Consider the following 461,373-nt stretch of genomic DNA (forward strand, 5'->3'; position numbering starts at 1 on the left):
CTCTATCAGCCGCGAAGCTCACGAAGCTATGGCAATGGCAATGAACAAAGTGGGCGGTAAGAGTAATACCGGTGAAGGTGGTGAAGATCCCGAACGTTACAAACCAAGACCTGACGGTACTTCTGCGCGAAGTGCCATCAAACAGGTTGCTTCGGGACGTTTCGGCGTAACAACACACTATCTGGTTAACGCTGACGAAATTCAGATCAAAATCGCTCAGGGTGCAAAACCGGGTGAAGGTGGCCAGTTACCGGGCTTCAAAGTTGACGAGATGATTGCAAAAACCCGTCACTCTATACCAGGCATCTCGTTGATTTCACCTCCGCCTCACCACGATATTTACTCAATCGAAGACTTGGCTCAGCTCATCTTCGACCTGAAGAATGTAAATCCGAAAGCGCGTATCAGTGTGAAACTGGTATCTGAAACCGGTGTTGGGACAATTGCTGCCGGTGTTGTGAAAGCGAAAGCCGACATGGTACTAATCAGCGGTTGCGAAGGTGGTACTGGTGCGAGCCCGATGAGCTCCATCCGTCATGCCGGTCTTCCCGCTGAATTAGGTTTGGCTGAAACTCAACAGGTCTTGGTTCTGAACAACCTCCGTGGCAAAGTAAGACTGCAATCCGATGGTCAGGTGAAAACCGGACACGACATTGTAACCATGGCCCTGCTCGGTGCTGAAGAATATGGTTTTGCTACCAGTGCCCTGATCGTGTTGGGTTGCGTGTTGATGCGTAAGTGTCACCTCAATACCTGTCCGATGGGTGTAGCTACTCAGGACGAAAAAATGCGCAAGCATTTCGTAGGTCGCTATGAATACCTCGTTAACTTCTTCAACTTCTTGGCAGAAGAAGTTCGTGAATGCCTGGCTGAACTCGGATACACCAAACTGGACGACATTATCGGACGTTCCGATCTTCTCGTCCCGAAACAATATCCGGCAGGTTCTAAACTGAGCAAAATTGATTTATCAAAAATCCTCTATCGCCCCGAAGAAGCAAAAACAAATGCTACACGTAAGGCAGTAGAACAAGATCATAAAATAGACGAAATCCTTGATCTGAAATTGATTAAGGTTTGTAAACCGGCTCTCGAATCGAAAATGCCAGTTCAGCTGAACTACAAGATCGACAATACCGACCGTGCTGTTGGTGCCATGTTGGCTGGTAAAGCTACTGAATTACACGGAGAAGAAGGCTTACCGGAAGGGACTATCAATATTACCTTCAACGGTTCGGCAGGACAAAGCTTCGGAGCATTCCTTGTTCCGGGCATTACTTTCCGCCTCGAAGGAGATGCTAATGACTACCTTGGTAAAGGTTTGTCAGGTGGTAGAATTGTAGTTGTACCTCCTGTTGGAACTACCTTCAAATCGAACGAAAACATTATCGCCGGCAACACGCTGCTTTATGGTGCTACTACCGGTGAAGTGTATATCAGCGGCCAGGTAGGCGAACGCTTCTGTGTAAGAAACAGTGGAGCCATCGCGGTTGTTGAAGGTGCCGGTGACCACTGCTGTGAATATATGACAGGTGGCCGTACCGTAGTTCTGGGAACAGTAGGACGTAACTTTGCAGCCGGTATGAGTGGCGGTATTGCTTACGTTTGGAACAAAGACGGCAATTTCGACTACTTCTGTAACATGGAAATGGTAGAACTGTCGCTGGTTGAAGAAGCTGTTGACAACAAAGAACTATACGATCTTATCGAAGCGCATGCCCGCTATACCGGCAGTACTGTTGCTAAAGAAATGCTTGCCGATTGGGACAACTACGTTGACCAGTTTATCAAGGTAATGCCTATCGAATACAAAAAAGTTCTTCATGCACAACGTCTTGCAGCGCTTGAAGCTAAGATTGCAAGTGTAGAACGTGATTATTAATGGTTTGAGAAAAAGGAGGAGAGACGAAAAAATCGTTTCTTCTCTTATGTCAGACGGAAAAAAGAAATTGTAAATAGTAAATTGAAAATAAGATAATGGGAAACCCAAAAGCTTTCATGAGTATCGATCGTAAAGAGGCCGGCTATCGGCCTGTTGACGAACGGGTATGCGATTTTTCCGAAGTTGAACAAACTCTCAACATTGAAGATCGCAAGTTACAGGCATCACGCTGTATGGATTGCGGCGTGCCCTTCTGCCACTGGGCTTGTCCGCTGGGTAACAAGCAGCCTGAATGGCAGGATCTTGCCTATAAAGGAAAATGGTTACAATCATATAAAGTACTGACTTCCACCAATGACTTTCCGGAATTCACAGGTCGTATATGTCCTGCTCCCTGCGAAAAATCATGCGTTTTGAAGTTGCACGAACAGCCTGTCACCATTCGTGAAAACGAAGCTGCTGTTGCGGAAAGAGTATTTATCGAAGGGTTGATCAATCCTATCATTCCGAAACAACGCACAGGCAAAAAAATTGCGGTAATCGGATCAGGCCCTGCCGGTCTGGCTTGTGCTAACCGACTCAACCGCAAAGGTCATACTGTAACCGTGTTTGAAAAAGACGAAACCATCGGAGGTCTTCTCCGTCTTGGTATTCCTGATTTCAAACTGCACAAATCAGTAGTCGATCGCCGTATTGACCTGATGAAAACCGAAGGCGTTGAATTTAAGACATCTGTCAATATCGGTGTCGATATTACGACAAAAGAAATCCTGAAAGAATACGATGCCGTTTGTGTAGCAATCGGCGCCGGCGTTCCGCGTGATCTGAAAGTTCCGGGTCGTGAATCCAAAGGTGTTTATTTTGCTCTTGAATTTTTACAACAACAAAACCGTGTCATTGCCGGAGTACAAATTCCTGATGCAGAAAGAATCAACGCTAAAGGTAAACATGTACTGGTAATCGGTGGTGGTGATACTGGATCCGACTGTGTTGGAACATCTGTTCGTCAAAAAGCAGAAAAGATCACACAGATCGAAATTATGCCCAAACCTCCGGTTGGTTCAAATCCTGAGACACCGTGGCCGCTCTACCCGATGGTTTTGAAAACATCATCGTCGCACATGGAAGGTTGCGAACGCCGCTGGAACCTTGACACACTGCGTTTCCTCAGCGAAAACGGACAGGTAACCGGTGTTGAAGTAGAAGAAGTAGAATGGACGAAAGACGAAAACGGTCGTATGAATTTGAAACGTACCGGAAAAGTTGAAACCATCAAAGCTGATTTGGTATTCCTTTCTATGGGATTTGTTCATCCGCTCTACGAAGGTTTGTTGCAGGAATTAGGCGTAGAACTGAACGAACGCAAAAACGTTGCGGTTGACGGTTCACACCAAACATCCGTAAACAAAGTGTTTGCTTCCGGTGATGCCGCTCTGGGCGCATCTCTGGTTGTACGTGCCATCGCTTCGGGTCGTGACACTGCCGAAAGTATCGACGAATTCTTGAAGGCTTGATCTACTTCCCTCTCAGCATATTTCGGTAAGCAGATACCAGGTTATCAGTAGAAGGTGGTTCCTGATACCTGCTTACCATTTATATGAGCTCTCCCGGTCGTCCCGATCGGCTCATATAAAGCTACTTTCTGTATCAGAGTGTTTTTCTGCCGTCCGGAAGCCCTTCCGGAACTAAAACCTACCGCTTATGCAAAACAACATTCTACCCCAAAATTTTTATTCCGCATATCAAAAACGGCTTGCCGAAGTACGTTCACATCTGAACCGTCCTTTGACATTGGCCGAAAAAATATTATACGTTCACCTCTTTGACTCCAAAGAGACAAAAGCATACCAAAGAGGTTCAGACTATGCCTATTTTGCGCCCGATCGGGTAGCCATGCAGGATGCAACCGCTCAAATGGCATTGCTCCAGTTTATGAATGCCGGCAAAAGCAAGACTGCCGTTCCGTCGTCGGTGCATTGCGACCATCTGGTTACGGCCAAAGTGGGAGCTTCAGACGACCTCCATTCGGCCAATGTGACCAACAAAGAGGTATACGATTTTTTGCTCTCCGTTTCCCAAAAATATGGCATTGACTTCTGGAAGCCCGGTGCTGGCATCATCCATCAGGTTGTCCTCGAAAATTATGCATTCCCCGGCGGAATGATGGTAGGTACCGACTCTCACACCCCTAACGCTGGCGGATTGAGCATGGTAGCCATCGGCGTGGGTGGTGCCGACGCCGTCGATGTGATGGTAGGCATGCCCTGGGAACTGAAGATGCCGAAACTGATCGGGGTAAAACTCTCCGGTCGCATGAATGGATGGACTTCACCCAAGGATGTAATTCTGAAACTGGCCGGAATCCTGACCGTAAAAGGAGGTACCAATGCCATTATCGAATATTTCGGCGAAGGCGTTTCTTCTCTATCCGCAACAGGAAAAGCAACCATCTGTAACATGGGTGCTGAAGTGGGCGCTACCACCTCCATCTTCCCGTTCGACGAAAAGACAGCTTATTATCTGAAAGCTACCGGACGTGCTGACATTGCGGAGCAAGCTGCTGCCGTAGCGGCCGATTTGCAGGCCGACGCAGAAGCTATTGCCGCTCCCGAAAAATATTACGACCGGGTAATCGAGATCAATCTCGACGAACTGGAACCGTATATCAACGGCCCGTTCACTCCCGATGCTGCCCATCCGATTTCCGAGTTCGTGAAGATCGTCAAGGAAAAGAATTATCCCGAAACGGTCGAGGTCGGACTGATAGGTTCCTGCACCAACTCATCGTACGAAGATTTGGCCAAAGCGGCATCCATTGCCCGTCAAGCCAACGAAAATAATATTGAAACGAAGGCCAAATTCATCCTTTCTCCGGGATCGGAAAAAGTGCGTGCCACGGCAGAGCGGGATGGTTTGTTAGCTCCGTTCGAACAATTCGGGGGCCTGATTATGGCCAACGCTTGCGGCCCCTGCATCGGTCAGTGGAAACGTCAAACCGACGATCCTCAGGCGCTGAACTCCATTGTTTCGTCGTTCAACCGCAACTTTGCGAAACGCGCAGATGGCAACCCGAACACCTATCACTTTGTAACATCGCCCAATCTGGTTACGGCTTTGACTCTTGCCGGTCGACTGACATTCAATCCATTGACCGACACCATTTTCAACAAGGACGGCAAAGCGATCAAATTACAGGAACCAGAAGGAGATGAACTTCCGCAACAGGGCTTTGCACAGGCCGAATCGGGCTGTTTGCAGCCATCTGCAGATGGTTCTTCTATCGAAGTAAAAATTGCTCCTGACTCACAGCGTCTGCAAAAATTGCAACCATTTGCGCCGTGGGATGGCAACGATTACAAAGGATTGGCATTATTGATAAAGACACAAGGCAAATGCACTACGGATCATATTTCAATGGCCGGAGAATGGCTGCGATTCCGCGGTCACCTCGAAAACATTTCCGACAACCTGCTGATGGGAGCCGTCAACGCCTTTAACGAAAAAACCAACGAAGTACTCAATCCGCTTGACGGTTCGTACGGAAAAGTATCGCAAGTGGCAAAAACGCTGAAAAGCAAAGGTATTTCGTCAATAGTAGTTGCCGAAGACAATTACGGAGAAGGCTCTTCGCGCGAACATGCCGCCATGGAGCCCCGTTTCTTAGGAGTCAAAGCGATCCTTAGCAAATCGTTTGCCCGCATCCACGAAACAAACCTGAAGAAACAGGGGATGCTGGCGCTGACATTTGCCAATGCTGCCGACTACGACCAAGTAAAAGAAACCGACACGATCGACATTCTCGGCCTGACCGAATTCGCACCGGGCAAGCCATTGACGATAAAATTGCATCATACCGACGGAAGCGAAGATAGCTTTGCCGCAAACCACACCTATAATCAGGAACAAATTGATTGGTTTAAGGCGGGTTGCGCACTGAATATGATGAAGTAATATTTGAAACGGGACAAGCGGCTTCCCTGCCGCTTGTAGATTTTCTCAAGCGACAAGGATGTCGCTTGTCCCAGCTAACAATTCAACAAAAGAATGAAAGTTACTTGTACAAACGGTCAACTGACCGTACCCGATATAGTTACCATCCCGTTTATTGAAGGCGATGGTATCGGCCCCGAAATAACCGGGGCTGCACAAAAGGTAATCAATGCCGCTGTTACGAAAGCCTATAATGGAAAGCATTCCATTGAATGGAAAGAAGTGCTGGCCGGAGGCAAAGCATTCGAGCAAACCGGTTCATGGTTACCAGACGAAACACTGGCTGCTTTTCAGGAATACCTCGTCGGTATCAAAGGTCCGCTGACCACGCCGATTGGCGAAGGCATCCGTTCGTTGAACGTAGCGCTTCGTCAAACACTCGACCTGTTTGTCTGCCTGCGCCCCGTACGATGGTTTAAGGGAGTTCCCTCACCTGTGATTCATCCCGAGAAGGTCAACATGTTTATCTTCCGCGAAAACACCGAAGATATTTATGCCGGAATCGAATACATGACTGGCGATGCCAACTGCGAAAAATTCAAGAAATTCCTGATCGAAGAGATGGGTGTGACAAAGGTTCGTTTTCCAGAAACATCCTCCTTCGGTGTAAAACCGGTTTCGAAAGAGGGTTCGGAGCGCTTGGTTCGTGCCGCTATTCAGTTTGCGGTCGACCGCAAATTACCGTCTGTAACGCTGGTCCACAAAGGCAACATTATGAAATTCACCGAAGGTGCCTTCAAAAACTGGGGCTACAAACTGGCCGAAGCAGAATTCGGAGATAAAGTATTCACGATGGCCGAATACCAGCAAATAAAGAAAAGCGAAGGGAAAGAGGCTGCCGATGCCGTTTACAAACATGCCGTCAAAGAAGTCAAAATTATTGTGAAAGATGTGATTTGTGACGCATTCCTGCAAGAATCGTTACTGCATCCGGAGGAACACTCTGTAATTGCCACCATGAACCTGAACGGAGATTACGTATCGGATCAGCTGGCTGCCTGCGTGGGAGGAATAGGCATAGCTCCGGGAGCAAACATCAACTACAATAGTGGCCACGCCATTTTCGAGGCGACCCATGGCACCGCTCCCGACATTGCAGGAACGGGCAAAGCCAATCCGTCGTCATTGCTGCTTTCGGGCGTAATGATGCTCGACTATCTGGGCTGGAACGAAGCTTCGGTATTGATCGAAAATGCCATTGAAAAACTGATGGCTGAACGCAAGATGACGGCTGATCTCTATTCGCAGACGGAGAATGCAACCCTGCTTTCGACAAACGAATATGCAGATGCATTGATCAGTTTGTTATAAATCGAAAATTCTGGTACACTAAAATATTTTGTGGCATCCCCACATTTGAACAAACCAACAGACCGGAGTAAGATTTCCTGAGTCTGACGAGAGAAAGAACCTGTAGTATTAATTTTATAACATGAAAGGTTATGAGTACAGATGACATCATTAAAAAGCTGACTGATTCCATCAAAGTCACAAGTTACATCGACAACGAGCTTTTTATCAAATATAATGTAAAGCGTGGTCTGCGTAACGAAGACCACTCCGGAGTATTGGTCGGCCTGACCACAATCGGCGATGTTGTGGGTTACGAACGACAGGAAGGGGGGCCGCTGAAAGCTATTCCCGGTAAACTTATCTATCGTGGCATTGACGTGGAAGACATCGCCGAATCGTTACAAAAGACCCATCGTTTTGGGTTCGAAGAAACAGTGTTTCTCCTTTTAGCTGGTTACCTTCCGTCAAAAGAAGAACTGGATTCTTTCAACGAGCTGATTTCAGAACAACGCCGCATTGAAGACATGTCGAAGTTCAGTATCCTACAATTACAAGGGCATGATATCATGAATATTTTGGCTCGTTCCGTCATGATTATGTACACCTTCGACGAAGAAGCAGACAATACTTCGCGCGAGAACCTGATGAAGCAGGCAGTGTCGCTTATCGCCAAGTTCCCTACTATCATTGCTTATGCTTATCATAGCATGCGCCACACCTATCAGGGAAGAACCATGGCAATTCGTCACCCCAAGGACAACCTCTCGATCGCTGAGAACTTCCTTTATATGCTCAAAGGGCCGGACAACTATACAGAACTGGATGCCCGCATTTTGGACATGGCACTGGTACTTCATGCCGATCACGGTGGAGGTAACAACTCGACCTTCACCATCCGTGTTACCAGTTCGTCAGGAACCGACACCTATTCGTCGGTAACAGCCGCCATTGGATCGTTGAAAGGACCATTGCACGGGGGTGCCAATCTCAAGGTAATCGACATGTTCAATCACCTGAAAGAGGTTATTTCCGACTGGAATAACGAAGCCGAAATCAAAGAATATCTGCTGAAAATGCTCCGCAAAGAAGCATATAACCGCACCGGTCTTATTTACGGTATTGGCCATGCCGTTTATACCATTTCTGATCCGCGTGCTGAAATTTTGAAAGTAATGGCTCGTGATCTGGCAAAAGAAAAAGGCCGCGAGGATGAATTTGCGTTCCTCGAGCTGATCGAAAAACTGGGCGTGGAAACCTTCATGGAGTTCAAAGGAAACAACGTCAACAAGCGCGTTTGTGCCAACGTTGACTTTTATTCCGGATTTGTTTACGAAATGATTGGTCTGCCTAAAGAAGTCTTTACACCGATCTTTGCCATGGCACGTATTGCAGGCTGGATGGCTCACCGAATTGAAGAGCTAAACTTTGATAGTAAACGAATTATCCGTCCGGCTTATAAAAACGTGGCAGACCGGAAAGATTACGTGGCACTGGAACAACGAAGCCGAAAATGAGATAGATACACGGTGGTTGCTATGATAGCAGCCACCGCCCAATCTAAACATATTGCAACAAATAATAAATGCAATTAAAATGTGTATCTTTTTGAAATAAAAATACCAAAAAAACATCGAATCTCAATATAGTTTGTACCTTTGCAGTCAAGTAAATACTTTGTTTCACAAAGATATAATGCTCTAAACAAGACATATTTAACTACACAACCAATATAACCCTCATGTCGAAAACAGCAAAAGTAATTGAATTGGATCAAGTGGTTGTTCGATTCTCCGGCGACTCTGGCGATGGAATGCAGCTCACCGGCACACTTTTTTCCAATTTGTCAGCCATCCTTGGCAACGAAATCTCCACATTTCCTGACTATCCTGCCGAAATTCGCGCTCCGCAAGGAACACTAGGCGGCGTATCAGGTTTTCAGGTTCACCTCGGTGCACAAAAAATCAATACTCCGGGCGATCAGGCCGATGTTTTAGTAGTTATGAACCCGGCAGCCCTGAAAGTAAACGTAAAAGCTATCAAACCGGGTGGTGTAATCCTTTTTGATGAAAACACCTTCGACGAATCAGGCTTGAAAAAAGCAGGTTTTGTCACTGACAATCCATTTGAAGAACTTGGTTTGAAAAACGTTCAATTACTGGGCGCTCCCCTCACCGACCTGACAAAATTAAGCCTTGAAAACAGCGGGTTTGACAACAAAACTATTGTTCGCTCAAAGAATATGTTTGCTCTCGGTCTGGCTTGTTGGTTATTCAACCGTCCAATTGACAAAGCGCAGCATTTCCTGGAAACCAAGTTTTCAAAGAAACCTGCTATCCTTCAAGCCAACCTCAAAGTACTGATCGATGGCTTCAACTATGGTAGCAACACACATGCTGCTGTATCGACATATCATATCGGCAAATCTGAAATTGACAAAGGACGCTATACAAGTATCAACGGTAATAAAGCTGTAGCTTTCGGTTTGATTGCGGCTGCCGAAAAAGCCGGCTTACAACTATTCCTGGGTAGTTATCCAATCACCCCGGCAACTGACGTTATGCACGAACTTGCAGCCCGCAAAGATTTGGGCGTACGCGTTGTTCAGTCGGAAGACGAAATTGCAGGTATCTGTACCGCTATCGGAGCAAGCTTTGCCGGAAATCTGGCAGCGACTTCCACATCAGGACCCGGCCTGGCACTGAAAAGTGAAGCTATCGGCCTGGCTGTAATGGCAGAATTACCTCTGGTGATTGTTGATGTTCAGCGTGGCGGACCGTCTACCGGACTTCCTACCAAAACCGAACAGGCAGACCTTCTGCAGGCACTTTACGGCCGTAACGGAGAATGTCCGTTGGTTGTAATTGCAGCAGGAACACCGGACGACTGCTTCGACTACGCTTTCATGGCAGCTAAAATTGCGGTGGAACATGTAACTCCGGTTATTTTGTTAACCGACGGTTTCATCGCGAATGGCACCTCTTTGTGGAAATTGCCAAAACTAAGCGAATACCCCGCCATCGTAGCTCCACGTCCGACAGAACCTGCCGAAACATGGAAAGCTTACATGCGTGATCCTGAAAAACTAAACCGTTACTGGGTAGCTCCGGGAACTCCGGGATACAACCACCGTGTTGGCGGTCTTGAAAAAGATTTCCTCACAGGTGCTATCTCCACCGACCCGAAAAACCACCAAAAAATGGTTGACGTACGTCAGGCCAAAATTGATAAAATTGCAGATTATATCCCCGAACTGGAAGTTTACGGAGATGCTTCGGCCGACACCCTTATTGTGGGTTGGGGCGGAACTTGCGGACACCTGCGTTCGGCAGTTGACAAGTTGAACGAAACCGGCAGCAAAGCAGCTTTGGCTCATTTCAACTACATTATGCCGCTACCAAAGAATACCCGTGAAGTTCTTTCGAACTACAAGAAAATAGTTGTTTGCGAATTAAATAACGGCCAGTTTGCCAGCTACCTTCGTTCTCAACTTCCTGAAATCACTTTTTCACAGTTCAACAAGGTTCAGGGACAGCCCTTCGAAGTCCATGAAATCGTTGAACATATAACATCTCTTTAATCTGCCAATTATGAGTTCTCAAACATATACAGCACAAGATTTTAAAAGCGACCAATACGTGCGCTGGTGCCCGGGTTGCGGTGACTTTGCCATTTTGAATTCTATTTACAAAGCAATGGCAGAACTAGGCGTTGACCCATCTCAGACTGCGGTGATTTCCGGTATCGGATGTTCTTCCCGTCTGACTTATTACATGAATACTTATGGTTTCCATACCATTCACGGCCGTGCTGCGGCTGTTGCAACCGGCGTAAAATCGGCCAATCCTGATTTAACCGTATGGCAATTCACCGGCGACGGCGACTGTTTGGCCATCGGTGGAAATCACTTCATCCATGCCGTTCGTCGCAACATCGACATCAACATCGTATTGCACAACAACGAAATTTATGGTCTTACGAAAGGTCAGTATTCTCCGACATCAAAGAAAGGTTTGATTACCAAATCTTCTCCTTTCGGAACGATTGAGCGTCCTTTCCGACCTGCAGAATTGACTTTCGGCGCACGCGGAACATTCTTTGCCCGTACCATCGATGTAGACACCAAAGGATCGACCGATGTAATGGGGGCTGCGGCCAAGCACAAAGGAACCTCTGTTGTTGAAGTGTTGCAAAACTGCGTTATTTTCAACGACGGCGCTCACAAAGAGATCAGCTCTAAAGAAGCCCGTGCCGAAAAGACCATCACGCTGGAACAGGGAAAACCAATGTTATTCGGCAAAGACAACGAAAAGGGTCTTATGCTCGACGGCTTTAACCTGAAAGTGGTTACTCTGGGAGAAAATGGCATCACCGAAAAAGACATTCTGGTGCACGATGCCACTACCGAAGATAATACTTTACATCTGAAACTGGCCAACATGACCGGTCCGGATATGCCTGTGGCAATGGGTGTGATCCGTAATTTTGCCACAAGCACCTACAACGATGAGCTTGTTCAACAAATTGAAGAGGTTCAGGCGAAATCCAAGATCAAGACTTTTGACGACTTATTGAAGAGCCTCGATTCCTGGGAAATCTGATAAAATTAACTATGAACAATTGATGAAAGAAATTTACTGCGTATCTTTGCCACGCGTAAATTTCTTTTGTCATTTATAACCGTATAAATCGTAAAATATAATGAGACAAGCATTAACAGCTACTGAATTTAATTTTCCCGGGCAAACGGGAGTCTATCATGGAAAAGTGCGCGATGTATACAGCATCGGAGATCTTTTGGTGATGGTTGCTACCGACCGAATTTCTGCATTTGACGTTGTATTACCGAAGGGAATTCCTTTCAAAGGACAAATGTTGAACCAGATTGCCGCCAAATTCCTGGATGCCAGCTCTGACATTTGCCCAAACTGGAAACTCGCTACACCTGACCCGATGGTAACCGTTGGTGTTCGTTGCGCTTCGTATCCGGTTGAAATGATTGTACGCGCTTATCTTTGCGGAAGCGCCTGGCGTGCTTACAAAAGCGGTGTTCGCGAAATTTGCGGTGTAAAATTGCCTGATGGTATGCGTGAAAACGAAAAATTTCCACTACCCATCATCACCCCGACAACTAAAGCTGAGTTGGGTCTCCACGACGAAGACATTTCAAAGGATGAAATCATCAAACAAGGTTTGGTTTCAGCTGATGAGTATGCTGTTTTGGAAAAATACACTTTGGCATTATTTGCCCGTGGCACCGAAATTGCTGCTGAACGCGGCCTGATTCTCGTTGATACCAAATATGAATTTGGCAAATACGACGGAAAAATTTATCTGATCGACGAAATTCACACCCCCGACTCTTCACGTTACTTCTATGCAGAAGGGTATCAGGAACGCTTTGAAAAAGGCGAAGCTCAGAAACAACTTTCCAAGGAATTTGTTCGCGAATGGTTGATGGACAATGGCTTTCAGGGGAAAGAAGGACAGAAAGTTCCTGAAATGACCGAAGAAATTGTAACTGGAATCAGCGAACGCTACATCGAATTGTTCGAGAACATCACCGGTGAATCATTCGACAAAGCCGATACCACAAACATTTCGGAAAGAATCGAAAAGAATGTATTGAATTATCTTGCAACCCGTTAAGGGCTGCAAGGTTTTTATCTGCAATTACAGGCTTTATCAAGCAAATGATAAGACACCTTCACAACACCCTCGACTATCAGGTCGGGGTGTTTTGAATAATATGGTGAATACCCATCCAGATAATCACTTGTTCCGAAGTGATACTTCCCTTCAAATCTCAAATCGATGATTTTTGTAATGGGGAAACGCAGTCCTAATCCTGCAATAAAATTTATTCCACCCCCGCTTTTTGAAAGCTTATCACCCTTATTGGGACGACCGGAAGTCGGAGAGAAACTCTGATCGGAAACACTGGCACCGATCAGCCCCACCCCACCTACTAAATACAAGTCAATAGGAATTCGTTGTTCTGAAAAGAAAGAGAACATTTCAAAATTTACCAAGCCTGAAACTTCTCCGATAAAAGCAGAGTATTTATAATCGCGGGGATGCCGGGTAAAATCGCGGGTACCCTGATACTTTTGCAATCCGATATTAGCTACATAGGCAAGACCGGCCATAAGGTATTTCCGGTATTCCGCAGTATATATCGTCCCCACATCCTGTTGGATAAAATCTTTAAAGAATCCATGCGCTGAATAAGTAGCAGCAGCATCACTGAACATGTAACCATAACCAATTCCGACAGAGATGGAATGTTCATGCGCCTCATAGTCATAACCCTGAGCAGACACATTAAAGCATGACCCCATAAGAATCATAGCCATTAACACTATAATTTTTACATGTTCCCTCAATTTCATTAATTTTTTATTTCTCTATAGATTTTGGTTCTGTTTCTAATATTATTTGTGCCTCATAAACAATAGCAGCGGCGTTCCCGTAAACTCCCACATACTTCGTAATTTATTTTCGAGAAACCTTATGTATGGATCTTTTACGTATTGTGGCAAGTTGGCAAAAAATACAAATGTAGGAACCTGCGTATCTGGCAACTGTGTCACATATTTTATCTTTATATACTTACCTTTAGTCGACGGCGGCGGGTAATTTTCTATCAGTGGAAGGAAGTACTCATTCAACTTATTAGTTGATATTCTTCGGGTCTTATTTTGATAAACAGCGACTGCTGTTTCCACCACCTTGAATATTCGCTGCTTGGTAAGCGCAGATGTAAATATAATAGGAAAATCCGTAAATGGGGCTAAACGTTCCCGAATTGAGTTTTCAAAAGCCTTAATATCCTTCACTTCCTTACTGTCCACAAGATCCCATTTATTCACACACACAACCAATCCCTTGCGGTTTTTTTGAACCAGAGAGAAAATATTCAAATCCTGGCTCTCAATTCCACGAGTAGCATCAATCATCAGGATACAAACATCCGAACTTTCAATAGCCCGTATCGCTCTTAAAACCGAATAAAACTCAAGATCTTCATTTACCTTGCTCTTTTTCCGGATCCCGGCTGTATCTACCAGATAAAAGTCATGTCCGAATTTATTATAGCGCGTATAAATTGAATCTCTTGTAGTACCGGCAATATCCGTTACAATAGCACGCTCATCGCCGATCAACGCATTTACAAGAGATGATTTTCCTGCATTAGGACGTCCAACTACTGTAAATTTGGGAAGATCTTCGAGGTCTTCTTCTTCGGCTTCGCTTTTCAGATGCGCCAAAACTTCATCCAGAAGTTCACCGGTTCCCGAACCGTTTACAGCTGAAATCACATAAGGATCACCCAATCCAAAGGCATAAAACTCTGCGGCCTGATACTGTAAATCAAAAGTATCGGCTTTATTTGCGATCAACACAACCGGTTTTTTACCTCTTCGCAATATGCTTGCAACCTGCAAATCCAGGTCCGTAATTCCATTCAGGATATCAACGACAAAAAGGACAACATCGGATTCCTCAATAGCGATAGAAACCTGACGCTTAATTTCTTCTTCGAAGATATCATTTGAATTCACCACCCAACCTCCGGTGTCAATCAGGGAAAACTCTCTTCCGTTCCATTCGACTTTCCCATATTGACGGTCACGGGTAGTACCGGCTTCTTCGTTTACGATCGCTCTGCGGGTTTTGGTCAAACGATTAAAAAGAGTTGATTTTCCGACATTAGGTCGGCCTACGATAGCTACAATATTGCTCATGAATTATGTTATTAATCTGATGCATAATTGCATCAACTTTAAAAAAAACGATTTTGGTTATTTCTAAATCCGCAACAAAGCAATTATTACTTTGCCGGAACTTTAATTTTATCCCGTACCACATACAAATCCCTTTTCACCTGAGGATATGCTTCTCCTATCTCCGATTTCAGTTGTTGAGCGTCCTGCATTGTACGGCAGTTGCCCGCTCTCACTTTCCAGAATGGAGAATGATACGATACATAGACCGGAACATTCGGAAGCAACTGCTGAAATTCTTCCTCAATCCGGAAAGCTTCCGATTTGGCTGTTTTTTGAATATTACTGGAATAAACCTGCACCCGATACCCCGGAACCTCAACAGTATTGACTACCGTCAACGGTTCGACAGTACCGACGGAATTCTCAAATGTTTGTGTTTGTGTGACCGTTTTCTTTTTAACTCCATACACCAAAGATTCAATTCTTTGATCCTGATGCACTTTAACGACGGCTTTTGCAGATGTATCTTTACTCTCCAAATGAGAGAAAATGTTTTGGGCAGACACACATAAAACACTAACAAACAACACACTAAACACAACAACTTGTTGCTTTACTGATCTTTTCGGCATACTAACAAAATATTTTGCAGCACAATACGCACAAATTGAGACAAAGATACACATTTTTAGAATAGAATTGGCAATCCGGGCACAAATGTCATTTTGATTTTTTCCAAAGGTTTATAGCGATATTTTTTATAACTTTGTGCCTTTAAGAAAATGCTCGTAAATGAAAGATATAGCTGCAATAAAGCAACCGGTTATTAACGATTTCCAACGTTTTGAAGAGCAATTTAAAGCTGCTTTTCATTCAGACAATCAACAGCTAACCGAAATATATACATACCTACTGACCAATGTTGGCAAGCAAGTACGTCCGACACTGACTCTGTTATGCAGCAAATTATGCGGAAAAATAAACGACACGGCAATACAGGCTGCTGTTGCACTGGAACTTATGCATACTGCCAGCTTATTGCATGATGATGTCGTTGACGAAGCCAAGGAGCGTCGTGGAAATCCGTCTGTATATGCCCAGTGGGGAAATAAAACAGCAATTTTATCGGGAGATTATTTACTGGCGGCGAGCTTTCTGGTTATCACCGGCATCAACAACTCCCGAATCTGGATGATCCTTGCAAATGTCGGGAAGCTTTTAGCCGAAGGTGAACTTCTGCAACTTAACAAAGCTGATGGTGAAACGGTTAGCGAGACTCATTACTTCAAAGTTATTGAAAGTAAAACCGCCACTTTATTTTCTGCATGTACTGAAGTTGGAGCCATATCTGCCGGAGCTGATAACGAACAGATCAAACGAATGCGCGAATTCGGTGAAAATCTGGGTATTGGCTTCCAGATTAAGGACGATATTTTTGATTATTCTGACAGCAATATTATCGGCAAACCTACAGGCAACGACTTAAGAGAAGGAAAAATAACCCTTCCGCTGATTCATGCTCTCAAAATCTCTTCGGAAAGCGAACGCCATGACATTTTGCACAAGATACAGTCCATTTCAACCAACGAATCTTACGTAGCTGAAATCCAAGAATTCGCAAGAAATAAAGGAGGCATAACATACGCTGAAGAAAAAATGGCTTATTACAAAAATAAAGCATTAGAAGCTTTGTCTGCATTTCCCGATAACGAAGAAAAAGAAGCTCTTATCGCCATTTTGGACTTTGCCACTGCCAGAAACTACTAACAGGCAGCAATTCAGCCATCTAAAAACTGCTTAATGAAACGATCATGTTGGTTCTCATCACATTGAAGTGAATTACGAAAATTTCAACAACATGAAGTTACATACGACCTTATAAATAAATTATTATCGTATGAAAATCAAGACATCTATTTTAAGATATACTATGGCAGTTTTACTGCCACTGCTAATGATTGTCAGCTGCAGTGCCGCTAAAAAGATTACGGCATCATCGCCAACAACCGCAAGCACCACTTCAAAATCAGCTTTTCAATCCAAGTTGCATCTACCGCAATTCTCGACGATGAATGCTGCGAAATGTAAGTTTACACTATCTTTTCACGAAAAGAGTTACTCCATATCGTCTTCTGTCAAGATAATCAAAGACAGCGTGATACAGCTTTCCATCATGCCCATCCTTGGCATTGAGATGTACAGGGCCGTATTGAGTCGCGATTCGGTGACCATCATTGACAAAAACAATCACAACTATTTTGTGACCGACTATAGCTTTTTCCAAAAACGATTTGGTGTTGCTATCAGCTTTAAAGATGTACAGGCTCTCCTGTCCAACCAACCGCTAAACTCACCGGACGAGAGTACCACTCCATCAAGTCTGACACCGAATGAAAACGGATATGAATGGATAACGTCGTATAAAGATATGAAAGCTGACTATCAGTTTTCAAAAGAATATCAACTGGACAAAACGACGCTTGAGCAAACCACATCGGATGCTAAATTCAATTGCAGCTACTCTGATTTTGGCACGTTTGACACAGTTGTTTTTCCGGCGCTCTGTTCCATTGATGCATCTCACAATCAGAAACAAGCCGGATTTACTATCTCGTACAACAAGCTCACATTTAACACTCCGTTAAACATCAACGCAATTAATCTATCAGACTACAATCGTGTAGGACTCGATCAAATTCTTCCATTCTAAAACCGGTCAGATGTACGCAAAAAGGAATTTTGTCATTTTTCTATTGCTCGCAATAATTTCATTTCCTGCCTTTTCTCAATCGATCAAGGATTTGCAGGCTCAAAAAGCAAAATTGCAGGAAGAGCTGAAAATGACCAACAAATTGCTCATTGACACAAAAAAATCAGCAGCTTCATCAGAAACAAAACTCGCCATCATACGCCAGACTATTGCATCGCGAAAAGTGTTGATTGAAAATCTCAGTCTACAAATCAATGCTTTGGATCGGCACATGGACACGTTGCAATCAGAAAAAACGCGTCTTTCACAACGACTTTCACGGTTGAGAGCAGACTATGCCCGACTGCTTCAGGAAGCACAAATTCGCAAAAGCACTTACTCCCAATTACTTTTCTTATTCTCGTCAGAATCCTTTGGACAGGCATATCGTCGTTTGCGTTATCTTCAGGAGAGCAGCGATTATAGAAAGAAACAAGCGTATGAAATTTTAGGCGTTCAGGAAACAATCACACACAAACAAAACGAAATCGTTCAGGCCAAGCAATCGAAAGTTGTAACGCTAAGCCAGAAAGAACAGGAAAACAAGCAATTGCAAAGCGAGCAATCAAAAGAAAATAAATCGCTCAACGAATTAAAAAAGAAAAACAAAGAGCTACAGGCTCAGCTCTCAAAGCAACAACGCCAGGCAAATACCCTGAATGCGAGAATAGAGAGAGCCATTATGGAGGAAATGCGCCGTGAAGAAGCCCGCAGAGAGGCTGCCCGACGCAAAGAACAACAGGCAAGAGAAGCGGCTGCGACCAAGAAAGCAGCAGCGGATAGAGCAGCTGCTGAGCGTGCTGCAAAAAAACAAGGCAAAAAATCCAAACAACCCGTTGCTACAGAAGAAAAAGCACAGACTCCGGTTGAAACATCAAAACCATCACCAGCAGCACTTCCGGCAACATCAGCCTACGTTGACATGATGACAAAAGAGGAAGCGCTTGTTTCGGGTAACTTTGCCGCGAACAGAGGCCGCTTGCCCTGGCCGGTAGAAAAAGGCTACATCCGCGGTCATTTCGGCATTCAGCCCCACCCGGTTCTGAAACACGTAACCACCAATAACAAAGGAATATACATTCAGGCTCCGCGCAACTCCGATGCACGAGCCGTATTTGACGGGATTGTTACTCAGCGATTTGCCATTCCGGGCAACAACAATGCCATCATTATCCGTCATGGAAATTATCGTACGGTCTATGCTAACTTAACCTCAATTTATGTGAATGTAGGCGACCATGTTTCGCCTCGTCAACGAATAGGAAAGATCTTTGTCGACGATGAAAACGGCGGAAAGACAGAGCTATACATGATGCTGTGGCAAGACAAAACTTTGTTGAACCCCGAATCGTGGCTTGCCCGATAACACATAATACCCGACAGAACTCTATAAAATGTTAAGAGGGCGTCTCTTTCGGTTGGTCATTCCGAAATCCATCGTATATTTGACCATCAACTAATGCTGTCTAAATCTATGTTATCCGCTTCCCAGATAAAATTCATTCGTTCGCTTGCTCAAAAAAAGGAGCGGGATGCTTCCGGTCTTTTCGTGGCGGAAGGTTCGAAAAGCGTACGTGAGTTGCTACAATACTTCGACTGTCAACTGCTTATCCTTCCAAAAGAAGATACTGAAAAATACGAAGGTCGTATTGACGAAACCGTTTATGCGTCACCCAAAGAAATTGAAAGGGCATCGTCTCAAAAAACGCCGCAGGGTGTAATTGCTGTTTTGAAAAAACCCCAAAACAACAAGCTACCAGACTTCTCTGAAAACAATCTTTATCTGGCATTAGACGGCATTCAAAACCCGGGAAACCTCGGAACTATTATCCGGCTGGCCGACTGGTTCGGAATACGGCATATTTTCTGCTCAGCCGACACCGCCGACGCATTTGGCCCGAAAACCGTTCAGGCCACAATGGGAGCATTAGGACGTGTAATGATTCATGCTGTCGATTTACCCGAATTTCTCCGTGACAACCAACCGAAAATTCCTGTTTACGGAGCTTTCCTTGGAGGTGATTCGATATACAGTGCCAGTTTGCCCGATAATGCCATAATCGTCATGGGCAACGAAGGCAATGGCATTTCCGATAAAGTTGCAGAGCACATCAATAACCGGTTGGAGATACCCTCTTTTGCCAATGGCGGAGAGACATCTGAGTCATTGAATGTTGCTGTGGCAACCGCGATTGTCTGCTCCGAATTCAGGCGCAGAACACTACCCCTCTAATAGATGAAACAAAACATTGCAATTTAACGTTATGACTAAAGACAAGATTCTGTGGACTGACGATGAGATTGACCTGCTACGGGGCTACGTCCTTTTTCTCGAAGAAAAGGGTTACGAAGTTTCGACTGCCACCAACGGCCCCGATGCAGTGGAAATGTGCCGACAACAACGTTTTGACATCATCTTTCTCGATGAAAATATGCCTGGTCAAAGCGGGCTTGAGACCCTTGGCTTTATCAAAGAGATAGATCCGTCTGTACCCGTGGTGATGATCACGAAAAGCGAAGAGGAAAATATCATGGACATGGCCATCGGAAACAAAATTGCCGATTACCTTACCAAACCGGTAAATCCCAGCCAGATACTGCTTACTCTCAAAAAAAATCTTCACAAGAGGGAAATTATTTCCGAGCAAACCACTTCGGCTTATCGCTCCGACTTCAACAAGCTTGGAATGCAAATAAATGACTCGTTCTCTCATGCCGACTGGGAAGAAGTTTACCGCCGCCTTGTTTATTGGGAACTGGAACTGAGCGAGGCAGAAAACAACATGGACGAGCTGCTGCTGATGCAAAAAAACGAAGCAAACGCTGCTTTTGCCAAATTCATTAAGCGCAACTACGCCAAATGGTTCGAAGACCCGGACAACCGACCACTCATCAGTCCCGATCTTTTCAAAAAACGCATTTTCCCGCTGCTCGATCAGGGCGAGAAGGTGTTTGTTATTCTGATTGATAATTTCCGCTTCGATCAGTGGCGCCTTATCAAAGAGATTCTGAGTGAGTTTTTTGTTTTTGACAAGGAAGAACTTTATTACAGCATACTCCCGACAGCAACACAATATGCCCGTAATGCCATTTTTTCTGGGTTAATGCCGTTACAAATTGTGCAGATGTTTCCCGAACTTTGGGTAAGCGAAGAAGACGAGGAGCACAAGAACATTCACGAAGAAGAGTTGCTGAAGAGCCAGATTGAACGTTTTCGAAAGAAATACAGCTTTTCGTTCCACAAAATATTTGACACTACCGCCGGAGAAAAATTGGTTGAGAAAATACCTCAACTTTCCAACAACCAGCTGAATGTTTGCGTATTAAACTTCGTCGATATGCTTTCGCACGCGCGTACGGAATCGAAGATGATACGAGAACTGGCTCATAGCGAGGATGCCTACCGTTCGCTCACTTTATCCTGGTTTCGCCATTCGTCTACCTATGACTTATTCAAATCGCTGGCCGAAAGCAACTACAAAGTGATAGTGACCACTGACCACGGCACCATCAAAGTTACCAATCCGGTAAAAATTGTAGGAGACAAAAACACGAGCACCAACCTCCGGTACAAAGCAGGCAAAAACCTGAATTACAATCCGAAAGAAGTATTTGAAATGTCACAGCCCTCCAAATACGGGTTACCTTCACCAAACGTCAGTACGTCGTATGTCTATTGTATGCAGGACGATTTCTTTGCGTATCCGAACAACTACAATCATTACGTCAGTTACTACAAAAACACGTTTCAGCATGGAGGCATTTCTCTGGAGGAAATGCTCATTCCATTCGTAACGATGAGTTCTAAAAAGTAATCAAAGATTATCGTCCCTCCGAATTACCTTTTTTAAGTGATTTTGAGCTATATTGACGCATATTGAGATAGAAAACTCACATTGCCTCAACGAAAACAATTCGTATATTTGCAGGCAATATTTTAACAGCAACCGAAACTCAGGATTAAACGGACCATTTGGTTGCACTCCTAATTTCAGGAAGGCATTTTACAAGCCCTATCAGACATGAAACAACTATTGTTGATTACATTTTTTGCAATGGCAGGCTGCCTGGTTGCACAAAACGGAGATGATCCTGTTTTGATGACAATTAAAGGCAATCCTATCCACAAGTCTGAATTTGAATATCTCTACAACAAGAACAATACTCAAAACACACTCGATAAAAAGTCGCTAGCCGAATACCTGGTCTTATTCGAGAATTTCAAGATGAAAGTTCTTGAAGCAGAATCACTCGGCATGGATACTACCAAAGCTTTTCTTGAAGAATTGTCAGGATACCGCCGTCAGCTCAACTCCGTTTACCTTACCGATACTGCCACACAAAACAGTCTGGTGAAAGAAGCTTACGACAGACTAAAGGAAGACGTAGATGTAAGTCACATTTTGATCCGGTTAGCACCGAACGCGACACCGGATGACACGCTTGCGGCCTACAACAAAATAGCTACCATTCGCGAACGTATTGCAAGAGCTCCACGTACAATCACGCCCAAATGCGGATTTTTTACCAAACTGTTTGGCAAATGCAAACCGACAACTATCGAGCCCGAGAATTTCAATGAAGTTGCACGGAAAGAATCAGAAGATCCTTCTGCCGCAGAAAACAGCGGGCACCTTGGCTATATCACCGGATTTATGACGATTTACCCATTCGAGAGTGTCGCTTACAATACGCCGGTCGGTCAGATCAGTTCTCCCATAAGAACTTCTTATGGCTACCACATCATCAAAGTGGACGGACGCCGCCCTTCGCGTGGTAAATTACAGGTAGCTCATATCATGAAATTCGTCCAGAAAGATGCTTCTGATTCGATAAAAAACAAAATGAAGGTCGTTATCGACAGCCTTTACAGGGAAGTAAAAAACGGAGCCGACTTTGGAGCTTTAGCCCGTAAATCCTCCGACGACAAAAGCTCTGCTGTCAATGGCGGAATGCTGCCCTGGTTCGGATCCGGCAATATGGTAAAAGAGTTTGAAGATGCGGCATTTCAGCTACAGAAGGGAGAAATAAGCCGCCCCGTTTTATCTCCTTATGGCTGGCATATCATTAAGCTGATTGACACAAAACAGTTGGAACCGCTGGCTGAAAAGAGAGCCGAAATTGAGCGTCGCATCCAGCGCGATGACCGGGCAAACATTATCACTCTGTCTTTCATCAACAAATTGAAAGCTCAGTATAACTTCAAAAACAATGTCGCTGCTCTTGCTCCTTTTTACCAACTGGCAGAGAAATACTCCTTGAAGGATTCGGCTTTCATCAATGCGACAGAGCACATAGAAGGAACCATGGCAACTTTTGACGACCAAACACTTACTCAGTGTGATTTTGCATTCTTCCTGAACCGATATCCCAATAGCCAGCAGATAGATAAAAAGGCGCTGATTGATGAAAAATTCCAGCAATTTACGAATACTGCGCTGGTCAATTACAAAGACGAACAACTGGAAAAAGAATATCCTGAATTCGGGAACCTGATGCGGGAATACCACGACGGCATCCTGTTGTTCAACATAAGCAATGAAAAAGTATGGGACAAGGCAACCCGTGACACCAAAGGGCTTGAAACCTTTTTCAGAACCTACCGGAGTAATTACACCTGGGCTGACCCCCGTTTCAAAGGTTGGGTTATCTCTTGCAAAGACGAAGCTACCAAAGCGAAAGCAATGGAATTGATTGCAAAAGCGCCCAAGGACTCATTGGACAACTACCTTACAGCAAAGCTCAACAAAGACACAATTGTGGCTAAAGTAGAGAAAGGTTTGTACGTGAAGGGTGACAACAATGCGGTTGACAAATTCGAATTTAAGTCGGGAAACTTTACACCGAGCAAGGTTTATCCCGTTGTGTTTACATACGGAAAAATATTAAAGAACGGACCGGAAAGTTATTCCGACGTCATGGGAATTCTCACATCCGACTATCAGGCTTATCTGGAAGATCAGTGGATGAAAGAACTCCGACGCAAATATCCGGTCGTTATAGACCAGAAAACGCTTAAAAGCATAAAAGAAAATTGATTACACGTAACTCCAATTCATAAACATGAAGAAAACAACATTAAAACTGGCAATCCTGATTTTTCTTTGTGGCTTTCAACAGTTAGCCACTGCTCAAAACAACATTATCGACGAAGTTATTTGGGTGGTTGGCGAAGAAGCCATTCTCCGCTCTGACGTTGAAAATCAAAAATTGCAGATGCAATATCAGAACGAGAAAATCGATGGTGATCCCAATTGCGTATTACCCGAACAGATGGCTATACAAAAGTTATTTCTCCATCAGGCAAAGCTCGACAGTATTGTTGTGAGCGAAAGTCAGATTAACAGTGCGGTTGAACGCCGTATCAACTATATGATTTCTCAGATCGGCTCAAAAGAAAAACTGGAAGAGTACATGAATAAACCTCTCTCTCAAATTCGTAATGAGTCGTACGAACCTACAAGAAACCAAATGTTGGTTGAGGAGATGCAAAAAAAACTGATCGGTGATGTCAAAATCACCCCTGCCGAAGTTCGCACTTATTATAAAACACTTAAAGCAGACAGTATTCCTACCGTACCTGCATCATTAGAAGTACAAATCGTCACTAACGATCCTGTTATTCCTCAAAAAGAAATTGACCGGGTAAAAGATCGCTTACGCGGTTTCTCCGACAGAATTACTTCCGGCGAATCCCAATTTTCAACATTGGCACGTCTTTATTCAGAAGATACAGAGTCTGCAAAACGAGGCGGAGAACTCGGCTTTATGGGTCGTGGACAGTTGGTGCCCGAATTTGCCAATGTTGCTTTCCTGCTTAACGACCCCAAAAAGATTTCGCGTGTAGTCGAAACTGAATACGGATTCCATATTATTCAGTTGATAGAAAAAAGAGGAGAAATGGCCAACTTCCGCCACATCCTGATGAAACCGCAAGTTTCACTGGATGCCGAAAACAAAGCCATCCACAACCTGGACAGCGTGTTGACATTGATTCGCAGCGGAAAACAAACATTTGAAGAAGCTGTGGCCAGAAATTCTTATGACAAAGACACCCGTATGAACAACGGGCTCATGATGAACGCCAATACCGGGACATCTAAATTCGAATTGCAACAGCTTCCGCCGGAAGTTGCGAAATTGGCTGAAGGCATGAGTGTTGGTGAGCTTTCAAAACCCTTTGTCATGCTCAACACCAAAACCAACCGCGAAGTATGTGCATTTATCAAAATCAAATCAAAAACACCCAGCCACAAAGCAAATCTCGGAGATGATTATCAGACTTTGAAATCTATTGTTGAAAACAAACAAAAGACTGAAATCATACACAACTGGATCGTAAAAAAACAAAAGGAAACTTACGTAAGCATCGATCCTAAATGGCAGGATTGTAAATTCCAATATCCGGGATGGGGCAAAAAATAAAGTTACATGTTCTCTATTGAAAAGTTGAACATTGAATCTTAAACTTTGAAATTAAAACTTCAAGCTGGCATTTTGAAACCTGAATTTTTCAAATCATTCAACAGGCATATCGTACTTTTAGGTGCGTTATGCTTGTTTTTGCATTGGTTAGTTGCTCAACAAACCGATCCTAAATTATCGTTTCCTTTACCGAAACACCAGACATTGACAAGTCCGGAAGAACTGATAAAGGCAAAAGTAGACAGAGAAGCGGCATTCAAAGGGGGAGCACAGCAGGTGTTACACCCTGTGCCATTGCCCAAAATCAACAAAAACAGCAAATCGTTCGTTTTCCTCGAAAAAGCGGATGTGATGCTCACCAACCCAGCCTTCCCAGGTGTGCAGATTATTTCGCAAAACGTACGTTTTCGGCAAGATAATACCTATCTCTATTGCGACAGCGCCTACTTCTACGAACAGGAAAACTCTCTGGATGCTTTCGGCAATGTACACATGATACAGGGAGATACGTTAAACCTGTACGGCGACGTACTCTTTTACGATGGCAACAGCAAACAGGCGCATCTTAAATATAACGTAAGGATGGAAAATAAGGGCACCATTCTGACTACTGACTCACTTTTGTACGATCGGATCGTAAACGTGGGTTATTATACGACAGGCGGGCGCATTACCAATGGGGATAACGTACTAACCTCACTCATCGGACAATATTACCCCACCACACATACAGCCTATTTCAAAACGGCGGTCAAGCTGGTCAATCCCGATTTTGTGATGCGTTCCGACACGTTGCAGTATGATACACACTCCGGCGTTGCTACTATCGTTGGGCCGACGAATATTGTCCATAAGAATAAAACTACCATCACCTCTACCAGTGGATGGTACGACACGCATACCGATCACTCACAGCTGTTGAACCGTTCAATAGTCAGAAACCCTGACGGAAGACAACTGACGGCCGATACGATTTTTTATGACAAAAAACAGGGAATCGGCAATGCTTACCACAATGTTGAAATAAACGACACTGCACAGCAAGTGACATTGTACGGGCATTACGGCTATTACGACGACAATAAAAGCTACGGTTTTGTTACCAAACATGCGCAACTTGTTCAACGTTCAAAGGAAGATACCCTCTACATGCATGCCGATACTCTGGCAATGCTGAAAGATTCGACGTTTAAAAGCGCCAAAGGGTTTCACAACGTACGCTTTTTCCGTAGCGATCTGCAGGGCAAATGCGACTCGATTTTTTATTCCGATCGCGATTCCGTGATGCGGATGTACGGTCTGCCAGTCTTGTGGTCAGACGAGCAACAAATTTCCGGAGAGGAAATTCATGCCTATTCAAAAAACAAAGAGATAGAGCATATTCATGTCATCCGGGCAGCCTTTGCCATACAGCAAAGCGACAGTATCCGGTTTAACCAGATTTCAGGAAAAGATTTGAAAGCCTATATCCGGAATCGCGAGATTTACAGGATAGATGTAAGCGGCAACTCCGAATCACTCTATTTCCCGCGGGACAAGGACAGCACTCTGATTGGGATGAATACTACGCAAAGTAGTTTTCTCACGATGTATATAAAGGATAAAAAAGTGGACAAAATTATCCTCCGGCCACAATCCAACGGAACATTGTATCCTCCTGAAAAAACGAAGAAAGACCAGATGTTTTTGAAAAATTATAACTGGAAGGAAGCCACGCGACCGAAAAACAAAGAAGATATTTTCACCTTCATACCAAAAGACGCATCAACGAACTCCGGTGGAAGACGAAAACAAATTGGCGTCAAAAAGACAACGGAAAAAGAAGACAAGAAAGAGAAAAAATAAAAAAGAAAACCGGCAACTACCTGTGATAGTTGCCGGTTTTCTTTTGTTATAAAGAGTCCGAAATAATCTTTTCGATCACTGGCGGGAAATGTTCATATTCGAGGGCATGTACTTTATTGGCCACATCATCCGCAGTATCGGAAGGTAATACCGGACAAGTAGCCTGAAAGGCAATCTGCCCTTCATCGTAGTGATTATTTACAAAGTGAATCGTAATACCCGACTCTTTTTCTCCAGCCGCAACAATCGCTTCGTGTACGCGACTGCCATACATACCTTTACCTCCATATTTAGGCAAAAGCGCCGGGTGGATATTCAAAATCCGGTTTGGAAATGCAGCAATGAGGTTGTCAGGCACTTTTAGCAGGAATCCCGCCAAAATTAACCAGTCAATTTTATTCTCAATCAGCAAATTTAACAGAGAATCACTCTCATTCATCTCTGTTTTTGAAAAAACCACTGCAGGAATATTCAGTTTTTTTGCTCTTTCGAGAACATATGCATCCGCTTTGTTTGTTAAAATTAATGAGACCGATATGCAAGGATGAGATTCAAAATAACGGACTATGTTTTCAGCGTTACTGCCTGATCCAGAAGCAAAAATAGCAATATTTACCATGAGAAAAAAGAGAATTTTTATGCACATTAAAGTGCGATTTGTGCAGAAACATCTCATTTTTATGAGAAAAAGCATGGCTTTTCCAAAAAAAATTCGTTCCTTTGCAGCGCAAATTTATAAAACAAATTTCATTTACAACCAAAAACTTTAAAGTTATGTCAGAAGTTGCAGACAAAGTAAAAGCGATCATCGTTGACAAATTAGGCGTTGACGAATCAGAAGTAACACCTCAAGCTAGTTTTACTAACGACTTAGGCGCTGACTCACTCGACACTGTAGAATTGATCATGGAATTCGAAAAAGCCTTTGGCATTACTATTCCAGACGATCAAGCAGAAAAAATTTCGACAGTGGGCGAAGCTATTGCTCATATCGAAAGCGCGCTTTAATAACTCGACCAACTCTGTATGGAATTAAAACGAGTAGTAGTAACAGGTCTTGGTGCTGTCACTCCGTTAGGTAACTCTGCCCCTGAAACATGGGAAGGGTTGATTAATGGTGTGAGTGGCGCAGGACCTATTACTCATTTTGACGCATCACTATTTAAGACTCAATTTGCATGCGAGGTCAAAAATTTTGACCCAAGTCAGTTACTTGACAGAAAAGAGTTAAGAAAATGCGACCGCTATACGCTTTATGCTATTGCTGCCGCTAAAGAAGCTATAGACAACTGTGGAGTTGATCTTGACACAGTTGACAAAAACGAAGTAGGTGTGATTTTCGCTGCCGGTATCGGAGGTATTCAAACCTTTGAACAGGAAATTGGCGGATATTATTCAAACGCTGCTATCGGGCCGAAATTCAACCCGTTCTTTATCCCGAAAATGATTTCGGATATTGCAGCCGGTCAGATTTCTATAATCTACGGATTTCACGGACCTAACTACAGTACTGCTTCTGCTTGTGCTTCTTCAACCAATGCACTCATCGATGCATTCAACTATATTCGTCTCGGGAAAGCAAACATGATTGTAGCCGGCGGTGCCGAAGCAGCAATCACTCCTGGCGGTGTCGGCGGTTTCAACGCGTTGACAGCCCTTTCTACCCGTAACGATGATCCTCAGGGAGCTTCCCGTCCTTTCAGCAAAAGCCGCGATGGTTTTGTTATGGGAGAAGGAGCCGGTTGTGTTATCGTTGAAGAATTGGAACACGCTCTTGCGCGCGGTGCAAACATCATCTGCGAAATTGTCGGTGGTGGTTTGTCAGCTGATGCATATCACCTGACAGCAACTCACCCTGATGGACTAGGTGCAAAATTAGTGATGGAAAGAGCATTGAAAGATGCTGGAATGAGTCCCGAAGATATTGACTATATCAATGTTCACGGAACTTCGACCCCTGTAGGCGACATTTCCGAATCGAAAGCTATCAAAGATGTATTCGGCGACCACGCTTACAAACTGAATATCAGCTCCACAAAATCGATGACAGGACACTTGCTTGGCGCCGCCGGTGCCGTTGAAGCAATGGCCAGCATCCTTGCCGTGGTGAATGATATTGTTCCGCCAACCATCAACTTCCATGAAGGCGATGAAGATGAAGAGATAGATTACAAACTGAACTTTACCTTTAACAAAGCCCAAAAGCGTACAGTTCGAGCTGCATTATCGAACACGTTTGGATTTGGCGGTCACAATGCAAGTATTATTGTAAAGAAATTTGCAAAGTAATCAGTGATTATTCAGAAACTCTATAAAAGGATAAGGCTCTTGACGAATTCTCGAAAGGAGCCTTATCTGTTATTTTATCGGCTGACCGGTATTATACCCGACAATCTGGATCTCTATGAAATGGCCATGTGCCACAAATCAACCGGAGTGAAAGATTTCAAGGGAAATTCCGTCAACAATGAACGCCTCGAATTTCTGGGCGATGCCATCCTCAACTCTATTGTAGCCGATATTGTCTACCACCAATTTACCGACAAAGAAGAAGGATTCCTGACCGATACCCGTTCGAAGATTGTGCAACGCGAATCGCTCAATAAACTGGCTATAGAACTGGGAATTCCGAAGATCATGCAACTTTCGTCGAAAAACGGGGCTTTGCATGGCAATAACGTTTTCGGCAATGCTTTTGAAGCTCTGATAGGAGCCATTTATTTGGATCAGGGATATGAACGGTGCAAGCAATTTATCGAATCTAAATTGATTGCTTCGTGTATTGACGTCAATAAAATGGCTCAAAAAGAGGTTAATTTCAAATCGCGACTGATTGAATGGGGACAATCCAACAAGGTTCCTGTCGAATTTGAGGTAATAGAAACCTTTCACGACCGCCGACACGAACTAACATTTCAGACGCACGTGTTAATCAACGGCCTGGTTGGTGGCCTGGGAGTCGGGCATTCTAAAAAAGAATCGCACCAGAATGCAGCCAAAATGGCGCTGAAGAAGCTTCAGGAAGACGAAGACTTCATAGAACAGGTGCTACAGCCCAAACCGGAATTTCCGGACATAGAAGAAGCTGAATTAACAACAGAAAATACAGAACCGATAGAGGTTACTGAGACAACAGTTCAGGAAGAAAGCGCTGAACAAACAAATAAACCGATAGAAAACTGACTACAGTTTAATCGACATAAGAGTTAATACAATATGGAGATCCTTTTTTTAGGAACAGGAACGTCAAACGGAGTTCCTCAGTTGTGCTGTAATTGCGACACGTGTGCCTCGACCGACACACGCGATAAGCGGTTGCGTGCTTCTGCTCTGATAAGTGTCAACGGAAAAAATATTCTGATCGATTGTGGGCCGGATTTTCGTCAGCAGATGTTAACCCACCACATCACTTCACTTTCGGCTATTTTGCTCACACATGAGCACTACGACCACGTGGCAGGATTGGACGATGTACGTTCGTATCGTGCTGTAGACGTATTTGCAGAAGAACGGGTAAACCGTGCGTTAATGAAAACGATGCATTACTCATTTTCTGCTAACAAATACCCGGGAACACCGGAACTGAAACTGCACGAAATTTCAGAATACATACCTTTCGAAGCTGCCGGTGTAGAAGTAACTCCACTCCGGGCCATGCATGCGCAGCTACCCATACTTGGCTTTCGCATAGGTAATATGGCATATGTAACCGACTTCAAAACCTTACCCGAAAAAACTCTGGATCAACTAACAGGACTTGACCTGTTGGTAATGGGAACCTTGCGTTTCAAACCTCATTTTTCGCACCTGATGGTGGACGAATCTCTTACCCTGATAAACCGTCTTACTCCAAAACAAACCTATTTTACGCACATGAGCCACGACATGGGACTTCATGAGCTTGCAGAAAAAGAGCTGCCTCCGAATGTAAGGTTAGCCTATGACGGATTGAAAATTAAACTATAACAAATAACAATCACTGAGGCTGTAAGTGCGATGGCTCTTGTTCGAGATGAATACGGGCGATCCGGACACGCTGGCCGAAGTACAAATCAGAACACATGCAAAATATCAGAAACATTGCAATTATTGCCCACGTCGACCACGGAAAAACGACACTGGTAGACAAAATGTTGTTGGCCTCAAAGCTCTTTCGTGAAAACGAATCGGTAGGCGAACTAATCCTGGACAATAATGACCTGGAACGCGAACGCGGGATCACTATTCTTGCCAAGAACGTTTCCGTAAATTACAACGGATGCAAGATCAACATTATTGATACTCCGGGCCACGCCGACTTCGGTGGTGAAGTGGAACGCGTGCTCAACATGGCCGACGGCGTAGTGCTGCTGGTTGATGCCTTTGAAGGTGCTATGCCGCAAACACGTTTTGTACTACAAAAAGCGCTGCAACTGGGTCTTAAACCAATTGTGGTAATAAACAAAGTAGACAAACCCAACTGTCGTCCCGAAGAGGTGCAGGAAGAAGTATTCGACCTGATGTTCAGCCTCGACGCAACTGAAGAGCAGCTCAATTTCCATACGATATTCGGTTCTGCCAAAAACGGTTGGATGTCGAACGATGTTCACGTGGTAAAAGACGACATCACCGACTTGTTTGACGCCATCATCGAATACATTCCGGCTCCCGAATATATCGAAGGCACACCGCAAATGCTTATCACTTCACTCGATTACTCTTCTTACGTAGGACGTATTGCCGTAGGACGTGTTCACCGCGGAGAATTGAAAGAAGGCATGGCTGTATCGCTGGCAAAACGCGATGGCTCCATCGTCAAAGCGCGCATCAAGGAGTTGAACGAATTTACCGGCCTGGGACGCTCCAAGGTTGAAAAAGTAGGCTCTGGCGACATTTGTGCTGTTGTGGGTATCGACAATTTCGAAATCGGCGACAGTATTTGCGACATCGAAAATCCGGAACCGTTGAAACCGATTGCCATTGACGAACCGACCATGAGTATGTTGTTCACAATCAACAACTCTCCATTCTTCGGAAAAGAGGGGAAATTTGTTACCTCTCGTCACATCCACGACCGTCTGATCAAAGAGTTGGACAAAAACCTTGCTCTTCGCGTTGAAAAAAGCGAAAATCAGGATTCATGGAACGTTTTCGGACGTGGTGTACTCCACTTGTCGGTACTGATCGAAACCATGCGCCGTGAAGGTTATGAATTACAGGTAGGTCAGCCACAGGTTATTATCAAGGAAATTGACGGCGTGAAATGCGAACCTATGGAGCAACTCACCATCAACGTTCCCGAAGAATCGTCAGGAAAAATCATTGAAATGGTTGCTACCCGCAAAGGTGACATGACCAACATGGAACATAAGGGCGAACGCGTGAACCTCGAATTCACAATTCCTTCGCGCGGTATCATCGGTTTGCGTAACAACGTACTGACGGCATCGGCCGGTGAAGCTATCATGGCTCACCGCTTCCTCGAATATCAACCTTACAAAGGAGAAATCGAACGTCGTAACAACGGTTCCATTATTGCAATGGAAGGCGGTACTGCGTTTGCTTATGCTATCGATAAACTTCAGGACAGAGGTAAATTCTTTATCTATCCTCAAGATGAAATTTATGCAGGACAGGTGGTTGGTGAACACAGCAAGGAAGGTGATTTGGTCGTAAACGTAACTAAATCGAAAAAACTGACCAACATGCGTGCATCAGGTTCTGACGACAAAGTACGTCTTTTCCCTCCTATCGTTTTCAGCCTCGAAGAAGCGCTTGAATACATCAAGGAAGACGAATACGTTGAACTGACTCCGAAGTCGATCCGTCTGCGCAAGATTATTCTTGACGAAAACGAACGCAAACGTATGGCTAAGAAATAAATTCGCTGTCGAAAGACAACGCGATACAACGATAAGAAAACCATTCCACACACGGAATGGTTTTTTTTGTGCCTGAAATTTGCATATGGCCCCTTCCATGTTCTATATTTGCACTCCCAACGAATGACACGTCAGTGAAACGTTGGAGATAAATTCAATTACCAACTATAAAAAATTACACAATGGAAGATATGATATGCAATTGCAACCAGATCACAAGAGGTGACATAATCAATGCAATACAACAAAAAGGATTAACAACGGTTGAAGAAATTCAGGATGTTTTAGACGCAGGCACCGTTTGCGGCTCTTGTGTAGAAGACATCGAAGAAATTCTGAAATCGGTGAAATAAAAAAACTTCAATAACTATTTTGCAAAGCCATCCTCATAATGAAGATGGCTTTTTTATTTTGACGAGAGGGATAACAACGTCGCAATGCGAACCACCCACCCTATTTAATGTAGAGCCACAATGCTTGCGGCTCTACAACAGATGGAAACCGTCTTTTAAAAATCGAATCGCGGGATCACATTGGCAACCCCGCGATTCGATTTAACAAATTATCATCTCCTTTCCTTGCTGTTTATTCTTCCTTTTTCTTCTTCAAAAAATTCAGTTCTACGATAAAAGCAACCAGCAAGCCCAGTCCGCCGAACAACAGCACCGACGCGCCGTAAATAACGCCTGAGGCTTGATAGGCTTCGTGTCCAGAATTGTCGAAATTGAAGCCAGGAATCGTGTTAAGGCAGATAAAATAACCGACGAGTAATCCCAGACCCACGCCCAGCAGGAGGCAAGCCACTTTCAGCGTACCAAAATTGAACTGCCCATCGATGCGCACCGGCAGCGACAATTTGGTTTGCATCACCGACACATCGAGCTTATCTCCAAGTTTTTCGATAATTGTGAGACGTTCTCTCCTTTTTACAAAAAGTTCGAACAGTTTGTAAATGCCCAGCGTAATCATCCCTACTACCAAAGGGATTGTAATAAAGTCCATCATAATCGTGTAAGTTTAGGTGAATATTTTCTTCTTTGCTATGTTTGACGCAGCTATTGCAAATCGGTTACACATTTGGCAAATTTTCTTTTCTCTTTAATAGCATAACCTCTCCGGGCGGCTTTTTAAAGAGCGCCAGTCAGGATAAGCCACAAAAAAAGCAGAAATAAAAACAGGTTTGTCATGATCGGTTGGTTTATGCAATTAATTTTGTTCTTTGCAATATTTGACGCAACTTCGCACGATTAGTTACACTTTGTGGCGGATTTATTTTTTTTCGCACAACGTGTAACCGAAACGGCAGCCTTGCGTCTAACGGATATATGGATAATCGGGACGAATTACAGATCATCGAGCGCATACGGCAAGGAGAAACGAACCAGTTTTCGCATCTCCTCAACCGTTATAGCAATGTCATCTATTCGCTGATCGCCCGCATTATTCCATCGAAAGAAGATGCTGAAGAGCTAACGCAGGACACGTTCCTGAAAGCGTTCCGAAAACTCGACACCTTCAAGGGCGATTGCAGTTTTTCCACCTGGCTGTTCCGCATTGCCTACAACACGGCAGTGTCGGCCACACGGAAAAACAAAATTGTTTTCCCTCTGATCGACGAAACGGTACTTGCCCGTGTTGCCGACGAAGAGGCCGACGCCGTTTTCGAAGAAGACGAAAACGAAGAGCTGCTCCAAAAGCTGGAGATAGCCCTCGGGCAACTCAATCTGGAAGAGAGAGCTTTGATCACGTTATATTACACCGAAAACAAACCAGTAGCCGAAATCGCTGCCATCATGGAGCTGACGGCTGACAATGTAAAGATCAAACTCTTTCGTATCCGCAAGAAATTATACGTATTAATTAACAAACAACAAGCACAATGAAGCAAGACAAAGCAATCGCAAAAGCTCTAAAAAGACAGACCGGACCTCTTCTTCCCGACGGGTTCAACAGTCGGATGATGGAGAAGATTTTTCTTGCTGAAGCGAAAAAGAAGAGACAAGCCTTCATTTTCAACATCTGCCTGATTTCGTTCGTTTCGCTGGGACTGATTGTCATGGCTGGTTATCTTATGCGGGATTATCTTTCCGGAATGACCTTCCGCATGCCTACTATGCATGTCACTTCCGAAGCTCTATCGCAGTACGGTTTTTGTTTTTACATTGCTTTTTTGGTGATGGTACTGTTCGGGTTCGATCATTTTTTCCGTTCTCGTTGGCAAAAGAAGCAACTCAAAGAAGCGGGACATTAACAAACAAATACTCTAACCACATTCAAAAAACCAACACTTCATTTAAATCGAAGCTCTTACTAACAATGTACAAAAAGCCCGTCTTTCCTTATAAAGACGGGCTTTTTGTTTTCCCGGCAACCATTTTCACGAACCGTTAAAACTCTCACATACAGCTTTAAAATTTGGATTTCAGCAAATTGCGCATATATATTTGTATCGCCAAACAATCTTCACTCGGCTTATATTCTGCGTCATTTTATATATCTCATTCTCTAAAACCATTTGTTATGGAAGATATTGAAATTTGTCATTGCAACAATGTGATGAAAAGCGAGATTATCAAAGCTATCAAAGAAAAAGGTCTTACCACAGTAGAGCAAGTGCAGGATGCCACCGATGCCGGTACCGTTTGCGGCAGTTGCATCCCCGATATCGAAGAAATTCTCACATCCGTCAACGGATAATTGTTCCATTTAAAATCTGTACTATGAACACCAAACAACTTTGGATTGGATTTATCGCCGTTATGGTGGTATGTTTTTCGATTCTGGGCATTTTTGGGTATGAATTGTACCTGCAAAAGCCTCCGATTCCGGATAAAGTAATCAGTGCAAGTGGCGAATTGCTCTTTACGGGTCAGGAGATTCGCGACGGGCAGAGTGTGTGGCAATCAATAGGAGGCCAGGAAGTAGGCACGGTGTGGGGCCACGGATCATATGTGGCACCCGACTGGTCGGCCGACTGGCTACATCGCGAAGCAGTTTTTATGCTCAACAAACTGGCGCTGCATCAACAGGCAAACTCCATTCCTTACAACAAGGAAAAACCGGAGAATCAGGCGTTCCTGAAGAGCCTACTGCAAAAGGATCTGCGCACGAACAGCTATAACGAGGCAACGCACACGTTGGTTATTTCGGACCTCAGGGCACAAGCTATCAAGGCCAACATGGAGTATTACAAAAAACTCTTCACCAACGGCAAAGATCTTGAAAAGACAAGAGTTGCCTATGCCATCCCGGCAAATACCATCAAGAACGATGCCAGCATGAAGAAGATGAATGCATTCTTCTTTTGGACTGCATGGGCATGCATTACTCAACGACCGGGCAAAATCATTACCTATACCAGCAACTGGCCTGCCGACGATTTGGTGGGCAATCATGCCACCAGTGCTCACCTGTTCTGGTCGATGTTCAGCATTGTGATGCTTTTACTGGGCATCGGGCTGCTGGGATTCTACTATGCCCGCAATCAGGACAAAACCCCTGTTCACGACCATTATCCGGATAAAGATCCGCTGATCAACCTTCAACCGACGCCTTCGATGGCGGCAACGTTGAAATATTTCTGGATAGTCACGGCATTGATTGTGGTACAGGTTCTTTCTGGAGTTATCACGGCACATTATGGCGTAGAAGGGAAAGGCTTTTTCGGCTTACCTCTCGACAATATTCTCCCCTACTCTATTTCTCGTACCTGGCACGTACAGCTTGCCATCTTCTGGATAGCAACTGCCTGGCTCGCCACGGGACTATTTATTGCTCCCGCAGTATCAGGTTACGAACCGAAATTCCAAAAACTCGGAGTTAATGTACTGTTTGGTGCGCTGTTGATAGTGGTGATCGGTTCGCTGGCCGGAGAATGGATGGGCGTGATGCAAAAACTGGGTTTAGTACAAAACTTCTATTTCGGACATCAGGGCTACGAATATGTCGATCTTGGACGCTTCTGGCAAATCCTTCTTTTTGCGGGATTAATTATCTGGCTCATTCTAATGGTACGAGCCTTATTGCCAGCTCTGAAAATTAAGTCGGAAAGCAGAAATCTGCTGATTCTATTCGTGATTTCATCGGTTGCCATAGCTGCATTCTACGGCGCCGGCCTTATGTACGGACGTCAGTCGCACCTATCGGTTGCCGAATACTGGCGCTGGTGGGTGGTCCATCTCTGGGTCGAAGGATTTTTCGAAGTGTTTGCCACTACGGTTATCGCATTTATTCTGGTAAAACTGGGACTTGTCAACATCAAAACCGGCACCACAAGCGCTCTGTTTGTCACCATCATCTACCTGTTAGGAGGTATTGTCGGCACCTTCCACCACCTCTATTTTGCAGGAGCACCTATATCCATTATTGCTTTGGGAGCATCGTTCAGCGCACTGGAAGTTGTGCCTCTGGTAATGGTAGGGTCGGAAGCATGGCATAATTTCAAACTGACAAAAAGCACCGAATGGATCAAAAAATACCGTTGGGCCATCTTCTGTTTCATTGCAGTGGCCTTCTGGAACCTTGTCGGAGCCGGCGTATTCGGATTTCTCATCAATCCGCCCATTGCCCTTTACTACATGCAGGGACTTAACACAACGCCGGTTCACGGACATACTGCCTTGTTCGGAGTGTACGGCATGCTGGGCATCGGACTGATGCTCTTCTCCCTACGCGGCATGACGCTGAAACACGAATGGCGCGAAGACGTGCTCAAATACTCTTTCTGGGGCTTTCAGATCGGACTTATTTTGATGGTACTGCTCAGCATCCTGCCGGTAGGCATCAAGCAAACCATTGCGGCGGTCGATCATGGTATCTGGTACGCCCGCTCGATGGAGTTCATGCAGGAACCTCTTATGCAGACGCTTCGTTGGTTGCGCGTTATCGGCGACACCATATTCGGACTGGGAAGTGTGGGATTGGTCTATTTTGTTGTCGGATTGAAAACCGGCTGGTCGCTGAAGAAATAACAATTGCAAAAATCCTCTTACTTGCAGAAGAGACGTGGATACCGCGTCTCTTCTTTGTTTCCTGCCGGAAATAGAATATATTTGTGGAATAAAAACCTCTCAAAATATGGAAGACACAGAAATTTGCCATTGCAACAACGTTTCGAAGAACGAAATTACCAATGCTATCTGCCAACACGGATATACCTCCGTAGCCGAAATACAGAATAAACTCAAAGCCGGCATTATTTGCGGGCGCTGTATTCCTGAGATACGGGACATTCTGGCAAAACAAAACCAATAATAAGTTCGTAAATTTTTCGTTGACAAATAACAGAAACCTTCTAAATCAATATCATTATGTCAGAAACAATATTGGGCGTAGGTTCCCGCGTGAAACATCCGCAATTTGGCAAAGGCGCTGTGGTACAACTTCGTTCCGATGCCTACGAAGTATGTTTTGTTGATTGTGGTGTTCGCATTATTGCCCGTGACTACACGGCCTGGGAAGTGATTGAAGCAGTAGAAACGCCGTCCGATCTGGCCACTTACGAAAAAATTGAGAAGAGTCTGATCCGGGTATTGCAACGCTTTAGCGACATCACCGAAAAGACAGAACTGGGACAGCGGTGGAACAATGGAAAGATGATTCTGATTCCCGGCGACAAAGAAACTAAAGAAAAAGAAGTGTCGCTCGAAACCTTCTTCCACAAAATAGTGATGGTTCGCGACCGCCTGCGTGTGCTCGAAGCCAAAATCAACGCCAGCAACCTCACCGACGAAGAAAAAGTGGAGCTCCAGCAATACATTACCCGTTGCTACGGTAGTCTCACCACCTTCAACGTCCTGTTCAAAAACAAGAACGACCAGTTTGTTGGCGAAAAAGGAGCATAGCTTTGAAACATAAAAAACCGATCCGACGACAGTTGCCATCGGATCGGTTCTCGTATAGAATACAAACTATTTAAAATTGATTTTCTTCACTTTGTAGCCCATTGCCAACAGCATTTCACCTATTTTTACACGAAAATCGCCCTGCACCAGTATTTCACCGTCGCGAGCCGAGCCGCCTGCGCCGCACTTCACTTTCAGCGTTTTCCCCAGCTCTTTCAGCTCTTCGTCACTACCGAAAAAGTTCGAGACGATAGTAGCCGGCTTGCCATTCCGCTTATCAAGTTCCACCCGTAATGGCTCCGGCTGCTTTTTCACAACCGGGGTTACCAGCCCCTCCTCCGGCACATTTTCGCCTTCGGGCAACACCTCTTTCAATCCACTGAGTTTATCTTTCCAATCCATTATGCCGCTTTAATATTGATATACAGATAATGTGAATCTGAAGTTGAAAATAATTACTAAACATCTCATCATCAACTTGACCGTAGGTCATACATATCAATAGAAAATGTAATTCCTGCATTAATGCAACCCCGTATGTGGTTGAACTTTGGTACAATATTTTTTTTCTATTGATATCTAAGTCCTAACGGACTATTTTCAACTTCTGATTCGCACAGACAATTGACCTGTTTTGTTATTTCAATTGAGGTTTCACCAACGACCAATGCGTCTGCACAATTTTCCACTCTCCAGTTTCCTCCCGACGATATACTTCGGTACAGTTCCATCTGTGCACCGTTTCATTTACATATCCTTCGAAATTGAACGTAAGCACAGCCATCGAGTCGGTAGCCTGCACATGCGGGTTCAGTAACTCGTACCGATCCATATACACCTGCCCTCTGATGCTGTCATACAAAGCCCTTAACTCGTCAATTCCGTCCAACCGTTTTTCAACGAAAGGATCAAAATAAACCACATCCGGGGCCGAAATATCCAGAAAACCGTCCGGATTTCCATTCCCCCATTGGTCGAGAGCTGCTTTTTCCATTGCAATAATGTGTGCAGCTACTTCCTCCTCATTTTTTTGTGCTTTTGTAGCAACTGTCGCCTTGATGTCATCCTGATTTTTCATCTGTAAATAATTTAGATTTTAAATGAAAATCACATTCTACGTTAGCTGATGTCCATTAAATCTCACGGACATTTTAAACTACAAAAATACAAATTATTTGTGCCGAAATTGAATTGAGAATCAGGAAAGCTAATTAACAATCACGACCGCACCTTAAAAACGCGCCAACCAAATGAGGTATACAATGTTTCCCTAAGTTCACCCAAAGCAAATCCCAGCTCTCTGAGTTAATTTGCAAGGTTTGGGAGTAGCGCCATCCAATTATAAACTCATATTAAAACAGACCTCTATCTTTCTCCTTCGATTATTGTTTCTTTTGCAGCCAGGCCGGTTTCCAGCTTATTCCTAACTCAAAAGCTAAAGCATTAGCATTGGTATTGCGGCTTTTACCTGCCATAGAGTTAATTTTACGGTCGTTATTGACCAATGGCTGCGCCGTGCCCGAATTATTTGCCATATTTCTCAGACCCAAGCAGGCATTAAGTCCGGCTGTAAGGGCGACGGCAGGAGAAATATTGTATTTACACCCCAATGCCATCTGCACGCCGATGTCGCTTTTGAGCTTAAGTTTTCCATCGCTCGACATGGCTTTGTTTGTAGGATAGAAATAGGGAGAATTGGCCACATCCACATCAAAAAGCGTTGCATTGTATTTTGGATAATAAGCCCTTGCCGTATAATCCATCGTTGTGCTGTATTTTTTGCTCACGAACATCGACACATACATACCGGCATTGAGGTACATGTCAAATTTACCGGCAAGCGGGTAATCGAAACGTAGCAGCACCGGCACGTTAATAGCGCTTAGCTTCTGGGTTTCGCTCAGACGGTTGCCCTTCTCGTACAGGTGAACGTTTTCGGCATCGGCATCGGTAGTCCAGAGCGAATCGCTGTAATTGAGCTTTATGCCGGAACTGTAATAGCTGTAATTGACACCCAGCGACACACCTATGTTCACTTTCTTAAAGGACATGAAGTAATAAGCGGCATCAAGCCCGCCACTAAAACCTGCTTTAGTGCTCACGGCATCACTGTATGGCGAATTGCTGATTTTGGTAAGCGCGGGAGCCGCATGGAAGTTCAAAATCACACTACCTGGCTCAGTCGTCATTTTGCCGGCATTCTGGGCTACAACCCCCAGCGCGTTAAATGCTAAAGCGAACATTATTGCGTAATGATAATATCTTTTCATTGTCTGTAATTTTTATTTAATTTCAACACCAACTTCATATTCTCAACATGGCTATCTGCTAATTATGACCCGCTTGGTATCTTTAAAATCACCCATCTGAAGCTCGACGTAATAAACGCCGGCAGGGACATAACCAAGATTGAGGTCATATGTTTCCACCATACTGTTTTTAGCTACCGGAAGTGTTTGTATTACCTCTCCCCTGGTGTTTACAACCCTGATGACGGCATTACCTCTTTTTGCATCCGTATAGTTTACAGTGAAACGCTGTGTCGAGACAGTCGGATATACCACCAAGCTGGCAGATTTGACCGTTACCGATTTTGACGCCGACAAACGCTTGCAACCGTTGGTATCGGTAGTAGTCACTTTATAGGCCGCGTTCATGTTTTCGGGATTCAGCACCAGGAACTGGTTGGCAGCAGCCATGCCCGAAGGAAGCGCAGACCCATCGGCATACGTCCACTGATAGGATGTAAACGCATTGCTTGTATTGTCTACAACCAAAATGGAGATAACACCCGGTTGCTTCTTTTCGTACACCACCGGCGTAACGGCCGGGTATTCGGCAATGGTTGCCACATTCGACACACTGGCGCAGCTGGTAGCGTTATCCGTTACCTTCAGACTGTATGCACCGGCTGCGTTATCGGGCAAAGTGTATTCGGTTACGGATGCACCCGGGATGTCCTTACCGTCTTTTTGCCAAATGTAGGCTAACGAAGCATTTGCATTTGAGCAGGTTAATACATCTCCTGCGCACAAGGTGGCTTTAGCACCTGCAATAACAGGTTTTGCCGGATTCGGGTCGGTATTGAAGGTAGTTTCGTACAGCGGCAGCAGGTTTCCGGCCATATCGGCAAAGGCTCCCGCTTTAAGGGCAATGTAATAGGTGGTATTACACTTAAGCGTCGCCGCCACCACCAATTGCATGATGTCGGACGCAGCAGTTTTCAGGCCGGCGACATTGGCCCGGCTGTTTTTGCGCTTGCCGCTGCTTATGGCAAACGGCAGATCAACACCATTTTTACCACCCTCACGGAATATAATCGCGCTGGCCAAATCGGTCACCACCGGCACAACCTGTTCCGAGAAGTCTATCACGGTATTATCAAACACATGTACGGCAGTTTTGCCAATAGTACTGGTGAATAATGCTGCCGGAGATGTATTGTCTATTACATAACTGTGTATATCCAATCCCCCGGTAACCAGGTTACCTGCGGGGTCGGTTGCCGTAACCGAAATCGCAACCGTTGTATCGATTCCTGCCTGTACCGTCCATGTGTATGTCCATACCAGATTGGTGATTTTGTTCATAGCAACGTTTACTGCCAGATCGCCAATGGTAATGGTTGGCGCAGGACTTTCGCTGATACCGTTTGCATCGCTAAAGGTTGCTGTAAAGGTAATGACGTCGCCTGCCTTCACCGCGTCTTTATCCGAGCTGTAGGTCAATTTCATTGTCGGTGGCACAATATCGGTTGCCGTGTAATTTTCGCCCGACAGATTTGCCCTGACGTTGGTATACACTTTATTGGCCGAAAAACTGTAACCTGCCAGCGAAGGAGTAACCGTACCGCTCCAGTATACCGGAACAGTTATCGAATAGTCCCCGCTGGCTCCGGCCACAACAATTTTGTCCGTACCGTCAAAGTAGCTCAATGTAGCGCCTGCAATGCCCGCATTGCCCGATATTGTAAAGGATGACGGCGTAATACTGAAGTTGTTTCCAACGAAGGTGACGGCGTAATTAGCGCCGGCACTCAATGCACCCTGATTAATGGCGTACGTACCCACATCTTCGCCCGCGACCCGGGCTAACGCTCCTGTAAAGGCGTCGCCTGCTTTCAGCGCCGGACTAACCGAATAGGTAAGCGCCGGATCGCTTTCTCCATACAGCTTGCTTTGACCTGCGTTTACAGTTACCGTCACTGGCAGTGCATTTACCGTTAAGGACTGCGAAACCGGAGTAGCTGCATCGTATGAAGCATTACCTGCCTGATTGGCTGTAATGGTACAGCTTCCGGCTTTCAACAGGGTAATAGTGGCGCCGTTTGTGCCGGTACAGGTAGCCACCGTCTCGTCGGAACTGGTAAATACTACCGGATTGCCCGACGCGCCACCCGTGGCCGCAAGGGTAAACGAAGCATCTCCGTAGGTATGGGTACTTAAAGCATTAAACGTAATGGCCTGGGGTTGGGAGAAGCGAATGGACACGGCGTCGCTGCCGGACATAAAGAGCATATTACCCGCAATCAAGCCGGTGCTGCTTGTAATCGCTGTTGTGCCGTTGGTGGCGTTCTCAATCATAGCAGGTTTAGTAGTACTGCCTACGGTGAGTTTAGATTCATCCTCCTCACCTCCGGCACAAATTGCCGCACTGAGTGAATGCCCTGCTGCATTTTTAGCAATTACACTACCGCCGGTGATTTCAATCTCGCTGGCACCAATACCTACACTCGAGGTGGCATCTCCTCCGGTTGCGACAACGCGCCCTCCGGAAATAGTCAGTTTGGCACTATAGATACCAACGCTCGCGCTTCCGTCGCCCTTGGAGGTCGTCGCAGTGTTTCCGATGGAGATAACATCAATATCACCACCGAGGGTCAGATTCCCTTTACTGAAAATACCAGCGCTCAGGCAATCATTAATATGACCCGTTTGTTCGGCGGTGCCGGAGACAGAGCTTAACTTACCGCTACCCTGTATGGTCAGTGCACCTTCACCGCAGATACCAAAAGCGTATGCATCATCTCCGGTGGTGATATCCCCACCTGCGATTGTGTTTGTCGTGCCCGCCGCTAGAAGTATGACGGTCTGGTCGGGAACGAGCAGGGCGCGCGCGCCGGTAGTGTTGATGGTCAGGCCGGAAAGAACAAGTGTGTTGGCGGCGTAGGTATCGCTACCAACTGTCGTTTGGGCGGCATACCAGCTCCAGCCTTCATTGGCATTGGTATAGACATCACCGTCTTTCGTAGAGCCATAGAGATTCGACGCTCCGATATCCGTCACATCCAGCGCCGTAGTGCGGATGGTACGCAGGGTTGTACCCAAGCCGGTGGTCCACTTGGCGTAATAAGTTACTCCATTGTCTCCGTTCCCGGTCAAGGCAGTCCCTTCACCGTTGGGCGCGGTATACCAGCCCGCGAAAGTGTAGTTTGTTTCCCATGAGGGATTATTGGTAGGCTTGCCGCTTACGGTTGTGCCGTGGCAGTCGTCAAAAACCGGAGCAGGTATAATGTAAGTAAACTGGTCTGCACTACTCGTTGCACTGGTACCCCCGGCAGTGGTAACCGTAATATCCACTGCTCCGGCAGAACGCGCAGGTGAAGTAGCTGTAATCTGTGTATCTGAGTTAACCGTAAAACTGGCGGCATTGGTTGAGCCAAATTTCACGGCGGTAGCGCCTGTTAAGTTCGTTCCGGTTATTGTTACCGTAGTACCGCCAGCGGTGGTTCCGCTGGTGGGTGAAATGCTTGTAATGTTAGGAAGAGCTGCAAATTCAATATTTACTTTAAATTTTCCGTACATGTTATTTGTAAATAGCAAAATGTAATAGGTTCCCGGAGTTAAAACAGCAGTTGTTCCGTTACCAACTGCCATGTATTTATAGGAACTTGCGTCGTAACTTGTCGAAACCAGAAATGCAAAATTATTTGTTGTAATTTCCTTTGACAAAGCAGATAAAGAAATTTTACCGTTTGTAGAAAGAGATACCTTATATCCTTTCGTAGGATATAATTGCGATAAAGAAGTAATACTCATTGTTGGTGCCAATGTCGAAGAAGACATATCTACACTATCCGTAGGGGCAAAAGGAAAGGCAATTTGTTCGTAAAATGATTCTGTCAGAGCAGTTGTTCCAGTAGTAAATGTCTGATCCTGTCCATTCACTGTTCCTCCGGCATTCACTCCCACCACCCGGTAATGATATGTGGTATTTGGAGTTAATCCTGACAGAGCATAACTAACTCCAGTTGCCGGTACTCCTGTAACCGGACTTTGAGCAGCGGCAACTGCTTTCCCGTAGCTTGTCGTCAATCCATATTCGAACTTTACAGCTGTGCTGGCACCGTTGGCATTAATGCTGCCGTTAAGCGTTGCTCCTGTTGAACTAATGCTGGTTGCGACATTGGTGGTTACTGTTGGAGCCGCAACATACGTAAATTGATCAGCAGTACTCGTAGCACTCGTACCCCCTGCTGTGGTAACGGTAATATCCACTGCTCCGGCAATGCCTGCCGGGGAAGTAGCAGTAATCTGTGTAGCTGAATTAACCGTAAAACTGGTGGCATTGGTTGAACCAAATTTTACGGCAGTAGCATCTGTCAGGTTTGTTCCGGTAATAGTAACCGTTGTTCTTCCTACTGTTGAGCCTGCTGTGGGTGAAATAGAGGTTACCGTTGGCAAAGCACCTGCCTGTGTTACCGTAATGGTTTTGCTGACGTTATTATCATCAGTCTTGAGTTGAATTTCAAAGGTTCTGGGACTCGTTGACGTATTATCCGAGGTAGCCGCGATGGTAAGAGTCGTATTGCCATAACCGCTAAATAAACCAGTATTTACGCTCAATCCTGTCGGTGCGGTATACTTCCAATAGGTATTGGACGATACATTCACAGTAGCGGTTTCCCCTGCCGTACATGGTAGGCTTATGGCAGCCGACGTGTTCAGCGTGCTTGCTTGTAAATCGTCGGTGATGGTACAATAATTTCCCCAACCGGCAGTAGTATATGAATTCATACTCCCCACGGGGACATGCAATGTTTGGGTGCTGGGAGAGCTGGCAAAAGAACTAGAAATATTGTCGCGAATACTGGGGGAGTTAATTCGGTACTCGTTGATTGTTAAGTTGGTAGAATTGCAATTAAATGAGTATTGTTCAATAGTTTCCACTGAATTAGGGATAGTAATCGAAGTTAGCCCGTCGCATTTATGAAATGTGCCATTATTAATGGTTGTAACTGAATTAGGAATAATAATCGAAGTTAGTGCGGTACAATAGCCAAATGCGTATTCTCCAATAGTTGTCACAGAATTGGGTATGGTAAGCGAAGTTAAGTTTTTGCAATTGTAAAACGCGTACGGATTGATAATGGTTACTGAGCAAGGAATTACATAACTTGTTTTTGTTGTGAAACCATGCATTAGTATGCTTTTGCCTTTGTTATAAAGTACCCCGTATTCCGAACTATAATTTGGGTTAGCGGCATCTACCGTGACCGAACAGGGGGTAACTGTAAATGCGTTATCTCCAATCGATGTCACTGAGCTCGGAATGGTAATGGACGTTAGTGCGCTACATCTCTGAAACGCACTAGCTCCAATCGATGTAACCGAATTAGGTAGAATTATATTAATTAACTTGGGCGTGCTCATAATACTGCTAAATGCACCATCCGGTATGGCATATCCTTCAATAGAGGCCTCGCTGAGGTCGAGATAGGTCAGGTTCCAGGTTGTCATGGTTTGTAGGATGCCGCCAGATCCGTAACCAGATCCGACAAAGTCGGTACTCTTAAGGTTTCCGGTAATTTTAAGCGAGGTAACAGTGCTGGTATTTATGCCGGCAGAGGTAAGAGCTGCTGAGAGCGTGCCAGCCGTGGGCACATTTACGGTTACGATTTCTGCGTGTAGGGAGAGCGTGCTGCACAGCAAAGCACAGCAGAGAAAAAGGAGTGAGAGTAGATGTTTTGCCATATGTTTGGAGATTTAATTTCTAAACGGGTGAATATAAATAGTATGTTCGGTTTGTTGTTATCGATTCAACGGGTTGATGATCTATTCGAAGTCATCTTCACTTTTCCTGAATATGTAAATTATAACACGTAGTGCATTTGGAATAAAGAACATTGTTTTTGTGGAAGGCATGCTGTTGAATCTCACCAGCCGGATAATTCATTGTGCCGGTTGTACCAGGAATGTTTACACCTGCCGCTATCGTAGCTCCGCTTAAGTCTAGCGTGGCCAGCTTTGGCATTGCATCGCGCATGGCTTTAAAGTCGCGGGCATCGATGGTGCCGGTAACGGCAAGATCAGTAACAGCTGTTAACTATATACTTGCATCAGCAGCCAAATGTCCAGCAGTAGTAGTTACTGTATGGCTTTCGGTAGCTTGCGCTACAAAAAAGAGACATAAAAAAAATAAAAGAGTAAAAGTTTTTCTCATATTAGTTGTTTATTGTTTGCATTTTTCTGCTAAAGCCAATCTTTCAGACGATGCTATTGTGATTCTTTTTTTTGAACATAGTGAACCCGTGGTGCATATTGACCCCTATGGGTTTGTATGACATGTAAGGCCACAAACCTGTGCATTGGCCATTCCGGCTTCTGTTGCCGGAATGGTTTTCTCTTTGATTTGACGGTAAGATTTTTTCCCTCGAAGTGATTATTGAATTCGCATAGAGACCTTTTCTTTTTCAGTACGGGAGCTAACGTCAAAAAAAACCTCTCAGGAGAGACGGCGTGTCTTTAGCGAACGCACAAATGTATGGAAAATCGAAAAGTGAGGTGTTTCATATTTACAAAATCGGTGTTCCATATTTACAAATTTCTATTGTTTTGGCGGGTTTATTGCGGCTACGGACGCAAACTTAACCCGTAGGCAGGAAAAATTCAATAAAAATTTGACAAAAGGAATAATGGCACAATTTTCCGGTATTAGATAAATTGCCCAACACCGGCCGGATAAAGTCGGCTGGTATTGGGCAATTTAATCTTTACGCGTAATGCAATAGGCATTAATCCCGAAAAGCTAAAAGGCACGCCTAATTTTGATCACAGGAATGATTTGCCGAAATTTTCTTCTCTTTATATATCGTCACCGCTTTTCGGATGGAAGTCAGGCCGAACTGTTCCGGATCGAGTTCTTCTGATTTCACAAAGAAAGCCTCCGCCACATCGTCGGCCGCTTGCAATGTCGAAAAATCAGAAACTCTACAGACAAAAAAGAAATCGAGCGTAGGGATATTCATCCCCGAATAACAATACCAGTTGGGCAGTGAAAAGAGAATCTCCGAACTATCCACGGTCAGATTGAGCTCCTCCTTGATTTCGCGGGCAATGGTTTCGGCACAGGTTTCCTCCATATCGGTAAAGCCACCCGGCAGATCGAGTGTTCCCTTGACCGGTTCTTTACCGCGACGGCACACCAACAGCTCTCCCTGTTCATTTTCAATAAATGCAGCAGTAGCCGCCGAAGGATTGAGATAATAGACAAAACCGCAATCGGCACACTTTTTTGATTTCACGTTGTTCACGTTGAAATGCTGCGACCCACACACCGGGCAATAACGGAAAATATCGAGGCAATGACTCATAGTTTTAGGTTCAATTTTGAGTAACAGTAGCTGAAAATGCTTCAGCAAATTTACTGTATATTTGTCACAGAATAATGCGATCGGCCAATTATACGCATTATCAACATTTACCTGACCACCATTTTCAATCATGACTGACACGAACCTACTCCGCAAAGCATTTTTATGCTGCACAGCTTTGGCTCTTTGCATTTTTGCCTCAGCACAAAAACCAGAAACGCTTCGTTTGTGGTACGATCAACCGGCTTCCAAATTCGAAGAAGCCCTCCCTCTGGGCAACGGACGATTAGGCCTGATGGTGTATGGTGGCGTAAAAGATGAGTTATTGAACCTCAACGAAGGTTCTTTTTGGTCGGGAGTTCCCTCCAATACCAATCCGACACCCGACGCTCCGACTTTTCTGCCGAAAGTACGACAACTACTGTTTCAGGGGAAAAACAACGAAGCCACGACAATTCTGAAAAACATTCAGGGTCCCGATGTTCAGGCTTTTCTCCCAATGGGAAATCTGCAAATACAGCAACATCGCAGCGGTACGCCGGTGGGATATTGCCGCGATCTCGATATTTCAAAAGCAATAGCAACCACGACGTTCCGAATCGACAGCGTGGAATACAAAAGAGAGTTTTTCGTCTCCGCCCCCGATCAGGTAATCGTTATTCGACTGACGGCTTCCAAGAAAAGACAATTATCCTTCGATCTGACCGGCAACACGCCATTTGCCGGAGCCTCCATCACGGCTATAGGCGACAACGAATTTGTACTCAAGGGAACCGCACCTTATTCTCTTCCTTTTGAAGGCCGTTTCCCAATTGTTTACACAAATCCCAACGGAGAAAAAGGCATGCGGTATCAGTATCGGGTTCGGGTGATCAGTTGCGACGGAAAAGTAAGCACCAACGCCTGTTTGCATGTAACCAATGCATCCGAAGTTGTCCTGCTGGTCTCGGCTGCTACCAGTTTCAATGGCTTCAAAAATAATCCGCAAACCAACGGAAAAGACGAAGATGCGCTCTGCAAGAATTATCTCGACAAAGCGACGTCACTCTCGTTTGATCTGCTAAAAGAAAACCACATTCGTGACTATTCGCAATTTTTCAACCGCATGTCGCTCGATTTGGGAAGCAACGGCAAAGAAACCCAGCCGACCGACGAACGACTGAAACTGTACGCTTCAGGAGAAAAAGATCCTTCACTCGAAACCCTCTACTTCCAGTTCGGACGTTACCTGCTAATTTCATGTTCACGACCGGGTGGAACGGCAGCCAACCTGCAGGGAATATGGAATAAAGATCAACGTCCGCCATGGAACTGCAACTACACAACCAACATCAACCTGCAGATGAATTACTGGCCGGCCGAAATGCTGAATCTGTCTGAATTAACAGAACCACTCATTCATCAGATAGAGAACCTCGCTGTTAACGGAAAAGATATAGCCCGTAATTTTTACAACATGAAAGGCTGGGCTGTGCATCACAACTCCGATATCTGGGCCAGTGCCAATCCGGTTGGAGGAAAAGAAGGCAATCCTATGTGGGCAAACTGGGCTATGGGTTCGCCCTGGCTATCTCAGCATCTCTACGACCATTACCGTTTTACCGGTGACAAAGAGTACCTGAAAAACACAGCTTATCCGCTGATGAAATCGGCAGCCGATTTTTGTATAGACTGGTTGATAAAGAAAAACGGGCATCTGGTAACAGCACCATCAACCTCTCCCGAAAACAGCTACAGAGATGAAAAAGGACAAGTCAATGTTGTAACCATCGCTTCATCGATGGACATGGAGATTTTGTGGGATCTCTTCAACAACCTGATAGAAGCTTCACAAGTACTAAACACAGATGCCGATCTGCAAAAAGTATGGAGAGAAAAACGGGATCAGCTGCGCCCGTTAAAAATCGGCAAAAAAGGGAATCTTCAGGAGTGGATAAAAGATTACGCGGATGTGGATCCGCAGCACCGCCATGTATCGCACCTTTTCGGGCTACATCCGGGACGTGAAATCTCTCCCATTACCACACCGGATCTTGCCAATGCATGCCGCAAAACGCTTGAAATTCGTGGTGACGGTGGTACAGGTTGGAGCAAAGCATGGAAAATAAACTTCTGGGCCCGCCTGCTCGATGGCGATCACAGTTACAAGATGTATCGCGAGCAACTCTCCAAATCGACACTCAACAACCTGTTTGACACTCACCCGCCCTTCCAGATTGACGGAAACTTTGGCGGCGCATCAGGCATAGGCGAAATGTTGCTTCAGAGCCATTTGAACGAAATAGATTTACTTCCGGCACTTCCTTCCGAATGGAAAAACGGAGTTATGAAGGGAATGAAAGCTCGGGGTAACTTCGAAGTAAGTTTTACCTGGAATAACGGCAGGCTGACGACAGGCTCAATTATATCGATGGCCGGACAACCTTGTAAATTGCGTTCCAAAACACCGCTGGCGATTACCGGAGCGGATGTTACCGAGAAGCAAGAGAATGGGTATTATCTGTACTCGTTCAATACTGTCATTAATAAAGAGTATAAACTTACAGGAAGATAACTTTTTAAGTATTCCGGTTCAAAAAAAGAGGTAAAACGACTCAAAACAGATCCATATTAACAAGTTTACCCTTTCTCAAAAGGGAGGTTTCGGCAAAAATTCGTTATCTTTGCATTTTGAAGGATAAACCTACGTTAAATTCGTAAATCCCTACTAATCAATGAGCGATCCGATAAAACACGAATGCGGCATTGTACTGATGCGGTTACTTAAACCACTCGAATACTACAAAGCCAAGTATGGAACCACCCGTTTCGGGCTGAACAACCTCTATCTTTTGATGGAAAAACAGCACAACCGGGGTCAGGAAGGTGCTGGCATCGCGTGTGTCAATTTGAATGCAACAGCCGGAGAAGAATATATATTTCGTGAAAGAGCTTTAGGTAACGGTGCCATCACCGACGTATTCAACAGCGTAGGCCGTCAGATTGAGGCTTACGAAAAAATGCCGGACAACGAAAGATGCACCAATGCTCCGTTTATCGGCGAACTGTACATCGGCCACCTGCGTTACAGCACCATCGGTCGTTCCGGTATTTCATATGCACACCCATTTCTTCGTCGCAACAACTGGAAAAGCAAGAACCTCTGTCTGGCCGGCAATTTCAACCTTGCCAATGTCGACGAGATTTTCGATCATATCGTGGCCGAAGGGCAACACCCGCGCCACAACGCTGATACATTTATCATTCTTGAACAACTCGGCGGCAGACTCGACTCCGAAGTAGAACATCTCTACACCAAATTTGCCCTCGAAGGCATGGCCGGACAAGAACTCAATCAGGCTATCGAGCAGCATCTCGATCTGGAACGCATCATCAAACGCGCTACTGCAATGTGGGACGGCGGCTTTGTGATTTGCGGTCTTACAGGTAGCGGCGATGCTTTTGTTTTCCGCGATAAATGGGGTATTCGCCCGGCATTCTATTTTGCTAACGATGAAATCGTGGTAGTTACCTCCGAACGTCCGGCAATGCAAACCGTGCTCAATATTTCGACGGAAGAAATTCAAGAACTGAACCCGGGTGCTGGCCTTTTCATCAAGCAAGACGGTTCATTTAAAATCAGCCAGATACACAAGTCGGAAAATCCGGCTCCCTGTTCATTCGAGCGCATCTATTTTTCACGAGGCAGCGACCGCGACATCTATCGCGAACGCAAGACTCTTGGACGATTGCTGACTCCGCAAATTCTCGAAGCCATTAATCACGATGCTGATCACACAGTACTTTCTTTTATTCCTAACACAGCAGAGGTTGCCTATTATGGCATGATGGAAGGATTTGAGAACTATCTGAATCAGCAAAAGACCGCGGCTATTCTGAATAAAAAGAAAACACTGTCGGAAGCTGAGGTGGAAAAAATTCTTCAGAAAAAAATACGTACAGAGAAGCTAACCATCAAGGACATCAAGCTGAGAACCTTCATCACCGAAGATAAAAACAGAAATGACCTTGCCGCTCACGTTTACGACATCACCTACGGCACTATCAAGGAGAACGAAGATTATATCGTGGTGATCGACGATAGTATTGTACGCGGAACGACCCTCAAACAGAGCATTATCAAGATTTTGAGTCGTCTCAAACCAAAGAAAATTGTAATTGTCTCTTCTTCTCCGCAGATTCGTTACCCTGACTGCTACGGCATCGACATGTCTCGCATGAGCGAATTCATCGCTTTCAATGCCGCCATCGAACTGCTGAAAGAACGTGGCATGGAAAACGTGATTCACGATGTGTACAAAAAGAGCAAGGAGCAGGAAAATCAACCCAAAGAATGGATTGTAAACCACGTCAAAGACATTTATGCTCCTTTCACAGACACTGAAATAGCAAAAAAAATCGGAGAGATGGTAACTCCGGACAATTGTACGGTAGAAGTGGAAATCATTTACCAAACCATAGAAAACCTCCACGTTGCATGCCCGAAGCATAACGGAGACTGGTACTTTTCGGGCAACTACCCCACTCCCGGGGGAAACAGAATTGTTAACCAGGCATTTATCAACTATTACGAGAAGAACGATTTACGCCCGGGCAAACAGACAACAAAGCGCAAATAACCAAGCCGGAGCAAAGGACAAAGAGCAATGCATGACGAATTCAACCATCATCCTGCGAGCTCTTTGTTGATAATATTCGCAATTTGAATAAAGCTTACGCTGCTTTCAAACACTATTTGGCACAAACAGAACAGTGTCTTTGCTCTTGGTTCTTTATTTTGTAATCTAAAAACAAAAAGATATGAAGTTCACAAAAATGCAAGGCGCCGGAAACGACTACGTTTATGTAAACGGGTTTGTCGAACAGATTGAAGATCCGGCTACGTTAGCGACTGCCATTAGCAACCGTCACTTCGGCATCGGATCCGACGGTCTGGTTCTCATTTTGCCTTCCGAAACGTGCGACTTCCGCATGCGCATGTTCAACTCCGATGGCTCGGAATCGGAAATGTGCGGCAATGCCACCCGTTGTATCGGCAAATTTGTATATGACAAAGGGTTAACCGACAAAACAGAGCTCACGCTCGAAACGCTTGCCGGTGTAAAACACCTCACGTTGAACATAGAAAACGGCAAAGTAAACTCCGTTCGTGTCGATATGGGCGAGCCGATTCTTGCTCCCAAACAAATACCCATCAACCTCGACGAAACCAGTGTAATCAACTACCCCATCGCTCTTGAAAGCCGCAAGGTAAACATCACTGCAGTTTCCATGGGAAACCCACATGCCGTGATTTTCATGGATTCGCTCGAAGAACTGGACATACAAAAAAGCGGCCCGAAAGTGGAGCACCATCCACTCTTTCCACGTCGCACCAACACCGAATTCGCACAGGTTATCTCCCCGACTCACATCAAAATGAGGGTATGGGAACGCGGTGCCGGTGAAACACTTGCCTGCGGAACAGGAGCTTGTGCAACTGCCGTGGCTGCTGTATTGAATGGCAAAACCGAACGTAAAGTAACATTGGAACTCCTCGGCGGAAACCTCGAAATAGAATGGTCGGAAGCCGACAACCACGTCTACATGACCGGTCCGGCAGTAACCGTTTTCGAAGGAGAATACCTACTGTAAAATTTACAATTTATTAATTTACAATTAACGATTTAGAATCTGTACCGTCACTACAGATTCCATTTTCAAATCCCCAAATTAGCAATATGGCTTTTGTAAACGACAATTTTTTGAATATCCCCGAAACCTATCTTTTTTCGGAGATTGCACGTAAAGTAAATACATACAAGGAAGAAAATCCATCGGCAAACATCATCCGTCTGGGTATCGGCGACGTAACTCGCCCGCTCGCTCCGGCCGTTATCAAAGCGTTGCATGCTGCCGTTGACGAAATGGGCGATGCCAACACTTTCCGTGGTTACGGTCCCGAACAGGGTTACGCTTTCCTGCGCGAAACAATTGTCGCTAAAGATTATACAGCGCGCGGCATCGACATTGCTCCCGACGAAGTATTCGTGAGCGACGGCGCCAAAAGCGACACCGGCAACTTCGGCGACATTCTCGGTCCGAACAACGTAATTGCGGTTACCGACCCTGTTTATCCCGTTTACGTGGATACAAACGCTATGGCAGGCCGTGCCGGCAAACCGACGGCCGATGGCAAGTGGGAAAAGATTGTTTATTTGCCCTGCACAAAGGAGAATAACTTCATCCCCGAACTTCCGGAAACACGTCCCGATGTAATTTATCTCTGCTACCCAAACAACCCGACAGGAACAACCCTGAAGAAAAACGAGTTGAAACAATGGGTCGACTACGCACGTGCCAACGACGTACTGATTCTGTTCGATGCAGCTTATGAAGCCTTTATCAGCGAACCGGACGTTCCACATTCCATCTACGAAATTGAAGGTGCCCGTGAGGTAGCTGTTGAATTCCGCAGCTTCTCTAAAACTGCAGGCTTTACCGGATTACGTTGCGGTTACACTGTCGTTCCGAAAACGGTATTGGTTAATTCTGCCGAACACGGACGTGTACCACTCAACCGCCTCTGGAACCGCCGCCAGACAACAAAATTCAACGGTACCGCCTACATTGTACAACGTGCCGCCGAAGCTATTTATTCTGCCGAAGGACAACAACAGATCAAAGAAACCATCGCCACTTATATGAACAATGCCGGCATCATCCGCAAAGGAGTTGAAGCAAAAGGCCTGAGTGCTTTCGGAGGTGTAAACGCGCCATACATCTGGCTAAAAACTCCCGATGGCATCTCATCATGGCAATTCTTCGATCGTTTGCTCAACGAAATGAATGTGGTTGGTACTCCGGGGGTTGGCTTCGGCCCTCACGGCGAAGGCTACTTCCGCCTCACTGCATTCGGAAGCCCGGCTCAAACCGAAGAAGCTATGCAACGCATTGCCAACTGGAAACTGTAATTAATTAATAATGAAGAATTAATAATTAATAATCTCACCATAGAATGAGAATTTGCAGTAGCCTTCGGTCTCTGTAAATTCTCATTATTCATTTTTAATTATTAATTATCTACTGACTATGCCTACATTTTTATTCGATAAGATCGTCTTTGGACCGGTAAAAAGCCGCCGCTTGGGGACTTCGCTCGGCATCAACCTATTGCCTGTCAATGCTAAAATCTGCACGTTCAACTGCATCTATTGCGAATGCGGATTCAATTTCAAACCGCAGGAAGCTCACATCCCCACGCGCGAAGAGGTAAAAAATGCCCTCCGGATTGCACTGTCGGAGATGAAAGTGGATAGCAAGAAGCTGGATGTAATCACCTTCGCGGGCAACGGAGAACCAACCATGCATACCGACTTTGCCGGTATTGTCGACGATACTATTGCCCTTCGAAACGAGTTTTTCCCAGAGGCAAAGATCAGCGTGTTGTCCAACAGCACCTTGATACACAAGCCGTCTGTATTTGACGCTTTGAACAAAGTGGATAATAATATTCTGAAACTGGATTCTGTGTTCGACCAGACAATCCGCTTGCTCAACCAACCGGGATCTGCCACTTTTTCGGGCAAATGGCTCATTGAACATCTAAAACGATTCAATGGCAACCTCATCATCCAAACGCTCTTTTTACAGGGAGAAATCGAAGGACAACAGATAGACAACACCACAGAGGAAGAGCTGAGTGCGTGGCTGGATGCCGTGAATGAAATAAGACCAAAACAGGTTATGATCTACACACTGGCAAGAGACACTCCTGTTCAGGCGCTCAAAAAAGCATCTCACAAGCAACTCTCCCATATTGCAGAGAGAGTAAAGGCTCTTGGCATCGAAATTTCTGTTTCCGAATAATACAGTTTTTGACATTTATTCTTTGAGATGGACTTTTTTTTGTATATTCGTGCCCTGATTTTAAAGTTTTAGAAAAGAGTAATGCCGACACGTTCACATCCGCATTGCTACTGACTATAAAACAATTATCGGCCTTAAAATCATAATCAAAACAGAATCATATTTTTAACTGAAACAAATCAATGGCAACATTAGAGAAAATTAGAAGCAAAGGAGTATTCCTGTTGATAGTGGTTGGTTTAGCAATGTTTGCTTTCATTATCGGCGACTTTCTGAATTCAAGCAAAACCTATTTCGGCCAGCAAAAGCAAAAGATTGGGGTTGTTGACGGAGAAACTGTAAAGTATGCAGATTTCATGGAAGCTGTCGAACAATTATCAACAGTTTACAAAATTGAAACCGGTCAACAAAATAATGACGAAATGAGCGAACAGATTCGTCAACAGGTATGGGATAACAAAGTGACTGAAATCCTTTTGGGCAAACAAACTGAAAATGTGGGTATTGCGGTTTCTAAAGATGAATTAAAAGACTTAACCATTGGTAACCATATCAGTCCGATCATTTACAGCCGTCGTACTTTTACCGATCCTAAAACAGGTACTTTCAGCAAAGAAGCTCTTCTTGGCTTTCTGACTTCTCTGGATCAGGCTTCAAAAAGTAAAGACAAACAACATGCAGACGAAGTGAAAGAATACCAACAATATTGGTCATTCCTCGAAAACATGGTAAAACAAAATACTTTACAACAAAAGTACAACGCGTTACTTTCTAAAACTATTACAGCCAACTCGCTCGATGCTAAATTCGCATTTGAACGCAGCCAAACATCAGTAAATATGGTTTACACAATGCAACCTTATTTTACTGTACCCGACGGAGCTGTAAAAGTATCAGAAAGCGAAATCAGTGACCTTTACAAAAAACGCAAAGCTCTTTACAAACAAGAAGCTAATTTCGATCTTAAGTATGCTCAATTTGATGTAAAACCGTCAAAAGCAGACTACGCTGAAGTTGAAAAGAAAATCAACAGTCTGCAAAACGGATTTACTACCGCCACTGACATTAAAGGTTTCGTAAACTCTAACTCAGAAGAGAAATATATTGACATTGCTCTGACAAAGAAAGAAGTTCCTCCGTTCCTCCAGGATTTTGCTTTCGGTGGCAAAACCGGTGATGTTGTTGGTCCGAAAATTGAAGGAGATACCTACTACATGGCTAAAATTGTTGAAGGTGGTATCAGTGAACCTGACTCTGTAAAAATCCGTCACATTGTTCTTCCTGACAGCGAAAGCAAGCTGGCCGACAGTCTTGTTGCTGCAATCAAAGGTGGTGCTAAATTTGCCGACTTAGCTCAAAAATTCTCCAAGTTGCAACAAACTGCAGCAAACGGCGGTGAAATTGGTTGGGTACGCCAGATGAATCTTTTACAAAACGGATTCAAACAAGATCTCGTTACAAAACTTTTCAGAGGTGGTGTTAACGAAGTTATTCTTGACAAACAAACATCTTCTATCCAGATTCTTCAGGTTGAAGAAAAAACGTCAAGCATCAGCAAAGTAAAACTGGCTTTATTGGCACTGAAAGCTGTTCCCAGCGACCAGACAAGAGAAGCTGTTTACAATCAGGCTAAAGAATTTGCAGCAGCAGCAACCAGCACCGAAAAATTCGATCAGGCTGCCAAATCAAAAGGTATCACAGTTCGCCCTGCAAACGGAATAGACCCCAACGCTCCCCGCTTGGGTAACGTGAAGAATACCCGTACGGTTTTCCGTTGGGCAAACGATGCGAAAGCCGGCTCTACATCAGACGTATTTGAATGTGGCGAACGTAACGATGTTCTTATCGTAGCCAACCTGATTGCATCGCATCCGAAAGGATACCGCGATCTGAAAGATGTTTCAGCTGAATTGAAAGCCGAACTCATCAACGACAAGAAAGCTGAAGTGATCACCAAAAACATGAACTCAGCAATGGCTACAGCTAAAACTGTTCAAGCTTTGGCTGCTGCTTTGAAACAAAAAACAGACACCGCTTCGAACCTGAACTTCTTCAGTGCACAAGCCGGATCTCTTGGAATGGAACCTGCCGTTATCGGAGCTGCTTCTGCTTCTAAACCAAATCAGCTTTCAGCTCCTGTCAAAGGGAAAGCCGGTGTATTTGTTTTCAGTGTTGTAAGTGAACAAAAAAGAAACGATAAGTTTAACGCCAAGGCTCAGATTGACATGCTGAATTCCCGTTATGCTTATATGCTTCCTTACATGACACTGCAAGTTCTGAAAGACAAAGCAGACATAACAGATAACAGGATCAAGTTCTTCTAACTAATCCTCCCTACATAACAAAAAAAGGTTGCCAAACGGCAGCCTTTTTTTGTACGTGAATCTATCCTAAACAAGCTTCAACAGCGGTTAAAAAAGCCTGAATCTGACTAATTATCCTACAATATCAAAATTTGTTACTACATTTGCACTAATATAAAAAACTATCTGATAAGAATAGCCTTTAATACTTTTATTTGCCTGAATATCAGCCCGCAGACTTTAACATCCGATTAAAAGGATCATAACGAAGCAAAAGTAAAAGAAGCAAGTGCCGGCAAAAGGTTAAAAAATTTATTTCAAAAACCAATTTTCTTCATGAAACAGCTTAAATATTTGGTTATTTCTTTGTTCACCTTAGGATTGCTCGTATTTAACTCTTGCCTCAGTAACAGCGTCACAAATTACTCCGACGATGCCCGCGTCTACTCCTTTGGAATAAAGAGTGACAGCGTACCTGCATTTGCAAAAGCAAAATTTACTGTTGATCAAACAGGGGGTAGTGCATATAAAACCAACGGATTAATCTACAACGCCGACTCTCTCCCTTTCAAAACAAAACTGTACGGCCATTTCAGAGCCATACCTGTCATTTCCACCTACTCGTCGGCTGCTATGTTTTTCAACAAAAAAACCTACAAATCAGGCGACTCAATCGATTTCAGAACTAAACAGGTTTTATTAAATTATGCTGCAAATGGAACCGACACATTGTCATATTATGTAGATGTACGCGTTCACCAAGTAGAACCGGATTCCATCGCATGGCAATTACGGACATACCCTTCATATGGTTCTTCCGAGACAGAACAAAAGGCAGTCTATTGTAACGATCAGGTAATGTTGTTTCTGAATAACGGCAGCGCCATTAGCATGTACAGCACTACCGACGCAAAAAGCTGGAACGGAGGATCGACCATTTCAACCTTGCCGGCATCTGCTTCATTGCAAAACATGATCGTTCTCAACAATGTGATGTATGTGATTGGAGACGGACAAACCATCTATTCCAGCACAAACGGCACATCCTGGAACAAAATTACGATTTCATCGGCTAACCAGTTAAAATCACTGATCGCTGGTTATGACAACAAACTGTTTGCCGTTATGTACGACAGCAGCAACAATTACTACGTAGAAACATCCAGCGACGGAGCCAACTGGTCGGTACAATATCCGATAGCCAACATTGAACTGAATTATAACAACGGCAATAAATTTAACAGTTTCCCGATTTCTGACTTTGCAGCAACGACTTTCCAGCCTCAGACAGGAAGTCCAAAACTAATGCTAATCGGAGGTAAAGACAAAGCCGGAAGTACTGTAAACTCTGTCTACACTTACATGGCTGGCACCGGACAATGGATGGACTTCTCAACAGAAATCAAAGCCGACTCATTCCCTGCCAGCAAAAATGCTTCGTTGATTTGGTACGATAACCGCTTAATGCTTTGGGGTGGTACCAATGCTTCAGGCGCTATCGCAAAAGACACATTGCTTTGCTCTAAAACCGAGGGATACATATGGACAAGGCGTGATACACTGGTCAACTTCCCTAAAGTCCTTAATTACAAAACCAGAACTAAAGCTTCTGTTGTAGTCGATAAGTACAACCGAATATTTATGATCGGAGGTAAAGATGCCAACGGTAATTTTATCAAAGAAGCCTGGGTAGGGCGAAAAAACAAGTTAGGATTCGGTTTATCTGCTATGTAATTTACGCTCCGGATATTTATAATAAAAACTGTTCTTTCGGGAGCAGTTTTTTGTTTACGCACCACATGATTCAACTTTTTCCACCGACAACACAACCTGTTACAGGTTCAATAGGCCTGCCGGCTTCAAAAAGCATCAGCAACAGAGCACTGATCCTCTCAATGCTTAGTAAAAGTACGAAAGAGATCAGCCATTTGGCCGACTGCGACGACACGAAAGTAATGCTGGAAACCCTCAAACTGGACAAAAAAACTTTCGATATCGGAGCTGCCGGAACATCTATGCGATTCCTCACAGCTTATTTATCAAACCTACAGGGAAATTGGATCTTAACTGGCAGTGAACGCATGAAAAACCGCCCAATCGCCGTTCTAATTGATGCACTCAACCACCTTGGTGCCGACATCGAGTACATAGAAAAGGCAGGCTATCCCCCACTCCGCATATCAGGGAAAGCGTTACAAGGCGGCAAAATCAAACTTGCTGGTAATATCAGCAGTCAGTACATTTCAGCTTTACTGATGATTGCCCCGACGATGAAGAATGGCTTGGAAATGACTTTGGAAGGCAAAATCATCTCTATTCCTTACATCAGGATGACACTTCACATGATGGAGGAATTCGGTGTGTCTGCAAAATGGGAAGGACAAACCATCACAATCCCTCATCAGGAATACCGCCCAATAGCATTTCACGTTGAGTCAGACTGGTCTGCCGCATCGTACTGGTATGCCATTGCTGCACTTTCCAAAGGAAGTTCATTCAAACTATTGGGTCTAAAAAAGGAGAGCACTCAGGGAGATTCTCAGGTAGCAAAGATTTTCGAATCGTTGGGAATAAAAAGCGAATTCACTGCTGACGGCGTTGTTATTTCTTCTGTGGCCAATCCTGTTTCTAACTTCGTTTACGACTTTATCAATCAACCGGATCTTGCCCAAACGGTAGTAGTTTGCTGCTGTTTGCTTAATATCCCATTCTCTTTTTCAGGTTTACAAACGCTGAAGATTAAGGAAACGGATCGGATAGCCGCCTTAAAAAACGAAATGGTTAAGTTGGGTTATATACTCGAAGAACCGGAAGATGGCATGCTTGCATGGAACGGGCAACGCACCAACCCCGACTACGAACAAGCCATCTGCACCTATGAAGATCACCGCATGGCGATGGCTTTTGCGCCGGCTGCATTGATTCATCCAATCAAAATAGAACATCCAGAAGTAGTTTCCAAGTCTTACCCGGAATTCTGGTCAGACTTACAAAGCGTAGGTTTCTCTATCAAATAAAAAAACGAAGGCTGTCGATCGCAATGATGACAGCCTTCGTTCTTTTTCTATCTGTTCTTACGCGTCAATAGTAGCGTAAGTGGCATTTTCTTCAATAAACTGACGACGAGGGCCAACGTCGTCTCCCATTAGCATGGAGAAGATATGGTCTGCATCAGCGGCATTTTCGATGGTCACCTGACGCAGAGTACGGTTTTCCGGATTCATGGTGGTATCCCACAATTGTTCCGGGTTCATTTCTCCCAAACCTTTGTAACGCTGTACATGCACTGAGTTCTCGTTTCCATCTGCATATCTTTCGATAAAGGCAACGCGTTGTTGTTCGTTCCAGCAATACTCTTCTACCTTCCCTTTTTTGCAAAGATAGAGCGGCGGAGTGGCTATGTAAAGATGACCGCCCTCGATAAGCTCCTTCATGTGACGGAAGAAGAACGTCATAATAAGTGTGTCGATGTGGCTACCATCGACGTCGGCATCGGTCATCACAATAATCTTGTGGTAACGAAGCTTGGAGACATTCAACTGTTTGCTGTCGTCTTCGGTACCGATTGTAACGCCCAAAGCTGTGTAAATATTACGGATTTCTTCGCTTTCAAGCACTTTATGCTGCATTGCTTTCTCCACGTTCAGAATCTTACCACGAAGCGGCAGAATGGCCTGTGTGGTACGGTTACGGCCCTGTTTAGCCGACCCGCCTGCAGAGTCACCCTCCACGAGGAATATTTCGCAAACTTCAGGATGTTTTTCTGAGCAGTCGGCCAGTTTACCGGGCAAGCCTCCACCTGAAAGAGGGGATTTACGTTGCACCATTTCACGAGCCTTACGGGCAGCGTTACGGGCGGTTGCAGCCAAAATCACCTTCTCAACGATCATTTTGGCCTGTTTCGGGTTTTCCTCCAGGTAATTACCCAAAGCTTCACCCACAGCCTGATCGACAACACCCATTGTCTCGTTATTACCGAGCTTTGTTTTAGTCTGACCTTCGAATTGAGGTTCTGCTACTTTCACCGAAATGATAGCAGTAAGACCTTCACGAAAGTCATCTCCGCTGATTTCGAGTTTAACCTTTTCCAGCATTTTGCTGTCTTCGGCATATTTTTTCAGTGTACGTGTCAAACCACGACGGAAACCGGCTACGTGAGTGCCGCCTTCAATAGTGTGGATGTTGTTCACATACGAGTAAACATTTTCGTTATACGAAGTATTGTAAGTCAAAGCAATTTCTACCGGAGTACCGAATTTTTCTGTAGAAATATGAATCACCTTGTCAATCAGAGGTTCGCGTGAGGAGTCTACAAATTCTGCAAATTCTTCCAGTCCGCGTTCCGAATGAAAAACTTCCTTTTTAGGAGTTCCGTCTTCGTTCAACGTACGTAAATCTGTCAGAGAAATGGTAATACCGGCATTCAGGTAAGCCAGTTCACGCATACGGGCGGCAAGGATATCGTATTTATAAACGGTATCTGTAAAGATATCGCCATCGGGATGAAACTTCACCAACGTTCCGTTTTCAGTAGTTGTTCCGATCTCTTTTACCGGGAACTGCGGAGTTCCTCTTTGGTATTCCTGCATGTAAATTTTGCCTTCGCGGTATACCTCAACATGCAAAAGAGACGACAGAGCGTTCACACAGGATACACCTACCCCGTGAAGACCACCTGACACCTTGTAACTTCCTTTGTCGAACTTACCTCCGGCGTGCAGCACTGTCATTACGACTTCCAGTGCAGATTTTCCTTCTTTTTCGTGCATATCGACAGGAATACCACGTCCGTTATCTCTCACCGAGATAGAGTTATCTTCGTTGATAATAACATTGATGGTATCACAATAGCCGGCAAGCGCTTCGTCGATTGAGTTATCTACAACTTCATACACGAGGTGATGCAAACCTTTGATTCCGATATCGCCAATATACATGGCCGGGCGTTTACGAACTGCCTCAAGTCCTTCAAGGACCTGAATACTACTTGCTCCGTAATCATTGTTCCCGTTCAATTTTTGTTCTTCGGTCATATCTAAATTAAAATATTAGAAACACGTCATTCTTTTTCAAAAAGCAAACAAAGTTACTATTTATCATCCATATTAACAAGCAATTTAAAGCGCTTCAAAGCAAAAAATCGACAAAAAAAAGGGCATAAATGAAGCGATCCATTTATGCCCTTTTAAGAATAATTTTACAATTAATTTAAGACTTCGCCTTAAAGGCTAAAGCATACAGTTTTATCTGTTTCACCATCGACAGGAGGCCATTGGCGCGAGTGGGAGAAAGGTGTTCCTTTAACCCAATTTGATCTATAAAATAGAGTTCGGCCTCCAGAATCTCATCGGGTGTATGCCCCGACATCACACGGATAAGCAGAGAGATAATTCCTTTCACAATCACGGCATCGCTTTCGGCCGTAAACACTACCTTACCTTCTTGTTCTGCAGCATCGAGCCAAACCCGGCTCTGACAGCCTTCAATTAAATTCTGCGGTATTTTTGCTTTCTCATCAATAGGATCGAGCGAGTTTCCGAGATCAATCAGATAAGCATATTTATCCATCCAGTCGGAGAACTCGCTAAACTCTTCTATTACCCGATCTTGCGCTTCGTTTATTGTCATTATTTAAAGTTCAAAGTTAAAAATCTAAAGTTGAAAGCAGACAGAGTCAGCTTATTAAAACATTTTTTGTACCCGGTCGACAGCCGCCACCAGCGCATCAATTTCTTCTTTGGTATTATAAAAAGCGAACGAAGCTCTGATCGTTCCTTCAATGCCTAATGTGTGCATTAACGGCATGGCACAATGATGCCCGGTGCGCACCGCAATTCCAAGTTTGTCGAGCAGGGTTCCCATGTCGAAATGATGAATATCGCGCACAAGGAATGAGATGACACTTGCTTTTTCGGCTGCAGTTCCAAAAATGCGCATCCCGTCGATTTTCATCAACTGTTCGGTGGCATACTGCAACAACTGATGTTCGTAGTCTCCGATAGCTTTCAGACCAAACTTCTGCATATAGCGGATTGCCTCGCCCAACGCAACCGAACCGACATAATCAGGAGTTCCGGCTTCGAATTTAAACGGAAGTTCGGCATAAGTCGTTTTCTCGTAGGTGACAGTTGCGATCATCTCGCCACCACCGTGGTACGGAGGCAACTGCTCCAGCCATTTTTCCTTCCCGTACAACACGCCGATACCGTTAGGCCCGTACATTTTGTGTCCGGAAAAGACATAAAAATCGGCATCCAGAGCTTGTACGTCAACCGGCATATGCGAAACCGCCTGTGCTCCATCCACCAGCACCGGAATGTTGTGTGCATGTGCTTCGGCAATAATCTTTGCCACCGGATTTACAGTCCCCATTACATTAGAAATATGAGCAACGGAAACTAATTTTGTTTTTGGAGAAAGCAGTTTGGAGAAAGCCTCCATATCCAACTCGCCACGTTCATTGAAGGGTACAACTTTCAACACAATGCCTTTCCGGTCTCGCAGCAATTGCCAGGGAACGATATTGGCATGATGTTCCATGCCGGTAATCAGGATTTCGTCGCCTTCGTTGCAAAAGGTCTCTCCGAACGAAGTTGCGATAAGATTAATTGCCTCGGTTGTTCCACGGGTAAAAATAATTTCGCGCGACTCGGCAGCATTGATAAAAGCCTGTACCGTTTGGCGCGCCTCTTCGTGCGCTTCGGTTGCCACCTGACTCAGGTAATGAACTCCGCGGTGAATATTAGCGTTTTGGTTGTAATAAACCTTCTCGATCGCCTCCACCACACAACGGGGTTTCTGCGATGTGGCCGCATTGTCGAAATAGACCAACGGACGGTCGTAAACAGTGCGGGAAAGTATGGGAAAATCGGCCCGTATGGCCGCAATATCTAAAGTGGTATCCACGAGAAAATGTTTTATGGGTGATTGATTTTAAAACAAAACATTTCAGGTATCGAATTCAGGCAATAATTGAATCAAATGTTTCGTTATCCGTAAAAATTGGATAATGCAAAGATAGCTATTTAACCACAAAAACAGGATATTCAAACTGCAAAAACACATGTTCATAGCCAGATACTCAACCAAGGTATTTATTTTCGGTTTTTTTTTGAGTAATTTTGTGTCGCTTGAACACAAAATCAGGATACCGCAATCCAAACTGTTGCAAATGACAAAACAAGCATAAAACTTCAAGTAATTTCTATTTTCATGAAACAAATCATCCTTTCTTTCGTAGCTCTGATAATGACATTCAGCATTTCCGCACAAGAATTGAGATGTCGTGTTCAGGTAAATTCCAGCTTAATTCAGGGGACAAACAAGCAAATTTTCACGACACTTGAGAAAGAGCTGAATGAATTGATGAACAACCGAAAATGGAGCAATGCGACTTACACTTCCAACGAACGCATTGAATGTTCGCTCGTCATCACCATAAAAAACTACTCGGGCGGCGACAATTTTACCGGAGAATTACAAGTTCAGGCTCGTCGTCCGGTATACAACTCCACCTACTTTACGACATTATTCAATTTCAGGGATCAAAATTTCAATTTTAACTATATTGAATCACAACCTCTGGAAACAACTGAACGACAGACATCCAACAATTTGGTTGCCATGCTCTATTTTTATGGCTATGTCATTTTAGGCTATGATGCCGATTCATTTTCACGCTTAGGTGGTTCTCCTTTCTTTCATCGCGCCGAAGAGATTGCCAATGCAATGCAAAGCTCATCAGAAACAGGATGGAAAGCTTTTGAATCAGAACACAACCGCTACGCCCTGATTAATGGCATTCTGGACGAAAAACTGCGCCCCGTACGCGAACTTTACTATGACTACCACCGCCTGGGACTGGACATAATGGCCGAAAATGCAGATAATGGCCGGTCAAAAATAGCATCATCGCTCATGGTGCTTCGTCAGGCAAATAACGACCGTCTTTACAACATAGCCATAACATCTTTCCTTGACACGAAAATTGATGAAATCGCCGATATTTTCAGCAATGGGCAACCAAAGGAGAAAAGTGATGTCTATGCCTTGCTGTTGGACGTAGCTCCATCGATGCAAAAACGCTTTGAAAAAATTCAGAACGGAAAATAAACCCGCACAAGCCCGCAAATGATAACTTCGCTACACATAGAAAACTACGTACTGATTTCCAATCTTGACATACAGTTCCAATCCGGCTTTTCGGTTATTACCGGAGAAACCGGAGCCGGAAAGTCGATTATACTGGGCGCTCTGGGACTTATTCTTGGACAAAGAGCCGACTCTAAAACCATAAAGAATGGCGCCTCAAAATGCATCATTGAAGGGTCGTTTCGAATAGGCGATTATAACCTGCAGGAATTCTTCACACAAAATGATCTGGATTACGATAACGAATGTTTGATTCGCCGGGAAATATCCGGCAACGGGAAATCACGCTCATTTATCAACGACACTCCCGTTGGACTTCAACAGTTAAAAGAGCTGGGCGACAAACTGATAGACATTCATTCTCAGCACCAGAATTTACTGTTGTCAAACGACAGCTTTCAACTTCAGGTTGTAGACACAATCGCAAAAAGCAGTCAGGAATCAATCACATATCAAAAAAAATATTTCGACCACAAACGTTGCACACAGGAACTTTCGATACTCAAAGCATCTGCACTGCAACAAAAAGCCGAAAGTGATTTTCTGCAATTTCAGTTCAGTCAGCTCAATGAGGCTCAGCTTATGGCAGGTGAGCAGGAACAACAGGAACAGGAATTACAACTGCTTTCTCACGCAGAAGAAATCAAGACCGAATTATCAAAAGCCGCATACCTGATTGACGATGAAAATGGCTCCGCAATGCCACCACTCAAAGAAGCTTTGATGGCTTTGCGACACGCAGAAAAAATTTATCCGCAAAGTTCAGAATGGATGCAACGCCTCGACTCCTGCATCATAGAACTAAAAGATCTGGCTACAGAAATACACAAAACTCAGGAAAACATTGATGTAGATCCGGCAAAAGCGGAACAAATCAAACAACGGCTGGACTTACTATACACGTTGGAACAAAAACATCGGGTTGCTTCGGTAGAAGAGCTGATTGAACTGCGCGAAAAATTTGACGGGCAGTTGCAACAAATAGAATCTCTCGATGATAAAATTGAACATCTCGAAAAAGAAGCTACCAAACTTCACAACGAAATGCTGGAAGCCGGTGCGAAGCTGACTCAAAAGCGCAAGGCAGCATTTCCTCTGATTGAAAAACACCTGATTTCACAGCTCCGGCAACTCGGAATGCCTGAAATCCGGTTCGAAGTAAGACTCACTCCCCGTCTCGATTGGTCGGTAACCGGCAACGACGATATTCAATTTTATTTTTCGGCAAACAAAAACAGCCAATTGCAACCCGTTGCCCAAACCGCTTCCGGAGGTGAAATTTCACGCGTAATGATAAGTCTCAAATCGCTAATTGCCAGTGCAAAATCATTACCAACCATCATTTTCGACGAAATAGACATGGGCATTTCCGGCGAAGTGGCCAACTCTATGTCGCTCATAATGAAAACCCTGGGGACATATATGCAGGTAATAGCCATCACTCACTTACCCCAGATTGCAGCGCAAGGATCATCGCATTATAAGGTATTCAAAAGCAACCAAAACGATTCGACAGAAACCTCGATCAAACAACTAACGAATGAAGAACGAGTTACCGAGATTGCAGGGATGCTGAGCGGAAATTCGATATCTCAGGCTGCCATAGAAAACGCGAAACAACTTTTATCTGTTACAGCATAGCATTTTTTAGGGTAAAAGAGCATCAATCCGCGGAAAAGTAACTATTTTTGTACAAAACACAGGTGCTTATGAGGAAATGCTTTACCATTCTATTATTGTCATTTTTCCTGTTATCAACCAGCCATTTAGCTGCACAAACCACTACTTATCCTGACACACAGGAGCAAACTCAACGCATTGGAGTTGTGGTTTCTGAGAAAAAAATGACCGTGTTTAATGCCCCTTACAACACCTCATTAAAGGTTTTCAGCCTCGTAGGCGTGAAAGTCGCAGAGTTTAAGGTCACGTTAACACGACAGGATTTTTATCTGGATCTCCCAATTGGCTATTACATCGTCAAAGTTGGAGAACAGACGTTCAAAATCGCTATAAGATAAACAAAAAAGGATGCCGGTTGGCATCCTTTTTTTGTATCCCTTTATGAGTACGACCAAAAAGTACCACTTTTTTTCCTGTTGATATTACCACATCCGCCTTTGAGTATCGTAATTTTGCATCAAAGAAATTATTGTTGTTTCAGCTGAAAGTAACACAAGAACTAAAAATTACGATTATGAAAAAGATTGCTTTATCAATAGTTTTAGGCATGTTTGCCTTATTAGCTTCGGCGCAAACCTGGGTCTCGGATCCCGCTCACTCCCATTTAACCTTTGCCGTCAGTCACATGACCATCTCGGAAGTAACCGGCAATTTCACTCAGTTTGAAGTGAAAGTTACGGCAACAAAACCCGACCATAGCGACGCAAAAGTGGAGGTAACCGTTCAGGTTGCCAGTATCAACACCGACGTGGAAGCTCGTAACAACCACCTGAAGACAGCCGACTTTTTCGACGTGGCCACCTATCCGACAATGAACTTCAAAAGCACGTCGATTAAAAAAGTACAGGGAAACCATTACAAAATGGCAGGCAACCTCACCATGCACGGAGTAACCAAACCCATTGTACTGGATGTGTATTACAAAGGCACCGTCACCAATCCGATGAACAAAAAAGAGACATCCGGATTCTTGCTTAAAGGGAAGCTCAACCGTATGGATTACGGCGTCGGCCCGAAATTTCCGGCAGCGTTCGTTGGAACTGACATTACCATCTCCGGGAGCGTTGAATTTACAGAGAGTAAATAAAGTGTTTCGAGATTTAAACGACAAAAGGCAGCCTAAAGACTGCCTTTTGTCGTTTAAAGAAGTGCCGGAATTAATCCAGCTTATGAATTACCAGACCTGAACGCAATTTCGGTTCAAACCAGGTTGTTTTTGGAGGCATAATATTTCCGCTATCAGCAATATCGATCAATTGCTTCATCGAAACGGGATAAAGAGCCAACGCCACCTTCATTTCTCCGTTATCTACACGGCGTTTCAATTCACCCAGACCACGAATACCGCCCACAAAGTCAATGCGCTTGTCAGAACGAAGGTCTTTGATGCCGAGAATTTCGTCTAAAATCAGGTTCGACGAAATAGTTACGTCCAACACACCGATAGGGTCGTTATCGTTGTAAGTACCCGCCTTAGCTGTCAACGAGTACCATTTACCAGAAAGGTAAAGTGCAAAATTGTGTAAAGCTGTCGGTTTGTAAATGTCAGCACCTTTTTCTTCTACAACGAAATCTTTTCCCAAAGCCGACAAGAACTGTTCGTCTGTCAACCCGTTCAAATCTTTCACTACACGATTGTAGTCGATAATATTCAGCTGGTTATCCGGGAAACAAACAGCAAGGAAGTAATTGTATTCTTCGTCGCCGTTGTGATTTGGATTTTGTTTGCGTTTTTCGTCACCCACCAAAGCAGCAGCTGCGCTACGGTGATGACCATCAGCAATATACATAGCCGGAATAGACGCAAAAATCTCGGTAATGCGACTGATGGTAGCATCGTCATTAATCACCCAGAAATGATGACCAAAACCATCGGGAGCCACAAAATCATATTCGGGCGCGTTTTTGGTAACATTACTAACAATAGCATCCAATTCAGCCTGATGCGGATAGGCAAAAAATACCGGTTCGATGTTGGCATTATTCACGCGGACGTGTTTCATGCGGTCTTCTTCCTTGTCGCGACGTGTCAGTTCATGTTTTTTGATGTTGCCTTTCATGTAGTCTTCTACGGCAGCTGCCACGCAAAGTCCGTACTGAGTGCGACCGTTCATTGTTTGTGCATATACATAATAACGATCTTTATCATCCTGCACCAGCCAGCCCTCTTTCTGAAACTTATTAAAGTTTTCGACTGCTTTGGCATACACTTTTTCGTCGTGTTCGTCAGTACCGACCGGGAAATCAATTTCCGGCTTAATGATATGATAAAGCGATTTCTGGTTATCCCCGGCTTCAGCACGGGCTTCTTCGGAGTTCAACACATCATAGGGACGCGAAGCTACCTGTTCCACTAATTCTTTCGGTGGACGCACGCCCCGAAACGGTTTTATTATTGCCATAATCAAGTATAAATTTGGGTTTTCAAAGGAGTAGCAAAGGTAGCTACTTTTCCCGACTTATTAAAGCAAAAGCAGGCGATGTTTACTCCTCATTATCAAAGAAGAAAGCCACAATAAAAATTTACCGAACTCTTTGGTTTGAAAGAAAAAAATGATTACTTTTGCATCCTGATTTTCCGAAGGGGTCTTTAGAAAGTAGCGCTGTTGCAGAGAAGCCGCATCTCACCTCCCGGATGTAATTGAAAAACAATTTATTACATGTACGCAATTGTTGAAATTTTAGGACAACAGTTCAAGGTGGAAGCCGGACAAAAACTGTTTGTTCATCGCATGCAGGAAGCCGAAGCTGGCTCGCAGATCGAATTTGAAAAAGTCTTATTGGTAGACAAAGACGGTGCTGTTACCGTTGGTGCTCCAGTTGTTGAAGGTGCTAAAATCGTAGCCGAAGTAAAAGGCCACGTAAAAGGCGACAAAGTTCTTGTTTTCAAAAAGAAAAGAAGAAACGACTATCAGAAAATGAATGGTCACCGTCAGTACTTCACTGAACTGTTTGTAAAAGAAATCGTAGCATAAACTCATTAAAACTTAACAATAATGGCACATAAAAAAGGCGTCGGTAGTTCCAAGAACGGTCGCGAATCGGAAAGTAAACGACTTGGAGTGAAAATCTTTGGCGGCCAGTTTGCTAAGGCAGGCAACATCATCGTTCGTCAACGTGGCACTGTTCACAACCCTGGCGAAAACGTTGGTTTAGGCAAAGACCACACACTGTTTGCTTTGGTTACAGGCAAAGTTGTTTTCCGCAAAAGAAAAGACAACAAATCTTTTGTATCTGTAGAACCGGTTGCTGAAGCGTAAGCCCAGGCACTGCAAAACAATATAAAACCTCCCCGTTCGATGGAACGCGGGAGGTTTTTTTGTTATTTCTCCGCCAAAACACCAAAAGACACATCAAGGAACCGACACCGCTACCAAACCTGTCTTTTGATTGCGTTTTAATTTAAATCCATTTCAATAAACAGCGGATAAATCGTACCTTTGTTCCTCTGCTAAACACAGAGAAAATATTTCAATTGAAAATTGTAAATTATAAATATACAACATGTTAACGCTAAAATTCATCACCGAAAACAAAGAAGAGGTGATTCGCCGGTTGGCAAAAAAACATTTTGATGGCGCCGAAATCATCGGGCAAGTTGTAGAACTGGATGCAAAACGCCGTAGTGTGCAAGCATCGCTGGATGCCGAATCCGCCGAAATGAACGCTCTTTCGAAAGCTATCGGAGAACTTTTCAAACAAGGCAAACAGGCAGAAGCATCTGAAGCAAAAGCTAAAACTGCCGAGCTGAAAGAGGCTATCAAAGCTCAATCGACCGAATTGGATGCCATCGAAAAACAGTTGATCGACATTTTGGTAACCATCCCGAATCTTCCTCACGAGTCGGTGCCCGAAGGACGCGTTGCCGAAGACAACGTGGTGGAAAAAATGGGCGGTACTATACCTGAACTCCCCGAAGATGCCCTTCCCCACTGGGAATTGGCCAAAAAATACGACCTGATTGATTTTGAACTAGGCGTAAAAATAACCGGAGCAGGCTTCCCTGTTTACAAAGGTAAAGGAGCCCGTTTGCAACGCGCTTTGATCAACTTCTTTCTCGACAATGCACGTGACGCCGGCTATTTGGAAATACAACCTCCTTACGTGGTAAATCAGGCTTCCGGCTACGGAACAGGCCAGTTGCCCGACAAGGAAGGCCAGATGTATCACGCCAATCTGGACGATCTTTACCTGATTCCTACAGCAGAAGTTCCCGTCACCAACATTTACCGTGATGTAATTTTACAGGAAAGCGAACTGCCCGTCAAAAACACTGCTTATTCGGCCTGTTTCCGTCGCGAAGCCGGTTCGTATGGCAAGGACGTGCGCGGATTGAACCGCCTTCACCAGTTCGACAAAGTAGAAATCGTTCGCATCGACAAACCGGAACACTCCTACGATTCATTGAAAGAGATGGTTGCTTACGTTCAAACATTAGTGGACAAGCTGGAACTTCCCTGGCGCATCCTGCGCCTTTGCGGTGGCGACATGAGCTTTACTTCTGCACTTACATTTGACTTCGAAGTATTTTCTGCCGCTCAAAAACGCTGGTTGGAAGTAAGTTCGGTATCCAATTTCGAAAGCTATCAGGCAAACCGTCTGAAATGCCGTTACAAAGGTGAAGATAAAAAGGCTCAGCTTTGTCACACATTGAACGGAAGCGCTTTGGCTCTGCCGCGTATCGTAGCAGCATTACTCGAAAACAACCAAACACCCGAAGGTATTCGCATACCGAAAGCTTTGGCTCCCTACACCGGATTTGAAATGATCTAAGACAACTTTTCCAAGAAAAAACGTCCAACCGCTCTTCCCACAAGGAGCGGTTTTTCTTTTAAATTGAAAATAAAAAGGTAATAATAATTTCAATTTAAAACACAAAGCGTTAATTTAATTGAATACACATCAATTTTTACCAAAACAACCCGTTTTATCAGTTTATTCTTTTTATCTTTGTTGTGCAAACATTCAGACAAGGACTGGAGCACACACAACACAACAACAGGCTTAACCAACCTGCTATTTTCAGCCCGCTTATTTGTCCTCCAAAAGAGAAATTCGGTTTGCATCCTGATGAAAGGATAAGACAACTAACCATTCGACAAACGACGGCAAAAAGTTAACTTGCCGTTATCTTTTCTTTTGTGCCAACATCTCTGACTGATGTGTCAGAGCAAATTATCATCCCAATGATATACACTTAGGCATATATTCTTACCTAATAAAATATAAACGCTCATGAGTATGCAAAGCATCTCATTTTTTCTCAATTATTCACTTTTAAGTTACAGAGCGACGTGAGGTCGCTTTGTAACTACAACACCACCCTGCTGATGTTTCAGAACATCCTCAAGCCCCGTTTACCCTTAGAAAACAATAGCAAAACGCAGCTCCTTAATAGCCGATAAGATTTTTATAGTGCTTTCAATTTCAACCCGGACCGAGCTAACAAACTCTCCAACGAAGGTGTAACCATTTCTTCTCCGGCTTTCAGCACTAATTTTGCACACGCTTCGGCATCTGCTCCCGCACGGTGATGACGAAACCGGATATCAAACATATCGCACAAGCTGTTTAATTTATAAGATGGTAGGCCCTTCCAGGTTTTCTTCGACAAGGATACACTGCAAACGTAATCGCTATGCGGAATTGCCAAATCATAATGGCGCAGCGAAGCTCGTAACACTCCCATATCAAAAGCCGCATTATGAGCCACCAGAACCGTATCTTCCAACCAGGGACGCAATTCGCCCCACATCTCCTCAAATGTTGCTTCAAACTGCAGATTGGAAGATGAAATTCCGTGCACTTTTTGACACCACGGGTTCATATATGGAAAACACGCAGGCTTAATAAGCCGTGAAAAGGTCTTCGTAATTTCACCGTCTTCTATACGGCACAATCCTATCTCACAAGGAAACTGCGCATGTGCCGTTTCAAAATCTATTGCTGTAAAAGTCATTATATATTGATATTCTGAATTTTAATTCACTAACGTGCAGATGTATTTTTTCATCACTTTCCCTGTTTGTCGAGATTATCCATCACCCATTTTAACTCAGGATCTGTGCTTTTTAATCGGTCATCGAGTGTCGGAACAACCGGTACATCAGGCATAACACCTCTGCCATCAGGATTAAATACATAAGGAGTCACAACCTCAAGAAGCCCGAACGACATTTTCAGTTTGCTTCCGGGAAGTGTAAACGAAGGCATTTGACCGGCAACACAACCATTATAAGCTCCTCCGGTTTCCTCGCCAACAAATATAGCCCGGCCGGAACCTTTCAGATTGGCAGAGATAATAGATGATGCCGAAAAACTACATCCGTTAATCAGCACGTATACTTTTCCCTTGAAACGATTTGCTTTAGGATGTTTCTGCCAAATAGGAGGATAGTAAAAATAGTAGCGACCATCCGCTTTTTTATGCGTTATAAGTGTAGTAAACGTGTTATAAACCAGCCAACCGGGAGTTCCAAGAACGCGCAGCGCAAATTGCGATGGAGAGGAAGCATTGAAATAGTCGTCATGCCACAAACTGGTTTTTGAGGTAACCACCGCAGGTTTCACGAAACGGAAGTTATTTTCAGCCAGATATGAATACAGACATTGAATATCAGAAAGGTCTCCGCCTGTATTATCACGCAAATCCAACACCAGTGCACGAGTCTGAACCGAATCAATCTTTCGGAAATTATCAGCATAAAAACGCTTGTACTTTCCTTTCACAAAATCCTTCACAGTAAGCACGGCAACACTACTATCCTGTCCCATAAAACGCAGGTTCTTACTGAACTCTCCGGTCAACGCATCATATCCCTGCACCTTTTTCTGATGTTCAAACACTCTCTTTTTCTGCTTTTCCGCATCAGAAGGCGAAGACAAAGGCTTCTCCTGCTTTTTCTTCTGCCGCTCCGGAGGCTTGAGCCACACAGACCGAACAACACCACCATTACTCACCTTGCAAAGCACACTATCTCTCACTCCTGTTTCGTAATAAAAGTATGATGCAAATTTCTTATTAAAAAGGCGATCGTGAAAAGTCGTATTAAAACCGTCGGAGGCAAATGTAGGTGCATATTTAGCAAACAGCTGCTGCGGAGTAATACTGTCGAGCGACAAGATTTCGGACCCTGGCTTCAAAGTCGAATCGGAAGCTGTTGTTTTCAATAAATAAAGCCGGTGATCCACCCATCCCAGATGCAGTTTCATTACCGGAGAAGCACCGTTTTTCCGCGCTTTGACCATCTCTTGTTTCGTTAAACGCCGTGTCAAAGGAAAAATTCGTGTATGTCCCTGACGAACGGATGCAACCACAGGGCTTATCCGAAAAAAGAATTCATTGCTGGTCATCGGCGACGCGATGGAAGTTTTCAGACTATCGAATTTACGATCCAGCTCCTGCTTACTTATATATCTGTATAATGACGGGTGAAGTTTTTCCAGCTTGTGATGCACAAAATCGACGTCCGACCTCAACGCTTTCACACTTTTAGGCGTACGAAGCTGCCTATTAAAAGTTTCGACCGACACACAACCACACATCACAACAATAAAAGAAAGCAAAACAACCCCAATTCTCATCCCCTAAATTCCTATAAGTTTATTTATTTTACGGCAACAACACAGACAATCTTTGCCTTTTGCCGCTTACCTTTGAGAGGCAAAACCGCATCTACATATACAACATAAACGCCGGCATTGGCAAGTTTACCTGCATCCGTCAATCCATTCCAAACCAGAACACCTTCACCTCCCAGCAATGCATTGTTGGCAATCTGCCTCACCCGGCGACCCATGGCATCGTAAATCGTCACCGTGGCAGAATAGCCGTTATCCGGCATTTTATATCGTAGCAAAAGCATATCCTCCAGACCATCATTATCCGGCGTAAAGGACTCATTATCGAGCCAAAAATACTTTACCACAGTTGCACTGTCTGACATTTGCCGAAACTGTGAGTTCTTGTAACCAGGCGTAGCATATCCGGCATCAGAAGCGCAGGAGTGCCAATTATCCGGATTATTACTCGCCCAATCGTGATTTACCCGTTCAAACGACACTCCGGCAGGATCTTTAATCGTCACATCGTGCCGTTTTTCATCGTAACTCACAGAGTCAATCACAGCGCCTGCACGATTGACCAGCATCACATTGCCCGACACATTAGGCAACGACACAAAATTACTCATTTCGTTCCACTTGCTCTCTGTTTTACAATCATAAAAATCATTCACTCCTTTTTGTGAATCCGTTAATATCAAATAATCTCCCGGCAAGATTTGCCGCCCCTGAGGCGCAATTGGAGAACCGACATCCAGTCTACCGTCTGACTTGATCCGGTTTAGCCAGAGATTTTTCAATTCTATAACTTTTTGCGAACGATTGTACAACTCAACAAAAGTGACACCTCCGCTTTTAGGGTGAGACAACACTTCATTAATCACCAAATCATTATATTCGCAACTATCCGGCACTCCAAACATTATCTTTTCGTCCAGAAGATTTTGATTTACATCTCTTAGGTGGCTCAACTGCAACTGATATAAAGAACCGGTTTTGGCAGCTGGCGATAACGCCAACCGCACCCATTTGCCCTGAGGAAAATCTGCCTTGGCCGACTTCATCTCTAAGCCACTCCCCAAAACATAATGAGACAACACCGACAAATCGGACAACAACATTGATTTATTAAAAACAACAAGCAATGTATCGGGCACAATGTAAGAAACCGCCACCACATGCGGATCAACATTATCTTTTACAATGGCAACCGAAGAATTCTTTCGTCCGGGAGTACCTCCTGAAGCATCCGATGATGCAACCCAGTTGAATGATGCCCCACTCATATTTTCACTGTCCATACACTCAATAGACCAGCCGCCAGAGGCTTTGAAATCACTTTTATACCAACTACCGCTATAATTCACGAACGAGATCAGAGAATCTTTTTCATTGGTAAGGTAGAGTAATTGCCCCGTGGCCGAAAGTGATGGGAAGCTGCTCATTGTGGCCGTAGCGCCATAGGACGACATGACCGGCACAGACGCGGAAGCGCACAATAAAAGGTAACCGTTTGCCGGAATTTTACCTCCGGAAATTTTATACGGCTTATCGCCATAATAGAGTTTCCAGCCTGAAAGATCGACCGGAAAAGCCTTTCTATTGTAGAGTTCTATATATTCCGCTTCAGGCAATCCTACTTTCGGAGAAGGATCGCACATAATCTCATTAAAAACAATGTCGCCAAACGTGGTAGGGAAAAGGCCGAATGACAACTCGCTTTTTGGAAGGAAATTGCCGGCAACATCCACGATTTTATCCAGAGTTACCGCGAAGGTTTGATAACGAGGAATCGGTTTATCGAACAGAAAAGTAAGCGTATCGCCCGAAAAGCACTGAGCATAGCTTCCCAATGACGCAGGAACAGTAACAGCGGCACCTGACAACGATACAGGCTCTGAAAACACCACCTTCAATTTTCGATCTCCCACAAGCTGATACGACACAATAGAAGGCGGCACAGTATCAAGCACAGCAGAACCGGTCACAGCAAAATCATCAAACACAAACTTCTGACTGTTCGTTGAGGAGTATTTACAGTAGATTCCGGAGAAGCTGCTTTTATCAAACGCTGCATCATGCGCAGTCCCTTCAAGCACAAACACGCTTTCCGATGGCAATTTCGAATAGAGAGCCCAGTTACCGGCGGCATCACGCGTCACCCGGATCGTAATTTCGGTCACACTCCCGGAAGTCGGAAGTCGCTTGCTAACCCCGGCCACCAGCTTCGTTTTTGTCGTCCCCGACTGCCTGTACAATGCCACTTCTTTATTGGTGCTGCCAACCATCACATAATAACCGTTTAAAGCTTTGGACAGATCACTGCTATTAGCGACCAAATAATAATTCACATAATTACCACTTGTCAGCAACAATCCTGCTTTCATGTAGAATTGCCATGAAGCATTATAGATTGCACCCGACGAGGTAGACAAATAAGCTGATGAACTTGCCGCAGGAGCCTTCAACTGAAGTTGTTGAGAAGAAGACACCACAAATTTATCTGCTGTACCGATCCATGATGGATTAGAAGCAAATTCCCCGTCCGAAAAATCATCTTTATATTGTCCGAACGAATAAACCGTAAGCCAGAGAAGTGAAAAAGTAATAATCTTTCGCATAAAACAGTGTTATTTGAGTAAAATAGAGTAATTTTGCACAGAATTTCGGGTAGTGTGAAAAACTAAATAAAACCGGAATAAAAGTACAAACATTTTTTTAATTTTTCAATTTTTAGAAGAAAAATGAAAGTAGCAATTGTCGGCACAAGCGGCGCCGTAGGACAAGAATTCCTGAAAGTGCTTGCTGAGAGAGATTTTCCGATGGACGAACTACTACTGTTCGGCTCATCGCGCAGTGCAGGAACCTCTTACACCTTTAAGGGTAAACAGATCGTCGTCAAAGAGCTTAAACACAATGACGACTTCAAGGGTGTAGATGTTGCTTTCGTATCTGCCGGTGCAGGAATCTCCAAGGATTATGCCGAAACCATCACCAAATTTGGAGCTGTGATGATTGACAATTCAAGTGCTTTCCGTATGGACAATGATGTACCATTGGTAGTTCCCGAAGTGAACGCCGCCGATGCGAAAGTCCGTCCGAGAGGCATTATTGCCAATCCGAACTGTACAACCATCCAGATGGTTGTCGCGTTGAAACCCCTCAACGACATCTCCAAAATAAAACGGGTGCACGTAGCTACTTATCAGGCTGCAAGCGGCGCAGGTGCTGCTGCCATGGATGAACTTCTCCAACAATACAAAGAAGCTCTCAATGGCGATCCTGTGACTGTAAAGAAATTTGTACATCAGTTGGCATTCAACATGATTCCTCAGGTAGACGTATTCACCGATAACGGCTACACAAAAGAGGAAATGAAAATGTATAACGAAACCCGCAAGATCATGCACACCGACGCTGAAGTAAGCGCCACATGTGTTCGCGTACCTTCTTTAAGAGCCCACTCAGAAGCTGTTTGGGTTGAAACCGAAAAACCGGTTTCAGTAGAAGAAGCCCGAAATGCATGGTCAAATGCAGATGGTGTTATTCTTCAGGACAATCCTGCAGAAAAAGAATACCCGATGCCATTGTTTATCGCAGGTAAAGATCCTGTTTATGTGGGACGTATCCGCAAAGACCTCTCCAACGAAAAAGGACTCACTTTTTGGTGTGTCAGCGACCAAATTAAAAAGGGAGCGGCTCTTAACGCTGTACAAATAGCAGAATATCTGATAAAAGAGGGCGATTTGAAATAAAATCAACTTTACATCTATACTCATAACGCCGTCTGCGAACAGACGGCGTTGTTTGTTTTTAAAATACAAAATACATGCAGGTTAAAATTTGATTCGTATCTTTGCAGCCGAAGCCGGCTCCGGCTTATTTTCATCGACCCTTCATCTTTTACCGCAATATTTTATTTACAATGAACGCATTAATCGTATATTCAGGAGGGTTGGACAGCTCCACACTTCTACACCAATACAAAGACGACATCCGTTTGGCAGTATCGTTTCACTACGGATCGAAACACAACGATCGTGAGATTTCATATGCCCGACAAAACTGCGAGGAACTGGGGATTCGCCATATTGTGATCAACCTTGGCTTTATGAATGAATACTTTAGAAGCGACCTCCTACAAAGCGGCGGCGACATTCCCGAAGGGCATTATGAAGCCGACAATATGCGAAAGACAATAGTTCCCTTTAGAAACGGCATCATGTTGAGCATCGCCGTGGGATTGGCCGAAAGCAACGATCTTGACGCCGTGCTAATAGGCAATCACTTTGGAGATCATGCCATCTACCCCGACTGCCGCCGCTCATTTATCGATGCTTTCACAGCCGCAGCGAAAGCCGGCACAGAAGTTGGCATTCAGATTCTTTCTCCGTATTGCGATATCAGCAAAAGAGAAATCGCACTTATCGGACAAGAGCTGGGAATCGACTACAACAAAACCTATTCCTGTTATAAAGGAGGCGAAAAACATTGCGGCAAATGCGGCACCTGTGTCGAACGTAAGGAAGCACTGGAAGGTTTTGATCCTACCGAATACGAAGCATAAACCACAAAATAATGGAAATAGGATTTATAATTTTAGGCATAGCTGCCGGAATATTATCCGGATTATTCGGCATTGGAGGCGGAATGGTAATGGTTCCTTCGCTGATAGCGATTTTCGGGTTGCCCATCCTCGATGCCAATGCAACATCTTTAGCGGCTATGCTACTACCGGTAGGTATTTTAGGAGTAATAACCTATTACAAAGCCGGATATATAAACATACGGAATTCTTTATGGATTTCCGGCGGTCTGGTTATCGGGTCTTACTTTGGAGCCGAATGCGCAGTTCTTGCCAAAGAATCAATCCTGGCAAAATGTTACGCAGCGCTGCTATTTTACATTGCCTTCAGCTACCTCGACATTCCGGCATATTTCAAGAAAGACAAAACTCCACTACCGCCATCCAACCCCTCAAAACATCTCAATTTGTGGGGCTTGATAGCAGTGGGCATAGCCGCCGGAATCATTGCCGGTCTTTTTGGTAAAGGCGGAGGCATTATCATCGTTCCTGCCATGGTAAAATTCTTCAAGTACGACGCTAAAGCAGCTGCCGCCACTTCACTGGCTGCCTTACAGCTACCAGTTGGACTACCCAGCGTGATGGTATATGCCGAAAACGGACACTTAAACCTTCTTAATGCAGGACTAATTGCCGTTGGTATTGTTTTCGGCGCCTTTGTCGGCACCAAACTTGCCGTGAAAATGCCAAGCAAAATGTTCAAAAAAGTATATGCTGCCTTCTTACTGCTGGTGGCATTCTACATGGCTTTCAAATACGCATAAAAAAAGCCTTTGCTCTTTCCGAACAAAGGCTTTGATAAATATCAGGGGAAGAATTACTTTGCTGTAAGCAGAAAGTAGTTCTTCTTTCCTTTTTGCACCAACAGATAACGACCGTTCAATAACTGATCGGCAGTCACGACAGCGTCCGGCTGATCCAATTTTTCTTTATTAATAGCAACTCCGCCACCCTGAGTCATTTTGCGCATTTCACCTTTCGACGGGAACACTGCACTTTTTTCGGTCAGCAGATCAATAGCTTTAATACCTTCGTTCAGTTCTGTCAGAGAAATCTCAAACTGAGGAACACCTTCAAATACAGCCAAAAATGTCTCTTCATCCAGATTTTTCAACTGATCGGAGGTTGAATTACCAAACAGGATAGAAGATGCATCAACAGCCGCGAGATAATCAGCTTCCGAGTGAACCATTGTAGTTACTTCTTTCGCTAAAGCCTTCTGCAAAGGACGAAGATGCGGAGCCTGACGTTGTTCTTCAATTAAAGCATCAATTGCTCCTTTTTCAAGGAAGGTAAAAATCTTAATATATTTTTCGGCATCAGTATCACTCACATTCAGCCAAAACTGATAAAACTTGTAAGGCGACGTGTATCGACGATCCAACCAAACATTACCCGATTCTGTTTTACCAAATTTGCCACCATCAGCCTTTGTAATCAACGGACAGGTAAGAGCAAAAGCCTCGCCTCCGGTTTTACGGCGAATCAATTCTGTACCGGTAGTGATATTTCCCCACTGGTCGGAACCACCCATCTGAATCCTGCAATTATGATGCTGATAGAGGTAAAGAAAGTCATATCCCTGAACTAGCTGATAGGTAAATTCTGTGAACGACATTCCATCGGATGTTTCTCCGTTCAGACGCTTTTTCACTGAATCCTTCGCCATCATATAGTTAACCGTAATGTGCTTACCAATGTCGCGAATAAATTCAAGGAATGAAAAGTTTTTCATCCAGTCGTAATTATTCACCATTTCAGCAGCATTAGGAGCATCTGACTCAAAATCGAGAAAGCGGGACAACTGAGCCTTGATGCAATCCTGGTTATGACGCAGTGTTTCTTCGGTCAGCAAATTACGCTCCTGCGATTTCCCTGAAGGATCACCAATCATACCCGTGGCTCCACCCACCAACGCAATTGGTTTGTGTCCACAACGCTGAAAATGACGCAAGATCATAACTCCCACAAGGTGACCAATATGCAACGAATCGGCAGTCGGATCAATACCCAGATAACCGGCAGTCATCTCTTTTTCAAGTTGTTCTTTTGCGCCCGGCATCACATCATGAATCATGCCTCGCCATGTCAGTTCTTCTATAAAATTCATGTTCAGATCTAATTATTTAAGTGCAGGTTCAGAAGTCTTTCCGCAAAACAATCTTCGATTCGGCAAAACAAACTGAAAAAACCTCTTAAGTTATTAATTTTCGGACTGCAAAGGTCGCTTTTTTCAGCCGTAATTGCAAGAGTCTTTACCAAATACAAGAGGGCGAATCATCTCAATGATCCGCCCTCTTCGTTAATATTTTATACCTGTTCGAGTATTATTTTGCAACACTCTTCTTGGCTGTTTTTTTAGCCGGAACCTTTGCTTCTTTGGACTCTGCAACCTTCTTTGCAGGAGCTTTGCGGGTAACTTTCGGCTTAACTTCCTCAAACAAAGGAACAACAATATTTATTGTACCCATTTCATTCCTCACAAAATGCGGCTCCAACCCCGCATATAATTCACCATTATCATACACTTCACACCAGCAATCGTTGGTGTTGTCATACACTTTGAACGAGAGAAAAGTCGAGTCCGCCGGAAGGGACACCTTAACTTCTGTACTACCATTGAGAAAGGCACTTTGCGTATCCTTGCTATCCCAATCATTAAAATTACCGGCTATGGTCATACCGGAGGGGTCTACATTTTCAACTGTAAAAATGACTTGCCACTTTGAACCTTTCTTACTGTAATTTACTTTCATATCAAATATAATTTAGAGATTGATAATGACTCATACTTTTCAAAAAACATTCTTACATTTTTAGACTACACAAATATAAGAAAAAATTAAATTTTATCCTATCTGTCTTTTTTTATCTCTCACAAAACTAAAAAAAAACATTTTTGACATTCTATCAAGACACGCATATTTGCTTAATAATAGTTATTAACATTCACAATAAAATCACAACAAGCTCATTTAATATAATATATGTATTTCACAAGGAGCTATTATTCTAAAAAAAATAAATTGCATTTGCATTTTTTTAGAATGATTAATTTACGTAAAAAACATACATAAACATCTCTCTTAAATGTTTTGCCGGAACAACTATTTTTTGTAATTTTGTTAGGTATCAATGTATTTATCAGGCAACAGAAAAGACTTGTTGCTCTCTATCTTATACCAAAACCTTTTGAGATGATGTTTGATTTAGCTATTATCGGAGGCGGACCCGCCGGTTTTTTCGCTGCAGAATGCGCCGGAAACCAAGGGCTTAAAGTTATCCTTTTTGAAAAAGATACATTGGGAGGAGTTTGCATAAACGAAGGGTGTATACCCGCAAAAACCTTACTAAATAGTATACAGGCTTACAACATTGTCAAAGATGCGGAAAAATACGGTATTATCATAGACAAGAATGCCTCCAAGTTTAGCATGGAGCTTGCCCTGCAACAAAAAGAGAAAGTCGTAAGAAACATGCAAACTATTGTCAGTGATAAATTTAACAGCGACATAGCCACTCTAGTACAAGGAAAAGCCTCTATTAAAGGGCGCTCTGCCGATGGTAGCATTACAATTTGTTGCGAAGATCAGGAATACCGCTCAAAGAATTTATTAATATGTACCGGTTCACGTCCGGACATGCCCGAAATACCAGGAATTGAAAGTTCGCTGGTATGCACATACGACATAATGCTGAATAGCACCGAATTACCCCAAAAACTGGTTATGATTGGCGGTGGACAAGTCAGCATTGAGTTAGCTCATATTTACAATTCGCTCGGAGCTGAGATTACCATTCTTGAAGAGAATGACGAAATATTGCTAGACACCGATAACGAAATATGTTCTGTTCTGAGAGAAGAATATGCCAAGAGAGGTATTATTACGCATCTAAACACCAGAATATCAAAAATTGAAGGAAACAAAGTCTTTTTTAGCATCAAGGGAGTTGAAATGACCGCCGAAGGAGAAAAAATTCTTTGCGACATCGGTCGACGCCCTAATCTTGAAGGGTTTGGTCTTGAAAATCTTGATGTTGAATGTTACAGAAAAGGGATTCGCATCAACAATCAAATGCAGACTTCAGAACCCAATGTCTTTGCGGCGGGCGATGTTACCGGTTTTTCAAAGTCGGCTCATGCCGCATACTGCGAAGCTGCCGTTGCTATCAACACCATATTGGGCATTGACGATCACATGAATTTCAAAGCTGTTCCAACATGCGTATTCTCCAGCCCTGAAATTGCGCACGTCGGCATTACGGAAGAAACATTGAACCTTGCATGGAGACCTCATAAAATCATCCGTTTACCTCTAACTCAGTCAAGTCGATATGTAATTCAGGACCATGAATTTGAAGGGCTCTGCAAAATCATTGTCGGAGAAGACGAAACGATCTTAGGCGTTCATATTATCGGCAATAATTGCAGCGAAGCCATCGTTGCTGCCGTAATGGCCGTTGAATCGCAGATGACTATTTCCGAATGGAGAAAAATTGTATTTCCGTACCCGACCATTGGAGAAGTAATGAAAGGCACGCTAATTTATGCCCAAATTCCTTTTGAACAACCTAAATATGATAGAAGTAATTCACGTAAATAAGTCTTTTGACAACAATCCTGTTCTAAAAGACGTTTCTGCCACATTCCAACCCGGTCAAACCAACATGATTATCGGGAAGAGCGGCTCAGGAAAAACTGTACTGATGAAATGCATCATCGGTCTGCACACAGTAGACTCTGGTAAGATATTGCTTAACGGGCAAAATCTGACTGAGATGACTTTTCAGGAAGTAAAGATATTACGCCAAAAAGTCGGAATGCTTTTTCAGGGCTCTGCGCTTTTCGACTCTGCCACAGTCCTCGAAAACGTCCTCTACCCGCTGGAGATGTTTTCCTCTATGAGCAAAGCCGAGCAAATAGAGCGTGCCAGTTTTTGTTTGCACAGAGTCAGTATTGATCCTAAAGCTTTTGGTCTCTATCCTTCCGAAATCAGCGGCGGTATGCAAAAACGAGTAGCTATTGCCCGTGCCATTTCAATGAACCCGCTATACCTGTTTTGCGACGAGCCCAATTCCGGCCTTGATCCGCAAACTTCTTTAATCATCGACCAACTTATTCACGAAATCACTGAAGAATTTAAGATCACAACAGTCATAAATTCTCACGATATGAACTCTGTTATGGAAATCGGAGACAACATCATTTTCATCGAAAAAGGAGAAAAATCGTGGCAAGGACATCGAAGCGAAATCTTCGATACCGGCAATAAAGCGCTGGAAGATTTTGTTTTCGCATCCGATCTCTACAAAAAAGTCAAACTATCCCACTCATTGTTAGACAAATAACGTTATTATTTAATTTTAACAATCCTAATTCTTGCTAATTCCATATGACGTTGTATCTTTGCAATCGAATTACATTTGTAATGATTACAATTTTATTTCATTTTCAAATATGGATGCATTAGATATTTTAGTAAAGCACGACATTAAACCATCACTCCAACGACTGGCAGTAATGGAATACATGCTGACGCACTTTACGCATCCTACGGTTGACGAAATTTACAGCTCGCTATCTCCTTCAATTCCTACGCTTTCCAAAACAACTATATACAATACTCTAAGCCTTTTCGAAGAACAAGGCGTAGTTCTGTATCTTGGTATTGATAAGAAAAATGCCCGTTTTGACGGAAACACTTCCCATCATGCTCATTTCCGTTGCAAAAACTGTAACGCAATCATTGATATCTTTAACCAAAAGCCGGAAGATGTTGTTTTAGAAGGCCACCCCGAACTTGTCATTGACGATGTACAAACATACTATACAGGATATTGCAAAAATTGCAAGAAATAACAATTTAACTAATTAAATTACACTATTATGAAAAAGAAATTCATTTGCACCGTTTGTGGTTATGTTCATGAAGGAACCGAAGCTCCTGAAAAATGTCCGGTTTGTAATGCTCCGACAGCAAAATTCCAGGAAGTAGTAGAAAACGAAGGTCTTACATGGGCTGACGAACACCGTTTGGGTGTTGCAAAAGGTGTAGATGCAGAAGTTCTGGATGGCTTAAAAGCTCATTTCAACGGCGAATGCGCTGAGGTTGGCATGTATTTGGCAATGTCTCGTCAGGCTGACCGCGAAGGATACCCCGAAGTAGCTGAAGCTTACAAACGCATTGCATGGGAAGAAGCAGAACATGCTTCAAAATTTGCCGAACTGCTGGGCGAAGTCGTTTGGGATACAAAAACCAATCTCAAAGCACGCATGGATGCAGAAAGCGGAGCCTGCGCCGACAAAAAACGCATTGCGACAAAAGCAAAAGAGCTTGGTTACGATGCTATTCACGATACAGTTCACGAAATGTGTAAAGATGAAGCTCGTCACGGACAAGTATTCCAGGGCTTATACAACCGCTTTTTCAAGAAATAAATATAAACCAGAATCTAGAGAGAAAGAGAGAGAAGAAAGGCGCTCCATTCGTGGAAGCGCCTTTCCCGTTTTATAGCATGCTATAGAAAATACGGAGCAAAAATTGATAGGCCCGGGATGGAATCCATGTTTTTGACATTGCAAAACCCACCTGAAGGATATTCCCCACCTTATATCTGAATTTGGGGTGCTTACTGTTCACAATATGGAATACCACTTTCGCCAGGCGCTCCGGTTTCAATCCGTTTTGTTCCTCTTTCTCAATATTCTTGAGCGTTTTTTCAAACTGAGCACTATACTCTTTGCTTTTTTGAGTCGGCTCCGACAAAATGCGACTGGCAGTAAACCCTGTAGCAAAATCGCCCGGTTCGATAAGACACACCTTCACATTAAACGGTTTTACCTCCAGACTCAAAGCTTCGCTGTAACCTTCCACCGCGAATTTTGAAGCCGAATAGTAAGCCTGAAAAGGCAAACCCATCACACCACCCAATGAGCTCACATTAATGATCGTTCCACCTCCATTTTGGCGCATATGTGGCAACACGGCAGAACAAACATGCACAGTTCCCATAAAGTTGGTACGCATCTGCAAACGGATTTCATCGACAGAAGCCAGCTCTGCCGCACCGCCAATACCCATACCTGCATTATTGACAACCACATCGATATGCCCTTGTTCCGCAATAACCTTTTCGATGGCCTGCTTTACCGAATCCGGATCCGTCACATCCATCTGAAGATGCTTCACCGATCCAGTTTCCGGCATCGCACGTCTTCCAGTGCCATACACAATCAATCCCCGTTCCGAAAGATATTCGGCACAGGCTTTTCCCAAACCGGAAGTTGCCCCGGTAATCAAAATGACTTTTCCCATTGTATAAATTTATTTGTGTTTTATATTCGCAATTGCATGTTTTTCAAATTATTGCTTCACAAGCTTATAAACCTCAGAAGATTGAGATCCAACCACCGATAGCAAATAAAAGCCGGAAGGAAGAGCTGCTGTTCCTATTTTTGAAGGCACAGCCTGCAACTGCCATTCGGCCAACTTCTGCCCAGTCTGCGTATATAGTGTTACAATTGCAGGCATCTTTACCCTGGAAAGGCGGTCTATCTTCAAAGCTTCATCTGTAAAATAGACAATTCCCTTATTTTTGTCAGACAAGGAATTCGGGTCCGGACTCACAAACTTGTTTTTATAAATAGCATAAACATCAGGGATTCCATATCCGAGTATATTATCAGGAGCTGTATACATGGACGAATATTGCTTGAAAAAATTAATGATCTGCATGTTATTATAGGACGGCAAAGCCTCCCACACGCAAGCAACCAATCCTGCCATAATGGGGGATGCAAAAGAAGTCCCATTGTTGGTAGCAATAGTATTTGCCGAAGTTGCAATCACAGCATGATAGCCAACCGCACACACATCGGGTTTAATTCTACCATCAGCAGTAGAGCCATAACCGCTAAAAGATGCATGAGATCCGTTGTAATCGACAGCACCAACCGTAAGAATTGAATCCGCATCAGCAGGAACAGAGATGTAATGCCACAATTTATTCCCTTCGTTACCGGCAGAATTTACAACAATTATTCCTTTTCGAGCTGCCATGGTTGCAGCAATCGAAGCCCTTGATGTTTTGCCATTAAGTGACTGGTAAGTATAATCCATTCCTGAATTATCAAACTGAGTGTAACCTAATGAAGAATTCACCACATCCACACCAACGCTATCTGCAAACTCCAACCCGGCAACCCAATTATCCGGCTCCACGAGATATTCCGAAGGAGAATATTCGGTACGAATAAGCCAGTAAGATGCATCAGGAGCAGTACCAATCATGATGTCGGGCTGGTTGGCAGCCATTGTTGAGAGTACGTTTGTTCCATGAAATTCAGTATTGGCAAAAAAAGGAACAGATGGATCGGCAAAATCTTTTATACCCAACAACCGTCCCTGCAATCGCAAACTATCAAACACCGAAATCTGGTCAGTTTTATAAAATCCTGCATCCAACACACCAATCACCATCCCTTTACCCCGGAATCCCTCGGCATGTAATTTCCGCCCGTTATGCATATCTATTTGCTGATTAGCAGTTCCGTAAACATCGTTGATCATCGAAGACATCTCCGGCATCTTAGAAGGAGGCGGCGATGTATATCCTACCGGAGTAAGTGTCAGTTCCACTTTTTTCACGAATGGCAACGCCCTGAAAGTCGAGAGCAAAGAGGTATCCGGCAAAATTACCGTAATACCGTTCAACCAACGACTCGAGGATTTCAGCACTGCTCCTTTTTGCAAAACAGACTTAACATACACGTGACTCACCGGCAAATCAGTAGAATCTACAGTAAGATGCTGTCTGGTTCGCCGTATAATCGACTTAGACGACAAGTAAGCTGATGGGTTGGATAATGAGCCGGAGGTTCCTTTCTTGTTCGCAAACTGTATCCAGCAATTGTATTGAGCTGTAACAGTTAAAAAAAGACCGAATAGTGACAAGAATAGAAGAGCCCGTTTCATTAGTTGCTGTTTTTGCATTTATTTGCAAAGATACACTCTTTGTACAAAAACACCACGCCGCGAGCAACATTCTCTCATTTTCATCATGCAAATCTTGACTTACTTTCGTGTACTAAATAATGTTAATAGTGATACCAAAGCAATTTATCGATACTATATTTGTTAATGAAATTTGAATCATAAGACCACAATTTCGACACAACGCCACCACCAACAAAAACCACAATAACAACAAATTATGCAAACAGCAATCATTGTAGGCGGTAACTTTGCCGGTATCACTACCGCTTTAGAACTAAAACGCAAAGGAGGCAAAGAGTTCAGGGTAATCGTCATTGACAGAAGTTCACAATTTGTCTTTATGCCTTCATTGGTTTGGGTTCCTTTTAAACGACGCGAAATCAAAGACATCACCTTGTCGCGCGTAGAGATATTGACACGACACGATGTTGAATTTGTTTTGGCAGAAGCACAACAGGTCGATCCGAATGCACAAATCGTAAAAACGTCCGCCGGCAACTTCAATTACGACCAACTGGTTATATGCACCGGACCGAAAGTAAATTACAACATTGCACCGGGCGTGGCCGAATTCACACACTATATCGGCACTCCATCGGGAGCAATGAAGACACGTCAGTCACTGGAAGAGTTCAAAAAGAATCCCGGGCCGGTAGTTATCGGAGCCACGCAAAGCGCCGGATGCATGGGGGCTGGATACGAATTCTTATTCAACTTTGAAAAATGGTGCCGCGAACAAAAAATCCGCGACAAGGTGGATATTCATTGGATCACTCCCGAACATTACCTCGGACACTTCGGGATGGATGGTATGACGGGCGGTCAAACCTTGTTCAAGACCTTTTTCAAACTCTTCAACATGCACGTCCACACAGAAGTCGCTATCGACAAAGTGGACGCAGAAAACGTTTATCTGAACGACGGAACGGTGCTTCCGTACAAGTTTTCGATGCTGATGCCTCAATTCATCGGCGACGATTTCGTAAGCAACAGTCCGGAATTGAAAGCAACACCAACCGGATTCATCCCAGTGGGCAACGATTACCGCCATCCCGATTTTCCAAATATTTGGGCGGCAGGCATTGCAGTTAGCTTCCCTATTCCGTGGCATGCCGGAAAGGTTCCATTTGTTGCCCCCAAAACGGGATTTCCAAGCGACATTACCGGAAAAGTGGTTGCTGAAAATATTATGAGAGTTCTAAAAGGGAAAGAGCTCAAACAAAAGTATTGGGGCGACATTCCGGCACTCTGCATTATGGATGCGGGCAAAAAAGAAGTTCTCATTGTTGGCAACCGGCTTTTCAAACCCCGCGCCATTGCCATCATGATGCCCAACCTGCTGTACGATTTCAGCAAGGTTCTGTTTGAAAAATATTTCCTCTGGAAGACGAAAAAAGGATACGCATTCTTTCCGTGAAAAATCTCTTACTCTCAAAAGGCTTCTGTACTATTTATACAGAAGCCTTTTACTTTTTCATGCCGGAATCAATTGATTCCAACAGCACTAATTTTGCACAAGAGAGAGAATAATCCAATCGTCATGCAGGCATCCGATACGCATATCTACAAAGCCCAGAGGCAAATTCTTGCGAACAACCTAAAAACCAAAGGCATTACCGACAAACGGGTACTGGAGGCAATCCGGCAGGTACCGCGCCATGCTTTTATGGACGAACGCTATATTCGCTTTGCCTACCAGGACGATGCCTTTCCAATAGCTGCCGGACAAACCATTTCGCAGCCTTACACGGTAGCTTTTCAGACGCAACTTTTGGACATTCAAAAAGATGACAAGGTGCTTGAAATAGGCACCGGATCAGGATATCAATGCGCGGTACTTCTGGAAATAACCTCATCGGTCTTTTCTATCGAGCGTCAGGAAATATTGTACGAATCAGCCTTCAAACGATTGAAAGAGCTGGGTTATTCACCACATCTCCGCTATGGCGACGGACATGAAGGATGGCCGGAAGAAGCTCCTTTCGATAAGATTTTGATCACTGCAGCAGCGCATGAAATACCACCCCGACTGCTGGAACAACTGACAATCGGAGGAAAGCTGGTGATGCCTGTAGGTGGTGCCAATACACAAAAAATGACTCTGGTCGAAAAAATCTCCGACACAGAGTCTATTTTCAGCGAACACGGTGGTTTTGTGTTCGTGCCACTTCTCAAAGGTAAAGTATAAAACACACAATCTTTAATACATAACAGTCTCTCTATTTCTCTCTTCTAAACTTAGCGCAACTTATCTTTCAATTTATCTTCAAAAGCCGACAAAGCCGCTTTCGAACCTTCACCCATAGCAATCACAATTTGTTTGAACGGCACCACCGACACATCTCCGGCAGCATAAACACCCGGAATATTGGTACGACAATGAGCATCCACCTCTATTTCACCCGTCGGACTCAACGGTACCAATCCTTTTACGATGTCACTGTTGGCCTTCAATCCGATCTGAACAAAAATACCATCGACACCCAGCGATTCTATTTCGCCGGAGCCACGGTGTTTGAACGTCAAACCGGTAACTTTTGTACCATCACCCTCCACCGAGAGTGTCTGTGCGGCGGTAATAATTTTCACATTGGCAATGGTTTTCAACTTTTCCTGCAACACCTCGTCGCCTTTCAATTCATCAGCAAATTCGAGCAACGTAACATCTGTTGCGATAGCCGAAAGATCGATGGCTGCTTCGAGTCCGGAATTTCCGCCTCCGACAACGGCAACCTTTTTCCCTTTGTAGAACGGACCGTCGCAATGCGCACAGAACGCCACGCCTGATCCGATATACTGACTCTCGCCCGGCACATTCAGTTTTCGCCAACTTGCTCCGGTAGCAATAATCAACGCTGGTGTTTTTAAGGTTTCACCAAGAGACGTTTTGACTAACTTTTCTCCATTTTCAACAACGACCTCGGTTATTTTTCGGTTTTCCAGCACATCAACCGGATAGGCCAAAAGGTGCTCTTTCAGGTTTGCCGCCAATACGTTTCCGGTTGTTTGGGGTACGGAAATAAGATTTTCAATCCCTACTGTTTCGGTCACCTGACCACCCATGCGATCGGCAACAACAGCCACCTTCAACCCTTTTCGTGCCGAATAGATGGCTGCCGACACACCGGCTGGACCACCGCCCGCTATCACCACGTCGTAATCAACCACTGCGGACGACGATTCCTGCACAGAACCGACAGCCTCCTCTATTTTCGACAAAAGCTCTCCTAAATTAGAGCGCCCCACATGCAACAATTCATCGTTCAGATAGACGGAAGGTACTGCCTGAATATTGAGCTTTTCCACTTCGCTTTGATGAATGCCTCCGTCAACAATTTCGTGTTTGATCGCCGGATTCAAAATTGCCATCACATTTAGTGCCTGTACCACATCGGGACAGTTTGTACAGGTCAGAGAGATGTAGCTCTTTAAGTGGATTTCTCCTTTAAGATTCTGAATTCGCTGTTCGATCAGGGCATCGGGAAGATTTTTGCCCAAACCATCCAAATTGAGCACCGCCAACAACAACGAACTGAATTCGTGACCGTTCGGAACCGCCCTGAACACAAAAGAGGAGGGTATTCCGTTTTTCACAACGGTAAATTTCAAATCGTCGCCGGGAAGTATTTCACATTTGGTATTATCGGAGCAGGAAGCCACCTCTTCCAACAGATCGACAAGTTCATTGTGGGAAGGATGTGACGGACTGACCTCTGCCCGAAAAACGAAATCGGATTTCAGGGTTCCGAAAAGGGAGCGAATCTGATCTTTTAAGCCTTGTTCTAACATAACAATTGAAAGTTAACGGGGAGAACCGACAAGCAGCTCTCCCCGGGAGAATATATAAAGGAATTGTTAGATTTTCCCAACCAAATCGATGCTGGGTTTCAATGTTTCATCGCCTTGTTTCCATTTTGCAGGACAAACATCAGCGGGGTGAGCGGCAACAAACTGCAACGCCTGCAAGCGACGGAGGAGTTCGTCGGCATTACGTCCGATATTGCCCGCAACCACTTCGTAAGCCACAATTTCGCCCTGAGGATTCACCACAAAAGTTCCACGTTCGGCAAGACCGGCCTCTTCAATCATCACATCGAAGCCACGAGACAAAACGCCGGTAGGATCGGCCAACATCGGGTATTTAATTTTTTTAATAGTAGCAGATGCGTCGTGCCATGCTTTGTGAACGAAATGGGTATCGGTTGATACGGAATAAATCTCAGCACCGGCAGCCTGAAAATCGGCATATTTACCGGCAAGGTCTTCCAGTTCGGTAGGACAAACGAAAGTAAAGTCGGCGGGATAGAAGAAAAATACGGACCATTTACCCAGTACATCCTGTTTTGTTACTTCTTTAAAGCTATCGTTTACGTAAGCCTGTACTTTGAAATCTACGATTTGTTTTCCAATTTGTGACATAGTAGTAATTTTTATGTGTTTATGAATTTTATATTGCTATTCATTGTTATTTCTGATGCAAAGTTATGGCGCCAAAACCCATAAGTCAAACAGATAATTTCTATACATTTATTGATAAATTCTATATATCTTTGTAGTAAGTCAGCACACGGAAGACACAGATTAGACGGAAGGTCACATCCAATTATTTGCATAGAACGTTGATGATGTTTAGTTCAGTGTTATTCTGTATTATCCGTGTCTTCCGTGTACCTGTTTATACCTAAAACACAACAACAATGACTTTACAACAACTGGAGTATATTCTGGCATTAGATAAGACCCGTCATTTTGTACGGGCAGCGGAGATGTGTTCTGTTACGCAACCAACGCTGAGCACCATGGTTCAGAAACTGGAGGATGAACTGGGCTGCCTCATTTTCGACCGTTCGGTGCAGCCCATCGAACCGACCGAAGCCGGCAAGCAAATCCTGCAACAGGCACAAATCATCCTTTTCAATATACGGCAACTGAAAGAGCATGTCGTATCTATGAAAGGTGGATTAACGGGCTCCCTCTCGTTAGCCATGATCCCGACGGTGGCGCCTTACCTGTTGCCGAAATTCATAGCTGCGTTCAAAAAAAATTATCCAGAAATATCACTTCAGGTAACAGAATTGCGCACCGAAACGATCATTGAAAAATTGAATTCAGCCGAAATCGACATGGCCATTCTGGCTACGCCGCTCAACAACTCAAAAATTCTGGAGGTGCCGCTTTACTACGAGAAATTTGTAGCGTACATTTCGCCCGGTGATCCGATTTATTGCAAACAAGAGCTGACGCCAAACGATATGCCGACCGAAAATCTTTGGGTATTGGAAGAGGGACACTGCCTGCGCAATCAGGTGCTCAATTTTTGCGACCACAAAGTGCATACCTCCTCCATCGAGGCCGGTAGCATCGACACACTGGTGAAAATTGTAGACATCAACTGCGGTTATACGATTATTCCCGAACTACACATCGACTTTCTGACAGAAGAACAAAAGAAGAACCTGCGCCCGATAGTGCGTCCCGAAGCAACCCGCGAAATCTCGATGATTATCCGCCACGACTATGTGCGCGAAGGACTGATGAATGCCGTAGCCGACAGCATCAAACAGGTAATTCCGGCTCACATGCTCGACGAGCGACTGAAAAAATTTGCGATAAAATTGTAAAACAGCAGGAACATTAGGATCCGCACAAAAACAGAGGCTGCCTCAAGTGTTATTTTGAGGCAGCCTCTTTGCTCTTTAGATTAGGTTTTACCTTCTTCTTATAAAGGAAGTTGATCCAAATATCTGTTTTTAATGGTCGTTCTAACGATCAGCCGATACTTTGCATATTGAGATGCCGAAAGGATATTTGCTGCATCCTTAAAATTATAGTGCAATGCCTTGGCATAGGCTATCGGATCCCCCGACTTTTCGGCACGTTCCAATTGGATTTGCGTTGTTTCAAGAACACTTTTCAAATCAGCAGCCTGATTGTCCGTCACGTTTAGATAGGCAGACAAACGCCCAAACACTGTTTCGTTATTAATGGTATTAATAACCCCACTTTCAACACGGTTAATAGCTTGACTTGAAGCTACACATGCGACCATAATCACTAAAGCTAACACAATCTTTTTCATAATCAATCAAATTAAAATTATTACACAATCAAAAAAATTAAATTTCTACTACACATCTTTTTTGCCTCTCTGTGTCATCAGTGCTTTTATCTGATACCTCATAGCAGTTCTGCACCTAACACCAACTTGCAATAAAAACAATTTTGAGATTCGACGCTCAAACCATCCGGAACAGTTCCCCGTTGAATTCGATGTAAAGGTATAGCGATACCTGAAACCTTAAAAATCAAATAGATGAATAGGCGAATAAGATCGACCATCGAGCCATTTGTATCGACGTATGTATTTGACAATCTGGATTTACAGGTACAAAAACGTCCCCTTTTAGCACAAATGTTTCCAAAAATCTTAGCATAAATCAACAATCAGATGTCTTCAAAGAAAATTTTTCGATTGAAATATCCGAACAAACAGAGCCCGCATTACCGTTGGCAAAGCAATAATATCAACCCGCATTTTCCCAATACGGTCAAAAAAAATGAGGCTACCTCATTTTCGAGATAGCCTCATTGCTCTAAGTCATTATTTCATTTCCGGATTCGCGACCGGGATTCCCCATCGCTCCAACGTTGCTATAAAGCTCTTTTTTTCGTCGGGTGTCATATTTACAAAACGAGCGGTGCGGTGATTCTTCCCTTTAAGTATAAACCATTTTGCATCCACCTTATCGGACGGTGAAACTCCCGTTGCACTCCAGGTATCAAACGATCCGTTGATGTAGATCATCCGGTTGCCTTCTTTCGCAATCCATTCGTTTGCTTTTTTCAGTAAAGTATCGTCAAAATGCACCGGAATCCGCTTCGGCACAATTGCCGCATAAGGATGCGGCTGCAATGGAAGGGCTTTCAGATCATTTTTAAACGGCTCTGTACGGTAACCATAATAGCCCATCTCGGTCGCTGCCTGATAATAGTGAGATAAATAGTAGTCAATATGATCTTCACTATACGATTTTATATCGCTTGTCTTAAGCAGGTATTGCGTGGCTGCCAGCAGCGAAGAGGATTCCGAAGGTATATCATCGCAGGATGTATAATATTGCCAAAAGGCAAAAGGCAATTCCAACACGCTGTATTCGAAGGCTTGTTCCAAAGTAAGGGTAGAAAACTTCAGACCAGCACCGTCGCTATACATCTGCAACAAAGGAAGAACCTCTTTGCGGTGTTTCAGCATCCGTTTCTGAAAGGCAAACAACTTTTGCCGACAGACTTTGGATCCAATGGTATCAAGAAAAGCATAGAGACGTTTATCTTCATATTCACGATTTAACGGAGCAACATACGGGATCGCCACATCCACATCATTGGGATAGAAATATTTATAGAAAATAGTCGTTGATCCGCCTTTGCTGATGCCGGTGCTGATCCATTTACCTGCATAGATCTTTTTGAAAATTTCATTGATATGATGCAAGTCGGCTGTTGCCTGTTCCAGATTCAGATAAGTGTAATCGAGGCTATCCGGCAGACTTTTACCAAAATAGCGATGTTCAATGGACAATTGGTTTGCATCCAACAGTTTCGACAACTCATTTTTATACGGTTTATCCTGATTATATCCCGAAAGGTACATCACCATCGGCTTCTCAAAACTTTTATGACTCAGAAACGCCCGTTGATAGAAGTAGCCTTTCTCCGGATGCCGGTGATCCAACGGCTGTTTAATTTTCAACTCAAACGTATCGGCTTTCCCGATCTCTTTGAAAATCACATCGGGCAAATCGTACAACGCATTCTCAATAGTCACTTTTTGAGCCTGTACCTGCCAGCAGACACAGAAGATCAACAACAAATTCAATACAATCTTTCTCATTATTCACTTTTTAAACGTAACACAAAACGAAAGCCCGATTCAACCGGGCTTTACCTTCCACAAAGATAAAGAAAACTCACCACTTCGCCAGAACACAAAAGAGGTTGCCCGATGACCGAACAACCTCTTCTCCTCTATTTATTAATTAACGCTCTCTTTTTTATTCCTGATCGCTGTTTTTGTACAAGCCAACGTTGTCGATCTGGAAGCCATCAATAAATGCCAGGTGTTTGGTGATTTCTGCAGCAGCAAAATTGCTGTAGATTTCAGCCGAACGGGCAAACATATCGTCACGCGAAGCATCGATAATCAACAGGTTGCTCATCACCAAATGACCTGCAATTTCGACCAAACGGCGAGCCATGAAGTCGTGGTACTCGGCATTTTTCGGTTCGGTTACCTTCGCAATAGCTTTTTCGAGGCTGTCGGTAAAACTAACCAAGCGATTACGCAATCCTTCGAAAGCAGGGTTGATTGGTTGAGCTTCGTACTGACGCAGTTTGGCAACGTAAGCACCATTGGTTACGAAACGGATAGCAGCCACTACCTGCAACTGCGATGTTCCTTCGTAAATGGTAAGGATACGTGCGTCACGATAGATACGTTCGCAAGCGTAATCTTTCATAAAGCCGGAACCACCGTGAACCTGGATGGAGTCGTAAGCATTCTGGTTGGCATATTCACTGGCAAACATTTTTACCAGCGGAGTCATCATGTCGGCCAATTTTTGGTATTCCTTGGCATCCATACGTTCTTCTTTGCTTAACGGACGTTCGTCGGCAATAGTGCCATATGCTTTGTAAACATCCACAAAACGGGTACATTCGTACAACAAGGCACGGGCAGCATCCACTTTGGCTTTCATGATGGCCAGCATTTCGAATACCGCAGGGAATTCGATGATAGCTTTGCCGAACTGAGCACGGTCTTTAGCATACGCCAACGCTTCGTCGTAAGCAGCCTGAGCAACACCTACCGATTGAGCACCTACACCAAGACGAGCACCGTTCATCAGCGACATCACATATTTAATCAACCCCATTTTGGGTTCACCCACCATTTTGGCAGGAGTATTTGTAAACACGAGTTCGCAGGTTGGAGATCCTTTGATACCGAGTTTATTTTCGATACGACGCACTTTCATTGAGCTGTCGAACTGGTTGTCAACAACAAAATAAGAAAGACCGCGGCCATCTGATGTACCGGCTTCAGAACGTGCCAACACCAGTTTAATCTGAGCGTCACCATTGGTAATGAAGCGTTTCACACCGTTGAGCAACCATATCTTTTTCTTTTCGTCGTAAGTAGCTTTCAACATCACGGCCTGAAGGTCGGAACCGGCATCCGGTTCGGTCAGGTCCATCGAGCAGGTTTCACCCTGATTGATGCGGGGCAAAAACTCTTCGCGAATCTCTTTCGAAGCAAATTCATGGATAGTTTCTGCACAGTCCTGTAAACCCCAGATGTTAGCAAAACCTGCATCGGCACGCGATACGATTTCACCGGTCATCACGTAAGGCACCATCGGGAAGTTCAAACCTCCGTATTCGCGGGGCAAAGAGATACCGTAAACGCCGGCTTTCTTCAAAGCTTCGTGATTTTCCTGTGTTCCGCGGGCATATACCACACGGTTGTCAACTACGTGAGGACCTTCATGGTCAACATCTTCGGCGTTTGGAGCGATAATGTCGCCACAAATTTCGCCGATGATCTCCATCACGTGGTTGTAACTATCGATAGCGTCCTCAAAATCCTGAGGAGCATAGTCGAATGTATCTTTTTCACGATAGTTCTGCTCTTTGAGCGCCACTATCTTTTCCATCAACGGATGAGTAAGATGGAATTTGAGTTCGGGTTTATCTAAATAGAAATTTGCCATGGCTTAGTGTTTAGCAGTGAGGTGGTCAGGATGTGAAGTTGTGAGTCAATTACTCACTTTTTCACAGTCTCGCTTTCTCACCATCTGTTTTTACTTGCTGTTCTGTTTGTAATACTTGATCATTTTCGGCACTACGTCTTCCACATTAGCAGTAATCACGTAGTCGGAAATTGCATTGATCGGAGCGTTTTCGTCATTGTTAATGGCAATGATGATGGAACTTTCCTGCATACCGGCAATGTGCTGAATCTGACCGGAAATACCACAGGCAATATACAATTTAGGGCGAACGGTAACCCCGGTCTGACCGATTTGCATATCATGTTCGGCGAAACCTGCATCGACAGCAGCACGCGAAGCGCCTACTTCACCACCCAAAACGGTAGCCAGTTCTTCAAGCAATTTGAAGTTCTCTTTCGAACCCATACCGTAACCGCCAGCTACGATAATAGGAGACGATTTCAGGTTGCTCTTCGATTTTTCCATGTGGCGTTCGATCACGCTGACCACAAAGTCAGAATCGCTTACATATTTTGCCACTTCGAGGTTAACAACTTCACCTTTGTAGTTGGCATCAAAAATTTCTTTCTTCATCACACCTTCGCGAACGGTAGCCATCTGTGGGCGGCATTCGGGGTTGATGATGGTTGCCACGATGTTACCACCGAAAGCAGGACGGATCTGATAAAGAAGATCGGTATACGATTTACCCTCTTTTTTATCTTCATGATCACCAATTTCGAGAGCGGTACAGTCAGCTGTCAATCCGCTGAACAGAGCAGAAGAGACGCGGGGACCAAGGTCACGACCTATGCTGGTAGCACCCATCAGGGCGATTTGCGGTTTTTCTTCCTTAAAAAGATTGACCAATACCGAAGTATGAGGCAATGATGTGTAAGGATAGAGGCGGGCGTCGTCGGCAAGGTACAATTTGTCGACACCATATTGGAAAACCTGAGCACCAATGCCATCCAGCTGAGAACCGACAGCAAGTGCTTCGAGTTTACATTTCAGTTTAGTTGCCAGAGAACGGGCCTTGGTAAGCAGTTCAAGGCTTACATCGGCAACAACACCCTCTTCAATTTCGAGATAAACTATAATATTGTTCATGTTTTTCGTTTTTGTTTTGTTTATGAGACAGTTATACGACCCAAAGGTCATCTATCCCGACAATTGATTATCCGATTGTGTGGTTTGCAATAAGTTCTTTCATCAACTCATCGATTTCGCTGTCTTTACCAGCCAGGCGTTTGCTCTCTTTGGCCTGAAAAACAACATTCTCGATAGCTTTAACCTTTGTAGGAGAACCTTTAAGACCCAACCAGTTAACATCGGTTTGAATATCATTCACGCTCCATTCTGTAATATTCAGATAAGGACGTTTGTCAAACATGAACATGTAATCATCGTTTTGTTCCTGACGTTCGGTAACCGTTTTGGCGTGGTGGTATTTCATCACCAACTTGGCATGACGCGGACGACAGTCAGGAGCAGAACCGTTGACGGTAATCAGAATTGGCAATTTACCTTCAACCACTTCCACACCACGTTCGAGGCGACGTTTTACGGTAATTTTACCATCTTTTACGTCGAGAATTTCTTCTGCATAAGTAATTTGCGGCAAGCCCAGTTTTTCGGCCACCTGAGGACCTACCTGAGCAGTGTCACCGTCGATTGCCTGACGACCGCAAACAATTACGTCTACTTCTGGAAGATTTTTGATTGCGCAGGAGAGCGCGTAAGAAGTTGCAAGTGTGTCAGAACCGGCAAAAGCACGGTCTGTAAGAAGGTAACCGTTGTCGGCACCCCGGTAGAGGCTTTCGCGGATAATTTCTGCGGCACGTCCGGGGCCCATGGTCACGATGGTAACGGTGGAACCTTCGAAACGGTCTTTCAATCGCAAAGCTTGCTCGAGAGCATTCAAGTCTTCGGGGTTATAAATCGCAGGCAGAGCTGCACGGTTTACCGTCCCGTCGGCTTTCATGGCGTCCTTACCCACATTGCGGGTATCCGGCACTTGTTTTGCTAATACTACAATTTTTAGACTCATAAGGTTTCTGGTTTGATATATAAATTTATTGTCTCTCTACACAAAAACAGGGCCCGATCATGCTTAATAAAGCGCATGCAAAGGACTCTGCCGCTAACAGCCAAAACTGTCGCATCCAAAAATTTAGGGATTGCAAAAATAGCAAAAGCCCGCCGAAATGGAAAGTTTCGGCGGGCTTTTATTGTTAAAACTCTTTATTATCAACTATTCCCGTGTCAATTTGCACCCAGATCCGCCTTTATCCAAAAAGCGGAATATCATTCATACAGCTATAAAACAGACAATTACGCTTTCATCCCAAGGCATCAAATCTGCACTCTTCTTTAGGTTTGAATGACCGGCGCAAACCTCTTTCCATCAGTTTCAGTTCCATTTTCACGTTAGCACGGTAATTGTGAAAATCGGTTTTGGGAACCATGTAAAATCCGAACCTGATATACATGTTAATTGCAGCATGAAGCCGGGTATTTGAGTACAACACCAGTTTGCGCATCCTCATTCTTTTAGCTTTGGCAATCACACTTTTCATCAGCAGAGTACCAATACCAAGCTCCCGGTAAGCTTCTGCCACTGCCATTTTGCCCAGTTCGTACACATACGGATCTACCCGCATCAGCGCACAGGTTCCCACAATCACATTGTTCAACCGGGCAAAGAAAATATACCCGCCATTTCCAATAACGGCCTCGTCCGGTTGATTCAGGACGGCTTCGTCGGTCGGTTCAATCCAGAAATATTTCTGTATCCACGCGCAGTTCAATCGCTTAAAATCTTCTTTATACCGATCGGAATATTCTATAATTTCAATTTTACTCATCTTTCATTCTCATTAAATTACCCCAAAATCTTCACTCTCTGTTCAAGGCAAAGATAATTTAGAGAGCGACGCACAATATTACACAACAATAAAGGTTTCATTAAGAGAACATTCCAAATCAGTCATTGTTTTCGTCATGAAGCAACGCATTATTCCGCCAAATAACAATTACAGATATTTATGCACTTCGTATTCGGTTATCGTATATTTGTAAATACAACACAGCTAATCTTTGAGTCTCAAACCTTACCGCTACCCGTATGAATCTGAATATCAAAGATGAAACATCAACGTTAAAAACCGTCGTGCTCGGGCAACCCGGCTCACTCGGTTCCGTTCCAACCTTGCGTGAAACTTTCGACGCAAGATCTTACGAGTCTGTATCCTTAGGCGTTTACCCGACAGAAGAAGCCGTCAAAAAAGAGATCGACGCGTTCGAAGAAATCCTGCTCCGATATAACGTGCAGGTATTCCGCCCCGAAACGCTGGAAAACTGCAATCAGATTTTCGCCCGGGATGTAGCCATTGTCATCGACGACAAAATCATCAACTCCAACATTATTCCTGATCGTGAAGATGAAAAAGAGGCTTACAAGAATATCTACAACCAAATAGCATTCAACAAAATATACAATCTCCCCGAGAAGGCTCATTTCGAAGGCGGCGATATCATACTGAAGGGCGACACCGTATTTGTCGGCATTTACACCGCCCCCGACTATCCGCAAACCAAAACTGCGCGAACGAATCTCTACGCGCTTCATTTTCTACGGGAACTCTTTCCGGGGAAGGAGTTTATTCCGCTCGAACTGCGCAAACACGACACCGACCCAAGAAAAGGAGTTTTACATCTCGATTGCACCTTTATGACCGTAGGCAGCAACAAAGCCATCATTTACAAAAATGGTTTCGCAAAAGAACATGACTATCAAATGCTTTTCGAAATTTTTGGCAGACAAAACATATTTGAAATCGACACCGAAGAGATGTACCGGATGAACACTAACGTATTCAGCATTTCGCCTTCGATAGTTGTTTCCGAAGCCACTTTCAACCGCCTCAACCGACACATGGAAACAGAATGGGGCTTAACTGTCGAAAAGATTCCGTATCAGGAAATCGCAAAAATGGGAGGCCTGCTCCGCTGTTCTACATTACCTTTAATCCGCGAATAACATCATCGACATGAAAACCGAAACATCAATTATCAACCAGCCAGACGGTTCTATCGCAAAATGCGTTTTGATGATTGAACCCGTATCGTTTGGCTACAACAGGCAGACTGCCGTGAACAATTTTTTCCAGAAAGAGTCCGATATCTCGCCGGAAATTATTCAGCGGGATGCTTTGGAAGAGTTTCAGGCCATGACAGCGCAACTCCGGGCAAACGGAATTGAAGTCATCGTTATCAAAGACACCCTCCACCCTCACAAACCCGATTCCATCTTCCCCAACAACTGGGTATCGTTTCACGAAGGTGGCCTGGTGGTCATTTACCCGATGTTCGCCGCAAATCGCCGTTTGGAACGCCGGATTGAAATTTTGGACATCATTGAAACCCACGGCAAAATAATCAACAACGTAAACAACATCAGCGTCTGGGAGGAAGACAAACGCTTTTTGGAAGGAACCGGAAGCCTTGTTCTTGACCGCAAAAACGGGATTGCCTATGCCTCATTGTCGGGACGTACGGATCAGTCGGCCGTGGAACAGTACTGTCGGATTTATAACTACGAACCGATCCTTTTTACAGCACGCCACACTGTCAATGGCAAACGGAAGAACGTTTATCACACCAATGTCATGATGTGCGTTGCCGACAAATTTGCCATCATCTGCCTCACCAGCATCGACGATCCGGCAGAACGAACGACCGTAACAGAATATCTCACCCGAACCGGGAAAGAAATCATTGAAATTTCGGAAGAACAGATGCATTGTTTTGCCGGAAATATGCTACAATTGCAAAACGACTCAGGCAAACGGTTTCTGGTCATGTCTCAGTCAGCGCATGACTCCCTGACAGGAAACCAAATTGACAAATTAAAATCTTTCAACGAACTGATTACATGTTCTATTCCGACCATCGAACAGGTTGGAGGAGGAAGCGTTCGTTGCATGATGGCTGAAATTCTTTAGACGTTTTCGGCAAACATCATTTAGCAAAACAAGGACGATTTTTTGCGTCGCCGGACAAGGCCACTCCAATCTGCATGAGCAAGATATCTAAAAAACAGAACTCGATTATTTTAATAATCAACAGACAAACCAGCCCCGAAGGGTTAATATAGAATACCAAACCGACGGAAAGCTGTTTGAGTGATTAGGCCAGTTACAGACGTTTGGTAACGAGAAAAAGTATCATGGCCGAGCGAGCGAGTTCTTTCCGTCAATGTTTTTGCTTACTTTTTGCGTCAAAAAGTAAGGCCTGCCGCCGGCAAAGAACAAATTAAACTATCACAACAAACAACTATTTATCAGACAAACACAAACATCCATTAGCATAAGTAAAATCACAATATTTACGAAAGTGACTTTTCCAAAAACCAGGCATTTATGAACACAAAAAAACTTACTTCGGCCGAACTGATGGCTCTCGAAGACAAATTCGGAGCTCACAACTACCACCCGCTACCGGTTGTTCTCGAACGTGGCGAAGGTGTTTTTGTCTATGACGTTGAAGGGAACCGATATTACGATTTTCTTTCGGCCTACTCTGCCGTCAATCAGGGACATTGCCACCAAAAAATTATCCGCACACTTATCGAACAAGCTCAAAAACTCACCCTTACTTCACGGGCGTTTTACAATAGCAAGCTGGGCGAGTACGAAGAGTTTGTGACCCGCTATTTCGGTTACGAGAAAGTGCTGCCGATGAATACTGGCGCCGAAGCGGTGGAGACGGCACTGAAACTTTGTAGGAAATATGCCTACGAAAAGATGGGCATCCCCTCCAATCAGGCAAAAATCATCGTCTGCGAGAATAATTTTCACGGACGCACCACCACCATCATTTCGTTTTCTGTCGATCCGGATGCATACACCAACTACGGGCCTTACACTCCCGGCTTTATCGTCATTCCCTACAACGATGTTCCCGCGTTGGAGAAATCAATTGCAGAGAATCAAAATATTGCTGGCTTTCTGGTGGAACCTATTCAGGGCGAGGCCGGCGCTTACGTCCCTGACGATGGCTATCTGCGCAGCTGCTATGAACTTTGCAGAAAAAACAACATCCTGTTCATTGCCGACGAGGTACAAACCGGCATCGGACGTACCGGCAAACTGCTTGCCTGCGACTACGAAAATGTTCATCCGGACATCCTGATTCTCGGCAAAGCTTTGTCGGGAGGCGTTTATCCGGTTTCGGCAGTACTCTCTTCGTCTGACATCATGGATGTATTCAAACCCGGCCAGCACGGTTCTACTTTTGGTGGCAATCCGATTGCCGCCGCCGTAGCCATTGCCGCCCTACAGGTAATTGAAGAGGAAAAACTGACCGAAAATGCGGCCCGACTGGGAGAAATATTCCGGAGTGCGATGCAACAGCTTTGCCAAAAATCGCACGTAGCATCGTTTGTTCGCGGAAAGGGATTACTCAATGCCTTAATTATCAACAATGACCAGACCAAGAATCTCGCATGGGAAATTTGCCTCCGGCTGAAAGAGCACGGACTTCTCGCTAAACCGACGCACACCAACATCATCCGGTTTGCTCCCCCCTTGGTAATGACCGAAAGTCAACTACATGAATGCATCGCGATAATTGAGAAAACGATTGCTGAATTTGAATAATAATTTTTCAATGACACGCAAGATTACCGGACAGACATACCACAACCGAAACTCTGAATAAGAGCGAATTGACACGCCATCAGATCGGTGCATTTTGATTTTACCACCTACCAAGAAAATCGTATCTTTGCAGTCGCAAAAAAAACGACAAGTCACACGACTTGCTTATCTGATTTTCAATCCAAACACATAAATTAGAGCAACAGAATACTTGACAAATGACGCTCTTGTCTTTGTTTTTATTCTTTGTTCTTTAATCTAACAACATGGCAGAATTAAAAGAACTCACCTCCCGAAGCGTTGATTATTCGCAATGGTATCAGGATTTGGTAATTAAAGCCGATCTGGCCGAAAGTTCGGCTGTTCGCGGTTGCATGGTCATCAAACCCTACGGTTACGCCATCTGGGAAAAAATGCAGGCCGAACTCGACCGCATGTTCAAGGAAACCGGTCACCAAAACGCTTATTTTCCTCTGTTTATCCCGAAATCATTTTTGAGCAAAGAAGCCGACCACGTGGAAGGTTTTGCCAAAGAATGTGCCGTGGTAACTCACTATCGTTTGAAAACCAGCCCTGATGGAAAGGGTGTGGTAGTTGACCCCGCCGCCAAACTGGAAGAAGAACTGATCGTTCGTCCAACCTCCGAAACCATTATCTGGAACACCTATAAAAACTGGATTCAATCGTACCGCGACCTGCCTATCCTCATCAACCAATGGGCCAACGTGGTTCGCTGGGAGATGCGTACCCGCCTGTTCCTGCGTACTGCAGAATTCCTCTGGCAGGAAGGTCACACCGCTCACGCTACCGAAGCCGAAGCTTTGAAAGAAACCCGTCAGATGCTGGATGTGTACGCCACATTTGCCGAACAATTCATGGCAATGCCGGTGGTAAAAGGTATCAAATCGGCCAACGAACGTTTTGCCGGTGCGGTTGAGACTTTCTGTATCGAGGCCTTGATGCAGGACGGCAAAGCTTTGCAGGCTGGAACATCGCACTTCCTCGGTCAAAACTTTGCGAAAGCATTCGATGTAACCTTCGCCTCAAAAGAGGGCACACGCGATTACGTTTGGGCTACGTCCTGGGGAGTCTCTACCCGACTGATGGGCGCTCTTATCATGTGTCATTCCGACGACAACGGTCTGGTATTACCTCCGAAACTCGCGCCTTATCAGGTTGTCATCGTTCCTATTTACAAGAACGACGAACAACTGGCTAAAATCGACGAAAAGGTCACTGAAATCACCACCAAACTAAGGGCTCTTGGCGTGAGCGTGAAGTACGACAACAACGACGCTAAGAAACCGGGATGGAAGTTTGCCGAATACGAACTAAAGGGCGTTCCCGTACGCCTCGCATTAGGCGCTCGCGACCTCGAAAACGGCACAGTAGAAGTAGCTCGTCGCGACACGTTAACCAAAGAAACCCGTTCGGTAGAAAACATCGAGCAATACATCAAAGACTTGCTCGACACCATTCAGGAGAACATCTACACTAAAGCGTTTGATTATCGTACATCGGTAACCCGCGAAGTAAACAGCTACGACGAATTCAAGGTTGAAATCGAAAAAGGCGGTTTGCTCTTGTGTCACTGGGACGGCACCACCGAAACTGAAGAAAAGATCAAAGCCGATACCAAAGCAACTATCCGTTGCATTCCGCTCGAAGGCGACAAAACACCGGGCGTCTGCATGGTAACAGGCAAACCTTCGGCACAACGTGTGGTATTTGCCAGAGCCTACTAAGAGAGACGGCGAGAATGTGAGATGGTGAGGTGTGATAGAATTTATCCACCCCACCATCCCATAAAATACAAAAGCGAAGTGAGGTTATCCTATCAGCTTTCCACAAACAACTGGTTACCAACAGAGAAGAAAAAAGTTGAAAAATAATTTGGGACGTTCGATTATTTTACCTACCTTTGCATCCGCAAAACAACGATGGTGCCATAGCTCAGTTGGTAGAGCAAAGGACTGAAAATCCTTGTGTCCCCGGTTCGATTCCTGGTGGCACCACAGCAAAAAAAAAGACTTAAACATAACTGTTTAAGTCTTTTTCATTTTACACCCCTTCATCAAAACTCTCCTTTTAATCACACTCTGACCTACACGCATGCCCAAATACACAAATATTACCTATTTATCAATCACAGATCACACAAACTAATACAGTTACAAATATAGCAGACCAAGAACAAACAAGACAAATCATAAGTAATTTTGCGGTTTGGAGAATTTACAGACTCTCTCTGATTAGGTAACAATTAAAAAACACAATAAAGTCTACTAGCGATAAAATTCCAGCATGAAATTATACATCATAGGAAATGGATTCGATCTTTATCATCATCTACCTTCTTCTTATTCTGATTTTCGAGAGTTTATAAAAGAAACAGACCCTTTTAGCTTTGAGATAATTGAAGAATATTTCAATTACACCGGAGCATTCTGGCATGCTTTTGAAATAAATCTAACAGAACTGGACGAATTCCGATTGATCGGTGATGTACTGCATTCTTTAGGTAGCGGAGGATGGGATGCGGATGCACTTGAGAGTTATGAACCCCTGCTTGAATCTTATACTATTGGTATGTTTTACCAATTAAAAACACACATGATTAATTGGATAAAAATCTTGAATAACCGTCCTCTTTCGAGAAAGTATCCAGATATCGATCCCGATTCTTTATTTATTTCATTCAACTACACCAACACACTCGAAAGACACTTTCATATTCACCCTGACCAGATCAATTATATTCATGGAAGCGCCCAGGAAGAAAACTGTAATCTCATTTTTGGGCACGATATGAACAAAGCAAATATAAATTATGACGTAGATGACAATCAAGAGGGACAGGGAAGACTTGTAGTACAATCATTTCTAAAACACACCCGAAAACCCGTTGAAAAAATCATAGCTCAAAATCAAGATTTTTGGTCAAAATTATATTCTTTAAATGAGGTCATCATAATCGGACATTCACTATCCCCAGTCGATGCACCTTACTTCAAAACTATTGCCAACCACGTACCCAATAAATGCTTATGGAAAGTTTCTTATTACAACAAAACCGATATCAAACACCACACATCCCGACTTATAAAATGTGGCGTAGATCCCCAATTCATTCTTCCTTTCGATATTTATCCAGACCGACCAACACAGGGAGTATTATTCTAATCTAAAAGAACACAACCTCGAAAAACAATTTTGCAGCTTATGAATTCATAAATTGAACAAAGCATTCCACCTCTGCAATAATCAAACCAGAGCAAGAATAGAACACAAGAAACCAATGTATACCCCTCACAAAAGAAGCAAATCCAAGCTCATCAATAATTACACGTCAAAAAGACTATTTCTGAGCAATACACGCACCAAAAATCGTTTACAATTCTTACTCATAAGAGTGTTTGAATTTATTAAAGAATAGTTGTATTTTTGCACTCCCAAACTGCGGTCCTGTAGTTCAATGGATAGAACGAAAGTTTCCTAAACTTTAAATCCGGGTTCGATTCCCGGCGGGACTACAAAAAAGCCACTAATCTATCAAACAGATTAGTGGCTTTTTAGATTCTGCCATCACCCCTCAACTTTTGTTGGTGATCCGTAATCCCTCCTCCTCCAGACCCTTCGATTTGAACATAAAAAAAAGCCAACTTCTTATTTACTAAGAAATTGGCTTAAAGCTTGTGACTCCGACAGGATTCAAACCTGTAACCTTCTGATCCGTAGTCAGATGCTCTATTCAGTTGAGCTACGGAGCCTTGCTTTTGCGTGTGCAAAGGTAGGTCAACTTTTTGGAATGCGCAAGCTTTTTAGGGATTATTTTTTCAAATAAATTGTTCTCCGATGTAAATCAATCAATTATCAGAACGGCAAGAGGTCACTCATGGTAATAAATCCCTTCTTTCCGGCTGTAAACTCAGCAGCGAGAACGGCTCCGAGAGCAAATCCACGGCGTGTTTTAGCGTCATGTTTAATACTAATGACATCCATTTCTGATTCGTAGATGATTTCATGAATACCCGGAACTGCACCTTCTCGCTTTGATACAATTGCCAGATCTTCAGGACGACCTTCTACTTCTTTGACCCAGTTGTTTTTGCGGTCGAGCTCGTTCAAAATACCTTCGGCAAGCGTAATAGCTGTACCACTTGGTGCATCCAGCTTTTGGGTATGATGCACCTCTACCATACTCACATTATAGTCAGGGTAACTATTCATGATTTTGGCCAGATAGCGATTTACTGCAGCAAAAATATTAACTCCGAGACTAAAATTTGAAGCCCAGAAGAGTGTGGCATTTTTATAAGTCATCTCTTTCTTTACCTCCTCCAGATGCGCTGTCCAGCCGGTTGTACCACATACCACAGGTACCTGCGCGTCAAAACAACGGGAAAGATTGCTCATGGCCACTTCCGGACGAGTGAACTCAATTGCCACATCGGCACTACGAAATGCCTCCGAGTCAAATTCTCCCGTATTGTCCATATCAATGATTGAAACAATTTCATGACCTCTGTTCAAGGCAATTTGTTCAATCTCATGCCCCATTTTACCGTATCCGATTAATGCAATTTTCATACTATAATAATTATTTGTTTTTTAGTTTTTGGATAGAAATATAATCCGCACGAATTAGTCGCGACTTATATTCGGCAATCTTATACGCCGACGAAAAGCTGTTTATATCTCAATTAAACTTTCGGAGCAAAATCCGGAATGTTGTCCCTTTGCCCACCTCCGATTGTTTTACAAAGATACGACCTTCATGGTATTCTTCCACTATTCTTTTTGCAAGCGACAGTCCCAATCCCCATCCGCGTTTTTTTGTAGTAAATCCGGGATGAAAAACCATTTTGTACATCGATTTCGTCATTCCCTTTCCGGTATCCCGAACATCAATAACATAATATTTTGCCTGTTCGCTCATTGTAATAGTTATTGATCCGCTGCCATCCATCGCGTCAATGGCATTTTTACAAAGATTTTCAATAACCCACTCAAACAAAGGCAGATTAAGAGATACCTCCGAGTTGTCTTTAGTGGTATTGACAACCTCTATGGAAACTTTACTGGAAATACGCTTGCGCATGTACGCAATTGCATCACCCAAAGCGTCATTCAAAGGAATCGGAATAAGTTCGGTTTTTGACCCTATTTTTGAAAAACGTTCGGCGATGGTCTTCAACCGCATGATGTCGTTTTCCATTTCCGGCAACAGAGTATCTTGTGGATAACGCCCTTTTAGCAGCTCTGCCCATGCCATCAATGAAGAAATCGGAGTCCCCAACTGATGCGCCGTCTCTTTTGAAAGGCCCACCCAGACCTGATTTTGCTCCGCTCTTTTTGTACCGGCAAATGCCAGAAACGAAAGCAGAATAAAAAGAGCGATAACCCCCAGCTGAATATACGGGAAATAGGCCAGTTCTTTTATAAGAATCGAATCGTCATAATAAATATATTGGCGTATCGTAGGCGATATTGAAATCTCAATCGGAGGATGCTTTTTTTTGAAGCTGGCGATATAGGAATGTCGAAATTCGTTCAGATTTTTGCTTGGTTCCGTGATATTACGGGAAGTTATGTAATTGTCGTTCCCATCCACGATAACCACTGGAATAGTGGTATTGCTTTCCAACACACGCATCACCAACGTAAGATCCGACTGATAATCGGCACTTGCGGCCAAACGCGTTGCCTCGGCCCAAACAGCCACTTTATTACGCTCTTCATTGGCAAGCTGACTAACCAGTTTATTGGTAAAAAAGAGGGAAACCAGGGCAATAGCAGATGCAATGGCTATAAATGCCAATCTGAAATTCGTTCTGTGGGTAGTATTAAACATAGGCAGAAAGCAGAATGCAAGCTTCACATAAAAGAGATGTACATGCCGCAACTTCTTTACCTGTCGCATTTCAGCCAAGAAGAAACGAGATGACAAAAATAGATAATTTTCACGAATTTCTTCCCCGTTTGTGAAACCTGTTGGGTTTGATTGTACATGTTTAAACAGGAAAATTCCAACTTTGTTGCGTGTGAAAACAATTGAAATTATTTTTTTTACTAATAGAACCAAAGAGGCTTCTATTTTGGTTTCATCCCTGCATATTTTAGCGTAATTTTGCAAGAAATTTTTTTATCTACAAAATGGTCTTTTCTCCCAAGCTTTTTGGAACTCTGAAGAACTATAACCAGGCTCAGTTCTACAAAGATTTAATGGCCGGCGTCATCGTTGGCATTGTTGCCCTTCCATTAGCAATTGCATTCGGTATTGCTTCGGGCGTTTCTCCCGAAAAAGGTTTAATCACAGCTATTATTGCCGGATTCATCATCTCCTTCTTTGGTGGCAGCAAAGTTCAGATCGGCGGCCCTACCGGCGCGTTTATCGTCATTGTTTACGGCATTATTCAGCAATACGGCATCACCGGCCTTGCAATTGCCACTGTAATGGCAGGAGCACTGCTTATCACAATGGGATTGCTGAAACTGGGGAATGTCATCAAGTTCATCCCTTTTCCTGTCATTGTCGGATTCACCAGCGGTATCGCGCTGACCATCTTCACCACACAGATAAAAGACGCCACCGGAATGCAGCTTGATAAAGTTCCTGCGAGTTTTATAGACAAATGGATTGTTTACTTTGAACACTTTTCCGGAATTGGCATTTGGTCTGTCCTGACCTGTGCAATCACGATTTTGATCATTGTATCCTTCACCAAAATCACCAAAAAAATACCGGGAACCCTTATCGCAATCGTTTTGGTAACCTTCGTTGCATGGCTAATCCGTCATCTGGGTTATAATCTGGGCATTGAAACAATAGGCGACAGGTTCACAATTCAGGCGAGTATGCCACAACCGGTAGGACTGCATTTCGACTTTGCCACCATACAGCATCTTTTGCCTCCGGCTTTCACCATCGCTATGCTGGGAGCCATCGAATCCCTCCTGTCTGCCATGGTTGCCGATGGTGTTATCGGAGACAAGCACGACTCAAATACCGAGCTGATCGGGCAGGGAATTGCGAATTTAGTCACCCCTCTATTTGGAGGAATACCTGCCACCGGAGCTATTGCCCGCACAATGACCAACATTAACAACGGAGGTCGTACACCTGTCGCCGGGATCATTCACGCGGTTGTTCTGTTGCTCATCTTATTGTTCTTGTCGCCATTAGCTCAACACATTCCTATGTCGTGTCTGGCAGGGGTGCTGATTGTCGTTTCATACAACATGAGTGAATGGAGAACTTTCCGTTCATTGCTTAAAAACTCAAAATCTGATGTTTCCGTATTACTGGTAACTTTCAGCCTTACCGTTGTCTTCGACCTTACGATTGCCATCACCATTGGTTTGCTGTTAGCAATGTTATTGCTTATCAAGCGATTGACAGAAACTTCTCATATCACGGTGTTCACTGACGATGTATCAGCGTCCGTTTATCAGGAATCAACAGCCAGCGACGAAAAACTGGACATACCCGCTGGTGTAGAGGTGTACGAAATTAATGGCCCGTTCTTTTTCGGAATTGCCAATAAATTTGACGAAGTAGTGGCTCAGGTTGCCGAAATGCCTAAGGCGCGTATTATCAGAATGCGCAAGGTACCTTTTATCGACTCCACCGGCTTACATAACCTCGACAGTTTCATTCGATTATCACGCCATCATAAAATAAAGATTATTCTCTCAGGAGTTAACGAGCAAGTTCACAATTCCTTACGAAGATCCGGCATTGCAAATGAAATCGGAGATGAAAATATTTGTTCAAATATTTATGATGCATTGAAGGTAGCTTCTGGGAAATAAGTGATATATTAGCAAAATAAAACGAGTTGGTTGCCTCACAACATAATGAGCAACATGATAACTTCTGAGTTAGCTTGTCTAAATGCTATTTTCTGACTCCTCAAACGGAAATATTACACAGAATGAAAACCAGAATAAAAAAGCACCACAACAATCCATTGGTAATCTACATGATTATTAATGTTATTGTTGCTGTTTGCTTATTTTATTCCACAGTAGGTTTGCTCCCATTTACCAGTCAACATCCGATCGAAAAATATACACTCCCATTTTTCATATTCCTGTTCGGGTGGGTCTTTTTTGGTATATCATTTAAGAAGTACCTGAACTTTCGTAAACGCAGGCTAAAACACGTAACAAAAAGTTGTTTGAAGTCAGACTTCTCAGCTATTATTGCGGGACTCTTAGTACTTATAATTTTCCCCGAACTTAATTATTCAAAGGTTGCGTTTATCTCGTTTTCGGTTTTGCTATTCTTTGTGGAAGCAATTCTCATTTCCGTCTATTATGGTTTTCACGAGGCAGAAGTGCACTCCGAATTGAATTTAGAAACGAATCCAACTCACTACGAAACCACCCTCAACCAGGAAGCTCGATTTGTAAATGACGAGGTCAGAGAATTCATGACCAACTATATAATGAAGCTCCAGGGAAAGGATCTACTGGATTTTCTACAAGATAATGCCGGATTATTTTTATCGTCGACTTTATTAATTAATACCACAGAACGTTTCAACATCGAGAAAGTATCTAAAACCCGCTACTCCACCATAATCAACCTCCACCAAATTAACGATATAAGAGAAATAAACACATTTTTCGCAACCATCAACGAACGACTACCGTATGGGGGTACTTTTGTCGGGTGCTTTGAAGCGCTGCAACAGCGTAAAAAAAGAATTTTAGGAGGCAAGAACAAACTTTTCCGAGTAATAATATATTTACGTGACTTTTTCATTTTCAGGATTTTGCCAAAGTTAAACCTTACCCGCGAATTATATTTCTGGATTACGGCAGGAAAAGGCAGGGCATTATCAATAGCTGAAGTATTTGGAAGAGCTTATTTTTGCGGTTTTGAGATAGCCCACGAAATTCAAATAGGAGGTCTCTCTTATTTTATTGCCAGAAAAAAGAAAGAACCGTTACGAATTGAGTCGGCACATTATAGTTTTTTGCTGGCACTGGAGCGGATTGGCAAAAACAAGGAGTTGTTTAAAGTTTACAAAATAAGAACGATGTATCCTTATTCCTCTTATTTACAGGGATATGTATTTCAAAAGAACAACCTGAGAGAAGGTGGAAAATTTCAACATGATTTCAGAATCACAACATTAGGTCATTTTTTGAGACGATACTGGCTGGATGAATTGCCAATGCTGGCAAATCTTCTTAAAGGAAATATGAAATTGGTTGGAGTCCGACCTTTAAGCAAGCAATATTTTTCTCTCTATTCGGAAGACTTACAACAACAACGAGTTCGCCATAAGCCTGGTTTGCTGCCTCCATTTTATGCCGATATGCCAAAATCATTAGAGGAAATACAAGCTTCTGAAAAAAAATATTTGGATGCTTGTGAAAATCAAGGTCTGTTTTTTACAGATTTGCAGTACCTTGCAACTATTCTTTTCAACATTCTTTTCAAAAAAGTACGTAGCAAATAACTACGGAGTTGATTTTGAGCAGTTCCTGAATGTTTAACTTTAAATTATTCTCGATGAAAAGACTACTGATCCTCTTAATCGTGGCATTATCCGCTGTTGGAATATCAGCTCAAAACATTCCTCAACACCAGTCCTATTCATCTCTTTATGATCTCCTTGACGAGTTGGCCAATGACGGTATCATCCAAATCAACTCAGCTGTAAAACCTTATAGTCGCACATTTATCGCTTCAAAATTGCAAGAAGCTTCCGCTCAGGACTCCTTACTTTCAAAGCGGCAACGAGCTGACGTCTCCTTTTATCTGAACGACTACTCTCTTGAAACAGGCAAACTCCCCTTCACCCGCTTTGACGTAGTTGACGAACCTTCCACAAAGGTATCGTTGTGGCATCCCGGCGTATTTTATCGCTCCGGCGATATGTGGATACGAATGACTCCTGTTTTGGGAGGCGACATTCTGAGGAACAAAAATGGGACTATATCGCAACGAACGGTAGGAGCCGAATTAATGACCCAACTGGGGAAGCATTTCACGTTGTATGCCAGCCTGAGGGATAACTCGCAGAGTGGTGAACTGCTTTCGAAAGGTGAGAAATATGCCAAAATAAAAAGCCCTTACACCTCCAAAGATACGTTGATGAGGTTGCCGTCATATCTGACTCAGGCTCCCGGTGCTGCATATAAGGTAGCAAACGGAACCAATGCCGGAGGCGATTTTAGCGAAATGCGCGCGGGAGTATATTACTCCTGGGACTGGGGAAATATTGGTTATGCCAAAGATCATATTCAGTGGGGCGACAATTATCATGGATCGAATATTTTGTCCGGCAACACCCCTTCTTTCCCTTTTCTGGCATTAAATCTTTATCCTTTCAAATGGGTGGAACTGAATTTCTTCCATGGATGGCTCACGTCCAACGTAATTGACTCTACCGATTACTACATCCAAAATACAGGAGAGAAGTCGTATCGTTACCGCAACAAATACATTGCTGCCAACATGCTGACATTTAAGCCCATGACCGGACTTAACATCTCCTTCGGAAATTCAATTATTTATGCAGAACGAAACATACAACTGGCTTATTTACTACCCCTGGCTTTTTACAAATCGATAGACCACACGTTGACAATGGGTTCTGAGAACCAAAACTCTCAGATGTTTCTGAATATCAGTTCGCGCAACATCAACCACCTGCATTTGTTTCTGTCGATGTATATCGATGAATTTTCCGTTAAACGGCTGAAATCCTCCAATCCTGAAACCAATCCAATTTCATGGAAACTGGGTGGCCGCTTGAGTAATTATCCCTTCAAAGACTGGTCACTAATAGCAGAATGGACACGTAATAACATTTGTACTTACAAACATTTTATACCGGCTATCGATTACACATCAAGCGGATATACCCTTGGTAGTTATTTATGGGACAACTCGCAGGAGATGTATCTGGCGCTGACATGTCGCCCTGTCAGGGGACTATTCCTGCAAGGGTCATTTTTGTCGGCCAGTCATGGCAATGAATACGACTATATCCACAAGGATATATTGAAAATAATATCTCAGCCTTTCATGAAAGACCAAGTATGGACTAACAAAACAATCTCATTCAGTGCCAACTACGAAGTAATCAACAATTTATTCCTTCTGTTCAACATCGATTCAAGCAACATAGAGGGACACAACGCAACGGGAGCCAAAACATACGGGGAATACAGATCGAACGCAAGTGGCTATCTCTCCATGTATACACCCGAATATCTACAGGGCAAGAATCTCACCTTCACGCTGGGATTAAGAGTTGGCCTGTAAGACAATCCAATTAAATGAATATGAATACCATTCAGATGGTTGACCTTAAAGGTCAATATGAAAAAATCAAAACTGAGGTGAACCAGGGCATTCAGGAGGTTATAGATTCCACTGCATTTATCAAAAGTGGCAAAGTAAATGATTTTCAGCGACAACTGGAAACTTATCTGGGCGTCAAACATGTTATCCCGGTAGGAAACGGCACCGACGCTTTGCAGATTTCGATGATGGCTCTCGGGCTCAAGCCCGGCGATGAAGTAATAGTTCCTTCGTTTACTTTTGTAGCGACTGCAGAAGTAGCTGCACTATTGGGACTTACACCTGTTTTTGTAGATGTAGATACTGATTTTTGCATTTCCGTCGAAGCTATAAAGCAAGCCATTACGCCAAAAACGAAAGTAATTGTTCCTGTGCATCTCTTCGGACAGAATGCGAACATGGAAGCTATTCTGGCTATTGCACAAGATTTTAACCTTTTCATCATCGAAGATGCGTGTCAATCAATAGGATCTGTATATACATTTTCAGACGGACGTAAAATGAGTTCCGGATGTATGGGAGATGTCGGTTGCACCTCTTTTTTCCCGTCAAAAAATCTTGGCTGTTTTGGTGATGGAGGAGCTATTTTTACAAACAACGATGAGTTGGCTGCTAAAATCAGATCGATTGCCAATCACGGGATGACAGTTCGTTATTATCACGATCAGGTAGGTGTCAATTCCCGCCTCGATAGCATTCAGGCCGCGATTCTTGAGGTAAAGCTAAAACATCTTGACGAATACAATGCAGCACGACAAGCTGCTGCTGATTTTTATGATCGCGAATTAGAAATATGCGACGAGGTGTCGATTCCCAAAAGGAATCCGTATTCCACGCACGTTTTTCATCAATACACGCTGATTCTAGACAGGATTAACCGGGATGCGCTTCAAAAATGGCTGAACAACGCAGGTATTCCTTCAATGATATATTATCCGGTACCTCTTCATTTGCAAAAAGCCTACAAGAATGAACGTTGCAGAGCTGAAAATTGCCCTGTAACAGAAACACTTTCATCATGCGTTCTTTCTCTTCCGATGCATACGGAGCTGGATGAAGAACAACTCACTTTTATTACTAAGAAGGTCAAAGAAGGTCTGTCGGCAAACAGAATATAAGAAATCACCGGAGAATTTGACAATTAAAATCATGCCCATGAATTATTTTGCACACCAAACAGCGATTATAGATGAAGGTTGCCAGATTGGCGACGGCACAAAAATATGGCACTTTTCACATATAATGTCTGGTGCCATCGTCGGAAGTAATTGTAATATTGGACAAAATGTGGTAATTTCGCCCCTTGTTGTACTTGGCAATAATGTAAAGGTGCAAAATAACGTATCGGTCTATACTGGTGTAACTTGCGAAGACGATGTCTTTCTGGGACCCTCGGTTGTATTTACCAATGTGATCAACCCCCGTAGTGCTGTTAACCGAAAAAATCAGTATCTTGCAACCAAAGTCTGCAAAGGGGCAAGTATTGGTGCTAACGCGACAGTGGTATGCGGAATCACAATCGGGACATTTGCCATGATTGGAGCCGGCTCTGTTATCACCAAAGACATTCAACCCTATGCGCTGGTAATGGGAAATCCTGCGCGTCAAACCGGATGGGTGAGTGAATATGGGCACAAATTGCATTTTGATACGAATGGAGTGGCTTTGTGCCCTGAAAGTGGGGAAAAGTATGTGCTTCGCAAGAATAGCGTGATTAAAACTAACCAATAATGACTGAAAAAATTAAGTTTGCTGTCGTAGGACAAGGGCATATCGGCAAACGACACGCGGAAATGATCCGTCGTGACGAGAGAGCCGAGCTGGTTGCCCTGTGCGATGTCCTTCCGAAGGAGACATTACAACTGAAAGATTCTCCGGAACCTTTTTTTTCATCCATAGATGACCTTTTGCACTCCAGCCTTGACATAGATGTCGTCAACATCTGTACTCCGAACGGTTATCATGCAGACTATGCCATAAAAGCACTGGATACTCATCGCCATGTGGTGATTGAAAAACCGGTAGCATTAACCAAGAATGACGCTGAAATCATTCTGAATAAGTCACAAGAAGTGTCCCGTGACGTGTTTTGCGTAATGCAAAACCGTTATTCGCCACCTTCGGTTTGGTTAAAGCAAATGGTTGATGAGAAAGTTCTTGGAGATATCTACCTTGTCCAACTAAACTGCTTCTGGAACAGAGACGATCGTTATTATCGTCCGGACGACTGGCATGGTGATGCACGATTAGACGGGGGAACTCTTTTTACGCAGTTCTCTCATTTTATTGACATAATGTATTGGTTGTTTGGGGACATAACCAACATAAAGGGTAATTTTCACGATTTCAATCATCAATTGCTTACTGACTTTGAGGATAGCGGGGTTGTACTCTTCGACTTTGTAAAAGGAGGAATGGGAGTACTCAACTATTCGACTGCTATTTGGGATAACAATTTCGAAAGCAGCATTACCATCATAGGTTCAAAAGGGACTGTAAAAGTTGCAGGACAATACATGAATGAAGTTGTTTATTGTCATGTTAAGGATTACGATATGCCGGAGCTCAACCCTTGCAACCCGCCTAACGATTACGGTCCTTACAAAGGTTCGGCGCAAAACCATCATTATGTAATTGGAAATGTTGTTGATACATTGACTGGAAATGACACTATAACAACCAGCCTTCGAGAGGGTCTGAAAATTGTGGAAATTATAGAGCGCATTTACAAAGTGCGCGATTTGAACTGGAAAAAACAACGCTAATCAAATAATTAAAAAACAAATGATTCAACGTATTCAAACTGTATATTTGCTGCTTGTTGCCATTTTATCGACAATCGTAGTTTTCTCTCCGGTTTCGTTCATCGCAACTTCGGCAAATGTTTTCGACCTGTCTTACAAAGGCTTTTCTGCGACTCCTCCTATCGATGCTTTACACATCAATACGTGGCCATTGACTTTAATCGCAGCTCTCATTCCTCTGGTTGCTTTTGCTTCCATCTTTCTGTATAAAAAACGCAAGCTACAAATAAGACTGAACATTGTAAACTTTCTTTTGATCGATGTTTATTATGTAACAATGCTTGCTTTTATGTGGTTTGCCGACGCAAGACTTGGTCTGCCTTCACGATGGGGATACCATCTGGCAGCTTCGCTTCCGGCCATCAATATGGTATTCACTTTCCTGGCTATACGGGGAATTCAAAACGATGAAAAGCTGGTACGATCGCTTGATCGTCTGCGATAAGAGATACTTTTCAAAACGAAGAAGCGGATTGCCAACATTGACAATCCGCTTCTTCGTTTATCCACCCCATCCATCTCTGTCAAGGTTACGATAATTAATAGCTTCGGCAATATGCTGAACCTCTACTTTCTCACAGGCTCCAAGGTCAGCGATTGTACGCGACACTTTCAATATCCGATCGTATGCTCTGGCAGAAAGGTTAAGCCTTTGCATTGCATTCTTGAGCAATGCAGATCCTGCCACATCGGGTGTTGCGTAGGTTCGCAGTTGCTTTGAACTCATTTGGGCATTACAATATACACCTTTACTTTCGGCAAACCGTTCCTCCTGTATCAAACGCGCTTTGATCACCCGTTCACGAATCGTAGAACTAGGTTCGGGCGTTGACTCTTCCGCCAGTTTATCAAACGGAACCGGTACTATCTCGATGTGAATATCAATTCGGTCAAGCAGCGGGCCGGAAATACGGCCAAGGTATTTCTGTACCATTCCGGGAGAACAAACACATTCCCTCTCCGGATGGTTATGGTATCCGCAGGGACAAGGATTCATGGAGGAAACCAGCATAAAACTGGCAGGATATTCAATGGCGAATTTCGCCCGGGAGATACATATTTTCCTATCCTCTAACGGCTGTCTCATAACCTCCAGAACCGTTCTTTTAAACTCTGGAAGTTCATCAAGAAATAAAACGCCATTATGCGCCAGCGATATTTCGCCGGGCTGAGGAAAAGTTCCGCCGCCAACGAGGGCGACATCGGAAATGGTATGGTGTGGATTACGAAAGGGCCTTTGAGCCAAAAGAGAGGTATTGCCTGACATTTTGCCTGCTACCGAATGAATTTTAGTGGTTTCAAGAGCCTCATGCAAGGTAAGAGGGGGAAGAATTGACGGAATGCGCTTTGCCATCATGGATTTACCGGCGCCCGGGGGCCCAACCATAATCAGATTGTGTCCACCGGCGGCAGCAACCTCTATCGCCCGCTTTACACTCTCCTGCCCCTTCACATCCGAGAAATCAGCTTCAAAATGACCAATATTATCGAAGAATTCCTGTCGTGTATCAACCGTAACAAGCTCCAAATGCTTATTCCCGTTGAAGAAATCGATCACTTCGGTAATGTTTTCTGCTCCATACACGTCCAGATTATTGACAACCGCAGCTTCACGTGCATTCGCTTTTGGGACAATCATTCCTTTAAAACCTTCTTCACGGGCTTTAATTGCAATGGGAAGTATTCCCTTTACCGGTTGGACCGTTCCGTCAAGCGACAGTTCACCCATGATGAGATATTTTTCCAACTCGTCGTTCTGAATTGTTTTTGCAGCAGCCAGTATTCCTATTGCAAGCGGAAGGTCATATGCAGAACCTTCTTTACGTATATCGGCAGGCGCCATGTTAATCACAATCTGATAACGGGGGAACTCAATATTGTTTACCTGCAGAGCAGAAATAATTCGTTGTTGACTCTCTTTCACCGCATTATCAGGCAGTCCAACCAAAAAGAAACGTATGCCACGAGACACATTTACCTCAATAGTTACGATAGTGGCATTGATACCATGCACGGCAGCTCCGAAGGTTTTTACTAACATTTTCTTCTCTTTTAGATTAAAGTTAACAAGAACAAATATACACATTGTTTACAAAAAGAGAAAACTATTTTTTTTATTGAAGACGGAAACTTTCCCGATTTTAAAAAACCTGCTAAAGAAAATGTTATTTTTTCTTCTTTTTCTGATGTTTTTTTCATTTTTTTCTTGTACATTCGCTTTATCAATTTGTTATTTTGGAATGCTACAAGTTAACGAAGCTCAAGATATTATTAACAAGCGCATTAGCAACCTTCACTATCCGGCCTCTCCGGAGAGGTTATATGAACCTATCCGGTATGTATTGGCTCTTGGAGGGAAACGGATTCGTCCGGCATTTGCACTTTTGGCTTGTAATCTCTTCTCCGAAGAGATAGAATCTGCAGTTGAACCTGCCATTGGCTTGGAAGTTTTTCACAATTTCACTTTGTTGCATGACGACATAATGGACAAAGCCGATATGCGCCGGGGCCACCAGACAGCTCACAAAAAATGGTGCGACAATGTTGCTATCCTTTCCGGTGACGCTATGCAGATTGATGCTTACCGACACGTAGCACAGGCTCCGCAGTCCAAATTAAAAGAAATATTGGACTTGTTCTCTCAAACCGCTATAGAAGTTTGCGAAGGACAGCAATTTGACATGGATTTCGAACATCGCAACAATGTTTCTTTGCCGGAATATATAGAAATGATACGTCTGAAGACGGCCGTATTACTCGCTTGTAGCCTAAAAATGGGAGCCCTTGTCGGAAATGCAAATACTACCGACGCTTCTCTCTTATACGAATTTGGTATCAATCTCGGATTAGCATTTCAGCTGCAAGACGATTTCTTGGACGTATACGGTGACGTGGAAAAATTCGGTAAAAACATCGGTGGAGATATCCTTTGCAATAAAAAAACGTTTCTGTTGATTTCTGCTTTTAATGTAGCAGATGATTCCTCAAGAAAAGAGCTCGAAAAATGGCTAACCATTCCGGATGCAAATCCGCAGGAAAAAATTAAAGCGGTTACTGATATTTATAATCGGCTAAACATAAAACAAATTTGTCAGGAAGAGATGGACTGCTATTACCAGAAAGCCCTCCATGCGCTTCGTTCGGTCAGTTGCCCCGAACAGAGAAAAGAAGTTCTGCAAAATTATGCCAGTCGATTAATGCAACGAGAATCCTAATATGCCTTGTAGTTTGAACTATATACCCTTTTGACTATGCCCTACAGAAGATTGCCTAACACAGACCAAGCCAGAGTACGAGCACTACGTACAGCGCTTGACGAGTCAGATCGACAGCATTTACAGCTTGTGATCTCGTACAAGACTCAGCATGAAGCTAAAGTGTTATTGCAAAAATTTGAACAGGCAATGGGTTTGTACAAACAAACCTATGACAATCAGGTCAATTCAAATAAAGATTTTCAGCAGATATTTCGCAATGCCCGCCTTTACATTTCGCATTTCATTCAAGTGCTTAATCTGGCTGTTCAGCGAAGCGAAATCAAAAAAGAATACAAAAAACTGTACCATCTTGATCCCGAAGATTTTTCCGTTCCTGACATGGTCAGCTCGGAGTCATTGATTGAATGGGGACAAAATATTATCGAAGGGGAAGCCCTACGAATGAAAGCTGGTGGAGTTCCTCTTTATAACCCGGCGATTGCCAAAGTTAAAGTTCACTACGATATATTCAAAGAATATCGGGACAATCAGCTGTTCTTACAGCAAAACACAGCTCGTTATGCCGACAAAGTAAACGTATTACGCCAGCCGGTTGATGATCTTATTGTTGATATCTGGAATCAGATAGAGGGATTTTTCAACGAATTGCCTCCTTTTTCGCGCATGGAGAGTTGCAAAGCATTCGGCGTAATTTACTACTATCGAAGAGGCGAAGCTGAACTTACCCCTGCCGACGATCTGCCTAAGCCTATTGAAATTATAGAAGAAGCACCTGTTGTTGAAGCCATCTCTGAATCTCCCGTTGAAGCAGCAGAACCAATCGTTGAAATGGAGGCTCCTGTTGTAACGGAAGAGCAAATAATTTTGGCAGAAGAATTAACACCCGCCATTGACGCTGCCGTCGAAGAAGAATCGTTTATTGAGAGTCCGGTTGAAGCAGAGCCTGTACAGATGGAAACAGAAGAAGAGGCCCCTGTAATAATGGAAGCCGAAAATATTCTTCCAGTGGAATCTGAAATCCAGACTGTCGTTTCGATAGAAAAGCCGGTAGAGATTATTCTGGAAACCATAGAAGAACCTCAGGCTGTAACAGAAGAATCTCCTCTTCTATTCGAGCCCGAAATACCGGAAGTGACATTGTTCGACGACAACGAAATTGTTGCTGAAGTAGCAGAAGCAGAACCTGAATTGAAACTGAATGGTGCTATTCCCAAAAAGAGGAAAAAGCGCAATGCAAAGCAAGACGAGTTATTATCGCTCTTCTTTCAGTAAAACATAGAAGCGTTCGTTTGACGAACGCTTTTTTTATGCCCTAATAAACAAAGAGCGTATTGAAACAAGTTCAATACGCTCTTCTTACATGATAATAACTGCAATTATAATAAAGCTTCAATTTTGGCCTGTAATGCTTGTTTTGGCAATGCACCCACTATCTTATCAGCTAATTCGCCATCCTTAAACAAAAGAATTGTAGGAATATTGCGAATCAGGAATTTTTCAGGACTGTCAGGATTATCATCGACATTCAATTTACCGATAAAGGCCTGTTCTTTGAATTGTTCTGCCAATTCTTCTACTATAGGAGCAACCATGCGGCAGGGGCCACACCATTCTGCCCAAAAATCCACCACTACTACTTTATTTGACTTGAGGATTTCCTCAAAGTTGCCGTCTGTAATCTCGTGCGCCATAATTATTATGAGTTTTTAGTTGAATCTATTTTACAAGAAAGATTGTTTGTCAGAAGCTTACCAATCGGTAACCACTTCTCTTTTTTCTTTGGCAAAAATACATCCTTATTTGTAGATTCGGATACAAAAAGTCAAATAAATTTATCAACAAGATTTTAGATATTCATCCATTGCAGCTGCAGCCCTTCTGCCATCGCCCATTGCAAGTATCACGGTTGCCCCGCCCCTGACAATGTCACCTCCGGCAAAAATAGTCGGAACCGAAGATTGCATTCCGTCATTAACGGTAATGGTTCCCCATTTCGACACGGACAAATCCTTTATTGAACTTGGCACCAAAGGATTAGGAGACACCCCAATACTTACGATTACCGTGTCAACATCAATCGTTTCAATGGCACCCGGAATTTCAACAGGGCTTCTCCGACCTGATGCATCAGGTTCTCCAAGCTCCATTTTCTGAAGTCGCATTTGTTTTACGCGACCTTTTTCATCGCCTATGTATTCGATCGGATTGTGCAGTGGCATAAATTCCACGCCTTCTTCTTTGGCATGTTTGATTTCTTCAATACGAGCAGGCATTTCGGCTTCAGAACGTCTGTAAACGATCATCGCATGTTCGGCTCCCAGTCGTTTGGCTGTACGAACAGCATCCATAGCCGTATTACCACCTCCAATAATGGCAACATTCTTTCCTGACAGCACAGGTGTATCTCCGTCCCGCAATGCACCCATCAGGTTAATACGGGTAAGGTATTCGTTGGACGACATAACTCCAATGAGATTTTCGCCTGGAATATTCATAAAACGGGGCAATCCGGCTCCGCTGCCTACGAACAAAGCTTTGTATCCCTGCGCCTGTAAATCTTCAAATGTGATGGTTTTTCCAACGATGCAGTTGGTTACAATTTCCACGCCCAGTTTCTTGAGCATTTCAATTTCCACATCGATTATAGAATTAGGAAGACGGAACTCGGGAATTCCATACTTAAGTACACCTCCAATTTCGTGCAAAGCCTCAAATACGGTCACAGAATAGCCTCTTTTTGCCATATCGCTGGCAAAGGCTAACCCGGCAGGCCCAGAACCGACAGCAGCAACCTTTATGCCATTAGAAGGAGCGCATTCAGGCACTGCCATTTGGCCGCTTTCGCGTTCATAATCGGCTGCAAAACGTTCGAGATACCCAATTGCGACTGCTTCCTTGCCCATTTTTTGCGCGTAGATACATTCGGCTTCACACTGTTTTTCCTGAGGACACACACGACTACAAACGGCAGGCAAAGCACTGGTTTGTTTTATTATTTTGGCCGCTTCAAGAATTTCGCCTCTCTCAATATTTTTTACAAATTGAGGGATATCAATACCTACAGGGCAACCGTTTGTGCATGATGGAGCGGGACAGTCAAGGCAACGTTTTGCTTCGTTCAAAGCCTCTTCCTTTGTTAATCCGCAGTTTACCTCTTCATTGTTTTTATTTCGGTAGTCAGCAGGGAGCTCGCGCATGTGAACGCGAGACTTATCTGCACGTTCTTTATTCTTTATAGATTTCCGCAGCTCTTCACGCCACGGCTCATTTCTTTTTGTATTATTGTCCATATTCATGGGATTGAAAGTTGATTTAATAAGAGATAGACATCACCGGATCAAATGGCTGCGGTTTCGATGTAATGTTTCATTGCTTCGGTCTCGATTTCTTTGTAGGAGTTGAGTCTCATTTGCATTTCATCAAAATCCACTTCGTGAGCGTCGAATTCAGGACCGTCTACACAAACAAATTTTATTTTTCCGCCGACAGTAATACGACAAGCACCACACATACCGGTACCGTCTACCATAATAGTGTTGAGCGAAGCCATAGTAGGCACATTATATTTCTTGGTGAGCAATGCCACAAATTTCATCATGATAGCAGGACCAACCGTCACACACATATCTACTTTTTCTCTGAGCAGCACCTCTTCAATCCCCGCAGTAACCAAGCCTTGTTTGCCATAGCTACCATCGTCTGTCATGACAATTACTTCATCAGAATTAGCTCGCATCTGTTCTTCGAGAATCACAAGATCTTTGGAACGGGCTGCAAGAACCGTTATAACACGATTTCCAGCCTTTTTCATAGCTTCCACTATTGGTAACAGAGGTGCAACACCAACTCCTCCTCCAGCGCAAACTACAGTACCGTAGTTTTCAATATGAGTAGCTTTCCCCAACGGACCAACGAGATCGGTTATATAATCACCTTCATTCAGGTCACATAATTTAGCTGAAGAGACACCAACACGTTGCACAACCAACGATATACTTCCTTTTACAGGGTCAGACGCAGCAATGGTTAATGGTATGCGTTCTCCCTTCTCTCCAACTTTTACCAGTACAAAATGACCGGCTTTGCGTGTTTTGGCAATTTGAGGAGCTTCCACTTCAAAATGTAATACATTGGGTGAAAAATGCTCCTTCTTTAAGATTTTGTTCATATTTGATAAATTGATATTGATTTGTCTGAGGCGTGTTGCTATGTGCTATCTTTGTGGGGTCTAGCGCTCGCAAATGTACTTATTTATTGGGAGAATGGCAATCAAACCGGCGTGGAAGATAAATGCGAAATGTTAAAATTACACCCTAAAAAGTAGAAAAAATCTATCAAAACATGTTGTAAAGCATACGAAAACATTTGGCCAGTATTTCAAAAAGGACGAAATTTGTCATCGTTAAAACTACACAATCTTTTTTGCCTTAAAAAAACTAATACCTATTAGCAATAAAAAATGGGACTTTGTGAAAAGTCCCATTTTTTGCATTTAAAGCATTTATTCTATTTAATCAGGGAAAATCTTAAACCGGTTTTGAGAGCGGCATTCAAAGGATGCTCCGTACGTGAGCTCTCCGGTTGGTTGCAGGGCACATACCATGCGCCGCCAATTTCAGCATACCAGCTAATGAAGCGATATAAGCGATAGCTTGCTCCGATTCCGGCTTCCAGTGCCACCTGAACGCCACTAATGGAGTAATGATAGCGTTCCTGTTCTGTTGGAATATTTTGAGAGTTGTAAGTATAAATTTTTTCAACGAGAGAGATTCCTTTTTCAATTCGTCCCCCACCCGTCAGATATACCGAGAAGGAAGGTTGCTTAATAAACGCATAGGCTAAAGAAACCGGCACGCCGATGTAATGTTGCTCTATGCGCCCGGTAGCCTTCACATTAGAAGAAGACTGAAGTTCTCCTGTAGTTATAAGAAGGGTATATACTATTCCGCTTTGCAATTCCCACCTATTACCAATCGGCATTCCGGCCGTTAGCCCAAAAGACATTGGCACATAATAAGTCTTCTTATCAGAGAAACTGATGAGCGTGGGAGTAGATGAAGCCAGCAATGCATCTGCTTGTGACACCCGGGAGAAAAGGTGCGAACTAATAGATTCGCTTGATGTCAGATCAGTTCCTGCGCCCGACGACAGTCCCAAATTTCCCTGAAAGTTTCCGGCAAGCCAATGAACCAGATTATTCGACCCAGTTGATTGCTTTTTGCCGGTCGTGAATGCAGCTTTTGAATCCTCAACAGGCAAATTTGGCAACTCCGCATACTGTTTTACGGGATGCGTAATATAGCCGGCAGTATCAAAATCATTTACAACAGGCTTGGCTGCAACAACTGCTACCTGCTGAGCGTTATCTGCATCCTTACCTGCAACAGATATATTTTGTCCCTTTGATTCTGAAAGCAATACCGTAGCAGTTTGGGCTTGTTCCTGTGTTTTAGTTGCAACGCTGTTAGCAGCATGAACAGTGGACGGGTTAGAAGCAAGGGCTAACGGCTTTTGTTGCGAACCGTCTTCTTTTTCATTTACCAGGGGACGGATGGTTGATTTTGCTGAATTAAGCCCTGCGTTGTGATTCGAAGACTGTACCGCAAGGTTACCTCCCGTAGACACCCGGCCGTTGGACAGATATGAAACTCCGACAAACAAAACTCCAATAATCGAAGCGGCAGCTGCCACATAATACCACACAAAGCGACGACGCTTGGGTTGTGCTTCAGCCAGCTTCTGACTAAAAACAGCCCAATCATCAGACGGCAGCTCAACCTCGTAATTGTCGAACTTCTGCCGGATTAATGTGTCGTTTTCTTTATACTTGTGAGTATCCATAGATTTCTACCATTTTTTGTTGCAACAGAGCACGGGCTCTGGCAAACTGCGATCGTGACGTGCTTTCGGCAATACCGAGCATTTCACCAATTTCCTTGTGACTATATCCTTCTATAGCATACAAGTTGAACACCGACCGAAAACCAGCCGGCAGACCTGCAATAATTTCGCGTAATTCATCAGTCGAGATCCGCTCAATAATTGTTTCGTCATTTTCCTGCACTTCATAAGAAGTCGCCAAATCATAACTCTCTCGCAGAACATCATTCTTCCGAAGAAACTCCAGCGACGTAGTTACAAAGATACGCCGCATCCAACCCTCGAAAGATCCTTCGTGGGCAAACGAGCTTATATTCAGGAAAATCTTGATAAACCCATCGTGCATCAAATCTCTGGCTGTCTCATAATTATTGACATACCGCATGCACACACCCATCATCTTGCGTGAATATTGCTCATAGAGCTGCCGTTGTGCAGCAGCAATCCGCTTTTGGCAATCTTCAATTAATTGTGATTCTTCCCGGGCAATGTACATTCACTGTTGATATAGATGGTTTTGGATAGTAAAACGTTGCATGAGGATGCAATAAAGTGCCAAATATAACCATTTTTTGATTATTACAGGTGCTTTTTTATCTTTTGAGAAAGCAAAATAAGGTTGCTTTAGTCAACCTTTGAAGTAAGTAGTTGCACCATAGCTTCTGCAGCAGTTTTAGAAGCTCCGGCACTGCCCAGCTGTTTGTGCAAAAGCTGGTATTCATGCAGCATTTGTTTTCTGTATGAAATATTGTAGAGTAAGCTTTTTAATTCATCTTTCAACGCTTGCTGCGTCACTTGCGACCCAAGCAATTCTTTAACGACAGGCTTCCCCGTGATGATATTCACCAGAGAAAAGTAAGGCGTATGAATGAGAATTTTGTAAAGGAAGAGAATGATACGACCAAATTTCACGTTGTAAGTCACTACCTGAGGAATATTCAGGAGTGCAGTCTCCAGAGTGGCCGTTCCGGAGGTTACCAATGCCGCCGAAGCTTGCTGAAGCAAAGCATAAGTTTGGCCGAATACAATTTTCACATTGTGACCTGCAATAAATTGCGTATAATATGAAGTTACAATACCCGGAGCACCTGCAACGACAAACTGGCATTCAGGAAACTCATTCATAATAGACGCCATCATGGGGAGATTATCCGCAATTTCTTTTTTCCGACTACCGGCCAGAAGCGCAACAATCGGCTTTTGTTCCAGCTTATTGCGGCGCACAAATGCAGAAAATGGCTCTCCTTTTTCGGGGCGGGTATCAATGGCATCCATCAAAGGATTACCCACGTACAAAGTCTTCGTGTAATCGTGCTTTTTATAAAAGTCAATTTCGAAGGGAAAGATGCAAAACATATTATCGACTAATGCCTTAATATGTTTAATACGATATTCTTTCCAGGCCCACAATTTAGGAGAGATGTAATAAAAGATTTTGACCCCCAGCTTTTGTTTCGCATATTTTGCAATACGCAGGTTAAAGCTCGGATAATCAATCAAAATCAGAACATCAGGAGAGAAAGTACGAAGTGTTTTTTTACAGACATACAAGTTTCGCAATACGGTTCTCAAATGAAGAATCACCGATACGACGCCCATGAAGGCCATCTGTCTGTAATGAATAAGAGGTTTTCCACCTACAACCGACATCATATCACCTCCCAGGAAGCAAAATTCAGCTTCCCGGTCGGTGTTTTTGATTTCCCGCATCAGATTAGACCCATGTAAGTCGCCCGATGCTTCGCCGGCAATAATGAAATACCTCATGTGCAATTTTGTCTTTGCGAAGTAAGTCTGACCGATTTATTTTTTCTTGGAAGACGCAGCTTTTTGGCGTTGAGCCTGTTCGCGCTGCATTTGTTCCAGACGATCCATAAAGCCACCTTTTTTCTTTTTCGAAGGCTTTTTCTTATTAGCTTCCAATTGCATTAAAAGCTTGTCTTCATTCACAAAGCTGCGAATTGCATAAGTCTGCGCGATCGTAATCAAGGTTGACAAGAAATAGTAGTAGCTCAAACCGGAGGCATAGTCGTTAAACCAGAACCACATCATAATCGGGGTGAAATACATAATGATGTTCATTCCCGGCATTTGTTGGTTTGTGGCCATCTGCGACTGCATATTGATCTTTGTGTAAATAAAGCTGACAATAGTCATCAATAAACAGAAGAGACTGATATGATTCCCGAAATAGGTAGTGATAAAAGGAATGGTTGCGTTCCAGGTGATCACCGCATCATAAGAAGAAAGGTCTTTTGCCCAGAGGAAGCTCTGATGACGCAACTCGATAGACGCCGGAAAGAAGTTGAACATCGCGATCAAAATCGGCAACTGTAGCAGCATCGGCAAACAACCGCTCATTGGACTTACGCCCACCTTTCGATAAAGATCCATAGTCGCTTTCTGACGTTCCATTGCCTTTTCGGAAGGAATCTTAGCGTTGATTTCGTCTATCTGAGGTTTCAGTACACGCATCTTGGCTGACGACATATATGATTTATAGGTCATCGGGAAGAGTACAAATTTGATAACAACCGTCATCAAAAGAATAATCAAACCAAAGCTTCCGATAAAGCTTCCGAAGAAGTTAAACATCGGAATGATGGCATATTGGTTAATCCAACCAAAAATACCCCAGCCGAGCGGAACCAGTTTGGTCAGGCGCATTTTCTTGTCGTTATCTACGCCTTTATCGTATTTAGCCAACAGGTTAAATTTGTTCGGAACGAAATAGAAACGGAAGCTTGTTGCCGCAGTGCTTTTAGGATCAAATCCAACGCTCATTTTCGCTTTGCATTCGCTGATGTATTTCGAGTTAACGTTATCATCGAATGAGCTTTCGAGAGTGCTTGATGTAAAGGCTTTATCGGCTACGAGGACGCTACTGAAGAACTGGTCTTTAAATGCCACCCATTGCAGCTGATTCGGAAGATTTTGTTCATCATGTCCGCTTTGCTTCAGGTTGTTTACATTTTCGGCAATGTATTTATAGAACAAACCGGTGTAACGAGCTTCAAATTTACGCCCTTTTTCCTGCTGACGGATTTTCGCGTTCCAGTTCAATTCCAGACGATCGGTGTTAGGAGCCAACACAGATTCCATTCCCTTGCCTTTAACTTCAAGTTTAACCATGTAGTCGTCAGGAGCGAGGGTGTACACGAAATCAAGATACGAACCGTTGGTGGCTTTCAAACGAAAAGTGTACGATTTTGGAGAATCGGTAACGGTTTGGTTTTGTGAAATACCAATCGGTTCAAAATAAAGGTTCTGCGTACTAAGAACTCTGTTATTATTGGTTGCGAAAGTAAATCCGAAATTGCTTTCGTTTTTATCAAACAATATCAAAGGCAACGAATCATGTGTCTGGTAGTTTTTCAGTTGCACTGAATAGAGACGACCACCTTTGTTAGAGAATGTGATTTTAACCACTTTATTCTCTACTGTGAATAGCTGTTCTGTACCTGTTCCTGCTGGTGCCAAAGGACCAAACGCAGCATTGATAGAGGCTGTATCGTTCTTTGCGATCAGAGAATCGGAGGCAACCTGAGCTGCATTTTTAGCTGCCACTGCGGCTTGCTCCTGTGCTGTTTTTTGTACAGCCGCAATGGAGTCCTGTGCCCGTTGAGCTGCAACCTGCTCTTTTGAAGGGCGGTTAAGCACAGAGAAGCCGACAAGAATCAGAATAATTAAGACAAATCCGAGAATCGTATTTTTATCCATAAGGTTGTTTTAATTGCGATTGGGATAAGGTTTTTAGTTGTTATCTTATTTATTAATAGCTGCTTTAATGAACTGAATAAACAACGGATGTGGGTTCACAACAGTACTGCTGTATTCAGGATGGAACTGAGTTCCGATAAACCATTTTTTAGATGGAATTTCAACAATTTCCACCAGATTGGAATCCGGATTAATACCGCTACACTTAATACCGGCTTGCTCGTATTGTTCGCGGTAGTCGTTGTTAAATTCGTAGCGATGACGGTGACGTTCTTTGATGGTATCTTTACCGTAAACTTTATATGCCAGCGAATCCGGTTCCAAATGACAAGGGTAAGCGCCCAAACGCATTGTACCACCCATATTCAGGATCGTTTTCTGTTCTTCCATCATGTCAATGACATTATGGCGGGTATTCAGGTCAAACTCCGTAGAGTTGGCATCGGCAAAACCTAAAACGTTACGTCCGAATTCAATGACCATACATTGCATACCCAGACAAATACCCAGACAAGGAATATCATTTTCGCGGGCAAAGCGGATTGCTTCGATCTTCCCTTCAATTCCACGGTTACCAAAACCCGGTGCAATAAGTATGCCATCGAGTTCTCCGAGCAGATCCATCGCATTTTCGGCATTCAGTTTCTCGGAGTGAATGAGTTCGAGTGTCAGCTTGCGATCATTGTAGGCCGAAGCATGCAACAATGACTCATTGATGGATTTGTAAGCATCCGGCAATTCGACATATTTACCAACTAACCCGATTTTGACAGGTTTGGTGGCATTTTTCATTTTGTCCACGATGTAAATCCATTGCTTCATATCGGGTTTGGGTTCTGTCGGGCAGCCCAGTTTGCGCAGCACGATTTCATCCAACCCTTCTTCTTCCATTTTCAAAGGAACTTCGTAAATGATAGGAACATCCACCGATTGAACAACTGCATCAGGAGCTACATTACAAAAAAGAGCAACTTTGCGACGAACATCAGCAGACAACGGGCGTTCTGTTCTCAGAACCAAAACGTCAGGCTGAACTCCGGCTTGCTGCAGCTCTTTTACAGAGTGTTGAGTCGGTTTTGTTTTCACTTCCTTTGCCGCAGCAATGTAAGGCACGTAAGTAAGATGAATGTTGAGACATTTGTTTCCAAGTTCCCACTTCAACTGACGAACGCTCTCAATATAGGGTAATGATTCGATATCACCCACAGTACCACCAATTTCGGTGATTACAAAGTCATATTCCCCGGTCTTACCAAGTTTCAGAATATTTTCTTTGATTTCGTCTGTAATGTGAGGGATAATCTGGACGGTTTTTCCAAGATAGTCGCCATGACGTTCTTTGTTGATTACCTTTTGATAAATGTAACCGGTAGTAACGTTGTTGGCACGGTGCATCGGTTCATTTACAAATCGTTCGTAGTGACCGAGGTCAAGGTCGGCCTCATGTCCGTCAACGGTTACATAACATTCCCCGTGTTCATACGGATTGAGGGTTCCGGGGTCAACGTTGATATAAGGGTCCAGTTTTTGGTTGGTCACTTTGAAGCCGCGTGCCTGCAGCAGCTTCCCTAACGATGCGGCTATGATTCCTTTTCCCAATGATGAAATCACGCCTCCCGTAACGAAAATGTACTTAGTCTCTTTCACTACAAAAAATAATTGTGGTTTGTTCTGCAAGAAAGGTTTTTGTTAATGATAACAAAAACCTTTCTCCTTGAAATATTGCGAGTTAATTGTTTCTTTGCCCTATTCCGTTTCCTACAAAAACGAAAGCACAAAGGTAGTAATTATTTGCCACATTTTTGCAGTAAAATATTCGTTGTGGTATTTCTAAACCCAATTGTCATAAAAATGCAACCTTTCGACAAAGTTGACAGTGAGAATATTACCACAAATTCCGGATAGCCTGAATTTTATCAGACAATGGCAGCGAAGCATCTATCCAATGAATAGAGAGCCCCCGTCTTTCCATCCCACGAAACCAGGTCATTTGCCGTTTTGCAAAACGGTGAATCTCCATTTCGAGCTGGGAAAACATCTCTTCAAATGTAAGACGGCCGGTAACGTATAGCGTAAGGTATTTGTATTCCAGCCCGTAATAAATAAGGTCATCGGGGGCGATGCCACTATCGAGCAGGCGGCGTACTTCGTCGACCATTCCTTCCTCCAGCCTGGTTTTGAGCCGACTGGTAATCCGGGCTCGGCGTTCGTCACGCGAAATATCAAGTCCGACAATCAGAGGACGAATATCAGGATAATCGGTTTTTATTTCCGGGTGATGCTGGTAATATTCTGCAATTTCGATAGCACGGATAGCCCGCTTTACAGTATCAACATCGGTGGTATTATGCAGAGTTTTGTACGTACTTAATATTTGAGTCAGCTCTTCAAGCGTTTTGCCCTCGAATTGCTTGCGGAATTCCAGATTGTCGGGCACCTGAATAAGCCGGTAACCTTTCAGAATTGCCTCAATATAAAGGCCTGTACCGCCACAAAGAACCGGAATTTTATTACGTTTGCTTATATCGGCAAAAGCCTGCAGAAAATCACGCTGATACTCGAAAACGTTGTATTTATAACCGGCATCCACAATATCAATAAGGTGGTAAGGGACAGGTTGCCCGTCAATGACATATTCCGATAGATCTTTTCCCGTACCGAGATCCATACCCCGATAAATCTGGCGTGAATCGGCACTGATAATTTCCCCGTCGATGGCACGAGCCAGATGCGTTGCTACCGTGGTTTTACCGGTGGCTGTCGGGCCGAGAATGGTTATAAGATTATATGCTGACATTTACAAATACGGATTATTCGCCTTCTCGTAACCGATTGTAGTAGTCGGACCATGGCCGCAATAGACCGTGGTTTCTTCGGGTAGCACCAACAATTTGTCGGTAATGCCGTCAATCAGTTGTTCGTAATTACCTTTGGGAAGATCTGTGCGACCAATACTGCCCTGAAACAACACATCGCCGGCAAAAAGCACAGACGAAGAAGCATCATAAAAGCAGAGGCTTCCGGGCGAGTGACCCGGCACGTGAATAGATGTAAGCGTAACATTTCCAAAGGAAACCGCATCTTCCTCTGTCAGGTACTCCTTCAGTTCCGGTTGCTCGTTATAAACCATCCCGAACATTTCGGCCTGCGAGCGGATTTGCTGAAGCAGAAATTCATCTGCCTTGTGAGCTTTTGCCAAAACCCCGTAGGTTCTTTCCACAAAAAGATTGCCAAAAGCATGGTCGAGATGAAGATGTGTATTTATCAGATGTTTAACGGAGAGTTGATTGTCCGCAATAAATTGCTGTAATGCTTTTTGCTCCGATTCGGTCACACACCCCGGGTCAATGATAATGCACTCTTTGGTTTCATCGTATGCCACGTAGGTGTTTTCCATGAACGGACTAAACACGAAAGTCTTTATAGTCATGATAACAATGTCTGGTTGAGTTTATTTATTAGCTTTTTCTTCGGCTGCCTGCGCTGGAATCAATGTATTCTGATAGAAGTTCAGATAATCATCGAAATTTTGTCCGACCTGAAGCGCTTTCAGGTTCTCTTCCGAAATAACTACAGGGTGAACTCCGGCTGCTGTGAGCACTTTTTGCAAAGATGCCTCTTCGGCAAGAGAACGTTGATAGAAATGTGCATCGCCGAACGATGGAAAATCAGCGATAACAATTAACCGAAGGTTATTTCCAAGAGACCGCACATCCAAATCGAAATCTTTCAGCACGAAATAATTGAAGTTATAACTTGCAACTTTATAGAGCAACCGATTGACATCTACAGAATCGGATGTAACCGGAAGCAACAGCAAATGCCGGTTATTGAGAGTTGATGTGAATTTAGGCGCCGGCTGGTTTTCCTGTTTGGCAAGTTCTTCCTGCTGTTTGGAAATAAGATTGCCGTACGAACTGCCCTTTGTCACCACTTTCCCCTGCCCCAGCAGCGCTAACATATCCTTCGCAGTGCTTACAACGTCGCTTTGCGGATATTTCTTAACCAACTCCTCCATCGCAATTCTCATACCCTGTTGATCAACGCTTTTACCGATGCTCAACGCATTGAGCAAACTAAACTTCGGCATCAGTTCTGCAAACGGATAGGTAGCATTAGCCTGTTTGTAATTGTTCATTACCGTTTGGAAATCGTTGCGGGTATAAGCTTCAAAAGTGGACTCGTAAAGCGTTTCCTGTTGCTGCAAGATTTGTTGTTGCTGTTGTGTATACTCCGGATGAGCCAGCATCAAAGCATATTTTGAAGTTGGGAAGCTATTCGTAATAATCGCCTTGTATTGTTCGGATTCGGTGGTTTTACCGGCCTTCTTATTGAGAGCATAAAGCGAATAGTACGCATCAATCCATGTAGAATCTGCACCAAAACGACGATGAAGTTCTTCGTATGTGGCAATAGCCATCGGTTCGTCTTCCAGTTTGCGCTCATAAAGCTGCCCCATGTTGAACAACGCCTTGCTTATCATACTGTTTGACTTGGCAATATCGGCAGGTGTTTTTGGAAGTTGAGCAAGATAAAATTCGGGTTTGTATTTATCTTCCTCTTTTTTAGCATTGTCCTTATCCTGATTACCAGCCAACGATGTTTGCACAATAGATTGCAAATCATTGGTAATATTTGATTTGTCTGTACGACGCCAGTCATCTTCCAGCTTACGATTGCCCCACAATTGCTGAAACTGAGTTATTCCACTCTGAACCGTCATCCGGTTGTAGAAATACCAACTGTTGCTATTTGATGCAGCTCCTGCCGAGGCCGCTGCGTTGGGCTGCCCGAAAGTACCGATATCCGAAAAACCATTATTTTGAGCCTGTTGCATAAGCAGTTGTTGCTGCTGCTGAGCCGCCAGTTGAGCTTTCTGCGCATCCTGCTCCGCTTTTCTGATGTTTGAAATGACATTGTTAATGGCATCCAGTCTTTCTTTCTCAGGCAATTTGGCAAGATGTTGCAAACTATCCTGCACGTGCACTGTGCTGTTGTATCCGGCAAGCTCGTTTAGCACCTCAGCACGTTTGGTTACCCTTTCAAAATCCTCATTATCAACCTTAATCTGTTTTGCAGCAGAAGCATAACAAGGCTGAGCCTTCAGATAAGCTTTGTCGTTGTAATAAAGATCTCCCAACTTAATGTTCGCCGTCATCTTATCGGGATTATCCGGGTTCTTTGAATTAATCGCGGTCAGATAATTCTCAATTGCCTTATCCTTTTTATTGTCGTTCAGGTAAATATTCCCCATTACAACATAAATCTGATCGGCATATTCCTTATTGCGGGGAGATTTTGCCATTTTTCGAAGTTCAGCCAACACTTTGTCGGTTTTTTCTCCGGCTACCTGAGCTCGTTGCAAGCGGGCGGCCAGTTCCATATCGTACGATGTGCTGGATTTGATGGCAGCCGTAAAAGCTGCATAAGCTGTTGTCTTATCATTGAAACGTGAACTCAACTGTCCCAGAATAAAATTGAAGCGGGCACTCAAAAAACGGTTACTTTCGTTTTCGGCAGCGGTTTTCAGGAAAGGAATGGCATCTGCATAGCGTTTTTCTTTCAACAGGAGATCTGCGCTGGCTGCAGCATAAATGCCATTTATTCTTTTGTTCAGGGAATTCTTCGTACTGACTTTATTCAGGGCGTCTTCCGCCTCATAACTCCATCCCATTTCGGAAAAACAACGTGCTCTGCCTATTTGAGCTTCGTCGGCCACATCAGCATCTATTCCAAAATGTTTGATTATGTACGCGTATGTACCCATTGCGCCGAGAAAATCAGCCTTATGAAATTCAGCCTGTGCAAGCAATAACCAGGAGCGCACCACCATCGGATTATACTCTTCTTTGCTCATAAATGCAATGTATGCCGGATCCTTCTTTTTCGAGAAATTCTTTTTGGGCTTTACTTTTATCGAGCGCTGTTTAATCGCTTTGCGGCATTTCTCAATCGTCACATCCATTTTTGATTTGGCAGCATCTGCATTGGAATGCTGACTTATAGGATACATCGAAAGCAATTGAGAATAGTTATCTCTCTGGGCTCTGTTAATGGCATCTATCCCCTCTTTATAACTTTGATAACCATTAAAATAAATATTGTACCGCGTGGTAAACGCGTTCATATTGCGGGTCAACCATGTATTCTTGGATGTTGTACAACCAAAAAACATAAAAACGGCTGATGTGTATATGAATATGTTGCGTAGTCGTTGCTTCATACGAGGCAAAAAGTGGTATTGAATTGCAAATGTACTATTAATAACGCTGTTTGCCTAAAAATGTTGCCTGTTTTTCTTTAATTACGTTATAACATCTTAAGCTCAAACCGGCCATTAAAATCCAAGGAAAAAGAAGGCAGAAGAATTAGTTATCTGAACTGCCGATTAACTTCACAGTACAAAACAACGCGGAATAAGGAGGAATGTGGTGTCCGTCACCACTCACGCCGTAAGCAAGAATAGACGGGAAAATAAAATCGAATTGTTCTCCGGGCTTCATCTTGCGCAGAGCCATATCAAGGCCGGTAAAACTTTCGCCTTTACCTAACCGGATAGTGGTTTTGCGGGGAGAATTGAGATTGGAATAACAAAATTTCCCATCAAGCAGTGTGATGGAATATTGGTAAGTAACAGCTTGTTGCGATTTAGCAACCGCTTTCCTGTTCGTTAAAGAACGGGAACACCAGAACCCAAGACTGTCTTTCTCGAGACGTAAATGTTTGTCGGCTATATATTTTTCAATTTGTCGCTCCTCATTATTAAGAATCGCTTTATTCAGAGTGATGAGGTTTTCTTTTTCTTCGTCGGGAACGGGAATATTGGAAGGTACCTGTGGCTGCTGCCTGCATGAACCACACAACAGCAATAAGGAACAGCACCACAATCCGACCGAAAAACGCATAAATGAACGAACCCTCATAGTTGAATTTTTATTCGCCGATAATTTTCACCAGCACTCTTTTTTTACGCATACCGTCAAATTCCCCATAAAAAATCTGCTCCCATGGTCCGAAATCAAGCTTTCCTTTGGTAATAGCCACAACGACTTCACGCCCCATTATCTGACGCTTGAGATGAGCATCTCCATTATCTTCATAACCGTTATGTTGATACTGACTATAGGGTTTTTCGGGAGCCAGTTTTTCGAGCCACACCTCCATATCGTGATGCAATCCGCCTTCGTCATCATTAATGAAAACGCTGGCCGTAATGTGCATGGCATTAACGAGAACCAAACCTTCGTTGATTCCACTTTCTCGAAGGCAAGCTTCCACATGCGATGTAATATTGACGAACTGGCGTCTTTGGGTAGTCTCAAACCAAAGTTCTTTGCGATACGATTTCATGGTGGACAAAAACGTTAATTTTCAGACTTCTTACTGGTGAGGTTTTTGTAAATCTTGTAGATATAATAACCCAAAGCAATAACCAATACAACCAAAACTCCGGTATCGATGTAGTGACTGTACTGCATCACTGTTTCCCAGTTTTGCTTGAGTTTATATCCCAGAAATGTAAGGAAGGCGTTCCAGATACCGGCTCCTAAAACAGTGTAAATACAGAATTTCAGGAAATTCATTTTGCCGGCTCCGGCAGGAATGCTGATAAAATGGCGAACAACCGGAATAAAACGGGCAGCAAAGATTGTGATTTGTCCGTGCTTGGTAAAGAATCGTTCCGACATTTCGAGATGCTTTTCCTTCAACAGGAAGAACTTTCCGAATTTGGTTATAAACGTTTTTCCGCCATAATATCCAATTGCGTAAGAGATTCCGGAACCAACCAAACTACCGAGAGTTGCAAAAAAGATGGTACCTGTCCACGTCAGGGTACCGTCAACAATGAGAAATCCCGCGAATGGCATTACCGCTTCGCTCGGCACAGGAAAGAACATGCTTTCGAGCATCATTAAAACAAAAATGCCCGGATAGGCACTTGCACTGATAATTGATACGGCCGCAATGGCAATTCGTTCGGTAATTCCCATGAAAAGAAGTCTTTGTTAATGCGCATTCCTGATCACTCCGGATTATTTGCGCGATGTGAATTGTATGTTAGTGATTTTTATCCTTGTTGATAATTTCTCTCGCTTCCGGACAAATGTCCAGAAATATGGTAGATGCTTCGGGATTTAGCTCAAGCGCTTTTTCCAACAGCGGAATTGCTTTTTTATATTCGCTGAGTTTGTAGTATGCAATAGCCAGAAACAGATTGATATTTTCCAGCGAACTATCTTGATTATAAGCTTCCAGATAACAATCCAGAGCCGACTGGTAAAGCGCAATGTCAATATAAATATTGCCAAGCGCAATCCAAGTATCCGGCTGGTGCTGTTCCAGTTTCAGCGATTTTTTGTACGCTCGTTCAGCTTCCTTTATTTTGTTAGTATTAACATATGCCTCAGCAAGATACACCCATGTTTCAAAGTTTTCAGAGTCAAGTTCCAGTGCCTTGTGAAGGTATTCGATGCTCTCTTCCGGTGCCTCGAGTTCAAGGCTGCAAATTCCCATTCCGGTCCATGCATCCGGATTTTTGTCGTTAATTTCCAACGCACGCTTATAGCAGGTCTTGGCATTATTGTACTCATCCAGTTTTTCATAGCATTCGCCCATGAATACCTGCAACAAGTCCGGATATGCCACTTTTTCCTCACACCTGCGATAGCATTCGAGCGAGTCTTCAAAACGGTTGAGATGGAAAAGAGTATTTCCTTTTTGCAACCATCCGCCGAAGTCTTCTTCGTCAATGACAGTCACATAATCGAAAGCTTCAAGCGCCTGAGAATAATTTGCCTGATTGAAATATACCAAACCAAGGTTGAACCATGCTTCCAAAGAATAAGCATCTGCATCAATTATCCTGTTGTAGTAATCGATGGCCGTTTGCGCCTGATCCAACTGTTCGTAGCAAAACGCGGCATCCTGCAGCAAATCGGCATCAGCAGAATCTTCCGCAAGACCTTTTTCAAGATAAATCAATGCCCGTTTGTAAAACCCGTTTGAAATATACACATGAGCAATATCGAGGCAGAGATTGGGCACATCAGAGTGTGCATTGTCTGCCAGTCTTGAAAAAACAAGATGAGCTTCCGATTCGTGGTTAAGGCGCAGCAAGGCTTCCCCTTTCAACAATTCGGTTTCAGCATCATTGGTGGTATGGATTCGTTCGAGAATTTGGAGTGCTTTACGTGCATCTCCGGAGGCGAGGTAAACTTTTGCCCGTTTGGTTTGTAAAACAGTGCTGCCCGGATGCAGGGTCATGCCCAGATCAATGGCTTTCGAGGACTCTTTCGGTTTGCCACAGTTGAGATAGTAATCTACGATAACTTCCAACTCTTCAACATCGAAATAGCCTACCGTACGGTTCTGCACTGCCTGTTCATAGCGACGCACTACCTCTTGCGATTCTTCGTCGAAGATGAATTCCTGATTGTAGCCCTTCATTTATACTCCTTGTTATTACGCTGCAAAGTTACGACAATATCGCGAAATCTAATCTTTTTGGGCTTCTAAAAGTTATTAACAAATTGGTTTTCAGTTGAAGAAAGGTTTGAGTGTTTGGCTTCTTAATTCCGTTGAACATCCAAGCTTTTTGTTTACTTTTGCAAGATAAATTTAACGAAATGGAAACCTTGAAATCTCTTTTCGCGCAGACCACCGGCGAAGCGCTGGAAGATATATATGAATTGCCCTCATCGGGCAGTAACCGCCGCTATTTCAGGTTGACGGGCAAAAAACAGGTACTGATAGGCGTGCTGGGCACTTCTGTCGAAGAAAACAAAGCTTTCTGGCTACTTGACACTCATTTCCGCACAAAAGGATTGCCGGTACCAAAGGTGCTGGCTCATTCCGAAGATTTTCACTGCTACCTGCAGGAAGATCTTGGAGATACATTACTTTTTGATGCCATTTCCAAAGGCCGGAGTTGCGGAAGTTTTGACGATAACGAAAAAGCATTACTCCATAAAGTGATTGCCCAGCTTCCCGGGTTTCAGGTATTGGGCGCACAGGGACTCGATTTTTCCCACTGCTATCCACGTCCCGAATTTGACAAGCGAATGATCCTGTGGGATTTGAACTATTTCAAATATTGCTTTCTGAAAGCTACGGGTTTGGAGTTCAATGAAAGCCGTATGGAAGATGATTTTGAAAAAATGGCGACCACCCTGCTCCGGGATCAGGCAAGTACATTTTTATACCGCGATTTTCAGTCCCGCAATGTGATGGTTGTGGATGGCAATCCCTATTTCATCGACTTTCAGGGCGGACGAAAAGGACCTGTTTACTATGACGTTGCATCATTTTTGTGGCAAGCCAAGGCGCAATATTCCGACGAATTGAGAGAAGAACTGCTGCAAACTTATCTGGAAGCGTTGCGCAAGCTGACTCCTGTTGACGAAGCCGATTTCAGGACGCAATTGCGCCATTTCGTGATTTTCAGAACAATGCAGGTTCTGGGTGCATACGGCTTCAGAGGTTATTTTGAAAAGAAACCTCACTTTATGCAAAGCGTACCGTATGCAATCGACAATCTGCGCCGCATTCTTTCCGAAGGTGAAATTGAAGAATATCCCTACCTGAATGACGTATTGAGACAACTGACTAAAATGAAACAGTTTGCCGACCTGAGCGGAACTCGCAAACTGGAGGTAACTATATACAGCTTTGCTTATAAAAAAGGAATCCCCGATGACATTTCGGGTAATGGTGGTGGCTATGTATTCGATTGCCGTTCCATCAACAATCCGGGCAAATACGAACATTACAAACATTTTACCGGCCTCGACAAAGAAGTAATCGACTTTTTGGAAGAAGACGGAGGCATAACAACGTTCCTGGATCATATTTATCCTTTGGCAGATGCACATGTGCAGCGTTATATCGAACGGAAATTTTCTCACCTGATGTTTTCGTTCGGATGCACCGGCGGGCAACACCGCTCGGTCTATAGCGCCCAACATTTGGCCGAACATATTGCCAAGAAGTTTGACGTAAAAGTATCATTGTTTCACCGCGAACAAAATATTGAAAAGACATTCTGACGGATGAAAGCGCTTATATTTGCAGCCGGACTGGGCACCCGCCTCAAACCATTGACCGACACCATGCCAAAAGCACTGGTACCGATCAATGGCAAACCTCTGTTGGAGCTTGTGCTGCAAAAGTTGATTGCAAGCGGATTTGACGAAATTATCATTAACGTCCACCATTTTGCAGATCAAATTATTGACTTTGTAAAGCAAAACAACAGTTTTGGGGTTCGTATCGAGATTTCGGACGAGCGGGATGCTTTGCTTGAAACCGGTGGTGGCATAAAAAAGGCTTCCTGGTTTTTCGATGACGGCGAACCTTTTTTGGTGCACAACGTTGATATTCTTTCCAATATCGACCTGAGGAAACTATACAACTACCATCTATCGCACAATGGCATTGCTACGGTTGTGGTAAGCAAACGGGATACTGCCCGTTATTTGCTATTCGACAACACCTTGCGTTTGAATGGATGGACAAACATAAAAACAGGAGAAGTAAGATCTCCTTTTGAAATGCTGGACGTTGCATCTTGTCAACGGCTTGCGTTTTCGGGCATTCATGTTATTTCGCCTAAAATTTTTGATCTGATGAGTGGTTGGGACGGAAAGTTTTCCGTGATAGACTTCTACCTAAAAATTGCAGCCAAAGAAACAATTAAAGGCTTTGTGCCTGAAAATCTGAAAATGATAGATGTGGGGAAAATAGATTCGTTACACGACGCGGAATTGTTTTTAACTAACAGTTTATGAGAAAGATCCTCTTTTTGTTCTGTATTGTTTTGCTGACAGCCTGTCACACTAAGCATGACGGCACGTTGACTATCGGCGTTCTGAAAGGACCGTCGGCTATCAGTGTATCCCAATGGCTTGACAAAGCTCCGGTTATTGATGGCAAAAAACTCCACATAGAGATTTTTGAAGAACCGGCTGACTTACAAGCTAAAATGATTCAGGGCAAAGTAGATTTTGCGGTCTTACCAACCACAATTGCGGCAATACTGTACAACAAAGGCGTTGACTATCGAATGATTGCATGCCCGGTGCAGGGATCGGTAAGTGTCGTTTCGTCCGACTCCATCACCTCCTTCAACGATCTAAAAAACAAAACAGTCTCTGTTTCCGGTCAGGGAACCACTCCCGACGTTTTATTTACCCTGCTGGCCTCCAAGTATGGATTCCGCAACAAAGAATTACTCATTGACTATAAAATAGGCAATCATCCTGATTTGGCACAGGCCATTATTATGGGCAAGATCACAACCGCCTTGTTACCGGAACCATTTGCCACAATGGCTTGCTCTAAGAACCGATCTGTAAGAAATGTGATTAGTCTGAGCAATGAATTGGCAAAGGTGGATAGTACACTGTTGTTTGCCATGACTGCTTTTGTTGCCCGAAAAGAGTTGGTAGAGAAGAACTCCGCAATGATCGATTCAATTTCTGACCGTTACCAATCGGCTTTAGTATGGTTACGCTCCAACACCTCCAAAGCTGCCGACGTGACTGTGGCTGCCGGAATCTTGCCTAACAAAGAAATTGCGCTTCGAAGCATTCCCAAGTGCAATATGCGCTACTTAAAAGCTTCGGACAACTGGCAACGCATTGAGAAGTACCTTGATATATACTTCCATTTTGACCCAAAAACCGTCGGAGGCAAGCTTCCGGACAAGCGGTTTTATTACGGCATTCATTAATTCTACGGATGTAGCTCATGATAAAGACAGCAGTTTTTTCAGGCACCTTCAACCCGATCCACGTCGGCCATCTCGTTCTTGCAAATTATTTGTGCGAGTTTACAGATGTGGATGAAGTGTGGCTAATGGTAAGCCCGCTCAATCCGTTAAAAGAGCCGAATACTGCCCTTGACAGTAAGCTGCGGTATGAAATGGCGAAGCTTGCGATAGATGACGACGCCCGTTTATCGGCGTCCGACTTCGAACTCCATTTACCTCAGCCAACCTATTCCATAAAAACATTGACGGCTCTTCGCGATAACTATCCGGACCGTGAATTTTCGCTTTTAATTGGAGCTGACAACTGGCTGGTATTTGATCAATGGAAAGACTATCAACAAATTATTGATGAATTTCCTATCTGGATTTATCCCCGGGCCGGATTTGAGGTTAAAATTCCGGATTTTATGCCCTCGGTTAAACTTTTGTCAGCGCCTTTGGTCGAAATCTCGTCGACATTTATTCGCCAGTCGATAACTGGAGGTCATGACATGCGTCGTTTTGTACCGGAAGAGGTTTGGAAGTATATAAAAACTAACCGCTTGTATCTTTAAGATTGTCTGAGACAAAAACACCAAATACTTTTACTAATTAATTAAATATTAAAATTTTACAGATGAAAAAAACATTTTTGATGATTGCGGCATTTGCACTGGTTTTTACTGCCGCCGAAGCTAAGAGCCCCAAAAAAACAGAGGCCAAAGCAGCACCTCAGGAAAAGATCTTTACCAATGGCGTTGACTCTATGAGTTATGCTCTCGGTTTGAACCTCGGCGCTGATTTTGCTAAAAACATCAAAACCATTCCCGGAGGTCAATGCAATGTCGACCTGCTTATCAAAGCCTTTTCCACCGCAATGAAAGGTGACTCTGCTTTAATGGCAAAAGAATTCGCCAACACCTATTTCCGCTCATACATGATGGCAGCTCAGGCAAAAGATGCTGCAGCCAAAAAAGAAGCAGGCGAAAAGTTTCTTGCAGAAAACAAAACCAAAGAAGGCGTAAAAACTACTGCCAGCGGATTGCAATATATCGTACTGAAAGAAGGTAACGGTGTAAAACCGAAAGATGTTGACACTGTAGTGGTACACTATACCGGAACTTTGATCGATGGCACAAAATTTGACAGTTCAGTAGATCGTGGCGAACCGATTACATTCCCTTTGAACGGCGTAATCAAAGGCTGGACTGAAGGTGTTCAACTGATGACCGTTGGCTCTAAATATAAATTCTTCATTCCTTACTCATTGGGATACGGCGAACAGGGAGCCGGCAATGGCGTAATTCCTCCATATGCTACTTTGGTTTTCGAAGTAGAGCTGTTGAATGTAAAACCGTACAAAGAACCGGTAAAAGTTGAAGAACCAGCTAAACCGGCTGACGATGTCAAAGCTGCTAAACCAGCCACAAAGAAAGCACCAGCCGCAAAAGCTAAGAAGTAAATTCTTCCAACATACTATTTAACAACAAAGAGAGTTGCCGGGTCTGCCTGACAACTCTCTTTGCTTTTTATAGCGCAAATGATGATTACAAAACAACACTATAGGATATACTACTGAACAGCAGCAATTAGTATCAGAATTAGCTAATAAAATATCAGCGTTTTTTTCAAAACATTCCATATTTTTGCACCTAACATACACCTTAAAACAATCAAACACCATGAAAAGACGCTTCGTCTTCCCGCTATTATTGATTGCAACTCTATCTTTATCCTCGTTCAAAGCCCCGAAAGGCTCACCAGTGGCTCTGAACGGAAAGTTGCACACAACAGGCACGCAGTTGTGCAATCAAAACAATTCGCCTTTAGTTTTAGCCGGCGCCAGCTTAGGATGGCATAATCTTTGGCCGCGGTTTTACAATGCCGATGCCGTAAAATGGTTGGCCAATGACTGGAAGTGCAACGTTATCAGGGCTTCTATGGGCGTAGGACTTGATGACAGTTACCTTGAAAATCCTTCGTTTGCTCTGCAATGTATGACAAAAGTGATTGATGGCGCCATCAAAAACGGCATCTACGTAATCATTGATTTTCACAGCCATAAACTTCACACGCAGGAAGCCAAGACATTCTTTGCTCAAATGGCAGCAAAGTATTCTGGCAATCCGAATGTAATTTATGAAATATGGAATGAACCCGATTATTTTTTCTGGAAAGACGTAAAACAATACTCGGAAGAAGTCATCTCGACCATTCGGGCAATTGATACGGACAATCTGATATTAGTCGGATCGCCTCACTGGGATCAGGATCTTGATTCGGTAGCGGCTAATCCGATTTTGGGCCAGAAAAACATCATGTACTCCATGCACTTCTATGCCGGAACCCACAAAAAATGGTTGCGTGATCGCACCGACACGGTAATGGCAAAAGGAATTCCCATATTTATCTCCGAATGTGCCGGCATGGAGGCTTCCGGCGACGGTCCGATCGACAAAGCAGAATGGGCGGCCTATCAGGAATGGATGAAAGACAGGAAACTCAGCTGGATTGCATGGTCGGTATCCGACAAAAACGAAACCTGTTCCATGCTTTTGCCCAGAGCTTCAGAAAAAGGCAACTGGACAGGAGATTTATTGAAAGAATGGGGTAAAATTACCCGGGAAAGCATACGAAACGCCAACACAAAATAATTGGCTCAACCAAAGCTCTCTCAAAAACAAGAAGCGGGATTGTCTGAACAACAGACAACCCCGCTTTTATTTTACACCTTCACTGATTCAAAAAAACATCGTTGCGCTAAGCAAGGTTCTGAGGTTTGAAACCATGTGAGCATCTTTCACCTTTCCTTTATCAGCAGGATCGTAAGTACCATATGCCGCACCTGTCAATTCCTCTTCCAAAGCGAATTGGAAACGACCGGCTGTATAGATAAACGAAGGAGAAACACGGTACAAAGAGCCGATATTATTTCCGTAACCATAATAGATTCCTGCAGCATTATCTTTCAATCCGAGATTCTTTACATATCCAAGAAATAATCCGGCCTGATATTTTTTTCCATAAGTAAAATTTGCCCAGGCATTGAGCGACTGAGACGGAGTATACTCAATATCACCGTTAGCTTTAACTGCCTTCACGGCATACCCGCCCTGAAGAAGAGCTTCGCTCATATTCTGGATATACAAACCCTGCGCTTTGGCGGTAAACAAACCACACTGTTTCTGTGCAAATACCGCTGCCGAAACCGTCGTCAGCTTTTCATCCGTTTTATAGGTTGCACTTCCAACAGTGTATGAAGTACGCGGGCAAAGACTTTTGAGGTCGACACTGGCACCAAAGATAGTGCTTCCTTTGGCATAATACGCAAGCCCGGTCAACTCCGGCATATCAGAATTGCGTTGATACAGGTTTGATTTACCGTTGGGCCCGTACGAAGGGAAAGCACTCTGCATGAAAGCCGCTGCAGAAAGCCGCAACCATCCTGACGAGAAGTTGTAGCGAATTTGTTCTCCTCTTGAAAAAGGCTGAAAAGGCGCTCCCCATGCAGCTCCGACAACGGTTGGAGTTACCGGTCCAAGAAACGGATGCCATGAACGACCAATCTGCCATTCGCTGTTTTTTCCGCTAAATTTCAACCAGGCATGGCGAAACAATATTGTTTTTGTATCGACATTCGAAAAATCGAATTCAAAGAATGATGACAATTGGAAATTCCCGAGCTTCGGTCCGGTAAAGGTTGCATTGAAACGCGTTAAAGCAGCGGAGAAATTCATGTTAGCATCTGCATTGAGATCCTTGCCGTTAGCGTCCGGATTTTTAGCCGAAGGCATCACGAAAATGAGGCCGTCAATCAAAGAGTAGTTATTATTACGTGTATCGAGGAAAGCATCGGTTCTGAAATACCCGCCAAACTTAAGGCTCATACCATCTCCCAGACTAACAGATATTTTTTTCACCTGATCGTTTTCCTGCGCGAACAAACTTGTAACAGAAAACACAACCACCAACAATACCAACAGAATGTTTTTTTGCTTCATTTAGTGCAAATTAGAGGATTAATAAATTGGCTGCAAAAATACAACCAAGTATTGAATCCCGCACTATTCTATTGACTTTTTATATTAAAAAAGAGTATATCTTTCGGATTTTAGATTCAGGCAGTACGTTTTTTCGAGAAATCCGGCTATTTTTCAGGATGCAACTCCAATCTCTTCCGAACATAAAGATCTATATACACCGGAAGATGATCGCTAAAGCCGCCGTGATACTTCATCCCCACATACGTTCGGAAAGGCTGCTTTCCAAACCATTTCACATCATCTTCCAATAAAAAGGAAGCATCAAAGACATGCAGCATGGAACCTGAAGTAAAAACTGAAGCCGTTGAATTCAGCAGGTGAGAGGAAACAACGATTTGATCCAACATTCCCCATTCACCGGCATGTTTGTACGATCCGATTCGTGCTGCTTTATTAGTAGTATAACACAAATTGAACAGGCTCTTTTCGGCCATTGGGGCATCGTCGGGCAGAGCGCCCAACACACGGGTCATACTATCATTATCCGGATAATCATTAAAATCGCCCATGATAATAATGTTTGCCCCCGAATTGAGCATAAAAAGACTATCAACCTGACGGCGAAGAACAGCCGCAACCTGAAGCCGTGCATTTTGAGATTCCAGTTCACCGCCAAGCCGCGAAGGGAAATGACTTACAAACACATGCAACGTATCTCCGTTACGCAATTTACCCGCCACATATAAAATATCGCGGGTATGTCGACGTGGATTATCCGCAAAACGAATGCGAACAGGCTTTTCCTGATAGGGCTTAAAGAATTTCGGCTGATAGAGCAATGCTACGTCAATTCCTCTGGGGTCGGGCGACTCAAAATGAGAAACCTTATAATGCAGATTACGCAAAGCCGAGTATCTGGTCAGATCATCCAACACCCTTTGGTTCTGTACTTCGCACAAACCCACTAAAACAGGGGGATTCCAACCACCCACCGCAGTAATAACCCTCGCTATATTGTCTCGTTTCTGATAGTAACGCGAAGCATTCCATCCCTTTGTATTTGCGGTATCAGGTAAGGACAAAAGCGAATCGTGCCGATAATCCAGAAAATTCTCTACATTATAACTCATCACCCGAACAACCTCAACCGAATCATTGCTCTGCGCAAATACGGAAGCCGTAAAAAACAAACAGCTAAACAATATTAGCACTGTCTCTTTTAGTCGCATCATGACTTGTTTATTGCATTAGATATTACAAAGAAACGATATTTGAGCAGAGATACAAAAAAAGCGTTCCGCAAATTTGCAGAACGCTTTTTGATAAGTTATAGTGCCAACTGATTAGCGACCCTGTGGAGCACCCTGAGGAGCACCAGGACCTTGAGGACCTTCTGGTTGAGCAGGAGCTTTTTCGATGCTTAACAATTCAACTTCGAATACCAGAGTTGAGAAAGGTTTGATAGCACCCATTTCACGTTCCATATAACCGAGTTCTGCAGGAACATAAATTTTCCATTTTGAACCAACAGGCATCATAGTCAATGCTTCTGACCAGCCTTTGATAACCTGACCAACGCCAAATGTTACAGGAGCTTTACCTTCGTTAGTATCAAAAACAGTTCCGTTGATCAAAGTTCCTTTGTAGTTAACTTTTACCTGATCGTTTGCTGTCGGTTTAGGACCGTTACCTGCTTTGATTACTTCGTATTGCAAGCCGTCAGGAGTAGTTACCACGCCTGGTTTCTTTTTGTTTGCTTCGAGGAATTTTTTGCCTTCTTCGATGTTTTTACCGTAAAGTTTTTTAGATTTTTCAGCCTGTAATTTCTGCATTGTGGTACGGAAGAACATTTCAGCTACTTCAGGACGAATCTTCATGCCTTTATTTTTCATTCCGGCAATCAAACCAGCTTTGATCAGCTCAACATTCATTTTCAATGTGCTGTCGCCCATCAAACCGCCTTTTGATTGTTTTTTCAAAGATGCGCCGATGTTAAGACCGGTAGCATATTGAGCAATATATTTATCGTCAGAACCGATACCTTTTTCGAAACCTTTGATAAAAGCATCTACTGCTTTAGCTGTGGTATCACCACCCAACGAATAAGCTTTTACTTGCGGGCCGTTCAAAACGCCAAACGCATAGTTCAGACTATCCAGCTGAGTTTTCATTTTTACAGAGCTTTGGCTGCATGAGGAAAAACCAACCATCAATGCTAAACCTGCTACAACAAGAACACTTAATTTTTTCATCTTTCGTTTTTATTAGATTAAACAATATCACATATTTTCGGTACCATATTGGGCAAAACTGCGTTGCAAATATAATGATTTTTATCCAAGCCATTAACACTTGCCTCTTTTTATAAATTAAAGACCAAAAGAGAGTTCCTTTTCGTCATTAATCAGTCATTTACACGCATCATCTCCTGCCCTACGATTTCGGCAGCTTCCACCACAAACCTTGCACATGGACGTTTGGCATAATACTCAGCATTGCGATCGGATGGAACGGGCGATTCTCTCTGTCGCTTCACATCCAGCAATTCGCGGCAAATAATGGTGCCAAAACGTGATCTAAAATCGTCGGCCACCCGTTGTACCGAAGCATAATTCTCTGTTTTGGCCTCTTTATCGTTCGGATCTGATGCCGGATATCGCAAGCCCAGTAGCAAAAATGAGCCGCTCAGGGCGCCACAAACTTCACGTAGCCGCCCCATGCCTCCACCGAACGACGAGGTTAAGCGCCGGGCAAGTTCAGGATCCAGGTCAAACACATCAGCATAAGCACAAAATACCGACTGGGAACAATTGTACCCTTCATTAAATAAAGCCAACGCTTTTTCTTTACGTTGCTCAATGTCTATCTGCATAATTCAATATTTATCATTTAAGTTGTGTCACATAAACAAGCTTGTAATCCGGCAACAATTCAGGATGAACCGCCTTAATAAAGTCCTGAAGAATCAACTCGGGGTGAAGCACTCCGTCTTCCCAAAAATCGTTCCCGCCTGACTCATTGATTCTGTTGTACAATGAATAGACTCTTTTATCTTTACACGCCTTGAAATGTGCGTAACGAGCGTCACTCTGCATCAGGCTGCTCAGGTTTTTCGCATCGCAATTGAGCCACACCTGCGCATTTCCGAAGTATTGCAGCGCCTGTTCAAAATTCACAGGAATACTACCAGCAGTAGTGTCATTGGCAAAATGATATTTCACCTTTGCATCAGCAAGCAGGTTGCCCATAAAACCTTTGCCGCTCGGCATGTACCAGGTTCCCTTAAAACTACTTCCTATCATAACTTCGGGAGTTTCTTTTGCCTTCGAAGCCAACATTTTCGCCGCCAGATATTTTTGTTCCGTTTGCCGGAAAATCGAGTCAGCAAGCTTTTCTTTGTTGTAAAGAACAGCGATAAACTTTATCCATTCGGCACGACCCAAAGGCGATGTTTCCATCCACTCGTTATTAAATATCACGGGGATTCCGGCCTGAGATATTCTTTCAGCCGCAGCATCCGTCTGGTTATAGCTGCTCATCATCAACGCCTGAGGCTTTAACGACATTGTCTTTTCTACATTGAGACTGAACGCATCGCCAAGGTCGATTGTTTTTCCATCCCGGCATTGACGAATCAGGGCTGAATTATAAACCAGCTTAGGAGAAGAAACACCGGTTATGGAGGGTAATTCATTCAGCGCTGCAATAAACGCGTAATGCGTAGCAGATGTTGCCGCAATAGAGTGTAAAGGAGCCACAACCGTTTTCCGCTTATCGGGAGTATTGACACCGTTTTGCGTCACAATGTAATATTTTGCCTGCACAGCTCCTTTTTTCCATGGATTATATACAACCAGACATTTGTACCCCTGATAGTATTCTATCACAAACCCGGTAGCGTACTTCGGCTTTACAACCGAGTCGGGAGCTACGTTTGCATTCGAACTGCCTTTCTGACTGCAAGAAGTGATCATGGCAACAGACAGGCATAATGCTAAAAACCAGCTAAATCGCGTAAACATCGTGAGTAAAATAAATTTTCCGCAAAAGTACGCATAATTCTGCAACCTCTTCAACAACCTTATTTCAAAAACATTTCAATTGAGTGCTATAGCTATTGGAAATTTGTGTACCTTCGTATCAAATTTGCAAACAAAGCAGAACTACAGTAACCATCTGGTTTATTTGCAATTGCACTAACAACACTCCTATAGTTTATTGCTTTATGCAACAATATCTTGACTTGCTGCAACGGGTTCTGGATGAAGGCGTCCACAAGGAAGACCGCACCGGAACAGGCACGATAAGTGTATTCGGCCATCAAATGCGGTTTCGCCTCGAAGACGGATTCCCGCTCCTGACTACCAAAAAGCTCCACCTGAAATCTATCATTTACGAATTACTCTGGTTTCTGAAAGGCGATACGAATGTAAAATACCTGCAGGACAACGGAGTGCGAATATGGAATGAGTGGGCTGATGAAAACGGAGAGCTCGGTCCCGTTTATGGTTCTCAATGGCGGTCATGGCCGGATTACAAAGGCGGTCATATCGATCAGATCAGCGAAGCGGCAGAAACCATCAAAAACAATCCGGATTCACGACGCATCATCGTCAGCGCATGGAATGTCGGGGCCCTGCCCGAAATGCATCTTCCTCCCTGCCATGCTTTTTTCCAGTTCTATGTGGCAAACGGCAGGTTAAGCCTGCAACTATACCAGCGAAGCGCTGATATCTTTTTGGGTGTTCCGTTCAACATCGCCTCTTACGCATTGTTGCTACAAATGATGGCGCAAGCCACCGGGCTGAAAGCCGGCGATTTTGTTCATACGTTGGGAGATGCACATATTTACACCAACCACCTCGAACAGGTGCACCTGCAGCTCTCTCGCGAACCACGCGCTTTACCTCAGATGATAATCAACCCCGAAAAGAAAAATATTTTCGACTTCGAATACAGCGATTTCGTGCTCGAAGGGTACGATCCGCATCCGCATATTAAAGGCGCAGTGGCCGTTTAATGATACGTTCACCACGCACAACAAACATAAAGAATCTCAAATACGACAAAAATGATTTCTATTGATTTACGCAAGCTGATCAAGCATGTTCCCAATACAATTACATGTTGTAATTTATTCTCGGGGTGTATCGCCATTTCAGCGGGTTTTGACGGCCAATATCTGTTGGCACTTATTTTCATTTTATTGGCAGCTGTTTTTGACTTTTTCGACGGATTTGCAGCTCGCATGTTACATGCTTACTCGCCCATGGGCAAAGAGCTCGATTCACTGGCTGATATAGTAAGTTTTGGTGTAGCGCCATCGGCAATGGTTTTTTCGATTTTGTACGATTGTCTGCCTCTCGACTGGCACATTCTCAGCTACCTGGCATTCCTGATCGCCATTTTCTCGTGCCTCCGTCTCGCCAAATTCAATATCGACACGCGACAGACAACATCTTTCATAGGACTTCCTGTCCCGGCGAATGCTATTTTCTGGGCTTCGTTCGTCTACACCTCCAATAATCTGTTTGCATCTATTTATTGGGAGTACTACATCATTCTGATCGCTATTTTCTGCTACTTATTGGTATCCGAATGGCCCATGTTTTCGTTGAAAATGAAAAACTTAAAGTGGGAAGACAACAAAATTCAGTTTAGCTTTCTGATAACATCTGCCCTCATTGTTCTCGTGTCCCGTTTCAGTCCCGGATCGCTCGCCATGGTCATTGCCGTATATGTGCTATTTTCGATCGGGAGTTACATTTCTAAAAAACAGTAAAAAATACAGGAAGGCACGTATTTGTGTTGTATGGCTTCAAAAAAAATTGCTACTTTTAACGCCAGATTTATCAAACACAAATTAATTATTAACATCTAACAAAATCAACCTATCAAATGAACACAAATCAAAAAAGCTACGCATTGCCAATAGCAATGATGTTTGCATTGTTCTTTATGATTGCCTTCGTAACCGGACTGCCAAGTCCTATGGGGGTCATCGTTGCCAAACAGTTTGGCGCTACCAATTTTGAATCTCAGTTGGGATTCCTCGGCAACTTCCTTGCCTATGCTTTTATGGGCATCCCGGCAGGTATGATGCTAAAGAAAATCGGATACAAAAAAACAGCTCTTTCTGCCATTATCGTAGGATTTGTAGGGGTATCCGTACAATTTCTTTCGGGTCAGGTCGGCAGTTTCTCTGTTTACCTGATCGGTGCATTTATTTCCGGTTTTTCAATGTGTATGCTCAACACGGTAGTTAATCCAATGCTCAACACACTCGGAGGCGGAGGAAACAAAGGAAATCAATTAATCCAGTTCGGAGGTTCAATCAACTCAATCGGTGCAACAATTACCCCAATGCTTGTAGGCTGGTTAATGGGTGCTGTAGCCGGAAGAACCATCGAAAAAGCTAATCCTGCGTTATTCCTTGCTTTAGGCATTTTCGCGCTGGCATTTGTTGTTCTTCTTTTTGTTGACATACCAGAACCTCACATGGAAAAGGCTGAAGACAAAAAAGTAAAAGACACTCACAGTCCTCTTTCTTTCCGCCACTTCATCTTCGGGGCAGTAGCTATCTTCATCTATGTTGGTATCGAAATCGGCATTCCAAGTACTGCAAATCTTTATATGACAGCACAATCATCAGCAGCCAACCCTGGCCTTGGTATTGATGCGACCATTGCAGGAAGTATCGTAGGTCTTTACTGGTTGCTTATGCTGGTCGGTCGTTTGACAGGTGCTTCTATCGGTGCTAAAGTTTCAAGTAAAACCATGTTGACAGCTGTAGCTTCAACCGGTCTTATCCTGATTCTTCTCGCCATATTCAGTCCGAAATCACTGGTTGTTACCGTTCCATTCATTGGCACAGTAGTTCCTATCAGTGTTATCTTCATTGTACTTTGCGGACTTTGTACCTCCATTATGTGGGGTGGAATTTTCAACCTTGCAGTAGAAGGTCTGGGCAAATACACAGCTGCTGCTTCCGGCATCTTCATGGTAATGGTTTGCGGTGGTGGTATCGTTCCTCTCATTCAGGGATGGGTATCCGACCATTTCGGCTACATCAGCAGCTATTGGGTAATGTTTGCATGTCTGGCTTATATGCTCTGGTATGCACTTGTAGGCTGCAAAAACGTGAACAAAGATATTCCAGTTGAATAACCACATAATCTTTTACCAACATCATGGAAAGTCCTTATGTAATTGGCATTGATATGGGTGGTACAAATACCGCCTTCGGCATTGTTGACATGCGTGGTGAAGTATTGCGCCGAGGTGCCATCAAAACTCAGAAACACACAGACGTAAACCTCTATATTGATGAATTGTATTCCGCTTTAATGGAAATCATCGAAGAGGTAGGCGGCATCGAAAAAATTAAAGGCATCGGAATGGGTGCCCCCAACGGGAACTATTACACCGGGAACATTGAATTCGCTCCTAACCTTCCCTGGAAAGGCGTTATCCCATTTGCAAACATGCTGAAAGAAAAATTCGGTGTTCCGGCAGCTTTGACCAATGACGCTAATGCAGCAGCTATCGGCGAAATGACCTATGGCGCAGCCCGCGGCATGAAAAATTTCATCATGATCACTCTGGGAACCGGAGTTGGTAGCGGCATCGTCATCAACGGACAGTTGGTGTACGGTCACGACGGCTTTGCCGGTGAACTCGGGCACACCACTATCGTTCGCAACAACGGACGTGTTTGCGGTTGCGGAAAAACCGGCTGCCTCGAAACTTACACATCGGCTACCGGCGTTGCACGTACAGCAAGAGAATTGCTTGAAATCCGCAAGGACGACAGTCTGTTGCGCAACATTCCTCTCGAAAGCATCACCTCGAAAGATGTGTTTGATGCGGCTGTGAAAGGCGATGCAATTGCGCTCGAAATTTTTGAATATACGGGCAAACTGCTGGGTGAAGCTTTTGCTGACTTTGTTGCTTTCAGCGCACCTGAAGCCATCGTAATCTTCGGCGGCTTGGCAAAATCGGGCGATCTGATTATGAAGCCCGTACGCGACAACATGGAGCAAAACCTGTTGCCCATCTGGAAAGGCAAAGTCAAATTACTGTTCTCTGCCCTCAATGAAGCCGATGCAGCCGTTCTTGGTGCAAGTGCTTTAGCCTGGGAACTGAAATAAGATTTCACTATTTTGTCTGATAAAACAGCCTGCGGGATCTCCCGTGGGCTGTTATCATAAACACAAGATTATAAATTTCACACCAATGAAAAAAGACAACCGACTTTCCTGGGGGATCACCCTTATCTTCTTCGGCATCCTTTTCCTGCTGGATCACCTGCATTTCATTCCTGACAGTGCTGCTCAGTACATTTTTGAATTCCGGAATTACCCTATTTATGCCGGCATCATCTTCCTGCTGACCAATAAAAACCTGACCATTGGGATTGTTTTGCTGGTTATCGGGCTTTTCCTTCGCCTTTCCGATATCATTCAGATGACCCGTAATTTCTCCGAATACGTTTGGCCTTTGCTTTTGATTGTTGCCGGGGCAGTTCTACTGTTTGGTTCAAAAAAAGGGAAACGCTAATCTATCGTTTATGAAAGTGGTTTGTATTGGAGCCGGGAATGTGGCTACTCACTTATCCCAAGCGCTTTATAAAGCAGGATTCGTCATAACCCAGATCGTTAGTCGCACAGAAGAAAATGCCAAAGCACTGGCTCTGTCTGTCGATGCCGACTGGACAACCAATCCTGACAATATTGAAGACGCTGATATCTATATCTATTCTGTCAGCGACTCCGCATTGGGTGAGATGATACACCGGAATCCCAGAAAGAACGGGTTGCATGTACACACAGCCGGAAGCATGTCGCTGTCTCTGTTTGAAGGATATAAAGAACGGGGTGGAGTTTTGTATCCGTTGCAAACTTTTTCAAAAGGGAAAGCAGTTAATTTCAAGGATATTCCTCTTTTTATAGAGGCATCCAATGCTGACGACCTGAATGTTCTCAGAGAACTGGCGTCTGGTATCAGCAATAAAGTATACGAAGCGAGCTCAGCACAGCGGCAACAGCTACATCTGGCGGCCGTATTTGCCTGCAACTTCACCAACCATCTGTTTGCCATCGCCGAATCCATTTTGCACGAAGCAGATATTCCATTTGAAGTGCTTCGCCCCCTGATTCAGGAAACCATTGACAAAACAGCAACGCTTTCACCTCGCGAAGGTCAGACCGGACCTGCCGTCAGGAAAGATTTCAACGTAATGAACAAACACCTTGACAAGTTAACAGATCATCCGGAATGGCAAGAGATATATCGATTACTGTCTCAGGATATTATTAATAACCACCGAGGTTAAAACTATGGCATCAATAAAAAATGCGGAACCATAATTGATTCCGCATTTTTTATTGATGTTTATTTATTCACCTCGAATTCAAGTATTTCTCCCAACTTTTGCTCTTCCAGATAATGTATTAATGGTCTGGATACGTTAATTGATTTACTTCGGGCAAACATCTTAATATTCACATTGTTTACCTCATCTTTCACATTAAAGAAAAGAGAGGTTCGTCCGGTTACAGACTGTTCAAAAGCCAAAGCCTTCAGGTCACTGATCAATTCGTCGGTCAGCTGATTCAGATCTATCCCGATGTTCAGCGATTTAATCAGCGTTCCCTTCACGTTGTGCAGCTCTTCAATTTTAGATATTTTGAATTCCCACACGATCGGTTCGTCCGGACTACGCTCCTTCTTGAATTTCCAGTCCGAGCCGCGTTCTTTTACGTTTCCGCGAAGACAAACGAACAAGTCCTTGATCATATATTTGTTATACTCTATGTAATCGTTGCCGAAAAGCATAAATTCATACGATCCGGAGTAATCCTCAATCATGAGCGAACCGAAAGGCCGTCCGGTTTTGGTCGTCCCCTGCCGGAACCCTGTAACAATTCCACCGGCAACCACTTCCCTACCCTTCAACTCTTCAATATCTTTGAAGTCAATCATGTGGGTATTACATCCATATTTCAGCTCCAACTCAAACTCATCCAGCGGGTGAGCCGAAAGGTAAATACCGACATAATCCCGCTCCTTATTGAGACGTTCAAGTGTAGACCATTCTTCTGCAGGAGGCATTACCGGTTTGGCAATTTCTACCTCCTCAAATCCTCCGAAAAGAGAATTGGTGATGGTTGCTTTATCGTTTTGCACTTTGTTGCCATAGCGCATCAACGAATCAAGTGCCGGTTCGTCTTTGCCATTCGAGGCAAAGTATTGTTCGCGTTTCACATCGCTAAAAGTATCAAAAGCACCTGCAAGAATAAGACTTTCAACTGTTTTTCGGTTACAGGCGTTGAGATTCACGCGTTCCATAAAATCGAACACGCTCTGGTACGGACCATTTTTCTCCCGTTCACTTACAATAGCTTCAACGGCCCCTTCGCCCACACCTTTAATACCACCTAAACCAAAACGAATTTCACCCTTACTGTTGGAGACAAATGTCAGGCGGCTTTCGTTCACATCAGGTCCAAGAACCGGAATTCCCATCGCCTTACACTCATCCATAAACTTGGAGATTTCAGTGATGTCGTCCTTATTTCGGGTTAAGTTGGCAGCCATAAATTCTGCCGGATAGTTCGCCTTGAGGTATGCCGTCTGGTAAGCAATCCAGGAATAGCAGGTAGCATGCGATTTGTTGAAAGCATAAGACGCGAACTTTTCCCAATCGCCCCATATTTTCAGTACCACCTCTTCCGCATAACCGTTTTTCTTACAGCCTTCAACAAATTTCACCTTCAGGTGAGCCATTTTGTCTTTCAGCTTCTTTCCCATGGCCTTACGCAATGTATCACTCTCGCCTCGTGTAAAGTCGGCCAACAAACGCGAGAGTAACATCACCTGTTCCTGATAGACTGTAATCCCATAAGTGTCTTTCAGGTACCGTTCCATAATAGGAATATCGTACACAATAGGTTTTCGGCCGTGCTTACGATCGATAAAATCAGGGATGTACTCCATTGGCCCCGGACGATAAAGGGCATTCATCGCGATCAAGTCCTCAAACTGAGTAGGACGCAGCTCGCGAAGGTATTTCTGCATACCGGCCGATTCAAACTGGAATGTTCCGGTAGTGCGACCGATACTGTAAAGTTCGTACGTCTTCTTATCGTCAATAGGAATTTTGTCAATATCAAGATCTATGCCCCGTGACTGTTTGATATTCTTCAACGCTTCCTTAATGATAGAAAGAGTCTTCAATCCAAGAAAGTCCATCTTTATAAGACCCACATTCTCAATAACAGAACCTTCGTACTGCGTTACCAGAACATCCTCGTCGCTTCCTTTTTCCTTGGCGGTACTAAGAGGCACAAACTTTGTCAGGTCGTCGGAACCAATAATAACACCACAAGCGTGAACACCCGTCTGGCGGATGGTTCCTTCAAGCATTTCGGCATATTTCAGGGTATCGGACAGCGTCCTGTCGTTCGAGTTGAGAGCCGCTTTCAGTTCCGGAACATATTTCAGGCAGGTCTTCATGTTCACCTTCACCGGCTTATCGTCCACATCCGGCAAACGATCAGGTATCAGCTTGGTAAGTTGAATTGCCTCCTGAAGCGGAAGATTCTGCACCCGGGCAACGTCTTTGATACTCGACTTGGTGGCCATTGTACCATAGGTAATAATGTGTGCCACCTTCTCTTTACCGTATTTCTCCGTTACCCAACGCAATACTTCACCACGCCCGTCATCATCGAAGTCAATATCGATATCAGGCATTGATATACGGTCGGGGTTAAGGAAACGCTCAAACAGAAGGTCGTATTTAATAGGGTCGATATCGGTAATTTTGAGGCAGTAGGCAACTGCAGAACCAGCCGCAGAACCACGACCGGGACCAACAGAAACACCCATATTTCTGGCAGCCTGGATGAAATCCTGCACAATAAGGAAGTAGCCGGGAAAACCCATTGTCTTCATCACGTCCAGCTCAAATTCGATGCGTTCGAGGGCTTCCGCAGGTAGCGGATCCCCATAACGTTCCTTTGCCCCAATAAAAGTCAGTTCCCTCAAATAATCGGATTCAAACTTGATACGGACAACTTTGTCGTATCCACCCAGCTTATCAAACCGGTCACCGAACTCTGTCCGCAGGTCTTCCTCTGAGAAACGTTCTCTGTATGTCTGGTCAGATCCAAAACTCTCCGGAATCGGGAACATCGGCATCAACGCGTCCGAGTCGATACTGTATCGTTCTACCTTATCAGCAATTTCGAGAGTATTAGCAAGAGCCTGAGGCACATCCGCAAAAAGCGCCGCCATTTCCTCTGGCGTTTTCAACCACTCTTGCTTGGTGTAACGCATTCGGTTCGGATCGCTAAAATCCTTACCCGTACTCAAACAGATCAAGCGATCATGGCCTTCCGCATGTTCCTGATTTACAAAGTGAACATCATTGGCCGCAATCACTTTCGTATTGGTCTTTTCTGCCAGTTCGAGCAACTTCGCGTTCACGATCTGCTGCTTTTCGTACACGTTGAAATCAGCCTGAGGCACTTCTGCTTTATGACGTTGTAATTCAAGGTAGAAATCTTCGCCAAAACGCTCCTTAAACCACATGATCGCCTGCTCTGCACCTTCTATATCGCCGGACAAGATTTTACTCGGAATCTCGCCCCCCAGACAAGCTGTTGTAACGATCAAACCTTCTTTGTATTTATCCAAAATATCTTTGTCAATACGCGGACGGTAATAATACCCGTCAATCCAAGCAGCAGAAATCAGCTTACAGAGATTTTGATAGCCCTTTTTATTTTTGGCCAACAGGATAAGGTGATGCCCGCTACCATCTTCTTTTATCGATTTATCGAAACGGGTACGACGTGCGACATACGTTTCACACCCAAGAATCGGTTTGAAAAGGTGAGATTCAGCTTCCTTGAGCTTCGTCTGCAACCCGGCAATTTCAGATTCAGAGCCTCCTCCTGCTTTGAGTTCTCCAATCTGCGCCTTCAGTTGCTTTATTTCATCTTTAACCTTACCATTCTTTTTATTCGCGTAGTCGCAGAGTTCCTTAATACCGAACATAGAGCCATGGTCTGTCAGGGCAAGAGCGTTCATGCCGGTAGCCACCGCTTTATCAATCAGGTCATTCACTTTCGACATTCCGTCAAGAATGGAATAATGCGAGTGAACATGCAAATGCACGAATTTGTTCATATATATGATAATAAACTATTTACAATTAGAAAAATGGGGAATGTGTTTTTGGAATTTCCCGGTTCAAAGTTACAAAAAAGGAAGGTTGTCTTTCGCTGCTGTTGAATAAAATTCGACCAACATCAGTGCTAAAACAATAATAAGCCATAAACAACCGGCTACAGAAGTTATCTGCGGAAGATGATTTTCACCAGGCGGTACCACACTCTCTGAATTTGAACAAAAATCCATCTTTCAGATCTGTGCAGACGTTCGAATTTATAATGTGGCTGATGGAGAGTACTGAAACGTTCGTCGGTATTATCGGGTTTCTCATATTGTTCAGGATAAACCACCAAAACATTGTGCGCAGTATCCGACAAAACAGAATTTTCCACCAGCTTATCGAAAGTTTCGTCATACGAGATGGCATTAGGACGAGCAGCAAAAAAGACGCACATATCGGTATCTGTTATATTTCCCGACAGCGGATGCAGTTCATCCACGGAATGATACAGAAAAAACTCAAGAGAAACGCCATGATGCATTTGTTTGTGATGCATCACAATAGCACGTGTTTCAGGTGTTGAATAAACCATAATTTCCACATGCAGCTTTCTTGCAATATTGCTCACATGGGCAAAACACCGCCCGAACCCTACCTCCAGTTCGGCTTTTCCCGGCAAGAACACAATCAATCGGGATGTCTGTTTCAGATGGAAGACCGGCTTGTAAATAAACAGTGAACAGCTTACTCCTTTCAACAACATTTCCGTCATCAATCCGAAAAGCGTATCGCGTGATTTGAGTTTCTGGTGCAAACCAATCACCACATCTGTAATTGCATATTCTTTAGCTGAATAGAGAATGCCACTTGCCACATTCACATCATAGCGGGAAATTCGTTCCACCCACTGATCGGCAACCGACGCCACCTTAGCAGCCTGCAACAACAAGCGATCTCCTTGTTCTTTATGAGCCTCGTCGTTGTCGTTCACTACCCGGAGAGCATACAAATCTTCTTTCGACCTCGGGTTTTTAATGGCGATGGAAAATTCGACGAGGTGATCCAGCGTATGAGGATTAGCAACAGTAAACATTATGCGTTCACGTCTTTTCTCTTCCGGCACCGAATCATCCGCAATACGTCCGGCCGACAACATTTGCCTTGCAGCATTCTCTGTCACAAGCATGCTTATAGTGCCCGACACCAAAATCATAATGACCGCGCCTGTCATCACGCTGTCCGGAAGCAAATGTGATCCGTCGGGCAAAGTAATTGCATAGCCAATCATGACGGTAACCAGCGTGATACCCGCCTGACCGTTACTCAGCCCGAAAATCATCTGTCGCTCGTATCTGTTCATCGAGAATGTTTTCTGCGTCAGAAAGGCAACAATCCATTTGGAGCAAACGGGAACCAAAACCATGACCAAAGCCACCAGAATTGCATCAAAACCGGAACCCAGCACCCGAAAATTGATTATCATACCCAAGGAGATAAGGAAAAAGGGAACAAACAGAGCGCTTCCCACAAATTCCAGCCGATTCATAAGTGGCGATATCTTTGGAATTAAGCGATTAAGCGATATACCTACCATGAAAGCTCCCAAAACACTTTCCAGGCCTGCTACCTGCGCAAAGAAAGCTCCAAAAAAGACCAGTGCCAACACAAAAATATATTGCAACACACTATCTTCAAATCGTTTAAAAAACGAATGCGCTATTTTGGGATAAAGCCACAAGACGATAACAGCGAACAAAATCATCTTGGCACTTTCCAGCAACCATGAAGTATTGGATCTCAGCAACGAAAACTGATCGGATACGAGAGTAAGAATAACCAGCGACGCGGTAACCGTGATAATGCTACTGACTGTAGCAATTTTAACCGGACGGCGGGCACCCAGACAAAAACGGCTCACCACGGGATAAGCCACCAGGGTATGAGTCGCATACATGCTGGCCAGCAACACAGAAGTTGCAAAACTAAAATGAAGAAGATACATGCCGGACAAAAGCCCCAGCGTCATTGCCACAACAAACGAATAAAAACCAAACACGCCGCCTTTAATCCTGTTCTTGCGCAAATCGTTGATTTCAATCGAGACGCCCGACATGAACACAACATAAAGCAATCCAACATTACCAAAAAGATGGAAGCTGTCATCATTCGAAAGTACGTTAAAACCGAACGGGCCAAGAGCTATTCCTGCCAGTACCAAGCCCACCAGTGGAGGAACCCTCAACCTGTTGAGCAACAATGGAGAGAACAGAATAACCAGCAAAACGACCGCAAAAATCAAGGTCGGACTTGCCAGTGGCAATATGAAAGGAGAAGCGGGATGCATCAATGGTATAAGAGTAATTCTGTACAAGAAGCTGTATTAACAGGCTCTTGTGGCAAATATACGAAAAGTTTGAAACAATCGGAGGAAGAATCGGGAATTGCTGATACCTGATTTTGAACGAATATTTTCCTTAACTTTGCACTCCGAAATTACAGAACCACATTGCCTGCTAATAATCTAACAGGCAAGCAAAAACAGAGCACATGCCTGCACAACCATACATTTATGAGCTTAAAATGAAGGTGCGCGACTACGAATGCGACCTTCAGGGTATTGTAAACAATGCCAATTATCAACACTATTTCGAGCACACACGTCACGAATTTTTGCTGACCAAAGGTGTTAGTTTCTCCGAATTGCACGAACAGGGAATAGACGCTGTGGTAGTTCGTCTGGAAATGGCGTTCAAATCGTCCTTACGGCCAACCGAAGAGTTTGTCTCCAAACTCTACCTAAAAAAAGAAGGGTTGCGTTACGTTTTTTATCAGGCCATTTATCGCCTTGCCGACAACAGACTGTGCATTACGGCCAAAGTGGATAATGCTGTATTAATCAACGGAAGGCTTGGACATTGCGAAGCTCTTGATAAAATAGTAGAAGAGTGCGAAAAGAGCATTCCGCAATAAACCGATTCGGGTATTAAAACGGACTGCCAAAAAAGTGCGCTTTATATTTGAGGTAGGGTTCTATGTGACGGCGACGTTTTTCTTCGAAAATATCAGCAACCGTAATCATGATCCCTGTATCAAAAATATTGGCGAACTCCTGATTGATACCGGTACCGAACGTTTTCATTGTAGGTGACAGCCCGATATAAGCATTGATAAGCGCCGGAATATTAACCCCAAGCGTGCGGACTTCGAGATTGAGTTTGCGGTAGTTATCCTTAAACGTCTTTTCGTTAAAGAAGGCATCGTAGTGTTTCATCTTTTCTTCTGATGGACGAAAATCCTGCTCCTTTAACGTTACCAGCGATTCATCATCATTGAAATAACGATACATGAAATAAAGGATCATATCACGTGCTTCCGCGTTGAAATCGGGATAAATAGTCACTTTACCGATAAGATAGTCAGTATGCTCATCGGTAGCCAATGCTCCCAGACCATCCCAAAGATTGTCGAGAGCAAAAAGACTTTTAGCTCCTTTATGCGAAGATTGATAAGCCGGAGGCACAAAAGCGCGTCCAAGATCAATAGTTCTGGGAAGATATTCGTTAATGAATTTCGGAGAAAAATGAAACATGTGAGAAGTAACCGCCACCGGCTGGCCTTCGGAGTCAAATTTCATGTCGCGTCCGTGAAGGAAACGGTAGCCACCCATGATTTCTCTTTCCTCCTCGTTCCATACAATCAGTTGCTTATATGGCTCGTCCATCGTATCAAACTCGTCCACGTCGATTTCCAGACCGGTACCACCTCCGGAAGCCCGAAACGAGAGTTCGCGCAGTCGGCCTATCTCCCTCATCACGTTGGGTGAATCGTGAGCCGTAATGACATAAATATGATTATTTGCCTTATTCGTGGGACGTAAGAGTTTGTCTGCCGTCAGCTCGCTTAAAAGTAAATTTGTATCTACGGGAGGTATAATATCAATCATAAGTTTAATAAAAAAACCGGACAAAAGTAAACATAATTATCGAACAATCAGACAGAGAGAACAGATTAATTTTTTGTTACAGATAAAAACAAAAAACAACAGCAACGGTCCGACCGCCCGAAAAAGCCTTCAAATCTCTATAAAACAAGCCACTACAAAACACACACTGACTTTCAGTCAATTATAAGATTTTCCCTGCGAATAAAATTTTAAGAAATCGGATAAAAGCTGTTGAAAACATGTTGGAAAATATTCAATGTGTTTTAAAGTGGGGAATTGTGGGGCAGTGAAAAATTGTATATCTTTACATCATCTTATGCAGTTTTGAAACAACATGTCAGTTTTTATTGGAAATAGTGACGCAAAGGCCGATGCAAAGGGCAGAATTTTCATTCCAGCCCATTATCGCAAGGCGCTTCAGGAGGGCGAAAGCAGCCGTCTCGTGATGCGAAAAGATCCTTACAGCAATAGCCTCATGCTTTATCCGGAAACGATATGGAATCAAAAACTCACTACCCTGAAAAACGGACTTGACGAATGGAATCCGACCCATCAGATTGTTCTCATGCAATATGTCTCTGAAGCCGAATGGCTGGACATGGACTCACAAGGCCGGGTACTCATTCCAAAGAAATATCTCCAGCTGATTGGAGCCGAATCTGAAGTTCAGTTTGTCGGAATGCTCGACACGTTTTCGCTGTGGGCAAAAGGCAATTTCGAAAAAGCCAAGCTGCCGGCCGACGAATTCACCAGTCTTTTGCAGCAAATCATGTCTAAGCCCAAAAACACGCAAGAACAATAAAATCAATCTCCTTTACTATGAGTGAATATCACGTACCTGCCCTTTTAAACGAAACCATCGACGGATTAAACATCCGCCCGGACGGGGTGTATGTTGACGTCACCTTCGGAGGTGGAGGACATTCAAAAGAAATTCTCAGCCATCTGGGCAAAAATGGCAAACTGTTGGGCTTTGATCAGGATGAAGCCGCCTATAACAACCGGCTGGACGACGAACGCTTTATCTTTGTCCGCAGCAATTTTCGCTACATCAGCAACTTCCTCAAATATCACGGCATCGAAAAGGTAGACGGTGTTTTAGCCGATCTGGGTGTGTCGTCGCATCACTTCGACAGTGCCGATCGTGGTTTTTCGTTCCGTTTTGACGGCAATCTCGATATGCGGATGAACAAAAAATCCACGCTCAGTGCCGAACAAATAATCAATTCGTATCCGGAAGAAAAGTTGGCCAATCTCTTCTATAATTACGGAGAACTGAACAACTCCCGAAAACTTGCCTCGGCAATTGTCAAAGCACGATCTCAAAATAAAATCACCACGATCAACGAATTGCTGGAAATTCTGCAACCTTTCTTCCGATTTGAACGGGAAAAGAAAGATCTGGCAAAAGCATTCCAGGCCATCCGCATTGAGGTGAATAACGAGATGGGTACCCTGAAAGAATTGCTGACCCAGATTCCGGACTTACTGAATCCCGGAGGCAGATTGGCCGTTATCACCTATCATTCGCTAGAAGACCGCCTGGTAAAAAATTTCATCCGGAGTGGAAACATGGAGGGAAAAATTGAGAAAGATTTCTACGGCAATGTACAAACGCCCCTCAAAGCGATTAACAACAAACCTATTATCCCTACCGACGAAGAAGTAACAACAAACCCGAGAGCACGAAGCGCGAAGTTACGCGTAGCAGAAAAGGTTAGTGAACGAAAATAGCACGAACATGGACTCGACAGAACAAACCACACAACCGAAAGAAACGGCAAAAACCAAACAATGGAGCTTCCGTCAATGGATGAGCGGAGACATTCTGACCACTGATTTTTTCAGAGGGCAGATTTTTCTCTTTCTTTTGCTTTGTGTTATAGCTATATTTTATATTGACAACCGTTTTGCCTGCGAACAACAAATCGTGAAGATCAACCGGCTAAAAGAGCAGCTCACCAATGCCAAATACGAATCGTTAACCACCTCGTCTATTCTGATGCAAATCAGCAGACAATCGCAGGTTAGCGTCGAAGTGACCAACAAAGGCATTGACCTTCAACCATCTTCAGAACCCGCCATAAAAATAGATGACAATGAACAATGACCGCCGCGACATATTGCTCCGATTTGGTATTGTGTATGTAATAATACTGGCAGTAGCCGCCGCAATTGTTTTCAAAATAATTGACATACAGTACCTTGAACGACCAATATGGATGAAGTTAGCCTCAAGGCTGACGCAGGCCGACAGAGAGGCTCCGGCTAACCGCGGCAATATCTTTGCCGCCGACGGAGAACTTTTGGCAAGTACACTGCCAAAATATTACCTCTACATGGACATGCGGTCTGACGCGTTGCACGACACTATAAAGAATCACAAGAAGCCGCTTTTCTACGAAAAAGTCGACTCTTTGGCAATGTCTCTGTCCAGAAAACTGGGAGACAAATCAAAAGACGAGTATAAAAGAAGCCTCATCAGCGCTTTCAAACGGGTTGACAAACGCTTTTTGCTCTACCCTTATCTGGTGTCATTCTCCGACATGCAGCAAATCAGGAAATTTCCGTTGTTCAATTTAGGAAAAATAAAAAGCGGTCTGTGTGAAGAAGTCTATGCACGACGTGTGCGTCCTTTTGGCGATTTGGGATCAAGAACCATCGGAGATATTTACGGAGACGGAGCCCGTGGCGGCAAAAACGGTATAGAGCTTGCATTCGATTCGTTACTCAAAGGCAAACCGGGCGTTTTCTCACGCCAGCGCATCGCCGGAAGGTGGGAAAACGTGGTGGCCGTTCCACCGGAAAACGGAGCCGACATCTTTACCACTCTTGATGTATCCATTCAGGATATTACCGAAAGTTCGCTTCTGAAAGAGATGACAGCACTGCAAGCCAATGAAGGCTGTGCCGTGGTAATGGAAGTAGGCACCGGTGAGATTAAAGCCGTGGCAAATCTCGGTCGTCTGCCGGACGGAAGCTATGCAGAACGCAGAAATGAAGCCTTTGCCGATCAGGGAGAACCGGGATCAACATTTAAAGTTGCCTCTATCATGGCAGCCCTCGATGACGGATTAATTTCGGAAAATGATACTGTCGATACCGGAAACGGCCTTTATTCATTCTTTGGACAGGTGATGAAAGACCACAACGCAGACCGTGGCGGGTATCACAAAATATCTGTTGCTCAGGCTATCTGGTATTCTTCCAACGTGGGCGTTTCCAAAGCAATTTACAATGCCTATAAAAACAATCCGGGAGCATTTGTCGACAAGCTGTACAGCATGAAGTTGAACCAGCGCATGCATTTTGACATTCCCGGAGCGGGAAGGCCACACATCAAGCACCCGAACGACAAGAATTCAATTTGGTCGAACACCTCTCTTCCATGGATGTCAATCGGATATGAAGTCGGGATGCCTCCCATTTACACGCTGGCATTCTACAATGCTATTGCCAACGGAGGCAAGATGATCCGTCCTTATTTAGTAAGATCAGTGCAACGGGATGGCAAAGTTATCAAATCGTTTACAACCGAAACCATAAACGAAGCCATCTGTAAACCGACAACCCTGACAAAAATCAAAGCAATGCTCGAAGGTGTTGTCACCAGCGGAACCGGTAAGAGTGTTGCATCGCCGTTTGTGAAAATTGCGGGTAAATCAGGAACAGCACAAATTTCGAAAGGCAGCGCCGGTTACAAATCGAACGGAGTCACCCACCAGGTTTCGTTTTGCGGGTATTTTCCGGCAGACAATCCCCGCTATACGGTTATTTGCGTGATTCGTCAACCACAAATAGGCATCGCATCAGGCGGACACATGGCCGGGGCAGTTGTTAAAGATATTGCGGAACTTGTTTACGCTAAGAAAATTACCGTAACGCCGAAAGAGATTGCAAAAACCAATAACACCCCGAAAATTCCGGCTGTGAAAGGTGGTAATTACAACGAAGTACAAACCGTACTTTCCCGACTGGCAATCAACTTCATGGGAGACAAGGGCAACTATAAATGGATCCAGACTTTATCGGATGCAAGCAGCGTTCAGATACGTCCCATGGACAACAGAAGGAATTCTGTTCCCAATGTCGTTGGATTAGGGGCTAAAGATGCCGTATATTTACTGGAAAACATTGGCTTACGCACGCAACTGGTTGGTCGCGGAAAGGTGGTGGCTCAATCGCTGGCTGCCGGTGCTTATCCGCAGAAAGGCCAAACGGTTATTCTCTCATTGCAATAGAGACAGAAATCAGAAATTCAACTATTAGAAAAAGGACTTAAAATGCAGTTATCATCATTAATCCAAAGCATAGATATTATCAAGACGATCGGCAGCACCGACGTTGAGATTGCCAATGTACAGTTCGACTCGCGCAAAGCGACCGAAGGATCACTTTTTATTGCCACCAGAGGGACAGCAACTGACGGGCACCAATATATATCCAAAGCAATTGAACAGGGAGCTATCGCTGTTGTTTGCGAAGAATTGCCGGAAGCACTCAACGATGAAGTCACTTATATTCTCACCGACAGCAGTTCTGACGCGTTGGGACAAATAGCCCACACCTGGTTTGGAAAACCTTCCACAAAACTAACACTGGTAGGGGTTACCGGCACAAACGGCAAAACCACCACAGCCACTCTTCTATACCAACTGTTCCGCAAATTCGGGCACAAAAGCGGGCTGCTTTCGACCGTATGCAATTACATCGACGAACGTCCGGTAGAGGCCACACACACCACACCGGATCCTCTTGAACTCAATCAACTGTTGGCAGAGATGGTTTACGAAGGTTGCGAGTATGCTTTCATGGAAGTAAGCTCCCACTCTATCGATCAACGGCGTATTGCAGGGCTGCAATTTGCAGGCGGAATATTCAGCAACATTACCCGTGACCACATTGATTATCACAAAACTTTCGACGCATACCTGAAAGCAAAAAAACGTTTCTTTGACGATTTGCCCGAAACAGCATTCGCGCTCACCAATTTGGACGACAAAAACGGCATGGTGATGCTGCAAAACACCAAAGCCGGAAAGAAAACATATTCCACACGTACGCTGGCCGATTTCAGAGGTAAAATCATTGAAGAAAACTTCGACGGCATGGTTCTTCATATGAACGACATAGAGGTTGCAGTTCCTTTTATTGGACGTTTCAACGTTTCCAATCTTTTGGCAGTATTTGGCACCGCCGTACTTTTGGGTTGTCCCGAACACGACGTATTGGTGCACCTGAGCAGTCTTCAACCTGTTTCCGGTCGTTTTGAAGCCTTGCGTTCTCCTAATGGGTTCACTGCAATTGTTGATTACGCCCATACCCCTGACGCACTGAAGAATGTACTCGGCACCATCAACGACATTGTCAATGGCAAAAGTCAGGTGATCACAGTGGTTGGTTGTGGAGGAAACCGCGACAAAGGAAAGCGCCCGATGATGGCCCGCGAAGCAGTGAGTGCCAGCAACAAAGTTATTTTTACTTCAGATAATCCACGCGATGAAGAGCCCATGGACATCCTGAACGATATGCTTGCCGGACTTAACGACGAAGAAAAACGCGGCACACTTACCATTCCTGACAGGGAACAGGCAATCAAAACAGCCTGTATGCTGGCTCAAAAAGGAGATGTTGTCCTCATTGCCGGCAAAGGCCATGAAGATTATCAGATCATCAAAGGTGTAAAACACCATTTTGACGACAAGGAAGTTGTCCGTGCGTATTTTGTCTCAATGCAATAATCCATCAACCAAAATATCCATTTCAAAACAAAGACCAAATGCTTTATTATCTTTTCCAATATCTTCACGATTTGCACGTTCCGGGGTCGGGTATGTTCAGCTTTATATCGTTTCGTGCCGGTATGGCCTTCATATTCGCCTTGTTGATTGCGACTCTGATCGGCAGGAAGATTATTAATTACATGCAGAAAAAACAAATCGGAGAAACCATCCGCGACATGGGGTTGGAAGGGCAACTTTCTAAAAAAGGCACGCCTACCATGGGAGGTGTTATCATCATCATCTCCATTCTGGTTCCGGTTTTGTTGTTCGGCATCCTGCACAACATATATACCGTACTGATGATCGTTTCTACCATCTGGCTCGGATGCATCGGTTTTCTGGATGACTACATCAAAGTATTCCGCAAAAACAAAGAAGGACTTCAGGGACGATTCAAAATTGTCGGACAAATCGGACTTGGCCTTATTGTCGGCCTGACGCTTTACCTGAGTCCTCAGGTGGTAATGCGCGAAAACGTAGGCGTAAAATACACCGGCAACGACCAGGAAGTAGTCATGTACCGCAATTACGATTTCAAATCGACGCAAACGACAATTCCTTTCGTCAAAAATCACAACTTCGATTACGCAGATGTTTTCTCATTCCTTGGAGAAAACGCTCAAACCTGGGGTTGGGTTCTTTTCGTGCTGGTAACGATTTTCATCGTCACGGCTGTATCTAATGGTTCAAATATGACCGACGGACTCGACGGACTGGCAACAGGCTCTTCGGCGATCATCGGGGTGACGCTCGGGATACTCGCCTACCTGTCGAGTAATATCAATTACGCGTCCTACCTCAACATCATGTATATACCCGACGCGGGCGAACTCGTGGTATTTGCCGCGGCATTTATCGGAGCTACTGTCGGATTCTTATGGTACAATGCCTTTCCGGCTCAGGTCTTTATGGGTGATACCGGCAGTCTGACACTGGGAGGTATCATTGCCGTCTTTGCAATCATTATTCACAAAGAATTATTGATCCCGATTTTGTGTGGTATTTTCCTGGTTGAGAACTTATCGGTAATGATACAGGTGGCACACTTCAAACGGACAAAAAGAAAATACGGGGAAGGTCGCCGGATATTTAAAATGGCTCCCCTCCACCATCATTTCCAAAAACCGGGAAATTCAGGCATACAGGCGCTGATCCAACGTCCATACCAGCCTATTCCCGAATCAAAGATCGTTATCCGTTTCTGGATGGTTGGCTTGATGCTCGCTGCATTAACCATCATCACACTAAAAATGCGTTAAATCTATAACTATACAACGTTATGGCAACAAAAATTGTAGTATTGGGAGCCGCTGAAAGTGGAATTGGGGCAGCAGTCCTTGCTCAAAAAGAAGGTTTTGAGATTTTTGTATCCGACTTCGGGAACATCAAGCCGGAATACAAAGAGATGCTCGAAAAATATAACATCCCCTGGGAAGAAGGAAAACACACCGAGGAAATAGTTCTTGCTGCATCCGAGATTATCAAAAGCCCGGGCATTCCCGAAAAAGCACCAATCATTAAGAAACTTCGTGAAAAAGGGACTTCTATTATTTCGGAAATAGAATTTGCCAAACGCTACACCAACGCAAAAATGATTTGTATCACGGGAAGCAACGGAAAAACCACCACCACTTCGCTGATATATCACACCCTGAAAAACGCTGGGCTCAATGTAGGTCTGGCGGGCAACATTGGCAAGAGTCTTGCATGGCAGGTTGCTGAGTGCAACTACGACTGCTACGTTGTGGAACTAAGCAGCTTCCAGCTCGACGGCATGTACGATTTCAAGGCCGACGTAGCCATCTTGCTCAACATAACCCCGGACCACCTGGATCGTTACGACTATAAATTTCAGAATTACATCGACTCAAAGTTTCGTATCATTCAGAACCAAACAGCGGAAGACGCCTTTATTTACTGGAATGACGATCCAATAATTACCGCAGAACTCGAAAAAAGAAACATCGCATCCAACCGTTTGCCATTTGCTCTTGAAAAGAAGAAAGATGAAAAGGCATACCTTGAAGGTAGTAATATCGTATTCAACATCAATGATCCGTTTTCCATTCCGCAGGGCGAATTGGCAATTCAGGGAATACACAACCTTTACAACACAATGGCTGCCGGTTTGGCTGCAAAAACCATCAATGTAAAAAACGAAGCAATCCGCCAGTCGTTCCGTAATTTTCAGGGAGTGGAGCACCGTCTGGAATACGTCGCCACAGTACGTGGAGTTCGTTACATCAACGATTCAAAAGCGACCAATGTCAATTCATGCTGGTATGCTCTGCAAAGCATGAAAACGCCCGTGGTGCTAATTCTCGGAGGAACCGACAAAGGAAATGACTACACCGAAATAGAAGAGCTTGTACGACAGAAGGCACACACTCTCATTTTCATGGGATTGGACAACCACAAGCTACATGATTTCTTCGATAAAATGGGCAAAAAAACGTTCGATGTTCAATCGATGGAAGCAGCGATAAAAACAGCCTACGAAAACAGTGTGAAAGGCGACACCGTTTTGCTTTCACCTTGTTGTGCAAGTTTTGACCTGTTCCAAAATTATGAAGACAGAGGTGTTCAGTTCAAAGAGCATGTCAGAAAATTATAATCACTAAATCCCGACGTTCATGTTAATGTTTTATTCAAATAAAAGAATTTCCAAATGGGGATTCTGGCACAAAAAGGGCAAGTGGCCATTCTGCATAACCGTAGGATTAAGCATTGGATTGGTCATTTATGCCTTGTTCCTCACTCTTTTTATCATTTCAGGCAGCTACTTGTCCGTTGCACGAATGATTGGAGCCACGCTTGCCATAGCACTCGGCGGCACGGTTATCGGATGGATGGCCTGGTACGAAAACGAAGAAAAATACGAGCACTGGCTTAAGTCTCAAAAAAAGAAATAAACACAAACGACTCATAAAATATCAGGTATGCGCGATTTTTTCAAAAAATATTTTCAGGGCGATTCGGTTATATGGACAGTATTTTTTCTGCTCTGTATGATCTCAATCGTGGAGCTTTACAGTGCCAGTAGTTCTCTGGCATTCAGAGCCTCCAACCATGCTGCCCCGATGCTCCGCCATGCCATGTTTCTGGCGTTGGGAGCTGCCATTGTAGCCGGCGTACACATGATCAACTACAAGAGCATCAACAAATTTGCATACATCCTGCTGGTCATATCGGTACTGGCCCTGATATATGCTCTATTGAGAGGGGTTAACGCCAATGATGCGAAACGCTGGATTGGAGTCGCCGGAATTCAGTTCCAGCCATCGGAATTTGCCAAAATCTCGCTGCTGGTTGTGGTCGCAGATCTGATTTCAAAAGCAAAGAATGCGGAAGAGCTCAACAAATCATTTTTAAAAATAGTCGGAGTAACGCTGGTTATTTGCGGCTTAATCTGTCTGGAAAACTTATCGACAGCGTGTATTCTGTTCGGGGTTGTTTTTCTGATGATGATCATCGGACGAATTCCATTTAAGAAATTAGGCATGTTGCTGGGTGGTATAGCTGTCGCTATTTTGCTTCTGATTGCATGTATGCATATTGTCCCTGAAAACCACCGTCCCAAAGCATTCAACCGTTATTACACCTGGGAGAACCGTATTGCCAGGTTTATGAAGCACAACAAAGACGACAAAGATAAATACGTAATCACCGACGAAAACTATCAGGTGATGCATGGCCAGATTGCCATCGCCCGTGGTGGTGTAATTGGCGTATTTCCCGGCAATAGTTTGGAACGCAACTATCTGCCACAGGCTTACGCCGACTATATTTATGCTATTGTGGTGGAAGAGACCGGCCTTCTTGGAGGTATATTCGTCATGGCACTCTATCTTTTCCTTCTGTTCCGAGCGGGACAAATAGCGTGGCGATGCAACGAGCCTTATCCATCATTGCTGGTCATTGGCCTTACGCTCATGATTGTCATCCAGGCCATGGTAAGCATGGGTGTAACTGTGCATTTAGGTCCGGTTACAGGGCAACCTTTGCCCATCATTAGCCGCGGAGGAACATCTATTCTGGTAACCAGTGTCTATTTTGGCATTATTCTTAGCGTAACCCGTTATTTCAAGAAAGGCAAACAAAAAACGGAATCTCCCGAAACAAATACTACAGCAAATGAACCAACCGAATAAATTCATCATAAGCGGAGGAGGAACCGGAGGCCACATCTTTCCGGCTATTGCTATCGCTAATGCCTTAAAGGCAAAAGTCGAGAATGCCGAGTTCCTCTTTATTGGAGCAGAAGGCCGCATGGAGATGGAAAAAGTTCCCGCAGCAGGCTACAAAATCATCGGGTTACCTATCCGTGGATTCGATAGGAAAAACATGCTGCGCAATGTAAAAACATTGATGCTGCTTGCAAAATCCATGTATAAAGCAAAGAAAATCGTGAAAGACTTTGCTCCCAACGCTGTCATTGGAGTAGGCGGATATGCCAGCGGTCCTACACTAAAGGTCGCTTCTCAACTTGGCATTCCCGTTATCGTACAGGAACAAAATTCTTTTGCAGGGGTCACCAACAAGCTTTTGTCCGATAAAGCAGCCTGTTTTTGCGTTGCTTATGAAGGAATGGAACGTTTCTTCCCCAAAGAAAAGATTATACTTACCGGCAACCCCATCCGGCAGGATCTTCAACTCGATCCGAAAAGAAAAGAAGAGGCATATAAGTTCTTCAATCTTGATCCGGCCAAAAAGACACTTTTGGTAATCGGAGGCAGCCTCGGAGCACGCACCCTCAACCAAAGCCTGTTGGGGCATCTTGAAACATTGGCACAATCAGGAATACAAGTGATATGGCAAGCCGGAAAGATCTACATTGAAAATCTGCGAAAAGAGAGCGCCTCGTCAATTACCAAAGACATTATCCTGACGGACTTCGTTGCCCGCATGGACTACGCATATGCCATCGCCGATCTGGTTATCTCGCGCGCCGGAGCAAGCTCCATTTCCGAACTATGTTTGTTAGGGAAACCGTCCATTCTGGTTCCTTCTCCCAACGTGGCTGAAGACCACCAGACACATAACGCGATGGCTCTTGTGCACAAAGATGCAGCCGTGATGATTAAAGATGTGGACGCAAAAGAGCAGTTAGTTCCTGCTGCATTGAAACTAATAGAAGACAACCTACAGTTATCACAGCTGGCCACCAACTGTCTGAAACTTGCAGAAAAAGATTCGGCTGCCCGAATAGCCGATGAGATACTGAAAAGAGCGAAATAAATAAAAACCGATCCTCATGAGGGTCGGCTTTTGTTTTACAATCCCATCAGAAATTCCGTCAGGTTTTGTTCGTGAGGAAGATTCAGTTTTTTCCTTAGCCTGTACCTTGCCATTTCAATACTTTTGGAAGATATATTCATCAGGCCGGCAATTTCTTTTGAACTGATATTCATCCGTATGTATGCCGCCAGTTTCAGATCTGATGTTGTAAGCCCCGGGAACTGAGTACTCAACTTAACGAGATAGTTATCGTGTGTCTTATTGAAACTCATTTCAAAGACTTTCCATTCTTCATCCGGGTTCTTATTCTTTTCAACGATGTGTTTCAGCCCCCTCAGCTCCGAAGATGGAATTGTTCTATTCAAAACAAGTTTTGCAATTTCAGCGTCCAGTTTGCTCATCAGTTTATTCTTGTGCAACATTGATTTTGTCACACGCGAAAGCTCATCGATTTGAGATTTTACCTGTTCCTGCAGCACCCGATTTTCCATCTTTGCCATCTCTTTCTCATGCTCGTTTTCAATACGTTTTTGCTCTTTCAGCCATCGACTTTGTAAATATTTATAATAGAGCAGAGCAAGACCTGCAACCAGCAGAAGAAACAAACAAAAACCAATCCAGCCCATGTACCAGGGCGGCAAAATAGTAATCCGGAGTTCCTGTGAATAATAAACTTCATTTGTACCAACAATGGTTGCCTTGACCTGAAAAACGTAATCACCCGCTGGCAAATTAGTAAACGTTGCAATGTTACTTGATGATGCGATAGAGAAGTTTTCCGAGTTTCCCTTCAGGCGATAACTATACCGTATGTTTCCTTCGTTTTCATAATCAGGCAGAGTAAACCGTATAAAAATTGTATTATGCTTGTACGGAAACTTAATAGCATGGGTTGCGTAATAATCGAGAGAATTAGGTAAAGACAAAGGTTTCAAGACATTGGTGAATGTTCCGATATCGCGGAGATAAACCATATTCTGCTTTGTTTTGGGAGAATAGTTTGCATTCATCACGGCAAAACTATTCGACGTACAAACCATGTAAGATCCATCGGATATCTTCTCTACATCTTCATATGTTTTGATGAGTTGTTTGTAGAGCGATTCCATGTTCCGGCTCTCTATAGTAGGTTTTTGCGTAAGGTAAGCCTTGATACAGAAAAACTGATCGGCCGCATAGCACCACATCCTGTCGGCATCCAATTGCAAACGATGAATATTAGCTTTTTTCGGCATCAAACGATTGATAAGCGGATCTGGAATAAATCTGTTCAACGCATAGTCGAACTTAAGAATACCTTTTACCCCATCAAGCGCAAATACGTTCCCATTATAAGAATAAATTCCTCTGGTAGTAACATGATTAATGCCAATATCTTCCAACTGGCTGCTACTGGATACAACATTCTCAAAGTTTGAATCAAACTTTACTTTACAAAAGCCGGCCGAAAGACTTCCAACATAAATATTATTATCTCTGTCCTTCGCCAAGGATGATCCATCGTAGGGAAAAACGGCCTGCGCTTTGATTGTATATTGACTCCCCTTGATATGCATCACACAAAGCCCGTCATAGGTAAGAAACAAAACGGTATTGTCATCAATTTTCAACCAATGAGAAGTTCCGCTCTTGGTATAAATAAAATCACCCTTTGATCCTTCTACGGCATAAATCCCCTTATTATGAGCACACAGCAATTTATTTCCCACTACCTGCAATGCCCAAACCTGTCCCTGAGACTTCGGCATAAGAGTTAAGGGTAATTCTCGTTCAGGATAAGACAGATCGGCAATCGCACAACTAAACAAGCCCTGATTAGTAGCAAAGTAAAGTCTGCCATTAAATTCCTTCACCTGATAAACCGAACCAAGCACCCCTTTCGGATCAGGAAATGTACGGATGGGGCTGTTTAGCTGGATGTGTGCAATTCCTCGGTCCAATCCCAGCCACAGGTTGTTTGTCTGATCGGAAAAGATGCTCAACACAGTATTATTTGGCATTCCTTTAGGCTTGTTGATGGTTGACTGTATATTCCCATTGTGGTCAGTAATAAGCAGACCATTCAGAATGGTTCCAAAGGCAAACTTTCCTCCGGGGAGAGAAACCATGCTGAATATTTGGTTCTTTATAAGGAAATCATTACACGGGAAATTACATTTTGAAATACGTCCGTTTTCCATCATATAAAGCCCTCTGTCAATCGTTGCAATTAAAATGGCATTAGCAGAATAAGTCTCCATTCCATATACACAATCTCCGGTAAAAATTTCGCCACCGGGAACACCTACAAGCCTGTCATCTTTCAGCTCCATCAGTCCAAGTACCTTTTCCTGCGCAAACAAGCGATCGTTTACCCGAAAAAGAAACTGAAAACGATTGGGCGCCGGTATTATTGAAATTGATTTAGTTTCAGTGTTGTATTTATAAATATTCTTGAAACTATGGAAATAGACCGAATTATGAAAGGGAACTATTTTCCAGATTTCTTCATCGGCAAAATGGAGATTTGATGCTTGGGTGAGCGAGGTATACTTAAGTTTACGGGTAGAAATATCTTCTGTCCAATATCCAAATTCATTCCGGACTCCGGTATAAATTTTCTGGTCATCAGTAATCGCTATACTGCGTACGTTGGGCGCAAATTTCGGCAAAGGATAGAGCGTCCATTGGCTCCCGTCATACTCCAGCAAACCGGCCGAATTTGCAAAATACATGTACCCTTTCTTGTTTTGTGCAATCGCCCAGGTTTGATTCGCAGCATTGTATACATTCTTGTCAAAATAGGTGATTTTAGGAACACAAACATTCTCAATTTTTTCGACACCGGCAAAAACGCTCTCCGACAAAAATGAAAATAAGCAAAATACTGTAACATAAATACATGCTTTCATGAAGTATTTTATTAATAAGGTTAAATTGACATATTTGAGCATTATTACAAATGACAAAGATAGAATATTATTTTACACATTGATAAATATAGATTTTTTTATTTTTTTGATATTGATTTTTAAACATTTGACCATATCAATGTAGAGTTATAATAGAGGCATTTTTTGAACTACATATAGTTTTTGTAGAGGTATGAAAATTGATATAAATACATTACCGGATATACATTTGCATAAAAATTATTTAATCTTAAATCGATTCAACGACACATTAGCCAAAGCAAAAGAGTTTGCCGTGAATTGGAATGTCGTCTATTTGAAAACATGAGAACACAAAAGGGGCTTATTGTATTTTTATTTTCTTAATTCCTCTCGCAAAAATGCAATATGTTCCTGTACTTCTCTTTTTCGACTCCCGACAAATACATTTACGACTCAAATCATGCGCAGGCAACCAGACGGAATAGTCATTGAACCGGCAATTACGAGTAACGAAACTCATTCATTTATCAACTATATATTTTTTAATTCTAAGTTCAACCTGCCTAGTCCGTTTTTATGGACGAAGCGTAATTCTAAACCTATGAAGAAACGAGTGATTTTGGTTTTGCTTATTTTGTTCTGTATGGGCAAAGTAATGGCACAAAACATTTCGGGTGTGGTTCTTGATGCAAGCAGTGAACCACTTCCCGGTGTAGCGGTTGTCGTTAAAGGGACAACCAAAGGGACAACTACCGACCTGAACGGTAAGTTTACAATACCCAATGTTCAGGATCCTGCGAATAAAACAATTGTATTTAGCTACATCGGCTTTGAAACAGTTGAGCAAGTCATTGGTAGTAATGCTGGCAACATTAAAATTACCATGAAAGAGACGAGCAAATCAATCAACGAAGTAGTGGTAGTTGGTTATGGTGTAAAGAAAAAGAGTTTGGTAACAGGTGCCATCTCCAGTGTATCGGCAGATGACATTAGTAAAACCAATATCTCCAGAGCTGAAGAAGGTTTGCAAGGAAGAACCTCCGGTGTGCAGGTAGTTCCTGTTTCAGGAGCTCCGGGAGCCGGCATGAACATTCGTGTTCGTGGTTATGGTTCCAATGGCGGTAGTAACCCTCTGTACATTGTAGACGGAATTAAAACCGGCGACATTAACTATCTCGACCCTGCAAATATTGCCAATATGGAAGTATTGAAAGATGCTGCTTCCTGCGCCATTTACGGAGCTGAAGGTGGCAACGGCGTTGTGATCATTACTACAAAAAGAGGCCAAGCCGGAAAAATGAGCATTACTTATGATTTTCAACAATCATTCAAAAGTGCAGCTCGCCTACCTAAACTAATGAATACCAGCCAGTATGCTCAGTTTATGACAGAGAAAAATGCAGATGGCAATTCAATTTTAAACGCACCTATTGATCAGAATTACAACACTGACTGGTTGGATGCCATTTTTTCTACAGGCTATACCACTAAGCATCACCTTGCTTTTTCGGGTGGAAATGAAAAATCCACATACAACCTGAGCGTTGGCTACTTTAAAAACAATGGTATTATTGTTGGAAATAAAGATTTATTTGAACGTTATTCGGCATCATTCAACTCGGATCATCACATGACAAAATGGTTGAAAGTAGGTAATACTTTTGATTATTCTCACGTAGCTTCGAGAGGCATCAATGAAAATGGTGGTGAATTTGGAGGTATGATTGGTAGCGCATTGCAGTTGGATCCAACCACCCCAATCGAATATACAGATCCTTCTAAAATCCCGACATTTATTCAGGGTGAAATTGCCGCAAACAGAAATTTGATTACCAAAGCTCCCAGTGGAAACTATTATGGTATTTCTCAATACGTAGCTGGTGAAATCATCAATCCATTCGTATCTCAAGCCAATAATACCGGTAAATTTACCGGAGATAAATTAATGGCTAGTATGTATGCCGATATGAATCTTTTCAAAGGCTTCACCTTTACTTCCCGTTTTGGATACGAACTTGCCTTTAATAACAATCATTACTGGACTCCAATATTCTACTATGATGCAACCAATAAAAACCTGGCTGCAATCACCCATGACAATAATGATTATTACAGAAAATGGACTTGGGAAAATTTTGCCACTTACAATTACAAAGTTGGCGGACATAACTTCACATTATTAGCCGGGTTCTCTTCTGAAGATTATTTACACAAAAACATCAATGGCCAGGGTAGCCCAATGGATTTTCCTTCAGACAACAATGCTGAACTGGACTACACCTCTCACACTCAGGACAATGTAACCGGATCACCCAAAGAGTTGAAAAAAGAGTCGCTATTTGGCCGTGTATCTTATGACTACATGAACAGATACCTGTTAGAAGCTTCTGTTCGTAGAGATGGAGCAGGTCTTTCTCAGGTACCTAAACAAGGACGCTGGGGAGTATTTCCCTCTGTTTCGGCAGGTTGGGTAATGTCTAATGAAGATTTCTTTAAAAGTGATGTGGTTTCATATGCCAAACTGAGAGGCAGTTGGGGGCAAAATGGTAATCTTGCATCTCTGGACGAAAGTCAATTGTTCAGATATAATGCGGTGATCACTGGTTATAGTGGAAGTCAGCCTATTACTTATACTTTGTCAAACGGAACTACGATGCAGGCCTACGAACCTAATGTATTATCTAATGATAAACTTACATGGGAAACCAGCCAACAGCTTGATTTAGGACTTGATTTGGGCTTTTTCAATGATAAATTACGCTTTACCGCTGACTACTTTGTCAAAACAACTAAAGGCATGATTTTCACCGGAATACCTTCTTATTCAAGTGGAAACTTTGCTCCTCAGGCTAATGGTGGCAAAATTGAAAACAAAGGATTTGAATTCGATTTATCATACAAAAACAAGCTTGGAGACTTAAACTACTCTGTAAACGTTAACTGTTCTCCTCTTTCCAACAAAGTTACCGAATTGGATCCTGTTTTTGGTAAAAGAGTTGGCGGTGCAAGCATCGGCACAGGTTGGCCAAACGTAACAATGTTTGAACCTGGTTACTCTGTATGGCATTTCTATGGATATAAAACCCATGGCATCGACCCGGCAACCGGCAATCCTATTTTTGTAAATGCCAAAGGCCAGGACACCAAAATCGGCGATATTACCGATGCTGACAAGCAGGATTTAGGCAGTGCCGTTCCTAAGCTCACCTATGGTGGCAATATTAATCTTTCGTATAAAGATTTTGATTTTGCATTGAACTTTGCTGGAGCATCAGGCAATAAAGTAGTAATGGGCTGGATCAGAACTGACAAGTTGGCCTCCAATCGTGTAACTTATTTTTACGATGGTCGTTGGACAAAACCGGGAGACAAAGTCTCTAAACCGGGAGCTAATCCGGACGCTAAAACATATCAGAGCGATCAGTATGTATTTGATGGTTCATTCCTGAGAATTCAAACGATTCAGTTTGGATACAACGTACCTAAACCAATCCTCAAACAATTGAACATAAACAATTTGAGACTATACGTTTCTCTGGATAATTTCTTTACAATTACATCTTATCCGGGTTTGGATCCTCAACCTACTATTCAGAACAATAGTGCAAACAATATTGGTATCGACCGCGGTACTTACCCGATGGCTAAGGATATTATGCTTGGAGCATCCATAACTTTTTAACCAAATCATCAAATTAAGCGATGAAACGATCGTGCGTTCAAGAACATCATAATTGTTGAAACATGTCGTTCCATATGACCTTAAACAAGAAAATTATTATCATATGAAAACAATAATAAAAAAGATTCTTCCTCTTGCTTTAGTTGCCATTCTGTTTACCGGATGTGCTAAAGATTTCCTCGATGTGGATCAAAAAGGTGTAAGAACCATTGCTACTTTTTACAAAACGGATGCAGACGCAACCAGTGCTATTGCATCTTGCTACAACATGTTACGGGCCATGAATGCCAGTGTATGGACCAGTTTCTGGATGACCAAGGAATCGTTGGCCGACGATATCTATTGCGGTGGCGAAAACTCGGGCGACCGTCCTGAATATCAGGAGTTGAATACATTCACTTTTGGTCCGACAAACAGTCCGATTACGAACATCTATCGTTATTCGTACATGGTTATTTACCGTGCCAATCTGATTATCGACAACATCAAGAATCCGACACCTTATCAGAAACTGGTGATTGCCGAAGCCAAAGCAATGCGCGCGTATGTCTATTTTGAATTGGGTACATTGTATGGTCCTGTTCCATTGGTACTGCATGAACTTCAACCCACAGAATATGCTCAGGGTAATTCAACCATGGAAACACTTTATGCTCAGATTGAAAAAGACCTTAACGAAGCCATTGTTGATCTTCCTAAAAAAAGCCAGCTTACTGCTGCCGGATCCGATCCTGCTCGTTTCAGCAAGGGAACTGCTATGGCATTCCTGGGAAAAGCTCAGCTATTCGAGAAAAAGTATGCAGAAGCAGCTACTACATTTCAGGCATTGATAGATTCACACGAATATGACCTGTATCAGCTCTCTGAAATCAACAACGACTATACTCAATTGTTCAGAAAGAGTACTGAATTCGGAAAAGAATCTATTTTTGAAATAAGCTACACCAGTGATCGTAAAAACGACTGGGGTAACGCCTTTGGTGACCTTTGGAATGATCCTTCAAGAACTAATCCTGCAAACCTAGTTTGGCAGCTTTGCGGTCCGCGTGGCGACCAGGGATTCAGTGGAGGCTCTCTGAATATCAATGGTGGTTGGGGATTCGGTTATCCGACTCTTAGCTTATGGAACGCCTTTAAAGCTGCCGGTGATTCCGTTCGCTTGCAAGGCACTATCCTGACAGCTTCTCGCGTGGTAGCTGCCGGAGGCACAATGGGTAAGGATGGTAACTATATGTATGGTTGTCCGGGGCTTGTACGTCTGAAATACACAACATGGGCCGATGAAACATCATCAGCATCAGGTGCCGTTCCTGATCTTTGCTATGGAACAAACCTGCGAATTATGCGTTATGCCGATGTACTGCTGATGGCTGCTGAAGCCTATTTGCAATCAAGCAAAGCTAATCTTGCCCTTCCTTTGATTAACCAGGTTCGTACTCGTGTGAATTTGCCGGCACTGACTTCAGTTACTCTGGATAATATCAAACTCGAAAGAAGACTTGAGCTTGCATTCGAAGGCCCTCGTTATCAGGACCTGGTACGCTGGGGCGATGCTGCAACCGTACTGAAAGATCAGGGCAAACAAGTTCCAACAGGAAAAGTAGTTGGTGGACAGTTGCAATTTGCCACAAAATCAAATGCTGGTTTTGTTGCTCCGAAGAACAATATGTTCCCTATTCCATTCAACGAAATGTCGTCTAACCCGAATGTGAAACAGAACCCTGGTTATTAACCCGGAAAGAAAAGGATTGATCTATATTCAAATAGATTAAGCTACTCTATAAAACTAACATCCGGCTTGAAAGCCGGATGTTAGTTTCTAAATACAGATGTAATTTCGCCGCACTGACGCCTACCTAACCATCAAACCACTGGTAATGCACAGCTTGAAAATAACATATAAGATGTTCCTTGTGCTTGTGTTTTCCCTGTTATCTGTAACAGGATGCAAAAGCGCTATTGTAGAAGGAAGCGTTACCGGCGACCAAATGAAAGAGCAAAACCCTGCAAAAACAGATATTATGCTCTGGCTTACAAACCCCACGCAATCAATTTTATTCCAAAGGCAAAACTTCCCAATCAATTTTAGCGGATCAACCAACAACTACCCTACAATTATTGTCGATTCTACTGAAACCCATCAGACAATTGACGGATTTGGTTTTGCCCTGACCGGAAGCAGTGCTCTGCTCATCAATAATCTACACAGCGAAAAAAAAGAGGCTTTACTTAAAAATCTTTTTTTGACTGATTCCACAGGCATCGGCCTCAGTTATCTCCGAATAAGTATAGGAGCTTCCGACTTAAGTCCGGAAGTATTTACGTACAATGAAACTACAGACGGAAAAAGAGATGACAGCCTTCAGTATTTCTCGTTAGCAAAAGACAATGCCAACCTGATTCCGGTACTGAAAGAAATCATCAAACTTAATCCATCAATCAAAATACTTGCAACACCGTGGACGGCACCGACCTGGATGAAAACCAACCACAGCTACTCTGGCGGTAGTTTACGCCCCGATTGTTACGATGTATATGCACGTTATTTTGTGAAATATATTCAATCGATGCAGGAAGCGGGCATTACAATTGATGCCATTACCCCTCAAAACGAGCCATTGAATGCATATAACAATCCGGCAATGCTAATGTCGGCTACAGAACAGGCTAATTTTATCAAAAACTATTTAGGTCCTCAGTTTCTGGACAACCATTTGAAAACCAAAATAATCATATACGATCACAATCTCGATCATCCGGAATATGCCATCGACATATTGAATGATCCGGAAGCAGCCAAATATATCGATGGTTCAGCGTTTCATCTGTATGCCGGCACTATCGAAACAATGTCTAAAGTAAAATCGGCACACCCCGAAAAAAATCTCTACTTCACCGAACAGTACACCGCCGGAAATGGTTCATTTGCAGAAGATTTCGCGTGGCACGTTAAAAATCTAATCATTGGTGCAACCCGTAATAACAGTCGCAATGTCATAGAGTGGAACCTCGCATCTGATCCGACTTTAAGCATGCACACCCCGGGAGGTTGTAATTCGTGTCTGGGAGCCCTCACAATCAGTGCTGATGCCTACCGGAATGTGAGTTATTACATCATTGCTCATGCCTCAAAGTTTGTACGATCGGGCGCAGTACGCATAGGCAGTAACATTGTCGGTGATTTACAAAACGTAGCATTCAAAAATCCGGACGGACAAAAAATACTGATCGTCCTCAACACCGGTAAAAGTCCTGTAACATTCAATATAGGGTTCAACAACAAGACAGGCCTCGTAACGCTCGCCGCCGGTTCCGCCGGAACTTTTGTCTGGAAATAGACTGTAAAAAACATAACTATCATCTAACCTATTACTATGAAACGAACATGTTGCTCCACAACATCAGTGGGTATTCTAATAGTTTCAGCAACCTGGAGTTCCATAATACTACAACCAAAAAGAACATTGAAGTATGAAAGCTAACTTATTAGGTATTTGCTCAATTGCAGCCATGTGTTTGTTCCCTTCTTTCGGTTTTTCAGCCTCTGGCGTTACTAAAAAAATATCGAAATCAACGGTGTACACTACTGCGGAGAATACTCCGCTGAAAATCACACAGACCGGAACATTGCAATTTAATCAAGCCAAACAGCCTCTCGAGAAAGAAATTTGGATATTCATAGATCCGGCTCAAAAATTTCAATCAATAGTGGGCATTGGAGGCGCCATAACCGATGCGGCCGCCGAAACATTTGCAAAGCTGCCGGAATCCGCTCAAAAAGAGTTATTAACTGCTTTTTACGACCCTAAAAACGGGCTTGGTTATTCTATAGTACGAACCAATATAGGCAGTTGTGATTTTTCGAGTGATAGTTATTCTTATGTTGCCAACAACGACGAACAACTCAAGACATTCAGTGTTTCTCACGATGAAAAGTACAAAATTCCGCTCCTCAAAAAAGCAATTGCTACCGCCGGCGGTAAGCTACCTCTATTTGTCAGCCCATGGTCTCCTCCTGCATGGATGAAAGATAATAATGACTTACTTCATGGAGGGAAATTGCTGCCAAAATACCGCCAATTATGGGCAAACTACCTTATCAAATTCATTAAAACATACGAGCAAAAGGGAATGCCGGTCTGGGGGGTATCTGTACAAAACGAACCGATGGCAGTACAAACCTGGGAATCCTGCATTTTCACCGCCGACGAAGAGCGTGATTTTATAAAGAATTTCATTGGCCCGACTTTGGAGAAATCGGGCATGAAAAATATCAAACTATTAGCCTGGGATCACAACCGAGATCTGCTTTATCATCGTGCAAGCACCATCATGGCTGATCCGCAAGCAGCCAAATACATTTGGGGGTTCGGTTATCACTGGTACGAAACCTGGAGTGGTAGCGGCATGCAATTCGAGAACCTAAAAAGAGTAAAAGAAGCATTTCCATCGAAGAATTTACTATTCTCAGAGGGCTGCATTGAAAAATATGATGCTTCAAAAACAAAAGAATGGTGGTTGGGTGAACGGTACGGAAAGGCCATGATAAACGATTTCAACAACGGGAATAGCGGATGGGTGGACTGGAATATTCTCCTCGATCAAAACGGAGGGCCCAACCATGTTGGTAACTTCTGTTATGCACCTGTGCATGCAGATACAAACACAGGAAAACTAACATACACCAATATTTTTTATTATCAGGGTCATTTTTCAAAGTTTGTAAAACCCGGAGCCAAACGAATTGCCTGTTCGACAACACGGGATCAACTGCTCGCAACTGCATTCCTCAACAAAGACGGAAAAATTGTTGTAATCGCAATGAATCCAACCGACAATCCGATGGATTACAACCTCTTTATTGAAGGTGTTACAGCGCCGGTAAAATGCTTGCCTCACTCAATTTCCACATTAATTATAGAATGATGCTAATAGGTTATTTGGGCAATTAATGATTGTGTTGCATCAACTCTAAGTTGGCATAGCCAGCGTTTTGTAAGTGTTTTGCTGGCTAGCCAACTTTCATCAATAGTTTTAATTTTTAAATTTCTATATTTGCTTATCAAAATGACCTTGGACACATCCCCGGACTATAAAATACGCTATTTTATGAAGTCATTCATTTTAACCTTCTTTGCCGCATTTTTATTTGTATCGTGCAGCAAATCAGAACCAACGATTCAGAACTCAACTTATGTTTTGAGTACCGACATTACATACACAACGGTTAACAAGACCGACAGCGTTAACTATATTGTTTTAAAGGCAAAAACGCAAGGGACCAGCACCTCTATAGCATGGGATTTCGGGGACGGGGAATCACAATCAGGAGATTCTATCATAAAGCATTACTTTCCTAAAAAAGGCACCTATTCCATCAAACTGACAGTGACCGATTTTCTCGGCACAACAGCTTCGGCAACTAAAGACATTGCAATAACTGCCGACGATCCGGCCTATGTTCCCCACAAATTGATTTGGAGCGACGAATTTGACGGTACAACCCTCAACACATCGAACTGGGTCAATGAAACCAATATCGACGTCAACAACGAGTGGCAGAAATACACCAACGGAGATAACCTGACAATAAAAGACGGCATCCTTACCATAACAGCAAAAAAGGTAGGAACCGGACAAAAGAAGGGAGATTACACTTCAGGACGCATTAATTCGAACGGCTTAAGAACATTCCTGTACGGACGGATGGAAATCAAAGCAAAACTACCCGCCGGAAGAGGAACCTGGCCTGCTACCTGGATGCTAGGTGCAAATATAGCCACTGCAGGTTGGCCTGGCTGCGGCGAGCTCGATATCATGGAACATGTAGGTTACAATCCACTGTGGGTGAAAGGATCAATCCATACTCCATCCAGTTATGGCAATACAGTGAATAATGCCGATTACAAACTGACCGATTGCGAGTCGGCTTTTCACACTTACGGAATGACCTGGACTCCTTCAAAAATTGAATATTACGTTGACGATCCCGATCATCCTTTCTATACATACAGTCCGGCGGTAAAAAATGCCTCCAACTGGCCTTTCAACAAACCCTGTTTCTTCATTCTTAACCTTGCCATCGGAGGTGATTGGGGCGGCGCACAAGGAGTGGACGACTCCATTTTCCCTTGTTCGATGCAGGTTGACTATGTGAGGGTTTATAATTACAAATAAATGGAGCTTATGAATTAAACTGAGGAATCAGTTCATTTTCAACAATATCTCTAATACTATTCCCATGAAACGCTCTCTGCTGTTAACCACTATTTTGCTTGCAGGCCTATCTCCGGTGTTTTCTCAAACCGGAAATAATGAAACAGCAATAGTTTCAGGCAACAGCAAAGCAGTAGTTCAGACCGACTGTGGGAAGGTGAGGGGTTTCATACACAAAGGCACCTTTATATTCAAAGGCATACCTTACGCCGAAGCCGAGCGTTTTATGCCTCCTGTCAGGGTTAAAAACTGGGATGGAATACGCAGTTCAATGACATACGGGCCGGTTTGTCCGCTTGAACCGATGAACAGTGTAAACGATGAAAGCGAATTTATTTTTCATCATGACTGGGGTTATCAAAACGAAGATTGTCTGCGCTTGAATATATGGGCTCAGGGAATAAATGACACTAACAAACGTCCGGTGATGGTATGGCTTCACGGAGGAGGATACAGTGCGGGATCATCGCAGGAATTGCCTTCTTATGATGGCGAAAACCTGAGTAAAAAAGGTGACATTGTGCTCGTATCCATCAATCACAGACTGAATGTTCTCGGATTTCTTGACCTTTCGGCGTACGGAGAAAAATATCATCAATCTGCCAATGTTGGCATGATGGATATTGTAGCAGCGTTGCAATGGATTAAAAACAATATTGCGCAATTCGGAGGCGACCCGGACAACGTTACTATTTTCGGACAATCGGGCGGTGGCGGCAAAGTGATTACTCTGATGAATGCTCCATCAGCAAAGGGATTGTTTCATAAAGCCATTTCTCAAAGTGGAGTTGTATCCAATTTCAGAGAACCTGCCATCACAAAACAAATTAGCGCAGAAGTACTAACCGAGCTTAAACTAAACCCTTCTCAGGTCGATTCTCTGCAGAAAATACCGTATAATATACTCATTGCCGCGTCGAAAAAAGCAATTGCGAAAGTTCAGCAGAAGTTGGCATCTGAAGGAAAAATCAGCGGTGACGTCAATATTGGATGGAGTCCCGTGCTCGATGGCTTCTTCCTCCACTACCAGCCTTCCGATGCGAAGGCAACCGCTATCTCGAAGGAGATCCCGCTACTTATAGGATCGACGAAAAACGAGTTTATTCCCTCGTTAAGTAACCCAAAATTACGACACGGCACCATTGCTGATATTACATCATACATCAACAACATCTATAAAGACAAAGCCGAAGCCTACATTGACGCCGTAAAGCAAGCTTACCCCGGAGACAATCGTCCATCCGACCTTATTGACATTGACCTCCGCTTCAGAGCTGGAGTATTATCTGAAGCCAAATTAAAATCAACGACAGGCTCAGCACCGGTTTACATGTATCTGTTCGGATGGCAATCGCCTGTGATGGATGGTGATTATAAAGCCATGCACTGCTTCGAACTTCCATTTGTATTCAACAATATCGGTCGTTGCGAAGAAATGACAGGAGGAGGGAAAGCCGCTTATGAGCTTGCAGATAAAATCAGTCAGGCATGGATCAATTTTGCACGAACAGGAAATCCCAACCACAAAGGGTTGCCCGAATGGCCGGTTTATTCCGTTGAAAACGGTGCTTTAATGTATTTCGATAACAAATGTGTGGTAAAAAACCACCACGACGACTGCTTAATGAATCTAACGACCAAAAAATAACGACATGAAGACCTTAAAAAATGCGCTTATTGCAACATCTGTTGCCGTGCTATCTGTTGGCATAGCCCCCTTAACCAAAGCTCAGCAGAGTTTTGACGTAAAAAAGGTAGTATCTTCTATGACCTTAGAAGAAAAAGCCTCTCTGGTTGTAGGCAAAGGGATGCAAATGGATCCCTCTGTGAAGCAAACCGCACCTGTTGTCGGCCATACCGATCAATTAGTACCCGGGGCTGCCGGAATCTCGGCTTCATTCCCTAAATATGGCATCACCCCGATGGTACTGGCTGACGGGCCTGCCGGGTTGCGCATTGAACCTAAACGTAAAAATGACAAAGCCACTTATTACTGCACAGCATTTCCGGTGGCTACCGTTCTGGCCTCTTCGTGGGACATTGATTTGGTAAAACGTGTGGGCATGGCTATGGGCAACGAAGTGCACGAGTACGGTGCGGATATTTTGTTAGCTCCGGCACTCAACATACACCGCAATCCACTTTGCGGACGCAATTTTGAATATTATTCCGAAGATCCGGTTGTGGCTGGAAATATTGCCGCTGCAATGGTCAATGGTGTTCAGTCACAAGGCGTGGGCACCTCCATCAAACACTTTGCCGCCAACAATCAGGAAACCAACCGCAACACGGTGAATAACCTCATGAGTGAACGTGCAATACGGGAAATCTACCTTGAAGGATTCAGAATTGCGGTTCAAAAATCGCAACCATGGACAGTCATGTCTTCCTACAATTTAATAAACGGGACTTACACCTCTGAAAGTTACGACCTGCTCACTACTATTCTTCGTGACGAATGGGGATTCAAGGGGTTTGTAATGACAGACTGGTTTGGAGGCTTAGACCCTGTGGCTCAGATGAAAGCCGGCAATGACATGATTATGCCCGGTATGCCGAAACAATCTACTGCAATTATCGAGGCTGTAAAATCAGGCAAATTATCGATGCAGGAACTGGACAGAAATTGCGAACGCATACTGAATATCATGCTACTATCTCCGCATTTCCAAAATTACAAGTTCTCAAACCATCCGGATCTGAACGCTCACGCATTGGTAACACGTCAAGCAGCAACCGACGGCATGGTATTGCTCAAGAATGAGAAAGCGACATTACCAATTGCCGGTTCTGTAAAAAAAATAGCCCTATTAGGAAACACTTCTTACGCCATTATCAAAGGCGGAACAGGCAGTGGAAATGTAAATGCAGCTTATAGTATCGATCTGTTGCAGGGTCTTGATAACGCTGGTTACAAAATTAGCCCGTCGTTAAAAGAGAGTTATTTGAACTTCCTCAAAGCCGAAAAAGCAAAGTTACCCAAATTGAGTGCCAATGATATGATGTTCGGGCACATAACACACATTGGTGAAATGCCCGTTAACCAGGCTAAAGCAGCAATTTTAGCTGCAGAAAACGACATTGCCCTGATAACCATCGGTCGCAACTCGGGCGAAGGTATCGACCGGAAAGTTGACGGTGATTTCAACCTGACAAAGAAAGAAATGAGCCTTTTGACCGAAATATCGGCAGCATTCCATGCCAAAGGCAAAAAGGTGATTGTTGTTCTCAATATTGGCGGGGTTATTGAAGTTGCCAGTTGGAGAAACTTAGCAGATGCAATCTTATTGGCATGGCAACCGGGTCAGGAAGCCGGTAACTCTATTGCTGATGTATTGAGTGGAAAAGTAAACCCGTCGGGAAAACTGACATCGACCTTTCCAATGTCATACAAAGATGTTCCCTCTTCGAAAAGTTTTCCGGGCATAGAATTACCCAACCCGCATCCGAAGGCTGCCGTAAGTGATTTTCTTTCGGCAAAACCGGCAGAATCTACATATGATGACGGCATTTACGTAGGATATCGCTATTATAACACCTTCAAAGTACCTGTAGCCTACGAATTCGGTTACGGATTATCATATACTACATTTACTTACAGTAACCTCTCGCTTAGCAGCAATACATTCAGCAATGCTATTACAGCCACCGTCACAATCAAAAACACCGGTAATGTCGCTGGTCGCGAAGTAATACAATTCTATTTAAGTGCTCCGGCCTCATCACTCGACAAACCAAATGAAGAGCTGAAGGATTTTACCAAAACATCTATGCTAAAACCTGGCGAGTCTCAACAAATTACGTTTACGATTTCTCCACGCGATCTTGCCTCGTTCAATACGGCGGCTTCTTCTTGGATAGCTGATGCCGGAACTTACACTGTCAAAATCGGAGCTTCTTCCAGAGACTTCCGTCAAACAGCTACATTTTCCCTGCCAACGGAAATAGTAGTAGAAAAAGCCCACAAAGCGTTGGCGCCATCGCGTACTTTCAATGAACTAAAGCCTCAAAAATAGAGACTCATCTAAAGAGAATATTCCTATCATTTTTCAAACGTTTTTGCTGTAGTGTCCGGCCTCCATTCAGGAGCCGGGCATTCGGCAAAAGATCTATGCAAGACAGTTGTACCGGCTTGTACAGTTCGTTTTGTGCCTTTATAATTTATCACGTAACAAATAAATTTTCTTCAACTTCATAAAATTTCAGGAATCATGTCCAAACATTTTTTATTCCGTTTCGTTCTATTATTTGCCCTGTTTTCTGGCAGCATTGTAATTATGGCAACACCTCCAAAGCAGAGCAGTTCCAAATTTTTCAGAGTCGACGGACAGCAATTGAAGGCTCCCAACGGTAAACCGTTCCTTATTCAGGGTATCAATCTTGGCAACTGGGTGAATCCTGAAGGGTATATGTTTCTCTTTAATAACGTAAGCTCTTTTCGTCTGATTGATCAGGCGCTTAAAGAACTGGTAGGTGCCGATGAGACGAACCGTTTCTGGCAACAGTTTCAGGACAGCTATATCACAAAAGCGGACATTCATTACATCCGTCAGACGGGCATGAATTCCATCCGGCTGCCGTTTCACTACAAACTCTTCACCAGAGAAGATTACATGGGAGCCAACAATGAAAACCGTGGCTTTGAACTGATTGACCGTGTCATCGGGTGGTGTAAAGCTGAAGGTCTATCGGTTATCCTGGATATGCACGATGCTCCAGGCGGGCAAACCGGCGACAATATCGACGATAGCTATGGCTATCCCTATTTGTTTGAAAACAAAAATGATCAGGCACTGTTTTGTTCTATTTGGAAACGAATTGCGAAAAACTATGCCAACGAAACAGCGATAATTGGATATGACCTGCTGAACGAACCAATAGCTCATTACTTTTCCAATAAAGACGAACTGAACAAGCTTTTAGAACCGATTTACAAGATGGCCACTGCTTCGATTCGTGAAGTTGACAAAAACCACATTGTTATTTTAGGTGGCGCTCAATGGGATGGGAATTTTACGGTGTTCAACGATTGGAAATTTGATGATCAAATGATGTACACCTGCCATCGTTACTGGTGTGATACGTTACAGGCAAATGTTCAGGATTTCGTGGACTTTCGGAATAAAACCAATCGCCCGATTTACATGGGAGAAACCGGGGAAAACACCGACATATGGGTTAATGCTTATCGCAAATTACTCGAAACGAACAATATTGGATGGCACTTCTGGCCATACAAAAAGCTTGAAAAAACAAGCTGTATGGTATCTGTAAAACCTCCGGTGGGATGGGATAAAATTGTAGAGTTTACAAAGAAAGACCGGAGTAGTTTTGAGAAGATTAGAGAAGTAAAACCGTCAGTAACAGAAACAAGGGCAATTCTGAAACAGCTACTTGAAAATATTAAGTTCGAAAACTGTTTGAAGAACGACGGGTATATTAAAGCATTAGGAAAACAGCCCTAAATCGCTTCTAAAAGTAAATGAGGATGTCCCGAATGAACAAGGGACATCCTCATTTGTTATTTATGCATTGTTTTCTTTCTGAGGGAAAATAACAGAAGCCAGTATACTTATACCCAGAATACCTACCACAGCAAAGAGAGAGGGAACCGTTTCTATGTGAACATGGAAAATACTTCCCAACAACATCTTTACGCCAATAAATGTAAGCAGGACAGCCAACCCGATTTTCAGATAGTGGAAGAGATTCATAACATTAGAGATGAGAAAGAATAACGATCTCAGACCAAGAATCGCACAAATATTAGATGCAAACACAATGTATGGATCTTTGGTGATTGAGAAAATTGCGGGAACCGAATCAACAGCAAACAAAACATCCGAAAATTCGACAACAAAAACGACTAAAAGCAACGGTGTAATCATGCGTTTCCCGTCAATCTTAGTAAAGAAATTATCCTTTACAAAATGAGGGTGTACGGCAAAGTATTTAGAGGCGAACCGTACAATCGGATGTTTTGACACGTTGATCTTCTCCTCTTTGTCTTTATCGACATACATCTTAATTCCCGTAAACACCAACAGCGCTCCAAAAATCCACATCACCCACTCGAAACGTTGAATAAGAGCCGCACTCAGGAATATAAAGATAAATCTCATAACAATTGCTCCCAAGATGCCCCAAAACAAAACTCTGTGATAATATGCCTTTGGCACACTAAAGCTCATAAATATCATGATAATCACGAAGATATTATCGACAGAAAGGGCATACTCAATAAGATAACCTGTCAGAAATTCCAGTGAAAGCGCTTTGCGGTAGATTCCCAGATTAGTATCCAAATCCAATGCCGGATTCAAATTAAGTCCGTGACCATGAAGCTGATTCAGTTCCTGAAGTCTGGCAAACGAATCGACACTGTGAATCATGTCCCCGTACGCCCCAATAAAAAGGTAAATGCAGAACGACAGCAGTGTCCAGACAATTGTCCAAATAGTTGCCTCCTTAAAAGACACCTCATGACTGTGTCGGTTAAACAAGCCCAAATCAATTGCTAAAACGACAAATATAAGAGAAAGGAATCCTCCGAAAAAGATAAATTCGTGACCGTTCATTATGAATTAGTATTATTTTTTGAAGACAAGATACACGGCCGCAATCATTAGCAACATAGCGAGTATATGATTCCAGCGCACATCAATTTTAAATACGATAATTGAGAATACTATAAAAACAGAGAGAGTAATGACTTCCTGAATAACTTTCAACTGCATCAGCGAAAATGCACCACCGTTACCCTGAAAACCAATCCGATTGGCAGGCACCTGTAAACAATATTCAAAGAAAGCAATGCCCCAACTAATCAGAATAACTGCAAATAAAGGCAGGGAACTAAACCAGGAAAAATCGCGCAAACGAAGATGGCCATACCATGCAATCGTCATAAATACATTGGCAAAAACAAGCAAGCCAATGGTTGTAAAACTATTATACATCAAAGATTATTATTTCACATTTTTACCTCTGAGGAGATTCACATTTCCCTTCAGTTTAAACTTTTTACCATCCGTACCTGTAGCTGAAATAAGATAGTAATAAACTCCCGGAGGAGCCAGCTTCCCTCCTACTCTGCCATCCCAGCCCTGAGCGGGATCTGTTGAGGTGTAAACTCGGCCAGCCCAGGATGAGTAAAGCAATATTTTATAGTCAGCAATCGATCGGTAAGATACCCGGAATTGATCATTTTGCCCGTCCCCATTGGGTGTAAACACATTGGGCACGTTAATAAATGAAGAACTAACTTTTACGGTCAACGAATCAGAGTGAGAACAAGAACCGGTACTGTTGGTTACTGTCAGAGTCACCTTATAGTCTCCCGTTTCATTGAAAACATAACGAAGATCTGCATCTGTGTACCTCAAATAATTGCTCGTATTAGCAAGATTGTAAATTCTCCATTCATAAAATTGCGTAACCGGAAGGTTGGCATTACTCTTGAACGAAACATTTAACGGCCCCGACCCTTCGAGCGTCCCAATTTTTCGTCCCGATTCGTTGGCAGCATCTCTTTCAACAATACTGCCCGTTGGATGACACTCCACGCGAATTGCTTTGTACATATCAGAAGTTACTGTGGCTGCTATCCCAAATAACGTTGCATACTGATCTCCGGAAAGGGTAAAAGATGTATCCTTATACGGGGCATTCAACACAATGGTTGTGAACGGATAAGTCTCGGTCAGGCTTCTGGTAATTGCGGACCACTGACCCGAAGCGTATTTCTGATCGGGATAAGATACTGTAAACTGACGGCTGAGAAGCTGCTTTGTGCTGTTTTTGTCGTAATACACCAAATCGGGTATCTTTCCTGATAAGTTCAATGATATATTGCTGCATTTATCAATACCTTCTGAAACAGCAAGAGCATTTAACGAAGGCAAATATTTTTGATAGTCAATCACCCAGATATAATATTGGACTCCATTAGCAGTCAACACATAACCCGTTCCATCCTCTACTGAAATAGCCGACAAGTTGCTCACAAAAGAGCCGTCATATTTTTTCCAAAGATAGCTCGAAGCTGATCCTGCAAACTGAATCTGATTATCAGCCGTAATCCCGTTGAACAGGAACACTGCATCGATATTTTTCACAGCACTACCAGTCAGCTGGATTGAACGACCCGAACCGGATGAAATGAACTGAGCAAAACCACTTGTTGTGATAAAACTCAGAAGTATACTAAGGGCAATCTTTTTTATCATACGTCGCTATTAAGTAAAAATCGGCTTAAATCACTCATTCAAACTTTATCTGACAGAAAAAGCAAATTGACAAAAAGGCAATTATAAATTGCAAAATTACTATTTAATTTACATGTTGACAAAACTAGGGTTGATTCCTCTTGTAAACGAATTGGAATCAATAATATTACACTTTTCCACAAGAAATGACCCACTTAGCGTAAAAGTTCGGCGTTTAACAACATTTTACTATCTTTGCCATACACCAACTAAAATCATGCGTAAATACCTATTGTTTATATTAACATTAATAGTATTTGCCAGCTGCAAGCAAACACCCACATACGACAAAAAATTGCTTGCTGCAGCTGGCAGCCTGGTAGAAATCTACCCGGGAAGCGCTCTCCAAAAGCTAAAACGGTTATCTCCCACACACTTATCTCCGTATGACAATGCATTATACGCCCTTTTAACGTGCAAAGCTCTTGATAAATGCGGACAATTGGGAGAATCTGATTCTCTTATCAAAATTGCCTCGTCGTACTTTCCTCATGTCAATGACTACGAAAAATCAGCATGCTCTTTTCTATATCAATCAAGGTGCGCCCGCAACAGGGAAGATATATCTGCCAGAGCAGAAAATCTCAATAAAGCCATTAAGTTTGGGTTGGCAAGCCAGAACAACAAGCTGACCGGCATCCTCTATTACGAAAAAGCGGCACTTTACAAAGATCAACAACTTCCTGACAGTGTCATTCACTATGGAATTTTAGCTTTCAGAACACTACAAAAAGGAGGCGACCCCCGCAGTATTTGCAATTCTCTTTTGGCAACAGGAGATGGTTTTTATAAAAAAAATAATTTCCAGGAGGCATTGCATTATTACAAGATGGCTGAACACGAATCATTAAAAACAAAAGGAGTCAATCTTCAAACGACAGCTTATCATCTTATTAGCCGCTCATATTATTGCTTACACCAATACGATTCTGCTCTTTTATATGGCAGACTATCTCTCAAAACCAAAGATACGTTTGAAGCGGAAAAACACCTGAACCTCGGAACTATTTTTGTAAAGAAAGGCGTGATAGATTCTGCCAAATATTATCTACGTCAATGTTTGCACGCAAAAAATCTTTTATCGGATTGCTACCTGCTATTACAAGAGGCTGAAGAAAAGCAAGGAAACATAAAAGCAGCTATCCAATATTCCTCATTTATCGAAGCTGCCAAAGATTCAGACTATCAAAGATCGTTGGTGTCCAGTTCTATTTTAATGAAAAAAAAATACAATTCAGAAAAAGCGCAGGTCGAAAACAAACGGCTTTTAATTCACAATCAGCAATTTACAATTCTATCAATTTTATCTATTCTCCTGTGCTTTGTGATTTCGACATTCGTTTTAATAGAAAAAAACCGAAAAAGGAAGTTAGAGTTGCAAAACGAAGCAGCTCAGAATGTCATTTACCAACAACAGCTTCAATTGCAATCGGAACAGATCAAAAAAATTGAGATACTGCAAAAAATGATTCAACTCAAACATATCCCGGAAAGTAATCTGACACAAATCGGGGCTCAGTATCTCAAGTTATTTGGCGAAGACAGCAATTTGATTCCTGCTGACATTGATGCCATGACCGAGGTAATTGACAATGCATTTAATGGGCTATCGAAACGAATCAAAGAACTGTATCCCCATTTCACCCCACGAGAAGTTCAGGTATGTTGTTGCCTTAGAGCCGGATTTGATCATGGCGCAATACTCACTATTTTTGACATAAAAAGTGAGACATACTATCGTTATCGTTCTAATATCAGAAAGAAGATGAATGCAGGTCAGGATGACAAAATTGAGCAGATTCTATCTGAGATATAACAACGGTCTAATTTTTTCGATGAAATGGGCACAAATTCCAATATTTCCTTCCGGCAGATTCTTCAAATATCCGCTCTCTGTTGCTACTGTTGCATACTATCAGGATGCAGGCACACATCATCGAAAGACCTCACAATATTAACGCGTGCAGATAGCTTAATGGCAAACCAGCCGGATAGCTCTATAGCATTATTGAAAAAGATTCCTCATCCAAAGCAACTAAAGCAAAAAGATTATGCACTATATGCTCTATTAATGTGTCAGGGCATGGATAAATGCGGAATAGACATTAAATCTGACAGTTTAATAAAAGAAGCATTGAACTATTACGATAGAAATCAAGATTCATTCAGAACTGGGTATGTCTATTTATATTTATCCCGTATTTACAGAAATCAAGAAAATGATCAAAAACGCTCCGAAGCTTTGATCAAAGCAATCCCTTACGCCGTTAATTCTAAAGACAATAACTTATTAGGGTTTATATATGCCGACAAAGCCGCAATTTATCAAAACCAGGGTCTGATTGACAGCATGATGTTCTATTACAAAAAGTCTTTAAGATCATTAACTATCGCCAATGACAAAAGAAATCGAAATATTGCTTTATTAGAAATTGGATATGGATATTTTCAAAAAGGCGATCTTGATAGTGCTCTTTATTACTACAAGAAGGCTGAACAAGAATTGGTCAGATTCGAAGACAAGATAATAAAGACCTCATTGGATCGGCTAATTGGGGTAGCATATCTGAAATTTCAAAATTATCCGTCTGCTCTCCAATACCTAAGATCATCAATAAAAACATCAGATTCATACGATTACCATAAATACATTCTACTTTCACAAGTATTTCTAAAAACAGGAGAGATTGATTCAACTCATTTTTATCTCAAAAAATATTTACAAACGAAGCAAGATATTCCGGAATATTATGACATCTGTAGTGAATTGACTTTGAAAAAAGGTAATTTATCGGATGCATTAAAATATTCCCGAATGTATCTAAATGCAAAAAACGCAGAATATAAGCACTATTTAAACACCAGTCTCAACGGGCTGGAAAAAAAGCTGAACTTTGAAAAAGTTGAAGCTGAAAACCAAAAATTAACAATCAAAAACCAACGCTTTACAATTATCATTGCTCTGGTTACAATCCTCTGTTTTATTATTGCAGTTATAATCCTGATAGAACAAATCAAAAAAAATAAATTGGCCTTAAAGAATGAAGCTGACATCAAACTTATTAACCAGCAAAAAATCAAACTACAAACTGAACGGATATCAAAGATTACTATTCTACAAAACCTGATCCAGCTTAAACTTATTCCTGAACGTAATTTATCCCAAATAGGAGCTCAATATCTTAAACTATTTGGAGAGACAAATTACTCACTAACACAACACACCGAAGATATAATTAAGAATATTGACGTTGTTTTTGATGGTTTTTCCCAGAAGCTATTAGACCGATTTCCGTCTCTAACCCAAAGAGAAATATTGGTGTGCTGTTGTTTAAGAGCCGGAATCAATCAAGAATCAATACTATCAATGCTTAGTGTAAAAAGCGAAACATACTATCATTATCGTTCAAACATCAGAAAGAAGATGAACGCCGGACAAGATGATAAAGTCGAACAAATATTATCTGCAATATAAGCTGTAGAAACTAGAAATTCATCGTTGAAATGGATCAATTTTCATTCATAAAGCACAAAATAATACAGCTATCTATACTATTATGTAGCTGTAGCTTTCTGTTTTTTGCTTGCAAACGGACATCCTCTCACGATCGCAGACTCTTAACCAGAGCAGACTCCTTAATGAAAACACGCCCTGACAGCGCAATCAAGCTTTTAAAATCCATTCGGCTTCCGAACAAACTAAACGAAGAAGACCATGCTGCTTATTCCTTATTATTAAGTCAGGCTTTTGACAAATGTGACATTTATATTGAATCAGATTCTATAATAAATACCGCCGTATCGTTTTATTCAAAAACTAACAATGCTCCTAAAGCTGCTTATGCATACTTTTACTTTTCAAGATGTGCAAAAAACAGACATGACCAACAATTGAGAGCTAATAGATTAATCCAGGCATTCCCCTACGCCGTCCAAAGCAAAGATTACCAATTAATAGGCTTTTTAAATGCCGAAAAAGCAGACATTTTCAGAGAACAACGAATGCTTGACAGTGTAATAAAATACGACAAAAAGTCTCTACAATACTTATCAATGGCCAAGGATCGAAGGAATATTGCTCTTTCGTATTTAGGATTAGGTTCTGATTATTACCAGAAAGAACAGTATTCATTAGCATTATCATACATGCATAAGGCATTACAGGATTCTTACAAGGTAAAGGATTCTCTATTAATATCATCCTGCTACGGGAACAGCTCTCTCATTTACTATTATCTAAAGCAATATAACCGGGCATTAAATGCAATAAGATTAGCTTTAGCATATAACACCCAATATGATTATGCGCAATGGATGAATTTGGGAGCCATTCTAATAAAGACCGGCAAATTAGACTCTGCGGAATTTTATCTCAAGAAAGCGATTCAAACAAAGATGGCACTTCCAGACTGTTATATGTTACTGCAAGAAATATATATGAACAAGCATATGTACAAAGATGCCTTGCTATATTCAAAACAATATCTTGCAGCTAAAGACTCAAGTTACAGACAAACTCTCACATCAAGCTTTTCCGGATTAGAGAGAAAGATTAATTACGAAGAAGTATCTAAACAAAATCAGAAATTAATAATAAGGAATCAACAATACATTATGCTGATTGCAATAAGTTCTCTTTTAATCTTCATAATTACCACAATTGTACTTATTGAAAGAAACAAGAAAAAGAAACAAAAAATAAAGATTGTATCCGCAAGAAACATCATTAACCTCCAGAAAATCCAGTTACAATCAGAACAGATTTCCAAAATTGCAATCATCCAAAAATTAATTCAACTTCAACTAATTCCCAAAACCAACTTATCACAAATCGGAGCTCAATACCTTAAAATATTCAACGAAGAACATAACAAGTTAATCTCCGAACAGGAAGTAATAAGCCCGAATACAGGTCCATCTTTTGAATCTTTCTCGCTTGAACTTAAACGCAGATTCCCTTCTCTTACGGAAAAAGAACTACAGATCTGTTATTATATTAGAGTCGGGTTCAATCTTGAATTAATTCTCGCTTCTCTCAATATCAAAAACGACACCTATTATAAATACAGATCAAATATTAGAAAAAAGATCTGTCCACACGAAAATACCAAGATCGAACAAATTCTTTCCGCAATACCTTAAAGAAAAACCAACATTTTCGGATCAATATCTCCTTATACATACTAACCACCTTCCAATAGAATAATATATCACTGACCATAAGTATGTTACAAACACCTCAAATACACACTATACATATAATTTTTCTTCCCAAAATCAGAATCCATATTTCTGTTTTCCGTAATTTTACAGAATTGAACAGCTTTCTGATCTTGTCTTAAGATTTTGAAGGTTTTTAGTGGAAAATAGAGTGGAATTGTACGAATAATTACCAATCCATTTATTCCCTATTAGATTTTGGTTAGTTAGAAAGGGAACGACGCGAAGTCGTTCCCTTTTTCATTTCGCCAATATGTCCGGGAGCCTATCTTGAGATTTATTTTATTGCGTATCTTTGCTATCAAATTTTACATTCATGGGCCGGATCATCTTCATATTTTCCTTCATTCTGCTAATAACAGCGTGTCATCATTCTTCTCCAAAGGATCAAGCCTTATTATATAATGCCGACCGAATAATGGAAATCTATCCAGACAGCGCATTAAAACTTCTGAATGGTATCAAGACCCCCCGCCAACTTTCATCTAAGGATTATGCCTTATACTCTTTTGCAATGACTCAAGCTTTAGATAAAGCATTGATTATTGTCCAATCTGACTCTCTTATAAAAAATGCTGTTACATATTATGCTGATGGAAAGGATCCAATGCGCGCTGGATATTCATATTTTTATCTCTCAAGATGTGAACGTAACCAAGGGAATCCGAAAGGTCAAGCTGAATCTCTTCTAAAGGCGATCCCATACGCAATAAAAAGCAACAATTACAAATTACTTGGTTTTATATACAGCGAAAAAGCTTCGATTTATAGAGAGCAAAACCAAATTGACAGCATGATTCACTATAACAAACTATCATACAACTCCCTAAAGAGAGCAAAAGATCAAAGAAACTGCATTGTCTCTCTTATCGGCATTGGCTACGGATATTACCAACTACAACAATTTTCTACTGCCCTGAAATACTATTACCAAGCTGAACATGAAGCGCAAGACAGTAAAGACAGCACGTTACTCGCTCCAATTTACAAATTTTCCAGCTTAGCTTTATTCTACCTCAAAGACTACACAAAATCATCGCTTTACGCAAAACAAGGTATCGCAATAGAAAAACAAAAAGATCCCTCAAACTGGTTTAATTTAGCTGCTATTTTTGCAAAGCAGAACAAATTGGATTCTGCAAAAATCTATCTTTCAAAGTGCATTAGCCATGGATATAAAGCCCCTGACTGCTATGAATTGTTCGAAGACATTTTTGAACAAGAACGAAACTTCCAAGAAGCAATTAAATATGCCAAACTCACGATCAATGCTAAAGATTCAACAAATAAGGCAGCTTTGCTCACCAGCTTTGCGGGTATGGAAAAAAAATACAACTATGAACGCATTGCCACTGAAAACAAAACACTTATTATAGCAAACCAGCGAAATAAAATTGCCGTACTGTTCCTTTTGCTTGGCTTAAGTGGAATCATAGTAATTGTTTTGTTATGGAGATACAGGCACAAACAAGTACAATTGAAGCAGCATCAACTACTGGTTGAGAAAGAAAAAGAGAATAACCAGCTATTGCAGCAACAGATTAATATGCAAAATGCATTGATTAAAAATGTAGAACATCATAAAAAAACAGCTATTAAAAGATTAGTTCCGAACACCAGCTCCTATTCTACGTCAGAAGAAGGATCTGTTGACTCCATGGCGCTTTATGATGAATTAATTTCGAGCATCGATGGCTTGTATAATGGCTTTTCGAAACGACTGAAGAATAAATATCCCCTACTAACCACCACTGACATTCTAATCTGTTGTCTCCTGCGGGCTGGGTTTGAATCCGGGATGATTGCCTCCGTATTGGACACACAGACCGATTCATTCAATGTTCGCAGAGCCAGATTACGCAAGAAACTGGAAATTGAACACGGTATGAATTTTTCGGATTTTCTTGCTGATTTTTGACTCCATTTTCACCTCATTTACTCCATCAGATTGTCTTGTTAATATGCATCCAAATTATAATTAACTCACAAATCTGATTATCTAATCATTACACCAGAGGTATCTCTCCTATGTTAATATAATTTTTTGAGCAAAAAGTGTACAATAGAATGATTTTGTTTGTTTCTTTGTAATGTTAACCAACACAAAACAGCAAACTATTCAGGATACGTTTGAAAGAGATAATCCAGCAACTATTACTAAAATGGAAATCTATCTCATTCGGTTGACAAACAAACGACATGAATACATCAAAAATATTTGATTATTTTTCTCTTTAGATTTTGGTTTAGAAACAGGGCGACGAGATGTCGCTCTGCTTCTGGTTTTCAAAGTCAATATATGACAAATCATCTGGCCCTTAATATTCAATTCTGATCAATAAAGAAACAAAGAAGTTTTTTCCTCGAATAAATAAATTTGACAAGATTACTTGATTTTAGCTCCAAATTTTAGCTGCTTATTTATTCGTTTTTTTGCATTTTCCAGTATTGTTAATATTCCCCAGATTTAAACCATCTGTAAACAATAGATTTTCAAATTTTTATTATATATAGTCACCAGTGATGTTAATATAATTTTTTGAACAAAAATGACACAAATGGAGATTTTTGTATGTTTCTTTGTAATGCTAACCAACACAAAAATTCTCAAAGATGAAAAATTTGAAATCAAATCCGTTTAATGCTTTAAGCATAAGTTTAGTTTTAGTATTTGTAGGACTTTCTTCTACTAGTGTAAAGGCAGTTTATAGTGGAGGAACCTTACCACCAGTTCATATTGAATCGATGTCTGTTGCAGAATCAAGTACAACACTAAGCACATCAATGAATGAATATTCGATTTATGTACCGGCATCAAAATCGACAGTATATATAACAGTTGAAGATCAATCCGGAAATGAAGTATATACAACAAATGTAACATCAAGCACCGGTACAAATCTGTTTATTGACACAACAGGATGGGAAAGCGGAACATATATTGTAACTGAAACAAACAGCAAAGGTTCTGTTTTATACGATACAATAATCATGATACCCTAGGTAAACAACAGCATAAAGCCCATAAGGCTTAAAATATTTGATTATTTTTCTCTTTAGATTTTGGTTTAGAAACAGAGCGACGTGATGTCGCTCTGCTTCTGGTTTCAAAATCTAAATCTACGAATAAAGTTTATGAGATAATCAAACATTTGAATGCTTCAAAATATATTTGTATTTATAATACAAAAATAAGCCCCGGAAAGAATGCTCTTTCTCGGGGCTTATTTTGTATAGGGTGTTTATTTAGTTTATCTTACACCGAGTTTATATACGCAAATCTCATCGTAATTTTCTCCCGGACGAAGAACCGGAGATGGAAATTGCGGATAATTTGGAGAACAGGGAAATCCCTGTGCCTCGAGGCAGATAGCATATCTCACATCATATTTTTTCCCATATTTACCGGTAAAATTTTCAACCCAATTGCCTGAATAAACCTGTATACCTGGTTGGGTTGTAAAGACCTCCAGAGTACGGCCGCTAACTGGCTCATAAAGTTCTGCTGCATAAGCCATGTCATGTGCCTGTCCTTTTTTCACGACCCAGTTATTATCAATCCCTCTACCAAAAGTAAATTGATTGAATTCTGCATTGATACGATCTGATATAAGCACCGGGCTTCTGAAATCCATTAATGTGCCATCAACAAATCGTACTTCTCCTACAGGAGCCTGAGTTTCGTCAAGTGGTGTATAAAAATCGGCATTAATCGTAAGATAATGATCTTCAATACTACCATTTCCAGCGCCTTTCAAGTTAAAGAACGAATGCTGGCAAAAATTAAGGATGGTAGTTTTATCCGTAATAGCCTGATAATGAACTTTCAATTCATTATCATCCGTCACCTGATAAGTGACTGTAGTTTTAAGATTGCCAGGATAACCTTCTTCATCATCTTTGGCAAGATAGAACAACACCAGTTTATTGTCAGAGAATGATTCCACATCCCAAACGACTGCATTAAATCCTTTTATTCCGCCGTGAAGATGATTAGCGCCGTTATTAACCACCAAATCGTATGCTTTTCCTTCAAGTTCAAAATGACCTTTTTTAATACGGTTAGCAAAACGACCACAAACCGCGCCGAAAAATGGTTCTTTCGTCAAATAATCATCCAGATTATCAAAGCCAAGCACTACGTCGTCAATTTTTCCATTTTTATCAGGCGCTTTTAGTGTGACAATTTTAGCACCGTAGTTGGTGATTGCCACTTCCAGTTTACCGCCTTTTAAGACAAACAAGCCAACCTGTTTGCCATCAACTATTTTATTGAATTTTTCCTGCATAGTTCTACGTTTTATCCTATCTTACAAGCTCCATCACCAATTTCGGCGACATAAAAGTCCGGTGTGATGCCTGTTTTTGCCTTATAAGCCGCACCCACTTTTTCAATAAAGATATCAATAGCTTCTTCTTTCACCAAACTTACGGTGCAGCCACCAAAACCACCTCCAGTCATACGAGAACCAATCACGCCGGGAATTTTCCAGGCTTCTTCTGCCATTGTATCAAGCTCAAGTCCGGTAACTTCATAATCATCACGCAACGAAACGTGAGAAGCATTCATCATCTGACCAAATTTATCGATTTCACCGGCCTTTAGAGCCTTTACAGCATCGGATGTGCGCTGAACTTCAGTAACTACGTGACGAGCGCGTTTGTGAGCCACAGGATCGCTTTCAAGAGCAGATTCTACCTTTTTGAATTCGTCTTCCGTCAATTCCGCCAAATTTTTAATCGGACGCACTTTTGAAATCAACTCTACCGCTTTTTTACATTCTGCAACGCGTTGATTGTATGCGCCTGAATCAAGCTTGTGAGGACTGTGAGTGTTCGAAATCAATATTTTTACTCCTTCCAGTTTTACCGGCACAAGTTCAAACTCAAGTGTATCGCAATTTAAGTGAATAGCATGGTCTTTAGCTCCATTTGCCGAAGCAAACTGATCCATAATGCCACAATTCACAAATGCAAATTCATGTTCTGCTTTTTGACCAATCTGAGCGAGTACGGTACGATTAAATCCAGTTCCCAACTGATCGTTCAGGGCGTAAGCAGTAACAACTTCCAGTGCTGCCGACGATGACAAACCCGCACCATTTGGAACATTACCCCAGATAAGGATATCAAACCCCTCGGATATTTCAACACCGCGTTTAATAAACTGAGCAAAAACTCCAAGAGGATAATTCACCCAAACTTTATCAAGAGGAGTGGTTAACTGATCAATGGATAATTCGGTAATCTCCGGCTGATTCAGAGATTTGAATTTAACCGTTTTTCCACCATTTTTCCGCAGCAACAAATAAGTTCCGAAACTTAATGCACATGGGAATACAGAACCACCGTTATAATCTGTATGTTCGCCAATTAAATTAACCCGACCCGGCGAAAAGTAGACAGCATCCGGAGCTACACCATAAGCTTCCACAAATGCCTGCTTTAATTCTTCTATTTTCATAATCAATAGTTTATTGGTATAAATGTGTTGTGAATGAAGTGGTACAAATTTACGGATTTATTTTCGCCTGTCAGGAGACAAAACATGTTATACAGCAGGTTTCGTCTTTTCAAAAAAGAGATTATGCTATGAGATTCGGAGAGTAACAAATTGGTTTAATTTTATTATTTTTGTAAAATCATTACCCTTACTACTATCTTTTTATGAGAGTCCTGATTGTTTGCAGCGCCACAAATCAACAAATTGCACCTTTCGTTCTGGAGCAGGCCGACAGTCTGAAAAAAATCGGTGAAATGGTCGATTTTTTTCTTATCAGGCAAAAAGGAATAATGGGTTATTTAAAAGCTTTGCCCAGACTAAAAGCAAAAATAAGCGATTTCAAACCTGACATAATACATGCTCATTATGGTCTTTCAGGCCTTTTAGCAAATCTTCAACAGAAGATTCCCGTAGTAACAACATTTCATGGCAGCGATATTAATGACCCCAAAGTACTCAGATGGTCTAAATGGGCAATCAGATTATCTGCTCATTCCATTTTTGTATCTCAGAAGATAATTGATATAGCTAACGTTCAAAAGCAATATTCTCTTTTGCCCTGCGGAATTGATACAGATTCTTTCTGCCCAAAGGGAAAAAGGGAAGCACGCCAGAAATTAGGATGGGATGCCATGGCCACCTACATACTTTTCGCCGGAGCTCAAGATAATGTTGTCAAGAATTACCCTTTGGCTAAAAAAGCGGTTGATTTAAGTCCAAAAGCTAAACTCGTTGAACTAAAAGGCTACAACCGAGACGAAGTAAATCTGGCGCTAAACGCGGCAGACGTAGCACTTATGACTTCGTTTTCCGAAGGATCTCCGCAATTTATCAAAGAAGCAATGGCTTGTAATTGTCCGATTGTTTCAACCGATGTAGGTGACGTGAAAGAGCTAATAGAAGACACAAATGGCTGCTATATAACAACTTTCGAAAGCGATTCAGTTATTGAGAATCTGCAAAAAGCGCTCAATTTTGCAGCAAAAGAAGGCAGAACAAACGGTAGATCAAGATTAGAAGCGGCAGGACTGACTGACAAGCAAATCGCAACCAAATTGATTGAAATATATAAACATTGCGTTCGGAATGAATCCAGAAATCGACAATAAACAGCACACAATCAGGGGATATGAAAACATAGACCGAAAGCAATGGGCCTCTTTTGTTGAAGGACATCCCAATGGCACAATCTTTCAAACACCTGAATATTATGAAATTCACAACAATGTACCTGGATTTCAACCATATGCATTAGCTATCTGCGACAATTCAAAGCAGATAACAGGTGTAATGGTTATTATTATCCATCAGGTTTACAGCGGTTTGATAGGTCGTTTTACTGCTCGGGCTATAATTGCAGGTGGCCCATTAGTCAAAGATAATGATGCTGAGCTTGTTCGTTTCATTCTAAAGGAATATCTCACGGACAAAAAGGTCAGAGTAATATATTCTCAATTCCGCAACCTTTTTGAGTTGGGCGGGATAAAAAAAGCGTTTGAAGCAATTGGAGCAAAGTATGAAGACCATTTGAATATTTTGATTGACCTGAGAAAAAGCGAAGATGACTTATGGAAAGGAGTAAAAAGCCGTAAACGCAATAATATCCGACAAGCACAGCGCAAGGGACTTTTAGTCAGAAGATTGACAACAGATAAGGAAGCAGAAGCAGCATATCCGATTCTGCAAGAAGTCTACAAAAGAGCGAAGCTGCCATTAGCGGACAAATCGTTATTTATGAATGCATTTAATCAAATGTATTCCAACGGAATGTTAAGAATATACGGAACCTTTTTTCAGGATGAACTTGCAGGCATAATGTATATTTTCTCATACAACGGACGCTTCTACGACTGGTATGCGGGCAGTTTGAAGCAATATTACCAGTTTAACCCGAACGACATTCTTCCCTGGGAAATATTCAAAATAGCACAGACAGAAAAGATTCAGTTATTTGATTTCGGCGGAGCTGGAAAACCTGATGTGCCTTATGGTGTTAGAAATTATAAGATTCAGTTCGGAGGAGAACTTGTCAATTACGGTCGGTACGAACTACCGGACAACCGGGTTACGTTCTTTATTATGCGCATAGCCTTCAAAGCATGGCAATTTATTCACTAAACGACAACACAAATGAATATACTTTTCGACATAAATCATCCGGCTCACGTTCATCTATTCAAGCACACCATCCGAACGCTGAAGCAACATGGACACCTGGTAATTGTTACAGTCAAAGATATTCCCGCGGCAAAACAGCTGTTAAAGTCCGAAAGCATCGAATATATTTCCCTTACCGGCAAAAAGCGTGATTCTTTGCTTGGGAAAGCGTTAATGCAATTACACTACAATTTTTTCATATGGAAATTAGCTGTAAACAAGCACATTGACCTTGGCGCAGGATCTTCGGTTACTATTGCACAGGTATCCCGGTTCTGTAAAATGAAGTCTATCTTTCTGGATGATGATGACGACAACGTGGAACCTTTAGTCGTTAAACATGTTCACCCGTTTTGCAATACAATATTATCTCCGGCAGCTTTAACAGGAAAACGCAAAGCCAAAAATGTCATATACTATAACGGCACTCACGAACTTGCATACCTGCACCCAACACGCTTTGTTCCAAACATCAAAACATTGGAATCGATAGGAGTCAATCCCTCTGACAGTTATTTTATTCTTCGTTTTAATGCCTTTAAAGCGCACCACGACGGCAATGTTTATGGGCTTACTCTTGAACAGAAACTTAAGTTAGTGCAACTACTCGCCGGGTATGGCAAAGTGTTGATCACTGCTGAAAGAGAAATTGAACCGGCACTGGAGCCATACCGGCTTTCAGTTTCACCCGAGAAAATCCATGATCTATTGGCATTCGCCACACTATTTGCAGGTGACAGCCAAACCATGACTTCCGAGGCAGCAATATTAGGAACTCCTGCTTTTCGTTGTAATTCGTTAGTTGGCGAATTGAGTTGTATTGAAGACCTAGAACATAATTTCGGGCTGGCATTCGGATATAAGCCGGAAGAATTCGAAAACATGCTTGACGACATCAAGAAAATATTAAACAACCCAAATAGCAAGGCGGAATGGCAAGCCAAAAGAGCAGAATTTCTAAAAAACAGAATAGACACGACCATTTTTTTGGTCAATTTCATCGAAAATTATCCACACTCTACAAAAAGCATTCAGTAAAGTGAGAATTGCATTATACATATCGCATCCTGCTCAATATCTCTTTTTCAGGAATCCTATCCGGTTATGGAAAGAGCACGGACATGAAATCAAAATATTCATCCGCACTAAAGACGTATTGGCTCAATTGATGCAATATGACAATGTAACATTTGAAAATGTGATGCCTCATGGACGTAAGCCCAATGTATTTGACATCACCAAAGCCTTCATTTACAGAACATCCAAGCTGTTTTTGAAAATTCTCATATTCAAACCTGACATTCTACTGGGAACCGACGCCTCGGTTGCTCATATCGCGTTCGTTCTCCGAAAGCCTTGCATCACCACGCTTGAAGATGATTACAATGTGATAAAACGACTTGCTTTACTTACCTACCCCTTCACAAACACGATATTGACTCCCGAATGTTGTAATGTAGGAAGATGGAAACATAAAAAAATCGGATATAATGGGCTCATGAAGCTATCGTATCTTCACCCCAAACGTTTCACGCCGGACAACAACATTGCCACAAAATACACAGGAGAACAACCGTATTGCCTCATTCGCTTATCACGCCTTACAGCCTACCACGACATGGGAATTGCAGGCTTACCTCAGCCTCTCATCAAAAAAGAGATTGAAATCTGCCAAAAGCAAGGCAGAAAGGTATTTATTAGTGCGGAAGGTGAATTAAATCCGGACTTTGAACCATACAGACTTATAATCAATCCTTCAGACATGCATCATGTATTAGCAGGAGCTGACCTGTTAGTATCTGATAGTCAAAGCATGTCTGTTGAAGCCTCCATTCTGGGAGTTCCAAGTATCCGGTTTAGCGATTTTTCGGGTCGCATCAGTGTGTTAGAAGAACTGGAGCATAATTACCACTTAACTTATGGTATCTCCACATCTGATCCTGAAAGATTATTGACCCTGACAGGGAAAATATTATCGGTTAACAACAGGAAAGAGCTTTATCAGGAACGGAGAAATTTATTGCTAGCTAACAAAATAGATGTAGCTCCATTTATTACATGGTTTGTTGAGAACTATCCCAAAAGCAAGAATCTGATGAGGTCAAATCCAGACATTCAGTATTCAGTTGGAAAAGAACCGGAGCATCTCGCCTATCAGACAAAAAAGACCAAAGACGACTTCCTCTCCAAGTCATCGGATTTTACCTTTCACAAATATATCGACCTGCTACATATTCTCAAACATCAGGGATACACATTTAGAACATTTGAAGAGTTTTGCAAGGGACAAAACCAGGGAAGGTTCGTCATCCTGCGACATGACATTGATGCAAGACCCTACCACGCCTTGCAATGTGCCGAAATTGAACACAATGAAGGCATCCGTTCCTCTTACTATTTCCGCATAGTGCGAAACAGCAATCGCCCTGAAATAATACAAAAAATAGCAGCTTTAGGTCACGAAATCGGATATCATTATGAAGAGATGAGCATAACCAAAGGTGACATTAACAAATCAATCGGTTTATTTGAGAAGAATCTGGCGTATTTCCGTCAATTCTACCCGATCAAAACCATTTGTATGCATGGCAGTCCTACCTCATCTTTCAGCAATATTGACCTTTGGAAACATTACGATTATCGGCAATCGGACATTATTGGCGAGCCTTATTTCGACATAGACTTCAATAACTTCATGTATCTCACCGATACCGGCAGATGCTGGGACGGTCAGTCGGTCAGCGTTCGTGATAGAGTAAAAGGAAAAATATATGACAGGTTTCATTCTACCAACGACATGATTGAAGCAGCTCTAAGCGGGCAATTACACGACAAAATAATGATTACCACCCACCCTCAGCGTTGGACAGACAACCAGTGGAAGTGGGTATTCGAATTCGTCAGCCAAGGATTCAAAAATCAGATTAAACGTATTGTTATCAAATACAAGAAAACAAAATAATTTGTAAAGAATTCGGATTTTGATGCTGCAAACAACTCAAATAGTATTAGTTTTGTAATCAAGCGCCACCAAAGTCTGACACCCACATGCAGCTTTATCCCAATTTCAAGCTAATTTAATTCCACTCACATAAATACACACGACAATGAACTCATTAGCAACTATTTTTGAAAATGCACACTTGGCTAAAAAAGAATTAGCCACCATTACAGATGCTACGATCAATCGTGTTCTCAATGCCATTGCAGACGAAGCCGTCGCTCAAACGAGCATTATTCTGGCAGAAAACAGTAAAGATTTAAGCCGCATGGACCCGTTAGACCCGAAATACGACCGTCTGAAACTGACAGCCGAACGTATTGAAGGCATTGCAAAAGACCTGCGAAACGTTGCTCTTTTGCCTTCGCCGCTCGGACATGTATTGTCGGACATGATCCGTCCTAACGAATTAAATATTAAAAGAATCACCGTTCCGTTCGGCATCATTGGAGTTATTTACGAAGCGCGTCCGAATGTGAGCTTTGACGTATTTTCGCTCTGTCTGAAATCGGGTAATGTCTGCCTGCTTAAAGGAGGTAGCGACGCGCAGGATTCAAACGTTGCCATTGTTGACGTGATCAAAAAAGTACTGCTGAAATTTGAGATTAATCCTGATATTGTAACGCTATTGCCTCCCGATCGTGAAGCCACCACCGAGTTGCTAAATGCAGTTGGGAAGGTGGATTTGATTATTCCGCGCGGCAGCCAAAGCCTCATCGAATATGTGCGCGACAATGCCCGGGTACCCGTGATAGAAACCGGGGCAGGTATTTGCCACACCTATTTTGATGAATTTGCCGACTTAAAGAAAGGAGCAGACATTGTAAACAATGCCAAAACACGTCGTGTAAGTGTATGCAATGCTCTTGATTGCCTTATAATTCACGCAAGCCGCATTCATGACCTTTCAATGCTTTGCGCACCCTTGATCGACTCCAATGTGGTTATATACGCCGATGAACAGGCCTATAATTCGTTGAAAGGCTTCTACCCCGATCGACTGTTAAAGATGGCCACAGAGCAAGAATTCGGCACCGAATTCCTGGATTATAAAATGGCTATCAAGACCGTCGGCACATTTGCCGAAGCACTTGACCATATAGCAAAATACGGATCAAAGCATAGCGAAGCCATCGTAAGTGAAAACAAGCTGCGCATTGCGACCTTCCAACAGCAGGTGGACGCAGCCTGCGTTTACGCGAACGCATCAACTGCCTTTACGGATGGATCTCAGTTTGGACTTGGGGCCGAAATCGGTATCAGCACACAAAAACTTCATGCCCGTGGACCGATGGCGCTTCAGGAGATGACCACTTACAAATGGGTTATCACCGGAAATGGACAAATCAGGCAATAAAGATTCCCGTTCACAAACGATAAAAAACCTTCGGCTTTTGAATCAGTCGAAGGTTTTTGTGTTTTAGACCAAAGACACCACGAGCTCATATCTTGGACTGCTGATATCAAGGCTATAAACGCCCCCATAAAAAAGCAGCCATCTGTCAAATGACAAATGGCTGCTTTTTTATGTTTCCACCGGGCTTTTACTGCATGTGAAACACCTTTGCAAAAACCTGAAATTGAGCCGAATATTGACCCACAATTTGTTTACGTTTGTATTTATCTGCAAAGTAAAGCAGATTGCTCAAAGTGGCCATATTGTTTTGAATACGTTCACTGGCACTGCGCATCTGCTTCGGAGTAAGAGCGGCATACCATGTCAGGCTTTTAATTGACTGTTTTGCCACAGCATTCATTATTTCATCACCCTTCGCAGTTTTACCCAGTTCATAATAGAACCGTCCCATATTCATCGTAAAATAGTCGTGAGGCAAGGTTGTAGGCGGAACGACCTTCATACCGTAATCCAGCACTTTGAGCGCAGAATCTTTTTTATTTTCAAGTATCAGCGCCTCTGCCAAGCCAGCAAATTGCATGCGGAACATAGATACCATCCGAACGATATTTTCGTCAAGATAAACTTTCGAATTTTGAATTCCACCCCATTTATATTTGTGCATAAGATTGTCATACATCGCCGCAGTGTTGGTATTTGTGCCTTCTTCCATCTTAACCGGCACTATACGATTTACGATACCTTCACGTTGGAAATAATCGCTCAGACGAACATTATACATGCTATTCCCTACAGTAGCCGCAATATAAACCGGACGTTTCCAGTTGTTCGTTTTCAAGATATCCATCAGGATCAAATCCGACTTCGTAATCTGAGAACCGACCTTCATCTCCATCACTGGCAAAACCTTATCTGCGAGATGAGCAGGCACTACTTTGTTATTCAGGACAGACTGTTTGTCGACTGGCAATAACACTGTTGATGTCGGAAAAATATCCTGCCCAAACTGATCTTTTGTTCTTGGGTCTTTGCTCAACACGAACGACATTGCCGTCTTGAGGTCGACCTTAGTAGAATCTTTAGTATCGTATACACGAGCCACTTCGTGACTGCCTGACATGTACTGAGAAGCATCCCATGATATTGGCAGAGGAGCAGATGTATATGCCTGACGTTTCATCTGGTCAATATACCAGTCGGTTTGCAGGTAACTCAAGTTACAAACACGCACATCAGGACGGAATTGTTCTACTTCATTGCAATACCAAAGAGGGAATGTATCGTTGTCACCGCAAGTAAAAATAATAGAGTTCGGAGGAAGACCAACAAGGTAGTTCTTTCCGAAATCACGACAGGTATAACGACCAGAACGATCATGATCGTCCCAGTTTTGAGCACAAAGGATACCCGGAATAATCAAACCGAGAATCGATGCTACAACTGCACTGATTTTTGCATTGAAACGCTTTTCGAGGAAACGATAGATAGCCAGTACGCCCAGACCAATCCAGATAGCAAATGCATAAAACGAACCAAGATAAGCATAATCCCTCTCACGGGGCTGTGCCGGAGTTTGATTCAGATATATTACAATTGCTATACCCATCATAAAGAACAGGACAAGAATAATCCAGAAGGCATGCATACCCTCCTTTCCTCTGTAAACAAGGTAAAACAACCCTAAAAGGCCCAATAACAACGGAAGTAGGAAATACCGGTTGTGTCCTTTATTTTGAGACAATTCATCCGGCAGATTCGATTGATCTCCTACCATCAGGTTGTCTATAAAGTTTATACCCGTAATCCAGTTACCACGATCCACTTCACCCATTGATTGCATGTCGTTCTGGCGTCCGCTAAAGTTCCACATAAAATAACGCCAATACATAAAGTTGACCTGATAGCTAAAGAAAAAGCCAATGTTTTGTATAAACGAAGGAGCCTGAGCAGATTGCTGTTGGCCGCAAGGCTCATAATCGACCGTATTTTCAGGTTCGCCAGCCCACTCTTTGTAAGCCTGAACATGACTGGGCTGCTGACTGTACATACGTGGAAACAATGTACAGAATGCATCATCATAAACAATATCTTTTTTATAACCGGTAATAATATACTGATCCTTGTCGTTCGGATTTGCCTTCGGCTTTTTAGCATAGCGCGGAGCTCCTATTTTTTCTTCGGGCAAACAAGTTCCTCCTTCAGCAGGCTTCCATTTATATTCGGCCGTATACAGAGGACCATAAACTAAAGAAGGCTGGTCACCATACTGGTCACGACTCAGGTAACTCATCAAAGAGAATACGTTATCAGGTCCGTTTTGATCCATCGGAGGAGTTGCATTTGAGCGGATCACGATAACGGCGAATGTAGAATAGCCAATAAGCAGCATCGTAACAACCGTGACAATCAAGTGCATCGCATGATTAGACAACGCTTTTTTAAAGTAGAAGAAAAGCAATGCCGTAGCTGCAAGAATAACGATTCCCAACCACAGACGAGTACCCAGAAAAGGAACTCCAGACAGCGCAATTGCAACAAGGAATGCAATTTTAGCCCGGGTGTCGTTTTTCTGAGCACGGGTTTCATACAATGCCCAGCCCAAAGCGATGGCTGAAATAGCTATATAAGCTAATAATCCGCTATTAAATGGCATTGAAAGGGTATTCACGAAGAAGAGTTCCACGTAGCCTGCAAGCCAGAAATAGGAAGGCATCAAACCATATAAAAGTCCGGCCAAAATAGCGATCGATACTAACATGGCGATCGCAAGACCTTTTTTATTGACCTGATATTTTTTGAAATAATAGATCAGCACCAAAGCCGGAATAGCAAGCAGGTTCAGAATGTGCACCCCGATAGAGAGTCCCATTACATACGCAAGCAATATAATCCAGCGCTCAGCATATGGCTCATCAGATACTTCTTCCCATTTACACATCGCCCATATAACAACGGCAGTACATAAGGTAGAGAAACCGTAAACCTCAGCTTCTTCGGCCGACCACCAGAATGAATCGGAGAACATGAAAGCCCATGCACCTACAAAACCAGCGCCTAACACCGCGATTGCACGACCTGTTGTCAGTTCTTCCCCCTTGGCCGCAACAACCTTGCGGGCAAAATAGGTAATCGTCCAAAACAAGAACAAAATTGTGAGTGCACTATAGATGGCAGTTGCGACGTTCACGCAATAAGCAATTTGCGTTTTATCGGAAGCAAACAAAGAGAAGAAATGCCCTATTAATGCGTGTAGCGGACTTCCGGGAGGGTGACCTACTTCCAGCTTGGCAGCAACGGTAATAAACTCGGGGCAATCCCAAAAACTGGCTGTCGGCTCCAGTGTAATAATGTATACGATGGCAGCAGCAGCAAAGGCAACCCATCCGGAGATGGTGTTAATCAGCTTGAAATTCTTCATATTATGAATTATGGATTACAATCACAACAGGATTCTGATTGAAGTGCCAAAGATACAAATATTTTCGGTTAACGAAAATCAGCTTTCAGCCTCATTAAGAGCAAGAAAGTGATAATTTTCAGCTCTGTTTAGGTGTCGTTCTATTCCCGACAAATTAGGTTATGACTAACAAACAACCCATTATCTATCAAAACACAACAAGATTTTGACCACAATCAGAAAAAAAGCATTACTTTTGTTCTCCAAACTTAAATAGCACATCGAGTCAATTTTTCAATTATTTGGAAAAAAGAAATAGAAACAATAAGCGATTTAGGTTTTATTCTAATCTAATGCCTGTTGAAAAATGAATTTTAAGAGTGCAATTCCAGAATCTAAATTCTCACACTTCAAAAACTCAACAAAACACAGGATACAAACCCCTTACACACTAATACCTCATTTTGCAAACTCTGTCTTCGGAGTTATTGCAAAACACCTTCAAACAAATAATTTTTGAGCAAATGAAAAGCTTTTTAAAAATCGTTTTGGCCACGTTTGTAGCAATTATACTTGCTACTATTTTTTTCTTCTTCATTTCCCTTGGCATAATCGGAGGCATTGCAGCCTCTTCGTCGGAAGAGACAACGATAAAACCGAACAGCGTTTTCGCTCTTGATCTGAGCGGACAAATAATTGAGAGATCTGAAGACAATCCGTTTGCCTCCCTTTTAGGTGAATATTCCGATCAGGTTCAGGAAATCGGTCTAAATGATCTGCTTTCGGCTATTCACAAAGCCAAAAACAACGATAATATTAAAGGTATATATATTGAAGCAGGAGCCCTGTCGGCATCTCCGGCTTCAATACGCGAAGTACGGCAGGCTTTGATTGACTTCAAAAAATCAGGCAAATTCATTTATTCGTACGGATCGACCTACAGTCAGGGGGCATACTACATAGCAAGTGCAGCCGACAAGGTTTTTTTGAGTCCGCAGGGAATGGTAAACTGGCATGGAGTTGCTGTTCAGGAAGCTTTTTACAAGGGAACTCTCGACAAACTGGGGGTCGAAATGCAGGTTATCCGGGTAGGGACGTACAAATCGGCTGTTGAGCCATATATCACCACAAAAATGAGCGACGCCAACCGCGAACAGATCACCGCATTTACCGGCTCAATCTGGAAAACAACGGTTAATGATGTGGCTGCGTCAAGAAAACTCACAGCTGAACAGCTGAATCAACTCGCTGATCAGGGCATTGCATTCAAGCCTGCTGAAGAATCCGTGAAGGGACATTTGGTTGACTCTCTGCTTTATGACGACGGTATTCAAAACTACATCAAGAAAAAAATCGGCATTAAAGAAAATGACGACTTATCGCTTGTGAAACTCGAAGCGATGAAAAATGCCGCATCGGAGGAGAAAATTTCCGAAAACAAAATTGCTGTGGTTTATGCTTACGGTGGAATTGACACCGGCGGTTCTGATGGTATTTCCTCTAAAGAACTGGTTAAAACGCTTGCCAAAGTTCGTAAAGACGACAAAATAAAAGCTGTAATATTCCGTGTAAATTCACCGGGCGGAAGCGCTTTGGGATCTGAATTGATATGGAGAGAAGTAAGTCTTATAAAAGGGAAGAAGCCCATTTATGTTTCAATGGGAGATTATGCTGCATCAGGAGGTTATTATATTTCGACACCGGCAGACATGATTATTGCTCAACCGAACACGCTGACCGGTTCTATCGGGGTATTCGGACTTATTCCGAATGTAAACGGCCTGACAAAGAAAATCGGAGTCAGCTTCGACGAAGTCAAAACAAATAAATTCAGCACACTCCCCAGTGTACAACAGGGCATGAGTGCCGAAGAAAAAGACCTTATGCAGGCATACGTCAACCATACCTATGAGGTTTTTGTTGACCATTGTGCAAAAGGGCGCAAAATGAACCCTGACGCCATTAAAAAGATTGCTGAAGGCCGTGTCTGGACCGGAGAACAAGCCAAACAAATCGGGTTGGTGGACGCGCTGGGCAATTTAGACGATGCTATTTCGTTAATTGCTAAGAAAGCTCGCCTCGACAAATACAATGTGGTAGAATATCCCAAGCAAAAAACATTCCTGGAAAAATTCATGAGCAGTCTTGATGCAAAGGTGGAAGAACGGGTGCAAAAAGCTCAACTGGGTGAATATTATCCTTATCTCAAACAAATCAGAGAGGTTTCCTCCCTGCAGGGAATACAGGCTTTGATGCCCTTTTATTTAACCGTAAAATAAATACATTTGTCATGAACAAACGACTGTTTCTCGTCGACTTAGTGTTGTGGATGCTTTCGGGAATCTACGCAGTCATCGTACGCACACGAAACTGGATGTTCGACAGCAAGATTTTACGCAGCAAAGCCTTCGATTTCCCGATTATTTCAGTTGGGAACCTGACGGTGGGCGGAACCGGAAAAACGCCTCACACAGAATACATTGTCTCACTTTTAAGTCAATCGATGAAAGTAGCAACGCTTAGCAGGGGCTACAAACGCAAGACATCAGGATTTGTTCTTGCCGATGCTTCAGCAACAGGAACTACCATCGGAGATGAATCGTACCAGATCAAAAGAAAATTCCCGGAGGTTGCTGTCGCAGTTGACGGCAATCGAAGAAGAGGCATTTCAAAACTACTCGCAAATAAAGACCTGCAACCACTGTCAGCCATTGTGCTCGATGATGCATTTCAGCACCGCTATGTAACTCCGGGGCTCAACATCCTGATTACGGACTTCAATCGTCTCTTCACAGACGATCATATATTACCGTACGGACGTTTACGCGAGCCTATACACAGCAAGAGCAGGGCGAATATCATCATCGTATCAAAATGTCCCGAAACGCTCCATCCGATGGATTTTAGGGTCATCTCTAAAAAGATCAACATTTTTCCTTATCAGTCACTGTATTTTACAACCTATCAATACGGAGAAATATATCCTTTATTCAACAGTCTGGCCAGCTCACAACCAATCACAGTGGCCGACATTAAAGCTGAGAAAATGCAGGTATTGATAGTGACCGGAATTGTATCTCCACAGGGAATCTATGAACATATTGAGAAGTTCACGACAAACTACGACAAGATCACATTCTCAGATCATCATAATTTCACGCAAAAAGATTACCGTTCCATTGAGAGAAAATTCAATGAGACAAAGAATCCCAAGATACTGCTCGTAACAGAGAAAGATGCAGCACGAATAGTAAACGACAACAATCTGCCCGAAGAACTGAAGCCTAGTATTTACGTATTACCGATTAAAGTCAAATTTTTATCCGGGCAAGAACCTAAATTCAATCAACAACTAACCACTTATGTTAAAGAAAATTCAAGAAACATCCGACTTTCTAAAAAAGAAAATCAGCCGTCGTCCTGAAGTAGGCATTGTACTGGGAACCGGATTAGGGAATCTGGCCAGCCAAATTACAGAAAAAGAAGAAATCGCATATGAAGATATTCCCAACTTTCCCGTATCGACTGTAGAAGGGCACAAGGGAAAACTTATAATCGGCAAGCTGGGAGATAACCTTGTAATGGCCATGCAGGGCCGATTCCATTATTATGAAGGGTATGACATGAAGGAGGTTACTTTTCCGGTACGTGTTATGCATGCCTTGGGAATCAAAACGCTCTTTTTGTCGAATGCCGCCGGAGGAATGAATCCCGATTTCGAGATTGGCGATTTGATGATAATATGCGATCATATCAACCTGTTTCCGGAACATCCCTTACGTGGTAAAAATTATAATGAATTAGGGCCGCGTTTTCCCGATATGAGCGAAGCTTATGACAGATCTCTCATTGCCAAAGCCGAAGCAATTGCTTTAGAAAACAACATTAAAGTCAAAAAAGGAGTTTACGTAGGCACTCAGGGGCCAACCTTTGAGACTCCGGCAGAATACAACTATTTCCATATCATCGGTGGTGATGCTGTGGGCATGTCTACAGTTCCGGAAGTAATTGTTGCTCACCACTGCGGCATAAAAACTTTCGCTATTTCCATTATTACGGATTTGGGGGTTGCCAATAAAATTGTTGAAGTCAGCCATGAGGAAGTACAGCAAATTGCTAACAACGTACAGCCTTACATGACGTTAATAATGAAAGAATTAATCAGCCGCATCTAATCTTATTCCTCATAGTTCAAAAGAGGGTATCTTCAAAGATTCCCTCTTTTATTATATTCGCACTTGGCCTAATCAAGATGGAATAATCGCATTGTTCAACTTAATCCACCTTCTATGCAAAAAAATATCATTTTCATTATATCTCTTCTACTTGGCATGCAATCACTTGCCGCCAGAGAAATCACTTTTACAGACTCCGCCACTACCACTATAGAAAGACAACTCAACGAAGTTGAAATAGCCGAAAAGAAAAGTGCCCGCTCTCTGTCTGTATTCAAAGCTCTGAACATTAACAGCATTCCGGCTGCGACCACATTTTCCACCGCAGCGGTACTGCAACAAATCCCATCGCTCAGTTCCGACATAGAGGGAAATCTGCGCCTCAGAGGGAGTAACAAAGTAACGCTTCTTTTCGAAGGCGTTCCCATTACTCTTTTTGAAGAAAACCGCAGCGATTTGCTGATTCAAATGCCGGTCGCGCTCTTTTCCTCCGTCCTTTTGTTTAACATGCTTCCAACCGCAAGCATCAACGAAGGAGAAGCTGGAGCTGTAGACTTTATTTTTTCTCCTGATTTTACGGATAAATCGGTACTAAAAGCGACTGTTGCGAAGGGATCCAACGACAGATACAACGCATCGGTTCTTGCAGGTTCCAGAATCGGAAAGTTCAGATGGCAGGCAGGCTATGATTTCAGACAGGAGTACCGTTACCGCACTTACGACAAGACAACCGTTGACAAAACCGGGACGGCAAAGATGAATAATACCGCAACCGCAAAGCCCCGTACACATATAGCCATGTTCAATGCTCAGTACCTGCTTACGCCTTCCGATTTCATTAATTTCAATGCTCTTTTTCAAACGATGGATTATAGCCGGCTTGGCAATATCAACAACACAAAAACCAACACATCAGGAGTTGTTGTTGCCAACGTTTTGCGCCAGCGTAACAACACTGAAAAACAAACAGGCAATTCGGAAGGTCTGAACTGGAAACATATCTGGAAAGAACAGAAAGCTTCTTTTGAAGCCTCTGTCAACTATGATAATTTCAACTACGATCAGGGTAACAATTTCACCAATAAGAATCCGAAAACAGGGGCAACTCTCGCTCAAGACAGACTCTTTATCAACCAGGACAAACACCAATGGTTCGGATCCGCCAAGCTCACCAAAATGTGGGAGAATGGGCTTTCAAGCCAACTCGGATATATCGGGCAATGGCACAAAGACAACTATTCAGCTTCAGATGACGACCTGATTAGTTCCGCATGGGTTCACAATCTGGCAAAGAGCAACGATTATGAACTTTCAAAGAATCTTCAGACCGGTTTTGCCGAATTGACTTACCAAAGCAAACAATGGAAATGCCTTTTGGGCGTTCAGCTTCAGTTTGACAACCGTAACGGAGGTAAATCCGTGGATGCCAACCAAACAAAAGAAGCCAATTCGTATCTATTGCCACACATTGAAATCAACTGGCAACAATCACCTTTTTTATCCTGGACACTTCGCTATCAGGAACGGGTGAACCGTCCTCTAATAAGCGATCTGAATCCTTTTACCGACAATAGCGATGCAACCTACATTCATCAGGGCAACCCTTCTTTGGAAAATGAACTTGCACATGTAGCTGAACTCTCGAACACCTGCCGTGTCCGGAACCTCACTTTGAATCCGGTTTTCTTTTACCGATACCGCAACCATCAAATCATTGACATTGCAACACAGCAAAATGGCACCACTGTCTGGACCAAAGAGAATGCAAGCAGTGCGCAGGATGTGGGTCTTGAAATGAACCTTACGTGGAAACCATTTAACTTTCTTACAGCAGATGCATCAGCAACCGGCTATCACTATGAAATAGACGGGACCAGACAAGGATATGGTATAAAAGGAAAATATTCAGTGGATGCAAAAGGAAGTGTTAAGGTAAAGCTTCCTCTTGAGTTGGAATGGGAAGTGTATGGCTATTATACCGACCGCCAGTTGACCGTACAAGGCGAAATTGCCGCCTTAGGTTCGGTTGGCAGCGCCCTGTCCTATTCGTGTCTCAAAAAGCATTTAGACGTCGCCTTAACCATCGACAACATCTTCAATTCTATCGAAGAAAAAACAACATTCAACACGATGGGTACACAGCAAACCATCTACCGCAACAGAGACGCCCGCACGTTATGGCTTAATGTAAGCTATAAAATATAATTTACAAACATGAAAAGGGCGGCAATGAAAAAAATCATTGCCGCCCTTTTTTGTGTCCTTATATAAAAAAAAAATCGAACCTTATTTCTAAGATTCGATTTTGAAAGTGGGCGTTGACGGATTCGAACCGCCGACCCTCTGCTTGTAAGGCAGATGCTCTGAACCAGCTGAGCTAAACGCCCTTTCCTTAAATGCGTTGCAAAGATACGTGCTTATTTTGGTTCCTGCAAGAGCCTCCGCAATATTTTTGCAATATTTCTTCTAAATTGCCTCTGCCACCACAAAAGTACTCCCTCCGATATAGATCAAATCATCCTCATTTGCAGCCTGTTTTGCAGCCTCAACAGCAGAAGCCACAGAAGCAAAAATTTTTCCATGAAGATTGAATTTTTGTGCCAAATCACGCAGTTTTGAGGCCTCCATCGCCCTTGGAATGGCTGCCTGAGTGAAATAATAAATCGCGTTTTGGGGTAAAAGGGATAAAACTGTACTAATATCCTTATCATTTACCATACCAAAAACGATATGAAGACGAGTATATTTTTGCTTCGACAGCTGCTGTACTATAAACCGTATTCCGGCTTCATTGTGTCCGGTATCGCAAACCATCGTGGGATTTTTCTGTAATATTTGCCACCGTCCCATCAATCCGGTCAAATCGACGACATGTTTTAAACCATTAAACAAAGCATCGTCCTGAATATCGAACCCTCTTTCGCGAAGCCGGTCTACAGCAGTCAAAACAGTCGCGACATTCTTTTGCTGGTACAGACCTTTTAACTGCACTTCCAGATTGGGATATTGCTCACAGGCAAAACCATCGGATGTCGGAGTCAATTTATACGTATCTTCCGCAAAAAACAAAGACGTACCTATCTCTTCCGCTTTATGCACAAAAACATCTTTTACTTCGCCTTCTGCCTCTCCTATTACGACCGGAATTTCAGGTTTCATAATTCCGGCCTTTTCGAATGCTATCTTAGGCAATGTATCCCCCAGAAATTGCATATGATCGAAGCTAATGTTCGTGATAACGCTTAATCCAGGGGAGATTATATTCGTACTGTCCAGTCTTCCACCCAAACCGACTTCAATCACGGCCACATCGACACCGGAAGTCGCAAACCAATCGAACGCCATTTCCATTGTCAATTCGAAAAAAGAGGGCTGAATGGGTTCAAAGAAAGCACGGTGATTCTCCACAAAATCAATCACAGCCTGCTCCGGAATCATTTCACCGTTCACCTTTATTCGCTCTCTGAAATCTTTCAAATGAGGAGAAGTGTAGAGTCCGGTTTTGTAACCTGCCGATTGAAGGATTGCTGCCAAAAAGTGCGAAACCGACCCCTTCCCATTCGTTCCTGCCACATGAATAGTTCTATACTTCCGATGCGGATTTCCGAGATGATTATCCAGCTGAATAGTACGTTCAAGACCGGGCTTGTAGGCCGAAGCTCCCTGATGCTGAAACACCGGCAGGCAGTTATAAAGATAATGTATGGTTTCCTGATAGTTCATCACTAAAAAAGTTGTAATACAGCGCACAAAGTTCGCCATTTTAAATGGAAAACAAGCTCTTCTATGGCCGCATAAAAACAAAAGAGCCGGAATTATTTGACATTCCGACTCTTCTACAAGTATAAAATATTGGGAGTTCTCTCTTCGGCAGCTCTGTTATGCAGCAGGAACACCCAAAGATGTGCTTACCAAGAAAGCTGCGGCAACAGCAATAATTGAATACAATTCAGGGAATACAGCCAGAATCAACGTGTTGTTGAACACATCGTGACCATTACCCATAGCGCTTGCACCGTTGGCACAAACCTGACCCTGACGAATTGAAGTAAGCAACTCAACTGCACCTACTGCAATACCGGTAAAGCAGATTGCTACCCCCTGAAACATTGTAATGTGTTCAACGAGGAAAGGTTTAAGCAAGAAGTAACCCAAGAAGCCAAACAAACCCTGAGAACCAGGCAAGGCAGTCAACACCATCGCCTTACCGAAAATATCGGGATTCTTTTTCAAAGCGCCAATAACGGAATTACCGGCAATGGAAGTACCATAGGCACTACCGACTCCTGACAATCCCAGCAAAAAGGCAATTCCGATGTAAGCAAATAAAATTGGTTCCATAATAATAAAAGTAATTTAGTGATTAATAATTTGTTATGTTTTTATTCGTAATTAAGACCGGCAAACTGCCTGATCAGAGTATTTTAAATTCTTCTTTATACCGCGCAAACGGTTTGTATGATTTCCCGCCTCCCACGAAGCCTGCATTTTTGTAGAATTCGACAAATGTCAAACGGAGAGGGTGAACGAACGATGCCAATATAGCCATAAAGATATTGATAAAGTGGCCGAAAGCAAGAATCAGTATCATTACAATCTGACTTACAACCGGAGTATCACCGCTTAAGCTGGTAGCCAGACTATTGAACACAATAGCAAGAACCGCTCCTGCAATACAAATGGCAAACAAACGAATATAAGAAAGCAAGTCGCTCAGCCAGCCGGTCGCTTTTTCGTAAGTATCCCAGATACCTTCTCCGATATTGGCAAGAATATTGTGCCCCGGATGATTCAACAGGAAAATACAAATACCTGCAACGGCAAAGATCACGTAAGAAGCTGTTTTTGCAATTTCCGGGGCAAGCAGACCACCCTTTTGCAAGCCAAAAACAGATCCGCCTCCAACAACCAACAATAACCACCCCCATGTCGAAATGGTAGAAGCAAATCCATCTGTTTTCCAGCGGGTAATTGCACGCACAAACTGTCCGAAGATAATCTGAACAGCGCCCAAAATAAGAGAAGCATAAAACAGGCGGTCGGCTGTAAGGATATAGTGTTTTAGATGTTCATACCAAGGCCAGTTGGTCTCAATTTTTTCCAAGGCAATACCGCCGACATTTCCGGTCAGAATTCCCATAAAAAATGCCGTAATCCCGAGGTAAGTCAGCAACCGCATAACAGGCTCCAGTTCTTCTCGCACCTTTTTGCGGAAATAGATACCTACTGCCGCAAGGATGACACCGTAGACAACATCGGCAAAGCAAAAGCCAAAAAAGAGCATGTAAAACGGCGCAAAATAAGGGGTCATATCCGATTTGTGATAGTTGGGTAATTCATACAACCCGCCAATAAATTCGAATACACTGCTAAACTTGTTATTCTTCAGTTTTACAGGCACAGCATCATCCGACTTGCGCGGTACTTCTGCCATATAGTAAACACCTGATTTTTTGAGCATTTTGTTAAGGGCCGCTTCATTTTCTTCAGGGCAATATCCCTCAAGAATCATCACAGTATCTTCAGCTCCCACATTAGTATTTAGTTGTACACGCCGCAAATCGACTCTTTCAGACACTTCAGCCCGTGCTTTTTTCAAGGCATCATAACCAGATGTTGCTTGCTTGAGACGGTCTTCAATTGCGAGAATTTCAGCATCAATTTCTTTTGCTTCTTCCTGCAATTCGGCTTCTGTTTTTGCCCCAAGCCGTAAAAGATCGGCATCCAGTTCAAAATCAGTTCCTTTAGGAGTTACCGTCACAAAATAGATGGTAGAGTTGAAACAATCCACCTCGATAGCGTTATATTGCGATTCCCATTCCGGATTAAATCGACTGGAATTGCAGGCAAAGAAACGAAGTTCCAGCCCAGCTTTCTCGAGTTGACGGATTCTTTCCCAGCTAAAATTCCCCCACGGAGCCATCCTGTCCATGTCTTTATCAACAGATTGGCGTCTTGTCTGCAATTGCTCTTTTTCCTGAACACACGTTTCAATCTCAGTCAATAGCTGAAATCCGTCCATTTCAGGATTTTGAGCCAAAGGATTCTCGCCATCCGTGTGACGTTCCAGAATTTCAGTAGCAGCCTTGAACCGTTGCAACAGTTGAAGATTACCCCGCAATTCGTCGTCATCGATAGTTCCTCCTTGCCTTTCAGCCACATGAACCACACCAATTTCTCTCAATTTTTCGAGAAAACCGGCATACTCCTTGTGGTAAACCAAGAAGGCATATTTTTTCATTTTAACTATCATATAGCTATTTACGATTTAGTCATTTACGATTTTCAATTGAAATCTGTTTATATCACAAAGGAACGGAACGAAAAACCGGTATCCTTTGTGGTTAATCAAATTCTATTTACAAATCTTCAAATTTCCACATTGGCTTTTTCAGCTTCCTGTCTCGACTTGACAATCTTTTGTGCTGATTTCGACAGGTTTTCTTCGTCCTCCATAAAACGTTTGATCTTACGGATAGCATCTTCGTAGCCCGGAATCTGCACCTTTTCAAAAAGATTCACCTTTTGAGTGGTTTTCTTCCTGGCATGTTCCAACAGGTTGAGTTTTTGCGTCATAAACTCCTGTTCGATACCGATCTGCGCCAACTCCTTAAGCTGCTCAATTCCATCAGCAAACCACTTGGGACTACTGAAAAGGCTGAAAGGACGAACAGAATAATCAACACCTTCAAGCACCGGAATACGAACGCCGGCAATCTTCTTGATCGTCATTTTCACATCATCCACATGGAGCAGCGTGGTGTCGAACTCACCCCATAGAGCCAGCATCTGATCGTATGCGTTGATGCGCAATTCGAGTTTCTCGTCCAGCGCTTTAGCATCGTCTTTGGCTCTCTTTACCTCTAAACGCAGAGCACTTTCCTTGTTTTTAATGGTAGGTAGAGCACGCACACGCACTTTAAGCTGCTTTTCAAGCCCCTGAAGCGATGTTTTGTTATATTGAAATGTTATTGCCATAACTTACCTATAAACTCCTTATTCAGGCTTATTTTGCCCAATATCTATCAACCAGCTCCTGTTTGATATTCACCTCTTCCGGTTTGAAGTAACTGGAGAACAAGCCCCAGGTTACGTTTAGCATCTCTTCAGTGCCAATATTGACGTCGATCGCCAGAATTTTTTCTGAATAGTCTTTAGCAAACGAAAGGGTACGTTCGTCGTAATTCGTCAGGTCGAAACCGTTTTCGAGTTTTGTTTTTGCATTGGCAGCATCGGCATAAAGACGTACGGCGGCATTCATCACCTGCGGATGGTCTTCGCGGGTCTTCTTTCCGATTACCAGCTGTTTCAGACGAGACAGCGAGCGGAACGGATCCACAATAACCTTACCAACATCCGAGTCACGACGAAGGAACAACTGACCTTCTGTGATGTAACCCGTATTATCAGGAATAGCGTGTGTAATATCGCCACCCGAAAGCGTTGTCACGGCAATAATCGTAATAGAACCACCGGCCGGGAATTGCACTGCTTTTTCGTAGATTTTTGCCAGGTCAGAGTAAAGCGAACCCGGCATAGAGTCCTTCGAAGGAATCTGATCCATACGGTTCGATACAATTGACAGGGCATCGGCATAAAGCGTCATATCGGTCAACAGTACCAGCACTTTTTCATTGTGGTCGACGGCAAAGTATTCTGCAGCGGTCAATGCCTGATCAGGAATAAGAAGTCGTTCTACCGGAGGATTTTCGGTGGTATTCACGAAACTCACAATACGGTCGAGCACACCTGCATTATTGAACACGTTCTTAAAGTAAAGGTAGTCGTCATTGGTCAGACCCATACCGCCAAGAATGATTTTGTCGGCTTTTGCACGCAAAGCCACGCTCGCCATTACCTGGTTGAACGGCTGATCCGGGTCGGCAAAGAAAGGGATCTTCTGTCCGGATACCAATGAGTTATTCAGGTCGATACCGGCAATACCGGTAGCAATAAGTTCGGAAGGCTGGCGACGACGAACCGGATTCACCGACGGACCACCAATTTCACGTTCTTCTCCTTCAATTTCGGGACCACCGTCGATAGGATCACCGAAGGCGTTGAAGAAACGACCTGCAAGTTGATTGCTCACTTTCAGAGTAGGAGCTTTACCCAGAAATATTACCTCAGCATTCGTCGGAATCCCTTCGGTTCCTTCAAATACCTGCAAAGTAACATCTTCACCCATAATTTTTACCACCTGAGCCAGTTTTCCATTCACGGTAGCCAGCTCATCATACCCTACCCCGGTAGCTTTCAGCGAACAGGTAGCCTTGGTTATCTGAGTGATTTTTGTGTATATTTTTTGAAATGCTTTTGTAGCCATGATATCTAAAATTACAATTTTGCTATTTACAATTTATGATTTCTCCGGAACCATCATTTCTGAGCTGTCTCCAGTGTCAGCATCTCATTCAGTTCTTTCAGATATCCGTTAAAGGCTTCCGATTGATACTCTGAATAATTCATCTGTTTGCAGATATTGATCAATCGTTTGAAGTAGTCCATTACATCTGTAAAGTTGCTAAAATCAAATTTGGTACGGCAAATATCCATCACCAGATTCAGCATAAACTGCTGACGATCGATCGGACAAACTGAGTCGATTTTATCAAAAGCATCCTGCTGAAGGATTACAAAGTCAATCACTTCCGATTTCCAGAAGGTAACGTGGTAATCTACAGGCACTCCGTCATCACCCAAAATATTGATCTGTTCCTGAACCTCTTTACCACGCTGGAGCAACGTCTTCATTTCATTGACATTCTTTGTCCAGTCGGGCGAAATACGTTTTGCAATATACTCTTCAAATTCGGGATATTCAATATATTTTGAGTAACTATCAATCGGATTCACAGCCGGGTAACGTTTACGGTCGGCACGTGCCTGCTCGAGAGCAAAGAAGCAACGGGCAGCCTTTTTGGTCGATTCAGTTACCGGTTCTTTCAGGTTACCACCGGCAGGCGATACAGTTCCGATAAATGTAATTGAACCTGTTGCGCCGTTTTTGAGGTGAACATATCCTGCACGCCCATAGAAGTTGGCGATGATAGCAGGCAAGTCCATCGGGAATGCATCCTGACCCGGAAGCTCTTCCAAACGGTTTGACATTTCACGCAAAGCCTGTGCCCAACGCGAAGTAGAGTCGGCCATCAACAACACTTTCAGTCCCATCGAACGGTAATATTCGGCAATGGTCATTGCGGTGTAAACGGAAGCTTCACGGGCAGCCACCGGCATGTTGGATGTATTCGCAATAATGATGGTACGCTCCATCAACTTGCGACCGGTATGCGGGTCTTCCAATTCAGGGAATTCAACGAAAATTTCCACAACTTCGTTTGCACGTTCACCACAGGCAGCCATAATAACGATATCGGCATCGGCCTGTTTTGAGATTGCATGCTGAAGCACGGTTTTACCGGTTCCGAACGGACCAGGAATAAAGCCGGTACCTCCTTCAACAATAGGATTGGCAGTATCGATGGTTCTTACGCCGGTTTCCAGTAAGCGGAAAGGACGCGGTTTTTCATTATAACAGGTCAAGGCTTTCTTTACCGGCCATTTTTGAGTCATGTTGAGTTCGATTTCTTTGCCTTCGCTATTGGTAACGACTGCAATTTTATCGAAAATGCGGTATTGACCTTCCGTCACAATCGACTTAACAGTAAATTGTCCCTGAAAAGTGAAGGGAACCATGATTTTGTGAGGCTGGAAATTTTCGTCCACTTCACCCAGCCAGCTACCGGCTTCAACCACATCGCCGGCTTTCGCCAGGGGTTTGAAATCCCACAGTTTTTCCTCATCAAGGGGGAACGTATATTCACCGCGTTTCAGGAACACGCCCAACATCTTATCGAGGTCATTTTGCAGACCGTCGTAGTTACGCGACAGCAAGCCCGGACCAAGAGTCACTTCCAGCATGTGTCCCATGAATTCAGCTTCAGCCCCCACCTGCAGGCCGCGAGTACTCTCAAACACCTGCACATAAGCATTATCGCCGATAATTTTGATGACCTCTGCCATCAGTTTAGTATTTCCTGTTTCGATGTAACAAATTTCGTTTTGAGCCACAGGCCCGTCAACCGTCACTATTACAAGGTTGGAAATAATGCCTTTAACTTTTCCTTTTGTTGACATATTATGCTATAGTTATTATTTTATCGTTAATAGGGGTTTCCCGGGCAGCTCACTTTTCGCCGGGAAATTTCACACCACTTTTCAGGTTGCGGATAAGCTCACGGAAAATTGCAGAACCGGCTTCCTTGTTAAGAGGCAACCAGCGTTCAATAATTTCGAGCTTCATCAGATAAGCAGCGACAGCCTCAATCGTGAAATATTCGAAAACCGTATTTTCATCAATCCACGCCCACTTCAACAGGTCGATCTTACGCTCGCGCTCCAGCAAATCGGTCTCTTCAGCAATACGTAATACCGATTCGGCCTGAGGGAAAAAGTCGCTTACGCCAAAATCGCGCGAATGACTGGCTTTCAGGATGCGTGCAACGTTATTGTCGCCTACAATAGAAGAATGAACGTCGAAACCATGCTTGCGACAGGTGTGAGCTGTGAGCAGATTATTGATATTGAGACAAAATTCGAACCATCGGCTCACAAAACCGTTACTGCACTTCAGCGCCGACTTATAAAACAAGACCATAAGTTGGTCATCCCACGAAAGATTATCGAACAAAGGCTTATCCTCCCAGTATGCATAGGCAAACATCGGAAAATAGGAAGGAACTGTCGATATTTTAGGATTCTCCGTTTCTTTCAGTTGCGTCACCACTTCTTCAAAATCCTCTGACGAAGAAATTCCGAGCGGATGCAATGCCACATCCCTGTCTTTGAGGAATGCAAACCAGTTTTTCGCTTCATATTGCTGAAAAATCAGATCGGCAATCTCGCGGTCTTTTTTTGTGAGAGTTTCCTGCAACGTTTGTTGCAACTCCTGCAATTTAAGGGAAAGTTTGGTATCGTCCGGCTGGATTTCGGGTAATCCGGCTATCAGGTAGTAATATTTGCTCATTATGTTACAAATTATAGTTTTGGTTGCAGATTGAGAATAGCAACTTAAAACAACAATTCTACCAGTTTCGGGCGTAAAAATTCTTTGAAGTATTCTACAAATTCGGCCTCACCGAAAGTGATTTTATACCCGCCCGATGCAGGCTGAACAGCGAAGTCGGTTTTTGCACCGTTCACCTCTTTTATAGTAACACCATTATTGAGCAGTTCTTTGGCATTTGAAGCAAAATAAGCAGTCAAAGCCTCTGCATCTTTGGCTTCAATCACAATTTGTTCTTTCTTTGCCCATTCCTGAGTAAAAGAAAGAATTACCTTTTGCATAAAGGCTTTATCAACCACTGCAGCCTTCACTGAGTCATCGGTAATCTTACCGTTGATCAGATTCACCACCTCTGTCTTCAGAGCTTCTACGGATTGTTGCGCAAACAATTTAAGTTCCGAACGCGTATTTTTATCGAGTTCTTCTGCCTGTTTTTTAGCTTGTGCTACTACGGCAGCAGCGTCAGCCTCTGCTTTTTGCAGAATTGCAGCTGCCTCATCCTGAGCTTTAGATACAATTGTGGCGGCTTCACTTTTTCCTTTTTCAACGCCTTCCAAATAGATTTTGTCGGTAAGTTCTTGCAGTGTTGAGTTCATATTGCTGATTTAATTATTTTTTTACTTAGACTGCAAATGTAATGGAATTATCAATAGGGTGTGCCGTTCGATTTAAATTGGAATTCCAATTTAACGTTATTTTTAATTGCTATAAACAACAGAAACGGAATAGCAATTTCTCCGAAATTTACAATAAAAAGAGAACGAAATAATTCAATAAAAAACAAAAATCAAATAAAAGCAGCAGATTATCTATCAGATCAATATAAACGGATGGCAAGAGACGAGAAGAGAACGGAATTCACGATTAGTACTTCATACAGTAAACCCCGGAAGTTTTGACAAATGAAATAAATTCAAGTTTATTTTTTTTACACAATACCCATAAACAAGAAAGCGCGACCATCTCAGATTATGAGAAGGTCGCGCTTTCTTCTTAAAAAGAAAAAGTCTTATTTCTTATTAAATTCAGATGAAACTGTCAACACTTTTCTTCCTTTTGCACGACGAGCTGCCAATACGCGACGGCCATTGGCAGTAGCCATACGTTCGCGGAAACCGTGTTTGTTTCTCCGTTTTGTGTTCGATGGTTGGAATGTTCTTTTCATTGCCGTAATGTTTTATATGTTGTTTTTTATTCCTGTTTTCGGGGCGACAAAGATACGGATTTTTTTCTATAAACAAACTATTCTTCTGATTTTTATCATCAAATGTATTTCAGGTTAATTTACATCATTAATTTTCTTTCGAAAGAGATTAAGTCTTTAGTTTTTTTATAGAAAAGAATTACAGAATTTTTTCCTTAATACAAGGATAATCAGCTACCTTTGTTGTCCTAAAACAGAGGTTATTCTAACAATTTATTAATCTATAAACTAAACAGTTATGTCTAAAGTAACAGTAGTCGGAGCCGGTAACGTAGGTGCTACCTGTGCTAACGTTCTGACGGTAAACCAAGTTGCGAGCGAAGTGGTATTGCTCGATATTAAAGAAGGTGTTGCTGAAGGTAAAGCAATGGACATCATGCAAACTCAGCCTACTCTGGGTTTTGCCACCAAAGTTATCGGTGTAACCAGCGATTACAGCAAAACAGCTAATTCTGACGTTGTTGTTATCACTTCAGGTCTTCCCCGCAAACCGGGTATGACACGCGAAGAACTGATCGGTGTTAACGCAGGTATCGTTAACTCGGTAGTTGCAAGCATCATCAAAGAATCTCCCAACGCTATACTCGTTATCGTAAGTAACCCTATGGATACAATGACCTACCTGACATTCAAAACAGCTGGTCTTCCTAAAAACCGCGTAATCGGTATGGGTGGTGCATTGGACAGCTCTCGTTTCACTTACTACCTGAGCCAGGCTCTTAACACTAACGGCAACAACATCGAAGCTATGGTTATCGGTGGTCACGGCGACACAACAATGATTCCTTTGAAACGTCTTGCTAACTGCAAAGGTGTTGCTGTAAGCGACATTCTTTCTGCTGAAGTTTTGGACAAAGTAGTTGCCGACACAATGGTTGGTGGTGCTACCCTGACAAAATTACTGGGCACTTCTGCTTGGATGGCTCCGGGTGCTTCTGCTGCATTCCTCGTTAAATCTATCCTTAACGACGAAAAACGCGTACTTCCTTGCTGCGTTTACCTCGAAGGCGAATACAAACACAACGATATCTGCATCGGCGTTCCTACCGTAATCGGTAAAAACGGCGTTGAAGCTATCCTCGACGTTAAACTGAATGCAGAAGAACAAGAATTGTTCGACAAGAGCGCTGCTGCTGTTCAGGTAATGAACGACGTATTGAAAGAAATGAAACTGGTTTAATCTCCGGTTTAGATCTTCAAAAAACGAGAGGCATTCCATTCGGATTGCCTCTTTTTTTGTGGCCGAAGTTCTCCTTTGATCCTATCTCTTCTTCTAAATTTGCGTGATATTGAGCATCGTGGCAACTCGTGCTATGGCAACTAATATCATCAGAGAAAATCACATTTGCAGGGATGGTATATCTTTTTGTGGGATCATTACACAGGAACCCGATACATCGTCAATTCCAACGACGTAGTTATTAAGGAAGAAATAATACATGATAGAATATTTAAAGCTCTCACTTAACCCAGAAACCATCCACTGTTTCTTTTCATTATAGTATTTGGCCTTTATCGAATCAAAACCTTTTTCTTGATACATTTTGCGAATAGAATCATTCAGAATAAATACTTTTCTATAATTTGTCAATTGATTGCTTTGAAAAACGAGATTCTGATTTAATGCTTCTGCAAGGAAATCCTTAAAGGACATTCCCTTATATTCGCACTTTCCTTGATAACAGTTATGCAAATCAGCCAAACAAGTAACAATCAAATTATTGCTATCGCCTTTTACGAAAAGAAAGAAAAAATCATATCTAAAGGGAGCTTTGTCACTGGCCAATTTTTCAATGAACCCTTGATTAATAAAACGTTTTTCTTGTTGCTTACAAGAAAAAACACTAATCATCGTGACAATGAAGATGATATAATGGAATAGTTTCATAATTAATTATCATTTGGTAGCCTCTTACCAAAGTCGTTGCTAAAAAAGGAAGCTCCTGCTTTCCAAATTTCTTCAAATGTAGCAATATTTCTTCCAAACATAAAAAGAGGCAGCTGATTACTATCGCAATTTTGTGCTTTTGCAAAGCTGTAAGCCCACTTTTACCCCCGACGCAAGCCAAGCCATACCTCGAACCCAAATCCAACTTACACGCCACGAGAGAACCAATACCATTGCTCACCCACCAAAACAAAAAAGCCGCTCTCGAATTACGAGAGCGGCTTTTTGTCATTTATAGAACAGGCTTATGCCAGTTTCTTTTTTTGTTGTCTTTTAGCGTGCCAAACCTGTACATCGTAAGCGATGGTAGAAGCCACCAGAATAGATGAATAAGTACCGGTTACAACACCGATCAGCAACGCGAATACAAAGCCCCGGATCACATCACCACCGAAGATGAAGATCGCCAGCAATACCAGGATCACACTCACCGTGGTATTGATAGTACGGCGCAGGGTGTGGTTCATAGCATCATCCATCAACGAGCTGATCTCACGTTTCGGGTACAGCTTGATAAATTCACGAATACGGTCGAAGATTACCACCGTATCATTGATGGAGAACCCGATAACCGTCAGGATCGCGGCAATAAATGCCTGGTCGATTTCGAGCGAGAATGGCATAATACTGTAGAGCAACGAATAGAGCCCCAGTACCACCACCACGTCGTGAATCAACGAAACCAAAGCTCCGATAGAGAACGTGTAGCTTGGGAAACGAAGGAAAATGTAAAGAGCAATACCAAATACAGCGAGAACGATCGCCCAGATAGCAGCTACTTTAATATCTTCAGCCACAGCAGGTCCAACCTTCTGAGAACTTACGATATGTTTTTTCACAAACTGATCTCTTGTAATATTACCTCCCAACATAGGTTTCAAGCTGGTGTATAGTTTTGTTTCGATTTCATCATCCACCGAAGCCGACCGATTGGTAATTTCATAGTTTGTAGAAACACGGACTTCTTTTCCGCTGGTTCCAATTGCAATTACATTTACATTACCGCCAAATGCACCTTTCAGTATCGTACGAAGATTTTCGGCATCAACCGGTTGGTCGAATGCAACCTGATAGTTACGTCCACCACTAAAGTCAATACCCTGACTCAAACCTCGGGTAGCCAGTGAACCAACACAGACCAAAAGAACAATACCAGAAACAACATACCATGTTTTACGCATTCCGATAAAGTCGATATTCGGGTGCAATAACCAGTGTTTGGTCAAACGGGTAGTAAACGAGATATCTTCTCTTCCTTCTTTTTCCAGGAATAGTTCAAAAAAGATATGTGTAAGGAACACCATACAGAAGAAAGAGGTAATGATACCAATAATCAACGTAGTGGCAAAACCTTTGATCGGTCCTGATCCAAATGCGAAGAGGATAATACCAACCAGTAAGTGAGTAGCATTTGAGTCGACAATTGCAGACAAAGCATGTTTGTAACCATCGGCAACCGCTTTACGCAGATTTTTGCCAGCTTCTTTTTCTTCACGAATACGTTCGTTGATCAACACGTTGGCATCGACCGCAAACCCAAGCGTCAGCACGATACCGGCAATACCCGGCATAGTCAATACTGCTTTGAAGGAAGCAAGAATACCCATGATGAAGAGCACGTTTAGAATCAGAGCTCCATTGGCAACTAAGCCAGGTATCCATCCGTAATAGAAGATCATAAAGATCAGGATCAGGACAAACGCAATCACAAACGAGATAAGACCCGCGTTGATTGATTTTTGACCCAATGACGGACCAACGTTGTCGGCTTGTACGATGTGTGCCGGAGCAGGCATACGACCTGACTTCAACACGTTTGCCAAGTCCTTGGCTTCTTCAACTGTGAAGTGACCTGAAATCTGGCTACGACCGCCGGTGATTTCCTGGTTAACAACCGGAGCTGAATAAACATAGTTATCAAGTACGATAGCTACGCATTTGCCAACGTTTTGTTTTGTAAGGATTGCCCATGTGTTTGCTCCTTTGGAGTTCATGGTCATGTCCACGATAGCGTTTGAACCGTATTGACCGTAGTCATCTTTTGCGTCGGTTACAACGTCACCCTGAAGTGCAGGACCTTGTTTGGTGGTGCTCTTCAAAGCATACAGCTCAAAATACTGACCTTGTTTGTCAATTGCCTTAACACCCCATTTCAAAGCTAGATCCGAAGGGAATTTGCCACGAATCTGAGGATTGCGCAAGTATGATCCGATAGTTGAAGTATCTGCAGCAAGAGCTACACCTACACGGGGAGAAGCTCCCTGAGGATCGATACCCTGCAAAAGACCGAACAACGGATTTTTCTTTTTGAATTCGGCAATATTTTGTTGATTACCTTTATCAGCTGTCGGTTTTTCTTTTTTCTTGATCAAAGCAGCAAGCGAATCTTCTTTTGAAGTACCGGCAGGTTTCTGAGCTTTAGCTTCGGCTGTTGCCTTAGCAGGAGCGCCTACAGCAGGAACTGTGTCGGTTTTAGCTTTACCTCCGTTTGCAAGGATTGCAGGCAACGAACTGTTTGCATCTTCCAATGCGCTGTAGATTTCAGCCACATTATAAGTTTCCCAGAATTCGAGGTTTGCTGTTCCCTGAAGAAGTTTGCGAACACGTTCCGGATCTTTTACACCAGGAAGTTCAACAAGGATACGACCTGATTTTTCCAGTTTCTGAATGTTCGGTTGAACCACACCAAAACGGTCGATACGCGTACGGAGCACGTTGAATGAGTTGTTGATTGCACTTTCAACATCTTTTCTCAACACAGCCATAACCTGATCGTTGGTTGCACTCAAAGGAATTTGATCTTTCTTATCGTATGTGCTGAATATAGTAGACAGCTTAGCATTAGGATCAAGTTCGAGGTATGCGTTTTTGAACAACGTCAAAAAGTCTGTCTGGCTGGTAGCCTGACGTTGAATTGCCATATCGATGGCTTTGTTGAAATTTTGCGGAGGATTAGGAACTGTAAGAGAGCGGAGAATATCGGCCTGCGATACTTCCAATACTACGTTCATACCACCTTTCAAGTCAAGACCAAGGTTAATTTCCTTGTCCATACACTCTTTGTAGGTATACCCAAACCACACCTTGGTGGGTGCGATAGAATCGAGATACCTTTTGTAAAGCGCGCTATCGACTTCGTTTGTCCCCGGTTTCGTCGCAAATGCCAAAGCAGCTTTATTGTAATGATTTGTCACAAAGCTGAATGACAAATAGAAGAAACAGACAAGCAAAAGCAACACGGCTAGAACCTGAACAAATCCTTTGTTTTGCATGTTTAACTATTTTAAATACATATAACTAATTGATAGAATTTCCAAATTATTTTGAGCCTGCAAATATAGCGATTTTTTAATAAGCCCAAAATGAGTTAAAAAAGAATTTTTAGCGCCCACTAAGTTACCCTTTTTGACGAGAAGTAAGAACTTTTTTGTGCGCTAGAGTACAATGTTTGGTTCTAAAATATATTTCTCGCGCAAAACTTGTCCCACAATGCGGGAGCCGAAAAGAAAAGCCTTCAGCTTTCCTTTATAGTGTTTTAAGTCATAATATATGTAATTCAATCATTTATGAGTACATTTCGCCTCTGCGACTTTGCGTGAAAAAATAAACCACAGTATTTCAAAAACTGTAATTAACCGTGGTTTTTATCCGCTTTTATCGTTACATTTGTCTAACTGTTTTTGTCAACTTAACCTTATTATATACACTTATGTCTAAATTACGTTTTGCGGCGTTGCAGGAATTTGCTGCCCGTACTCCTCTGCATGTGGACATTCCGTCCAAACTTTCCGAATATTATGGAATTAATGTTTTTGACCGAAAGAAAATGCAGGCTTATTTGCCTGAAGAAGCATACAAAGCTGTTCGTGAAGCAGTTGAAGACGGCACCCAGATAAACCGAAAAGTAGCCGACCAGATTGCAAACGGCATGTGCCGCTGGGCAAAAGAACGGGGAGCCACTCACTATACCCACTGGTTTCAGCCTCTTAACGATGCTACCGCCGAAAAACACGAACGTTTGTTTGATTTTGGAGAAAACGGTGAAGTGCTGGAACGCTTTTCCGGCAAACTACTCATTCAACAAGAGCCCGATGCCTCCTCATTTCCCAGCGGAGGTATTCGCAATACTTTCGAGGCCCGCGGATATACAGCCTGGGACGTTTCTTCCCCCGCATTTATAGTTGACGAAACACTTTGCATTCCTACCATTTTCATAGCATACACCGGCGAAGCGCTCGATTACAAAACACCATTATTGCGTGCTTTGAGTTCCGTAGACAAAGCAGCAGTCCGCGTTTGTCAGTATTTCGACAAGGAGGTAACAAAGGTAACTGCCAATTTAGGCTGGGAACAGGAATATTTTCTGATAGACAAAGCGCTGTTCGATGCCCGCCCCGACCTTTGCCTCACAGGGCGAACGTTGATGGGGCATGCTTCTGCCAAAGATCAACAGCTGGAAGATCACTATTTTGCAGCCATTCCTCCCCGCGTAATGGCGTTCATGAGCGAACTGGAACTGGAGTGTCACAAACTGGGCATTCCGGTAAAAACCCGCCACAACGAAGTGGCTCCCAACCAATTCGAATGCGCACCAATTTTTGAGGAAGCCAACCTTGCCAACGACCACAATCAGCTGGTAATGGATCTGATGAAACACATTGCCCGCAAACATAATTTTGCCGTATTGCTGCACGAGAAACCGTTTGCCGGCGTCAATGGTTCAGGAAAACACAACAACTGGTCACTCTGCACCGACACCGGGGTCAATCTTTTTAGTCCTGCAAAGAATCCCAAAGGAAACATGCTCTTCCTTACTTATATCGTCAATACGTTGATGGCAGTGCAAAACCACCAGGACTTGCTTCGCGCTTCGATCATGAGCGCCGAAAATTCACACCGCCTGGGCGCCAACGAAGCACCACCGGCTATTGTCTCTGTCTTTTTAGGGAGCTATCTCACCAATATGCTGGACAATCTGGCCGAAAAGGTATCGGATTCCCGCATGTCGCCCGAAGAAAAAACGGCGCTGAAGCTTGGTATCGCGCGCATCCCCGACATTGTTCTGGACAGTACCGACCGCAACCGTACATCTCCGTTTGCCTTTACCGGCAACCGTTTCGAGTTCAGAGCCGTTGGTTCTTCTGCCAACTGTGGTGCAGCAATGACGGTACTGAATGCAGTAGTTGCCGATCAACTCAATCGCTTTGCGGATGAAGTTGACGTTCAGATTGCAAAGGGAAAAAACAAGGACGAGGTTATCTTCCAGATTTTGAAACGAATGATCATCGAAACCCGCCCGATACGTTTTGAAGGCGACGGTTATTCTCCGGAATGGGTAGAAGAAGCTGCCAAACGTGGCCTGACCAACATCACATCGGCTCCTGACGCGATAGAGAAATACCTTGACAAAAAGGCCGTGGAGCTTTTCACCAAACAAGGCATCTTGTCGGAAACCGAGATACACAGCCGCGTAGAGGTAGAATTTGAAAAGTTCACCAAGAAGATTCAGATCGAAGCCCGCGTTCTGGGAGATTTGGCTATCAACCACATTGTGCCGACTGCCATTGCCTACCAAAACCGATTGATTGAAAACATCCGGGGATTGAAAGAAGTATTCGACAAAGACGAATTTGAAGCGCTTGCCGCAGACAACAAAAGCCTCGTTCGCGAAATCGGAGAACGTGTTGTTGCTATTAAAACAATGGTGCACGAAATGATTGAAGCCCGCAAAGTAGCAAACAACATTGAAGACATGCATACCAAAACGTATGAATACAGCACCAAGGTGCGCCCGTATCTCGATCAGATCCGCTACCACATCGACAAACTGGAAGAGGTGGTGGACGATGAAATATGGACTCTGCCCAAATACCGGGAACTTCTTTTTGCAAAATAAACACAACAGTTGCCCCGGGTATTCCGGGGCATTTTTTTTACTTTATGAAACCATTTTCATTTTGCCTCATCGTCTTTTTGTGCGTACTAACGCCATCTATCTCGGCACAAATCAATTACGGCAATAATCCAGCCGCAGGCAAATACCTAACCACGAGAGGCATCAAACTCTATTACGAGACCTATGGCAGAGGCGAACCTCTCCTGATGATTCACGGCAACGGAGGATCTATTTCCGGCTTTTCAAATCAGATTCCATTTTTCGCCCAAAAGTACAAGGTGATTGCAGTTGATAGCCGTGCACAGGGAAAATCTGCAGACGCATGCGATTCTCTCAGTTTTGAGATGATGGCCGATGATTTCAATGCCCTACTCGACTCCATGCATATTTCGTCCTGCCGTGTGTTGGGCTGGAGCGACGGAGGCATTAATGCTCTTTTAATGGCAATCCGGCATCCCCAAAAAGTAAAAATGTTAGCTTCGACCGGCGCCAACCTGATTCCGGACTCTACCGTTTTTGTCCCTCATGCCTATCGGGAATGGATGAATGATTATTTGCGTTCAGGCAAAGAAACCCAAACTCCCAAACTGAAGAATCAACGCAAGCTGATGGCGCTCGACCTCTTCCAACCGCATATTACAACGGCACAATTGCAAACCATTAAATGTCCATCACTAATTATCGGAGGAGATCACGACCTTATTGTACCATCACACACTCTGGAGATAGCGAATGCCATTCCCGGGGCTTTCTGCTGGATTATTCCAGATAGCGGTCATGCTACGCTTATTCAACACAAAAAGCAATTTAACGAAGTGGTCAATGCTTTTTTCAACAGGCAGATACACGGCAAATGACAAACAGACCAGATTTTCGCCAAAAAAGTTGTCGGTTATCATTTTTTATTGTTCCTTTGTATCAAAATAAAAGAGAATGAATTTCACAACAAAAAATAGCTGGTGGCGCTTCCGTTTCTGATTCAACAATGGGAAATGCGACTCACCGTTTGCAACACACAACCGCAGGAACCCATACCTGCGGTTTTTTTTTGCCATATCATGAGATTATAGACGATTATTAAAAAACAAATTATATACAGATGAACCGAACGTGTTGCTTTACAATGCTCAAGAACTCCCGATAGCTATCGGAAAATAATTTCTGCAACACACAGTTTCATTCAGCCTTAAAACAATAAAAATCATTATAGTATGAAAACGACAAAAAAAATTCAATTACCGGAAAGCGAAATGCCGAAGGCTTGGTATAACATCATCGCCGACATGAAAAACCAACCGCTTCCGATGTTAAATCCGGGCACGAAACAACCTCTTAAACCGGAAGAAATGGAAGGTCTTTTTGCCAAAGGACTGGTTGAACAGGAATTCTCGAAAGAACGCTACATCGAAATTCCGGATGAAGTATGGCAACTTTACAAAATCTACCGCCCTTCACCATTAGTTCGTGCTTCAGGACTCGAAAAAGCATTGGACACTCCGGCAAAAATCTATTTCAAGAATGAAAGTGTAAGTCCGGTTGGCTCTCACAAACTAAATTCTGCCATTCCACAGGCATATTACAACAAAATACAGGGAATCAAGCACATCACTACCGAAACAGGTGCTGGTCAATGGGGAAGCGCTATGAGTATCGCCTGTAAGCATTTCGGACTCGATCTTCAGGTTTACATGGTAAAAGTCAGCTATGACCAAAAACCTTACCGTAAATTTGTGATGCAGACATATGGTGCCGAAGTAATTCCATCACCAAGTACACGCACAGCTGCCGGCCGCTCTTATCTGGAAAAACATCCTAACAGCCCGGGCAGCCTTGGTGTTGCTATTTCGGAAGCCGTAGAAGCTGCCGTTACTCACCCCGACACACGTTACACATTGGGTAGTGTATTGAATCACGTCATTCTTCACCAGACCATCATCGGACTTGAAGCCGAAAAACAGATGGAAATGGCAGGCGATTATCCCGATGTAGTAATCGGATGCTTCGGTGGGGGTTCCAACTTTTCCGGAATTACCTTCCCGTTCCTCCGCCACAATCTTGTTGATGGAAAAACAACCCGTTTTATCGCAGCAGAACCGGCTTCGTGCCCGAAACTGACACGCGGTAAATTCGAATACGATTTTGGCGACACAATCGGAATGACACCGCTGATCCCAATGTTTACCCTCGGTCATGATTTCGAGCCGGCGGCTATTCATGCCGGAGGATTACGCTACCACGGCGCAGGTTCTATTGTAAGTCAATTACTTAAAGACGGCTTAATCGAAGCTCAGGCTGTCAAACAACTCGACACCTTTGATGCAGGAGTTCTGTTTGCCCGTTCGGAAGGTATTATTCCGGCACCGGAATCGACTCACGCCATTGCGGTAGCTATTCGCGAAGCGTTGAAGGCAAAGGAAGAAGGCAAAGAAAAAACAATTCTTTTCAACCTTTCAGGCCACGGATTGATAGACATGGCTGCATACGACAATTACTTTGCAGGAAAGCTCACCAACTTTGAAGTTCCCGATGCAAGCATTGAGGACAACATTGCCAAACTTGAAAAACTGGCCTGACAAATAAGGCGCGAAAAAGCTTACTAAAAACAGGTAGTCTGCCGAACGGTGGGCTACCTGTTTTGCTTTGTTCCTGCGTGATAGCCAAACACTGGTTATACAGACTACCACATCGGTAATTTTAATAAAATAATTACCTTTGTTCAACATAAATAATCAGGCCATTATGAAACACCTTCGTTTTTCCTTCATCCTGATCGGATGTTTCGCCTTTTTGTCTGCCACGGCAAATGCGTTCAACTACACCAAACAATGGGAAAGAATAGCCGCATTTGAGTCTAAAAGCCGCCCGCAATCGGCATTGCAAGCTGTCGATTCGTTGATGAATGCTGCCAAAACCGAGAAAAACAGTCCGCAATTTCTCAAAGGCTGGCTTTATCGGTTCCGTTTCCTGATAGAAAAGGATCGCGACAGCTTTATTTCTGAAATTGGTGCCATGGAAAAATACACCGCAACCGACAAGAATCCCGTCGAAAAGGCAGTACTTCACAGTCTGTTGGCAAAACTCTACGAACAATATTACCAGCAACACAGATATACCATCAACCAGAGAACGAAACTAACAGCAGAAATCCCGACCAATATCAAAGAATGGAGCGCTAACATCTTTGCCGACACCATCGTTTATCATGTAAAAGCATCACTGGCAAATGCAACTCTTTTACAATCCACAAACGCTCTCCGCTACGAAGCCATAATGGAAACAGGAGCAGACAGCCGCACGTTACAGCCCACGCTTTTTGACTTTCTGTGTGCCCGTTCAATCGAGACACTTTCCGCTTTTACAGGCAGCCATTTAATTGATAACCAAGCATTAAACGACCACAAATTATTTGAACCGGCAACAACATTCATTCTCCAGACAGACACCGGCAGCACTTACAAAGGAAAAATACTCAGCATCTACCGACAATGGCTTGCTTTCCGGTTAAAGGCCAACAATAAAGCAGCATTAATTTACACGGATCTCGAACGACTAAACTACATTTACCGGAATGCAACTTTAGCCCGAAAAGACGACTTATATCTCAATGCCTTACAACAATTGCGACAGGAGTATTCCACCTCAGAAAGCGTCGTCGAAGTAATGGCTGCCATCGCTAACCATTATCTTCAGCATGACGAATATGACAAGGAAAGAGTCAACGAGACTGCTCGTTTTCTGGACTACAAAAAACGTGCTTTCGACATCTCTGCAGAGGGCATACAACGCTTCCCGAAGTACAAGCGCATCAACTTACTAAAAGCCATTCAACAGCAAATTACGGAACGAACGATAAAAGCAGAAAATCCGGAAGTGATCGCTTCGAAAAGTCCCCTGAAAATAAAGCTTTCTTCGGCGAACGTATCACAAATTGAGATACGTCTGTACAGAATAGACGTCGATGCCGTGGACTATTACAAGAATCAGCAACGGGCATACAGGAATCAAATCTCCAAGGGCGCTGTTTTAACAGAAACAAAAAAGATAACCCTCAAACAATCGCCCTTTTTTCGGGAAACAGACACGACAATTGTCGTCAAAACTCCACCTTATGGCATCTATGAATACTGTGTATCTGAACCGGGCACCACAAATCAGGATAAGCAGGTCTGCGGAAACTTGTCGGTATCGGATCTGGCATATTTTACCCGCACAAAACAGGAGGGAAAGATCGATCTGTATGTTGTAGACAGAGTTTCGGGACATCCTCTAAAAGAGGTATCTATAAAGACATTCACACAAAACGGATATGGAGAAAAAACACAATTCTCACAAACCGGCACGTTTCTATCAGACTCAAACGGCCATTGTGAATTCCCTTCGCCCGAACGGTACGGAACCTTTATCCAATTAGTCAATGCTAACGACAAATATTTTCCGGTTAACAGCGCCTCATCCTATTTTTATGCCGGGCACCTGCAAGAGAACAAAGAACCACGTATTTCCCTTTTCACTGACCGGGCAATTTACCGTCCGGGGCAGACGGTTTACTTCAAAGGAATAGTTTGGCTTGCCACCCAGGATTCGTCGCAGGTAATAGCTGATAAAAATTACAACATCACTCTTCGCGATGCCAACCGGCAGGAAGTAAGCACACAAGCTGTCAAAACAAACGATTTCGGTTCTTTCGCCGACAGTTTTACGCTACCGAAAGGCCGATTGAATGGAAATTTTTCTATTAACATAGAAAACAAAGCCTCCATTTCGTTTTCCGTCGAGGAGTACAAACGTCCTACTTTCGAAATCAAATTTGACACCATCAAAGGAACACCGGCTTTTGGAGACAAAGTAACCATCAGAGGGAATGTCAGAAGCTATGCCGATTTCCCGATCGAGAAGGCGACCATCAAATATCGGGTTGTTCGCCGCCCTCACTGGTTAATGCGCTGGCAGGGAATGCAGGATCAGGAAATACTAAACGGAGAACTCAAAAGTGACAACAAAGGCCAATTTGACATCTCGTTTATTCCGCAGAAACAAGATGAAACTCCGGCAGGATACAAACAATATTACACCTACTTTGTCTCCGCAGACGTTACCGACACTAACGGGGAAACTCAAAAAAATGAAATGTCATTTTCGGTAGGTGACATCTCCATGTACCTCACCGCTGACACGAAGGACATCGTCGACAAAACCAAACCTTTTGATATTGGGATAGCGGCTTTTAATCTGAATGACGCTCCTGTCAAAACAACAGTTTCGTACACATTGTCGCGGCTGAAACCCGACACTGAATATGCAGAAAAAGCGCACAACGAGGATCTTACAAATATTGAACAGCAACTCTTAAGCAGCAATCTCGACACGGGGAATGAGAAGAAAATCAGCATTGCTCATCCCGAAAAGTGGGAATCCGGCAAATATCTTATTAAACTATCGGCAAAGGACGAGCAAGGACGTCTGACTGAAGCCACAAAAACCTTTGTACTTTATTCTCCCGACGACAAAAAACCGCCCGTAAAAAGCTACTGCTGGGTTCAGGAATTAAAAACAAGCTGTACCCCCGGCGAAACTGCCGATATTCTTTTTGGGACATCGGCTCCCGATGCCAGAGTGCTGTACGAATTGATGGATGGAAACAAAGTCCTGGAAAGCAAATGGATGACATTTGACAATGAAATGCGGCATTTACAAATTCCATTCAAAAAAGAATACGAAGGAGGAATAACAATGATAATTTCATTGATCAGAGATGAAAAAAATTTCTCCGAAATAATTCCCATACGCAGAGCGCAACGCAACACAAAGTTGAAACCTAAATTTTCCATCTTTCGCAGCAAATTAACACCAAACTCACTGGAAGAATGGCGCATTACCATTCCCGAATTGCAAAAGAACAAAAAACAGGCAGAAAGCATGGTCACCATGTTCGATGCTTCTCTCGACGCATTTGCTTCGCACAACTGGTATTTCAATCCCACACACATAAATTATCTAAGACAGGTGCCCTATTGGAACTCTACAATGGGCAACTTAATCAATAACAACACTTCGTATTACATAGGCAAAGACCTTGAGTCTCCCGGGGTCTGGATGGATCATTTTGATAATATTCTGATAAGCTTATTTCATGGATATCCGGCTACTATCAAAACCATGAGAAGAGGTCGAATTATTGAACGTGTAAGTTTTGTAGCTCCAAAAGTAACCACCGACACGACGATGGTCACCAAAGATTTTGGCAAGCAAACCGTCTTAATGGAACCAGTGGCTGAAGCCGGAAATTTGCAGAAAAATATAGCTGTTTTAGGCTATGCCACTACAAAACAAACCAACCAATCAGCCAAGCAACAACCTGTCCAACCCCGAAAAAACTTTGCCGAGACGGCTTTCTTCTATCCGCAACTGCGAACAGATGAGAACGGTGAGGTATCGTTCTCCTTCACGGTTCCCGAGTCGCTCACACGCTGGAATGTGATGGGACTGGCGCACACCAAAGATCTCTATTTCGGGCAATGGTCGGCACAGGCCGTGACTCAAAAACAGTTTATGGTGCAACCCAATATGCCCCGTTTTGTCCGCGAAAGCGATACCCTGACCATCACAGCCAAACTGGTGAATCTTTCGGACAAAAAACAGGCTGGTAACGCCCGCATAGAACTTACCGACCCCGAGACCAACCAGACGCTTCCGGTAGCAGAAGCCAACCACACTTTTGTTGCCGAACAGAATGGTACCACCACGCTTGCCTGGAAGATTGCCGGTTTTGCTGGCAAACAAATGCTTATCTGCAAAGTGACGGCTTCTACCGACGAATTCAGCGACGGCGAAGAGCACTATTTACCTGTTCTGCCCGACAAATTGCGGGTAACCGAAACCTTCCCATTCCGTGTCAGAACGAAACAAACCAAAGAGTTTACTTTTGAACGCCTGAAAACGGAATCAGCAAAAGTAAACAGCAAAAGCCTGACGCTCGAAATGACGGCCAATCCGACATGGTATGCCCTGCAGGCGCTTCCGGCACTGACCCTACCCGAAAACGACTGTTCGGTTTGCTGGTTTTCTACCTACTACGCCAATACATTAGCTGCCGCGATCGTAAAATCCGACCCAAAAATTGCCGATACTTTCCGGCAATGGCAACAATCGGGCAACGCCCTGCAATCGAATCTTGAAAAAGACGAGGAGCTGAAAAACCTTCTATTGACAGAAACTCCGTGGGTATTGGAAGCCAAAAGCGAATCGGCTCAAAAGCAACGGATCGCGGAGCTTTTCGATACAAACCGTCAGGCCGACAACCGTCGTCTGGCTATGGAGAAGTTAAGTGCGCTGCAATTGAGCAACGGCGCATTCACATGGTTCAAAGGAATGAACGAAGACCGTTTTCTGACGCAATACATTCTCGAAGGAATGGCGCGCCTCACCCGCATGGGTGCCGAAAGCTATTCGAACAAAGAGCAGGAAATGATCCGAAAAGCGTTGCGCTATACAGATCAAAACATGGCACACGATTTTGACGACATGAAGCGATACAACAAAGAGTGGAAAAAACGCAAATGGCTTTCGCCCGATCAGATCTACTATTTCTACATGCGAAGCTCTTACCGCGATATTGCTACCGACAAAGAAGCCATGGAAGCTGTTGACTTCTTTAAAAAACTGTTGGCCGCCAACTGGACTGACTGCACTCTTTCCGGCAAGGCATTGATAGCGATCACCGCACAACGATACGGTGACAAAAAACTGGCTGCAGAGATTGTGAAATCGCTGGAAGAAAATGCCACCACAACGGACGAAAAAGGAATGTTCTGGCAAAACAACCGGAGCGGACTTTGGTGGCACGAATCGGACATTGCCACACAGACAGCTATCATCGAAGCCTTATCCGAAATCAACAACAACGAGCAGCAAACCGACGACATGAGGTTTTGGCTCTTGTCGCAAAAGCAAACCGAACGCTGGCACTCGCCCATCGCCACCGCCGACGCGGTGTATGCTCTACTAATGAACGGTTCGAACTGGTTGTCGGGCAAAAACGATGTGCAGGTGAAGCTAGGAAAACAAGTTGTAACCAGCAATACCAAAGAAGCCGGAACCGGTTACTTCAAAAGTACTTTTACCGGCAACGAAATTAAACCAGCAATGGCCGAAATATCGGTAAAAAATAACGAAACACATCCGGCATGGGGCGCTCTCTACTGGCAATACGAAACCTCGCTCAACAACGTAACGGCACAAAAAGGCGTTCAATTGAATGTGGACAAGAAGCTCTACATCGAACAGGTATCGCCAACCGGCCCGGTGCTGACACCTGTTTCCAATGGTTCGGCCCTGAAAGTCGGCGACAAAGTGACGGTACGCCTTGTTGTCACTACCGATCGCGACATGGAGTACGTTGCCCTTACCGACCAGCGGGCTGCCTGTCTCGAACCGACAGAACAGCTTTCGGGTTGCCGATGGAAAGAACGGGTATGCTACTACCAAAGCACCAAAGATGCCTCCACGCAATTCTTTTTCTCGTTCCTGCCGAAAGGCACCTATGTATTCGAATATTCCACCTGGATAACACGGGGCGGAACCTACAGCAACGGTATTGCAACCATCCAGTGCCAGTACGCTCCCGAATTTTCGGCACATTCGGCAAGTCAAACAATAACAATCAAATAATGCAAGATAAAAAAATGGAAACACCGGAATTAAATTCGCACAACAAGCAGGAATACCCTCCCATGCACACAACAGAGCACATTTTGAATCAAACCATGGTGCGCATGTTCGGATGTCCGCGCTCCCGCAACGCCCACATCGAACGTAAAAAGAGCAAATGCGACTACCTGCTTTCGGAAGCGCCGACTGAAGAACAAATCGCTCAAATAACCAACTCCGTCAATGAAGTTATTTCATCGAATCTTCCGGTTACGATCAGCTTTGTAGACAAAGAGGAAGCTGCCTCTTTTCTCGATTTGGGAAAACTACCCGACGATGCCAGCGAAACCATTCGCGTGATACGGGTGGGCGACTACGATGCATGCGCATGTATAGGCACTCACGTTGAAAACACCTCCGAGATCGGGAAATTCGTCATCATCAGCCACGATTTTAGCGAAGGAAGATGGAGGGTTCGTTTCAAACTCGAAAATTGAGCTATTTTGAGCCATACTATTTTATTTTCAGACAGATATTGTCCGAATCATAAAAAAGCGCTATCTTTGCACCCGCATTTTTAACCACATAATTAAAAATTTAAGTATGAACCATTACGAAACCGTTTTCATTTTAACTCCCGTTTTGTCTGATGTTCAGATGAAGGAAGCGGTTGACAAATTCAAGGGCATCCTCACACAAGAGGGAGCTGAAATTGTCAATGAAGAAGAATGGGGCCTGCGCAAGCTTGCTTATCCCATTCAAAAAAAGTCAACAGGCTTTTATGCCTTGCTGCAATTCAAAGGAGAACCTTCTTTGGTAGAAAAACTGGAACTTCAGTATCGTCGTGACGAACGCGTCATCCGCTTCCTGACATTCCACATGGACAAATTCGCCGCTGAATACGCCGAAAAAAGAAAAAGTTTGAAATCGTCTAAAAAAGAAGGAAAGGAAAAATAATTATGGCAGCAAACAATCCTGAAATCAGATATTTGAACCCACCGACAGTTGATACAAAAAAGAAAAAATACTGTCGTTTCAAAAAGAACGGTATCAAATACATCGACTATAAAGATCCCGAATTCCTGAAAAAGTTCCTGAACGAGCAAGGCAAAATCCTTCCTCGTCGTCTCACCGGTACTTCGTTGAAATATCAACGCAAAGTAGCTCAAGCTGTGAAAAGAGCACGCCATTTGGCTTTGCTTCCCTACGTAACCGATATGATGAAATAAACAAGGAGGAATTTATATGGAAATCATTTTATTAGAAGATATTAACAACCTGGGATACAAAGACGATATCGTAAAAGTGAAAGACGGTTACGGTCGTAACTATTTGATCCCTACAAAAAAAGCCGTTATCGCTTCTCCTTCAGCTAAAAAAATGCTTGCTGAGAACCTGAAACAACGTGCTCACAAGCTCGAAAAAATTAAAGTTGAAGCTCAGGAACTGGCTCAAAAGCTGGAAGGTGTATCTCTCACCATCGGAGCAAAAACCAGCTCAACAGGCAAAATCTTTGGTTCAGTTAACAACATTCAGATTGCTGAAGCTCTCGAAAAAGCCGGCTACAATGTTGACCGCAAGGTAATCGTTATCAAAGAAGCTGTTAAAGAAGTTGGACAATACAAAGCAGTATTGAAACTTCACAAAGAAGTAACCGTGGAAATTCCTTTCGAAGTAGTTTCGGAATAATTTCTTATCAATAAATATAGAAAACGCCGCTGTCTTCGGACGACGGCGTTTTTTTGTGACCTTCGGGATGGCGATATTTCTCTCAGTTTTCTTTTCCACAGACAGTTAGATCTGATTTTTTAATTATATTTGCGAAAACGATACCACAACCGCGTTCGCATGGAAACACACCTTATTCAAAGTAAGATTTATACTATCAGAGGGCAAAAAGTGATGCTGGACTTCGATCTGGCAGCTCTTTACAATACAGAGACCAAGAGATTGAAAGAATCCGTTAAACGAAACGGGAAACGCTTTCCTCCTGATTTCATGTTTGAACTCACAATTACGGAATGGCAAAGTTTGAGGTCGCAAATTGCGACCTCAAACAGAGGTGGCCATCGCTATTTGCCTTATGCCTTTACTGAACAAGGAGTTGCTATGCTATCCGGGTTATTGAACAGTGACGTTGCCATTGAAATGAATATTGCCATCATGCGGGCATTCGTAGCAACCCGACATCTGCTAACCAACACTCCCATAGAAAAGATGACCGAACTGCAGCAGGAAGTACGGGAACTACGACTGTACATGGAAGAAGTTTTTGCAGACCAGAACGACATTAACGAAGACACCCGTATGCAGCTGGAGCTAATAAACCGGTCGCTGGCGGAGCTACAGACTGACAAGCGACTCACCGGTGAACCCCGCCGACGGATTGGCTTCCATACGAGTAATGACTAAACAAACACGATGAAGCACAAAAGAACGACAGCCTGGATCCTCTCCGCAGCTACCGCCCTTATACTCTGGCAAGCTGTGGCTGCATGGATAGACTATCCGCAACTGATTCCATCGGTTAGCGGATTATTCCTCTCTGTGCTGCATCTATTTGCGCTTCCCTCGTTCTACATTTCGCTCGGAGCAACGCTACTCAGAGGTTTAGCCGGAGTCATCGTTGCCTTTTTGCTGGCTCTTCCAATAGGATTTCTGTGCGGCAAAAAGAGCTTCTGGTTCCACTATTTTAACCCATTGCTTTCTACACTACGTTCAACGCCCGTAGTCGCCTTTATTCTCCTTATCATCCTGTGGCTCCCCACAGAAGCCGTTGCGCCTACTATTGCACTGATGACCATGTTTCCCGTCCTCTGCGAAAACATTATCAAAGGCGTACAATCCATTAACAACGACTATGAAAGACTGGCTTTTGTCTATCAGATAAACTTCCGAACTAAGACCAGATACATATACTGGCCGTCGTTAAAACCATTTGTCGAAAGCGGATGTGTTACCGGATTCGGATTCGGATGGAAAGCCATCATAATGGGCGAAGTGCTGTCAAAACCGTTTGCCGGAATAGGCGTTGAAATGCGAACCGCTCAAATGTTTATCAATGTACCGGATTTGATCGCCTGGACTTTTATTGCTATCGTGGTCAGTTTTTTGCTCACTGAAGCTATAAGATATTTACTAAAAAGAAAACTGCAGACTACTATTTCCAAAGGCCAAAACCACAAAAGGGTCAGTAGCCTGACTTCCGCAAGCCTCAAAATAAATGACATTACAAAACGATACGATAATAAAATACTGTTTGAACGGATATCATACGAGATACCGTCCGGAAGTATCTGTCTGGTAACCGGAGTCTCCGGTAAAGGTAAGACAACCCTGCTCAACATTATGGCCGGGATCACCAACAGCGAAGAGGGTTCTATAGAGGGTGTCAACGTGAAAAAGGCCTACCTGTTCCAAACTCCGACATTGCTACCATGGCTTACTGCCAAAGAAAACATCCTGATAACCGCTCCTAAAGATACAGAAACCTCAACAGTAACAGAACTTTTAAACGCTCTCGAAATCAGCGAACTTTCAGATAGCTATTCTAACCAGTTAAGTGGCGGACAGTGCCAACGGGTAGCACTGGCAAGAGCGTTAGTGTCAGAGCCGCAGTTACTACTTATCGACGAACCGTTTACCGGATTGGACAAAGAACTGACAGAAAAAGTTGTCTCTTTATTGGTTGCGTGGGCCAAAAGCCACCACACTACAATGATTATTGCCATTCACGAAGCAACAGATCTTTTCCCTCACGACATCGAAATTGCATTATAAAAAAAGGGATTGTTCGCTTTGCGCGAACAATCCCATTCATTATACATCAGATTTGGCTCTATTCCTTCGATTTCTGACCTAAATAACCTCCATGGTGACGCTTGTTATAGTCGGCGCGCGTAAAGCCAATTTTGCGCATCGTACCGACCACCAGCACATCGCCAATTACAGTCATCACCGTTGTTGAGGTGGTGGGAGAAAGTCCCAGAGCACAAACCTCTTCAGGATTACCCGTCAAAAGAAGAGCATCCGCAATTTCGGCAAGCGGAGATTCCGGATTGCTTGTGATGATAATAAACGGAATCTGGGCATACAAGTTTCTGGCAAGAGTCACCAGTTCAAGAATTTCCCTAGTTTTACCTGAATTGGAAATCAGCAGCATCACGTCATTTGACTGCAACACACCCAAATCGCCATGCTGTGCTTCGCTTGGATGCAGAAAAACGGATGGTGTTCCCGTTGAGCTAAATGTTGTCGCAATATTCAAGGCTATTTGACCGGCCTTGCCCATCCCGCTAGTCACCAACTTCCCCTTCCTTTCGTGAACGTGTTTGCAAATAAGATCAATTGCATCGTTATAACTTTCTCCTACAGGTATATTCAAAACCGCATCCGCTTCCTGGCGGAGCACTTGCTTCATTTCTTCAAGATACATTGTTGTGTGTAATTTTCTGGCATTGATCGTAAAATCACCACCCTGCAAATCATTATTTAGTTTTATTCTTTTGGTATATCCTTACCCAATCCACATCCAGCGTTCCGGTACCATCCTGGGTCTTATCAACCACCGATGCAAAAAGAGGGAAAAGAGGAATATAGGGAACTCCTTTGCGTGTACGGAAGACCTCAATATTGTTTACACTCCAAATCAGTTCTTCAGAAGTCCATTCCAATCTGTAAATATAAAAATCCGAAGGAGAAATACCCTTAATTATTTCAGTTTGGGTTCCATCTTTCCATGCATTTCCTACCGTAATACGTTTACAGTCAAAATGAAAAATATTAATTTGAGGCAACTTATTTTCACTGACAAGGCTAAATACGTGAGTTATATCACCATCACGAATTCTCAATTTTGCTTCTACAATCCCTTCCGTGAATTGAAACGATTCGCCGGCATTGATCACATCCGAAGTGTACTCAAAATCGCGAAAGATAAACCCCAACTGATCGTCCCACGCCCTTGCTCTTGTTTTCTCCTTCAACGTTTCTATCACCATCCACCCATTAGCAACGCTCACATTTTTGCCGCCATTGTTCGCTTGTTTATGCTGTGTCAGAGAGTAATCCCGGATCAAAGCTGGATCGCTGAAATAATAGCCATAATCCCATATTTTACGGTCGAGGGACACACCATTGAATTCGTCGTTAAAAACCATCTTCCAGTTATAATGAAACGCGAATGATGCCGGATCTGTCTGCTGATAAAATACGATATCTATATGCTGGGAAAGTTGTCTGAACTTTTGTTCCTGTTTGTATGCTTCTGTCTTTTCCCAGCGGTGAGGATCCGACCAAAACTCTTTGAAACGAATAAATTCTTCACTGGAAACAACGCTCTTCAACCGTTCATATTCCTTCACGACGTAAGAGTCGTGAAAGCGGGTATAAATCTTGTAGTCTTTCGATTTTTCATACGCACGAAACTCCCGGAGAGACTCCGATTTCTTCAGTTCTATTTTATTGCCGATAAACTCATACTGAGGAGTTTCCTTAAAATCAAGAAATTCGGCCAACTCTTTTGAAGCAGCTATTGTGTAATAATGATGGAGTTTCCAGTTTTTCTCCAGTTTATGGAATTTCCGCCAATTCCGATACTCTTCTGTATCCTTGAACTTGCGGTTAATCAGTACCTTCTTATTTTCTTTGAATGCTGCAGACTTCACTTCTTTGCGCAACGCTTTGTATTCCTGCAGCAATTCGGAGTTTTCAATAGCAACATAGCGCTCATAAGCACGAAGCAACTCATCCTTCTCTTTTTCAAAGGCGTCTGTACTTTTGAGCTTTCTAAAAATAATTTTACCAAACAGATTCATATACTCGTTGAATTAGTTTCCTGTTATGTGTGTGCTTCTCCGTCTGTTCCGGCAGCTTCAAATACAATTTGGCAATTCTTCATCAGCTTTTTATATCCCAGCCGGGTTAACGAACTCTTGGAGAACTTCCTTTTGAATTCAGGCTGCTCAAGCGCTAACCAATCCTGATCCGACATCATCAATAGGCTTTTATCGACTTTCCAGAGTGGAGCCGTATAACCTGATGCCTTGCGGTTCCAGGGACAAACCTCCTGACATCTGTCGCATCCGGCAACATATCCGCCCAGTTTTTGCTGATATTCCTGCGGTATCTCATCTTTCAGCTCTACCGTAAGGTACGAAATACACTTTTCTGCCTTAAGGAATCCTTGCGGTTGAATAGCCTGCGTGGGACACGACGTAACGCAACGCCCACAAAAGCCACAATCACCTTCGATCGGATGGTCATATTCCAGCTCAAGATCAACAACCAGTTCGCCGATAAAACAAAAAGAACCGAATTCGGGATGGATAAGACAATGATTGAGTCCAATCCAACCGAGACCTGCTTCATGCGCCCATCTTCTTTCAAACACCGGAGCCGAATCGCAAAAGGCTCTTCCTTCTACCGGAGCAATCTCTTCTGCTATAAAACGTAAGAGTTCCCCCAAAAATTGCTTTACAACAAAATGATAGTCATCTCCATGTGCATAACGAGCTATTTTCAGACTTTCAGACTGCTGAGAAAAAGAAGTCGCATAATTCAGCAGGACAACGATAACGGACTTTGCTCCCGGAACTAAAACCGATGGATCGCTCCTCAGATCGGCATGATTTGCCAGATAACCCATCTTACCGTTATGACCGGCAGCCAACCACTTCTGAAGGTATTCTGAATCATCCGTCAAGGGATGAACCTGAGCTATACCACAAGCCGAGAATCCCAGTTGAAGTGCTTTTTCCTTAATCAGAGCAGCTGCAACACGAGGATCATATCGCTTTGCTCCCGTGATCATTCTGCTACTTATTCAACTGCCTTCTGAATATCAGCAGCTGTAGGATTACGTTTTACAACAGTACCTTCTTTGTTGATAAGGAAACGGGTTGGCAAGTCAGTTACGTTATACGTAGCAACGGCGGCCGGAGTTCCGTTAGTGCCATGAACACAAATCCAGGGTAGGCTCTGTGATGCCTGACGCCAGAAGTCAATATCCGGATCAAGAGAAATCTGATAGATTTCCAATCCCTTTGCATGATATTTGTTGTAGAGATCTCTCAGAGCCAGAATATACTCAGAACCTCGGTCTGCCTGATAAACAGTAAAGTCCAGAATAACTGTTTTGCCCTTCAAATCGGACAGTTTAGCAACTTGCCCTCTATTGGTTGTCATTTCAACGTCAATCACGTCGGCTTTGGCAGCTTGCATCATTTTGCTCAGCGTTTGCTGATTGCGCGCCTGACGATCAGCGACTATTGCCTGCATCACAAAATTGTACAGACTAAGTGTTCTTTCTGCTTTTGGGTGATATGTATAAAATGCAGTTGCAACGGCAGCACAATAACGGCGATCTTCTTTATCGTAAGGCGTAAAAAGATTATACCCGTTCACTTGTTGGAATATCGCATAATACGCAGCAGACGAAAGCGGATTTTGCAATACGATTTTCTTTGCAAGTTTTTTATGCTGATTAATTGCAGTATCTAATTCAGCAGTTATTTGAGATTCATTCTGAGGGTTGCGCTGTTTCAACAGCGATGTGACTTTATTTTGAAGAGCAATCAGCGACAATCTCAGTTCTTTTATGTTTGATGCAGCAAGAGATCCTTCGATAGAATATTGCGATGCCATTGTTTTAGCAGATGCTTTGACTGAGATGTGTTCACAAGAATCAATGGCAAAAAGAATATCGGAATTTTTGATGCGCAAGCGGTAAAATTCGGGAGCATCAGGTCGGCCTGCCTTAAAAGAAAAAGATCCATCGGCCTTCAACACGCATGAATCGACAACAGATGTCTTCAAAAGGCCATCTTTTTCAAGGTATAAAACCGAACCAGAAGCATCACTGATACTTCCTTCGACTTTGAAGTGTTTTTTATCGGAACAAGAGGAAAGACACAAGACAAGGCTTACAAAAGACAAGAGGAAAAGATTAGTTTTTCTCATAATGAAGATAGAATGATAGTTAGATTTACTGGCTGTAAAGATAAAAAAAAAGTCCGTTAAAAAACGGACTTTAATTTTTTTCGCTATTGCAAAATTATTTTGCAGGAGTAGCAGCTGCAGCAGCAGTGTCAGCTTTAGCTGTATCAACAGCAGCAGGAGCAGGAGCAGCAACGCTATCAGTTTTAGGAGCTTCTGTATTAGCTTTAGAAGAGCAAGATACACAAGCAACAGCAGCAACAACAGCGAATAACAAAACTAACTTTTTCATTTTCTTTTACCTTTTAAAATTAAACATAAATAAGTTTGGTATCAAAACCGATGCAAAGGTACAACTCATTTCAATACAGTGTACAAAAAAAACACCCGATTAACATTATTTTAAATTTGAATCAAACGATAAAAACGTTATAGTCCTCATTTAATGGCATTTGAATACAAATACCTTTTGATACTTTTTTTAGGTGTTTTCTCAAATTCATTCGGATAAAGCATGATTTTGGCAACAGAAGAATAAGATGCCAGCTCCGAATTGAGCGCTTTACGGTTTTCTTCCATAACCGTTTCCAGATCTTCCTGACGGATCTGGGTTCCATCCACGCCTTCATAGTCGGGATACACAAGAGCCACCAATCGTCCATTATTTTCTACCACCAGGCTCTCCATCACAAAAGGCATATTATTGAGTTTGGCCTCAATCTCTTCAGGATAGATATTTTGTCCGCTTGGGCCCAGAATCATGGTTTTGCACCGGCCGCGAATGGCAATCACCCCATTTTCGTCAACGGTTCCGAGGTCGCCTGTGTGAAACCATCCTTCTTTATCGAAGGCTGCTTCTGTTGCCTCGTCATTCTTGTAATATCCGAGCATCACATTTTCACCCCGGACACAAATTTCACCAACTCCGGTCAAAGAATCTTTATTGTCGAGTTTGATCTCCATCCCGTCCAGAATTTTCCCACAAGTACCCGAGATATATTCTTTGTAATAGGAATAGCTGATTAAAGGCGCGCACTCGGTCATGCCATACCCAACCGTTAGGGGAAACTTTATTTTGAGCAAAAACTCTTCCACCTCCGGATTCAACGGGGCTCCTCCAACAACAACCTGCTCAAAAGCACCACCAAAAGCCGCTTCGAGCTTTTTATTGATTGTGCTGAGAATGCGGTTATCCAAAATTGGGATATTGAGAGCCCAACGAATTGCCCGCTGGTTAAGAATCGGCTGAACCTGTTTTTTGTAAATTTTCTCGAGAATAAGAGGAACCGTAATGATCACAGTAGGTTTCACCTCGACCATCGCCTGAAGCAACACCTTGGGTGATCTGACTTTACCCAACAGCATCACAAAACCACCGGCCGCCAATGGAGACAGAAATTCGAAGGCACACCCATAAGCATGAGCAAGAGGCAAAAAGGAAACGATACGGGTTTGATCATTCATGATGCCCGTACGCAATGCAAATAAAATATTACCTGCCAGATTATTGGCAGACAACATAACTCCCTTCGTAAAGCCGGTTGTTCCCGAGGTATAATTCAACAAAACAAGTTCGGAATTATCGACTGCTGCATACTTCACATCACCTTTCCCAAATCCGTTGGGATATCGTTGCTGGAATTCAAGATCAACGGTTCGAAGCATCTTCTGTACCGTTTCTCCATCATGCTGACAAATGCAGCGGTAATCGTCCAAAGAGAAAACGGCCCGCAATTCAGGCATTTTATCCTCTTCCAGGTTTTCCCAGATGAAATCACTCACGTAAAGAATAACCGATTCCGAATGATTTACAATATGATGAATGTCATTTGCATTAAAATCCTGTAAAATAGGAACTACTACAGCTCCATACGTAATGGTTGCCATATAGGCCATGACCCATTTCGACGAATTCCGACCCACAATGGCAATTTTATCGCCTTTCTTCACGCGCATTTTATCATAAATAATATGCAGGCGAGCAATCTCTTTTGCCACATCCGAATAAAACAATGTATCCGGGCTATCGTAGTCGGTTAACGCTTTATTGGCCCAATGGGTTTTAAAGCTCTCTTCGTAGAGCTTTATCAGGTTCTGTTCAATCATTGCAAATTAAATTTGGACGGCAAAATTACACAAAATATACTCGAATGTGCACAATTAACAGTATTTAACCCATACACCACATTCCACGAACCAACACAAAACTCTATTTGACAAAATATTACAGTCAAATCCGAGTAAGATATTCCACCATAAGGCCAAGAATTTATTTTTCTTCGGATAAAGTCATAGTTTTTCGCTATTTTTACAGATTAAAAACTATCAGACGGGAATTATTTCTCATCCACCTAACTCTATCATAAGAGCTTCGTAAATAGTTTGATATACAGAGAATAAATTAACACTACATATGTCAATTAACACTCATTGGAATTTTCTAAAGCTAACGGATGAACAACAGGAAATAAGCGACAGTTTGGCGGAAGAGCTTGGGATCAGCCCAATACTAACTCAACTATTGGCACAAAGAGGGATTACCAGTTTTGATGAAGCAAAAAAATTCTTCAGACCTGACTTGTCCCATCTTCACGACCCATTTCTGATGCCCGACATGGACAAGGCTGTTGAGAGATTAAATTTAGCATTAGGAAGAAAAGAAAAGATACTGGTGTATGGCGATTACGATGTTGACGGAACCACAGCGGTTTCTTTGGTCTACAAGTTTTTGCTCCAGTTTACTTCCAGCATCGATTATTATTTACCAGACAGGTACACAGAAGGATATGGAATTTCATACACCGGTATAGACTATGCCGCTGCACATGGATTCAGCCTGGTGATAGCGCTAGACTGTGGCATCAAAGCCGTAGAAAAGATAGAATATGCCAAAGAGCTTGGCGTGGATTTTATCATTTGCGACCACCACATGCCGGATGCGAAACTTCCCGATGCTGTTGCCGTACTTGATGCCAAACGAATCGACTCCCAATATCCGTATGAGCATCTTTCGGGCTGCGGAGTAGGATTTAAGCTAATGCAGGCATTCGCTATCAATAACGACATCGATCTTGCGCTACTCTACCAGCTACTTGATTTACTGGTAGTAAGCATTGCCTCCGACATAGTCCCCATCACGGGTGAAAACCGTGTTTTAGCATATTACGGCCTGAAAAAGCTCAATTCGTCTCCTTCGCTGGGACTCAAAAGCATCATTGACATTTGCGGATTAAACGACAAAGACATTTCTATCAGCGACATAGTCTTCAAGATAGGTCCACGCATCAATGCATCGGGACGTATACAAAAAGCCCGGGAAGCTGTTGACCTGTTAGTTGCCCGCGACGAGATTTTTGCCCGCGAAAAAAGCGATTGTATCAATCAATATAACCAGACACGCAAAGACCTCGACAAGACAATCACAGACGAGGCCGCTGCCATTTTGGACAAACTGGAAGAACTAAGTCTTAAAAAATCAATTGTAGTCTACAACAGCGAATGGCACAAAGGTGTAATTGGCATTGTAGCTTCACGGCTTACCGAATTGTATTACCGGCCATCCATTGTCCTTACGAAATCGAACGGTTTGGCCACAGGATCGGCTCGCTCGGTTCCGGGATTCGACATTTACAAAGCCATTGAAACCTGCCGCGATTTACTGGAAAACTTCGGAGGCCACACTTATGCAGCCGGTTTATCTCTAAAGGAAGAAAATGTAGAGCCGTTTACAAGACGATTTGAAGCCTATGTAGCCGAGAACATTCTCCCGGAGCAGCAACACCCCCTGATTGATATCGACGCCACAATAGAATTTAAAGATATTACTCCGAAATTCTTCCGTGTTTTAAAGCAATTCAGCCCGTTTGGCCCTGAAAATATGAAACCTGTATTCTGCACTAAACGTGTTTTTGACTATGGCACAAGCCGGCTTGTGGGGAAAGAGCAAGAGCATTTAAAAATGGAACTCGTCGACTCAAGCTCTGAAAATGTAATGAATGGCATTGCATTCAGGATGTGGGAATTCAACGATTACCTGAAAGCCCTGAACCCGCTCGATATTTGTTACACTCTTGAAGAAAACACTTTCAACGGCAATACTACCGTTCAACTGATGATTAAGGACATCAAAACAGAACCAGAGCACTGAAATTTTCCTGTTTGAGCAGGCTGAAATATCACTACCGGGAATTATCAACGGAACCTGAATCCCGGAACAAAGAACCGAACCAAAAACCAATGCCCGACAATCTTCACTGATATGCCGGGTTATTTAACAACACCTGCAATCCTAATGCAAATCAACCATTTGAGGATTTACACGCTGTCAATTTGCATTTTAATTGCCTTCCAACTTTCGGCTGTCCGTGCAATTCCGGGAATTGTCACGGTTCAACAGCCGGATGGAACGTTATTGTCGGTTCAGCTCCACGGCGATGAACATTTTCACTACATGACCACCATTGACAATCTGATGGTTACGCAAAAAGCAGATGGATCATATCATTATGTTACGAATAATGGAACCAGCCTGCAAACGTCAATATTCCGAGCCAAAAACCCAGAGCAAAGAAGCCCCGAAGAGGTTCATTTCATTAAAAACATTGATCAGAAAGCTCTATTAAAAACCAAGAGACAGCTCCTTTCCAATAAAATAATTGCTGCACCTATACCATCTGACACTTTACCGCTTGGGAAAAGACTTATGAATCTGGTCAGAGCCAGGAACACTATGAGTCCCCGTTCGGCGAACAAAGTCAAAAGTGCTTCCGTAATCAAAGAGCTGGTCATTCTTGTGAATTTTTCCGATACTGTATTCACCACGGCTTCTCCACAGACATCATTTTATAATCTTTTCAACCAACCCGGATACAATACAAACGGATCATCGGGAAGTGTTCGCGATTTTTATAAAGACAATTCGATGGGGCTAATGACGTTCGATTTCACAGTGATCGGGCCCATTACCCTTCCCCATACGATGGCATATTACGGCGCAAATGACAGCAACGGCGACGACATTCGACCTTCCGAAATGATAACCGATGCCTGTCAAATAATCAGTTCATCCATCGACTTTTCTCAATTTGATAACGATGGCGACGGTTATGTGGACAATGTATTCATCGTTTACGCCGGGCACAATGAAGCCGAAGGCGGACCTGCAAGTTCTGTATGGCCACACAAATGGACGTTAGGTGAAGCCGGAATAAACTCTCCATCATACAATGGGGTTAAGATCAACGCCTACGCCTGTACCTCCGAATTAAAAGGCACTTCCACAAACAAAACAATGGCGCCGATCGGAACATTTTGCCATGAATTCGGGCACACTCTGGGATTGGTCGACCTTTATGATACCAATTACAACGGAACAGGAACAGAAGCCGGAGGACTCGCCAACTGGGATTTGATGTCAACCGGCACTTACAACAACTATGGCCGTACGCCTCCCTTTTTGAGTGCGGTGGACAGATTCCTTTTAGGATGGTGTGATATTCAATCTCCCAGTACCAGTGAAACCAATACACTATCACCTATTGGCACTTCAAATCAGGTATTTCGCATTGATCTTCCTACTGCAAATGAATTTTACCTACTTGAAAACAGGCAAATTTCTTCGTGGGACAGCTACATCAACGGCCATGGAATGCTTATCACTCACATCGATATGACTGATATGACTGTCTGGAAAAGCGGAAAAGTGAATAATGACCCTGCTCATCAATATGCAGACCTGATAGAAGCTGACGGGAATGAAACATATTCGGCAAATGGCATTGCCGGAGATACCTATCCAGGAACGACGAAGAAGTCAGAATTTTCTGATGCTTCTTATCCGGCAATGGGCTCGTGGTATAGTTCAGTAAAGATGAGAAAGCCGATCACTGACATTGCCGAAAACACCAATATAACCTTTAATTATTGCGGCGGGCCCTATGGTACTCTTGAAGCTCCGACTGCAACCAAAGCCACACAGATAAACGACACCAGTTTTGTTGCCAACTGGGGAACAATTAACGGAAATAACATTGAGTATTATCTGGATGTGTACTATCAAGACTATGTTAGTACCACCGAAAATTTCACAGCATTTCAGACAGAGCCAAATGCCAATGGTTGGAGCGGGAATTGTAAAGCAAATACATCAACCTTCAACAGTTCTCCGTGTTCAATTACCTTAACAGCAGACAAAGACACCTTAAGCACACCGCTGTTTAGCGGAGCTGTTCGTTCGTTTTCGTTTTGGGGAATGAGCGATGGCACTTCGGGCTCTTCACTGAAAATAGAAGCATACAATGGAAGCTATTGGCAAGTGCTGACTCCGGCTTTGACACTCACAAACACACCGGGGACATACACGTTCAGCACTTCGGGCTCACCGGCTTTACCCAACGGTACTACCAAAATACGATTCACGGCCACCGGATCGACCGGAAAACTGTACATAGACGACGTCACTGTATCTTATTACGGGAATATTTATTTGAATGGCTTTCACAATGCAGAAATGGGCATAAGCACTTCCACGTTAGTCCACCCTGTAGTGAAAAACAGAAACTACTATTACGTTGTGCGGGCTCAAAGTCCTGTTTTCGTATCTCCAAATTCAAACGTAATTGCTGTTATTCCCATCCAGAACAGAAACAGTATTCTGGCAAATGCATATGCCAACAATGGCAACCTGATTGTTGAGGCTCATGACATCAACAGCAACAGTGTGCAGGTTTATACAGTAACCGGTCAAAAAATCATTGACAAAGACATTACAAAAGGCATCCACAATTTGGGCGAATTGCCACCACATGGGATTTACATCGTTGTAATCAACGGTCGTAGTTTTAAAGTGATTTTCTGATTGTACAACAAACTTCCTGAATCAGTATAACTTATAAATTCCTTTCCAGCCTGCCGCTTTTGAATAATGTTAATAATCGAATTTTAGGCCGAAACAGTTGCACAAATAGCCATTTTAGATTATCTTTGTATACGTAAAGCCGCTTCGGATAAGCTGGAAAACTCAACAGAAAAATCGTACTGAGATAAGTTTAGGAGTTCAATGGCGGGCTGCACCTTCGGGTTGTCGAGAGACACGGCAGATTACAACGAATTCTGACACTCAAACCCTATTTATTAGGAGTTTTCTCACAACTTCCGAAGTGGCTTTATTCTGTTCAAAGGTGACTTTTATTATCCGAAATTTTCAGATATGACAAAAAGTCAATACCTTTGTACTCTCAAAATGCGGATGTGGCGTAATGGTAGCCGCGCCAGACTTAGGATCTGGTGCCGAGAGGCGTGGGGGTTCGAGTCCCTTCATCCGCACATATAATTTTAATAAGGCTTTTTCAAAGCCTTATTTTTTTGCCCCTACTTTATATATCTTGCCTTCTATCAACGAGAAATAGACATTCCCCTGCGCATCGCAGCTAAATTGATTCACTTCGGAGTTACCCCCCTTGAACGACCACAACACCTTGTGTGACGCAGCTTCGACAGCCACTACCACTCCGTTGCGCGAACCGAGATAAATCACTCCATTTTGTTCCAGAATCGGACAAGGCGCATGTTCGTAACCCAATCCGGCATCTACTGTCCAGAGAGGTTTGTACTCCGAGCTTTCGGACGAGACTGCCAGCAACTGACCATTCATCAGTTTGGCATAAACCGTTTTGCCGTCAGCTGAGACGCCCTGCGACTCACGTACCGTATACTGATTGCTTCGCCACAACTGCTTACCGGTAGAAAGGTCGAGCGCAGTCATATAGCGGTCGGGAGCCACAATGATTACCTTACCGTCGTGCACTGCAGGCACACAATTGGCCGGAGAAAAAAGATTCTGTGCCTTTCCGTTATTCCATTTCCAGATCAAAGCGCTGGTCTGCCGATCGAGGCAATAGAGATAAGTATCCCATGCACCGAAAAGCACTTTACCATCGGCAATAACAGGCCGTGCCTGGCAATAATTATTGATATCCGTAAACTTCCAATCAACCTTTCCGGTCGCCATATCGATGCAATAAAATGATTTATAGCCGCCCTGATAGAGCTTTCCATCGACCACGCACCCATCAGCAACAAAAGGTCCATCCGCTTTTATCGTCCAAACAACCTTCCCGTTCTTGGCCGACAGTGCTCTCAGCTCACCATCGGCAGTAGGAGCCACCACCAGTCCATTTGCACAGACCGGAGTAGAATAGAGCGAGTAGCCCAAAGAAACGTTCCACAACACCTTCCGGCTCTTTTTAGACAGCGCTTTGATTTCGCCCAACGAATTGCCAAAATAGAGTGCATTTTTATCGACGGCAACACCTGTAAAAACCGAGGCTTTATCCTGATATGCCAACGAGACAGCAGTAGGGTCCACAAGTTGTGGAATAATAGGCAGTTCCGACGGTTCGGCCATTTTTTTACCGGCATCCATCGAAACCGCAAAACGACGCTTCATCTCTTCGCCCACTTTCTTTTCGTTTACAAAGAGAGAATCGGGAGTGACCTGCACCACTGTATAACCAGCGTTCACGGTATCCTGCCCCAAAAAGGTAGAACGAACCATCATACCTTTCATGCCCTCAAAATTCATCTCTTTGTAGGCATGACCGTGTCCGCAAAAAGAGACAACCGCATCGTGTTTTTTCAGCACGGAAACAACTTCGCGTGCATTGCCCATATCGTTTTCAACCAACGGGTAATGCGCAAAAGCCAACAGGCGGGTACCTTTTACCGCCTCTTTAGTAAGAATGGAGTCGAGCCACAACAGATCTTCATGCTTCACATGGCCATCACCCATCTTCATATAAGGCCCGGTATTATATCCCACAAAAAGCAGGTTATCGTGTTTAAAAAAGAACCGGTCGGAACCGAAAAGACGATAATATTCGCGCACAGCGCTCTGCGACCATGTAGTTTCATGGTTACCCGGAATAAGGTAATAGGGTTTCAGGAAGCGGGAGAACAACCGCTTATCATTGGTCAGCTCGGCATTGCTTCCCTGATTGGTAATATCGCCCGTGATAACCACAAAAGGAATATCGGATGCATTTATTTCGTCGACAATACGGCTTAGTGCACGCTCATTGGCATTACCCGGAGAGACGTGGAGATCGGTAAGTATCGCAAACTTGGTTTGAGCCTGCATGCACAGGCTCACCATCAACCCACAAAAAATCATCAAACGCTTCATCATCCTGTTTTATTCAATTTTCAAATCCTGGAATGCAATAATTGCCTCATCATTAGGTCCGTCTATCACTATTTTTACAGCTTTCAACGGTTGAGACGGGCGAAGCACTGCGATTCCCTTCTCAAATTTATCGCCACGAATCCAGTTCTCTCCATCGACAGAGTATTCCACGTGACCATTCTTCAACAGATAAAAAGCGGTGAGCGTTCCGGTATTGAAGGTTATTTTTGAGCAGGTCAACGGTTGAGCAAACACATAGGTGACGGATTGCCCGGCAACACCCCGGTCGATGGTACGAGCGACGGTTTCAAAGTCGTAATCGGTCAGATAACGGGCATATTCCGGATTCAGGTTGGCATTCACAGAGACCCCGACGGCAGGCTCCATACAACGTGAACGTTCGATTTTCACCACGCCTGAAACATTCTCTTTACCCTGTACAATTGCTTTTAACGAGTACTTTTTCGTTTTATCGAAAGCAAAGAGAGGCAGGCGATAGCGCTGGGTACGCTCGGTAGCAGTGGCTTTATCATCAGAAGCAACAGCAATACCATTTTCATAAACTCTCACCTGCGATACGGATGCGGATCCTTTCGTTGGCTGATCAGGCACAAAAGTAGCATACCAGATACCCGGCCGATCGACAATACCAGACAAATCCCAGACCTGTGGTTTGGGTTTGGCTGCAGAGTCAGACACCCATCCGCCCACGTTTTCGCATTCAGGCGATACTGCCACGCTGGAGAGATCCTTATATATCGTCTTGAATTTCAATTTTTCGTAGTTGAACTCTTTTACCGGACCGGAATAACGAACCGACGAAGCATTGGGTTCGCTTCCATCGACAGTATAGCGCACTTCCGCTCCCGGGTACGGAGCCACGGCGGTTACCAATTCGTTTTTATAAGTCACCACAGGGAATGGCACCCGAAAGGCAATTCCCATGTTGTACATCCGTTCAAAATGTGATGAGGTCAACCGTTGATAGAAATCGTTCCAGTTGCGTAGTGATTGCTGAGTCCAACCAGCTTCGGCCATAGCACAAATGCGCGGATAGGATTGATAGTCGAGGAAACGAGCCGGCTCGTTAAAAAGTTCAGACCAAATAGCAGCCTGCACTCCCATTACCTTTTTTGCTTGTTCCGCAGTAAAAACAGTATTGTCTGCAGGATCAAGTGCGTATACTTTATCGAGAGGCACCAGTCCCGCCCAATTGTGACCACGCTCATACTTCGATTGCGCCATATCGAAATAGTAGTTCTGTCCCACCATCACCACAGTAGGAACTCCCTTTTCGGTTGCGACTTCCGCCCGTTTCAACGAACGCCAGGCATACACCTGAGTTGAACCTTCCAAATCTCCTCCATCCAGTATTTCATCCCAACCAGCCATCCGTTTCCCCAAACCGTCGATAATCTTGTTTAAGCGATGAACGAAATAGTTCTGAAGTTCTTCTGGCTTCTGCATATTTTCTTTCTTCATAAAAGCCGAACAGATGGGGCAACGGGGCCAAATGGCCATATTCACCTCATCGCCTCCAATATGAATGATTTTTGAAGGGAACAGCGCAGCCACCTCCTTCAAAATATTAGCCAGCATCGTAAAATTAGTTTCATTGCCCACGCACCAGGCATCGGCCATGTCATCGGCAGCACGTTTGGCCTCATCTCTACTGGTCGGGCACAAAATTTCGGGATAGGCCGAAGCAGCAGCATGACTATGCCCCGGCAGATCAATTTCCGGAATCACCTCAATATGCTGTTCGGCTGCATAGCGAACGATCTCTTTGATCTGTTTTTGGGTATAGAATCCCCCGTAACGTTTATCGCCCGAACCGAGAGTAGGAGCAATCGCTTCGTTCGGTCCGCGCCAGGCGGCAACGGAGGTGAGCTTCGGATATTTTTTGATCTCAATGCGCCAGCCCTGATCGTCTGTCAGGTGCCAGTGAAACTTATTGATTTTGTGGATCGCCAGCCAGTCGATGTAATTCTTCACGGTTTGTTCGTCAAAAAACTGGCGCACCACGTCGAGCATCATTCCCCGATAATGAAAGCGGGGATAATCTTTGACAGACACGGCCGGAATAGTCCATTGAATACCGCCTTGAAGCTGCGCAGAATACACCTGCGGAGGTAAAAGCTGCAACAACGTTTGCACACCGTAAAACAACCCGTCGGCATCTTTCCCTTCAATTTTTACGCCTTTATCTGTTGCCGACAGCAGATACCCCTCAGCAGGAATATCCAAAGCTGAATTGACAATCAGTTCAATTGATCCCACTGCCGAGGTCGTAGCCAACTTGAAAGGCATTCCGGTAGACCGGTTAAGTTTTTGCTGAAGATAAAGGGCAACCTGTTTGCTCCCTTTTCCCGCTACAATCGCCGCAGCCGAAGTCAGTGAGAAGGAGCCCTTCGCTGGGGTCACTTCCACGGGACGGGGTATCAGATTATACGATTGAGCGAACATCATTCCACAAAACAGAGAAAGAGTTAGAATGGACACTATTTTTTTCATTCGTCAAATAATTTGTTTTTTAAGGTCTTAAGAATCCGGTTACTTTTCGGGATAGAGTAGATAAGGTTTGCGTTGTTGTTTGAACTTTTCTACGTCGTCCTTCCAACGGGCTTTGATCTCATCGGCGCTTTTACCCTCTATGATCATTTTACGTACATAACTGACCCCAATCAATTTTTCGAAGAAGCTATTGAAGAAGAAATCGTCCAGATTCAGATTTTTATAGGCATCGATCAGGTAACTCAGGTCAACTCCCTTTTGAAACAACACTTCGTTTGAAGGGACGCTCCTAAAATCGACACCATGACACAGACGGTCGAGTTGCGTTGGAAATTTGGCCCCGGCAATACTACGGGGCGTAAAGCTATAGCTATATCCCTGCATGTTGGGATGACCGTATTGCTCAAACGGCGCATCGGTACCACGACCCAGACTTACCGGGGTGGCTTCGAAATAGCACAACGAAGGGTAGAGATAAATGGAGCGCATATCTTTCAGGTTAGGCGATGGAGCAATGGGCAGTTGGTAGAGCGTTGCATGCGTATAGTTTTTACACTTGATTACTTTTACATCGCATTGTGCACCGTTCGTCAGCCACTTTTCACCATTTACCATGCCGGCCATTTCGCCAAGGGTCATGCCGTGAACCACGGGCACAGGAATCCATCCCACACCCGAGCGATATTTTAAATCGAGTATCGGTCCGTCGACATAATGCCCGTTGGGGTTGGGACGGTCGAGAATGATCATCTTTACGCGATTAGTAGCACAGGCATCCATCATGCGCACCATCGTCGTAAGGTAGGTGTAAAAACGCAACCCCACATCCTGCAGGTCGTATACCAGTACATCGATTGATTGCATCACCGCATCGCTGGGCTTGCCGGTGTTGCCATCATAGAGCGACTTGATAGGGATACCGGTCTTTTCGTCAACCGAACTGGATACATGCTCCCCGGCATCGGCCGTTCCACGAAAACCGTGTTCGGGCGAAAAGATACAAACAATATTAATTCCCTTCCGATGGAGAAAGTCCACTATATGTTCTTTCCCAATTGTACCGGTTTGGTTGGAGAGCACCCCAACCCGTTTCCCCTGTAACAAAGGAAGATATTCATCCACACTTTCGGCACCAACCTTCACTTGCGGTTGCGCCTTCAAATCAACTAGTTGCTGCATAGCAAAAAGAGCTATCGCCAGCAAAACAATCTTCCTAATCATATTTTATTGTTTTAATTATTGCTTGCTTTTAAGAATAAAACGTTTGATCCGAACACTCGTCAATGAGTAATTTCTGCCTGTTTGAGTTTTTGTTCGAAGAAACCCAGAATACCCTTCATCAGGGCGCTTCTTCCTTCGGGTTTGATTGCTTCAAAAGGCACCCCGAGAATACAGGTCGAATAGTCGCCTTTGTAGGCAACACCGGCGCTCAGGTTATTCTCCGAATAGCGGAAAATGGTATACGAATCTTTGCCGGCAGGTTCTATCGCGTCGGGGCGTTCCACCACATACGATTCGCTGTTCAGTTCGTTGAAATAGTTATATTTTCCGGCAAAAGCAGTGAAAGGCGACGCAACAGCTTTCATCTTACCTGTAACAGCTCCGGCATCGTTCCTCCACTGGAATTTCAGAATATTCTGAGCCCAGGCGCGATCGGCCTTCGTTGCATTGGGGTTATCCCAAAGATCGGTACCCACATAGGCTCCGCTAATGAGCAGATTTCCACCCTTCAGGCAATAGTCGGTTATGGCCGCCTGCAACTCCACCGGGAAGGCCTTGAACACCGTCGGTTTTGCACCGCGTGCCACCGTCCACGCCTTCTCTTTTCCCAAAATAACATCCAGAATGGCATAACCGCTCAGGTCGGCACGACAGGCAATCACAGACTGTTTGCTTGTCGACACGAAAGAGTAGCCCCCTTCTGCCAACGCGCGCCCGTGAACTGCCGGATAATCGAAACTGTTCCCGGCAATGACCTGGGTTTCGTGATCGCCCTGACTCCCCCCAAAACCGGCAGAGTCGTCATCCATCCAGGGAATCTGGCGGCGGAACTCATACATGCTGCCGATGTAGTTGTACTGTACCTTGTCGGGTACTCCGTGATCGATAAAATCGACGAAGCCACCCAGGCTATCTTTTGCAGCGAAACTAAAGGGAGCACTCACGCGGGTAAATCCGTTTACAATCATCGCAACACCTTTCTCGTTCGATTTACGACAAACCGAAAGGATTTCGGAAGGAAAGCTTTCGCCTCCGTCGTTGACCGCAGTCACCTTGAAACTGTAAATCTTATCTTTCTCAACGACAACCTGACAAGCGGTATCGTTGACTAGTTTTCCGTTATCGAAATCACCATCGCCCACACGGGTGTAGAGCACATATTTCGAAGGTTTGGCCGAAGCCTCCATCGGGTCGTTCACTGCCTGCCAGCTCAACGCAACCTGCGTATCGCCCGTAAAACGGCTACTAAATGTCTCCACCGGAAGCGGCTGCACCACGCAGGGGTAGTTGTATTGACCGGCAATAAATTTCAACATTCCTTTGTAAATGGAACGACTCACGGTGAAACGGAAGTGAGGATCGAGCCCGTAGCGCATGTCGGCAAAATTCTGGTGAGAGAGCAGTTCAAGCAACATGGTCGGAACATTCGGCACCCGGGCTTCGCTATACGATTTGTTCCACATACCGCGACGGGTCCAGTTGGGCTCGTAATAATAACGAACGTCTTTTACAATTTCGTCCATCACCAGGTTGGTCAGGTCGCGCGCAGCCCAGCGGGATTGTCCGTTTTCATACACCTCGTTGTTGTGATGAGTCATATAGATCCCCAGCGTACCGATAATATCGTCGTTGTAGGTAGTTCCGGCATCAGAGTGAAACGCAAAGGCGAGGTCGACCGGTACGTGCAGCCCTTCGGATTTCGGCAACACTTTTGAGCCTCCGGCAAGATAATTCACCCAGAAGCCACGGCTCTGGTAGTCGTCGGTGTAATCGTTGGTACCGTGACTGCGGCTATAGATGCTGTCGGGAAAACCGGCCCACTGCAACCAGTAACGAGCCCCTTCGGTGTAACGGGGATATCCGCTGATTTCGGGAGTGTAGTGAATGGGAAGCGCAGGTTCCACCTTTTGAGGTGTGGAGCCATCCGAACTTTTCACGTTCTCGGTGATATTTCCGCTCGGATCGGGCATACGGGCAATATTGCCCATACCTCCACCAATTTTAACGGCATCGGCAGTTACCACGCAATTTTTGCGTGCACTTTTATTGCTCAGCGTAATTTTGCAGGCATCGTTCTTGCCCTTATCGAAACTGAAGAAACCAAGGAATACCCAGGTTCCGCCACCCATTGTCTGGTTCACTTTGAATTCCGATTTTCCACCCAGATGATACACGGTATAGAGCGCATCATCGGCGCTATTGGGCAATGATTTGTACGAAACATAGACGGCATACCGCCCTTTTTCAGGCATATCAGGAGTCCAGCAGACTTCGCTGACGTCGCCTTTCTTCACGGTTGCCGCCTGGCGGAAGCTTCCCATTTTGAAAGGATTCTCCCAATCCTGATAGACACTCTTTTTGTTGGCAAAACCGTTTCCCTCACCCTCTTTCCAGGCTTCTTTACCGTTACTCTCTTTATAGAGCGAACCGGTTGCGGAGGCATCATTATCGACAATCACTTCCGCCGAATGATAATCGCGTTCGCGGGGAAGCAACACGTTTGCACCGGCATTCTCCAACATCGGCACCAGATAAGGCAACACATAACTCTGTGTATACAAATCCTCTACCGTTTGAAAAATACGGGCTCGCTGCCATTCCCAACGCGCCAGTTTCTGTTCATAATAGAAACCATGACTTTGCCACATAGCAATGTGTTTGTTCTGCAGCCCGTTCGTAATTTTGTACGGCTCGGAAATACGCTGAACAAGAGGCACCTTGTTTTCTTTATTGTTGAAGATGCGGCTTTTATCCTTATGAGTTTGTGCACGGTAGACATTGGGAACCAGCTCCTCCAACGACTTTCCATCGGAAGCGATGGAGAGATGAAACTTTTGAAGAGAATCGGGCATCATCTTCTGAACGCAGCGATAAATGTTCTGCACATCGGCCTCTTTCATGGGGAAATAGGCCAGATATTCATCCATCAATACCGTTACGGTTTTCTCCTTTTTATTGCATTCGATGGTTTTTACGGTTGTTTTACCGGTTGTTTGCGTGTGCAAATAAACGGTCAACGAATCGGATATCGCCTTCTTCAGGCCGGCATCCGTAATTTCCTGTGCCGACAAAGCAGACGTTGCCAGCATCAACAAGCAGACACATGCTGCTTTCCAGAGTATTAATTTCATGTTTTTTATTAATGTAAAACCTGAGAAACGACATATTTCGTTCATCTTCAAATTCTCAAATCTTTTTCACGCCGATTCCGGGTTCGTTATTCAGTGTAATTTTTCCATCAACCAGTTTCATTCCCGAGAAACAGTCATTGGCAATCAGTATATTTCCATCCAGATCGGCAAAATTCATCTTCGGAGCCAGTTGAGCCGCCGCCGAGATGGCACACGAAGTCTCGGTCATGCAACCGATCATCAGTTTCATTCCGAACGATTCGGCCATGCTGATCATTTTGTTGGCCTCACGCATACCTGTACACTTCATCAGTTTGATATTGATGCCGTCGAAAACTCCCTTCAAACGGGGAATATCTTCGAGCCGCTGACACGATTCGTCGGCAATGGTAGGCAACGGACTGTGTTCGGTGAGCCAAGCCATATCGTCGAGGTTATGCTTGGGAAGCGGTTGCTCCACAAATTCAACATTCTTGGCAGCCAGCCATTCTATCATTTTCAGGGCGTAGTGCTTGTCTTTCCACCCCTGGTTAGCATCCACGCGGAGAGGTTTATCGGTCACCGAGCGAACGGCATTGATAATCATCTTATCGGAAACCTCATCGACACCCAGTTTCACTTTTATCACCTTGAACTGTTCCGTTTCGCGGGTTTTCTGCTTCACCATCTCCTCGGTATCGATGCCGATGGTAAAAGTAGTAACAGGCGCTTTGGAAGCCGTGTATCCCCAAATCTGATGCCAGGGACGGCCGATCAGCTTGCCCACCAAATCGTGCAGAGCAATATCTATCGAAGCTTTCGCAGCGGTATTGTTAATGGCAATCGCATCGACATACGCGAGAATATCGTCGAGCTCAAAGGGGTTGCTGAATTGTTTTAGGTTGACCTTTTCGAGAAAAGCCGTCACCGACGCGATGGTTTCGCCGAGATAGGGAGGCATGGCGGCCTCTCCGTAACCGGTCACCCCGTCGTAGGTGATCTCGGTGAGCACAATAGGCGTAGTGGTACGGGTATAGCCCGAAACGGTAAACGGGTGCACCAGCTTGGCTTCGTAGGGTTTGAACGTCAGTTGCATGGTTTTGCTGCCACCCAAGCGGGAGGACTTGTTTGATTGTGAAAATATCGAGGCCGGAGTAATCAGCGAACCGGCTGTTACCAACGCGGATGTTTTCAGAAAGTTGCGTCGTGTTGTCATATCAATTGATCATAATTTATAAATCATTCAATCCTTTATTTTTCAGGAACTAAATTGGATTTTGCCTGTGGCAAACCTTACTTTTTGGCGCAAAAAGTAAGCAAAAACATTGACGAAAAGAACTCGTTCGCTCGGCCATAAAAAATTGCTCACTTACAACCTACCGTAACTGGCCTACTCACTCAAACAGCTTTTCGTTAGTTTGGTATTTTTGTTTATCCCTCCGGGTCTGGTTTCACCAGAAATGATAAAAAATAATCCTGTCCGAGTTGTTAGATCTTGATCTTGCAGATTCATTTCCAAATCCTCAAATTTTCACATTTTCAAATCATTTATAGTACGGATGATTCTTCAAAGAAACGATGTTCGGATCTTTATCAATCTGTGTGAGAATGCGACGGGCACAGAGCAAACGTTTGGCATTCCAGGCATCGTAGTTGGATGCTTCGGAGCGCAAGCTGCTGATATGCACCATTCCGGCAGAATGAATAAACTCTCCGTTGCCGATATACATGCCCACATGGGTCACTTTTTTAGCCCCAAAGAAGAGCAGATCGCCGGGTTTCAGGTTGCCGTACCCTTTGGAAATATCTACCGGATCGCCCGTGGTTGCCTGTTGTGAAGCATCCCGCAGCAATACAACACCATTGAGGAAGAAACTGGTTTTGGTAAAACCGCTGCAATCGACCCCTTTGATGGATGCCCCGCCCCATACATACGGAAAGCCAATAAACATTTTTGCCGTGGCAATGATGTTTTCGGCGGTGGGTCGGCGATTTGCCAACCATTGATCGAAAGGCTCACCCGACTCTTTTTTCAGGAAAGCCATGCGGCCATCTGGCAACTGCACTTTGTAATAACCGTTTTGTTCTCCTATATTTTTCACCAAGTCGCCCCAAACTACATCCGACACCACGCCGGATGTTGCCGACGCCTCTTTACGCAGCAGGGTAAAATATTCCGTCACGATGACTTTTGGTGCCTTGTTCCACGCCTTCATCTCCTTTTCGTCTATTAATTTTATCTCCGAGGTAGTCGTCCAGGAAGCATACCCTTCGGGTGTCGTTACCTTCACCCAGCCATGCCCTTTCTCGAGGACATGCAACGGAGTTCCCATCAACGCCTGGGTTCCCATCTCGCCTGCATACGAAGGTGCCAACCGCAAATCAATCAACGACTGGATGGCAATGCCATATCCGGATTCCGCACCTCTCACTGGTTGTGCCACCGCAAGGCACAACATCAATCCACACACTAAACCAGAAATCAGATTTTTTTTCATCATCGTTTTATATTTTCCGTAATCGAAACGAAACGATATCCCCGTTTTTCGAGGGTGGTCATCAATTCGTCCAATTTGTTATAAAATTTATCCGTCCGCCGGGGATCGGTGCCGATGTGTGTCAGCAACAGAAATCCGTTCAATCCTTTAGACGATTCATACTTCAAAATATTGTTGAAGATCTCATCCGACGAGCGGTAGCTCTTCATGTCGGGAGTCGTATAATCGGCATTCGAGGTGCTTCCGGGGGTGTAATTGACCAACGTAACACCTAATTGCGTCGTCCATCCGGCAACCTCTTTGTTGTAATATTCATATGCCGGAAGGAATAAGAGTTGCTCCGGCACTTTCAATCCTGCCTGACGCATGGCGGCATAATTGTCTTTCAAGTCCTTGGCAAACTGCTCACGACTTACCAGCGTGGAGTCACGTTTGCTCCAGTCGGCATAAAGCAGGTGCTTATCGGAATGCGGGCCAAGATAGTTCCCGTTTTGCTGCAACATACGAACAATCTTCGGATACTTCCGATAGAAATCGCCCGTCAGGAAAAAGGCGCCGCTGGCAGCGTGTTTCTTCAACACGTTGGCAATGGTTTCGGCACCATCTGCAAATTCATGTCCGGTAAAGACCAGCGTTATCTCTTTTTTCTCAACACTTCCCCGTACAATGCCTCCTTCATCTACTTTCAACCGGCTATCGGCGGGATTTCCGGCCAGCGACGAGAGGTAGTAACACAGCGAAGCAGTACCGTCCATGGTCGGCTCGTTGCTCGAATAGTCGGCATAATCGTCGTGATACACCACCCGATCGGACTGAAAATCGGCATACCGGTCATCACCCGTCAGGTGCACTCCTTTCAGACTCGAATAAATCGGCGTGTAGATCGGTCCGTCTACCAAACCACCGGTAATCGGATAGTGATAGACTTGTGCCAATGCCGAATGGGGATGATGCGGATAATCGCCGTAACCCGGCAAACCCACAATCATACATTTCCCCCAGGGATTGCAGCCGAAGAGCCAGTCGCGCAACGCCGTTTCCATATCAAGAAAGGCTGTATCGCCAGTGAGCGTCCGGTAAAGACGGGCTTGCGTAGCAGCTGCCACCTCCAGATTGTTGGAGCACCAGATGAACGGAATTCCGTTGATGAACGGATCGTCACCGGCACGGTCACGCAGGCGTTCAAGTCCGCTTCGCATATTGCGTATAAACTCGGCACTGATCCGTTTATTGTTTTGTCCTCCCAGAAAATAGTGTCCCAGATTGATGAACGGATACCACTGGTAATGACGAGCCGAATCGGCACCCAGCCACGGCGTCACAGGTTCCATGCGACCGTAATTCACAGCACTTTTGAGGTAATCCTCTTTCCCTGTCATCCGGTAAAGCTGTGTAGCAGCCAGTTCCATATCGTCCACCCAGTTGTCTTCCTCGTAAAAATAGGGTGACACGCAGGAAGCCGTCTGACAGGCACCCGGATGCTCCACCCCTTTTTGGTAGGCATCGGCAGCCTTTTGTTTCAACTTTTCAGCAAAGTCGGGATAGAATTTAGCCAGCACCTCCGAAGCTAAAGCAAACGAAGAGGCATATTTCCCTACCGTCGAGGCCAAACCGGTAGAACGGTTTTTATATTTTCGCAAACCCTGCGGTTCGCCCATGCAGGCATACACAGGACGCTCCTTGCCCGATCCCCAGCCGTAATCCACCGGATCGGTCGTCGGTAAGCGGAACGAAGCGTGATCGCGGTCGTCGGCAATCTGGTTGAAAAAGGTATCCTTATCGGGATTCAGCCGCACCAACCAGTCCAAGCCCCATTTGGCCTCATCCAACACATCAGGAATGCCATTGCTACCTGGAAGTCCGTTAGCATCGTACTGATCGCCGAAAGCAGCCGGATTTTGCTGGTAGGCAAACAACATCTGGAAGGTTGCGTTGGCCGAAGTCGTTACATATTTCAGATAGTCGGAAGCATCGTGCCAGCCACCCCAGGCACTGATTTTTTCGTTTTCATGTCCCGGCAGAAAAATGATGCGTCCGTCGTAACGATGGCAGGAGTCCTTCAGAAAAGGATTGTAGCCGCACCGTTGCTGGCGCATATAATTCAACGGTACATCGGCAGCTCCACGGTAGACATCGTCGCCGATTCGAAAAACCGGTGAAACCGCATTCCCCGCTTCTACTCGATACGATCCGGCTTTGGCAAACGCAGAAAAATCGAGTCTGCAAGCCGCACCAAAAGCGCTGTTGGGCACTTTATTTTCGATCGTCCGCCCCCGAAAAGCCACCTCGCCGGTCAATTCGTTGATCACCTTGAATTCATTAATCAGGGCCTTTTGCTTACTCAACCACACGGCAACTTTCCGGTCGCCGGAAAGGTAACCCAACTGGTTGACACGTATCCACTGTTGAGCGGAGACTACAGCAAACGCACACAACAGAACAATGACTAATAATGAACGATTCTTTTTCATATCCGAAAATTCAATTGCGAGAATCCAATCTATTTTTCTATTGAAACAGGACTCTTTCTTAGCAGCCACATAGCCACAAAGGTAAACAATCCGTTAAAGATCAACAAGGTAAATCCGAATCCAAAATGGAAGATGCTTTTTGCCACCCAGTCGAGTAACAGACAGAACAAGGGCGAAGCTACCGCTACGAAAGGCATCCAACGGTCACGCACCTGATATTTTGTCAAAATACCGAAGAAGAAGAAGCCCAGCAACGGACCGTAAGTGTAGGCTGCCAACTGATATACGAGGTCGATCACCGCCTTGTTGTTAATCACGTAAAACAACAGGATCAACAGGAAGAAGATGATTGTATAGGCAGCATGTGTTCTATAGCGTATTTTCAGTTTCTTTTCATCGCTCAAATCGGTGCGTCGGTTGAAACCGATAAAATCGACACAGAACGAAGTGGTGAGCGAAGTCAAAGCGCCCCCGGCACTCGGATAAGAGGCCGATACCAAACCGATAAGGAAGATAACACCGCAAAACATTCCGAGATAATTTTCGGCAATGGTCGGGAAAATTTTATCGACGGCTGAAATTCCCATCGCAGCCATTCCACCGTGCTTCTGCACATACAACGCCAACACAGCTCCCAGTGTCAGGAACAACAGGTTGACAATAACAATGGTAATACTGGTGGTAAAAATATTCTTCTGCGAATCTTTCAGTGTTTTGCAACTCAAATTTTTCTGCATCATCTCCTGATCGAGCCCCGTCATTACAATGGTAACAAAAATACCGCTGATAAACTGTTTGAAGAAATGAGTGGTGTTATCCCATTTCATGTCGAACCACGAAGAGTAATCGCTGGCAGTCACTGCCGAAACCATTTCGCCGAAGTTCCAGCCCATTTGGTTTGCAATAACGATCACTGCGACAATCACAGCCAGAATCATAAAAGTAGTTTGCAGCATATCGGTCCAAATGATGGTTTTCACCCCGCCCTTCAACGTGTAGAGGAAAATGAGCAACATAAAGACAAACGCCACCACCCAGAACGGCATCGTTCCCTGCGGAAGAAATCCGTGCAATACAAATACAACCAGATAGATACGAACGGCAGCCCCCAACACACGCGATAGCACGAAGAACGATGCGCCCGCTTTGTAGGTATAAAAACCGAAACGCGATTCGAGGTAAGTGTAAATGGAGGTCAGGTTCATTCGGTAATAAAGAGGCAACAGAACCAGTGCAATAATGGCGTATCCCACCACAAATCCAAGAACCATAGGCATGTAGTAAAATGCCTGATTCGTCACATTACCCGGCACCGAAATCATGGTCACCCCCGAAATGGAAGTACCCACCATACCATAAGCCACCACAAACCAGGGAGATTTTTTATTTCCCTGAAAATAAGAACTGTTGTCGGCCTTACGAGATGTGTACCACGATATGGCAAACAACAAGACGGTGTAAACAACAAATACGCTAAGAATAAGAGTTAAAGACATAAATAAAAGACTATATTAATTTTCAAATGTACGAATATCGTTTTTATCTCATCACCTGATTTTGATTCTTTTTGAAGGTTTACTTTCATTAAACAATCGGTCGAGAGCCGTCACATAGATATCACAAGGCTCGCTGATCGTCTGGCTTATCTGATATCGTGGTTCATTCACTACCGATACAATTGCCATTGCATTTCCGAAGTCAGGTTTTGCTCCCTTTGGAAAACGGTAGATCACAAAATAACGGGAACTCATCTCTCCCGTGGCATCTTTTACCGACCAGCTCAACACCCGTTGGTTTTTATCGTATTTCAGTTTCGCGGGTTCTGAAGGCTGATTCGCGGGCAAACCCGGTACCGACGGAACGAGCGCCGGATAAGGGTTGACGGCTTTCTCAATCACTTCGTTAATGTTCATCACATTGTCCTTGAAATTGCGGGCATTGAAATAGCAAAAACCTCCATAAACGGGCAATTTACGGATATATTCGGACTGACGCACAATTTCGTCGGTCGAATGCCATGCGCTATCCTTTGCCGCTTTGTCAAGACGATAGGTACCGATACCGGCATAAAGTCCATGATTGTAGGAATTACTACCCCACCAGTCGGCAACAGTTCTGAAATCGAGACGCGAATATCCGATCGAAAAATACAGCTGCGGCAGCACATAATCAATCCATCCCTTCTCGAGCCACATCCGAATGTCGGCATACAGATGATCGTAGTTGGTGTAACTGAAACTCTGCGTATCCGATCCGCGAAGATCGTCGCGCTTATTCCGCCACACAGCGTAAGGGCTAATTCCGAACTTCACATAAGGCTTCACCGACTTTATCGTATCACGCAACATTTTAATCAGTATATCCACATTCTCGCGCCGCCAGTCATCCTTTTTGGCAGCCGCATACCCCCGGTTATACTTCGCAAATGACAATGAGTCGTTGAAATCGCTATATGGGTAAAAATAGTCGTCAAAATGGATGGCATCCACATCGTAACGGGTAACAATATCTTTGACAACTTTGCAAACAAACCCTCTTGAATCGGGAATTGCCGGGTCGAAATAAGTTTTTTCTTTATAGGCCACAAACCATTCGGGATGCTGCCTGAAAGGGTGATTTGGAGCCAACCGGGTATAGTTGTTATCACTGGACGCCCGGTATGGATTCAGCCACGCATGGAGCTCCATACAACGTTTATGACACTCCGCAATGGCAAATTGTAATGGGTCGTATCCGGGATCGGCGCCTTGCTTGCCAGTAAGAAATTCAGACCAGGGTTCGTATTGCGACGCAAAGAAAGCATCGGCACACGGACGCACTTGCAACACTACCGCATTGAGATTCATTTTTTTGAAAAGATCCAAATAGGCAATCAATTCCGACTTCTGCTCTTCGGCAGACAATCCGGGTTTGGATGGCCAATCGATGTTGTTTACTGTTGCAATCCACGCCGCCCGCAACTCTCTTTTCGGCGCTTGAGCTGTCAACGCAGTCTGTGCAACACAAAGTTGCACTACCGAAAGGAATAGAAATAATAGAACTGTTTTTTTCATTTTGAGATGATTGATTCGTAAATGGCCGTTTGTACTTTTGCCCGAATTTTGGTGGTTACAATCTTGTCGTTGTTACGGGTCGGATAGACGCGGTTCGACAAGAAAACATAGACCAGATTGCAGGTCGGATCGACCCACACCACGGTACCGGTATAGCCCGAATGGCCGAATGCTTCGGGACTGGCCAACGATGAGCAATACGAATGGCCGACCACTTTGCCATCTTTCATATCCGGTTTATCGAAACAGATACCACGACGAACACCTTCGCCCTCGAACGGACAAGAGTTGAACGTGTCGAATGTTTTTTCGCTGAAATAGCGTTTGCCACCATACGTCCCTTTTTGCAGATACATTTGGTACAATTTTGCCATGTCGTTGGCATTGGCAAACAGGCCGGCATTGGCCGAATGGCCTCCCATAATGCCGGATGCCTCGTCGTGCACATAACCCAACAACTGCGTTTGGCGGAAAAAATTATCCAGCTCCGTAGGCACAATCCGCGACAAAGGAATCGTTCGCCAGGGATTGAACATCATCTCCGACGCACCCAACGAGCGGTAGAAAGTCGATTGTAGAAACTCCTCAAACGGTTTATGCTCGATGCCTTCCACCACCGGCGGCGTCATCACAAAAGGCCAGTCGGAGTAGACATATTTGTGTTTCGGATAAGACGACAGTAACGGCGATTTGGCAATAGCTTTATAGATAGAATCGCCAATATCCTTGCGGGCATACAACGCCGCGCTAATGCGGATCGGGAATTCCTCCGAAGGTACGGAACGAACAAAATTTGAATTGAGGGAACCATCGGTATTCACCGCCCATTTGTAGAACGGAGAATAGGCCTGCAAGCCGCCCACGTGGCACAAAAACTCCTTTACCGTGATATTCTCTTTGTTACTCCCTTTCAAAACCGGGAAGTAGGTGCTAAATTTTTCATCCAGATTGATTTTGCCTTCGTCTACTAATTTCAGATAAGAAGGGCAACCCGCAGTCACTTTGGTAACCGATGCCAGGTCGAACAGATCGTCAACCTCGGTTTTGCGGTTCAGCACATCTCTTTTATAGTTCTCGCCCTCGGCTTTCAGGTAGGTATGATAACCATATGCTTTGGTAAAAACGACTTTTCGGTCTTTGGCCACCAGCACTACACAGCCCGGAAAGGTTTGTTGCGCAATGGCATCATTCACCAGCGAGTCGATTTTTGTCGTCAGTTTCTTTCCATCGATACCCGCATCTTCGGGCAAGGTATATTTGAAACGAATCGCCTGCGTAGCCTGTCCTGTTCCTTTCTTAAAACTCCCCAGCTTGGCCGTGAGCTTCCCCTGAGCGGCAATACCACCAAAAATCAGCTGAGCCGCCATCTGCTGCGAAGCCACTTCGGCATCGGGCGCATAGACTAACGCTGTGCCCTTGCCAACCGTGCTCAACCATTGAGAAGGATTGGCAAAAGAACAAACGATTTCTCCATCGCGTTTTTTATTTTGAGCAGCAATAAAAGCCAGCTCCTTTTCCGACAGCTGATTACCAAATACAGCCACAACCGTAAGGTTATATTGCGGTAAACAATTTGCAACAGAATCTACATTTACTTGATTGACTGCAAGCGATTTGACCGTCATGTATTTCCCCAGCATCGCCGAAAACTCATTTTCCGCCGGAGCACCTACTGAAACACAAGCGATACGGAGCGTATCAAGTCCCTGCAAAGGAAGCAAATGTGCCTTATCCTGCAAAAGAACAACGTTGCGTTCAGCAAGCTGCAACTGAGATAGTGAAGGTTGTGTGGCCCAAACCAGACATACCGTCAAGAATGAAAACAACATTAATCCCGCTTTTTTCATGTTATAAAAATTTATTCATCTAAGGAACTAGCAATTGATAAATCAGCGAAGCTAACTTCATGTTATCGGGAATCTTATATATCCATGATATTGTGAAGCAACATGTTCGTTTCATATCAGCCCTAATTTACTATTCAATAAGTACGTCCTATTTCATCATTTACCGCCCTGACTAACGAACGATCGTCGTTTGCATCCATGGTTGCTTCCCAGAACATTACCCCACCCAACCCGAGATTTTTGGAATAGCTGGTCTTTTTGCGCATGGTTGCTGTTCCATTGTAGTAGATGGTAAATGGACTTGGATGAGCCGTCGTTGTTACTATAGCCGAATCGAGTGCTGCATTGGCACCCTGAGCCAAAATCAGATTGTATCCCAGCACATTGCCAGACATTGCCAGACCGGATGGACGGCCGTAAAGCGGCAGACCGGTAACAAATTTAGTAGCCGGCATTTTGCGCGTAGTCACCCAATAGGCATAGCTTGTTTGAAAAAACTGAAAAGAACTATGGTTTATATATGGTAAAGTTTCGCTATAATCGTCGTAAATCATCACGTTAAACCAATCCACATCGTCAAATACCTCTGCAAGGATACCATTGGAGGTAGAACCGACATACTTACCTGACGTGATGGCCATGGTCAACAGATATTTCTTGTCTTTATGACAAAAGTCGCTCAGTTGCCTCATCAACAGAGCATTTCCGGTCGATGTGCCGTCTGCTGTTTTTGGATATTCCCAATCGTTATCCAGCCCATCGAGATTATATTGTTTTACTAATGCCTCCAACGCATCTACAAATTTATCGCGAGTCGCTTTTTGCGATGTCATGGAAGCGTAGTATGAGTGAGTTCCGTTAAAACTCAGCAAGACTTTCACCCCTAATACCTTACAACGAGCCACCAGAGACTGGAGCTTCGCCGGTTGTTGCACTTCGGGCAATAATGAAGCGTTGATCTCTGCAAAAGCATAGCAGACCACATCAAACATCTTCAATTTCGAATCAGGGATGGTAGTTATATCTCTATAATAGGGAATATAACCCACTACCTGAAATTTGGAATTTTGGGGCGCTTTGTAAAGGGTAACTGTCGAGTTATCCTCCTTCAGCACCTCAGGTTCATCGTGGTCTTTCGAGCACGATGTCAACAACACAATGATAGCAAATGCTATCTCAACAACTCGTCTTTTAGACATATTCATAAATTATTGCGTATACCTGAGCAGCTGATCAATGCGGCCGTCAGGACACAAACGTTCTTGAATATTGCAAAGCACTGTCACCCTTATTTTAGCAAAGAATATTACTATAAAAAGAACTTCAACACTCTTTTGAACGATTATACAAAAAAAATAAAATAACGTTCTGTTCAACTATCAAGCGGAATAAAACAGCTTCTTCTGAACATATTCAGCCCACTATTTTATTCCGCTTGAAATATTTAGATAGAGCAACCGTTTGGCAAGTCAACCCTGCTTACGATTACTTAGCTTTAATGTATCCGTTATATTCATCGTCGGTAGCACAATCCCACCAAACCGGATAACACCAGATATTGGGGTCGCCAGCATGCACATTGGCTGCTTTAGCATTGGTACTGTTGTAGTTCAGTTCAAGATTGGTTGGCAACATCCAGCGACGCATCCAATAGGTAGGATCGGTCTTGGAAGTTCCTGTAATCTGCGAACCTCCTGCAAACAAAGGACCTCTATCATACCCAGGATAAACTACACCAAAGGTTCCAATGTTCCCTGCACTATAATTGAAACGGCGCATATCGTTCCAGTTTTCGACACTACAACCCATTGCGAGATATTTTTGCAACATAATATCTGTCATGGTAAGAGTACCAGAGGATTGACAAACCGCAGCACTTGTCATGTAGGCCGCCATTTGAGTCGGATCCATCGGCCACATATCCGGATTTTTATAGCCGGCACCCTTCCAGGCTGTCAGTTTGGCCTGCATCATATCCATATGCGCCTGAATACCGGCTTGATAAGCTTTGAATGCATTGTCCTTATCCCCTTTTCTCATATAGACCTCAGCTTTAATGAAGCACATTTCATGATAGGTAAGAATTTCCTGATCGGAAACCGGACGAATCTGGAAAGAACCGGTAGATCCCACTGCTCCTGCCGTCATGGCATCTGTTGAATAATACCAATTGAGATCTGTTAAAGGAAGCGTTTGGTTACCTGTCAAATAAGAGTTATTACGCAATGTTACATAAGCTGTATCGCCAGCATAGTTGTAATTAGTACTGTTAACATATACAGATCCCTTTTGGTAAAGCACAGAAACATTGTTTCCGCTCACTGTGTAGGTATGTTTGCCCACCAGACCAGCAATAAAATTAGCCCGTTCTGTATTATCGGTAATCGAGTAAGTGATTGTCTTATCAGCTACGGCATAAGTTGGCAGAGAAATGGAGGTTGGTCCTCCCTTCAACAAACGAGTCGAAGCTCCAAAAAAGTCAACCGGTTTAGACCGATACCAGTCATAAGATTGAACCTTACCACTTGCATCCAGTTTAATGTTACACATAGCTGCCGGTACGATCTTTGTCATACGAGGGTCTGTGACGCCTGATGCTCTCATGTTGGTCAACAAGTTGTAGTAATATTGGGAAATTCGCTGTGTACTTCCATAAGCAGCATAGTCCCAGTTTCCGTTTGTCATCACGGGGTCTCCAAACAAATAATCCGTCACATCCGAAGAGCTGTTGAAACATGGGCCGACCGTATTATCACCGATTGCCTGAGGCCCTTTTGACAAGCAGTCCAGAATATCATCCGGCTTAAACAGATCTGTTTTCTTGGAGAGTTTCAATAAGTAGCGAGCTTTGAGGCCATAGCAAAGTTTAACCCATTTGCTTACCACTCCATTATTCCACATATCGCCTGCAGCAAGAGTGGTTGCTCCGGCTTCCTGGGTTTTTCCGAACAATTGAATGGCTTCGTCCAACTTGGCAATACAGCCATTGAAGATAGTTTTGCCATCATCGTATGTTGGACTTGCAATTCCGGAAAGAGCTTGTGTATAGGGAATTTCGCCATACAAGTCGAGCATTTCCATGAAACCCATGGCATGAAAGACATCGGCTACGGCCATGTAATGATAGGCCCCTTCCTTTTGCGCTTTTTCGTATAAATCGTTCAGATTGGCAGCTACTTCAACAAACCAGGTTTGATAAGGAGTTGTAGTATTACCGGGGGCACATGCCCAGGTCACAGCCAACGAGTTGGGATTAGCACTGCTACTATAAAAAACACCTGCCTGGCAAGCCGTCCGATAATTGGTAACACCTGCCGAGTACATATAAAAGTGTTGAATCCATGGAAGTCTGTTTGATATTTGAGCACTCTTATTGTTTGGAGAATCTGGATCGGTATTTACATCCAACCAATCTTTACATGACGTCAGATTCAAAGAGAGCAGACAACCTATGACAAATATGTATATTAAATTCTTCATAATCTTGATCCTTTCCGTTAGTTAAAATGTAATATTTACCCCAAATGAAAAACTGGAAGTCGAAGGCACACTACAATAATCGATGCCTGTCGAACCCGAACCTCCGGTACCACCTGCGGCACTTACTTCCGGATCCATTCCCTTATAGTTGGTCCAGGTAAAGAGGTTGGTTCCTGTTGCCGTAACCGATAATCCCTTGATCACCTTTTGCTTCTTCAGCAACTTCGAAAAGTCATAATTAAGAGAAACTGATCTGAGTTTCATCCAATTGACTGAAGTAATAAAGTTCTCGGAATTTTGGTTGTAGTTAGCCCAGTATTGTTGGATCATATATTTTCCCGAATAAGTAGCTCCACCAATGGTGTAAGATTGATTCGCGTTATAGGTTTGCGAAAACTCGGCTCCGGTTTGGCTATTGATACCTGTTACTGTCACCGATTCACGATTGTTGGCTGTAGTCCTTTTACTCATGCCGTTTGCAACCAAGTAATATTCTGTTCCGTTGTAAACATCTCCACCAATACGGAAGTCAAGCAGAAATGAGAGAGTCAGGTCCTTAATACGGAATGAATTATTCAAACCTCCAATAAATTTAGGTTCCCGATTACCAACAATTTCATTATTCGAGGTTGATGACAGTTTATACAAACCTGTAGTCGGATCGACCAAAAGACGACCGTTTTTGTCTTCTGTTCCGTTTGATCCGTTTTCATGCAACACACGACGTCCGGTTAATGCCAGGAAGTTACCACCATTAGGAATAGACGCTGCTTTTACTGTACCGAATTGAGCATCGGTGGGATAGAAATAATCCACTCCTTTGAGAAAATCACCCAGTTTGCCTCGGTTGTAGGAAGCATTGAGTGTTACATTCCATTCGAAATCCTTTTTAACGATGGGTTTGCCTGTAATAGCAAGCTCCATACCATTATTAATTACCGATCCCGAATTAATAGAAGTCATAATATAACCACTGGCATTCGACAAACGTGGAGAGGCAATCTGATTCTTCGTCTGACTGTGATAATAGGTATAATCTACGCCAATACGTCCATTCAGGAATCTCAATTCACCACCAACTTCCCACGAAGTCTGAATTTCAGGCTTCAAAAAGGGATTTCCACTGGTATAGCTGTTCCCGATTCCAATATAGGAGCCGTAATTCAACGGGCTGGTCAAATAGGTTAGAGTTGCATAAGAATTGGCGTCTTTACCAACCTGAGCCCAGCTACCACGAACCTTACCAAATGAAAGGATATTATTTTTGGGTAATAACTCTGTGAAAACCATAGATCCACTCACTGAAGGATAGAAGTATGACTGGTTGTCTTCCGGCAGAGTGGATGACCAGTCATTACGTCCCGTTGCTGTGAGATAAGCAATATTTTTATAAGAAGCACGGAATTCTCCGTAAGCACCGACCAAACGTTTTTTTACGGTCGCATCTTTGAAAAACTGGTTGGTAGATGCAATGTTATTGAAACTTATGGTTCCGGCTGTGATAAAATTGTACCCCCAATGAGTTTGATTGGTACGTTCGGTGTTTTCTGTGGTAGTTCCCAATAACAAATTCAGATCAAAATCACTGATTGTTTTATGGAAATTACTCATAATATTGGTAGTCGTGTAAGCATAGTCATAATTGCTTTTACTCAAACGACCTTTCTGATACATTTCAGAAACTACCGAACCTGGGGCAATATAGGTATATGCATCGGTGGTGTATTGGTCATAACCCAGACGGGCAGAAACATCCCACCAACTTGTAATTTTATATGATCCGCTAAGAGCACCCGTAAAACGTTTGGTTTTATCATTCATTTTATCCATATTGGTAATCCAATAGGGATTTTCCGTGTCATTTGCCAAATCGAATATTCCGTCAAACAAACGGTATTTAGTACCATTGTCATTCAGATATTTTGACATGTTCTCAGTCCGAGGCCAGCCATAGACAGCTGTCATGGTACCATTACCTCCACCTCCATACAGACCTGAAGTGGTTAAAGTTTTATCAGTATTTGCAATAGAATAGGCGACGTTGGCATCAACTGTCAAACGTCCGTATTTTTGTTCTCCGTTGAACCGGAAAGTAGTTTTGTCATATCCGGTTTTGCTGATGATACCAGACTGATTGAAGTTTGAGCCGGATAAATAGAAAGATCCATTCTTAGAACCTCCCGATACACTGACATTATTATCCAGAACTGTTCCACTGTGAAAGAAATCGCCGATATTATCGTACAACTTAGTCCCCGCAGGTATCTTATCTCCCCACGAGTTATATGTTTGATCAGAAAACACGCCATTGGTAGAATAGAACCCACGACCAAATTCGGTTTGTGTTTCTGGCAGTTTATTTGCCCACGAAGAGCTTAGTTTGCTACTAAAGTCAACTTTTACCGTTCCTTCAGCACCTTTTTTGGTAGTGATAATAATAACACCGTCGGCTGCGCGTGAACCATACAAAGCGGATGCGGCAGCGCCTTTCAGCACGGACATCGTCTCGATATCTTCGGGGTTGATGTCCATAATACGGTTAGAATAGGAAGTATTACTACGAGACATCCCGTCAGTTCCGGTATTACCAATAACCGAAGTAGAATTGTCGTAGATAACTCCATCCACAACAAACAATGGTTGGTTTTCCCGTCCTTCCGACGTTGAGTTACCTCCACGAATAGTAATACTTGCTCCAGCTCCTGCGGCTCCACTACTTTGAGTAATGTTTACCCCTGGAACTTTACCAGCCAATGAGTTAACCACGTTAGTATTCTTGTTCTTCATCAGTTCTTGAGAACCTAAATCGGAAACAGAATAACCCAATGCTTTTTTCTCTTTTTTGATGCCCATAGCCGTCACGACAACTTCGCTAAGTGCTTTGGTATCTTCTGTCAGAACAATTGTGTAGTCTGCAGCTGCACCCACTGGCATCTCCTTAGTGGCATATCCCACAAATGAGACCACCAATACGGCTCCTTTGGATGCCTTTAACGAAAACTCGCCAGCAACATCAGTAATTGTCCCACTACCGGTTCCTTTTACTTTGATACTAGCGCCAATAACCGGTTGATCAGAAGCATCAACCACCTTTCCTTTGATTGTTTTTGTTTGTGCATTAGCATTCACTACCGTGAAAAATGCCAGCAATAAACAAAAACCCAAATAAAACCATCTTTGCTTAAACATCTTAGTCATAATTTTGAGATTTTGAATATAAAAAAACTATTTTTAAAACCAGATAAAGCAACACAATCGTATTCCGAGTGTATCGGCGATCAATCACACATATAAGAGAGGTCAACTTGGATCATCCTTTCCTCCTATAAAAAGGACATCAGAAGGGAAGGTACATAATAACACTAATAGCAAAAGAAAAACTGCCGTGAAGCAAATTGTGGAGTGGCAGTCCTAATATAATTTTATTAAAAGACAAAGATAAGAGAATTTCAAATAGAAATTCCAGAGTTGGCCTTAAGTAAAGGTCAAAATATATTAATTCACACTAAATTTTAGCAAAAATATGTTGTTCAAAAAAGGAGGACCAATCACTCATGCATAGCAATTGGTCCATCCAATTTTCATGAACTTTTATCTATTTTCCAAAACCGGGTTCTGTTTCAGATTATTTGGACAACCGTTGTATTGATAAAAATCAAAATATCAATATCCAACGGTTGTCTTTTAATTCAAAACATTGCTTATTCCCACCCAGGAGTTTGGGTCAAGGTATAGCCCTTGTCCTTATAAGCATTAATTGTACTGGTTCCGATAGGACATAAATAAACTCTATTGGTAAAACTGTTCCGATCCGCACTATTTTCCGGAATATAAAAACCTACCATAGAAGAGGCATTTGTACCATTGTAAGTGATAACATTTCCGGTTGCATCTTTCACCTTTAACTTACCAACTTTTGTAGTAACCAAGAATGAAGGAAGTTCTTTGGGGAAATCAATCCAAAGGCCTAACATTTTTTCCGGATGCGTTGTATAGTTCATATAGTCTATTTTCTTCCAACGACGAATATCCATCAAGCGAGCAAATTCAAAAACAAATTCCATTCTGCGTTCGCGACGAATTTCCCACATCAGATCAGAAATAGCAGGATCATCTTTACTTGGATCTGTAACCAGCGTAGTCAATTGCAAAGGAGCTGTTTTGGTCACTCCACGTGCTATTGCAGTTGCATCAAGGGGACGATTACGTATCGCATTAATGGACACATCAATATCCGACTGTGTTACAGCAGCTTCGCCCATTGTAGCCAACTCCGCCTTCGCTTCAATCCAGTTCAACACTACCTCGGCATAACGGATTACCGGAGCATCGTTTACATTGGTATTGGATGCATACATTGCAGGATAAACACCATTAAAGTATGTAGGAGAAACGCGATCTGAGAATTTATAGGCATACAGCAAAGAAGAAGATTGAGTACAGCTTGCTACTGTATTTGAAAAAGTAGCTTCAAATCTCGGGTCTCTTGTCTTAACCATACTTGCGATATCGAATTTATCGGCATCAGTCACAGTAGAAAGCTGGTAAGGCTTGCTATCTTTACAAATAAATGATTTTGCCAAGTCTAAATTCGGGCCCTGAGTTTGTCCTGAATAACCGTCACTATACGATTGCACTGCATGTGTAACGCTTTGTGTTGCATCATAAGTTCTATATAAAATAACCTCCTTATTCGAAGCTAAGTTATCCGAACCAAACAGACTTCTAAAATCGCTTGTGAAATTATATTTGCCGGAAGCCATTACAAAATTGGCGGCCTTTACAGCAAATGCAAAATACTTCTTAGCTTTTTCAGTATTATTCAAATGATATTTCTGCCATGAGCCTTCAAAAAGCATAAGACGAGAAATGAAAGAAGCTGCGATATACTTATTCAGGTATTGAACATTTCCATCATTTGTACGCATGTTATCAAAAGCATAGTTCAAATCGTCATACACCTTATCCATCACAAATGTTCTGTCATCGCGATCTTTATACAGCAAATCCTTTTCGCCGTCACCGACTACCTTATCATAATAAGGTACATTTCCAAAGACACTCACCAATCGGCTATATTCAAATCCTCTAAAGAAACGACCCACAGCACTCCAATGGTTATATGCTTCGTCCGTAATAGACTTGCCCTTCATTCCATCAATTCTATTAATGAAAAGATTGCACTTTCTTACCCATGCAAAGTTCCACTGAGGACCACCATAACTTGCAATCCATGCACTGGATTCAGATGTGGATGAGTTAGAAGTAGGAGCCTGAGCATAAAAGTTAGTTTGGACACCTGTGGAAACAAGGTCATCCGAGAAAGAATATCCTGTTAGTGGTGAATAGTCAGTTGTCCAACTTGAATTATATCCGTTGAAATAATTATTATAAAATCCATTTGCAAATAGACGCAAATTAGATTCTGATGTCCAATAATTGCTGTCATCCATAGTTGTCAACGATTTCCTGTCCAAGAAATCATTACAACTCATCACAAGGAGACCAGTCAGAAATAAAATAAATATATTCTTTTTCATAATTACATCTATTAAAAGTTTACTTGAAGACCTATAGAAAATGTCTTAAACGCAGGTACTCCAGTTCCTATACGGCCTGAGTTATAGTTCGTATTGGACGTAGCCGTAACGGATGATGTCCAAACAGTAGAGAGGCCATTAGTATCTTCAGGGTCAATGGGTAATGATCCTAAATGATCAAATGTAAAGAAGTTTTCTAAGGAAGCATACACTCTCAACTTCGTTATATAGAATCTCTTCAGCAAATTTGCAGGGAAAGCATAACCTACCGTAATGTTCTTAATACGCATATATGCCATATTCAAAAGATACCTATCCGATTCTACCGTATTATATCTTGTTGCATCATCTCCGGCAACACAGCTCAAATTAAATGGACGAGGATAGAAAGCATTGGTGCGATCTTCTCTCCAGAAATTTCCGGCAATAGCTTCAGGCATGGCACCATCACCAGAGTTATAACCGGCAATAGCTAATGATCCGTCCCCTACAACTGTACGTTTGCCTACGCCTTGCATAAACACAGAAACATCGACACCTTTCCAGTCTGCACCTAAACGCAACGAATATTCATAACGCGGGGTAGAATTACCAATCACTTTCAAATCACCATGATCATCGGTAGTACGACTTCCGTCATCAATTTTACCATCGCCATTCATATCTTTAAATTTCACATCACCAGGGCCAAAATAGAAATTACCGCCTTGCAAGTATCCCTGTGTTGGAGCGCTGGCATCAGCTAATTGATTGATTTTAACACCTGTTGGCAACGTTACCTGTACCATTTTGCCATCCGATCCATAAACGAAGTCGTCTTTTTGATACAAACGATCAACTGTGTATCCCCAAATTTCACCATATGTCTTTCCAACATACCAGCTGTCAAGGCTTTTAGTAGAACCATACTTGGTAATTTTTGTTTTCGAATCAGCAAGAGTTGCAACTACATTGATTCCTAACCCATTTTTAAATCGGTGATTGAAATCCATCTGCAATTCAAATCCATTAGTTCTTAGTGAACCGAAATTACCCTGAGGAGAAGAAGCTCCATAGGTAGCAGGAATTCCTTCCTGAGCATTAATCATATTTTTAGTATCTCTTCTGTACCAGTCAAACGAAAGTCCAAGTTCATTATTCAACAAGCGGATATCAGAACCCAAATCCAGCGTTGTGATGGTTTGCCAAGAGATATCACTTGAAACAGCAGCCGGAGTGGCAAAAGAATAGGTCTTTGTTGTCCCATTTATTACCCATGTGGTATTACTTCCGCTCATTGTAGGAATATAAAGGCTACCTGCTACTGATTGGTCACCAATAGAACCCCATGATCCTCTCAATTTGAAAGAGCTCAGATATTCACTGCTCCATTTCATCCACGGCTCTTCGCTCACACGCCATCCTGCCGAAAATGAAGGGAACCAATTCCATTTCAAGTCATTTGGAAATTTAGAAGTTCCGTCATAACGCAAGTTTGCCTCCAATAAATAACGATCTTTGAAACTATAGTTTACACGTCCAAATACACCAAACTGAGAATCCCAATACTCGCCACCGCTACTGGTCTGAGTTCCTGTTGCCAAGTCAAACTGAGGATTTGTAAAGTCAATTAGCTGTGTTTTTTGACTCCAGTTATAAGTATATCTATAATCAACACTATTAAGACCTAACAATAACTTTGCCTTATGATCCTTAGCAACCGTAAATTCGTAGGTAGATTTAACGTTAAACGTATTCCATTGATCATTCTTCGACAACATATACACATGATCGGGATTAGATCCGACACCTGTATAATTTGACCAGCCTAATTGGTAGGCAGGCATTGCATCTGGAGACGTTGCGCTAACAACATCACCATTACTATTCACATATACCTGATTACCACTTGCATCCGTCTGTTTTACCGCATTACTCCAGGAATCATATGCAGTATAGCTTGTCCCTGGTCTTTTATTTGTATAGTCCTGATTTGCATAGGTATAATCAACATCAATCGTCCAATCTTTCATAGGAGTGATCGTTAATCCTCCATTCATCGTAAGATAACGAGTGTCCATGTAACCTGTATTTGCAGCTCCCATTTCGTAAGCCGGGCTTCTCACTGGACGCCCATCCTGACATACTCCGTACGGTGTATTTGGGCCCCAGCGATAAATATATAACCAAGGGTCTGCTGTAGTTGAATTAGTTGCATAAGGAAAATTTTTCTTCCTCTTTGAATACATAGAACCACCATAAATCTTTACGTACTTATTCAATTCGGTTCCAACTCTAACCGATCCATTAAAACGATCAAAGCTATCATCTTTAGCCGTTTTGTTAATTCCCTGCTGATTCAAATAACCAAAGCTCAAATCATAATCGGTCTTCCCGCTTTTGCCGTTAACCGACAAATTATGGGTTTGAGAAGGAGTCCACTCCTTAACCAAATAGTCATACGGATTGTATGTTCTCAGACCAATCTTATTATTATTTGCATCTACATACCAATCGCGTCCATATAGCATCGGATCGCTGGATTTTACAGTTGAGCCATATTTATCTTGCCATTGTTTTGCTTTTTCATAACCGGCACGGTCAACTTTCCAGAAGGTACCTGTGATTGTTCCTCCTACACGTTCCATTGCAAGAACAGCATATTCCAAAGCATCGAGGCCTCCCATTTTCATATCTTTTGCCATATTCTGAAAGGCAAAATTATTAGAGTATGTTACATTTACGCTTTCTCTTTTTGCGCCTTTTTTGGTTTTTATCAAAATAACACCAAAAGCACCTTTAGAACCATAAATAGAAGCCGATGCAGCATCTTTTAGAACGGAGATAGATTCAATATCATCCGGATTTACCAACTGAATTGATGGAATTTCAACGTTATCCAACAAAATCAATGGATTAGTCGATCCATTAACAGAACCCAACTGTCCACGAATTTTCATCACAGGATCAGAACCAACTTCACCACTTGGGATAACAACGTTCAAACCAGGAGTCACACCTTGCAACCCACGTCCAACATCAGGAATAGGTCTTGCTTCTAACGTTTTTGTGTCCACATTAGCAACAGCTCCTGTCAAGTTGGCTTTCTTCTGCGTCGCATAACCGACAGCAACCACCTCTTCCATTTGTATTGCCGACTCTTTTAATGATACATTAAGAACTCCTTTCGAACCAACGGGCTGCTCAATGGTATTGTATCCAACAAATGAGAATACCAATACATCTTTCGATGCAGCATTAACGGTATAACTACCATTAACATCAGTAATCGTACCCACCGAGGTTCCTTTTATTTTCACAGTTGCTCCAATTACCGGTTGATTGGAACTATCAACCACCTTTCCCTTGATTGCTCTTGTTTGTGCGTAAGCTCCCACTACAGTGAAAAGCACCACCAACAAACAACAACCCAAATAAAACCATCTTTGCTTATAAAACTTAATCATAATTTTTGGGGATTTGAAGATAATAATCTATTTTTAATTATATGCCAAACGATAACAATAAGACAGGTTTTTGGCAAAACCTGATATTGGAAAATATTAATGGTATTAAGATATTAGTGTGAATTAAAAAAATACTACTTATTTTAGAGTCAAAAGAGATTTAGATTCGATTATTCGATTTTAGATAAAAGACAGACAAATATTTTATAACTCGCATTATACATTACATTTACTTCGATTTAATCTCAAAGAAACATACAATAATCCCGAATAGTTACAGATACCAAATTTACTCATATTTTACATATATGCAACATATATATGCTGTTTTTATTTTTTTTGAACATTATTTAATTCATACCTTAGACACAATAATGCTCATACAAGAAAGCATTTCAAAGAGAATTAGTATCAGATTTTTATATAAATGCGCTTTTTATAGAGAATATGACCGAAAATCCAGTTAAAAAGCACAAAAAAGATAGCAAACGACAGAGAAGCCCATAGATCAGGCAGCCACGACAAAAGCAAATCATTATAAATAAATCCTTTGATGGTTACAACTTCAGGAGTGATTATCAAAGGAATGGTTCCGAACAGGATAGATAACAAGGCCCCAAGCACATACATAAACAGTGGATTGATACCGAAGGATTCAAAGAAACGCGACCAACTCACATACCCTTTGATGTCTATCAACCAAATGAGCAATGAAAGCAACAACGAACCCAATCCACAGGTAACCATCACAAAGGTGGTACTCCACACTTTCTTATTAATAGGACAACCATAGCTCAACAAAAATCCGGCAAACAAAAGGATGGTACCAAAAATAAAGATTTGTTGGATACGCTGACCGTTATCCTTCACTTCATTAATAATCTTACCCACATAGAAACCCAGCAAAACATGAGCTAAGCAGGGCAAAGTACTCAACAGACCTTCAGGATCGAATGCAAACTTGGAACCGTCGGGCATCACCTCTTTATACATGTGATTTTCGCCAAACAGAGCACGGTCCACAATATTGATCACGTTATTTTCTGTCAAATCGAATCCGTTACCAAGAAGCAAAATTGCCAGATATGCGACCAGAATTCCACCGGCAACATACAATACCTTTTTATGGTTAATCAGCAGTATAATAATGGAAGCTCCGCAGTAACTCAATGCCAGACGCTGCATTACGCCAAGCGCCCTGATCTTGTCGAATGGAAGCAAACCGTGCATCAAACGTTCCGAGAAGGTCATTTCTGTGTTACCAAAGTCAAGAGTGGTTCTGCAAAACAAGCCAAACCATCCTAAGGCCAAACCGATGCCAAAAATAATCAGCGTCCGCTTGGCTATTTTCCACGCCGCCTCCGACGAAAACTTAAAGTCATATTTCTTTAGTGAGAAATAGGTGGATACCCCCATGATAAACATAAAAAACGGGAATACCAGATCAGTCGGTGTAAGACCATTCCATGATGCGTGTTCCAGCGGAGTAAAAATGTGACCCCACGAACCCGGGTTATTAACCAGAATCATTCCGGCAATAGTAATACCACGCATTACATCCAGCGCCAAAAGTCTGTTAGTAGTCGGCATAGGAATTTTATTTATAGAGATAATATTTCTTTGACAATTTTCTGAAGGCATCCTCGTCTTTTCTCCAGTAAGGAAGGATGTCGTCCACATTCATATTTTGAGCAAAACGAAGACGTATCTGATCGCTGCCGCATACTTTGTCGAACATATCGAAACGCGACTTCGTATTCGGACCGAAGCACTTCTTTTCGGGATAAAGTTTGGCCATCTCCTGCATCACATAAAACTGAATCTCCGTCAAGCGCACTTTGCTGTAATCGGTTATAAAATATTGTACACCTGAATAATTCAACCCCTTCCCTACCGAATAAAATGGCTTCAGGTTGATAGGGCGAAACAATACACCCGGCAATTTCAACGCATTCATCTTTTCGGCAAGCACGTTGGCATCGATCGAATCTTTGGCAAAGAGTTGGAATGGCAATGTGTAGCCCACTCCAATAGACATAAAGTCGAACTCTCCCAAAATACCCGATGCAGCGTAATAAGCCGCAGACTCAGCATAAGGCACATGCGGAGATGTAAGCACCCATGGCAAACCGGTTTGGGTGTACGTCATTTTCCGTTTCCAGCCTTTCATTGGAACCACCGTCAACTTACATTTCTTGCCGAGCATGTTTTCGTTGTTCAGCAATTTGGCCAGCTCTCCACAGGTAAGCCCGTAGAGATACGGAATTTTGAACTGGCTGACAAACGAGATAAATTTATCTTCTGCCAGATTGCCTTCTATCGTCAGTCCGCCAAGCGGATTTGGACGATCAAGTACCACAAACTCTTTGTCGTTTTCGGCAGCTGCCTGCATGGCCAGCCCCATGGTGCTGATAAAAGTATAGGAACGACACCCGATGTCCTGAATATCATACACAATCACATCAACATCTCTCAGCATTTCGGGTGTCGGTTTCCTCGTTTTTCCATAAAGCGAATACACAGGGACGCCAGTCTTATCGACAATACTATCCACATGATCGCCTGCATAAACATCGCCCCGTACTCCGTGTTCGGGACCATACAAAGCAACCAGTTTTACGCCGGCAGCTTCATTCAGAATATCTACTGTCGACTTCAATTGCGAGTCAACGCCTGTAGGATTGGTTATAAGTCCCACACGTTTTCCCTGAAGCATTTTGAATGCACTTTCACGGAGTACTTCAATACCCGTTTTTACCCTTTGCGCACCCATCCCGCTCTGAGACAGGCACAGCAAAGCGGCCATCAACCATATCACATTTATTTTTTTCATCATCACAAAGCCATTGGTAAAAACGGTTAGTTTTTCTTTTTCTTCCCGAATTCGGGATCAATCTTCAACATAGACACGGCCAGATAACAAGGTATAATCGCCAGCATCACCGTAAAGAAATAGTGCTGATAACCCAGTTTTTCCTGTAACCATCCGGCCATCATTCCCGGCAACATCATTCCCAAAGCCATAAAGGCGGTACAGATAGCATAATGCGCGGTTTTATGTTCGCCATCAGAGAAATAGATCATATAGAGCATGTATGCCGTAAATCCGAAACCATACCCGAACTGTTCGACTGCCACCGCCAGATTAATAAAAAAGAAATTATCGGGAAGGAATGTTGACAGAAAAATATACGCACATTGCGGCAAGGTAATCGACATTGCCATAGGCCAAATCCAATATTTAAGACCCTTGCGGGATGCAGCAATACCTCCGGTGATTCCACCCAGTGTCAACGCCAATACCCCAACAGTGCCATAAACCAAACCCACCTGTCCGGTAGTCAGTCCCAAGCCACCCACTTCTCGACCGTCGAGAAGGAAGGGAGATACGATCTTAACCAGCATTGCCTCACCAAGACGATAGGTAAGCATAAAGAAGATAGCCAGCACGATACCCGGTTTTTGGAAGAATGTAGCAAATGTGTGCCCGAACTCTTTGAATATATCGCCAACGCTATTTGTCGCCGTAGAATGATCGGATGCCGGACGCGGCAGCACAAAGCGGTGATAAACAAATAGCAAGACAAAGAAACCGGCCAAAATAAAGAACGTGATGCTCCAGGCCAATTTTAGATTTCCCGACACGCCTTTGAATTCGCTTTTTACATTACTGCTCAACTTTTTATCGAGCTGCACCACCACATAAGCCGGTTTATCCCAGTTTTCGGGAGTGAACGTAATCCGTTCACCGGAAACAACAGAGATGCTTTTATCTCCTTTCGCGAAATTGGTATTCAACACAACCGATTTACCCGCTTCCGGTTTTTTCGTCAGGCGGATGGCAACAATTCCGGCATTACCAGTCATCTCTTTCGAAGCGGCTTTAACTGCACTGTTTTTATCTGCACTCACAAAGCCGTTCTGCAGGTTTTGTGCCGAAGCAATATTCTTGATCTGTTCCAGTGAATCTTTCGAAATCCGGTTCGTATTCAGCACTAAATCGGAAGGGAATGCCACGAAGGTCATTTCGTCAGTCTTGGGCACGTTGTAGTTTTGAGGCTGCATCACAATCGTTGATTTGGCCGTAGTCGATGATTCGACAGAGAAATTCAACGGTTGCAAACCGGTAAAACTCTCCAGACTTCCGGCAAGAATAATCAGCAGACCCTGACCAGTAATCATAGCCAAACGATAGAATGTACTACGGATGCCCACAAAGAAAGACTGTTGTGAACTATCGAGAGCCAGCATATAAAAACCGTCGGCAGCAATATCGTGTGTCGCAGAACTAAACGCCATCAACCAAAGCACAGCCAGCGTTGCCTGAAAGAAAAACGGCACCGGAATAAGGAAAGCCACCCCACCCAAGCATGCTCCGATGAGCAATTGCATGGTTACAATCCACCAGCGTTTGGTTTTCATCATATCCACGAAGGGACTCCAGAAGGGCTTAATTACCCAGGGTAAATAGAGCCAGCTGGTGTACAACGCTATATCGGTATTTGAAATTCCCAAGCGTTTGTACATGACAACAACCAGCGACATTGCCACTACATACGGGATTCCTTCTGCAAAGTAGAGAGTTGGAATCCAGGCCCAGGGAGATTTATTTTTCGATTCTGACATTAATGAAATATTAAGATTGAAACTGATTTACAGAGAGTAACACATCACGCTCCTTTACTCCGCCGCAAGACGGCTGCAAAGCAAATCGAATTCGTCCGCGTCCATTGAAATTTGCCGGAGAATATCTTCTATATCGTTTGATGTGATTTTTTCAAAATCTTTTTGAAGCGGAGTGATAAACACGCCACCCAAATCGACTGATGCAGGGCTTATCAGCAGGTTGTCGTCACCTTCAGCAAAATATTGCCGTGGACGATGCAACTTCCGCGGGAAGACCCAGAGCGTCCACAAGCCATCATCGAACCGACAAAGCAAATTGAGCATCGGCTCCGGACTATCCTGTGGAACAGCCAGTAAAGTGTAGATTTTTTCAAACAGTTGCAACATGGGCTCTTTGTCCGCCGACTCGAGCGCCAATGCAGCATGCGAATAATAAGGAAGACGTGAAACTTTTATTTCCGGACGGTCGACAATTACCGCGGCTTGTTCACGATAGACAGAATTCCAGTTTTTTTCAAGAGGAAGGAATCCTCTGTTTCCGGCCTGAAAGTGCATGTGATCGGGAGCAGAAGCCCCGCACTTCGGCCCATTGTAAAATATAACACAACCATCTAATGCTTTAGCGACATCCAGCATATCGCCCAAACGGGTACGGATAAGCTGGTCGGTATGTTCCAAAGCCGGAATCGTAAAGTGCTTCGGGAAAATCGGAAACGGATTGACCAGAATCAAATACCCGTCACCAAAAGGGATCCCCTCTTGTTCCTGAGGCAAATGTGCTTTACATAAAAAGCACTTGCGTTCCTTGATCGAAGCAGCATCCACTTTTGCAGCAGAAGAGACAATGCGTGAAGGATTGAATTGCACCATCATTTCCACGCCACCCACTTTCAAAGTCTTTGTTTCGACCTTATCCAAAGAGGTATAATTGCGTTTCGGAAGCTCCCAAACAGCTATTTGCCGTTCAAGAAGATTGTACACCCGATCCATCAACGAGTCACTCTGACAACAAGAGCTTAGTTCTTCGTTTTTAGGATATTGATTCATGGTAATTAGATTAAAAAAAACGATGACTAAAAAACTTACAGAACAAAGAGCCAAGAATAAAGAACAAAGACTTTACCTGTTCTTCCGAAGCATTGCTTCATTGACTCATTAGCACATTATCAAATTGCTTTGTTCAGTGCTTTGCGAGCTTTTAGCTCCCAGGTACGAATGCGATCTTTGTAAGTATTGTGACCATTCATCTTCACAATATCCAGCGAGGCATCCGAGTTATCTTCCCAGCGACGACACAGGTAAAGCACGTCATAAATTCGTCCGATACGGTGTTCGCGAGAGAAATAGAGTCCCAACGCATAATCTTCTCCATAGCTGGTGTTAGGCACTTTAATTTTGCGCAACATTGGGGTATAGAAAGCACGTGGCGCGCCCAGTCCGTTGATACGCAAGGCATTGTTACGACCGTTATCCGGAGTCCACTCCTTGTGATCGATTACTCCGGGAGGAATGGTTTCCATGTTAAAGTTGGTCATGCGGTAAGTTCCCACCACCATGGCGCATTGTTGCTCGTAGAAAGCATCCACGATAGTTTGCAGGGTAGTTTCACCGCTGTAAACATCATCGCTATCCAGCTGAACGGCAAACTTTCCGCAACGGGCATCCTGCACACCCACGTTCCAGCATCCTCCGATACCCAGATCGAAACGTTCTGGAATCAAATGGATTACCCGCGGATCCGATTCGTATTTACAGATCGCTTCCGTTGTTCCGTCGGTTGAGTGATTATCAATAATAATGAGGTTGAAATCGAATTTACATTGCTGTTTCAACACTGATTGAATGGCATCTTCGATGGTACGAACGCGGTTGAATACCGGAATGATCACCGATGCTTCCACCGGAAAATTACCTTCCTCGAAAGCCACATCCTTGAACTGAGGAGCCAGATATGCACCCACTTCTTTCAGGTGTTCGGTGCAGGCCGCTTCCATTTCGAGTTGCACGCTGCGGTTTTTCGGATCAACGTAATCGAAGATCTTTTCGCCCGACTTACGGCTATCTGTTTCAATTTCAGAATAGAGATATTCGTTAATATGAACGAGATCATGTTTTTGAGAAAGCTTAAGGCGCAGATCGTACAGTCCTGCAAAAGCGTAATTGGTCGTCATTGCCGACACCGCTTCCTTAAACGCTTTGGAGCAGAAGAGCAGCACCGATCCGAAATCGAAATCGTCGCGCAAACTTCCTTCCTGATAAGCAATCACCGGATGAATTTTCTTCACGCCATCGATCACCTGAAACGAATCAGCGTAAACCATGCCGGCAGCCGAGTCTTCGGCCAGATTCACCATACGATCGAGCGCAAAATAACCCAATTGGAGGGGAGAATATTTTTGATAAACGAAAATATAATCGGAAGTGGCTTTGGAAGCAATCATGTGCATGGTTGCACTGCTTTTCAGGCTGTCGATGTGCAGCACTTCGTAACCTCCGAACCCTTGGGTTTCTTCGGTTGCCAACAGATAAATTTTGCCGACCAGCGACGACGCAGTCAGTTGTTCCAGAGTCGGGGCAATCTGCTCTTTAGAAGCAAACGGTAAAAAACAATCAATTCGTATCATTTGATATTTTCTTCTTTATTGACATTAAAAAATGCGTCGGTAGCCTTTTTTACCGAGCCGTGCAGTAACAGCAGATTCTTTGCTGCTTCATATTCGAGTTTGGTCTCCTCCATAATCATCCGGGTGCCACGGTCAATCAGCTTTTTGTTAGTCAGCTGCATATTCACCATCCGGTTTCCCTTTACACGACCCAATTTGATCATGGTGGTTGTCGTAATCATGTTCAACACCAGTTTCTGTGCGGTCCCGGCTTTCATCCGGGTACTTCCGGTCACAAATTCAGGCCCGACAACAACTTCGATTGGAATATCGGCATACTGTGCAACCGGAGCGTCCGGGTTACAGGAAATAGACGCCGTAAGAATTCCATTTTGCTGAGCATGTTTCAAGGCACCTATCACATAAGGAGTTGTGCCTGATGCCGCAATACCAATCACTGTATCATTCACATTCACATTATAACTCACCAGCTCCTGCCAGCCTTTTTCTTCGCTGTCTTCGGCTGCTTCCACCGGATTGCGGAGTGCTCTGTCGCCTCCGGCTATCAAACCTATCACTAACGTATTGGGCATACCATAAGTCGGGGGAATCTCCGAAGCGTCGAGGACTCCCAACCGACCACTGGTACCAGCTCCCATGTAGAAAATTCGTCCACCCCGCTTCATCCTCAACACTATCGATTCAACCAGCTTTTCTAACTGAGGAATCGCCTTTTCTACAGCAAGAGGCACTTTTTTATCTTCTTCGTTGATACCTACCAACAATTCCAGCACAGAACTTTTGTCAAGATTATCGTGCAATGACGACATCTCAGTGATTTTTTCAAACGCCATACGCGTAATCAGAGTTTATTAGATCGTTGAATGTGATATTTTATCAGCTCTTCAGAAGGAGCCTGAATAATTTTACCCAATTGCAGAGAAAGATCTGCCGCCACTTTGCGTAAAACATCCTGATAATGATATCCAATAGAGCCCACTACATTTACTTTTTTGTCCTTATAATCGTATTGAAAAACATTTCGTTTGAAGAAATCGGCGAATCCGTCATACACTATCTGATATAGCGCCGGTTCTTCGATATTTTCTATCAGGAACAACGACAATGATGCTAAAAATCGGCTCGGAAAAGGTTTACTGTAAATATTTTCAACAATTTGAGCCTGAGTCAGCTTGAAGCGTTCCAAAAACCTTTCTTTGAGTCCTTCCGGAAGTTGATTCTTCAGACAATCGGCAACCAACCTTTTCCCTAATGAGGCACCACTACCCTCGTCTCCGATAATGAATCCCAACGGAGAAACTTGTTGTGCGATCGTATTCCCATCATAATAACAAGAATTTGATCCTGTTCCTAAAATACATGCTATACCGGGCTCATCACCACACAGCGCTTTTGCTGCGCCCAGCAAGTCGCTTGCCACCTCTATCTTTTCATAAACAAATACTTTGGAGAAAGCTGACCTGACCAAATTGATTTGCTTTTCTGTGGCACACCCGGCGCCGTAGAAATAAATTTCAGAAATTTCATTGAGTCCAAGTTGTGGCAGCAATGTCATCCGCAAAAATCCCTCTATTTCATATTCAGTCTGAAAAAAAGGATTTATCCCCTGTGTGTAATAATGACTACAGCTACCATCAGCCTTAATAAGCGACCAATATGTCTTTGTAGATCCACTATCCGCAATAAGTATCATATTTATTCGATGAAAATGATTTATCAAAATTAATTGATCTGAAGTCCGGACACTGTAACAAGAAGATGGCAGTGTAAAATTGCATTCAAACCGGCTTATCAATTATATCGCAACAAAGGTAATTGAAAGTTTATGATTTGAAACTCAAAAACAACATATAAATCATTATTTTTATTTTATTTATTATTTTCGTACATATTTTTATATTTTATCCGCCACAAAAGTAACAAAAACCAACAGCAGAAAACACCCATAAAACAACTAACTAACAACCAATTAACCAATAACAGAATCTACATATACGACAATACCAAAAGAACAATTTACTCTATACCTATAGTTCATTTGTAAATATTTATCAAACAAACACTCTTTCAATTGCACAAAAAAATCAGCGAACCGTAAGATTCGCTGATTCTCATCTATATAATCATTTAAGAGTTAATCTAACCGGCAATGAGCAGTGTGGTAACGAACCAAACCCGGCATCGGCGATTTTTCGATCTGGCCGACGACAACATCAAATTCCGAAGCTACCTCTTTCAGTATATCGGCGTAATAATATGCCACATGTCCCATAAAATGAATAGGATAAGCCTTATAATCATAATGCACGATATTGCGGGTAAAAAAGTTACGGAAATTCCGGCTCACAAGCTCGTACACATATTCATGATCGAGATGCTTCTCCAAAAAGAATGAAAAGCTTGCGAGGAAACGATTAGCAAAAGGCTTGCTGTAAACATTTTCCATAATATCCGCCGGGGTAATTTTGTATACATCGTAAAACATATCACACAAATCTTTCGGAGCAATCTGCTTCATACAATCGCTCAAAAACATTTTACCTAAGACGGCACCACTACCCTCATCGCCCAGAATGTAACCCAAAGGAGCCACGTTCTTAACTATCTTTTCTCCATCGTAAAAACAAGAGTTTGAGCCGGTTCCAAGAATACAACCTATTCCGGGTTGATTGCCGAATAAAGCTCTTACAGCTCCGAGCAAGTCACTCTCCACTTCTGCAGGGGCTCTGAATTGAGTCACCAGAGATGCCTTAATAACATCCTTTTTTTCTTTGGATGAACAACCCGCGCCATAAAAATATATCTGATCAACTTTCTTTTTGAAGAAAACTTCAGGCAATTGCAACCTAATAGACCGACTAATCTCTCTTCGCATCTGAAAGAAAGGATTCAGTCCCTCTGTAAAAGCTCTCTCTATAACATAGATACCTTCTACAAGACACCATTCGGTTTTAGAAGAACCACTGTCGGCAATTAATTTCATCGTAAATATTTTTAAAATATATTCAGTATCAACTCCACTTATTACTAATACCCGGTAGCTTTAAACGTCAGAACAACGTCTATATTTTAGAAAATCAAGAAGTCTAATGACGACCAATTGAGTCGTCAATTCAAAATCAGAAGACAAAATTAACGATTATCCTGCTAACCAACAAGTCTACAAACAAAATTACACTAGCACGTTTACATTATATTAGTATATATATTCACTTTTTAATGCGTTTCAACTGCTTAAAACAGCCCTATAATTAGGATTTTTATCCTCCTTTTAATTTATTATAATTTATTTTTACACTATTAAAGTGCAAATATAGTACATTATGACTTACTTTGCAAAAGTAAAATATTCATGTTTATAGCACCTGATAATTGTGTTATAATTCAGACCACACCTGATAACTTCTTCTCTTTATTTTGCTTATGAACACTTCAAATAACATCAGAGCTTTTCAGCAAGCAATGCCCACAACGATAACAAAACAACGTTTGTTTACTGATATCACACGGCGTTTAGCCTGGGGTACCGACGCCGGATTTTATCGTAAAATTCCTCAGCTCGTTTTACACCCGGCCAACGAAGAAGAAATCAGCACTCTTTTAAAAAATGCGAACGACACAGCTACTCCGGTTACGTTTCGGGCTGCCGGGACTAGTCTTTCCGGGCAGGCCATAAGCGACTCTGTTCTGATAGTGGTCGGAAAACTCTGGGAGAAATACAGGATTCATGACAATGGAGAGACAATTTCATTGCAACCCGGTATTGTCGGAAGCCGCGTAAACGAAATATTAAAACCTTTCGACAGAATATTTTCACCTGACCCCGCCTCTCTTAACTCTGCCATGGTGGGAGGCATCATTATCAATAATGCATCGGGAAAAAGTTGCGGCACTCACGCCAACAGCGATAAAATTCTCCTTTCTGCCCGCATTATTTTTGCAGATGGTACGTTGCTGGACACAGCCGACGAGCAAAGCAAAACGGCATTTCAGGCTACGCACTCGGAATTTATACAGACGCTTTTAGAATTAAGAGACGAAATACGGGAAAATAAAACACTCTCCGACAGAATATGCCATAAGTACAGCATCAAAAACGTCACAGGATTAAATATCCTTCCTTTTATAGCTTACGACGATCCGTTTGACATAATCACGCATTTGCTGGTTGGGTCGGAAGGTACACTTGCCTTTTTAGCAGAAGCCACGGTGAGCACGGAACCCGAAATGCACTTCAAAGCGAGTGCAATGCTCTACCTGAAAGATATAAAATATGCCTGCGAGGTTGTCCAAAAGCTGAAGCATACGCCTGTCACCGGAGTTGAACTGCTCGACAGAAAAGCACTGCAGTCGGTGGAAGGCAAAGAAGGAATGCCCGATTATTTACCACAGCTCGCCCCTGGAGTAACGGCATTATTGATTGAAACAAAAGCGAATACGGAGGAAGAATTGTTGTATCAGATCGAAGCTATCGAGCTGTGCATTCGGGAATGCGAAACGGTGCTACCCGCCTCGTTTACACAAGATGAAAACGTATACAATGTGTGGTGGGCAATTCGTTCCGGTATTTTTCCTTCGGTGGGAGGCATGCGCGAACCCGGCACTACTACACTGATCGAAGATGTTGCATTTCACATGGAAGACCTTGCCGAGGCAACATCCGAACTCCAGCAACTTCTTGAAAAATACAACTATACAGATAGTGTTATTTATGGACATGCGCTTGAAGGAAATTTCCACTTCATTATAAACCAACGATTTGACTCGAATGCAGAAGTTGCGCGCTACGAATCGTTAATGAAAGATGTGGTGGAGCTTGTCACCGAAAAATACGACGGCTCCCTAAAAGCAGAGCACGGAACCGGCCGCAATATGGCTCCTTTCGTTGCAAAAGAATGGGGAGATGAAGCTTTTTACATAATGCAAAAGGTCAAGAAGCTTTTCGATCCGAATAACATTCTCAACCCGGGTGTAATTTTCAATGACAATCCGGATTGTTTCATATCAGACTTTAAGCCGTTGCCCCTTACCAATCCGCATGTCGACAAATGTATTGAATGCGGTTTTTGTGAAGTGAACTGTCTTACATCTGGATTCACGTTATCATCGAGACAACGGATTGTAATCCAACGCGAAATAACGAGACTCAAACAAAACAACGAGAGTCCAGAAGTCCTTCACGAACTTGAAAAAGGATACAAATATCTTGGCAATGCAACCTGTGCCGGTGATGGTTTATGTGCCACCTCGTGTCCAATGGGCATCAACACAGGCCACCTGACACACGATGTTCGTCACGCTTCTCTGCCAACGGGCAGTTTTGGATGGAATATCGGCAATTTTGCCGCAAACCATTTTGCAGGCATAAAAACAGGATTGCGCTCCGTGCTGACTCTTGCCAACTTCGCCCACACAGTGATAGGTAGTAAAAACATGACTTATCTCTGCAACGAAGCTAACAAAATGGGACTGCCACTTTGGACAACAGCTATGCCAAAGGCGCATAAAATTCATCTAAACAGCCTCAATATTAAACCTTCTCAGCAAAAAGTAGTCTATTTTCCAAGTTGCATCAACCAGTCGATGGGTGTCCACAAAGACAGTCCCGAGCAAACACCTCTGTCGGATAAAATGACAGGCCTTTTCCAAAAAGCCGGCTACGAAGTAATTTTCCCCGAAGAAATGGAAAAGATGTGCTGCGGTACCATATGGGAAAGCAAAGGAATGTATGACATTGCCGACCGAAAGACAGAAGAACTGGAGGCTGCGCTCTGGAAAGCAAGCGAGCAGGGCAAATATCCGGTAGTTTGTGATCAAAGTCCGTGTCTTTACCGGATGAAGGAAAAAATTACCAAAATAAAGCTTTTCGAACCGGTTGAGTTTATCGAAACCTATCTTGTCGACAAACTGGAGTTTCATCCTATCAATGAACCGATTGCGATACACACCACCTGTTCCATGACAAAAATGGGGTTAAAAAACACCTTAGTCCGTCTGGCAAATCGTTGTTCGTCGAATGTTTTACTCCCCTCCGAAGTTGGATGCTGCGGCTTCGCTGGCGACAAAGGCTTTACCACACCGGAGGTGAACAGGTATGCACTCCGCAAGCTGCATCCTCAAATTGAGGCAAACGGAATTAAAAAAGGTTATTCCAACAGTCGGACCTGCGAAATCGGACTGACGACTAACAGCGGAATTCCATATATGTCAATTGTTTATCTTGTGGATCAATGCACAACAGCTAAAGAAATTCATTGATTTCGCCCATCTACACTAACCAAATCTGTTTCAATGAGAATATCCTCTTTTTTAATCAAAAGAGGATATTTTTTTTTACTTCCTCCAATTCTTATAAACAAATAATCAGAGTTCCCCCGATTCATCACAAAATTCACAAATACTACAAGCTTGTTTACAGAATGATTCTTAACATTCAAAAAATAGAGGCAAAATGAGCTTATGGTTTCTCAACTATTCTCTATTTTTGTGGCATTAAACTTTATAATCTAATGCAAAAGAAGAATATATATCCATGGGTTGTAGTCGGCTTATTGTGGTTTGTTGCACTGCTCAACTACATCGACCGGCAAATGCTTTCCACCATGAAGCAATCGATGATGATCGACATTGTCGAACTGGAAACAGCTGCAAATTTCGGTCGCCTGATGGCAGTTTTCCTTTGGATTTATGCTATCATGAGTCCGCTTTCGGGGCTTATTGCAGATCGTCTGAACCGCAAATGGCTGATCGTGGGAAGTCTATTCATCTGGTCGGGCGTGACAATGCTAATGGGTTTTGCGCAAACATTCGATCAAATATACATACTGCGTGCCATAATGGGTGTAAGCGAAGCTTTCTATATTCCCGCAGGACTGGCACTCATAGCTGATTACCATCAGGGGAAAACCCGATCGATTGCCGTCGGCATCCACATGACAGGCATTTATCTCGGACAAGCTTTCGGCGGATTCGGAGCCACCATTGCCAGCAGCTTTTCGTGGCAAACCACTTTCCATATTTTCGGATTAATCGGTGTTTGTTACAGCATCATCCTGATTCTGTTTTTGAAAGAACACAAAGCATACACAATTATCCCTGAATCACGTTCACTGGGAAAAGAATTCCGCAATATGTTCAAAGGAGCAGGAACTCTTCTGGGAAGCCTCTCCTTCTGGGTAATCCTCTTTTATTTTTCGGCACCAAGCCTTCCGGGCTGGGCAACAAAAAACTGGCTCCCCACCCTTTTTGCCAACAATCTACACATGAACATGGAAATGGCAGGTCCAATGGCGACTATCACCATTGCTCTTTCTGCTCTGGTGGGTGTACTTATCGGAGGCGTTATGTCCGACCGTTGGGTACAACGCAACCTACGGGGAAGAATTTACACGGGAGCTATCGGTCTGGCACTTACCATTCCAGCCGTGTTGCTACTCGGATTCGGAGATTCTTTCATCACTATCTGGGGCGGAGCTCTCTGCTTTGGTTTTGGATTCGGAATGTTCGATGTGAACAATATGCCCATTCTATGCCAGTTTGCATCATCGCGCCATCGGGCAACCGGCTACGGATTGATGAACATGGCCGGAATCTCTGCCGGCGCACTTATCACCACCTTTTTGGGGCAATCTGCAGATTCAGGGCATCTTAGTCGCGACATTGCCTTTCTTGCAATCTTTGTTGCCGCGGCCTTAATCCTCCAGTTACTGCTTCTACACCCGAAGACAATTAACAAAACCGAAGATTAATCTGACTTTGAGAATTGTTTTGACCATACAGGTGACGAAAACTCCCTGACATACCGGCAAATTCTGCTCCGAAATACGGATTAAACAAAAGCTATGTTTTTATCAATCAATATCTTATTGTTTTTTTATTACATAGATCGCATCCTGTTTAATTTCTATGAAAATAAGCTAACTTTGCAGCTGTTTTTAATCGACTATTTATGGGTGAAAAGCCAATTTTTTACACGGAATCTCAGTCCCGATGGAAGAGTTTTCGTTGGGGTATAAGAATCGTTCTTATTTTCTTAGTCATTGGTATTGTTGCGGTTACTATATCATTATTGCGCAAACAGGCATTACAGCTTCCCCCGCTGAAAGAGCAAACAGGCATGTTCCGTAAAGTAACAGATAATGTTATTGCCAAGAACGACCAGAAGGAATACAAACGGCTTGAACGAATTATCAGTGAAGCCCGTAAAACACGCAAGCACGAGTTTTATGTAGAAAAAAAGGCCATCCCCGGCATTATAAAGAACTATTATCCTGTCAAAGCCGGTTTTTATGTAAACTGGGATCCTCAGTCAGAGTTCTCTCTCAAGCATAATATCAATAAACTGAACATGATTTTGCCTGAATGGCTGTTTATCACAGACTCTTCGGACGAAATTTATGACGATGTGGATTCTACAGCCATGAACTTCATGCGTAAAAACCATGTTGCCATTGTGCCAATTCTGTCGAACTTTTTCAATAAAAAATGGAACGGAGCCAACGTTCATAAAATCTTGGCTTCTCCGACTCGCCGCGCGGCCGTCATCAATAACATCTACAGGATTCTCAAAAAATATCAGTTTGCCGGCATTAATATCGACTTCGAAGATCTGGTTGAGAAGACTGATGCAAACCTGATTGCATTTCAGCGCGAACTGTACAAGAAGCTTCATGCAGAAGGCTTTCTTGTTTCGCAGGATATTTCACCTTTCAACGAAGATTATAACGTAAAAGAGCTGGGAGAAGCAAACGATCTTCTCTTTTTAATGGCCTACGACCAGCATTCTCCGTCAAAAGCTGCCGGTCCTATTGCCGCACAGTACTGGATTGAAGCCGCGATGGACGACATGTTCAAAAAGGTGAATCCTCAGAAGGTGGTATTGTGTATTGCAGGTTACGGATATAACTGGGCGGAAGGTCACGAAGCACGAAACAGTACTTATCAGGAGTCGATGGCTGATGCACTGGGTAACAATGCTCCGGTTCACTTCGACAACCAGACATACAATCTCGATTTTTCGTATTATGACGGAGAAGGCAAGCTGCACCGGGTATATTTTACCGATGCCGTTTCCAATTACAACGCCATACGAACAGCCTACGATAACGGAATGGCAGGTTATGCCCTCTGGCGACTTGGATCTGAAGATGCCAGACTTTGGAGCTTCTTCTCCAGAGACTTATCACTGCAAGGCTTGAAAAAGAAACCATTCGACTACCACTCTCTTGAATATATAAAATCGTCTTTCAGTGTCGACTATATTGGATCAGGAGAAATTCTGAACATCGTATCGTCCCCCCGTCCCGGGAAGATTAAGCTGGAAATCAACAAAGCAGAACAGGCCATCTCGGAAGAAAATTATCTGGAGATGCCGTCCAGTTATGTAATCAACCAGACAGGTAAAAAAGAGAAAATGATCGCGTTCACCTTCGATGACGGTCCTGATGAAGATTACACTCCTCAGATCCTTGACATTCTGAGCAAATACCATGTTCCGGCCGCATTCTTTGTTACCGGTATCAATGCAGAGCAGAATCTACCCATCATGCAACGCATCTATCGCGAAGGCCACGAGATTGGGAACCACACGTTCCTGCATCCGAACATTGCCATTATTTCGCCGTCGCGATTTCGTGCAGAATTAAGAGCGACCGGATACATCATTGAGGGAATTACCGGCCACGCCACCATGCTGTTCCGTCCTCCTTATGACACGGATATTACCCCGACCAATCAATCGGCCATAGAACCGTTGGCTCTTGCCCGTTCTGAAGGCTATCTAACAATCGGATCAAATATCGACCCACTCGACTGGGAAATAGGTGCGCGCCCCGATTCGATTCTGGCCCGTGTGATGCGTCAAAATGAGAGAAGCATTCTGGAAGATTCACCTCACAATATCATACTTCTGCACGATGCCGGCGGAGATCGTTCTGCTACAGTAGCAGCATTGCCCCACATCATTGAATATTACAAATCACAGGGTTATAAATTTGTAAGTATTGCCGATTTATTGGACAGAAAACGAGATGACTTGATGCCTCATCAAACCGGTGACTTCAATCAATACCTGCAAACGGCTGACGCTACTGTAGTAACAGCCAGCTACGTCGTAAACCGCATCTTGTCTGTTATTTTCTTTGTTGCATTGCTGTTGTCTGTTGGCAAGATTTTAACCGTTGCAATCCTGGCTTGCGTACATAGAAAAAGAACAAAGAACCAACCAATTGCAGAGTCGACCGAATTGCCTCGCATGAGTGTGATTGTTCCTGCATATAACGAGGAGGTAACGGCTACCAAAACAGTAGAAAATCTTTTAAAAAGCACCTATCCTAATCTCGAAATAATCTTTGTTGACGACGGTTCGAAGGACGACACCTACAAAAATGTGATGGCGGCTTATGGCAATCATCCGAAAGTAAGTGTAAATACCAAACCGAACGGAGGAAAAGCTTCTGCACTGAATTATGGTATCCAGATCGCTACCGGAGAAATTCTGGTTTGTATCGATGCCGACACATTGCTTAAATCAGATGCTATCAGTAAGATGGCTCCTTATTTCTCCGATCCGAAAGTTGCTGCCGTTGCCGGGAATGTAAAAGTGGGCAACAGGGTTAACCTGCTTACGAACTGGCAAAGTATCGAATACATCACCAGTCAGAACTTTGACCGCCGTGCATTCGATATTCTGAATGCCATCATGGTTATTCCGGGAGCCATCGGCGCTTTCCGCCGTGATGCAATTATTGAGGTGGGCGGATTTGACACCGACACGTTGGCCGAAGATTGCGACCTTACAATGCGTTTACTTCGCAATGGCTATGTTATTCATTGTTGCAACGAAGCGCTGGCATTTACCGAAGCACCCGAAACAATGAACATGCTACTGCGTCAACGTTTGCGCTGGTCATTTGGCATTATGCAGTCGTTCTGGAAACATCGTAAAATGATGTTTAAGAAAGAGCACAAGAACATGAGCTGGATACTCCTGCCCCATCAGATGATCTTCCAGTTGTTCCTGCCGCTGATGTCGCCTGTAGTTGATATTATCTTCCTGGTATCCATCTTTATGCCCAAGGCGTCACTACTGATAATATTCTATTTCGCTTATTTCGTTCTTGATCTTATCATCTCCCTGATGGCATTTAAGTTCGATGGAGAAAAGTTCAGGTTCAAATATATATTCTACCTGTTTATACAGAGAATTCTTTACCGCCAGCTACTCTGGTACGTTTTAATGAAATCGTACCTGCGGGCCATAAAAGGCGAATTAGCTGCTTGGGGAATCCTGAAAAGAACCGGCAATACCAACGAGCCGAAAGAATAAAAAAAACGGGTAAGTTTCTATTGAGACTTACCCGTTTTTTTATCGTTCCTGCAATAAAATCACTGAGGCCTTTGCAACCTGTCCTCCCAGTGGAGGATTAAGCTTTGATAGTTTGATTTCGACCGAAGAGAGCTGGCGACCGAATTCATCAAATAAAGCATCAATAATACGCTTTGCAACGTGTTCGAGCAACTTTGAAGGGACAGCCATCTCCTTTTTGACTATTTCATAAGCGATCCCATAATTAAGCGTGTCAATGAGGTTATCACTTTCAGCTGCACTTGCCAGCGACACCTTCATCTTCAGATCGACCGTAAAATAATTACCGGTCTGCCGCTCTTCCTCAAATACCCCATGATGCGCAAAAAAACGCATTTCTTCCAGCAGAATATAGCTTGTTTTCATATTGTGTTGATTTTTTATCCCGAAATATATTTCCCGTAAGGCAACTTTCGCAGCACAAAGATAATTAATAGTGAGACCATCAGGGTAAGAAGCGTAAGTACCGGCAGTGTCCATGCAGGATGTCCCATCGTCCAGAAAATATCATATTGAAAAAATATCCCGATAACCATGATATGCGACAGGTAAACGCCATAGCTGTAATTACTGATTAAGCGTTGAATCCATAGCAAAACAGGATTTTTAATCGTTGTATCTTTCACAAGCAGAAACAGGGCTATAACCTGCAACATGGTATTGAACGTGACATTTCCATACATGTCAAGGTCGAGATGATGCGATTGTCTGCTGAAATACCAGGTGGAAACGGAAGCTATTACAACAGAAACAACCAACAATACAGCTGCAACTACACGCTGGCTCTTGTTGTTAATGCTGAATTTAGTGAGATAATAACCCAACACCAAATAGCCGGAATATTGCAAATACCCGAGCAGCCTTGCCGGATAATGGTCAGTCCAACCATAAAAATTAACAGGCAATTTACGGGAAGAGAAGCTAAGTAACGCCCAGCCAATAATCAACCATAAAACCCCTTTGTCTTTCAGGCTACGCACTCCCCTGCTGATAAACGGAAACAGTAAATAGAAGAAAAGAATCATGTAAACATACCAGAAATGCTTGGAAATTCCTTCATTTCCAAGCAGCTTTACCGCCCACAAAAACACCGATGAAAAGGTATCGGGTTGTTTAGAAGACGGCAGCACCATCCATCTGTAAATCCAGTAGGCCACCATCCAAAAGAGAAACGGCAAAAGAACTCTTGTAAAACGTTTTTTGTAGAATGTCCGGAGGTCGTATTCCTTCCCCAGCATGGTTGCTCCGCTTAACATCAGAAAAAGAGGGACAGCGAAACGCACCGCGCTATCAAAGATATTCCCAACCCACCAGTTGCCCATATTTGCAGCATAACTCATCTTCACCACCGGTGTGGATTCATGAATTATTATAACTCCTATGGTAGCTAAAACTCTTAACGAATCGAGCCATTGAATATTTTGTGGTTTTGATTGCATCTGACAGTTGGTGTGTACGTGATTTTCGTATTGCAAAGATACAACATATAATAACATGCTTCAATCGTCAATGCCTGGTCAACACCCTTAGACTCCGGTCGGCGTAAGCTTCATCTTTGTCTCCACCAAAGAGGAAGCTCCTGCTTTCCAAACGTAAACCTATTTCAGCCCTGACCAAATCAGACCACTTTCAACTGACATTTTTTCCGATTTATTAACAAAAACATGCCTTTTTGGCCGAATTTCAAATTGGCAAAAGTTTTGTTGCATGAAAGAAAGAGATGCAAAATATAGCAAACCTCTCCCGACACGAAACTTATAAAATTACATAAATATATGAATTTCAACAATTTCACAATCAAAGCCCAAGAAGCTGTACAGGATGCGATTCAACTGGCTCAAAGCAAAAGCCAGCAAGCTATTGAAACTCCACACCTACTGAAGTCCATTCTGAAGATTGGAACGGATGTTACCAATTTTTTATTTGGAAAAACAGGGGTAAATGGCACAGCCATTACTTCTGCGGTCGATCAGATGGTCGAATCGTTACCGAAAGTGACCGGAGGAGAACCTTATCTGAGCCGTGAAACCAATGCCATACTTCAAAAAGCAATTGATTTCTCAAACAAAGAAGGCGATCAGTATGTTTCACTCGAATTTATACTTTTAGCCCTTTTGACCGAAAAAAGTCAGGTATCTTCTTTATTGCATGATGCCGGTCTGAATGAAGCTGCAATGCGTACCGCTATAGCCGAGTTACGCAAAGGCAAAAAAGTTACGGAGCAGACAGCTGAAGATACGTACAATGCATTAAACAAGTATGCTATCAATCTGAACGAACGCGCCCGTTCCGGGAAACTCGATCCGGTAATTGGTCGTGACGAGGAGATCCGTCGTGTTTTGCAAATCCTGAGTCGTCGTACCAAAAACAACCCTATCCTGATTGGAGAACCGGGAACCGGCAAAACAGCGATTGCCGAAGGGCTGGCTCACCGTATTGTGCGTGGCGATGTACCCGAAAATCTGAAATCGAAACAACTCTTTTCGCTGGATATGGGGGCACTGATCGCCGGAGCAAAATACAAAGGAGAGTTTGAAGAACGGCTAAAATCGGTTGTTAACGAAGTGATCGGTTCGGAAGGAGAAATTATCCTTTTTATCGACGAAATACATACCTTGGTGGGAGCCGGAAAAAGCGAAGGAGCGATGGATGCCGCCAACATTTTAAAACCGGCTCTGGCCCGTGGCGAATTGCGGGCTATCGGCGCCACAACGCTCGACGAGTATCAGAAATATTTTGAAAAAGACAAGGCACTCGAACGTCGTTTTCAGATTGTGATGGTCAACGAACCAGATCAGACCGATGCTATTTCCATTTTGCGAGGATTGAAGGAACGCTACGAAAACCATCACAAGGTACGTATCAAAGACGATGCGATTATTGCCGCCGTGGAACTTTCGAGTCGTTATATCACCGATAGGTTCCTGCCCGACAAAGCCATTGACCTGATGGACGAAGCAGCTGCCCGTCTGCGTTTACAGGTAGACTCGGTACCGGAAGAGCTCGATGAAATCTCGCGAAAAACAAAACAGCTGGAGATTGAACGCGAAGCAATCAAACGCGAAAACGACACTCAAAAACTGGCTCAACTTGAGAAAGAAATTGCCGATCTGAAACAACAGGAAAGTGTGGGTAAAGCCAAATGGCTCTCCGAAAAAGAGGTGATGAACCGGATTCAGCAGGCAAAAATCGAGATCGAGAATCTGAAGTTCGAAGCCGACAAAGCCGAACGTGAGGGCGACTACGGAAAAGTAGCCGAAATCCGTTATGGAAAACTAAAGAGTCTCGAAACCCAGATTGAAGAAGAAAAATCGAAACTTCATCAGTTGCAGGCTGACTCTCCGATGATAAAAGAAGAGGTGAATGAAGAGGACATTGCTGACGTTGTCTCGCGCTGGACCGGAATTCCTGTCAATAAAATGTTGCAGGCCGAAAAAGACAAACTCCTCACGCTGGAAGAAGAGCTTCACAAACGAGTGATTGGTCAGGACGAGGCAATCAACGTGATTGCCGATGCTGTGCGCCGTAGTCGTGCCGGGCTGAGTGACCCGAAACGGCCGATCGGTTCGTTTATTTTCATGGGAACTACCGGCGTCGGGAAAACAGAGTTGGCCAAAGCGCTGGCGGAATTTCTCTTCGACGACGAGAACATGATGACTCGTATCGACATGTCGGAATATCAGGAAAAATTCTCCGTTACCCGACTCATCGGTTCGCCTCCGGGATATGTTGGTTACGACGAAGGGGGACAGCTAACGGAAGCCATTCGCCGGAAACCTTACTCGGTAGTTTTATTTGACGAAATCGAAAAAGCGCACCCGGATGTGTTCAATGTTTTGTTGCAGGTGCTCGACGATGGACGTCTAACAGACAACAAAGGCCGCACGGTGAATTTCAAAAACACTATCATCATCATGACCTCAAATTTGGGTTCAAACCTGATTCGCGACAATTTTTCAAGGATCAACAATACGAACCGGGAAGATGTGATAGATCGTACCAAAAACGAAGTGTTCGAACTCTTGAAACAGACCATTCGACCGGAATTTTTAAACCGTATCGACGAACTGATAATGTTTGCCCCACTCAACGAAAGTGAAATCAAACAGATCGTGGGTTTACAGGTAGAACATATCAAACGTCAGCTCAAAGAGAACGGAGTGGAATTGCAGGTAACCGATGCCGCACTGGCTCAGATTGCCAAAGAAGGTTTCGATCCGCAGTTTGGAGCGCGCCCTGTCAAGAGGGTTATTCAGCGAGAAGTACTCAACGAGCTTAGCAAGCGATTGATTGCGCAAACCATAGACCGCAACAAGCCGATTGTGGTAGACGCCCTTGCAGGCGCACTCATTTTCGGCAATTGACTAAGCAACGTTCGGAGCAGCTAATAATTCTCACTATATTTTCACGAGTCTGTCGGTCAATAATTGTCGACAGACTCTTTTATTCCCCTCTTGTTCCAAGTTTACCCGTTGTTTAGTTCAAATTTTGGCGATAGGCGGAACTTGGACTGGAATCGAAAATCAGCAAAGCTAAACCAAAGCAGTTTTTAACCGCAAACAACGTTCAGTGTTAGTTAATTTTGCATCCAAACTACACTTCGTTCACTTGAACGAGAATCTGAAATACTTGCACTATCAGGGGCGACATAGCAAACTGTATCGATAACCTTACGGGCAAAAAGGCTATCTGATTAATTCCTTTTACACCTTTATTTTGAAGGATGAATTGCTCTCCTCAATGAAATTACAACGCCCGAATTTTATAAGATATTTACTGCTGTTTTATCAAATCAAACTTAATCGGTGGTGGCACTACGGCACCTGCAGTCTTGAATGAAATCGTTTTATTTACAGGCATTAGTAAAATACGATGCTTTAGGTCGTAAAGAAAACCAGCCAGTGAATCCAGCGCGGCCGGCACATTGCGAGCATGTACAAAAATAGTTTTATCTGTATTTTCTTTTACTAAGTTGATCGCATAAAATGAACCATCTTCAAAATTCTCATAATAGTTTGGCAAAAAAAGATTCAGACCATCCGACCCGATCAATTTATCCAACTTTTTTCGATCGTTTTCACACATAACTCCAGCGTACATCTGATACAGTTTAAATGGCGTTTTACCTGAATGAAAATCCATACTCATCCAGTGATGATAGACATAGATTGTGTCATTATTCGTAATCTTCATTGAATAAACTTCATTAAATGTACTACAAAACGAAAATTCGAGACTATCAAATGTTTTTTGTTTTTTGCTGCAAGCCAGAACTAAGCATAACAGCAAAATGGAATAAAGATATTTCATGGCGTATTGTAAAGTTAAGTTCTGGGAAACTATTTATCCCTGTTTTATTTTGAACAGATTCTCTTCAATTGCTCTATATCGTTCCAGATCACTTGCTTCAGCGTGAGCTCTGCCCCAATCTGCATATATACGTAGTACATAAAAACAAATAAGGCATCTACAATCTGTAAATGCCTTATTTGTTGTCGGGGTAGCGGGATTCGAACCCACGACCCCCTGCTCCCAAAGCAGGTGCGCTAACCGGACTGCGCTACACCCCGAATGATGTTTGTTTGAAAAACCAACAGAAACAATTCCCTTAGTTTTTCGGACTGCAAAGGTAAATCATTTTTCTTACTTCTGCAAATGATTTTTATCTTTGTATGTAAAACTATTTCAATATTCTTCTGTGGCCGGACTTTATATTCACATACCCTTTTGTAAATCACGTTGTTCTTACTGCGATTTTCATTCCGGCGTTCAGCTAACATTGCTGGATCGGTTTGAAGACGCACTGTGCACCGAACTTACATCCAGAGTTTCGTACCTCAAGAATGATCCGTTGGAAACCATCTACTTTGGCGGCGGAACACCCTCATTGCTCAGTACTGAACATTTATCTGCAATTTTTGAGTCCATTCAAAGTCATTGGGATATAAGCAGTTGCAATGAAATCACACTTGAGGCTAATCCCGACGATTTATCGGAAGAACAACTCAAAGAATTGTCAGAGTTGCCGATCAATCGATTAAGCATTGGGATTCAATCGTTCAATGACAACGAACTCAAATTGTTACGTCGCAGACATACCGCACAACAGGCAGTAGATGCCGTAAAAAGAGCTCAGAAATATTTTTCCAATATCAGCATTGATCTCATGTATGGGCTACCGGAACAAACGATTTCTTCATGGGAAAATACTATTTCGGAAGCTCTTGCGTTGAATATCCAGCATGTATCAGCTTATCACCTGACATACGAAGAAGGAACTCTCCTTGAACGAAAAAGACGGGAAGGCCGTATTTTACCGGTTTTGGAAGAAGAGAGCGTGACAATGTACCGTTTATTGCAACGTAAGTTGAAAGAAAAAGGCATTGAGCAATATGAAATTTCCAATTTTGCCATTCCCGGATTTCACTCCCGACACAATTCTTCGTATTGGGAAGGTATCAGATATTTGGGAATCGGTCCTTCGGCGCATTCATTCGACGGAGAATCGCGCCAATGGAATATTGCAAACACCTTACAGTACATTACCGGAATAGAGCAAGGAACTCCTCATTTTGAAAAAGAGGTCTTATCTGAAACCGACAAGTACAATGAAATGATAATGATTTCATTGCGAACAACGAATGGCATTTCGCTGGAGCGCGTTGAAAAAGAATTCGGCACAAATACAAAAAAAGAACTTATAAAACAATCAGCCCGTTTCATAGACGCCGGCATTATGTTGCTTGAAAAAAATCGGCTACACCTCTCTTCCGAGGGTCTTTTTCTTTCGGACGGAATAATCACTGATTTGATGCAGGAGCAATAAACCTTTTGTAATAGCTGAAAAATAACTAACTTTGTCTTTACTAATCACCAATGAAACAGATGGCAAAATTTTCTTTTACTGCTTACTGGTTATTGATAATCTGCGTTTTGATTCAATCCTGCGGACCAATGGCCCGGTTAAAAAAGGCAGATAAAAAATACGACATTGGCGAATACTATACCGCCGGCAATCTGTATCGCAAAGCTTACACGACACTTCCTTTAAGCAAAAGACAAATACGAGCATATGCCGCCTTCCGCCAGGGAGAGTGTTTTCGTATAATAAACAAACCATCCAAAGCAATAAATGCTTACCTAGCTTCGATCAAGAGCAAATACAAAGACAGCATTGTTTATCTTCAATACGCCCGTGTTTTGCATGAAAATGGCAATTATGGGGAAGCTCTGAAAATGTATCAAACCTACCTGAAGGCACATCCGGACAATCAACTTGTCATCAATGGAATAACTGCCTGCAACAAACTTTCCGAATGGCAAAAATTCAAAACCGACTATGTAATTCAACGGGCTGGAGAGTTTAATTCCAAAAACGCCTCCGACTTTTGCCCTGTTTTTGCCGATGCCGATGGTTCGTCTCTTATTTTCTCCTCAGCCCGCGTTAACACTACAATCCGCAAACCAAGTGACATTACGGGTTTTCCTCAAAACGACCTTTATCTGGTGCAAAAGAATGTTGCCGGCAAGTGGGAGAAACCGCAACCAATGGAAGGCATCTTCAACACCGATTTTGACGAAGGATCCGCCTCGGTAACAGAAGATGGCAAAACCATTTACTTTACCCGCTGCCCTTACGACGAAACGCAGAGTCTCGGAGCGCAAATCTTCATGGCTGGTCGTTCCGGCGGGCAATGGACAGAGCCCAAGCAGGTTGTTTTGTTCAGAGACAGCAGCATTACGGTAGCACATCCTGCCATTAACGCATCCGGAGATACGCTTTATTTTGTTTCTGATAAAAAAGGCGGATACGGAGGGAAAGACATCTGGATGTCAGTCAAAGAGAAAGGAATGTGGAGCACACCTCAAAACCTCGGCCCGTCGATCAATACCGCGGGAGACGAAATGTTCCCGTATGCTCATCCTGACGGTTCTCTCTATTTCTCGTCCAACGGACACCCCGGCTTCGGAGGACTCGACATCTTTCATGCCACCCGGATTGATGACAAGAACTGGAATGTGGTTAATATGATGACTCCTTTCAATTCTAATGGAGACGATTTCGGGATCACTTTTGAACACAAAAAACAAAAAGGATATTTCAGTTCCAACCGTGGGGAAAGCAAAGGATATGACAAAATATGGAGCTTTAACCTTCCCGAAAAGGAATTTGTTCTTACCGGAGTTGTAACCGACAACAAGAAGCAAATTCTTGGAGATGCAATAGTCCGCATCATCGGCACCAACGGAGCAAATGTAAAGATGCGTACCAAGAAAGACGGCACATTCTTTTACAAGGTAGAACCGAATGTGGATTATGTTCTGCTTGCTACCTGCCGGGGATTTCTCAATCAGAAGAATCAGCTCTCCACGCAAGGATTAAAAGAGAGCAAAACATATAAAGTTGCGTTCCAGCTAACACCTGTAGGCAAACCTATTCCTTTGAACAATATTTTCTTTGAGTTTGGCAAATGGACTCTTACCAAAGAATCTGAAACTGCCATGAACAGTCTGGTAAAGACACTCAAGGACAATCCGAATATTACTATAGAGTTGGCCGCGCACACAGATATGATTGGAACATCAGAAGCCAACCTGACCCTTTCGGAGAAGAGAGCACAGACGGTTGTCGATTTCCTTATTCAGGCAGGGATTCCCAAAGACCGCCTCTCGGCAAAAGGATATGGAGAAAGCATGCCGGTTACAGTAGATGCAAACATTGCTGCCGCCTACCCATTCCTCAAAGAAGGAACGGTTCTTGATGAAACATTCGTAAAATCATTGAAACCGGATCAGCAGGAAATTGCCAACAAAATAAACAGGAGAACAGAATTCCGTGTGGTCAAAACCACATTTGGACTTAAATAGAGGAAAGAATATCTTTCAGTGATGATGAACGGTGGGATGAGACAAAGATATTTGAATCAAATATCAGAATAACAGCAAATAAAAAACAATCCGTGAATTATCGAAAACTAACAGAAACAGAGATTGCGCGCCTACAATTGCAACTCTGTCGTGCTGACAACTGGGCAGATATAGAAGTAGTAGAAGACTTTACCCCTGAATTCTTCAGGAACGTAAAATTTACAGGAAAGAATCAGCTCGGAAAATTTGGTGAAGAAATCACACTCGCCGGAGGGGTTAAAGCCCATACCGGAATTTACGATGCCTGGATTCATAATTGCTCCATAGGCAACAATGTATTGATACATACCATCCGCGATTATGTTGCCAACTACACCATTGAAGATAATGCTATCATTTTCGACGTCAAACTGCTTGCCGTCGATGGGGAGTCATCATTCGGGAACGGGATTAGCGTAGAGACCATTAGCGAAGCCGGCAACCGAAGCGTAATGATCTACGACAAACTTTCGGCTCAACTGGCATATATCCTGGCTCTTTACCGCCATCGGCCCCAGCTTATCGACAACATCGAGAAGATGATTACTGCTTACAGCAACCAGGTAAAAAGCTCGCGTGGCACAATCTGCTCTGGCGCCCGAATCTACCGCTGTGACACCATCCTGAATGTGAAAATCGGCAAAAAAGCTCATATCGAAGGAGCCCGCCTGATAAAGAACGGAACAGTCAACAGCGAAGCCGCTGATCCGGTTTATATCGGAGATGGATGCCATATGCAAAATTTCATCATTTGCTCCGGCTCTAAGGTCAACAATGCAACGTTGGTAAGCAACTGCTTTATAGGTCAGGGCTGTATCCTTGACAAACACTATTCTGCCGACAATTCATTGTTTTTTGCCAACTGCCAGGGATTACACGGCGAAGCCTGTTCGATCTTTGCAGGTCCTTTTACTGTCACCCATCACAAATCGACTTTGCTAATCGCGGGCATGTTCTCTTTCCTGAATGCCGGTAGTGGTTCAAATCAAAGCAACCACATGTACAAATTGGGACCTATTCATCAGGGCTTTGTGGAACGAGGGAGCAAAACTGCCAGCGATTCCTACGTACTTTGGCCGGCAAAAATAGGAGCTTTCACACTGATTTCTGGACGACACTACTCTCACTGCGATACTTCGGAATTACCATTCTCTTATCTTATTGAGCATAAAGACGTTTCTTATCTATCCCCTGCAGTCAACCTGCGCAGTATAGGAACCATCCGTGACTCCCAAAAATGGCCCAAACGTGACGTACGTAAGAGCGAAAACCTGTTGGATTGCATCAATTACAACCTACTCAGTCCTTTTACCGTAGAACGAATGATACAGGGGCGGAACCTTCTGCTCACCATGCGTGAGAAAGATGAAACCTGTGCCATTTACCAATATCAGGGTGTAGAAATTGAAGCCCGTATTTTGTCGCGCGGAATTCGTTTGTATGAAAATGCAATCTGGAAATTTCTGGGCAATTCTCTGATCACACAGCTAGAAAAAAGTACTAAATCACTCGACAAGAAAGAAATTCAGTCTATTCTAAAAGTCACATCGCCGGAAGGCTCCGGTAAATGGGTAGATATTTCGGGAATGATTTGTCCTTCTTCTGTTCTGAACGACCTGCTCAATGATATAGAAAGCGGGAAAGAGTCCTCGCTGGAAAATATCAGCGCTGAATTCAAACGGATGCACCACAATTATTACAACTACGAGTGGACATGGGCATACGACACGCTCTCGCAATGGTATGGAAAGAAGCCCGACTCATTTACCCCTGAAGATATTATTGCTGTTGTAAAGAAATGGTTGACTGCAGTACTGAACATTGACCACTGGCTTTACGAAGATGCTCAAAAAGAGTTTGCTTTAACCCAACAAATCGGTTTCGGAATTGATGGCGACGAAGAAGCCCAACGCAAGGACTTCGAAAATGTAAGAGGCTCTATGGAAACCGACGATTCTGTGTTGACCATCAAAAAACACATGGAAGCCAAAGAAGCCCTCGGCAAACGCATCATCAACATGGTAAAAGAAGCCAACGGTCTTTCGTAAATATTCTCTCATTTACGTCACACATAACCAACAAAAAAGAGGCTGTCCAATGGACAGCCTCTTTAATTTTTATAAAAAGCCACCGCTGCATAAGCAGCGGCTTGACTCTTTAATAATTTATTTTAACCCTGTACGTTTATCCCACCACATCTGCTTACCCCAGAAATAATCGCTTTCTGCAGCAGCTTCAGGCGCACAGTTTTCCTTGTTAAGATTACGTTCCGTATCAGGATATCCGTAACACATCGGAGGTGTATTATGGCCGGGGAAATAGCTGTCTGGTGCAATTGCGTTGCCCGAAGGATAACCACTCATACGAAACAAAGACCATGCCTCCATACCGTTTTTAAATACCGAAACCCACCATTGAGTAAACAATTGAGCCTGAGTTCCGTCATATTTTCCTCCGTTAGCTAAGAAGGTAGAAGCATCACTTGCACTACCCCCGTTTTCTTGAATTGAAAGTGTCACCGCTTTTTCATAAGCTGCTTGTTGAGTCATACCAACATTCCAGCCTTTGCTTGCAGCGTAAGCGATTGCAAAATAAGTTTCGCAACTACGCATCCAGGGAGAGAAACCTGTCAACGAATTGTCAGACATAAAACGTGTACCAATTCCCGAGTAAGCAGCTACTGCTGCAGTTGCTTCCAAACCATTCTGATAACCTGCATATTGTGCAGCTCCACTTACACCGTTGGTATAGTTGGCGGTTGGTTTGGCATATACAGACAAACGAGGGTCATTAGTTCCGCTTAATGTTTCTACCATTAATTTGCTAACGCCATACTCATTCGGGCGAGTCTGATAGTAATCTGCGTAGGGTTCAGGATATTCACTATTCCATTGGAAGAAAACATTATCGTTATTACTTGCCAATACAGGATATTTTGAAGGATTACCCAGAACTTCCTCAAAGGTTGACTTTGCATCATTAGGATCGACATTGGCAATACGAGCTGCAATACGAAGACGCAAAGAGTTACCATACTTCTTCCAGGCTGTAATGTCGCCATTCAGCAAAATATCGCCAGCGCCCAATTTATCGCTCTTTGTTCCTAATGCCTCAACAGCAGCTTTCAACCGTTTCAACAAATCGGGATATATTGCAGACTGCTTATCATATGTCGGTTTTGTCACGCCACTTGCCAGTTTTAAGGCATTCGAATAAGGGATATTACCCCAACGATCACTAATTACCTGGAAAATTTGGCACTGGAAAATTGTAGCTGCGGCCCACATGTTCGAACCAACTTCTGATTTATCAATTACTGCCTGAAGATTGCTGACGGTATAATAGCAAACGTTCCACGAAGCCGTATTCACGGTCGGACGGAAGCTATAATACCCCTCATCGGTATACATCCATTTTGCAATCTGACCCGAAAAACCACAAGATTCATTCAAATCAAACCACTCATCAAACATATTGTCCGAAGAATAACGCAAACAGTAAGCAAGTGTATTTGTTGCTGGCACAATCTCTTCCTTAGGATTATCAGGGTCTGTATTAACTTCATCAAAAGTACTTGTACAGCCTGTTATCATCAGTGCCACTACCATCAATAGCGCTGATATTTTGAATTTATATGTTTTCATATTCATGTTATTTAAGAATTAAAACGTAAGATTAAGTTTAATACCAGTACTACGTGTCGGAGGGCAAGAATTGCTTTCAAAGCCGACACTGGTATTGCCAGATCCCATGCTACTTTCAGGATCAATCTTAGCCTGATTGTTTTTCGACAACCAAAGAATGGCAACATTACTGCTAATTAATGAAATCTTAGCATCTTCTATAAATTTGATACGCGATATGATCGATTTAGGCAAGGAGTATGTCAAATGAATCTCTCTCAGTTTCAAATAAGATCCATCGCAGATATCCAATTCTTTATTTGAATAGTAAGAATAGAACCATTTATCAGCGCTAACTGTTTTTGCATTTGGAGTTCCATTGGCCAGCACACATGTTTTGTTTGCCAAAACATCTTTACCAACTACTACGCCATTCTCACGGATGCTTCCGGCTGCCGTGTAGTCAAGAAGACCTGTATAGGTTGTGAACATCTGTGTTTCAGAGAAGAAATCACCACCTTTACGGTAGTCAAGCAAGAAACCAAAAGACAAATTCTTATACGAGAATTCGTTGTTCCAGTTTGCCAACCAGTCAGGAGTAACATCCCCAATCTTCTTGCCACTTACAGTTGTCGGGAGCCCATTCGTGCCGATAATAACACGACCTTGATCATCTGTTTTGAATCCGGCTCCATAAAGAGACCCCCAAGACTCACCAACTTTAGCATAATTATATACAGCCCAATCTGAATTAATGGTATATGTATCCAATCCTTCGGCAAGTGCTACAACTTTACTCTTGTCTTTAGACCAGTTAAAACTTGTTGTCCAGTTAAATCCATTTGCATTTTTGATAACGTCTGCTGAAAGTGTGACTTCCATACCCTTATTGGTAACCTTTCCTGCATTGATCAAGGAATAACGATAACCTGTGGAGGTAGGAACCTCTACTGTCATAATCTGATCCGTAGTGGTTTTTGAATAAAATGCCAAATCCAAACGGATTCTATTCTTCAAAAATGCAGCCTCAACACCCACTTCTTTGGTATTTACACTTTCTGGTTTCAAATTAGGGTTATTCAAAGTATGCGACCTATAATATTGTCCTACACCATTAATAGTAGCACTTGTTGGTGTTGCTTCAGATGTAGGGTTTATATAATTAAGTCCTGTGCGATATGCTGTTGTTGCATTACCTATCTGTGCTAAATTAGCACGAACTTTCAAATAACTCAGTGCATCACTTTTTAGCGAACTAAATGTTTCTGTAGGAATCCAGCTTAAACTTACAGAAGGATAGAAAAATGCATCTTTAATTGTAGAACTCCAATCATTACGAGCACTTACTTCCAAATATGCCTGACTTGCATAACCAATAGAGGCATTAGCATAAACCGAATTAGATCGTATATGTGAATTATCCACCAAGGTAAATGGAGATCCAGATACATTAGCCATAGTATATAACCCTTTAATGGTAAGACCATTTGATTCTGTTGCTCCTTGAGCTGATTCACTCCATGTCATATCCCTGTAGTTTGCCCCAGCCAAAGCATCCACAGAAAATTGACCAAATTTCTTATCGAAATAAGCGATAAAATCAGCATTTAATTCGTGACGGTCTTCCAATGTTTGACGGAACCATCCTTTAGGACAATCTGTGCTATACAGAGTTTTCTGGAATGTTTTGTCAAAATAGAAGTCATATCCCGCTCTACCTTCAAACTTCAGCCAGTCAGTTGGTTTGAAAAATATTGACCCTTTTGAAATCACACGATCGCGGTCATAGCTGTTTGTGTTATTATATAAGTTGTAATAGGGGTTAACGTGGAAAGCCTGGATCCAGTTGTACGGATTACCAGTTACAGGATCCGTTTCAGAATAATGAGCTTTCAAGTCCTTCATGTCTACCTGACGACCAAACCATTGCATCAAAGACTGTAGTGGGTTTGAAGAAGAATAACCGGTAGCCATAAGGTTATCACTTTGTACTTTGCTATATGTAACCGAGAAATCGGAACTGATATATTTGTTGAAATTATAAAGTCCGCTCAACGATACATTATATCTCTTTTGATCGGTATTAGGAACTGTACCTGTTTGATCACGATAACCTATGGATGCACGATAAGATCCTTTTTCACTTGAATTACTGAAAGAGATATCGTGGCTTTGAGAAAGACCTGCTTGGAAAAAGTCTTTTATGTTATTGGGGTGAGAAATCCAATCGGTAGACTGACGTACACCATTCACTATCGGACTGTTGAATTGAGGAATCTTTAACCCGATATCCAAACGGGGACCCCAACTTTCATCATCGGCATCATTGAAACCACTTCCTTTTCCATCAACATAGTTGAAACCTGCACCAACATCAGCAGAGCCGGCATAATTCCCGGTAGCATAATCCTGATAGCTTGTTCCAGCAGGAACATCTCCTGATTTTAGATATGCATTGTAGTAATATTCCGATCCTTGATACCCTTGACCGTATTTATTCTGATATTTGGGCAAATGATATATATTATCAACGGTAAAACTGCCATCGTAATTAATTTTCATCTTACCAGTAGAACTCTTGCCTTTCTTTGTTGTAATAAGAATTACACCATTCCCGGCACGCATACCATAAAGAGCAGCAGAACCACCTTTCAATACAGATATATTTTCAATATCATTCGGATTAATATCGTTCAGACCAGAACCCGTATCCAGAATACCTTTACCATCACTACCATATTGACTTCCAGCACCACCATCCATAGGCACACCATCAATTACTATCAATGGGTCATTGCTGTTGAAAGAAGAGTTACCACGTATTAAGATACGTTGCGAAGCACCCACAGCCCCTCCGGCCTGTGTAATCTGAACCCCAGAAATCTTACCTTGCAAAGCATTTGCCACATTTAACTGTGAGGTTTTATTTAACTGATCAGACTTCACATCCTGAACTGCATACCCTAAGGCTTTCTTTTCCTTTGAAATTCCCAATGCGGTAACCACAACTTCACTAATCTGTTTTGAATCGCTGTTCATAACAACTCTCATACCAGATTTAGCATCCATTTCTGTGGTTATCATCCCCACATAAGAGAATACCAATTTTTTACCATTTGCAGGCAAACTAACCGCAAACTTACCATCCGAATCAGTAATAGTTCCGGCACTTGTACCCTTAACTAATACCGTAGCACCAATAACAGGTTGACCATCGTCAGCAGAGACAACAGTACCTGTGATTTTTGTTTGAGCCGAGGCCCAACTCATGCCTATTAAAAGGCAAAGCAAAGTAATCGCTTTTCTCATAGGTTTCACTTTTTGTTAAAATTCACTCTTTTCCGTTCTTTTTATTCTGAAAAACGCAGCAAAGGTATAATAATGCATTTTTATTTCCAAATTTAATATTTTCATATTGTCATCGTTAGCCTCCACATTTATTCATTTTGTAATATTTATTGCATCATTATACGTAATTCGAATACAAAAAGACAGTTTTGGTTATCACAAATACAAATTCGAAAGCCAACACTGTCAAATATAAATACATCAATCTGTTTTACTGGTATTTACAACATATAATTCCTAAAAAAAACTCACCCAAGCGTACTAAAACACTAACTCACTGAATAATACAACACACACTGATTTTCAGCACTATAAATAATTATACAAAACGATATGCACCATCATAAATTTAACACAAGCAAAAACATCCAACAGCCTCAAACGTATATGATTGTAAATCAAAACTTAAAGCAACTTATTTAGCAAAACTGGGATTAATTGAATTTTAAATTGTCGTAGTTATATGCTAATTATTTATAATTTACAATATTTCAATCATATTATTTTTCAATCACCCGGATTTGATTAAAAGTAAACGCTAAAAGGAAGATATTTAAACCGCAAATTCTTTAAATATCAGCGTAGTTTCTTGTGCACAAAATTGACAATAATAAAAATTGGACAAATCCCATGAAGATGGTATTTTGATACCAAACGTATGGTATCGTACAAAATGGCATAAAAAAAGCAGTTAGTAGAGATTCTACTAACTGCTTTTATAACTTAATATTTTATTCTAATTAACGGCTTCCGCCTGCCCACCAAACTTTTTCGGAATATACATATTGTCCATTACCATATAAAGCTTCAACATTCGGGTTAGCTGTTACATCAGAAGTTCCATATCCGTAGCGCAAAGGGAATTTGCTGCTATTTTTAGGATTGCTGAGAGGAATAAATGACTGTTGACCAAAAGCCTGAAGTCTACGATAGTCATTATAACTTTCAAGAGCTTCACCTTCTCCTCCATAAAATCCAAGATATTTTTGAACCATCACTTCCTGAAGAGGATTGGCATCAAACAAAGGTTTAACCTTAGAAGTAATATAAGTTTGAATTTGAGTATCAGAAATAGCTGTAGCACCAAGATCCTGCTCTGTATTTACATCATCTACTAATGTTGTAATCTTTGTAGAAATACAACTTGAGATAGCTTCCTGCAATGCTGCCCATGCATTTGTATTGTCATTAAGTCTCGCATAAGCTTCTGCCTTTAAGAATTGTAATTCATGATAGCTTAACAAGTTAGTCGGCATTTTAAATGCTACGCTATATACAGAAAGATCGTATGAGTCCATTGCTTCATCGGCAGTTCCATTTGGAGCTGCATAAATTTTTGCCGGATTCGTTTGCAAATTCCAGCTAGCATCCATAAACAAAACATTAGCACGAGGATCATTTCTGGCAGTTAACTTATCCAAGAAGCTTTGGCTTACAGAAAAGTAATCACGGTCATAATAAAATTGAGCGAATGGGCTTGCTGCAGCTGTTCCTTGTCCCTGATAAACTGCATATTTCGCATCTTCATCAGCTGATGTAAATGATTTATCAGCCCAGGTGATGATGTTGTTCAGATCAGTTGTTTTATCTGTGCTTCTATAAAGCAGGTGCATTGTATAACGAGCTTTCAGACCATAAGCAAATTTGGTCCATGCTTTAGCACTTCCACCAAAAAGCAAATCCTGACCTCCCAAAGATCCCGAGAAAGCGCCATCTTTACCTGCCAAATCTGTTATAGCTGCATTCAGATATGCAAAAACAGCCGCATAAATATCTTTTTGTTTATCGACAGTAGGCTGAAGGATTGACAAATCACAAGCCTGACTCCATGGAACATCACCAAAAAGGTCCGTCAGGATAGCAAGGTTATAAGCAGCCAATACTTCTGCCACACCTTTTGTTACCTGGTTTCCGGCTTCAACTCCACCTGTAGAACACTTTGCAATTACTGTTTTAGCATTTTTTAGGTTTTGATAAAGAGTCTTCCATGAATTATCATAAGTAGATGCTGAAGTTGGCTGTGTATTGCGGGTTTCAGCATCCCACATCTGGTTATAGGTTCCAACTTCATGCTCCATATATACAGATGCATAAAATGAAAGATCGGATCCTACAATATTAAATGCTGTAGATGTTTCAATATCTGTAATAATAAATTTCGACGTTACATCTTTCGCATTATCCTTATTCTCATTAATCTTATCCATAACATCTTCTGAACAAGACGACAAGAATGCTATTCCCAGGGCCAGAAACGCCCATTTTGATATATTTATTTTAGTTTTCATATTGTGTCAATTTTACAATTAGAATTTAAAATTCAGACCCAATCCGAAGCTTGACGTTTGAGGCAACGAAAAACGCTCAAACGCGCCAGCCATATTTGTATTCCCCTGAGATGATTCCGGATCTAAGTTTGGATATTCTGTCCAGATGAGAATGTTACGGGCAAAAAGAGTCAGATCCAAATTGGTTGATCCCGATTTTAGCAACGGATAATTCAGAGAGATTTCACGCAACTTCACAAAAGAAGTATTGTAAATTGATGATTCGTCAATACCATTGATTGCAGAATAATACTTTTGCAAAGTAACCTGTGTTGTGTTCGGAGTTCCATCTTCATACACACCCGGAACTACGATTTTAGCGTCACGGTTAGACGTTTCTTTGCTTACTCCATAATAGTTCAACAGTCCGTTTGTACCACCATACATTTGGCCGCCTTGTTTCCAGCTTACAACTGCACTGATCGTACACTTCCACAATCTCAAAGAAGTGTTCATGTCAAGTTGAAAATCAGGAGCCACACGACCAATAACCTGCATAGGACCTGAAATTGGCAAACCATCGCTACCTACAACTAAGTTTCCTTTAGCATCACGCTGATAGCTTGAACCGTAAATTACCGGGAATTTTTCACCAATCTGAGCTCTTACCTGAGGAGTTTCAAATCCACCGAGGAAGATACTACCTACGCCAGGAGCCAAAGCATCAACATAGTTGTCCATTTTAGTCCAGTTGAAAGCGATAGTCCAGTCTGTATTCTTCTTTTGAATCGGATGTACAGACAGGTTCACCTCATGTGTGTTTGTATGAATTTTACCACCATTTGTTACATATTCGCTTGATCCGGTTGAACCAGATAATGGAACATTAAAGATCTGATCTTTAACATTTTGTCTTGAATATGTATAGCTCAAACCAATCAGATTATGGAAGAATTTCAAATCGACACCACCTTCATACGAAATTGTATTCTGCGGTTTCAATTTGGGGTCATAAACCACTGTATAAGGAGTAAACGCATTTATACTATTAACAGGATATACGATTGGTGTTCCACCCCAATATCCTCCGCTATAAACCGGTACAGAATAGTAATTTTGAGTATAAGTACCTGCCTGACCAACTTCCGCATATGAAGCTCTCAGCTTAGCGTAGCTCAACACCGAATTATTTCTGAATGCATCGAGTTCTGACAGGATAAAGCCTGCAGAAACTGAAGGATAAAAGAACGAACGATTACCTCTTGGCATGGATGACACATAGTCTTTACGACCGGTAGCATTCAAATAAAGCATATTCTTCCATGTTGCAGAAAGATTGGCAAAGAAACCAACCGTACGATCTCCCAACTGAGAAACATAATTATTCTTGGTAACCGTGTTATTCAGATTGTTCCAGCCCGGAAAATTGAATGTTTGTCCGGTAGCATCCAGATATTTTGTTTTTACATCGTTTATTTCATTACCGAGCAATGCAGCAAAGTCCCATGCTTCGTTAAGTTTATAGGTATAATTTGCTGTCAACAGAGAGTTGATGGTCGTCTTTTTATATGTTTGGTTTTCAGCTGAGCCCATTCCTCCCTGGTGGCCATAACCCCAGATTGTTTCATAAAGTGTACTGTATGAATCGGCACCGATTTGATATTTCACATCCAACGTTTGGTTTTTAGTTCCGAACGCGGTGCTGTAATCAATAAATCCATTTCCAAAGAAGCGGTTTGTTCCTTCCGTGAAACTATTATTGTTTTTGTCCGTAGACCAGTAAGCTGCATCAAACCCGGCAGTCGAGCGATACGTATTTTCTTTATAAGGATTACCTGCATAAAAACAAGGAATACCTTTCAGGTCATAAGAAGCAGGCGCCGGATACACTGTAGCCACGATACCGTCATTAGCTGATGTTGATTTATCGATATGGTTTTGGGTGTAGTTGGCCGTAAAACCAGTTTTCCAGTGGTCATCCAGTTTCGTTTCTGCTGTTGCTTTTGAGGCAAAACGGGTCATGCCAGTGCTTGGCACAATACCTGATTGTTTTGTTCCTGACAGAGAGAATGAATATGTGGTCTTATCCAATGCCTGACTTATGTTCACCGAGTTGCTTGTAGTATAGCCTTCACGGAAGAAATCCTTCACGTTATTGTATACCTGAGGTTTTACCCATGGATCCAATCCTGCATTAGCACGTTGAGGAACATAATACATTCCGGGATGAGGATCAACTCCGTTGCTTGTATATTTGTTTGCGGTTTCGCCTCCATAACCCGCATCTTTAGGTAAGTCTACAATTTTTGGTCCCCATGAAGTAGAGGCTGTTGGTGAATACGCGCCATTAGAACCCTGTGCATATAAAGTTTGAAGCTGTGGGTAACGGGCAATCACATCCACACTATTGTTTGTGGAGAAAGTGATGACGGGTTTTCCTTTTGCAAGGTTTTTCCCACTTTTAGTAGTAATCACAATCACACCATTCGATGCACGTATACCGTAAAGCGCAGAAGCAGCCTGTCCTTTCAACACAGTCAGGCTTTCAATATCGCTCGGATCAATATCCATCCCACGATTTGAGTAGTCAGCTCCTGTAACACTATTTCCCGTCGACATATCGGATGACGAAGCGACAGGCATACCATCAATAACATAAAGAGGAGTATTGTCGCCTGAGAACGAACGGGCACCACGAATTGTGATCTGTGCTGAAGCCCCCGGCATACCGCTTGATGGAGTCACAGATACACCTGATACCTTACCATCAAGCGCACTTGATAATCCGGTACTCCCTGCTCTGCCTAAATCGGAACCTTTGACATCCTGAGCGGCATAGCCAAGAGCCTTTTGTTCCTTTTTAATACCGAATGCTGTTACAACTACTTCGTTAATCTGTTTTGCATCAGATTTCATTGTCACTTGCATTCCTTGTTTTGCTTCTTTTTCAACGCTCAACATCCCTACATACGAAAAAATCAATGTTTTTCCATGTACAGGGAGGGAAATTGAGAACTTTCCATCTGTATCAGTAATTGTACCATTGCTGGTTCCTTTTACTAATACTGTAGCCCCAATCACAGGCTGGCCATCATCAGCTGAGACCACCGTTCCCGAGATTTTTGTTTGAGCCGAAGCCCAACTAATACCTATCAATAGGCATAGCAGTGTAATTGTTTTTCTCATAGGATTCACTTTCTGTTAAAAAACGCGATTAGTTTATACTCGTAACTTTTAAAAAACGTGCAAAGATAAACCCATCTTTTTTCTCATACAACCCAAACAGTTTCAATTTGTTATTTTTTCTTGACAAAAACAATCACTATGTAATATTTAATGCATCTTTATACTTAATTGTGGCATCATGATTACGTATTTTATTGCACATATTCCAACATGTAAGTATATACAATTAAAATATAAAGCATTTATTTGAAGTACAAATCATTACATTTACAAAAACAGTATATACTAATTGCATATATATACTTAATCAATGGCAATATTAAGAAAAAGCAGCGATTATTAAATTAACAGCACAACTCAGAATAGATTTAATCATATATAACAAATGTGAGATTAATTACAAATTGAAATAATACACCCATATCCATATCAAATAGCATGCAATAACACCCTATTTTATATACAATTTCATAGCTTTGATCCAAATTATTCCAAATAGCACTTAAATTTTAAAACAAAGATCAAATCTACAAAAAGCTACAGACCCATATTTGCATTACGCAGTAAATCTCACATCATCTTGTTGTAATACAGCACAAAAAAAGGCCTCACAAGGAGGCCTTTTAGAAAGGTGATTCAAATTAACTTATTACTTAAATGTAATAAACGTTTCGTCTTCGTTCCAACGAGTTCTTCTGTAACCATCAACCAGATAAGTAACACCCGGAGATTTGGATTTCTTCAGCTTGAAAGAAATACGATCACTCATTACCCCTGAAGGCATTGATACAGAATTAAGAGTGACTTTTCCTTCTGTTATAGTGATTGTATCAATAACCGCATTTGTTGTAACATTTAGGTTTTGAATAATACCCGTTGTAGAAAAACTAAGGCCTGTCACATCACAAGAGATTTTTGATTTCAGAGTCCTCAGAGTACTTGTCGGATGGAATGTCGGAATGTTAGAAGTAGTTCTCAACCACATTTGAGTAGTCGAATTATCGGAGGTATTATAAGTACCCAATGTATACATGGAAGTTTTGCTTACCAAAGTATCTGCATTTGTGTTTCTAATCCGTACTCTCCATTCTCCCGACAAAGGATAAATCGGCGAATAATCCACTTTGGGATCCGAATATGTTTCGCAGCTCACAAAAGTAGCAGCAAAAACACACAGTAAAATTAATGATCTTATTATTGATTTCATACGCATATTTTTTGACAAATTATTATTTCATATCTTACTTGTGCCACCACATCTTTTGATAAAGCGGAAGTACAGTCGGAGTGTTTGGATTATAATCAGAAGATGTCTTGGGATACAAGAATCTGTGCGGGTATTGTCCTGCTAACAATACAGAACCCACAGAAGGAGCCAAAGTTCCTGTTACATAGCTTGAATTAATTACCGCAATTCTTGACTGATCAGTTACAGTTTGAGCTCCTAAAGCAGGAATACCTGTACGGCAAATATCAAAGAAAGCATTCCAAGAGTCGGTACGAGCCGATGAAACCCATTTTTGCATAAGAATACAGTTCAACATAGAATCTGTAGAGGTTGCATTGAATGCATAAGCACCACCTGCAGCCAAGAATGCTGTTGCATCATAACCCCAGCGAGAGAAAGCTGCTTTTACTGCTGTCTCATAAGCTGTTTTAGCCTTTCCCGAATCTCCAATTCGTGCCCAAGCTTCTGCCTGAAGGAAATAACTTTCAGCTGCTGACATAAAATAAACCGGGTCTGTCGCGGCCAACACTGCTCTTGAATGAACAGATGTCGGGAAAACATTTGAGCTAAATGTTGTAATTCCATAAGTTCCCTGATCCAAACCTCTATAATAGGGTTTCTGATCTGCCGGAACATCTATAATTTTATCCGCTGCTGCGGTTGCACCAACCTGAAACATTTGGGAGGTAGGTTCTGCAAATGCTGCAATACGAGGGTCATTGTTTGCCTTTAGGAATTGAACCAAGGTCGCACTAACACGGATATTGGTGGTAGTGTTCAACTTACGACGATCATTTTCAAACAGAGGGTTCGATTTATTTTCCTGATCAGTAAAATTTGTCATTTTTGCATCAACGGCCAATAAGTCTCCTTCTGTAAGTAAAGCTTGAATAGCAGCCTGATTTGTTGTAAAATCGCGCATAAGGATTTTCAACTTCAGAGTCTTTGCAAACTGAACCCACTTAGTAATATTGCCAGCAAAAACCATATCTTTTGAGCCCATACTCACTTGAGCTGCAGCATCAGTTTTCTTTGCGATAGCAGCATCTAACATCGCGATAATCCCTGCATCAACAGCTTTGCTTTCATCATAAGCTGGAGTCAAATTGTCACTTCCCTTCAATGCATCGGTAAAAGGAATTTTCTCAAAAAGGCTCACCAACATATTAAAGTCAAATGCAGTCATTACTTTCGCCGCCATCCAATAATTCCATGTACCAGCAGCTTCTGATTGTGATATCACAAGTTTAAGATCCGGTAATGCTCCTGTATAAATAGAAGACCAGTAGCGTGTAAAATAGGTACTACTGTTAGACAAATTATACTGATCAATAGTATTGTACTGTTGAGAAGTATTGTTTTGAGAATAATGTTGTGCCCAATAGGCTCCAACCAATTGAATATCACAACCCAAAATGGAAGCAGACCAGGTTGTACCGGATGATAACAAAAGAGGTGTGCTTGCTGAAGCCGGGTAATTTGGATCACTATTAATATCCAGATAATTTGTGCAGGCCGAAAGCACGAAGGCAAGCAAAAATAACCCCAGGCAATAGTTTATAATTTTTTTCATATTGATCTGTTTTTATGTTACAGAAAGGAATATTTATAAAAAATCCCTTCTTATACTGTTAGAAATTAAGTTTTAATGACGCGCCAAGATTACGGACTGTAGGAGCTGATGAAAATTCTCCAAAGTTCGACAGTACGTCGTTACCATAGTTTGACTGATCGGGATCAACAAAATTATTTTTAGCCGGAGTCCACATTAAAAGATTTCTTCCAATCAGACTAATCTGAGCATCTTTAATAGGTGATTTTGCAAACCATTTTTTAGGCATTGCATATGTCAGAGTTACTTCTCTCAATTTCACATAAGTTTTTGGAAGCACACAATTGCTTTCCATTCCTTTATTGTTTGTAGAGTAATTCCAATAATTATTAACACTTGTAGTCATAATTGGAATATCGTTCTCTGCATATCCACCTGAAGAAAGCTGTTTTACCGAATTAGGAACCAAGAAAGGTTGGCGAGCATTAAACATAGTGTTGGTGCCATTACCATTCCAATCAAGCATACGTGCAGTGTTGCTGTAGAAATAACCACCCTGACGATAATCCAACACAACACTTAAAGTCAATGTCTTATACTTCCATGTAGAAGTAAAGCCCATTGTAAAGTCCGGAGTTGATGAACCAATAGTGGTAAATTCGGTTGATGAGACCTGAGGAAGACCATTTGCGTTTACAATAACTTTCCCATAATAAGGAGATGTTTTATCCGAAACAGTAAGGGTTTTTGGCACCTGGAACTGTCCGAATGCCTGTCCTTTCAGCATTACATAATAAACATCATACGCACTAGTCAAAAGATAGCGATCTACATTATCCCAAAGTTCCTTAGCTTTACTCCAGTTCTTTGCAAAAGTAACGCCTACTTCCCATTCAAAATCTTTACTTTTCAAAGGAGATCCATAAAGTCTTGCCTCAATACCCTGATTATTAATCAAACCAACGTTTCTAACTTTGTAGACATAAGCTGACTCTGGTGCTACGTTGGCCTGAATGATTTGATTTTTTGTGTTTTTGTTATACCATGCCAAATCTAAACCTATACGATTTTGAAGCATCCGAAGATCCATACCAAATTCAACTTCTGTTGAAATTTCAGGTTTCAAGTTCTGATTGTAAATCGTATTAGAAAGAGTAAGACCCGAAACTCCGTTTAACGGGGTATATAAGTTACCAAATCCTAAAGTGATCTGGGTTGGCACAAATTTGCTATTTGTCAGATAAACATCAGCGTCGTTACCAGTTTGCCCTATACCGGCACGAAGTTTCAAATAGCTAATCGGGGTGTTTTGCAAGGATTTAATAGCATCTGTCAAAATTACAGACCCATTTACACCTCCATAGAAGAAACTGTTTTTACCTTTAGGAAGAGTAGAAGACCAGTCATTTCTGGCAGAAATCCCCAAGAATGCCCAATCTTTATAAGAAATGTCTCCCTGAGCAAACAAACCTACAAGTCTACGGTTAGATCTTGAAGAAGTAGTTGTTGGCAAAGCTGTACCATTTGAAAGATTATACCAGTTTGGTACGTCAATTGATCCCTGATAAGCATCAATGTAATAAGTTCCCCGTTGATTCAGGTTCCAACCTGCAGTACCGGTTACCCTAAAGTTCTTCCACAGGCTGTAATCAGCGTTAAGCATAAATGTCGCATCGAGCTGATTCAAATTTACATTGTATTCTTCGTAGTTTCCCGGCACTGAAGATTTTCCGTTCAACAACACCCAGGAGGTAGATGCTGGTATCATCTGTGCAGCCCATGCTCTTTGTCTGGAGTTGGTAAAGTCACCGCCCAAACGACCTACAGCTTTAAGTCCTGAAGCCACATCATAGCTTAACTCAACATTACCGTATACGCGGTCATCCTGATACACACTTTGGTTATTTGCAATAATCCAGTAAGGATTCTGAGCATAAGCAGTATAGAAATTGTCGGTATTGTTATACGGATCATTAAAGTTTTTCATTGACAAATAAGGCACATCCACCGGAGTCTGAATAAGATCCTGGAAGGTTGTAGCACCGGTAGCGCCACCCTGTCCACCTCTCACATTTCTGATATCCTTGCGAACATAGCTAATATCTGTTTTAGCATGAAATTTCTTAAAGTTTGCATCACCGCGAACAGAGAATGTATTTCTGCTGTATTTATCAACGTTTGTAGGAAGAATACCATCTGAAGTAACATTGTTGTAAGTCATCACAAATGAGGTATTCTGATTCCCTGCCGATATGCTGATATTATTGTTTAGTTCCAACCCATTATCATAAAAATCGCGAAGATTGTTTTTTACATATCCAAAGGGTTTAACACGCTGCACACCGCCTGAAGCCACCGGAGTATAAATCCCCTGTGAATTTAAAGGAGCACCCCAGGTACGCATCATACCATCCAAGGCGGGACCCCACGACCCATTTTCCTGAAGACCTGGCTCATAAGTACCGGCCTGATTAAGTAGTGGCCATCCTTGTCCAAACATGTTTTCAAATTGAGGAACGCGTAGTACATTAGAGACTGTAGCTGTACCGGTATATGACACTTGCAGTTTTGAGTCAGTAGCACCACGTTTTGTTGTTATTAAAATAACACCATTTGCAGCACGTGAGCCATAAAGAGCTGTAGCAGAAGCTCCTTTTAAGACCGTTACAGAAGCAACGTCATCGGGATTGATGTCACCTGCCTGATTACCAAAGTCGACTGCCTGATTTGTAGTTGCGCTACCCATAAAGCTATTCTGAATGGGCACTCCATCTACAATATACAAAGGCTGGTTGTTGTTGAAAGATGTGAAACCTCGAATGATTACTTTTTCTGAAGTACCGGTACCACCTGAATTTGAGATATTCAAACCGGCAACTTTTCCAGTCAAACCATTTGTTACAGATACCGGAGTTGCCCGGTTAAGTTCATCTGCTTTTACAGTAGATGCTGCATAGCCCAAACTTTTTGAAGAGCGAGAGATCCCCATTGCAGTAACTACAACTTCGCTAATCTGACGGGAATCAGACTGCATTTGTACCTGCATAGATGACTTCGCTGTTAGTTCAACCGTCTTCATCCCTACGTATGAAAACACCAAAACTTTAGCATTTGCAGGTAATGTCAGAGCAAACTTACCATCTGCATCTGTAATCGTACCGGACGAGGTACCTTTTACAACGACAGAGGCTCCGATAATCGGCTGACCATCGTCAGTCGAGACCACTGTCCCTGTCACTCTGGTCTGAGCCGCAGCCCAACCAATGCTTATTACTAAGCATAACATCATCATTAATTTTCTCATACCTTTCACTTTTAAGTTAATTTTCACCTTAAATTAGTCTGTTTTTCAAAAATGTCAACCACAAAAATAGAATCTTTTTCCTTTCGTTGCAACTATTTGACTATAAAAATGTGCTTTTTATACCAATTTGTTTCTCTGCTCCCAGTTATCATGTTCAAATATCTACACATACCTCAACCGGAAGTCCCTGAAGTAAGCACTTAAACAGCTATTTTATTGTTATTTACTTATTTATTCAGCAAATAATAGCGCATCATTTTAACGCAGTGTTAATTATAAATAACATACACTTACAATACCTAAATAATATTGCTTCGAACTGCAATTTTATTATAACATTAATATTTAAGCGCAGTTTTTTAAAAACGAAACCGCGTGTTTATTGAATAAGAAGAATAATCGGCGTTTCAATACTGTTAATATTTGTATTTATATTACCGAACGTATAAATAAAAAGAGGCAATACGGAATGTATTGCCTCTTTTATGAAAGTGTCTTATAATTTATCAATTACCGAGAATTGAATGGACTTTTTGCGCCAATGATTGAAATGCGATTGACATAGGAGACTCGTCATTGAGAGAAATCGGAGAACCGGCATCTCCACTTTCGCAAATGCTTTGAACAAGAGGGATTTGGCCAAGCAATGGTACGTTCATCTCTTCGGCCAGACGCTTGCATCCTTCTTTTCCAAAGATATAATATTTGTTTTGTGGAAGTTCTGCAGGCGTAAACCATGCCATATTTTCAACAACACCCAAAACCCGAACATTAATTTTATCATTTGTGAACATGTTGACTCCCTTTCGAACATCCGCCAAAGCGACCTCCTGTGGGGTTCCAACCACGATAACACCAGATAAATCAACCGTTTGAACCAACGTAAGGTGAATATCTCCCGTTCCCGGAGGCATGTCGATAAACAGATAATCGAGCTCACCCCAAGCGGTGTCGTTGATTAATTGCTTCAGGGCGTTGCCTGCCATCGGGCCCCGCCATACCAATGCGTTCGCCTGATCAACAAAGAACCCGATCGACAAGACTTTGATTCCGTATTGTACAACGGGCTGGATCATTTCTTTACCATCAACTACCTCAACCGTGGGGCGATCATCTTCCACACCAAACATTTTAGGAATGGATGGGCCATAAATGTCTGCATCGAGAAGACCTACGCTGAATCCGAGATTAGACATTGCCACAGCAAGGTTGGCCGCTATGGTAGACTTCCCTACCCCACCTTTGCCGGAATAGACAGCAACGATATGCTTCACTCCTTTCAGCGGCTTTTCATCTACCGGCTTTGGAGCTTCAGTAAACTTCACGGCGATATTGCCCACAATTTCCACCTCTGACCCGATATACGTATGAATTGCCTGTTCGCAAGCCTTAACCAACGATTTGGCAAAAGGGTCGTTTTGTTTCGCGAAGACCAGAGAAAACGAAACTTTGTTTCCTTCTATACGAATATTGTCTTCGACCATATTGCTGCTCACCACATCGACTCCGGTACCCGGATAGCGAACATGAGCAAGCGCTTCAAGAATTAATTTTGGATATAATGTCATGATTATTTACAATTATCCCGAAGCTAATCGGGGTTACAATTTCAAATCTGCTCATGCAGACTGAATTCAAGTTTATATTAATCGGTAAGATTTAATTCACTACGTTTGTTTCTTCCATAGCTGCGATAAGGATCCAGCTCTATTTCAACCTCAGGCTCTTTCCATTCATCTTTGGGATCCAGTTCAAAACAGATATATTTTATCGTAATACCACGAGCCAGCCATTGTTGTTCATAATAGGTTTTAATAGATAAGATCGCGTCATCCAGACGCTGTGCATAAATATCATCGCACAAATCGACTACCTTCAGCTGATTTTCGGCAACAACTGCTTTGGTATAGGTATACATAAAATTGCTGTCCGACTTGAGATGAAGAAGACCTCCCGGTTTCACAATACCGGTATAACAATTTAAAAATCCGGTACTTGTAAGTCTTTTCGTCTTCTTTTTCATTTGAGGATCCGGAAATGTCAACCAAATTTCGCTAACCTCATCCTTATCAAAGAAATAAGGAAGCATTTCAATATTTGTACGGACAAAAGCCACATTCTTCATTCCACAATTGAAAGACTCTTTTGCACCTGTCCAAAGACGAGCTCCCTTTATATCAATGCCAATATAATTTTTATCGGGGAAACGTTTACCCAGCTCTACTGTATATTCGCCTTTGCCACACCCGAGTTCAAGTACTATCGGATTGTCATTGCCGAAAAATTCACGCCAACGACCCTTCATTTCACATTGCTGTCCGGCGCGCAGTTGTTCCGACGGCACCTGAAACACATGTTCAAGTTGTTCTAACTCTCTAAATTTCTGTAATTTGTTTTTCCCCATATTATAATTGCAAAGAGGCACAAAGATACTCAATTTTCGAGCCAAATAAAATGCAAAGAAGATGTTGGCAATGAATAAAGTCAGTATCTTTGTTCTCACTGTTCTAATACAAACGGGAAATGAAAAACAACCTTATTTTTTGCTGCCTAATAACCTTTTTATGCATATCCTGCACAGCAAAACTCCCCTCCGATTACCAATCTATCAACAGAGCTCCATCTCTCTACCCGGATTATACAAATCTTTCAATACCCTGGAACATTGCTCCGCTGAATTTTCTCATAAAGGAACCGGGAGACGACTTTATCTCAGTGGCATATTCCCGGAAAGGAGATAAACTGCAAGTAGATGGTCAGAAAGTAGAATGGAATTTACAAAAATGGCATCAGCTACTCGAAGACAACAAAGGCGATACGTTGTATGTGGATATTTATGTAAAAGGGAACGACAGATGGCACAAATTCTCAACCATCAGAAATTACATTGCCCCCGAGAATATTGATGATTATATTTCCTACCGGTTAATCGAACCCTCGTACACCATTTACGAATATCTTACCATCAATCAGCGGAATCTAACGAACTTTAAGGAAGAGGTTATATACAACAACAGTCTGTTATCCAAGGGAGAAGATGGACAATGCATCAATTGCCACTCGTATCAGAATTATAACAAAACCGGCAAGATGCAATTTCATGTGCGCCAAAACAAAGGAGGAACAGTCATTGTAACCCCTAACGGCATAAAAAAGGTCGACTTAAAGACAGAATATACCATGTCAGGAGGTGTGTACCCGGCATGGCATCCATACAAAAACTTAATTGCTTATTCCGTAAATGATATCAGGCAATATTTCCACGACTACAACAAAGAAAAAGTGGAAGTGATGGACCTAAAATCGGATCTGATACTGTATGATGTAGATAAAAACGAGGTGCGCGAGATCTCTGCCGATCCCAACGAATTAAAAACATTTCCGGCATGGAGCCCCGATGGAAAGTATCTCTACTATGTAGCCGCCCAATATCCTCAAAAATCAACATCCGGGGATACGATAAGAAAAAATTACAAAAAATACTATTACAACATCTACCGAAAGGCATTTAATCCTCAAACATTGGAATTTGGAAACACAGAAATGATTTTCGATGCCGCATCAATTCACAAAAGCGCCACTTTTCCAAGAGTGTCGCCCAATGGCAAGTATCTATTATTTACTTTGGGCGAATATGGCAACTTTCATATATGGCACAAAAGCAGCGATTTATATTTAATTGATTTGAGCAATCGTGGGGTATCACCTATGACGGAGCTAAACAGTCCGGATGTGGACAGTTACCACTCATGGTCGTCCAATGGAAACTGGATTATCTTTAGTTCTCGCCGTGAAGATGGATCATACACCAGACCATACATTGCCTACTTTAAAAACGGCAAGGGGCATAAACCCTTCGTTCTACCACAAAAAGACCCCAATTTTTACACCGCATTATTTAAGTCGTTCAACATCCCCGAATTTATGGTAAAACCGGTAGCTGCAACACAACGCCAACTGATACAGGCCATTGACAAAAAACCTACAAAGGCAACCTTTTACAATCCCAAAAACAAACAAGCCCTGAAAAAAGATACTATTGACGCCAAACACTACTTTAACAAGTAGCCATCTTTGTCAGAAAGGATAAAACTGAGGATTGCTCATCTCTTTTATCGCCACGCACTCGATCTCTATCAACCATCCCGGGCGGCAGACGGGAGCCAGCAGAATCACTTTCGGGATTGACGGATAATGCGCCTGCATATAAGAGTGGACAAATGCATAATCGGCAACATCCCGAAGATAAATAAGAAGATGAGCCACATCCTTCATATCGCACCCTGCCTCTTCTAATAAGACAGAAATATTTTCAAGCACTCTGGCAGTTTGCTTTTCAATATCTCTCAAATATAAAATATCGCCGTTATTGTCGATACTGGCTGTACCTGAAATATACACATGACACCGATCACCGTACAAGACGGCAGTGCCTCGTTCAAAAGTGACTCCATATTCACTCGTAGAGTTGAGATGACTTGATCCTTTCAAATACTGAATTTGCTCCTTCTTCAGTCCCAGAACAGCATAAGCATCCATCAAAACAAGAACCTCGGGATGAATGTGTCTTCCCTCAATGCCAGTACTGGCTATATAATGTGTTTGCAGCGTGAGGTTTTCTTTTTCAAAAAAGGTCTTTCGGGCTGTAACCATGCCCGCATACTGACGATCGACGTCTTTCACAAAAAGCCAGGTTCGAATGCAATTTGACTCCAGGCAGGCATTAAGCTTGTTTAAATATGTTCCATACGCATCAAACACCGATTTTGTTTGTTGCTCTACAGTTCCCGCTTGTTCGTGTAATTGTGCATGAAAAACATGAGAATAGTGAGGCCGCTTCACTAATGTCCCGTTCCCTTGCATTTTCCCTAAACTAACATTTTCTATTCCGCACAACCACAGCACCACCTTCGAGCCCGACAACGGAGGTTGCTGCACCAGAGAAACAGCTTCATCACCTCCTGCTGGCAAGTATTCTGCCTGATTCGCAACATCGGATACAAAATAGCGTTTCCAGACCAGGGCAACATCTCGGAATGCTGATTCAGACAAAATACGAGACATTCCCAGATGTAAGCAATCAAACTGCTTTCCGGCCGGGAAAGCGGATTCCGTCAACTCCAAAATTGCGTGTAAAACAGCTGCTTGATTCGGTTTTCGATAGATGCTACAAGTCGCCTTTACCGACAAGTCATCATATCGTATCACACTATAGTTCATTTCTTAATGAAAATCAATATTAATACTATCTCCCTTTTGCATCAACGATCGAATGGCGTTCATCTCTTTATCCTCCTTTACCAAACGAGGATCGTCTATGTAGCGTTGATATTTTTCGGCCCATTTGCGATGAAACATTGTTTGAGACAATACGTTGTTGTATTTCCGGGCTAAAGCATACTCCTGGTTCAGCAATGCACACTTTACCATATATTTGAGATAAGTCACTCGCAACCCAAACTCTACTGTTCCTTCCATGCTCCACCGGTAACTCTCATTTATCTTACCATAGTTATAAAAAAGCGAACGACCACTCATCAGCAGAAGTGCCATACCGGGACGAACACTCGGGGTTGGAACTACATTGTTAATATCCATCACTCCTTTTCCCGCATTATAGCCGAGCTTAAATATGGCCAAATTGTTATTCAATACCACATTACGAGTAGGTGTCCCCCTCATATTTCCGGCTATCACCGTTACTTTTTGCCAATTCCCTTTGTCCACTGCAGCAGCCATTTTTACCTCTGCCATAAAGTTTTCGTTTTGATACGACATCACATAGGTAAAAATCAGAGCACACACGTAAATTATAGAAGATAAGACTACGGCAGTTTTAGCCGGTTTCGGAGAAACTTCGCTATGTCGGAACAAAAACAACAGAGCCAGCAGAAAAGATAGAAACAACAGGATGAACGGAATCCACAAAACGAACTCCGCTGAATTGAAAAAGAAACGGGGCAGAACAGCTGTATATACATAAAACTGCTGCATGTAACTATACGCAAAATAATAATATGCCTGCGGAATTAAAACAATCGCAGACAAACCCACGCCGACAATTACAAATCGCATCGCATCTTTGTCTCTCCAAAATGGAAACAGTTCGTAAAGAACAATGATTAGCCCGGTGAATAGAGCATAAAAACCGAACAAGGGATAACCTATTGCAACGATAAAAACAAGACTGGCAAGACGAAGCAGCAGATGAAGAGTTCTTTTATATGCGATGAACAACAGCAAAAAAGACACTGTTCCCAAAGCATTGGAGAAAAAATAGCCTGGCGATTTAAGCGACATCCAAACGTATCCTAAATCGGAAACAGACAGCAGAAGCATTAACCCAGGAATAAAGGAGAGAGGAAAATAGTGCCGGGGAATACGAAAAGCCTTAATGGATAAGTATTGAATTGCCAGCAGGAGCAAAATAAACGCAACACTTCCCAACCACGGATAGTATAGAAATTGCGTGAAAAATGTCCCCAAATAGATCAGCAATCCACCAGCAAACCGAAAGCAGTCAGAAAAAAAGAGAGAGGTAGGTAAAAAAATGGAGAATTCGTCAATCCACTTCAGCACCGAATCGTTTTGTACACTTGTCAGATTAAACGCCAACAGCACAAACAGTGCAATACAACCCAATTGAAACTGAGTATAATCAGATATATTCTTGAACGGCAAAGATTTCTTTTTGACACCGTCCTTTTTTTTCTGTGATTTCATGGCAGATAAGCAAACAAAAACGCATTGACCGAAATTCAGGTAACACCACATTAACCAAACAGTTAACGCAGAAAACTATTAGTTGTCAACATAAAAACTAACACATTTTACTTGAATTACAGACACAAAGATAGCCGAATTCTTTCATAAGCCAATAGCTTGGGGTGCAAGGGATATACACTCGTCGTGCAGTATCCTTTAAGAGTGGCCGAACATCAGTAGATGAATCAAAGCAACAAAACCAAAGCAGTTTGTCACCCAACCCTCCAGATAGATGGTAAGATAACTTCATATCGGAGAAAGGTCATGCCTCAAAATTTGCACAAAAAATGATTACCTTTGCCGTCTGAATTTTTTAGCCATTATAATATGCAGAATCCTAATAATAAGGATAACACTAACCATACAGATTCGCTTTCTCTCGATAAGAAACTCTTTATTGAAACATACGGCTGCCAGATGAACGTAGCCGATAGCGAGGTCGTTGTTTCCATTCTGGAGATGGACGGATACTCCCTTACAGAAAAAATTACCGAAGCTGACGCCATCATGGTAAATACCTGTTCGGTGCGCGACAATGCCGAACAGAAAATTCTCTCCCGTCTCGACTATTTCAAGTCATTACGCAAGAAGAAGCCAAATCTGATTGTAGGTATTATCGGATGTATGGCCGAACGTGTAAAAGAAGATCTCATCAACAATCATAATGTGGATGTAGTAGTAGGGCCGGATGCTTATCTCGACATTCCAAACCTGATGGGTGCCGTTGAAAAAGGCGAAAAAGCCATCAACGTGGAGTTATCTACAACAGAAACTTATAAAGATGTACTGCCCGCACGTATAGGAAATCCTATTTCTGGTTTTATTTCCATTATGCGTGGCTGCAATAATTTCTGCTCTTATTGCATCGTGCCTTATACACGCGGTCGCGAACGCAGCCGTGATCCGGAAAGCATTCTCAACGAACTGCGCGACTTACAAAACCGTGGCTACAAGGAAGTCACCCTTCTGGGACAAAACGTAAATTCATTCCGCTTCGAAAAAGAGGGGAATGTGGTTGATTTTCCGGCATTGCTCGAATTGGTTGCTCAGGAAGCTCCTGAAATGCGGATCCGTTTCTCCACTTCGCACCCGAAGGACATGAGCGATAAAACCCTTGAAGTAATTGCGGCTCACAATAATCTGTGCAAGTACATTCACCTGCCTGTGCAATCGGGCAGCAACGATGTACTGAAACGCATGAACCGGAAATATACACGCGAATGGTATCTGGACAGAATCGCTGCCATCAAACGTATTTTGCCGGAAGCCAGCATTACTACCGACGTTTTCTGTGGATTCCCATCAGAAACGGAAGAAGATCATGCTCAGACACTTTCGTTAATGAAAGAGGTTGGTTTTGATTCGGCATTTATGTTCAAATATTCCGAACGTCCGGGAACTTATGCTGCTAAAAACCTTCCGGATGACATTTCAGAAGAGGTAAAAATTGAACGTTTACAGCAAATTATCGACTTGCAAAATACACTTTCAGCCGAAGCCAATAAAAAATCCATCGGAAAAACGTATGAAGTGCTGATTGAAGGCTATTCTAAACGGTCACGAGACCATTTCTTTGGAAGAACTTCGCAAAATAAAGTGGCTGTTTTCCCGAAAGGTGGTCATCACATCGGCGAATTTGTAAATGTAAAAATCGTCGATACATCATCGGCTACACTTATAGGAGAGTTAATCTAAAAGCATACAGAAAAAGGTAACATAACGTTAAGGTATTATGAACAAACAACTTTGGAGCAAAGCTTGGCCTCACATGGCTGCCATCCTGTTTTTTATTGTTATTTCTTACGTCTATTTCAGTCCTGTTATCGACGGAAAAGTAGTTGTCGGGCACGATAACCAGACCTGGGCAGGAATGTCGAAAGAGACCACCGATTTTAACGGGTCGCATGATTCACCGACTTTGTGGACCAACAGCATGTTTGGCGGAATGCCCACTTACCAGATTGCGATGGATAGTCCTTCCACAGCAGTAAGCTTTATCTATTCATTCTTTACCAATTTCCCGCGCCCTGTTTTCTACCTTATCCTTTATCTGATAGGATTTTACATTTTACTCCTCTCGCTCAGGGTAAATCCATGGCTGAGTGCGTTGGGTGCTATCGGTTTTGCATTTGCATCCTACAACTTCATTATAATAGTTGCAGGTCACAGCAGTAAGGCAATTACACTGGCATACATGGCTCCGGTTATAGGCAGCGTGGTGATGTCGTACCGAAGTAACCGTTGGCTGGGAGCAATACTGACGGCAATTTTCTTAGCGCTGGGGATCAAATCCGGACACATCCAGATCGTTTACTACGTGATGATGTTACTCGGTGTTTTCATCGTATCCGAACTTATTTATGCCATCCTCGAAAAGCAGATCAAATCCTTCCTGATCACTTCTGCAGGCTTACTTGGAGCTGCTATTATTGCCATGGGAATCAACGCCACAACACTTATAACCACCTATGAGTATGGCAAATATTCAATGCGAGGTCAAAGTTCAGACACTGCGCACAGCGCACAGAAATCGAACGGAGGTCTTGAAAAAGATTACATCACCCAGTGGAGTTACGGGGTCGGCGAAACCATGACATTACTGATGCCTGACTTTTACGGAGGTTCCAGCATTGGAACTCTCGATGAAAATTCAAATACCGGCAAAAAACTTTCTTCTCTGGGAGCAGATGCCACCCAGATCATGAGCACTCAAAAGTGGCCTCTTTACTGGGGAAGCCAGCCGAGCACATCGGGTCCTGTTTACATTGGTGCCATTATCTGTTTCCTTTTTGTGTTGGGATTGTTTCTGGTAGATGGAAAATACAAGTGGTGGTTGTTGGCAGGTACAGTGCTTTCAATCATGCTTGCCTGGGGTAAAAACTTTGGTATACTCACCAACTTCTTCATCGACTATGTACCGTATTACAACAAGTTCAGAACGGTAGCGATGATATTGATTATAGCTGGATATACAATGCCAATAATGGCGATTCTGGCTCTTCAGGCATTGATCAAAAACAATATCGACAAAGCCAAACTGACAAAGAGTCTGTATTGGGCAGCAGGAATTACAGGCGGACTTTGTCTCCTTTTCTGGTTAATACCTTCGTTGGCAGGGAATTTTGTTTCACCGGAAGACGCACAATTCTCGGGTGATTATTCTTTCCTGAAAACAACATTGCCGCTTGATCGTCAGGCAATAATGAAAGCAGATGCACTTCGTTCGCTGATCTTTATAGTTCTTGCAGCCGGTGCTATCTGGGTTTATGCCAAAAACAAACTAAAAGCAGCCCATTTGTATCTCATTTTTGCCGTCTTGTTTATTGCCGACATGTATCCGGTAGCGAAACGTTACCTGAACGACGACAATTTTGTGTCGAAACAGACTGCACAAGCTACAAAACCAACTCAGGCTGACAAATTCATCCTTCAGGATAAATCTGATTATCGCGTACTCAACCTTGCAGTTAGTCCGTTTAACGATGCATCAACATCATATTTCCACAAAAGCATTGGCGGATACCACGGCGCAAAATTGCGTTCTTATCAGGATTTGATTGACGTTCAGCTTATTCCCGAGATGCAGGCTATAAGCAACGTATTCCAGCATGCAAAAACGTTGACTGATGTCCAGGCTCCGCTTGCCAAACTCAGCGTGTTAAATATGCTGAATATGAAGTATCTGATTTATAATCCGGAAGCAATGCCTATAACCAACCCTTACGCTAACGGAACGCAATGGTTTGTGAAGAAAATCATTCCTGTAGAAAATAACAGTGAAGCCCTGCGCAAAGTTGGTCAGATTGATACAAAAAATGAAGCTTTGGTAGAAAAAGCCGTTGCCACATCATTGCCAGCGACTTTTGCAAAGGATACGACCGCCACAATTACCCTGAAAAAATATGAGCCTAACGATTTGGTTTATAGCTACAAATCCAACAGTGATCAGGTTGCCATATTCTCCGAAATTTACTATGACAAAGGTTGGACAGCTTATGTAAACGGAGCGCAAGTGCCATACTTCAAAGCAAATTACTTGCTCAGAGGGATTGCCCTTAAGCCAGGCCAATACGATGTGGAATTCAAATTTGATCCCCCATCCTATTCTACGGGGAATACAATCTCTTATGCTTCTTCCATCCTGTTGGTTCTGATTGTTTTGGGAGGTGGATTTTTCGCATGGAGAAGAAATACAAAAGACCCAAAAGAGGCCGGAAAAGAATAGTCTGAAACCGGCTTGTAAATAAGTATTGGCAATGTTTATCTTTTTTTGTTGCTCTCGTAATAACAGAAAGAGCTATCTTTGCAGTAAATTTTGGATAATGGAATCGAACGTCCAGTTTAAACTGTAGCAATCAGATGTCGAATTCAGCAAAAACAGCAAAGAAGAAATTCTTTAATCTTCACTTTACGGTCACCGTCAGCATATCGCTTGTGCTTTTCCTTATTGGATTCATTGCACTTTTGTTGATGGTAGGGAAAGATGTTTCCAACTATGTTAAGGAAAACGTCAACATGTCGGTTGTGTTGGAAGACTCCATCTCGCCGGCTAACAGGTTTGCCCTCGAGAAAGCCGTAAAAGCGATGCCGGCAACTAAATCATACGATTATATCAGCAAAGATCAGGCGCTGAAAGACCATATTCGTGATTTAGGAGAGAACCCGCAGGATTTCCTTGGTTACAATCCGTTATTGGCATCCTACGAAATCAAGCTGAAATCGGACTATGCCAACCCTGATTCAGCGTCGAAGATGGAAACTCAGCTAAAACAGTTTCTCGGGGTGAAACAGGTAATGTACCAGAAGGATATAGTACATCTGGTCAACAACAACATTCAAAAGACCGGATTCATTCTTTCGGGGGTGGCACTCATCCTGCTATTTGTATCTATTGTTTTGCTTAACAACACCATACGTATAAGTATCTATTCAAAGAGATTCCTTATAAACACGATGAAGCTGGTCGGCGCCAAAGCATGGTTCATCCGCCGTCCGTTTATTCTGAAAAGCCTGCTGAACGGACTTACCGCAGCATTACTTGCATTGGTGATGTTGACCGGAGCTGTTTATTATTTACAGTATGAAATTGGGGCAACATTTAACCTGTACCGTTTGGATGTATTGGTAATTGTCGGCGGACTTGTAATACTGTTTGCACTGATTATCACCTTTTTTGCTTCTCTTTTTGCGGTGAACCGTTATATCAGAATGCGCACTGATTCGTACTATTTTGTATAATTGCACTCATAATACTGAAACCAATGAAACGCCCATGACAAAATTTGCCGCTCTTGATACCCAAGAGAGAGATTTAATTTTGGCATGAAGTTCCATGTGCTCTTAAAACAATTATAAACACATGAAAAAGAAAACAACATCTGAAGTAAAGGAAACTTCAAAAGAAGATAAGGCTTTTGCTTTTGGCAAAACCAATTGGTTGTTAATGGTTGTATCATTAGCTTGTATCCTGATTGGATTCCTGCTCATGACCGGAAGTTCATCCGGAGAGCAGTTCAACCCGGATATATTCAGTACCCGTCGAATCACAGTTGGCCCGATGATCGCTCTTTTCGGCTTTTTGTTTATGATTGTAGCCATTATGTGGCCAAACAAAAAGGGAGAATAAGGGATGAATTTGTTACACGCAATTGTTCTTGCTATTGTTGAAGGGCTAACTGAATTTCTTCCTGTATCTTCTACCGGGCACATGGCTTTGGTATCGGCCTTTTTCGGCATCGAAAAAAGCGATTTCACCAAACTATTCATTGAAAACATCCAGTTCGGCACCATTATTTCGGTGATTGTCCTTTACTGGCGCAAATTCTTCGATTTCAAAAAATTGCAGTTTTATATAAAGCTTTTGGTAGCTTTTCTCCCTGCAGCTGTTTTTGGCGTAATTTTCAAAAAACACATCGACGAGCTGATCGGTTCTCCGCTGTTTATCGCCATTGTGATGTTTTTGGGAGGTATCGTACTTTTGTTTGTCGACAATTGGTTCAAGAATCCGCAAATATATTCGGAAGAAAAGATCACGTACAAAAAATCGTTTTTCATCGGATTGTTTCAGGTGCTGGCTGTACTGTTTCCAGGCCTAAGCCGCAGCGCCGCGACCATAATCGGAGGTATGCAACAGAAGCTTACGCGCACAGCTGCCGCTGAATTTTCCTTTTTCCTTGCCGTTCCTACTTTGGCAGGGGCATTTGCTAAAAGCCTGTGGGATGCCTACAAGGAAACTCCTGAAATTTTGACATCTCACAATATCAGCATATTAGCATTAGGTAATTTGGTTGGCTTCATCGTTGCCATCATTGCTATTAAGGCATTTATTTCATTCCTGACTAAACATGGATTCCGACTCTTCGGTTACTACCGTATTGTTGTCGGATTTATTATCATAGCATGCTTGTTGTGGGGCAAATTTAATTTTTAAACCTCTGATTTTTCCGCCCAGTGATGGGAGAAACAATCTTACCACAACAGTGCTAAAAAGAATGATCCGGGACGTTGGTTCTTCCTGAAACGACGGTGGATTGATTCATTTACAAACCAATATGGATTTTATACAAGGCGAAGTTCTTTATTTCAACAAACCTCTGCACTGGACCTCATTTAGTCTGGTAAACAAAGTCAGATGGCTGATCAGCAGACATCTGAAAGTAAAGAAGATTAAGGTGGGCCACGCAGGCACCCTCGATCCTCTTGCTTCGGGTGTTATGATTATTTGTACCGGTAAAGCTACCAAGCAAATAGACACTTTTCAGTACCAGACAAAAGAGTATATTGCCACCCTTGAACTGGGCGCCACCACTCCGTCGTTCGATCTCGAAAAGGAAGTTGACGCCCGATATCCCTTTGAACATATTACCCGTGAAATGGTTGATGAACGGTTACAACGTTTTATCGGTACCATTCAACAGGTTCCTCCTGTTTTCTCCGCAGTAAAAGTGGAAGGAAAGAGAGCCTACGACTATGCCCGCGAAGGACAAGACGTTGAACTCAAAGCTAAAACTCTTGTTATAGATGAACTGGAGGTACTCGACTTTGCTTTGCCCGTACTAAAAATCAGGGTAGTGTGTAGCAAAGGCACTTACATAAGAGCCTTAGCCCGCGATATCGGAATCGCACTCGATAGCGGGGCTCACCTGACCGGATTGATACGGACGCGCATCGGAGAATGCACACTGGACAAATGTATGTCCGTTGAGCAATTTCAGGAATTGCTCCAAACAATGCAAACTGAAAATTAACACCAACAAAACGTTTGTCAAAAACCATCTTCGCGAATGTTTAAATCTTATTTATAATGGATTTGATTACATATAATTAACCATTCTACTCTTGACATCGCCTGTTTACATGTTGTATTTTTGCAAACCATTTACTAAATAACCATTTTACTTTGTCAAAAAAGGTGGAATAGTGATGTATATTTTTGTTGATGATCGTGAGATTTTTTTCCACTAACTAACTCTTTATATGAAACTGTCGCAATTTAAGTACAAACTTCCAGATGAATTAATTGCCCTTTATCCCACAAAACACAGAGATGAATCCCGCTTGTTAGTTTTACACCGAAAGACCGGGGAAATTGAACACCGCACTTTTAATGACATTCTTGAATATTATAATGATCAGGATGTGTTCGTTTTTAACGACACAAGAGTGTTCCCTGCCCGTCTTTACGGCACAAAAGACAACTCCGAAGCGAAAATAGAAGTGTTCCTGTTGCGCGAATTAAACCACGATCTGCGCATGTGGGATGTTTTGGTAGATCCGGCTCGTAAAATCCGTGTGGGCAATAAACTCTATTTCGGGGAGAACAATCTGCTTGTAGCCGAGGTTATTGACAACACCACGTCGCGAGGACGTACTGTCAGATTCCTCTATGACGGAAGTTATGAAGAATTCCGTAAAACACTTTACGAGTTAGGAGAAACTCCATTGCCCCGTTTCATCAAACGCGATGTAGAGCCTGAAGATGAAACTCGCTATCAAACAATCTTTGCAAAAAACGAAGGTGCTGTAGTCGCTCCTACTGCAGGACTGCACTTCAGCCGTGAATTGTTAAAACGCCTTGAGATTCTTGGTATCGACTTTGCATACGTAACTTTGCATGCAGGATTGTGCAACTACCGCGAAATTGATGTGGAAGACCTGACCAAACACAAGGTTGACTCGGAACAAATGCTTGTTAACCAGGATGCTGTTGGAATTATCAATCACGCCAAAGATACCAACCGTAAAGTGTGCGCTGTGGGAACCACTGTGATGCGGGCTCTCGAAACGTGCGCGTGCACAAACGGAACTATCAAACCATACGACGGATGGACCAGTAAATTCATCTTTCCTCCTTATGACTTTGGCGTTGCCGACAGCATGATTGCAAACTTTCACCTTCCCTACTCTCCGCTTTTGATGCTGACCTGCGCTTTCGGAGGTTACGATCAGGTGATGGGAGCCTATCAAAAGGCTGTTCAGGAAGGATATCGTTTCGGTATCTACGGTGATGCAATGCTGATTATCTGATTTTTTTCAGACATTAGAGCCAAGAACCAAGAATCAAGACCACTCAGTGTCCTGGTTCTTGGTTCTTGGTTATAATACATACCTAAATTCCCCTCTCTTATGATCGATTATACTGCCTGGTTACCAACAACTAAGAAAGAAGTGGAGATGCGTGGCTGGAATGAGTTGGATGTTATCATCTTCTCCGGCGATGCATATGTAGACCATCCAGCTTTCGGAGCTGCTGTAATCGGACGTGTACTGGAAGCCGAGGGTCTGAAAGTTGCCATTGTGCCCCAACCGAACTGGCGCGATGACCTGCGTGACTTTAAGAAACTCGGCAAGCCGCGCCTTTTCTTTGGAATTTCAGCCGGTTGTATGGATTCAATGGTTAATCACTATACAGCCAACAAGCGTCTTCGATCCAATGATGCTTACACCCCCGGAGGCGTTTCCGGCTTTCGTCCGGATTATGCCACTGTCGTATATTCAACTATTCTTAAGCAGCTTTTCCCTGAGACTCCGGTGGTAATTGGAGGAATCGAAGCCTCGATGCGCAGGTTTTCGCACTACGACTATTGGTCGGACAGCTACAAGAGAAGCATTTTGCTGGATAGCAAAGCTGATTTGTTGGTGTATGGGATGGGCGAAAAGTCGATCCGAGAAATTGCATCCCGTATTGCAGCAGGAAATTCCGTTCAAAGCATTACAAATATTCCACAAACTGCATATTGCATTCCGAACAAGGCTTCGATGGAAGAATATCCGGGCGTTGAAACGATTGATCTGTTGTCGCACGAAGCCTGCCTGAAGGACAAGCGCAACTCTGCCCGGAATTTTAAAATAATTGAGGAAGAGTCGAATAAAATTATAGCCAACCGGCTTACGCAAACCGAAGGCAACAGAAAGATCGTGGTCAATCCGCCTTACACCACATGGAGTCAGGCAGAAATAGACGCTGCTTACGACCTTCCTTATACCCGCCTGCCGCATCCAAAATACAAGGACAAACCGATACCTGCATTTGAAATGATCCGGTTTTCAGTGAACACTCACAGAGGGTGTTTTGGCGGCTGCGCTTTTTGCACCATCTCCATGCATCAGGGCAAGCAGGTCATTTCACGTTCGGAAGAATCCATTCTGAAGGAGGTAAAACTCATTGGAAAAATGCCCGATTTCAAAGGATACTTGTCCGATCTTGGAGGTCCATCGGCCAACATGTACAGACTGCAGGGAATCGATAAAGGACAATGCCAGAAATGCAAGCGACCTTCATGTATCTACCCGGCTGTGTGTAAAAACCTGAATGTAGACCATTCGGAAATGATAAAACTTTATAAAGAGGTAGATGCTTTACCTTTTATAAAGAAAAGCTTTATTGGAAGCGGCGTTCGCTACGATTTATTATTGCACAAAACCGGTAATAGTGCTATTGACAAATCGCTCTCGGCATATACACGGGAGTTAATCGCTCATCACGTTTCCGGGCGGTTGAAAGTGGCCCCGGAACACACGTCGGATGCCGTTTTGAAATTCATGCGTAAACCTTCCTTCCAACTTTTCAAAGAGTTTTGCCGGGAGTTTGATAAAATAAACCGTGAAGAAGGTTTGAATCAGCAGTTGATTCCATATTTCATTTCAAGTCATCCGGGATGCTCTACCGATAACATGGCCGAATTGGCTATTGAAACAAAATCACTGAATTTCAAGCTGGAGCAGGTACAGGATTTCACTCCTACCCCAATGACTCTCGCTACCGAAATTTATTATACCGGCATCAATCCATATACCGGAGATAAAGTTTTCACCTCAAAAGCTGCTAATGACAAAAAAGCCCAGCAGCAGTTCTTTTTCTGGTACAAACCGGAATTCCGACAATCAATCATTCAGGAATTAAGGAAGATGAACCGTCCTGATTTGATTGATAAATTACTGGGGTATAAAAATATAGAACCGAGAAAAAACCAGGAAAAGGGTTCGGGAAGAGCATCCGGAAAAAGAAAACGTTAATGGAGCGATCGCTTCGTAAATTTTTCACCCTTCATTGATACGGTTTGCTTAAAAAAGCGTATCTTTGCACGAAATTTTACTTTCAATTTACAACAAAGCCCATTTTCAATTCTTCATATTGTAAGAAAAAGCGAAAAAACAGATATGACAGTAATTGGCAAATATCCTTTTCAACTGAGCCCTCAGGATTGCGATTTCAGAGAACAGGTATCACTGCCCGCTTTAGGAGATTTAATTCTTCAGGCAGCCGGAAAATCTGCTGACGAAAATGGCTTTGGAATGCAGAAACTCAATACGGCAAACCGAACCTGGGTTGTTTCCCGAATGGCAATTGAGATGCAACGATTTCCGAAATGGAGAGAGTGGATCAACATTGAAACCTGGGTGGAAGAGGTTGGCAGGACATCGACGACACGTCATTTCAGAATCTCTGATGAATATGGCAAGGAAATCGGAGGTTCTTCTACACTTTGGGCAATGATAGATGTGGAAAGCCGAAGGGCTATCGACCTAAAAACGATTGAGGGACTAAGCGAGGCCGCTTCTGGAATTCCGGCGGTTATTGACAAACCGGGACGCGTTCCATCAGTGGATGGAGGCACGAAGAAGACTCACAACGTTCGATACAGCGACATTGATTTTAACCAACATGCCAACAGCATGAAATATGTGGAATGGTTACTCGACAGCTTTTCTCTCGACTGGCATCAAAACCATTACATCAAGCGGTTCGAAATTAATTTCCTTCATGAAGTCCTTTATGGAGACCAAGTGGAGATATTTCACAAACAGGACAAGATGCTTTCGTTGTTCGAAATAAAAAAGCCGGATGGCAACGGAGTGTGTAAAATGAAATTAGAATGGCAATAGCCTTCTTAAGATAAGAACCATAATTTCAATTAAATATAAACAAAATGGCAGTAATGAATTTTGGCGGGGTTGACGAAAACGTTATGACCCGCGATGAATTTCCTTTGAAAAAGGCGAAAGAGGTATTAAAAGACGAAGTAATCGCTATCATTGGTTATGGAGTGCAAGGCCCGGGACAAGGATTGAACCTCCGCGACAATGGTTTCAATGTAATCGTTGGCCAACGTAAAGATTCAAAAACATGGGACAAAGCCATCGCTGACGGCTGGGTGCCGGGCGAAACACTGTTCGAAATCGAAGAAGCTTGCCAACGTGCAACTATTATCCAATACTTATTGTCAGATGCTGCTCAGATTGCAGTTTGGCCACGCATCAAACCTTACCTGACAGCTGGTAAAGCACTTTATTTTTCACATGGTTTCGGCATCACCTACAAAGAACGCACAGGCATTGTTCCTCCTGCAGATGTTGATGTTATCCTTGTTGCTCCTAAAGGTTCGGGAACTTCACTTCGCCGTATGTTCCTTCAGGGTCGCGGTTTGAACTCTTCTTACGCTATCTTCCAGGATGCTACAGGCAAAGCAAAAGACCGCGTTATCGCTTTGGGTATCGGGGTTGGTTCAGGCTACCTGTTTGAAACAAACTTCAAAAAAGAAGTTTACTCTGACTTAACCGGCGAACGTGGTACTTTGATGGGTGCAATTCAAGGTCTTTTGTTAGCTCAATACGAAGTTCTTCGTGAAAACGGACATACTCCTTCTGAAGCTTTCAACGAAACCGTTGAAGAATTGACACAGTCTTTGATGCCTTTGTTTGCTGAAAACGGTATGGACTGGATGTATGCCAACTGTTCAACCACCGCTCAACGTGGTGCTTTGGACTGGATGGGACCATTCCACGACGCAACAAAACCTGTTTTTGCAAAATTATACTCTGAAGTTGCATGCGGTAACGAAGCTCAACGCTCCATCGACACCAACTCAAAACCTGACTACCGCGAAAAACTCGAAGAAGAGTTGAAAGCACTTCGTGAAAGCGAAATGTGGCGTGCAGGTGCAGTTGTACGCAAACTGCGTCCTGAAAACAATTAATCAGTTCAAACCTTATAAGTCAAACCGATTCTGTTAGTTACGATAGAATCGGTTTGTTTTTTTATACCGTATTCCGAGATTTTATATTTTTTGTATCTTTGCCCCGTTTTCTAATCAAGATCAAATATGTCAATCATAATAAAAGAGGTAACCAGCAAGAGAGAACTCAAGAAGTTTGTGATGTTTGGGATTAAAATGTATTCTAACCATCCATATGCAGCACCTCCTTTACTGATGGATGACATGACCGTACTATCACGGGAAAAGAATCCTTCATTCGAGGTGTGCGACGCCGCATACTTTATGGCTTTCCGCGACGGGGAGATGGTAGGAAGGGTTGCAGCCATCGTCAATCACAAGGCCAACGAGCACTGGAATAACAAACACGCCCGCTTCGGATGGCTTGACATGATAGACGACATTGAAGTGACCCGTGCCTTGCTTTCGACTGCAGAGAAATGGGCTTTGGAAAGAGGAATGGACTCCATTCAGGGACCTGCCGGTTTTACCGATTTTGATCGTGAAGGGATGTTAGTATGGGGTTTCGATAAGCCGGGAACAATGGCCACTAATTACAATTTCCCTTACTATCCGGAGCATATGGAAGAGCTTGGCTATACCAAAGATATTGACTGGAAAGAATACAATGTGCAAATTCCAGCCGTGTTTCCTGAAAAGCATTTCAGAATAGCAGACATCGTAAAAGCCAAACACAAGCTCACCCCCAAAAAATTTCATTCATCAAAAGAAATCGTCAAGCAGTACGGAAACAAAATATTCGACTTATTAAATATCTGTTATAAAGATCTTTACGGCTTTTCAATGCTTTCTCAGGCACAAATGGATTTCTACATTAAAACCTATCTCACTTTTGTTCGGTTAGATCTGATTTGTGTTATTGTAAATGAGAACGACGAAGTGGTGGCAGTCGGAATTTCAATGCCTAGTATGACAAAAGCATTGCAAAGGATAAAAGGAAAATTGTTTCCTACCGGCTGGATGCATATGTTGAAGGCTCTTAAAGGAAAGAGTGATGTTATCGACCTCTATTTGATGGCTGTAAGACCTGATTATCAACCCAAGGGAGCCAGTGCCCTTTTGTTTTCCGAATTAATACCTCAGTATGCAAAATCAGGTTTCAAATATGCAGAAACGAACCCCGAACTGGAGACCAACCACAAAGTATCCACCCTTTGGGATAGTTTTGAAACCACTCACGTGAAAACCCGCAGAGCTTATTCTAAGAAGTTGAAATAAAATCATTTCCGACACACGGACTGCCCCTTAAAAAAACGGAAATAGCATTGGTAACAATTGCAACTTCCGATAAAAAACCGTAAGTTTGCGGTATCTATTTGTTTTAAAAGATAAGTTCAAACCCGCTTTTTGTAATTATCTTCTTTAGTTTCGTTAATCCTTAAACAACAAATATATACCGGCAATGATTTGGAATGAACATGCAGAGTGCATGGACCGCGAGCAACTGCTCAAGCTGCAAAACGAGCGCTTACGCAACATGGTAAGCCGTCTTTATTACAACGTCCCCTTTTATCGCAAAAAATTTCAGGAGGCTGGCATCGATCCCGGAGATATAACGGGCATTCATCAGTTGAAAGACCTGCCTACCACCACCAAGCAAGACCTTCGCGATAATTACCCCTTCGGACTTTTTGCTGTACCGCAAAGCGAAATTGTGCGCCTGCATGCCTCCAGCGGCACAACCGGCAAACCGACAGTGGGCGGATATACCCGCGCCGATTTGCGTACCTGGTCGGAAGTGGTAGCCAGAAGTCTGTATGCTGCCGGCGTTGATAAAAACGACGTAGTGCATGTGTCGTACGGTTACGGATTGTTTACCGGAGGACTTGGAATTCATCAGGGAGCCCAGAAAATCGGCGCCACCGTTATTCCGGCTTCAGGCGGCAACACCAAGAAACAGCTCCAGATCATGCACGATTTTGGTTCAACGGTGCTGGCATGTACACCTTCCTATGCCCTTTACCTGGCTGACACAATGAAAGAACTGGGTATGGATCCGTCGGAACTGAAACTGCGTCGCGGTATTTTTGGAGCAGAGCCCTGGACTGAAGAAATGCGCCGTGAAATTGAGGCAAAACTTCACCTGAAAGCCCTTGATATTTACGGATTGACAGAAGTGATTGGACCGGGTGTAGCTATGGAGTGCGAACACCAGAAAGGGCTCCACATTTTTGAAGATCATTTTATTCCTGAAATTGTAGATCCCAACACCCTGCAACCGGTTCCTCACGGACAGGTAGGCGAATTGTTATTCACTACCGTTACCAAAGAAGGCATGCCGTTGCTCCGCTACCGTACCCGTGACCTCACCACAATGACTGTCGAAAAATGTGCATGTGGTCGTACATTAGCGCGATTGAATAAATTCCTGGGGCGTTCCGACGACATGTTGATTATTCGCGGCGTGAACGTATTCCCGTCTCAAATAGAATCAGTATTGCTCGAAATGAGCGAAACGGAGCCTCACTACCAACTCATAGTTGACCGGGTGAACAATCTGGACATTCTCGAAATCAGGGTCGAAGTAAACGAAGCTTTCTTCTCCGACGAAATCCGCCAGATGGAAAATCTCGCAAAGAAAATAAAAGCCAACATCGAAAGTGTGCTGGGTATCAGTGCCAAAATCAAGCTGGTAGAACCCAAAACCATCGAACGCTCCGAAGGAAAAGCAAAACGTGTGATCGATCTTCGGAAACTCGTGGATTGATTTGTATATTTGCCTTACAAAACCAAAGAAATACACTATTAGTATGTTACTGAAACAACTTTCCGTTTTTCTCGAAAACAAACCGGGACGTATCACCCAGGTAACCAAAGCGCTGGATGAAATCGGAGTCAACATTACCGCGTTCAATATAGCCGACACGTCAGAGTTTGGCATTTTACGAATGATCGTCGATAACATCGATACTGCTCTTCAGGCTCTTAAAGCGCAAGGCTTTTCTGTGCGAACAACGCAAGTGGTAGGTCTGGTTGTCCCTCACCAACCGGGAGGAATGTACCAAGCACTGGAACATGTTGACAAAGCCGGAATCGAAATCGAATACATGTACGCTTTTGCCTACAATTCGAAAGCTGCCGTAATCATTAAAGCCGACGACACTCAGAAACTGGTAGAAGTTCTCTCAGGTTCGGGTTACCACGTACTTCAGGAAGGCGAATTGATTCAGGATTAAGCAAATATCTTTCAATCAAAAAAGTTAGCACCTCTTTCATTATTCAGGATGGAAGAGGTGCGTTTGTTTGGCAGATCAAAAAAAGAATCGTATCTTTGCAGCGCTTTGAAAAAAGTATAAGTGTGATGGGAAATTTAGCAATTAAAAGCTTGTATCTCAACTGCTTTAATTTTGAGTAACACAAAACATTTAACAATGAAAACATTTGAATTAAGCGGAACTGTCCGCCCAGACTTAGGCAAAAAAGCCACCAACGCAGTAAGAAACTCCGGCAACATTCCTTGTGTTTTGTACGGTGGAGAACAAAACATCAACTTTCAGGTTACAACCGGTGATGTTCGTAAATTGATCTACACTCCTGAAATCTTTGTTGTTAACCTTACTGTTAACGGAAAAACAACCAAAGCTATCCTCAAAGATCTTCAATTGCACCCGGTAAGCGATAAAGTTTTGCACATCGACTTCCTTGAAGTATTTGATAACAAACCAGTTCAGATTAAAGTTCCTGTTCGTCTCGAAGGTTTGGCTGAAGGTGTTAAAGCCGGTGGTAAACTGCAACAAAACAGCCGTACACTCAAAGTTAAAGCTTTGATCAACGACGTACCTGAACAATTGAAAGTAAACGTTGAAAAACTGGGTATGGGTAAAACTATCCAGGTAGGCGAACTTTCATTCCCTAACCTCGAACTGCTTACTTCGAAATCAGCTATTGTTGCAACAGTTAAAGCAACACGTGCTTCGAAAGGTAAATAATCGGTCGGTTCGCACAAACACTCTTTTTGAATATGAAGTACCTCATTGCAGGACTTGGAAATATTGGGGCGGAGTACCAGAATACACGTCACAACATCGGATTCAACGTATTGGACGCCTTAGCAGAGGCGTCCAATGTTGTTTTTGAAGATGTGCGTTACGGAGCCGTTGGCGAATTATCGCTCAAGGGAAGAAAACTGGTACTGCTTAAACCATCAACCTATATGAATCTTAGCGGAAATGCCGTCCGCTACTGGATGACCAAGGAAAATATTCCGCTTGAAAACTTATTGGTTGTTGTAGATGACCTTGCATTGCCGTTCGGGACTCTTCGCCTGAAGCAAAAAGGCAGCGACGCAGGCCACAACGGATTAAAAAACATTCAGGAAACCCTGGGCACCAACTCTTATTCGCGCTTACGTTTCGGCATTGGCAATGATTTCCCAAAAGGACGCCAGATTGATTTTGTTTTGGGTCAATGGTCGGCAGAAGAACTCACTGACCTGAAACCACGCATCGAAACAGCCTGCGACATCATCAAAAGCTTCTGTCTGGCAGGCATTCAGAATACGATGAACCAGTATAACAACAAATAGATATGAACCGGGAGCAAATAGAAGCCTGCTACATGCGCCGCTGTTTTCAGCTTGCAGCTAACGGACTGGGCACTGTGGCTCCGAATCCGATGGTAGGAGCAGTCATTGTGTGTGAAGGCAAAATCATCGGAGAAGGCTATCACCGGATATACGGCGAAGCTCACGCCGAAGTAAACGCCATCGCCAGCGTCGACAACAAAGAGTTGCTCCATCATTCTACCATGTATGTCAATCTGGAGCCGTGTTCTCACTTTGGCAAAACCCCACCCTGTTCCGACCTTATCATCGAAATGGGTATCCCTCGCGTTGTCATTGCCAACATAGACCCAAACCCGAAAGTAGCAGGCCGCGGTGTACAGAAAATGCGCAAAGCAGGCGTTGATGTCACCACAGGATTTCTTGAAGAAGAAGGAACCTTGCTTAACCGCAGGTTCTTTACATTTCAGACAAAACACCGCCCTTATGTACAATTGAAATGGGCGCAAAGTGCCGATGGTTTTTTGGACCGTCCGAGAGAAAATAATTGCGATGTTCCACCCGTACAGATTTCGAGCGAATTTACAAAGATGCTGGTTCACAAAGCCCGCACCGAAGAATCTGCCATCATGGTTGGCACAAACACGGCTATAAAAGACAACCCAAAGCTCACTGCCAGGCGCTGGGAAGGCAACAATCCCGTGCGGGTAGTTGTCGACCGCCAATTGCGTATTCCGGCTCACTATAATCTTTTCGACCAAACAATACCTACGCTGGTATATACCGAACAAAAATCATCACACAAGCCCAATCTGAGTTTCATTCATATTAACTTTGCTGAAAATGCGATTCAGCAGATAATGGATGATCTTTACAAACGAAACATTCTCTCCATCATAGTCGAAGGAGGCCAGTTATTACTGAATGCTTTCATCACAGCCGGCATTTGGGATGAAGCCAGAATAGAAACTGCACCCCTGTGGCTGGGTGACGGAGTAAAAGCACCACAACTCGATGGCAGTGTGGTTAATACTGAGATATACGACAACATTCAGATACTGACTATCAACCCCAATAGTAATCTATAACGCTATGCCCGAAATATCCTCTTTCCATTTTCCTTCTGCCGACGGCGATTCTGCCATCGGGCTACTGGCTGCAATGATAGAAATTCCTTCATTGAGCCGCGAAGAAAATGCCGTAGCCGATTATCTGGAACATTGGATAGAAAGCTGCGGATATTCTGTAAACAGAACCGGCAATAATGTTTGGCTAATGGCGCCAGGATATGATGCAGAAAAACCCACCATATTACTCAATTCGCATATTGACACGGTGAAACCGAATGCCGGTTGGCAACGTAATCCTTTCAAAGCCACTTTTGAAGGAGATAAGCTCTACGGTCTGGGGAGCAATGATGCAGGTGCCAGCGTTGTAAGCCTTCTGCATACTTATTTTGAACTTGTTGCAAAAGAACAACCATACAATTTGATCTTCGCTGCTACAGCCGAAGAGGAAGTCTCCGGAACAAACGGCATTACATCATTGTTGCCTCTTTTACCGCCCATCGATTTTGCAGTAGTAGGCGAACCCACGGAAATGAATGTCGCCGTTGCGGAAAAAGGGCTAATGGTTCTCGATTGCGTTGTTTACGGACAAGCAGGTCACGCCGCACACGAAACCGGGGTAAATGCCATCTACGAAGCCTTACCAGATATTGAATGGTTCCGTAACCATCAATTTGAGAAAGTGTCTGAATGGCTGGGGAAGGTCAGAATGTCAGTCACAATGATTAATGCCGGAACACAGCACAATGTGATTCCTGACCGTTGTTCTTTCGTGGTAGATATCCGCAGCAACGATTGTTATTCAAATCTGGAATTGCTGGACGAAATCAAAGAGGCAGTTTCGTGCGAAGTAACCCCGCGATCAACCCGCCTCGGTTCATCGCATATTCCATTGACTCATCCTGCAGTAAGTAAGGCCATTCAAATGGGTCGTAAATGTTACGGCTCGCCAACGCTATCGGATATGGCTGTAATGCCTTTCCCTGCAATAAAAATGGGGCCGGGGCACACTACCCGATCTCATAAAGCCGATGAGTTTATTTACAAACACGAAATAACCGACGGGATTGCCCAATACGTCGAACTACTTGCCGGTCTGAACCTAAAGGAGGGCATATAAGCAACTAATTAAGCTAAATTAGTTAAGCACCCCTTCATAAATAACACTTATTTAGAAAATTCAGACTGACCGTCATCATATATTTGCAACGGAATAAACCAACACTTAAACACACTCGTATGAAAAAAATTGCTAGTATAATGATGGCTATGGCCTTCATGTTTTCAGTTTCTGCAATGGCTCAAACAGCCACAGCTCCTGCAAAGAAAGAAGTAAAAAAAGAATGCACCAAAGAATGTAAAAAAGGAGACAAAGCTTGTTGCAAAAAAGGCGATGCTGCTAAAAGCTGCTGCCAAAAAGGAGAAAAAGCTCCTGCAAAAAAATAAGAGAGTCAACTTATCGCAAAAAGAGCACCTGTATGGTGCTCTTTTTTTGTCTTTATTCAACTGTAATAAACTGCTCATTCCGAGCAATTCCGGCAAATCAAGATATCGCTTCGGTCCGTATTTACCCTCTTCCTGAAGTCATTTGCCTTTTCTCCGTTCCAGATTTCGAAAAAACTTTTTTCAGCAATATTTCCGAACACGTGCTCTCCGTTCTTATCAAAACAGCAGGGCAGTACATCACCATTAACGGCAACCACAGCACCAGCCCACTGGCGCCAACATCGATTTTTAGACCTCTTCTTTAGTCTCCAGCCTCCATTTTCGTCCTTTACATATCTTGAGAATTTTGATTGAGAAGGCACGAATTTTTCAATTCTTTCAAAGTCAATTTGAGCCGTTTTAAATGCCACCCGATCGGCACCCCACGCCAAAACCGTACTTTTCACGTCATCCACCTGAAACTCGTTATGCTTCATAACAATAAACTGAGCTTCGATGACAGGAGTTGCACTTTTAAGCTCCTCCTTCCAATATGCAAGGTACTGAATTGCCTCAATCACCTTTTGCAGAGAACCTCCCTGACGATATTTCTCGTACACTTCCTGCGTTAAACCATCCACCGAAATCACTATTTTATCAAGACCTGACTCTACTGTTTTTCTGGCTACTTCAGTGGTAATCAGTTGTGCATTGGACGATGTATAGGTAAATATTCCTTTCATATGACAATAAGAGACCATGGCATGAAAGTCGGGGTGCAGGTATGGTTCTCCCTGAAAATAGAGCGTAACCCAAAACAGTGATTTGGAGAGCTCATCAATCGTTTTCGTAAAAAGGCTCCACGACATCACCTCTTTTTTTCTCGTAAGAGACTGATTCCCTGCCGGACATTCAGGACAACGCAAATTACAACAATTGACAGGTTCTATCGACACAGATACCGGATACAACCTGAAGAATTGGTTATTTGTCATTTTATAAGTAAAAAACGACAATATTAATTTACACAAACACAATAATTTGTGAAAATAAAACGTCCACTTATATGTAAAGTTCATATAAAAGCACACTTAACGCGTTAAATAGTTGAAATTAACAATTACCCTTCCTTGTTATACAATCAAAACCAGCCACACAATCAGCTGATACAATGAAACTTGCACTATCAACAAGGAATAACGAAAATAAAAAGCGAACTTACAATAAAATTATGATAGCCATATGTCTTTTTTTACAAAACGATTGTGCTTATATTTGTTTTCATTAAAATAAAATTGTTTTTACTCATTAAATCAATCTATTAGCTTTATGAAAAAAGGACTTTATCTTCTTTCCGCGGCAATTTTAGCATTCGTTTTTACGTCTTGCTCAAAGCCGATGGGAGCCTTGGATCCCAGTTATTTTAACACTACCCCCAATCCTCTGGAAGCCGTTGGAGGCAAGGTAAATGCTACCGTTACCGGCAAGTTCCCAGAAAAATATTTCGACAAAAAGACAGTAGTGGAAGTTACTCCTGTATTGAAAACTGCCAGCGGCCAGGAATTCAAAAGCACACCTGCCCTCTTCCAGGGAGAAAAAATTCAGGGTAACAACCAATCGGTTGCTTACAAAGCCGGAGGAACTTTCAGCATTAATGCTGCATTTGACTACGTACCTGAAATGGCAAAAAGTGAGTTATTCCTCGAATTCAAAGCCACACGTGGCAACAAGACTTACACCATTCCTTCTGTAAAGGTTGCTGACGGCGTTATCGCCACTTCAACACTTGCTGCAGTAGACGGCGACAATCTTGATGCTCCGATTGTGAATGACAAATTCCAACGAATCATTAAAGAAAAACACGATGCCAACATCATGTTCCTTATTCAACAAGCCAACATCCGCAAAGGTGAGCTCAAAAAAGAAGAACTCGTTTCTTTGGTTCAGAAAATCCAAGCTGCCAAAGAAAATGAAAGCATGAAAGTTGCAGGTTTCGATCTTAATTCATACGCATCTCCTGATGGTGGTGTGAAACTGAACACCAAATTGTCGGAACAACGTGAAAAAAACACCAACACTTACATCAAAAAAGAGCTCAAGAAACTGAAAACATCGTTGGATGTTAACGCTAACTTCACTGCTCAGGACTGGGAAGGCTTCCAACAATTGCTTTCTTCTTCAAACATTCAGGACAAAGAAGTCATCCTTCGCGTTTTATCTATGTATTCAGATCCTGAACAACGTGAACACGAAATCCGTAACCTGTCAGCAGCTTTCAAAAACATCGCTCAGGACATTTTGCCTCAGTTGCGTCGTTCAAAATTGCAGTTGACATTGGATCTTATCGGAAAATCTGATGAACAAATCGCCAAACTGGCACAGGAAAATTCTAAAAGCCTGAACGTTGAAGAATTGCTTTATGCTGCAACTCTGACAAACAATGCTTCAACCAAAGCTGGTATCTATGAAAAAGTGGTTGATCAGTTCCCCGGCGATATCCGCGGTTACAATAACCTTGGTACAATTAAATTCAATCAGGGCAACTACGCAGAAGCTTCTCGTTTGTTTGCAAAAGCGCTTGCTATCGATTCTAAATCACCGGAAGCTAACTACAATGCTGGTATTGCAGCGCTTGCTCAAGGTGACGTAGCCAAATCACAACAATATTTTGGTAACGCCGGAAATATCGGAGGTAACACTCTTAACCAGGCTTTAGGTATTATTTACCTGCAACAGGGTGATTTCGCGAAAGCTAAATCGGCATTCGGCAACGCAGCTACCAACAACGCAGCTTTGTCTCAAATCCTGACAAAAGATTACAGCGCTGCCCGTTCAACACTGAACAGCGTAAAAAATCCGAATGGTGAAACCGCTTACCTGCAAGCTATCGTTGGTGCCCGCACAAACGATCGTCAGTTGGTTTATGACGGAATGCGCAAGGCTGTTGCTTCTAACAAAAAATGGGCAACAAAGGCAACTACAGATGCTGAATTTGCAAAATACCTGACAGATTCTGATTTCCAGAACATCATCAAGTAATTCAGACAAACAGATACAAAAAAAGACCGGTAAGTAATTGCCGGTCTTTTTTTGTGTGCGCAGTAAAAAGAAAAAGGCGAAACTCTGTAAAAGAATTTCGCCTTTTCATTGAGGTTCCTGGCGGATTCGAACCGCCGTAAACGGTTTTGCAGACCGGCGCCTAGCCACTCGGCCAAGGAACCTTATTTTGGGACTGCAAAGGTAACGTCTTTCTCCTTGCCGACCAAATTTCAGTTCCGATTATTTTATTTTTTAACTAAAAGAAGAGACATAAAAGCCACAAACCTTCATTTCGGCGTAAGAAACGGTTAGATTCGTCGGGATTTTAGTTGTGTTTATCGATTTTGGCTTGTCTAAATGGCCAAAGCAGCTTTACCTTTGCAAAGAAATCAAAAATAAATCAGTTATGGAAAACGAAAACAAATTGTATCGGCATCACCGTCATCAACACGGCATATCACTGGCATTTGTCCTTATTGCCGCCGGTCTCATTTTTCTCGGATTTAATACCGGCATGATTCCGATCGCTTATAAAAGCATATTTATTTCATGGCAAATGTTGCTTATCGTGTTAGGTGTTGCTTCTATCTTCAAACGCCATTACTGGGGAGGTATGGCATTACTTCTGGTCGGCGGGTTCTTTATAGTACCCGAAATAAACAGGGTTAATCCGAATTGGCTAGGACCGGTGCCTGCAGATTTTGTTCATTTATACTGGCCGGTATTGTTAATTGCTGCTGGTGCCGTAGTATTACTGCAATGGATGTTTCCTTCGGCACACTATTGCAAAAAGAAAGAGCGCGAATTTCGCCACTGGCACCACTCGCAGGAATATACCAGCAGTGGCTACATAAACAGTAATAATGTTTTTGGCAGCGGCGAGCATATCGTACTTGATCCGGAATTCAAGGGCGGTGAAATCAATTCTGTTTTCGGCGGAACCAAACTCGATTTGCGCAGAACGAACCTTCCGGAAGGCACAACACGACTGGAAATCAACATTGTTTTTGGAGGTGTTACTATTTACGTGCCCGAAAACTGGAATGTGGTGGTGCAGGTAGATTTTGTGCTGGGCGGATTTGAAGACAAACGCTACAAAATCGGAGAGCCGATTGACCCGACACGTACTCTTGTAATTTGCGGCTCTTGTGTTTTTGGCGGAGGAGAACTAAAGAACTGACGCTGACATGGAACATCCCGCGTTTCAAAATAAAGTCTTTCTTACAATTTATCTCCTGATTTGGACAGCTATTTCGCTTGCCATCTCATTCGTCATCATACCGCTGGTTTCATTTTCTTTTGAATTTTGCCTGCTGTTCGGTGCGGCTTCGGGATACGTTTTCGGAGGAATAGCTCTGCTCTTGTGGAATGTGGTGAAATATGCAGACTATTCATCTCAAAACGGATTTCAGCGCGTTGTAAGCTACCTTGCACTGGCTGTTGTTAGCGTAGGAGTCTGGTTTGGAATTACCTACTTCCTGCTCTATCTGTCGTTCCCGGAAAACAACATTTCTCTGGTCGTACCACTTATACCGCTGGAAATTTTGCTTGGGTGTTGCCTCTTCTCCATTATAGTACTGGCATACAACAGAATGCTGGAGAAAAATAAAGTTGCGGAAGAGGAAGAAGAGTTACAGGAAATTGAGCAAGCCATCACGCAACAGAATCCTGATCCGGCAATTGAGATAGTGGAGCGAATTGCGGTAAAAATAGGACAGAAAATAGAAGTAATTCCGGTGCCTGACATCTTTGTTGTACAGGCTGAAGGAGACTATGTGATGATACACACTGCAAAAGGACACCACATGAAGGAGCAAACCATGAAGTATTTTGAGGAGCATCTTCCTTCCAATCAATTTGTTCGCATTCATCGTTCATATATCGTCAATGTTCAGGTGATTTCAAAAATTGAACTTTTTGAAAAACAGAACCAGCTGCTGACACTACAGAACGGCATCCAAATAAAGGCAAGTGCAACCGGATACCGACTACTAAAAAAGACACTAAACCTGTAAAATAAAGCCAAACCAAGATAAACATGGAAACTATAAATGTTTTTCAGTTTCCGCTTAACACCTGAATATATGCACGTTATATTTGTTTTATATTTTTTTATCATGATCACGTGGTTAATATTTCGTTAAATTGCAATTTTATATCCTACCTTTGACGCTCCAAATTACTGATAATGGCGGATATAAAAGAACAAATTCTTGAGACCTCCACCCGGTTATTTATGAAATACGGGTTGAGAAGTGTAACGATAGACGATATCTGCAATGAGCTCCGCATTTCAAAAAAAACCTTCTATAACTATTTCAGACAAAAAGAAGAGTTAATCGAAAGCATCATGGAGTCATATTGCGAACAGCATCAAAACGAACATAAGAAAAACCACTCATTTACGGATGATCCGTCGCTAAATGCAATAGATATAGTTGTAAAAGCATCTCAATTCTGGATAGATAAAGAAAACAAGGAGTCGATGACTTTCTTTTACGATTTAATGAAGTACTATCCTGAAATCAACACCAGGATGTATGCAAAAATGGACGAGGATGCCTTACTGTCGATTAAAAAATGGCTGCAAAATGGCATAGATGAAGGCATTATTCGTACAGACACAGACATTGACCTGCTATCCACCTATTTGAACAATCATTTTCGAAAAGGATTACCCGATCTTCTCAACAAACCCGGCACAGACATCGTAAAGACGTTTCAGTTCTTGCTGGATTGCTGCATACGCATCATCGTAAATGAAAATGGATACCAGTATTATCAGGAGAAATACAAGAATAATTATCCTCCGCTAAAAACAACGAAAACAACGAAAACAAAAAAAACACAGAAATAAATACATTTTACTAACGCATTCAACAACAACACAAATAATCTATGAGGACAAGAATCAGTTTATTATTACTCTTTGTCAGTGCTTTCGCTTACTATGGAAGGGCTCAGGAAAAGCTTTCGTTATCACTCGAAGATGCAAGGCTTCATGCTCAGCAATACAACCGAACCCTGAAAAATGCGGGATTGTCGGTGCAGGAAGCACAAAGCGCTTTGTGGGAAAGCATCTCGAAAGGTCTTCCACAGATTGAAGTGACCGGAGCTTATCAGAATTATCTTGGCGCATCTGCTAATTTTCAGGGCATGAAGATCCAGTTCGGACATTCAGGTTCTATTCAGACACAGGTGAGTCAATTGTTATTCAACGGTAGCTACTGGATTGGACTAGAACTTTCAAAATTGAGCCTGGAGATTGCCGTGACGTCGAAAAGGAAAACAGAGCAGGATGTAATACAACAAGTTACGACTTCCTACAATTCGATTTTAGTTTCAGAAAGGACAACCCAACTGCTCAGGCAGAACAAAGAAAATCTGCTGGACATCCAGAAGAGAACGCAAGCAACAGTGAATGCCGGAGCTGCCACACAGACAGATGCCGACCAGATTGCAGTACAGGTTTCGTCTGTCGACAACATGATTAAATCGAACGAACGTCAAACAGAACTGGCATACAACATGCTGCGTATTCAACTGGGAGTAAATGCGAGCACGACCATTGAGCTGAAAGACAGCCTCAACTCCCTGATGAATGAAGATAAAACATTCAAACTGCTGGGAGAGCAATTCGACATGAGCAAGAACCCCACCATGCAACTTACCGAAAAGCAGCTGGAATTATCGAAAAAGCAGGTTAATTTACAGAAAGCAAGCTGGTTGCCGACACTTTCGGGTTACTATAGCTATACATACAAGTATATCAAACCCACACTCGACTTATCGCCGAGCAGTGTTGTAGGTTTGCAGGCAAGCTGGCCGCTTTTCACCAGCGGAGGGACCTATTCCAAAGTGAAACAGGCAAAATTTCAGGTACAGGCCAACGAAAACAACCTCGCAGCTTTGAAAGATCAACTCATGGTTCAGGAAAAACAGGCACGTTTCAATCTGAGCAATGCACTCGACAAACTGAATACCCAGACCAAAAGCCTTGAAGTATCCAACAAAGTTTTTGCCGACATTTCGCGCAAGCACGATCACGGGATGGCCACAAGCCTCGATGTCACCACGGCATCCAACAACCTGCTTCAGGTGCAAACCAATTACGTCACCGCTCTATACGAAGTGCTGACAGCAAAAACAGACCTGGAACAATTACTCAACAAATTCTGAGAAAACAAGACAAATAATTAACTCTCAAATACAGACCAAATGATGACAAATTCATTTTGCACATTCCGTAAACGGAATTTTTTCACCGCAGCAATGGCCCTATCGCTTTTGATCGCCATGGTTGGCTGTTCGAAAGGAAAAACAGATACTGCTACTAAAAAACCGGAACTGGTACGAGTGGAGACACTTCAGAAACAGGTAATCAACAGAGACATGGAATTCTCCACATCGCTTGTAGCCAACGAAGAAGTGAACATCGCTCCTGCATCTCCCGGCAAAATCGAAAAGATATTTGTAAACGTAGGATCACGCGTAAAACAGGGTCAGTTAGTTGCTCAAATGGACCCAACGCAACTCAATACAACCCGTATACAGTTTGCAAACCTCAAAAACGATATGCAACGCCTTGAAGCTTTGCGTCAGGCTGGTACGGTTTCTCAACAGACTTACGACCAGACAAAAGTTCAATATGACCTGACCAAAGAAAACCTGGCATTCCTCGAAAAGAACGTCAACCTTCGGGCTACGATCAGCGGAATTATCTCCGCAAAGAACTTTGAGAACGGAGAACTCTATTCCGGTTCGCCGAGCGCCGCTACAGGAAAAGCTGCTATTGTCACTTTAGTACAAATCAATCCACTGAAAGCCAACCTGTTTGTGCCGGAAAGCTTTCTTCCTCAGTTAAAACAGGGTTCGAAAGTAAGTGTAAAATGCGACACCTATCCCGATCAGACCTTCGGTGCCCAGATTGCACGCATTTATCCGACAGTAGATGCTGCCACGCGTTCGGTTCAGGTAGAACTGAAGGTGAACAATGCCGGCGAAAAATTGAAACCCGGAATGTTCTGCCGATCTACTATCGACTTCGGAAAAGTTGAAGCGCTAGTAGTTCCGTCTCAGGCAGTATTGCGTATGCAAGGCTCTAACGAACGATATGTATTCCTGGAAAACAATGGTAAAGCCAAACGCATTGTCGTTGCTCTCGGAAAACGCTTTGACGACCAGACAGAAATAATTTCCAACCAGTTGAATGAAGGAGACAAGTTGATTGTCACCGGTCAAAACCGACTGATTGACGGTGTTGCCGTAACAGTGGTGAAATAATGCCGGAAATCACGAAACAGATTAAAAAACAACCATGAGTATATATAAATCAGCAGTAAACAACCCGATCAAGACAACACTGGTGTTCGTCGCCGTTATGATCTTCGGGTTGTATTCGCTCTCAAGGCTGCCCATTGACTTTTATCCGAAAATGGACCTGCCTATGATATCGGTGGTGACGACCTATTCGGGAGCCAATGCCGCCGATGTGGAGACCAACGTAACAAAACCCCTCGAAGATGCATTGAACAGTATTCAGGGGCTCAAAGAATTAACATCCACCTCTCAGGATAACAGTTCGATTATTACACTGCAATTTGAGTGGGGCGTCAACCTTGACGAATCGATGAACGACATCCGTGGAGCTATCGATATGGCTCTGAGCCGACTGCCCGATGGCGTGGAACGCCCTTCGGTGGTAAAATTCAGCACCAGCAGTATGCCGATTCTGATGTACACCATCACGGCCAACGAAAGTTACCCCGGCTTGTCGAAACTCATTACAGAAAAGATCATCAACCCACTGAACCGTGTGGATGGGATCGGTTCTGCAGCAATGACGGGAGATCCTAAACGAAAAATTTATATCGACATAGACCCGAACCGTCTGGATGCTTACCATATTTCGCTGGAGCAGATTGGCAATGCCATTGCAGCCGAAAACCTGAATATGCCTTCGGGAAATATCAAGATGGGCGCAACCGATTATCAGTTGCGTGTCGAAGGTGAGTTTAAGGAGAGCAATCAGGTGAAGAACATCGTTGTGGGAACATCGGCCGGTACGCCCATTTATCTCCGCGATGTAGCTCAGGTACGCGATACACTGAAAGACGTGACCCTGGAACAAAAAACGAACGGGAAAAACAGTATTCAGCTGTATGTGATGAAACGTTCGGGAGCTAACACCGTAGCGGTAGGCCGCGATGTAAAGAAGATGCTGGAAGAGATAAAACCGACACTACCTCCCGACATCCAGATTCACGAAATATTCGATTCGTCAACCTTTATCAAGGGCTCGGTATCCAACCTGTCAGACACCCTTTTGTTCGCATTATTATTTGTGGCCGGTGTGGTATTCTTCTTCCTCGGTCGCTGGCGTGCAACTATCATCATTTTGCTGACCATTCCTATTTCGTTGGTTTCGGCGTTGATCTATCTGGCAGTGACCGACAACTCGCTAAACATCATTTCGCTGGCATCTATGTCGATGGCTATCGGTATGGTGGTGGACGATGCCATTGTGGTCCTCGAAAATATCACCAAGCACATCGAACGGGGAAGCAGTCCGCGCGAAGCTGCCATTTACGCGACCAACGAAGTATGGCTGGCCGTTATCATGGCAACGCTGGTAGTTGTCGCCGTATTTATGCCGCTGACCTTTGTTTCGGGAATTACCGGAGTAATCTTCAACCAGCTCGGATGGATCGTTTCGATCACCGTTGCCGTATCGACGGTAGCTGCGGTAACCATTACACCAATGCTCGCCGCCCGGTTCATGAAAGAACGCGAGAAAAAGGAGAATCCGAAGAAATACAGTTACGATGCAACCATCGGAAAGTGGCTCGACAATCTTGACCATTGGTATGAAAGAGTATTGCATTGGGCGCTGCAAAACAAACTGAAAGTAATCCTAGGTTCGGCCGCCATCTTTATCGGATCGTTATTTCTGGCTCCATTGGTTGCCACCGACTTTATGTCACAAAACGATGAAAGCCGTTTGACCATCAAGGCAGAACTGGCTCCCGGAACCCGCATGGAGATAAGTGCACAAACGGCCCGAAAAATCGAAAAGGTGCTTCAACAGAAGGTTCCTGAAGTAGAACTTATCAGCACCTCGTGCGGTGCCGACGACCAGGGCGGTATGTCATCCATATTCCTGGGATCGGCTTCGAGCAACACCATCAACATGACGCTGAAGCTGAAGCCTATAGAACAACGGAAACGCTCCGATGTTCAAATCTCGGAATCAATTCGTCCCGAACTGGCGAAATTTCCTGAGATCGTCAATTATCAGATCACCCGAAGCGACCTTGCCACCGGTAGCTCAACGTTCGATATCGAAGTCTACGGTTACGACTTTGCTTCAACCAACATGCTGGCACAGCAGATCAAAAACAGCGTGACGGGGTTAAAAGGGGTACGTGATGTACAGATCAGCCGCAAAGAAGACCGTCCGGAACTGGAAGTGGTTCTTGACCGCGAAAAGCTGGCGCTGAACGGACTCAACAGCGCAACCGTATCGAATGCTATCCGCAACCGTATGAGCGGTTTGACGGCAAGTAAATTCCGCGAAGACGGCGATGAATTCGATATTATCGTGCGATTGCAGGAACAGTACCGGAACTCAGTAAACCTGCTTGAAGAGGTATCGGTTCCCACTCCCTCCGGAAAGTTTGTAAAACTGAAAGAGATCGGAACGGTGAAGGAATACTGGTCACCGCCGAACATTGAGCATAAGCGCAAACAACGTATTGTGACGGTTTCCATCACTCCTGTAGATGTGTCGCTTACTGACCTTGCTGCTGATGTAAAAGATAAACTTGCAAAGCTCAACATCCCTTCCGATGTTCAAATCGTGCTGGGTGGTGTTTATAAGGATCAACAGGAATCGTACCAGAACCTTGGGTTGCTAGCTTTGCTAGTGCTCTTGTTGGTGTTCATCGTAATGGCATCGCAGTTCGAGTCATTCTCCAAACCGTTTGCCATCATGTTCTCCATTCCGTTTGCATTCACCGGCGTTATCATTGCGCTGTTACTCACCGGAACGACGCTGAGCGTTGTTGCTCTGCTGGGAGCCGTGCTGCTGATCGGGATTGTAGTGAAAAACGGTATCGTGTTGATCGACTTCGTGAACCTTCTCCGCGACAGAGGTTTGCCGTTGAACGAAGCTATCGCCGCCGGTGGACGTTCGAGGTTACGTCCTGTATTGATGACCGCTTCGGCAACATTCCTGGGCATGGTACCTATGGCGCTGAGTGTGGGTGATGGTGCTGAAACATGGACCCCGATGGGTATTACCGTTATCGGTGGGTTGGTATTCTCCACCGTGGTTACCATGATTATCGTGCCTGTAATGTATGCCCTCTTCTCCCGTCGTGGCGAACGCGACAAAGAAGGACTTGTACGCAAGCAGTTCCATTTTATGGACGAAAATAACAAATGAAAATGATTTGAGAATTTGAGGATGTGTATATTAAATTTCACATTCTCAAATCCTCCAATCTTTAATAAAGATATAAAATGAAAGCAGTATTTATAGTATTCAATCAGGCCAATACGGAACGTATCACCTACATGCTCGACAAACTCGAGATAAAAGGTTTCACCTGGTGGGAAAACGTTCAGGGACGCGGTACAGTAGACGGAGAGCCGAGGCACGGTACACATACCTGGCCGGAAATGAACTCATCGGTGCTTACCATGGTGGATGACGACAAGGTGGAACCGATTTTGAAAACAATAAAAAAAATTGACGAAATCAATAAAGAGATAGGTATCCGGGCGTTTGTCTGGAGCGTGGAAGCTACCTATTAAGCTTGTTTATTAACCTGTTAACCTTACATCTTATGCTTACTTACCGAAGAGGACTAACATTCGTGTTAGCATTAGCAATCGCGACCATCGCTTTGTCAGCTCAGGTTTTTCAAAACGCGCAACTGACTATTTCAAAGCTGAAAGAACATGTATGGATTGGTGAGACATCCGACAATTGTACCATGTATATCATTGAAGGGACAAAAAAAGCCTTACTGATTGACACCGGAATGAGATGTGACTCACTGGACAAGATTGTCAGGAAAATCACTAACAAACCCCTGGAAGTGGTACTCACCCATGGGCACAACGACCATGCAGGAAATATTGGTTATTTTGGTTCTGTGTTTATGCACAAAGCCGACTTGTTTATGGTACAAGGTTACAAGGGAAAAATCAATTTTGTGGACGAAGGGTATGTGTTCGATCTGGGAGACCGGAAAATTGAAGTATGCTATACCCCGGCTCACACTCCAGGCTCCATCATTCTGCTCGACCGTGCCAATGGCGACTGCTATTCCGGCGATGCTTTCGGCTCGAATCAGGTGTGGTTGCAACTACAGCCATTATCGCCCATCACCGATTACATCAAGGCCTGCAAACGAATGCTGACCCTCATCGACAACGGTATTCCACGCATCTATTGCGGACACTACGTTTATCTTAAAAAACCGATTGGCAAAGAGTATATGACCAAGATGCTGACGCTGGCCGAAGAGCTGAAAAACGGAACGGCAAAAGACATCAAGCCATTCCGGTCGGATGCACCACTTGCCGGATACCACGGCCCACTGATTGCCAGCAAAGAGGATATTGCCATCGTGTATGACCCTGAAATTTTGAAATAATACACTATTATACCAGCCAATAGAACAGAGGCGGCAACTTTAAAGTTGCCGCCTCTGTTTTTTATGTTTGAGCGCATTTATTTTCTGTGGGGATTAGAGTTTGTTGCATCAGACAAAAATAATATTAACTAAAAAGCGCTCTCTTTGAAAACAAATTTGTAGATTTGAAGCGAAAATAGTCAACATCTCACTAAACCTGATCATAATCATCATTTTAGTTGCTTTTATATTGTTAGTGCTTGCTGCTGTTGCAATGCAGGACAGAGCAAAACAACCAGTGAAAATTGAAGTTACTGACTCAATTCATAAAAATTTAAATGCCGATGAAAACAAAAATTTTATTGTTGATTTTATTTTGTTTATCTATTAATCAGATAAAGTCCCAAACCTTTGAGATTCCTAAAAATGTTGTATTATCAGCAAAAGAGGATTATGCAAAGTATGAGAAGGAGATAATTGCTTGTGTAAATTGGTTGGAAAATTCCCCTTTAGATAAGGATGTTAGCAAGAGAAAAGAAGCAAATGTCTTTTTCATGAAATGGTTGACAGGAAGTCCTACCGTTTCTATAAATCTTAACGCTGATTACATCATAAAGTACACGGAAAAAAATCCAGATTTATTGTTGATTTTTATGGCTGGTTGGACAAGATATTCGTTAGAAAATAATTACAGCAATGATCAAATGAAAGGATATTACGAAGGTTTCAAAAGTATGATTAGCGTATATAAAAGAGGCATAGGAATACAAAAAGAAAAAAATATGGAAAAACTAATCAAAATATACGATGAGGGCCAATTAGAAGATTGGATAACAAAGAATTTAAAGAAATAGCCGGGAATAACATACGCCTATGTCCATTGGCTGGCTGGCCCGTTTTGACGGGGTTAACTATGCATTCCGGCAGTCCCGAAAGGATTCGGGAGCTCCCGCATTAGCTTCGCTGATTTGCAATTCACCTTGTCGCTGTGCTACAGTGAACGCTCAAGTAAGCCACCAAATACCCATAGCCTCGGTCGTTATGCACAAGCTTAAAAAAACAACACAATAATGGAAAACTACCTCTTTAACATATTTTGGATAACCATAGCCGCGGGACTATTGGGAGGTCTCATTAACGTTCTTCTTCTAGACAATGAAAAGGATTTAAGCCGGTTGAAATTTTTTAGAAGCACAATAATTGGAATAGGTGCGTCCTTCGTAGTTCCACTATTCCTCCAGACAATTTCAAGTGACTTAATAAATCAATGTAAAGACGATGCAAAATACTATTTTATATACGCAGGATTCTGTTTGATAGCTTCTATTTTCTCAAGACGATTTTTAAATACTGTTGCCGACAGAGTAATCAAACAAGCAGAACAAGCTGAGAAAAAGGCAGAACAAGCTGTAAATATTGCGACAGATAAAGGTGATAAAGTTCAAGCGTTTGTAGACAAGAACACTGAGCCTGACGAAGAAATTGAATTTACCGACTTAGACATTAAAACTGTTGAGTCCGACCTAAACGATAAAGTTAGAGATGACGTTAAAGGAATACTTTCAGCAATTAAAAAGAGTAAATACACATATAGAACAGCCAAAGGCATATCCAAGGAAATTAATTCGGAACAAAAAATTGTGGAGATGATTTTGGAAGAATTAGAAGAACAAGAAATGGTGAAAAAATTCACAAATGACGAAACCAAAAAGGTTCTTTGGACTCTAACTGAAAAGGGAAATAAATTTAAAATTCACGACTAATGAATAGAAAGCCTGTGCATAACAGGCATTTGGCTCAATGGCGGGTGGCCAGGTTAATTGAATATTCTACCTCCCCCGGCTGGCGCAGGTTTAGCGGTAGCGTAACCTGTGCCCACACCAAGCTAAGCTGGAAACAGAAATATTAATTTGTTCGGCACACCGTATGGTTTTGGCACGCATTGCAAATCCGATGGAATAGAAAGCCAAACATCTTTTCTTGCATAAACAAAAATAGAGCAATAGCTTTTATGCTATCGCTCTATTTTTGTTTATGTTTCTTTGGTGTCCTGTCGGATTAAGCTCCGCCTTCTGTTAATAGCAAATCTGCTGATACAAAACCTACTTTGAAATGGATTTTGCGTTCATTACGCGAACACCCCTGATGCCGCACGATACGCTGCGCTAATCGTCCGGCAAAACCAAGCGATAGAAGCTATTAAACAGAAGTCGTATGGCAAATCTGTCGCGACGGAGAGAATAAGGCTACTATTCTCCGATGCTCAAGTTTCTTTTGAAAAAGCTTCTCAGTAAAGCTATTTTTGCAATTGGAAACTGATATTGGTATACTCCATTAATTCTATCAGATTGCCATCGGCATCAGAAATCCAGGCTTGTTTTGAATTGTCTTTGCCCACGGAAATAGCTGATATTTCCCACTTTTTTGCTTCAATTTGCTTTTTGAACGATTCCAGACCGACAACTTCCAGACAAAAATGGCGAAAATAGCTCCCATGTTTAAGGACAGTATCGTTACCTCCCCATTCGGCGATAGCCATTACTTTGTCGAATATTTCAATAAAGGTGCCGTTACCACATTCGAAATAATACCCGAAATCTATACCGGCCTGATTTTTAAGTGTAAACTTAACTTTCAAGCCTAAAATTTCTTCGTAAAAGTATCGCATACCTTTTACATTGTCGGTAAAGAAACAGGTGTGTGCTAATTGTCTTATCATATTCTTTTTTTTACAAGATTACGTATGTGTGATGGAATTGAGCGTAGATAAACTGCTTGTTTTTATTTTTGTATAGTCCTGAAATAGTGTTACCACTGCCGCCGCACAAGTCCCCGTGTGCAGCCACTCCCTGCCGTACTGATTTTACATTCCAAAATTATCAACGAATCATTTCCTTAGTTGTCTCTTACCCGCGCGAGGAACTCGCACAGGAGCCGGGCATCAAAGTTCTTAATTTTAAGCTATAACACCAAGTTATCACTATTTTTTTTCGCAAAACAGCATGCAAGAGAATAACCGGAGAGAAAGAAAAAAGACGGTTACCGGGCGTAGCCAGCCATTCCGACACAAAGCTCCGCGCTACGGCAGTCTGCTTTTATACTGCCGTCGCGGCTGCGTACGCATCGATCCGATTGCTGCCTAAACAAAAATCCGTACCTTTGCATTGTTAAAAAAACAGGACATGGATATTGAACAATTATACCAACGTTTTGCCGTGTGCACATCGGTAACTACCGACAGTCGCAATTGCCCCGAAGGGTCGCTGTTTGTTGCCCTGAAAGGGGAAAGTTTCGATGGCAATAAATTCGCCCTTTCATCGCTCGAAAAAGGGTGCCGTTATGCCGTGGTGGATGACCCGCAATATGCTATCGACGGACGTTTTCTTTTGGTGAACGATTGTCTGGAAGCCTTGCAGCAACTGGCAAAAGAGCATCGCCTCCGTCTGGGCACGCCCATTGTGGGTATTACCGGCACCAACGGAAAGACAACCACAAAAGAGCTCATCGCTGCAGTTCTCTCCAAAAAATACAATACGCTCTTTACGCAGGGCAATCTCAACAACCATATCGGAGTGCCCTTGACGTTGCTCGGGCTCAAACCCGAACACGAAATGGCTGTGGTGGAGATGGGGGCCAATCACCCCGGTGAAATCAAGACTTTGGCCAATATTGCCTGTCCTGATTTTGGCATCATCACCAATGTCGGCAAGGCCCACCTCGAAGGTTTCGGCTCGTTTGAAGGAGTGATCCGCACCAAAGGAGAACTCTACGATTATATCCGTGAAAACAGAGGCTCTCTGTTTGTCAACCTTGATAATCCCATTTTGAACGACCTTTCTGCAACAATTACTCGCGAGGGTTATGCGCTTTCGTCCGAAGAGGCCGTTGTAAAGGGGCGCATTATCTCCGACGGGCCTTTCCTGAAACTGGCCTGGAAGCATAGCGAAGAAGCGACCGAATACCCGGTGAATACGAACCTGATTGGTGAGTACAATGCCGAAAATGTGCTGGCGGCCATCTGCATCGGTTCGCATTTCGGGGTTACTCCCGAAGAGATCAATGAGGCTCTTGAAACTTACCAGCCTACCAATAACCGTTCTCAGTTCAAAAAGACAGACAAAAACGAACTGATTATCGATGCTTACAATGCCAATCCCACCAGCATGAATGCTTCGGTGACAAATTTCAAACACATGCACGCCGATAAGAAAGCCGTCATTCTTGGCGATATGTTCGAACTTGGCGACCAGTCGGAAGAAGAGCATGCAAAAATCGTAGCTTTATTGAAAGAGTGCGGTTTCGACAAGGTTATTCTTGTGGGCGAACGCTTTGGAGCCATTCCATCGGATTTTATAAAGTTTGCCGAAACGGCTTCACTGATGGAATACCTGGAACAAAATCCGATAAACGGTTATACTGTCCTTGTGAAAGGGTCTCACGGCATGCGTCTCGATAAATGCGTCGAGCAATTATAAATGATGAATTGTTTGAAACTTGTCCAACCTTTCAGGTTGTATGTGGATTGAGGACGATATTCACACAGGTCACAGACCTGCGGTTATGAAGATAGGGCTTTTCAAGCCGTTAGGTAAAATGTCATATACTCGTAAATTATTAAATATTAATGCGAATCAGGAGTTGGAATAATTACTAAACATCCGATCATCAACTTGACCGTAGGTCATACATGTCAATAGAAAATGTAATTTCCGCATTAATGCAACCCCGTATGGGGTTGAACTTTGGTACGAAATTTATTTTTTATTGATATATAAGTCCTAACGGACTATTTTCAACTCCTGATTCGCATTGCTAATTGAAAGAAATGGACGTTATCGAAGAATATATCCTTCAACATATGGATCCCGAAGATGAGTTGTTGTCACGGCTGTTTCGTGAAACTCACCTGACGCAAATCAACCCCCGAATGGCCTCGGGACACATACAGGGACGTATACTCACCATGTTGTGTCGTATGCTGAAACCGAAACGTATTCTGGAACTGGGTACTTTTACCGGCTATTCGGCATTGTGTATGGCCGAAGCTCTGCCGGATGACGGAGAACTGCATACCGTGGAAATGGACGATGAAATGGAGCCGTTTATCATGAAATATTTCAGGCAGTCTCCGCATGGAGGTAAAATAAAACTTCACATCGGCGACACACTTCAGGTGATTCCAACGTTAACGGGAACTTTTGATCTGGTGTTTATGGATGCCGATAAGCGGCAATATGTGGAAGACTATGAAGCCGTTTTGCCCCTGGTACCTTCGGGCGGCTTTATTTTTGCCGATAACACCCTTTGGAGCGGCAAAGTGCTTCACGAGCCCGCTTCGGGTGATAAACAGACAGCCGGAATACGCCGGTTCAACGATTATATAGCAGCCGATACGAGAGTGGAAAAAGTAATTCTCCCGATTCGTGACGGAATGACCATACTGATGAAAAAATGAAATTAATTTGAGAATATCGAAAGAGAGTATAATCAACAAGAAATTTCATTCTCAAATTTTCAAATTGCCACATCTTCAAATTGATTTTATGTCCCGCAACCTGATATTGTTTACTATCCTGATTCTCCTTTGCCTGATTCTGACGCTGGCCGATATTGCATTTGGCAGTGTTTCGGTGTCTCCCGGCAACCTGTGGCAGGCATTTGTGCATCCACAGGCGGATTCGCTGTACACCAATATCGTTTTTGATTTTCGTCTTCCCAAAGCTTTGACCGCAATCCTTTGCGGAGCTTCCCTCTCTGTAGCAGGCTTGCTTATGCAGACTCTTTTTCGTAATCCGCTGGCAGGGCCCGATGTACTCGGAATCAGTTCAGGTGCCAGTATGGGTGTTGCCCTTTACGTGATGGCGGCATCGTGGTGGTCAGCTTCTTTGCTGCAAAGCAGTTGGGGGATGGTAGGTGCCGCTGTGATCGGAGCCTTGCTGGTGTTAATGCTTACATTGGGGGTCGCTACGCGTATCCGACAGTCGGTCACCTTGCTGATTGTCGGTTTGATGTTTGCCAGCGTGGCGGGAGCGGTAGTCAGTATTTTGCAGAATTTCAGTAATCCCGATGCGGTAAAACTCTTTGTGGTGTGGACTTTCGGAAGTTTGAGCGCCGTTACCTGGACCCAAATGGAACTTTTATTGCCGATCATAGTATTGGGTTTGATTTTTGCGTTCTTCCTGCAAAAAAGTCTCAATGCAATGTTACTTGGAGATCATTATGCCCGCGGACTGGGTATTCCGGTTACGGCTATCAGGGTGATGATTATTCTGATAACAGGCGTTTTGGCTGGAACAATCACCGCGTTTGCAGGTCCGATAGCATTTATCGGAGTGGCAGTTCCCCACCTTGCAAGAGGAATATTCGGAACATCCAATCACCGGATTGCCATACCGGCAACGATATTGTGCGGTGCCGCGCTGTTATTGCTTTGTGATGTTATTTCGCAACAAACCACATATCCCTTGCCACTGAATGCCGTTAGTGCGCTGTTTGGTGCTCCTATGATTATCTGGATTGTTTTAAAGCAACGATAATGGAATTGACAGAAACTACATATTCTCCTCTCCGCACCAGTAACCTTGCCATCGGATATAGCCGTGGAAGCCGCCTTAACGTGGTTCAGCAGCATCTCGATCTGGAGCTTTTATCCGGTGAAATGGTGTGTATGATCGGGCCGAATGGTTGTGGAAAGTCTACCTTGTTGCGAACGTTGGCCGGACTCCAACGTCCGATTACCGGATCGATACTGGTGGATGGCAAAAATATGGAAACGCTTTCCGCGCAGGATCGTGCTGAGTCGTTGGCCCTGACGCTGACCGACAGAGTGGAGGTGGATAAGATGTCAGTTTATGAGATTGTTGCGATGGGCAGGTATCCATACACCAACCGTTTTGGAAGACTTACGGAAGAAGATAGAACGATTGTTGCCGAAGCGCTTGCCCAGGTTCATCTGGAAGAAAAGGCGCAACGTTATATCAGCGAGTTGTCGGATGGCGAACGTCAGAGGGCGATGATTGCCAAAGTGCTTGCTCAGTCCACGCCATTGCTCTTTTTTGATGAACCCACCGCTCATCTCGACCTCCCTAATCGGGTATCGATAATGCTGCTGTTGGCTCAACTTGCCAAAACAACCGGCAAATCGATACTTTTATCCACACACGAACTTGAACTGGCGATGCAGGTGGCCGACAAACTTTGGCTGATGAGTGATCGTGGCGTGCAGGTAGGAACTACCGACCAGCTAATTGCTGACGGAAGCTTCGAAAACGTATTCAGAAGCAATCAGTTTTCTTTCAATGCCGAAACCGGACGGTTTATTATTAATAAGCCTTCCTGAATCAATTAGATCGTTGTCGAAAATTTCAAAAACGGACGATTCTTGTTGCCTCCTCATTTGTTTTTTTTCATCGGACAAATCCATTCTAATTCTGCAAGACCAAGATACATGAAAATAAAGCAGGATTATTTTTATAATCTTTGGTGAAACCAGACCCGAAGGGATAGACAAAAAATACCAAACTGACGGAAAGCTGTTTGAGTGAGTAGGCCAACTATAGAAGTTTATTAATGAGGAAATATTTCATGGCCGAGCGAACGAGTTCTTTCCGTCAATGTTTTTGCTTACTTTTTGCACCAAAAAGTAAGGCCTGCCGCAGGCAAAGAACAAATTAATTTCAACGCTTCAAAGTTGAAGCAAGAATAGAAGCCCATTTCCAAACTTTCAACTTGGTTATTGTCTTGCTCTGACGTATAAAGAAACGCCAATTATCATGAAGATAATATTGGGAAGCCAAACGGCTAACATTGGAGGTAAACTGCCGTTGGCAGCAAAGGTTGCCGAAACGGTGTTGAAAAGGATATAGAGAGCACTGAGCGCAATTCCGATACCAATTTGCAGACCTATTCCACCCCGAACTTTTCTCGATGAAAGCGACACTCCGATCAGCGTCAGGATAAATGCCGCCAAAGGATTGGCAAAGCGCCGGTAATATTCCACCTGAAAGGCGCCGGTATTCCCTACACCTCTGTTTTTCTGGCGACTGATATATCCTGCAAGCGCACCATTGGTCATTTGAGGAGCTTCGCGCGATGTGAGGAAAAAGTCGGCTGGCTGCATTTTGATCACAGTGTCCATTTTTGCACCACGCCGGATATCCTCTTTCAAACCCTTGAAGTCTCTGATAAGATAATTCTTGGCAGTCCAATGGTATCCCGATTTCCAACAGATGCTGTCGGCTGTCATACGTGATACAAGCGTTTTTCCTTCAAATTTATCGAGCGAAAAACGACATCCTGCATTCGTCGGTTCCTCATATCGTTCTATATAGGCCACAACGCCTTTGTCTACCTGCATCTGAATGTTGTGCGCGTTGTCGTTCATTACCGGTTTTACATACGTCGCTTCAAATTTTAGCCGCACCTGATTGGCCGGAGGAATAATGTATCCGCTCAGAATAAAGGTAAGCAAGGCAATGATTAATGCTGAAAGAAAATAAGGGTACATCATCCTTTTGAAACTGACTCCACTCGACAAAATGGCGATGATTTCGGTGTTTTCAGCCAGTTTTGAAGTAAAAAAGATAACCGCTATAAATGTGAACAGCGGACTGAAAAGGTTGATGAAATAAGGGATGAAGTTGAGGTAATAGCTGAAAATAATGGCTTTCAAAGGCGCATGGTGATCGTAAAAGTTATCCATTTTCTCGCTGGTATCAATAACGATAACGATGCTAATAATCAGGATTATGGAAAAGAAATAGGTGCCGATAAATTTACCAATAATATATCTATCGATTTTCTTGATATTACGAAGTTCCAACAGCTCTTGCTTAAACTCTTTTCCCGATTTGGGCAGTTTGGCGTAGAGTTGTTGAATGGTGGATATGATGTTTGCGACAGAGGGAACCTTCATGATGAACAGTAGTTCTTATATAGTGACTGATGAGAGACTGAAACTTTCTTTGATGCGATATTTGTTGTTAACTAATTCAACACGGCAGCACTCAGTGTAGGCGTCATGCTCGAAAAACAGGATCTGATTTTTGGTTGCCGCTTCAGCCAACAACTGTTCCTTGTCCTGCATAGAAGTGATAGGGAACGTATCGAACGCCGATACCCATGCCAGCGGAAGATTTGCTGCCATCGGGATAACATCTCCAACATAGACGAAAGTTTCGTTGGAAGTGAAAACATAGGGCACCAGCTGACCGGCGGTATGTCCGTTCATTATTTTTACCAGTACCTCATCGCAAATCCGGGTGTCAGTTTCAACAAGTTTCAACTTTCCGGCATCGGCTACAGGCATCATATTTTCTTTGAAATAAGAATCGCCTTCACGAACGTTAGGATTCAGAAAATTTTCCCATTGATCTTTTCCCACCCAAACATCGGCATTGGGGAATGTCAGTTCGTAGCCGGTTTTATCGTTGTTAAAACGGGTATTACCCCCGCAGTGATCGAAATGCAGGTGCGTCATCACCACATCCGTGATATCCGAACAGCGGTAACCCAGCTTTTCAAGCTCGGTGTCAAAATCGATTACACCCTGAAATCCGTAATATTTGAGATATTGCAGCTGTTTATCTCCTGTTCCGCTGTCAATAAGAATCTTTTTTTTGCCTGTATCAATCAATAACAAGCGCATAGCAAGCTTGCAAAAATTATCGTCGTCGCAGGGGTAACGTTTTTGCCAGACGCGTTTTGGGACCACTCCAAAAATTGCTCCGCCATCGCATTGAAAAAAACCTGCTTCTATTTTAGCAATCTTCATAAAATCGTTGTAATTTTGCGGCGAAATTAGAAAGAATAGTTAGAACCGCAAAATATAGCTGATAATCAATTACAAATATTCAGATGTTATAACTTATCAGGCTAAAATCAGCGCTATTTACGCGGTTATGTCTCTTAACAACTAATCAGAATTTAATTAGAATGATCTTCTGATTGTGTAGGAATAACGAAAAGGTATAGGCAAAATTATATGAAGCGTCTTCACTTTATTGCAATTGGCGGAGCGGCAATGCACAATTTAGCTATTGCTGTCAGCAAAAAACCGGATCATGTGGTTACCGGCTCCGACGACGAAATCTTCGAACCTTCCAGAAGCAGGCTTGAGGCTGCAGGACTTTTACCTCCTCAGATCGGATGGTTTCCTGAAAAAATCACTAAAGAGTTGACTGCTGTCATTGTTGGAATGCATGCCCGTGCGGATAATCCCGAATTACTCAGGGCAAAAGAGCTGGGCATCGATGTTTACTCTTTCCCCGAATATCTTTATCACCAAACCAGAAAAAAAATACGTGTTGTAGTTGGCGGTAGTCATGGCAAAACCACGACGACGGCTATTATTCTGCACGTACTTAAAAAGCTGAATCGTGCTGCCGATTATATGGTAGGAGCGCAGATTGAAGGCTTTGATACAATGGTGAAATTTTCGTATGATTCTCAACTGGCTGTTTTCGAAGGTGACGAATACCTTACATCTCCCATTGACCCGCGTCCAAAGTTTCATCTTTATCGTCCGCATATTGCTTTGCTTACCGGCATAGCATGGGATCATATCAACGTGTTCCCTACGTTTGAAAATTACGTAGAACAGTTTAAGATTTTCACCGATCAAATTGAGCGTGACGGTCGTCTTATCTATTTTGAAGGCGACGAACAACTGCGCGAAATAGCAGAAAAAGTGCGCCCCGATATCGTAACTATTCCGTACAATACGCCGGAATATGTGATTGAGCATGGCGTTACAAGCATCATCTACAAGGGCGAGAAATATCCCTTGTGTGTATTTGGAGAACACAACCTTCAGAATATTCAGGGAGCCAGGATGGTATGTAAGCAGCTTGGTGTAAAAGAAACCGAGTTCCTTCAGGCAATTGCCGATTTCGGAGGTGCATCCAATCGGTTGCAGAAAGTAGCGGAGACAGCCGTTTCCGTGGCATTTAAAGATTTTGCTCATTCTCCATCAAAACTCAGGGCAACCGTCAGTGCGGTAAAGGAACAATATTCCGACCGTCAGGTGGTGGCTTGTATGGAGTTGCATACATTTAGCAGCCTTCAGGAGAATTTTCTTCCTCAATATAAAGGCTGTATGGATAAAGCAGATGTGGCTTATGTCTACTTTAATCCCGAAGTAATTGAACATAAACGCTTGCAACCGATTACGGTCGATCAGGTAAAAGAAGCATTCGGAAGAGAAGATCTGGTGGTGTTTACAGATGCAGGCCAACTGGTAGCCCGTCTGCGGGAAATCAATTTTGAAGGGAAAGCATTGCTGATGATGTCGTCGGGCAACTTTTCCGGGCTTGATATTATAGCTTTTGAGAAAGAGCTTTTGGGAGCTTAACCCCTGCAGGACGAGGTTGTTCTGCATTAAATATTGTGTGAGTATGGCCAACGATAAACAATTGCAATTTGACAGGCGATACATGCAAATGGCGCAAATCTGGGCTCAGAATTCATATTGTGAGCGCCGAAAAGTAGGAGCTTTGATTGTGCGCGAAAATATGATTATTTCTGACGGGTATAACGGAACCCCTTCCGGTTTCCCGAATCAGTGCGAGGACGAAACTAATAAGTCGTTCCCTTACGTGCTTCATGCCGAAGCAAATGCCATCACTAAGGTCGCCCGATCTAACAACAGCAGTGACGGCGCCACCCTCTATGTTACCGCTTCCCCCTGCATAGAGTGCGCAAAACTCATTATTCAGTCAGGAATCAAACGGGTTGTTTACGGAGAAGAGTATCGTCTGCCCGACGGTATTAATCTGCTGAAACAAGCCGGAATAAAAGTCGATTTTATCGATGCTCATACATCCGAACAATGAAACCGGTCTCATTATCCATGACAAGTTTCGTACGATATTTATAAACATCATTTCCGAATGAAAACCTGGAAAAAAATAGTATTCCCTTTTGCCCTTGCCTTGACAATGGCTGTTGGAATCATCATTGGCAATTTTTTTGCCATGCGAAGCAATATCGGCGCCACTTTGGGTTTGTTCCGTTCCCTGGGGCTCGATAAAAACAAAGTTTCGCAAGCCATCAATCTGATAGCGACCCGCTATGTCGATTCGGTAGATGTCAATACGCTTACCGATAATGCAATGAGTGATCTGTTGGCTACCCTCGATCCCCATTCAGTTTATATCCCTGCTAAAGATTTGCAATCTACCAACGAACAGCTGGAAGGTAGTTTCAGTGGTGTCGGGATAGAGTTCAATATACAGCGGGATACGATTCTTGTCGTATCGGTTATTTCCGGGGGGCCTGCCGAGAAAGCCGGAGTGTTGGCCGGCGACCGCATCGTGAATGTCAACGACTCAGCTTTTGTCGGCAAAAGCATCAATAACGACCGCGTGATGCATAAACTGAGAGGAGCCAGGGGCACTGTTGTCAAACTCGGGATAAAAAGAGCCAGACGCCGCAAAATACTTGATTATGCCATCACAAGAGGCGATGTGCCCGTTACCAGTGTAGAGGCATCATACATCATCGCTCCTAAAACAGGATATATTAAAGTCAGTAAATTCGGTGATACCACCTATTCGGAATTCCTGACGGCTTTAGCGAAAATCAGGAATCAGGGCGCTAACCGTTTGATTATTGACCTGCGGGGAAATACCGGTGGCTTTATGGAAGCTGCGGTTAAGATGGTGAACGAATTCCTGCCTAAGGATCAACTGATCGTTTATGCAGCAGGACGGGCTTATCCCCGCACTGATTTTTACTCCGATGGTCGAGGATCGTTCCCCAATATGAAAATTGCCGTATTGATGGACGAATGGTCGGCCTCAGCTTCCGAAATCTTTGCAGGTGCCATTCAGGATAACGACCGGGGGCTGATTATAGGGCTTCGTTCGTTTGGAAAAGGTCTGGTTCAGCAGCCGTTCGAATTTTCGGATCATTCGGCTGTTCGTCTGACCATTGCCCGCTATTATTCTCCTTCGGGACGTTGCATCCAGAAGCCGTATCAACGGGGGAAGGATCAGAATTATGAGCGCGACTTCGTTAATCGTTACCTGCACGGAGAGTTTTTCTCAAAAGATAGTATTAAGATCCAGAGCAAGGAAAAATTCAAAACCCGCGGAGGCCGCATCGTTTATGGCGGAGGCGGCATTGTTCCTGACATCTTTGTGCCTCTTGACACCATCGGCGTCACACCGTATTACCGCCGCTTGTTCGATAGCGGAGCTTTGTTCCAGTTTGCCGTTCATTATTCGGATCAACACAGGGAAAAACTGAAGACATTCAATAACTGGAAGGCAATGGATGAGTATTTGAGTCGTCAACCGCTGGCAAACATGTTGGCCGCCTATGCCGAAGGTAAAGATGTTCCTAAACATTATTACTATTTCATGATCTCTCACCAGCTTATTTCACAACAGGTGAAAGCTTATATCATACGTAATATGTTTGGAGACGAAGGTTTCTATTCCTCTCTTAACCAGAATGATGTCACGGTAAAACGGGCAATTCAGGCTTTGCAGAGATAGTTGGATAAAAGCAAGTTGATAACATTGTTTTGGTATTCAGAAGCTTCTTCTGTGAATTATATTAACATTTTACACTCTATGTGTTTTTGTAGAGCTCTGAAAAATAGTTTTGTAATTCTTATGAAAATAAAGCTGGTTTCATAAAAAACAAAAAACAGTTACGAAAAGAGTGACAAAAATAATATCTTTGCCTTCCTCAATTCGATCTGCAATACATTTGTGCCTTTACAACCTGAGAAAACAGAGATGTGAAAGTGTTTGCAGATAAGGGAAAAACCAATCGAATCAACAATTCAAAATTCACAAAATGACAAGAACTTTATCTTTTGCCAAAACTACTGTGGCTCTGGCTGCCGTAGCTTTAATGTTAACACAATGCGCTAATAAGAAAAACAATCAGGACGGAGCTCAGTTTGATTCTTCACTTACAAAAGGAAAACTCCCGATAGCATATGTAAATGTAGATACCTTGTTGGCAAATTATCAGTTTGCAAAAGACGCAAATGAAGAGCTTGTAAAAGGACAGGAAGATTCCCGACTCAAAGTAAATTCACGTGCAAAGCAGTTGCAGGAAGATATGGCAAATTTCGAAAGCAAAATGAAAAACAATGCTTTCCTCAGCCGTGAAAGAGCAGAACAGGAAAACAATCGCCTGGTAGCTCAACAAAAAGAGCTTCAGGAATTGAACCAACAACTATCGAATGCATTGTTGACGAAACAACAGAAATTTAACGAACAACTCCGCGACACAGTGAACAAGTTCCTGAAAAGTTACGCCCCTGCTCATCACTATCAGGTAGTTTTATCGACTAATGCAATGAATGACAACGTATTGTATGCTGCCGAAGGTTATGACATTACCAAAGAGGTACTACAACAATTAAATACGCGTTACAGCAAGAAAAAATAATCTGTTGCTTTTTGCGACAGGAAACGCCTTGAATCTATCGTTCAGGGCGTTTTTTATATAATTTCGTTTCAACTATGATTTTACAATCAGACCTTTATCCTATCGGCCACGTACAAAAAACACATGGCATCAAAGGCGAGCTTTCCATTTTCCTTACTTCCGATTTTGATTCACTCGACTTTGAATACCTCGTGTTTGAAATGGATGGCATTCTTGTGCCCTTCTTTATTCAGGAATGGCGTTTCAAAACGGCCGAAACTGCCCTGATAAAATTCGAGCGGGTGGAGGATGAAATAGCAGGCAAAGATTTTGTGGGGAAAACAATTTATGTTCCTAAGGAATCGATGCCGGCTTCCGATGATGATGTGATTGATATTCAGTTTTATACAGGCTACCGTATCGAAGATGCGGTCTTGGGTGAAATTGGCGAAATCAAAGGAGTGGACGATACCACCGAAAATGTACTTTTTCAGGTGATGCACAAGGGGAATATAATTCTTATTCCTGCCGTGGATGAGTGGATTGTTGAGATAGATGACACGAGTAAGGTTATGAAAGTCCAAATGCCTGAAGGTTTGTTAAATATTAACGAAGAAGAATAGGTAATTCTTTGCCTTCCAATCGGAAACGAAAAGAGATGTCAAAATTCCCTTTTGATTAAAGAAAAATTTCTTTAATGCCTCGTTTATTCACGAAAAAAAGAGTAATTTTGCATTCTCTATTATCCCATAGGATGTGTTAGTAAACCCGATTTATAAATCCCTAAAACAAAGTAAGATGTCAACAAAAAATCAAAAACTGATTGATTGGGTAAATGAGTGGGCCGCATGGTGCGAGCCGACAAATGTTTATTGGTGTGATGGTTCCGAAGAGGAAAACCAACGCCTGTTGGACGGTATGGTTGCCAGCGGAATGGCTGTGAAACTGAACGAAGAAAAACGTCCGGGTAGCTACTATTTCCAATCCGACCCCAGCGATGTGGCTCGTGTTGAAAACCGTACATTTATCTGCACAAAAACACAGGAAGAAGCTGGTCCTACAAACAACTGGGCTGATCCTGAAGAAATGCGTGCTAAAATGAAAACCATGTACAAGGGCTGTATGAAAGGTCGTACAATGTACGTTATTCCTTTCTCAATGGGTCCTCTTGGTTCTGATATCGCTCACATCGGTGTGGAAATTACCGACTCTGCTTATGTTGTTGTGAACATGCGCATCATGACCCGTATGGGTGCTAAGGTATTGGATGTTTTGGGCGAAAACGGAACATTCATTCCTTGTGTTCACTCTGTAGGTGCTCCTCTGGAACCAGGTCAGAAAGATGTAAAATGGCCATGTGCTCCTATCGATAACAAATATATCACACACTTCCCCGACACCTATGAAATCTGGTCATTCGGTTCAGGTTACGGAGGAAACGCTCTTTTGGGTAAAAAATGTTTCGCTTTGCGTATTGCCTCTAAAATGGCAAAAGATCAGGGCTGGTTGGCAGAGCACATGCTTATCCTTGGTATCACCAATCCTAAAGGCGAAAAGAAATACATTGCTGCTGCATTCCCATCGGCTTGCGGTAAAACCAACCTGGCAATGTTGATTCCTACTATTCCGGGCTGGAAAGTAGAAACTGTAGGTGACGATATCGCATGGATGAAATATGGTGCTGACGGACAGCTTTACGCTATCAACCCTGAAGCAGGTTTCTTCGGTGTAGCTCCTTTCACCTCTTTGGAAACAAACAAAAACGCTATGTTGTCGGCTCGTGCCAACACTATCTTCACCAACGTAGGTTTGACACCTGACGGTGATGTATGGTGGGAAGGTATCGGTCACGATTGTCCTGCCGGTACTATCGACTGGAAAAACCGTGTATTCGATCCTGCATCAGGCGAACCTTGCGCTCACGCTAACGCTCGTTTCACCGCTCCTGCTTACCAATGTCCTGCTATCGACGCAGCTTGGGAAGATCCTGCTGGTGTGCCTATCGCTGCTATCCTGTTCGGTGGCCGTCGTCCTTCTACTGTGCCTCTCGTTCACGAAGCCAACAGCTGGAATCATGGTGTGTTCATGGGTTCTATCGTAGGTTCTGAAGTAACTGCTGCTGCTATCGGTTTGAAAGCAGGTGTACGTCGCGATCCGTTCGCAATGTTGCCTTTCTGCGGTTACAATATGGGTGACTACTTCGGACACTGGATTGAAATGGGTAAAAAAGCCGGTGCTAAATTGCCTAAAATCTTCTTCGTGAACTGGTTCCGTAAAGATGATGGCAAATGGTTGTGGCCGGGTTACGGTGACAACAGCCGTGTATTGGCTTACATCTTCGATCGTTGCAACGGTCAGGGCGAAGCTGTTGAATCTCCTATCGGTAAAGTTCCTGCTCCTACAGCTATCAACGTAGAAGGTTTGGGTATCGATGCAGCTCAGATGGCTAAAGCTTTGGCAGTAAACGCTGAAGAATGGAAAGATGAGATCGCACTGATCGACGAACACTATGCTAAATTCGGCAAACACTTACCTGCTGAACTGGCTGAAGAATTGAAAGGTTTGAAGAGCCGTTTCGGTTTCTAATTCCCGATTAATTAATATAGAAAACAGGGTTGAAACTCCTTTCAGCCCTGTTTTTTTTGTCGGATGTGATCCTGACTAAAAGAGGGTTTTGCTTTAAGCGAAACCCTCTTTTAGTCAAACACGCCAGCTACCTATCTGTACCATTAAAAGCATGAAAAAAATACAAAGTGCAATGTCTTAATTGCCGGAAAAGGATTAAATGTATAACGAATAAAGAAATAAATGGCGCTGAATAAATTGAACTGTGGATTAGATTTTGGAACATCCAATACGGCTATTGCTTTGACAGACAGAAATACACAAAAGAATGTATTACTCGAACACGATAGTTCTGTCCTGTTTTTTGATGATACAAACGACCTGTCATATGCAGTTGGAAAAGAGGCTGTCGACAAATATATTGCTTCGCAAATGAAAGGGCGTTTGCTGAAATCAGTCAAAACCCTGCTGAAACAAAAGAAGTTTACTCATACCTATATCTTTGGCAAAAAGTTCACTCCGGACGAACTCGTTACGCTGATTATCAGTCATTTTAAAGAACAAGCAGAGAAAGCAATTGGATCCACAATCGATGAAGTCACCTTAGGCAGACCGGTTATTTTTTCAGATGATCCGGAAAAAGAACGAACTGCTGTCAGGAGGTTGTTAAATGCAGCCGCAAATGCCGGTTTCAAAGAGGTGAAACTGTTATTCGAACCTATTGCTGCCGCTTTTACCTACGAATCGACGCTGAATCGTTCGGAAAGGGTGCTTGTTGCCGATATTGGAGGTGGAACATCTGACTTCACGATCATGAATCTGGGACCCGATCGAATCAACGCCACCGACCGTAAAGATGACATTATTGCAAACAGCGGTGTGTATGTGGGAGGAGATTCATTCGATGCGCAATTGATGTGGCATAAGCTGACACCCTTACTTGGGCGCGGAGTAACCTACAAGACGTATGATAATGAATTGGAAATCCCTATTTCAATCTTTCGCGAACTGAACCGCTGGGAGCGTTCGTTTTTACTGAAGGATACCAAGATGCGTCGCGATTTGAACGGATATTATGTTTTCTCGGGCAAAAACAGCAAGCTGAGCGATCTGATGACGCTGATCGACAATAATTTGGTGTATGCTCTCTACAAACAGATAGAGAAGTCAAAAATAGACCTTTCGGAACAGACAGAAACCAGCCTGAGATTTCAGATGCAGTCGATTGACATCAATGCATTGATTAACAGGGCTGATTTCTCTATGTTTATCAGGGAGGAAATCCGGAGTATTGAAGAGTGTGTGTTGAATATGCTGGATAAGGTGAATATGAAACCCTCTGATATCGATACCGTTTTCTTAACCGGAGGGAGCGCGTCGGTTGTATCGGTCCGTAGTCTGTTTGAAAGCTTATTTGGAGCGGAGAAAATAAATACCGGTGACCATTTTAAAAGTATTGCTTACGGCTTGTCGCTGAGTTAGCAATCTTGTTGGAAGATGATGTGATCAAATCTTGGAATGAATGCATTGAAAGCGATGGTATAACACACTGTCGCTTTTTTGTTTGGAAGAGAAATTACTACATTTGACAGGACTTGGAAAGCCGGAGGTCAACGTGTAACAAAATGCAAGATGAAAACTGAATTTAAATTTTACACAGAGTATAATCAATTTTATATTCATGATAAGAATTATGTAGGCGATACATCGGATTCTGATTTTTGGTCGGAAGAAGCTTATTCTGGACGATTAGCAATCAGGAATGGCATATTAGGGGTTGGTACACAGTGTTATGGAAATGTCAAAGGAGAAATCAATATCTTATATGAACAACTTCCAAATAATAATTTTGACCAATATGATCACATTGTTGAAGCTGGCATTGAAATCCATGGAGGTGAAATCCAGATCTCAGGGTGCACAAGTAACTATTCTGAAGTAAGAATCAAAATAAATAATGGGAAATACCGGGTAAGAATATATTCTTCAAATTTAGCAAGCGTTTTGGAACCGGATTTGGCTCATGATACAGACGATGATTTTTATAAAATAGAGGTTTGGACTGATGAAAATATGGAACGAAAAATTTTGAAACAATATATATAATATGCCTTTGATGGTGCGGATATAGCCGATTTCGCTCGCGCGGGCAAATAATAATGATAAAAAAGAATTGAAGAACATAGAAAATAAAGCAAGAATGAAAAAGATAAAAAGTGCTTTTTTTATAAAAAATGCAGGAATATTCTTACTGTTAATATCTATACAATGTTGCGATCCTGGTTGTACAATTAGGTATGGTATTGAAAACAAAACTTTAAGTCCGATAACCGTCAAAAGTCAATTTGTGTTTTCAACATCAAATGATACTATAATAAAAGAAGATGTTGTTAATCCAAACTCAAAAACAATAATTAATGAAGAATCCCCAACAGGAACCGTAGAAGGAGTAGATAAAAGTCGAGACTCTATATATTTTTATAATCTTACATTAGAACAACGGGGAAAAATTTCGAAGAAAAATTTTAAAAATAAATGTATCTGGACACTATTAAAAATAAATAAATATGAAGCCATGTATCTGTTAGTAGTTGATTCTTCATATTTTAGGTAGATAATTCATCAATTCTGAAATGTTTTTTGTTATAAAATTAGCGCGCAAAGCATGATCCACAAAGATTAACTTCGTTGAGTTTACCATAGAAAGTGTTTTGTTTGGAGCGAAGCCCTTTTTGTGTACCAGATGGAGCAAACTTGCAGAATTTTAGTTCAAGTTTTCGGCGATAGCCGTAACTTGGACTGGAATTGAAAATCAGCGAAGCTAAAAATAACCAAGTTGTACTTGGTTGTGGTTACAAACCACTCTGGTTCTAGCTTCGCTGACCGTTGGTTCAGCACAAGATACCGCTTCGCTCAATCTTGCGCTAAACATCAGATAAACTCGGAACAAGAGGGGCCGAACTGGGTAAAAATAATAAATTATGAAAATCAAATTTATAAATTATGGCATTTGTATTATTTGTTGTTTAATGTTGGTTTCTTGTTTTGACAACGAAATTTACTTTGATTTAACGAACCAAACTATATGTAGTTGCAACAAACAAAGAATTATTAATTTGTATATAGACGGATCTAATAGTACAAATTTTTATCATTGGATACTGAAGCCTAATAAAAAAGGAGCTAGTTCGGTATCAATACGAACAGAGAATAGCAATTATGTTATTGAAAACATGTGGAATGAAGATGTTTCAAAAAAATTCAGATTGCAGCCAAATACGGAATATGAAATAAGAAATAATACTTTTGGAGACGCCGCAGGTGGAAAACTAACCATTAAAACCAACAACAAAGGAGTTGTTATATATGCAGACAAAACTTCTTGTCAGTAATTTGTAATGTAATAGCTTTGATTCTTGCGAACGAGTCACCAAGTGGCGCAAACTTGCAGATTGACTAATTCAAGTTTTCGACGATAGCCGTAACTTGGACTGGAATTGAAAATCAGCGAAGCTAAAAATAACCAAGTTGTACTTGGTTGTGGTTACAAACCACTCTGGTTTTAGCTTCGCTGACCGTTGGTTCAGCACAAGATACCGCGTTGCTCAATCTTGCGCTAAACATCAGGCAAACTCGGATCAAGAGTAGCTAAGTTGAATCTATAGTTGGACAGAATAAAACTCAAGGGATATGACGGGATTTTTAAAAATAATAGATAAAAGAATCTACATTCTCATTATTTGCTATATCATATCAATACCTGCTTTTTGTGAGGATTTTACTAAGTATAAGATTGTGTTGTGTATATACAGGGAAAATCATACTGTTTGCATTTATAATACACCAAATAAAGACTCCGTTGTTGCAAGGATCAAGGATAATGTTCGTTCAAGTAAATTATTTGGTTTTAATATCCTTGAAAAGCAAGACAGCATGATCAAAGTAATAGCTTGGAATACTGTTAACAATAAGATTATAAAAGGGTGGGTAAAAATTACCGAGACAGCTATTAATGGAAGAACCAGAACAGAAAATAGTATTTATGAACTCTACGATAGACCCGATTATAATTCAAAAAAAACGGTTATAAAAAGTTATTGGGACTGTTATGTAATGTTGAATGGGAAATACAAGAAAGTTACTTGTAACATTAATTCCTTATTTAATATTCTTGATATCAGTGAAAAATGGGTAAAAATAAAGGTAATAGGCAAAGGTAAGATATATATAAAATGGTTACCCAGAGAATATCAATGTATGGATATTACAGGAGAATGTACTTGATTTATTCCTTTGATGGCACATATATATAATTTCGCTCGCGCGGGTCTCCTGACCCGTGTGCACGCCAAAGCCATCTGATGATTTAAGACATTTCAAAATAAAACGCCCTGCCGAATGATCAGTCATTCTGGCAGGGCGTTTCTGTGTGATATGGATAAAGTTATTTCAGCTTTTTGATTCCCTTCAACTGAGCATTGTCGGTTGCTTCCACGATACTGATGGCAAAACCGCCGCCGGGAGCTGCCTGTTGCATCAGTTTGGATTTACTGGTGACCACATAGCGACTGATGACATACGCTTGCGGATTCTTCTTATAATGAGCATTTGGCGCATCGGCATAAAGCGTGGCAATGTATTTCTTTGCAGGATCGAGGAAACTGAAGTCGACCGTTGCCTGATGGATGTTTTCTCCGTTGGTGCAGCCAACAAACCACTTGTTGCTGTTTTTTGCCTTGCGGGCCACCGTGAGGTATTGACCCGGTTCAGCCTCGAGGTATTTGGATTCGTCCCAATCCACTGCCACATCCTTGATAAACTGGAAAGCATCCTTAAACTTGTTGTAGGTTTCAGGCAGATCGGCAGCCATTTGCAGAGGACCGGCCATGGTCACATACAACGACAGCTGGTTGCACAGCGTGGAGTTACACCAGGAGTGGTTGGTCGGGTTGTATTTGCTGATGTCGTTCTCGAAAATGCCTGGTGTATAGTCCATAGGGCCACCGATCAGTCGTGTGAACGGCAAAATTGTGGTATGGTTGGGCTTGCTTCCTCCGAAAGCCTGATATTCTGTGCCGCGTGCCGATTCGTTGCCAATCATGTTAGGATAGGTGCGGCAAAGTCCGGTTGGACGAACAGCCTCGTGACCGTTGACCATGATTTTATAATCGACGGCTTTCTGAACGGCATAGAGATAGTGATTGTTGATCCATTGTCCGTAGTGATGCTCTCCACGTGGGATGATATCGCCCACGTAACCGCTTTTTACGGCATCGTAGCCATTATCTTTCATAAACTGGTATGCCTGGTCCATATGGCGTTCATAATTGCGCACAGACGACGAGGTCTCGTGGTGCATAATCATCTTGATTCCCTTAGAGGCGGCATAACGGTGAATTTCCTGAACGTCGAAATCGGGATAAGGAGTCACAAAATCGAAGACGTAATCTTTGGAATGACCGAACCAGTCTTCCCAACCGACGTTCCATCCTTCTACCAAAACAGCATCAAATCCGTTGGCAGCTGCAAAATCGATATATTCTTTTACGTGAGCGGTATTGGCACCATGGGTTCCGTTGGGCTTTGCCTTTGCATAATCGGTTACACCCAGTTGTATACTCGGAAAATCGTTGGTGTAAGACCAGCTGCTTTTGCCGGTAATCATTTCCCACCATACGCCGACATATTTGGTGGGTTTAATCCACGATACGTCTTTTATTTTGCATGGTTCGTTGAGGTTCAGGGTGATGCGTGAGGCCAAAATATCGCGGGCATCGTCGCTTACGATGACAGTGCGCCACGGTGAGGTGCAGGGTGCCTGTAGGTATCCTTTATTTCCCTGGGCATCGGGTGTGAGCCACGATTCGAATACCATGTTTTTATCGTCGAGATTAAGTGACATGCACGAATAGTTGACCAATGCGGCTTCGTGCAGGTTGATGTACAATCCGTCGGCCGTTTTCATCATCAGGGCAGTTTGTACGCCTGTTGGAGAGAAGAGAGTTTGTGATGCATTGCCTGTGATGGCTCCTTTCATCAATCCCCGTATTTCGGATAGTTTGGAGGTGGTATAGTCGTACTCCTGCGTGTCGTAATCGCCGGGTATCCACATTGCCGTATGGTCACCTGCCATAGCGAACTGGGAGTGTTCTTCACGAATGACAAAATAGGTGAGATTCTTTTGTTCGGGGAACTCGTAACGGAAACCCAGGCCGTCATCGAACAGGCGGAAACAAATATTCATCTGTCGCTGTGTGTTGGGCTGGATCAGTTCTACTTTTAATTCATTGTAGTGATTTCTGATGGCTTTTTCCTCTCCCCAAACGGGGTTCCATGTTTCATCGAAGGTAGAGGTGGTGGAGTTCTTTAGCTTAAATCCATTGTACAAAGAGGTTGTGGGGTCGGCCGGTGTTTTATCCACTGCAATACCGGTGCCGAATTCGACCTGCTTTTCACCTTTCAGTTCAAGGCCTAAATGACTTGGTTTGATAACAGCTTTGCCTTTATAGGAAAGCTGGTAGGTGGGGACGCCTCCGTTCTGGATGTCGAAAGTAAGGGTCAGGTTCCCGTTGGGAGATTTTAGGCTCTGGCTATAAGAGACCATAGTGGCAAATAGAATTCCTGCTAACAGGGCGAAGATTTTTGTTTGAGACATGATATCCTGATTTAGAGATTGAAATACAAAAGTAAGGAAAACAATAAGGGGAAGTGATTTTGTCCCGATGTTAATGGCATATTGTTTAATGCAAACGTTTGTGGTGCGCTATGGCTACACACAATATCTCTGAAAGGGTCGGTAGGGGAAGGATTGTTGAGAGGCTTTTCTCTGGAGTTGCCTTGACTTTTATTGAAAATGAATTTTCTATTTCATCATTGCCTATCAACCCCTCCTAACCTCCCCTAAATGGGGAGGAATCAGGACGTAAAATGAGCAAATTTTATTCTTTTACGAAATCCTTGTTTTATCCCATTTCCAGATTAAAATAAGGCAGAGTATCGTCCGGTATTTCGAAGGGATCAACCGGTTTGATCATTGAAAAAAGATCTCCTTCTTTTGCCGGAACAAAATATTTTACGGACGCAACGTCGAAATGTTTACATAAGAGAGGTGTCAGCCAGGGCAGGATGTTCTCTTCTACGCTGGTCTCCCTGACGATCAGTTCGCTCTTTTTCTTCTCATAAATCACATAATCTTTTCGGCCGTTTTTCCATTGCAGTCCAAGGCATCCGCCGCCCTGTTGCTCCAACATGGCAATAGTAAAAGCAATATGTTTTTGGCTCCAGATTACCTGATACTCACCTTTCAACTGACGGTTGCGGATATAAGTGATTTGTTTCAACGAGAGTTCGCAGGGCTTCAGGATCTCAATCTCCTCGTCGTAGGCTATTGGAGTCATTTTTTCTTTAACGTTGTGAGAAAAAGGACTGAACCCCAGGCTGAGGTAGTACGTGGCAAGATGTTCGCCAGCCGGAACTAATATCAGCCCCCAGGCGTCCTGCTGTTTTGAGAAAGCGTGGCTTACCTGAAGCAGTTGCTCCATGATACCTTTCCGGCGATATTCGGGCAGGGTGCCACAGGCATAAACGTAGTAGATGAGCCGACGGTATTCGTCTGCCACCATTTTGGCAGGGCATAAAAAAAGCATGGAGACAATCCGTTCGTCGCGGATTGCCACCATGCAGGTAGTGTTTGGGAAATATTCGGTAAAGAAAAGATTCAGAAAGGCATCGGTATCCCCGAAACATACCTTGAACAGTTGTTTCAGTTGAGGAATGTCTTGCTCTGAAGCTTCTCTTATCATACTCAGTGTGTTGCCAGTTTGAAGAACCTGTTCCAGCGGATCTTACCAAGGAATGTCTTATCCTTATCGAGAGAGAGCCATACAAACAACGGCTGCCCTACAATGTGGTCTTCGGGTACAAAACCCCAAAAACGGGAGTCAGCCGATTTGTGGCGGTTGTCGCCCATCATCCAGTAATAATCCATTTTGAAGGTGTATGTTTTGGCCGGTTGTCCGTTGATATAAGCAACTCCGTTCTTTATCTGGAGCGTGTTATGTTCATAAGCTTCAATGATGCGTTGGTAAGCCAGAAGGTTGTCAGGTGTCAAAGCAATAGTGGCGCCTTTCTTCGGAATCCAAAGCGGACCGTAGTTGTCGCGTGTCCAGCCCTTGGTATTGCCCAACGGGAACACATCTCCACCCATGATTGAAGGTTCGGTAAGGATGGAGCGAATATTACGGTATTTTTTGAGAAGCAGATATTTTTCATGCGTCAAAGGAAGGCAGTAAACCGGGTTGACTTTGCCGTTCGGGGCAAGTTTATATCCCAACTGGCGCATAATATCATCTCCGTATGTCTGAGTCAGCAATGTGCGGTCATCGTTGCTGACGCCAAGTTCTTCAAACTGTTCGTCGGTCAGCAAGCTGCCATCGGTTTGAATCCAGTAGTTGTACTGAACACCCGGATGGTCGTATACAATCTTTCCATTGATATACACTTGGTTGTTAATGATTTTCAGCGTTTCGCCCGGCAAGCCAATACAGCGTTTCACGTAGTTTTCGCGTTTGTCGACAGGGCGGTACATCATTTTGCCGTAGTATGATTCTTTGGCTTTTACAATGTCACGACCGAAACGATAACACATTTCGGGTGTTGGCTTCATATCAGGCGCCTGCTGTTTCAGGAATGAAAGACCTTCCTGATAGCAATTGGAGTAATAATCAGGGTTTTGTTGCAAAATGGTAATCGTATCACCGGCAGGGAAGTTGAACACGACAATATCGCCACGTTTCACATGACCAGTTCCCAACAGACGTTTGTAAGGCAACTGCGGAGTTTCAAAATACGATTTGCAATTGAATACTGGCAATGTGTTTTGTACCAGAGGAAAAGATAGTGGTGTGTTGGGCACGCGGGGTCCATAAGCTACTTTGGATACAAAAAGGAAATCGCCTACCAGCAACGATTTTTCAAGCGAAGAGCTCGGTATCTGATAGTTCTGGAAGAAAAACAGGTTGATGATATAGACGGCAACCAAAGCAAATACGATTGCGTCCACCCAGCTCATCACCGTTCTTACAGTCGGATTTTTGCTTTCTCTCCACCATGTCCAGGGTATTTTTTTTGTGATATAAACGTCGAAAATGAAAGGAAGCAGCAGCAATATCGGCCACCAGCCGATCCATACTGTAAACAAAATGCAGAAGAGAGCTGCAACGCCGAATTTAATCCATTGTTTAAGTGGTTGTTCCATGCCAAGATAATTATTTCGTTTGAGGCGATTCAATAAAGTGAATCAGAATGAGTTGCAAAAGTACAAAAGAAAGAGGAACTTACAAGCAGTTTTCGGAAAGCTCACTCTTAACATTTCTCAAAATCAGGTGTTTTTGCTTATTCGCGTAAGTGTGAATCAATAAAAATTGTTACCGGTCCGTTATTTAGCAGTTCAACCTGCATGTCGGCTGCAAAGATTCCCGTTTGCACAGGCTTGCCTAACAGTGATCTTACATTTTCGCAAAATTGTTCGTACATCGGGACTGCAAATTCATGTTTGGATGCTCTGATATACGAAGGACGGTTGCCTTTCTTTGTAGATGCCATAAGCGTAAATTGACTGACAATCAGAATGCCTCCGTTGATGTCTTTAACGGATCGGTTCATCACTCCGTCTTCATCGTCGAAAATGCGGAGATTGACCAGTTTGCCTGCCAGCCACTGACTGTCGTCAGGAGTATCCGTATCTTCTATGCCCACCAACACCAATAAACCTTCGCCTATTTTTCCTGTCACCGTTCCTTCTACTGTCACCGATGCATGTTTAACTCTCTGAATAACAAGTCTCATTTGTGCGTATTCTGTTTTTACAATCGTAAATTATGTCTGTTACCCTTCCCTGGCCGCCATTTGTTTAAGGGCAACGGCGTTGACAACCGTTACTTTTTTCTTCTCGACATGGATAATGCCGTCGCTCACCATTTCCCCGATGGCACGGGCAAGTGCCGGGCGAGTCACTCCGAAACGATCGGCGAGCGCCTGCTGACTCTCTTCCATCTGGAATTCGATGCCAGGAACAGATGCCAGTTTCTCAACAAAATAAGAAGCCAGTTTCTTTTTCATTGTGCCGAATTGCAGGAAGCGTATTTTTTGGGTCAGGAATTGGGTCTGGTCGGAAATCATGCGAAGAAAGTTGTTCAACACCGTGATGTGCTGTTGCAGCAATTTACTGAAACTCTCCCGACCGATAACCATCAGCGTCAGATCGGTCATCGCAGTAATATCGACCGGAAACTCGTTGCGCGCGGCATAGATAAAGGCCGGAGCCAGAATGTCGGGAGCCGTGAGGGTGGCAATCGTTACCAGCTTACCTGCCGGATCGGTCATGTCGCTGCGGACTGTGCCATCCAGAATCATCATCAACGAACGGCACGGATCGCCCTGCAAGGCCACCAAATCGCCTTTGGCATAGCAGACTTCCTTATAGTTGCCTTCCAGAATCTCTTTCAGTTCTTCGGTGGCTAATCCCTTAAACAAAGGGCTTTCCTTGGTAATTATTGCAATATCCTTCATTGTTTCAACTTTGGATGAGTGACAAAAATACGCTTTTTTGGCCTCAAGTAGACTATTTGGCCGTTTAAAATTCGGAGTTGTAACATAGGTTACAATTTTTGCCTTTTGCCCTTCCATACCTTTGTCGTACAAAAAACAACGAAATCAACTAATCAATCGTAAATTATAAATCATTCAATTATGTCAATGTTTTGTTATCAATGTCAGGAAGCCGCAGGCGGCAAGGGATGTACACTGAAAGGTGTGTGTGGAAAAGATGATCAACTCGCCGGTTTGATGGACGTGCTGATTTATGTCACTAAAGGAATCGCCGTTATCAACAGTGAAATGAAAAACTGTTCGGCCGATACAAGTAAAGCCGATCATTTCATCCTCGATGCTTTGTTTTCGACCATCACCAATGCCAATTTCGACAAAGAAGCTATCAAAGATCGCATTACCAAAGGACTGCAATTGAGAGACGAACTGTTGAAAGAAACCGAAAGCTGTCCGGTCGATTTTGATGAATATCCTCAGGTAAGCGTTCAGCTTACTCCCGATCAATACGAATCATTTGCTCCTTCGGTGGGCATTCTGAAAGAAGAAAACGAAGATGTCCGTTCGTTGAAAGAATTGGTAATGTACGGACTGAAAGGGCTTGCTGCTTACGCTCATCACGCCCTCAACCTCGGTAGCGAAGACGAATCGATTTATACTTTCATGTCGGACGCTTTGGCTCAGGTCTCACGAAACGACAACAGTGTCGACGCCCTGGTTGCGCTTACCCTTCAGACCGGTGAATACGGCGTAAAAGGAATGGCACTGCTCGATGCAGCTAACACCTCGCACTATGGCAACCCCGAAATTACCAAGGTAAATATCGGAGTAGGAACCAACCCGGGTATCCTCATCAGTGGTCACGACCTGAAAGATATCGAAGAACTGCTGGCTCAAACCGACGGCACCGGCGTGGATGTGTACACCCACAGCGAGATGCTTCCGGCTCACTATTACCCTGCTTTCAAGAAATACAAACACTTTGTGGGTAACTACGGTAATGCCTGGTGGAAACAGAAAGACGAGTTCGAAACCTTCAACGGTCCGGTGCTCTTTACCACCAACTGTATCGTTCCTCCTTCGTCGAAAGCAACGTACAGCGACCGCATCTACACTACCGGTTCGGCCGGACTGCCCGGCGCAACTCACATTGCCGACCGCGAACAGGGTGGCCAAAAAGATTTCTCGGTTATTATCGAACATGCCAAGAAATGCGCTCCTCCTCAGGAAATTGAAAAGGGCGAAATCGTGGGTGGATTTGCACACAATCAGGTGATGGCATTGGCCGACAAAGTGGTGGATGCCGTAAAGACAGGCGCTATCAAGAAATTTGTGGTGATGGCCGGTTGCGACGGTCGTATGTCGGCTCGCGGATACTATAGCGACTTTGCAAAGGAACTTCCGAACGACACCGTTATTTTGACTGCCGGTTGTGCCAAATACCGCTACAACAAACTGGAACTGGGTGACATCGGCGGTATTCCCCGCGTACTCGATGCCGGACAATGTAACGACAGCTACTCATTAGCCGTTATCGCTCTGAAACTGAAAGAAGTATTCGGACTGGAAGATATCAACGAACTGCCAATCGTCTATAACATTGCATGGTATGAACAAAAAGCGGTGATCGTGTTGCTGGCTCTCCTTTATCTCGGAGTGAAAAACATCGGCCTCGGCCCGACATTGCCCGCATTCCTCTCTCCAAACGTAGCAAATGTTCTTGTAAATAATTTCGGTATCAGAGGTATCTCTACCGTCGAAAACGATATGCAGAACTGGATCAACAACTAACCAAGATCTTTTTCCGGGGTGCGGTGAGAGCCGCACCCCACTTATTCAAACAAACAACTATGGCAACATCAGTAGGCGAAATGGTTCGCCAAAATCCAAAATTAGCAGAAGTATTTACCCGTTTGGGTATTGATTTTTGCTGTAACGGTCACGACTTACTGGAAGAAGCCGCCCGCAAAGCAAATGTGGATGTTGAACTGGTAAAGAAACAACTGGAGACGCAACCTGAAGTAGAAGCGGTAAATTTCAATTATGACGCGATGAGTCTGTCTCAATTGATCGACCATATTCTGGGTTATCATCACGAATATATTTACAAATCAAGCGATTATATATTGTCGGTTTTGAATAAAGTGTATGACCGGCATGGAGAAAACCACCCGGAACTGGAACAGATTAAATATCTGACCGGATCTATTTTGGGAGAATTACCCATCCATCAGCACAAGGAAGAGATGATTCTGTTTCCTTACATCAAAACGCTGGACAGCGGAGTAATAAGCAACGATTCTTGCTTCGGCACGGTGGAAAATCCTATTTCAGCGATGGAATCAGACCATGTGGCTACCGGAAAAATGTTGTTCTCCATTCGCGATTTGTCCAACAACTTTACGCCGCCGGAAGATGCATGTGTGTCATTCGAATTGCTTTACAAATTGTTGAAAGCAATGTTTGAAAACATACAGCAACACATCCATCTGGAAAATAATTTGTTGCACCCGAAAGCTATTGCTCTTGAGAAGAAATTGAAAGAAGCCGTTTAACTCTCTTTCTTCTCTTTGGGGGCATTAAAACAGTCGGTTAACTGGTCGATGGATTCCGCATCGTCGGCCATGACGTAGATGACGTCACCTGCATGAAGCCGTGTTGCACCGTCGGAAATAAAGAATTTATTTCTGCGTTCGACCAGTGCAATGATGATAGTAGGAGGAAGTTTCAGGTCGACAATGGAGTGGCCGATACAATTGAAGTGAGGTTCGACGGGAATTGCCTTATAAACCGACTTGGTTTCCCAGGCCTGCTCCAGATCAAGTACCGATTTTTTCTTACTGCTCACAGGTACGCTTAGTTTCAACCACTTTGCCACCAAAGGCAGACTCGTTCCCTGAATAAGCACGGAAGTGACGGAAATAAAGAAGACTAAGTGAAAGATGCCATTCGATTTGTCTACAGACGCGATCATCGGATAAGTAGCAAGCACAATCGGCACCGCACCCCGCAAGCCCACCCACGACACGAACAACTTCTCCCGGGTGTTTATTTTGAAAAAATGGAGGGTAATAAAAACGCTCAAAGGACGGGCAATAAGAATCAGAAATGCGGAAATGAGTAAGCCCAGGCCGATTAGTGGCATAATAGCGCTTGGAGTTACCAGTAATCCCAGCGTGATAAACATAATAATCTGCATCAACCATGCCTGGCCATCGAAATGTTTGGTCAGGCTTTTTTTGTGAATAAAATCGGTGTTGCCCAGCACGTAGGCCGACAGGTAAACAGCCAGAAAGGCATTGCCCCCGATGAAATCGGAAAAGGAAAATACCAGCAATACCATGGTAATGAGCAGTACCGGATAGAGACCTTCGGCTTCAAGCCGTATCCAGTTAAAGATGCGATGCATTGCCAACCCGGCTGCGTAGCCCACTACTCCTCCCAAAATCATCTGTTTGAAGAAAACTGCAATCAAAACTATCCAGTTGGCATCTTTTACCGTCAACAGGTAGGTAAAAGAGAGAGTCAGAATGTAAGCCATCGGGTCGTTACTGCCGCTTTCCAGTTCCAACAAAGGTTTCAGGTTGCCTTTCAGTCCGATGCTGCGCGAACGAAGAATGGAGAAAACCGCCGCCGCATCGGTCGACGAGACGATGGCCCCGATCAGCATTCCTTCTACCAAGGACCAGCCGGTTACCCATGAAACAAACCATCCCACGACAACTGCGGTAAGAATTACTCCCAGCGTGGAGAGCGTGAGTCCCTGCCAAACAATGGGTTTGATGTCTGCTTTGCGGGTTTCGAGGCCACCCGAAAAAAGGATAAAGCTAAGTGCGATTGCACCTACGAATTTGGTGATTTTAGGGTCGTTGAATACGATTCCTCCGGGGCCATCCTGCCCGGCGAGCATTCCTACAAGGAGAAAGAGCAAAAGCGTAGGAATGCCAAATCGGGTTGTCTTGCTTGCCAGCAGGCTGACAAAAAGCAGGATCGACCCGATTAACAGAATATTATCGAGCGTAATGTTCGAAAATAGTGGGGCGGTAACGTCTGATAGCACCATCCGGGATCAGTTAGTCTTCGTTTGATAAATCGGTTAGCGGTTGATAGATGGGATGCCGGTCGATAAATACTTTTACGAACGGACAGGTCGGTATCACCTTCAAATCGTTTTCCGTTGCGTAATCGAGTGCAAAACGGGTTAGTAGCGAACCTATGCCCCTTCCTTCCAACGGCTTCGGAACCAGCGTATGATGCAGATCCAAAGTGCCGTCACCGCGTACATAGTCGATGTGAGCCAGATGACCTTCGAGCGAAAGTTCGAATCGGCTCTTTTGTTCGTTGTGAATAATAGTGTGTTCCATATCCTTAATATTTACCGTTTAATGCAAATATAAGGCCAAAAAGGACGTTCGCTGCGGGGTTCGGTGAATTTTATCCGATCACTGCTTTTGCAAAAGGAGGAAGAGCGATGTCGCAATATTCACCTTTCTGGAACTTGTAATAACCGGTAATGGCAATCATTGCAGCGTTGTCGGTGGTGAAAGAGAACTTCGGGATATAGACATTCCAACCGTATTTTTCACCATGTTCCACAAAAGCGTTGCGCAGTGCCGAGTTGGCCGAAACTCCTCCGGCTACAGCCACTTCATTGATTCGTAATTCTTTGGCTGCTTTGCGTAGTTTCTGCATCAAAATATCCACCACAGTACTTTGCAGCACGGCACACAAGTCATTTTTGCGTTCTTCGAGGAAATTCGGATTTTTCTTCAGCTCGTCACGAATCATGTACAAAAACGAAGTTTTCAATCCGCTGAAACTGTAGTTGTAACCCTCTATCGACGGTTTGTTGAGCGTGAATGCTTTCGGATCGCCCTCTTTTGCCAGGCGGTCAATTACCGGACCGCCGGGGTAAGGAAGCCCCATCACTTTGGCGCACTTGTCGAATGCTTCACCGGCCGCGTCGTCGATGGTTTGCCCGATCACTTCCATCTCGAAGTGCGATTTAACCAGTACTATTTGCGAATTGCCGCCCGAAACAAGCAAGCAAAGGAAAGGAAATTTTGGGGGATTGAAAGGCGTATCTTTCTCCTGGATAAAATGAGCCAGCACGTGTCCCTGCAAGTGGTTAACATCCACCAACGGAATATTCAGCGACTGCGAGAATCCTTTGGCAAACGAAGTGCCGACTAACAGCGAACCCATCAGGCCCGGGCCACGGGTAAAGGCCACAGCGCTCAGGTCTTCACGTTTGATACCGGCACGGTTCAATGCGGCATCTACCACAGGAATGATGTTTTGCTGGTGTGCACGCGACGCCAGTTCGGGCACTACGCCACCGTAAGCTTTGTGCACATCCTGATTGGCTGTTACGTTCGACAACATAACGCCATTTTGAATAACTGCGGCAGAAGTGTCGTCGCAGGAAGACTCTATACCTAAAATTGTGATATCCATATTAGTTGCTGCTAAGAATCAAAATATTCGCATCGCAAAAGCCCATCAACGAGCCCCGACACGAAAAGCAGTGCAAAGTTACGATTTTTTGAATGAATAGGCGGAATCTACTGACCATAATATAGTAATTACGCATTTAAGATTTTGAAAAGGGGTTTCCACCCCTGTGACCCCGACTTCCTTTTTGTCTTGCCACAAAAAGGAAGCAAAAAGGTCAAGGCTATGCCCGCTTCGCTCAAAAAACCGGCGTTCGTCAAGCTAAATTGTCCAAACTTGTCCCTTCCTTTCGTCAGGAGCTTCAAACAATGGACAATTTTACGCTTGCCTCTCTTGTTTTTTGGCTCTCCGGACAAGGCCGATCCCAATCTGACGTAGCAACATTTATAAATTAGAACTACATATTTCCGCTGCTTATAAGGATTTTATTCACAGTTTATAATCGTTGCATGCATCCTGCCTTTTCTGCAACATTGCATTTTGAATTCGTTTTACATGTCAGCCCCTTCTCCGTGGTTAATCTCAGAACTTAACAGCACTATAGGAGGGGCGTTAGCCCTATTGTCTTGGTAGCAAATCCAACGGCGCAACAAGAGTGAGGGGCGTAGCCCTGATATCTGTATTTGAATTTCGGTGTAAAAAGACATCAGAGCTACACTCCTTTGGTTTCATTCAATGCCAAGTTCTACCAAGAGTACAGGGTTACACCCCTATAAATCAGGCTTGAAAAGCCCGATCTTAATACAACCTGAAAGGTTAGACAAGTTTCAAACAATGTCTTTTTTCACGAATCGTCATATAATTCGTATCTTTGTACATCATCAAAAACAGCAAGCCCGACTATGGAAAATCATCCTGAACAGTTTGACGACATTTGCCCGCTGCACAGCAACCAGGTGCCCGAAGCGGTAAAAAGTTTACTTTCAGAACCCAACTTTGTAGGAGTTTTACAATATCTGTTCCCCCAGATTCCGCTCGAAAAGGTTATTGCGCTTTTTCAAAGCGTCCAAACCGTAGACGATTTTCAGCGTAAGATCGACTATCCGTTTCTGAAGCAACTCGAAGCGAAGACAAGCAAAGGAATCGATCTGGAAGGAGCCGAAAAACTGGACAGATCGATCAATCATCTCTTTATCTCGAACCACCGGGATATCGTGCTCGACTCAGCTTTTCTGTGTGTTGAACTGATCGATGCCGGCTTCGATACCGTCGAAATTGCCATCGGCGACAACCTGTTGATTTATCCCTGGATTGAAACGTTGGTACGCCTGAACAAGAGTTTTGTGGTGCGTCGCGGCGTAAGCGGACGCGGACAATTGCAGGCCTCGCAGCATTTGTCGCACTACATGCGTTATGCCCTGAGTGATAAGCATCAGTCCATCTGGCTGGCACAACGCGAAGGACGCGCCAAAGACGGAAACGACCGCACACAGGAGAGCCTTTTGAAAATGCTCAACATGTCGGGCGAAGGTTCTATTACCGACAACCTGAGCAGCCTCAATATCTGCCCGCTGACCATCTCGTACGAATACGATCCGTGCGACTACCTGAAAGCGAAAGAATTTCAACAAAAACGGGATAACCCCGAATATAAGAAAAGCCCCGCCGACGACCTGCTCAACATGCAGACCGGCATTATGGGCTACAAGGGTAAAATCGTCTATCGTCTTGCCGGAAACATTGCCGACCGCATCAAAGCCATGCCGGCTCTACCCCGCGGCGAACAGTTTGCTGCTGTTGCACAACTCATCGACAGCCTTATCCACAGCAATTACGAGATTTACGACAACAACCGGATTGCCTACGACCAGCTCAATCCTGACAAAAAAACAGGCGGTTATACGCCGGAAGCCGAAGCTGCATTCCTGAAATATATCGACGAACGTATCGCTAAAATTGATCTGCCCGACAAAGACGAGCATTTTTTGCGATTCAAACTGTTCGAAATGTATGCCAATCCACTTGTAAATCAGCTGGAAGCATTGCAAAAGAAATAATCAAAAGCATATCTGCAAAAAATGAAACGAACAATTATATTGTCCCTGTTAGCCATCCTTTTGCTCGGTGGCTATTCTTGCTCCGTGCAAAACCCACTGGCATCTACCAAAGCCGATAATAACAAATCGTACGAAGTAGAGTATTTGTTTGAGCACGATGGTTGCAAAGTGTACCGCTTTATGGATAAAGGTCATTATGTCTATTTTACCAACTGCAAGGGCGATGTCACCAGCATAGAAAATGATTCTACCCGTGTACGCGTAATGAACGCAAAATCCATTTCGAAGTAAATTTTCCTCTCCGGTCAGATGTATCTGTCGGAGGATTCTATTATCACCGTTGGTTTCAACCGGCGGATGGCAATATTGAGTTTGTTCATCATTAACCTATAACCTTAAAAGTCTAATTTGTCATGAAGAAAATCTATTCTTTTGTTATGCTTATGGCATTTGCAGCCCTTAGTGTGCCGAACCCGGCATTTGCACAGGGAGCTGCTCCTGCAAGTTTACCAACATCCAGAGTGGTTGAAGATGGTGGCACCGGCTCTTATAGCGCCATTATGCTTACCGAAAGCTCGCTGCCTACTCACACAGTTTTCCGTCCCAAACATTTGAGCGCATTTGGCGACAAAAACAAATTGCCCATTATCGTCTGGGGAAATGGAGCTTGTGCAAACTCTCCCTGGGAACATATCAACTTTTTATCGGAAGTGGCCTCGCACGGTTTTTTGGTAGTTGCCATTGGACCTATGCCTCAGGAAGGACAGCGTGGTGGCGGGAAATCAACTTCGTCGCAAATGATTGATGCCATTAACTGGGCCATTGCTCAAAACAGCGATAAGAATAGCCCCTATTACAACAAAATTGACATTACGAAGATTGCAGTAAGCGGCATGTCGTGTGGTGGGCTGCAAACACTCGAAACAGCTCCCGATCCGCGCGTAACAACGGCAGTGATCTGCAATAGCGGCATTCTGGGCGATGCCGGAAGCGGAATGAGTGGTATGCCTAACCTCAAAAAAGACCACTTACTGAAATTGCACACGCCTACACTCTATATTCTGGGTGGCGAAACTGACATTGCGTATAATAACGGGATGGACGATTTTAAACGCATCAATCATCTTCCGGTTTTTGTTGCAAATATGAATGTCGGTCATGGCGGAACCTACAGCAAACCCCATGGTGGAGAATTTGCAAAGGTTGCAACAGCCTGGTATTTATGGCAATTAAAAGGCGATGAAGAAGCCGCTAAGATGTTTAAGGGTAATCCGGCAGGACTTTCAAAATTTCCGGAATGGAAAGTTGAAAAGAAAATGTTGCCTTAATTCTTTCTTCTAATAACGACAGAAATGGAACAAAAAGAGAGCGATAGCGTAAAAAGCTGTCGCTCTCTTTTCGTTTATGCAACTTATTCACCGCACTCTGGAATAAAGTCCGCATAAAATGCGAAAATAACGTCATTTATTCTCCGCATTCTTATTTTTTTGCCCTTGCTGTCGCAAGTATATAAAAATAGCCGATTCTCGTTCAAGCTACACTGCGTTAAGCTCGAACGTAAAGTTTGTATTGATTCGTTTCACGGATTGTGGTTAGAAACCACCCTGATGATAGGCGCCTAATGGCGCAAGCATGGCAGATTGACTAGTTCAAGTTTTCGGCGATAGCCGTAACTTGGACTGGAAAAATAACCAAGTTGTACTTGGTTGAAAGTTGAAAACTTTCTTTTATATTTGCACTTAACCAGCAGATTAGCTATGAGCCGTAAGTACAAATTTTACAAACCGGATGGGGTTTACTTTGTGAGTTTTGCAACTGTAAACTGGATAGATGTGTTCACTCGTCGTGTATACAAAGATATTGTAGTGGAAAGTCTCAATTACTGTATTCAGGAAAAGTGCTTAATAGTGTATGCTTGGGTTATTATGAGTAATCATGTTCATTTGGTAATTGCCAGTAAAGCCGGGGCATTGGAAGATGTTATGAGAGATTTGAAACGACATACATCGAAGGCCATACTAAAAGAGATAGAAGATAATCCACAGGAGAGCCGAAAGGAATGGATGCTTTGGATGTTCAGACGGGCAGGAGAGAAGAATTGCAACAACTCGAAGTATCAATTCTGGCAACAGCACAACCAACCGGAAGAACTTGGAAGAGAAGCGTATGATATTGATCGTACCATAGCCTATATTCACGAAAACCCTGTACGAGATGGCTTTGTCGATCGTGCAGAAGAATATCCGTACAGCAGTGCCGTCGATTTTGCAGGAGGCATAGGTCGGGTTAATATTGAGCCGGCATAATAAGTGGTTACAAACCTCTCTGGTTGAGCTGCGCTGATTTTCGGTTGTGGTTGAAAACCACTCTGATTTCCAGCACAAGATACCGCTTCGCTCAATCTTGCGCTAAACATCAGGCAAACTTGGAACAAAAGGTGTACTTCCAAAGTATCTCCCTCATCATATATAAATTACAAACACATTCTAAATGAAAAAGAATATACAATTTGAAAGTTTAATTCTAATGTTTCTTCTTTTGCTGACTGCCGGATGCAAGAAAGCAGAAGTTAGAACAGATCCGCGAAAAACTATTCTTGGTAAATGGGAAATTATTCAAAAAGGAAATTGGCCAGATATGGAGACGTCCATAGCAACCGGCTATACCGAATATTGTCAAGATAGTGTAATCCGTTTTTTTGATTATAAATCTAATCAGTACATTTCTAATGATAAATATTATTTAAGTGATGCTATAATGTATATATACTATAAACGCGAAGATGGATTTATGGTACCTATAGAATACAAATATGAATTTTTTAATGATAATCAAAATCTTCGACTTGATATTCAAGCTTTTGCAATTACTAACACATGTATTTACAAACGCATAAAATAACTAGCTATTGATAACCTCTAAAATCACGCCTTATGAAAAATATTATTCTTGCCTGTCCCGTCGGATTTAGCTATAGCTGATTGTTAACTAAGAGTCAGCGACATTAGGAGCTAATTATTATCCGATAATATAAATCGGAGCCGTTTGCTTAATTTCATCGAGACAAATTAGCATTGCGCATTAATCCAACTGGCATAACCCTCCTATATACCCCTGATGGCGCAAGCATGACAGATTGACTAGTTCAAGATTGGAGCGAAGCGGTATCTTGGACTGGAAAATTAACTAAGTTGTACTTGGTTGTGGTTACAAACCACGCTGGTTATGGGCACAGGTTACGCTATCGCTAAACCTGCGCCAGCAGGGGCTAAACATCAGGCAAACTTGGAACAAAAGGTGTCTTCTAGCTACAGCGCCTTTACTGCCAAACTCTGCACTATCAAAATCAATGGTTTGGTTTCTCCAACCATCAAAATCAGATCTATATCTCTCCATCACACCTAATCTGCCTGCAGAAATATACCTAATCTTTTTCCCATTTAAATGAATATTAAGACTAGTCTTTAACCCTCTAAGTAGTTGGGTTTTTCCTGAGCCATTCGGTCCTAAGAAAGTCGTAATTCCATTATACACTTTAATCGTTCTGTTTTGAACGTTAGGAATTCTTGATTGAGCAAAATTTATCGTTACGTCAAAGGGAAAATGCATATCATTGTTTTTTTATTATTACTAACAACTTATATCGGCACCTAGGTGTCCTTATATACACTTTAGTTTATTGCTGTTTTCCGTACCGGCGGATTTATCTATCGCTGATTGCTTAGATTCATCGAGACAAATTTGCATTCCGCATTAATCCAACTGGCATAACCCGCCTATATACTGCCTTTTGGCTCTCACTATTTCCGCTTCAAATCTACAAATTTGTTTTCAAAACGAATGCTTTTTAGTTAATATTCTTTTTGTCTGACACTGCATTCTGCTTATTCATCGTAAACAAAAACAAAGCCGGTCGCCACAATTAAGTGACGACCGGCTTTTATTATCGTTCCTTTTCAGGAATCTAAGGATCTTATTCGGCAGAGGCCATGCGTTTGTAGCCTTTGTAACGCCATTTAGCGTTGTCTTCGGCTGCCTGGAACAATTCTGCTGCTTCAGCAGGATATTGCTTCATCAGTGAAGCGTAACGTACTTCACCCTTGAGGAAGTCCTGGAATTTCTCCCATTGCGGCTCTTTAGAGTCGAGAAGGAACGGATTCTTTCCTTCTTCTTCCAACTGAGGATTGTAACGCCACAAGTGCCAGTAACCGCATTCTACGGCTCTTTCCGATTCTGCCTGGCTCTTACCCATACCGGCTTTCAAACCGTGGTTGATACAAGGAGAATAAGCGATGATAAGTGATGGTCCTGGGTAAGCTTCTGCTTCGCGGATAGCTTTCATTGTCTGAGCCTGGTCGGCACCCATTGCAATCTGAGCTACATAAACGTAACCGTAAGTAGTTGCCATCAGACCGAGGTCTTTTTTGCGTACACGTTTACCCGATGCAGCAAATTTAGCGATAGCACCCACAGGAGTAGCTTTTGAAGACTGACCACCTGTATTTGAGTATACTTCGGTATCCAAAACGAGGATGTTTACATCTTTACCGGTAGAGATTACATGGTCGAGACCACCGTAACCGATATCGTAAGAAGCACCGTCACCACCAATGATCCACTGGCTGCGTTTTACGAGGAAGTTTCTCAATTCAAAGATTTGTTCGCAGGTATCGCATTTGTCTTTACCAGCTTCAACAACCGGAATGATCTTTTCTGCCAATACTTTGGTCTTTTCAGCATCCAGTTTGTTGTCGATCCATTCCTGGAACAATGCTTTTGCTTCGGCAGGAGTTTCTTCCGAAGCAATTGCTGCGGTGAACAAGTCAGTAAGACGTTCGCGCATTTTCAGGTTAGCCAGTTCCATACCCAAACCGAATTCGCAGAAGTCTTCGAACAGTGAGTTAGCCCAAGCAGGACCCTGACCGTTTGCGTTGGTTGTATAAGGAGTTGAAGGAACAGAACCAGAGTAGATAGAAGAACATCCGGTCGCGTTAGCAACCATTTCGCGATCGCCATACAACTGTGTAAGCAGTTTTACATACGGAGTTTCACCACAACCTGAACAAGCGCCGGAGAACTCAAACAACGGAGTTGCGAACTGAGAGTTCTTCACGTTAGCCTTGATGTCAACGAGGTCTTGTTTGCTCTTCACGTTATTAACCAGGTAATCCCAGTTAGCAACTTCGCCCATCTGGCTTTCGAGGTGTTTCATTGTAAGAGCTTTACCACCCTTCTTAGGATTGCCCGGACAAACGTCAACACAGTTACCGCAATCCATACAGTCGAGAACGTCAACCTGGATACGGAAAGTCATGCCTTCGAAAGATTTACCAACGGCTTTCAATGAAGCGAAGTTTGCACCTTTTTGTTCTTCGGCATCCAATACGAACGGACGGATAGAAGCGTGAGGACAAACGTAAGCACATTTGTTACACTGAATACAGTTTTCAGGATTCCATTCAGGAACGAAAGCTGCAACACCACGTTTTTCGTATTTAGATGTTCCCTGATGCCATGTACCGTCTTCGATGCCTTTGAAAGCAGAAACAGGCAACAAGTCACCATCCTGAGCGTTGATAGGACGAACCACTTCGTTGATGAAAGCAGGATCGTTGTTTGTTGCAGCAGCGTCATCAGCCAGATTAGCCCATGCAGCATCAACAGTCAGTTGTTTGTATTCGCCACCACGGTCAACCGCAGCGTAGTTTTTGTTTACAACGTCTTCACCTTTTTTACCGTATGATTTTACGATAAATTTCTTCATCTGTTCTACAGCCAGTTCAGCAGGAATTACACCTGTGATGCGGAAGAATGCAGACTGAAGGATGGTGTTGGTACGGTTACCCAAACCGATTTGCTGAGCAATTTCGGTAGCGTTGATGTAGTAAACCGAGATATTGTTTTTAGCGAAGTATTTCTTCACTTTAGCCGGCAGATTCTTAGCCAGTTCTTCACCATTCCAGATGGTGTTCAACAGGAAAGTTCCGTTTTTACGCAACCCACGTGTTACGTCGTACAGATTCAGGTAAGCCTGAACGTGGCAAGCAACGAAGTTAGGCGTATTTACGAGGTAAGTAGAACGGATAGGTTCGTCACCGAAACGAAGGTGAGAACAGGTGAAACCGCCCGATTTCTTAGAGTCATAAGCGAAATAAGCCTGGCAATATTTGTTGGTGTTATCACCGATAATTTTGATCGAGTTTTTGTTTGCACCTACTGTACCGTCAGCACCCAAACCGTAGAATTTAGCTTCGTACAAGCTTGCGCCACCCACTGCGATTTCTTCTTCCTGAGGAAGAGAAGTGAAGGTAACATCGTCAACAATACCGATAGTGAAGTGGTTCTTAGGTTCCGGCAAAGCGAGGTTGTCATAAACAGCCAAAATCTGAGCAGGAGTTGTATCTTTTGAACCTAAACCGTAGCGACCGCCTACAACAACAGGAGCGTTTGCATCGCCGTAGAAACAATCTTTTACGTCGAGGTACAAAGGTTCGCCGTTTGCACCCGGTTCTTTTGTACGGTCGAGAACAGCAACACGTTTAGCTGTTTTAGGAACTGCAGCAAGGAAATGTTTTGCAGAGAACGGACGGTAGAGGTGAACTGCAACCATACCCACTTTTTCGCCTTTAGCTGTCAGGTGGTCGATGGTTTCGCGGATAGCTTCTGTTGCAGAACCCATAGCGATGATAACGCGGTCAGCATCAGGAGCTCCGTAATAATCGAACAAACCGTATTTGCGGCCAGTGATTTTGTAGATTTCGTTCATGTATTCTTCTACGATAGCAGGAACTGTTTCATAGAAGCTGTTAGATGCTTCGCGGTGTTGGAAGAAGTGGTCAGGGTTTTCGGCCATACCACGTGCTACCGGTGAGCTGGGGTTCAACGCACGGGTGCGGAAGTCAGCCAAAGATTTCTGGTCGATCAGCGGAGCAAGATCTTCGTTAGCCAAAGCTTCGATTTTTTGAATTTCGTGAGAAGTACGGAAACCGTCGAAGAAATTCATAAAAGGAACGCGTGATTTCAAAGTTGCAAGGTGAGCTACACCGGCCAAATCCATCACTTCCTGTACAGAACCTTCACACAACATGGCAAATCCTGTCTGACGACAAGCCATCACATCCTGGTGGTCGCCAAAAATGCTCAAAGCGTGAGAAGCCAAAGCACGTGCAGAAACGTGGAATACCGAAGGCAACAACTCTCCGGCAATTTTATACATATTTGGAATCATCAACAGAAGACCCTGTGATGCAGTAAAGGTAGTTGTAAGCGCACCGGCTTGCAACGAACCGTGAACAGCACCGGCAGCTCCTGCTTCCGATTGCATTTCTTCTACTAATACGGTTTCACCGAAAATGTTTTTTCTGCCGGCGGCAGACCATTCGTCAACATATTCGGCCATAGTTGACGATGGCGTAATCGGGTAAATGGCAGCCACTTCGCTAAACATATACGCGATGTGGGCAGCGGCCTGATTACCGTCACAAGTCAAAAATTTCTTGTCTTTTGCCATAATTGTGAATTAATTAGATATGAATGTGATTGAGTTAAAATAAAAATATGGTCAGGTATCGTTCTTAGGTCAACAACTTCGCTTTTGTTACAAAACGAACAAATCACTCCATCCGCAAAAGGATAAAGTGATCAGTACAAAAATCCGAACAGCCACAAAGGCACCACCTTCTTAGAGCCTACTTCAATCTTATCGATTGCATAGTAGTAATCAGGCTTGAATTTCATTCTGCTATCACTGTCGGCAATAACAAACTGAAGGGAGTGATCGACCAGAAACTGGGCGTCGCGATTGCCTTTATTCAATTTATGATCTTTGTACAACACATTATAAAAGAACGTTTCGCGCTGTGCCTGCAAGTCTACGTTTCCCGGTGTAATGGCATGCATCAGATTTGTATTCTGCATATAAACCATTGCCGGTTTTTTGGGAAATTCATCTCCCTCGGCATACAACAGGTTAAACAAACGGGCATCGCTCAGGTATTTGATATAATTCATTACCGTAGCACGCGATATATTTATTTCAGTACTGAGCTGGCTCACATTGGGCACACTGGGAGCCGTACTGGCTATCAGATAAAGCAACTTACGAATTTTGGGCAGATATTTGAGTTCTATCTGTTTGATAAACAAAACATCCACCTCGAGCATCATGTTCATCGTCTTCAGCAGGTTTTCCGAAAAATTTCTCTTTTCCAGGAAAAACGGAGCAAAACCGTGGTGCAAATAATTTTGAAAATAGGCCAATGGCTTAACTTTGGCAACAATTTCAGATGCTATTTCGACGTGGTTCTTCAGAATATCGTCGAGAGTATACGACCTGAAATGCGTGTCGGCCATCAGGTTCAGGTATTCCCGAAACGAAAATCCCCGTAGGTTGTACGATTTCACGCAGTCGCGCAGCAAAGGATTTTCTTCTTTCAGTCGCATTACCGACGAACCCGAAAAGACAATATTCAAATCCGGTATCTTGTCGTAACATTCACGCAAATCTTCTGACCAGTTAGGCAATTTGAATACCTGATCGATCAAAAGCGTACGCCCTCCGACTTTGCAAAATTCATCGGCAAAATCGTACAGGGAGCAGGTTGTGAAATAAAAATTGTTGAGATTGATATACAGGCAGGAACGATCGTCGGCACCAAAACGCTGCTTGGCATATTCGAGCAGAAAAGTGGTTTTGCCCACTCCCCGGCTACCCTTAATGCCTATCAAACGATGATTCCAGTCAATCTCGTCCATCAACTGACGTTGCACGGGCGATTCAACATGTTCAACCAGATACTTATGTGTTCTGAATAGCGCTTCCACATCAAAATTTTTGAACGACAAAGATAGTACCTTTTTTCCGAATTTGTCATCTCCACATTACAAAATAATCTCATTTTTGCTAAATTAGGCTATACAATCAGGCTTTGGTTTTAGATATACAGTTTGTATGCAGAAAAAGAAAAATAATTAAGTGATAGCCAAAAAACAAAGGGCATCTCACTTTCATGAGATGCCCTTGTATAACTCCCCTCCGACGCTCTGCCGGCGGGAAGTTTTAGGAAGCAGTTATTATCAATCGAAGTAGGTATAACCTGTTTCGGCATGTTGTGTTTCATCCAAACCTACAGCCTCTTCTTGTTCGGTTGCACGAACACCAATTGTAACCTGTACGATTTTGAACAGGATGAATGTTCCGATAGCTGTGTAAGCAATAGTTGCGCCAACAGCTGCCAACTGAATAAGGAACTGGTGAGCGTTGCCATAGAATGCACCACTGTAAGCCGACTGAATAAAAGGAGTTGCAAACAAACCTGTAAACAATGCACCGAGAATACCACCGATACCGTGAACACCGAATGCATCCAAAGCATCATCGTAACCCAGTTTCGGTTTTACGTAAGCCACCATGAAGTAGCAAACCAACGCAACGGCAATACCAATTGCAAAAGCACCCGTTACATCAACAAACCCGGCAGCCGGAGTAATGGCAACCAAACCTCCAACAGCTCCTGTGCAGATACCAACCACTGTCGGTTTTTTCCCAACAAACCAATCCAAAATCGCCCACACAAAAGCAGCAGTTGCAGTTGCAAGGTTAGTTACCAGAAATGCGCTACCGGCCAAACCGTCGGCAGCCAAACCGCTACCTGCATTGAACCCAAACCATCCGAACCAAAGCAGAGCGGCTCCAATTGCTACAAAAGGAATATTGTGAGGAGGCAGAGCATGACCTTCATAGTCGCGACGTTTACCAAGCATCAAAGCAGTAACTAAAGCAGCAATACCGGCATTGATATGAACTACAGTACCACCTGCAAAGTCTAATGCACCCAGTTTGAACAACCAACCGTCAGCAGACCATACCCAGTGAGCTACAGGGTTGTACACGAACAATGCCCACAGAACTGTAAAAACAAGGAATCCTTTGAATTTGATACGTTCGGCAAAAGCACCAATGATAAGCGCTGGAGTAATCACGGCAAACATACACTGGAACATGATGAACACAAGGTGAGGAATTGTTCCTGTCATTTCAGGAGCTCCGTTTACAATATGGCCTGTAGGCTGAGAGTGAGAAATAAAGTACGGGCTCAGATCACTCGGTTTAATTCCATGAAGGAATGACCAGTCGAAACCTCCGATAAAAGGAGCCAAAGCCCCTTTTGAACTACCGAAGGCCCAACTGTATCCAACCATCACCCATTCTATACTGATTACAGCGGTAATAATGAAACACTGCATCAAAACGCTCAAAATATTTTTACGACGAACCAAACCACCATAGAAAAGAGCCAAACCCGGAATGGTCATCAATAATACCAATGCGGTTGCAACAATCATCCATGCTGTATCTCCCGAATCCACTTTCGGGGCAGGAACTGCAGCAGCTCCTTGTGCCAGTACCGGCAAGCTAAACAACGTCAAAAAAGCTGTCAGAGATAAAAGTATCTTTTTCATTTGTATGTAATTTAATTTTTATAATTATGAACCTAAAGCAGAATTGTTTACACTCCTACGGTTCCATTTCAGTTTAATGGTCGTTCTCTTTGTTATATAATGCTTCAGGACCATTTTCTCCGGTACGGATACGATAGGTAGCTTCAATGTCTGAAACAAATATTTTACCATCTCCCATTTCTCCGGTACGACCCGAATTCACAATTGCATTTACAGTCTTTTCGAGGTTCTGGTCGCGTACAACGATCGACAACATTCTGCGTTGAATGTAACTTGACTGAAAAACCTGTCCTCTTACGATTTGTTCTTCTGTAGATTTACCCAAACCTACAATATCCCAATAGGAGAACCATTCAATTCCGGCATCATACAATGCTTTTTTGACATCTTCAAATTTTGATTTCCGGATAACTGCTTCAATTTTTTTCATACATTAAAAAATTAAAATTTGGTTTTGTAACCGGAGGCCTGATGAGCATCATCCTCCGGCGCATTTCTTTATTACAATGTAATACCTGCTACGAAGAAGGCTTTTTCGGCCTGAGGATTTGCTCCGATAATTCCATAAACCGGGAGGCTGAACGAATCGGAGAATTTGATTTCCTTGGACACCTTAAGTCCGAGATTAATAACCGAGAAGCCACTGTTATAATAGTTGGGGCTATCAAACAATGATGCTCCCATAAAGGCTTTTACATTAGAGGTAATAGGCAATCCGAGTTCTACATAGGTTGAAAATGCCTGTTTTCCGTCGACTTTCTTGTCAGCGCCATAAAACATAGTGTTCCATGCAATTGACAAGGGAAATGATTTTGTTCCGCCATAAGCCAGGGTACCTTCAAACACATGGCCGGTTTTGCCACTAGTATAATTAAAGTATCCTACGCTGGCATCGTTTCCGTTATTCCAGTTGTAGTCTGTAAGGGTGATTGATAATGCACTGGGCAAAGACAATGTTGCATACAGGTCAACTTCCTTTACATTGCCCGAAAATGCGTATGAACCCCAGGCTCCGATGCTGAATGCACCATTTGTATAAGAAACGGTAGGCTGGATATTGGGAGAACCGCCACGTGAGCCTTCCTGAGCTACACCACGCCAAACATACGAACTAACTACATCAGCACTAACACTGAAACTTCCACCTTTAGAATCCTGAGCAGAGGCAGATACTGCTACTGTTGCCAACACCACGCCCAAAAGGCATTTTGCGATCGTCTTGTAAGATACTTTCATAATCAATTTTGTTTTGGAAAATTAATACTACGAGTTCACATCTCATTTGCCTGATGATTCAAAATACTCTTTGAACTACGAACGGTGTCGGATCCTTAACATCTGTCGCGCCAAATTTCATTTGTCTTTTCAACAACCCTCACTTTCATCTGCACATTCTATCAAGCCTTCTAAGCCTGTTAAACCACTACACAATCTTTTTTGCACTCAATTTTTCTCAATTATTCTACCTGAAAAAGGATCACCTTCGCCATTTCAGATCTAAACTATTGTCTCTGAATTTTGTTGATTACCTTTTCGTATTATCTACGTTGCAAATGTAAACATGATTTTCATATTAGCAAAGCATAATGATATTTTATTTGCATTTTTATTGTCTTTTTGTAAGCTCAAATAAATTTATAATGTCTTTTTGCTTTATTTACAAGGGTTTTTCTATCATGGCAATTTCTAATTTTTTTTGATCGAACTAAAAAAAAGTGTCGTTTTAACACCGTAAACGGCTTTAAACCTGCCATTTTGAATGTTTTTTAGGGGTATAAATCGTCATATTTTTCGTGAATTACCAAATTCAATGTTCATTTTGTCATTTTTTTTCATTCATTTTGAGGAATAAAAATGTATAACTTTGCCCGCATAATTCTAACTTATTTCTACCTATGAAAGAGCCAATAGTGAATGTCGGCATTATGTTTGAAGAAGTTATTAACTTTGAGTTTCATGGAGAATACTGTTGTGAATCGACCGGAGCAACGCTAACCGGTTTACACACAGCTTCTTTTAAAGAAGGAAAAATTCTGTATGACAATCAGTTATTTGACGTTTTGGTTTTCGAACCTACAAACTACAATACCGACTGCGTGGAGTTGAAAGATGTGGTGATTGGCATCAATTTCCACTGGGAACGGAAAGAAAACCAACAGTTTAAGGGCGGATTGAAGCTCATCGTGGAAAACGGCAAGCTGACCGCCATCAATCAAATTGGGGTCGAGTCGTACCTTACGAGTGTAATTTCGTCGGAAATGAGCGCTACCAGTTCGCCCGAACTGCTCAGAGCTCATGCCGTAATCTCTCGTAGCTGGTTGCTGGCGCAAATTGAGAAGAACAAATCTTTGGAAGAAACTTCTCTTTACCAATCGACCTTCAGAACCGATGACGAACTGATTAAATGGTATGACCGTGAAGATCATACGTTGTTCGACGTGTGTGCCGACGATCATTGCCAGCGTTATCAGGGAATTATCCGCCAAAATGATGCGGTGGCACTGGCTATCGAAGCTACCCGCGGCCTGATTCTGGAATACGACGGGAAAATTTGTGACGCCCGCTTCTCAAAATCGTGTGGTGGAGTCACTGAAAAATTCGAAAATTGCTGGGAACCGGTTGCTCACGACTATCTGACCGTACTGCGTGACACTCCGGAAGAAAACGATTTTGAAGATCTGACAGACGAAGCGACTGCCGAAAAATGGATCCGTACCGACCCTCCGGCATTTTGCAACACGCATGACAAAGAGGTTTTATCGCAGGTACTAAACGACTACGATCAGGAAACGACCGATTTTTACCGTTGGAAAGTAACGTATGCTCAACAAGAACTGTCTGCCTTGATTACCAAACGATCCGGAATCGACTTTGGAGAAATTATCGACCTGATTCCTGTTGAAAGAGGCACTTCGGGACGTTTAATCAAATTGAAGATTGTCGGCACCAAACGCACAATGACCATCGGCAAAGAACTTGAAATACGAAAATACCTCTCGACGTCGCACCTTTACAGTTCCGCTTTTGTCGTAGACAAATCAGGTAACGGCAGTGTTCCTGAAAGTTTTACGCTGACAGGTGCCGGATGGGGTCACGGTGTGGGGCTTTGCCAGATAGGAGCAGCAGTGATGAGTTCGAAAGGTTATCCTTACGACAAAATACTGCTACACTATTTCAAAGGAGCCGATTTGGTAAAACGATATTAGAAATGTACAGAGTGATAGATTTTTGCTAATTTTGTAAACATCTTAGTATTCTTCCGTAATTTCCGAAATTGTACTCTCCGCAAAGAGTAACCGCTTTATTGTGATACAAATGAAATGTCTCCGATTATATAAAATAGTCTTAGCTCTGCTGATTGTCGGCTGTAGCAGCACCAAGTACGTACCGGACGGACAATACCTGCTCAATAAGGTTAAGATTGTATCTGACAATAAAAGCATCAACAAAGAGTCGCTGAAACCTTATCTCAGGCAAACGCCCAACCAAAAGGTTTTCAGTGCTTTCAGGTTACAACTCGGGGTTTATAGTCTTTCGGGACGAGACACTACCAGCTGGTGGAACAACTGGCTGAAACGTGCCGGAGAAAAACCGGTGATTTACGATGAAACGGCTGCAGAACTATCACGAAACGAATTGAATAAAGAGATGGTCAACCGTGGCTATGCAAAAGCCACGGTTCAGACCATTGCCGAAAAGCACAAGAAAAAAATCAATCTGACCTATAAAATTACATCGGGCGAGCCTTTCAAAATTGAGAATTTCAAGATAGAGATTCCCAACGATTCGCTGCTGAAAGCCATCAATTCGCAAAAAGATCCTTATGTCCCGACGATAAAAAAGGGAATGATTTTTGATATAAATGCCCTTGAAAAGGAGAGAACCGATTTGACCGCTTTCCTTAAACAACGGGGATTTTATACTATTACAAAGGACCATTTCCATTTTCTGGCAGATACAACTTCGGGCAACCTGAAAGCCAATGTGTCGTTAAAACTTCGTGCCGGACTGGCAAGCAATGACTCTATTGCCCGAAAATTACTTTCCAGAAAGATCATTAAGAATGTGACGTTTTTACTGACAACCACTGAGCGGACGCAGGCATATACTGCTGGCACCAACCGCGACACAAGAGAAAAACTGGATTCGCTATGGTATGACGGTTACCGCTTCTTATTCAGCAAGCGCCCGCTTATTTCATGCAACTCTCTTATATCGAACACATTTATCTTCCCCAACTCTTACTACAACGATAAGATGGTGGAGGAAACCTATGCTGCCCTGAATGCTCTTCCTCCGGTAAAATATGTCAATGTGGTTTTTCGTGAACGGACAAACGACACGATGGATTGCATCATTGTAATTAATCCTGACAAAAACCAATCATTTACGGTCGATGTGGAAGGCACCAACTCCGGCGGAAATTTCGGCGTTGCAGGCGATTTCTCCTACCAGCATCGCAACATCTTCAAAGGGGCTCAACTGTTCAAATTCCATGCCCGTTATTCGTACGAAGCCCTGGGTAGCCTTTCTAACCTCTTCTCGTACAATGCAACCGAACTCGCCACCGACGTATCGGTGAAATATCCTACCTTCCTGTTCCCCTTCCTTGGACAGGAATTCAAAAGAGGAATCAATGCCTCTACGGCATTTACCATTGGGTATAACTATCAGATACGTCCCGAATTTACACGAACGCTTGCAAATGTTGGAATCAAATATGCCTGGAGTCGGAAAAACCTGTTCTATACGTTCGATCTCCTCAATTTCAACTACATCTATCTTCCATCGGACCGTATCTCGGCTGATTTCAAAAAAAACTATCTGACCAACTCTTCGCCTTTGGTTTACAGCTATCAAAGTCAGATGATTTTGCGCACGGGGATCAGCATCAACTACAATAGTCAGCGCGGAAAAAAAACAGGTGGAAATATCACCAACTGGAGATTAGGCATTTCAGAAGCCGGCAACCTGTTAAATGCTCTGTGTGGTGTGCTTAACTCCCGTCGCGACTCAGTGAATCATTACCGTATTTTCAACCTTCCTTTTGCGCAATATGTAAAAGGAGATTTCGATTTCTCCTACAATCAGGAAATTACCAAAGACAACCATCTGGTCTATCACCTTGCGTTAGGAGTCGCCTGTCCTTACGGGAATGCTCAAATTATTCCTTTTGAAGAACGGTATTATGCGGGTGGTGCCAACGGTATCAGAGGATGGTCATCGTATACACTCGGTCCGGGCTCGTATTACAACAAAGACACGGACGGGAAAATCGATTTCGTGAACAAAATCGGTGACATCAACCTGCTTGCCAACCTTGAATACCGGTTCAAAATGTTTTGGATTTTTGAAGGAGCTGCCTTTACGGACGCCGGAAATATCTGGACAATAAAAAATTACAGCGATCAGCCGGGAGGTTTCTTCAGACTTTCTGAGTTTTACAAACAAATTGCCTGGAGCTACGGTCTTGGATTGCGCATGAACTTCAACTATTTTGTACTAAGATTCGACTTCGGGTACAAATTGTTCAATCCGGCTAATGGAGGCGGCGACAAATGGATACGCCCCATGACAAACGTCAAAAAAAACATGAATATGTTTTTTGCTATCGGTTATCCATTCTAAATCCCGGACAAACTTTTTTCGAACGTGAAACCTCTTTTGCAACAAATAGCCTCGGTTTACCTGCGCGAACACGAGCAGGAGTTGGGCAACATGCTTTTTGTCTTCCCCAACCGGCGGGCAGGGCTCTTTTTCCTCAACTACTTGTCGAAGATGATCGACCGACCGCTGTTTGCACCCGAAACAATGACTGTAAACGAGCTGTTTGCACGCCTCTCGAACTTGCAAACTGCCGATCGGATCAGCCTGCTGTTTCGTCTCTACGCCATCTACCAATCGCTGAGCAAGAAAGAGGAGACCTTCGACAAATTTGCCTACTGGGGCGAAATGCTGCTCAACGATTTCGACGATGTGGACAAATACCTGACTGATGCCAAGCAACTTTTTACCAACGTCACCGAACTGAAACAGATCGATTCGCTTTTCGATTACCTTTCCGAAAATCAGATCGAGGCCATCCGCCGCTTCTGGTCGAGCTTTGTACCTACTTCCGAAAGTGCCAAACAGAAGGACTTTCGGGCTACCTGGGAAATTCTTTATCCGGTATATGAAAAGCTGCATACCGAATTGCTTGCCTCGGGCGAAGGTTACGAAGGGATGATTTTCCGCGAAGTGGCCGAACGGATGCAACGCCGCGAAGAGCTTCCGGTGGAATGGAGCCGCATCATATTTGTAGGTTTCAACGCGCTCACACCCGCCGAAGAGAAGCTGTTTACCTATTTCCGCAACAACGGCCTGGCCGATTTTTACTGGGACTACGATATAGAAGAGCTGGAAGACTCCACCAACCGCGGTAGCGACTTCCGGCAAGCCAACCTCGAACAATTCAAACCGCGCTACGAACTGGCCGACGAAGAGACCCGCGAACGCACCATCGAACTGACGGGCATCCCATCAGCTGTTGGGCAGGCCAAGTATGTGCACCAGTTGTTGCGCGAACTCTATCCCGGCAACAAGGAAGAGTACTCCTCCGAAGAGCTGATGAAAACGGCGGTCATCCTCTCCGACGAAAACCTGCTGCTGCCGATGCTGCACTCGGTTCCGCAGGAGTTGGACAAAGTGAACGTAACGATGGGTTATCCGCTCTCCATCACACCGGCCTCAACGCTTATCGATAACCTTTTTGCCCTGCAACGTGCCATCCGTCAAAAGGGAACACAAACGCTGTTTTACTATCGCAACGTGCAGATCATCCTGCAACATCCCTACCTGCTGCAACTCGCCGGGAGAGAGGCCAAAGCCATCTCCGATAGCATTACGCAGTACAACAAAATATACATCCCGGCCGAAGAATTTGCCGATAATGAGCTTTTAGCGGCGCTGTTCGTCAGCAACGAATCGCCCCGGCAGATGGCAGCCTACCTGACAAAGCTGTTCCGCCTGCTGCTACAACGCCTCCAGACAACGGAAGAAAACACTCCCCCGGTTCATCTGGAGCAGGAGTTTCTGTACCATTGCTACACGGCCGTCAACCGTATCGAAGGGTTATTGCAAAACACCGAAATTGAATTGACCAACGAGACTTTTGCTCGATTGATGAAACAGCTTATCTCGGCGGTCTCTATTCCGTTCGAGGGCGAACCACTGGCCGGATTGCAAATCATGGGTCTGCTCGAAACGCGCGGCCTCGATTTCGAGAATGTGATTATCACCTCGCTCAACGAAGGTGTTTTCCCGCAGAAACAGTCGGCTCCGTCGTTTATTCCCTATCACCTGCGGAAAGGGTTCGGGCTACCCACCGGCGAACATCAGGATGCTATCTTCGCCTACCATTTCTATCGCCTTATCCACCGGGCAAAAAAGGTTATCTGCACCTACGACACCCGTTCGGAAGGATTGCAATCGGGAGAAGTGAGCCGCTACATTCACCAATTGAAGTACCACTATCGGCAACCGATCGCCGAAAAGATCGCCTCGTTCGACATCAGTTTCAGCAAACCCGAAACGGTGGAGATTGCCAAAAGCGAAGCCATCCGGCAAAAGCTGGCTCCTTTCCTGACCGAAGGAAGCCGCCGGGCGCTCTCGGCAAGCGCCATCAACACCTATCTCGACTGTCCGCTGAAGTTTTACCTCAGCACGGTGGAAGGTTTGCAGGAGAGCGACGACGTGGAGGAGACCATTGCAGCCAGCACCTTCGGCTCTATTTTTCACGGGGCAATGGAAGAGTTGTACAACACCATGAAGGGGCGCATGGTGACCGCCGAAGCGATCGACAGTGTACTGAAGAGTCCGACCGCGATCAACGATGCCGTGGCGCTGGCCTTTACCCGTAGTTTCTTGAAGAAGGAAGAAGGCATAGTCTATCCCGAAGGTCAACACCTGCTCACCACCGGTATTATTCAAAAATACATCGAACAGTTGTTGCGCAACGACAAGAAACTGACCCCGTTCGAATACGTGGCATCGGAATACCGTTTCGACGAACGGTTTGCGCTCCCCTCGGGGAAAAGCGTCAACCTGAAGGGCTTTATTGACCGCATCGACCGCAAGGAAGGAGTTACCCGTATTCTCGATTACAAAACCGGCAGTCACGATCTGACCGTTTTTTCCGGCATCGCGCAACTATTCGACAAAGAAGAGAAGAAGCGTCCCAAAGCGGTGATGCAAACCTTTATGTACGCCCTGCTCTACCAGCAACAACAGGGCAATTGTACCGTCGAACCGGGCATTGTCATCATCCGTTCATTGTTTAAAGATGCCGATACCAAGCTCTATTGCAAGCCCGAGCGGCAAGCCACTCCCGTGGACGATTTCAACGATTATAAGGAAGAATTCTCTGCCGCCTTCGCACAGTGCCTCGACGAGATTTTCGACCCGGCTCTACCTTTCACACAGACCCAGGACAGTGACAAGTGCAAGTATTGCCCGTTTACGGTGATTTGTAAGCGATAGTTTCAAAATGGGACAAGCGACATGGGATAAGCAAGCGACTTCCAAGTCGCTTAGATTCATATTTTAACGGATATATTGTTTAATCAGGATATCCTTTGCCTGTTGGTTGCCACTATGAGCCGCTTCTCCCAGATAATAAATTGCCATTTGGCGTGAGTCAGGATCAAAACGAGTTAAATCATAGATAGCTGCATTTTTATCATCGTCATTAAACGCATGCCAAAGACAAAGATAAACGTCCATATAAGCTTGCCGATAATGGTATTTATCGGCCATTTTCAAACATACTGGAAGTAATATAGGGAAATAGCTTTCTTTCGAATATGCTTCTTTGAATTTTTCATAAGCCAGAGTATCTCCATTATCTGTTTTGCGATATAAATCTTTATGGTATTGAATGAAATTGGGTAATGCAACGATTTCTACATTTTTTTTACCACTCTTATTACAGCCCCAACATATTATTAACATTGTGACGAATAGTATTTTTTTCATAATAATCAATATTTCTGCGTGTATATTAAGTGCCGTTTCTCCCTCCAAAACCAACATCGTTGCTGCGCTATACCCTCTTTCTTTTCCTTGGGTTGTTTTATCCAATACTCCCCTGCTTTTATATCTTTAGGTAATGCATTCCCATTTAGATACAGGTGTCCAAGTATGTCCTGTGAATTGTTATTGCCCGCTTCGGCTGCTCGTTTTAAATAGTATAATGCTCTGTGTTGGGAGATCGTATCTAAAGCATTCCATTCGGATGTGTTAAAATTTGGAGACATATAATGATAATAAACGCTTTCATACGCACCCGCATAATGGTATTTATTAGCCATAATCAGATCAATGAGGAAACATGTACCATAAGGACTGTCATTCACACAATCATATCGAATCGGATTCCCGGTATTAATTGCTTCACGAAGATTTTCATAGTCCGATTTGTGATTCAATGCCCGAAAGCTTAGGGTATCACCCGATTGGGAGTAATGCACTGATGTAAGTTTGTTATTTTGCTTTTGACATCCTGTTATCAGTAATACCAGAACGAGAAAGGAAGATAAGATTTTCATAGGAGTTTACATCTGAAGAATTACATAATTCATATTTCTAATAAACTTATTTCCCGCCAAATATAGTTATTTTAACGAACAAACAGATAGTTGACCGCTGCACAATAAACAAGACATCATACATCACTTTTCCCTCTTTATTCCCGCATCGTATATTTCGTATCTTTGCACATCAATCTTCAACTGCATGTGTCCATCGCTTCACGATCCCGAACTGGGACAGATTTCATTTACGGTCAATCCGCGCTCGCGGCGCATTTTCCTGCGTCTGGTGGCCGACGGCGTGCGGGTGACGCTGCCTTCGGAGAAATTTTATGAGGAGGGGGTAAGGTTTCTGAAGCAGACAAGAGAGACTTTGTTGCAGAAAAAAGAGAAGCACCAGCAATGGATCGATGCCGACCATCCGCTGAAGACGCTCACTTTCACCACGCAAGTGGTGGCCACTAATCGCAGTCAGCTCTTCTTCAGGCTGGCAAATGGTGTGCTCACCATCGAATATCCGGCACAAAAAGATGTACATGCACCAGCCATTCAGGCAGCAATTCGCAAAGGAGTGGTCTATTTTCTGCGACAGGCGGCAAAGAAGGAGTTGCCTCCCATGATTATTCGCTTAGCCGCGGAGCACGGCTTCAAATTTAACGGGGTAAAAATACAGTCGAGCCAGACCCGCTGGGGAAGTTGTTCGCGGATAAACAGCATCAACCTTTCGCTCTATTTACTGTTGTTGCCGAAACATCTGGTCGAGTACGTCATTCTGCATGAACTTTGCCACACGGTGGAGCACAACCACAGCGAACGTTTTTGGGCTTTGTTGCAACGTGTCGCACCCGACTCCGACAGGCTCCGCAAAGAGCTGTCGGGTCATCACATCCGTCACCTGTTCTGATTAGTGGATACCGCGTTTGTTCATCATCGCGGCGTAGCGATCGGCATTCCGTTTGTGTTCCGCCCAGGTAGCTGCAAAATAGTGCTCGCCGTTCAAAGTTTCCTTAGCACACATGTAGAGGTAGTTATTCGGCTTGAAGTCCAGCACGGCATCGATACTTTCGATACTCGGAATACGGATCGGCCCCGGAGGAAGACCCGGATTTTTGTAGGTATTGTAAGGTGACTGCACCCGCAAATGCACGCCCGTTATTCGCTTCAACGAGAAGTCATTCAGTGCAAACTTGATGGTTGGGCACGACTGCAACGGCATTCCGATCCGCAGGCGATTCATATACAATCCTGCAACAATCGGTTTATCGGCTTTGTGGTTGGTTTCTTCTTCAATAATAGAGGCGAGAGTAGTCACCTGTACCGGAGTCAGATTGGCCTTTTTGGCTTTTTGTTTGCGCTCTTCTGTCCAGAATTCTTCATATTCGTGATGCATCCTCTTAATAAACTGTGCCGGCGTTATATCCCAAAGCATATCGTAGGTATTGGGAATAAACATTGCCACTACCGTTTCGGGAGTAAATCCCATTTTTTCGTCGGCTAAGGAATCATTCAACACAGAAAGCAATGTCAGCGAGTCGGCCATCAGTTGTTTCGACAAGCGTCCGGCCAGCTGCGCTTTGGTTCTGATATTGTTGAATTTCAAACTTACCGGAGCCTGAATATGCTTTTTCAGGTTGGAGAGTAGTTTATGATTGGTCATGCCGTTAGAAATAGCATAACGACCTGTACGTATTTTGGTAGGATAACCCTCTGTTTTTGCCAGACGAATGAAAGAATTAATATCGCGGGGCTTGGTTTTTTTCTCGATTTGTTTCACCACATCATCGAGCGTGGCATGTTCATGAATGTAGATATAAACAGTTTCACCCGAAGGTGTAAAGAAGTTTCCGCGGAAATAAATATATGCCTGATATCCTATAAAAAGAACGGCTATAGCACCTAAAACTAATGCTATCCTTTTGATTAATTTGGAATTACGGTATATTTTCTTTTTCATAACTACCTAATTTTTAAGCCTTATCAATTGAGCTTGCAAATTTAATCATTCCTATTGAGAATATTTTGAAAGAGAGTTTGAAAAAATGAAAATTATTTCCTACTTTTGCAACGCTTTTAAAGCAACCGTTTAGGCAATGACTCGGACACTGGTGAGGTGGGTGAGTGGCTTAAACCAACAGTTTGCTAAACTGTCGTACGGGTAACCGTACCGGGGGTTCGAATCCCCCCCTCACCGCTTTTTAATTGCATTTTTATGGCACTTGTCGCAAGATAGGTGCCATATTTTTTTTGTTTATCCGAAATAAATCCTATTTTTGCCATGGGTAGGTGAAATCAAATCCTTTCTCCGTCCACATCCTGATTGCCGGAAGACATCAGCAACTTTATCAGCCACCTTTTGTCCTTCAAAATCTAAACTACACGCAAATGAAAACTATCTGTTTCTACTTTCAGGTGCATTTACCGATGCAGTTAAAACGTTATCGTTTCTTTGAAATAGGATCCGATCATTATTACTATGATGACTTTGCAAACGAAGCAAATGTGCAGCGAATAGCCAACAGCAGCTTCCTACCGGCCAACCGCCTCATTCTTGACATGATACGCAGTTCGCACGGCAAATTCAAAGTCTCTTTCTCCATCTCGGGAATCGCGCTTGAACTCTTCGAACAATATGCTCCCGAAGTGATTGATAGTTTTAAGGAACTTGCCGAAACAGGCAGTGTGGAGTTTGTTGCGGAAACATATTCTCATTCGCTCGCCGCCGTTTTTGATCCTGAAGAGTTTGTACAACAGGTCAAAATGCACAGCGATACTATCTATGAACTTTTTGGCGTTCGGCCTACCACCTTCCGGAATACCGAAATGATTTATTCCGACGAGATCGCCCAAATGGTTTACGAAATGGGATATTCCACGATGCTCACCGAAGGGTCCAAACATGTGTTGGGATGGAAAAGCCCGAATTTTGTATATGGACACAGTTATATTCCGCAGGTCAAAGTACTGACCCGCAACATGAAACTGAGTGACGATATTGCATACCGCTTCTCGGACTGGAGCTGGAGCGAATTTCCTCTGACAGCGGAAAAACTGATGAGCTGGATTAAAAGTGCCGAAGAAAGCGAAAAGGTTTTCAGCATCTTCATGGGCTATCAGTCTATCGGAGAACGCCAACGTCCCGAAAGCGGCATTTTCGAATTCATCAAAGCATTACCGCTTCAGGCTTTAGCAAACAAGATAACCTTTTCCACGCCGGCCGAAATTGCAAAAAAATTCAATCCTATTTCTCCTATCAGCGTCCCCTACCCTCAAACATGGTCGGGAGAAGAAAAAGACCTGAGCAGCTGGACCGGCAACGACCTCCAGACCGAAGCGCTTCAAAAACTATACCAGGTAGGAGAACGGGTTCGTTTGTGCTCCGATCGTGCACTGAAACGCGACTGGCTCTGCCTGCAATCGTCCGACCACTTCCATTACATGACCACCAAACCATGGAACGGATTTACCGTTTATCCGAACTATGAATCGCCGTATGATGCGTTTACAAACTACATGAACGTACTGGCCGACTTTATGGATCGGGTCAAAGGACAATTCCCTTCAAGCATTGAAAATGAAGAGTTAAACGCATTGTTAACCACCATCAACAATCAGGAATCAAAAATAAACGAGTTGGAAAAGAAACTTCTATCCACTTCTCCAACAGATTGATTGTAAATATTTTTACGGCAAAAACATTAAGTTTTTGCCGTTTTACTAAATGACCCTGTCTGACATTACCATACAATTACCTTTAGAGAACTCAACGCTTATCTTCGGAGTGGTGCTGCTTGTTATTCTCTTTTCGCCGTTGCTTTTGCACCGGCTGAGGATACCGTATATAGTAGGCCTCATTTTCGCTGGAATTCTTCTGGGCCCAAAAGCATTCAATATACTTGCCAACGATGAGAGTTTTCATCTGTTCGGCAATGTGGGTATTCTCTACATCCTTTTTCTGGCGGGAATTGATATGGATATGAACGACTTTCGCCGCAATCGTGTCAAGGGAATGATTTTTGGCCTGTTTACGTTTTCCATACCGATACTTATCGGCACATTTACAAGCCTCTACATTCTGCATTTCTCACTGATGACTTCGCTTCTGCTGGCAGCAATGTATTCGTCGCAAACGCTTGTAGCCTATCCGATTACAGGCCGGTATGGCGTTTCGCAAAATCGCGCGGTCAACATCACAGTCGGGGGAACCATTCTGACAGACACTCTGATGCTTATGCTGCTGGCAATCATTGCCGGCATGTGCAAAGGAACCCTTACCAACTGGTTTATGGTGTTATGGGCAATCAAAATTGTCTGCTTTGGCTTAATTGTTATGTTTGTTTTCCCGGTTATTGCCAGAGCTTTCATGAAACGCTTCGAAGACAACATCCTTCAGTTCATCTTCGTATTGGCTATGGTATTCCTCGGGGCGTTTCTGGCTCAGCTTGCAGGACTGGAAGGCGTTCTCGGCTCGTTCATGGTAGGTATTTCGCTGAACCGTCTGGTTCCTAAAGTATCGCCGCTCAAACACCGTCTCGAATTTGTGGGAAATGCGCTTTTCATTCCCTTCTTTCTGATTGGGGTGGGAATGATGATCGACTACCGGGTATTGTTCAGCGGATACGAAGCCTTACTCGTAGCCGGCGTTATGGCCGTTGTCGCCATCACCAGCAAATGGCTGGCCGCCACCTTTACCCGCCTCACCTGCCGACTGACCAAAGACGAAGGATTGATGGTATTCGGATTAAGCAATGCCCATGCGGTAGCAACACTGGCAGCCGTAATGGTAGGCTACAATATCATTTTGGGACAAAATCCGGATGGTACCCCGGTTCGCTTGCTCAACGACCACGTGCTGAATGGCACCATCATCATGATTCTGTTATCGTGCATTATCAGTTCGTTTGTAACAGAAAAAGCAGCCCGCAGACTGGCACTGGCAGGACAAACGGGAGACAAATCGGACAAAGAAACACGTGAGCGAATACTTATACCGGTATCAAATCCTGAAACAATAGACAGGCTGATGGAACTGGCAGTAATGATGAAAACAGCTCCTTTGAAACAGCCGTTGTATGTTTTGGCGGTAGTAGATGACATAGTGAACGAAAGTCGGGGAACAGGAGAAAAATTGCTGGAAAGAGCCGCTAAAGTTGCCGCATCTACCGACAACACGATAGAACAACTTGTTCGTTACGACGTAAACGCCGCCAGTGGAATTATTCATACCGTGAAAGAGCACAACATTTCGGATGTAATCATCGGTCTGCATCGGAAGACAAAGCTCACAGAATCGGTATTAGGGCAAATGGCCGATTCTCTGCAAAAAAGCATGAGTCGGTCTATTTATGTCTACAAGCCTGTTCAGCCACTGGGAACGACCTCGCAGATTGTCACGTTTATTCCGGAAAAAGCAGAACTGGAACTTGGGTTTCAGCGAAGTTATGAGCACATCTACCATATTGCAAAACAAGCAGATGCATCTCTTATTTTCTATGTCAATAGCGATACGGAAGAGAAACTCAAGTTATTTGCGGGGCTACACAAACACAAAGTCCCCACATTTTATCGCAAAATGGAAGGATGGCATGAAATAGAGTCTTGCATCAAACAGGTACGCAGCAACGATTTGGTGATTTTTATCGCAGGACGTAAATCCACAATCTCTTACAATGCTTTGTTTGAAGAGTTGTTTGCTTCGGTATCCAACGCGGTCATAAACAACAGTCAGCTTGTGATCTACCCCGAACAGTTCGGATTCCAATCTGAAACTGACGAACGGTTTAGTGTTTTGCATAACCCGTCACCTGTTTTTGAGGAATTGAAGAAACCACGCAAGTGGCTGGATATTCTTACGAAAAAATAAAGGTTCTTCTTCCTCTGAATTTTGTCAGAGGTAAAAGTCAAGGCTCATCTTTCAAAATTTATATTTTAAAGATCAGCCCATTACATCGGATTTGGTCAAAAAAATATAACCACAAAGAAAATTTTATCCAAAATATTTTGTGGAAAAGCATTAAACGCTTACCTTTGCACTCGCTTTTTAAGCAAAACATAATGGAGTGTCTCATGGTGTAATGGTAGCACTGCAGTTTTTGGTACTGCCTGTCTAGGTTCGAATCCTGGTGAGACAACCAAACAAGGCCAATGGTTTGATTTACAAACTTTTGGCCTTTGTTTTTTATATAAAAATTTATGCTCTATGGCAAATTTCAAAGAACTTCTCAACAATGTCAAAGCTTTTGTGTTTGATGTTGACGGTGTGTTATCAAACAACAGTATTCCTTTGCACCCCAATGGTGAACCTATGCGGATGGTAAATATCAAAGACGGATATGCAATTCAGTACGCGATAAAAAAAGGATACCATGTTGCCATTATCACCGGAGGAAACACAAATGCCGTACGGCTTCGCTTCGAGCGTTTGGGTGTGAAAGATATCTACATGGCCTCAAGCACCAAAACAAACGACCTCGACGAGTTCCTTCTCAAATACTCGCTCAATGCCGATGAAGTTCTTTACATGGGCGACGACATACCTGATTATCAGGTTATGTCACGGGTTGGCGTACCTACCTGTCCACAGGATGCTGCTCCTGAAATAAAAGCTATTTCTGTCTATGTATCCCCTTTAAAAGGCGGAGAAGGATGTGCCCGCGACGTCATGGAGCAAGTCATGAAAGTACAGGGAAAATGGATGGACGATAATGCCGCTTTTGGGTGGTAATTTTTTTTACATTTCCGTACCATTTTCAATAAAAGCGATTATCTTTGTTTATATCAAAAACAGGCAAAAGCCTTATAAATGCAAGACTCTCGGCTCATTTTACGGGTTGTTCCTGCAAATGCCTTTACAATACTAATTAACAATATTTACCCATGAAAGGTATTATTTTGGCCGGGGGATCGGGAACCCGCTTATACCCCATCACCAAAAGCATTTCGAAGCAAATTATTCCCGTTTATAACAAACCGATGATTTACTATCCGTTGTCGGTGTTAATGCTATCGGGAATTCAGGAAATATTGATAATCTCAACGCCTCAGGATATCGATCTTTACAAGCGGCTTTTTGAAGACGGATCGGCTTACGGGCTAAAAATAGAATACGCCATCCAGCCATCTCCTGACGGTCTGGCACAAGCATTTATCATCGGAGAAAAATTCATTGGCAACGATTCTGTTTGCATGGTACTGGGCGATAATATTTTCTACGGATACAACTTATCGTCTCAATTGCAGGAAGCTGCACAAATGAAAGACGGAGCCACGGTCTTTGGTTATTATGTAAATGATCCTGAACGCTATGGTGTTGCCGAATTCGATCCATCGGGAAAGGTGCTTAGCCTTGAGGAAAAACCGGCCGTTCCAAAGTCGAATTATGCGGTAACCGGCCTCTATTTCTATGGTAACGATGTGGTGGCGAAAGCAAAAGCGCTTAAACCTTCGCCACGCGGTGAACTTGAGATAACGGATCTCAATCGGATTTATCTCGACGAAGGCCGACTGAACGTAAAACTTTTGGGTCGTGGAATGGCCTGGCTGGATACCGGCACACATGATAGTCTGCTTGAAGCTGCCAATTTCATTTCGACCATTGAGAACCGTCAGGGTTTGATGGTAGCCTGCATTGAAGAAATAGCATTTCGCATGAAATTTATTGACCGGGATCAGTTGCTTCAACTGGCCGAGCCGCTAAAGAAAAATAATTACGGGCAATACCTTATTAAGATTGCCAATGAACCAATAGAAAATGGAAATAATTAGTACTCCAATACGTGATTTAGTTATAGTTAAAAACCAGATTTTTGCTGATAGCCGGGGATTTTTTTTAGAGAGTTACAACAAGAAAAGATTAGCCGAAAGCGGCATCAACATTGACTTTTGTCAGGATAATTTATCGAAATCGAGCTATGGAGTGGTCAGAGGACTGCATTACCAGCTTAACCCTCACTGCCAAAGCAAACTGGTTTCCGTCATCGTTGGTAAAGTATATGACGTAGCGGTTGACTTACGAAAAGGATCGCCAACATTCGGACAATGGTTCGGTGTTGAGCTTTCGGAAGAAAATAAATTACAGTTCCTCATCCCTCAGGGATTTGCTCACGGATTTTCAGTATTGAGCGAAACCGCCGTATTTAGCTATAAATGCGATGATTTTTATGATCCCACATTGGAGAGGGGAATTATATATAACGATCCGGCATTGAATATTGACTGGCAGATTCCATTGCAGGAAGCCATCATATCCGAAAAGGATCTAAAACATCCGACCCTGGAAAAGGCTGAGATGAATTTTGTCTATTAACCCCGTAAAGATAGAAAGTATGAAAAAGGTTTTAGTCACAGGTTCGTATGGGCAGTTAGGCAGTGAGCTGCAACAAATTGCCCCACAAATGAAGGATGTCGAATTTGTCTTTACAGATGCCGACACGTTAGACATTTGCGACAAAGACGCTATCGAGCAGTTTGTGGCCAACAAATCGTTCGATTTTATCGTCAACTGCGCTGCTTATACGGCAGTGGATAAGGCAGAAGAAGATGAAGAGAAATGTTTCGCTATTAATTGCGAAGCAATCAGAAACATCGGGGAAGTTGCTGCTTCACACGAAATTAAAGTTATTCATATCTCCACCGATTATGTTTTTGACGGAACAGCACATGTGCCTTACACCGAAGACGTAAAAATCAATCCAAAAACAGTTTACGGAAAAAGTAAAGCATGTGGCGAGGCCGATTTAAAAAGAGTTTGCCTTGATGCAGTGATTATCCGTACGTCATGGTTGTATTCGGTTTATGGCAACAATTTCGTAAAAACGATGCTCAAGCTCGGCAAAGAGCGCGACGAACTCAAAGTGGTTTTTGATCAGATCGGTACACCGACCAATGCTGCCGATTTGGCTGCTGCCATCTTGCAGATTATCGAACAAACAATTAAAAATGAAAATGCTTTCAAAACAGGCGTTTATCACTTTTCAAACGAGGGTGTTTGCAGCTGGTACGATTTCACCATTGCCATTCACCGCCTTGCCGGAATTGACTGTAAAGTGTTGCCAATCGAATCGAAAGACTTTCCGGCAAAAACTCCGCGGCCATTCTACAGCGTACTGAATAAATCAAAGATCAAAAAGACTTTCGGAATCTCGATTCCGCATTGGGAAGCAAGTTTAGGTTCCTGCATTGCAGAGCTGAACAAAAAATAGCATTTTATAAAACTTCAATAACTCATATTTTGTATGGACGATAAAATCAGACAGATAGCTGCACGTCTGCACGGATTAAGGGAAGCACTGAATATATCGGTCAAAGAGATGGCCGACGCTGCAATGGTTAGTGAGGAAGAGTATCTTCTCTGTGAAAATGGAGAAAAAGATATTCCGGTAAGCCTTCTGCATAACATTTCCGGTCATTTTAACGTTGAGATGACGGCCTTGCTATTCGGGGAAGAACCGAGAATGCGAACTTACTATCTCACCCGTAAAGGTCAGGGAGTGGCTATTGAAAGAACAAAAGCTTACAAATACCAATCGCTGGCAGCAGGTTTTGCAGGCAGAAATGCCGATCCGTTTATTGTCACGGTAGAGCCTTGCGACAATCCTATTTGTCTGAACACTCATGCAGGACAAGAGTTCAATTATGTTATTGAAGGGAGAATGCTTCTGGAAATAAACGGAAAAGAACTGATTCTGGAAGAAGGAGATTCGCTCTATTTCAATGCCGAGTTAAAGCACGGTATGAAAGCTCTCGACAATAAAACAGTCCGTTTCTTAGCCGTAATCATATAAGTATCAATATTATTTGAAAAATAAGACTTCCCGACAATATTTTTGCACGGGAAGTCATTTTTTATGTTTGGTCTATCCTCTGATGAAAAATAAACGCCTTTTTCTCCAAATAGCTGCTGTGGCAGTAGCCATTGCTGCTGTTTCCCTCATCTCTCATTATCTGTTTTTCCGCCTCGATTTAACCTCCGACAAGCGATATACTATCTCATCAGCTACAAAAGGACTTATGAAGTCGCTGGACGAACCGGTACAAATCAACGTGTATCTCGACGGTGATTTAAACGCCGGTTTTCTACGGTTAAAGCACTCCTGCACGGACTATCTGGACGAGTTTAAGGTATATGCCGGCAAAAACATTCAATATCAGCTTATCGATCCTGCAAAAGCAGCCGAAGGTAAAGATCAGGACGCTTATTATGCTTCGCTCGAGAAACGGGGTATGCGTGCTACAATGGTTTATGAGAAAGATGCTGATGGAAAAGCTGTAAGGAAGATAATTTGTCCCTGGGCAGAAATAATCAGTCATAAAGACACTCTTTTAGTGAACCTGCTTACCAATATGCAGGGACATTCCGGAGAAGAGAACCTGAATGCTTCGGTGGAAAATCTTGAATATCAGTTGACCGATGCTATTCGGATATTGAATGTGAAGGAAAATCGTAAGGTGGCGTTTCTGGAAGGCAACGGAGAACTACCCGAGCCGGAAGTGTATGACGCAACCACAGCTCTTAGCCGCTATTTTCAGGTAGACCGGGGCGCTCTCGGCAACGACCCGAAAGCTCTTGATCCATACAAAGTGGTTATCATTGCCAAACCGGCGACCGCTTTCTCCGAGAATGAGAAATTCATTATCGACCAGTATATTATGAATGGAGGACGTGTGCTGTGGCTCATTGACGGATCAAAGATCGACAATGATTTCCTCTCGAGAACCGGGCAGGCAACCATTGCTCCGCTTGATGTGAACCTTTCTGATATGCTTTTTGGATATGGTGTCCGCATCAACCCTGACATTGTGCAGGATGTTCAATGCGCCTCTATGCCAATCAATGTGTCACGTCCGGGAGAAGAGCCGCAATTTAAGCCAATGCCGTGGGTTTTTCAACCGTTGTTACTTACATCTCCATACAACGCCACCACGCGTAATCTGGCCTCTGTAAAGGCAAATTTTGCCTCATCAATAGATTTTGTAGGCGTGGACACTCTGGTAAAGAAACAAGCCCTTCTCGCCACCTCTAACGCATCACATGTTTTAGCACCTCCGGCAATGGTTGATCTGAAACAAATGCCGGACCCACGTGATCACGATTATTTCCGCTTCCAAAACATTCCGGTAGGTGGCCTTTTGGAAGGGACATTTACTTCTGCCTTTGCCAACAGAATGGTTCCCGAAGGGATTAATAAATCTGCATCAATAGCCCGTAAGAGCAAGTATACAAGAATGATTATTGTTGCAAACGGAGATATTATCCGCAACGAAGTTCACGGCACCGGCGACAACATGCAACTGTTACCTTTAGGATTCGACAGTTATACCAATCGCCAATACGGTAACCGTGATTTTATCGTAAATGCCGTTTTGTATCTTAGCGGAGACGACAGCTGGCTCGAATTAAGATCGCGGGTAGTTCCACTTCGTTTGCTTAACAATGTTGCTACCACAGAAGGCAGAACAACATGGCAAATCATCAATCTGGTTACCCCTTTGGTTCTGCTGGCTTTATTTGCCGCGGTTTTCTTTTTTTTAAGACGACGAAAATATTCCTGATAGAATGAAAATGTCCTTGATGATTGTTTCATCAAGGACATTTTTTTCAAATACGGCTGTATTTATTTTTTCGGTTCTTTGTTTTCTTTGAATCCTTTATCCGGCGTACCGTCTTTTTTCAAGTGCTTCGGAGCTGCTGCTTCTTTGTTTTCTTTAAAACGTTTGTCGGGAGTACCATCTTTTTTCATGTGTTGACCCGGAGCTGCTTTTGCAGGAGGTGGAGGAGGAGGCGGTGGTGTTACGTTCTTGGCATTTTTCTCAACTTTCTTCATTTCTTTGTCGGCCTTTTTCATATCCTTATCGGCCTTCTTCATGTCCTTGTCTGCTTTTTTCATCTCTTTCTTAACTTCCTTCTTTGCCGGAGCAGCAGCAGGAGTCTGAGCACTTAGCGATGATGCAGCAACAAATAAGGCTGCCATCAGCAGTGTGAATACTTTTTTCATATAGACCATTGATTTTTATACACCCGCATGTGAGTAGTATTGGTTTGTAATAAGGACGAACATGCTCGTTTTCAAGAAAATTAGCTTACAAAATGAAAGGCAAATATAAGCACGAAATGAGAGGATCCAACTGCTTTATAAATTTTTATCAAAGCATAATAGCGAGACTGACTCCCTCTTCAAAACAACCCTTTATAAAGTCTCTTATCAACAAAAAAGCGGTTGACCGCTCTGGCCAACCGCTTTGTGAATTGTATATCTGCTTACAATTATAATTTTGCAATACCTTTTTTGGTAGTTGAAATAATAACTGCAGCAATTTTGTATGGGTCTCCGTTAGAAGCAGGACGACGGTCTTCCAAACGACCTTTCCAGCCATCTTCTACTGTTCCAATAGGAATACGGATAGAAGAACCACGGTCAGAAACACCATAAGAGAATTCGTTGATAGAAGCAGTTTCGTGTTTACCTGTCAAACGTTGGTCGTTATAAGCTCCGTAAACAGAAACGTGTTCCTGGATGTGTTTTCCGAATTCTTCGCAGATTGCGTCAAATACTTTTTTGTCACCGCAAGTTCTCATCAAACCGTTAGAGAAGTTAGCGTGCATACCCGAACCATTCCAGTCAAGTTCTTTTCCAAGTGGTTTTGGATGCAATTCAACATAAACGCCATATTTTTCAGCAACTTTTTCCAAGAAATAACGAGCAACCCAAATTTGGTCACCTGCATCTTTTGCACCTTTAGCGAAGATTTGGTATTCCCATTGTCCGGCAGCAACTTCAGCGTTGATACCTTCAACATTCAAACCGGCTTCCAAACAAACATCGAAGTGTTCTTCAACGATTTCACGTCCGTAAGCAGCTTTAGCACCTACGCCACAATAGTAAGGACCTTGAGGAGCAGGATAACCGTTTGCAGGGAAACCCAAAGGCATTTTTGTTTCCATATCCATCAAGAAATATTCTTGTTCGAAACCAAACCAGAAATCATCATCGTCCGATTCGATAGTTGCACGACCGTTTGATTCGTGTGGAGTTCCATCCGCATTCAACACTTCAGTCATCACAACATAAGCGTTTTTGCGAGTTGGATCCGGGTAGATAGCAACTGGTTTTAACAAAAGGTCGGAAGAACCACCAGTAGCTTGTTCGGTTGAAGAACCGTCGAATGACCATACTTTGCAGTCTTCCAATTTTCCACTAAAGTTGTCTTTAGACATCATTGTCTTTGCTCTCAACGATTGGGTTGGTTTGTAACCATCCAACCAAACATACTCTAATTTTGCTTTCATGTTTTTGCCTATTTTTAATTGCATTTTATTATATAAACTGATGCAAAGGTAACAAAAAGATTAGAAAAACAAGTATCTAATAGCAATTATCTTGCATTTTATCCGTTTTTAATATTTTTTATTGTCATTTTGTCATCCATGATAATTGTTTAAACGAATGTCATATGCAGTATTGATAAGTAGTTGAGAGCCTTTTATTACAAACAGTTACATCATCGCAAAAAAATAGCCGGAAACAGAGTTCAAAACTGTTTCCGGCTATTTATATTATTTGCGCTATTCTACACAGAGATTATTACTTAAGAAAGCAACATTCTTTCCAATTGAGCAACTCCGGTGGTTGCTGGTTGCTGAATAAATGTAATGCGTTGATAATATGCTGTGTTCACTTCTTTTGGATCAATAAGGTAGATTGGAACGCCCTTAGGGACATAATGCAATAATCCTGCAGCCGGATACACATTGAGCGAAGTGCCAATCACGGCATAAATATCTGCCTGAGCGCTCAAATCGGCAGCCTCTTCAATTGCAGGAACGGCTTCACCAAACCATACGATAAATGGACGCAGCTGTCCACCTTTGGGACATCTGTCTCCCAGTTTTATATAAGGAGCATCCGAAGGAAGGTCAACCACATAATCCGAATCGTACGTGGAACACACTTTCGTAAGCTCTCCGTGCAGGTGGAGCACATTATTGCTTCCGGCACGCTCGTGCAGGTCATCGATGTTCTGCGTTATAATGCGAACATCAAATTGCTGTTGCAACCGAGCCAGCCCCACATGTCCGTCGTTGGGTTTTGCTTTTAACAACTGGCGGCGACGTTCGGCATAAAAGCCGAGCACAAGCTCAGGATTACGAGCCCAACCTTCCGGGGTTGCCACATCTTCCACGGGATATTGATCCCACAATCCACCGGCATCCCGGAAAGTGCTAATGCCACTTTCGGCGCTCATTCCTGCTCCGGTGAGGATAACTAATTTCTTCATTCGAGTCTGTTTTAATCGAACGCTGTCAATTAGTTGTTAGCTGATTGATAGCTTTATTCTTCTACTGTAACTTTTATAATCTTCACATCTTCAACGGGACGGTCGGCACGGCCGGTTTTAACCTTAGAGATTTCTTCAACCACCTCAAGACCGGATACCACTTCTCCGAAAACGGTGTAACTGCCATCAAGATGCGGAGTTCCCCCCAACGTTTTGTAAGCCTGACGAAGCTCATCTGTCAATTTATACATCGGGTTCTCATCAACTTTTTTGACCGTTTCGGCATAAATTGAGTCGCGGAGATTATTGAGACCGGCAGTGTCATTTGCCAACTGAAGAGCCTTAATTTTTTCAATGTGAGTTGTTGCTATTTGTTGAAAAATACCTCTTTCCTGATTGACACGGGCTGATTGTTCCACATGGTTCAATTCATTTTCGGAACAGGTACGTCCCTGAACGATATAAAATTGTGAACCCGACGAAGCTCTGTCAGGATTCACTTCATCACCCTGACGCGCAGCTGCCAAGGCTCCTCTTTTATGAAAAAATGCCGGGTAATGAATTTCTGCCGGTACAGTATATCCGGGTCCGCCGGTACCCAGCATCTGATCTGGTTTTGCATCTTTCGACTGTGGATCGCCGGTTTGAATCATAAATTCACCGATGACGCGGTGAAACAAAACGCCGTCATAAAAGCCCTGTTTGGCTAACTTCAGAAAATTATCGCGATGCAGAGGCGTTTCGTCATAGAGCTTTACGAGGATATCGCCATGATTGGTTTGAATTTTTACCATAGTTGGTGATAGATTTTTGGCTGCAAAAAGGTTGCAAGCCGTCATAAAAATAGTAATTATTAATAAGATTCTGTTTGTTCTCATTTGATTTTCAAGTAAATTTGCCGAAGCATAAGTAACTTACAGGAATTGTATCCGAATGTGATGCTTCGGTTTATTCTACCGTTTTACTTATTATTCTTATTAATAGAAAGATATGAATGCCCGCCCAAAGGGCACATTCCCCCTTTACAAGATTCAAATAGGATGCTCAAAATTAAACAAAAATCTCTAAGAGTGCTCTTAATGGCTACAGCAATTACGGTAGCCATCATTGGTACTATATTTATTTTGTTGAATTTGAGCTTTGTGCAAAACTCCATCCGCAAGAAAATTGTAGCGGATCTGTCACAAAAACTACACACTCGTGTTGAAATAGGAACCCTTTCATTTTTTCCGTTTTCTGACTTAAAAATGGGAGACGTCTATCTTGAGGATCAGACACGCGATACCCTGTTCACGGCACACCAAATGAAGGTTCACCTCGATTTCTGGCGATTGTTTCGCAAAGAAGTGGCGATAAACGCAGCCGATCTGGCGCGTTTGAATTTCAACCTCAAAGTGGATTCGACCGGAAAAACCAACTTTGATTTTGTTATCAAAGCTTTTGCGTCAAAAGATACCACCAAATCGAAAATGAACCTCATTTTCAGTGTTGATCGTTTTCGGTTGTCCGACAGTCGTTTCCGGCTGAACAACATTGATAAAAAAGAGCATCTCAGAACCTTTGATGCGTCTCACCTTGATATTCATGATATTAATCTTGATTTGTCGCTACACCGTTTTTCGTCCGATTCTTTGTCGGCCGACATCCATTCCCTCTCTTTGCGGGAACGATCGGGACTGCAACTTTCAAAGCTTCAAACCCGCATAAGAGCCAACAAGAAACAATTGATTTTGTCTTTCTTCAATCTGAAGTTGCCCGCGAGTGAATTGAAGATGCAGAATATAACCTTTACAACTAAGGCATCCGGAAAAACGAACAATCTACTGCAAAACGTAAAGGTTAACTGTTCCATTTTGCCTTCGGAAATAGAGCCGAGCGATCTGGCCTGTTTCCTTCCTCCACTGGCGTCGTACCACGATAAGTTCAAATTAACGACCGATCTTAGCGGAACTTTCTCAAATTTCAGGTGTAAGAAACTAAGCCTGACGGGACAAAACCACTTTAGCCTTTCCGGCAACTTTGACATAAACGGTCTGCCCGATATCGGAGAAACATTCGTATATGCCAATCTGAAGCAGTTGAATGTGAATGCGGCAAGAATGCAGGATATGATAGCCCATTTTACGGGAAAACCATTTACGCTTCCCAACGAAGTTTTACGATTGGGCGACCTGCGTTTTAACGGTTCTCTTACCGGTTTCTTCAGCGAAATGGTCGCTTACGGTAACTTGTCAACACGTTTGGGGAGCTTATCTACCGATATCAAACTCAATTTCAGCGATAAACTGAATAAGTTGCAATTCTCAGGAGCCATCAATGCTATGAATTTCCGTTTAGGGGAGATGTTAAGTTCTCCCGATATGGGAAACATTTCGCTACAGGCCAAACTGGAAGGGAAAAGCGAAAAAGGGAAACCGCTGTCTACAAAGGCAAAAGCTGTGGTATCTTCTTTTTCATTCAATAAATACACATACAACAACTTATCCATCGACGGCAATTTTGACGGATCGAAATTTGACGGATCAGCAAGTCTTGAAGACCCTAATATCCGCTTCAATCTTGCCGGACTTATCGATTTGGCAAAAAAGAGACCCGTTTATAAGTTTACTGCCGACATCCAGAACCTCACGCCCAACAAGCTCAACCTGACGAAAGATTTCCCGAACCTGACAGCCGGGCTGCACATGGAAGCAAACCTTCAGGGCGATTTGATGAAAGATGCAGACGGTTCTGTTATATTCACGAATATTAATCTGCTGAACGGAGGACAGGAGTACAATCTGAGTCATCTAACCCTCAATGCCCTCCCGACATTTGAAAACAACAATCGGTTGGATATTAACTCTGATCTTATCAGCGGATATTTTCAGGGCAAATTCAATTTTATCAAGCTCCCCAAAGACATCACCTACATCGCAGCGAAATATCTGCCATCGTTGCTACACACGTCCGAACGCTATGCTGCATTCAATAATTTTGCATTTAACCTGAAAGTAGATCCGAATCAGGCCGATGAACTCTTTTCGGTTTTGGCATTGCCAGTTCAGATTGAAAATGGTGCAAGTCTGGAAGGAAATGTCAATTCTGATTCCCGACAGTTAAATTTTACGCTTGACATACCAACACTGACATCGAAAACATCTCATTTTTCTAAATTACGCCTTACATGTGACAACCCTCGTGAAATGATGCAGATTACAGCGAAAGGCATGATACTCCAAAGCAACAATACGGTCATGAATCTTTTCGCATCAGCCGCTGCTACAAAAGATTCTGTCAGTACCCGACTTATGTGGGACAACAGCGGAAAAGAGACGTATGCCGGTGAAATGGTTGCCAGAACAAGACTTTGGAAAGAAAACAATCAGTTATGGGCTGACACAAAAATATTACCCACGCAGATTATCCTGAATGATTCGGCATGGAACATACGTCCAAGCACAGTAAAGACCGACATGAAGAGTGTGTGGATCAATCGTTTTATGGTTGAACGCCAGCAACAACACCTCAGCATTGACGGAACAATTTCGGCACAGGCAACCGACAGTTTATGCGTCGATATAAAAGGAATTCAGCTGGATTATGTGTCTAAAATGGCTCACATGCAAAACCCATCGTTGAACGGCAACGTAACCGGCAACGTAACCATACTTAGTGTTTTGAACCATCCGATTGCGAAAGTCAATGTTTTTGCCCGTGATTTCGGACTGAATCACTGTGTTTGGGGTGATACCTATGCCGAAAGCGGATGGGACGAAGCAAACCGGAAGTTGAACCTTATGGGACGCGTGATGAGTAAGACAGACACTGTTGCCCTCTTAAAAGGAGGGTTCTACACAGCAAAAGACTCAATGGCTCTTTACGGATTTGCCAGACATCTTCCAATTACATTCCTCAACCCTTACCTGACCTCGTTCTTATCGAACCCGCAAGGAACAGCAACAGGAAAAGTGGGAATGTTCCTCGTAAAAGGAAACATATGGTTTAATGGCGATGTAAAAATCGAAAACGGGCAAGCCGGACTTAGTTCATTAGGTACGATGTATACTTTCAGCGACTCGGTACACCTCCGTAAAGAAGCAATCATTCTGAAAAATGTCGTTTTACATGATGCCGAAAACAACACCGGAGTCCTTTCATGCACGGCACCCAATACCTACCTGAAGGATTGGAAATACGACGTACAGGTTACCGCGCATAATTTACTATCAATGAATACCAAAGAAACCGATAGTGAAAACTTTTGGGGAAAGGTATATGCAGACGGTGATGTACGGGTTACCGGAGATGGTCAGGGGACCAAAATCAACATCAACGCGACATCAAAGCCCAAGACAAATGTTTACATATCAATTGGTTCGGCAGTGAGCGCGGCCGACAACTCTTTCATCGAGTATGTTGTCAGGAAGAAGCGTAATGCTACCATTTCCGGTGAGCAACAAAACAATAAATCGGGTAACGGCACGCCAACAGTGATAAATGCGATGCTGAATGTCACCCCGGATGCTCAGATACACCTGATTATTGATCCGAAAGCCGGAGACAAGATTGACGCCGTGGGATCCGGAATATTGAATGTAGGATACACTTTGCACAATCCGGATCTGCAAATGCAGGGAAGTTACACGATAAACGAAGGAAAATATCTCTTTACTTTCCAGAATGCACTAAGCAGAGAGTTCAAGATTGACAAAGGGAGTGCTATCCGGTGGAACGGAAATGCTTATAATGCTCTGATTGACATTAATGCCCGCTATCAGATGAATGCATCCTTAGCCGATCTGGATGTAGATATTCTGAAAAACTCAGGTCGGTCGAGTGCTGTTGTGGAATGTCTGCTAAACCTCACGGGTAGCCTGATGAAACCAGATATCAAATTTGACATCAACCTGCCTAACTCACGAGATGAAGTAAAACGTGCGGTAAAGAATGTCGTAAACACAAACGACATGATGAACCGGCAAATGATCTGGTTATTAGCGTTCAACCGCTTCTATACACCCGACTATATGCGATCATCGGTCAACCCTATCGGTCAGGGCGAATTGATTTCAGTTGCCAGTTCAACATTATCTAATCAGCTCAACAGCTGGCTATCACAAGCAGTATCGGGCGTTAATGTTGGTTTTAATCTGCGTTCATCCGGAGTAGGAGAATATACCGGAACGGACTATGAAGCTGAAATTATGTATCAAAACAACCGCTGGATCATAAATGGCAGTGTCGGTTATCGGAACGATAATTTTTCAACCAGTAAATTCATCGGAGATGTCGATATTCAGTATGTGTTGTCGAACAACGGAAAATGGCGTGTGCGCGGATATAACCGCACCAATGACTACAAACAACTCAACCCCGCGCCTTACACCCAGGGGCTTGGTTTGACTTATACTGAAAACTTCAACAGTTTCAAAGAGATTCTGACTGATTATAAAGATCTTTTAGTCAGTACATGGGGAAAAATCAAAGGCATATTTCGCAAGAAGAAAACCGAAAAGAAATAAACCAGTCTTCGCCGGCTGCAAAAACATAAATATATGCACAGACAGATAATTTTATTGATATTCAGCATGATATCGTTGTTTTCGGTATCGGGTCAAATCTCTGTTGAGAAATTGTTTCAAACGATGCCGGCCGACCTTTTGTGGCTCGACCAATCGCAACGAACAGAGCTGTTTGCTTATTTCAAAGACAAAAAGGTTGATTCCATTCAAAACAGTCTAAATGGCTATTGTAAGCTGATTGACTATAATGAAGAGACGAAGCACCTGCTGCTGAAAACCTCTCAAAAAGGCAGCATGGAAATGCAGGTTTTGGGAGCGGAATCATCACCGTTCATCGCGGTAATTTTCACGACGTGCGCTCCGGCCTGTCAGTCGCACATCAATTTTTATTCTCTCGAATGGAAGCCGTTCACAATGGACTTTCCCACTTTGTCAGCTTCCGATTTCATTGCCAGGGGATTATCGGAATATGATCTTTCTATTGCAAACCGGTTGCTGACTCCGCTTTTCATAAGCTATACCTTTACAGAACCTGGAAAAACCATAACAGCATCATGCAATGCCAGACAATTTCTTGCTGATGATGACTGGAAAGAACTGAAACCTCTTTTGAAGTCAGAGCAACTGTCGATTAAATTTGAAGATGGAGTCTGGAAAATCAAGAAATAAACAGCATAAAATAAATTCTCTAACCAAAGTTCAACATTCATGAAGAAGATTCTAAACACACTAACCGTACTTTTCCTGGCATCTCTTTGCCTTACAGCCCAGAAGCGCCAACCGGATTATGAGGCTTATATCAAAAAATACCAGTCAATTGCTGTATCCGAGCAGAAAAAATATGGAATTCCCGCAAGTATAACGCTGGCACAAGGATTGTTGGAGTCAAGAGCCGGAAAAAGTCCTTTGGCAACTGAAGCAAACAATCACTTTGGCATAAAATGTTCCGACTGGAGAGGAGACACTTTCTTTCAGAATGATGATCAGAAAAATGAATGTTTCCGCAAATATTCAAATCCCAAAGAATCATACGAAGACCATTCTTCATTTCTTGCAAAAAGAAGCCGATATGCTTCTCTTTTCTCATTAAAATCAGATGACTACAAAGGCTGGGCCAATGGTCTCCAGTCAACCGGATATGCAACAAGCAAAACATATGCTTCAAGCCTGATAAATCTTATCGAACTTTACCAGTTGAACATGCTTGATTCAGAAAGCAGCAAGTTGCTGGCTTCGAATAAAAAGAAAAAGAAAGCGGTTATAGAAGAAAAAACTATTGCAGAAGCGCTTGCGGAATCATCCACTGTGGTTAGCAGCGACTTTGGAGTAATTGAAGAGCCTTTTGACCATAAAGTATACAAGAACAACGGTGTGAAGTACGTGCTTGCAAAACCCGGCGACACCTATAAATCCATCGCAAGGGAAGTCAACTTACCTGAAAAAGTGCTCCGTTACAAGAACGAAGTGACCGATGATTATGTATTGAGTGTCAACGAGGTGGTTTATCTGGGAGCAAAAAAGAGCAAAGCTGCTAAAAACGTTCCTGCAACACACCGTGTAGAAGCCGGAGAATCAATGCACTCCATCTCACAAACCTACGGAATCAAGGTTAAAAAGCTTTATCAACTGAACGACATTACTTATGGTTCGCCTGCTGTATTCGGCAAAGTGTTGAACCTGAAATAATAACCCACAACAATCAAAGGTTGGATGTTCAGAGTTTATTAATTTCAGCTTTGAACATCTAACCTTTCAAATTTATAAATAATTTAATGTCTGCACCTTTAGCCGAACGACTGCGCCCCAAAAGTCTGGACGAATACATCGGACAGAAGCATCTTGTGGGAGAACGTGCTATCCTTCGCAAAATGATCGAATCGGGAAATCTCTCATCATTCATTTTGTGGGGTCCTCCCGGTGTAGGCAAAACCACCCTTGCCAAAATCATTGCAAATCGGTTAGAGAGACCTTTTTACACACTCAGCGCTATCAATTCGGGCGTAAAAGATGTGCGGGAGGTGATCGAAAAAGCAAAGAGCAACCGGTTTTTCAATCAACCGAACCCGATTTTGTTCATCGACGAGATACACCGTTTCAGCAAATCGCAACAAGACTCTCTGCTGGGTGCTGTGGAAAACGGCACTGTCACTCTGATTGGAGCAACAACAGAAAATCCTTCCTTCGAAGTGATTACTCCGCTGCTGTCGCGCTGTCAGGTTTATGTCCTAAAATCACTAGACAAGAAAGATTTGCAGGATCTCGTAAAAAGGGCTTTAGCCACCGACTTTGAGCTAAAGCAACGGAATATCAGCATTAAAGAGGACGATGCATTGCTTCGTTTCTCAGGAGGCGATGCCCGAAAACTGCTCAACATTCTGGAATTAGTCGTCAACGCATCTCCCGAAGAAGAACTAGTGATAACCAACACATTGGTGACTGACCGCTTACAAGAGAATCTGGCTACTTATGATAAAGGCGGAGAGATGCATTACGACATTATTTCGGCTTTCATCAAATCAATCCGGGGCAGTGATCCCGACGCGGCAGTTTATTGGCTTGCCCGGATGGTTGCCGGCGGTGAAGATCCTAAATTTATAGCGCGGCGTCTGGTTATTTCGGCCGCAGAAGACATTGGACTGGCTAACCCGAATGCTTTGTTGCTGGCAAATGCCTGTTTCGATGCATTACAAAAGATAGGATGGCCTGAAGGTCGTATAATTTTGTCGGAAACAGCTATCTATCTGGCAAATAGTCCTAAAAGCAATTCGGCCTACCTTGCCATCGACGAAGCGCTTGCTCTGGTAAAAGAGACGGGAGACCTTCCGGTACCTCTACATCTGCGCAATGCTCCCACCAAGCTCATGAAGCAGCTCAATTACGGGAAAGAATACCGCTACTCACACGACGGAGAAAACCATTTCATTGAGCAACAGTTTTTGCCTGACGAGCTGAAGACTCAATCGATCTGGCATGCTGCCGATAACCAGGCGGAACAAAAACAGGCAGAATGGTTGCGCAAACTGTGGAAAGGACGGTTCTGAGACCCAGATGGTGCGATTGCTTACTCATAGCGAAT

Annotated in this window: 343 protein-coding genes, 9 tRNA genes and 1 pseudogene (1 of these 353 only partly in view); 210 read left to right on the top strand and 143 right to left on the bottom strand. The window is 43.2% G+C overall.

Annotated features, from left to right (window positions below):
• The 8 genes from gltB to PJIAN_RS00875 form a co-directional block, all read left to right on the top strand.
• Positions 1 to 1,882: the end of a glutamate synthase large subunit gene (gene gltB / locus PJIAN_RS00840; protein ID WP_068701142.1), read on the top strand. 2,645 nt of this gene lie to the left of the window's left edge; 1,882 of the gene's 4,527 nt are visible here — the last part of the coding sequence; the start codon falls outside the window, past its left edge; the stop codon is at positions 1,880 to 1,882.
• A gap of 95 nt (positions 1,883 to 1,977) precedes the next feature.
• Positions 1,978 to 3,396: a glutamate synthase subunit beta gene (locus tag PJIAN_RS00845; RefSeq protein WP_068701143.1), complete on the top strand. Its 1,419-nt coding sequence runs from the start codon at positions 1,978 to 1,980 to the stop codon at positions 3,394 to 3,396.
• A gap of 187 nt (positions 3,397 to 3,583) precedes the next feature.
• Positions 3,584 to 5,833 carry an aconitate hydratase gene (locus tag PJIAN_RS00850; protein ID WP_068701144.1) on the top strand — a complete coding sequence of 750 codons (2,250 nt, stop codon included), beginning with the start codon at positions 3,584 to 3,586 and terminating at the stop codon, positions 5,831 to 5,833.
• Between the two features lie 93 nt (positions 5,834 to 5,926).
• A complete protein-coding gene (icd, locus tag PJIAN_RS00855) occupies positions 5,927 to 7,183 on the top strand; it encodes an NADP-dependent isocitrate dehydrogenase (RefSeq protein ID WP_068701145.1) in 1,257 nt (418 codons plus the stop codon).
• Between the two features lie 131 nt (positions 7,184 to 7,314).
• Positions 7,315 to 8,679, top strand: a complete 1,365-nt coding sequence (locus tag PJIAN_RS00860; RefSeq protein ID WP_068701146.1) for a citrate synthase — start codon at positions 7,315 to 7,317, stop codon at positions 8,677 to 8,679.
• Positions 8,680 to 8,903: 224 nt separating this feature from the next.
• Positions 8,904 to 10,742 (top strand): 2-oxoacid:acceptor oxidoreductase subunit alpha, encoded by a 1,839-nt coding sequence (locus tag PJIAN_RS00865; RefSeq protein ID WP_068701147.1) that lies wholly within the window; start codon positions 8,904 to 8,906, stop codon positions 10,740 to 10,742.
• Positions 10,743 to 10,752: 10 nt separating this feature from the next.
• On the top strand, positions 10,753 to 11,763 hold the full coding sequence (locus tag PJIAN_RS00870) for a 2-oxoacid:ferredoxin oxidoreductase subunit beta (RefSeq protein ID WP_068701148.1): 1,011 nt from the start codon (positions 10,753 to 10,755) through the stop codon (positions 11,761 to 11,763).
• Between the two features lie 100 nt (positions 11,764 to 11,863).
• A complete protein-coding gene (locus tag PJIAN_RS00875) occupies positions 11,864 to 12,811 on the top strand; it encodes a phosphoribosylaminoimidazolesuccinocarboxamide synthase (protein ID WP_068701149.1) in 948 nt (315 codons plus the stop codon).
• A 14-nt stretch (positions 12,812 to 12,825) separates the two neighbouring features.
• Here PJIAN_RS00875 and PJIAN_RS00880 read toward each other — a convergent pair whose 3' ends face one another.
• The 3 genes from PJIAN_RS00880 to PJIAN_RS00890 all read right to left on the bottom strand — a co-directional run bounded on the left by PJIAN_RS00880 (position 12,826) and on the right by PJIAN_RS00890 (position 15,524).
• Entirely contained in the window at positions 12,826 to 13,518 is a 693-nt protein-coding gene (locus PJIAN_RS00880) for a hypothetical protein (RefSeq protein ID WP_068701150.1), read from the bottom strand.
• Positions 13,519 to 13,596: 78 nt separating this feature from the next.
• A complete protein-coding gene (der, locus tag PJIAN_RS00885) occupies positions 13,597 to 14,910 on the bottom strand; it encodes a ribosome biogenesis GTPase Der (RefSeq protein ID WP_068701151.1) in 1,314 nt (437 codons plus the stop codon).
• A gap of 86 nt (positions 14,911 to 14,996) precedes the next feature.
• Positions 14,997 to 15,524 (bottom strand): SPOR domain-containing protein, encoded by a 528-nt coding sequence (locus PJIAN_RS00890; protein WP_068701152.1) that lies wholly within the window; start codon positions 15,522 to 15,524, stop codon positions 14,997 to 14,999.
• A 160-nt stretch (positions 15,525 to 15,684) separates the two neighbouring features.
• On the opposite strand from PJIAN_RS00890, the gene PJIAN_RS00895 reads away from it, so the two are divergent.
• From PJIAN_RS00895 to PJIAN_RS00930, 8 genes are all read left to right on the top strand, one after another.
• Complete coding sequence (locus PJIAN_RS00895) at positions 15,685 to 16,659, top strand: polyprenyl synthetase family protein (RefSeq protein ID WP_068701153.1); 975 nt, start codon at positions 15,685 to 15,687, stop codon at positions 16,657 to 16,659.
• Positions 16,660 to 16,789: 130 nt separating this feature from the next.
• A complete protein-coding gene (gene lolB1 / locus PJIAN_RS00900; RefSeq protein ID WP_084252197.1) occupies positions 16,790 to 17,602 on the top strand; it encodes a lipoprotein insertase outer membrane protein LolB1 in 813 nt (270 codons plus the stop codon).
• Between the two features lie 10 nt (positions 17,603 to 17,612).
• Positions 17,613 to 19,007: a murein hydrolase activator EnvC family protein gene (locus PJIAN_RS00905; protein ID WP_084252198.1), complete on the top strand. Its 1,395-nt coding sequence runs from the start codon at positions 17,613 to 17,615 to the stop codon at positions 19,005 to 19,007.
• A 108-nt stretch (positions 19,008 to 19,115) separates the two neighbouring features.
• Complete coding sequence (locus PJIAN_RS00910) at positions 19,116 to 19,874, top strand: TrmH family RNA methyltransferase (protein WP_068701156.1); 759 nt, start codon at positions 19,116 to 19,118, stop codon at positions 19,872 to 19,874.
• A 31-nt stretch (positions 19,875 to 19,905) separates the two neighbouring features.
• Positions 19,906 to 21,456, top strand: a complete 1,551-nt coding sequence (gene porX / locus PJIAN_RS00915) for a T9SS response regulator signal transducer PorX (RefSeq protein WP_068701157.1) — start codon at positions 19,906 to 19,908, stop codon at positions 21,454 to 21,456.
• Between the two features lie 207 nt (positions 21,457 to 21,663).
• The gene (locus PJIAN_RS00920) at positions 21,664 to 23,679 is read left to right on the top strand and encodes a peptidylprolyl isomerase (protein WP_068701158.1); all 2,016 of its coding nucleotides are present in this window, start codon (positions 21,664 to 21,666) and stop codon (positions 23,677 to 23,679) included.
• 25 nt (positions 23,680 to 23,704) lie between these two features.
• Positions 23,705 to 25,066, top strand: a complete 1,362-nt coding sequence (locus PJIAN_RS00925) for a peptidylprolyl isomerase (RefSeq protein WP_068701159.1) — start codon at positions 23,705 to 23,707, stop codon at positions 25,064 to 25,066.
• Positions 25,067 to 25,138: 72 nt separating this feature from the next.
• Positions 25,139 to 26,911 carry an OstA-like protein gene (locus PJIAN_RS00930; protein WP_153802440.1) on the top strand — a complete coding sequence of 591 codons (1,773 nt, stop codon included), beginning with the start codon at positions 25,139 to 25,141 and terminating at the stop codon, positions 26,909 to 26,911.
• 46 nt (positions 26,912 to 26,957) lie between these two features.
• Here PJIAN_RS00930 and purN read toward each other — a convergent pair whose 3' ends face one another.
• Positions 26,958 to 27,557, bottom strand: coding sequence for a phosphoribosylglycinamide formyltransferase (purN, locus tag PJIAN_RS00935; protein ID WP_236714354.1), 600 nt, complete (start codon positions 27,555 to 27,557; stop codon positions 26,958 to 26,960).
• Between purN and PJIAN_RS15005 the strand changes: the two genes are divergently transcribed.
• From PJIAN_RS15005 to PJIAN_RS00965, 7 genes are all read left to right on the top strand, one after another.
• The gene (locus tag PJIAN_RS15005; protein ID WP_236714378.1) at positions 27,478 to 27,681 is read left to right on the top strand and encodes a hypothetical protein; all 204 of its coding nucleotides are present in this window, start codon (positions 27,478 to 27,480) and stop codon (positions 27,679 to 27,681) included. The genes purN and PJIAN_RS15005 overlap by 80 nt on opposite strands.
• Positions 27,682 to 27,685: 4 nt before the next feature.
• Complete coding sequence (locus PJIAN_RS00940; protein ID WP_068701161.1) at positions 27,686 to 27,919, top strand: acyl carrier protein; 234 nt, start codon at positions 27,686 to 27,688, stop codon at positions 27,917 to 27,919.
• An 18-nt stretch (positions 27,920 to 27,937) separates the two neighbouring features.
• Positions 27,938 to 29,200 (top strand): beta-ketoacyl-ACP synthase II, encoded by a 1,263-nt coding sequence (gene fabF / locus PJIAN_RS00945; RefSeq protein WP_068701162.1) that lies wholly within the window; start codon positions 27,938 to 27,940, stop codon positions 29,198 to 29,200.
• A gap of 39 nt (positions 29,201 to 29,239) precedes the next feature.
• Positions 29,240 to 30,094, top strand: coding sequence for a ribonuclease III (rnc, locus tag PJIAN_RS00950; RefSeq protein WP_236714355.1), 855 nt, complete (start codon positions 29,240 to 29,242; stop codon positions 30,092 to 30,094).
• Positions 30,095 to 30,127: 33 nt separating this feature from the next.
• Positions 30,128 to 30,877 (top strand): MBL fold metallo-hydrolase, encoded by a 750-nt coding sequence (locus PJIAN_RS00955; RefSeq protein WP_068701163.1) that lies wholly within the window; start codon positions 30,128 to 30,130, stop codon positions 30,875 to 30,877.
• Positions 30,878 to 30,972: 95 nt separating this feature from the next.
• Positions 30,973 to 32,772, top strand: coding sequence for a translational GTPase TypA (gene typA / locus PJIAN_RS00960; RefSeq protein WP_068701164.1), 1,800 nt, complete (start codon positions 30,973 to 30,975; stop codon positions 32,770 to 32,772).
• Between the two features lie 182 nt (positions 32,773 to 32,954).
• Positions 32,955 to 33,125: a (2Fe-2S)-binding protein gene (locus tag PJIAN_RS00965; RefSeq protein WP_084252199.1), complete on the top strand. Its 171-nt coding sequence runs from the start codon at positions 32,955 to 32,957 to the stop codon at positions 33,123 to 33,125.
• A 232-nt stretch (positions 33,126 to 33,357) separates the two neighbouring features.
• On the opposite strand, the gene PJIAN_RS00970 is transcribed toward PJIAN_RS00965, so the two are convergent.
• Positions 33,358 to 33,777 (bottom strand): DUF6249 domain-containing protein, encoded by a 420-nt coding sequence (locus tag PJIAN_RS00970; RefSeq protein ID WP_172795546.1) that lies wholly within the window; start codon positions 33,775 to 33,777, stop codon positions 33,358 to 33,360.
• Between the two features lie 320 nt (positions 33,778 to 34,097).
• Between PJIAN_RS00970 and PJIAN_RS00975 the strand changes: the two genes are divergently transcribed.
• The 6 genes from PJIAN_RS00975 (at position 34,098) to PJIAN_RS00995 (ending at position 38,615) form a co-directional block, all read left to right on the top strand.
• Positions 34,098 to 34,655 carry an RNA polymerase sigma factor gene (locus PJIAN_RS00975; protein WP_068701166.1) on the top strand — a complete coding sequence of 186 codons (558 nt, stop codon included), beginning with the start codon at positions 34,098 to 34,100 and terminating at the stop codon, positions 34,653 to 34,655.
• On the top strand, positions 34,652 to 35,023 hold the full coding sequence (locus tag PJIAN_RS00980) for a hypothetical protein (protein ID WP_068701168.1): 372 nt from the start codon (positions 34,652 to 34,654) through the stop codon (positions 35,021 to 35,023). Before PJIAN_RS00975 ends, PJIAN_RS00980 begins: the two co-directional genes overlap by 4 nt.
• 269 nt (positions 35,024 to 35,292) lie before the next feature.
• Entirely contained in the window at positions 35,293 to 35,469 is a 177-nt protein-coding gene (locus PJIAN_RS00985) for a (2Fe-2S)-binding protein (protein WP_068701170.1), read from the top strand.
• 23 nt (positions 35,470 to 35,492) lie between these two features.
• On the top strand, positions 35,493 to 37,742 hold the full coding sequence (locus PJIAN_RS00990) for a nitric-oxide reductase large subunit (protein WP_068701172.1): 2,250 nt from the start codon (positions 35,493 to 35,495) through the stop codon (positions 37,740 to 37,742).
• Positions 37,743 to 37,848: 106 nt separating this feature from the next.
• Complete coding sequence (locus PJIAN_RS14720) at positions 37,849 to 38,025, top strand: (2Fe-2S)-binding protein (RefSeq protein ID WP_084252200.1); 177 nt, start codon at positions 37,849 to 37,851, stop codon at positions 38,023 to 38,025.
• 56 nt (positions 38,026 to 38,081) lie between these two features.
• Positions 38,082 to 38,615 carry a DUF8685 domain-containing protein gene (locus PJIAN_RS00995; RefSeq protein WP_068701174.1) on the top strand — a complete coding sequence of 178 codons (534 nt, stop codon included), beginning with the start codon at positions 38,082 to 38,084 and terminating at the stop codon, positions 38,613 to 38,615.
• A gap of 66 nt (positions 38,616 to 38,681) precedes the next feature.
• Here PJIAN_RS00995 and PJIAN_RS01000 read toward each other — a convergent pair whose 3' ends face one another.
• The 4 genes from PJIAN_RS01000 to PJIAN_RS01015 form a co-directional block, all read right to left on the bottom strand.
• Positions 38,682 to 39,017 (bottom strand): translation initiation factor, encoded by a 336-nt coding sequence (locus PJIAN_RS01000; protein WP_068701176.1) that lies wholly within the window; start codon positions 39,015 to 39,017, stop codon positions 38,682 to 38,684.
• 235 nt (positions 39,018 to 39,252) lie between these two features.
• On the bottom strand, positions 39,253 to 39,693 hold the full coding sequence (locus PJIAN_RS01005) for a YybH family protein (protein ID WP_084252201.1): 441 nt from the start codon (positions 39,691 to 39,693) through the stop codon (positions 39,253 to 39,255).
• Positions 39,694 to 39,997: 304 nt separating this feature from the next.
• Positions 39,998 to 40,885: an outer membrane beta-barrel protein gene (locus tag PJIAN_RS01010; protein ID WP_084252202.1), complete on the bottom strand. Its 888-nt coding sequence runs from the start codon at positions 40,883 to 40,885 to the stop codon at positions 39,998 to 40,000.
• Positions 40,886 to 40,936: 51 nt separating this feature from the next.
• Complete coding sequence (locus PJIAN_RS01015; RefSeq protein ID WP_068701180.1) at positions 40,937 to 46,588, bottom strand: leucine-rich repeat protein; 5,652 nt, start codon at positions 46,586 to 46,588, stop codon at positions 40,937 to 40,939.
• A 221-nt stretch (positions 46,589 to 46,809) separates the two neighbouring features.
• Here PJIAN_RS01015 and PJIAN_RS01025 point away from each other — a divergent pair, with 221 nt between their 5' ends.
• Positions 46,810 to 47,178: a hypothetical protein gene (locus tag PJIAN_RS01025; protein WP_172795547.1), complete on the top strand. Its 369-nt coding sequence runs from the start codon at positions 46,810 to 46,812 to the stop codon at positions 47,176 to 47,178.
• Positions 47,179 to 47,655: 477 nt separating this feature from the next.
• On the opposite strand, the gene PJIAN_RS01030 is transcribed toward PJIAN_RS01025, so the two are convergent.
• Positions 47,656 to 48,207 (bottom strand): NUDIX hydrolase, encoded by a 552-nt coding sequence (locus tag PJIAN_RS01030; protein ID WP_068702650.1) that lies wholly within the window; start codon positions 48,205 to 48,207, stop codon positions 47,656 to 47,658.
• 130 nt (positions 48,208 to 48,337) lie between these two features.
• Between PJIAN_RS01030 and PJIAN_RS01035 the strand changes: the two genes are divergently transcribed.
• From PJIAN_RS01035 to aroA, 8 genes are all read left to right on the top strand, one after another.
• Positions 48,338 to 50,761 (top strand): glycoside hydrolase family 95 protein, encoded by a 2,424-nt coding sequence (locus PJIAN_RS01035; protein ID WP_068701185.1) that lies wholly within the window; start codon positions 48,338 to 48,340, stop codon positions 50,759 to 50,761.
• 160 nt (positions 50,762 to 50,921) lie between these two features.
• The gene (locus tag PJIAN_RS01040) at positions 50,922 to 52,826 is read left to right on the top strand and encodes an amidophosphoribosyltransferase (protein WP_068701187.1); all 1,905 of its coding nucleotides are present in this window, start codon (positions 50,922 to 50,924) and stop codon (positions 52,824 to 52,826) included.
• Between the two features lie 181 nt (positions 52,827 to 53,007).
• Complete coding sequence (gene dapF / locus PJIAN_RS01045; protein WP_068701189.1) at positions 53,008 to 53,841, top strand: diaminopimelate epimerase; 834 nt, start codon at positions 53,008 to 53,010, stop codon at positions 53,839 to 53,841.
• Between the two features lie 86 nt (positions 53,842 to 53,927).
• Positions 53,928 to 55,160 carry an LL-diaminopimelate aminotransferase gene (locus PJIAN_RS01050; protein WP_068701191.1) on the top strand — a complete coding sequence of 411 codons (1,233 nt, stop codon included), beginning with the start codon at positions 53,928 to 53,930 and terminating at the stop codon, positions 55,158 to 55,160.
• A 118-nt stretch (positions 55,161 to 55,278) separates the two neighbouring features.
• Entirely contained in the window at positions 55,279 to 56,055 is a 777-nt protein-coding gene (locus PJIAN_RS01055; RefSeq protein ID WP_068701193.1) for a radical SAM protein, read from the top strand.
• Between the two features lie 182 nt (positions 56,056 to 56,237).
• Entirely contained in the window at positions 56,238 to 58,379 is a 2,142-nt protein-coding gene (locus PJIAN_RS01060; protein ID WP_068701195.1) for a peptidylprolyl isomerase, read from the top strand.
• Positions 58,380 to 58,694: 315 nt separating this feature from the next.
• Positions 58,695 to 60,092, top strand: coding sequence for a DUF6242 domain-containing protein (locus PJIAN_RS01065; RefSeq protein ID WP_068701197.1), 1,398 nt, complete (start codon positions 58,695 to 58,697; stop codon positions 60,090 to 60,092).
• Between the two features lie 65 nt (positions 60,093 to 60,157).
• Positions 60,158 to 61,375: a 3-phosphoshikimate 1-carboxyvinyltransferase gene (gene aroA, locus PJIAN_RS01070; protein ID WP_068701199.1), complete on the top strand. Its 1,218-nt coding sequence runs from the start codon at positions 60,158 to 60,160 to the stop codon at positions 61,373 to 61,375.
• 57 nt (positions 61,376 to 61,432) lie between these two features.
• Here the strand turns inward: aroA and gyrB are convergent, their stop codons facing one another.
• The 3 genes from gyrB to PJIAN_RS01085 form a co-directional block, all read right to left on the bottom strand.
• Complete coding sequence (gene gyrB, locus PJIAN_RS01075; RefSeq protein ID WP_068701201.1) at positions 61,433 to 63,391, bottom strand: DNA topoisomerase (ATP-hydrolyzing) subunit B; 1,959 nt, start codon at positions 63,389 to 63,391, stop codon at positions 61,433 to 61,435.
• Positions 63,392 to 63,566: 175 nt separating this feature from the next.
• Positions 63,567 to 63,986: a SufE family protein gene (locus tag PJIAN_RS01080; protein ID WP_068701203.1), complete on the bottom strand. Its 420-nt coding sequence runs from the start codon at positions 63,984 to 63,986 to the stop codon at positions 63,567 to 63,569.
• A 54-nt stretch (positions 63,987 to 64,040) separates the two neighbouring features.
• Positions 64,041 to 65,264 (bottom strand): aminotransferase class V-fold PLP-dependent enzyme, encoded by a 1,224-nt coding sequence (locus PJIAN_RS01085; protein WP_068701205.1) that lies wholly within the window; start codon positions 65,262 to 65,264, stop codon positions 64,041 to 64,043.
• Positions 65,265 to 65,570: 306 nt separating this feature from the next.
• On the opposite strand from PJIAN_RS01085, the gene porD reads away from it, so the two are divergent.
• The 4 genes from porD (at position 65,571) to PJIAN_RS01110 (ending at position 69,276) form a co-directional block, all read left to right on the top strand.
• Complete coding sequence (gene porD / locus PJIAN_RS01095; RefSeq protein WP_068701209.1) at positions 65,571 to 66,470, top strand: type IX secretion system protein PorD; 900 nt, start codon at positions 65,571 to 65,573, stop codon at positions 66,468 to 66,470.
• An 18-nt stretch (positions 66,471 to 66,488) separates the two neighbouring features.
• Positions 66,489 to 68,150 (top strand): DNA repair protein RecN, encoded by a 1,662-nt coding sequence (recN, locus tag PJIAN_RS01100; RefSeq protein ID WP_068701211.1) that lies wholly within the window; start codon positions 66,489 to 66,491, stop codon positions 68,148 to 68,150.
• A gap of 68 nt (positions 68,151 to 68,218) precedes the next feature.
• Positions 68,219 to 68,527, top strand: coding sequence for a hypothetical protein (locus PJIAN_RS01105; protein WP_068701213.1), 309 nt, complete (start codon positions 68,219 to 68,221; stop codon positions 68,525 to 68,527).
• 176 nt (positions 68,528 to 68,703) lie between these two features.
• Positions 68,704 to 69,276, top strand: coding sequence for a YceI family protein (locus PJIAN_RS01110; protein WP_068702652.1), 573 nt, complete (start codon positions 68,704 to 68,706; stop codon positions 69,274 to 69,276).
• Between the two features lie 70 nt (positions 69,277 to 69,346).
• On the opposite strand, the gene PJIAN_RS01115 is transcribed toward PJIAN_RS01110, so the two are convergent.
• Positions 69,347 to 70,591 (bottom strand): DUF1015 domain-containing protein, encoded by a 1,245-nt coding sequence (locus tag PJIAN_RS01115; RefSeq protein WP_068701215.1) that lies wholly within the window; start codon positions 70,589 to 70,591, stop codon positions 69,347 to 69,349.
• 258 nt (positions 70,592 to 70,849) lie between these two features.
• Here PJIAN_RS01115 and rplU point away from each other — a divergent pair, with 258 nt between their 5' ends.
• The 3 genes from rplU to serS all read left to right on the top strand — a co-directional run bounded on the left by rplU (position 70,850) and on the right by serS (position 72,962).
• Positions 70,850 to 71,164 (top strand): 50S ribosomal protein L21, encoded by a 315-nt coding sequence (rplU, locus tag PJIAN_RS01120; RefSeq protein ID WP_068701217.1) that lies wholly within the window; start codon positions 70,850 to 70,852, stop codon positions 71,162 to 71,164.
• A gap of 21 nt (positions 71,165 to 71,185) precedes the next feature.
• Positions 71,186 to 71,449 carry a 50S ribosomal protein L27 gene (gene rpmA / locus PJIAN_RS01125; RefSeq protein WP_068701219.1) on the top strand — a complete coding sequence of 88 codons (264 nt, stop codon included), beginning with the start codon at positions 71,186 to 71,188 and terminating at the stop codon, positions 71,447 to 71,449.
• Between the two features lie 244 nt (positions 71,450 to 71,693).
• Entirely contained in the window at positions 71,694 to 72,962 is a 1,269-nt protein-coding gene (gene serS / locus PJIAN_RS01130) for a serine--tRNA ligase (protein ID WP_068701221.1), read from the top strand.
• A gap of 637 nt (positions 72,963 to 73,599) precedes the next feature.
• Here serS and PJIAN_RS01135 read toward each other — a convergent pair.
• Genes PJIAN_RS01135 through PJIAN_RS01145 form a run of 3 tightly spaced genes read right to left on the bottom strand, consistent with a single transcriptional unit; the run spans position 73,600 to position 78,373 of the window.
• Positions 73,600 to 74,148: a 3'-5' exonuclease gene (locus PJIAN_RS01135; protein WP_084252203.1), complete on the bottom strand. Its 549-nt coding sequence runs from the start codon at positions 74,146 to 74,148 to the stop codon at positions 73,600 to 73,602.
• Between the two features lie 53 nt (positions 74,149 to 74,201).
• On the bottom strand, positions 74,202 to 75,755 hold the full coding sequence (locus PJIAN_RS01140; RefSeq protein WP_172795548.1) for a S41 family peptidase: 1,554 nt from the start codon (positions 75,753 to 75,755) through the stop codon (positions 74,202 to 74,204).
• A gap of 41 nt (positions 75,756 to 75,796) precedes the next feature.
• A complete protein-coding gene (locus PJIAN_RS01145) occupies positions 75,797 to 78,373 on the bottom strand; it encodes a lamin tail domain-containing protein (RefSeq protein WP_068701227.1) in 2,577 nt (858 codons plus the stop codon).
• 123 nt (positions 78,374 to 78,496) lie between these two features.
• Here PJIAN_RS01145 and PJIAN_RS01150 point away from each other — a divergent pair, with 123 nt between their 5' ends.
• The 3 genes from PJIAN_RS01150 (at position 78,497) to PJIAN_RS01160 (ending at position 81,101) form a co-directional block, all read left to right on the top strand.
• Complete coding sequence (locus PJIAN_RS01150; RefSeq protein ID WP_068701229.1) at positions 78,497 to 79,507, top strand: aspartate-semialdehyde dehydrogenase; 1,011 nt, start codon at positions 78,497 to 78,499, stop codon at positions 79,505 to 79,507.
• A gap of 170 nt (positions 79,508 to 79,677) precedes the next feature.
• Positions 79,678 to 80,319: a 7-cyano-7-deazaguanine synthase QueC gene (gene queC / locus PJIAN_RS01155; RefSeq protein WP_068702654.1), complete on the top strand. Its 642-nt coding sequence runs from the start codon at positions 79,678 to 79,680 to the stop codon at positions 80,317 to 80,319.
• 11 nt (positions 80,320 to 80,330) lie between these two features.
• Positions 80,331 to 81,101 carry a sulfite exporter TauE/SafE family protein gene (locus PJIAN_RS01160; RefSeq protein WP_068701231.1) on the top strand — a complete coding sequence of 257 codons (771 nt, stop codon included), beginning with the start codon at positions 80,331 to 80,333 and terminating at the stop codon, positions 81,099 to 81,101.
• A 53-nt stretch (positions 81,102 to 81,154) separates the two neighbouring features.
• Here the strand turns inward: PJIAN_RS01160 and tyrS are convergent, their stop codons facing one another.
• Complete coding sequence (tyrS, locus tag PJIAN_RS01165; RefSeq protein WP_068701233.1) at positions 81,155 to 82,447, bottom strand: tyrosine--tRNA ligase; 1,293 nt, start codon at positions 82,445 to 82,447, stop codon at positions 81,155 to 81,157.
• A gap of 217 nt (positions 82,448 to 82,664) precedes the next feature.
• Positions 82,665 to 83,093, bottom strand: a complete 429-nt coding sequence (locus PJIAN_RS01170; RefSeq protein ID WP_068701235.1) for a hypothetical protein — start codon at positions 83,091 to 83,093, stop codon at positions 82,665 to 82,667.
• Positions 83,094 to 83,534: 441 nt separating this feature from the next.
• Between PJIAN_RS01170 and PJIAN_RS01175 the strand changes: the two genes are divergently transcribed.
• From PJIAN_RS01175 to PJIAN_RS01190, 4 genes are all read left to right on the top strand, one after another.
• The gene (locus PJIAN_RS01175; protein ID WP_153802442.1) at positions 83,535 to 84,941 is read left to right on the top strand and encodes a dihydrolipoyl dehydrogenase family protein; all 1,407 of its coding nucleotides are present in this window, start codon (positions 83,535 to 83,537) and stop codon (positions 84,939 to 84,941) included.
• Positions 84,916 to 85,686, top strand: a complete 771-nt coding sequence (locus tag PJIAN_RS01180) for an ABC transporter ATP-binding protein (protein ID WP_068701238.1) — start codon at positions 84,916 to 84,918, stop codon at positions 85,684 to 85,686. Before PJIAN_RS01175 ends, PJIAN_RS01180 begins: the two co-directional genes overlap by 26 nt.
• 109 nt (positions 85,687 to 85,795) lie before the next feature.
• On the top strand, positions 85,796 to 86,197 hold the full coding sequence (locus PJIAN_RS01185; RefSeq protein WP_068701240.1) for a Fur family transcriptional regulator: 402 nt from the start codon (positions 85,796 to 85,798) through the stop codon (positions 86,195 to 86,197).
• A 27-nt stretch (positions 86,198 to 86,224) separates the two neighbouring features.
• The gene (locus PJIAN_RS01190; protein ID WP_068701242.1) at positions 86,225 to 86,776 is read left to right on the top strand and encodes an NADH peroxidase; all 552 of its coding nucleotides are present in this window, start codon (positions 86,225 to 86,227) and stop codon (positions 86,774 to 86,776) included.
• A gap of 70 nt (positions 86,777 to 86,846) precedes the next feature.
• Here PJIAN_RS01190 and kdsR read toward each other — a convergent pair whose 3' ends face one another.
• Together kdsR and PJIAN_RS01200 are read right to left on the bottom strand one after the other, a co-directional pair.
• Positions 86,847 to 87,653, bottom strand: coding sequence for a 3-ketodihydrosphingosine reductase (kdsR, locus tag PJIAN_RS01195; RefSeq protein ID WP_068701244.1), 807 nt, complete (start codon positions 87,651 to 87,653; stop codon positions 86,847 to 86,849).
• Positions 87,654 to 87,701: 48 nt separating this feature from the next.
• Positions 87,702 to 89,312, bottom strand: coding sequence for a S8 family serine peptidase (locus PJIAN_RS01200; protein ID WP_172795549.1), 1,611 nt, complete (start codon positions 89,310 to 89,312; stop codon positions 87,702 to 87,704).
• Positions 89,313 to 89,550: 238 nt separating this feature from the next.
• Here PJIAN_RS01200 and PJIAN_RS01205 point away from each other — a divergent pair, with 238 nt between their 5' ends.
• Both PJIAN_RS01205 and PJIAN_RS01210 read left to right on the top strand, forming a co-directional pair.
• The gene (locus PJIAN_RS01205; protein WP_068701248.1) at positions 89,551 to 90,750 is read left to right on the top strand and encodes an NAD(P)/FAD-dependent oxidoreductase; all 1,200 of its coding nucleotides are present in this window, start codon (positions 89,551 to 89,553) and stop codon (positions 90,748 to 90,750) included.
• Between the two features lie 123 nt (positions 90,751 to 90,873).
• Positions 90,874 to 91,521 (top strand): protein-L-isoaspartate(D-aspartate) O-methyltransferase, encoded by a 648-nt coding sequence (locus tag PJIAN_RS01210; RefSeq protein WP_068701249.1) that lies wholly within the window; start codon positions 90,874 to 90,876, stop codon positions 91,519 to 91,521.
• A 50-nt stretch (positions 91,522 to 91,571) separates the two neighbouring features.
• On the opposite strand, the gene ahpF is transcribed toward PJIAN_RS01210, so the two are convergent.
• Both ahpF and ahpC read right to left on the bottom strand, forming a co-directional pair.
• Positions 91,572 to 93,122 carry an alkyl hydroperoxide reductase subunit F gene (gene ahpF, locus PJIAN_RS01215; RefSeq protein ID WP_068701251.1) on the bottom strand — a complete coding sequence of 517 codons (1,551 nt, stop codon included), beginning with the start codon at positions 93,120 to 93,122 and terminating at the stop codon, positions 91,572 to 91,574.
• Between the two features lie 66 nt (positions 93,123 to 93,188).
• The gene (gene ahpC / locus PJIAN_RS01220) at positions 93,189 to 93,752 is read right to left on the bottom strand and encodes an alkyl hydroperoxide reductase subunit C (RefSeq protein ID WP_068701252.1); all 564 of its coding nucleotides are present in this window, start codon (positions 93,750 to 93,752) and stop codon (positions 93,189 to 93,191) included.
• A 278-nt stretch (positions 93,753 to 94,030) separates the two neighbouring features.
• On the opposite strand from ahpC, the gene PJIAN_RS01225 reads away from it, so the two are divergent.
• Entirely contained in the window at positions 94,031 to 94,954 is a 924-nt protein-coding gene (locus PJIAN_RS01225; RefSeq protein ID WP_068701254.1) for a hydrogen peroxide-inducible genes activator, read from the top strand.
• Positions 94,955 to 95,052: 98 nt separating this feature from the next.
• Here PJIAN_RS01225 and PJIAN_RS01230 read toward each other — a convergent pair whose 3' ends face one another.
• The 6 genes from PJIAN_RS01230 to PJIAN_RS01255 form a co-directional block, all read right to left on the bottom strand.
• A complete protein-coding gene (locus PJIAN_RS01230; protein WP_068701256.1) occupies positions 95,053 to 95,412 on the bottom strand; it encodes a hypothetical protein in 360 nt (119 codons plus the stop codon).
• A 522-nt stretch (positions 95,413 to 95,934) separates the two neighbouring features.
• Complete coding sequence (locus PJIAN_RS01235; RefSeq protein ID WP_068701258.1) at positions 95,935 to 97,224, bottom strand: S28 family serine protease; 1,290 nt, start codon at positions 97,222 to 97,224, stop codon at positions 95,935 to 95,937.
• Between the two features lie 160 nt (positions 97,225 to 97,384).
• Positions 97,385 to 99,103, bottom strand: coding sequence for an acyl-CoA dehydrogenase family protein (locus tag PJIAN_RS01240; RefSeq protein ID WP_068701260.1), 1,719 nt, complete (start codon positions 99,101 to 99,103; stop codon positions 97,385 to 97,387).
• Positions 99,104 to 99,193: 90 nt separating this feature from the next.
• Positions 99,194 to 100,213 carry an electron transfer flavoprotein subunit alpha/FixB family protein gene (locus tag PJIAN_RS01245; protein ID WP_068702656.1) on the bottom strand — a complete coding sequence of 340 codons (1,020 nt, stop codon included), beginning with the start codon at positions 100,211 to 100,213 and terminating at the stop codon, positions 99,194 to 99,196.
• 67 nt (positions 100,214 to 100,280) lie between these two features.
• Positions 100,281 to 101,153 (bottom strand): electron transfer flavoprotein subunit beta/FixA family protein, encoded by an 873-nt coding sequence (locus PJIAN_RS01250; RefSeq protein WP_068701261.1) that lies wholly within the window; start codon positions 101,151 to 101,153, stop codon positions 100,281 to 100,283.
• 292 nt (positions 101,154 to 101,445) lie between these two features.
• The gene (locus PJIAN_RS01255) at positions 101,446 to 101,970 is read right to left on the bottom strand and encodes a GNAT family N-acetyltransferase (RefSeq protein WP_068701263.1); all 525 of its coding nucleotides are present in this window, start codon (positions 101,968 to 101,970) and stop codon (positions 101,446 to 101,448) included.
• A 260-nt stretch (positions 101,971 to 102,230) separates the two neighbouring features.
• Between PJIAN_RS01255 and PJIAN_RS01260 the strand changes: the two genes are divergently transcribed.
• From PJIAN_RS01260 to PJIAN_RS01290, 7 genes are all read left to right on the top strand, one after another.
• On the top strand, positions 102,231 to 103,145 hold the full coding sequence (locus tag PJIAN_RS01260) for a dimethylarginine dimethylaminohydrolase family protein (RefSeq protein ID WP_068701265.1): 915 nt from the start codon (positions 102,231 to 102,233) through the stop codon (positions 103,143 to 103,145).
• A gap of 10 nt (positions 103,146 to 103,155) precedes the next feature.
• Entirely contained in the window at positions 103,156 to 104,109 is a 954-nt protein-coding gene (gene ctlX, locus PJIAN_RS01265; protein WP_236714356.1) for a citrulline utilization hydrolase CtlX, read from the top strand.
• 417 nt (positions 104,110 to 104,526) lie between these two features.
• Positions 104,527 to 105,765, top strand: a complete 1,239-nt coding sequence (rocD, locus tag PJIAN_RS01270) for an ornithine--oxo-acid transaminase (RefSeq protein WP_068701267.1) — start codon at positions 104,527 to 104,529, stop codon at positions 105,763 to 105,765.
• A gap of 266 nt (positions 105,766 to 106,031) precedes the next feature.
• Positions 106,032 to 107,510: a proline--tRNA ligase gene (gene proS, locus PJIAN_RS01275; RefSeq protein ID WP_068701269.1), complete on the top strand. Its 1,479-nt coding sequence runs from the start codon at positions 106,032 to 106,034 to the stop codon at positions 107,508 to 107,510.
• Between the two features lie 197 nt (positions 107,511 to 107,707).
• A tRNA-Phe gene (locus PJIAN_RS01280) sits at positions 107,708 to 107,780 on the top strand.
• Between the two features lie 289 nt (positions 107,781 to 108,069).
• Positions 108,070 to 108,948 (top strand): bacteriophage abortive infection AbiH family protein, encoded by an 879-nt coding sequence (locus PJIAN_RS01285; protein WP_068701271.1) that lies wholly within the window; start codon positions 108,070 to 108,072, stop codon positions 108,946 to 108,948.
• A gap of 278 nt (positions 108,949 to 109,226) precedes the next feature.
• Positions 109,227 to 109,298, top strand: a tRNA-Arg gene (locus PJIAN_RS01290).
• 163 nt (positions 109,299 to 109,461) lie between these two features.
• Here PJIAN_RS01290 and PJIAN_RS01295 read toward each other — a convergent pair.
• The 3 genes from PJIAN_RS01295 to PJIAN_RS01305 form a co-directional block, all read right to left on the bottom strand.
• Positions 109,462 to 109,535, bottom strand: a tRNA-Arg gene (locus PJIAN_RS01295).
• Positions 109,536 to 109,638: 103 nt separating this feature from the next.
• Complete coding sequence (gene dapB, locus PJIAN_RS01300; RefSeq protein ID WP_068701273.1) at positions 109,639 to 110,355, bottom strand: 4-hydroxy-tetrahydrodipicolinate reductase; 717 nt, start codon at positions 110,353 to 110,355, stop codon at positions 109,639 to 109,641.
• A gap of 109 nt (positions 110,356 to 110,464) precedes the next feature.
• Complete coding sequence (locus PJIAN_RS01305; protein ID WP_068702659.1) at positions 110,465 to 111,619, bottom strand: sensor histidine kinase; 1,155 nt, start codon at positions 111,617 to 111,619, stop codon at positions 110,465 to 110,467.
• 302 nt (positions 111,620 to 111,921) lie between these two features.
• Between PJIAN_RS01305 and PJIAN_RS01310 the strand changes: the two genes are divergently transcribed.
• The 7 genes from PJIAN_RS01310 (at position 111,922) to PJIAN_RS01340 (ending at position 120,343) form a co-directional block, all read left to right on the top strand.
• Complete coding sequence (locus tag PJIAN_RS01310) at positions 111,922 to 113,580, top strand: SulP family inorganic anion transporter (RefSeq protein ID WP_068701276.1); 1,659 nt, start codon at positions 111,922 to 111,924, stop codon at positions 113,578 to 113,580.
• Positions 113,581 to 114,059: 479 nt separating this feature from the next.
• Complete coding sequence (locus tag PJIAN_RS01315) at positions 114,060 to 115,241, top strand: sugar transferase (protein WP_172795550.1); 1,182 nt, start codon at positions 114,060 to 114,062, stop codon at positions 115,239 to 115,241.
• Between the two features lie 53 nt (positions 115,242 to 115,294).
• On the top strand, positions 115,295 to 117,055 hold the full coding sequence (locus PJIAN_RS01320; protein ID WP_068702661.1) for a hypothetical protein: 1,761 nt from the start codon (positions 115,295 to 115,297) through the stop codon (positions 117,053 to 117,055).
• Between the two features lie 20 nt (positions 117,056 to 117,075).
• The gene (locus PJIAN_RS01325) at positions 117,076 to 118,212 is read left to right on the top strand and encodes a DegT/DnrJ/EryC1/StrS family aminotransferase (RefSeq protein WP_068702663.1); all 1,137 of its coding nucleotides are present in this window, start codon (positions 117,076 to 117,078) and stop codon (positions 118,210 to 118,212) included.
• A 37-nt stretch (positions 118,213 to 118,249) separates the two neighbouring features.
• Positions 118,250 to 118,825: an acyltransferase gene (locus tag PJIAN_RS01330; protein ID WP_068702665.1), complete on the top strand. Its 576-nt coding sequence runs from the start codon at positions 118,250 to 118,252 to the stop codon at positions 118,823 to 118,825.
• Positions 118,825 to 119,859 carry a Gfo/Idh/MocA family protein gene (locus tag PJIAN_RS01335; RefSeq protein WP_068701279.1) on the top strand — a complete coding sequence of 345 codons (1,035 nt, stop codon included), beginning with the start codon at positions 118,825 to 118,827 and terminating at the stop codon, positions 119,857 to 119,859. The genes PJIAN_RS01330 and PJIAN_RS01335 overlap by 1 nt, the downstream gene beginning before the upstream one ends.
• A gap of 19 nt (positions 119,860 to 119,878) precedes the next feature.
• Positions 119,879 to 120,343 carry a DUF4293 domain-containing protein gene (locus PJIAN_RS01340; protein ID WP_068701281.1) on the top strand — a complete coding sequence of 155 codons (465 nt, stop codon included), beginning with the start codon at positions 119,879 to 119,881 and terminating at the stop codon, positions 120,341 to 120,343.
• Positions 120,344 to 120,400: 57 nt separating this feature from the next.
• On the opposite strand, the gene PJIAN_RS01345 is transcribed toward PJIAN_RS01340, so the two are convergent.
• Positions 120,401 to 121,939: a YifB family Mg chelatase-like AAA ATPase gene (locus PJIAN_RS01345; RefSeq protein ID WP_068701283.1), complete on the bottom strand. Its 1,539-nt coding sequence runs from the start codon at positions 121,937 to 121,939 to the stop codon at positions 120,401 to 120,403.
• A 199-nt stretch (positions 121,940 to 122,138) separates the two neighbouring features.
• On the opposite strand from PJIAN_RS01345, the gene PJIAN_RS01350 reads away from it, so the two are divergent.
• On the top strand, positions 122,139 to 123,113 hold the full coding sequence (locus PJIAN_RS01350) for a polyprenyl synthetase family protein (protein WP_068701285.1): 975 nt from the start codon (positions 122,139 to 122,141) through the stop codon (positions 123,111 to 123,113).
• 36 nt (positions 123,114 to 123,149) lie between these two features.
• Positions 123,150 to 123,830: pseudogene (locus PJIAN_RS01355) on the top strand (hypothetical protein); the annotation flags it as partial.
• A 662-nt stretch (positions 123,831 to 124,492) separates the two neighbouring features.
• Here the strand turns inward: PJIAN_RS01355 and trxA are convergent.
• The 15 genes from trxA to PJIAN_RS01435 form a co-directional block, all read right to left on the bottom strand.
• A complete protein-coding gene (gene trxA / locus PJIAN_RS01360; RefSeq protein ID WP_068701286.1) occupies positions 124,493 to 124,807 on the bottom strand; it encodes a thioredoxin in 315 nt (104 codons plus the stop codon).
• A 144-nt stretch (positions 124,808 to 124,951) separates the two neighbouring features.
• Entirely contained in the window at positions 124,952 to 126,406 is a 1,455-nt protein-coding gene (gltA, locus tag PJIAN_RS01365; protein WP_236714357.1) for an NADPH-dependent glutamate synthase, read from the bottom strand.
• A 47-nt stretch (positions 126,407 to 126,453) separates the two neighbouring features.
• Positions 126,454 to 127,284 carry a sulfide/dihydroorotate dehydrogenase-like FAD/NAD-binding protein gene (locus PJIAN_RS01370; RefSeq protein ID WP_068701290.1) on the bottom strand — a complete coding sequence of 277 codons (831 nt, stop codon included), beginning with the start codon at positions 127,282 to 127,284 and terminating at the stop codon, positions 126,454 to 126,456.
• A 338-nt stretch (positions 127,285 to 127,622) separates the two neighbouring features.
• Positions 127,623 to 128,957 (bottom strand): outer membrane beta-barrel protein, encoded by a 1,335-nt coding sequence (locus PJIAN_RS01375; protein ID WP_068701292.1) that lies wholly within the window; start codon positions 128,955 to 128,957, stop codon positions 127,623 to 127,625.
• The gene (locus PJIAN_RS01380) at positions 128,938 to 129,492 is read right to left on the bottom strand and encodes an RNA polymerase sigma factor (RefSeq protein ID WP_068701294.1); all 555 of its coding nucleotides are present in this window, start codon (positions 129,490 to 129,492) and stop codon (positions 128,938 to 128,940) included. Before PJIAN_RS01380 ends, PJIAN_RS01375 begins: the two co-directional genes overlap by 20 nt.
• Positions 129,493 to 129,620: 128 nt before the next feature.
• Positions 129,621 to 130,763, bottom strand: coding sequence for a lipid-A-disaccharide synthase (gene lpxB / locus PJIAN_RS01385; RefSeq protein ID WP_068701295.1), 1,143 nt, complete (start codon positions 130,761 to 130,763; stop codon positions 129,621 to 129,623).
• Between the two features lie 36 nt (positions 130,764 to 130,799).
• Positions 130,800 to 132,716, bottom strand: a complete 1,917-nt coding sequence (gene yidC / locus PJIAN_RS01390; protein WP_068701297.1) for a membrane protein insertase YidC — start codon at positions 132,714 to 132,716, stop codon at positions 130,800 to 130,802.
• A 45-nt stretch (positions 132,717 to 132,761) separates the two neighbouring features.
• Complete coding sequence (pyrG, locus tag PJIAN_RS01395) at positions 132,762 to 134,363, bottom strand: CTP synthase (RefSeq protein WP_068702667.1); 1,602 nt, start codon at positions 134,361 to 134,363, stop codon at positions 132,762 to 132,764.
• Between the two features lie 238 nt (positions 134,364 to 134,601).
• Positions 134,602 to 135,513 carry a tRNA (adenosine(37)-N6)-dimethylallyltransferase MiaA gene (gene miaA / locus PJIAN_RS01405; protein ID WP_068701302.1) on the bottom strand — a complete coding sequence of 304 codons (912 nt, stop codon included), beginning with the start codon at positions 135,511 to 135,513 and terminating at the stop codon, positions 134,602 to 134,604.
• The gene (locus tag PJIAN_RS01410; RefSeq protein ID WP_068701304.1) at positions 135,514 to 136,146 is read right to left on the bottom strand and encodes an MBL fold metallo-hydrolase; all 633 of its coding nucleotides are present in this window, start codon (positions 136,144 to 136,146) and stop codon (positions 135,514 to 135,516) included.
• A 21-nt stretch (positions 136,147 to 136,167) separates the two neighbouring features.
• Positions 136,168 to 138,939 carry a type IX secretion system periplasmic lipoprotein PorW/SprE gene (porW, locus tag PJIAN_RS01415; RefSeq protein ID WP_068701306.1) on the bottom strand — a complete coding sequence of 924 codons (2,772 nt, stop codon included), beginning with the start codon at positions 138,937 to 138,939 and terminating at the stop codon, positions 136,168 to 136,170.
• A gap of 145 nt (positions 138,940 to 139,084) precedes the next feature.
• On the bottom strand, positions 139,085 to 139,639 hold the full coding sequence (locus PJIAN_RS01420; RefSeq protein WP_084252206.1) for an FKBP-type peptidyl-prolyl cis-trans isomerase: 555 nt from the start codon (positions 139,637 to 139,639) through the stop codon (positions 139,085 to 139,087).
• Between the two features lie 10 nt (positions 139,640 to 139,649).
• The gene (locus PJIAN_RS01425; protein WP_068701310.1) at positions 139,650 to 140,066 is read right to left on the bottom strand and encodes a secondary thiamine-phosphate synthase enzyme YjbQ; all 417 of its coding nucleotides are present in this window, start codon (positions 140,064 to 140,066) and stop codon (positions 139,650 to 139,652) included.
• Positions 140,067 to 140,080: 14 nt separating this feature from the next.
• Positions 140,081 to 140,707, bottom strand: coding sequence for a DedA family protein (locus PJIAN_RS01430; RefSeq protein WP_068701312.1), 627 nt, complete (start codon positions 140,705 to 140,707; stop codon positions 140,081 to 140,083).
• Positions 140,708 to 140,774: 67 nt separating this feature from the next.
• Positions 140,775 to 142,163, bottom strand: coding sequence for a tetratricopeptide repeat protein (locus PJIAN_RS01435; RefSeq protein ID WP_068701314.1), 1,389 nt, complete (start codon positions 142,161 to 142,163; stop codon positions 140,775 to 140,777).
• A gap of 179 nt (positions 142,164 to 142,342) precedes the next feature.
• Here PJIAN_RS01435 and PJIAN_RS01440 point away from each other — a divergent pair, with 179 nt between their 5' ends.
• From PJIAN_RS01440 to PJIAN_RS01465, 6 genes are all read left to right on the top strand, one after another.
• Positions 142,343 to 143,761 carry a RapZ C-terminal domain-containing protein gene (locus PJIAN_RS01440; RefSeq protein ID WP_068701316.1) on the top strand — a complete coding sequence of 473 codons (1,419 nt, stop codon included), beginning with the start codon at positions 142,343 to 142,345 and terminating at the stop codon, positions 143,759 to 143,761.
• Between the two features lie 3 nt (positions 143,762 to 143,764).
• Positions 143,765 to 144,502 carry a nucleotidyltransferase family protein gene (locus PJIAN_RS01445; protein ID WP_068701318.1) on the top strand — a complete coding sequence of 246 codons (738 nt, stop codon included), beginning with the start codon at positions 143,765 to 143,767 and terminating at the stop codon, positions 144,500 to 144,502.
• Positions 144,499 to 145,446 carry an ABC transporter substrate-binding protein gene (locus PJIAN_RS01450; protein ID WP_068701320.1) on the top strand — a complete coding sequence of 316 codons (948 nt, stop codon included), beginning with the start codon at positions 144,499 to 144,501 and terminating at the stop codon, positions 145,444 to 145,446. Before PJIAN_RS01445 ends, PJIAN_RS01450 begins: the two co-directional genes overlap by 4 nt.
• A gap of 17 nt (positions 145,447 to 145,463) precedes the next feature.
• A complete protein-coding gene (gene nadD / locus PJIAN_RS01455; protein ID WP_068701322.1) occupies positions 145,464 to 146,039 on the top strand; it encodes a nicotinate (nicotinamide) nucleotide adenylyltransferase in 576 nt (191 codons plus the stop codon).
• Positions 146,040 to 146,101: 62 nt separating this feature from the next.
• The gene (bamJ, locus tag PJIAN_RS01460; protein WP_084252207.1) at positions 146,102 to 146,926 is read left to right on the top strand and encodes a BamJ family beta-barrel-assembly machinery protein; all 825 of its coding nucleotides are present in this window, start codon (positions 146,102 to 146,104) and stop codon (positions 146,924 to 146,926) included.
• Between the two features lie 220 nt (positions 146,927 to 147,146).
• Positions 147,147 to 148,118, top strand: a complete 972-nt coding sequence (locus PJIAN_RS01465; protein WP_068701324.1) for a glycoside hydrolase family 5 protein — start codon at positions 147,147 to 147,149, stop codon at positions 148,116 to 148,118.
• An 87-nt stretch (positions 148,119 to 148,205) separates the two neighbouring features.
• On the opposite strand, the gene PJIAN_RS01470 is transcribed toward PJIAN_RS01465, so the two are convergent.
• The 5 genes from PJIAN_RS01470 to PJIAN_RS01490 all read right to left on the bottom strand — a co-directional run bounded on the left by PJIAN_RS01470 (position 148,206) and on the right by PJIAN_RS01490 (position 153,469).
• On the bottom strand, positions 148,206 to 149,465 hold the full coding sequence (locus tag PJIAN_RS01470) for a hypothetical protein (protein WP_068701326.1): 1,260 nt from the start codon (positions 149,463 to 149,465) through the stop codon (positions 148,206 to 148,208).
• A gap of 146 nt (positions 149,466 to 149,611) precedes the next feature.
• Positions 149,612 to 150,679: an endonuclease/exonuclease/phosphatase family protein gene (locus PJIAN_RS01475; RefSeq protein ID WP_084252208.1), complete on the bottom strand. Its 1,068-nt coding sequence runs from the start codon at positions 150,677 to 150,679 to the stop codon at positions 149,612 to 149,614.
• Between the two features lie 111 nt (positions 150,680 to 150,790).
• Positions 150,791 to 151,699 carry a BamJ family beta-barrel-assembly machinery protein gene (gene bamJ, locus PJIAN_RS01480; RefSeq protein WP_068701330.1) on the bottom strand — a complete coding sequence of 303 codons (909 nt, stop codon included), beginning with the start codon at positions 151,697 to 151,699 and terminating at the stop codon, positions 150,791 to 150,793.
• Between the two features lie 152 nt (positions 151,700 to 151,851).
• The gene (locus tag PJIAN_RS01485; RefSeq protein WP_068701332.1) at positions 151,852 to 152,319 is read right to left on the bottom strand and encodes a C-GCAxxG-C-C family protein; all 468 of its coding nucleotides are present in this window, start codon (positions 152,317 to 152,319) and stop codon (positions 151,852 to 151,854) included.
• A gap of 13 nt (positions 152,320 to 152,332) precedes the next feature.
• Entirely contained in the window at positions 152,333 to 153,469 is a 1,137-nt protein-coding gene (locus PJIAN_RS01490; RefSeq protein WP_068701334.1) for an ABC transporter substrate-binding protein, read from the bottom strand.
• Positions 153,470 to 153,672: 203 nt separating this feature from the next.
• On the opposite strand from PJIAN_RS01490, the gene PJIAN_RS01495 reads away from it, so the two are divergent.
• From PJIAN_RS01495 to PJIAN_RS01520, 6 genes are all read left to right on the top strand, one after another.
• Positions 153,673 to 154,467 (top strand): thymidylate synthase, encoded by a 795-nt coding sequence (locus tag PJIAN_RS01495; RefSeq protein ID WP_068701336.1) that lies wholly within the window; start codon positions 153,673 to 153,675, stop codon positions 154,465 to 154,467.
• A 51-nt stretch (positions 154,468 to 154,518) separates the two neighbouring features.
• Positions 154,519 to 155,229: a CDP-diacylglycerol--serine O-phosphatidyltransferase gene (gene pssA, locus PJIAN_RS01500; protein ID WP_068701338.1), complete on the top strand. Its 711-nt coding sequence runs from the start codon at positions 154,519 to 154,521 to the stop codon at positions 155,227 to 155,229.
• Between the two features lie 116 nt (positions 155,230 to 155,345).
• Complete coding sequence (locus tag PJIAN_RS01505; protein WP_068701340.1) at positions 155,346 to 156,614, top strand: MFS transporter; 1,269 nt, start codon at positions 155,346 to 155,348, stop codon at positions 156,612 to 156,614.
• A gap of 23 nt (positions 156,615 to 156,637) precedes the next feature.
• Entirely contained in the window at positions 156,638 to 157,597 is a 960-nt protein-coding gene (locus PJIAN_RS01510) for an ROK family protein (protein WP_068701342.1), read from the top strand.
• Between the two features lie 85 nt (positions 157,598 to 157,682).
• Positions 157,683 to 158,006, top strand: coding sequence for a LiaI-LiaF-like domain-containing protein (locus tag PJIAN_RS01515; protein WP_068701344.1), 324 nt, complete (start codon positions 157,683 to 157,685; stop codon positions 158,004 to 158,006).
• Between the two features lie 10 nt (positions 158,007 to 158,016).
• Positions 158,017 to 158,781, top strand: coding sequence for a Rossmann-like and DUF2520 domain-containing protein (locus tag PJIAN_RS01520; RefSeq protein ID WP_068702669.1), 765 nt, complete (start codon positions 158,017 to 158,019; stop codon positions 158,779 to 158,781).
• A 59-nt stretch (positions 158,782 to 158,840) separates the two neighbouring features.
• Here the strand turns inward: PJIAN_RS01520 and dnaE are convergent, their stop codons facing one another.
• Both dnaE and PJIAN_RS01530 read right to left on the bottom strand, forming a co-directional pair.
• Positions 158,841 to 162,644, bottom strand: coding sequence for a DNA polymerase III subunit alpha (gene dnaE, locus PJIAN_RS01525; protein WP_068701346.1), 3,804 nt, complete (start codon positions 162,642 to 162,644; stop codon positions 158,841 to 158,843).
• A 167-nt stretch (positions 162,645 to 162,811) separates the two neighbouring features.
• The gene (locus tag PJIAN_RS01530; RefSeq protein WP_153802443.1) at positions 162,812 to 165,001 is read right to left on the bottom strand and encodes a cation:proton antiporter; all 2,190 of its coding nucleotides are present in this window, start codon (positions 164,999 to 165,001) and stop codon (positions 162,812 to 162,814) included.
• 176 nt (positions 165,002 to 165,177) lie between these two features.
• Here PJIAN_RS01530 and PJIAN_RS01535 point away from each other — a divergent pair, with 176 nt between their 5' ends.
• Positions 165,178 to 165,600: an acyl-CoA thioesterase gene (locus PJIAN_RS01535; protein ID WP_068701350.1), complete on the top strand. Its 423-nt coding sequence runs from the start codon at positions 165,178 to 165,180 to the stop codon at positions 165,598 to 165,600.
• A gap of 13 nt (positions 165,601 to 165,613) precedes the next feature.
• On the opposite strand, the gene glsB is transcribed toward PJIAN_RS01535, so the two are convergent.
• Complete coding sequence (gene glsB / locus PJIAN_RS01540; protein WP_068701352.1) at positions 165,614 to 166,573, bottom strand: glycine N(alpha)-acyltransferase GlsB; 960 nt, start codon at positions 166,571 to 166,573, stop codon at positions 165,614 to 165,616.
• Between the two features lie 334 nt (positions 166,574 to 166,907).
• Here glsB and PJIAN_RS01545 point away from each other — a divergent pair, with 334 nt between their 5' ends.
• The 10 genes from PJIAN_RS01545 to murG are packed head-to-tail and all read left to right on the top strand — an operon-like array spanning position 166,908 to position 177,594.
• The gene (locus PJIAN_RS01545) at positions 166,908 to 167,375 is read left to right on the top strand and encodes a division/cell wall cluster transcriptional repressor MraZ (RefSeq protein WP_068701354.1); all 468 of its coding nucleotides are present in this window, start codon (positions 166,908 to 166,910) and stop codon (positions 167,373 to 167,375) included.
• A 17-nt stretch (positions 167,376 to 167,392) separates the two neighbouring features.
• Complete coding sequence (gene rsmH / locus PJIAN_RS01550) at positions 167,393 to 168,307, top strand: 16S rRNA (cytosine(1402)-N(4))-methyltransferase RsmH (RefSeq protein ID WP_068701356.1); 915 nt, start codon at positions 167,393 to 167,395, stop codon at positions 168,305 to 168,307.
• 7 nt (positions 168,308 to 168,314) lie between these two features.
• Positions 168,315 to 168,683 carry an FtsL-like putative cell division protein gene (locus PJIAN_RS01555; protein ID WP_068701358.1) on the top strand — a complete coding sequence of 123 codons (369 nt, stop codon included), beginning with the start codon at positions 168,315 to 168,317 and terminating at the stop codon, positions 168,681 to 168,683.
• Positions 168,673 to 170,814 (top strand): PASTA domain-containing penicillin-binding protein, encoded by a 2,142-nt coding sequence (locus tag PJIAN_RS01560; RefSeq protein ID WP_068701361.1) that lies wholly within the window; start codon positions 168,673 to 168,675, stop codon positions 170,812 to 170,814. Before PJIAN_RS01555 ends, PJIAN_RS01560 begins: the two co-directional genes overlap by 11 nt.
• A 42-nt stretch (positions 170,815 to 170,856) precedes the next feature.
• Positions 170,857 to 172,314, top strand: coding sequence for a UDP-N-acetylmuramoyl-L-alanyl-D-glutamate--2,6-diaminopimelate ligase (locus PJIAN_RS01565; RefSeq protein WP_068701363.1), 1,458 nt, complete (start codon positions 170,857 to 170,859; stop codon positions 172,312 to 172,314).
• Positions 172,315 to 172,352: 38 nt separating this feature from the next.
• On the top strand, positions 172,353 to 173,615 hold the full coding sequence (gene mraY / locus PJIAN_RS01570; RefSeq protein ID WP_068701365.1) for a phospho-N-acetylmuramoyl-pentapeptide-transferase: 1,263 nt from the start codon (positions 172,353 to 172,355) through the stop codon (positions 173,613 to 173,615).
• 20 nt (positions 173,616 to 173,635) lie between these two features.
• Positions 173,636 to 174,970, top strand: a complete 1,335-nt coding sequence (murD, locus tag PJIAN_RS01575; protein ID WP_068701367.1) for a UDP-N-acetylmuramoyl-L-alanine--D-glutamate ligase — start codon at positions 173,636 to 173,638, stop codon at positions 174,968 to 174,970.
• Between the two features lie 19 nt (positions 174,971 to 174,989).
• Positions 174,990 to 175,268, top strand: coding sequence for a hypothetical protein (locus PJIAN_RS01580; protein ID WP_153802444.1), 279 nt, complete (start codon positions 174,990 to 174,992; stop codon positions 175,266 to 175,268).
• Positions 175,269 to 175,295: 27 nt separating this feature from the next.
• Positions 175,296 to 176,507, top strand: coding sequence for an FtsW/RodA/SpoVE family cell cycle protein (locus PJIAN_RS01585; RefSeq protein WP_068701371.1), 1,212 nt, complete (start codon positions 175,296 to 175,298; stop codon positions 176,505 to 176,507).
• A complete protein-coding gene (murG, locus tag PJIAN_RS01590) occupies positions 176,491 to 177,594 on the top strand; it encodes an undecaprenyldiphospho-muramoylpentapeptide beta-N-acetylglucosaminyltransferase (protein ID WP_068701373.1) in 1,104 nt (367 codons plus the stop codon). Before PJIAN_RS01585 ends, murG begins: the two co-directional genes overlap by 17 nt.
• Before the next feature lie 35 nt (positions 177,595 to 177,629).
• Here murG and PJIAN_RS01595 read toward each other — a convergent pair whose 3' ends face one another.
• A complete protein-coding gene (locus tag PJIAN_RS01595) occupies positions 177,630 to 180,485 on the bottom strand; it encodes a triple tyrosine motif-containing protein (protein ID WP_172795551.1) in 2,856 nt (951 codons plus the stop codon).
• Positions 180,486 to 181,068: 583 nt separating this feature from the next.
• On the opposite strand from PJIAN_RS01595, the gene PJIAN_RS01600 reads away from it, so the two are divergent.
• The 8 genes from PJIAN_RS01600 to PJIAN_RS01635 all read left to right on the top strand — a co-directional run bounded on the left by PJIAN_RS01600 (position 181,069) and on the right by PJIAN_RS01635 (position 195,830).
• On the top strand, positions 181,069 to 184,149 hold the full coding sequence (locus tag PJIAN_RS01600) for a SusC/RagA family TonB-linked outer membrane protein (RefSeq protein ID WP_172795552.1): 3,081 nt from the start codon (positions 181,069 to 181,071) through the stop codon (positions 184,147 to 184,149).
• A 103-nt stretch (positions 184,150 to 184,252) separates the two neighbouring features.
• Entirely contained in the window at positions 184,253 to 185,881 is a 1,629-nt protein-coding gene (locus PJIAN_RS01605) for a RagB/SusD family nutrient uptake outer membrane protein (RefSeq protein WP_068701378.1), read from the top strand.
• Between the two features lie 145 nt (positions 185,882 to 186,026).
• Positions 186,027 to 187,487, top strand: a complete 1,461-nt coding sequence (locus PJIAN_RS01610) for a glycoside hydrolase family 30 protein (protein ID WP_068701380.1) — start codon at positions 186,027 to 186,029, stop codon at positions 187,485 to 187,487.
• Between the two features lie 133 nt (positions 187,488 to 187,620).
• The gene (locus PJIAN_RS01615) at positions 187,621 to 189,075 is read left to right on the top strand and encodes a glycoside hydrolase family 30 protein (protein ID WP_084252210.1); all 1,455 of its coding nucleotides are present in this window, start codon (positions 187,621 to 187,623) and stop codon (positions 189,073 to 189,075) included.
• Between the two features lie 183 nt (positions 189,076 to 189,258).
• A complete protein-coding gene (locus PJIAN_RS01620; RefSeq protein WP_172795553.1) occupies positions 189,259 to 190,326 on the top strand; it encodes a family 16 glycosylhydrolase in 1,068 nt (355 codons plus the stop codon).
• 64 nt (positions 190,327 to 190,390) lie between these two features.
• A complete protein-coding gene (locus PJIAN_RS01625) occupies positions 190,391 to 192,013 on the top strand; it encodes a carboxylesterase/lipase family protein (RefSeq protein WP_068701387.1) in 1,623 nt (540 codons plus the stop codon).
• A gap of 4 nt (positions 192,014 to 192,017) precedes the next feature.
• Positions 192,018 to 194,381, top strand: coding sequence for a glycoside hydrolase family 3 C-terminal domain-containing protein (locus PJIAN_RS01630; RefSeq protein ID WP_068701389.1), 2,364 nt, complete (start codon positions 192,018 to 192,020; stop codon positions 194,379 to 194,381).
• Between the two features lie 195 nt (positions 194,382 to 194,576).
• Positions 194,577 to 195,830 (top strand): glycoside hydrolase family 5 protein, encoded by a 1,254-nt coding sequence (locus PJIAN_RS01635; protein ID WP_068701391.1) that lies wholly within the window; start codon positions 194,577 to 194,579, stop codon positions 195,828 to 195,830.
• Positions 195,831 to 195,890: 60 nt separating this feature from the next.
• Here the strand turns inward: PJIAN_RS01635 and PJIAN_RS01640 are convergent, their stop codons facing one another.
• The 3 genes from PJIAN_RS01640 to PJIAN_RS01650 are packed head-to-tail and all read right to left on the bottom strand — an operon-like array spanning position 195,891 to position 198,593.
• On the bottom strand, positions 195,891 to 196,943 hold the full coding sequence (locus PJIAN_RS01640; RefSeq protein ID WP_068701393.1) for a TerC/Alx family metal homeostasis membrane protein: 1,053 nt from the start codon (positions 196,941 to 196,943) through the stop codon (positions 195,891 to 195,893).
• A 12-nt stretch (positions 196,944 to 196,955) separates the two neighbouring features.
• Complete coding sequence (locus PJIAN_RS01645; RefSeq protein ID WP_068701395.1) at positions 196,956 to 197,324, bottom strand: DMT family protein; 369 nt, start codon at positions 197,322 to 197,324, stop codon at positions 196,956 to 196,958.
• A 9-nt stretch (positions 197,325 to 197,333) separates the two neighbouring features.
• Positions 197,334 to 198,593, bottom strand: coding sequence for a T9SS type B sorting domain-containing protein (locus tag PJIAN_RS01650; protein ID WP_068701397.1), 1,260 nt, complete (start codon positions 198,591 to 198,593; stop codon positions 197,334 to 197,336).
• Between the two features lie 256 nt (positions 198,594 to 198,849).
• On the opposite strand from PJIAN_RS01650, the gene PJIAN_RS01655 reads away from it, so the two are divergent.
• The 5 genes from PJIAN_RS01655 (at position 198,850) to PJIAN_RS01675 (ending at position 206,855) form a co-directional block, all read left to right on the top strand.
• A complete protein-coding gene (locus PJIAN_RS01655) occupies positions 198,850 to 200,448 on the top strand; it encodes a helix-turn-helix domain-containing protein (RefSeq protein ID WP_068701399.1) in 1,599 nt (532 codons plus the stop codon).
• Between the two features lie 159 nt (positions 200,449 to 200,607).
• Entirely contained in the window at positions 200,608 to 202,107 is a 1,500-nt protein-coding gene (locus tag PJIAN_RS01660) for a tetratricopeptide repeat protein (protein WP_068701401.1), read from the top strand.
• Between the two features lie 164 nt (positions 202,108 to 202,271).
• The gene (locus tag PJIAN_RS01665) at positions 202,272 to 203,774 is read left to right on the top strand and encodes a tetratricopeptide repeat protein (RefSeq protein ID WP_068701403.1); all 1,503 of its coding nucleotides are present in this window, start codon (positions 202,272 to 202,274) and stop codon (positions 203,772 to 203,774) included.
• Between the two features lie 394 nt (positions 203,775 to 204,168).
• The gene (locus tag PJIAN_RS01670; RefSeq protein ID WP_153802446.1) at positions 204,169 to 205,770 is read left to right on the top strand and encodes a tetratricopeptide repeat protein; all 1,602 of its coding nucleotides are present in this window, start codon (positions 204,169 to 204,171) and stop codon (positions 205,768 to 205,770) included.
• A 695-nt stretch (positions 205,771 to 206,465) separates the two neighbouring features.
• Positions 206,466 to 206,855, top strand: a complete 390-nt coding sequence (locus PJIAN_RS01675) for a DUF3244 domain-containing protein (protein WP_068701406.1) — start codon at positions 206,466 to 206,468, stop codon at positions 206,853 to 206,855.
• Positions 206,856 to 207,103: 248 nt separating this feature from the next.
• On the opposite strand, the gene PJIAN_RS01680 is transcribed toward PJIAN_RS01675, so the two are convergent.
• Positions 207,104 to 208,141: an aldose epimerase family protein gene (locus PJIAN_RS01680; protein ID WP_068701408.1), complete on the bottom strand. Its 1,038-nt coding sequence runs from the start codon at positions 208,139 to 208,141 to the stop codon at positions 207,104 to 207,106.
• A gap of 11 nt (positions 208,142 to 208,152) precedes the next feature.
• Entirely contained in the window at positions 208,153 to 209,316 is a 1,164-nt protein-coding gene (locus tag PJIAN_RS01685; RefSeq protein WP_068701410.1) for a galactokinase, read from the bottom strand.
• A gap of 203 nt (positions 209,317 to 209,519) precedes the next feature.
• On the opposite strand from PJIAN_RS01685, the gene PJIAN_RS01690 reads away from it, so the two are divergent.
• From PJIAN_RS01690 to PJIAN_RS01710, 5 genes are all read left to right on the top strand, one after another.
• Positions 209,520 to 210,464 carry a glycosyltransferase family 4 protein gene (locus PJIAN_RS01690; RefSeq protein ID WP_068701412.1) on the top strand — a complete coding sequence of 315 codons (945 nt, stop codon included), beginning with the start codon at positions 209,520 to 209,522 and terminating at the stop codon, positions 210,462 to 210,464.
• The gene (locus PJIAN_RS01695; protein ID WP_068701414.1) at positions 210,442 to 211,473 is read left to right on the top strand and encodes a lipid II:glycine glycyltransferase FemX; all 1,032 of its coding nucleotides are present in this window, start codon (positions 210,442 to 210,444) and stop codon (positions 211,471 to 211,473) included. The genes PJIAN_RS01690 and PJIAN_RS01695 overlap by 23 nt, the downstream gene beginning before the upstream one ends.
• 12 nt (positions 211,474 to 211,485) lie before the next feature.
• Positions 211,486 to 212,550, top strand: coding sequence for a DUF354 domain-containing protein (locus PJIAN_RS01700; protein WP_068701416.1), 1,065 nt, complete (start codon positions 211,486 to 211,488; stop codon positions 212,548 to 212,550).
• 1 nt (position 212,551) lies between these two features.
• Positions 212,552 to 214,474 carry a DUF354 domain-containing protein gene (locus tag PJIAN_RS14725; protein ID WP_084252211.1) on the top strand — a complete coding sequence of 641 codons (1,923 nt, stop codon included), beginning with the start codon at positions 212,552 to 212,554 and terminating at the stop codon, positions 214,472 to 214,474.
• A gap of 145 nt (positions 214,475 to 214,619) precedes the next feature.
• Entirely contained in the window at positions 214,620 to 215,870 is a 1,251-nt protein-coding gene (locus PJIAN_RS01710; RefSeq protein ID WP_068701418.1) for a glutamate-5-semialdehyde dehydrogenase, read from the top strand.
• A 187-nt stretch (positions 215,871 to 216,057) separates the two neighbouring features.
• Here PJIAN_RS01710 and PJIAN_RS01715 read toward each other — a convergent pair whose 3' ends face one another.
• Entirely contained in the window at positions 216,058 to 219,288 is a 3,231-nt protein-coding gene (locus PJIAN_RS01715) for a glycosyltransferase family 117 protein (RefSeq protein WP_068701420.1), read from the bottom strand.
• A gap of 503 nt (positions 219,289 to 219,791) precedes the next feature.
• On the opposite strand from PJIAN_RS01715, the gene sppA reads away from it, so the two are divergent.
• The 4 genes from sppA (at position 219,792) to PJIAN_RS01735 (ending at position 225,647) form a co-directional block, all read left to right on the top strand.
• Positions 219,792 to 221,546 (top strand): signal peptide peptidase SppA, encoded by a 1,755-nt coding sequence (sppA, locus tag PJIAN_RS01720; RefSeq protein ID WP_068702672.1) that lies wholly within the window; start codon positions 219,792 to 219,794, stop codon positions 221,544 to 221,546.
• 11 nt (positions 221,547 to 221,557) lie between these two features.
• Positions 221,558 to 222,691: a tetraacyldisaccharide 4'-kinase gene (gene lpxK / locus PJIAN_RS01725; RefSeq protein ID WP_068701422.1), complete on the top strand. Its 1,134-nt coding sequence runs from the start codon at positions 221,558 to 221,560 to the stop codon at positions 222,689 to 222,691.
• Positions 222,630 to 223,442, top strand: coding sequence for a purine-nucleoside phosphorylase (locus PJIAN_RS01730; RefSeq protein ID WP_068701424.1), 813 nt, complete (start codon positions 222,630 to 222,632; stop codon positions 223,440 to 223,442). Before lpxK ends, PJIAN_RS01730 begins: the two co-directional genes overlap by 62 nt.
• Positions 223,443 to 223,556: 114 nt before the next feature.
• The gene (locus tag PJIAN_RS01735; RefSeq protein ID WP_068701426.1) at positions 223,557 to 225,647 is read left to right on the top strand and encodes an outer membrane beta-barrel family protein; all 2,091 of its coding nucleotides are present in this window, start codon (positions 223,557 to 223,559) and stop codon (positions 225,645 to 225,647) included.
• Between the two features lie 107 nt (positions 225,648 to 225,754).
• On the opposite strand, the gene PJIAN_RS01740 is transcribed toward PJIAN_RS01735, so the two are convergent.
• The 10 genes from PJIAN_RS01740 to rpmH form a co-directional block, all read right to left on the bottom strand.
• A tRNA-Val gene (locus PJIAN_RS01740) sits at positions 225,755 to 225,829 on the bottom strand.
• Positions 225,830 to 225,908: 79 nt separating this feature from the next.
• The gene (locus tag PJIAN_RS01745; RefSeq protein ID WP_068701428.1) at positions 225,909 to 227,165 is read right to left on the bottom strand and encodes a bifunctional folylpolyglutamate synthase/dihydrofolate synthase; all 1,257 of its coding nucleotides are present in this window, start codon (positions 227,163 to 227,165) and stop codon (positions 225,909 to 225,911) included.
• 156 nt (positions 227,166 to 227,321) lie between these two features.
• Complete coding sequence (locus tag PJIAN_RS01750; RefSeq protein ID WP_068701430.1) at positions 227,322 to 227,783, bottom strand: ATP synthase subunit C-like protein; 462 nt, start codon at positions 227,781 to 227,783, stop codon at positions 227,322 to 227,324.
• Between the two features lie 73 nt (positions 227,784 to 227,856).
• Positions 227,857 to 229,683, bottom strand: a complete 1,827-nt coding sequence (locus tag PJIAN_RS01755; RefSeq protein ID WP_172795554.1) for a V-type ATP synthase subunit I — start codon at positions 229,681 to 229,683, stop codon at positions 227,857 to 227,859.
• 128 nt (positions 229,684 to 229,811) lie between these two features.
• Positions 229,812 to 230,420 carry a V-type ATP synthase subunit D gene (locus PJIAN_RS01760; RefSeq protein WP_068701434.1) on the bottom strand — a complete coding sequence of 203 codons (609 nt, stop codon included), beginning with the start codon at positions 230,418 to 230,420 and terminating at the stop codon, positions 229,812 to 229,814.
• A 28-nt stretch (positions 230,421 to 230,448) separates the two neighbouring features.
• The gene (locus tag PJIAN_RS01765; protein ID WP_068701436.1) at positions 230,449 to 231,768 is read right to left on the bottom strand and encodes a V-type ATP synthase subunit B; all 1,320 of its coding nucleotides are present in this window, start codon (positions 231,766 to 231,768) and stop codon (positions 230,449 to 230,451) included.
• Positions 231,769 to 231,821: 53 nt separating this feature from the next.
• Positions 231,822 to 233,582: a V-type ATP synthase subunit A gene (locus PJIAN_RS01770; protein ID WP_068701438.1), complete on the bottom strand. Its 1,761-nt coding sequence runs from the start codon at positions 233,580 to 233,582 to the stop codon at positions 231,822 to 231,824.
• Positions 233,583 to 233,631: 49 nt separating this feature from the next.
• Positions 233,632 to 234,471: a DUF2764 family protein gene (locus PJIAN_RS01775; RefSeq protein WP_068701441.1), complete on the bottom strand. Its 840-nt coding sequence runs from the start codon at positions 234,469 to 234,471 to the stop codon at positions 233,632 to 233,634.
• Between the two features lie 44 nt (positions 234,472 to 234,515).
• Positions 234,516 to 235,106 carry a hypothetical protein gene (locus PJIAN_RS01780; RefSeq protein ID WP_068701442.1) on the bottom strand — a complete coding sequence of 197 codons (591 nt, stop codon included), beginning with the start codon at positions 235,104 to 235,106 and terminating at the stop codon, positions 234,516 to 234,518.
• A 413-nt stretch (positions 235,107 to 235,519) separates the two neighbouring features.
• Positions 235,520 to 235,675, bottom strand: coding sequence for a 50S ribosomal protein L34 (rpmH, locus tag PJIAN_RS14730; RefSeq protein WP_084252212.1), 156 nt, complete (start codon positions 235,673 to 235,675; stop codon positions 235,520 to 235,522).
• A gap of 277 nt (positions 235,676 to 235,952) precedes the next feature.
• Between rpmH and PJIAN_RS01790 the strand changes: the two genes are divergently transcribed.
• Positions 235,953 to 236,894, top strand: a complete 942-nt coding sequence (locus tag PJIAN_RS01790; RefSeq protein WP_068701446.1) for a malate dehydrogenase — start codon at positions 235,953 to 235,955, stop codon at positions 236,892 to 236,894.
• 159 nt (positions 236,895 to 237,053) lie between these two features.
• Here PJIAN_RS01790 and PJIAN_RS01795 read toward each other — a convergent pair whose 3' ends face one another.
• Positions 237,054 to 237,602 (bottom strand): hypothetical protein, encoded by a 549-nt coding sequence (locus PJIAN_RS01795; RefSeq protein ID WP_153802447.1) that lies wholly within the window; start codon positions 237,600 to 237,602, stop codon positions 237,054 to 237,056.
• A gap of 305 nt (positions 237,603 to 237,907) precedes the next feature.
• Entirely contained in the window at positions 237,908 to 240,934 is a 3,027-nt protein-coding gene (gene secDF, locus PJIAN_RS01805; RefSeq protein ID WP_068701451.1) for a protein translocase subunit SecDF, read from the bottom strand.
• 437 nt (positions 240,935 to 241,371) lie between these two features.
• Between secDF and PJIAN_RS01810 the strand changes: the two genes are divergently transcribed.
• The 10 genes from PJIAN_RS01810 (at position 241,372) to PJIAN_RS01855 (ending at position 255,984) form a co-directional block, all read left to right on the top strand.
• Positions 241,372 to 243,558 carry a glutamine synthetase III family protein gene (locus tag PJIAN_RS01810; RefSeq protein WP_068701453.1) on the top strand — a complete coding sequence of 729 codons (2,187 nt, stop codon included), beginning with the start codon at positions 241,372 to 241,374 and terminating at the stop codon, positions 243,556 to 243,558.
• A 44-nt stretch (positions 243,559 to 243,602) separates the two neighbouring features.
• Positions 243,603 to 244,415, top strand: a complete 813-nt coding sequence (locus tag PJIAN_RS01815; protein ID WP_068701455.1) for an alpha/beta fold hydrolase — start codon at positions 243,603 to 243,605, stop codon at positions 244,413 to 244,415.
• Between the two features lie 354 nt (positions 244,416 to 244,769).
• Positions 244,770 to 246,131, top strand: a complete 1,362-nt coding sequence (locus tag PJIAN_RS01820; protein ID WP_068701457.1) for a TrpB-like pyridoxal phosphate-dependent enzyme — start codon at positions 244,770 to 244,772, stop codon at positions 246,129 to 246,131.
• Positions 246,132 to 246,297: 166 nt separating this feature from the next.
• Complete coding sequence (locus PJIAN_RS01825) at positions 246,298 to 252,225, top strand: alpha-2-macroglobulin family protein (protein ID WP_068701459.1); 5,928 nt, start codon at positions 246,298 to 246,300, stop codon at positions 252,223 to 252,225.
• Positions 252,225 to 252,701: an alanyl-tRNA editing protein gene (locus PJIAN_RS01830; protein ID WP_236714358.1), complete on the top strand. Its 477-nt coding sequence runs from the start codon at positions 252,225 to 252,227 to the stop codon at positions 252,699 to 252,701. The genes PJIAN_RS01825 and PJIAN_RS01830 overlap by 1 nt, the downstream gene beginning before the upstream one ends.
• 106 nt (positions 252,702 to 252,807) lie before the next feature.
• Positions 252,808 to 253,161, top strand: a complete 354-nt coding sequence (gene rpsF, locus PJIAN_RS01835) for a 30S ribosomal protein S6 (RefSeq protein ID WP_068701461.1) — start codon at positions 252,808 to 252,810, stop codon at positions 253,159 to 253,161.
• Positions 253,162 to 253,163: 2 nt separating this feature from the next.
• Positions 253,164 to 253,433 carry a 30S ribosomal protein S18 gene (gene rpsR, locus PJIAN_RS01840; protein ID WP_068701463.1) on the top strand — a complete coding sequence of 90 codons (270 nt, stop codon included), beginning with the start codon at positions 253,164 to 253,166 and terminating at the stop codon, positions 253,431 to 253,433.
• Between the two features lie 16 nt (positions 253,434 to 253,449).
• A complete protein-coding gene (rplI, locus tag PJIAN_RS01845; RefSeq protein WP_068701465.1) occupies positions 253,450 to 253,893 on the top strand; it encodes a 50S ribosomal protein L9 in 444 nt (147 codons plus the stop codon).
• A gap of 159 nt (positions 253,894 to 254,052) precedes the next feature.
• A complete protein-coding gene (locus PJIAN_RS01850; RefSeq protein ID WP_068701467.1) occupies positions 254,053 to 254,616 on the top strand; it encodes an ORF6N domain-containing protein in 564 nt (187 codons plus the stop codon).
• A gap of 9 nt (positions 254,617 to 254,625) precedes the next feature.
• Positions 254,626 to 255,984 carry an ATP-binding cassette domain-containing protein gene (locus PJIAN_RS01855; RefSeq protein ID WP_068701469.1) on the top strand — a complete coding sequence of 453 codons (1,359 nt, stop codon included), beginning with the start codon at positions 254,626 to 254,628 and terminating at the stop codon, positions 255,982 to 255,984.
• Positions 255,985 to 256,042: 58 nt separating this feature from the next.
• Here the strand turns inward: PJIAN_RS01855 and PJIAN_RS01860 are convergent, their stop codons facing one another.
• The 4 genes from PJIAN_RS01860 to PJIAN_RS01875 are packed head-to-tail and all read right to left on the bottom strand — an operon-like array spanning position 256,043 to position 260,163.
• Positions 256,043 to 256,639 carry a KpsF/GutQ family sugar-phosphate isomerase gene (locus tag PJIAN_RS01860; RefSeq protein WP_068701471.1) on the bottom strand — a complete coding sequence of 199 codons (597 nt, stop codon included), beginning with the start codon at positions 256,637 to 256,639 and terminating at the stop codon, positions 256,043 to 256,045.
• A 52-nt stretch (positions 256,640 to 256,691) separates the two neighbouring features.
• Entirely contained in the window at positions 256,692 to 258,020 is a 1,329-nt protein-coding gene (locus PJIAN_RS01865; protein WP_068701473.1) for a glycoside hydrolase family 16 protein, read from the bottom strand.
• A 23-nt stretch (positions 258,021 to 258,043) separates the two neighbouring features.
• Positions 258,044 to 259,015 carry a tRNA epoxyqueuosine(34) reductase QueG gene (gene queG, locus PJIAN_RS01870; RefSeq protein ID WP_068701475.1) on the bottom strand — a complete coding sequence of 324 codons (972 nt, stop codon included), beginning with the start codon at positions 259,013 to 259,015 and terminating at the stop codon, positions 258,044 to 258,046.
• Positions 259,016 to 259,023: 8 nt separating this feature from the next.
• Positions 259,024 to 260,163, bottom strand: a complete 1,140-nt coding sequence (locus PJIAN_RS01875) for a redoxin domain-containing protein (RefSeq protein ID WP_068701477.1) — start codon at positions 260,161 to 260,163, stop codon at positions 259,024 to 259,026.
• A gap of 86 nt (positions 260,164 to 260,249) precedes the next feature.
• On the opposite strand from PJIAN_RS01875, the gene PJIAN_RS14860 reads away from it, so the two are divergent.
• The gene (locus PJIAN_RS14860; protein ID WP_153802448.1) at positions 260,250 to 260,534 is read left to right on the top strand and encodes a hypothetical protein; all 285 of its coding nucleotides are present in this window, start codon (positions 260,250 to 260,252) and stop codon (positions 260,532 to 260,534) included.
• A 43-nt stretch (positions 260,535 to 260,577) separates the two neighbouring features.
• Here PJIAN_RS14860 and PJIAN_RS01880 read toward each other — a convergent pair whose 3' ends face one another.
• Complete coding sequence (locus tag PJIAN_RS01880; protein WP_068701479.1) at positions 260,578 to 262,245, bottom strand: AMP-binding protein; 1,668 nt, start codon at positions 262,243 to 262,245, stop codon at positions 260,578 to 260,580.
• A 313-nt stretch (positions 262,246 to 262,558) separates the two neighbouring features.
• Between PJIAN_RS01880 and recJ the strand changes: the two genes are divergently transcribed.
• The 3 genes from recJ (at position 262,559) to PJIAN_RS01895 (ending at position 267,462) form a co-directional block, all read left to right on the top strand.
• On the top strand, positions 262,559 to 264,286 hold the full coding sequence (recJ, locus tag PJIAN_RS01885; protein WP_084252273.1) for a single-stranded-DNA-specific exonuclease RecJ: 1,728 nt from the start codon (positions 262,559 to 262,561) through the stop codon (positions 264,284 to 264,286).
• A gap of 111 nt (positions 264,287 to 264,397) precedes the next feature.
• Complete coding sequence (locus tag PJIAN_RS01890; RefSeq protein WP_084252213.1) at positions 264,398 to 266,995, top strand: M6 family metalloprotease domain-containing protein; 2,598 nt, start codon at positions 264,398 to 264,400, stop codon at positions 266,993 to 266,995.
• 386 nt (positions 266,996 to 267,381) lie between these two features.
• Positions 267,382 to 267,462, top strand: a tRNA-Leu gene (locus PJIAN_RS01895).
• Between the two features lie 31 nt (positions 267,463 to 267,493).
• On the opposite strand, the gene PJIAN_RS01900 is transcribed toward PJIAN_RS01895, so the two are convergent.
• The 23 genes from PJIAN_RS01900 to PJIAN_RS02010 form a co-directional block, all read right to left on the bottom strand.
• Entirely contained in the window at positions 267,494 to 269,323 is a 1,830-nt protein-coding gene (locus tag PJIAN_RS01900; protein ID WP_068701483.1) for an outer membrane protein assembly factor BamB family protein, read from the bottom strand.
• Between the two features lie 6 nt (positions 269,324 to 269,329).
• Positions 269,330 to 271,834 (bottom strand): beta-N-acetylhexosaminidase, encoded by a 2,505-nt coding sequence (locus tag PJIAN_RS01905; RefSeq protein ID WP_084252214.1) that lies wholly within the window; start codon positions 271,832 to 271,834, stop codon positions 269,330 to 269,332.
• A 39-nt stretch (positions 271,835 to 271,873) separates the two neighbouring features.
• Positions 271,874 to 273,052 (bottom strand): exo-beta-N-acetylmuramidase NamZ family protein, encoded by a 1,179-nt coding sequence (locus tag PJIAN_RS01910; protein ID WP_068702676.1) that lies wholly within the window; start codon positions 273,050 to 273,052, stop codon positions 271,874 to 271,876.
• A 62-nt stretch (positions 273,053 to 273,114) separates the two neighbouring features.
• On the bottom strand, positions 273,115 to 276,186 hold the full coding sequence (locus tag PJIAN_RS01915; protein ID WP_068702678.1) for a golvesin C-terminal-like domain-containing protein: 3,072 nt from the start codon (positions 276,184 to 276,186) through the stop codon (positions 273,115 to 273,117).
• A gap of 55 nt (positions 276,187 to 276,241) precedes the next feature.
• Positions 276,242 to 277,381 (bottom strand): dipeptide epimerase, encoded by a 1,140-nt coding sequence (locus tag PJIAN_RS01920; RefSeq protein WP_068701487.1) that lies wholly within the window; start codon positions 277,379 to 277,381, stop codon positions 276,242 to 276,244.
• A gap of 328 nt (positions 277,382 to 277,709) precedes the next feature.
• Positions 277,710 to 278,666, bottom strand: coding sequence for a C40 family peptidase (locus PJIAN_RS01925; RefSeq protein WP_068701489.1), 957 nt, complete (start codon positions 278,664 to 278,666; stop codon positions 277,710 to 277,712).
• On the bottom strand, positions 278,663 to 281,134 hold the full coding sequence (locus PJIAN_RS01930; protein ID WP_068702680.1) for a bifunctional glycoside hydrolase family 9 protein/polysaccharide deacetylase: 2,472 nt from the start codon (positions 281,132 to 281,134) through the stop codon (positions 278,663 to 278,665). The genes PJIAN_RS01925 and PJIAN_RS01930 overlap by 4 nt, the downstream gene beginning before the upstream one ends.
• A gap of 29 nt (positions 281,135 to 281,163) precedes the next feature.
• Positions 281,164 to 282,630: a sodium:solute symporter gene (locus PJIAN_RS01935; RefSeq protein ID WP_068701491.1), complete on the bottom strand. Its 1,467-nt coding sequence runs from the start codon at positions 282,628 to 282,630 to the stop codon at positions 281,164 to 281,166.
• A gap of 51 nt (positions 282,631 to 282,681) precedes the next feature.
• On the bottom strand, positions 282,682 to 284,187 hold the full coding sequence (locus PJIAN_RS01940) for a glycoside hydrolase family 10-like protein (protein WP_068701494.1): 1,506 nt from the start codon (positions 284,185 to 284,187) through the stop codon (positions 282,682 to 282,684).
• Positions 284,184 to 286,034, bottom strand: coding sequence for a serine hydrolase domain-containing protein (locus PJIAN_RS01945; protein ID WP_068701496.1), 1,851 nt, complete (start codon positions 286,032 to 286,034; stop codon positions 284,184 to 284,186). Before PJIAN_RS01945 ends, PJIAN_RS01940 begins: the two co-directional genes overlap by 4 nt.
• Before the next feature lie 134 nt (positions 286,035 to 286,168).
• On the bottom strand, positions 286,169 to 287,233 hold the full coding sequence (locus tag PJIAN_RS01950; RefSeq protein ID WP_172795555.1) for a glycoside hydrolase family 18 protein: 1,065 nt from the start codon (positions 287,231 to 287,233) through the stop codon (positions 286,169 to 286,171).
• Positions 287,234 to 287,519: 286 nt separating this feature from the next.
• On the bottom strand, positions 287,520 to 289,514 hold the full coding sequence (locus PJIAN_RS01955; RefSeq protein WP_068701499.1) for a SusD/RagB family nutrient-binding outer membrane lipoprotein: 1,995 nt from the start codon (positions 289,512 to 289,514) through the stop codon (positions 287,520 to 287,522).
• 21 nt (positions 289,515 to 289,535) lie between these two features.
• The gene (locus PJIAN_RS01960) at positions 289,536 to 292,712 is read right to left on the bottom strand and encodes a SusC/RagA family TonB-linked outer membrane protein (protein WP_236714359.1); all 3,177 of its coding nucleotides are present in this window, start codon (positions 292,710 to 292,712) and stop codon (positions 289,536 to 289,538) included.
• Positions 292,713 to 293,215: 503 nt separating this feature from the next.
• A complete protein-coding gene (locus PJIAN_RS01965; RefSeq protein ID WP_068701501.1) occupies positions 293,216 to 295,054 on the bottom strand; it encodes a RagB/SusD family nutrient uptake outer membrane protein in 1,839 nt (612 codons plus the stop codon).
• 11 nt (positions 295,055 to 295,065) lie between these two features.
• Positions 295,066 to 298,500: a SusC/RagA family TonB-linked outer membrane protein gene (locus PJIAN_RS01970; RefSeq protein WP_068701503.1), complete on the bottom strand. Its 3,435-nt coding sequence runs from the start codon at positions 298,498 to 298,500 to the stop codon at positions 295,066 to 295,068.
• Positions 298,501 to 298,911: 411 nt separating this feature from the next.
• Positions 298,912 to 300,096 carry an acyltransferase family protein gene (locus PJIAN_RS01975; protein WP_439951393.1) on the bottom strand — a complete coding sequence of 395 codons (1,185 nt, stop codon included), beginning with the start codon at positions 300,094 to 300,096 and terminating at the stop codon, positions 298,912 to 298,914.
• A 1-nt stretch (position 300,097) separates the two neighbouring features.
• On the bottom strand, positions 300,098 to 301,333 hold the full coding sequence (locus PJIAN_RS01980) for an exo-beta-N-acetylmuramidase NamZ family protein (protein WP_068702684.1): 1,236 nt from the start codon (positions 301,331 to 301,333) through the stop codon (positions 300,098 to 300,100).
• Between the two features lie 26 nt (positions 301,334 to 301,359).
• Complete coding sequence (locus tag PJIAN_RS15095; RefSeq protein WP_068701507.1) at positions 301,360 to 303,126, bottom strand: MFS transporter; 1,767 nt, start codon at positions 303,124 to 303,126, stop codon at positions 301,360 to 301,362.
• Between the two features lie 54 nt (positions 303,127 to 303,180).
• Positions 303,181 to 304,119: a DUF4922 domain-containing protein gene (locus PJIAN_RS01990; protein WP_172795571.1), complete on the bottom strand. Its 939-nt coding sequence runs from the start codon at positions 304,117 to 304,119 to the stop codon at positions 303,181 to 303,183.
• A gap of 173 nt (positions 304,120 to 304,292) precedes the next feature.
• Positions 304,293 to 305,750, bottom strand: coding sequence for a glycosyltransferase family 2 protein (locus PJIAN_RS01995; protein WP_068701509.1), 1,458 nt, complete (start codon positions 305,748 to 305,750; stop codon positions 304,293 to 304,295).
• On the bottom strand, positions 305,747 to 306,583 hold the full coding sequence (murQ, locus tag PJIAN_RS02000) for an N-acetylmuramic acid 6-phosphate etherase (protein ID WP_068701510.1): 837 nt from the start codon (positions 306,581 to 306,583) through the stop codon (positions 305,747 to 305,749). Before murQ ends, PJIAN_RS01995 begins: the two co-directional genes overlap by 4 nt.
• An 8-nt stretch (positions 306,584 to 306,591) precedes the next feature.
• Positions 306,592 to 307,443, bottom strand: a complete 852-nt coding sequence (locus PJIAN_RS02005; RefSeq protein ID WP_068701512.1) for an ATPase — start codon at positions 307,441 to 307,443, stop codon at positions 306,592 to 306,594.
• Between the two features lie 441 nt (positions 307,444 to 307,884).
• Positions 307,885 to 308,733 carry a hypothetical protein gene (locus PJIAN_RS02010; protein ID WP_068701514.1) on the bottom strand — a complete coding sequence of 283 codons (849 nt, stop codon included), beginning with the start codon at positions 308,731 to 308,733 and terminating at the stop codon, positions 307,885 to 307,887.
• Between the two features lie 440 nt (positions 308,734 to 309,173).
• On the opposite strand from PJIAN_RS02010, the gene PJIAN_RS02015 reads away from it, so the two are divergent.
• The 3 genes from PJIAN_RS02015 (at position 309,174) to PJIAN_RS02030 (ending at position 317,076) form a co-directional block, all read left to right on the top strand.
• Entirely contained in the window at positions 309,174 to 312,008 is a 2,835-nt protein-coding gene (locus tag PJIAN_RS02015; RefSeq protein ID WP_068701516.1) for an FAD-binding and (Fe-S)-binding domain-containing protein, read from the top strand.
• Between the two features lie 251 nt (positions 312,009 to 312,259).
• A complete protein-coding gene (locus tag PJIAN_RS02025) occupies positions 312,260 to 313,498 on the top strand; it encodes an MFS transporter (protein ID WP_068701520.1) in 1,239 nt (412 codons plus the stop codon).
• 200 nt (positions 313,499 to 313,698) lie between these two features.
• Complete coding sequence (locus tag PJIAN_RS02030) at positions 313,699 to 317,076, top strand: trifunctional glycoside hydrolase family 18/polysaccharide deacetylase/glycosyltransferase family 2 protein (RefSeq protein ID WP_068701522.1); 3,378 nt, start codon at positions 313,699 to 313,701, stop codon at positions 317,074 to 317,076.
• 39 nt (positions 317,077 to 317,115) lie between these two features.
• Here PJIAN_RS02030 and folB read toward each other — a convergent pair whose 3' ends face one another.
• A complete protein-coding gene (gene folB, locus PJIAN_RS02035) occupies positions 317,116 to 317,481 on the bottom strand; it encodes a dihydroneopterin aldolase (protein WP_068701524.1) in 366 nt (121 codons plus the stop codon).
• Positions 317,482 to 317,495: 14 nt separating this feature from the next.
• The gene (locus tag PJIAN_RS02040; RefSeq protein ID WP_068701526.1) at positions 317,496 to 318,554 is read right to left on the bottom strand and encodes an acyltransferase; all 1,059 of its coding nucleotides are present in this window, start codon (positions 318,552 to 318,554) and stop codon (positions 317,496 to 317,498) included.
• Positions 318,555 to 318,890: 336 nt separating this feature from the next.
• Here PJIAN_RS02040 and clpB point away from each other — a divergent pair, with 336 nt between their 5' ends.
• Complete coding sequence (gene clpB / locus PJIAN_RS02045) at positions 318,891 to 321,479, top strand: ATP-dependent chaperone ClpB (RefSeq protein ID WP_068701528.1); 2,589 nt, start codon at positions 318,891 to 318,893, stop codon at positions 321,477 to 321,479.
• A gap of 409 nt (positions 321,480 to 321,888) precedes the next feature.
• On the opposite strand, the gene PJIAN_RS02050 is transcribed toward clpB, so the two are convergent.
• Both PJIAN_RS02050 and PJIAN_RS02055 read right to left on the bottom strand, forming a co-directional pair.
• A complete protein-coding gene (locus PJIAN_RS02050) occupies positions 321,889 to 322,308 on the bottom strand; it encodes a hypothetical protein (RefSeq protein WP_153802449.1) in 420 nt (139 codons plus the stop codon).
• A gap of 302 nt (positions 322,309 to 322,610) precedes the next feature.
• Positions 322,611 to 322,685 (bottom strand) — tRNA-Pro (locus PJIAN_RS02055).
• Positions 322,686 to 322,813: 128 nt separating this feature from the next.
• Between PJIAN_RS02055 and hemW the strand changes: the two genes are divergently transcribed.
• From hemW to PJIAN_RS02070, 3 genes are all read left to right on the top strand, one after another.
• A complete protein-coding gene (gene hemW, locus PJIAN_RS02060) occupies positions 322,814 to 323,941 on the top strand; it encodes a radical SAM family heme chaperone HemW (RefSeq protein WP_068701532.1) in 1,128 nt (375 codons plus the stop codon).
• Between the two features lie 59 nt (positions 323,942 to 324,000).
• The gene (gene porE, locus PJIAN_RS02065; RefSeq protein ID WP_439951389.1) at positions 324,001 to 325,983 is read left to right on the top strand and encodes a PorE family type IX secretion system protein; all 1,983 of its coding nucleotides are present in this window, start codon (positions 324,001 to 324,003) and stop codon (positions 325,981 to 325,983) included.
• A 92-nt stretch (positions 325,984 to 326,075) separates the two neighbouring features.
• Positions 326,076 to 328,070 carry a DUF4954 family protein gene (locus PJIAN_RS02070; protein ID WP_068701536.1) on the top strand — a complete coding sequence of 665 codons (1,995 nt, stop codon included), beginning with the start codon at positions 326,076 to 326,078 and terminating at the stop codon, positions 328,068 to 328,070.
• Between the two features lie 117 nt (positions 328,071 to 328,187).
• Here PJIAN_RS02070 and PJIAN_RS02075 read toward each other — a convergent pair whose 3' ends face one another.
• The 9 genes from PJIAN_RS02075 to trmB all read right to left on the bottom strand — a co-directional run bounded on the left by PJIAN_RS02075 (position 328,188) and on the right by trmB (position 346,934).
• Complete coding sequence (locus PJIAN_RS02075; RefSeq protein WP_172795557.1) at positions 328,188 to 329,666, bottom strand: SusD/RagB family nutrient-binding outer membrane lipoprotein; 1,479 nt, start codon at positions 329,664 to 329,666, stop codon at positions 328,188 to 328,190.
• Positions 329,667 to 329,684: 18 nt separating this feature from the next.
• Entirely contained in the window at positions 329,685 to 332,954 is a 3,270-nt protein-coding gene (locus PJIAN_RS02080; protein ID WP_068701540.1) for a SusC/RagA family TonB-linked outer membrane protein, read from the bottom strand.
• A gap of 779 nt (positions 332,955 to 333,733) precedes the next feature.
• The gene (locus tag PJIAN_RS02085) at positions 333,734 to 335,281 is read right to left on the bottom strand and encodes a SusD/RagB family nutrient-binding outer membrane lipoprotein (protein ID WP_068701542.1); all 1,548 of its coding nucleotides are present in this window, start codon (positions 335,279 to 335,281) and stop codon (positions 333,734 to 333,736) included.
• 18 nt (positions 335,282 to 335,299) lie between these two features.
• Entirely contained in the window at positions 335,300 to 338,446 is a 3,147-nt protein-coding gene (locus PJIAN_RS02090) for a SusC/RagA family TonB-linked outer membrane protein (protein WP_068701544.1), read from the bottom strand.
• 649 nt (positions 338,447 to 339,095) lie between these two features.
• Positions 339,096 to 339,653, bottom strand: coding sequence for a lipid-binding protein (locus PJIAN_RS02095; protein ID WP_172795558.1), 558 nt, complete (start codon positions 339,651 to 339,653; stop codon positions 339,096 to 339,098).
• A 34-nt stretch (positions 339,654 to 339,687) separates the two neighbouring features.
• A complete protein-coding gene (locus PJIAN_RS02100) occupies positions 339,688 to 341,247 on the bottom strand; it encodes a SusD/RagB family nutrient-binding outer membrane lipoprotein (protein WP_068701548.1) in 1,560 nt (519 codons plus the stop codon).
• A 58-nt stretch (positions 341,248 to 341,305) separates the two neighbouring features.
• Positions 341,306 to 344,530, bottom strand: a complete 3,225-nt coding sequence (locus PJIAN_RS02105; RefSeq protein ID WP_068702688.1) for a SusC/RagA family TonB-linked outer membrane protein — start codon at positions 344,528 to 344,530, stop codon at positions 341,306 to 341,308.
• A gap of 506 nt (positions 344,531 to 345,036) precedes the next feature.
• A complete protein-coding gene (locus tag PJIAN_RS02110) occupies positions 345,037 to 346,098 on the bottom strand; it encodes an Mrp/NBP35 family ATP-binding protein (RefSeq protein ID WP_068701550.1) in 1,062 nt (353 codons plus the stop codon).
• Between the two features lie 77 nt (positions 346,099 to 346,175).
• Positions 346,176 to 346,934 (bottom strand): tRNA (guanosine(46)-N7)-methyltransferase TrmB, encoded by a 759-nt coding sequence (gene trmB / locus PJIAN_RS02115; protein WP_068701552.1) that lies wholly within the window; start codon positions 346,932 to 346,934, stop codon positions 346,176 to 346,178.
• Between the two features lie 119 nt (positions 346,935 to 347,053).
• On the opposite strand from trmB, the gene PJIAN_RS02120 reads away from it, so the two are divergent.
• Positions 347,054 to 348,598 carry a TolB family protein gene (locus tag PJIAN_RS02120; protein WP_084252217.1) on the top strand — a complete coding sequence of 515 codons (1,545 nt, stop codon included), beginning with the start codon at positions 347,054 to 347,056 and terminating at the stop codon, positions 348,596 to 348,598.
• A 9-nt stretch (positions 348,599 to 348,607) separates the two neighbouring features.
• Here PJIAN_RS02120 and PJIAN_RS02125 read toward each other — a convergent pair whose 3' ends face one another.
• Positions 348,608 to 349,738 (bottom strand): Rid family hydrolase, encoded by a 1,131-nt coding sequence (locus PJIAN_RS02125; protein ID WP_236714360.1) that lies wholly within the window; start codon positions 349,736 to 349,738, stop codon positions 348,608 to 348,610.
• A 15-nt stretch (positions 349,739 to 349,753) separates the two neighbouring features.
• Positions 349,754 to 351,253: a DUF6057 family protein gene (locus PJIAN_RS02130; protein ID WP_068701554.1), complete on the bottom strand. Its 1,500-nt coding sequence runs from the start codon at positions 351,251 to 351,253 to the stop codon at positions 349,754 to 349,756.
• 369 nt (positions 351,254 to 351,622) lie between these two features.
• Here PJIAN_RS02130 and miaB point away from each other — a divergent pair, with 369 nt between their 5' ends.
• The 18 genes from miaB (at position 351,623) to PJIAN_RS02220 (ending at position 370,824) form a co-directional block, all read left to right on the top strand.
• Positions 351,623 to 352,990 carry a tRNA (N6-isopentenyl adenosine(37)-C2)-methylthiotransferase MiaB gene (miaB, locus tag PJIAN_RS02135; protein ID WP_068701556.1) on the top strand — a complete coding sequence of 456 codons (1,368 nt, stop codon included), beginning with the start codon at positions 351,623 to 351,625 and terminating at the stop codon, positions 352,988 to 352,990.
• A 37-nt stretch (positions 352,991 to 353,027) separates the two neighbouring features.
• A complete protein-coding gene (locus PJIAN_RS02140) occupies positions 353,028 to 355,520 on the top strand; it encodes a YfhO family protein (protein WP_068701558.1) in 2,493 nt (830 codons plus the stop codon).
• 134 nt (positions 355,521 to 355,654) lie between these two features.
• The gene (locus PJIAN_RS02145) at positions 355,655 to 356,533 is read left to right on the top strand and encodes a cell division protein FtsX (protein ID WP_068701560.1); all 879 of its coding nucleotides are present in this window, start codon (positions 355,655 to 355,657) and stop codon (positions 356,531 to 356,533) included.
• A gap of 121 nt (positions 356,534 to 356,654) precedes the next feature.
• On the top strand, positions 356,655 to 356,921 hold the full coding sequence (locus PJIAN_RS02150) for a DUF3098 domain-containing protein (protein ID WP_068701562.1): 267 nt from the start codon (positions 356,655 to 356,657) through the stop codon (positions 356,919 to 356,921).
• Positions 356,922 to 356,924: 3 nt separating this feature from the next.
• Positions 356,925 to 357,725: an undecaprenyl-diphosphate phosphatase gene (locus PJIAN_RS02155; RefSeq protein WP_068701564.1), complete on the top strand. Its 801-nt coding sequence runs from the start codon at positions 356,925 to 356,927 to the stop codon at positions 357,723 to 357,725.
• Between the two features lie 121 nt (positions 357,726 to 357,846).
• Positions 357,847 to 358,542 (top strand): tRNA pseudouridine(55) synthase TruB, encoded by a 696-nt coding sequence (gene truB, locus PJIAN_RS02160; protein ID WP_068701565.1) that lies wholly within the window; start codon positions 357,847 to 357,849, stop codon positions 358,540 to 358,542.
• A 229-nt stretch (positions 358,543 to 358,771) separates the two neighbouring features.
• Positions 358,772 to 359,821: a tRNA preQ1(34) S-adenosylmethionine ribosyltransferase-isomerase QueA gene (queA, locus tag PJIAN_RS02165; RefSeq protein WP_068701567.1), complete on the top strand. Its 1,050-nt coding sequence runs from the start codon at positions 358,772 to 358,774 to the stop codon at positions 359,819 to 359,821.
• A gap of 99 nt (positions 359,822 to 359,920) precedes the next feature.
• Positions 359,921 to 361,810 (top strand): YgiQ family radical SAM protein, encoded by a 1,890-nt coding sequence (locus PJIAN_RS02170; protein WP_068701569.1) that lies wholly within the window; start codon positions 359,921 to 359,923, stop codon positions 361,808 to 361,810.
• A gap of 144 nt (positions 361,811 to 361,954) precedes the next feature.
• The gene (locus PJIAN_RS02175) at positions 361,955 to 362,680 is read left to right on the top strand and encodes an acyl-[acyl-carrier-protein] thioesterase (protein ID WP_068701571.1); all 726 of its coding nucleotides are present in this window, start codon (positions 361,955 to 361,957) and stop codon (positions 362,678 to 362,680) included.
• 44 nt (positions 362,681 to 362,724) lie between these two features.
• A complete protein-coding gene (gene ilvC / locus PJIAN_RS02180; protein ID WP_068701573.1) occupies positions 362,725 to 363,771 on the top strand; it encodes a ketol-acid reductoisomerase in 1,047 nt (348 codons plus the stop codon).
• 126 nt (positions 363,772 to 363,897) lie between these two features.
• Entirely contained in the window at positions 363,898 to 365,028 is a 1,131-nt protein-coding gene (locus tag PJIAN_RS02185; protein WP_068701575.1) for a hypothetical protein, read from the top strand.
• Between the two features lie 184 nt (positions 365,029 to 365,212).
• Positions 365,213 to 366,517: a phenylacetate--CoA ligase family protein gene (locus PJIAN_RS02190; protein ID WP_068701577.1), complete on the top strand. Its 1,305-nt coding sequence runs from the start codon at positions 365,213 to 365,215 to the stop codon at positions 366,515 to 366,517.
• A 43-nt stretch (positions 366,518 to 366,560) separates the two neighbouring features.
• Positions 366,561 to 366,986 (top strand): ACT domain-containing protein, encoded by a 426-nt coding sequence (locus PJIAN_RS02195; RefSeq protein WP_068701579.1) that lies wholly within the window; start codon positions 366,561 to 366,563, stop codon positions 366,984 to 366,986.
• Positions 366,987 to 367,181: 195 nt separating this feature from the next.
• Positions 367,182 to 367,739, top strand: coding sequence for a 50S ribosomal protein L25/general stress protein Ctc (locus PJIAN_RS02200; protein ID WP_068701581.1), 558 nt, complete (start codon positions 367,182 to 367,184; stop codon positions 367,737 to 367,739).
• Positions 367,740 to 367,771: 32 nt separating this feature from the next.
• Positions 367,772 to 368,335, top strand: coding sequence for an aminoacyl-tRNA hydrolase (pth, locus tag PJIAN_RS02205; protein WP_068701582.1), 564 nt, complete (start codon positions 367,772 to 367,774; stop codon positions 368,333 to 368,335).
• 2 nt (positions 368,336 to 368,337) lie between these two features.
• Positions 368,338 to 369,399: a bifunctional diaminohydroxyphosphoribosylaminopyrimidine deaminase/5-amino-6-(5-phosphoribosylamino)uracil reductase RibD gene (gene ribD, locus PJIAN_RS02210; RefSeq protein ID WP_068701584.1), complete on the top strand. Its 1,062-nt coding sequence runs from the start codon at positions 368,338 to 368,340 to the stop codon at positions 369,397 to 369,399.
• A 4-nt stretch (positions 369,400 to 369,403) separates the two neighbouring features.
• Complete coding sequence (locus PJIAN_RS02215; RefSeq protein ID WP_068701586.1) at positions 369,404 to 370,498, top strand: M20 family metallo-hydrolase; 1,095 nt, start codon at positions 369,404 to 369,406, stop codon at positions 370,496 to 370,498.
• Positions 370,499 to 370,617: 119 nt separating this feature from the next.
• On the top strand, positions 370,618 to 370,824 hold the full coding sequence (locus PJIAN_RS02220) for a hypothetical protein (RefSeq protein ID WP_068701587.1): 207 nt from the start codon (positions 370,618 to 370,620) through the stop codon (positions 370,822 to 370,824).
• Positions 370,825 to 370,898: 74 nt separating this feature from the next.
• Here PJIAN_RS02220 and PJIAN_RS02225 read toward each other — a convergent pair whose 3' ends face one another.
• Positions 370,899 to 371,798, bottom strand: a complete 900-nt coding sequence (locus PJIAN_RS02225) for a radical SAM/SPASM domain-containing protein (RefSeq protein ID WP_068701589.1) — start codon at positions 371,796 to 371,798, stop codon at positions 370,899 to 370,901.
• A 334-nt stretch (positions 371,799 to 372,132) separates the two neighbouring features.
• On the opposite strand from PJIAN_RS02225, the gene PJIAN_RS02230 reads away from it, so the two are divergent.
• Positions 372,133 to 373,842, top strand: coding sequence for a tetratricopeptide repeat protein (locus tag PJIAN_RS02230; RefSeq protein ID WP_068701591.1), 1,710 nt, complete (start codon positions 372,133 to 372,135; stop codon positions 373,840 to 373,842).
• Positions 373,843 to 373,953: 111 nt separating this feature from the next.
• Here PJIAN_RS02230 and PJIAN_RS02235 read toward each other — a convergent pair.
• Positions 373,954 to 374,024, bottom strand: a tRNA-Cys gene (locus PJIAN_RS02235).
• Between the two features lie 224 nt (positions 374,025 to 374,248).
• Here PJIAN_RS02235 and PJIAN_RS02240 point away from each other — a divergent pair.
• From PJIAN_RS02240 to PJIAN_RS14865, 11 genes are all read left to right on the top strand, one after another.
• A complete protein-coding gene (locus PJIAN_RS02240) occupies positions 374,249 to 375,022 on the top strand; it encodes a LiaI-LiaF-like domain-containing protein (protein ID WP_068701593.1) in 774 nt (257 codons plus the stop codon).
• A gap of 7 nt (positions 375,023 to 375,029) precedes the next feature.
• Positions 375,030 to 375,857, top strand: a complete 828-nt coding sequence (locus tag PJIAN_RS02245) for a LytR/AlgR family response regulator transcription factor (protein WP_068701595.1) — start codon at positions 375,030 to 375,032, stop codon at positions 375,855 to 375,857.
• Between the two features lie 173 nt (positions 375,858 to 376,030).
• The gene (locus tag PJIAN_RS02250) at positions 376,031 to 376,699 is read left to right on the top strand and encodes a TetR/AcrR family transcriptional regulator (RefSeq protein ID WP_068701597.1); all 669 of its coding nucleotides are present in this window, start codon (positions 376,031 to 376,033) and stop codon (positions 376,697 to 376,699) included.
• Between the two features lie 41 nt (positions 376,700 to 376,740).
• Positions 376,741 to 378,021 (top strand): TolC family protein, encoded by a 1,281-nt coding sequence (locus PJIAN_RS02255; RefSeq protein WP_068701599.1) that lies wholly within the window; start codon positions 376,741 to 376,743, stop codon positions 378,019 to 378,021.
• 39 nt (positions 378,022 to 378,060) lie between these two features.
• Positions 378,061 to 379,125: an efflux RND transporter periplasmic adaptor subunit gene (locus tag PJIAN_RS02260; RefSeq protein WP_084252220.1), complete on the top strand. Its 1,065-nt coding sequence runs from the start codon at positions 378,061 to 378,063 to the stop codon at positions 379,123 to 379,125.
• A gap of 34 nt (positions 379,126 to 379,159) precedes the next feature.
• Entirely contained in the window at positions 379,160 to 382,288 is a 3,129-nt protein-coding gene (locus PJIAN_RS02265; RefSeq protein WP_068701602.1) for an efflux RND transporter permease subunit, read from the top strand.
• A gap of 77 nt (positions 382,289 to 382,365) precedes the next feature.
• Positions 382,366 to 382,659 carry a PG0541 family transporter-associated protein gene (locus tag PJIAN_RS02270; RefSeq protein ID WP_068701604.1) on the top strand — a complete coding sequence of 98 codons (294 nt, stop codon included), beginning with the start codon at positions 382,366 to 382,368 and terminating at the stop codon, positions 382,657 to 382,659.
• Between the two features lie 32 nt (positions 382,660 to 382,691).
• Positions 382,692 to 383,507, top strand: a complete 816-nt coding sequence (locus PJIAN_RS02275) for an MBL fold metallo-hydrolase (RefSeq protein ID WP_084252221.1) — start codon at positions 382,692 to 382,694, stop codon at positions 383,505 to 383,507.
• Positions 383,508 to 383,830: 323 nt separating this feature from the next.
• The gene (locus PJIAN_RS02280) at positions 383,831 to 384,340 is read left to right on the top strand and encodes a hypothetical protein (protein WP_153802450.1); all 510 of its coding nucleotides are present in this window, start codon (positions 383,831 to 383,833) and stop codon (positions 384,338 to 384,340) included.
• Positions 384,341 to 384,556: 216 nt separating this feature from the next.
• A complete protein-coding gene (locus tag PJIAN_RS02285) occupies positions 384,557 to 385,249 on the top strand; it encodes a YEATS-associated helix-containing protein (protein WP_068701610.1) in 693 nt (230 codons plus the stop codon).
• A complete protein-coding gene (locus PJIAN_RS14865; protein WP_153802451.1) occupies positions 385,249 to 385,395 on the top strand; it encodes a hypothetical protein in 147 nt (48 codons plus the stop codon). The genes PJIAN_RS02285 and PJIAN_RS14865 overlap by 1 nt, the downstream gene beginning before the upstream one ends.
• Before the next feature lie 387 nt (positions 385,396 to 385,782).
• Here the strand turns inward: PJIAN_RS14865 and PJIAN_RS02290 are convergent, their stop codons facing one another.
• A complete protein-coding gene (locus PJIAN_RS02290) occupies positions 385,783 to 386,205 on the bottom strand; it encodes a VOC family protein (protein ID WP_068701612.1) in 423 nt (140 codons plus the stop codon).
• A 283-nt stretch (positions 386,206 to 386,488) separates the two neighbouring features.
• Here PJIAN_RS02290 and PJIAN_RS14870 point away from each other — a divergent pair, with 283 nt between their 5' ends.
• The 5 genes from PJIAN_RS14870 (at position 386,489) to PJIAN_RS02310 (ending at position 390,825) form a co-directional block, all read left to right on the top strand.
• The gene (locus PJIAN_RS14870) at positions 386,489 to 386,629 is read left to right on the top strand and encodes a hypothetical protein (RefSeq protein ID WP_153802452.1); all 141 of its coding nucleotides are present in this window, start codon (positions 386,489 to 386,491) and stop codon (positions 386,627 to 386,629) included.
• Positions 386,630 to 386,668: 39 nt separating this feature from the next.
• The gene (locus PJIAN_RS02295) at positions 386,669 to 387,961 is read left to right on the top strand and encodes a UDP-N-acetylmuramoyl-tripeptide--D-alanyl-D-alanine ligase (RefSeq protein ID WP_068701614.1); all 1,293 of its coding nucleotides are present in this window, start codon (positions 386,669 to 386,671) and stop codon (positions 387,959 to 387,961) included.
• A gap of 341 nt (positions 387,962 to 388,302) precedes the next feature.
• Positions 388,303 to 388,941 carry an O-methyltransferase gene (locus tag PJIAN_RS02300; RefSeq protein WP_068701616.1) on the top strand — a complete coding sequence of 213 codons (639 nt, stop codon included), beginning with the start codon at positions 388,303 to 388,305 and terminating at the stop codon, positions 388,939 to 388,941.
• Between the two features lie 88 nt (positions 388,942 to 389,029).
• Positions 389,030 to 390,022 carry a FecCD family ABC transporter permease gene (locus PJIAN_RS02305; protein WP_068701618.1) on the top strand — a complete coding sequence of 331 codons (993 nt, stop codon included), beginning with the start codon at positions 389,030 to 389,032 and terminating at the stop codon, positions 390,020 to 390,022.
• Positions 390,022 to 390,825 carry an ABC transporter ATP-binding protein gene (locus tag PJIAN_RS02310; protein WP_068701620.1) on the top strand — a complete coding sequence of 268 codons (804 nt, stop codon included), beginning with the start codon at positions 390,022 to 390,024 and terminating at the stop codon, positions 390,823 to 390,825. Before PJIAN_RS02305 ends, PJIAN_RS02310 begins: the two co-directional genes overlap by 1 nt.
• Before the next feature lie 393 nt (positions 390,826 to 391,218).
• On the opposite strand, the gene PJIAN_RS02315 is transcribed toward PJIAN_RS02310, so the two are convergent.
• Positions 391,219 to 392,400 (bottom strand): LptF/LptG family permease, encoded by a 1,182-nt coding sequence (locus tag PJIAN_RS02315; RefSeq protein ID WP_068701622.1) that lies wholly within the window; start codon positions 392,398 to 392,400, stop codon positions 391,219 to 391,221.
• A 15-nt stretch (positions 392,401 to 392,415) separates the two neighbouring features.
• A complete protein-coding gene (locus tag PJIAN_RS02320) occupies positions 392,416 to 393,258 on the bottom strand; it encodes an MBL fold metallo-hydrolase (RefSeq protein ID WP_068701624.1) in 843 nt (280 codons plus the stop codon).
• A gap of 210 nt (positions 393,259 to 393,468) precedes the next feature.
• On the opposite strand from PJIAN_RS02320, the gene PJIAN_RS02325 reads away from it, so the two are divergent.
• The 11 genes from PJIAN_RS02325 (at position 393,469) to PJIAN_RS02375 (ending at position 404,723) form a co-directional block, all read left to right on the top strand.
• Complete coding sequence (locus tag PJIAN_RS02325) at positions 393,469 to 394,836, top strand: UDP-N-acetylmuramate--L-alanine ligase (protein ID WP_068701626.1); 1,368 nt, start codon at positions 393,469 to 393,471, stop codon at positions 394,834 to 394,836.
• Positions 394,837 to 394,879: 43 nt separating this feature from the next.
• A complete protein-coding gene (locus PJIAN_RS02330; protein ID WP_068701627.1) occupies positions 394,880 to 395,317 on the top strand; it encodes a deoxycytidylate deaminase in 438 nt (145 codons plus the stop codon).
• 57 nt (positions 395,318 to 395,374) lie between these two features.
• On the top strand, positions 395,375 to 396,985 hold the full coding sequence (locus PJIAN_RS02335; protein WP_068701629.1) for a S41 family peptidase: 1,611 nt from the start codon (positions 395,375 to 395,377) through the stop codon (positions 396,983 to 396,985).
• Positions 396,986 to 397,292: 307 nt separating this feature from the next.
• A complete protein-coding gene (locus PJIAN_RS02340; RefSeq protein WP_068701632.1) occupies positions 397,293 to 397,895 on the top strand; it encodes an OmpH/Skp family outer membrane protein in 603 nt (200 codons plus the stop codon).
• A gap of 74 nt (positions 397,896 to 397,969) precedes the next feature.
• A complete protein-coding gene (rimM, locus tag PJIAN_RS02345) occupies positions 397,970 to 398,497 on the top strand; it encodes a ribosome maturation factor RimM (protein WP_068701634.1) in 528 nt (175 codons plus the stop codon).
• A 175-nt stretch (positions 398,498 to 398,672) separates the two neighbouring features.
• Entirely contained in the window at positions 398,673 to 400,460 is a 1,788-nt protein-coding gene (locus PJIAN_RS02350; RefSeq protein WP_068701636.1) for a phosphoenolpyruvate carboxykinase (GTP), read from the top strand.
• Between the two features lie 222 nt (positions 400,461 to 400,682).
• Entirely contained in the window at positions 400,683 to 401,921 is a 1,239-nt protein-coding gene (locus PJIAN_RS02355) for an Hsp70 family protein (protein ID WP_068701638.1), read from the top strand.
• A gap of 150 nt (positions 401,922 to 402,071) precedes the next feature.
• The gene (locus PJIAN_RS02360; protein WP_153802453.1) at positions 402,072 to 402,545 is read left to right on the top strand and encodes a hypothetical protein; all 474 of its coding nucleotides are present in this window, start codon (positions 402,072 to 402,074) and stop codon (positions 402,543 to 402,545) included.
• A gap of 94 nt (positions 402,546 to 402,639) precedes the next feature.
• A complete protein-coding gene (locus PJIAN_RS02365; protein ID WP_068701642.1) occupies positions 402,640 to 403,053 on the top strand; it encodes a hypothetical protein in 414 nt (137 codons plus the stop codon).
• A 367-nt stretch (positions 403,054 to 403,420) separates the two neighbouring features.
• Positions 403,421 to 403,831 carry a hypothetical protein gene (locus PJIAN_RS02370; protein ID WP_153802454.1) on the top strand — a complete coding sequence of 137 codons (411 nt, stop codon included), beginning with the start codon at positions 403,421 to 403,423 and terminating at the stop codon, positions 403,829 to 403,831.
• Positions 403,832 to 404,129: 298 nt separating this feature from the next.
• The gene (locus PJIAN_RS02375; protein WP_068701645.1) at positions 404,130 to 404,723 is read left to right on the top strand and encodes a hypothetical protein; all 594 of its coding nucleotides are present in this window, start codon (positions 404,130 to 404,132) and stop codon (positions 404,721 to 404,723) included.
• A gap of 160 nt (positions 404,724 to 404,883) precedes the next feature.
• On the opposite strand, the gene PJIAN_RS02380 is transcribed toward PJIAN_RS02375, so the two are convergent.
• The 5 genes from PJIAN_RS02380 to PJIAN_RS02400 all read right to left on the bottom strand — a co-directional run bounded on the left by PJIAN_RS02380 (position 404,884) and on the right by PJIAN_RS02400 (position 411,008).
• Complete coding sequence (locus PJIAN_RS02380; protein WP_439951394.1) at positions 404,884 to 407,043, bottom strand: glycoside hydrolase family 97 protein; 2,160 nt, start codon at positions 407,041 to 407,043, stop codon at positions 404,884 to 404,886.
• Between the two features lie 358 nt (positions 407,044 to 407,401).
• A complete protein-coding gene (locus tag PJIAN_RS02385) occupies positions 407,402 to 408,241 on the bottom strand; it encodes a GNAT family N-acetyltransferase (protein ID WP_068701649.1) in 840 nt (279 codons plus the stop codon).
• 2 nt (positions 408,242 to 408,243) lie between these two features.
• Complete coding sequence (locus PJIAN_RS02390) at positions 408,244 to 409,695, bottom strand: S26 family signal peptidase (protein ID WP_068701651.1); 1,452 nt, start codon at positions 409,693 to 409,695, stop codon at positions 408,244 to 408,246.
• Positions 409,696 to 409,832: 137 nt separating this feature from the next.
• A complete protein-coding gene (gene dtd, locus PJIAN_RS02395) occupies positions 409,833 to 410,285 on the bottom strand; it encodes a D-aminoacyl-tRNA deacylase (protein ID WP_068701653.1) in 453 nt (150 codons plus the stop codon).
• Positions 410,286 to 410,324: 39 nt separating this feature from the next.
• Positions 410,325 to 411,008: a Crp/Fnr family transcriptional regulator gene (locus PJIAN_RS02400; RefSeq protein WP_172795559.1), complete on the bottom strand. Its 684-nt coding sequence runs from the start codon at positions 411,006 to 411,008 to the stop codon at positions 410,325 to 410,327.
• Between the two features lie 180 nt (positions 411,009 to 411,188).
• Here PJIAN_RS02400 and hcp point away from each other — a divergent pair, with 180 nt between their 5' ends.
• Positions 411,189 to 412,835, top strand: a complete 1,647-nt coding sequence (gene hcp / locus PJIAN_RS02405) for a hydroxylamine reductase (protein WP_439951390.1) — start codon at positions 411,189 to 411,191, stop codon at positions 412,833 to 412,835.
• Between the two features lie 59 nt (positions 412,836 to 412,894).
• Entirely contained in the window at positions 412,895 to 413,599 is a 705-nt protein-coding gene (locus tag PJIAN_RS02410) for a DUF542 domain-containing protein (protein WP_068701660.1), read from the top strand.
• On the opposite strand, the gene PJIAN_RS02415 is transcribed toward PJIAN_RS02410, so the two are convergent.
• The 3 genes from PJIAN_RS02415 to tsaD form a co-directional block, all read right to left on the bottom strand.
• A complete protein-coding gene (locus PJIAN_RS02415; RefSeq protein ID WP_068701662.1) occupies positions 413,596 to 415,107 on the bottom strand; it encodes a potassium/proton antiporter in 1,512 nt (503 codons plus the stop codon). The genes PJIAN_RS02410 and PJIAN_RS02415 overlap by 4 nt on opposite strands.
• 10 nt (positions 415,108 to 415,117) lie before the next feature.
• Entirely contained in the window at positions 415,118 to 415,408 is a 291-nt protein-coding gene (locus PJIAN_RS02420; protein WP_068701664.1) for a GNAT family N-acetyltransferase, read from the bottom strand.
• Between the two features lie 70 nt (positions 415,409 to 415,478).
• Complete coding sequence (gene tsaD, locus PJIAN_RS02425; RefSeq protein ID WP_068701666.1) at positions 415,479 to 416,501, bottom strand: tRNA (adenosine(37)-N6)-threonylcarbamoyltransferase complex transferase subunit TsaD; 1,023 nt, start codon at positions 416,499 to 416,501, stop codon at positions 415,479 to 415,481.
• A gap of 839 nt (positions 416,502 to 417,340) precedes the next feature.
• Between tsaD and PJIAN_RS02435 the strand changes: the two genes are divergently transcribed.
• The 5 genes from PJIAN_RS02435 to PJIAN_RS02455 all read left to right on the top strand — a co-directional run bounded on the left by PJIAN_RS02435 (position 417,341) and on the right by PJIAN_RS02455 (position 421,396).
• Positions 417,341 to 418,495, top strand: coding sequence for a 1-acyl-sn-glycerol-3-phosphate acyltransferase (locus tag PJIAN_RS02435; protein ID WP_068701670.1), 1,155 nt, complete (start codon positions 417,341 to 417,343; stop codon positions 418,493 to 418,495).
• 21 nt (positions 418,496 to 418,516) lie between these two features.
• Positions 418,517 to 418,786, top strand: a complete 270-nt coding sequence (locus PJIAN_RS02440; RefSeq protein WP_068701671.1) for a DUF4884 domain-containing protein — start codon at positions 418,517 to 418,519, stop codon at positions 418,784 to 418,786.
• 122 nt (positions 418,787 to 418,908) lie between these two features.
• Positions 418,909 to 419,823 carry an alpha/beta hydrolase family protein gene (locus PJIAN_RS02445; RefSeq protein ID WP_068701673.1) on the top strand — a complete coding sequence of 305 codons (915 nt, stop codon included), beginning with the start codon at positions 418,909 to 418,911 and terminating at the stop codon, positions 419,821 to 419,823.
• A gap of 429 nt (positions 419,824 to 420,252) precedes the next feature.
• Complete coding sequence (locus PJIAN_RS02450) at positions 420,253 to 420,801, top strand: REP-associated tyrosine transposase (protein WP_068701675.1); 549 nt, start codon at positions 420,253 to 420,255, stop codon at positions 420,799 to 420,801.
• A 184-nt stretch (positions 420,802 to 420,985) separates the two neighbouring features.
• Positions 420,986 to 421,396, top strand: a complete 411-nt coding sequence (locus tag PJIAN_RS02455) for a hypothetical protein (protein ID WP_153802456.1) — start codon at positions 420,986 to 420,988, stop codon at positions 421,394 to 421,396.
• A gap of 306 nt (positions 421,397 to 421,702) precedes the next feature.
• Here PJIAN_RS02455 and PJIAN_RS14955 read toward each other — a convergent pair whose 3' ends face one another.
• From PJIAN_RS14955 to PJIAN_RS02485, 6 genes are all read right to left on the bottom strand, one after another.
• Positions 421,703 to 422,104, bottom strand: coding sequence for a P-loop NTPase family protein (locus PJIAN_RS14955; RefSeq protein WP_068701679.1), 402 nt, complete (start codon positions 422,102 to 422,104; stop codon positions 421,703 to 421,705).
• A gap of 364 nt (positions 422,105 to 422,468) precedes the next feature.
• Positions 422,469 to 426,005: a pyruvate:ferredoxin (flavodoxin) oxidoreductase gene (gene nifJ / locus PJIAN_RS02465; protein ID WP_068701681.1), complete on the bottom strand. Its 3,537-nt coding sequence runs from the start codon at positions 426,003 to 426,005 to the stop codon at positions 422,469 to 422,471.
• A gap of 131 nt (positions 426,006 to 426,136) precedes the next feature.
• Positions 426,137 to 427,318 carry an AAA family ATPase gene (locus tag PJIAN_RS02470; RefSeq protein ID WP_068701683.1) on the bottom strand — a complete coding sequence of 394 codons (1,182 nt, stop codon included), beginning with the start codon at positions 427,316 to 427,318 and terminating at the stop codon, positions 426,137 to 426,139.
• A gap of 252 nt (positions 427,319 to 427,570) precedes the next feature.
• Positions 427,571 to 428,956, bottom strand: coding sequence for an ammonium transporter (locus PJIAN_RS02475; RefSeq protein ID WP_068701685.1), 1,386 nt, complete (start codon positions 428,954 to 428,956; stop codon positions 427,571 to 427,573).
• Positions 428,957 to 429,029: 73 nt separating this feature from the next.
• The gene (locus PJIAN_RS02480) at positions 429,030 to 429,386 is read right to left on the bottom strand and encodes a P-II family nitrogen regulator (protein ID WP_068701687.1); all 357 of its coding nucleotides are present in this window, start codon (positions 429,384 to 429,386) and stop codon (positions 429,030 to 429,032) included.
• A gap of 71 nt (positions 429,387 to 429,457) precedes the next feature.
• Complete coding sequence (locus PJIAN_RS02485; protein ID WP_068701689.1) at positions 429,458 to 430,192, bottom strand: TorF family putative porin; 735 nt, start codon at positions 430,190 to 430,192, stop codon at positions 429,458 to 429,460.
• 659 nt (positions 430,193 to 430,851) lie between these two features.
• On the opposite strand from PJIAN_RS02485, the gene PJIAN_RS02490 reads away from it, so the two are divergent.
• The 3 genes from PJIAN_RS02490 to PJIAN_RS02500 all read left to right on the top strand — a co-directional run bounded on the left by PJIAN_RS02490 (position 430,852) and on the right by PJIAN_RS02500 (position 437,473).
• Positions 430,852 to 432,162 carry a SpoIID/LytB domain-containing protein gene (locus tag PJIAN_RS02490; protein WP_068701690.1) on the top strand — a complete coding sequence of 437 codons (1,311 nt, stop codon included), beginning with the start codon at positions 430,852 to 430,854 and terminating at the stop codon, positions 432,160 to 432,162.
• Between the two features lie 109 nt (positions 432,163 to 432,271).
• Positions 432,272 to 434,584, top strand: coding sequence for a translocation and assembly module lipoprotein TamL (gene tamL / locus PJIAN_RS02495; protein ID WP_068701692.1), 2,313 nt, complete (start codon positions 432,272 to 432,274; stop codon positions 434,582 to 434,584).
• A gap of 24 nt (positions 434,585 to 434,608) precedes the next feature.
• Complete coding sequence (locus PJIAN_RS02500) at positions 434,609 to 437,473, top strand: PD-(D/E)XK nuclease family protein (protein ID WP_068701694.1); 2,865 nt, start codon at positions 434,609 to 434,611, stop codon at positions 437,471 to 437,473.
• Positions 437,474 to 437,536: 63 nt separating this feature from the next.
• Here the strand turns inward: PJIAN_RS02500 and PJIAN_RS02505 are convergent, their stop codons facing one another.
• The gene (locus PJIAN_RS02505) at positions 437,537 to 438,073 is read right to left on the bottom strand and encodes a hypothetical protein (RefSeq protein WP_153802458.1); all 537 of its coding nucleotides are present in this window, start codon (positions 438,071 to 438,073) and stop codon (positions 437,537 to 437,539) included.
• Between the two features lie 654 nt (positions 438,074 to 438,727).
• On the opposite strand from PJIAN_RS02505, the gene PJIAN_RS02515 reads away from it, so the two are divergent.
• Positions 438,728 to 439,426 (top strand): M48 family metallopeptidase, encoded by a 699-nt coding sequence (locus PJIAN_RS02515; RefSeq protein WP_068701699.1) that lies wholly within the window; start codon positions 438,728 to 438,730, stop codon positions 439,424 to 439,426.
• Here the strand turns inward: PJIAN_RS02515 and mltG are convergent, their stop codons facing one another.
• Positions 439,427 to 440,476 (bottom strand): endolytic transglycosylase MltG, encoded by a 1,050-nt coding sequence (gene mltG / locus PJIAN_RS02520; protein WP_068701701.1) that lies wholly within the window; start codon positions 440,474 to 440,476, stop codon positions 439,427 to 439,429.
• 150 nt (positions 440,477 to 440,626) lie between these two features.
• Here mltG and PJIAN_RS02525 point away from each other — a divergent pair.
• The 10 genes from PJIAN_RS02525 (at position 440,627) to gldG (ending at position 450,069) form a co-directional block, all read left to right on the top strand.
• Positions 440,627 to 440,713: transfer RNA gene (locus tag PJIAN_RS02525), tRNA-Ser, on the top strand.
• 191 nt (positions 440,714 to 440,904) lie between these two features.
• A complete protein-coding gene (locus PJIAN_RS02530) occupies positions 440,905 to 442,191 on the top strand; it encodes a glycoside hydrolase family 57 protein (RefSeq protein ID WP_068701703.1) in 1,287 nt (428 codons plus the stop codon).
• A 49-nt stretch (positions 442,192 to 442,240) separates the two neighbouring features.
• On the top strand, positions 442,241 to 444,382 hold the full coding sequence (locus tag PJIAN_RS02535; RefSeq protein WP_068701705.1) for a cation:proton antiporter: 2,142 nt from the start codon (positions 442,241 to 442,243) through the stop codon (positions 444,380 to 444,382).
• Positions 444,383 to 444,579: 197 nt separating this feature from the next.
• Positions 444,580 to 444,653: transfer RNA gene (locus PJIAN_RS02540), tRNA-Gln, on the top strand.
• Positions 444,654 to 444,718: 65 nt separating this feature from the next.
• Positions 444,719 to 445,243, top strand: coding sequence for a KdsC family phosphatase (locus PJIAN_RS02545; RefSeq protein WP_068701708.1), 525 nt, complete (start codon positions 444,719 to 444,721; stop codon positions 445,241 to 445,243).
• A gap of 152 nt (positions 445,244 to 445,395) precedes the next feature.
• Positions 445,396 to 446,283 (top strand): glucose-1-phosphate thymidylyltransferase RfbA, encoded by an 888-nt coding sequence (rfbA, locus tag PJIAN_RS02550; protein ID WP_068701709.1) that lies wholly within the window; start codon positions 445,396 to 445,398, stop codon positions 446,281 to 446,283.
• Complete coding sequence (rfbC, locus tag PJIAN_RS02555; protein WP_068701711.1) at positions 446,270 to 446,824, top strand: dTDP-4-dehydrorhamnose 3,5-epimerase; 555 nt, start codon at positions 446,270 to 446,272, stop codon at positions 446,822 to 446,824. Before rfbA ends, rfbC begins: the two co-directional genes overlap by 14 nt.
• A 19-nt stretch (positions 446,825 to 446,843) precedes the next feature.
• Positions 446,844 to 447,719, top strand: coding sequence for a dTDP-4-dehydrorhamnose reductase (gene rfbD, locus PJIAN_RS02560; protein WP_068701713.1), 876 nt, complete (start codon positions 446,844 to 446,846; stop codon positions 447,717 to 447,719).
• Between the two features lie 33 nt (positions 447,720 to 447,752).
• Complete coding sequence (locus PJIAN_RS02565; protein ID WP_068701715.1) at positions 447,753 to 448,301, top strand: helix-turn-helix domain-containing protein; 549 nt, start codon at positions 447,753 to 447,755, stop codon at positions 448,299 to 448,301.
• An 82-nt stretch (positions 448,302 to 448,383) separates the two neighbouring features.
• Positions 448,384 to 450,069 carry a gliding motility-associated ABC transporter substrate-binding protein GldG gene (gene gldG, locus PJIAN_RS02570; protein WP_153802459.1) on the top strand — a complete coding sequence of 562 codons (1,686 nt, stop codon included), beginning with the start codon at positions 448,384 to 448,386 and terminating at the stop codon, positions 450,067 to 450,069.
• A gap of 62 nt (positions 450,070 to 450,131) precedes the next feature.
• Here gldG and PJIAN_RS02575 read toward each other — a convergent pair whose 3' ends face one another.
• From PJIAN_RS02575 to PJIAN_RS02590, 4 genes are all read right to left on the bottom strand, one after another.
• Entirely contained in the window at positions 450,132 to 450,512 is a 381-nt protein-coding gene (locus PJIAN_RS02575; RefSeq protein WP_084252274.1) for a hypothetical protein, read from the bottom strand.
• Positions 450,513 to 450,781: 269 nt separating this feature from the next.
• Positions 450,782 to 451,804, bottom strand: a complete 1,023-nt coding sequence (locus tag PJIAN_RS02580; RefSeq protein ID WP_068702692.1) for a glutamine synthetase beta-grasp domain-containing protein — start codon at positions 451,802 to 451,804, stop codon at positions 450,782 to 450,784.
• 299 nt (positions 451,805 to 452,103) lie between these two features.
• On the bottom strand, positions 452,104 to 452,793 hold the full coding sequence (locus PJIAN_RS02585; RefSeq protein WP_068701721.1) for an SIR2 family NAD-dependent protein deacylase: 690 nt from the start codon (positions 452,791 to 452,793) through the stop codon (positions 452,104 to 452,106).
• Positions 452,794 to 452,846: 53 nt separating this feature from the next.
• Positions 452,847 to 453,632 (bottom strand): peptidylprolyl isomerase, encoded by a 786-nt coding sequence (locus tag PJIAN_RS02590; RefSeq protein ID WP_439951395.1) that lies wholly within the window; start codon positions 453,630 to 453,632, stop codon positions 452,847 to 452,849.
• Between the two features lie 201 nt (positions 453,633 to 453,833).
• Between PJIAN_RS02590 and PJIAN_RS02595 the strand changes: the two genes are divergently transcribed.
• From PJIAN_RS02595 to PJIAN_RS02610, 4 genes are all read left to right on the top strand, one after another.
• Positions 453,834 to 458,297 carry a translocation/assembly module TamB domain-containing protein gene (locus PJIAN_RS02595; RefSeq protein WP_068701725.1) on the top strand — a complete coding sequence of 1,488 codons (4,464 nt, stop codon included), beginning with the start codon at positions 453,834 to 453,836 and terminating at the stop codon, positions 458,295 to 458,297.
• 33 nt (positions 458,298 to 458,330) lie between these two features.
• Complete coding sequence (locus PJIAN_RS02600; protein ID WP_084252223.1) at positions 458,331 to 458,966, top strand: DUF3256 family protein; 636 nt, start codon at positions 458,331 to 458,333, stop codon at positions 458,964 to 458,966.
• A gap of 39 nt (positions 458,967 to 459,005) precedes the next feature.
• Positions 459,006 to 459,983: a glucosaminidase domain-containing protein gene (locus PJIAN_RS02605; RefSeq protein ID WP_068701729.1), complete on the top strand. Its 978-nt coding sequence runs from the start codon at positions 459,006 to 459,008 to the stop codon at positions 459,981 to 459,983.
• Positions 459,984 to 460,069: 86 nt separating this feature from the next.
• Positions 460,070 to 461,338 (top strand): replication-associated recombination protein A, encoded by a 1,269-nt coding sequence (locus tag PJIAN_RS02610; RefSeq protein WP_068701731.1) that lies wholly within the window; start codon positions 460,070 to 460,072, stop codon positions 461,336 to 461,338.
• Positions 461,339 to 461,373 lie beyond the last annotated feature (35 nt).

The organism is Paludibacter jiangxiensis (assembly GCF_001618385.1).
Classification (GTDB): Bacteria; Bacteroidota; Bacteroidia; order Bacteroidales; family Paludibacteraceae; genus Microbacter; species Microbacter jiangxiensis.

Bases quoted from the DNA above. Each gene is read 5' to 3' on its own strand.
- PJIAN_RS01495 (WP_068701336.1), top strand. From the start codon at position 153,673: ATGCAACAATATCTTGACTTGCTGCAACGGGTTCTGGATGAAGGCGTC.
- PJIAN_RS01245 (WP_068702656.1), bottom strand. From the start codon at position 100,213: ATGAACAATATTATAGTTTATCTCGAAATTGAAGAGGGTGTTGTTGCC.
- PJIAN_RS01000 (WP_068701176.1), bottom strand. From the start codon at position 39,017: ATGGATTGGAAAGATAAACTCAGTGGATTGAAAGAGGTGTTGCCCGAA.
- PJIAN_RS02220 (WP_068701587.1), top strand. From the start codon at position 370,618: ATGAAAAAAATTGCTAGTATAATGATGGCTATGGCCTTCATGTTTTCA.
- PJIAN_RS14955 (WP_068701679.1), bottom strand. From the start codon at position 422,104: ATGCATTTTCCCTTTGACGTAACGATAAATTTTGCTCAATCAAGAATT.
- PJIAN_RS02445 (WP_068701673.1), top strand. From the start codon at position 418,909: ATGAAGAAAATCTATTCTTTTGTTATGCTTATGGCATTTGCAGCCCTT.
- PJIAN_RS01855 (WP_068701469.1), top strand. From the start codon at position 254,626: ATGAAGCACAAAAGAACGACAGCCTGGATCCTCTCCGCAGCTACCGCC.
- PJIAN_RS01625 (WP_068701387.1), top strand. From the start codon at position 190,391: ATGAAACGCTCTCTGCTGTTAACCACTATTTTGCTTGCAGGCCTATCT.
- PJIAN_RS01875 (WP_068701477.1), bottom strand. From the start codon at position 260,163: ATGAGAAAAACTAATCTTTTCCTCTTGTCTTTTGTAAGCCTTGTCTTG.
- murD (WP_068701367.1), top strand. From the start codon at position 173,636: ATGGCAACAAAAATTGTAGTATTGGGAGCCGCTGAAAGTGGAATTGGG.
- PJIAN_RS02080 (WP_068701540.1), bottom strand. From the start codon at position 332,954: ATGAGAAAAGCGATTACTTTGCTTTGCCTTTTAATAGGCATGAGTTGG.
- PJIAN_RS02315 (WP_068701622.1), bottom strand. From the start codon at position 392,400: ATGAAGGTTCCCTCTGTCGCAAACATCATATCCACCATTCAACAACTC.
- tsaD (WP_068701666.1), bottom strand. From the start codon at position 416,501: ATGGATATCACAATTTTAGGTATAGAGTCTTCCTGCGACGACACTTCT.
- truB (WP_068701565.1), top strand. From the start codon at position 357,847: ATGGATTTTATACAAGGCGAAGTTCTTTATTTCAACAAACCTCTGCAC.
- PJIAN_RS02110 (WP_068701550.1), bottom strand. From the start codon at position 346,098: ATGACATTATATCCAAAATTAATTCTTGAAGCGCTTGCTCATGTTCGC.
- PJIAN_RS02290 (WP_068701612.1), bottom strand. From the start codon at position 386,205: ATGATAAGACAATTAGCACACACCTGTTTCTTTACCGACAATGTAAAA.
- PJIAN_RS01425 (WP_068701310.1), bottom strand. From the start codon at position 140,066: ATGAAATCGTATCGCAAAGAACTTTGGTTTGAGACTACCCAAAGACGC.
- PJIAN_RS01105 (WP_068701213.1), top strand. From the start codon at position 68,219: ATGAGGAAATGCTTTACCATTCTATTATTGTCATTTTTCCTGTTATCA.
- PJIAN_RS00910 (WP_068701156.1), top strand. From the start codon at position 19,116: ATGTTATCCGCTTCCCAGATAAAATTCATTCGTTCGCTTGCTCAAAAA.
- PJIAN_RS01255 (WP_068701263.1), bottom strand. From the start codon at position 101,970: ATGAGTAAAATTGAAATTATAGAATATTCCGATCGGTATAAAGAAGAT.
- PJIAN_RS02195 (WP_068701579.1), top strand. From the start codon at position 366,561: ATGTTACTGAAACAACTTTCCGTTTTTCTCGAAAACAAACCGGGACGT.
- PJIAN_RS01040 (WP_068701187.1), top strand. From the start codon at position 50,922: ATGAGCGATCCGATAAAACACGAATGCGGCATTGTACTGATGCGGTTA.
- PJIAN_RS02200 (WP_068701581.1), top strand. From the start codon at position 367,182: ATGAAAACATTTGAATTAAGCGGAACTGTCCGCCCAGACTTAGGCAAA.
- rfbD (WP_068701713.1), top strand. From the start codon at position 446,844: ATGAAAAAGGTTTTAGTCACAGGTTCGTATGGGCAGTTAGGCAGTGAG.
- PJIAN_RS02310 (WP_068701620.1), top strand. From the start codon at position 390,022: ATGGAATTGACAGAAACTACATATTCTCCTCTCCGCACCAGTAACCTT.
- PJIAN_RS02380 (WP_439951394.1), bottom strand. From the start codon at position 407,043: ATGGTCTCTTATAGCCAGAGCCTAAAATCTCCCAACGGGAACCTGACC.
- PJIAN_RS01485 (WP_068701332.1), bottom strand. From the start codon at position 152,319: ATGCAGATAGACATTGAGCAACGTAAAGAAAAAGCGTTGGCTTTATTT.
- PJIAN_RS02170 (WP_068701569.1), top strand. From the start codon at position 359,921: ATGATCGATTATACTGCCTGGTTACCAACAACTAAGAAAGAAGTGGAG.
- PJIAN_RS01110 (WP_068702652.1), top strand. From the start codon at position 68,704: ATGAAAAAGATTGCTTTATCAATAGTTTTAGGCATGTTTGCCTTATTA.
- PJIAN_RS02275 (WP_084252221.1), top strand. From the start codon at position 382,692: ATGCTTACTTACCGAAGAGGACTAACATTCGTGTTAGCATTAGCAATC.
- PJIAN_RS01920 (WP_068701487.1), bottom strand. From the start codon at position 277,381: ATGACAACACGACGCAACTTTCTGAAAACATCCGCGTTGGTAACAGCC.
- PJIAN_RS01770 (WP_068701438.1), bottom strand. From the start codon at position 233,582: ATGTCAACAAAAGGAAAAGTTAAAGGCATTATTTCCAACCTTGTAATA.
- rfbC (WP_068701711.1), top strand. From the start codon at position 446,270: ATGGAAATAATTAGTACTCCAATACGTGATTTAGTTATAGTTAAAAAC.
- PJIAN_RS02305 (WP_068701618.1), top strand. From the start codon at position 389,030: ATGTCCCGCAACCTGATATTGTTTACTATCCTGATTCTCCTTTGCCTG.
- PJIAN_RS01080 (WP_068701203.1), bottom strand. From the start codon at position 63,986: ATGACAATAAACGAAGCGCAAGATCGGGTAATAGAAGAGTTTAGCGAG.
- PJIAN_RS01180 (WP_068701238.1), top strand. From the start codon at position 84,916: ATGATAGAAGTAATTCACGTAAATAAGTCTTTTGACAACAATCCTGTT.
- PJIAN_RS02100 (WP_068701548.1), bottom strand. From the start codon at position 341,247: ATGAAAAAAATTATAAACTATTGCCTGGGGTTATTTTTGCTTGCCTTC.
- PJIAN_RS00880 (WP_068701150.1), bottom strand. From the start codon at position 13,518: ATGGCTATGATTCTTATGGGGTCATGCTTTAATGTGTCTGCTCAGGGT.
- PJIAN_RS01435 (WP_068701314.1), bottom strand. From the start codon at position 142,163: ATGAAGGGCTACAATCAGGAATTCATCTTCGACGAAGAATCGCAAGAG.
- PJIAN_RS01730 (WP_068701424.1), top strand. From the start codon at position 222,630: ATGTTAAAGAAAATTCAAGAAACATCCGACTTTCTAAAAAAGAAAATC.
- PJIAN_RS01915 (WP_068702678.1), bottom strand. From the start codon at position 276,186: ATGAAATTAATACTCTGGAAAGCAGCATGTGTCTGCTTGTTGATGCTG.
- PJIAN_RS01175 (WP_153802442.1), top strand. From the start codon at position 83,535: ATGATGTTTGATTTAGCTATTATCGGAGGCGGACCCGCCGGTTTTTTC.
- serS (WP_068701221.1), top strand. From the start codon at position 71,694: ATGTTAACGCTAAAATTCATCACCGAAAACAAAGAAGAGGTGATTCGC.
- PJIAN_RS01185 (WP_068701240.1), top strand. From the start codon at position 85,796: ATGGATGCATTAGATATTTTAGTAAAGCACGACATTAAACCATCACTC.
- PJIAN_RS14865 (WP_153802451.1), top strand. From the start codon at position 385,249: ATGAATAGAAAGCCTGTGCATAACAGGCATTTGGCTCAATGGCGGGTG.
- PJIAN_RS02595 (WP_068701725.1), top strand. From the start codon at position 453,834: ATGCTCAAAATTAAACAAAAATCTCTAAGAGTGCTCTTAATGGCTACA.
- PJIAN_RS01210 (WP_068701249.1), top strand. From the start codon at position 90,874: ATGCAGGCATCCGATACGCATATCTACAAAGCCCAGAGGCAAATTCTT.
- PJIAN_RS15095 (WP_068701507.1), bottom strand. From the start codon at position 303,126: ATGTCAGAATCGAAAAATAAATCTCCCTGGGCCTGGATTCCAACTCTC.
- der (WP_068701151.1), bottom strand. From the start codon at position 14,910: ATGAGCAATATTGTAGCTATCGTAGGCCGACCTAATGTCGGAAAATCA.
- PJIAN_RS02370 (WP_153802454.1), top strand. From the start codon at position 403,421: ATGAAAATCAAATTTATAAATTATGGCATTTGTATTATTTGTTGTTTA.
- gldG (WP_153802459.1), top strand. From the start codon at position 448,384: ATGAAAAATAAACGCCTTTTTCTCCAAATAGCTGCTGTGGCAGTAGCC.
- PJIAN_RS02580 (WP_068702692.1), bottom strand. From the start codon at position 451,804: ATGAAAGCAAAATTAGAGTATGTTTGGTTGGATGGTTACAAACCAACC.
- typA (WP_068701164.1), top strand. From the start codon at position 30,973: ATGCAAAATATCAGAAACATTGCAATTATTGCCCACGTCGACCACGGA.
- PJIAN_RS00985 (WP_068701170.1), top strand. From the start codon at position 35,293: ATGGAAGATATTGAAATTTGTCATTGCAACAATGTGATGAAAAGCGAG.
- PJIAN_RS02025 (WP_068701520.1), top strand. From the start codon at position 312,260: ATGCAAAAGAAGAATATATATCCATGGGTTGTAGTCGGCTTATTGTGG.
- PJIAN_RS02415 (WP_068701662.1), bottom strand. From the start codon at position 415,107: ATGGTGCTATCAGACGTTACCGCCCCACTATTTTCGAACATTACGCTC.
- PJIAN_RS00850 (WP_068701144.1), top strand. From the start codon at position 3,584: ATGCAAAACAACATTCTACCCCAAAATTTTTATTCCGCATATCAAAAA.
- PJIAN_RS01820 (WP_068701457.1), top strand. From the start codon at position 244,770: ATGAAAACGACAAAAAAAATTCAATTACCGGAAAGCGAAATGCCGAAG.
- gltA (WP_236714357.1), bottom strand. From the start codon at position 126,406: ATGGACAATAATACAAAAAGAAATGAGCCGTGGCGTGAAGAGCTGCGG.
- PJIAN_RS01440 (WP_068701316.1), top strand. From the start codon at position 142,343: ATGGAAACCTTGAAATCTCTTTTCGCGCAGACCACCGGCGAAGCGCTG.
- PJIAN_RS01230 (WP_068701256.1), bottom strand. From the start codon at position 95,412: ATGAAAAAGATTGTGTTAGCTTTAGTGATTATGGTCGCATGTGTAGCT.
- PJIAN_RS01585 (WP_068701371.1), top strand. From the start codon at position 175,296: ATGCGCGATTTTTTCAAAAAATATTTTCAGGGCGATTCGGTTATATGG.
- PJIAN_RS14720 (WP_084252200.1), top strand. From the start codon at position 37,849: ATGGAAGACACAGAAATTTGCCATTGCAACAACGTTTCGAAGAACGAA.
- PJIAN_RS01710 (WP_068701418.1), top strand. From the start codon at position 214,620: ATGAACTCATTAGCAACTATTTTTGAAAATGCACACTTGGCTAAAAAA.
- PJIAN_RS01475 (WP_084252208.1), bottom strand. From the start codon at position 150,679: ATGATGCGACTAAAAGAGACAGTGCTAATATTGTTTAGCTGTTTGTTT.
- PJIAN_RS01965 (WP_068701501.1), bottom strand. From the start codon at position 295,054: ATGAAAAAGAATATATTTATTTTATTTCTGACTGGTCTCCTTGTGATG.
- PJIAN_RS02280 (WP_153802450.1), top strand. From the start codon at position 383,831: ATGAAAACAAAAATTTTATTGTTGATTTTATTTTGTTTATCTATTAAT.
- PJIAN_RS01190 (WP_068701242.1), top strand. From the start codon at position 86,225: ATGAAAAAGAAATTCATTTGCACCGTTTGTGGTTATGTTCATGAAGGA.
- PJIAN_RS01715 (WP_068701420.1), bottom strand. From the start codon at position 219,288: ATGAAGAATTTCAAGCTGATTAACACCATCTCCGGATGGGTTGCCTTT.
- PJIAN_RS01235 (WP_068701258.1), bottom strand. From the start codon at position 97,224: ATGAGAAAGATTGTATTGAATTTGTTGTTGATCTTCTGTGTCTGCTGG.
- pssA (WP_068701338.1), top strand. From the start codon at position 154,519: ATGATTTCTATTGATTTACGCAAGCTGATCAAGCATGTTCCCAATACA.
- PJIAN_RS01310 (WP_068701276.1), top strand. From the start codon at position 111,922: ATGGTCTTTTCTCCCAAGCTTTTTGGAACTCTGAAGAACTATAACCAG.
- PJIAN_RS02490 (WP_068701690.1), top strand. From the start codon at position 430,852: ATGAAAGAGCCAATAGTGAATGTCGGCATTATGTTTGAAGAAGTTATT.
- PJIAN_RS01690 (WP_068701412.1), top strand. From the start codon at position 209,520: ATGAGAGTCCTGATTGTTTGCAGCGCCACAAATCAACAAATTGCACCT.
- PJIAN_RS01865 (WP_068701473.1), bottom strand. From the start codon at position 258,020: ATGAATCTGTTTGGTAAAATTATTTTTAGAAAGCTCAAAAGTACAGAC.
- PJIAN_RS01935 (WP_068701491.1), bottom strand. From the start codon at position 282,630: ATGTCTTTAACTCTTATTCTTAGCGTATTTGTTGTTTACACCGTCTTG.
- rplU (WP_068701217.1), top strand. From the start codon at position 70,850: ATGTACGCAATTGTTGAAATTTTAGGACAACAGTTCAAGGTGGAAGCC.
- PJIAN_RS01115 (WP_068701215.1), bottom strand. From the start codon at position 70,591: ATGGCAATAATAAAACCGTTTCGGGGCGTGCGTCCACCGAAAGAATTA.
- PJIAN_RS02225 (WP_068701589.1), bottom strand. From the start codon at position 371,798: ATGACAAATAACCAATTCTTCAGGTTGTATCCGGTATCTGTGTCGATA.
- PJIAN_RS02450 (WP_068701675.1), top strand. From the start codon at position 420,253: ATGAGCCGTAAGTACAAATTTTACAAACCGGATGGGGTTTACTTTGTG.
- PJIAN_RS02295 (WP_068701614.1), top strand. From the start codon at position 386,669: ATGGATATTGAACAATTATACCAACGTTTTGCCGTGTGCACATCGGTA.
- PJIAN_RS01735 (WP_068701426.1), top strand. From the start codon at position 223,557: ATGCAAAAAAATATCATTTTCATTATATCTCTTCTACTTGGCATGCAA.
- rplI (WP_068701465.1), top strand. From the start codon at position 253,450: ATGGAAATCATTTTATTAGAAGATATTAACAACCTGGGATACAAAGAC.
- rfbA (WP_068701709.1), top strand. From the start codon at position 445,396: ATGAAAGGTATTATTTTGGCCGGGGGATCGGGAACCCGCTTATACCCC.
- rpmA (WP_068701219.1), top strand. From the start codon at position 71,186: ATGGCACATAAAAAAGGCGTCGGTAGTTCCAAGAACGGTCGCGAATCG.
- PJIAN_RS01950 (WP_172795555.1), bottom strand. From the start codon at position 287,233: ATGTCTAAAAGACGAGTTGTTGAGATAGCATTTGCTATCATTGTGTTG.
- PJIAN_RS01150 (WP_068701229.1), top strand. From the start codon at position 78,497: ATGAAAGTAGCAATTGTCGGCACAAGCGGCGCCGTAGGACAAGAATTC.
- PJIAN_RS02585 (WP_068701721.1), bottom strand. From the start codon at position 452,793: ATGAAGAAATTAGTTATCCTCACCGGAGCAGGAATGAGCGCCGAAAGT.
- PJIAN_RS01345 (WP_068701283.1), bottom strand. From the start codon at position 121,939: ATGTTAGTAAAAACCTTCGGAGCTGCCGTGCATGGTATCAATGCCACT.
- PJIAN_RS02410 (WP_068701660.1), top strand. From the start codon at position 412,895: ATGGCAACATCAGTAGGCGAAATGGTTCGCCAAAATCCAAAATTAGCA.
- PJIAN_RS01960 (WP_236714359.1), bottom strand. From the start codon at position 292,712: ATGACTAAGATGTTTAAGCAAAGATGGTTTTATTTGGGTTTTTGTTTA.
- PJIAN_RS01780 (WP_068701442.1), bottom strand. From the start codon at position 235,106: ATGAACTCAACACTGCAAGAACTTACCGACAAAATCTATTTGGAAGGC.
- PJIAN_RS01015 (WP_068701180.1), bottom strand. From the start codon at position 46,588: ATGGCAAAACATCTACTCTCACTCCTTTTTCTCTGCTGTGCTTTGCTG.
- PJIAN_RS02565 (WP_068701715.1), top strand. From the start codon at position 447,753: ATGGACGATAAAATCAGACAGATAGCTGCACGTCTGCACGGATTAAGG.
- PJIAN_RS02340 (WP_068701632.1), top strand. From the start codon at position 397,293: ATGACAAGAACTTTATCTTTTGCCAAAACTACTGTGGCTCTGGCTGCC.
- PJIAN_RS02545 (WP_068701708.1), top strand. From the start codon at position 444,719: ATGGCAAATTTCAAAGAACTTCTCAACAATGTCAAAGCTTTTGTGTTT.
- purN (WP_236714354.1), bottom strand. From the start codon at position 27,557: ATGTGCATAAAAATTCTCTTTTTTCTCATGGTAAATATTGCTATTTTT.
- PJIAN_RS01055 (WP_068701193.1), top strand. From the start codon at position 55,279: ATGCCTACATTTTTATTCGATAAGATCGTCTTTGGACCGGTAAAAAGC.
- PJIAN_RS01170 (WP_068701235.1), bottom strand. From the start codon at position 83,093: ATGAAAGTAAATTACAGTAAGAAAGGTTCAAAGTGGCAAGTCATTTTT.
- clpB (WP_068701528.1), top strand. From the start codon at position 318,891: ATGAATTTCAACAATTTCACAATCAAAGCCCAAGAAGCTGTACAGGAT.
- rsmH (WP_068701356.1), top strand. From the start codon at position 167,393: ATGAGTGAATATCACGTACCTGCCCTTTTAAACGAAACCATCGACGGA.
- mltG (WP_068701701.1), bottom strand. From the start codon at position 440,476: ATGAAAAAGAAAATATACCGTAATTCCAAATTAATCAAAAGGATAGCA.
- PJIAN_RS01610 (WP_068701380.1), top strand. From the start codon at position 186,027: ATGCACAGCTTGAAAATAACATATAAGATGTTCCTTGTGCTTGTGTTT.
- PJIAN_RS01320 (WP_068702661.1), top strand. From the start codon at position 115,295: ATGAAAAGACTACTGATCCTCTTAATCGTGGCATTATCCGCTGTTGGA.
- PJIAN_RS01520 (WP_068702669.1), top strand. From the start codon at position 158,017: ATGAAAGTGGTTTGTATTGGAGCCGGGAATGTGGCTACTCACTTATCC.
- mraY (WP_068701365.1), top strand. From the start codon at position 172,353: ATGCTTTATTATCTTTTCCAATATCTTCACGATTTGCACGTTCCGGGG.
- PJIAN_RS01410 (WP_068701304.1), bottom strand. From the start codon at position 136,146: ATGACTATAAAGACTTTCGTGTTTAGTCCGTTCATGGAAAACACCTAC.
- PJIAN_RS01030 (WP_068702650.1), bottom strand. From the start codon at position 48,207: ATGAGTCATTGCCTCGATATTTTCCGTTATTGCCCGGTGTGTGGGTCG.
- ctlX (WP_236714356.1), top strand. From the start codon at position 103,156: ATGAAAACCGAAACATCAATTATCAACCAGCCAGACGGTTCTATCGCA.
- PJIAN_RS01430 (WP_068701312.1), bottom strand. From the start codon at position 140,707: ATGGGAATTACCGAACGAATTGCCATTGCGGCCGTATCAATTATCAGT.
- PJIAN_RS01050 (WP_068701191.1), top strand. From the start codon at position 53,928: ATGGCTTTTGTAAACGACAATTTTTTGAATATCCCCGAAACCTATCTT.
- PJIAN_RS01810 (WP_068701453.1), top strand. From the start codon at position 241,372: ATGTCTAAATTACGTTTTGCGGCGTTGCAGGAATTTGCTGCCCGTACT.
- PJIAN_RS02120 (WP_084252217.1), top strand. From the start codon at position 347,054: ATGAAAAACAACCTTATTTTTTGCTGCCTAATAACCTTTTTATGCATA.
- PJIAN_RS01930 (WP_068702680.1), bottom strand. From the start codon at position 281,134: ATGAAAAAGAATCGTTCATTATTAGTCATTGTTCTGTTGTGTGCGTTT.
- PJIAN_RS01340 (WP_068701281.1), top strand. From the start codon at position 119,879: ATGATTCAACGTATTCAAACTGTATATTTGCTGCTTGTTGCCATTTTA.
- proS (WP_068701269.1), top strand. From the start codon at position 106,032: ATGGCAGAATTAAAAGAACTCACCTCCCGAAGCGTTGATTATTCGCAA.
- PJIAN_RS02040 (WP_068701526.1), bottom strand. From the start codon at position 318,554: ATGCAATCAAAACCACAAAATATTCAATGGCTCGATTCGTTAAGAGTT.
- PJIAN_RS01505 (WP_068701340.1), top strand. From the start codon at position 155,346: ATGAACACAAATCAAAAAAGCTACGCATTGCCAATAGCAATGATGTTT.
- PJIAN_RS01905 (WP_084252214.1), bottom strand. From the start codon at position 271,834: ATGAAAAAAATAGTGTCCATTCTAACTCTTTCTCTGTTTTGTGGAATG.
- PJIAN_RS01035 (WP_068701185.1), top strand. From the start codon at position 48,338: ATGACTGACACGAACCTACTCCGCAAAGCATTTTTATGCTGCACAGCT.
- PJIAN_RS02400 (WP_172795559.1), bottom strand. From the start codon at position 411,008: ATGAAGGATATTGCAATAATTACCAAGGAAAGCCCTTTGTTTAAGGGA.
- PJIAN_RS00870 (WP_068701148.1), top strand. From the start codon at position 10,753: ATGAGTTCTCAAACATATACAGCACAAGATTTTAAAAGCGACCAATAC.
- rimM (WP_068701634.1), top strand. From the start codon at position 397,970: ATGATTTTACAATCAGACCTTTATCCTATCGGCCACGTACAAAAAACA.
- PJIAN_RS01565 (WP_068701363.1), top strand. From the start codon at position 170,857: ATGCAGTTATCATCATTAATCCAAAGCATAGATATTATCAAGACGATC.
- PJIAN_RS01065 (WP_068701197.1), top strand. From the start codon at position 58,695: ATGAAACAGCTTAAATATTTGGTTATTTCTTTGTTCACCTTAGGATTG.
- aroA (WP_068701199.1), top strand. From the start codon at position 60,158: ATGATTCAACTTTTTCCACCGACAACACAACCTGTTACAGGTTCAATA.
- PJIAN_RS02150 (WP_068701562.1), top strand. From the start codon at position 356,655: ATGAAAAAGAAAACAACATCTGAAGTAAAGGAAACTTCAAAAGAAGAT.
- PJIAN_RS00980 (WP_068701168.1), top strand. From the start codon at position 34,652: ATGAAGCAAGACAAAGCAATCGCAAAAGCTCTAAAAAGACAGACCGGA.
- PJIAN_RS01240 (WP_068701260.1), bottom strand. From the start codon at position 99,103: ATGGCAAATTTCTATTTAGATAAACCCGAACTCAAATTCCATCTTACT.
- PJIAN_RS01945 (WP_068701496.1), bottom strand. From the start codon at position 286,034: ATGAAAAAAGCGGGATTAATGTTGTTTTCATTCTTGACGGTATGTCTG.
- PJIAN_RS02530 (WP_068701703.1), top strand. From the start codon at position 440,905: ATGAAAACTATCTGTTTCTACTTTCAGGTGCATTTACCGATGCAGTTA.
- PJIAN_RS01980 (WP_068702684.1), bottom strand. From the start codon at position 301,333: ATGAAAAAAATAAATGTGATATGGTTGATGGCCGCTTTGCTGTGCCTG.
- PJIAN_RS02610 (WP_068701731.1), top strand. From the start codon at position 460,070: ATGTCTGCACCTTTAGCCGAACGACTGCGCCCCAAAAGTCTGGACGAA.
- PJIAN_RS01635 (WP_068701391.1), top strand. From the start codon at position 194,577: ATGTCCAAACATTTTTTATTCCGTTTCGTTCTATTATTTGCCCTGTTT.
- porE (WP_439951389.1), top strand. From the start codon at position 324,001: ATGGCAAAATTTTCTTTTACTGCTTACTGGTTATTGATAATCTGCGTT.
- dnaE (WP_068701346.1), bottom strand. From the start codon at position 162,644: ATGAACAAATTCGTGCATTTGCATGTTCACTCGCATTATTCCATTCTT.
- PJIAN_RS01205 (WP_068701248.1), top strand. From the start codon at position 89,551: ATGCAAACAGCAATCATTGTAGGCGGTAACTTTGCCGGTATCACTACC.
- ahpF (WP_068701251.1), bottom strand. From the start codon at position 93,122: ATGTTAGAACAAGGCTTAAAAGATCAGATTCGCTCCCTTTTCGGAACC.
- porD (WP_068701209.1), top strand. From the start codon at position 65,571: ATGAAACAAATCATCCTTTCTTTCGTAGCTCTGATAATGACATTCAGC.
- murQ (WP_068701510.1), bottom strand. From the start codon at position 306,583: ATGGCGTTTGAAAAAATCACTGAGATGTCGTCATTGCACGATAATCTT.
- bamJ (WP_068701330.1), bottom strand. From the start codon at position 151,699: ATGAAAAAATTAAGTGTTCTTGTTGTAGCAGGTTTAGCATTGATGGTT.
- queC (WP_068702654.1), top strand. From the start codon at position 79,678: ATGAACGCATTAATCGTATATTCAGGAGGGTTGGACAGCTCCACACTT.
- PJIAN_RS02485 (WP_068701689.1), bottom strand. From the start codon at position 430,192: ATGAAAGTATCTTACAAGACGATCGCAAAATGCCTTTTGGGCGTGGTG.
- PJIAN_RS01260 (WP_068701265.1), top strand. From the start codon at position 102,231: ATGAATCTGAATATCAAAGATGAAACATCAACGTTAAAAACCGTCGTG.
- PJIAN_RS01605 (WP_068701378.1), top strand. From the start codon at position 184,253: ATGAAAACAATAATAAAAAAGATTCTTCCTCTTGCTTTAGTTGCCATT.
- PJIAN_RS01880 (WP_068701479.1), bottom strand. From the start codon at position 262,245: ATGATTGAACAGAACCTGATAAAGCTCTACGAAGAGAGCTTTAAAACC.
- PJIAN_RS01670 (WP_153802446.1), top strand. From the start codon at position 204,169: ATGGGCCGGATCATCTTCATATTTTCCTTCATTCTGCTAATAACAGCG.
- PJIAN_RS01750 (WP_068701430.1), bottom strand. From the start codon at position 227,783: ATGGAACCAATTTTATTTGCTTACATCGGAATTGCCTTTTTGCTGGGA.
- PJIAN_RS01620 (WP_172795553.1), top strand. From the start codon at position 189,259: ATGAAGTCATTCATTTTAACCTTCTTTGCCGCATTTTTATTTGTATCG.
- PJIAN_RS01350 (WP_068701285.1), top strand. From the start codon at position 122,139: ATGCTACAAGTTAACGAAGCTCAAGATATTATTAACAAGCGCATTAGC.
- PJIAN_RS01815 (WP_068701455.1), top strand. From the start codon at position 243,603: ATGAAACCATTTTCATTTTGCCTCATCGTCTTTTTGTGCGTACTAACG.
- trxA (WP_068701286.1), bottom strand. From the start codon at position 124,807: ATGGCGCACGAGATTACAGACGGCAACTTTGAGGAAATCCTCAAGTCA.
- PJIAN_RS01680 (WP_068701408.1), bottom strand. From the start codon at position 208,141: ATGCAGGAAAAATTCAATAAAATAGTTGATGGCAAACAGGTTGGCTTG.
- queA (WP_068701567.1), top strand. From the start codon at position 358,772: ATGAAACTGTCGCAATTTAAGTACAAACTTCCAGATGAATTAATTGCC.
- PJIAN_RS01375 (WP_068701292.1), bottom strand. From the start codon at position 128,957: ATGGATACTCACAAGTATAAAGAAAACGACACATTAATCCGGCAGAAG.
- PJIAN_RS02190 (WP_068701577.1), top strand. From the start codon at position 365,213: ATGATTTGGAATGAACATGCAGAGTGCATGGACCGCGAGCAACTGCTC.
- bamJ (WP_084252207.1), top strand. From the start codon at position 146,102: ATGAAAAAAACATTTTTGATGATTGCGGCATTTGCACTGGTTTTTACT.
- PJIAN_RS01470 (WP_068701326.1), bottom strand. From the start codon at position 149,465: ATGAAGCAAAAAAACATTCTGTTGGTATTGTTGGTGGTTGTGTTTTCT.
- PJIAN_RS02575 (WP_084252274.1), bottom strand. From the start codon at position 450,512: ATGAAAAAAGTATTCACACTGCTGATGGCAGCCTTATTTGTTGCTGCA.
- PJIAN_RS01010 (WP_084252202.1), bottom strand. From the start codon at position 40,885: ATGAAAAGATATTATCATTACGCAATAATGTTCGCTTTAGCATTTAAC.
- PJIAN_RS01005 (WP_084252201.1), bottom strand. From the start codon at position 39,693: ATGAAAAATCAGGATGACATCAAGGCGACAGTTGCTACAAAAGCACAA.
- PJIAN_RS01380 (WP_068701294.1), bottom strand. From the start codon at position 129,492: ATGTACATTGCCCGGGAAGAATCACAATTAATTGAAGATTGCCAAAAG.
- PJIAN_RS02270 (WP_068701604.1), top strand. From the start codon at position 382,366: ATGAAAGCAGTATTTATAGTATTCAATCAGGCCAATACGGAACGTATC.
- yidC (WP_068701297.1), bottom strand. From the start codon at position 132,716: ATGGATAAAAATACGATTCTCGGATTTGTCTTAATTATTCTGATTCTT.
- PJIAN_RS01305 (WP_068702659.1), bottom strand. From the start codon at position 111,619: ATGTTTAATACTACCCACAGAACGAATTTCAGATTGGCATTTATAGCC.
- PJIAN_RS01060 (WP_068701195.1), top strand. From the start codon at position 56,238: ATGGCAACATTAGAGAAAATTAGAAGCAAAGGAGTATTCCTGTTGATA.
- gyrB (WP_068701201.1), bottom strand. From the start codon at position 63,391: ATGACCGAAGAACAAAAATTGAACGGGAACAATGATTACGGAGCAAGT.
- ahpC (WP_068701252.1), bottom strand. From the start codon at position 93,752: ATGTCACAAATTGGAAAACAAATCGTAGATTTCAAAGTACAGGCTTAC.
- PJIAN_RS14870 (WP_153802452.1), top strand. From the start codon at position 386,489: ATGCAAGAGAATAACCGGAGAGAAAGAAAAAAGACGGTTACCGGGCGT.
- PJIAN_RS00955 (WP_068701163.1), top strand. From the start codon at position 30,128: ATGGAGATCCTTTTTTTAGGAACAGGAACGTCAAACGGAGTTCCTCAG.
- tyrS (WP_068701233.1), bottom strand. From the start codon at position 82,447: ATGAATTTTATAGAAGAACTGACATGGCGAGGCATGATTCATGATGTG.
- PJIAN_RS01580 (WP_153802444.1), top strand. From the start codon at position 174,990: ATGTTAATGTTTTATTCAAATAAAAGAATTTCCAAATGGGGATTCTGG.
- secDF (WP_068701451.1), bottom strand. From the start codon at position 240,934: ATGCAAAACAAAGGATTTGTTCAGGTTCTAGCCGTGTTGCTTTTGCTT.
- dtd (WP_068701653.1), bottom strand. From the start codon at position 410,285: ATGAGACTTGTTATTCAGAGAGTTAAACATGCATCGGTGACAGTAGAA.
- PJIAN_RS01615 (WP_084252210.1), top strand. From the start codon at position 187,621: ATGAAAGCTAACTTATTAGGTATTTGCTCAATTGCAGCCATGTGTTTG.
- PJIAN_RS01640 (WP_068701393.1), bottom strand. From the start codon at position 196,943: ATGAACGGTCACGAATTTATCTTTTTCGGAGGATTCCTTTCTCTTATA.
- PJIAN_RS01695 (WP_068701414.1), top strand. From the start codon at position 210,442: ATGAATCCAGAAATCGACAATAAACAGCACACAATCAGGGGATATGAA.
- PJIAN_RS02435 (WP_068701670.1), top strand. From the start codon at position 417,341: ATGGAAAATCATCCTGAACAGTTTGACGACATTTGCCCGCTGCACAGC.
- PJIAN_RS02175 (WP_068701571.1), top strand. From the start codon at position 361,955: ATGACAGTAATTGGCAAATATCCTTTTCAACTGAGCCCTCAGGATTGC.
- PJIAN_RS00995 (WP_068701174.1), top strand. From the start codon at position 38,082: ATGTCAGAAACAATATTGGGCGTAGGTTCCCGCGTGAAACATCCGCAA.
- PJIAN_RS01335 (WP_068701279.1), top strand. From the start codon at position 118,825: ATGACTGAAAAAATTAAGTTTGCTGTCGTAGGACAAGGGCATATCGGC.
- icd (WP_068701145.1), top strand. From the start codon at position 5,927: ATGAAAGTTACTTGTACAAACGGTCAACTGACCGTACCCGATATAGTT.
- PJIAN_RS01830 (WP_236714358.1), top strand. From the start codon at position 252,225: ATGCAAGATAAAAAAATGGAAACACCGGAATTAAATTCGCACAACAAG.
- PJIAN_RS02145 (WP_068701560.1), top strand. From the start codon at position 355,655: ATGTCGAATTCAGCAAAAACAGCAAAGAAGAAATTCTTTAATCTTCAC.
- PJIAN_RS00895 (WP_068701153.1), top strand. From the start codon at position 15,685: ATGAAAGATATAGCTGCAATAAAGCAACCGGTTATTAACGATTTCCAA.
- dapF (WP_068701189.1), top strand. From the start codon at position 53,008: ATGAAGTTCACAAAAATGCAAGGCGCCGGAAACGACTACGTTTATGTA.
- PJIAN_RS01545 (WP_068701354.1), top strand. From the start codon at position 166,908: ATGTCAGTTTTTATTGGAAATAGTGACGCAAAGGCCGATGCAAAGGGC.
- PJIAN_RS02230 (WP_068701591.1), top strand. From the start codon at position 372,133: ATGAAAAAAGGACTTTATCTTCTTTCCGCGGCAATTTTAGCATTCGTT.
- folB (WP_068701524.1), bottom strand. From the start codon at position 317,481: ATGAAAACAAGCTATATTCTGCTGGAAGAAATGCGTTTTTTTGCGCAT.
- PJIAN_RS02085 (WP_068701542.1), bottom strand. From the start codon at position 335,281: ATGAAAACTAAAATAAATATATCAAAATGGGCGTTTCTGGCCCTGGGA.
- PJIAN_RS00990 (WP_068701172.1), top strand. From the start codon at position 35,493: ATGAACACCAAACAACTTTGGATTGGATTTATCGCCGTTATGGTGGTA.
- PJIAN_RS01450 (WP_068701320.1), top strand. From the start codon at position 144,499: ATGAGAAAGATCCTCTTTTTGTTCTGTATTGTTTTGCTGACAGCCTGT.
- PJIAN_RS00920 (WP_068701158.1), top strand. From the start codon at position 21,664: ATGAAACAACTATTGTTGATTACATTTTTTGCAATGGCAGGCTGCCTG.
- PJIAN_RS01675 (WP_068701406.1), top strand. From the start codon at position 206,466: ATGAAAAATTTGAAATCAAATCCGTTTAATGCTTTAAGCATAAGTTTA.
- PJIAN_RS00925 (WP_068701159.1), top strand. From the start codon at position 23,705: ATGAAGAAAACAACATTAAAACTGGCAATCCTGATTTTTCTTTGTGGC.
- tamL (WP_068701692.1), top strand. From the start codon at position 432,272: ATGAAATGTCTCCGATTATATAAAATAGTCTTAGCTCTGCTGATTGTC.
- PJIAN_RS01145 (WP_068701227.1), bottom strand. From the start codon at position 78,373: ATGCGAAAGATTATTACTTTTTCACTTCTCTGGCTTACGGTTTATTCG.
- PJIAN_RS02535 (WP_068701705.1), top strand. From the start codon at position 442,241: ATGACCCTGTCTGACATTACCATACAATTACCTTTAGAGAACTCAACG.
- PJIAN_RS02265 (WP_068701602.1), top strand. From the start codon at position 379,160: ATGAGTATATATAAATCAGCAGTAAACAACCCGATCAAGACAACACTG.
- PJIAN_RS02010 (WP_068701514.1), bottom strand. From the start codon at position 308,733: ATGAAATTAATTGCCGACAGTGGTTCTTCTAAAACCGAATGGTGTCTT.
- PJIAN_RS02390 (WP_068701651.1), bottom strand. From the start codon at position 409,695: ATGGAACAACCACTTAAACAATGGATTAAATTCGGCGTTGCAGCTCTC.
- trmB (WP_068701552.1), bottom strand. From the start codon at position 346,934: ATGGGGAAAAACAAATTACAGAAATTTAGAGAGTTAGAACAACTTGAA.
- PJIAN_RS01650 (WP_068701397.1), bottom strand. From the start codon at position 198,593: ATGATAAAAAAGATTGCCCTTAGTATACTTCTGAGTTTTATCACAACA.
- PJIAN_RS01685 (WP_068701410.1), bottom strand. From the start codon at position 209,316: ATGAAAATAGAAGAATTAAAGCAGGCATTTGTGGAAGCTTATGGTGTA.
- PJIAN_RS01330 (WP_068702665.1), top strand. From the start codon at position 118,250: ATGAATTATTTTGCACACCAAACAGCGATTATAGATGAAGGTTGCCAG.
- PJIAN_RS01645 (WP_068701395.1), bottom strand. From the start codon at position 197,324: ATGTATAATAGTTTTACAACCATTGGCTTGCTTGTTTTTGCCAATGTA.
- PJIAN_RS02420 (WP_068701664.1), bottom strand. From the start codon at position 415,408: ATGGAACACACTATTATTCACAACGAACAAAAGAGCCGATTCGAACTT.
- PJIAN_RS01955 (WP_068701499.1), bottom strand. From the start codon at position 289,514: ATGAAGAATTTAATATACATATTTGTCATAGGTTGTCTGCTCTCTTTG.
- nadD (WP_068701322.1), top strand. From the start codon at position 145,464: ATGATAAAGACAGCAGTTTTTTCAGGCACCTTCAACCCGATCCACGTC.
- recN (WP_068701211.1), top strand. From the start codon at position 66,489: ATGATAACTTCGCTACACATAGAAAACTACGTACTGATTTCCAATCTT.
- PJIAN_RS01250 (WP_068701261.1), bottom strand. From the start codon at position 101,153: ATGAGTCTAAAAATTGTAGTATTAGCAAAACAAGTGCCGGATACCCGC.
- PJIAN_RS01900 (WP_068701483.1), bottom strand. From the start codon at position 269,323: ATGATGAAGCGTTTGATGATTTTTTGTGGGTTGATGGTGAGCCTGTGC.
- PJIAN_RS01890 (WP_084252213.1), top strand. From the start codon at position 264,398: ATGCCGGGTTATTTAACAACACCTGCAATCCTAATGCAAATCAACCAT.
- PJIAN_RS02590 (WP_439951395.1), bottom strand. From the start codon at position 453,632: ATGACGGCTTGCAACCTTTTTGCAGCCAAAAATCTATCACCAACTATG.
- PJIAN_RS01850 (WP_068701467.1), top strand. From the start codon at position 254,053: ATGGAAACACACCTTATTCAAAGTAAGATTTATACTATCAGAGGGCAA.
- PJIAN_RS02385 (WP_068701649.1), bottom strand. From the start codon at position 408,241: ATGATAAGAGAAGCTTCAGAGCAAGACATTCCTCAACTGAAACAACTG.
- lpxB (WP_068701295.1), bottom strand. From the start codon at position 130,763: ATGAGGTATTTCATTATTGCCGGCGAAGCATCGGGCGACTTACATGGG.
- PJIAN_RS01370 (WP_068701290.1), bottom strand. From the start codon at position 127,284: ATGAACAAAATCTTAAAGAAGGAGCATTTTTCACCCAATGTATTACAT.
- PJIAN_RS02600 (WP_084252223.1), top strand. From the start codon at position 458,331: ATGCACAGACAGATAATTTTATTGATATTCAGCATGATATCGTTGTTT.
- PJIAN_RS00865 (WP_068701147.1), top strand. From the start codon at position 8,904: ATGTCGAAAACAGCAAAAGTAATTGAATTGGATCAAGTGGTTGTTCGA.
- PJIAN_RS02605 (WP_068701729.1), top strand. From the start codon at position 459,006: ATGAAGAAGATTCTAAACACACTAACCGTACTTTTCCTGGCATCTCTT.
- ilvC (WP_068701573.1), top strand. From the start codon at position 362,725: ATGGCAGTAATGAATTTTGGCGGGGTTGACGAAAACGTTATGACCCGC.
- PJIAN_RS01630 (WP_068701389.1), top strand. From the start codon at position 192,018: ATGAAGACCTTAAAAAATGCGCTTATTGCAACATCTGTTGCCGTGCTA.
- nifJ (WP_068701681.1), bottom strand. From the start codon at position 426,005: ATGGCAAAAGACAAGAAATTTTTGACTTGTGACGGTAATCAGGCCGCT.
- PJIAN_RS01595 (WP_172795551.1), bottom strand. From the start codon at position 180,485: ATGAAAGCATGTATTTATGTTACAGTATTTTGCTTATTTTCATTTTTG.
- miaA (WP_068701302.1), bottom strand. From the start codon at position 135,513: ATGTCAGCATATAATCTTATAACCATTCTCGGCCCGACAGCCACCGGT.
- PJIAN_RS02355 (WP_068701638.1), top strand. From the start codon at position 400,683: ATGGCGCTGAATAAATTGAACTGTGGATTAGATTTTGGAACATCCAAT.
- PJIAN_RS02455 (WP_153802456.1), top strand. From the start codon at position 420,986: ATGAAAAAGAATATACAATTTGAAAGTTTAATTCTAATGTTTCTTCTT.
- PJIAN_RS01325 (WP_068702663.1), top strand. From the start codon at position 117,076: ATGAATACCATTCAGATGGTTGACCTTAAAGGTCAATATGAAAAAATC.
- sppA (WP_068702672.1), top strand. From the start codon at position 219,792: ATGAAAAGCTTTTTAAAAATCGTTTTGGCCACGTTTGTAGCAATTATA.
- PJIAN_RS01560 (WP_068701361.1), top strand. From the start codon at position 168,673: ATGAACAATGACCGCCGCGACATATTGCTCCGATTTGGTATTGTGTAT.
- PJIAN_RS02240 (WP_068701593.1), top strand. From the start codon at position 374,249: ATGGAAAACGAAAACAAATTGTATCGGCATCACCGTCATCAACACGGC.
- PJIAN_RS02015 (WP_068701516.1), top strand. From the start codon at position 309,174: ATGAACACTTCAAATAACATCAGAGCTTTTCAGCAAGCAATGCCCACA.
- PJIAN_RS02185 (WP_068701575.1), top strand. From the start codon at position 363,898: ATGTCAATCATAATAAAAGAGGTAACCAGCAAGAGAGAACTCAAGAAG.
- PJIAN_RS02245 (WP_068701595.1), top strand. From the start codon at position 375,030: ATGGAACATCCCGCGTTTCAAAATAAAGTCTTTCTTACAATTTATCTC.
- PJIAN_RS02130 (WP_068701554.1), bottom strand. From the start codon at position 351,253: ATGAAATCACAGAAAAAAAAGGACGGTGTCAAAAAGAAATCTTTGCCG.
- PJIAN_RS02155 (WP_068701564.1), top strand. From the start codon at position 356,925: ATGAATTTGTTACACGCAATTGTTCTTGCTATTGTTGAAGGGCTAACT.
- PJIAN_RS02095 (WP_172795558.1), bottom strand. From the start codon at position 339,653: ATGAAATCAATAATAAGATCATTAATTTTACTGTGTGTTTTTGCTGCT.
- PJIAN_RS01775 (WP_068701441.1), bottom strand. From the start codon at position 234,471: ATGAGCAAATATTACTACCTGATAGCCGGATTACCCGAAATCCAGCCG.
- PJIAN_RS02285 (WP_068701610.1), top strand. From the start codon at position 384,557: ATGGAAAACTACCTCTTTAACATATTTTGGATAACCATAGCCGCGGGA.
- PJIAN_RS02005 (WP_068701512.1), bottom strand. From the start codon at position 307,443: ATGATACTTATTGCGGATAGTGGATCTACAAAGACATATTGGTCGCTT.
- porW (WP_068701306.1), bottom strand. From the start codon at position 138,939: ATGAAGCAACGACTACGCAACATATTCATATACACATCAGCCGTTTTT.
- PJIAN_RS01660 (WP_068701401.1), top strand. From the start codon at position 200,608: ATGGCAAACCAGCCGGATAGCTCTATAGCATTATTGAAAAAGATTCCT.
- glsB (WP_068701352.1), bottom strand. From the start codon at position 166,573: ATGATTGATATTATACCTCCCGTAGATACAAATTTACTTTTAAGCGAG.
- PJIAN_RS00890 (WP_068701152.1), bottom strand. From the start codon at position 15,524: ATGCCGAAAAGATCAGTAAAGCAACAAGTTGTTGTGTTTAGTGTGTTG.
- PJIAN_RS02075 (WP_172795557.1), bottom strand. From the start codon at position 329,666: ATGAAAACATATAAATTCAAAATATCAGCGCTATTGATGGTAGTGGCA.
- PJIAN_RS02320 (WP_068701624.1), bottom strand. From the start codon at position 393,258: ATGAAGATTGCTAAAATAGAAGCAGGTTTTTTTCAATGCGATGGCGGA.
- queG (WP_068701475.1), bottom strand. From the start codon at position 259,015: ATGATCACGGGAGCAAAGCGATATGATCCTCGTGTTGCAGCTGCTCTG.
- PJIAN_RS01555 (WP_068701358.1), top strand. From the start codon at position 168,315: ATGGACTCGACAGAACAAACCACACAACCGAAAGAAACGGCAAAAACC.
- lolB1 (WP_084252197.1), top strand. From the start codon at position 16,790: ATGAAAATCAAGACATCTATTTTAAGATATACTATGGCAGTTTTACTG.
- PJIAN_RS01160 (WP_068701231.1), top strand. From the start codon at position 80,331: ATGGAAATAGGATTTATAATTTTAGGCATAGCTGCCGGAATATTATCC.
- PJIAN_RS01200 (WP_172795549.1), bottom strand. From the start codon at position 89,312: ATGAAACGGGCTCTTCTATTCTTGTCACTATTCGGTCTTTTTTTAACT.
- PJIAN_RS02360 (WP_153802453.1), top strand. From the start codon at position 402,072: ATGAAAACTGAATTTAAATTTTACACAGAGTATAATCAATTTTATATT.
- rpsF (WP_068701461.1), top strand. From the start codon at position 252,808: ATGAACCATTACGAAACCGTTTTCATTTTAACTCCCGTTTTGTCTGAT.
- PJIAN_RS02350 (WP_068701636.1), top strand. From the start codon at position 398,673: ATGTCAACAAAAAATCAAAAACTGATTGATTGGGTAAATGAGTGGGCC.
- PJIAN_RS02215 (WP_068701586.1), top strand. From the start codon at position 369,404: ATGCCCGAAATATCCTCTTTCCATTTTCCTTCTGCCGACGGCGATTCT.
- PJIAN_RS02050 (WP_153802449.1), bottom strand. From the start codon at position 322,308: ATGAAGATTACGAATAATGACACAATCTATGTCTATCATCACTGGATG.
- PJIAN_RS01665 (WP_068701403.1), top strand. From the start codon at position 202,272: ATGAAAACACGCCCTGACAGCGCAATCAAGCTTTTAAAATCCATTCGG.
- PJIAN_RS02330 (WP_068701627.1), top strand. From the start codon at position 394,880: ATGGCCAACGATAAACAATTGCAATTTGACAGGCGATACATGCAAATG.
- murG (WP_068701373.1), top strand. From the start codon at position 176,491: ATGAACCAACCGAATAAATTCATCATAAGCGGAGGAGGAACCGGAGGC.
- PJIAN_RS01745 (WP_068701428.1), bottom strand. From the start codon at position 227,165: ATGAACTATCAGGAAACCATACATTATCTTTATAACTGCCTGCCGGTG.
- lpxK (WP_068701422.1), top strand. From the start codon at position 221,558: ATGAACAAACGACTGTTTCTCGTCGACTTAGTGTTGTGGATGCTTTCG.
- PJIAN_RS02140 (WP_068701558.1), top strand. From the start codon at position 353,028: ATGAACAAACAACTTTGGAGCAAAGCTTGGCCTCACATGGCTGCCATC.
- PJIAN_RS01995 (WP_068701509.1), bottom strand. From the start codon at position 305,750: ATGATACGAATTGATTGTTTTTTACCGTTTGCTTCTAAAGAGCAGATT.
- PJIAN_RS02375 (WP_068701645.1), top strand. From the start codon at position 404,130: ATGACGGGATTTTTAAAAATAATAGATAAAAGAATCTACATTCTCATT.
- PJIAN_RS01925 (WP_068701489.1), bottom strand. From the start codon at position 278,666: ATGATGAAAAAAAATCTGATTTCTGGTTTAGTGTGTGGATTGATGTTG.
- PJIAN_RS02255 (WP_068701599.1), top strand. From the start codon at position 376,741: ATGAGGACAAGAATCAGTTTATTATTACTCTTTGTCAGTGCTTTCGCT.
- PJIAN_RS00860 (WP_068701146.1), top strand. From the start codon at position 7,315: ATGAGTACAGATGACATCATTAAAAAGCTGACTGATTCCATCAAAGTC.
- PJIAN_RS02250 (WP_068701597.1), top strand. From the start codon at position 376,031: ATGGCGGATATAAAAGAACAAATTCTTGAGACCTCCACCCGGTTATTT.
- PJIAN_RS15005 (WP_236714378.1), top strand. From the start codon at position 27,478: ATGTTTTCAGCGTTACTGCCTGATCCAGAAGCAAAAATAGCAATATTT.
- PJIAN_RS02515 (WP_068701699.1), top strand. From the start codon at position 438,728: ATGTGTCCATCGCTTCACGATCCCGAACTGGGACAGATTTCATTTACG.
- PJIAN_RS01795 (WP_153802447.1), bottom strand. From the start codon at position 237,602: ATGAAACTATTCCATTATATCATCTTCATTGTCACGATGATTAGTGTT.
- PJIAN_RS00940 (WP_068701161.1), top strand. From the start codon at position 27,686: ATGTCAGAAGTTGCAGACAAAGTAAAAGCGATCATCGTTGACAAATTA.
- rocD (WP_068701267.1), top strand. From the start codon at position 104,527: ATGAACACAAAAAAACTTACTTCGGCCGAACTGATGGCTCTCGAAGAC.
- PJIAN_RS00970 (WP_172795546.1), bottom strand. From the start codon at position 33,777: ATGATGGACTTTATTACAATCCCTTTGGTAGTAGGGATGATTACGCTG.
- PJIAN_RS01445 (WP_068701318.1), top strand. From the start codon at position 143,765: ATGAAAGCGCTTATATTTGCAGCCGGACTGGGCACCCGCCTCAAACCA.
- PJIAN_RS02260 (WP_084252220.1), top strand. From the start codon at position 378,061: ATGATGACAAATTCATTTTGCACATTCCGTAAACGGAATTTTTTCACC.
- dapB (WP_068701273.1), bottom strand. From the start codon at position 110,355: ATGAAAATTGCATTAATCGGATACGGTAAAATGGGGCATGAGATTGAA.
- rpsR (WP_068701463.1), top strand. From the start codon at position 253,164: ATGGCAGCAAACAATCCTGAAATCAGATATTTGAACCCACCGACAGTT.
- PJIAN_RS01490 (WP_068701334.1), bottom strand. From the start codon at position 153,469: ATGTTTACGCGATTTAGCTGGTTTTTAGCATTATGCCTGTCTGTTGCC.
- PJIAN_RS01970 (WP_068701503.1), bottom strand. From the start codon at position 298,500: ATGATTAAGTTTTATAAGCAAAGATGGTTTTATTTGGGTTGTTGTTTG.
- PJIAN_RS01025 (WP_172795547.1), top strand. From the start codon at position 46,810: ATGTTTACACCTGCCGCTATCGTAGCTCCGCTTAAGTCTAGCGTGGCC.
- porX (WP_068701157.1), top strand. From the start codon at position 19,906: ATGACTAAAGACAAGATTCTGTGGACTGACGATGAGATTGACCTGCTA.
- PJIAN_RS01420 (WP_084252206.1), bottom strand. From the start codon at position 139,639: ATGAGGGTTCGTTCATTTATGCGTTTTTCGGTCGGATTGTGGTGCTGT.
- PJIAN_RS02335 (WP_068701629.1), top strand. From the start codon at position 395,375: ATGAAAACCTGGAAAAAAATAGTATTCCCTTTTGCCCTTGCCTTGACA.
- PJIAN_RS01285 (WP_068701271.1), top strand. From the start codon at position 108,070: ATGAAATTATACATCATAGGAAATGGATTCGATCTTTATCATCATCTA.
- PJIAN_RS01940 (WP_068701494.1), bottom strand. From the start codon at position 284,187: ATGAAAAAAACAGTTCTATTATTTCTATTCCTTTCGGTAGTGCAACTT.
- PJIAN_RS01760 (WP_068701434.1), bottom strand. From the start codon at position 230,420: ATGGCAATAACATTTCAATATAACAAAACATCGCTTCAGGGGCTTGAA.
- fabF (WP_068701162.1), top strand. From the start codon at position 27,938: ATGGAATTAAAACGAGTAGTAGTAACAGGTCTTGGTGCTGTCACTCCG.
- ribD (WP_068701584.1), top strand. From the start codon at position 368,338: ATGAACCGGGAGCAAATAGAAGCCTGCTACATGCGCCGCTGTTTTCAG.
- PJIAN_RS01465 (WP_068701324.1), top strand. From the start codon at position 147,147: ATGAAAAGACGCTTCGTCTTCCCGCTATTATTGATTGCAACTCTATCT.
- PJIAN_RS01225 (WP_068701254.1), top strand. From the start codon at position 94,031: ATGACTTTACAACAACTGGAGTATATTCTGGCATTAGATAAGACCCGT.
- PJIAN_RS02480 (WP_068701687.1), bottom strand. From the start codon at position 429,386: ATGAAAAAAATTGAAGCAGTTATCCGGAAATCAAAATTTGAAGATGTC.
- PJIAN_RS02440 (WP_068701671.1), top strand. From the start codon at position 418,517: ATGAAACGAACAATTATATTGTCCCTGTTAGCCATCCTTTTGCTCGGT.
- PJIAN_RS01135 (WP_084252203.1), bottom strand. From the start codon at position 74,148: ATGACTTTTACAGCAATAGATTTTGAAACGGCACATGCGCAGTTTCCT.
- miaB (WP_068701556.1), top strand. From the start codon at position 351,623: ATGCAGAATCCTAATAATAAGGATAACACTAACCATACAGATTCGCTT.
- PJIAN_RS00965 (WP_084252199.1), top strand. From the start codon at position 32,955: ATGGAAGATATGATATGCAATTGCAACCAGATCACAAGAGGTGACATA.
- PJIAN_RS00845 (WP_068701143.1), top strand. From the start codon at position 1,978: ATGGGAAACCCAAAAGCTTTCATGAGTATCGATCGTAAAGAGGCCGGC.
- PJIAN_RS00875 (WP_068701149.1), top strand. From the start codon at position 11,864: ATGAGACAAGCATTAACAGCTACTGAATTTAATTTTCCCGGGCAAACG.
- PJIAN_RS01655 (WP_068701399.1), top strand. From the start codon at position 198,850: ATGCGTAAATACCTATTGTTTATATTAACATTAATAGTATTTGCCAGC.
- PJIAN_RS01860 (WP_068701471.1), bottom strand. From the start codon at position 256,639: ATGTATCTTGAAGAAATGAAGCAAGTGCTCCGCCAGGAAGCGGATGCG.
- PJIAN_RS02365 (WP_068701642.1), top strand. From the start codon at position 402,640: ATGAAAAAGATAAAAAGTGCTTTTTTTATAAAAAATGCAGGAATATTC.
- PJIAN_RS02090 (WP_068701544.1), bottom strand. From the start codon at position 338,446: ATGAGAAAAACAATTACACTGCTATGCCTATTGATAGGTATTAGTTGG.
- PJIAN_RS01535 (WP_068701350.1), top strand. From the start codon at position 165,178: ATGCCTGCACAACCATACATTTATGAGCTTAAAATGAAGGTGCGCGAC.
- PJIAN_RS02325 (WP_068701626.1), top strand. From the start codon at position 393,469: ATGAAGCGTCTTCACTTTATTGCAATTGGCGGAGCGGCAATGCACAAT.
- PJIAN_RS01790 (WP_068701446.1), top strand. From the start codon at position 235,953: ATGTCTAAAGTAACAGTAGTCGGAGCCGGTAACGTAGGTGCTACCTGT.
- pth (WP_068701582.1), top strand. From the start codon at position 367,772: ATGAAGTACCTCATTGCAGGACTTGGAAATATTGGGGCGGAGTACCAG.
- PJIAN_RS02030 (WP_068701522.1), top strand. From the start codon at position 313,699: ATGGGTGAAAAGCCAATTTTTTACACGGAATCTCAGTCCCGATGGAAG.
- PJIAN_RS01825 (WP_068701459.1), top strand. From the start codon at position 246,298: ATGAAACACCTTCGTTTTTCCTTCATCCTGATCGGATGTTTCGCCTTT.
- PJIAN_RS02475 (WP_068701685.1), bottom strand. From the start codon at position 428,956: ATGAAAAAGATACTTTTATCTCTGACAGCTTTTTTGACGTTGTTTAGC.
- rpmH (WP_084252212.1), bottom strand. From the start codon at position 235,675: ATGAAAAGAACATTCCAACCATCGAACACAAAACGGAGAAACAAACAC.
- PJIAN_RS01700 (WP_068701416.1), top strand. From the start codon at position 211,486: ATGAATATACTTTTCGACATAAATCATCCGGCTCACGTTCATCTATTC.
- PJIAN_RS00905 (WP_084252198.1), top strand. From the start codon at position 17,613: ATGTACGCAAAAAGGAATTTTGTCATTTTTCTATTGCTCGCAATAATT.
- kdsR (WP_068701244.1), bottom strand. From the start codon at position 87,653: ATGGGAAAAGTCATTTTGATTACCGGGGCAACTTCCGGTTTGGGAAAA.
- PJIAN_RS02105 (WP_068702688.1), bottom strand. From the start codon at position 344,530: ATGAGAAAATTAATGATGATGTTATGCTTAGTAATAAGCATTGGTTGG.
- PJIAN_RS01765 (WP_068701436.1), bottom strand. From the start codon at position 231,768: ATGGCTACAAAAGCATTTCAAAAAATATACACAAAAATCACTCAGATA.
- hcp (WP_439951390.1), top strand. From the start codon at position 411,189: ATGTCAATGTTTTGTTATCAATGTCAGGAAGCCGCAGGCGGCAAGGGA.
- PJIAN_RS01600 (WP_172795552.1), top strand. From the start codon at position 181,069: ATGAAGAAACGAGTGATTTTGGTTTTGCTTATTTTGTTCTGTATGGGC.
- PJIAN_RS00975 (WP_068701166.1), top strand. From the start codon at position 34,098: ATGGATAATCGGGACGAATTACAGATCATCGAGCGCATACGGCAAGGA.
- PJIAN_RS01755 (WP_172795554.1), bottom strand. From the start codon at position 229,683: ATGAAAAAATATGCCTTCTTGGTTTACCACAAGGAGTATGCCGGTTTT.
- PJIAN_RS01510 (WP_068701342.1), top strand. From the start codon at position 156,638: ATGGAAAGTCCTTATGTAATTGGCATTGATATGGGTGGTACAAATACC.
- PJIAN_RS01515 (WP_068701344.1), top strand. From the start codon at position 157,683: ATGAAAAAAGACAACCGACTTTCCTGGGGGATCACCCTTATCTTCTTC.